Origin of the sequence: Orlajensenia flava, from assembly GCF_004801905.1 — a bacterium.
Classification (GTDB): domain Bacteria; phylum Actinomycetota; class Actinomycetes; order Actinomycetales; family Microbacteriaceae; genus Orlajensenia; species Orlajensenia flava.
In genome coordinates, this window is the sequence record NZ_SSSN01000003.1 from 1 (window position 1) to 455,065 (window position 455,065).

Below are 455,065 nucleotides of genomic sequence, written 5' to 3' on the forward strand. Positions count from 1 at the left end.
CGTCCAGCCCGCTGCCCGCCGGCAGGACGGGCCTGCTCACGCCGTTCGAGCCGGGCACGCGTACCCTCGAGGCCGGCTTCCAGGTCGCACCGCAGTTCAAGCCGCTGCCCGTGGATGTCGTCTTCGACAAGGACGTCGCCATGACCTTGCGCGATGGGGTGACCATCCACATCGACGTGTTCCGTCCGGCCACCACCGACGAGGTTCCGGTCATCATGGCCTACAGCCCCTACGGCAAGGCGCAGGGCACATCGATGAGCGTCATGGGCGTGTTCGGGCTCGTAGGGGTGCCCAACTCCGCCGTCTCCGGGCTCGAGAAGTTCGAGGCCGCCGACCCCGCCTACTGGGTCGCTCAGGGCTACGCGATCGCCAACCCCGACATCCGGGGGGTCGTCGATTCAGACGGAGACAGCGTGCTGTGGGATCGTCAGGACGGCCGCGACGCCTACGACATCATCGAGTGGCTGGCCGAGCAGGAATGGAGCAACGGCAAGGTGGCGATGAGCGGCACCTCCTACCTGGCCGTCGCGCAGTGGTTCGCCGCATCCGAGCAGCCCCCTCACCTCATCGCCATCAACCCGTGGGAGGGCGTGAGCGATGTCTACCGCGACCTCGTCATGCGCGGGGGAATGCCCGACACCGGCTTCGCCCGTCAGCTCCAGGAGGGCAGCTTCTTCGGCAAGGGCCAGAAGGAGGACATCCTCGCGGAGGTCGACGCCTACCCGCTCATCAACGAGTTGTGGGAGAACAAGATCCCGGCGTTCGAGAAGATCACGGTCCCGGCGTATGTCGTGGCCAGCTACTCCAACACGCTGCACACCGCCGGCACCTTCCGTGCCTGGCGGCGCATGGCGTCTGAGCAGAAGTGGCTCCGCATCCACAACAGCCAGGAATGGCCGGACTACTACGACGAGGCGAACGTCGAGGATCTGCGCCGCTTTTTCGACCATTTCGTCAAGGGGGAGGACAACGGATGGGAGACCACGCCGCGCGTGCGCTACTCGGTCCTCGACCTCGAGGGCGGCGATGAGGTCGCCGTCGCAGCCGACCAGTTCCCTCCGACCGAGGTGGCACTCACGAAGTTCTTCCTCGACGGACGCACCCGGGTGCTGAGCACGGATGCGCCTGCGGAACGCGTACCGGCCGTCTACACGGTCGCGGCGAACCCGAACGCCGTGTCGTTCCTCGCCACCTTCGACTCCGAGACGGTGCTCGTGGGCTACCCGAAGGCGCACCTCCTCGTGGAGGCACGCGACGCCGATGACATGGACCTGTTCGTGCTGATGCAGAAGCTCGGCGCCCACGGCACTCCGCTGGAGGCCTTCACCACCCCGAACCACGGCGCGATGATCCACGATCTCACCGATCACGGCGCCACCATCCTGAAGTACAAGGGATCCGACGGGCGACTGCGCGTGTCGACGCGTCACCTCGACGAGACCCTGTCGACGGTTGACGTGCCCGCCCACACCTTCGACCGGGTCGAGAAGCTCGAGCCCGGCCAGATCGCCGAGATCGAGATCGACCTCTTCCCGGTCGGGCTCAAGTTCTACCCGGGCGAGCAGCTCCGCTTCATCATCAGCTCACGCAACCTCCTCGGCACGCTGATGCCCGCCATCCAGGAGTATGCCGGCGCCAACAGTGGACAGCACGTCATCCACACCGGCGGCGAGCACGCCTCCTACCTGCAGCTGCCTGTGCAGAAGGCGTAGCGACCCCGCGGAGATGCGGGTGAGACGACTCACGAGATCGACTCATCCGCATCCGTGTGGGAGAGTCGTCAGGCCCGACGGCGGCGCATCGTCGTGTAGAGGCGTTCAACGCCCCACAAGACGATGCCGATCGCCAGGAGCACGAGCGCGATGCCGTACTGCCCACCGGGTCGGCCGGAGGTCCAGGGGAACACGAGGTACAGACAGGTGATCGCGCCGATGATCGGCAGCGCGACGGGAATGTGGAAGTGCTCGTGTTCGACGGGCTGCCGACGCAACACCAGTACCACCACGTTGACGACGGCGAAGACGGTGAGCAGCAGGAGTGAGGTCGTGCCGCCCAGCAGGGCGACGATCGACCCTTCGGTGTCGAGCGAGACATAGATGATGAGGCCGGCGGCCAGCGCGCTCGTGAACAGGATCGCCGCCCACGGGGTGCGGCGCTTCGGAGCGACCTTGGAGAGGAAAGGCGGCAGCACCTTCTGCTTGCTCATGCCGTAGAGCAGGCGGCTCGCCATCATCATGTTGATCAGCGCCGTGTTGGCGACCGCGAACATGGAGATGAACGGCAGCAGCGCGTTGATCGGGAAGTCGGGTGCGGCGGCCTGGACGGCCAGCACCAGCGGCGTCTCGCTGCCGACGAGCTCGCCGATGGGCACGAGAGCGACCACGGTGATCGACACCAGCACGTAGATCACCGCGGCGATCGCGAGGCCGCTCAGCATCATCTTGGGGAAGATGCGGCTCGGTTCCTTCGTCTCCTCGGCCATGTTGACCGAGTCCTCGAAACCCACCATCGCGAAGAACGCGAGCGAGGTCGCCGTGCTGACCGCCAGCAGCACGTTCTTGTCCTCGGGCGTCTCGAACGCGATGACCCGGGACCAGTCGGCGTTGCCGCCCGCGATCGCCCACATTCCGATCAGGATGACGAGCACCAGGCCCGATAGCTCGACGAGAGTGAGCACCACGTTGAGCCAGACGCTCTCGCTCACGCCGCGGAGGTTGACCAACAGGATGAGCACGATGAACGCCAGTGCGATGACCATCGTGATGAGCATCTCGTCAGGCAGGCCGAAGGCGACGGTGAGGTTGACCGCGAAGGCGCGCGCCGCCGTCGAGGCTGACGTGATGCCCGAGGCCATCACGATGAAGCACACGATGAACGTGAGGAAGTGGATGCCGAAGGCCTTATGCGTGTACAGAGCCGCGCCGGCCGCCTGCGGGTACTTGGTCACCAGCTCCAGGTAGGAGAAGGCGGTGAGGGTCGCGACCGCGAACGCGAGGAGGAACGGCAGCCACGCCGCACCGCCGACCTCCGCGGCGACCTGGCCGGTGAGCGCGTAGATGCCCGTTCCGAGGATGTCGCCGACGATGAACAGGAGCAGCAACCCCGGCCCCAGCACCCGCTTCAGCTCTGGTTGATCGTCCGGTTCGACCGTTTCGACGACCTTCGTCCAGGAGGGATCACTCATGATGGGGCTCCTCTGCTCCAACCCAGCCGAGCACATCCGCTGCGTGACCTCAACCCTCCAGGGCCAATCGATCGTCGAGGACGTCCTCGAAACACGTCGGCTGGCTCCCTCACGACGCCGGGGAGCGCGACGGCTTGTGCCGACGGAGACGCTCTCATAAGGTGGAACCGATATGAGAGAACGTACGTTCTCTGCGCTCCAGCAGACCAGGAAAGAAGCACGATGACTGAGACCACCGACCGCGCACTTCGCCTGAAGGCCCTCCATGAGGCGCCCGCCATCCTTCGGGTCGTGAACGTCTGGGATGCGATCAGCGCCAAGACCGTCGCCGCGCTGCCCGAGACCGCAGCGATCGCCACGGCCGGGCATTCCATAGCGGCCAGCTACGGCTACCCCGACGGCGGGATGCCGCTCGACCTCGCCCTCGCGGGAGCGAAGACGGTGGTGGACGCGGTCGACCTGCCCGTCACGGCCGACCTGGACGATGGATACGAGGACCCGGCGGAGACCATCCGCCGAGCCATCGGCCTCGGCATCGTCGGCGCGAATGTCGAGGATCGGCTGCGGCCGTTCGACGAGTCCGTCGCCCGGGTTGCCGCCATCATCGCGGCAGCCGAGTCCGAGGGCGTAGCCTTCCAGCTCAATGCCCGGACGGATGCGATCGTGCGCGGAGGCGAGCGTCCCATCCGCGAGAGCGTCGACGACGCGATTGCCCGCGGCCGGGCCTTCCTCGACGCCGGCGCTGCTCTCGTGTTCGTTCCCGGCGCCCTCACTCGTGAGGTCGTCGAGCCACTGGTTGCGGGCCTCGGTCACGGCAAGCTGTCGGTCATCGGGGCGCCTGGCGCCCTCGCCGCCGCCGACTACGAGGAGCTGGGCGTCGCTCGCATCTCGTACGGGCCGTACACCCAGCGCGTGGCGCTCCGGGCGCTGCGAGACGTCGCGACGGACCTGTACGGCTCGGGCGTGATTCCCGAGGACACGCCCGCCATCAACTGATCGGGCAGCGCGGCCGCCGGCCTCACCAGTTATCCCGGCGGCGCTCCTGGTCGACAACCGCGTCGCGGTCGGCGAGGCGGCGCAGGCCGGCGAGCGGCTGCGCCATCCGCTGGTTGTGACGGATGCGCGGCTCGACCCGGTCGAGTAAGGCCCAGTACCCCGCGGTGAAGGGGCAGGCGTTCTCGCCGAGGCGCACCTTGGGGTCGAACCGGCATCCGCCGCAGAAGTCGGACATCTTGGAGATGTATGCGCCGCCGGAGACGTAGGGCTTGGTCGCGACGATGCCCCCGTCGGCGTGCTGCGACATGCCGATGACGTTGGCCGGCATGACCCACGGCGTTCCGTCGACGAACATGTCGATGAACCAGTCGTTGAGGGCCACCGGGTCGTAGCCGTGCTGGATCGCCCAGTTGCCGAGCACCATGAGTCGCTGGATGTGGTGGGCCCATCCGTGCCGTCGCATGCCGTCGATGGTCTCGTGCAGGCAGTTCGCCTCGATCGCGTCGACGTCGAGGTTCAGGAAGGCCTCGGGCAGCGGAGTCGTCGCACCCAGCGCGTTGTTGCCTGTGCGGTAGCCCTCGCCGAGGTACCAGTACAGGTGCCAGACGTAGTCACGCCAGCCGATGATCTGGCGCACGAACCCCTCGACGCTCCGGAGCGGTGCCTCTCCCGACGCGTGCGCGGCCACGACCGTCTGGGCGACGTGGAGCGGATCGATCAGTCCCAGGTTCATCGGCGCGCTCAGCAGCGAGTGCGCCATCGTCCAGTCACCGCTCAGCATGGCGTCCTCGAACGGACCGAAGTCGCCCAGCCGCGACTCCACGAAGTCCTTCAGCGACTCCTCGGCCTCGGCGGCCGTGACGGCGAAATGCCGAGGACCGTCCTCGCCCACCAATCGCACGAGGCCGTCCGCCTGCCACTGGTCGAGGTCGGCGCGCACCTCGTCGTCGATGGCGTCCTCCTCCGGCCACCACGGATCGGGGAGACCCAGACGCGAGGCGTTCTTCGGCGGAGGATTGCGATTGTCGTGGTCGTAGTTCCATCGTCCGCCCTCCGGCTGGTCGCCGCGCATGAGCAGGCCGGTGCGCTCACGCACCGAACGGTAGAAGTCCTCCATGAGCAGCCGCTTGCCGGCGCGGGCATCCGCCCAGTCGCGGAAATCCTGCTCGCTCGTCACGAAACCTCGGCTGGGCAGCACCGCGATACCGCGTCGGCGGACGAAACGGCGAGCCGCCCACGAGGTGGGGTCGATCACCTCGAGGTCCTCCCGCCCGTCGACCGCCTCGTCGTAACGCTCCACCCGGTGGTACTCGACACGATCGCCCAGCTCCGCCACCCGGCGCCGCATCGCCGAGAGCAGCAGGTGCGCCTTGGCGCGGTGCATCGGGCGACGTCCGAACACCGAGCGCGCCTCGACGATCATCATCGGGCCGCCGTCGTCGAAGGCCGGGCCGAGCTGACCGGCGAAGATCCAACGCGTGCGAGGGGAGGCGGATGACACGTCCTCAGGTTATTCGGCGGCTCGCAACATCACGGGGCCTCCCGCGGCAGCGCATCCGTCAATAGAATGCGGATCGTGTCCGTCCTGATCTCCGTGATATCGCTGCTGCTCATCATCGGCGCGCTCGTCGACATCATCTCCCGCCCCGACGACGAGGTGAAGCACCTGCCCAAGCTGGTCTGGGTGATCCTCGTCGTGTTCCTGCCACTCATCGGCAGCGTGGTCTGGTTCGCCGTCGGTCGGGAGTATGCGCCGCGAGTGCCCAGGCAGCGCACGGCCCGGTCGGCGGCCCCCGTCTTCGAGCCGCTGCCAGCCCGCAAGTCGACAGAGGAGCAGATCGCCGAGCTGGACCGCGAGATCGAGTACTACCAGAAGCGCGCTCGGTTGAAGGAGCTCCAGATGGGCTCGACCCCGCTCGCGATCGAGGGTTCGAAGGCCGATACGGATGCTCCGATGCTCGAGCCGCTGCCCGAGCGCAGGGCCATCAACCCCGAGACCTGAGCGTTCATGCGGCATGCTGGGGACAGGACCTGACAGAGGAGCGTTATGAGCGATCAGCAGGCAGCCCCGTCCGAAGCGGCCGGACCGGACGGCACCGACCATCAGGGCGCCGACCTCGATGACGACGACACCGGCGCCCCGCCGCCCGTTGTCATCGAGCCCGAAGACGCGGAACCCGCCATGCCCGAACCGCGCGTGGAGGTGCGACGCAACGACGAGGGAGAGCGCTACGAACTCTCCATCGACGACCACATCGCAGGGTATTCGGAATACAAGATGAGCGACGGGCGGGTCGTGATCACGCACACCGCCACCCTTCCGGCCTACGGCGGTCGGGGCGTCGCCACCACCCTCGTCGATCAGATGCTGAGCGACCTCCGTCAGCGTGGGGAGCGCGTCGTGGTGAAGTGCCCGTTCGTCGCCGAGTTCGTCACGGAGCATCACGAGTTCGACGACATCATCGATGGTTGACGTCGCGCCGATCGGCGTCGCGGTCGCGCAGTTCGCGCCCGTCGACGACGCCGGCGCGAACCTGATACAGATTGATCGGCTCGCTCGACTCTCGGCCGCGCGCGGGGCGCAGCTCGTCGTCTTCCCCGAGTACTCGGCGTACTTCACGGCAGAACTCGGTCAGGCGATGGCGGATGCCGCCGAGCCGCTCGACGGGGCGTTCGTGCGGGCGCTCGGCGCTCTCGCGGCCGAGCTGGGCGTGCACATCGTCGCCGGGGCCCTCGAGCAGACCGAGCACATCGACCGGTTCTCCAACACGCTCGTCGCGCTCGACCCCGACGGAGCACTCGTTGCGAGCTACCGCAAGCAGCACCTCTACGACGCGTTCGGCCAGCGGGAATCGGACTGGGTGGTGGCCGGCGCGGTCGCTGAGCCCGAGACCTTCAGCGTCGCTGGCCTGCGGGTCGGCATGCAGACCTGCTACGACATCCGCTTCCCCGAGGTCACCCGACGACTCGTCGACGCCGGCGCCGACCTCGTGCTCGTGCCGGCCGAGTGGGTGCGCGGGCCGCTGAAGGAGCACCACTGGCGCACGCTGGCCACCGCGCGCGCCATCGAGAACACCGTCTACCTGGCCGCCGCCGACCACGCGCCGCCCGTCGGTGTGGGCAACAGCTTCGTGATCGACCCCATGGGCGTCGAGTTGGTAACCATCGGCGAGACGACGGATGCCGCCGTCGCGTGGGTGTCTCGTGAGCGAATCGCGGCGGTCCGCCACGTGAATCCGGCCCTCGCATTGCGGCGCTACGCCGTGACGCCGCGCTGACCGCGTGCAGCCGACATCCCGGACCGCTCGCTGAATAGAGTGTGTCCAGGAGACCCATGACCGAATCGCCCTACCGCGTTCTCGTCATCGAGGATGACGACGACGTTGCACTGTTCACGCGGACCGTGCTGCAGAAGCGTGCCGGGTGCGAGGTGCGCTCGCTGTCCAGCGCCGACGGCGCCATCCGTGCCTTGTCGGAATTCGCTCCCGACGTCGTCATCACCGATGTCGAGCTGCCCGGCGCGAGCGGACTCGACATCCTCGAGAAGGTCAGAAGGGCGGATGGCGACCTGCCCGTCGTCGTGATGACCGCACACGCATCGGTCGATTACGCGGTGCGAGCGCTGCGCGACCGCGCCGACGAGTTCCTCACCAAGCCGATCCCGTCCGCCGTGCTCGTCGAGACCGTCCGGCGTCTCGCGACCGCGCACCGCGAGTCACAGGCGCGTCGCCGCGGGCGGACCGTGCTGGCGATCGGAGCCCACCCCGACGACGTCGAGATCGGCGTCGGCGGCACCCTCGCCGGGCACGCAGCCGCGGGCGATCCCGTCGTCATCCTCACCCTGTGCCGAGGGGCACGCGGGGGTCGGGCCGACGATCGACAGAACGAGTCGCTCGCCGCCGCAGAACTCATCGGAGCGCGCCTCTTCCTCGAGGACCTCGAGGACACCCGCATCCCCATCTCCGATCCCACTATCGGCATCATCGAGCCCTGCCGTGACGACCGGATCGACGTCGTCGTATCGACCGTCGACGTCGAGTTGCCTCCGCTCGCCGAACGCCGCGACGAGCTGGAGGAGACCGCAGCCGCGTGCGCCCGAGCGGCCGGAATCGTCGGCGTCGCCAACGTCCAGCTGCGCTACAGCGACGCCGGCGAGCCCGCCCTGCTCGAGATCAACCCCCGGCGGCACCGTGACTATCGCGGTGACGGTGGCAGGCGACGACGTCGTCGTGAGCTTCGCCGACACCGGAATGGGTATTCCGGCAGACGAGATCGATCGCCTGTTCACCCGCTTCTTCCGCTCATCGACGGCCATGCGTCAGGCGGTGCAGGGCGTCGGCCTGGGGCTCAGCATCACGAAGGCCATCGTGACCGCCCACGGGGGAAGCCTGGGGGTCGAGAGCGAGCAGGGCGTCGGCACGACGTTCACGATGTCGCTCCCCATCGCGCGGGTGGATTGACGCCGACCGAGGGATGATCCGGCCGCCTCAGCGCGTCGAGCGGGAAGGGAGTGCGGCCAGCCGGCGCGTCGCCTCTTCGATCACCTCGGTGCGTTTGCAGAAGGCGAAGCGTACGAGGGACCGGTAGGCGTCGCGGTGCTCGGCGTGGACGAAGGCCGTCACGGGCACGGCGACCACGCTCGCCAGACTGGGCAGCTCGCGACACAGCCGTGCAGCATCCGGGTGGCCCGCGGCGGCGGCATCCGCGACGACGAAGTAACCCGCCTGCGGAAGCCCGACCGTGAACCCCGCCGCGGTGAGTCCGCTCGAGAGCAAGTCGCGCTTGGCGCGCAGTGCGCTCGCGGCATCCGCGAAGAACGAATCGGGGAGGCGCAGACCGACGGCGATGGCGGGCTGGAACGGCGCACCGTTCACGTAGGTGAGGAACTGCTTGACCGCGAGCACGGCTTCCAGGAGGGGAGCGGATGCCGTGAGCCAGCCGACCTTCCATCCGGTGGTGCTGAAGGTCTTGCCGCCTGACGAGATGGTGACAGTACGGTCGCGCGCTCCATCGAGGGTGGAGATGGGGGTGTGCACGCCGTCGAACAGCAGGTGCTCGTAGACCTCGTCCGTGACGATGATGGCGTCGTGCCGCTCGGCCAGGGCGACGATCTCGCGCAGCACCTCGACGCCGAAGACCGCGCCGGTGGGGTTGTGCGGGCTGTTCAGCAGGATGACGCGCGTGCGGTCGCTGACGACGGCCCGGAGCTCGTCGAGGTCGGGCTGGAAGTCGGGCAAGCGGAGCGGGACGGTGCGGTGGATTCCGCGTGCCAGAGCGATGAGCGCGCCGTACGCGTCGTAGAACGGTTCGAAGGTGACCACCTCGTCGCCGGCGTCGACGAGGGCGAGGATGGTGGCGGCGAGCGCCTCGGTCGCGCCGGCCGTCACGAGGACCTCGCGGTCGGGGTCGAGACGGATGGCGTAGAACCGCTCCTGGTGCTCGGCGATCGCCTCGCGCAGCACCGGCATGCCGCGGCCGGGCGGGTACTGGTTGACGCCCTCCGCGATCGCGTCGCGCGCGGCCTCGAGCACAGCGGGGGGACCGTCTTCATCGGGGAAGCCCTGGCCGAGGTTGATCGCTCCCGTTCGTGCAGCGAGAGCACTCATCTCGGCGAAGATCGTCGCCGCCATGGACCCATCCGCCCCGAGCAGTCCCGCGCCGGACGCGGCGCGCTGCCACGGTGCCATGTCGTTCATCGCGCTCCCTCGTGCCCGTCGATTCCACGCTAGGCCACCGCGCGGGCAGCTGTGGATATCTCCCGCACGACGCGCGTCGCATGCTCTACCGTGTCAGGATGCTCGCCGCTGCCCTTCGCCCCATCGCGGTGCTGGCGGCCGCCGTCGTGCTGGCCGCGCTGAGCGGCTGCGTGCAGACCACCGAGAAGCCCACCCCGACGCCCACCGCAGCTGCGACTCCGGCGTTCGCATCCGACGAGGAGGCCCTCGGGGCGGCCGAGAAGGCGTACGCCGCGTACTTGGCTGTCGATGATGCTGTTTTGCACGACGGCGGTCTAAACGCTGACCGATATGAGGCTGTGGCTTCCGGGGAGGCGCTGAAGGCCTCGATATCCAACGCGGAGAAATTCCAAGCAGAATCAGTGCGTACGACCGGGGCATCCTCTTTCCGAACCGAGAAGCTTCAAGCGACTCAGTTTCTCGGGGACGGCGTTACATCGGTTGCGGTTTACGTCTGCGACGACGTGTCCGGCGTCGATCTGCTGGATTCAACCGGTAGGTCTCTGGTTTCCCCTAACCGAAAGCCGGTTGCCCCATTCGTGATCACGATGGAGCGGCAAAACCGGACTGACCGTATTTCCCAACGTGAACTGTGGACAACTGAAAACTTCTGCTCATGAGGAAGTCGTCGATGGGCATTATGGTCGCCGCGTGTTTGATCGCGTCGCTTTCCATCTCGATGCCTGCGGCTGCGGATGATCTTTGCGATCGATTCGGGCAGATCGCTGGTGGCTGCGATGTTCCCGACTCGTCTGGCGCCATCGTGGACGACAGCGTTGAGCTCTCCGCTCAGACGGGCACAGGATCGACCGCGGGCGACGGCGACGACGGGGGCGCATCCGCCGAGCCCGAGCCGCCGCCGCTCACCACGGTGATCGGCGTGGACGGTACGCCCGTGAGTCGTCGCGCCGTCGAGGGAGGTGTCGGTGACGCCGGTGCGCTGGGGTGCACCGGCCCGGTCATCTGCAATCCGCTGCCCGAGGTGACGATGGCCGACATCGCGGCGTTCCGTCCGACGCGGCCGACGCAGGGCATGGAGCCATCGGGGTGGATGGTCGTCGGTCTTCCCGCCAACTTCTACGGGTCCGCCACTGCAGACGTGAAGGCGGGCACGCTGCTCGGACTCGCCGCCCAGGTGCGCTTCACGCCGCTGCGCTATCGGTGGGTCTACGGGGACGGCGCATCGGCGGCCAGCCGCTCGGGCGGACGCACGTGGGCGGCTCTCGGTGCCGCCGAGTTCGATGCCACGCCGACGAGCCACACCTACGGAACGACGGGAACGTTCACCATCCGGATGGCCGTCGACTACGGCGCGGAGTACAGCTTCGCGGGCCAGCCGTGGCGGACCATACCCGGAACGCTCACCGTGTGGGCCCCGGACCTCACTGCCACGGCGAACGCAGCGAAGACCGTTCTGGTCGCGCGCAGCTGTCTGGCCAATCCGTCCGGGCCGGGCTGCTGACCTTCCGATCGGCTCGTCGCGCGGCCGTAGGCTGTCTTGGTGAACTCATAAGTTCGCGCTAGGGCGCTCCCAGTCTGTGTTAGTCGATTGCACAGGTACGACGGCGAAGCTGGCAGGGCTTTGGAAGGAGCAACCATGACCGACAGCACCACCCCCGAGTCCAACAACGAGGAGCACACCGCTCCCGAGGTGACGCCGACCGCGGCCGACGAGAACGCCGGGGTCACGGGCCCGACCGAGCGCATCGAGCGCGTCGCCCCGACCGGCGCAGCTCCAACCGCCGCAGCGCAGCCCGACTCGAGCGTCAGCTCGTCGCAAGCCGCCACCGCCGCGACCGTCCCACTGCCGGATGCAGCACCCGCCGCCCCTGCCGCGAGCCAGGCTCCCGCAGCCGCCCAGGCTCCCGCGCCCACCGGCGCCTTCGGCCAGAGCACCGCGCCCCAGGCGCCGGTCTACGCACCGAATGCCGCACAGCAGGCCTACGCCCAACAGGGCCACCCCACGCAGCCCTACGGCCAGCCCGCCTACGGGCAGCCGGGGTACGCGCACCCCCCCCAGCAGTACGGGGCGACGCCCGCGCCGGCCGACACGAAGACGAAGAACCGTGTCGTGCTGCCGGTCGTCGCGGCACTCATCGCCGGCTCGCTCATCGGCGGCGGTTCCGCAGCCGGTGTCAGCGCGCTGATGGGCAACCAGAGCAACGCCTCGACCCCGACCAGCGCGACGGCACCGCAGAACGTCGTCGTCAACAACACCGACTCCGTCAACGAGATCACGGCTGTCGCAGCGAAGGCATCCCCGAGTGTCGTCACCATCTCGGTCACCGCCGACAGCAGCGCGGGCACCGGCTCGGGCGTCGTCCTGTCGAAGGACGGCTACATCCTGACCAACACGCACGTCGTCACCCTCGATGGCAGCGCCAGCAAGGTCACCATCCAGGTGCAGACCACCGACGGCAAGCTCTACGACGCCACCGTCGTCGGAACCGACCCCACCAGTGACCTTGCCGTCATCAAGCTGAAGGACGCCTCCGGCCTCACGCCGCTCGACTTCGCCGACTCCAGCAAGCTCAACGTGGGTGACGCGGCTGTGGCCATCGGCGCGCCCCTCGGCCTGGCGAACACCGTCACCAACGGAATCGTGAGCGCGCTCAACCGCTCCATCCAGGTGGCCTCGTCAGCGGCACCGGACACCAGCGGCCAGGACTCGCAGACTCCCGACCAGAACGGCAATGGGTCCGGCGGATCCGGCAGCCCGTTCGACTTCTGGAATTTCGACATGCCCGGCCAGAGCCAGCAGCAGCAGTCGGCCACCTCGACGATCTCGCTGCCGGTCATCCAGACCGACGCGGCCATCAACCCGGGCAACTCGGGTGGTGCCCTGCTGAACTCGAAGGGTCAGTTGATCGGCATCAACGTCGCCATCGCGAGTGCGGGCGAGTCCAGCTCGGGAGGCCAGTCGGGCAGCATCGGCGTCGGCTTCGCCATCCCGGCCAACCTCGCCAAGCGCATCTCGGACGAGATCATCAGCGGTGGAAAGGCCAGCCACGGCCTGCTGGGCGCCTCCGTCGCGGATGCCGCCAGCACCACCTCCGGAACCGTCGGCGCTCTCATCAAGGAGGCCACGTCCGGTGGTGCGGCCGACAAGGGCGGCCTGAAGTCGGGCGACATCATCACCAGCTTCAACGGTGTTCCGATCACCGATGCCAACGACCTCACCGCGCAGGTGCGCTACCTGCCCGGCGGAGCCCAGGCATCCGTCTCGTACACCCGCGACGGCAAGACAGCCACGACCTCGGTCACGCTCGGCGAGCTCAAGAGCTGACCGACTCCTTCCGACGAACCGCCGCCCGCATCCGATGCGGGCGGCGGTTCGCGTCGTGCGGCCGGCGGACGTCTGGAATGCCGCCATCGGACGCGTCCAGCGAGCCGACATGACCCGTGCGATAGGCTCGATCGACCCACGGGACGACTGGATACGATGACCGACAATGCCATGAGCCGGGCAGCGCAGCCGCTGCCGGGGGTGTCGTACGTGATGCCCGTGCTCAACGAGGTGACCCACGTCAGGGCGGCGGTCGAGAGCCTTCTGAATCAGGACTACGACGGCCCGTTCGAGGTCACCGTCGCCCTCGGCCCGTCCATCGACGGCACCGCCGAGCTTCTCGCCGACATGTCCGCCCGCGACCCTCGCATCCACGTGGTGGAGAACGAGATCGGATCGACGCCGGCCGGCCTCAACGTCGCCATCAACGCCTCGAGCATGCCCATCGTCATCCGCGTGGACGCCCACTCGAGCCTGCCGCACGACTACGCCCGCATCGCGGTGGAGACCATCCAGCGCACCGGCGCGGCGAACGTCGGCGGCATCATGGACGCGCAGGGGCACGGCGCGTTCCAGCGAGCGGTGGCCCGGGCGTACACGACCCGGGTCGGCCTCGGCGGATCGTCCTTCCACGTCGGTGGAGAGGAGGGGGCCGTCGACACGGTCTACCTCGGCTGCTTCCGGCGCGAGGCCATCGAGGCGGTCGGCCTGTTCGACGAGGGAATCAAGCGCGGCCAGGACTGGGAGCTCAACCGACGGCTGCGCCAAGCGGGGGAGACGGTCTGGTTCACGCCCGCCCTTCGCGTCGTGTACCGCCCGAGACCCAGCGTCGCGCGGCTGGCGCGGCAGATGCTCTCCACGGGGATGTGGCGCGGCGAGCTCGCGCGCCGGTTCCGTTCGGGCAACGGCATCCGTTACTTCATCCCTCCGCTCATGGTGCTCGGCGTCGCCGTAGGGACGCTGCTCGGACTCATCGGTATCGCGCAGGCGATCGCCGGGGCGCCACCGTGGTTCCTGCTGGGCTTCGCGGTCCCCGCCGTCTACGCCGTCTTCGTCGTGCTCGCCACGATCGCCGCGACCCGCACCGACGGCGTTCGCGTGGCCCTCTGGTTTCTCCTAGTCTTGCCGTGCATCCACTTCAGCTGGGGGCTGGGGTTCCTCCTCGGTTACCTCTCGCTGACTGACAACATCGCGTCGCACACGGGGAGATGAGCATGAGCGAGATCTCCGGCAACCGCGGGCGTCCATCGTCCATCGCCGAACTCCGAGCCGTCGCGCAGCCCCCCGAGGTGCGCAGCCGCCGCAACGCCGAGCACTGGGTGGCCTCGCTCTACCTCCGCGACCTGTCGCCCTACCTCACCTGGGTGCTGCTGAAGACCCCCATCTCCGCGAACGGCGTCACCGGCCTGATGATCCTGGTCGGCTGGTCGACAGCCGCCGCGCTGCTGATCCCGGGCATCTGGGGCGCGCTGCTGGCTCTCGTGCTCGGGCAACTCCAGATGCTGGTCGACTGCTGCGACGGCGAGGTCGCGCGGTGGCGAGGCACCTCGTCGCCCGCCGGAGTCTTCCTCGACAAGGTGGGTCATTACTCGACCGAGGCGCTCATCCCGATCGCGCTCGGCATCCGAGCCGCGGCGTGGCCGTTCAACGCGCCGGATGACTACCTCTGGACCACCCTCGGCACCCTCCTCGCCCTCCTGATCGTGCTCAATAAGGCGCTCAACGACATGGTGCACGTTGCCCGTGCCAACGCCGGCCTCAGTAAGCTCGCCGATACGCACGGGGAGTCGGCGCCCACCGCGGGCCTCGTCGCGACGCTGCGTCGCGCGGCCCGGTTCGTGCCCTTCCACCGCCTCTACCACTCCGTCGAGCTCACGATGCTGGCCTTCGTGGCGGCCGTCATCGGCCTGTTCGCCGGGCAGCCGCTCGTCGACCGCATCCTCGTCGCCGCGCTCGTGCCGCTCGCGCTCCTCGCGCTCCTCGGCCATTTCGTCGCGATCATGGCCTCCCGGCGTGTCCGCTCCTGAGCCGACCGTCGGCGTCGTCGTCCTCACCCAGGGGCGGCGACCCGACGACCTGGCGCGCGGCATCCGTTCCCTGCTCGACCAGACGGGCGTGAGCATCGACGTCGTCTGCGTGGGGAACGGATGGCAGCCCGCCGCGCTGCCGCCCGAGGTCACGGCACTCGCCCTGCCCGAGAACGTGGGCATCCCTGCTGGACGCAATGCCGGTGTGCCGCTCGTCGCGGGGCAGTACCTGTTTTTCCTCGACGATGATGCGAGCCTGCCGGACCCCGCCTTCCTGTCGACGGCGATCGCCCGGTTGCGCGCGGAGCCAGGAATCGGCCTGCTGCAGCCTCGCGTGGTCGATCCGACCGGTGTCGCCTCGCCTCGGCGATGGATCCCGCGCATCCTCAAGGGATCGCCCGAGCACTCCGGGAATGTCTTCTCGGTCTGGGAAGGCGCCGTGCTGCTCCCGCGCGACATCTTCGACGCCACCGGCGGATGGGGCGACGAATACTTCTACGCCCACGAGGGCATCGAACTGGCCTGGCGGGTGTGGGACCAGGGCAGGCGCGCTTGGTACGCCGGGGACCTCATCGCCAACCACCCCGTGATCGCGCAGACCCGCCATTCGCAGTACTGGCGCCTCAACGCGCGCAATCGGGTCTGGCTGGCGCGCCGCAACCTCCCCGCCTTGCTCATTCCGCTGTATGTCGGCTCGTGGACAGCACTGCAGTTCGTGCGCTTCCTGCGTCGCCCCTCGGGAGTCAACGCCTGGTGGGGCGGATGGTGCGAGGGCTGGAGCAGCGATCCGGGCGAACGGCGCCCGCTGCGGTGGAGGACCGTGCTCCGGATGACCCGCGCCGGCCGACCGCCCATCGTCTGAGCGCATCGGACGTCCGGCAGCCGTCGATAGGCTGGACGCGTGGGAGTGACGGGTGACGCGCGGCAGGCGATCCGGTTCGTGCGCCGGGTGCTGGCCAACCGGCGTGCGCTCGGCGAGCTGACGGGCAAGATCGCCGCGAGTCCGCCGCTGCCCCGCGGGCACTTCCGCATCGGCGTGTACTTCGCCGACGGCCTCGTCAACCTCTACCAGCTGCGCCAGTGGTACGCGCCTCTCGCCGAGCTGGCGGAGCGCTGGCCCGTGCTCCTCCTGTCGCGAACGTCGGGCGCGGCATCCGCCCTCTTCGACGAGAGCCCGCTTCCCGTGGCATACGTGCGCACTGTTGTCGACCTCGAGCAGGTCATCGAGGAGCAGCAGCTGCAGATCATCCTGTACGTCAACCAGAACGCCAAGAACTTCCAGATGATGCGGTACGGCCGTCGGTGGCACGTGTTCATCAACCACGGCGAGAGCGACAAGATGTACATGACCACGAATCAGTTCAAGGCGTACGACTACGCCCTGATCGCGGGCGACGCGGCCCGGTCGCGGTTGGAACGGGTGCTCTGGGAATACGACTTCGACAAGCGGGCCATTCCGATCGGCCGTCCACAGGCCGACCACTACTCGGGAACGCTTCCGTACACTCCCGACGAGCGCGAGATCGTCCTCTACGCACCCACCTGGGAGGGCGACCGAGCAGCGGCCGCCTACGGCTCCGTGGCCTCCCACGGCGTCGCCCTCGTCGGTGCCCTGCTGGCAACGGGTCGTCACCGGGTGATCTACCGGCCGCATCCGCGCTCCGGCGTCGTCGACGAGGCGTACGGGGCGGCCAACCGCGAGATCATCCGGATGATCGCCCAGGCGAACGGTGCCGACTCCACGGCGCAGCACGTCTATGACGACGGACCGGAGCTCGGCTGGCAGCTCGCCGCCGCCGATCTGGCCGTCGTCGACATCTCGGCGATGGTCTACGACCGGCTCGCCGCAGGCAAGCCGCTCATGGTGACGCGACCGGTTGAGCGTGACGCGCAGATCGACACGGACGGCTACCTCTCGGCGTGCGAGTGGCTGGACGCCGGCGACGCTGACGACATCGTGCGTTTCGCGGACGAACTCACCCACGACGAGGCAGCTCAGGATCGACTGCGCGTCTGGGTCGAACGGTACTTCGGCGACACCTCACCGGGAGCTGCCACCGCACGCTTCCACGCCGCGGTCGAGCACCTCATGGCGGAGTGGGAGCGCAACGCCGCCTTGCATGCCGGTGATCCCGACCTGACGGAGGACGGCTCGGAGCCGCCCGACGAGGGTGTCGACGTCTCGGTGGACTGATACCGCGGCCTCAGGGACGCGGCTGATCCTCCGGCTTGCGCCGACCAGTCGGCAGCACCTTGAGGACGCCGCCGGCGACGGTTCCGCGCGCCTTGACGAAACGCTCCCCGGCACTCGCCCTCGTCCTCCCGTCGTGCAGCACGATGACACCGCCGCGGGGTTCGAGCTCGGGGCTCAGCGTCGCAGGCGGCATGCCGAACGCCAGCCGTGATGCCTTGACGACGCGTCGACCGACTATCTGGTTGCCGGCGCCGCCGATCACCGCGCCGACGCCGAACGGGATCGCCTTGCCGAGCACGCTCGCGCCAGCACCGACCGTGAACCGACGGATGAATGACGACTTCAGGCGATCGACCAGCGGCACGAGGATCGCCCGGGGGATCGAGTTGGTGACCACCTCTCCCCAATAGGCTCCGCGCACGATGCCGTCGCCCGTGACCTGGCCGGCGAACTGGCGCACGAGGTCGGTACCCTCTGCGCCGAGCATCATCGTCATGATGAGCGCTCGCGCTCGTTCGGGATCATCGACGGCGATGCCATGCACCTCGGCGACGGACTGCGCGTACAGCGAGGTCGCCTCGAGGAATCCGGCCGTCTCGATGCCCGACAGCACGAGGGTCAGTCCCGTCCCGATCCCCGGGATGACCGCTGTGGCACCGACGGCCGCGCCGCCCGTCGTCACGGCAGCCAGGTAGCGGCGTTCGAGGATGCGCACGAGTTGCGCAGGGGTCGCGTCGGGACTGCGCCGACGGATGCTCCGCAGGTGAGCGAGGACCGCGGGTCGCTGGATCGACAAGCCGCGGTCGATCCCACGGATGATCGCCGGAGGAACCTCACCCCCGGCCGGTGTGCCACCCGTCGGCGAGATGATCGGCTTTTCCTTGCGCGCCATGCTTTTGATCCTATGGCGCGTGCCCGGGCCACGCTCGAGTGGACGGGGTGCTTGACATCCGCCCCCCTGTCGTCATCACCGGCCGACGTCTCGCCCGGTGCTACCGTCGTCTCATGAGTCCGGATGCGATCGCGACGCTCGCTCACCTGCGCCGCGCACGCGACCTGATCGACCGCGACTACGCGCTTCCGCTCGACGTGCCCACGATGGCGGCACGGGCGTTCATGTCTCCCGCGCACTTCTCGCGGCAGTTCCGCTCCGCTTATGGCGAGACCCCGTACAGCTACCTGATGACCCGCCGCATCGAACGGGCGATGGCGCTGCTGCGCACCGGAATGAGCGTGACGGATGCCTGCGTGGCCGTCGGTGCGACATCGTTGGGATCGTTCAGCTCGCGCTTCTCGGAGATCACGGGCATGAGCCCGAGCGAGTACCGCCGGCGCGAGCACTCCGCGGTCAGCGCGATGCCGCCGTGCGTCGCCAAGGTGACCACCCGCCCTCAGCGCCGGGCGGCATCGAGCAGGATCAGAGAAGCCGAGCCGGCGCCGCTCTCCTAACGTTGTCGTCATGACAATGACACTCCGTTACGCCAACATCACCGTCAACGACGTCGACGAGTCGCTTCCGTTCTACCGGGACGCTCTCGGCCTGGAGGTGCGCAACGACGTGGCATCCGGTGGTCACCGCTGGCTGACGCTGGCGAGCCCCGACCAGCCCGAGCTCGAGATCGTGCTCTCGGAACCGCACGCCGGTCGTTCCGCGGCGGATGGCGACGCCATGCAGGAGCTGCTGACGAAGGGCGTGCTGCCCAACATCGTGTTCGCGACCGCCGACGTCGATGCCGCGTTCGAGAGGGTGCGGGCTTCCGGTGCCGAGGTGCTGCAGGAGCCCATCGATCAGCCGTGGGGTCCCCGCGACTGCGCGTTCCGCGACCCGTCCGGCAACATGGTGCGCATCTCGGCCTCCGCCGCGAGCGCTTCCTGAGCTACTTCTTGATGCCGTGCTCGTCGTTGTACCGATCGACGACATCGTCGATCGGTCCGTCGAGCACGAGCGCACCCTTGTCGAGGTAGAGGCCACGGTCGCAGAAGCGCCGCAGGTCTCGTTCGTTGTGCGAGACGAAGAACAGCGTGCGACCCGCGGCCTTCATCTCCTCGATCCGTCGGTAGCACTTCTCGCGGAACACCTTGTCGCCGACGGCGAGCACCTCGTCGACCAGGACGATCGGTTCATCGAGGCTCGAGATGACCGAGAAGGCGATGCGCACCTTCATGCCGCTGGAGAGGTGCTTGTACGGCGTGTCCAGGAAGTCGCCGATCTCGGCGAACGCGATCATCTCGTCGAAGCGCTCGTCGATCATCCGCTTGGTCATGCCGTGCAGTCCGGCCGTGAGGTACACGTTGTCGCGCACGCTGAGGTCGTCGACGAACCCGCCGGTGATCTCGATGAGCGGGGCGACGCCACCGGTCACGTCGACGGCGCCCTCGTCGGCGATCATCACGCCGGCCACGAGCTTGAGCAGGGTGGATTTGCCCTGACCGTTGCGGCCGACCACGCCGATGGACTCGCCCTGCCTCACCGTGAACGTCACCCCGCGCAGCGCCCAGAACTCGTCGGGGCGGCTTCGCCGATCGCGTCCGGCGAAGAGGTCCTTGAAGCTGCGTCGCCCTCGGCGATTGCGACGGAAGCGGATGCCGGCGTCGGACACGGCGATGTCGATCACCGGAGCGGGCTGCACGTCGACCATCAGATCTCCTTCAGCACGTTGCGCACGAGGCGGCTGAAGACGAACACGCCGATGCCGAGCAGCGCCACCGAGATGAGCGCCGACATCCCGACCGCGAACCAGTCGAGCTCCTCGGGGAAGAAGCCGGCACGGTACAGGCTGAAGATGCCGGTCAGCGGGTTGAACGACAGGATCGAGCGGTAGTTGGCAGACAGGTCGCTGATGCCGTAGACGATGGGGGAGGCGTAGAAGGCCAGGCGGAGGATGAGTTTGACGGCACGTTCGAGGTCGCGGAAGAACACGACCAGCGGGGCGACGATGAGCCCGATCCCCACCGTCAGCACGCACTGGAGCACGATGGCCAGCGGGAACAGCAGGAGTCCGGGGCCGACGGTAGCGCCCGAGAAGATGGCGAACAGCGCCAGTACGGGCAGTGACGCGAGGAACTCGATGCCCTTGGAGAGCACCAGTCGGTTCACCCAGATCGACCGGGGGATCTTCGTGGAACGGATGAGCTTCGCCTCGCGGAGGAAGGCGCGCGTGCAATCCGAGATGGCCCCCGTGAACCACATCCACGGCAGCAGAGCCGTGAGTAGGACGACGATGTACGGCTCGAGGTCGGCATTCCGATGGAACACCTGCGTGAACACGAACCAGTAGATCGCACTCATCAACAGCGGATCGAGGATCGACCAGAAGTAGCCGAGCACCGACGTGGAGTAGCGAACGCGCAGATCGCGGCGCGTCAGCAGCCGGAGCGCGTGACGGTAGCGCGACGCCGGCGTCCACTGCGGGCGCTCATCGCCGTAGGAAGTCACGCGCTCTATCGTATCCAGCCGGACGGGGGACGCGGCTCATGCCGCCGTCTCGCCTCAGACGAACAGGTTGGCGCGCTCGAGGTCCTCGGCGAAGTCGATCTCCACGGCGTACAGGTCCGAGATGTCGACCGGCTCGATGAGGATGCCGTCGCGCTCGATCGCCAGTTCGAGGCCGCGCTCGAAGTAGTCCTGGTCGCCGACCTTCGTGAGGTGGCGGATGAGCCGGGCCTTGTCGGCAGCGGAGATGTAGTTGATGCCGACAGCCTCGCCCAAGCCGCCGGTGACGGTCTTGGAGAGCTCCTTGATGTAGCCCTCGGCGCTCGTCGTGTACTTGACCTCCTCGTCGGAGACCTTGGCCGTGTTGACGGTCACGAACGACTGGTCGCGGGCGATCATGACGGCCGCGCGGTCGAGGACGGTCGGGTCGAACACGACGTCGCCGTTCATCCAGAGGACGCCGCCGGCCGGCGAGGCCTGCAGCGCGCGGAGAAGGCTCTTCGACGTGTTGGTCTGGTCGTACTGCTCGTTGTAGACGAAGGAGGCGTCGGGGAAGGCCTCGATGATGTGCTCGAGCTTGTAGCCGACGACGATCGTGACCTTGGCGTTGCGGCCGAAGGTGTGGTGGATGTTGTCGAACTGCTGCTGCATGATCGTGCGACCGTCGCCGAGCTCGGTGAGGGGCTTGGGGAGCGAACGTCCGAGACGGCTGCCCATGCCTGCTGCGAGAATGACGACCTGCGTGGTCACGATTGATCTCCTTGAAATGGCGGGTCCCGACCGACGCGGCGGCTTCCGTCTTCGGAAGTTCGCCTGTGGTTAACCCGGATGTGGCTGTGCGGACACGCCTTCATGCCACTGTCGACACTATCCCGTCCGGCCGGTTCCGGCCCAGCAGGATAGGCCGACGTGTCCGTATTGTGACCGCCTGCTGGGTGAATTCCCAGACATGCGGGTCGCGGCATGACGTGCCCATGACGGGGGTCGGTCGGAATTGGTAGGTTGGGCGAGTGAGTTCCGTGCAGCAGACCCCTGACCCGCAGGACCCGGCCGAGGGCGATGCGTCCGCGGCGGCCGCGGATTCCGCTGCGCCCGTTCGCCCCGTGCGGCAGCTACGCACCCGGGGTCCGGTACGGCAGCCGAAACGCGGAACGGATGTCGACGCCGATTCTTCTGCACCGGCAGTGGAGGCCACCGCCGACGAGGGGGAAGACGCCGCCTCCGAAGAGCCGCTCGTCGCGCGGCCGGTTCGCCCCAAGGCGGCGCGCACGAGCTCTCCCCGACCCACCCCGTCGGACGAAGTCGCAACCACGACCCGACCAGCGGCGAAACGCCCAGCCCCGAAGAAGCCTGCCCCGAAGAATCCGGCGGCGAAGCGACCAGCCGCGGCCAGGACGACCCCCCCGTCGAGGCCGGCGGATGCGAGCGTATCCGACACGGACACGGAGACCGACTCGTCGCCCGCCGCACTCGACGCGAACCCGAATTCGGCCGCCGCTCCCACTCCGACGAAACCGTCCGCCCGCAAGCCGCCCGCTGCGCGAACCACCGCCCGCTCCACGACGAAGCGCGCCGTGCGTGCACCCAAGGCCGGTCAGAAAGCCGACGCTGCGCAGCAAGACGTGGCCGCCCCGAGTGCCGTCGACGAGCGCGAGCCCGTCGAAGCCGCGCCCGAGTCGTCAGCTGTCCGCGCGCCCCGCACCGCCGCTGCCGAACTCGTGCGGGACGCTGTCGCCGTCGCGCCCGCATCCACGCCAGCACGCGACGTGTACGTCGCGCCGGTCGATGAACCCGTCACGGATGCCCCGCCCGTCGACGCCGTTACGGCCGACGTGGCCGAGTCCGACATCGCCGTGGAGTTCGTCGGAGCACCCCTCGAAACGGACGAGCCGGCCGAAGGCCTCGACTCATCGACCGACCTCGTCCAGGAGTTCGAGGCGATCGTCGCTCCTCCCGTGCGTCCCGCGCCGCGGAAGAAGCGACCGAAGGTCGTGCTCACGCCCGCTCCAGTAGCTCCGCCGGAGACCGCCGAGGCGGTGCTGCAGATCACCGGCCTCAGCAAGAGCTTCGGCGACAACCATGCCGTCGACGGCATCGATCTCACCGTCCGCACCGGTTCCTTCTACGGCATCGTCGGGCCCAACGGCGCGGGAAAGACCACGACACTCTCGATGGTGACCGGACTCCTGCGACCCGACGCCGGATCCGTCCTCGTCCACGACATCGACGTGTGGGCCAAACCTGCTGCGGCGAAGCGCGTGATGGGCGTCCTGCCTGACCGACTGCGGCTGTTCGACCGGCTCACCGGAGCACAGCTGCTGTATTACTCCGGCGTTCTGCGCGGACTGGACACCGACACGGTGCGCTCCCGTTCGGCCGACCTCGTCTCGGCGTTCGGACTGGAAGAGGCGGTGAACCGACTCGTCGCCGATTACTCGGCCGGCATGACGAAGAAGATCGCGTTGGCCTGCGCCATGATCCACTCCCCGCGGCTGCTGGTGCTCGACGAGCCGTTCGAGTCCGTCGACCCGGTCTCCGCCGCCAACCTCGTCGAGATCCTGCAGCGCTACGTCGGGGCGGGCGGCACGGTCGTTCTCTCCAGCCACGGAATGGACATGATCGAGCGCGTCTGCGACAGCGTCGCCGTCATCATCCAAGGCAAGGTCCTCGCCTCCGGCACCCTCGACGAGGTGCGTCGCGGGCAGCGACTCGAGGACCGTTTCGTCGAGCTCGCCGGTGGGCGCAAAGTCGCCGAGGGGATGGAATGGTTGCACAGCTTCTCGGACTGAGACTCCGACTGCTCGGCAACCTCTTCCGCCGTGGACCCTGGCAGGTCGTCGGCGTGGTCGTCGGGATCATCTACGGCCTCGGCGTCGCGGTCGTGTGCCTCCTCGCGCTCAGCGGCCTGAGGTTGTTGCCGGGGGTCGACGCCATCCGCGACGGCATCGTCGTGGCCGGTTCACTGCTCGTCATCGGCTCGATCGTGGTGCCGCTCTTCCTGGGCTCCGACGACGCTCTCGACCCGCGACGCTTCGCCCTCTTCGGCATGCCGCGACGCGAACTGTCCCTCGGCATCCTGGCCGCCTCGTTCATCGGCATCCCGGCGCTCGTGCTGGCGATCTCCCTGATCGGCTTCATCGTCGCGTGGACGCGAGGACCCCTCGAGACCATCCTGGCGATCATCTCCGCCGCGTTGGCGTGGGCCACCTGCGTCATCCTCGCCCGCGCGAGCACCACTCTGGCGGCCCTGTTCCTCGCCAGTCGACGCGCGCGAGAGGTCAGCGGATTCATCGGCATCGCCGTGATCCTCCTCATCTCGCCGCTCGTCGTGCTGTTGCTTCAGGTCGACTGGAGCACGTCGGGGCGGCGCATCGTCACCTCGGCTGCCGACATCCTCTCGTGGACCCCACTCGGTGCCGTCTGGGCCGTACCCGGTGATGCGGCATCCGGCGACTGGCTGCCGGCCATCGCGAAGCTGGCCATCGCCGCGGGCACGCTGTGGCTGCTGTGGCTGGCATTTCAGCGGATCGTCGAGCACACCCTTCTGACGCCCGGTCGCATCGTCGCCTCCCATTCCTACGGCGGGCTCGGCTGGTTCGGACGGGTGCCTCCCGGACAGACGGGGGCCATCGCGGCTCGGTCGCTCACCTATTGGCTGCGCGACCCGCGCTACTGGATGAGTCTCGTCATGATCCCGGTGCTGCCGGTGCTGCTCGTGGTCCCCCTGGCGGCCGTGCATGTGCCGACGGGGATCCTGGCTCTCCTTCCATTGCCGGTCATGTGCGTCTTCCTCGGCTGGACGGTGCACAACGACGTCGCGTACGACTCGACCGCGGTGTGGCTGCACGTCGCGTCGGGCGCCAGCGGGTTCGCCGACCGGGTGGGGCGACTCGTCCCCGCGTTCCTCCTCGGCATTCCGCTCATCGCGATCGGCACCATCATCAGCCTGCTGCTCTATCGGGACTGGAGCGTGTTGCCGTCGTTCATCGGCGTGTGCACGAGCCTGTTCCTCGCCGGACTCGGCTGCGGCAGCTTCACCTCCGCCCGCTTCCCGTATCCGGTCCCGAAGCCCGGCGCGAGTCCGTTCTCGCAGCCCCAGTCCTCTGGAACCGCAGCAGCAGCCGTGCAGTCGCTCACCTTCTTCGTCGCCATCCTGTTCACCGCTCCAGCGCTCGCGTTCGCGTGGATGGCCATCACGGTTGACCCCGCCTGGCACCTGGCCGCCTTCATCGACGGCATCGCCACGGGCGTGGTCGCCCTCGTGCTCGGCGTGTGGTGGGGCGCACACACGTTCACGGTGCGGGGCCCCGAGATCCTCGCGTCGGCGCAGCGCGCCTGAGTCGATCCGGTCATGACCGTCCGGATCGACCCGGACTCATCCGTCCGCGGGTGCCTAGACTGGAGGCCATGATCGAGACATTCCGCGCGAGCATCGCCGATCCATCTCAGCCGGGCGGCGGAACGTCGACGCTCGATCGCGAGCTCGAGGAGCTGCTCAACCAGGAGGCCATCGAGCCCGGGGATCACGAGCGCTTCTCCCACTACGTGAAGAAGGACAAGATCCTCGAGTCGGCCATCAGCGGCAAGCCGGTCAAGGCGCTGTGCGGCAAGAAGTGGACCCCGGGGCGCGACCCCGAGAAGTTCCCGGTCTGCCCCACCTGCAAGGAGATCTACGAGCGGATGCGAGCGGACTGACCGTCCCTCGTCGCTGACGGCGATCAGCGACGACCGCTGATCAGCGCCAGACGGTGGGAATGGCGGCCTCTCCCACGCCGAGGCGGAAGGCCTCGATGGGCAGTTCCTGCATGACGGATGCGCGGTGCTCCCGAGCGGCCTGGGTTCCCGCGGCGCCGAGATGGCGCTCGTCAGCCACTCCGTCGACCATGAGCGGCACGTGCAGTTCCCGCTCGTGCGAGGTGTCTCCGGACCCCTCCTGCTCTCCGCTCGGGCCGTCGCCGATGAACACGATCTCCTCGCGCGCCGTCCGCGTCGAGTCGATGCGTCGAACCGCGCTCTTGCGTCCACCGACGCTGGCCTTGTCGAGGCTGGATTTGGCGACCGATACCCACTCGCCCGCATCATCACGGCGGGCGACGAGCTTGTAGACCATGCCGGCGGTTGGCGCTCCCGATCCGGTGACCACCGATGTTCCGACCCCATAGGCGTCGACGGGGGAGCCGGAGAGGGCGCCGATGAGGTATTCGTCGAGGTCGCTCGTGACCGTGATCCGCGTGTTCACGGCCCCCAGCCGGTCGAGCTGCTCGCGCACGGCGCTGACCACCGAGGGCAGGTCGCCCGAGTCGATGCGCACGGCGCCCAGACCCGTGCCGGCCACCCGGATGGCCGTCTCGACGCCCTCATGGATGTCGTAGGTGTCGATGAGCAGGGTCGTCCCCGTGCCGAAGGCTTCGATCTGGGCGCGGAAGGCATCCTCCTCGCTGTCGTGCAACAGCGTGAAGGCGTGTGCGGCGGTTCCCATCGTCGGCAGTCCCCATCGCCGTCCGGCCTCGAGGTTGCTCGTCGCGGTGAACCCGGCGATGTAGGCCGCACGCGCGGCCGCGACGGCCGACTCCTCGTCGGTGCGGCGCGAGCCCATCTCGGCGATCGGCCGGCCCAGGGCGACGGACACCATGCGGGCGGCGGCACTGGCGATGGCCGAGTCGTGGTTGAGGACGCTGAGCACGAGCGTCTCGAGGATGACGCCCTCGGCGAAGCTCGCATTGACCACGAGGAGGGGCGACCCGGGAAAGTACGCCTCGCCCTCGCGATAGCCCCAGATGTCGCCGGAGAAGCGGTAGTCGGCGAGCCAGTCGAGCGTGCTCTGATGAACGACGTCTCCGGTGCGCAGCCAGTCGAGCTCGGCGTCCGTGAAACGGAAGCGCGTGATGAGCTCGAGCAGGCGCCCGGTGCCGGCGACGACCCCGTAGCGACGACCGTTCGGCAGCCGCCTGGCGAAGGCCTCGAAGAAGCTCTCGCGGTGCGCCGTGCCACTGCGGAGCGACGCGTCGAGCATGGTCAGTTCGTAGCGATCGGTGAAGAACGCGGTGCTGGCGGTCACGGGTTTCACCCTAGCCGCCCGACTAAGCTTGCACCTCGTGACGGATGCGCCGATTGGGATCTTCGACTCGGGTGTCGGCGGCCTCACCGTGGCACGCGCGGTCAAGGACCAGCTGCCCAACGAGTCGATCCTCTACATCGGCGACCTGGAGCACTCTCCCTACGGACCGAAGAGCATCGCGGACGTGCGGGCCTACGCCCTCGACGTGATGGACGACCTCGTCGATCAGGGCGTCAAGATGCTCGTCATCGCGTGCAACACCGCATCCGCTGCCATGCTCCGCGACGCTCGCGAGCGCTACTCGGTGCCCGTCGTCGAGGTCATCCAGCCAGCCGTCCGCCGGGCCGTCGCCGCCACCCAGAACCGTCGTGTCGGCGTCATCGGCACCGTCGGGACCATCAACTCGCGCGCCTACGAGGACGCCTTCGCCGCCGCCCCGCATCTCGAGCTGTTCTCGGCAGCGTGCCCGCGCTTCGTCGAGTTCGTGGAGGCGGGAGTCACCACCGGGGCGGAGGTGCTGGCGGTCGCGGAGGAGTACCTCGCGCCGCTCAAGCGCGCCGGCGTCGACACCCTCGTGCTCGGATGCACGCACTATCCGTTCCTGCGCGGAGCCATCTCCTACGTCATGGGGGAGGACGTCACCCTGGTCTCGAGCGACACCGAGACTGCCAACGACGTCTACCGCGTGCTCGTCGGTCAGGGGCTCGAGCGCACCGCCGCCTTCTCACCCACCTATCGCTACGAGGCGACGGGAACGAGCACGTCGGCGTTCCTCGACCTCGCCCACCGCCTCATCGGTCCCGAGATCGCCACCGTCGATCTGGTGCAGACCGGAACACTTCACCTCAGCGCCTTGAAAGGACACCCGTGACCGACATCATCCGAGCCGACGGCCGCTCCACCGATGAACTCCGCCCCGTCACCATCGAGCGCGGCTGGAGCGCTCAGGCCGAGGGCAGCGCGCTCATCTCGTTCGGACGCACCAAGGTGCTCTGCACCGCGTCGTTCACCAACGGCGTCCCGCGCTGGATGACCGGCAAGGGCAAGGGGTGGGTGACCGCCGAGTACGCCATGCTGCCCCGGTCGACGAACTCCCGCATGGACCGCGAGTCGGTCAAGGGTCGCATCGGCGGCCGCACCCACGAGATCAGCCGACTCATCGGCCGAAGCCTCCGCGCGGTCGTGGACATGAAGGCGCTCGGCGAGAACACCATCGTCATCGACTGCGACGTGCTGCAGGCCGACGGCGGCACGCGGACCGCCGCGATCACCGGCGCCTATGTCGCGCTGGCGGATGCCCTGGAGTGGGGTCGCGAACACAAGTTCATCGGGCAGAAGGCGACGCCGCTCATCGACAGCGTCTCAGCCGTCTCGGTGGGCATCATCGACGGTACGCCCATGCTCGACCTGGCCTACGTCGAGGACGTGCGCGCCGAGACCGACATGAACATCGTCGTCACGGGCCGTGGCCTCTTCGTCGAGGTGCAGGGCACCGCCGAGGGAGCGCCGTTCGATCGCCGCGAGCTCGACGCGCTCCTCGACCTCGGCGTCGCGGGCGGCGCGACCCTGCGCGACATCCAGACATCCGCCCTCGCGGACAGCGCATCCTGATGGACGCCGAGCTCGTTCTGGCGACGCACAACGCTCACAAGGTCGAAGAGCTGCGGCTCATCCTCGAGGACGCGCTGCCCGAGGTCGTCGTCGGCGGGTACGACGGTCCTGAGCCGGTCGAGGACGGCGTCTCCTTCGCCGACAACGCGCTCATCAAGGCCCGAGCGGCGGCGGAGCACACGGGACGCATCGCGCTGGCGGACGACTCCGGCATCTGCGTCGACATCCTCGGGGGCTCGCCCGGCATCTTCTCGGCGCGCTGGTCGGGCACCCGGGACGATCAGGCCAACGTCGCGCTGCTGTTGACCCAGCTCGCCGACATCCGCGACCCGCACCGCACCGCCCACTTCACGTGTGCCATCGCCGTCGTCGTCCCGGGTGGCGATGGGCGGGATGCGGTCGAGCACGTCGTCACGGGGGACTGGGAGGGCCGGCTCGCCGGCGGGCCATCGGGCATCGGCGGCTTCGGTTACGACCCCATCTTCGTGCCCGACGGTCACGACGGGACCGTCGCAGAACTGCCGGCCGAGGTCAAGGGGGAGCAGAGCCACCGCGCCCGCGCTCTGAAGGCTCTCGTCCCGGTGCTGAGCGACCTGCTCTGAGAACGATTCCCGGAGTCGTTCCCAACTAGCGGCTGCCGGCGGAATCGCACGTAGATTGGAGGGGCAATGGCCCACGATCACGCGCACTCGACCTCCAACCGATCCCGACTCCTCGTCGTCATCGGCATCGTCGCCGTCGTCCTTCTCATCGAGGCGGCCGGTGCGGTCATCAGCGGATCGCTCGCCCTGCTGGCCGACGCGGGCCACATGCTCTCCGACCTCACGGGCCTCATCGTCGCCCTCGTCGCGGCGATCGTCGCCTCCCGCCCGGCGACCGACCGGCAGACCTACGGATACCAGCGTGCCGAGGTGTTCGGCGCGCTGATCAACGCGATCATCCTCATCGTCGTCGCCATCTTCGTGGCGGTCGAGGGGGTTCAGCGCCTGCTGGCGCCCCAGGCGTCCGCCGTCCAGAGCACGCCCATGCTGGTCGTCGCGGCGATCGGACTCGTCGCCAACGTGGTCGCCTTCCTCGTCTTGCGGACTGGTGACACCCGATCGCTCAACATGCGCGGAGCCGCCCTCGAGGTGCTCGGCGACCTGCTCGGTTCGATCGCGGTCATCATCGCGGCCATCGTGATCATGACGACCGGGTTCGAGAAGGCGGATGCGGTCGCCTCACTCCTCATCGCCGCGATGATCGTTCCCCGCGCGGTCTCACTGCTGCGCGACGTGGTGCGCGTGCTCAGCCAGGCGGTCCCAGCCGGCACGAGCGTCGAGGACATCCGTCGGCACATCCTCGGCACCGACGGCGTCGTCGACGTCCATGACGTGCACGTCTGGGCCATCACCTCCGGAGCCCACGTGTTCAGCGCCCACGTGGTGGTCGAGCCGGAGGCGTTGGCGGGGGAGGGAGCGCGGTGCATGCTCGACGAGCTGAGCGCGTGCCTGTCAGAGCACTTCGATGTCGAGCACTCGACGTTCCAACTCGAGCCGGCGACGCACGCCGAGCACGAGCATCCGCATCACGCCTGAGTGTCGCGGCGGCGGTCTTCCAGAGCGTCAGGGTCCAGCACCAGTTCTTCTGAGGCGCCGGTCGCCTCGACGCTCTCGGCGTCCTCCTCCGCAGCGCGGGCCTTCTTGGCCTTGCTCATGCTCTGGAAGTAGTGCCACAACGTGGGGATGAGGGTGAGCACGACGGCCCCGAGCAGGATGACGTCGATGTAGTTCTGCACGAAGGTCGCCACCGGCGGGATGTAGCCGATGAGGTAGCCGAAGAAGGTGAGTCCGGCGCCCCAGATGAGCGCGCCGATAAGGTTGTAGAGCGAGTACTTCTTGTAGTTCATGTGACCGACGCCGGCGGCCACGGGGGCGAAGGTGCGCACGATCGGCACGAAGCGGGCGAGGATGACGGCGAGGGCGCCGAAGCGCTCGAAGAACGCGTTGGTGCGCTCCACGTTCTTGATGCTGAACAGGCCCGATTCCTTGCGTTCGAAGACGCGCGGACCGAACTTGTGACCGATCAGGTACCCCGCTTCACCGCCGAGGAACGCAGCGAAACCGATGGCCAGGCATACCCACCAGATGTCGATGCCGAAGACGCGCGACGTGTGGGTCAACAGCCCCGAGATGACCAGCAGCGTGTCGCCGGGCAGCAGGAAGCCGATCAGGAGGCCGGTCTCGGCGAAGACGATCGCGCACACCACCAGGAGGGCCCACGGGCCGGCGCCGTCGATGATGACGTTCGGGTCGAGCCAGGGGATGAGGGCGGTGTGCATGCGGCGCAGTCTACCGGGGCTCGGCTGCCGCAGTCTGGGAACGCGAGGCCCTGTCGGCACGCCACGCGCGGATGCCGGCGACGACGGATGCGGCGATGACCACCCCGGCGATCACGTAGGCGGCCGTCTTGACGCCGGGCACGGACGCGGCGAAGTATCCGATGACGGTGAGGCCGACGCCCCAGCACAACGCGCCGACGAGGTTGGCGCTCGAGAAACGCAGGTAGCCCATCCGTCCGACGCCGGCGATCACCGGTACGAACACGCGGCCCCACGGAACGAACCGGGCGATCACCACCGACCACCAGCCGAAGGTGGTGTAGAACCACTCCGTGCGCGCGATGGCCTTGCGGGTCCTGGGGCCGCCGCGTCGGTCGAGGTAGGGCCTGCCGTATTTCCGTCCGAGCCAGAAGCCGACCTGATCGCCCGCGAACGCCGCGATGCCGGTACCGATCGCGAGCACCCAGATGTTGACGCCCGACGCCGCCGCGGCGATGAGGCCGGAGGCGAACAGCAGCGAGTCGCCGGTGATGAAGGGGATGAACGCGCCGACGAACAGTGCGGTGCCCGCGAACACTAGTCCCCAGACGACCAGGTAGAACAAGACGATCCCGACGTGCGCGAGCAGGTCGGTCAGCTGGGTGTCGAGGGCGGCGGTGCGCAGCATCGGATCAGCGCGCCTATTGGGCGAAGATCGCGTAATCGAACGCGACGGGCTCGAAGTCGAGGGTCTCAGAGATTAGGTGAGGCACACCTCATTATATTCTGTGCGGCTGGGCCACGTGCGGAAGGCGGGACTTGAACCCGCACGCTCGAAAGCACAGGAACCTAAATCCTGCGTGTCTGCCAATTTCACCACTCCCGCGAGTGCCCCACCAGTGTAGGTCAGCCCTCGCGAGGTGCCGGTTGTGGATAACTTGCACGGGGCATCCGCCGGTCGCGGCATGATTCCGGGATGAGCGAGGCCGTCCGCGTCATCACCGAGAGCGTGCGGGAGCGCGTGCGACGCGACGGCGCCGACCTCGGTGTCGACTCCACCCTGGCTGAACGTTACGTGCGCGACGAGGTTCGCGCCTACAGCGAGCGGGCGCTCGGCGGCTCGGTGCCCCTGGTGTCCGACGAGGATCAGGCCGCCCGCGAAGTGATCGCCGCCATCACCGGATTCGGAGTGCTCCAGCCCTACCTCGACGACCCGACGATCGAGGAGATCTGGATCAACTCGCCGACGCGCGTGTTCGTCGCGCGATCCGGTGTGCCCGAACTCACCGCCACCGTGCTGACCGAGCAGGGCGTCCGCGACCTGGTCGAGCGCATGCTGCAGTCATCCGGACGACGCGTCGACTTGTCGAGTCCATTCGTCGATGCCTCGCTTCCCGACGGGTCTCGGCTGCACGTCGCGATTCCCGACGTCACCCAGAAGCACTGGGCGGTCAACATCCGCAAGTTCACCCGACGGTTACGCGACCTCGGCCAGCTCGTGCAGCTCGGCTCGCTGACCCTTCAATCAGCGGAGTTCCTGCGGATGTGCGTTCTGGCCGACCAGAACATCCTCGTCTCCGGTCCAACGCACGCCGGCAAGACCACGCTGCTCGGCGCGCTGCTCTCGGGCGCGCGGCGTGACGAACGCATCGTCTCGGTGGAGGAGACCTTCGAGCTCGACGTGTCCGCCCGAGACATCGTGGCACTTCAGTGCCGTCAGCCGAGCGTCGAGGGCGGGGGCGAGATCACGCTCCGTCGACTCATCAAGGAAGCCCTGAGGATGCGTCCCGACCGCATCGTCGTCGGCGAGGTGCGCGAAGCCGAGAGCCTCGACCTGCTCATCGCCCTGAACTCCGGCCTGCCGGGCATGTGCTCGATCCACGCCAACAGCGCACGCGACGCGCTGGCCAAGCTCTGCACCCTCCCACTCCTCGCCGGACGCAACATCGACGCTGCCTTCGTGCTGCCGACCGTGGCATCGTGCATCGACATCGTGGTGCATTGCGACATCGATCGGGCGGGGCGACGACGCGTGGTGGAGATCCTCGCACCGAGCGGGTCCACGAGCGGGCCGGTGGTCGAGGCCAGCCCGATCTTCACGATCGCCGACGGGGCCCTCACGCCCACGGGCGGCCACCCCACCAAGCTCGCCAAGTTCCGGGGAGCAGGCCTGGACCCCGCGATCGTGCTCGGCCGGGGTGCCGCATGAGTCCCGTAGTAGTCGGCCTGGGCCTGATGTTCGGTGCCGGGGCGCTGCTCGCGGTCGCCCCGTGGCTCTGGCCCGCCGTTGCATCGGGACCGCGACGCCGCGACGGCGTCATGGAACGGATGCGCATCCGTCTCGTGCTGGCCGGCTTCTCGGGCGTGCCCGTGTCTGCCATCGTCGTGGTCTCGGTCATGTGCGGTCTGGGTCTCGCCGCCGTGGCTCAAGCCCTCTTCTCCGTGTCCGCGCTGTCCTTGGCAGTCGGCCTCCTCGGGTTCGCACTACCGGCACTGATCGTGGTGTGGCGTGCGCGGGCTCGACGCGCAGCTCATCGAACGGTTTGGCCCGACGTGGTGGATCACCTGGTCTCGGCGGTGCGGGCGGGACTCGCCCTCCCCGACGCGGTGGCGAGCCTGGCCACCTCCGGACCATCCGGTACACGTTCGATCTTCGCCAGCTTCGCGAAGGACTACGCGGCCACCGGGAACTTCAGCGTCTGCCTGGACGATCTCAAACGTGCCTTCGCCGATCCGGTTGCGGATCGGCTCATCGAGACCTTGCGGATGGCTCGGGAGGTCGGCGCTGGCGATCTGGTCGAGGTGCTCAGGGGACTGGCCGGCTATCTCCGAGAGGACACCGTCGTGCGGGCCGAGTTGCGAGCGCGACAGAGTTGGGTCGTCAACGCGGCTCGACTCGGGGTCATCGCTCCGTGGCTCGTACTCCTCCTCCTCGTGTCCCGGCCGGAGGGAGCCGCGGCCTACAACTCGCCGGCCGGCGGAGCGGTCATCCTTCTCGGCCTCCTCGTCTCGGCGATCGCTTACCGCCTCATGATCCGCGTCGGCAGGCTGCCCGAGGAGCAGAGGTGGTTCCGGTGAGCAGCGCGATGGCGTGGGCCATCGTCTGCGGTCTCGGGATCGGGTTGGGTCTGTGGTCGCTCGTGGCGATGAGCCCGCCACTCCGACGACCGAGGCTGGCCGACCGGATCGCGCCGTACCTCGTCGACGTGTCGCCTGCCGCGCGTGAGCATGTCAAACGGCGGACCGTCGATCCGCTTCCCTTGCTCGGCTCCTTGGCCGGCCCGATGGTGTTCGGTGCCCGGTCGCTACTGTCGCGGATGTTCGGTGGACCTGAGACCGCCGCTCGCCGGCTGCGGCAGAGCGGGTCGAGCATGAGCGTAGAACGGCTGCGCGCCGAGCAGGTGGCTTGGGCTGCCGTCGGGGCTGCCGTCGGCATCGCGTTCGCCGTGATGGCCGCCGCGTGGTCGACGCTGCCGACGATCATCCAGGTCGCCGCTCCGTTCGTCGGAGCTTTCCTGGGAGCGGCGGCGCGGGACTGGCTGCTCAACCGCTCGGCGAAGCGGCGGCTGGCGCGCATCACCGACGAACTACCGACGGTGCTCGAGTTCATCACGCTGAGCCTCTCGGCGGGCGAGGGCATCCTCGATGCGCTCCGCCGGATCGCGTCGGCCAACTCGGGCCAACTGGCGGGAGAATTCGGCCGGGTGGTCTCCCGTGTGGGAACCGGCGTGCCGGTAGCGACAGCGCTGAGCGACCTCTCGACCGGCCTTGCGCTCCCGGCGTTAAGCCGAGCCATCGACCAGCTGACGGCCGCACTCGAGCGCGGAACCCCGCTTGCCGCCGTCCTGCGCGCCCAGGCGCAGGACGCCCGCGGCGACGCCAAGAACCGGTTGCTCGAGACGGCAGGACGCAAGGAGGTGGCGATGCTGATCCCGCTGGTCTTCCTCATCCTGCCGCTCACCGTCGTCATCGCGATATTTCCCGGCCTGTTCGTGCTGCAGGCGCGGTTCTGAGGAGAAGGGGAAGGACATGGTCATGACCACGCATCGGGAGAACGGCCGTCGATGGCGACGGCGCTGGACCGATTGGGCCGAGGCGGCACGTTCCGATCGCGGGGATGTGCCCGGATGGGTCCTCATCACGCTCATGACGGCTGGGCTCGTGGTGTTGATCTGGGCTCTGGCCGGCCCGGCATTGACGTCCGTCTTCCAGCAGGCGATCGACCGCGTGACCGGATTCTGAGTCGGATGCGCCGAGTCCGCGAGCTCCTGGCCGACGAGCGCGGTTCCGCCGTCGTGGAGTTCTCGTTGGTCTCCGTCGTGCTCGTCGCCCTCGTGCTCGCCGTACTGCAGCTCGCGCTCGCCCTGCACATCCGCAACACGGTCCTCGACGCCGCAGCCGAAGGCGCCCGGTACGCCGCCCTGGCTGACAACTCGCTCGACGACGGCGTCCAGCGAACGCGCGACCTCATCACGACCGCGCTGGGCCCGGCGTACGCCTCCGACGTCAGCGCCGAATACGCGACCTATGCGGGGCTGCCGAGCACCGAGGTGCGCGTCCGCTCACCGCTGCCGCTGGCTGGACTGCTCGGCCCCGACAGGGCCCTGGAGGTGACCGGCCATGCTGCGCGCGAGAGCCTGGGTGGCGGATGAAGGGCGCTCCGGCGAGGAGGGGTCGGCCTCGCTGGAGTTCGTGGCCGCCGCCCTCATCCTGCTGGTGCCGTTGATATACCTCGTGATCGCGGTCTCCGTCGTCCAAGGAGCCGCGCTCGCGGCAGAGGGGGCGGCGCGCCAGGCCGCTCGCGTGTACGTGCAGGCTTCGGATGTCGACGCCGCACGCGCCGCCGTCGACCGGGCCGTCACCGTCGCCCTCGCCGACGCGGGCTCACGACCGAGCGAGGCATCCGTGGACATCTCGTGCGATGACGAGGGCGACGGATGCCTGAGCCGCCGATCCGAGGTGACCGTCACCCTGCGACTCCGGGTGGCGCTTCCCCTCGTGCCCGACGTGTTGGCGTTGCGCGACGTGACGAGCATCCCGATCCAGTCGAGCGCGACCCAGACCGTCTCGCGCTTCTGGGGCGCGGCTCCGTGAGAGCTCTCCGGAATCGGCTGCGGGACGAGGAGGGATCGATCCTCCCGATCACGATCTTCTTCATGTTCCTCGCCATCACCGTCATCGTCGCGGTGAGCGCGGCAACCTCCCTCTACCTCGAACGCAAGCGACTGTTCACGCTCGCGGACGGTGCGGCGCTCGCCGGAGCGGAGGCGTTCGACCTCGACGCCGTGCAGGTGACGGATGGGGTCGTCCACGCCGAGCTCACGTCGAGTGCCGTGCGCGCAGCCGCCTCCGGCTACCTCGCGTCCGCTCCGCACGGGTCGTTTACCGACCTCGACCTCACGGAGGCCGGCTCGTCGGATGGGCGATCCGCGACGGTCAGCCTTCAGGCGTCGTGGCGGCCGCCGATGCTCTCGTTGCTCATGCCGGCCGGGATCCGCCTCGACGTCACCTCGACGGCGCGATCAGTGTTCCGATAGACGGGTGCCCTGAGAGCCAGACGGCCTACCGAAGGCCGAGTACCGGCGTCAGGAGCGCGCGACCCGCGGCTTTCGAGGCGCGAACCGAGGAATGTACCGAGCCAGCAGCGCGGCACCCGCGAGCCCCAGCACGCCCATCACGCCCGCCGCCACAGCGATCGAGGCGACGGCGGTGATGGCCGACACAGCCAGGGGAGCCAGCGCCTGGCCCAGGTCGCCGGTGAAGCGCCACGCGCCGAGGAAGGGCGCCGGAGCGTCGGGTGGGGCGAGGTCGGCTCCGAGCGTCATGAGAATTCCGCTGCCGACCCCGTTGGCGACCGACAGGAACATCGCCACCCCGATGAACCACTGCACGTTGCCCGGCACGTCATGGGTGAACGCCAGGGCGAGGTGACCGAGGCCGAGGCCGATCATCGACGGCACCGCCACCCAGATGCGACCCCACCGATCCATCACCTGCCCGCTCGAGTAGAACAGCGCGAAGTCGATCGCCCCCGCAACGCCGATGATGAGCGCCGTGTCGCGCTCCGAGATGCCGATCGAGAGAGCCCACAGCGGCAGGATCACGGTCCGCGATGCACGCAGCGCGGCGATGAGTCCCGCCCCGGTTCCCAGTCGCAGCAGCACCCCGGCATTGCGACGGATGGCGGTGAACAGACCCACCCTCTCGTCGACAGCCTCCAGCTCGCCGGTCGTGAGCGAGGCGCCGTCCTTCGCCGTGCGATCGGGCGTGCCGAACATCTTCTCGGGGTCCGGCAGCACGAAGAGCAGCACGATGGCACCGATGCAGGTGGCGAGGAAGACCCAGAACACGGCCTGGCTGTTGCCGGTCACGTGCAGCAGCGCAGCAGCGACGAACGGTCCCACGAACCACCCCGCCCGGAACACGCCCCCGAGGGTGGAGAGTGCCCTGGCCCGGTAGCGCAGTGGCACGTAGGTCGTCATGAAGGCGTGTCGGGCCAGCCCGAACACGGCCGTCGCGATTCCGATGATGAGGATGCCGGCACCGAGCACCCACGGATTCCCGGCGAGCAGGCAGACCCCGACGCCGACCATCGCCAGCACCGATCCGCCGATCATCGCGGTGCGCTCGCCGATGCGCGCGACCACCCATCCGCTCGGGATGTCTCCGAGCAGCTCGCCCAGCATGATCATCGCGGCGATGAAGCCCGCCACCGCGAGCGATGCGCCGAGGTTGGACGCGATCGTCGGGATGATCGGGATGATGCATCCCTCGCCGATCGAGAACAACAGCGTGGGGAGGTAGACGGCGACCGCAACGGAACGGAGGCTGAACGGGCGCTCGCTGATGGTCATGGCCCCTCTAGGTTATGCCCGCGCACACCGGCCGCCGAGCGGCGCGAAGCACGCCGGGTAGGCTGAGAGCACCATGATCGACATTGACCTGACGGCCGAGATCGCCGCGTTGCGCACCACGTTCGCCGACATCCGGGCAGTCGTCGACGTCGACGCCGTCAAGGCCGACATCGACCGGCTGAACGAGGCCGCTGGTGCTCCCGACCTCTGGGATGACACCGTCAACGCGCAGAAGGTGACCAGTGCGCTCAGCCACCGGCAGGCCGATCTTGCGCGCATCGAGAGCGTCGAGGCGCGGCTCGACGACCTCGAGGTGCTCGTCGAGCTGGCGAACGAGGCCGGCGACGAGGAGAGCGCCGAGGAGGCCAAGGTCGAACTCGAGAGCCTGCAGAAGGTCATCGGAGACCTCGAGGTGCAGACCCTCCTCGACGGCGAGTGGGACGACCGCCCGGCCGTCATCACCATCCGTTCCGGCGCGGGCGGCGTCGACGCGGCCGACTTCGCCGAGATGCTCATGCGCATGTACCTGCGCTGGGCCGAGAAGCACAAGTACCCCGTCACCGTGATGGACACCAGCTACGCGGAGGAGGCCGGCATCAAGTCGGCGACCTTCGAGATCGACGCTCCCTACGCGTTCGGCACGTTGAGCGTGGAGGCGGGAACCCATCGCCTGGTGCGGATGAGCCCCTTCGGGGCCGCCGGAAAGCGCCAGACGAGCTTCGCGGCCGTGGAGGTGATCCCGCTGATGGAGGAGGCCGGGGCCGTCGAGATCCCCGAGACCGACATCCGCGTCGACGTGTTCCGCTCGAGCGGGCCTGGAGGCCAGTCGGTCAACACCACCGACTCCGCCGTGCGCATCACGCACCTGCCCACCGGCACCGTCGTGTCGATGCAGAACGAGAAGAGCCAGATTCAGAACCGGGCGGCTGCACTGCGCGTCCTGCAGGCTCGACTGCTGCTGCTGCAGCGCGAGGCTGAGGCCGCGCAGAAGAAGGAGCTTGCCGGCACCATCACCGCCAGTTGGGGCGACCAGATGCGCTCCTACGTGCTCGCGCCCTACCAGATGGTGAAGGATCTGCGCACCGATTACGAGGTGGGCAACCCTTCCAACGTGTTCGACGGCGACCTCGACGGGTTCATCGCAGCGGGCATCCGCTGGCGCAAGCAGAAGACCGAGTAGCGGGTCGCGCCACGCGGTGAGTCGCTGAGCGAATCGACACGTTCGCTGCTTAGAGTGGCCGGGAGATGATCCGCTTCGACTCCGTCACCAAGAAATATCCGGGCACCACCAGGCCGGCGCTCGACAGCATCGACCTCGAGATTCTGCGCGGTGAGTTCGTCTTCCTCGTCGGCGCCTCGGGCTCCGGCAAGTCGAGCTGCCTCCGCCTCATGCTCAAGGAGGAGAAGCCCAGCAAGGGCAAGATCCACGTGCTCGGCCAAGACCTCGGTGCCATCTCGAACCGCAAGGTTCCCTACTTCCGCCGCAACGTGGGCGTCGTCTTCCAGGACTTCCGGCTGCTGCCGAACAAGTCGGTCTACGCCAACGTGGCGTTCACCCTCCAGGTGATCGGCAAGTCCCGCGGGTTCATCCAGGAGGCGGTGCCAGATGTCCTGCGCCTGGTCGGACTGGACGGCAAGGCGCAGCGACTGCCGCACGAGCTCTCGGGTGGTGAGCAGCAGCGCGTCGCCATCGCGCGCGCCATCGTGAACAAGCCCCAGCTGCTGCTGGCCGACGAGCCGACCGGCAACCTCGACCCCACCACGAGCGCCGGCATCATGACCCTGCTCGAGCGCATCAGCACGGGCGGCACCACGATCGTCATGGCCACGCACGAGGCTGGCATCGTCGACCAGATGAAGCGCCGTGTCGTCGAGCTCTCCGCCGGCCAGATCGTCCGTGATGAGCGCTCCGGCGGCTACGGGGCGACGAGTGCCGTGCCGGTGGTCCGAGCGGAGACGGGGGAGCAGCTCCCCACCGCTCCCGCCCCGAAGGTGCAGGCGCAGGTCATGCAGAACGCGCAGCCCCTCTACGTCGAGCCCGAGGTCACCGACGACGTGACGGATGCCGCTGCCGCCGTCACTGCCGCCGCCACGGCGGCGATCGTGATCGAACCGGTCGAGCCTCCCGCCACGACGATGTCACGTCCTGCACTGCCGGTCACCTCGACCGGCGACGACGTGCCCGAGCAGCTCACCCTCGCGGAGAAGCTCGGACTGCGAGCGCCCGGCGGAAACCGCAACGACACCGGCGAGCAGGAAGTGGGGCCGACCCGATGAGGCTCGGACTCGTGCTCGCCGAGGCCGCGAACGGTCTGCGGCGGAACGCCTCCATGGTGGTCTCCGTCGTCCTGGTGACCTTCATCTCCCTCACCTTCGTCGGCACCGCGATCCTCATGCAGATGCAGATCGGCCAGATGAAGGGCTACTGGTACGACCGCGCCCAGGTCGCCGTCTACATGTGCACCGCCATCTCGACCGGCGAGAACTGCGCCGGGGGTGAGGCATCCGAGGATCAGCTCGCGGCCGTCAAGGCGCAGCTCGACAGCGCGACGCTCAAGCCCTACATCAAGACCTACGAGTTCGAGAACCACGATCAGGCGTTCGCGAACTTCCAGAAGCAGTTCAAGGGCAACCCGGTTGCCGACTACGTCACCCCCGACCAGCTCAATCAGACCTTCTGGGTGAACATGAAGGATCCGTCGCAATCCGACATCCTGCAGGAGAGCCTCGCCACCCTCCCGGGCGTCGAGAGCGTCACCGATCAACGCAGTTATCTCGACCAGATCTTCTCGGTGCTCAATGCGGCGAGCTTCACGGCCATCGGCATCGCCGTGCTGATGCTCGTCGCCGCGGTGCTGCTGATCGCCACCACGATCCGCTTGTCGGCGTTCTCACGACGGCGCGAGCTCGGCATCATGAGACTCGTCGGCGCCTCGAACCGATTCATCCAGACGCCCTTCGTTCTGGAGGGTGTCTTCGCGGCCGTGATCGGTTCGCTGCTGGCCGGCGGGGCCATCTGGGCGATCGTTCACTTTTTCGTGCGGGGCTACCTCAGCACACGGCTGCAATTCACCTCCTTCGTGGGCGAGAGCGATGCCTTCATCGTCGCGCCGATCCTCCTGGGTGTCGGCATCGTGCTGGCTGCGTTGTCTGCTAACTTCGCGATCACGAGGTACCTCAAGGTCTGAGCCTCGAACCGGGGGAGACGATTCGTGGCTCGAGTTCGATCGCGCGCCGCGATGCGCGTGCCGGGACCATTCGCGCGTTTCGGACGGGATCGATTCCGGATGGCGGCCGCCGCGCCGCTCGCGATCGCCCTCGCCGCCACCGTCGGCATTCAGAGCGCTGCGGCCTCCGCGTTGCAGCAGACGCTGAACGATCATTGGCGCGGGGCGTACGACATCCTCGTCACCGCCGACCCGCCCACGACGGACGGTCTTCTGCAGCCGGGCGCCCTCGCCGGCCAGGCGAAGCGGATGCCGCTCAGCGCGGTCGAGAAGGTCCGTGACCTCGACGGCGTGGACGTCGCCGCGCCGCTCTCGACGGTCATCTTTCCCGCAACCGGCTCGTACAGCTCGCTGCGCTTCGTAGCGGACATCGACGCCGCCCAGACGACGAGAGCAGCGCGCGCCTACCGCATGAACGTGGTCTTCACCACGGACGACGGCCTGGGCGAACGACTGGTCTCGAGCACGACGTACCGCGTGTCGCTGGACACCTCCGCTGCGCCTCGCGAGATTGCTCCGCCATCGGGCTGGACCGATTACTCGGCGAGCTCCTGTCCGATCGGCGATCTCTCCGTCCCGTGCGCCGAGATGAATGATCAGTCGGCTTTCATCTTCCAGCGGACGCCGGCCTGGGTCGAGACTGTGCCCGATCAGGCCTCCGTCCCTCAGGGCGCCAGCAGCGGAGCGTCGGGTGGTGGATTCGACGGAGACCAGATCGTCGTCGACATCCGCGACGCACCGGGCACCCCGACGAGGGTCGCTCTGGTGGACCCCGAGGCTGAGCGAGCTCTGCTCGGTCGGTCAGGTGACTTCCTCGCACCCCTCGTCGACCTCGGCGAGGGAAAGACCCACGCGATCGACGACATCGCCGCGTGGGCGTCCGCGTCGCCGGCATCCCCCTATGCGACCGAGGTCGCCCGCATCAAGGCATCGAACGACAAACAGCGTGATTCGTTCTTCTCCAGTGCCGGCTACCAGCATTACCTGACCCTCAAAAAGGCGTCGGGGAACGCCCCGCAATCGCAGAGTCAGCTTCTTCCCGAGATGCGCTACCTGCCGATGATCGTGGCCGCGAACGCGCCAGCGCGCGCCCCGCTTCACCTGACGATCTCGGTCGACGACCTCGGCCCGACGACGATTCCCGACGAGTGGACCGACGGTACCTTCGTTCCCGGAGAAGCCGGCACGCCCCTGCCTCCCATCAGCGTCGACGCATCGAAGCTCCTCCAGCCGTTCAACCTCGACCCGGTCACGATCCCGTGGTATGGCTCCACTTCTCCTCAGTCGAGCACGTCGGACTGGTGGGGCGGGTGGATGCAGTCCATCGGCCATCCGAAACCGTGGAAGGCGAAAAACACCGATGGCGTGCGGTCCGTCGATGCTGTTGGCTACACGCTCGGCGCAGGAGGAGTCGGGTGGGCGGGCGATCCCGCCACGTGGATCTACAGTGCCGGCGGCACATACCGCGGAAACCAGAGCGCCTTCACCTCTGTCGAATCAGAAGGGGTCAGCACGAAGGATCAGCCGCTCGCCCTGCCGATCGCGACGTTCGATCCGACCGCCGTGACGAAGGGCGCGGATGCGGCGTCATACGTGCCACTCGGCGCCTACGACGACGCGCCGGTGCAGCTCGTGGCCGATGCCGCAGGCAAGGCGGTTAAGCCGATCACGCTGAACCCGACGGTCGGGGCTCTGGGGCTGGCTGGAGCACGCACTGATGCGGTCGCAGACCTGGGCGCGTTCGCGAAGTCGCTGAGCGCCCCTCCCGTCGACGCGATCAGGGTCCGAGTGGCCGGAGTTCACGGCTACGACACCGACGGCATCAGGAGGGTGACGGACGTCGCGCAGCGCATCCAGCGACTCGGATACACCGCGACGATCGTCGCCGGGTCCAGCCGGAGTGCGACGGACATCGCCGTGAAGGGCTGGGCGTTCGGCACGATGGACTCGGGCGCCGATCAGAAGGTGGGTCCGTTGGGCACGGTCGTGCAGGATTGGACGCGCCTCGGTGCCGCCGCGGGGCTCAGTCTCGCGGTCTCCCAGACGACGTCAGGGCTGGTGTGGACGGTGCTCGCCGCTCTCATCGCGTTGTACGCCATCGTGTCATTGAGCGGAATGCTGGCGATGCGTCGCGAGGCGACGGTGCTCCGGAGCGCGGGATGGTCGCGTGCGCGAGTGGCGCGATGGCGGCTCGGTGACCACGTTCCCGCTGTGGCACTCGTGGCAGGAGTCGGCGCGGCGGCCGTTGCATTCGCCCCCCAGAGAGCACTGGCCACGACTGCCGTCATCACCGCCGTCGCGGCCATGGCTGTGATCGCGGTCGTCGCTGCCGTGATCGGATCGCGTGCTCGCCGTTCGCGGATGGCTAGTGCAAGCCAGCTGCACTCTCGCCCATCCGTCATCCACCTCGACGAGACGAACATCGAAGACAGGGATCTCGGCGAGGCACGTCTCGCGGAGACCGACGAGCCGTCGCGGGAAGCACAGCGGTCTCGCGGGAGGCGGTCGATCGGAGCGTCATCCCCGGCGGGGTTCGGCGTGCGCCTGATCCGTTCGGATCTCGGTGGTGCCGGCCTCCGCGCCGCGTCGATCCTCATCGTCGTGACGACGATCGGAGCGGTAGCCGCACTGCTGTCAGCTCGGCCGCGCCCATCCAGCCTCCTCCACACCGTCGGTACAGCGGCCGTGTGGGCGCCGCAATTGACTCTGGCGGTCGCCGGCGTCGTTGCAGCCGTCGTCCTGGCCGTGTTCGCCGATGCGCGGCGGCGGTCAGCCCGTGCGCTCGACGTGGAAGCCCTGCGCGAGCACGGATGGACGACGGTCGAGATCGGTCGGGCTCAACGCGTCGAACTGCTGGCGACCGGCATTCCCGTCGCTCTCATCGCCGCCTACGCGCTGTGGTTCGCACTCGACGGGACCGACGCCGACGTGACCACATCCGTGTCCTGGGCTCTCGCCGGCGGACTCGTCGCCGTCGCTGCACTGGACATACTGCCCCGGCTTCGGGCGAAGGCGGCCCTGCGGAAAGAGAGATCATGACCCCCGTCCTGGAACTCGATGACGTGACGATCGCGTTCACACGGCCGAGTGCGCCGCCGCTGGTCATCACCTCGGCGTACGACCTCACCGTGCCAGCGGGGCGGCTGCACTGCGTCGCCGGCCGCAGTGGATCGGGCAAGACCAGCGTGTTGCGCGTGGCGGCCGGTCTCACCCGACCGACCGAAGGAAGCGTGCGCTGGGAGGGAACGCCGATCGAGGGTCTGGGCGACGACGAGATCACGCGTGAGCGACGTGGACGGATCGGGTACGTCGACCAGGACGCCTCTCTGCTCGATGGGCTCACCGTGCTCGAGAACGTCCTCATCCCGACCATTCCCGTTCGCGCATCTCGGGACTCGCTCGACCGAGCCCGCTCATTGCTGACCGAGCTCGGCATAGACGCCCTGGCCGACAGCCGGCCCGATCGCCTGTCGGGCGGCGAACGTCAACGGGCCGCCATCGCCCGCGCCCTGGTGCTCTCGCCGCGCCTGCTCATCATCGACGAGCCGACGGCCAGCCTCGACCGGGCGAGCGCCGATGCCGTCATCGAGCTGCTGGTCGATCGTCGGGATGCGGGCACGGCGGTGCTGGTCGCCTCGCACGATCCACATCTCATCCACGCCGCCGATCTCCGCACGCACCTCGCGTGAGTGCGGCTCGCGACATCCGTTAGACTGAACGGCTGCTCGCCACCTGGCGGGCCTCACGCGCCCAGCAGAAGGATGAGTCATGCCCCGGGAACGCGGACAGAACGTGGTCGCCACCAACCGCAAGGCACGTCACGACTACCTCATCGGCGACACCTACGAGGCCGGTCTCGTGCTCACGGGCACCGAGGTCAAGTCGCTGCGCGCGGGCAGGGCGTCTCTCGTCGACGGATACGCCTTCATCGACGGTGGTGAGATGTGGCTCGATTCGGTTCACATCCCCGAGTACGGCCAGGGAACGTGGACGAATCACCCGCCCCGGCGCAAGCGCAAGCTGCTGCTGCACAAGACCGAGATCGTCAAGATCAGCCACAAGACCAAGGAGGGTGGCTACACGCTCATCCCCCTCCAGATCTACTTCTCGGATGGCCGCGCCAAGGTGCAGATCGCTGTGGCCAAGGGCAAGAAGGACTACGACAAGCGGCAGACACTGCGGGAGCGCCAGGACAAGCGGGAGTCCGATCGCGCCATCTCGAGCCGCCGCCACCTGGGGGAGTAGACATGGCGGCGCAGCGACTCGACGTTCCGGGAACTTTCAACTTCCGCGACGTCGGCGGGTACCCGTGTGCCGGCGGCGTCGTCAAGCACGGCGTGCTCTATCGCTCCGACGGGCTTGCGCGCCTCGATGACGCTGGGCGCGCCGCCCTCGCGTCCCGCAACGTGCGCACGGTCATCGACCTCCGCGACGGCTACGAGGTGGCATCGATGCCGGATGCCCTCGACGGCCTGGATGTGACCACCGTGAGCCTGCCCGTGTTCGAGGGCTCGGGAGCCTCGCAGGGTGACGGTGTCATCACCCTCGAAGCGCTGTACGAACGGATGGTCACGCAGCACGCGCCCGTGGTGGTGCAGGCGCTCCGCACCATCGCCGAGCACCGCGACGGAGCGGTCGTCGTCCATTGCACGGCCGGCAAGGACCGCACCGGCGTCGTGATCGCCTTGGCGCTCCTGGCCGTCGGCGTTCCCCGCGACGTTGTGATCGAGGATTACGCGGCGACACAGGCCAATCTGGCGGGGGAGTGGCTCGAGGGCATGATCGCCCTGCTCGCGACCTACAACGTCGTCGACAGCCCTGAGATCCGTGTGCTGATGGGCGGCAGCCCGGCCGAGGCGATCACGTCCGTCATCGACCTCATCGAGCAGCGCCACGGCTCGGTGCGCGAGTACCTGCTCTCGGCCGGACTCACCCTCGGCGAACTCGGCGACCTCGAGAGTCGCCTCGTCGATCGGGCCTGACGCTCACGCCGCCGAGAAACGGGCGTGGACCGTCGCCGACAGGACGATCTCCTCCGGCACCAGCTCGACCGATGGCGATCCGCCGGCGCTCATCATGCGCGCCGCGTGCACGACCGGTTCGGCCAGCGGGACCGCGCCGTCGAGCAGCCCGGGGTCGCTGATGGCGACGGGTGACACGTCGCCGAGCCCCAGACTGCCGGCATACCGCTGCGCCTTGGCCACGGCATCTCTCACCGCCTCGTCCTGGATCCGCTCGGTGAGTTGATCGCGTCGCTGCTCGGTCAGTGCCCAGACGATGCCGGCAACGCCGACGCCCTCGACCTGGACCACGTCGGTGACCCATTCGGACAATCGGGTGAAATCGTCGAACTCGACCGACAGTGCCGACGCCGAACGGTAGACGAGCGGGAGCTGCTTACCATCCGCGTTCCAGGGCCGCTCGGCCGAGACGCGCACCTGATCGCTCGACCACCAAGTGACCGGACCCGCCTCCGCATCGTGGAGGTCGCGCAAGCCGGCAACTACCTCCGCATGCCGCCGGGCTGCGGCATCCGTCACGGTGCGCCGGTCGCCGCCCTCGATGGCGACGACGACGCGTACCGTGCCTCGCTCGGCGGGGTGCCGGACCTCGGCTGTGCCCGTGACACTGATGATGGTGGACATGCGGTTCTCCTTGCGGGGTGGGAATCACCAGGACGGTGATAGACGTTATAGTCTGTAGGGCTGGCCGACCGTGATGAGAGGCCGGCTTTGGAAACTCAACAGCGTGCGACAACGGCCCACTTCGACACTGAAGTGCTCATGGGGATGATCGGTTTCGACATTGCCTGTGAAACTGCGAGAAGCGGGCCGAGGATTCAGGGTTATCTCGTTAACGATCTCTGAAAAAATATAACTGCCAATAAGACGCAGTCTGCTTTCGCTCTCGCCGCTTAAGGCGGAGTAGTAAAGCCGTCACCCCGAGCGTGTTCTCGTCCCGGGTCCTGACGTCATCGAGAGAACTCGCTGCGTGGTGGTGTCTGAGCGCCACGCGGGACTCTTACTCGGGCTGGGCTCGTCCTCCTAGATGCCTGCGGCAAAGGAGGGAGCCGAGTAGAACGACTTCGTAGGATACGCCCGTAGAAGGCGCGGAATCTCAGCAGTGGACCCGGGTTCAATTCCCGGCATCTCCACCGTCGGCCGTTGTCGCACGTTGTTCGAGCGATCTCTTATAGCGCAGGTCGCCCCGCGTTGCGACCCCGTTATGCCGAGAGCCCGGCGAGCGTAGTGTGGTGAGTACACCAGATGGGGGTTCATCATGCGCAAGTTCCTGCTCCTGCTGCTGCTGTCGGCGGTCGCATTCGTGGCGTACACCTACGGCGCCAAAGCAGGTCGCGGAAAGTATCGCGAGATCCGTGCGTCGCTCGATGCCCTGTGGAACGACCCGCGCCTGAAGAAGGCGCGCAAGCAGGCCGTCAAGGAGTCTGAGAAGCTGGCGAAGACCGCCCAGAAGCGACTCGAGAAGAAGATCGGAGGTCACTGAGATGACCGATTCACCTACCAACGACGCATCCGACGCCGTCGCCGAGAAGACCGATGCCGCAGCCGACAAGGTCAAGGCGTCCAGTACCAAGGCCAAGGAAGCCGCCGACTCGGCCACCGATGCCGCCGCGGACAAAGTCGACGATGCTCGCGAGAACGTCGCTGAAGCTGTCGATGACGCGAAGAAGTCGGCGTCGTCGACGGTCGACGGGCTGAAGTCGAACGCCGGTGACGCGGCGAAGTCGGCGTCGGATGCCTACGACAAGTCAAAGGACGCCGTCGGCACCGCCGCGTCGTCTGCGGTGGACTCGGGCGCCGAGGTGATCGACGCCATCAAGCAGGGCACGTCCGACATCAGCGACACGGTGACGCGGACCGCTCAGGACCTCGGTGCGCGCGCCGAGCAGGAGTACCGCAAGAACCCGGTCAAGGTGATCGCCATCGCGGCCGTGGCCGTGGGCGGGCTGGTCTTCCTCGCGCGGGCGATCTCCAGACGCTGACCCCCATAGCAAGCGTCCGGCGACAGGTGAGGGTGTCGTCGGGCGCTTTTTCTGCGCCAGCGAACATCGAATAGCGGGCCTGGCACAATCGAGTCAGCTGCTCCGTTCGAGCAGCCGCGCGCAGTCGATGCAGAGTTCGGCTTCCGGGCGGGCGCGGAGACGCTCCGCTCCGATCGCACGCCCGCATCGGATGCAGCTGCCGTACTCGCCGGCGTCGATGCGCGCGATGGCCGCGTCGATCGCGGCGACTTCCACGCGCAGGTCGCTCTCGCCTCCCGTCAGGCGTGACCATTCGGCCGCCATCGTCGGCCCCTCGGGATCATGCTCGTCGTCGGCTGCACCATCGTTGCGCCCCTCTCGCACGACGGTCAGCCCGTCGGCGATGCGAGCCAGACCGCGCACCGCATCCGCACGCCGCCGCTCGAGGGCGGCGCGTGCAGCATGCGGCTCGGCGTGGGACGTCAGGGGAGGTAGTAGGTCGGGTTGGGCAGCTTGACGTTCACCAGCGAGTGGCCGCCGATCAAGTCGCTGAACTGGTCGCCGAAGTTGGCGATCACGGTGTACTTGCCGCCGGATGCCGACTCGACGTGGGCGCGGGTCTGCGACTTGTACTCGATGGTCGTGCACTTGGCCGCGGCGCAGGTGATGTAGGACGGCTGCTGCGAGGCACCGACGCCGGTCCACTTGGTGTAGTAGTTCTGCGCGGTGAAGCCGGTGTAGCCGACCTTGGCCAGGTTGCCGAGGGTTGCGGCCTTCTGGTCGTCGTTGCGCCCGGTGAGGCCGACGATGGTGCAGCCCGCCCTCTTCAGCAACGTCGCGGCGCTCACCATCGACGGGGTGGCCGGGAACCGCTCATCCTGCACCCAGATGTTCTGCTCGGTCGGGTTGAAGGTGAAGTGCATGTCTCCGACCTCCATGTCGTAGGTCCACAGGGTGGTGTCATCCGCGTCCAGGACGACGGCCGGGTTGCGATGAAGCGCTTTCGCGATCACGCAGCCCAGGGCGATCGCCGGCACCTTCTTGGCGACGATGGAGTGCATCTCGCTGATGTAGGGGGAGTCCGTCTTGTTCGAGATGCCCGTGCCGGTGTCGCCGTAATACGTGGCGATGGTCTTCTTGACGCTGTCTACGTTGGGGATGCCCTCGCCGCCCTCGGTGGCTCCACTCGAGCCGTCCGCCGCCATGGTGAAATGCGTGCGCGGAGTCAGGCTTGGTTCGTTCACGCCGGGCAGGTCGGGTGAGGGCAGGTAGTAAGTGGGGTTCGGCAGCTTCAGGGCGCTGTCGGCGAACCCGCCCTGCAGGTCGCTCCACTGGTCGCCGACGTTGAGGGTGATGTCGTAGCCGAGATCCTGCTCGATGTGTTTCCGCGTCTGCGCCTTGTACTCCACGGTCGTGCACTTCACGGCTGCGCAGGTCACGTAAGGCGGCTGCTGGGATGCGCCGACTCCGGTCCACTTGGTGTAGAACCGGTCGGCCGGGAAGTCCGTGTACCCCACCTTGGCGAGGTTGGCGACGGTCGCAGCCTTCTGGTTGTCGCCCCGTCCGGTCAGACCGAACACGGTGAAACCCATCCGTGCCGCAGCGCTGACGAAGCCGACCATGCTGGGTATCGCGGGGAATCGCTGGTCCTGCACCCAGACGTCCTGCTCGGCGGGGTCGAAGGTGAAGTGCATGTCTCCGACCTCCATGTCGTACGTCCACAGGGTCGTGTCGTCGGCGTCGAAGACGATCGCCGGCTTCTGCCCCGCTGCGATAGCGGTGTCGTAGGCCGGCTTCAGCTTCGCCTCGGCGTCCGCAACGATGCCGGCCATCTCGGAGATGTAGGGCGATGCGACCTTGTTCGCGATGCCCGTGCCGGGGTCGCCGTAGTAGGTGGCGATGGTCTTCTTGTCGGAGTCCACATTGGGGATGCCCTCGCCGCCCTCGGTGGCGCCGCTCGAGCCATCGGGCGCCATCGTGAACTGCGTGCGAGGGGTCAGAGACGCGTCGCGGCCATTGCCGCCTCCGTGGTCCCATCCGTTCGCGTTCGCCGCGGTGGCGCCGCCGATGCTCAGTCCGACGGTGAGTGCCGCCGTGAGGGCGACGGCGGCGATGCGGCGAGTGCGTCGCGGGGCGGGGGTTCGTGGAGTCGTGGTCACGGGCCGATGCTAGACCCGCCCTGTTCGAGGGGGAAGGGGTGGCGCTCAGTTGGCCCGGATGCGCTCCAGGAGTTCATGGTGGAGCAGTCCGTTGGTGGCGACCGAACTGCGGTCGTCGAGGTCGCGGCCACCAGCTCCATCGCTCCACCGGCCGCCCGCCTCCTCGAGGATGGGGATGAGGGCCGCGACGTCGTAGCGTTGCACGCCGAACTCGGCTACGGCGTCGACGAGGCCCTCGGCGAGCAGCAGGTACGACCACAGGTCGCCATAGGCGCGATCTCGCCAGACCGTCTCGCTGAGGCCGAGCAGAGTGTCCAGGTGACCGTGCTCCCTCCATTGCGCGATGCTCTGGAAGCTGAGGGAGGCATCCGCGAGCCCACTCACTGCTGAGACTCCGATGGATCGGGGGTCGTTGACGCCGTCATCCGTCGTCCAGGCGCCGGCATCCTTCGCGGCCCACCAGCGGCGGCCCAGCGCCGGCATGCTGGCGACCCCGACGAGGGGCTCGCCGTCCACCGCCAGGGCGATGAGCGTTCCCCAGACCGGCACGCCGCGCAGGAAGTTGGCCGTGCCGTCGATGGGATCGATGATCCACTGCCGGTCCGACGAGCCCTCCACGCCGTACTCCTCTCCGAAGATCCCATCGTCGGGGCGAGCCTCGGCGAGGCGGGCGCGGATGCCGCGCTCGACCGCCTGATCCGCATCCGTCACCGGCGTGCGATCGGGCTTCGTCGTGACCACGAGGTCGGTGGCGCGGAAGCGATCGAGCGACACGGCGTCCGCCCCATCCGCGAGTTCGAGGGCCAGGGCGAGGTCGGCAGCGAGGTCAGCGTTCACGGGCTCAGCCTATCGATCCGGCCGGCGTCGGAGCCGGTCCGCGAACCCGGCTCGATTGGCACTGGCAGGCGGGGTGATGCTAAGGTTATCACTCGGTTCGGGAAGTAATTCCGGGGCCGATTTCGCACCTCTAGCTCAATTGGCAGAGCAACTGACTCTTAATCAGTGGGTTCTCGGTTCAAGTCCGAGGGGGTGCACGAAAGCCCCGAACCTCTCGCCAGGTTCGGGGCTTTTCTCGTGCGGTCAGGCCCGGCTCACTACTCGAGTCGGCGTTCCTCGGCTTCCTCCGCGCGCTGCTTCTCCTTCTCGCGTTCCTCCTCTTCGCGGACGATCTTCTCTTCCTCCGGCGTCTTGTTGCTCATGGTTGCTCCCATCTTTGCCGCCGACGCTACTCCGGAGTGGACAGATCGCGTGGTGTGGAGCAGAGTTTCCCCGATGAACGAGGAGCCCGCGGTGAGTGGACGGCAGGGGTCGCCGACGCGTTCCGCCCGAGGGGACACGCTGCCGTGGTCGAGGGCGGTTCTGCGTAGGAAGCTGCGCACTATCCGCGTGGTGTTCGCCAGTTCGATCGCGGTGACGATGCTCGTCTCGATCGCTCTCTCATGGTCGAACCCGTCCAAGCTGGCATCCGCGGTGATCGTGAGCGCTGGATTGTCGTGCTTGGTTGCGGGAGCCACGGCGTCGGCCATGACGTGGCCGCTGGACGAGAGGATGCGCGAAATCGTCGGCGGCTCCGTCTTCCGTTCTGCGATTCGGAAGGTCGTTGCACGCGGAAAGACGATCCCCTTGGACGATGATCAGCGTGCTCGCGCCAGCTGTTTCGCGGTTATCGCGCCCGACGCTTATCGTCTCCGGACGATCGGGCTGACCGCGCTCACGATCGCAGTCCTCTGCGTAGAGCTGCCTAACGGCCTAGATTCGAGCGTCCGCATCCACGCGTTCGCGGCCGTCTACTGCGCTGCGATCTTCGTCATTTGGGGTGTCGGAATCACCCTGACACTCCGCTCCATCCGTCTGTCCGAGAAGTACCGAGCCGAGCATCCCGTCCCCGTGCCGGTGACATGAGCCTTCCGGATGAGGAGTGCCCGTGAGCCCGCGCGCCGCAGGCATTCTTGTGATGATCGGCGCGATCGTCGTCGCACTGGGCGGCGGGTGGCTGATCGCCACACCTCCGTGGTCGATTCCGGGCGCCCTGGTCCTGGTGGGCGCGATGATCCTGTTCGCCGTGGGTTCGACGTGGCTGGTGCGCCCGTCGTGGGCGGATCGCACCTGGCCGCCTCAGCGACCCGCGGACCCGGCTCGGTCACGCCGCCGGCTGCGGCGATTGCTCATATCTCGCGCGATCATGGTGCCGCTCCTGCTCGCTGGCGCGGTCTTCGTGATGGTTGATGGCCAGCCGCTCCTCGGAGCAATTCTCTTGTTGCTCGGGCTGTTGAACGGGTGGTCGAGCATCTGGCTGGGTGTGCTCGCGAGGCGGACCCGGGCAGGAATCGAGCGTGACACGACCTCGCACTCGACTTAGTCGTCGACGCCGCGGGCGATGAGAGCCTCGCCGAGTTCGTCCGCGGTCTGCAATGAGCGCACGATCACCGGCACGGCGATGGCACGCAGCGACCGCTCCAGTCCGCGCGCCTTCCGCGCCTCGATGACGGAACCGACGATGGCCGCCAGCAGCGGCACGGCGCGGATCGTCAGCGCCATCATCAGTCCCACCCGGTCGGCGTCGATGAACGGGAACGGACGAAGCAGCGTCGTCATCGCGCCCAGGACGGCTGTCACCGTCGTCGTGATGGTGAACAGGGCAGCGAGTGCCACCGCGGTGATGACCCGGCCCGCCATGACGGCGGCGGACTCCCATCCGGAGAACCACGCGTTGAGCGGAACCGCGACGAGGAGCAGCCACAGTACGGGGGCGACTCCTCGAGCCGCCAGACGAACCGGCACCGCCGCGACGAGGAAGAGCACGATCGTGATGCCGGCCGCGACGGCCAGCTGCCAGGGTTCGCGCGGCAGCGCGACGACCGTGACGGATGCGGCGAGCAGTGCCAGCTTGAGAAGTGCAGGCGCACGATGGAGCAGTGACCGGCCGGGGTGGTACAGCGCGATCACGTCAGAGCCGCTCGATACCAGGCGAGCGCGCCGGCGGCGGAGTCGTCGGCCACGACGCGACCGGCGTCGATCACGATCACCCGATCGAACTCCTCCACGAGGTCGAGCTGGTGGGTGACGACCACGATCTGCTGATCGAGCGACGAGAGGTGCTCGCCGACGACACGGGCATTGCGAGCGTCGAGCAGGGTGGTGGGTTCGTCGGCCACCACGATGGCCGGCTCCGCCACCAGCACTGCCGCGAGCGAGAGCAGCTGCTTCTGACCGCCCGAGAGGGTATGCGCCGCGCGGTCGGCGAGAGTCGTGAGACCGAATCGATCCAATGCCGCGTCGACGCGGGCGGCTGCCACCTCGGACGGGAGGCGCATCCGTCGCAGGCTGAAGGCGACATCCTCTCGCACGGTGGGCATCACGATCTGGTTGTCGGGATTGGTGAAGACGAAGCCCACCCGCCGGCGCACCTCGCGTCCGTCTCGCTTCACGTCGAGGCCATCGACACCGACCCGGCCGGTCGTCGGCGATACCAGCCCGTTGATCATTCGCGCGAGCGTCGACTTGCCCGATCCGTTCGCGCCGACGATGCCGACGCGCGCCTCCGTGAGGGTGAGCGAGATGTCGCTGAGGACCCGGTCGTCACCGAACCGGTGACCGACGGCCTCGAAGCGGATCTCGGGCATCGTCAGCGCGCGTCGGCCACCGCGGCGGAGTCGGACTCGATGGCCGTCTCGGCATCCGCTCGCCGCCATGACCGAGCCGGCGCGACACCGGGCCAGGCCCGGTGGACCGCCTTGGCGACCAGCACGGTGATGACGACCTTGATGAGGTCGCCGATGAGGAACGGAACCGCTCCCACCGAGATCGCCGTCCACAGCGGGATGCCGGCAACGGCGGCGAGCCACGGCACGCCGACGGCGTATTCCACGACGATTCCGCCGGCGATGGTGACCAGGAAGCCGGCCCAGAGCGGGTATCGCGGCAGGATCCGCTCGGTGAGGAAACCGATCACGAAGGCGGCGGGAATGAACCCGATGAGGTAGCCAGCCGTCGGACCGGCGAGCACGCCGAGCCCGCCCGAACCGCCGGCGAGGATGGGGAGCCCCGCGAGCCCGAGTACCACGTAGAGGGCAACGGCGATGGTGCCCTTCCGCGCGCCGAGGATGGCACCGGCGAGCATGACGCCGAGCGTCTGCAGAGTGATGGGCACCCCGAGCACGCCGACCGGAATGGCGCCGGGCAGGGTCAGGGCGGCGATCAGGGCTGCGAACACGGCGATCTGGGCGATGTCGCGAGCGCTGCTGCGTGCGGGTGCGGCCATGGCGTCCTCCTGAAGTCGTGGCCGATACAGCATCGGCCGGGCGACTCTCAGATTAGGAAGGAGACGGATGCGCCCGCGGCGATTCCGTTACAAGATTTCGCGGCGAAATCTGTACGGCGTTGCTCAGGCGGCGTGCCGCGTGGGCACGAAGGCGAACTCGTCCGTGTCGGCACTGACGAGGATCTCCGCCAGCGGCGCCTCCTCGAGCGTGATGGGCAGGTCGTGATCGGCCCAGACGGCGATCGGCGCGGGCATCCAGGCGAGCGCGGCCGGCTCGGGCGCCGTCTCTCCGCGCAGGCTGGAACGCTCGACCAGCAGGGCGTGGGTGACCTCGGCGGCGATCTGATGGGTCAGCATCGCGTGGAAGATGCCGTCGGTGTCCTCCGCCGCTCGTCGGATGAGCGTCCATTCGCCGTGCACTCCGATGATCTCGTTCAGCCGGCTGTTGATGAGTTCGAAAACCTGCTCGCCGTTGAGCTCCGGGGCGGGCGCCTTCGGCGGGACGACCGGTGTCTCGCGCCTCCGTCGACCAAACATGTGCTGATTCCTTCCGCGGGCTGGATGCTGGTTCCAGTGTGGCGGGTGGGACGCGGTCGGGACGTGGGACACGCCGCCTGCATCCCCGGATTCATGCGGATGTCGCGAATCGGCAATCCCCTCTTGGGGGGACGCGCCGATCAGGAGGACAGCGAGCGGTCGTCGGCTTCCTTCTTGACCGTTCCGACGGCGACGGCGAGCGTGAGACCCCACGAGATCCAGGTGAGGATCAGGCGCCAGTCGCGCGGACCCTTGCGCGTGGTCTGCAGCACCCCCCATGCGCCGACGATCGACCCGATGATCGCCCCGTTGAACAGGTACTTGCGCATCTCTGCCACCTTCCGTCGGCTCTACGCTATCTCTGGCGGCAACGGCCGTCGACGGGCTTGCGTCACCGACGCGCCTCGTCTAGGTCGTCGAGCAGGAGAACGATGCGCACTGCCATCATCGGCGCGGGCCTCATCGCGCTCGGCGTCGTGGCATTGTTCACCGGCATACTGCCCGCGGATGAGGCGATCACGCTCTGGGAGCGGGTCTGGCCCATCCTCCTGTTCGTCGTGGCCATGACGATCGTGACGGAGCTGGCTTCGGAGGCCGGGCTGTTCAGCTGGATCGCGGAGCACTCCACGCGGTGGGCGCGCGGGCGCACGTGGTTGCTGTGGCTCATCGTCGTGGCCCTCGCCGTGGCGAGCACCGTCTTCCTGTCGCTCGACACCACGGCGGTCCTCCTGACCCCCGTCGTCATCGTCATGGCGCGGCACGTCGGAGTGAGCGTGCTGCCGTTCGCGTTCACCACGGTGCTCTTGGCCAACACGGCCTCCCTGCTGCTACCCGTGTCGAATCTGACCAACCTCCTCGCAGAGTCGCATCTGGCCTCGGTCTCGGGGCATCCTGTATCGCCAGGAGGATTCGCGGCGCTCACCTGGGCGCCGGCCCTGGTCGCCGTGATCGTGCCCGTCATCGTCGTCGCCGTCGTCTTCCGCCGTGACCTGTTCGCCCGCTACGCCCCGCAGCAGACCGCCCGCATCGAGGAGCCCACGTTGCTGATCGCGAGCGCCGTAGCGGTCTCCGTGCTGCTGCCCGGCCTCGTCTCGGGACTGCCGGTGTGGATTCCCGCGAGCGCAGCCGCCGTCGCCCTGATCGTCGCCTTCGCCATCTCGCGCCCGTCGGCATTGCGGATCGGCATGGTGCCGTGGCCGTTGCTGCTGCTAACGGCAGGCCTCTTCCTCGTCCTGGAGGCGGCGCACGCCCTCGGTCTCGGCGCCGCTCTGGCGCACATCGCCGGTCCGGGGGACGGCGCCGGGTCGCTCTTCCAGCTCGCGGGGGTGGGTGCGGCTGGGGCGAACCTGGCCAACAACCTCCCGGCCTACCTCGCGCTCGAGCCCGTGGCAGATTCACCGCTGCGTCTTATCGCCCTCCTGATCGGCGTGAACGCCGGCCCGCTCATTACCCCCTGGGCGTCGCTGGCCACGTTGCTTTGGCATGATCGACTGCGCTCGATGGATGTCGACATCCGTTGGTCGCGATACATGCTGATCGGCGCGATCGTCGCCCCGCTCACGGTGGGTGCGGCCACCGCGGCGCTCATCCTTCTCTGAGTGCACGCTCTCTGATCCTTCTCTGAGTGCACGCTCTCTGAGAATCAGCACCGCAGACTGAGAGCTGGGTGCGAATCTGACCGATCGTGCAGAGATTGACCGATCGGTCAAATAGCCTCGGACCATGTCCTCCGATGCACCCTCCGGTTCTTCGCGAGCCCGCCCGAGCGACGAACTCCGGTCCATCGCCCTCGACCAGTTCTCGTCGGTCGGGTACGCGGGCACCTCGTTGCAGCAGATTGCCGACGTCGCCGGATACTCGAAGTCGAGCGTCCTGTATCACTTCGCCTCCAAGGAGGCTCTGCTCGACGCCGTGCTGACGCCCGCGATCGACGAGCTCCAGCGCGTGATGGCCATCTGGCTCTCGGCGCGTCCGAGCGAGCAATCGCGCGCCGCGTTCGTCGAGTCGTTCGTCGGCTTCCTGCTGCGATACCGACTCGAGGTGCACACCTTCATCAACCAGGGGGCCGCACTCGAGGACGTGCCCGTGGTCGCCCGAGCCAACGCGCTCATCGCTCGACTGTCCGACGCCGTCAGTGCCGCGGACTCGAGCCTCGAGACCAAGCTCCGGTTCGGCATCGCCCTCGGCGGAGCCGCCTACACCCTCACCGCGGGGCTCACCTACGCGGACAGCGCCCTCCAGCCGGACGACGAGTTGCGCGAAGCGCTCATCCGCATCGTCTCCGAACTCCTCTCGACCGTTCCTCCCACTCGCTAAGGACCTCTCGTGGCAACATTCCTCTACCGCATCGGGCACATCGCCTACCGTCGCGCGTGGATCGTCATCGCCATCTGGATCGCCCTCGTGGCGGGCCTCGTCGGCGGGGGAGTCGCGCTCGGCGGGCAGACCCAGGAGTCGTACTCGATCCCGGGCACCGAGTCGCAGCAGGCCATCGACAAGCTGGCCGCCGTCTTCCCTCAGACGGCGGGTGCATCCGTCGAGGTGGTCATGAAGAGCGCCGACGGCGATCCGCTCTCGAGTTCGGCGCACCGCGCGACCATCGACGCCATGACCAAGCAGCTCGAGGATGTCGACGGCGTGGCCTCCGTACTCGACCCGTTCAGCAAGTACGCCGGTGATGCGGTGTCGAAGGACGCACTGACGGCCTACACGCAGGTGCAGCTCGACAAGGCATCGACGGATGTCTCCCAGAAGACCATCGACGGTGTGAAGGCCGTGGGCGAGACCGGGAAGAAGGGCGACATCACGGTCGCGTTCGGCGGACAGGTCTTCCAGGACCAGACCTTCGGGCTCACCATCACCGAGGGGCTCGGAGTGCTCTTCGCCGGCGTGGTGCTCTTCATCGCCTTCGGGTCGCTGCTGGCGGCCGGGATGCCACTGTTGACGGCGCTCATCGGTGTTGGCGTCGCGGTCGGCGGTGTCACCGTCGTCTCGGCGTTCGTGCCGGTGTCGAGCTCCGCACCCATGCTCGCCGTCATGCTGGGCCTCGCCGTCGGCATCGACTACGCGCTGTTCATCCTGTCGAGGCATCGAACGCAGTTGGCGCGCGGTGTGACACCGGAGGAGTCCGCCGCCACGGCGGTCGCGACCGCCGGTAGCGCGGTCGTCTTCGCGGGCATCACCGTGATCATCGCGCTTCTCGGCCTCTTGGTCGTCGGGATCCCGTTCCTCAGCACCATGGGCGTGGCCGCCGCATTCGCCGTCTTCATCGGCATGCTCGCGGCCGTGACGCTTCTGCCCGCCGTACTCGGTCTCGCCCGGGGGCGGCTCATTCCCAAGCCGACCAGTCGCATCGCCAAGCGCGCCCTCGCCGCCGATGAGGGTGGAAAGCCCACGATGGGCCGTCGTTGGGTGAATCTCGTCCTCAAGGCTCCGATCGTCGCCGTCGTCCTCGTCGTCGGCATCCTCGGCGGCCTGTCGATCCCGGCGCTCAGCCTCGACCTCAACCTGCCGACCGGCGCGAGTGAGCCGAAGGCGTCCGACGCGCACCAGGCCTACGAGATGCTCGCCGACGGCTTCGGCCCTGGCTACAACGGACCCCTCGTGGTGTCCGTCGACATCACGCAGACGACCGACATCCAGAATGATCTCGACGCCATCCGCGACAAGCTCTCCGCGCTCGACGACGTCGCGTCCGTCGGTCCCGGCATCCCCAATCAGACCGTGGACACCGCCATCATCAAGGTGATCCCGAAGAGCGGCCCCGACGATCCCGCGACCAAGGAGCTGGTGCAGAGCATTCGCGTTCTCGGTCCGTCGATCGACCGCGAGTACGGCACGCCCATCACGGTGACGGGCCAGACGGCGGTCGCGATCGACATCTCCAACCGCCTCACCAACGCCCTGGTGCCGTTCGCCCTCATCGTGGTGGGACTCTCGATCATCCTGCTCATGATGGTGTTCCGCTCCATCTTCGTACCCATCAAGGCGGCGCTCGGCTTCCTGCTCTCCGTGTTCGGGACGATCGGCGTGACCGTCGCGATCTTCCAGTGGGGTTGGCTCGCCGACCTGCTCAACATCGAGACGCCCGGCCCCATCCTCAGCTTCCTGCCCATCCTGCTCATGGCGCTGCTGTTCGGCCTCGCCATGGACTACGAGGTGTTCCTGGTCTCGGGCATGCGCGAGCAGTGGGTGCGCTCGAAGAATCGATCGGCGGATGGCCGCGGCGACGCCCGCGGGGCGATCGTGCATGGCTACCAGCACGCCGTCCGAGTGGTCACGGCGGCCGCCCTCATCATGTTCTTCGTCTTCTTCGCGTTCGTGCCCGAGGGGACAGGGGCCATAAAGGGCATCGCCTTCGCCCTCGCGGTGGGCGTGGCATTCGACGCCTTCCTCGTGCGCCTGACGCTCGTCCCCGCCGCCATGGCGCTCGCCGGACGCGCCGCCTGGTGGCTGCCCCGCTGGCTCGCGCGCATCCTGCCGAACGTCGACATCGAGGGGGAGAGTCTGCAGCACCATCTCGACGATGTCGACTGGTCGCGCGGCCAGCACGGAGCCATCTCCGCCGAGGATGCTGTGTTCGGGTTGGACGACGCCCGGATCGGTCCGCTCAGCATCGAGATCCCGGCGGGAGACGCACTCGTCATCCGAGGCGATGCATCCGATCGTCGCGTCGTCGCTGCGACCCTGGCCGGACGCATCGCACCCGTCGGCGGACGTGTACAGGTGCTGGGCGCGCCGCTGCCGTCGGAGAGCTCGCGGGCGATGCGACGGGTCACCCTCGTCGACATCGCCGGAGCCGAGGCCGCGTTCGGCGACCGCACGGTCGGCGACGTCCTCAGCGAACGCATCGAGCTGGGCCTGCCGTGGTACCGGCTGTCGGGCACCAACGGCCAGCTGCGCGTCTGGATCTCCCGTCTCAGGGACGTGCTCCGGATGCCGCAGCTCGCGGCCGAGACCCCGATCGCAGCGCTCGCCGGAGTGCCGCGCGCCGCCGTCCTGGTGGCAGCGGGCCTGGCCGAACGACCGGGCGTGATCGTGGCCGAACTCGGCGAGATGCTCGCGAACGAGCCCGCGACGATCGAACTCCTCTCGGCCGTCTCGTCGCTCGCTCCCGCGAGCACGACGCTCGTCCTCACCGCTGCCGGCCTGTGTGCCGACGACGCCATCGGCCCCCGTGGCGCTCACACTCTCGACCTCGACGACCTCGCCGTCACCGACCGAAAGGCGCTCCTCTCATGAGCACCCGACTCACCCGGCTCTTCAGCCGCACCGCCGGCCAGCGACGTTGGAAGTTCGGCGCGATCGTCGCCGGCGTCATCATCGTGCCCCTGGCCGTCGCCGGCCTCGTCGCCGGCGGCCTCGCCAGCGCCGACCAGCGCGTCGACACCGTTCCGGCGCTGGTGGTCAACAACGACAAGATGGTGACGCAGAAGACCGCTGACGGCACCGAGCAGCCGGTGCTGGCCGGACGCCTCCTGGTCACTCAGCTGACCGACCCGAAGGCCGCCGGCTTCGACTGGAAGCTCTCCAGCACGGCCGATGCCAAGAAGGCGCTCTCCGACGGCACCGCCTACGCCGTGCTGACCATCCCGTCGGACTTCTCGTCGTCGATCACCTCGCTCTCCGGCGACGCACCGAAGCAGGCCGACCTCCGCATCCAGACGGATGACGCGCACTCCTACCTCGCCGGTTCGGCCGCGCAGTCCGTCGGTGACAGCATGTCCACGGCCTTCGGCCGCGCCATCACCAAGCAGTACCTGAGCGGGTTCTACGCCAACCTGGCCGGAGTCGGCGGATCGTTGTCGTCGGCGGCCGATGGAGCGACCCAGGTGTCCAACGGCGTCTCGTCGCTCGCCGGAGGACTCGACCAGCTCTCGGCTGGGGCGGCATCCGCTGCTTCTGGAGCGTCCTCCGCTGCGAGTGGCGCCTCGCAATTCTCGAACGGCGTCGACAGCTACACCGGCGGCGTCGACTCGCTCGCCGGCGGGCTCGCGACTCTGCGTGACAGCACCGCCCAGCTCGGCGACTTAGGCTCCGGAGTGCAGTCGTACACGCAGGCGGTGAGTGGCACGGCAACCAGTCTGGACACGCTGACCCAAGCGAACATCGCCGCCCTCGGCGCCGGCACTCTCGATGCCGCTGGGCAGGAGGCGCTCGCGAAAGACCTCGGCATGGCTAACGGCACCCTGACCGCCATAGCCGGAAAGGGAAATGCACTCGCTTCCGGGGCTGCGGGCCTCGGCCAGCTCCACGACGGCATCGCCCAGTCCGCCGCCGGCGCGGGCCAGCTCTCCTCGGGTTCAGCGGGCCTCCGGTCCGGAGCCGACTCGATCGCCTCCGGCGTCAGCCAGCTCTCCGACGGCGTCGGCGCCCTGTCGACCGGCGCTGCCAGCTCGGCTTCGGGCGCGCACCAGCTCGCCGATGGCGCCAACAAGCTCGCGACCGGCCTCTCCGGCGGCGCCAGCCAGGCGTCGAAGCTGAGCGACATCGACGCCGACAAGACGGCCGGCGTCGTCTCGGAGCCGGTCGCCTTCACGTCTCAGCGTGAGAACCCGATCAATGCCATCGGCGGGGTCATCGGAATGATCTTCGTGCCGGTCAGCCTGTGGATCGGCGCACTCGCCATCTTCCTGCTGCTGCGGCCGGTCACGTCGATGGCTCTGCAGAGCACGGCCTCCAGCGGTCGCATCGTGTTCCGTTCGCTCGCGCGGGCATCCGGCATCGCCCTCGCCCAGGCCGTCCTCGTGGTGGCCCTGCTCCACACGGTGCTCGGCGTGACGTGGACGATGCTCCCTGCAACGCTCTCCTTCGGCGCCCTCACCGCGCTGGTCTTCGCGGCAGTCCACCATTTCCTCACGGTGGCATTCGGCCGGGTGGGCTGGATCATCTCGCTGCTGCTGGTCATCCTGCAGCTGGTGAGCGCGGGCGGCCTGTACCCGGTGCAGTTGCTCGCCGGCCCGTACCAGGTCATCGGCACGTTCCTGCCGCTGAGCTGGGCGGTACAGGGGATGCAGCAGATCATCGCGGGCAGCGGCGGAGCAGCGGTCGCTGCGGCCGCCGGCGCGCTCATGGTGTTCGGTCTGCTCTCGGTCGTCGGCAGCCTCATCGCCGTCCAGCGGCGCCGCGGAGCCCGTTCGTGGGGATTCGCACTGGCGAGGGGTTGATCAGCCCGACCGCGCCGGTGGGGACCAGGCCGCGACTGGTAGCCTGAGAAGTCCGCATGACAGGCGCGCCATCGTCGCAGCGCCGGAGGAGAAACAAGCATCTCGATGCCCGCGAAAGCCAATGATGTCGGCCGCTACGGCATGGTCGTCGTCTCCAACCGACTCCCGGTCGACCATGAGATCGGTCCGGATGGCGCCACCCGCTGGAAGACCTCTCCCGGCGGGCTGGTGACAGCGCTCGAGCCCGTGATGCGCTCCGCAGAGGGCGCATGGGTCGGGTGGGCCGGCGCCGTCGACGAGGAGTTCGCCCCGTTCGAGAACGACGGCATCGAGATCGTGCCCGTCAGTCTCTCCGCGGAGGAGGTGCAGGAGTACTACGAGGGCTTCTCGAACGACACCCTGTGGCCGCTGTACCACGACGTCATCGCCTCGCCCCAGTTCCATCGCGAGTGGTGGGACGCCTACGTCGCCGTCAACCGGCGGTTCGCCCAGGCGGCCGCCGACGTCGCGGCCGACGGAGCCATCGTGTGGGTACAGGACTATCAGCTCCAACTCGTCCCGCAACTTCTCCGCGAGCTGCGTCCCGACGTCGTGATCGGCTTCTTCAACCACATCCCGTTCCCGCCGTACGGAATCTTCTCCCAGCTGCCGTGGCGCAAGCAGATCCTCGAGGGCCTCCTGGGCGCCGACGTGGTCGGGTTCCAGCGGGTCGCGGACGCCGGCAACTTCACCCGCGCCGTCCGTCGGCTGTTCGGGTACACCACCCGCGGTGCGGCCGTCGAGGTCGTCGGTCCGGACGGCGACATCCGTCACGTGGTGGCCCGCACCTTCCCGATCTCCATCGACGTGGCGGGTTTCGAGGAGCTCGCCGCCCGTCCCGAGGTGCAGGCGAGAGCGGAGCAGATCCGCAGCGACCTCGGAAACCCCAAGACGATCATGCTAGGGGTGGATCGGCTCGACTACACCAAGGGCATCGGGCACCGTCTCAAGGCGTTCGGCGAGCTGCTCGCCGAGGGCACGCTCGCCGTCGAGGACGTCACGCTCGTTCAGGTCGCCAGTCCCAGCCGCGAGCGCGTGGCCACCTACATGACCCTGCGCGACGAGATCGAGCTGCAGGTCGGGCGCATCAACGGCGACTACAGCACCATCAGCCACACGGCGATCGCCTACCTGCACCACGGATACCCGCGTGAGGAGATGGCAGCGCTGTACCTCGCCGCCGACGTAATGCTCGTCACGGCGCTCCGCGACGGCATGAACCTCGTGGCCAAGGAGTTCGTGGCGGCATCCGTCGACGAGGACGGGGTGCTCGTGCTCAGCGAGTTCGCGGGCGCCGCCGACGAACTCAAGCAGGCGATCATCATCAACCCGCACGACATCGACGGCCTCAAGCAGGCCATCGTCGCGGCCATCGAGATGCCCGAGTCGGAACGGCGTCGGCGGATGCGCGCGCTTCGCCGCAAGCTGCACGAGAACACCGTCGACCACTGGTCGAAGAGCTTCCTCGACACGCTCACCGGCCGAGGCGCCGTCCCGCCGGGGATCCCGGAGACCCTCGCCGACGGCCTGCGTGAACTGGCCACCGCCGAGCGACTGCTGGTCGCCCTCGACTTCGACGGCACCCTCGCTCCTCACGTCGACCAACCGGAGGACGCTCGAGCCTTGGAGAGTGCGCGCGTGGCGGTGGATCGACTGCTCGCGCTCGAGGACACCCGCGTCGCATTCGTCTCCGGTCGCGCATTGGTCAGCCTGCAGCACGTCGCGGAACCGTCGGACGACGTGCTCCTGACCGGGTCGCACGGCGTGGAGCTCAAGCTCGACGAGCCGGAGCCGGTCCTCGACCTGCACGGCGCGGAGGTCGAGAGGCTCGACGAGGTCGCCGACATCCTCACCGCCGTCTCTCGGGGAGCCGAGGGATCGTGGGTCGAACGCAAGCCAGCCGGGCTGGCGTTCCACACCCGCCGGATGTCACCGGCAGCCGGCCTGTCTGCGCAGCGCAGTGCCCGTGGCAAGGTGAAGGCTGCCGCACCCGGCATGACGGTGCGCGAGGGCAAGAACGTCATCGAGTTCGCCCTGCGCCCCGCCGGCAAGGGCGACGCGATCGAGAAGCTGCGAGCGCACACCCTCGCGACCGGCGTGTTCTTCGCCGGAGACGACGTGACGGACGAGGACGCGTTCGCCGTGCTGGGCGCGGACGACCTCGGCCTGAAGATCGGTCAGGGGCGCACGGCCGCCGGGCACCGGGTGCGCAGCCCGGAGGAGGTCGCCGAGGCGCTGGCTCTGCTGGCGGACTTCCGCGCCGGGCACCTCGAGGCCGTGCGACGCGAGCGTGCGAACACCGCGGCGATCGACGTCATCCGGGGCTGACGCCGCGGCCACCTGCGACGCGGCCGCGTCCGTTCGCCTTCAGAGCTGGCCATAGACTTCTGCCATGGCGGAGATCGACATCAAACCACGCTCCCGGGTCGTCACGGACGGCATCGAGGCCACCACCAGCCGCGGAATGCTCCGTGCGGTGGGAATGGGTGATGAGGACTGGGAGAAGCCCCAGATCGGCATCGCGAGCTCGTGGAACGAGATCACGCCATGCAACCTCAGCCTCGACCGACTGGCGCAGGGCGCGAAGGAGGGCGTGCACTCGGGCGGCGGTTACCCGCTGCAATTCGGAACCGTCTCGGTCTCCGACGGCATCTCGATGGGTCACGAGGGCATGCACTTCTCGCTCGTCTCGCGCGAGGTCATCGCCGACAGCGTCGAGGTCGTCATGAGCGCCGAGCGCCTGGACGGTTCGGTGCTGCTGGCCGGATGCGACAAGTCGCTGCCGGGCATGCTCATGGCGGCAGCACGTCTCGACCTCGCCGCGGTGTTCCTCTACGCCGGATCGATCGCCCCCGGCTGGGTCAAGCTCAGCGACGGCACCGAGAAGGAGGTCACCATCATCGACTCCTTCGAGGCCGTCGGCGCCTGCAAGGCGGGCACGATGAGCGAAGAGGACCTCAAGCGCATCGAGTGCGCCATCGCTCCCGGCGAGGGTGCCTGCGGCGGCATGTACACCGCCAACACGATGGCATCCGTCGCGGAGGCGCTCGGGATGAGCCTGCCCGGGTCGGCATCCCCGCCGTCGGCAGACCGCCGGCGCGACTACTTCGCCCACCGCTCGGGCGAGGCCGTCGTCAACCTGCTGCGCCTCGGCATCACGGCCCGCGACATCCTCACCAAGGAGGCGTTCGAGAACGCCATCACGGTGGCGATGGCGCTGGGTGGCTCGACCAACGTCGTGCTGCACCTGCTCGCGATCGCCAACGAGGCCGAGGTCGAGTTGACGCTCGACGACTTCAACCGCATCGGCGACAAGGTTCCGCACCTGGCCGACATGAAGCCGTTCGGCCGCTTCGTCATGAACGACGTCGACCGTCAGGGCGGCATCCCCGTGCTCATGAAGGCGCTGCTGGATGCCGGCCTGCTGCACGGCGACGCGCTCACCGTGACCGGACGGACCGTCGCCGAGAACCTCGAGGCCCTGAACCCCGACCCGCTCGACGGGACGGTCATCCGCACGCTCGACAACCCCATCCACGCCACCGGCGGCCTCACCATCCTCAAGGGCTCGTTCGCTCCCGATGGCGCGGTCGTCAAGACGGCCGGTTTCGACGCGTCGGTGTTCGAGGGCCCGGCCCGCGTGTTCGAGCGCGAACGCGAGGCGATGGACGCCCTGACCGAGGGGAGGATCGGGCACGGCGACGTCGTCGTCATCCGTTACGAAGGCCCCAAGGGCGGGCCCGGCATGCGCGAGATGCTCGCCATCACCGCCGCCATCAAGGGCGCTGGGCTCGGAAAAGATGTACTACTCTTGACGGACGGACGATTCTCAGGCGGCACAACCGGCCTCTGCATCGGCCACATAGCACCCGAAGCGGTGGACGCTGGTCCCATCGCCTTCGTGCGCGATGGTGATCTGATACGGGTCGATATCGCGGCTCGGTCCCTCGACCTACTGGTCGACGAGTCAGAGCTGGCAGCCCGCCGTGACGGCTGGGCCCCTCTTCCTCCGCGCTATACCCGTGGCGTCCTCGCGAAGTACTCCAAGCTCGTGCACTCCGCCGCAGAAGGCGCCGTCACGGGTTGAGTCTCGCGTCACCTGAAACACTCACGCATCCCAAGGGAATCGCATACGCATGACCACGGAACATCCGCCCGTGCCCACGCCCACAGCCCCCGTGGCGCGCGGCCCTGAAATGCTCACCGGAGCAGCTTCGGTCGTCCGCACGCTCGAGCTGCTAGGCATCACCGACGTCTTCGGCCTGCCCGGCGGCGCCATCCTTCCCGTCTACGACCCGCTGATGGACTCCACCAAGCTCCGCCACATCCTCGTACGCCACGAGCAGGGCGCCGGCCACGCCGCTGAGGGCTACGCGTCGTCGAGCGGCAAGCTCGGCGTCTGCATCGCCACCTCCGGTCCCGGGGCGACGAACCTCGTCACCGCGATCGCGGACGCCCACATGGACTCGGTGCCGCTGTTGGCCATCACCGGACAGGTCTTCTCCACCCTGATGGGAACGGATGCATTCCAGGAGGCCGACATCGTGGGTATCACCATGCCGGTCACCAAGCACTCCTTCCTCGTCAAGGACGCCCGCGAGATCCCCGCGACCATCGCGGCGGCGATGCACATCGCCTCCACCGGACGGCCGGGCCCGGTGCTCGTCGACATCACCAAGGACGCCCAGCAGGACACCGTGCCCTTCATCTGGCCGCCCAAGGTCGACCTGCCCGGCTACCGCCCGGTCACGAAGGCCCACGGCAAGCAGATCAACGCTGCCGCGCAGTTGCTGGCGGAATCGAAGAAGCCGGTGCTCTACGTGGGCGGCGGCGTCATCCGCGCCCGTGCCTCCGAGGAACTGCTGACGCTCGCCGAGGCCACCGGCGCTCCCGTCGTCACGACCCTGATGGCGCGCGGCGCGTTCCCCGACTCGCACTCGCAGCAACTGGGCATGCCGGGGATGCACGGCACCGTCCCTGCGGTGCTCGCGCTGCAGGAGGCCGACCTGATCGTCTCGCTCGGCGCCCGGTTCGACGACCGCGTGACCGGCAAGGCCGCGTTGTTCGCGCCGAACGCGAAGGTCGTCCACGTCGACGTCGATCCGGCCGAGATCTCCAAGATCCGGGTGGCCGACGTCCCGATCGTGGGAGACGCGCGGGACGTGATCGTCGACCTGACCGCCGCGTACGCCGAGGCGGTGCGCGACGCACCGGCCGACATCAAGGACTGGTGGGACTACCTCGACGGGCTGCGCGCGGAGTTCCCGCTCGGATTCGCCCCGACGACGGATGGCGCACTCGCCCCGCAGTACGTGATCCAGCGCATCGGCGAGATCACCGGGCCGGAGGGCGTCTACGCCGCCGGTGTCGGTCAGCACCAGATGTGGGCAGCCCAGTTCATCAAGTACGAGCGTCCGAACGCCTGGCTCAACTCGGGCGGCGCCGGCACGATGGGCTACGCCGTGCCGGCCGCTATGGGAGCGAAGGTCGCCCAGCCCGACCGCGACGTGTGGGCGATCGACGGCGACGGCTGCTTCCAGATGACCAACCAAGAGCTGGCCACCTGCACGATCAACAACATCCCGATCAAGGTCGCGGTGATCAACAACTCGTCCCTCGGCATGGTGCGGCAGTGGCAGACGCTGTTCTACGACGGTCGCTACTCGAACACCGATCTCAACACGGGTGCGGACACCATTCGCATCCCCGACTTCGTCAAGCTGGCCGAGGCCTACGGGGCTCTCGGCATCCGCGTGACGAAGGAGGAGGAGGTCGACGCAGCCATCAAGCTGGCGCTCGAGACCAACGACCGTCCTGTCGTCATCGACTTCGTGGTGAGCCGCGACTCGATGGTGTGGCCCATGGTGCCCCAAGGCGTCTCGAACAACTACATCCAGTACGCCAAGGATCACAGTCCCGAATTCGAGGATGAGTAGGCCATGTCGACACACGTACTCTCCCTTCTCGTCGAGGACAAGCCGGGTCTGCTGACCCGGGTGGCCGGCCTGTTCGCCCGCCGTGGGTTCAACATCGAGAGCCTCGCCGTCGGGCACAGCGAGATCGCCGGGCTCTCGCGCATCACCGTCGTGGTGGACGTCGAGGAGCTGCCGCTCGAGCAGGTCACCAAACAGCTCAACAAGCTCATCAACGTCATCAAGATCGTCGAACTCGACCCCAACCAGTCCGTGCAACGCGAGCACCTGCTCATCAAGGTGAAGGTGGACAACACCACGCGGTCGCAGGTGCTCGAGGCGGTCAATCTCTTCCGTGCCCGGGTCGTGGATGTCGCGACCGATGCCCTGGTCATCGAGGTGACCGGCGACAGCGGCAAGACCGGAGCATTCCTGCGAGTGCTGGAGCCCTACGGCATCAAGGAGATCGCCCAGTCGGGCCTTCTCGCGATCGGCCGCGGCGGCAAGAGCATCACCGAGCGCGTCTTTCGGAATTAGAACGAAACACAAGGAGAAAGCAACACATGGCTGAGATCTACTACGACAAGGACGCCGACCTCTCGCTCATCCAGGGCAAGAAGGTCGCCGTCATCGGCTACGGCTCGCAGGGCCACGCTCACGCGCAGAACCTGCGCGACTCGGGCGTCGAGGTGCGCATCGGACTCAAGGACGGCTCGAAGTCGATCCAGAAGGCCACCGAGGCCGGCTTCACCGTCAGCAACGTCGCCGACGCGGCATCGTGGGCCGACGTCATCGTCATCCTCGCGCCCGACCAGTACCAGCGCCACATCTACGCCGAGTCGATCAAGGACAACCTGGCCGACGGCAAGATGCTCGTCTTCGGCCACGGTTTCAACATCCGTTTCGGGTACATCGAGGCCCCTGAGGGCGTCGACGTCGCCATGATCGCTCCCAAGGGGCCCGGCCACACGGTGCGGCGCGAGTACGAGGCCGGCCGTGGCGTTCCGGTCATCGTCGCCGTGGAGGAGGACGCCTCCGGCAATGCCTGGCCATTGACCCTCAGCTACGCGAAGGCGATCGGCGGCCTCCGCGCCGGCGGAATCAAGACGACCTTCACCGAGGAGACCGAGACCGACCTGTTCGGCGAGCAGGCCGTGCTGTGCGGCGGCGTCTCGCAGCTCGTGCAGTACGGTTTCGAGACCCTGACCGAGGCGGGCTACCAGCCCCAGGTCGCCTACTTCGAGGTGCTTCACGAGCTCAAGCTCATCGTCGACCTCATGTGGGAGGGCGGCATCGCCAAGCAGCGCTGGAGCGTGTCGGACACCGCGGAGTATGGCGACTACGTCTCGGGCCCGCGCGTCATCGACCCGCACGTCAAGGAGAACATGCAGGCCGTGCTCGCCGACATCCAGTCGGGCGCCTTCGCCGAGCGGTTCATCGCCGACCAGGACAATGGGCAGAAGGAGTTCCTCGAGCTCCGCGCCAAGGGCGAGGCCCATCCGATCGAGGCGACCGGTCGCGAGCTGCGCAAGCTGTTCGCGTGGAACGCGTCGAACGACGACGACTACGTGGACGGCGAAGTCGCGCGCTGACGTTTCGCTGGTCGAGTAGCGCAGACGCGGAGCGGCTTCGCGAATCGAGACCTTCGCACGGGCGAGTGGCGGGTTTCGATACGCGGGCTCCTTCGTCGCTCGCTACTCGACCAGCGGCGCTCGCGTACTGGGTAGGGTGGCTTCCATGACTCGCGACACCGACGACGATGCCCTGGGCTGGGCCGGCGACGATGATGCGACGCTGGTCTCGCACGATCGCGCGCCGGAGAAGACCACGACCGAGTCGACGTCTGATGGCGGCCTTCCTGCGGGATGGACGCCCGTCGGCGCGCCCGGTCGGGTCGAGCAGGCTGAGCCCGATGAGCGCCCTCAGACGAGCTCCACGGCGCTCATCGCCCTGGGAGTGCTCGGCGGCATCTACCTCTTGTACACGATCGGCTGGATCATCACGGCGACTCGGCTGTCGACCTCCGGGACGGATGCGGTGGCAGCCTTCATGGCGACGCTCGGATCCTGGCTCGCCGTGCTGGCCCCCGTGGCCTGGTTCGGGTTGGTGTTCTGGCTGACGCGCTCCGGTTCACGCCGGCGACTGCTCTGGCTGATCGTGGGCGCCATCGTGCTGGCACCGGTCCCCTTCGTCATCGGGTACGCATCGTGAGCGCCGCGGCGGAGTCCGAGACCACGCGGAGGTCCCGCACGCCCGCGTGGCTGTCGGTGACGCTCGCCATCGTGTTCGGCCTGCTCTTCGCCTACGACGCGTGGGAGGCGGTCGGCAACCTCGTCGGCATGAGCCAGCTCGCAGGGCAGCTCGAGACGACGCTGTCGGCACCGGGTTGGATCGTCCTGCTGCTCGGCATCGTCCTGCCGGTCGCGCTGTTCACGGCTGCGTACCTGCTCGGGCGTCGTCGCGGTGTCCTGCAGCAGGTGGTCGGCTACGTCGTCGGACTGGGCGTGTCCGCCATCCTCACCCTCGACATCCTCGCGTTGTTCGGCCCGGGCAGCCTCATCGCCTGACGAGTCGACTCAGACGACGGCCACGACGCACAGGACGATGCCGACCACCTGCGCGATGAGGCGTGGAACGAGCGGAATCGAGAGCGACCGGAACACCTCCGGGTGCGCGGCCGCATAGGCGTTGGCCGGGAACACGCAGACCAGGAACACGGCGAGGAGGATTCCGGCAGCGAGCTGCGTCGCCGGAATCAGCAGCCCGACTCCGCCGGCCACTTCGCAGACGCCGGTGAACGCCACCAGCACCGCGGGCCGGAAAACTCCCTCGAAACGCAGGAACGGCGGGATCATCTTGGCCATGATGCGGGCCGCCTTCGGCCGGAAGTGATTGATGCCCATGCCGATGAACACGATGGCCAGGAGGATGCGCAAGACGAACTGCACGATCTGCCATCCGTCACCGGTCGTCATGTCGTCGTCGCCCCTTCCGGCCTCGGATAGAGTTTCACATGTCTCGTGCCCCGACGCTGCGGCGCGCCAACCCCACCGAACGCTGAAGGAACAGATCCGTCGTGTCAAAGCCGGTCGTGCTGATCGCCGAAGAACTCTCACCCGCCACGATCGATGCACTGGGGCCCGACTTCGACGTGAGGTCCGTCGACGGGACCGACCGGCCGGCGCTGCTGTCGGCGATCGCCGAGGCCAACGCCATCCTCGTGCGCTCGGCGACGAAGGTCGACGCCGAGGCCCTCGCGGCCGCGCCTCGATTGCAGGTGGTGGCGAGAGCCGGCGTGGGGCTCGACAACGTCGACGTGAAGGCTGCGACCGCCGCCGGCGTCATGGTCGTGAACGCTCCGACCTCCAACATCATCTCGGCGGCCGAGCTGACCGTCGGTCACATCCTGAGCCTGGCCAGGCACATCCCCGCAGCGCACTCGTCGCTCGCGGGAGGCGCGTGGAAGCGCTCCTCGTACACCGGCGTCGAGCTGTACGAGAAGACGGTCGGCATCATCGGCCTCGGCCGAATCGGAGCTCTCATCACCGCGCGCCTGCAGGCATTCGGCGTCACCGTGATCGCCTACGATCCCTACGTCACCTCGGCGCGCGCCCAGCAGCTGGGCGTGCAGCCGGTGAGCCTCGACGAACTGCTCGAGCAGAGCGACTTCATCACCATCCACATGCCCAAGACGCCCGAGACCACGGGCATGATCGGCTCGGAACAGCTGGCCAGGATGAAGACCACGGCGTTCATCGTGAACGTCGCGCGCGGCGGGCTCATCGACGAGACCGCGCTGGAGGATGCCCTCCGCAACCGCACCATCGCGGGCGCGGGACTCGACGTGTTCGTGACCGAACCTCCGCTGGAATCGCCGCTTCTCGCACTGCCGAACGTCATCGTCACGCCGCACCTCGGCGCATCGACCGACGAGGCGCAGGAGAAGGCCGGCGTCTCCGTCGCGCGGTCGGTCAGGCTCGCCCTGGCCGGTGAGCTGGTTCCGGATGCGGTGAATGTCGCCGGGGGAGTCATCGACCCGTACGTGCGTCCCGGCATCCCGCTGATGGAGAAGCTCGGCCAGATCTTCGCTGCGCTCGCCTCGGTCAGCCCGCTCACGAGCGTCGACGTCGAGGTGCGTGGCGAGCTCGTGGACTACGACGTCAGCGCCCTCAAGCTCGCGGCCCTGAAGGGGCTCTTCACCAACATCGTGAGCGAGACGGTCAGCTACGTCAACGCTCCGTTGCTCGCCGAGCAGCGCGGCATCGACGTGCGGCTGATCACCGACTCGGTCTCGGAGGAGTACCGCAACGTTCTCACCGTTCGCGGCGCCCTCGCCGACGGCAGCCAGGTCTCGGTCTCGGGCACCCTCACCGGCACGAAGCAGATCGAGAAGGTCGTCGAGATCAACGGATACGACGTCGAGGTGCCCATCGCGGCCCACCACATCGTCATGCTCTACACCGACCGCCCGGGCATCGTCGCCGTCTACGGCCGGGAGTTCGGTGACGCGGGAATCAACATCGCCGGCATGCAGATAGCGCGGCACGAGGCCGGGGGAGAGGCGCTCAGCGTGCTCACCGTCGACTCGCCGGTGCCCGCCGAGATCCTGGAGTCGGTGCGCGCCGCCATCGAGGCCGACGTGATGACGGAGATCGACATCACGGAATAGCCGACGGAGCAACGAAGAAGGCCCCGACCGTCATGGTCGGGGCCTTCTTCGTTGCTGTTCGGCGTTACACCTCGGGAGTCGAGCTCTCGCGGCGCGTGACCTGCTCACCGTTCACCGGGTCGACCGCCGTGCGCGTGGTCGCGACGCTCTGCCGCTTCCGCACGAGGAGGGCGATACCGATGATGATGATGACCACGCCGGCGCCCATCAGGACGTATCCGACGGTGTCGAGGTCGATCCAGCCGACGTCGATGTTGAGCGCCCAGACGAGGATCGCTCCGACGGCGACAAGGAAGATGCCGAGGCCGAGGCTCATCGGATTATGCCGCTCGGTTGCCCGAGATGACCCGGATCAGCCAAGCGATGATCGCGATGACGGCGAGGATGATGCCGACCCAGAGCAGCCAGCTGAGGGCCTGGGTCAGGCCGCCGATGATGGCGAGCACGATGGCGACGACGATGACGATGATGAAAATCAGATTCATGTGAGGGATCCTTTCGGGCAGGTCACCGAATGGCGCCTGTCTTTGACAGTGAAGGGTGAAGCGGTATTACTTTAGGGCCTACTTGAACGCATCCTTGACGTCGTCGCCGGCCTGCTTCAGATTGGCCTTGGCCTGGTCGCCCTGACCCTCGGCCTCGAGCTTCTCGTTGTCGGTCGCCTTGCCGAGGCCTTCCTTCACCTTGCCGACAGTCTCTTCGGCTCCGTGCTTGATGTTGTCTCCGACGCTCATCGTCGATCTCCTTCTGGGTAGTCCCCGGCGGTGTAGCCGCCTTCGGTGGGGGTGTCGGTCTCTTCGCGCTCGTCTCCGGCCGGATAGTCCCCGGCGGTGTATTCGCCCTCGATGACCTCGTCGGGCTGGTCGAGCGAGTCGCCTTCTCCGCGGCCGGGCTCCGGATTGACATCCGCATCCCGTGCATCGTTGGTGCTGTTCACGCGTTCACCCTCCTTGACGGTTGGCGGCCGACCTCATGGAGGGCCATGAAGAACGATACGGATGCCGTGAGTGTGCTGGACAGGGGTTGACACCCACGCGGGGGTGCGGTTACGGCTCGGCGGCCGATCGTCGGCGGCTACGCTGAAGAGATCCGTACCTGCTGCAAGGAGCGAATGTGTCGCGTGTGATCTCCCTCGCCGTCATCCCCGGCGACGGCATCGGCCCTGAAGTGGTCGCCGAGGCCCTGAACGTCCTCCAGGCGGCGACGGATGGCGGAGACGCCGCTTTCGACACCACGCAATACGCGCTCGGCGCCGCGCGGTACCTCGCCACCGGGGACACCCTGACGGACGAGGACCTGGCCGCCGTTTCGCAGCACGACGCGATCCTGCTCGGCGCCGTCGGGGGCACTCCCGGTGATCCGCGCCTGGCGGGCGCGAACATCGAGCGCGGACTGCTCCTGCGCCTGCGATTCGCCCTCGACCACTACGTGAACCTGCGGCCGTCCGTTCTGTTCCCGTCCGTCCCGAGCCCGCTCGCGGATCCCGGTGACGTCGACTTCGTGGTCGTCCGCGAGGGCACGGAAGGACCCTACGTCGGAAACGGCGGGGCGATCCGGGTCGGTTCCGCGAACGAGGTGGCGAACGAGGTCTCCGTCAACACGGCGTTCGGGGTAGAACGGGTCGTGCGCTACGCGTTCGCCGCGGCATCCGCTCGCCCGCGCAAGAAGCTGACGCTCGTGCACAAGACGAACGTGCTGGTCTTCGCCGGCGGCCTCTGGAAGCGCATCGTCGACGAGGTGGCCAGCGAGTTCCCCGACGTCACCGTCGACTACCTGCACGTGGACGCCGCGACCATCTTCCTCGTGACGGACCCTGCTAGATTCGACGTCATCGTCACGGACAACCTCTTCGGCGACATCCTCACCGATCTCGCTGCCGCTATCAGCGGCGGCATCGGCCTCGCAGCCTCCGGCAACATCAACCCGGACGGCCGATTCCCCAGCATGTTCGAGCCGGTGCACGGTTCCGCTCCCGACATCGCGGGGCAGGGCATCGCCGACCCGACCGCCGCAATCCTCTCCGTCGCCCTCATGCTCGATCACCTCGAGCTCCCCGAGGCGGCCGATCGGGTTCGCCGCGCGGTCGTCGCCGACGTCGCCGAACGCGGTGAGGGCCATCGATCCACGTCGGAGATCGGCGCAGCCATCGTCGACCGGATCCGCGCACACTAGAGATCTGAAGAAAGAGCACGCCATGACGATCCAGCTTCCCCTCGCGACGCGCGACCTCACCTTCGCCGTCACCCGCAACGAGAACGCCAAGCCCGCCGAGGAGCGCGAGGCGATCCTGGCCGACCCCGGGTTCGGCAACTACTTCACCGACCACATGGTCGATCTGTGCTGGTCGCAGCACGGTGGTTGGCACCGGCCGCGCGTCTCGCCGTACGGCCCCATCCAGCTCGACCCCTCGGCGGCCGTCCTCCACTACGCCCAGGAGGTGTTCGAGGGACTCAAGGCCTATCGGCACGCCGACGGTTCGATCCGCACCTTCCGGCCATACGAGAACGCGGCGCGCATGCAGCGCTCGGCACGTCGCCTTGCCCTGCCCGAGCTCCCGAGCGAGTACTTCATCGAGTCCCTCAAGCAGCTCATCGCGGTCGACGGCGACTGGGTTCCGAGCGCCCCGGAGACGAGCCTCTACCTGCGGCCGTTCATGTTCGCCAAGGAGGCCTTCCTCGGCGTTCGCCCGGCCAACAAGATCGCGTTCTACGTGATCGCGAGCCCGGCCGGTGCCTACTTCCACGGCGGTGTGAAGCCCGTCAACATCTGGCTCTCGACCCAGTACGCCCGCGCGGGCAAGGGCGGGACGGGTGCCGCGAAGACCGGTGGCAACTACGCGTCGAGCCTGCTCCCGCAGGCGGAGGCGGCGGAGCACGGCTGCGCGCAGGTGCTCTTCCTCGACGAGGGTGTCTATCTCGAGGAGCTCGGCGGCATGAACGTCGTGCTCGTCAAGAAGGACGGCACGCTCATCACTCCCGAGTCCGACAGCATCCTCGAGGGGATCACGCGTGACTCCCTGCTGCAGCTCGCGGAGGATCGTGGACATCTCGTCGAGCGCCGCCAGGTGAGAATCGACGAGTGGCGCGACGGCGCCGCGTCTGGCGAGATCGTCGGTGCGTTCGCGTGCGGAACAGCCGCGGTCGTCACGCCGATCGGACGACTCCTCGCCGAGGACTTCGAGATCGCGCACGACGGCAACGCGGCGGAGGAGCTCGCCCTGTCGTTGCGTGGCGAGCTCACCGACATCCAGTACGGACGTGCCGAGGACCGCCACGGATGGATGCTCCGCCTCGACGCGTGAGCGGGCATCGAGGAGGGCGAGCCGATGGCCACCGACGACGTCGTCAGCCTCGGCAGGCGACTGATCGCCGATTGATCGCCGGCTGATCTCCGACGCCGGAGTCCGACACCCGACCGTGCGCGATGGGCTCGGGTAGCGTGGTCGACATGAAGATCGCCCGGTTCAGCCACGATTCCCGCATCGCGTTCGGCATCATCGACGACGGCGATCTCGTCGTACTCGGCGGCGATCCGATGTTCGCGGGGTACGAGACGACCGGTGAGCGGATTCCGCTGGCGGATGCCGCGTTGCTCGCACCGTCGATACCACGCTCCAAGGTCGTCGCGGTCGGACGCAACTACCGCGAGCACGCGGCGGAACTCGGCAACGAGACCCCCGCCGAGCCGCTGCTCTTCCTCAAGCCCAACACCTCGGTGATCGGCCCCGGCGACACGATCGTGCTGCCCCCGCAGAGCGAGCGCGTCGACTTCGAGGGTGAGCTGGCGGTGATCATCGGCTCGATCACGAAGAACGTCGCCGAGGCGGACGCGCTGGACCGCGCATTCGGCTACACGGTCGCCAACGACGTCACAGCCCGCGACCTGCAGAAGACGGATGGGCAGTGGGCGCGTGCGAAGGGGTTCGACTCGTTCTGTCCGCTGGGCCCGATCATCGACACCGAGCTCGATCTCGCGTCGGCGACCATCACCACCCGCGTCAACGGCGACCAGAAGCAGCACGCGCCGCTCAGTGACATGGTGTACTCGGTGGCCGCCATCATCGCCTACGCGTCGAGCGCGTTCACCCTGCTCCCCGGCGACGTCATTCTCACGGGCACGCCCGCGGGCGTGGGACCGATCGTGTCGGGCGACACGGTCGAAGTCGAGGTATCGGGCTTGGGCATCCTGTCCAACCCGGTGCTTCGCCGCTGACAGCGCACTCCAGTTGCCGCGATCGTCAGCGGCCGAGGGCTTCGAGCGCGGCGCTGACGTCGTCGGCGTCGTTCCAGAGGTGGAACGCAACGCGTGCACGGCCGGCCCGCCCCGACGCGACGACGCCCGCCGCACCGAGCCGGGCCAGGTCGCGGCCGTCGGCATCCGGCCACGTGACGATCGCGTGGCCGGGAGCGAGCAGGCCCATTCGCTCGCAGAAGGTGGCCGCCAGACCGGTGACGTGATCGTGGACCGCTGCGATGTCGAGCGAGCGGAACAGGGCGATGGCCGGCTCGGCGCCGACCCACACCGGCCACGCCGGCGAGACATCGAAGCGCCGGGCATCGGATGCGAGTTGAATGTCGGGCCCGTAGCACGACGTCCAGGGATCCTCTCCCGCGTACCAGCCCGTCTGCGTCGGAGCGATCAACGTTTGCAAGTCCTCGGAGATGGTGAGGAAGGATGCTCCGCGCGGCGCGCACAACCACTTGTAGCTGTGGCAGAGCGTCGCGTCGAAGACGGAGGCGTCGACCGGAAGCCAGCCGACGGCCTGAGTGGCATCGCAGAGCGTCCGCGCGTCATGGGCTCGTGCGGCAGCGGTAATGGCGCCAACGTCAGCGATCGCACCGGTGGCGGATTGGACGAGGGAGAACGCGACCAGCCAGGTGTCCTCGCGGATCTCGGAAGCCAGGGCGTCCAGGCTCACCTGTCGGACGCGGACCCCTCGTCCCTCCTGGCTGAGAAAGGGGAACACGATCGAGCTGAAGTCCCCCTCGACGCAGAGCACCTCGGCACCGTCCGGAATGCTCGCGGCGATGACGGCGGCCTGAGCGGACGTCTGCGAGCCGATCGCCACACGGCTGGACTCGACGCCGACGAGCGCTGCGTAGTCGGCCCGGACCCGCTCGACGGTGTCGGTGTAGGACGCGGCGGATGCGCGCCCGCGCGCCCAGTCCTCCGCATCAGCGCGCATCGCCTCGAGGGTCGCCGGGATGGGCAGGCCCAGCGTGCAGGCGGCGAGGTAGCCCGATCGGCCGCGGAAGAGTCGGCGCGCGTCGGCGATGGTCGTCATCCGTCCATCGTCGTCAGCAGGTACTCATAGGACAACAGCCAGTGTCGAATGGATCACATAACGAGCGCTTATGATCTCTGCATGGGCCTGGACGATCTCGAAGTCGATTCGCACTCCCTGCGCGTGGTGCTCGCGATCGCCGAACTCGGATCGATCACCGCCGCCGCGACGCGGCTGGGATACAGCCAGCCCGCCCTCAGCCAGCACCTCCGGCGCCTCGAGTCCCGCATCGGCATGCCGGTCGTCGAGCGGGCCGGTCGTTCCGTGCGCCTCACGGACGCCGGGCAGGTGCTCGCCCGGCACGCGAGCGTGGTGACGAACGCCCTCGACGCCGCGGCGGGGGAGATCGCCGAGCTCCAGGGACTCCGGTCCGGCCGGGTGCGGGTCGCCGCCTTCCCATCGGCATCCGCCACCATCGTTCCGCGCCTGCTCGCGGGCATGACCATTCGGCATCCCGGCGTGCAGCTGAGTTATCTGGAGGCCGAGCCGCCCGAGGCGATTGCCGCCGTTCGCGAGAATCGGGCCGACATCGCGCTCACGTTCAGCTACCCCGGTGACCGCAACGACCCGCACACCGAGAGCGCACGGGGGCTCGCGGTGAGGGCCATCGGTCGCGAGCCCGTGCTGGTCGTGCTTCCGGCCGGACATCCGCAGGCGTCGTCCACAGCGGTGGACATGGCTGCACTCGGCAACGAGAGCTGGATCGCCGGCTGCCCGCGCTGCCGCGGCCATCTCGTCGAGGTCTGCGATGTCGGCGGCTACGCACCGCGCATCGGTTACGAGACCGACAACTTCATCGCCGTGCTCAACATGGTCTCCGCCGGTCTGGGAGCGGCGATGCTGCCGCGGCTGGCGATCGCGTCGGCCCGGGTGCCCGCCGACGTCGTGGCACTCCCCACCACCCACGAGGATCACCGAACGGTGCACGTGGTGACCGCCGACGGCGCCGAACGAATTCCCGCGGTCCGCGCCACGCTGGGCGTGCTCTCCGGTCTCGACCGCCTGATGGGCGACGCAGCATAATGAAGGCGTGAGATCCCTCGGCCGCGATGGTGAATGGAAATGGGCCGACGGATTCCCGTGGCTTTACCTGGTGTGGGGGCTGGCAGCCGGAGCCGCCGTCATTGTGTACGCGCTGCTCCCGTCGGAGTCCGTCGTGCCTCACCTTGTATTGTTCGCCGCCATGGTGCCGGCCGGCATGTTCATCGTCCGGCGAATCACGAACGTCCCCGCATCCACGAGCCGATATCGGTGGAAGATCGCGTGGCTCGTCGCCGTCGGCGTGCTGATGTTCGGTGGCATCTTTCTGGCCGGAACCGTCGGCCACGGCGGGGGTGCGTTCTGGCTGTCGTGCGTCGCGGCCATCCTGCTTCTCCTCGTGGTGAGCAGCGGCGCGTGGTTCGTCGACGGGGATCTGCTCCACGAGGCTGCCGCCGATCCGGAACTCCCTCCGCCGCTAGCGGGCTGAGCGGCCAGCGGCGTCGCGGATAGGATTGACGGCGATGTCTGACAGCGCTCACCCCTTCTCCATGGCCACTGGCAGCGACGTCCGCGTGCGCTTCTGCCCATCCCCGACGGGCACGCCGCACGTGGGCCTCATCCGTACCGCCCTGTTCAACTGGGCCTATGCGCGCCACACCGGCGGAAAGATGATCTTCCGCATCGAGGACACGGATGCCGCCCGCGACAGCGAGGAGAGCTACGAGCAGATCATCGACGCACTCACCTGGCTGCGGCTCGACTGGGATGAGGGCGTCGGCGTCGGCGGACCGCACGAACCCTACCGCCAGTCGCAGCGCACGGAGATCTACGCCGACGTCATCGAGCGGCTGAAGGCCTCCGGTCACGTCTACGAGAGCTACTCGAACGCCGAGGAGATCGACGCGCGCAACGAGGCAGCCGGTCGCCGCAAGCAGCTCGGCTACGACAACTTCGACCGCGATCTCACCGACGAGCAGCGTGCGGCCTTCCGCGAGGAGGGCCGTCAGCCCGCGCTGCGATTGCGGGTTCCGGATGACGACCTGTCCTTCGATGACCTGGTGCGCGGCGAGATCACCTTTCCCGCCGGGTCGTTCAGCGACTTCGTCGTCGTGCGGCCGAACGGCGCGCCGCTCTACACGCTCGTGAACCCAGTCGACGACGCCATCATGCAGATCACCCACGTGCTGCGCGGAGAGGACCTGCTCTCCTCGACGCCACGGCAGATCGCCCTCTACCACGCGCTCATCGACATCGGCATCACGACCTTCGTGCCCCGGTTCGGCCACCTGCCGTACGTGACGGGGGAGGGAAACCGCAAGCTCTCGAAGCGCGACCCCGAGTCCAACCTGTTCCACCACCGCGATCGCGGCTTCATCCCCGAGGGCCTGGTCAACTACCTCGCCCTCCTCGGCTGGTCTCTCACCCACGACCGCGATGTGTTCTCCATCGACGAGATGGTCGCGGCCTTCGACGTCGAGGACGTGAACCCCAACCCGGCCCGCTTCGACGTGAAGAAGGCCGAGTCCATCAACGGAGACCACATCCGTCTGCTTGCTCCGGCCGACTTCGCAGCCCGTACCGTCCGCTACCTCGCCGCCGCTGGCGTGCTGGCGGAACCGATCTCGCCGGCACACGAGGCGGTGCTCGCCGAGGCGGCGCCCCTCGTGCAGGAGCGCATCGCCCTGCTGGGCGAGGCCCCGGGCATGCTCGGCTTCCTCTTCACGGATGCCGCATCCCTCGTCGTCGACCCCGACGCACGCGCCGGCCTCCCCGCTGACTCGGCTGTCGTGCTGTCCGCATCCGTCGACGCCCTCGAACGCATTCCCGCGCTGGAATGGACCCACGACGTGATCCAAGAGGCGCTGTCCGCCGCTCTCATCGACGGCCTCGGACTCAAGCCGCGCGTCGCGTACACCCCGCTGCGGGTCGCTGTCTCGGGCCGACGCGTCTCTCCGCCGCTGTTCGAGTCGATGCAGATCCTGGGGCAGGTCGAGACCATCGCACGGCTGCGCAGATTCGAGTCGCCGGAGGCCTGAGTCGCCGCGCGGCCGAGGGCCGCTCAGTTTGGAGAGGGGCCGGGCGGTGGGCTAGAGTTGCATGTCGGCCGGGGGTTCGCCTCCGAACCGGTGGGGTATGGTGTAATTGGCAACACGGCGGTTTCTGGTACCGTTGTTCTTGGTTCGAGTCCAGGTACCCCAGCTCGAAAAGCCCGATCATCGGGCTTTTTTTGTGTCCGGATTGCAAACTTTTCCCTTCTCGTCCCCTCGCGGTAGGCCGGTCGATGCGTGAGCGGGCAGCCGGGGACCAGCCGGTCAGAGGGGCAGCGGCACCCCGGTGAGTTGTTGGGTGAGGTTCCACATGCGTGCTGCGTCTTCGGAGCTTCGCAGGCGGGAGAACAGCGGCCGCTCGGCGGGTGGTCCGCCGAGTCCGCCGATGCCCGTGGGTCCGAAGAGCTTGCCGCCTTGGTCGCCCGGTGCGGTGGCTGCCATCAGTGCGGGAAGCCCAGCGGATGCGACGGTGCCCATGATGCCCATCCGCGAGAGCGTGCTGACCACGCGGCGCCCGGAAGTGGGCTTTTCTCGGCCGATCTCGGGCCGAGCGGCGAGGAGACTCGTGGGAGCCACTCCCGGGTGTGACAGATTGGCGGCTATGCCCCAGTTTCCGGCCGTACTGCGCCGGTTGAGCTCCAGCCCGAACAGGCCGAATGCGATCTTCGACGCCGAGTAGGCGCTCGCGCCCTTGTACGAGTGCTCCCAGTTCGGGTCGTCCCAGTTCACCGCGCCCTGGTTGGCGGCGATGCTGATCTGGAGGGTGATCCGGGCTCGGCCGCTGCGGAGCAGTGGAAGAAGGTGTCCGATGAGGGCGGCGTGGCCGAGGTGGTTCGTGCCGAACTGCAGTTCGAATCCATCCGCGGTGGTCTGCCGGGTGGGCGGTGTCATGACTCCCGCGTTGCCGATGAAGATGTGGATCAGGTCGCCCTCGACCAGCAGGGTTTCGCCCAATTCCGCGACGGAGTCGAGCGAGGAGAGGTCGAGGGAACGCAGCGACACGGTCGCTTGCGGCGATCGGTCGAGGATGGTCTTCAGGGCCGCCTCGCCTTTGCGGCGGTTGCGGACGGGTAGTACGAGCTCTGCGCCAGCAGCCGCGAGGCCGGACGCGATGACGAGTCCTATTCCGTCGCTGCCGCCGGTCAGGACGACACGTTTGCCCGCCAGGTCGGGAACGGTGATGTCGATGGGTCGGCGTGCCATGGTGGCTGCTCCTTCGAAAGTTCGTCGGCTGCTTGACGCTACTCAGCATGCGTCGTCCACGGGAATGTATCCACGGCCTGACGATCCGCGGATATCGACTTTCGTCGACGGGCGGATTGACAAGCAGTGGATGAGAATGTCGTGTCGCAGTAGAAACGAACGGGAGGACAGGATGCGCAGGGAGATCGATCGTGACGGGCTGGCACAGTTTCTGCGCCACCGTCGACAAGCGCTGCAGCCCGAAGACGTCGGCCTCCCGCGCGGTCCGAGACGCCGCACTGACGGGCTCCGCCGTGAGGAGATCGCCGCGCTGTGTCATATGTCGACGGACTACTACGCCCGACTTGAACGGGGTGGCGGGCCGCAGCCATCGGAGCAGATGATCGCCTCGATCGCCCAGGGTCTGCACCTCGGGCTCACCGAACGCAATCACCTGTTTCGGCTCGCCGGGCACGCTCCGCCGACCCGTGGCGCATCTGCGGAGCTGCACATCGCTCCGGGATTGGTTCGGATCCTGGATCGTCTCGCGGACACGCCGGCCGAGATCGTGACAGAACTCGGCGAGACTCTGATGCAGACCCCGATGGGTGTCGCGCTCACCGGTGATCAGACCGGGTATCACGGGCCCGCGCGGAGCATCGGCTACCGGTGGTTCACCGACCCCGCCACACGAGCTCGGTATCTGCCCGAGGATCACGACCAGCTCTCCCGTGTGTACGCGTCAGGGCTGCGTGAGATCGCCGCCAAGCGTGGGCCCCAGTCGCGGGCAGCCCACCTCGTTGAACGCCTACGGGATGAGAGTGAGCTGTTCCGCGCCTACTGGGATCGCCACGAGGTCGGTGTGCGGCCAGCGTCCGGCAAACGCTTCGTGCATCCTGAAGTGGGACTGCTCGACCTCGATTGCCAGACTCTCCAAGACCTCGACCAGTCGCATCTGCTCCTGGTCTACACGGCAACACCTGGCAGCGAAAGCCACGAGAAGCTGCGACTCCTTTCTGTCATCGGAGCCTCATTGACCTGAGCGGCGAGCGGGCTCGCGTGCCAGGGCTCTGATCAGGATCGCCTCGACACAGCGGCCGGTAACCTCATCAGCCCCTCAGGACTCCGGGACGCGATCCGATGCGCCGTCCGGGTCATCCGTCGGCTCGTCGGCATCCTTCACGACGTCGGGTTCCTCCTCGTCGATGTAGCGCTCTCCACCGAGACGATCGACGTCGAGGGGCTCTTCGCGGGGTTCGATGAAATCAGTCATGGGCCGAGCCTACGGACGGGAAGGGTGTCGGGCGAGGGCTTGCTTTCGGCTCAGGCGAACGTGACCAGGGTCGCGATCAGGAGTCCGACCGCTCCGAGCACGATGCCGACGACCGAACTCACCCGGGACAGACGCGGGCGGGTGGTGCCGATGCTGCCGAGGACCACGGCGACGATGCCGGGGGCCCAGGCGAAATAGGCGGGAACCGGCAACAGGGACATGAACAGCGCGACGGCGCCGATGAGGACGGCCGCGGCGCCCAGGCTGTTCGACGGGCGTGCCGGACGACCGGATCGCACGACGTAGTCGGGGGGAGGCGGTTGCTCCGTCACATCTCCAGCCTGCCACCATTCAGTGGTCACCCGCGCAACGCGAGCTCGGTGCTCAACCACCGGGAGTACAGATCCCACGGGTCCTCGATGCCAGCGCGAAGGGCGGAGACATGGTCGAGCAGGGTGTCGTCGATCTCGAACCACTCCGTGCGCGGTATGCGCTGATCGGCGAACTGCCGGTGCCGCCGTTGCTCCAGACCTCGACCCCCGCGCTCGAACGCGAGCACCTCGTCGTGCGGCAGTGCGGCGATGCGACGGCGCGGGGTGGCCGAGGTGCCGATCTTGATGCGGTCGTCGTAGCGGAGGTAGTAGACCACCTCGATGCGCAGTTCGCTCGCGATCTCGACGTCGACGAGCTCTCCGGCACGCCACTCGCACACGGCGCACACCCATCCGGAGGGGTAACGGATGCCGACCCGCCCTCCGCACGCCACGCACGGACCGGGGAGCAGGTCGGTGACGCCGACGTCGCGGGCCACCCAGTCGTGGGCGGCGAGAAGATGCGACGAGCACAGCTGCACCGGAGCCCCGGCCTCGATCGGCAGGCCGCACGCGACGCCGTCCGACCGGAGTTGGGAACATCGCGCCAGGGCAACCACGACGGCAGGCTAGCGTGCTCCTACGACATGACCCGGTAGTGCAGGTGGACGGCTCCGTCCGGGAATCGGTCCGTTGCGATGAGCTCGAGTTCCATCCGCAGGCCGACCGGGAAGAAGGCCGTCCCGCCTCCGACGACGACGGGCACGGCGAACAGGTGGATCTCATCCACCAGTCCCGCGCGCATCGCCTCGCCCGCGAGGGTCGAACCTCCGACGGACACGTCGCGATCGGCCGCGTCGACGAGCGCGCGGACCTCGGCGGCGTCGAAGGAGCGGACGATGCGAGTCGACGGCGTCGAGGGCTCATCCAGCGTGCTCGAGTAGACGACCTTGTCCGCCGCCTGCCACACCGCCGCATACTCCCGGATGACGGCGGATGGATCGTCGGTCGCGGCTTGCGTACCCCAGAACCTCATGGTCTCGTACATCCGTCGCCCGTACAGGTACGTGCCGATCGGCCGTTCGAGGTCGTTCACGAAGCGGTGGAGGTCTTCGGCGGGAGCAGCCCAGTCGAACGATCCCGCGGCGTCGACGGTGTAGCCGTCGAGCGAGGCGATCGCGGAGGCGATCAGGCGGGCCATGCGGGATGCCGTCTGCGTTCGGTCACGGCATGCTCAGCGGTGGGCTCGCGCGATGTCCATGGCGAGTCGCTCCATCTCGCCAGCGGTTGCTTCGATGCCCGCCTTGCGAAAGCGCCGCCGCAATTCCTCGAGCACGACCCCCGAGCTGTGCCCCGAGTAGTGCTCGCGGAGGTCGAGCACGATCGCGCTCACGGTGGGTGCCCGTCGAATGCCGGGTCGGCCGATAGAGGTGTTTGCAGTGCTGGATCTGGCTGCGCGGGGCAGGCCGATCTCGTCAGCCGTCGTCATTGACGGTCCTTTCTCGCGGGCCGCTGCGGCCGCGACTCATGTTAACCCTCGCCCTGAGCGGCGGGCTCCTCTCGCAGCACCTGCTCAGGATTCTTGTCCGGACGGAGCCCTCTCCAGACCGGATGCCGCAGCACCCCGCTGCGAGTCCATTCGCCGAACTCGACCTCGCCGACGATGGAAGCGCGAACCCACTGCGCATCCCGAGACTCCGCGGCGGGGACATCGACGAACGGGGAGGTCGAGCGCGACAGGGGACGAAGCGCCTCCGTGATGCGCTCGAGATCGCCGTCGGAGAACCCGGTGCCCACGCGGCCCACGTAGTCCAAGCCGCTCGGTCCGGGGATGCCGACCAGCAGGGAGCCGATGGTGGCCGCCCGACGTCCCTTGCCGGGGCGCCAGCCGCCGATGACGACCTCCTGCGTGGTGGTGTGCTTGATCTTCACCCACGCTCCCGAGCGTCGCCCCTCCTCGTAGCGTGACGACGCGTCCTTGGCCATCACCCCTTCCAGTCCCAATGTCCTGCTGGTCTCCAGGGCGGCCGCGACGTCGCCGTCGAAAGCGTCCGGCACGACGATCACGGCGTTCGGCTCTTGGACGATCGACTCGAGGAGCCGTTCTCGACGGTCCCGGTAGGGCAGCCGCACGATGCTCTCGCCGTCGACCTCGAGCGCATCGAAGAGGAACAGGCGAACGGGGCGACGTGCGGCCGCGACGCGGACCTCGGCGGGCTTGGTGAGCCCCATCCGCTCCTGGAGCAGGCCGAAGTCGGGCCGACCCGATGCATCGGGTGCGACGATCTCGCCGTCGTACACGCCGGTCGCCGGCCGGAAAGCCGCGGCGGCCGCCGTGATCTCCGGGTAGCGCGGGGTCACGTCGATGCCGTTCCGGGTGACCAAGGAGACATGGCCGTCGCGCACGGCGACCAGCGCACGGATGCCGTCCCACTTCATCTCCACGGCCCACTCGGTGCCGGCGTCGAGGGCGTCGAGAGTTCCCGGCCGGGCGAGCATCGCCTCGTGCGCTGCCGGCTTCTGGCTCGACGGGTACTCCCTCTCCTGCTCGGGGCGCATCTGGTCCTTCATCCGATGGATGAGCCACTGGCTCTTGCCGTCGGACGCGCCCCGCGACGTGCGGATGAGGGCGACGCGTACGGGCTCCCCGAGACCACCGGCCGCCTCGCCGTGCAGCGTGGCGATGACTTCGTCGTCGCGCCACTTCTCGAGCTCGTAGGTGCCGGCATCCCAGATCCTCACCGTGCCCGCCCCGTATTCGCCACCGGGGATCGTTCCCTCGAAGGTGCCGTAGGCGAGCGGGTGGTCCTCGGTCTGCACGGCGAGGTGATTGCGACCGGCGTCCGTCGGGACGCCGCGGGGGAGCGCCCAGCTCACCAGCACCCCGTCTCGCTCGAGGCGGAAGTCGTAGTGCAGGCGCCGAGCGTGGTGCTCCTGGATGACGAAGCTGCGTCCCTCGGTCGCGACAGCCCGTTCGGCCGGAACCGGCTCCGGCGTCTTCGAGGCGTCGCGCATCGAGCGGTAGGTGGCCAGGCGGTCGTCGATCGGAGCGGCGGTGATGCGCTCGCGCCCCTCCGCATCCGTCGCCGTCGGCGGAGCCCCCTCGATGCCCGCGGCCGGGTCGCCCGACCGCGCAACGCGCTCGAGCACTTCCTCGAACTCGAGCTGTGCCAGCGACGGGGAGTCGAGTTCCTCCCACGTGCGCGGAGCGGCGACGCTCGGGCGCAGCCGGCCGCGCAACGAGTACGGGGCGATGGTTGTCTTGCTGCCGTTGTTCTGGCTCCAGTCCACCAGCACCTTGCCGGTGCGCAGCGACTTCTTCATGTCGCTCACGATGAGATCAGGATGGTCGGCCTCGAGTGCGCGCGCGAGTTCGTGGGCGACGGCGGAGACCTGATCGGAGGTCTGCCGTCCGTCGATGGCGGCATAGAGATGGATGCCTTTGCTCCCGCTCGTGACCGGCATCGGGTCGAGGCCCATGTCCGTGAGGATGCCCCGCGCGATCCGGGCGACCTCGACGCACTCGGAGAGCCCCGTCCCCTCCCCGGGGTCGAGGTCGAGCACGAGGCGGTCGGGGTTGCGGCGCTCGCCGTCGTGGCTGAACCTCCACTGCGGCACGTGGATCTCGAGGGCGGCGATCTGGGCGAGCCACGCCAGCACCGCGGAGTTGTCGACGAGGGGATAGGTCTTGGGGCCGTCGGAGTGCTCGATGACCGCCCGCGGCACCCACTCGGGCACTCCACCGCCGATGTCCTTCTGGAAGAACACGGCTCCCGGCGCATCCGCGGTTCCGACCCCGTGCACCCACCGCTTGCGGGTGGCCGGACGGTGCGTGGTGTGCGGGATGAGGACGGGTGCGATCTGGGCGTAGTAGCGCAGGACGTCGGCTTTCGTCGTGCCGGTGGCGGGGTAGAGCACCTTGTCGAGGCTCGAAACCTTGAGGCGGTGGCCCTCGACCGAGACCACCTGGGCAGTCGCCTTCTTCGCCATCTCGACCTCCGTCGATGAGAAACCTAGCCCACTCGCGCCCGAGGGGTGGTGTACTGGTGCGATGAGGTCCATCTGGAAGGGCGCGCTCACGTTCGGCCTGGTCAACGTGCCGGTCAAGCTCTACAGCGCCACCGAGAGTCACGACATCGGATTGCACCAGGTGCACGACAAGGACGGCGGTCGCATCCACTACGAGCGTCGGTGCGACGTCTGCGGCGAGGTCGTGCCCTACCAGCACATCGACAAGGCCTACGACGACGGCGATCGCACGGTGATCCTGACCGACGACGACTTCTCCGCGCTTCCGGCTGAGAAGAGTCGCGAGATCGAGGTGGTCGAGTTCGTGCCGAACGAGCAGATCGACCCGCTGTGGTTCGACAAGAGCTACTACCTCGAGCCCGACGGCAACTCGCCGAAGGCCTACGTGCTGCTGCGTCGGACGCTCGAATCGACGGACCGCACGGCGATCGTCCGATTCGCGCTGCGCCAGAAGTCGCACCTCGCGGCGCTGCGCGTGCGCGACGACGTGCTCGTGATGCAGACTCTGCTGTGGGCCGACGAGGTGCGGAAGGCGGAGTTCCCGTCGCTCGACGCTGACGTGCGCATCTCGGCCAAGGAACTCGAGCTCTCGTCCAGCCTCGTCGACTCCTACGCCGGCGACTTCGATCCCGAGGAGTTCGTCGACGAGTACCAGCGCGAACTGCGCATCCTGATCGACGAGAAGCTCGACAAGGGGGAGGCCCTCGACACCGAGGCGACCTTCGGCGAGTCGGAGGACGCCGACAAGGGCGGCGGAGAGGTCATCGACCTCATGGAGGCGCTTCGCCGCAGCGTCGACAAGGCTCGCGGCGGAGCAGAACCGTCGACCTCTGCGTCGTCGGAGAAGAAATCGAGCGCGAAGTCCAAGCCGGCTGCCAAGAAGAAGACGAGCAGCAAGCAGACGGCATCGAAGAAGGAATCGAGCGCGAAGACGGCTCCCGTCAAGAAGGCGCAGTAGCCGATACCGCGGATGCCGCGAGCCGGTACTGTCAAGCCCCAGCCGGCACGCCGCCCCCCTCGGTAGCGTTCTTCTCGTCGCGGAGAAGGGACAGATCATGCCGGGAGCACGCAACAACAGCCTCAAGGATCCCGACCTCTACGAGACACTGCGCGAGGAGGGCAACTCCAAGGAGAAGTCCGCTCGCATCTCGAACGCCGCAGCGGCACGGGGGCGCTCCGCCGTGGGTCGGAAGGGCGGCGACGCGGACGACTACGAGGACCGCACCGTCGAGGAGTTGCGCTCACGAGCAAAGGAACTCGGCCTGCGCGGCTACTCGGGCAAGCGCAAAGGCGAGCTCATCGACCTGCTCAGGAACCACTGAGCGTGGTACGCCTTCGAAGAGTCGCGCCGTACACGGACTCGGGTTTCACGCGGGTGCGGTCGGGTCGAGGTTTCCGCTACCTCGACTCCGATGGCGTCGCCGTCGCGCCCCAGGAACGCGAGCGAGCCGAGGCGTTGGTCATCCCTCCCGCCTGGAAGGACGTCTGGATCTCCGATCACGCCAACGCCCACATCATGGCGGTGGGAACGGATGCGGCGGGCCGCCGACAGTACATGTATCACCCCGACTGGCGCTCCGCCCGAGACGGCGTCAAGTTCGAGCGGGCGCTCGCGCTCGCCGAGGCGCTTCCGGCAGCACGGGGTCGCGTCACCCGAGACCTGGGTGCGGACGACCTCAGCCATGACCGCATCCTCGCTGCCGCGTTCCGCCTGCTCGACACCGTCGCCGTGCGTGTCGGAGCAGAGGCGTACTTCGAGGCCAACGGCAGCTTCGGCCTGTCCACACTCCTCGTGAGGCACGTCAGGCTGGCCGACGAGAGCCTGACACTCAAGTTCCCGGCCAAGAGCGGGCAGACGATGGAGGCCTCCATCTCGGATGCTGCTCTCGCGCTGGTCGCGACGCAACTCCTCGAGCGGACCCCGCGTTCGCGGTTCCTCGCCTGGCAGGATCTCGAGCGGTTCCGCGCCCTCAGCGGCTCGCAGATCAACGACTACGTGCGGTCGGCCACCCGCGGCGACTTCACGGCCAAGGATTTCCGCACCCTGCGTGGAACCATCGCGGCCGCCACCTCGCTCGCCCTCTCCGGCGAAGCCGCCACCGAGCGACAGGCCAAGAAGAACCTGCGTGCAGCCTATGTCGCCGCATCCGATGCGCTCGGCAACACCCCGTCCGTCGCCAAGGCGAGCTACGTGGACCCCGCCGTCATCGACGGCTACCTCGCCGGACGGACGATCTCCCTCACCGGTTCCCCCGAGAACGCCCTGATCGCGCTGCTCGAACCCGAGGACTGAGCCTCAGCTGTCGGCGTCGGCGATCTCGTCGTTGTCGCCGGCCTGGGCCGCCTTGACACGGATGCGCGGGAGCACGATCCACGTGACGGTCAGCACGGCGAGTGCAGCGATGAGCGCTACGACTCCCGCGGTGCGACCGAGGACGAAGTCGAAGATCAGGCCGATGACGCCGGCGGTGAGCAGGGCGATCACCACGAGCTGCGCGATCAGGAACCGGTTGCCCGCCGCGACGACCCGACCCTTCAGTCGATGCCGGAAGTACAGGCGGTGCTCGCTGACGGGGGCGAGGCCGATCGCCGTCGAGAGGCCGGCCAGACAGACGAGCACGAGATAGAGGACCAGGCCGTACGGGTCGAGTTCGCCGAAGCGCTGCTGGAAGGCGATGGCCAGCAGGAAGCCGCCGATGATCTGGGTGGCCGTCTGCGCGACGCGCATCTCCTGCAGGATCTCGGACCAGTTGCGGTCGAGCTTCTCCGTGGGAGTCTCGTTGCGCAGCGGCAGGCCCTCATGGTCTTTGACGGTCATGGACGGATGCTATCCCGCCGCCGGGTCCTCGCCGGGTCAGGCGTGCTGGAGGAGGGGGACGTCCTCGCATCCACCCATCGAGCCAGCGTGGCTCGCGGCGCCCGGGTAGGCGGGGAGCCCGGGGAACGCGGGCGCGCCCGGATATCCCGGCGTGCCCCGGTAGACGTAGTCGAAACGTTGGATCAGGCGGTCGCCCGCGACGCTGCCGAGGTAGTCGCCGTCCGGCGTGAGCACCTCGTCGTCGTGGAACGGAAACCAGCCGATCCACGTGCCGCGCACGTCGAAGAGGTAGCGGCTGTCCGTCGAGGGTCGGAAGGCGATCCACTCGCCGGAGAGGTCGTACAGATATGCGGTCACGCGGGTCACCTTCGGGTCGGCGATTCGGGTCGCTGAGGCCGCCACGTGGCGGTCAGCTCACATCATGCCGCCCGCGCGATCAGATGTCGAGAGTGTCTCCGGGTTCCAGGGCATGGAAGGTTCCGCCGCCCTGCTCGGCGGCCCAGGTGAGCCGCCCGTTCGACAGGTCCTTGCCGGCCCGGCTGAGCACCATCTCGTGGGTCGGGAAGACATTCTTCGCGCCGATCGCCACGGCGTAGTCCATCGTCTCGGCGACCTTCATCCACGGGGCCCCGGCGGGCGCGGCGAGCGTGTCGACCTCGACACCGTCGGGAATCGTGAACGAGTCTCCCGCGTAGTAGAACCGGTCGTTGACGAGTACGCCGACGTTGTCCACCACGGGGATGCTCTCGTGGATGACGGCATGCCGGCCGCCGAAGAATCGGAGCGTGAACGACCCGACGGTCACGGTGTCACCGGCATCCACCTGTTCGGCGGTTATTCCGGCTGCGGCCGTCGCAGCGACGACGCCTGCGGGGCCGAGGAGTCGGGCGCCCGCGTTGCCCGCGAGGATGCCGGTGAGCTGTTCGGCTGTCCAATGATCGGCATGCTCGTGGGTGATCACGACGGCGACCACGCTCTCCACATCCGTCATGGGCCTCGTGAAGGAGCCCGGGTCGATGATGAGGGTCTCGCCGTTCTGCTCGATGATGAGCGCGGCATGTTCGAGCTTGGTCAATCGCATGACTCGAGCAAACACCGCTCCGCCTCGCGGTGCAACACGGCGGAACCGACATAATTCACGGTATGACCGCTGCCGACCACCATCGCGCCACGGTGGCCATCAATCCGAACGCCTCGTTCGGTCGCAATCGCGACGTCGGCCCGCGCGTCGTCGAGGCCATCCAGCGCGCCGGTCACACGGTGGCGATGCTGCGCGAGGCGAACTACGAACTGCTGCGCCGAGAGGTCGAGCACGCGGTCACCGCGGGTACTGACGCCCTGGTCGTGGTCGGCGGAGACGGTATGGTCTCGCTGGGCACGAACCTGGTCGCCGGCACCGACATCCCGCTCGGCATCGTCGCAGCCGGCACCGGCAACGACATGGCGCGTGGCCTCGGCCTGCCGATCGGCGACACGGATGCGGCGACGCGCGCCGTGGTCGATGCCCTTACCCGCGAACCGCGCGTCATCGACGCCGCGCGGGTGAAGCACGGGGAACTCACGACCTGGTATGCCGCCGTCCTCTCCGCAGGCTTCGATGCCGTGGTCAACGAGCGAGCCAACCTGATGACGCGTCCGCGTGGTGCGAGTCGCTACATCATCGCCCTCCTGCGTGAGCTCGTCACACTGTCGGCCGTGCAGTACCGCATGGTGATCGACGGGGTGCCCCGCGAGGTCGAGGGGATGCTTGTGTCCGTCGCCAACAACACCTCGCTCGGCGGGGGCATGACCGTCGCCCCCGGCGCGCTGCTCGACGACGGACTGCTCGACGTGTTCATCGTCCATCGCATCTCGCGGATCGAGTTCCTGCGGGTCTTTCCGCGCGTCTTTCGAGGCACGCACACGACGCATCCGGCCGTCGAGTTCGTGCGTGCGCGATCGGTCGAGATCGACGCCGACGACTCGATCGTGGCTTACGCCGACGGTGAGCGAGTCGGTCCTCTGCCGATTCGCGTCGATGTCGTTCCCGGCGCTCTCAAGGTGCTCGTCTGAGGGCCGCGCCGATTTGAAGCCCCAGCGGCGCTGTGGCATACTCGAACACGTTGCAAAACGGCCCCATCGTTTAGCGGCCTAGGACGTCGCCCTCTCACGGCGGTAACGCGGGTTCAAATCCCGCTGGGGTCACAACCAGAAAACCCCCGGTTCGCCGGGGGTTTTCTCGTACCCGCGCAACATCAGTCGCGGTAGACGTCACCCCTCGGCGTCGCGCGCGGCGACGAAGGCACGCACGCAGGTCTCGACGTCATCGGCGGAGTGCGCGGCGGAGAGCTGCACCCGGATGCGCGCCTTGCCGACAGGGACCACCGGGTAGCTGAAAGCGACGACGTAGACACCGTGCTCGAGCATCCGCTCTGCAATGCGCGCAGCGAGAGCGGCGTCGCCGAACATCACCGGGACGATCGCGTGCTCGCCGTCGAGCAGGTCGAAGCCCTCCTCCGTCATCCTGCGACGGAACAGGGCTGCGTTCGCGCGCAGCCGGTCGCGGAGGTCTGCGCTGCCCTCGAGCAGGTCGAACGCGGCGAGAGTGCCGGCCACGACTGCCGGCGCCACCGTGTTGGAGAACAGGTAGGGCCGTGCACGTTGGCGCAGGAGGGCGACGATCTCGGCGTGACTGGCCACGTAGCCACCGGATGCCCCGCCGAGCGCCTTGCCGAACGTGCCCGTGTAGATATCGACGCGATCGGCCACGCCGAAGTGCTCGGGCGTTCCGCGGCCGTTCTCGCCGACGAAGCCCACCGCGTGGGAGTCGTCGACGAGCACCAGAGCGTCGTAGCGCTCGGCCAGGTCGCAGATCGCGTCGAGCGGCGCGAGGTATCCGTCCATCGAGAAGACGCCATCCGTCACGACGACCCGCTGCCGAGCATCCGTCGCCGACGCCAGCTGCTGCTCGAGGTCGGCCATGTCGCGGTTGCGGTAGCGCAGCCGGCGGGCCTTGGAGAGACGGATGCCGTCGATGATCGACGCGTGGTTCAACTCGTCGGAGATGATGGCGTCCTCGGGGCCGAACAGGGTCTCGAACACGCCGCCGTTCGCGTCGAAGCACGAGGAGAACAGGATGGTGTCCTCGGTTCCGAGGAACTCGGAGACCCGCTTCTCCAGGGCGATGTGCTGGTCCTGCGTGCCGCAGATGAACCGCACGCTCGCCATACCGAAGCCCCAGTCGTCCATGGACGACTGGGCTGCGCGCACGATGTCGGGATGGTCGGCGAGACCGAGGTAGTTGTTGGCGCAGAAGTTCAGCACGTCGCCGCCGTTGGCGGTGATGTGCGAGGACTGAGCGGTCGAGATGCGCCTCTCGCTCTTCCAGAGACCGGCCTCGCGGATCTCCTCGAGCGTTCCCTGCACCCGCTGCTGCATCGATCCGTACATCTCTAGACCTCGCTCCAATCGAGGACGACCTTGCCGCCGCCCGCCCCGCGCGCCGCCGCGAAGCCCTTCTCCCATTCCCGCGCCGGGAATCGGTCGGTGATGACAGCCGAAAGCGCTGCCTGCAACTCCGTACTGCTCTGCAGCATGGCGCTCATCGCGTTCCAGCTCTCGTACATCTCGCGCCCATAGATGCCCTTGATGGTGAGCATGTGGGTGACGACCTTGGCCCAGTCCACGTCGATCGGCGCACTCGGCAGTCCCAGCATGGCGACTCGCCCACCATGGTTGAGGTTCTCGATCATCTCCGGCAGTGCCGTCGGATGACCCGACATCTCGAATCCGACGTCGAAGCCCTCGCGCATGCCGAGCTCCTGCTGGGCGTCTCGGATGCGCTGCCGAGCGACGTTCACGGTGAGGTCAGCCCCGACCTGCCTCGCGAGCGCGAGGCGAGGCTCGGAGACATCCGTCACCACGACGTGCCGGGCGCCGATGTGCCGCGCCACGGCAGCCGACATGAGGCCGATCGGCCCGGCTCCCGTGATCAGCACGTCCTCGCCGACCAGGGGGAAGCTGAGGGCTACGTGCACCGCGTTGCCGAAGGGATCGAAGATGGCCCCCAGGTCGGGATCGGTGCCGGGGGAGTGCACCCACACATTCGTCTCGGGGATGGTGATGTATTCGGCGAACGCTCCATCCCGGTTCACGCCGAGACCGATGGTGCGGATGCACATCTGGCGTCGACCCGCCCGGCAGTTGCGGCAGGTGCCGCAGACGATGTGGCCCTCACCGCTCACGCGGGCCCCGACGTGCACGTCGCGCACGTTGCGGCCGATCTCGACCACCTCGCCGTAGAACTCGTGCCCGGGGATGATCGGTGCCTGGATCGTGGACGCCGCCCAGGCATCCCACGACTCGATGTGAAGGTCGGTTCCGCAGATGCCCGTTCGGAGCACCCGGATCGTGACGTCGTCGTCACCCGTGACGGGTTCCGGCCGGTCGGCCAGTTCCAGTCCGGGTGCGCCGCTCGGCTTGATGAGAGCCAGCATGCGCATACCTCGTTCCTCGTCTTGTGGACGACGTTCAGGCTACTCGGCGCGCTCGGGTGCTACAGGCGGCGCATCGCTCCGATAGGCTTGCGGGAGCGAAGGGGAGTACCCCACCTCGCCTGTTTCGTCATCACGGAGGCCGACGCCGGCACCCCGGACCAGGCGGCATCCGTTCGGATGCGGGAGAGACTTTCGGCGATCAGCCAACCCTGCTCCCTCCGCGAAAGGCCGTCCATGGCAACCGTTCTCCCGCTCTGGTTCGAGATCACGTCACTCGTCGTGCTCACTGTCATCCTCGTCGGCGACCTGCTGCTCGTCATCAAGCGACCGCACGTCCCCTCGTTCCGTGAGGCGACCCTCTGGGTGGTGTTCTACGTCGCGTTGGCGCTCATCTTCGCCGGGCTCATGTTCGTGATCGGCGACGTGCACCACGGCAGCGAATTCCTCGCCGGATGGCTGACGGAGTACAGCCTGTCCATCGACAACCTGTTCGTCTTCGTCGTGATCATGGCCCGCTTCGCCGTGCCGAGGAAGATCCAGCAGGAAGTGCTCATGGTGGGCATCATCATCGCGCTCGTCCTGCGACTGGTCTTCATCCTGCTGGGCGCCGCGCTCATCGAGAACTTCAGCTGGGTGTTCTACATCTTCGGAGCGTTCCTGCTCTACACGGCGTTCAACCAGGCGTTCGGAAACCACGAGGATGACGGCAAGGAGAGCGGCCTCATCACGATGATCCGCCGGCGCGTCGCGATCGCCCCCGACTACGACGGCATCAAGATCCGCACGCGCATCGACGGCAAGCGCCTCTTCACGCCGGTGCTCATCGTCTTCGTCGCCATCGGCACGACCGACCTCATCTTCGCGCTCGACTCCATCCCTGCCATCTTCGGCATCACCCAGAGTCCGTTCATCGTGTTCACCGCCAACGTGTTCGCCCTCATGGGCCTGCGCCAGCTCTACTTCCTGCTCGGCGGGCTGCTCGAACGACTCGAGTATCTGAAATACGGGATCGCCTTCATCCTCTTCTTCATCGGCGTCAAGCTCTTCTTCCACGCCCTGCACACCAACGAGCTGCCCTTCATCAACGGAGGCAAGCACATCGATTGGGTGCCCGAGATCGACACCTGGACCTCGCTCATCGTCATCGTCGCGTCGATGGTCGTCGCGACCGTGGCGAGTCTCATCAAGGCGCGCGTGGATGCGCAGAAGCGAGGCACGACACTCGGCGACGAGGTGCCGCACTTCACGGAGGACTGAGCGCCGCCCGCCGCACTTGCTAGGGTGGTGCCGCTCACCGGCGACGGTGAACGCGGACGAGGGGGCGAGACTGTCGACATGGTGACACTGGGTCGAGCCGCCCTGGCAACCGGCCGCGGGCCCGTGGAGGTGCGGGTGGACGCGGCGACGCACACCGGTCTGGTGCGCCCGGCAAACGAGGACAGCCTGCTCGCCGAGTTGCCCGTCTACCTCGTCGCCGACGGTATGGGCGGGCACGACCGGGGCGACGTCGCCAGTCGCACGGCGGTGGCCGTCTTCCGCGAACGCATCGCCCCCGGCGCTCCGAGCACCCCCGATGCCGTGCTCGCGACGATCGCGGCCGCGAACTCCGCCGTCAGGGCGTTGAGCGACGCGTCTGATGAGGGGACGCGGGTGGCGGGAACCACGCTGGCCGGTGTCGCGCTCGTGGATGCGGGCGACCGCGACCGGCTGTACTGGATGGCCTTCAACGTGGGCGACTCCCGCGTCTACACCTGGGACGGGCGCGCTCTCGAGCAACTCAGCGTCGATCACTCGGCCGTGCAGGAGCTGATCGACGCCGGAGTCATCGACGAAGGGCAGGCCGCGGCGCATCCCGACCGCAACGTCATCACCCGCGCGCTCGGTGCCGACGCGGATGTCGACGCCGACGTGTGGTTGCTCCCGGCCACGGGTGACACCAACTTCCTCATCTGCTCCGATGGTCTCAGCAAGGAACTCGACGACGAGCGCATCGCGCTGGTGCTGGCCACGCGCGAGCGGGCGGCAGCCGCTCTGGTGGCATCGGCTGTCGGGGCGGGCGGTCGTGACAACGTCACGGTCGTCACCGTGGAGGTGACGGGGCCGGACGGCGGCGACGACCCTGATCGCACCGGTGATCGCGGGGCTAGGGGTGGATGGAGCGGCGAGGACACGACGCCGCGGTTGGTGAGGGGATCATGACGATGCGCGTCGACTACCAGCCGGGGACCGCGGGCGGATGGCTCGCCCTCGTCTCCGGCGACCGTACCCTGGTGTTGCGACCGGGAGGGGCTGATGTCGACGCGCTGTTCGCGATGCTCCGTCGCTCCGCGAACGTGGGCGACGTGCTCGAGAGCCTTGCCGGCAACGGGCTGAGCGCCATCCCACCCTTCGCCTACCTGATGCGCGACGGGCAGGGTCTGCGCGTCATCGTGCGCGGATCCATCTCGGTCGTCACGTCGGGGCCGAGCAACGAGACTTGGGATGGCCGTGACTTCTCGACCTGGGGCGAGCATGTCGTCGCAGACGCGACTGGTGCGGAGATCGCGCTCGATGGTGCAGCACCCCACGGCACGCTGCCGTTGATGGAGGGAGCAGCGTGGGTGGCGGGCGTCCGCCTCGACACGACGGATGATGGGTCGCCCGCCGAGGTGTCGCTCCCCGAGGTGCCGTCCGCCGAGGAATCCGACCAGCCTGTCGAACAGGACCTCGAGGACCACACCGTCGTCGTGCCGCGGCGCACCAGTGCTGCTGCGGCACCGGTGTCGGACGGCGCCGCCGATGAGGCGACGGTGAGTGCCGTCGAGTCCGCAGGGGCGAGCGAGCCCGTGCTCGAGACCGTGGCAGCCCCGCCCGAGGGCTCCGGCGACCACGATGGCCAGACGGTACTGAGTGATGAGGTCAGGGAGGCGGTGGCGACCGTCAGAGCCGAGCAGGCCTCGGAACCCGCGACGGCGATCGGGCACTCACCGCAGAAGCGCTACGCCATCCGCATGCCCGACGGCACGGTGGAAGCTCTGGACGAGACCGTGCTCATCGGCCGGTCGCCCAGTGTGAGCAAGGTCTCCGGCGGCCGCGTTCCTCGGCTGCTCGCCATCGGAGGCGGCGACAACGACATCTCGCGCAACCACGTGCAGGTGGAGGTGCAGGGGGACACCGTGGTGGTGACCGACCTGCAGTCGCGCAACGGCACGGTCCTCGTGCTGCCGGGGACGAAACCACGCAAGCTGCGCGCCGGCGAGTCGGCGACCGTCGTCGTCGGAGCCGTCATCGACCTCGGCGGTGGTACGACGATCGTCGTCGAGGAGACCGCCTCCTGATGCGCCGGCCTCCATCCTCGCCGCCCGAGCTGCCGGGCTACGGCTACCAGCGGGTGCTCGGGTCCGGCGGATTCTCCGACGTCTTCCTGTACGAGCAGGCGCTTCCGCGCCGCGAGGTCGCCGTCAAGGTCCTCGTGGCCGATCAGCTGGACGCGCAGGCGAAGCGGCAGTTCGTCGCCGAGGCGAACGTGATGGCCCAGCTGTCGGCGCATCCGTACATCGTCACGATCTTCCACGCCGACATCGCGGGCGACAGGCCGTACCTCGTGATGGAGTACTGCCCGGGGCCGAACCTCGCCGAGCGGTACAAGAAGGAGCGGCTCTCGGTCGAATACGTGCTGGGCACCGCGGTGCGCGTCGCGAGCGCGGTGGCCACCGCCCACGCGGCCGGCATCCTGCATCGCGACATCAAGCCCGCGAACGTGCTCACCAACGATTACGGCTGGCCGGCCCTCACCGACTTCGGCATCGCCTCGGCGCTGGAGGACGAGCTGCCTGTCACGACGACCACCGACTGGACTGGCGGCTCCGCTCACCAGACGGCGGGAAGTCAGTCGGCGGTCGGGCTCAGCGTGCCGTGGTCGCCGCCCGAGATGTTCGACGACGAACCGACTCCCGACGTTCGCAGCGACGTGTTCTCGCTCGCGGCGACCATCCACACACTGCTCGCGGGCCAGACGCCATTCGAGATCCCGGGGCGTTCCAACGGAACTCTCGACCTCATCGGCCGCATCGAGCGCGGGCAGATCACCCCGATCGAGCGCAATGACGTGCCGGCCTCCCTGCTCGCCGTGCTGCGCAGGGGCATGGCGAGCCGTCGGGAAGACCGCTACCAGAACGCTCTCGACCTCGCCCGGGGGCTGCAGCGCGTGGAGATCGAGTTCGGCTACGCGCCCACCTCCATCGAGGTGCCCACGACGGTCCTCACCTCGAGTGCACGCCCCGACGCCGACGCCGACGGCGATGAGACCCGGGTGCGCGCGGTCACCTCGATCGCGGCGCAGCAGGTCCAGCCTGCACCCGTCGACGTCCCGACAGACGACGATGATCGCACCCGGATGCGGCCGACGGCCGTCGTCGCCCAGGCCGAGGATGGGACGGTGCTGCGGCCGGTCGCCGTGCCGCCGACCGACACAGCAGTCGTGCCTGCGGCACCCGCCGCACCCACATCCCGGCGCCGGCGTGGTCTCGTGCTCGGCATCGCATCCCTTGCCGTGCTGCTCGCGGGCGGCGGCATCCTCGCAGCGGTGCTGGTTCCGAAGGACCTCGGGCCGTCGGAGCCGACGCCATCGGTGGCCGACTCGGACGGCGTGGCCATCAGCACGGTCATCACGCCGCCCACGGTGGCTCCGGGTGTGCGCTCGGCGGACGGGACATCCGTGTCCTTCGCCGTCAGCAGCGAGCACCCTCAGGATGGCGACATCTTCCGGTGGGCGCGCACCGATTCGCCCGAACGGCCCGAGGCAGCTGCGGCGTCGCCGATCGTGGTGACGGGCGCGATCCCCGGCCAGCAATTGTGCATCGACGTGACCGTCCAGCGGTCGGGTAAGACCAGTGATCCGACCAGGGCGTGCGCGTCATGACGCCCCTGCGAGTGGACTTCTGCGGCGAGGAGCAACTCGTCGATCCGGCGTCGACGTTCACCATCGGTCGTGAGGCCGATCTCACGATCGACGACAACCCCTATCTCCATCGGGTCTTCCTGACGCTCTCGAGCGAGTACGACCTGTGGTGGATCAGCAACGTGGGCAACACGCTGTCGGCGACGGTGTCCGACGAGTCGGGGGCGGTGCAGGCGTGGCTCGCGCCTGGTGCGCGGCTTCCACTGGTGTTCCAGCACATGCACGTGATGTTCAGCGCCGGCGTGACCACGTACGACTTCGAGATCCACGCGGCCGAGGATGTCTACAACACCTCGCTCACCGCCCTTCCGATCGCCGGCACCACGACTCTCCTTCCCGTGACGCTCACGCGCGGTCAGCGACAGCTCATCGTGTCTCTCGCGGAGAACATCCTCATGCGGGCGACCCCCGGCCGAGGAGAGATCCCCAGTTCGGGGGATGCCGCGGCTCGACTCGGCTGGTCGATGACCACGTTCAACCGCAAGCTCGACAACGTCTGCGACAAGCTCGACCGCATCGGTGTCACCGGTCTGCGGGGCGGACGGGGCAAACTCGCCACGAATCGCCGGGCGCGACTAGTGGAGTACGCGATCGCGACCCGGCTGGTGAGCGTCGACGACCTACCCCTGCTCGACGACGACAGCCTGCGGGAACCGCCAGAGTCCGACTGATCGGATTGTTCCGAGTCCACATGCCCGTGTTAGCGTGAGCGCCGTACGCGGCGGGGGTCCGCGCGCGCGGTCGACGAGGCGGACCGGGGAATGAGGCCAGGGTGAGGGGTATCGGCGCGTGGCTGCGTACCCGCCGGAAGCTCGTCTCCGCGATCGCCGTCGCCGTCGTGATCGCCGTTCCGGTGAGCATCGCGATCATCCACCAGGGCTTCCCCGTCACCGATCCGGACCTGTCCCCACGTGACGTCTGGGTGACCAACGGCAAAGCCCTCCTCGCCGGACGCATCAATCGACCGATCGAAGAGCTCGACGCCTCCGTCGGCACGGCGTCGAACGACGTCGACGTCATGCAGGACGGCGAGGACGTCTTCCTCTTCGATCGCAACCTCAGCACCATCCAACGGATCGATCCGGCGTACACGAACCTGTCGCAGGGCGTGAACGTGCCCGCGGGATCCGAAGTCGCCCTCGGCGGCAAGACCATCGCCGTGCTCTCACCGAAAGGGCAACTGTGGGTGGCCAACGCCAAGGGAGCGCTGCAGTTCGACCCGGGCGCCGATAAACCGCTCGCCACTCTGGGTGGCAAGGGCCACTTGACCGTGGCGACCGACGGCACCGTCTACGCGACGTCGCCCCTGAAGCGTCAGCTGGTGACGGTCGCCGGCCCGGCTGGCAAGCCCACCTACCAGGCCATACCCGCCCTCGGCGAGCACCAGATCAGCGCCGTCGGCCACCGGTCCGTCATCCTCGACACCGACAAGCACGCCATCATCGTCGATGGGACTTCGCACCCAGCCGCCAAGGGAGCGATGAGACTGCAGCAGGCCGGTCAGGATGCCGACCACGTCCTCGTGTCGACGGCCGACGCCTTGCTCGAGTACCCCATCGGGGGCGGGGACCCGATCTCGATCCCCTCGAAGGGTCCTGCGGCGACCCGCGCGGAACAGGTCGCCGCGCCGGTGCAGCTCGACGGATGCGCCAATGCCGCCTGGAGCACGTCGGGCGCGTACATCCACGCGTGCGACGGCCGCTCGCCATCCCTCACCACCGTGGACCAGCCGATGGGCGGAGCCGCGATCGAGTTCCGCGTGAACCGGCATGTCATCGTGCTCAACAACCTGGCAAACGGCAACGTCTGGCTCGTCGACGCCGACATGCGACTCGTCGACAACTGGGATGAGGTGACGCCGCCCGACGAGTCCGACGAACTCGAGGGAACGGAGAAGAGCGCCAAGCAGAGTTTCGAGGACACCCTCGCCGAACGCACCGCCGTCAATCGACCTCCGATCGCACGAGACGACACCTTCGGCGCCCGACCGGGTCGCACTACCGTGCTCGACGTACTCGAGAACGACACCGATCCCGATGGCGACGTGCTCACGGTGAGCGACGTCACCGAGATTCCGGAATCGATCGGCCGGATCGACCTGATCGACGGCGGCCGCGCCCTCCAGTTCACCCCGGCGCCCGGTGCCGCTGGGACGGTGGGATTCCGCTATACCGTGAACGACGGCCGCGACGGCGTGGCCGAAGCGGCGGTGAGCCTGTCGATCGTTCCGCCCGAGGTCAACAACGCTCCGATCTCCATCCGCGAGGGCGCCACCTCCGTGGAGCAGGGCCAGAGCATCAGCTACAACGTGCTCACGGACTTCAACGATCCTGATGGCGACGATCTCTTCCTCGTCAGCGCGTCACCCACGAGCGGCGACTCCGTGCGATCCAGTCCCGACGGATTCATCACCTTCGACCATCGCTCCGGCGAGCTGGGGGAGAAGGAGGTGCAGTTCGTCGTCTCGGACGGACAGGCGACCACGGCAGGCACCCTCACGGTCGACGTCAAGGCGACCGGAACACTCGGGCCCGTCGGCACTCCCGATTACGCGCACACCTTCACGGGCGAGAGTGTCGTGGTCAAGCCGCTCGAGAACGACCTCACCCCGTCGGGCTCCGCGCTCGCCCTCGTGGAGGCCAAGGAGGTACCGCCGGGAGTCGACGTCGCAGTGAACGCCGACCGTGGCACCCTCACGGTGACGGCGTCGAAGGCCGGAGAATACGAGTTCCTCTACTCGGTCGCCGCGGGAACGAAGGTGGGGACCGGGCTCGTCCGGGTGGACGTGCAGGAGCGACCGGACAAGCCCGCTCCGCCCATCGCCGTGAAGGACGTCGCCTACCTGCGGCCCGGTCAGCCGGTCTCGGTTCCGGTACTCGCGAACGATGTGTCTCCCAGCGGGGCGGTGCTCGCGGTCCAGTCCGTCGACACCGATGGCGTGGACGACGTGCTGAGCGTCGAGATGCTCACCAACACCGTGGTCCGCATCTCGACATCGGAAGCGCTCGACAAGCAACTCAAGTTCAGCTACACGATCTCCGACGGCGCCCAGACCTCGACCGCCACGATCACCGTCGTGCCGGTGCCGCCTCTCGTCAAACATCAACCGCCCATCGCCGTTGACGACTCGGCCACCGTACGAGCGGGCGATATCGTGACGGTCCCCGTGCTGGACAACGACATCCACCCTGACGGCGCCGTGATGCACGTGGACCCCACCCTCGCCGATACCTCCAACGCGTCGGGCATCGTGTTCGTCGCTGACGACGACGTTCGCTACCAGGCACCAAAGCAGGCCGGCGCCTACTCGGTGGTGTACACGGTCGTCGACGAGTACGGGCAGACGGCGAAGGCGAACGTCCGCTTCCAGGTCACCGCAGCAGGTGCGGATGGGGATCGCGCTCCCGTGCCGACGCCCCTCGTGTCGCGAACGTTCGGGGGCTCGACGGTGAAGATCGACGTGCCGCTGGATGGTCTCGACCCCGACGGCGACAGCGTCGTCCTGACCGGCAACGACTCGGTGCCGAAGATCGGGCGCATCACCGGCTCGACGAGCACGAGCTTCACCTACGAGGCCTACGACGGCTCGGCAGGAACCGACCAGTTCAGCTACACCGTCGAGGACACCTACGGCAAGAAGGCGACGGGCTCCGTGCACATCGGCGTCATCCCGCGTCCCGAGAACGCTCTGCCGCCGAACGCCGTCGATGACACCATAGAGATGCGCCCGGGGCGCACGGCATCCGTCGACGTCCTCCTCAATGACTCGGACCCGAGCGGCTACCCGATCAAGGTGTCGGGCAAGCTCGCGAACATCACCGAGGGACTCAAGGCCAAGGTCGAGAAGAGCCGGCGCGTCATCGTCACCGCACCCGAGGTCGAGGGCGGCTACAGCCTCCGGTACTCCATCACCAACGGCAAGGGCGGCTTCGACAGCGCGTTCGTGCAGGTCCTCGTGAAGAAGGACGCGCGCATCGACCCGCCGACGGCCCAGGACCAGGTGATCGAGCCGAAGCAGGTGGTCGACGGCAAGAAGGTGACGGTCACCCCGCTCGACGACGCCACCAACCCGGGTGGCCTGGTCGACGACCTGAAGGTCGCCGTCGAGGGACCGAACGCCGACGATGCTCAGGTCGCGCCCGACGGGCGCATCGTCGTGACGCCTCGGAATGAGCGGTACACGGTCGCGTACCGGCTCACGAACACGATCGACGACCTCGATGCGATGGCCTTCGTCGTCGTGCCCGCGAAACCAGATGCTGCCGCGAAGGATCCGGAGAAGCAGAAGGAGACGTTCCCGCCGCCCTATCTGGCCTCGCTCCCGCCCCAGATCGTTCCGATGAACGGCGAGATCACCTGGAAGGCGTCCGACCTCGTCGTGGTCCCCTCCGGCAAGCCCGCGCTCATCCTCAACGCTTCTGCCTCGAACGGAGACGGCTCGTCCGTCTTCGTCGACGGAACGACGCTGCGATTCAAGCCCGCGAAGGACTTCCGCGGGCCGGCGACGGTGACGTTCACGGTGACGGATGGCACGAGCGCGTCCGACCCTGACGGCCGCACGGCCACATTGGCGTTCCCCGTGACCGTCGGCGACCCCAACTTCGAGGATGTTCCACCGACCTTCACGCCGCCGAAGGTATCGATCGAGGCTGGCGAAAGCCCCGTCACGATCGACCTGCGCACCTCGAGCAGCCAGCCCAACCCCGACATCGTCCAGAAGCTGAGCTATACGGACTTCAGCGGACAGACCAACGACGTGCGTGCCGTCCCCGACGGCAGCCGCTTGAGCATCTCGGCTCCCCTCGGCGTGCAGCCGGGCACGAAGGCCACCATCGCCTTCACCGTGCGCTACAAGAACTTCGCCGTGCCCGGGTCGGTCGACGTGACCGTCGTGTCGTCGACGAGGCCGAAGGCGCAGGCCATCGACGACGGCCCTGTCGAGATGAAGCGGTCGGACACCAAGAACATCGACGTCCTCGCCAACGACGTCAACCCGTTCCCCGGTACGCCGCTCACGATCGTTGACGCCCAGATCGACCAGCCGGGCGTCAACGGCGCGAGCGTCAGTCACACGGCCAGCGGCATCACGGTACGCACCGGCGCCGGCTTCACCGGAAACCTCAGCGTGGTCTACCGCGTGCAGGATGCCACCAAGGATCCGAGCAGACAGGTGCAGGGTAGGGCATCCGTCGTCGTCCGCGACGTCCCCGACACTCCCAGACCGCCGACCGTCGTCGGCGTCGGCGACTCCCAGGCGACCGTTCGCTGGACCGCGCCCGCCGACAACAATTCGCAGATCAAGAGCTACACGCTCACGTGGTCGGGCGGGGGCAGGAAGACGTTCGATGCCGGTGCCGCTGGGTCGGATCAGATGATCGGCGGCCTCTCGAACGGCACGTCGTACACCTTCCAGGTGAGCGCCACCAACGGCATCGGCCCATCCGGCGCGTCGACGAACAGTGCTCCCGCGGTGCCATACGGCAGGCCCGGCGCGCCTCGTAATGCGAGCCTGACGGCGAGCGGCAACGGAAACGGAGCGCTCGGGTTGGATTGGGCCGCTCCCGCTGACAACGGCGGCCGCCCCGTGTCGAGCTACAACTGGCGCTTCATCGAGGGCGGCAGCGCATCCGGATCAACCGCGGCAACCTCGGCATCGGGCAACGGCAACAACGGCACGACCTACCGCTTCGAGGTGCAGGCCTGCAATCCCGCCGGATGCGGCACGTGGGACCAGTCCAATCGAGCGGCGCCGAGCAAGCCAGCCAAGGTCGTCATCCTGCGCAAGGGCTCCGCGATGGGTCCGTATCACGGCGCCTACGGCGACTGCAACGGCACCTGCTGGTTCTATGACGTCGAGGTGCAGAACTTCGACGGCGGGTCGGTCACCGTCACCCCCAGCTGCAACGGCTCGACCCTGTCCGGCCGGTACACGATCAACCTCAGCGGGGGCAACGGCCGTTACCAGGGTCGGTTCAGAGGAAGTATTCCCGAGAGCTTCTGCGGTGACTCCAGCGCGAGCGTGACGGTCGACGGCGTCGGCGTGACGGACAACCGATGGTGACCCACTCAGCCACCTCACGACGAGCACAGAAGGAATGAACGAATGGCAGTGACCCAGGAACAGGCGAACTGGTTCGCCGACGCCTTCAATCGGCTCGTCGACAACGTCGACCAGGCCATCCTCGGCAAGCGCGACGTCATCCGACTCGTCATCGGCGCCCTGCTGTCGGAGGGCCACCTGCTGCTCGAGGACTTTCCGGGAACGGGCAAGACCGTGCTGGCGAAGTCGCTCGCCAACACCATCGACGGGTCCAACTCGCGCATCCAGTTCACCCCCGACCTGCTGCCGTCTGACGTCACCGGGGTCACCATCTACGACCAGGGAAAGGGCGTCTTCGAGTTCCACCGCGGGCCGATCTTCGCCTCGATCGTGCTGGCCGACGAGATCAATCGGGCGAGTCCGAAGACCCAGTCCGCCCTCCTCGAGGTGATGGAGGAGTCCAAGGTCACGGTCGACGGCGTCGGCTACCCGGTCGGCGCCCCCTTCATGGTGATCGCCACGCAGAATCCCATCGAGCAGGCGGGCACCTACTCACTGCCCGAAGCGCAGCTCGACCGCTTCCTCATCAAGACGAGCCTCGGCCACCCCGATCACGACACCGCGGTCGCGCTGCTGCTCGACTCGTCCAATCGCGCCAGGGCGGATCTCGTCTCGCCCGTCATCGCCGCGGACTCGATCGTGGCGATGTCGCGGCTGGCCGCCGAGGTGCACGTGGACGCATCGGTCGTCGGTTACCTCAACGAGATCGTCACGGGTACGCGCGAGCACAAGGATGCCCGTCTCGGCGTCAGCATGCGCGGCGCTCTCGCTCTGGCTCGCGCGTCGAAGACGTGGGCGCTCAGCCAGGGACGCACCTATGTCACCCCGGATGACGTGCGCGAGCTCGCGCCGCACGTGCTCTCGCACCGCATCATCCTCGACCCCGAGGCGGACTTCGCGGGTGTGACGGCCGAGCAGATCGTCTCGGACGTGCTCGTGACGGTCGAACCCCCGGTCTATCGGGCAGCATGAGTTCCTCCACTGATCGTCCCCGGGGTGCTGGACAGCTGCGGTACGCCGTGGCTGCCGTCGCCTTCTCCACGCGCGCCCTCAGTGCGCGCGTCGGTGCGGGGGCGGTCGGCATCGGCCGCGCTGCGGCCGATCGGGTATCGCCGGTCACCTCGGTCATCACTCGGGCCGGTTGGTTGGTCCTGTTGGCAGCGGCGGCGTGCCTCATGATCTGCTTCGTGTTCGGCTGGGTCGAATTCGGCTACCTCGGCTTCGCGATGGTGGGAGCTCTCGCGATCGCGGCGATCTACCTCATCGGGCGGGCTCGCTTCGAGGTGGGCATCGACCTCGAGCCCCGTCGGGTGGTCGCGGGCGAGCGTGCGCATGGACGGATGACGGTCCGGAACACGGCGGATCGCCCCTCGACGCCCTCGCGCATGGAGTTGCCGGTCGGGAGCGGAACCGCCGAGTTCCTCGTCCCCGCCCTCGAACCGGATGCCGTTCACGAGGAGCTCTTCGCCGTTCCGACCCAGCGGCGAGCCGTGATCGTCGCGGGCCCGGCCATCTCCGTCCGCGGAGATCACATCGGCCTGCTGCGCCGCACCGTGCGCTGGACGGATGAGGTGGAGCTCTTCGTGCACCCGGTGACCGCACGGCTCGCTCCCTCCGCGGCCGGCCTCATCCGCGACCTCGAGGGTCAGATCACCAAGACCATCACCGACAACGACATCTCGTTCCACGCCCTGCGGCCATACGCTCCCGGTGACGCGCTGCGCAACGTGCACTGGCGCACCTCCGCGCGCACCGGAACGCTCATGGTGCGACAGTTCGAGGAGAGCCGTCGCATGAACCTGACTCTCGCGCAGACGACCGAACGTTCCGCCTACGCCGACGATGACGAGTTCGAACTCGGTGTCTCGATCATGGCGTCCCTCGCCCTCCAGCTGATGCGTGACGGCATTCCGGTCGCGGTGGTCACCGAGGAGCGGCAGCTCCGTACCGCGACCCCGATGGCACTGCTCGACGACACGTCCCGGCTGACGGGCGTCGAGCGCGCGTATCCCACCCTTCGCGAGTTCGTCCGCCACTCGACGGCGCGCCTGCCCGAGCCGAGCGTGGTCTTCCTCGTCACCGGTTCGGTGACGCCGGTCGCCGATCTCCGCAGCGTCGAAACGTTGTTCGGGCCGGACGTGCGCGTGATAGCCATCCGCGTCGAGGGAGGCGCGGGCCCCCGCATCGGCAAGGTGTCCGGCCTCGACATCCTCACCGTCGGCGCCGTCGCCGACCTCGCACGCGTCCTGAGGAGCGTCTCGTGACCGCGCGCGGCATCGGGCGCGAGCAGATCATCGACCTCGGGGTGCTCGCGGTCCTCGCCGTGCTGGGCGTCCTCGGGTTCGAGACCGCGTACGGGGGAGCGAACTTCCTGGCCGGTGCCGTCCTCGGCATCCTGGTGGGAATCGGGGCGGCCGTCGGCGCTCGCCTCGCCGGCTTCGGTCCGCTGATGACGGTGCTGACGGGTCTCGTCGGCTACCTGCTCCTCGGCTCGGTCACGATGCCGGCTAAGGCCGTTCTCGGCGTGCTTCCGAGCCTCGACACCCTCGCAGGCCTCGTCGTCGGCCCCGTCTTCGGCTGGCGCGACATCCTCACCATCCAGACGCCGGTCGAAGCGCCCTACTACGTGGGCGTCGTGCCCTACTTCGCCGCGTGGCTGACGTGCTTCCTCGGCGCCTGGCTGGTGCTGGCGTGGCTTCCGCGCAAGCGCAGTCCGCTGCGTGCTGCCGTGATCCTCATCGGACCGGTCGCGCTGTACGTGAGCGGCATCCTCCTCGGAACACGCGAGCCCGTGCTCGCGATGCTCCGCGGCCTCGTCTTCGCGGTGGTCGCACTGGGCTGGCTCGCCTGGCGCGCACGGCCGGCATCGATCGCGAGTCCGGATGGGGCGCGCCGTCTCCTCGTGGGCCGGTTGATCGGAGTGGCCGCCGTCATCGGCGGGGCGGTCGTCGTCGGCCTGATCGGCGGTGTGCTCACCGCCCCTCCAGCCGCAGCTCGGTACGTACTGCGCGACGAGGTCGTCCCGCCGTTCCAGGCGGTCGACTTCTCCAGCCCCCTGGCGGCGTTCCGGAAGTACTCGAAGGTCATGCGGGAGGACGACATCTTCACCGTGGAGGGTCTCGAGTCCGGCGACCGCATCCGCCTCGCGTCGATGGACGCCTATGACGGCCGACTGTGGAATGTCGCCGGCCCCGAGGAGACGGCAGGGGACGACGGCGGCTTCGAGATCGTCGGCGCGACCTTGCCGGCTCCGTCCTTGGCGACGGAGGCGGGGACCCGCACAGCAGACGTGACCATCGACGGGTATGACGACGTCTGGATCCCTTCGGTCGGCTACCCCCGCCGCCTCGACCTCGAGGACGCCGATTCGGCCAAGCGCGCAGGCGACATCCGCTACAACCCCGACAGCGGAACGGCGGTTCTCACGAGCGGCGTGCACAAGGGCAACGACATCCGCATCCGCGCCGAGATGCAGCGCGGATACAAGCCCGAGGATCTCGAGAAGGTTCCCGTCGCCCGCGTCGACCTTCCGGCCCCGGAAGACGTTCCCGACGTGCTCGTCTCGCGCGCCATCGAATACGCGGGTGATGCCACCACGCCGATCGACCGGCTCACCAACATCGAGAAGGCCCTCAAGTCGCGCGGCTTCCTCAGCCACGGTCTCGCCTCGGATGCCGTGGCGTCCCGCGCCGGGCACGGAGCCGACCGGATGAGCGAGCTGTTCACACGAAGCCAGATGGTCGGAGACGAGGAGCAGTACGCCTCGGCGATGGCACTGATGGCGCGGCATTTCGGCTACCCCGCGCGCGTCGTGATGGGCTTCGCACCCGACGTGCCGAAGGGCGCGCGATCGGTCACCGTCAAGGGCTCCGACGTGACAGCCTGGGTCGAGGTCGCCTTCGACGGCGTTGGCTGGGTGCCGTTCAATCCGACGCCGGAGCAGACGGACGTTCCGCAGGACCAGGTGCCCAAGCCCAAGTCGCAGCCTCAGCCGCAGGTGCGACAGCCCCCGCGCAATGAGACGGCAGATGACGAACTGCTGAGCACGGTCGATATCGACAAGTCCAACGACAAGAAGAAGAACCCGCCGTTCATCGTTCCCGGCTGGGTCTGGATCACCGCGGGCGTCCTCGGCATCCCGCTGCTCATCCTCCTCGTGCCGATGGGCATCGCTGCGCTGCGGAAGCGCCGGCGACGCCGACAGCGTGAGCTCACGGGATCGGCTGATCGTCGAGCCGCGGGCGCGTGGAGCGAGTTGACGGATCGGCTCGACGAGCTGGGCCTGCAGGTGCCTCCGGTCTCGTCCCGCACGCAGGTCGCCCGTTCCCTGGCGGCGCAGGTCGCAGAGCAGGGCCTGGACACCGATGAACCGGAGACGGCCGCCCGGATCTCGACGCTCGCCCGTGATGTGGACCGCGCCGTGTTCGACGGCGACGATTCGCCGCCCGAGGCCGCCGAGGCGCCCTGGAAGGATGTCGACGTGCTCGTCGCCGCCGTCTACGCTGCTGCCGGCCCTGTTCGACGCTTCGTGGCTCGCTACCGCGTGCGGTCGACACGGCGCGCCGACCGCAGGCGGTGAGTAGGGTGGCAGACGTGGATGCAGACGGCTTCATCGTTCCGCCGCCGGGAATCCTCGCGCCGCGCGAGGACCCGCACGAGGACTCCTCCACCGTCGAGCACCGCCCGTCGGTGAGGATCCCGACCGTGCCGTTCCCCACCGTCAAGCCGCCGTTCGCGACCGCCCAGCCCGCCACGCCGGCGGAGGCGCAGACGATCGAGCGACCGCCGGGAGCGGCTCCGGCGACCGAGCAGCCCGCGGCTCCGACCGCTCCCACCGCCACCGTGACCGCGCCGCGGCGATGGATGCTGCAGTTCGACGACGGCCAATCCATCCCCGTCGCCGGCACGCTGGTGATCGGCCGGAACCCCACGGCCGACAGCGAGCATCCGGCGGCCGCGACCATCTCGGTCACGGACCCGCGACGGTCGGTGTCGAAGACCCACGCGGCCGTGGAACTCGACGGCGACGCACTCGTCATCACCGACCTGCACTCGACCAACGGCGTCAGCGTCGGGGACGTGTACCTCGAGGCCGGAACACCCTTCCGCCTCGACGCCGACACCATCTTCCACCTCGGCGAGTTCGCCGTGCGCGCGATCGTCAGCGCGCCGGTGCAGCGCTGAGCGTACGAGGGGCGGGTGGTAGTCTGAACGTGTGCAGCGCACCTTCCAACTTCTTCTTGGATGCCGCGACGAGACCTCGTTCTGACAGGCCACCCTCGTCGCGGCGTTTCCCGTCGGCTGAGACCATGAAGCTGGAATGACAGACGAAAGTGCTACGCAGATGACCGAGAACGACACCGCTCGCCCGCGCACCCTGGCCGAGAAGGTCTGGGATGCCCACCTCGTGAAAAAGGGCTCCGGCGGCGAGCCCGACCTGATCTACATCGACCTCCACCTCGTACACGAGGTCACCAGCCCCCAGGCCTTCGACGGGCTCAGGGCGGCCGGTCGTCCGGTGCGGCGCCCCGACCTCACCATCGCGACGGAAGACCACAACACGCCGACGCTGGCCATCGACCGACCCATCGCCGACCTCACCAGCCGCACCCAGATCGAGACGCTCCGCACGAACGCGCGCGAGTTCGGCGTCCGGCTGCACTCCCTCGGCGACATCGAACAGGGCATCGTGCACGTGGTCGGCCCGCAGCTCGGGCTCACGCAACCCGGCATCACGGTCGTGTGCGGCGACTCCCACACCTCCACCCACGGCGCGTTCGGCGCCATGGCGTTCGGCATCGGCACGAGCGAGGTCGAGCACGTTCTCGCCACGCAGACCCTGCCGCTCAAGCCGTTCAAGACGATGGCCATCACCGTCGACGGCGAGCTGCGCCCCGGCGTCACGGCCAAGGACATCATCCTCGCCGTGATCGCCCGCATCGGCACCGGCGGCGGCCAGGGCTACGTGCTGGAGTACCGCGGCAGCGCCATCCGTGCCCTGTCGATGGATGGCCGCATGACCATCTGCAACATGTCGATCGAGGCCGGTGCGCGCGCAGGCATGGTCGCACCCGACCAGACCACCTTCGACTACCTCCACGGCCGCCCGCACGCGCCGAAGGGCGCCGACTGGGACGACGCCGTCGAGTACTGGAAAACCTTAGCGACGGATGACGGCGCCACCTTCGACGCCGAGGTCCTCATCGACGCCGCGGCGCTCGAGCCGTTCGTCACCTGGGGCACCAATCCGGGTCAGGGCGTGTCGCTCTCGGAGTCCGTGCCCGACCCGAGCTCCGTCGAGGATCTCAACGAGCGCGCGGCTGCCGAGCGGGCGCTCGAGTACATGGACCTCGCGGCGGGCACCCCCCTGAAGGACATCGCCGTCGACGCCGTGTTCATGGGCTCGTGCACCAACAGCCGCATCGAGGACCTCCGCGCGTTCGCGTCGATCGTCGCGGGCAGGAAAAAGGCGGATGGCGTGCGCGTCATGGTCGTTCCCGGTTCGGCGCGCGTGCGACTCGAAGCGGAGGCCGAGGGGCTCGACAAGGTGTTCACCGAGTTCGGTGCCGAGTGGCGCTTCGCCGGGTGCTCGATGTGCCTGGGCATGAATCCCGACCAGCTCGCGCCGGGGGAGCGGTGCGCGTCGACGTCGAACCGCAACTTCGAGGGGCGGCAGGGCAAGGGCGGTCGGACGCACTTGGTGTCTCCGCTCGTGGCTGCGGCCACCGCCATCCGCGGCACGTTGTCCAGTCCATGGGACCTGCAGGCCGAGCCGGCGCCGATGGCGATGGGAGGGGCCCGCTGATGCAGAAGTTCGAGACCGTCACCGGGGTCGCCGTGCCGTTCCGACGCTCCAACGTCGACACCGACCAGATCATCCCGGCCGTGTACCTCAAGCGGGTCACGAAGACCGGCTTCGAGGATGCCCTGTTCGCCGGTTGGCGGCAGGATCCGGAGTTCATCCTCAACCAGCCCGCCTACGCGTCACCGCGCATCCTCGTCGCCGGACCCGACTTCGGCACCGGATCCTCGCGCGAGCACGCGGTGTGGGCTCTGCGCGACTACGGCTTCGACGTCGTGCTCAGCCCGCGGTTCGGCGACATCTTCCGCGGCAACTCGGGCAAGCAGGGCCTGCTCGCCGCCGAGGTCGCCGAGGACGACATCGAACGACTCTGGGCGGCGATCGAGGCGGAGCCGGGAATAGAGCTCACCGTCGATCTGGTTGCCAAGACGGTGGCCGTCGGCGCGCTCTCCGTGGGCTTCGAGATCGACGATTACACTAAGTGGCGGCTTCTGGAGGGACTCGATGACATCGGGCTCACCCTTCAGGACGAGGCGGGCATCGAGCGATTCGAGGCCGGTCGGGAGCACTGGAGGCCACGAACCCTCCCGGTGCAGAACGAAGAGACGTTGGAGAAGGCTTGAACACGCTCGGTGAAGACGCCAGGAATCACGGTACGGCTGTGGGACTGCTCGGGGACAGCATCACCATCAGAGGCGGGAAGCCGCTGATCGGCCGCATCGAGCTGAAGGGCGCCAAGAACCTCGTCACCAAGGCGATGGTCGCCTCCCTCCTCGGCGAGACGCCGAGCGTGCTGAAGGACGTGCCCAACATCAGCGACGTCCGCATCGTGCGCGGCCTGCTCGAGGTGCACGGCGTCAACGTCGTCGAGGGCGTGGAAGAGGGCGAGCTCATCTTCGACCCGTCCAACGTCGAGAGCGCGCACTTCGCCGACATCGACGCCCACGCCGGGTCCAGCCGCATCCCGATCCTGTTCTGCGGACCGTTGCTGCACCGGCTCGGCGAGGCCTTCATCCCCGACCTCGGCGGCTGCCGCATCGGCGACCGCCCCATCGACTACCACCTGGATGTCCTGCGCAACTTCGGCGCCGTCGTCGAGAAGCTGCCGAGCGGCATCCGCATGTCGGCCCCCAACGGACTCAAGGGCGCAAAGCTCGAGCTGCCATACCCGAGCGTCGGAGCGACCGAGCAGGTGCTGCTGACCGCCGTGCGCGCCGAGGGCATCACGGAGCTCAAGGGTGCCGCCATCGAGCCCGAGATCATGGATCTCATCAATATCCTCCAGAAGATGGGTGCCGTCATCACCGTCGACACCGACCGGGTCATCCGCATCGAGGGCGTCGACCGGCTCGAGGGCTACACCCACCGCGCGCTGTTCGACCGCAACGAGGCAGCCAGTTGGGCGGCAGCGGCACTCGCGACCGAGGGCGACATCTTCGTCGGCGGTGCTCGTCAGGGCGAGCTGCTCACGTTCCTCAACGTCTACCGCAAGGTCGGCGGGCAGTTCGAGATCCACGACGACGGCATCCGTTTCTGGCACCCCGGCACCCCGCTCAACCCCGTATTCATCGAGACGGATGTGCACCCCGGCTTCATGACGGACTGGCAGCAGCCGCTCGTGGTCGCGCTCACGAAGGCGTCCGGAGTCTCGATCGTGCACGAGACCGTCTACGAGCAGCGATTCGGCTTCGTCGACGCACTTGTCGACATGGGTGCGACGATCCAGGTGCACAAGGACTGCCTGGGCGGTCAGGCCTGCCGGTTCGGCCAGCGCAACTTCAACCACTCGGCGGTCATCGTCGGGCCGACCCGGTTGCACGGCGCTGACATCGAGGTGCCCGACCTGCGCGGCGGTTTCAGCCACCTCATCGCAGCGCTGAGCGCCGAGGGCACGTCGACGGTGTCGAACGTGGGCATCATCGCCCGCGGCTACGAGAACTTCATCACCAAGCTGCGTCTGCTCGGGGCCGACTTCTCCACCGAGGATTAGGCCGGATGAGTTCCAGCGCGAAGCGGCGCGATCACAGCGAGACGCGCACGCCATCGGTGTTCTGGCTGCTCGCGTCCGTCGTGCTGCCCATCCTGAACCTCTCGGCGAAGTACCGGTTCCACAACCCGGAGAAGCTCCCGGACACCGGGGCGTACGTCTTGGCGCCCAATCACTACAGCGAGATCGACCCGATCATCGTGGCGGTCGGCGCGTACAAGCTCGGTCGGCTGCCGCGGTTCCTCGCTAAAGCGTCGCTCTTCCACGTGCCGATCGTCGGTGCGGCCATGCGGTCGTCTGGCCAGATCCCCGTGGAGCGGTCCGGTCATAACGGCCACCAGGCCGTCAAGGCGGCGGAGGAGCTGGTCGAGAAGGGCCGCCTCGTCATCGTCTATCCCGAGGGCTCCCTCACGCGGGATCCCGACCTGTGGCCGATGCGCGGCAAGACGGGAGCGGTGCGCATCGCCCTCGAACGCGGCATCCCGGTCATCCCGTGCGCTCATTGGGGTACGCAGGCGATCATGCCGCGCTACTCCAAGAAGATCACCCTGTTCCGTCGCAAGCCCGTCGACCTCATCTTCGGGGACCCCGTGGACCTCGATCGCTTCCGCGGACGAGGACTCGAGCCGGCGCTGCTCGTCGAGGCCACCGACGTCGTCATGGCCGCCATCTCGGAGTTGCTCGCCCAACTGCGCGGTGAACCGGCGCCCGCGGAGCGTTGGAATCCCTCGGTGCGCGGTCAGACCGAGACGGGTCGCTTCGATGGCTAAGCCCGTCGTGGCGCCCCGCACGCGCGTCGCGGTGCTCGGCGCGGGAAGCTGGGGCACGACCTTCGCCAAGATCCTCGCGGATGGCGGCGCCGACGTGATGATCTGGGCACGGCGCCCCGAGTTGGCTCGCGAGATCCAGGAGGCCAAGCGCAACAGCGACTACCTTCCCGGCATCAACCTCCCGTTGAGCCTTCGGTCCACGGCGAGGCTCGAGCTCGCCCTGCTCGGCGCCGAACAGGTCTTCGTCGCCGTGCCGAGCCAGTCGCTGCGGGCGACCCTCACGGCTGCCGAGCCGTACCTCGGCAGTGAGGCGATCGTCGTCTCCCTCATGAAGGGTGTCGAGAAGGGCACCGACCTGCGCATGAGCGAGGTCATCGCGCAGACCCTGCCCATCCCGGATGAGCGCATCGCCGTGGTGTCCGGTCCCAACCTCGCCCTCGAGATCGCCAAGCAGCAGCCGACGGCGGCCGTGGTCTCCTCGACGAGCCTCGAGACCGCGCAACGCGTTGCGGTGCTCTCGCGCGCCCCCTACTTCCGCACCTTCGTCAACACCGACGTGATCGGCACGGAGTTCGGCGGGGTGCTGAAGAACCTCATCGCCGTGGCGATCGGCATCGTCGACGGCGTCGGCTACGGCGAGAACACCAAGGCGTCCATCATCACGCGCGGGCTCGCCGAGATGACGGACTTCGCGGTCGCCCACGGCGCGCAGGTCGAGACCCTGTCGGGACTGGCTGGTCTCGGCGACCTCATCGCCACCTGCCAGTCGCCGCTCTCCCGCAACAACACGGCTGGCCGCCTGCTCGGCCAGGGCTTCACCTTGACCGACGTGGTGAAGCAGATGAACCAGACCACCGAGGGGCTGGCATCCGTCGCGCCGGTGCTCGAACTGGCCAAGGCGAAGGGCGTCGAGATGCCCATCGTCGAGCAGGTGCGCCAGGTGCTGGATGGCACGCTCAAGCCGCGGGACATGGCGCCGCACCTCACGACCGATTCCGACGAGCCTCAGGGCGAGAGGAGCCTCGATGACCGTTCCAACCAGGGTGGCGCTGCTGTTTGGCGGTCGATCAAGCGAGCATTCGATCAGCTGCGCGACGGCGGGCGGGGTTCTCTCCGCGATTGACCGCGACGCGTTCGAGGTCGTCCCGATCGGCATCACCCGGGACGGTGCATTCGTGCTCGAGGTCGACGATCCGGCGCGGTTCGCGCTCGATCCCGACGACCTCCCCGAGGTGATCGACAACGGCACCCGGGTGGCGTGGCCGCAGAGCGCCCGCTCCCGCGAGATCACGGTGACGGATGCCGACGGCAGCGTGCGATCGCTCGGGGAGATCGACGTGGTGTTCCCCATCCTGCACGGACCGTTCGGCGAGGACGGCACCATCCAGGGGTTGCTCGAACTGGTCGGGCTTCCCTACGTGGGTTCGGGCGTGCTGGCCAGCTCGCTCGGCATGGACAAGCACTTCACCAAGACCGTCCTCGAGCACGCGGGCATCGCCGTCGCGCCGTGGCGCACGGTCACGGCGGTCGACTGGGTCGCCGATCCGCAGGGAGTCGCGTCGGCGCTGGACGCCCTCGGCCTGCCCGCCTTCGTCAAGCCCGCGCGCGCCGGCTCGAGCGTCGGGGTGTCGAAGGTGACTGACCCGTCGCAGCTGAACGAGGCTCTCGCCGTCGCATTCGCCGAGGACGATAAGGTGCTCATCGAAGCGGCCGTTGCGGGCCGCGAAGTGGAGATCGGCGTCCTCGGTGCGCGAGCAGGCGAGCGCGCACGGGCATCGACGGCGGCCGGTGAAGTGGTGATGACCGACCGGGCGTTCTACGACTTCGAGGCCAAGTACCTCGGCGCGTCCGGGGTGGAGCTGGTCTGCCCGGCCGACCTGACCGACGACCGGCTCGCGGAGATGCAGGACCTCGCCATCCGTGCGTTCGAGGCCATCGGCGCCGAAGGACTCGCGCGGGTCGACTTCTTCCTCACCGATTCCGGCTTCGTCGTCAACGAACTCAACACCATGCCGGGGTTCACGCCGATCTCGATGTTCCCGACCTGCTGGATCGCCTCGGGGATGAGCTACCCCCAGCTGATCACGGAACTCATCGAACTCGGCATCGCTCGGGGCGCGCGCGCCTGATCGGCTCGCCGTCCCCCTCCGGCGGGGTGCTCAGCCGGCTGGTGTCGGCGTGCTGGTCGGTTCCGGCACGTCGCTGACGTCGGTGCACTGGTTCTTCGCGGGGATGGCGCTGACGGCCGAGGCGAGGTCGGCGAGCGTGGTCGAACCGCTGACGGTGTCGTAGTCGAGAATCACCTCGACCGCCGGCGTCCTGCCGAACGTGGTGAATCGATACCGGGGAGCGTTCGAGTCGTCCTCGACCCAGTCGACCCCGTTGACGCTCACGCACGGGTCGGTCGTCGGCCCGGGAGACGGCACGCCGCATCTCAGCAGGACGGCCGCCGGGTCTCCCCACGCCCCCGTTCCCTGAGCGCCGGTCTCGCGCTCCGGCAGGTCGGCGACAGTCTGGGGGAGTCGCACCACGACCGAGGCGCAATCCGTCGATGCGGCGTTCTTCGCCGGGTCGAGGGAGACGGTGGATGCGCAACCGGCGAGGATCACGGCGAGGCCGGCGAGCGCAGCGGCGAGTTCGGCCGCACGGGCCGTGGAACGGAGGGACATCGCCTTCAGGCTAGCGTGTGATGAGTGAACGACGCTGAGAACCGGCACGATCCGGACACGCTCACCGCGGTGAGCGAGACCGCGGTGCTCCAGCGGCTGTTTCCGCGGCTGCCGGCGGCTGATGGTGCGCTCATCGGACCCGGCGACGACGCTGCCGTCCTCGCCGCTCCCGACGGGCGGTTCGTCGTGACGACGGACATGATGATCCACGGACCGGACTTCCGGCTGGCCTGGTCATCGCCGTTCGAGTTGGGGTGGAAGGCGGCAGCGACCAACCTCTCCGACGTGGCGGCCATGGGTGCTGCTCCCACCGCGCTCGTCGTGGCCATCGCGGCCCCGGGCGACACCGAGGTGACCACCTTCGAGGGGATCGCGGATGGACTCCGGGAGGCGTGTCTCGCCCTCGCGCCCGGCTGCGGCGTCGTCGGCGGCGACCTGTCCGTCTCCTCGACGATGACCATCGCCGTCACGGCGTTCGGCGACCTCGGAGGGCGGCGTCCCGTGCTGCGGTCGGGCGCCCGGCCGGGTGACGTGGTCGCGCATGCGGGAGCGCTCGGTGAGGCCGCCGCCGGCCTGGCGCTGCTGTTCGCCGACGCCGTCGATGCCGACGGCGAGCCGGATGCCGGGCGGGCGGCCGCGGCGCGCATCCGTCATCCGCGACTCATCGAGGCGCAGTTGCGTCCCCGGCCGCCCATCGCCGCCGGGACCCTGGCGGCCGATGCTGGTGCCACCGCGATGCTCGACGTGTCCGACGGTCTGGCGTTCGATGCCGCACGCATCGCCCGGGCGAGCGGAGTCGGCATCGACCTCGACGCTCAGGCGCTCGGAATCGACGTCGAGCGGGCGCTCGGCGGCGGCGAGGACCACGGGCTGCTGGCCACGTTCCCGCCGGACGCGGAGCTCCCCGCGGTGTTCCGGGTGATCGGTCGCGTCACAGCGGGTGCCGGGACGCTCTTCGTCGACGGCGTCGAGCACACGCCGGTGGGCTGGGATCCCTACGCCGGCTGGGACGGCGTGGCCGGCTGAAGCCACCACAGGACGGTCTCGCCATAGCGCCGCTCGCGCTCGAGCTCGAGTCCGGCGGGCAGCGAGGGCTGCGGGGAACGCGTGCTGCGCTCGATGACAACGGCCGCAGCGTCGGCGAGGCGCGGGACGAGAGCGGCGAGGACTCGGGCGAGATCGGGCTCGTCGAGGTCGTACGGCGGGTCGATGAAGACCAGGTCGACCGGAGCGCCGCCGGCATCCAGGAACGCCTGCACCGGTGCGGTCGCCACCCGCACCCTCGGGCGACGGGCAGACCCGGCCGCGGCGACGACGGCCTCGGCATTGCGACGGCAGAGCGCAGCCGCCGCCGGATTGCGCTCCACGAGGACGACGGATGCCGCCCCGCGGCTGGCCGCCTCGAGTCCGAGGGCGCCGGATCCGGCGTAGAGGTCGAGCACCTCCGCGCCGGCGATGGCGTCGCGGGCGTCGAGGGCCGAGAAGATCGCTTCGCGCACGCGGTCGCTCGTGGGTCGGGTCCCCGATCGCGGCACGGCGAGGCGGAGTGAGCCGGCGAATCCGGAGACGATGCGCGTCATGACGATCGAGCCTAGCCGTGGTCACCTGGGCCGTCGGCGCACGCCGTTAGCATCGAGGTATGACGGTGGCGAGTGCGGCGAGAGGCGATGCGAGCGGCGCGCCGGGCACCTCGGCCTCCGCCCCCGACCCGCTCGACGTGCGCCTCACCACCGCCCTCGATCCACGAACCGCCGCAGCGCTCAAGAAGGCCTTCGGCCACGAGACCGTCGGTGACCTGCTGGCCCACTACCCTCGGCGATACGCGCGTCGAGGTGAGCTGACGGCGCTCGACCGCCTGCCGCTCGACGAGAACGTCACCATCGTCGCCGAGGTGAAGACCTCGACGTCCCGGTCGATGAAGGCGCGGCGCGGCAGCATCCTCGAAGTCGTCATCTCCGACGGATCGGGACGGATCGCCCTCACCTTCTTCAACCAGGCCTGGCGTGAGCGTGAGCTGGTGCCGGGCGCCCGCGGCATCTTCTCGGGGAAGGTGACCGCGTACAAGGACAGCAGGCAGCTGGCCCACCCCGACTACGAGTTGTTCGAGGACGATCTCGACGTTCCGTCCGACGGCGAGGAGGCTCGCCGCTGGGCGGAGAAGCCGATCCCGCTCTACCCCGCGACGGCGAGCCTGTCGAGCTGGAAGATCGGCAAGGCCATCGCGGCCGTGCTCGACGGACTCCGATCCGTTCCCGACCCCGTGCCCGACGCGGTGCGGGCCCCGCGCCGCCTGCTTCCGTCCGGCCGGGCGATCGAACTCATCCACCGGCCGCAGACGGATGCCGACTGGAACCGGGCGCGCGCCGCCCTCACCTTCCAGGAGGCCTTCGTCCTGCAGGCGGCGTTGCTGCAGGAGAGGGCGGTCCATCGGGCGCGTCACACCCTCCCGCGAGTGCCGAAACCCGGAGGCCTGCTCGAGCGGTTCGACGCCTCGCTGCCCTTCACCCGCACGGGGGACCAGCGGACCGTGGGCGCGGAGATCGCCGAGGACATCGCCACGGCGTCGCCGATGAACCGGCTCGTGCAGGGCGAGGTCGGTTCGGGCAAGACGCTCGTCGCTCTCCGCGCGATGCTCGCGGTCGCCGAGAGCGGCGGGCAATCGGCGCTGCTGGCTCCGACCGAGGTGCTCGCCGGCCAGCACCTGCGATCGATTGCGCGTGCTCTCGGTCCGCAGTTGAGCGCGGAACTCATGCCGACCCTGCTCACGGGACAGCTCGGAGCCGCCGAGCGGCGGAGCGCGCTGCTCCGCATCGTGTCGGGACAGGCGCGCATCGTGGTCGGAACTCACGCCCTGCTCGGCGATGCCGTCAGCTTCTTCGACCTGGGCCTCGTCGTGGTGGACGAGCAGCACCGCTTCGGCGTCGACCAGCGCGAGGCGCTTCGGGTCAAGGGCGCCGAGCCGCCGCACGTCCTCGTGCTGACGGCCACTCCCATTCCCCGCACCGTGGCCATGACGGTGTTCGGCGACCTCGATGTGAGCGTCATCCGGGAACTGCCGGTAGGGCGTGCGGGCATCGACACGCACGTCGTGCCCCTCGCCGAGAAGCCCGGCTGGGTCTCACGCGTGTGGCAGCGCATCGCCGAGGAACTCGCCCTCGGCCGCCAGGCGTTCATCGTGTGTCCCGCGATCGATGCGCGCGAGCCGGAACCGGGGGAGCAGCTCGAGGAGGTCGAGACACCGACCGCCGCCGCGCCGGCCTCGGTCGAGACCATCATGGACGTCCTGACGCGCGTTCCCGTGCTGGAAGGACGACGCATCGAGGCCCTGCACGGGCGCATGACGAGCGAGGAGAAGGACCGCATCATGCGCGCCTTCGCCGATGGCTCCATCGACGTCCTCGTCGCAACGACCGTCATCGAGGTGGGTGTCGACGTGCCCAACGCGTCCACGATGGTCGTGCTCGACGCCGAGCGCTTCGGAGTCTCGCAGTTGCACCAGCTGCGCGGCCGGGTGGGGCGCGGTTCGGTGCCCGGCCTGTGCCTCCTCGTGACCAATGCCGAGGAGGGCTCGCTCGCACGCGAGCGGGTCGACGCCGTTGCGGCAACACTCGACGGTTTCGAGCTTGCCCAGGTCGACCTGGAGCTCCGGCGCGAGGGGGACGTCCTGGGCGGCACGCAGTCTGGCGGGCGCTCATCGCTCCGACTGCTGAGGGTCGTCGCGCATGCCGAGATCATCGCCGACGCACGGGCGGCCGCCGAGGAGATCATCGCGGACGACGGCGATCTCGCCCGGCATCCGGCGCTCCGAGGCGCCGTCGCACGCCGGCTCGACGAGGCCGAGCGCGGATACCTCAGCCGGGCCTGATTTGACGCACCGATTCACACGCGAACTCCAGCAGAAGCGCACGGAACCCGCGATAGTCTGAACATCATGCGCAGGATCGCCGTCGTTCCCGGATCATTCGACCCTGTCACGCTCGGCCACCTCGACGTCATCGAGCGGGCAGCCGGCCTGTTCGACGAACTCCATGTGCTCGTCGTGCACAACCCCGACAAATCCGCCCTGCTCCCCATCGCCCAGCGGGTCAGCCTGCTCGAGCGCTCCATCGCGGATGTCGGCGAGCACGACAACATCGTGGTCGCGGCGTGGAGCGTCGGCCTCCTGGTCGACTACTGCACGGATGTCGGCGCCTCGGTGCTCGTCAAGGGCATCCGGTCGCAGATCGACGTCGCCTACGAGACACCGATGGCCATCGTCAACCGCAACCTGGCCGGCGTCGAGACCATCTTCCTGCTGCCCGATCCCGGGCATGCTCACGTGTCCAGTTCGCTCGTGCGACAGGTCGCCGGACTCGGGGGCGACGTCGCCCCCTACGTTCCGAACGCCGTCGCCGACTACCTCCAGGGGAACCGATGAACTCCTACGCCACTCACATTCCCACCGAGGCCAGCGTGCTCGCCCCCGACGACACCGAGCCGATGCCGCTCGATGAGGTCAATCGTCACTCGAGGGCCGTCATGGCGAACGTCGAGGCCGTGATCGCCGGAAAGCACTCGGCCGTCCGGACGGCGCTCACCGTGCTCCTCGCCGAGGGCCACCTCCTCATCGAGGACGTGCCCGGAGTCGGCAAGACCATGCTCGCGAAGGCGATGGCCAAATCCGTGGACTGCAGCGTCAGCCGCATCCAGTTCACGCCCGACCTCCTCCCGAGCGACGTGACCGGGGTGTCGATGTTCAATCAGGCTGAACGGCGCTTCGAGTTCAAGCCCGGAGCGGTGTTCGCCAACATCGTCATCGGCGACGAGATCAACCGCGCGTCGCCGAAGACGCAGTCGGCGCTGCTCGAGTGCATGGAGGAGCGCCAGGTCACGGTGGACGGAACCACCTATCCGCTCGGCTCGCCCTTCACCGTCGTCGCGACGCAGAACCCGATCGAGATGGAGGGCACGTACGCGCTGCCGGAGGCGCAGCGCGACCGTTTCATGGCGCGCATCTCGATGGGCTACCCCGACACCGAGAACGAGGTCTCGATGCTGACGACCCGCGACCTGGTGAGCCCCCTCGAGCAGATCACGGGCGTGGTCGACCTCTCCCAGCTGCGCGCGATGATGGCGGCGGCACGCGCCGTGTTCGCCGCTCCAGGAGTGAAGGAGTACGCCGTCGCACTCGTGCGCGCCACGCGCGAGGACCGCGACCTGCGGCTCGGCGGAAGCCCCCGTGCGACCCTCCAGCTGGTGCGGGCGGCCAAGGCCCACGCCGCACTGCACGGTCGCGACTTCGTGCTTCCCGACGACATCGACGACCTCGCGGTGTCGGTGCTCGGCCACCGCCTGGTTCCGACCAGTCGAGCCCTCGGGCACCACCACCAGGACAGCGCCGCCCTCATCGAGGAGATCGTCACCCGCATCCTCTCGCAGACGCCCGTGCCGCTCGGCAACCAGAAGAAGGCCTGAGGGCGCGGATGGCCGGGAGCCCGCGAGGAGGCAGGCTGTGGTGGCCGCGGCCGACGCTGCGAGGCTGGGCGCTGCTCGCGGCCGGCATACTGCTGTTCCTCTACGGGCTCTTCCTCGAGCGACGCGACGCCCTTTTCCTCGGGAGCTTCCTCATCCTCGTCCCGGTCGTGGCGATGGCCTACGTCCTGTTGCGGCGGTTGCGCGTGCACGTCAGCCGCACGTTCTCGCCGGCCGTCGTCGCCGCGGGCAGCGAAGCGGTCGTCGGCATCACGCTGCAGAACCTCTCCACCAGGCCCACCTACGGCGCCCGCTGGCGCGACCAGGCCGAGCGCGGCATCCAGACGCCCGAGAGCACGCTGCTGCCGAGTCTCGGCCGCCATGGGAGACCGGATGAGGGTGACACGGCGCGACTGGAGTACACCCTCACCCCCAGGCGTCGAGGCGTCTACGGCGTCGGCCCGATCGTGCTGGTGCGCTCAGACCCCTTCGGCCTGGCCAGCGGTCAGCAGACGGCGGGGGAGCCGCATGACCTCGTCGTGACGCCCCGCGTGACGCCCCTGCCCGGCAACGCCCTGTCGTTGACGTCTGGCGAGGGTTCGATGCACGAACTGCTGCGCATGACCAACCCCAACTCCGACGAGCTCATCGCCCGCGAGTACCGACCCGGCGATCCGCTGCGGCGCATGAACTGGCCGGCAACCGCCCGACACGGTGAGTTGATGGTGCGCCAGGAGGAGCAGCGCAGCAATCCCGAGGCTCGGCTGGTGATCGACACCACGCTCGCGGGAAGCCTGCGCTCGGCCACCGGCGATCGCCGCAGCCGCATGGAGGGGGCGTTCGAGCTCTCGTTGGAGATGGCCGCATCCGTCGGCATCCACCTTCTCGACGGGGGCTACCGGCTCGACGTGATCGAGACCGGCCCGAGCCAGCTCTCGCCCGGGACGGAACGAACCCACGGCGGTCTCGTCGGCGACCTGCCCACGGCCTACCGTGTGCCAGCGGGCGATCGGGAGTTCCTCGAGGGCCTGGCCAACCTCACCATGCCGAACCTCGCCATCCGTCCCGAGAGGTCGAGTCAGCCGCCCGGCAGCGCGCTGCGCACGGTCGGCATGAAGCTGCCGACCTTCGCCGTCCTCGTCGATCCCGATCCCGAACAGGTGCGCGAGCTCGCGATCCTGCGGTCCTGGGCCGAACCGGCATTCGCCTTCGTGCTCGACACCGTGCGGCAGGAGGCCATCGACGCGCTCGAGGACGCCGGTTGGCGCTGCGTCCCGCTTCGCAGCGCGCGCAGCATCGCCGACGCCTGGACGCGAACCGACCGGAGTGCGGTGACCGATGGCGCGTGATCAGAGCCGCTTCGCCGAGCGCGGAACCACCTATTGGCCCCTCACGGGAGCCCTCGTCGTGCTGCTCCTCACGGCCTGCATGGCGCTCGGGCCCGTCCTGCGCAACTCGGCATGGTGGTGGGGGATGGCGGTCACCGCCACCGTCGTCCTCGTGTCGGCCGCGGTGTTCCGTCGGCTGCGGTGGCCGGTCTCGGTGGTGCCCGTCGGCGCGCTGGGTGTGCTGCTGGTCTTCCTCACGGTCTTCTTCGGCGATGGCTCGGGGCTGCTGTGGGTCATACCGACTCCCACGACGCTGGAACGCTTCGGCGATCTCATCCAGGCCGGCGAACTCTCCATCCAGCAGCAGGCAGTGCCCGCTGTTCCCTATCCGGGCATCCTGTTCCTGCTCTGCGTCGGTGCCGGCGCCATCGCGATCGTGCTCGACACCGTCGCCATCACCCTCAGGGCGCCCGCCATCGCCGGAGCCCTCGTCCTCATCCCCGTCGCCGTACCCGCTCTCATCACCACGAGCGGCACCGACATCCTGCAGTTGGTCCTCGTCGCGGCGGCGTACCTTCTGCTGCTCCGGGTGGACGTGCGCACCCGTCGAGCGGCCGAGGCGGCCAACCCCGATCATGGTCGTTCGGCTGCTCGAAGCTTCGGCCCGGATCGCCGAGGCCCCGGACCGGTCTGGGGTTCGCTGGGCGTGGCCGCGATCGCCATCGTCAGCGCGCTCGTCCTCTCGGCGGCGACGCCCGCGCTCTCCGACACCTCGGTGATCAACTCCCGTTCCAACGGGGTGCTGTTCGGCAACGGAGTGAGTCCGCTCATCGACCTGGGCCAAGACCTGAGGCGCCCAGAAGAGACACTCGCGTTGCACTACAGCAGCGATGCCGACGAGCATCCCTACCTCAAGCTGCTCACACTCGACACGTTCTCCGACGACCTCGAGTGGGTGGCCGGCCACGGCCCGATCAACAAGGGAAACGGGGTCGACGACATCGGGTCCGCGCCAGGCCTCACGTCCCGCATCGAACGGACCAAGACGACCACCGATGTGCAGATCGACAACGTGATCAGCTCATGGCTGCCCGTGCCGTACCCGGCCACCTCCATCAGCGGCCTCGCGGGCAACTGGACATGGGATGACACGGCCCTCACGGTCTCGAGCGAGCAGTCCACGACGCGCAATCAGCGCTACACGGTCAAGGCGATCGCCCTCAAGCCCACCGCGGCCCAACTGCGCGACGCGGGAACGGACTATCCGCCCGATATCGCGGCGCTCTCCTCGGTCCCGGCGGCGGCCCCGCCCGTCATCGCCTCGACCGCCAAGGAGGTCACCGCGGGGACGACGAACCCCTACGACGCGGCCGTGGCGCTGCAGCGCTACCTGCGCGGCAACGACTTCGCCTATTCGACACAGGCCCCCATCGACCAGAACTACGACGGCGGAAGCCTCGGTGTGATTGCCAAATTCCTCGAGGTGAAGAAGGGCTACTGCATCCACTTCGCGTCGACGATGGCGGTGATGGCCAGGACGCTCGGCATCCCGGCCAGGCTCGCGCTCGGCTACCTGCCCGGGGAGAGCCAGGAGGCGGCCTTCGCCGACCGCACCCGTTGGGACGTGAGCTCCCACGACCTGCACACCTGGCCGGAGCTCTACTTCCCATCCGTGGGGTGGGTCCCCTTCGAGCCGACCACCGGTCGCGGGTCGATCCCCGATTACGCCTTGGCGACCGGTGCCACCGACACCTCCACGAGCGCACCGGCGGCGGCGGAGGACAAGCGCCCCACCAACCAGGGCCTGCTCGATGCACAGCACAACGCCGCCGGCTCCTCGCAGGCGCAGGGCGCGCTCGGCACTTGGCTGCAGACGGCGGCCATCGTGCTCGGCATCGTGGTGCTCCTGTTGGCCCCGCTGCTCGTGCGCCGCGGCATCCGATTCGTGCGTCGTCGACGGCTGGCGCGCGCCGGGCCGCCATCACTGGCGTGGCGGGAGTTCGTCGACACGACGCTCGACTACGGCATCGGCATCTCCGACACCGAGACTCCGCGCCACCTGGCCGACCGAGCGTTCAGCAGGCCGGAGGACTCCGCCGTCCGCGAGAGCCTGGAACGACTGCTCGTCGCGGTCGAGTACGAGCGATACGCCCGACCGGATGCTCACCCCGACGTGCGTACGGCCCGCGTCGCCGATCTCGATGCGGTGCTGCGCGCCCTGCGCATCCGTGCGTCCTGGCCGGTGAGGCTCCGCGCCGCCCTGCTGCCGCGATCGCTGTGGCCGGCCGCCTTCGGTCCGGCGCCGGGAACTCCGGCGGTGTCCGCGTAGAATCTCCCGGTGAGCAAGTTGCAGAAGACCCCTTACACGGTCAACGTCAGGGACATCGTGCACCGGCCGGGGGAGATGCGCGAGCAGCGCCTCGAGATCCCCATCACGGAAGACCTGGGTGAGGGTCTCGTCGCCGTAAGGGCCGGTGACACCATCGACGCCGAGCTCCGACTCGAGAGCGTCCACGAGGGCATCCTGGTCTCCGCGAACGTCTCCGCGACCGCATCCGGAGTGTGTGGACGGTGCCTCATCGACATGGAGCAGGGTGTCGAAGTCGAGATTCAAGAGCTTTTCGCGTATTCTCTAGGGGAAGCTTTCGAGTTCGAGGTTCAAGACGACCATGTGGATCTTGAACCACTCATCAGGGATGCGGTAGTGCTTGCACTTCCGTTCCAGCCGGTCTGCCGGCCGGATTGCCCGGGGCTCGACCCTGAGACGGGGTTGAGACTCGCCGATCATCCTGAACTCGCCGAACGAGTTCAGCGCGACCCGCGCTGGGACGCGCTCGCCGATCTGGGAGCTTCCGAAGACTACAGCGCCGGCTCAGCCCGGTCCGCTGACACGAAGAAAGAGAGATAGTCATGGCTGTTCCCAAGCGGAAGAAGTCACGCGCCAACACGCACGCTCGTCGTTCGCAGTGGAAGGCCGAGGTCCCCACGCTCGTCAAGACCGTCGAGAACGGCAAGGTCACCTACAGCCTCCCGCATCGCGCCAAGGTCGTCACCGACTCCGCCGGTACCGAGCTGTTCCTTGAGTACAAGGGACGCAAGGTCGCCGACGTCTAGTCCGGCCCTGCTCGACATGCTCGGCATCGACATCGATGCCGAGCTTCTCGAGTTGGCGCTGACGCATCGCTCGTACGCATACGAGAACGGTGGCATCCCCACCAACGAGCGTCTCGAGTTCCTCGGCGACTCCGTGCTCGGCCAGGCCGTCACGGTGAAGCTTTACCTCGACAACCCGGCGCTCAGCGAGGGCGACCTCGCCAAGAGGCGGGCGAGCCTCGTCAGCAGTGCCGCTCTCGCGGAGATCGCACGGCTGATGGGACTGGGCGCGCACATCCGCCTCGGCCGCGGCGAGGTGCAGACGGGTGGACGCGACAAGGCGTCGATCCTCGCCGACACGGTCGAGGCGATCATCGGTGCCGTCTTCCTCGACCGGGGGCAGGACGTTGCCACCGCATTCGTGCTGAAGCTGGTCGAGCCTCTCATGGCCGATCCCGCCCGGTTCGGAGCGGCGATGGATCCGAAGACGAGCGTGCAGGAGGCCGCTGCGCGCATCGGGGCTCCCGCGCCGGTGTATGTCATCACCGAGAGCGGACCCGACCACGCCAAGATCTTCGTCGCCACCATCACGGTGGGCACGGTCGAGGCGGTCGGCGAGGGCACCAGCAAGAAGAATGCCGAGATGGCCGCCGCGCTCGAGGCGTGGGCGATCATCAACCAGAAGACCCCCGCCGCGCAGCAGGGCTGAGTCGTGCCCGAGCTGCCAGAGGTGGAGGTGGTCCGCGCCGGCCTCGAGCCGGTCGTGACCGACGCGTTCGTCTCCGGCGTCGAGGTGTTCGAGCCTCGATCGCTCAAGCGGCACGTGCCAGCGCGGGGAGGGTTCGCTGCGCTCATCGAGGGCAGGCGGATGCTCGCGGCGGTGCGCCGGGGAAAGTTCCTGTGGCTGCCGCTCGACTCCGGCGATGCCCTCGTGACCCATCTGGGCATGAGCGGCCAGGTGCTGCTGCGCGCGCCCGGACACGAGGAGAGCGGGCTGCTGCGCATCCGCCTCCACCTCGAACACCCCGATCACGGCGAGTACTGGGTGAACTTCGTCGACCAGCGCATCTTCGGCGGCATGGCGGTGGACGCGATGGCTCCAGCCGCCGATGGCTTCACGGCCGGCTACGCGGGCGCCGTGCACGGCGATTGGGACGTGCTCATTCCGAGCCAGGTCGCTCACATCGCCCGCGATCCATTGGACCCGGCCTTCGACGACGCCACCTTCATCGCCCGACTGCGCTCGACGCGCAGCGGTGTCAAGCGCGCGCTACTGGACCAGCGCCTCGTCAGCGGCATCGGCAACATCTACGCGGACGAGGCGCTGTGGGCGGCGAAGATGCACTACGAGCAACCCGGCAACACCCTCTCGGTTCGGCGAGCGCGACTCCTGCTGACCGAGGTTCGCCAGGTACTGGCGAAGGCCCTCGCCGAGGGCGGCACGAGCTTCGACGCCCAATACGTCAACGTCAATGGGGCGTCGGGATACTTCTCGCACTCCCTCAACGTCTACGGGCAGCAGGGCAAGCCGTGTCCGCGGTGCGGAACGACGATCGTGCGCGAGCAGTTCATGAACCGCGGCTCGCACTTCTGCCCGCATTGCCAGAAGCTGCGCCGTCCGCGCTCCGCCTAGAGCGTCAGGCGCCGCGGATGTCCTCGAGCTGGTTGACCTTGATGAGCATGCCTCCCGGGGCGCGGAGTTGCAGCTGACGGCCGAATCCCGTGTCCGTCGGCCCCGACACGATCTCGACCTGGTCCTCGAGCTCACGCACCACGACGTCGAGGTCGGCGGCGGCGAAGTTCAGCTCCACCTCGCCGTCCCCCTGCTCGGGGTTGGCCGGATGCGCCAGCAGTGACAGCTGCGATGTGCCCAGCGCGAGGAGCACGAAGTCGCCCTCGCGGCTCCCCTCGATGACGGTGGCGCCGAGGGCCTCGTAGAACGCGACGGATGCGGGCAGGTCCCTTACATGGATCATGGGCTGCAGGGTGACGTCGGAAGCGGACATGGGATCTCCTCGTGAAAGCGATGGACGGAGTGGACTCGATCGTCCCACCATCGTGGGCTCATGAGTGCTCCCGCGCAACGGGCAGCCGACCAGCCCAGCCAGATGCCGGGCTGCGAGGCCGGTGTCGGGTACCGTTGTGCCAGACATCCCCGCCCAGGAAGGCCGCGCCGTTGTACCTGAAGAGCCTGACCCTCAAGGGGTTCAAGTCCTTCGCGCAGCCGACCACGTTCGCCTTCGAGCCCGGGGTCACCTGCGTGATCGGCCCGAACGGATCGGGCAAGTCCAACGTCGTCGACGCGCTCGCCTGGGTCATGGGCGAGCAGGGGGCGAAGACGCTCCGCGGCGGCAAGATGGAGGACGTCATCTTCGCCGGAACCTCGACGCGCGGGCCGCTCGGTCGCGCCGAGGTGACGTTGACCATCGACAACGCGGATGGCGCCCTCCCCATCGAGTACACCGAGGTCACCATCAGCCGCACGCTGTTCCGCAACGGCGCCAGCGAGTACGCCATCAACGGTCAGGGGTGTCGCCTTCTCGACGTCCAGGAGCTCCTCAGCGACTCGGGCCTCGGCCGCGAGATGCACGTCATCGTCGGCCAAGGCCAACTCGACGCCGTGTTGCGCGCGAGCCCCGAGGAGCGTCGCGGCTTCATCGAGGAGGCGGCCGGCATCCTCAAGCACCGCCGCCGCAAGGAGAAGACGGTCCGCAAGCTCGAGGCCATGCAGACCAACCTCACCAGGCTCAGCGACCTCGCCGGCGAGATCCGTCGCCAGCTCAAGCCGCTCGGGCGCCAGGCGGAGGTCGCCCGCGAGGCGCAGAACATCGCGGCCGTCGTGCGCGACGCCCGCGCGCGGCTGCTCGCTGACGACGTCGTCACCCTCCGTCGGGCGCTGGACGGGTTCACGCGCAGCGAGCACGTGCGCCACAGCGAGCGCATCGTCCTGCAGGAGCGACTCGAGCAGCGGCAGCTGCGCGTGCAGCGACTGGAGTCGCAGCTTTCCAGCGACGCCCTCGATACCGCCCGCAGGACCGCGTTCGGCCTGCAGTCCGTGCAAGAGCGCCTGCGCGGCCTCTACAACCTCGCCGGCCAGCGCATCGCGCTCCTCGGCAGCGAGGGCGAGATCGCCGAGGCGGCACAGACCGTGACGCCCCAGATGCTGCTCGATGCGCAGGACGAGGTCGAGCGACTCGCCGACCTCGTGCGCTCGGGCGAGCGTGCACTGCAGGATGCGTCGAGCGAGACGGTGGCCGCCCGCCGCCGCCTCGACGCCGTCGATGAGGAGATCGCCGCCCAGAGCGCGCTCGTCTCGCGCCACGCCCTCGAGCTCAGCAAGCTGCAGGGCGAGTCGGATGCCGCGGCGTCGCGACTGGCGGTCGTGCGTGGCGAAGTGCTCCGACAGGAGAACACCCTGGAGGCAGCCCGCGACCGGCGCGATGCAGCGCGAGCTGAGTTCGCCTCGCTCGAGACGGATGCCGTGGCGGTCGACCTCGGAGAGAGCGGTCTCGACGAGGCCTACGAGTTGGCCCAGGCCGCCGTGTTCGAGTCGGAGGGTGACATCGAGCGGTTGCGAGAGGACCTCCACGTGCTGGAGCGCGAGCGTGACGCCCTCGCCGCGCGCACCGGTGCCCTCTCGCTCGCCCTCGACCAGAAGGACGGATCGACCGCTCTCGTCGGAGCTCGCATCCCCGGCGTCCTCGGCCTCGTGGCCGAGCAGGTGCATGTGCAACCGGGCTACGAGGCGGCCATCGCCGCCGCGCTCGGCTCCCTCGCCGACGCCGTACTGGCAGAGGACCTCGATGCAGCGACGGATGCCGTGAAGCACGCGATCGACGGTGACTTCGGACGGGTGGACGTCGTCATCGCCCGGCCCGCACGGGCGTCGGGGGCTGCGTTCTCTGCGGATGGCGTCCTCTCGGCGGCGAGCGTCGTGACGGCTCCCGATGGCATCATCGCGTTGCTGTCCCAGACGGTCATCGCCGACGATCTCGATGCAGCTCGCCGAGCATGGAAGGCCGTGCTCTCGCGCGCCGATCGACCGGTCACCGTCATCACCATCAGCGGCGACGTCCTGACCGACTACGTCCTCCGCGGGGGTAACGGGGCGCGTCGGAGCCGGCTGGAGCTCGTGGCGGAGCGCGACGCGGCGTCCGACCGGCTCGGCGAGGTCACCTCGCTCATCGAGCGCTCGCGCTTCGCCCTCGCCGAGAAGCGGGGCGAGCTGCAGGTGGCGAAGGAGCAGAGCGCTCACGCTCTCGCGTCGCTGCGGGAGTTCGACGCGCAGCTGGCAGCGACCACCGAGAAGCTCAACCGCGCGCGGGTGCACACCGAGACTTCGGCTGCCGAGCACGACCGGCTGAGCGCGGCGCTCGCCTTGGCGGGGGAGCGGGTCGCCGAGGCGGAATCGGCGGCGGCGGCGGCGAGGTCCGCCCTGGACACCGCGGCCGCCCGCCCCCGACCCATGCTCGACGTGTCGGCCCGCGACGGTCTGTCGAGCGAACTCGAGCGCGCGCGCGAGGTCGAGGTCGAGGCGCGGTTGACGGTGGAGACCGCTCGCGAGCGTGTGCGCGGCGAGCAGGCGCGCCGGGCCGCGCTCTCCGCCCGCCTGGACGCCGAACGCGCCGCCGCCGAGGAGTCTGCTCGGCGAGCCGTATTTCGCCGCCGTCAGGTGGACGCGGCCACCCGGGTGACGGATGCACTGCCCGCCGTCTTGGCGTCCGTCGACGCATCGGTCGCGCAGGCCGCCCTCGAGCTCGCTGAGGCGGAACGCGCCCGCGCCGGTCAGAGCGAGGAGCTCGCCGGCCTCCGCCGTGACGAGGCGGAGACGCGTGAACGACTGAGCGGCGTGACCGATAGCGTGCACAACCTGGAGCTGCAGATCTACGAGAAGAAGCTGCAGTTGTCCGGGTTGCTCGAGCGGGCGGGCTCCGAGCTCGGACTCGTGGAGGACGTCCTCGTCGCCGAGTACGGACCGGAGATCCAGGTGCCGGCGGAGGTCGACGGCGCGGAGTCGACGCCGTTCGATCGTGAACAGCAGCGACGTCGTCTCGAGAAGGCAGAACGCTCCTACGCCCAGCTGGGACGCGTTAATCCGCTCGCCCTCGAGGAGTTCGCCGCGCTCGAACAGCGGCATGCGTTCCTCACCGAGCAACTCTCCGACCTCACGAGGACCCGCGGCGACCTCATCACGATCATCACGGAGATCGACGAGAAGATGCAGGTGATCTTCGCGGCGGCTTTCGAGGACACCCGGCAGGCGTTCACCGAGGTCTTCCCCGTGCTCTTCCCGGGGGGCACGGGCAGCATCACCCTGACGGATCCCGAGAACATGTTGACGACCGGCATCGAGGTCGCCGTGAAGCCGGCGGGCAAGAAGATCGAGCGGCTCTCGCTGCTCTCGGGGGGCGAGCGCTCCTTGGCGGCTGTCGCGCTCCTCATCGCGATCTTCAAGGCGCGGCCGAGCCCGTTCTACATCATGGACGAGGTGGAGGCAGCACTCGACGACGCGAACCTCGGCCGACTGCTCACCATTTTCGAGGACCTGCGCGCCACCAGCCAGCTGATCGTCATCACCCACCAGAAGCGCACGATGGAGATCGCCGACGCGCTCTACGGCGTCTCCATGCGCCAGGACGGGGTCTCGGCGGTCGTGGGTCAGCGCGTCGCCGAGGAGCGCGCCACGGCCTGACCGGCGAGCCGCACCGCCGTGCTCAGCCGAGCGGCCGGTTGCTCCGGACGACACCGCCCGGGTCGACTCGGTCTTTGACCGCCCGCAGTCGATCGATCGCGGCTGGCTCGAAGGCGTCGGCCAGAGTCGACCCGAGTCCCAGGAACGTCGGAATCATGCCTTCTCCGCGATGCGTCTTTGCGAAGTCGCGCAGCGGCTGCAGCGAAGACGCCGCACGATCGGCTGTCGACGGATCGAAGACCGCGGCTCCGGCACTCGCGACACCGTGAGCACGCACTCCGCCCAGCAGCGCATCGGTCGGTTGGCCGATCCGCCCACCGAGAATCCGGACGCCCACCCGACCCAGCCCGAGTTCGACTCCACTCAGGAAGGCGGACACCAGATCACCAACCGTCTCCTCGTCGAGACTCGCGATGGAGCCGCCCCAGTCGAGGGTCGGCATGGGGTCGGTGGGCTCGTTGGCGACCGCGGCGAGCTGGCCGATGGTGAACTCGGTCAGGGTGTCCGCCACGGGCGTAGCCGCGGCCCGGAGAACCTCGACGACCGGCGCAGCTGAGGCCTCGTCGCCGAGATGCACGAAGTTCACGGAGGCGAGAGTCTGTCCTCGCAGCGGCGGAGGCATCATGGGCAGGTCGGGGAACCGCATGAGGCCGACCTCCGCACCGAGCCCGTCATCCAATGCGCTGGCCTCCGTCGCGGCGCGGAAGACCGCCGCGGCCGCGTCGATCGGAAACATCAGGCTGCCGCCGAAGAGCCGGTCAGCGGGGTGGAGGGTGAACTCGATGGCTGTGACGACTCCGAACAGGCCGCCTCCGCCGCGCAACGCCCACATCAGGTCGGCATCCGACTCATCCGTGACGCGGTGGAGCCGGCCGCCGGCGTCGATGAGTTCGACCGCTGTGAGCGATTCGGACGCGAGGCCGAACGCGCGCCCGAACAGCGACTGGCCGCCGCCGAGGGTGTAGGCCACGGCGTTCACCTCGGGGTTCGAGCCGGCGAGGGCGATGAGACCGGTTCCGTCGAGTCCGGTGAGCACTCGTCCCCAATTCACGCCGGCCCCGACCCGAGCGCGACGTCCGTCGACGTCGATCGACACCTCGTCGAACGCCCGGGGACGAATGAGGATGATGCCGTCGAGATCATCCGCCGCTCCGTGCCCGTTCGGCTGGACGGTGACTCCGAGACCGGCGTCGGCGGCGGCCGCCAGGATGTGACGGATGTCGTCCACGTCGGCCGGGAAGGCCACAGCCGACGGATGCTGTTGCACGGCGAGGTTCCAGGGAGCGCGCGCCGAGTCGTATTCGGCATCGCCGGGGAGGATGAGCTCGCCGGTCATTCGCTGGCGCAGGTCGGTGAGCGTCGCGGGGTCGATGGTGATGGACATGCAGCTGCTCCGTTCTTCGGACGGGCGCCCTCGGGCGGGTGCCCCGCTGGTCAGGCTAGCGACCCCCTCCGACGTGGCGGAAGAGCTGCCTTTACGCCGTGCGCGTATGCGTGCGCATCCGTCCTCACGATCACCGGCGCGCCGGGCCGCCCTAGTACGCTGGCCGGTATGGCAGAACGCAGTTCCTGGTCACTCGCCGGGGCCCTCCGCGGCATGTTCGCGAAGAAGACCATCGACGACGACACCTGGGACGACCTCGAGGACGCCCTCATCTCGGCCGACTTCGGACCGGACCTCACCGACGCCATCGTCGCCGAGCTGCGCGCCAAGGTCGCTCGCTACAACACGACCGATCCCGCCGACCTGCAGCGGATGCTGCGCGAGGGCATCGAAGAACGCCTCGTGCGCTTCGACACCACCCTCAAGCTCAGCGAGCGGCCGGCGGTCGTACTGGTCGTCGGTGTCAACGGTGTGGGCAAGACCACCACGATCGGCAAGTTCGCGCGCTTCCTGCGCGGCTACGGGCGTACCGTCGTCGTGGGAGCGGCCGACACCTTCCGGGCGGCCGCCGTCGAACAGCTCGCGACCTGGGCGGAACGGGCAGGCGCCGAGATCGTCCGCCCGCAGCAGCAGGGCCAGGACCCGGCATCCGTCGCCTTCCAGACCATCGAGCGCGCCAAGGCGCAGGGCATCGAGATCGTCATCATCGACACGGCCGGGCGCCTGCAGACCAAGGGTGGCCTGATGGACGAGCTCACCAAGATCAGGCGCGTGATCGAGAAGCAGGCCACGATCGCCGAGGTGCTGCTCGTGCTCGACGCCACGACCGGCCAGAACGGCCTCGCTCAGGCCGAGGCCTTCGTGCAGCACGCCGGTGTGACCGGACTCGTTCTGACCAAGCTCGACGGATCGGCCAAGGGCGGCTTCGTGCTGAGCGTGCAGGAGCGCACCGGCATCCCCATCAAGCTGGTGGGGCAGGGCGAGCAGATCGGCGACCTGACCGGCTTCACGCCGCACGTGTTCGCCCAGCAGCTCGTCGGATAGTCGGACAGGAGACAACGGATGGCCACGGAGCACGACTACTTCGGAATCATCGGCGACTACTGGTCGGAGCGGGTGGACGCCGGCGACCAGGATGTCGAGGTCGTCCTCGACGCCGACGAGGACGTCGAGGAGGCGTCCCTCGACGTCGCGGCCGCGATGATTGGCGAGCTCGAGCGCCTCGACGCCGACGTGCGGGAGTCGTTCGTCGGCGAACTCGCCTCTGGCGGGAGCGCGACATCCGAGTTCTTGGCGGGTCTCGTCGACCAGGTCGATGCCGAGACCGTCGACGAGGGCATCCGACGCGAGTCCGGCGACCGGCAGATGGACGTGCTGCGCTCGCTCGACCTGCTTCGCGTCGACCTCCGGCCCGACAACAACGGAGCCGAGGAGGCGTTCGCCGTCTTCGAGTACGCCTTCGCGCCCGACGACTTCGACGGGCGCCTCGTAGCGACGCTCGACATCAACGGCGACGTGGTGGGCGTGGAGTACCAGGACTGAGACGCGTCGCGCTGCCGGTAAACTGAGCGCACCATGGCAACTTTCGGCACCCTCTCCGACCGTCTCTCCGACACCTTCAGAAACCTCCGCACGAAGGGCCGGCTCTCCGCGTCCGACGTCGACGGGACCGTCCGCGAGATCCGCCGCGCCCTGCTCGACGCCGACGTCGCGCTCGACGTCGTCAAGGAGTTCACCGGCAAGGTGCGCGAGCGCGCACTCGGCGACGAGGTCAATAAGGCCCTGAACCCCGCCCAGCAGGTCGTCCAGATCGTCAACGAGGAACTCGTCGAGATCCTCGGCGGGCAGCAGCGTCGCCTCGAGTTCGCGAAGAAGCCGCCGACCGTCATCATGCTCGCCGGCCTTCAGGGGGCCGGAAAGACCACGCTCGCGGGCAAGCTTGCGAAGTGGCTCAAGAAGGACGGCCACACCCCGATGCTGGTCGCCGCCGACCTCCAACGACCCAACGCCGTCACGCAGTTGCAGGTCGTGGGTCAGCAGGCGGGCGTCGAGGTATACGCGCCCGAGCCGGGCAACGGCGTCGGCAACCCCGTGAAGGTCGCCAAGGACGCGATCAAGGAGGCCGAGCGCCGCCAGTTCGACACGGTCATCGTCGACACGGCCGGCCGACTCGGCGTCGACGCCGAGCTCATGAAGCAGGCGGGCGACATCCGCAAGGCCGTCGATCCCGACGAGGTGCTCTTCGTCATCGACGCCATGATCGGTCAGGACGCCGTCGCCACTGCCAAGGCGTTCCAGGCCGGGGTGGACTTCACGGGCGTCGTGCTCTCCAAGCTCGACGGCGACGCGCGAGGCGGTGCTGCACTCTCGGTCGCATCCGTCACGGGACGACCGATCATCTTCGCGTCGACGGGGGAGGGACTCGACGACTTCGAGCCGTTCCACCCCGACCGCATGGCCAGCCGCATCCTCGACCTCGGTGACATCCTCACCCTCATCGAGCAGGCACAGGAGGCCTTCGACGAGGACGAGGCCCGCAAGGTCGCCGAGAAGTTCGCCACCGACACGTTCACGCTGGACGACTTCCTTGGGCAGATGCAGCAACTGCGCAACATGGGCTCCATCAAGAAGATGATGGGCATGCTCCCCGGTGCCGGCGGGATGAAGCAGCAGCTCGAGAACTTCGACGAGCGCGAGATCGTGCGCACCGAGGCCATCATCCAGTCGATGACCAAGGCCGAGCGGGTCAACCCGAAGCTCCTCAACGGGTCGCGGCGTCTGCGCATCGCGCGCGGGTCTGGCATGACGGTGACGGATGTCAACCAGCTCGTGACGCGGTTCGAGCAGGCCGCGAAGATGATGAAGACCGTTGCGAAGGGCGGCATGCCCAACGTTCCCGGTATGGGCCCGATCCCCGGAGCCGGATTCAGCGGTGGTCGGGGCAAGCAGCAGGCCAAGAAGAAGGGCTCCAAGTCGGGCAACCCGGCCAAGCGGGCGGCCGAGAACGCCGCCATCGCCTCCGGTGCGAAGTCGACGACCGACGCGGCCGCTTCCGGCGGGTCCGGGTTCGGCATCGGTGGGGCCAAGGGCTCAGCTCCTGCCGCGCCGAGTGCCGAGGAGATGGCTGCCCTGCAGAGGTTCATGCGCTGACGCCTCTCGGTGCCCCATAGGCTGATCGGATGAGCACACGCATCGACGCCCGAGCCCGCACCGTCCGCATCGGCGTGCAGGTGCAGCCGCAGCACGCGCACTATGCCAAGATCCGTGACACCGTCTCGGAGCTCGAGGACCTCGGCGTCGACATCCTGTTCAACTGGGACCACTTCTACCCGTTGTCCGGTCCGGCCGACGGAGAGCACTACGAATCGTGGACGATGCTTGCCGCCTGGGCGGAGCAGACCAGCCGCGTGGAGATCGGCGCACTGGTGAACTGCAACAGTTACCGCAATGCCGACCTGCAGGCCGACATGGCCCGCACCATCGACAACATCAGCGACGGCCGGTTCATCTTCGGCACGGGCGCTGGGTGGTTCGAGCGGGACTACGACGAGTACGGCTACGAGTTCGGGACCGTCGGCTCTCGCATCGCGGCGCTCTCCGACGCCCTGCCTCGAATCGAGGACCGATGGACGAAGCTCAATCCGGCGCCCGTCCGCGACATCCCCGTGCTCATCGGCGGCGGAGGCGAGAAGAAGACCCTGAGAATCGTCGCGCGCCACGCGGACATCTGGCACAGCTTCTCCGACCCCGCCACGCTCGAGCGCAAGCTCGGAATCCTCGACGAGCACTGCGCCGTCGTCGGTCGCGACCCGCACGAGATCGAGGTCTCGGTTGAGCTGCGGCGCCAGAGTGAAGCGGATGTCGCCGAGCTGCACGCGCTCGGCGCCCGCCTCTTCACCTACGGCGTCAGCGGCCCCGACTACGATCTCGAACCGGTGCGACGCTGGCTCGCGTGGCGTGACGCAACCAACGCCTGAGCAGATCCCGTACGCGAGCAGACCCCGCAGGAGAACGATATGACCACCGGAGACCCCGACTACCGCGACTCAGCCCTCGAGTTCCCCACCGACTTCGTGTTCGGGTCGGCGACGGCCGCCTACCAGATCGAGGGCGCCGTCGCCGAGGATGGCCGCGGGCCGTCGATCTGGGACACCTTCAGTCACACGCCGGGAGCGGTCTTGAACGGCGACACGGGCGACGTGGCGGACGACCACTACCACCGGCTCGACGCCGACCTCGACCTGATGAAGGAGCTCGGCCTCGAGGCCTACCGGTTCTCCATAGCCTGGCCGCGCATCCAGCCGACCGGGCGGGGTCCGGCCAACGAGGCCGGTCTCGCCTTCTACGACCGCCTCGTCGACGGTCTCATCGCGCGCGGCATCCGTCCCATCGCCACGCTCTATCACTGGGACCTGCCGCAGGCGCTCGAGGATGCCGGCGGCTGGACAGAACGTTCCACGGCCGAGGCGTTCGCGGACTATGCGCGCATCATGGGCGAGCGACTGGGCGACCGGGTCGAGGTCTGGACGACGTTGAACGAGCCGTGGTGCTCGGCCTACCTCGGCTACGGTGTCGGGATCCACGCGCCGGGTCGTACCGACGATGCGGCAGCGCTGGCGGCAGTCCACCACCTCAACCTCGCCCACGGCCTCGCCCTGCAGGCGCTCGAGGAGGTGGTGAGCAACGACCCCGGCTTCTCCATCACCCTCAATCTGCACGTCCCGCGTCCGGACGGCGACACGGGTGCCGAGGCCGTCCGTCTGATCGACGGCATCGCCAACCGCGTGTTCCTCGACCCCCTGTTGAACGGGCATTATCCGGCCGACGTGCTCGCCGACACGGCGTCCGTCACCGATTGGTCGTTCGTACGGGATGGCGACCTCGAGGCGATTTCCGCCGTGCCGATCACGCTGCTCGGCGTGAACTACTACTCATCGAGTCGGGTGCGATTGTTCGACGAATCCGACGAGGTATCGGAGGATCGCGAGAAGGCGCTGTCGGGACCGTCGCCCTGGCCGGGAGTGGGCCGCCAGGTCGAGTTCCTCGCCGAGGACGGACCCCTGACCGAGATGGGGTGGAACATCGACCCGAGCGGGCTGGAGGACCTGCTCGTCGGTCTGCACGACGAATTCCCCGCCCTGCCTCTCATGGTCACGGAGAACGGCGCGGCATTCGCCGATGAGGTCTCCGACGACGGCGCGGTGCACGACGTCGATCGCACGGACTTCCTGCGGAGGCACTTCACGGCCGCACACCGGGCCATGCAGCGCGGTGCCGATCTGCGCGGCTACCAGGTCTGGTCGCTGCTGGACAACTTCGAGTGGAGCCTCGGCTACTCCAAGCGGTTCGGCATCGTCCGCGTCGACTACGACACGCTCGAGCGGCTGCCGAAGGACTCCGCGCGCTGGTACACCGAGCTCATCCGCTCGCGCCAACTGCCCGACGTGCCCTCGGCACCGCCGGTCGAGTAGCGCAGCGACCAACAGGGCTCACGGACGGAGGGGGCGCCCCTCGTGCATCTCGCGGACGAGGTGTGCGACCACCTGCGTGAGGTCGCCGTCCGCCGCGGCGGCCACCGCGAGCTGACGCTGGTAGCTGCCGCCGATATCGAGGATCTCCAGCACCTGGGCGAGTTCGGTCGCGCAGCCGAGGCGCTCGGCGACGGGCTGGAGCATCTCGACCAGTTCACGGAGGTCGTCGGTCACGAGCGCCTCCCGCCCGCTCGAATCGAGGATGACCTCGGCGTCGAGGCCGTAGCGGGCGGCCCGCCACTTGTTCTCCCGCACATACCAGGGTTGAAGCCAGGGCAGCGTCTCGCCGTCATCCATGCGCTCGCTCATCCAATCGACGAGGCACTGGATCAGCGCGGCAAGTGCTCCCAGCTCCAGCCCCGTCGACACCCCGTCGCAGGAGCGGACCTCGAGGGTGCCCCAGTGCGGTGATGGCCGCACGTCGCTGCGCACCTCGGTGTAATCGGTGATGACACCCGTGCGCGTCATGTCCTCGACGTACGCCTCGTATGCCGCCCAGTCCTCGTACTGCCAGGGCAGGCCGGCAGTGGGCAGCTGTTGGAACACCAGGGCCCGATTCGAGGCGTAGCCCGTGTCCACCCCCGCCCAGAACGGGCTGGATGCCGAGAGCGCCTGCAGGTGCGGCAGGTAGCCGAGCAGGGCATTGTGGATCGGGATGGCCTTGGCCTGCTCCTCGATGCCGACGTGCACGTGCACGCCCCAGATCATCATGTTGCGCCCCCACCACTGGGTGCGTTCGATGAGCCGGTGGTAGCGCTCCTTGTCGGTGATCTTCTGGTCGTACCACTGGCTGAACGGATGCGATCCGCTGCACATGACATCCGCCCCCAGCGGAGCCGCCGCATCACGCACCTCCTCGACGATGCCGAGCAGCTCGCCGACGGCGCCGCCCACCCGGTCGTGAACGCCGGAGACGATCTCCACGGTGTTCAGCATCAACTCATGGGTGGCGTGCGGGTGCTCTTCACCGTCCTCGTCGGCCATGGCCCGCAGCACGTCATCGGCGATGGGGGAGAGCTCGCCGGTCGTCCGGTCGACGAGTTCGAGCTCCCATTCGATGCCGACGCTCGACCTGTCCGACCTTGCGAAGCTGATGTGCACGCTCACCGCCTTCCGTCAGTGCCATCATCGTGGTTCGAACCCGGCAGACGCTAGTTCGCCGCGCGGAGGTGAGCGATCGGGCGGCGAAGACGGGCCTCCGGCGGTCGACGGTTCGGCCGCCAGCGAACCGATGGCGTCCTACGCTCGGAGCATGACCAGGACTGATCTGCCGGCTGTCGCGCATCCTCCCGCCCGGACGGCGAGCACGATCGCGGCGATCGGCGTCACGGTGCTCGCGTGGGCCTCCGCGTTCGTGGTGATCCGCGCAGTGGCGCAGGATTTCAGCCCCGGGGCGCTCACACTCGGGCGGCTCCTCGTCGGCACGATCGCGCTGGGCGCTGCGGTCGCGATCAGTCGACGGTGGGTGAGGCCGACGCCCCGGGAGTGGAGCCTGCTGGTGTTCTGCGGGCTGGCGTGGTTCGGGTTGTACAACCTGACCCTGAATGCGGCCGAGCACGACCTCGACGCGGGGACGACGGCGATGCTGGTGAACATCGGTCCCATCCTCATCGCGATCCTGGCCGGGACGATCCTGCGCGAAGGCGTGCCGCCGTGGCTCATCGGAGGCGCTGTGGTCTCGCTCGTGGGCGTCGTCCTCATCGCCGTCGGCAGCGCCGGCGTCGCCATCTCGAGCGGCTGGGGAGTGGTGCTCTGCCTCATCGCCGCGGCGAGCTATGCGGTCGGCGTGATCCTGCAGAAGGTGGTCCTGCGGCGCCTCGGGGGATTGCAGGTGACGTGGATCGCCTGCACCGTGGGCATGGTCGCCTGCCTGCCCTTCTCCGGCGAGCTCGTCGCGGCCGTTACCGAGGCGCCGTCGTGGTCGGTCGTGGGAATGGCCTATCTCGGTCTCGTTCCCACCGCCTTGGCGTTCAGCACCTGGGCGTACGCCCTCCGCCGCATGCCGGCCGGTCGGCTGGGAGTGAGCACCTACCTGGTCCCGCCCATCGCCATCGTGCTGGGGTTGCTCCTGCTCGGCGAGGTGCCCGCGCCGTTGCAGGTCGTCGGCGGCGTCACCTGCCTCGTGGGCGTCGCCATCTCGCGGATCGGCGCGCACCGATGAACACCATCCGGACGGATGCGGCGGCCGCCGATGGCCTCGCCGGGCTCGCGGCGTTGATGGGAGACCGAACGCGGGCGACGGTCTGCCTCGCACTTCTCGACGGTCGGGCGTGGACAGCGGGTGAACTGGCCCGGGTCTGCGGGGTGTCGGCGGCGACGATGAGCCGCCATCTCGACCTGCTGACCTCGGGTGGGCTGCTCGCGGAGCAGCGGCAGGGGCGGCACCGGTACGTGCGGTTCGCCGACGCCGGAGCGGCCGAGGTGGTGGAATCCCTGGCAGCGGCATCCCACACCCCTCGCCCGCCGACGTCCTACGCCGCAGCCCGCGTCGACGAGGGGCTCCGCCGCGCCAGAACGTGCTACGACCATCTCGCCGGGCGGCTGGGTGTCGCCGTGCTCGACGGTCTGGAGCAGACCGGCTACGTGGAGCGCAGTGCCGGTCTCCGCCTCACCGATCACGGCTCGCGCTGGCTGCGCAGGCTCGGTATCGACATCTCGGAACCGCGAGGCGGTCGGAGGCCGATCGTGCGCGAGTGCCTCGACTGGACGGAGCGACGGAGCCACCTCGCGGGGGTCGTCGGAGCGGACCTGTTCCGTGTCTTCGTCGACGAGGGCTGGATCAGACGGGGAGAGCAACGGCTCGTCCTGATCACCGAGGTCGGAGCGGATGCGCTGCGTCGCGAGTTGGGTGTCACCGTCGAGTGAGCTCCCGCGCTCCCCGATTATCGCGATGAGCGGATATCTGCAAGAATGGTCAGTCGAGTTCTGTTTCCGCCCGACCCTCTAATCAGGCCAGCAGAGCCCCCTTGAACCTTTGCCGAGTGTGCACCCCACGCTCACGGCTGTCAGTTCGCCCAACCTCATAACGCACACAGGAGAATTGTGGCTGTCAAGATCCGTCTCAAGCGCCTCGGAAAGATCCGCGCCCCCTACTACCGCATCGTCGTCGCCGACTCGCGCACCAAGCGCGACGGTCGAGTGATCGAGGAGATCGGCAAGTACCACCCCACCGAGGAGCCCTCGTTCATCGAGGTCGACTCCGAGCGTGCCCAGTACTGGCTCGGCGTCGGTGCACAGCCGACCGAGCAGGTCGCCGCCATCCTCAAGATCACCGGTGACTGGGGCAAGTTCAAGGGCGACAAGAACGCCAAGAGCACCCTCCGCACCAAGGAGGCTCCCGTCGCGTTCGTCGCCGACGAGAAGAAGAAGCCCGTTCTGAAGCCCAAGGCCGAGAAGCCCGCCAAGGTCGAGGAGCCGGCCGCAGAAGCCGCCGACGAGACCGCCTCGGCGTCCGCCGACGAGCAGGCCTGATCTTGCTCGACTCCGCCGTCGCGCACCTCGTCAAGGGGATCGTCGATCACCCTGACGACGTGCACGTGGTCAGCAAGAACTCCCCGCGCGGCGAGGTCCTCGAGGTTCGCGTGAACCCCGAAGACCTCGGCCGCGTCATCGGCCGCTCCGGACGCACCGCCAAGGCGGTGCGCACGCTCGTGAGCGCGCTGGCCGACGGTCGTCGGGTACGTGTCGACGTGGTCGACACCGACTCGTCCCGGTGAGCACGCCCGCGCCCAAGCGCACGCAGTTGCGCGTGGGCCGGCTGACCAAGGCGCACGGCCTCAAAGGGGCCATCAAGCTCGAGATGTTCACGGACGACCCGGAACGACGCTTCGTTCCGGGCGCCGTGTTCTCTCTTCAGGTGCCGCCCGGACACGCCTGGCACGGCAAGTCGATCGAGCTGATCGAGCTGCGCTGGTACAACGCGCAGCCGGTCGGGTTCTTCAAGGACGTCCCCGATCGCACGGCCGCCGAGGGCCTCGCCAAGGGCATCCTCTGGGTCGACCAGGATGCCGCGGAGTTGCCCGAGGAGGAGAACGCCTGGTACGACCACCAGCTCGTCGGCCTCGACGTCGTTCGTGACGGCGCCAAGGTGGGTCTGGTGGCACGGGTGGATCACTTCCCTGCCCAGGACCTGCTCATCGTCAAGACGCCCGCGGGCGAGGTCATGGTTCCGTTCGTCGAGGCGATCGTTCCCTCCGTCGACGTCAAGGCTGGCGTGGTGACCATCACTCCGCCGACGGGGCTGTTCGAGGAGCTGCCCGACGATGACGATGACGACGCGTCCACCGGTGACACCTCTGCGTCATCCGACTCAGCCGATTAAGGGCGTCGCCGTGCGCATCGACATCGTCACCATCTTCCCCAGCTTCTTCGACGTGCTCGACCTCTCCCTCCTCGGCAGGGCGCGCGGGGCCGGCATCCTGGATGTCCGGGCCCACGACCTACGCGACTTCGCGCACGACCGGCACCGCACGGTGGACGACACCCCCTACGGCGGCGGCGCCGGAATGGTGATGAAACCCGAGCCGTGGGGCGAGGCGCTGGACGACGTGCTGTCGAGTGGTGACGATCCGCTGCTCATCGTGCCGTCCCCTGCCGGGGAACCGTTCACGCAGGCGATCGCCCGCGAGCTGTCCGCCGAGACGCACATCGCCTTCGCGTGCGGGCGTTACGAGGGCATCGACCAGCGCGTGATCGACGAATACTCCTCTCGCGGACGCGTGCGGTTGCTCAGCCTGGGCGACTACGTCCTCAACGGTGGCGAGGTGGCCGTCATGGCCATGATCGAGGCGATCGGCCGGCTGATCCCGGGCGTCGTCGGCAATCCCGAGAGCCTCGTCGAAGAGTCGCACGAGGACGGCCTGCTGGAGTATCCCAGCTACACCAAGCCGGCGTCCTGGCGCGACCGCGAGGTGCCCGCCGTGCTTCTGAGTGGCAATCACGGCGCGATCGCCGAATGGCGCCGAGCCCGCCAGATCGAGCGGACCGCCGCCGTGCGACCCGACCTCCTGCCTCCGGATGATTCACGCCCCTGAAACATGTTGGTGGCGGCCTCGAAACACCCGGTGCATAGCGTCGGGATCGGCGGTTGATCAGGGTCTCCGCCTGAGCGAGGGCGGTAGGCAATGCACGGGGGATCGGCCGACGACCAGGGGGAGGCTCTCGGGCCGCCGCTCGTGCTGCTCGCGGTGACGCACGGATCGCCCTCCGCTGACAACCGCGCGGCCATCATCGCGCTCGTCGATGCGGTCGCCTCGGCTCGTCCTGAGCTGGACGTTGCCGTCGGTTTCGTCGATGCACGGCACAGCGATGTCGCAGCCGCGCTGTCGCAGCACGTCAGCGTCCCCGATGCGGTCATCGTGCCCGTCGTGCTCTCCGCCGGATTCCACGTGCGCACCGGGCTCGCCGAGGGGCTCGACCGCATCCCGTTCTCGGGCGCTGTGCTTGCCGAGCCGTTGGGGCCCGATCAGCGCATCGTCGACGTGCTGGCCGCGAGGCTCGAGCACTCGGGGCTGCTGCCCGGCGACTCCGTCCTGCTCGCCGCAGCGGGATCGAGCGATTCGCGCGCGGCCGCCGAGTGCTTCGAGACCGGGCGACTGCTCGCCGCTCGCCTCGGTCGACCGGTGACCGTGGGGTTCATCGCGGCCGGCTCACCTCGCGTGCACGACGCCGTCGACATGCTGCGAGCGGTGCATCATGGCTCGCGCGTCGTGGTGTCCGCCTACCTGCTCGCGCCGGGCTGGTTCTACGACGCCGTCACGGGCATGGGCGCTGACATCGTCTCCGAACCGCTCGTGCTCCCGGGCTCCGACGTGCCCGGCGAGCTCGTCGAGCTCGTGCTGGAGCGCTACGAGGTCGCCGCGCAGCGGGAGCGCGCTCGCACCGAGTGACGGATGCGCGCAGCGCGCCTCTGCGTCTGGCCGCTAGGCCCGGTCGTGAAGCGTGACCTGGTAGCCGTCCGGATCGGCGAAGGTGAACGTGCGACCGAACGGGCCGTCGATCGGAGCGGAGACGATGGTGTGGCTGTCGGCGACCAGCGCATCGTGAATCGACTGGACGTCGGTGGCGTGGAGCCAGATGGCAGCGCCCACGCCGGGCTGGGCGACGGAATCGAGGTCGGTTCCGGGAACGACGTCGCGCAGGGCGAACGCGATCGGCGTCGTCTCGAAGACGACGGCGTGAGGCGGTCCGGCCGGCGAGCGGACCAGGCCGAGGTAGTGCTCGTAGAACGCCCGCGACACGTCGAGGTCGCGCGCTTGGAGGGAGATGAAGTCGGGACCGGTGACCGGCATGGTGATGCTCCTCTGCTTTCGTGTCAGTATTCTGACACGCAAGTAAATCTATGTCAGAATACTGACATGAGTCAAGACGGACCGGGCGTCGAGCTGGACAGCTCGCTGGGTTACCTGCTGAAGGAGGCGTCGAGTGCCCTCCGCGCGGCCATGGAGGGGGTGCTGCGACCGCTGGGGATGACCGTGACGCATTATTCCTGCCTCGAATTGCTCGCGCAGCGCCCGGGCCTCTCGAATTCCGAACTCGCGCGAGGGGCGTTCGTGACCCGGCAGTCGATGAACGTGCTGCTGCAGGCCTTGGAGCGCGACGGTTACGTGACGCGGCCAGAGGAGGCGCCCGTCGGGAAGGTACTTCCGACGCGGCTCACGACGCGGGGTCGCCGGAGTCTGCAGAAGGCGACCGTCGCGGTCCGATCCGTCGAGGACAGGATGCTCGGCGGCATGACCGCGGAGGAGCGGTCGGGCGCGTTCAAGATCCTGCGGAGCATGATCCGCTCCCTGCAGGACTCGGCTGAGGGCGCACCCTAGAACGTCGTCGCCTCGCGATGGCGCTCGAGCACCACGAGAGTGCTCGCGGCCTCGCCCTCAGGAGCGCGCGGTGAGCACGACCGGACCGGCATCCGTGATGGCCACCGTGTGCTCCATGTGAGCTCCGCGCGACCCGTCGGCGGCACGGAGCGTCCAGCCGTCGGGATCGGTGAAGATCTTGTCCGTCCCGAGCAGGAACCACGGTTCGATCGCCACCACCAGTCCGTCGCGCAGTGGAAGGCCGCGACCCGCACGGCCGTTGTTGGGGATGTGCGGGTCGCCGTGCATGGTTCGGCCGACCCCGTGGCCGCCGAAGTCGGTGTTGATGCGCAGGCCGTCCGCGTGTGCCACAGCGGCGATCGCCGCGGAGATGTCGCCGATGCGGTTGCCGACCGTCGCAGCCGCGATGCCCGCGTCGAGCGCGCGGGTGGTCGTCTCGATGAGGCGGAGATCGGCGTCGCGCGGCGTGCCGACGACGATCGAGATGGCGGAGTCGGCCACCCATCCGTCGACGGATGCCGCGAAGTCCAGACTCAGCAGGTCTCCATCGCGCAGAACGTAGTCGTGGGGGAGTCCGTGCAGGACGGCGTCGTTCACGGACGTGCAGATGACCTTCCCGAACGGGCTCGCGCCGAAAGACGGGTGGTAGTCGATGTAGCACGACTCGGCACCTTCGGAGCGGATCATCTCGTGCGCCAGCCGGTCGAGTGCGAGGAGGTTGACGCCGACCTTCGCGGCTGCGGCGGTCGCCTGCAGTACGCGTGCGACGAATGCTCCGGCCGGTCGCATCTGCTCGATCTCGGCAGGGGTGCGCAGTTCGATCATCGAGAGTCCTCTCTGGTTCTCATCCATTCTGCCGCGTTCCGGCGCCTCGCACGGCTCTGCGCCCACGGCGAACGGCACTCCCGTTCCGCGCGACCCGTGCTTAAGCTGGATCCGTGATCATCCGTCGGGCCTTCTATTACGCGCTCTTCACCGCGGTCATCGTGCTGCCGGCTTGGACGCTCATCGGCTGGGGGATCTTCGGCCACGGCGGCTGGGGCATCCTCGGTCTCATCCTCGCGGCGCCGATCATGGCCATCATGCTGCTCGTGGTGGCCCTGCTGATCGTGGCGCGCGCCGACGTGCGGCGTGAGCGGGCCGTGTCGTGGGCCGACGCGGGGATCCTGACGGTGTGGTACGCCTGCCTGATCGGCTTCGGCTTCTTCGGAGCCACCGCCACGCTGTTCTCCGTCCTCGGGGTGCTCGCGGCCATCGCCGCCTTCTGGATCGCCCTCGGTGAGGTGCTGCGTGCGGGTGCCCGCAGCGTGCGGACGACCATGGAGGAATTCGAGCGTCAGGCCCAGGAACTGAACGCCGCTCAGGCCGGGAGCGCGCAGGGCGGGACCGCCCAACGCGGAGTGAAGCCGGCCCCCTTCGACGCCGGCGAGGTCATCGTCATCCGTGAGTCCACCGACTGAGCCCATCAGCGGTTCTGCCGGTCGCGCAGGATCTCGCCGAGCCCACGGACGGTGAGGGTGGGCAGGTAGCAGCGTGCGACCGCCATGCCGATAGCCGGCAGGGTCACGGGGTCGCGGTAGACCAGGTGCAGAGGCTCCAGTGCCGGGGAGAACTTCTTCTTGAACCGCAGCAGCGACCGGAAGCCGTACAGCGGCTCGAGCGTCCGGGCGAGCAGGTCGAGCACCTGCGCCAATGGCGCGCCCGCCCTCTCGGCGCCCGCACCGGCGAGCGGTGAACCCGACAGGCTGACCACCACGAGGCCCTCCGCAGCGAAGTGCGACATCGCCTCGGCGATCACGAACTCCATCACTCCGTTGGGCGCGCCCGGCGCTCGTCGCATCATGTCGAGAGTGCGCCCCATCAGCACGCCGTCCCGACGGATCGGAAGCCAACTCGTGATCGCGCGCACCCGGTCCTCGGTGTCGAGCACGACCGCCAGCATGACGTCGTCGTCACGCAACTCGTCGAGCCCGCCGAGCGTGAAGCCGAGCTCGGGAAGGTCCTTCGACGACATCCACTCCTCCGAGAGCGCGGTGATCTGCGCTGTGATGCGAACGGGCATCTCGCTCCAGGTGGCCCAGCGCACCCGCAGGTCGTCGCGACGGGACCGGTTGACGGAGGTCCGGACATCCTGCATGGCCTTGCCCGATGTGCTGAAGCCGCGCGGATCGACGGTGATCTCCTCGGCGACTTCGATCGAGGACCAACCGGCCTCGGCGAGGGTCGCCCGCACCGGCTCGTGCACGCTGTAGAAGACCGGAGTCCACGCGTTGGCGTCGCAGAACTCGACGAACTCGCGCAGCACGGCCCCGGGATGTGCAGGAGATCCGAACGGATCGGAGGTCGTGACGGCGACCCCTCCGACGACGCGATAGGCGATGCCGGCTGACGCGTTCGATGAGGTCCAGAGGCTGTTGCCCGCCCAGGTCGCCATGTAGCCGAGCGTTCCCGATCCGCGAGCCAGCAGCGAACGGATGCGGGCCGCGTCGGGAGCGACGACCGCCGTGCCCGTACCGCGAAGCAGCAGTACCGTCGCGACGATCACGCCGACCCAGAACAGCGGCCCGGCGCCGTGCACGACGACGTTCGCCAGCGGCGACGTGGGGTGGAGCACGAGGGGTTGCGAGCGCAGGAACGAGCTCGGCACGAAGCGCGACGGAAGGTCGGCAAGCAGCCCGGCCCATGTTGCCGCCGGCCGGAACTGGTCTCGCAGCAGCCACGACCCGGCGAGTGCGACGGCGACGCAGACCAGCGCCCACCCGGCGAGCAGGCCGGTGATGACGAGAGCGCGCCTCCGAGCCACGCGCACCGGGAACGAGCGACGTTCGGCCAACAGGATCAGCGAGAAGGCGAACGGCACGAGGATGCTCGCGGCGACCCAGACGACGAGTTCGGCGTTGTGACGTCCGGGCGGCGGTCCGGCGGATGTCGTCGCCGGGAGGATGCCGAGGTACCACGCGGCGACCGCGGATTGCACGAGGCCGAGCGCAGCGAGCATCCAGACCGCCGCCCGCCGTCCCGCGAGCAGTCCCCATGCACCGACGAGCATGAGCACGAGCGGCAGGATGGAGAGCAGCGTCCCCCCGACGCCGTGCAGGTGGGCGTGGCCCAGCGCGTTCACGCAATTCAGGTCGAATCGTCCGTTCCCGCAGCCGACCCGGGGCATCCGTCCCGACGGCGTGGCATCCGACATCGTGACGCCGAGGGGCGCCAGCAGTCCGAAGCGCACGGGCGCGGCGAGCGAGAGCAGGGGCCCGAGGGCGAGGACGATCGTGACCAGCGCGAGCAGGCCCCGGCGTTCACGGCGGGAGCTTCGCCAGTGCGGGATGGCGGAGCGTCCGAGAGTGAGCCGCCCACCGAGCAGGCCGACCCCGACGGCAACCAGGAGGTAGAGGTCCGACGGCAGGCCGCTGTACAACAGCATGGCCACGGCCCCCGTCAGGAGGAGCACGCGGATGCGGCGTCGCCAGATGCCGTTCGCCCCGGCCGATGCCCACGCCAGGGTTCCCGCGATGGGCGTCAGCGGGTCGAGCGTGTCGAGTGCACTCACGGAGCTCGTCCAGTACTCGCCGGCGCGCGACCCGATGTACTCGAGGCCGAGGCCCACGAGGGACGCGATCGTTCCGGTCACCACGAAGGCCAGGACGGTGCGGGCGCCGCCCATGGTGCGTTCCGCCCAGCCGACCACGATGATCGTGGCGACGACGGCGATGATGAGGGCGGGCCAGCTGCCGGCGATGAGCTGCGAGGTGATCAGCACCCACCAGTGGTGTTGGGCGATGGCGGCCGGGTCGGCGCCCGCTCGCTCGGGGCTCAGGACGCCGCGACCGCCGCCCGCCATGGAGATGATGCCGATCACCAGGAGGATTCCGGCGACGCACAGGGCGACCGGAATCCTCGCCGCCTGACGCAGCACCCTCACGACCGCGACCCGACGCCGAGGTGCTGGAGCACGGGCCCGATGCCGGTCGACAGCACGTAACGGACTGTCGCCCACTCGTGACCGGTGCCGGGGGAGACGACCCTGCTGGTGCTCATCCCCGCCGCGGCTGCCGCGGCGCGCATCCGGTCGACTTCCGGGCCGTACTGCTGGTCCTGCGCGCCCGACCCGAACACCGCCGTCGTCGCGGCGTACGGAGCGTGCTCGGTCAGCAGGGTCATCGGGGCTGCCGCTCGGTAGGCCGAGACGTCGCCGCCGAAGCCGACCGCGATCGTGTTGGCGGTGTCCCCGTTCCGCGGCGCGATCTGGCCCGACACGTCGATGATCCCCGAGAACAGGTCCGGATGGCCGGCGCCGAGCTGGATCGCGCAGGTACCGCCCTGCGAGAACCCCCCGATGGCCCATTGCGCAGGATCGTTCGCGACGGTGAGGTTGGTGCGGATCCATCGCGGCACGTCGACGGTGAGGTAGCTGGCGGAGGCGCCGAGCGGCGAGTCGACGCACATCGGGTTGGACGTGGGTGAGCCGAGCTGGTCGGGCACGACGACGATCGGGGCGAGTCCGCCGTCGCGGCCGGCCCAGGCATCCATGATCGCGCGCAGGTGGCCGGCCCGCACGACATCGGCGGGAGCGCCCGGCTCGCCGGAGAGCATGACGATGACCGGAAGCGCAGGCGGGTTCGCGACGAGGGCCGCCGGCGGCAGGTAGACGTAGGCGGCTCGGGCCGCGAAGTGCGATGTGGTGGCCGGGATGCTCACTTGGGCGACGAGGCCACGCGTGCCGACGGCCGCACCCGACGCGCTCCACGCGGCGGGTGTCGCGGGATCCGTCGATCGAGAGGCGGCGAGAGGAGCACCTGCACGTTGGGCAGCGGCGACGGACCCGCTGAGCGTGGGAGCCGCCGGCTGCCCGGACAGCGCTCCGATCGTCGGGTACTGGCCGAACTCGGCGTTCACGGCGAGCCCACCTGCTGCGACGGCGAGCACGACCCCGAGCCCCGCGACGACGCGACGCCAGGCCCGCCCCCGCACCATTCCGACGATGAGGACTCCGATGGCCGCGAAGGCGAGCGCTACGCCGGTGCGACCCAGCGGGCTCAGGTCGGTGTCGATGGCGTCGGGCGACTGCGCCCAGCGGCAGAGGGCGAGTCCGATACCGGCGCCGAGTGCACCGGCCGCAACCGACAGCGCTAGCCAGAGTGCACGGGGGTGCACGATCGCCACGACGAGTACGGCGACCACCGCGCCCCCGCCGACGATGATCGGAAACGGCCCCGAGACGAGGTCTATCGATTCGAACCAGTTCTGCACGCCGCTCCTCATCCGCAGGTCGGCCCCCAGTCTGCCGATGGCCACCGGGTCGGCGGCTCGGAACGGATGCGCGACGGATGAGAGTCCTCACAGGTCGCGCTCAGCGGCGCCGTTTTGCGGCGGGGTGCGCATCCGTGGCAGAATTGTGGATTGTGCCGAATCAGGGCTCTGCCTCCGGGGAGCACCATCTGCGTTCGTGAGAACGCGTCGGGCACACTTCATTCTTTTCATCTAGTCCGTGTTCGACCGGTGGCGGGCACAGAGAGCGAATCATCATGCACATCCTCGACTCCGTCGATGCAGCATCACTCAGGTCCGACATCCCCGCGTTCCGCGCCGGCGACACCGTCAAGGTGCACGTGAACATCATCGAGGGCAGCCGCTCGCGTATCCAGGTGTTCCAGGGTGTCGTCATCAGCCGCTCGAACGAGGGTGTCCGCGAGACCTTCACCGTTCGCAAGGTCAGCTTCCAGGTGGGCGTCGAGCGCACCTTCCCGGTGCACTCGCCGGTGATCGACCACATCGAGGTCGTCACCCGTGGTGACGTGCGCCGCGCGAAGCTCTACTACCTGCGCGACCTGCGCGGCAAGAAGGCGAAGATCAAGGAGAAGCGCGACAACCACTAGTCGCAGCTGAACTCGGCCGAGCTCCCCACCCTCTACAATCGGGTGGGGAGCTCGATACGTTAATGACAGAAGAATCGGTGCGCGAGCACACGGAAGACGAACAACCGTTGCGCAGGCGCCAGCGTCGAACGAAGCCGCGCGGCGCGCTCACGTTCCTACGGGATCTGCTGGTCATCCTCGTGGTGGCCGTGCTCATCTCGTTCCTGGTGAAGACCTTCCTCATCCGGTCGTTCTACATCCCATCGGAATCGATGCGCGAGACCCTCGAGGTGAACGACCGCATCATCGTCAACGAACTGGTGCCCAAGCTCGTGCCGATCGACCGCGGTGACGTCGTGGTGTTCCGTGATCCGGGGGGATGGCTGACGCCGCAACCGCCCATCCAGCAGAACCCCGTCGCGGGCGGTTTCGACTGGGCGCTCTCGATCGTCGGGCTCTCCGCCCCCGACAGCAACGACCACCTCATCAAGCGCGTTATCGGCCTCCCGGGCGACCACGTCAGCTGCTGCAACGCACTCGGTCAGGTCAGCGTCAACGGCGTGCCGCTCAATGAGCCGTACATCACGCTGCCGAGCGGCGAGACGCGCGCATCGAAGGACGACTTCGACCAGGTGGTGCCGGCCGGTTCGCTGTGGGTCATGGGCGACAACCGCTACAACTCCAAGGACTCCCGCTACAACGGCGACACCCCCGGCAAGGGCTTCGTGCCCATGGACAACGTCGTCGGGCGCGCCTTCGTGGTGAGTTGGCCGGTGGCGCACTGGGCGTGGCTCGATGACTATCCGTCGACGTTCGCCGGCATCCCGTCACCCACCGGCAAGAAATGACCCCCGTCGTCGATCCCACGCTGTCCGTGGAGCGGCGGTTGTTCCGTGCGGGCCACGCGGTGGTGATCGGCTGCGACGAGGTGGGCCGTGGAGCCATTGCCGGACCCGTCGCCGTGGGCATGACCGTCATCGATCAGCGCCGTCGGCGCGTCCCGGTCGGCCTTCGCGATTCGAAGATGCTCAGCGAGGCCAAGCGCGAGCTGCTCGCGCCTGTCGCGGCCGCGTGGGCGGTGCACTCGGCCGTCGGTCTGGCGGGGCCGGAGGAAGTGGACGCGGTCGGCATCATCGAAGCGCTCGGTCGGGCTGGCGCGCGGGCGCTGGCTGCCCTCCGCGAGGCCATCGACCTGAGCGACGCTGTCGTCCTGCTCGACGGCAGCCACGACTGGCTCACCCGTCAGCTCGACGTGGCGGTGACCGTGATGACCCGCGTGAAGGCCGACCAGGACTGCGGGTCCGTCGCTGCCGCATCCGTCCTCGCCAAGGTGCACCGCGACAGGATGATGATCGACGCGCACGAGTCGGCGCCGGTGTACGGCTGGTCGGGCAACAAGGGCTACGGTTCGAGCGCCCACTACGCCGCGATCGCCGAGCACGGGCCGCACGCCATCCACCGGCACAGCTGGCTCAGGGAGCCCGCTCTCGTCGAGTCCTGAGGCGCCATGCCGCCTCCACGTGCGGCGTAGGATTGACGAACCATGGACGAAGACGAATTCGACGACTACGACCGCGAGGTCGAGCTGGCGCTCTACCGCGAATACCGCGACATCGTGTCGCAGTTCAAGTACGTCGTGGAGACCGAGCGCCGGTTCTATCTGGCCAATGAGGTCGACCTCGTACGTCGCGACACCGAGCACGACTTCTACTTCGAACTCACCATGAAGGACGTCTGGGTGTGGGACGTCTACCGCTCCGACCGGTTCGTCAAGGCCGTCCGCGTGCTCACCTTCAAGGACGTCAATGTCGAGGAGCTCGCCGCCAAGGAGTTCGAGCTGCCCAAGGAGCTCGCGCTCGACGAGTAGCACGCGCTGACTCCTCCCCACTCTCGCCATATCGCCCTCGATTGCGCGGTCGGGTAGGCATGTTTCCACGGCTCCGCCGAGCCCAGCAGGCTGGTCGCGGAGGTTGCGATGGCAGCGAAGGACGAACTCGGCAGGCGCGGTGAGACACTGGCGGCCGACTACCTGAGCGCCAACGGTTACCGGGTGATCGACCGCAACTGGCGGTGCCGCGACGGTGAGATCGACGTGGTGGCCGAGCAGGGTGACGAGACCGTCTTCGTCGAGGTCAAGACGCGCTCGAGCACCGACTTCGGGCACCCGTTCGAGGCCATCACCCTCGGCAAACTGCGACGGATGCGCCGCCTCGCCATGGCGTGGTGCGTTCAGGCGGGCGGCTGGCGCCGCATCCGTCTCGACGCCATCGCGGTGATCGCACGCCCGGGGACACGACCGTCCATCGAGCACCTGGAGCGGCTGACGTGATGCGTCTCGGCCGCACCCGGGCGATGGCCCTCATCGGCATGCAGGGATCGTTCGTCGACGTCGAGGCCGACATCTCATCCCAACTGCCCGGCCTCGTCATCATCGGCCTGCCCGACGCCGCGCTGCTCCAGGCCCGCCACCGCGTTCGGGCGGCTGCCTCGAACTGCGGCATTCCTCTCGACGGTCACCTCATCACGGTCAATCTGTCACCGGCTGCGCTGCCCAAGCACGGCTGCTCGTTCGACCTGGCGATCGCCCTCGCGTGCCTCGCCGCCGCGGGCGACGTCGTGCAGGAGTCGATCGAACGGGTGGTGCACATCGGCGAGCTCGCCCTCGATGGGCGCCTGCGTCCGGTGCCCGGGATCCTGCCCGCCGTCGCCGAGGCCGCGCGGCTCGGCGCGGAGATCGTGATGGTTCCGGTCGCGTGCGCCGCCGAAGCCGAGCTGGTCTCCGGCATCCGAGTCGTCGGTGTCTGCGACCTCCGGGACGCGGCGATCTGGCACGGCGGCGCGTTCGATGCGCGACCGGTCGATCCCATCGCCGCGGCGGTCGTCACCGAGCCGACCATCGCGGCCGACGGCGATCTGTCCGACGTGATCGGTCAGGACGACGCCGTGTTCGCGCTGCAGGTGGCGGCAGCGGGTCGGCACCACGCCCTGTTCATCGGACCGCCGGGCGCAGGCAAGACCATGCTCGCCGATCGGCTCGTCGGCATCCTTCCTGATCTCGACGACGAGGCTGCGCTGGAGGTGGGTGCCATCCGGTCGCTCAGCGGGCTCGGCGTTCCGTCGAGCCTGCAGAGGCGGCCTCCGCTGGAGACGCCGCACCACACCGCGACGGCGGCGGCGATGATCGGTGGGGGATCCGGGGTGGTGCGCCCGGGGTCGGCGGTGCGAGCCGGACACGGCGTCCTGTTCCTCGATGAGGCTCCCGAGTTCCCGGCGAACGTCCTCGACGCATTGCGACAGCCGCTCGAGTCCGGTCGTGTTGCCATCCATCGGGCGAACACCGTAGCCAGCTTCCCGGCGCGATTCCAGTTGGTGCTCGCCGCCAACCCCTGCCCGTGCGGCCTGTATGGAGTGCCACGCGAGACGTGCACCTGCCCGCCAGCAGCGCGGCGGCGGTACCTGGCTCGACTCTCGGGCCCGCTCATCGACCGCATCGACATCCAGGTGCAGGTGAGCAGGGTCAGTGCCGTCCACGTCCGTCTCGCGAGCGAGCAGAGTCGGGCCACGACGGCGGATGCGCGGGCGCGCGTCCAAGCCGCACGTGCCGCCGCGCGCGAACGGCTGGCAACCACTGGATGGGCGACGAACGCGGAGGTGTCCGGCAGGTGGTTGCGGGCGCCGGCCAACCGGCCGTCCGCGACGGCACTCGCGCCGCTGGACCGCGCGCTCGAGCGCGGTCAGATCACCATGCGCGGTTACGACCGTGTGCTGCGGGTCGCGTGGTCGGTCGCCGACCTGTCTGGGGCGACATCACCCACGCCGGCCCATGTCGGGCAGGCGCTGTACCTGAGACGAGGAGAGGACCGATGAGACGGTTCGGATTCGAAGAGGCGGAGGTGACGCGGATGCTCTCCGCAGTGGGAGGCGATGACGGCGCGGACGCGTCGGGTCGCGCGGAGCTCGTCGCGCGTGCCGCATGGTCGATGCTCGGCGAGCCCGGCGATCGCACCGCCGGGCTGCTCGTCACCGCCCTCGGAGCAGCGATGGCGCTCGATCTCCTCCTCGACGGAGCGACACCCGCGAGTATCGCGGAGCGCGTGGACCCCGACGCGGTCGCCGGTCGAGTGGCGCTGGCCTCCGACATCGATCAGGCTCTGGCGCGCTGGCGTCCACGACTCCGCTCCGGCGCCGTCGTCCGTTCCTTCGAGGCGGCGGGTCGGTGCGGCGCCCGGTTGCTCGTGCCGGATTCCGCCTTGTGGCCGGAAGCTGTCGACGACCTGGGCGTCCACGCGCCGATCGCGCTGTGGGTCCGTGGCGCCGATGACGCCCTCGAGCGCCTCGGACGGTCGGTGGGCCTCGTCGGAGCGCGTGCGGCCACCAGCTACGGGGAGGGTGTCGCCATCGACAGCTCCGCCGGGCTCGCGGCTCGGGGATTCGCGATCGTCTCCGGCGCGGCATACGGCATCGACGGGATGGCGCATCGCGCTGCGCTGGCGACCGGCGGCACCACCGTCGCGTTCCTGGCCGGCGGGGTCGACCGCCTCTACCCGGCCGGTCACCACGACCTGCTCGAACGAATCGCCCGAACAGGGGCGGTCATCGCGGAGCTGCCGTGCGGCGCGGAGCCCACCAAGTGGCGCTTCCTCCAACGCAACAGGCTCATCGCCGCGGCGACCCGGGCGACCGTGGTGCTCGAGGCGGGGTGGAGGTCGGGATCCCTGAACACCGCTCATCACGCCGCGGCACTCGGGCGGCCCGTCGGCGCCGTTCCTGGACCGGTCACGAGCGCCGCGTCGGCAGGCTGCCACCGCCTGATCCGAGAGTGCGACGCTCGCTGTGTCACGTCGGTGGAGGAGATGGTGGAACTCTTCGGCGACGCGGACACGTTGGCGGGAGGGGGCGCCGACGCGGCGGCGGAGGGTCGCAGCAGCGATGAGATCCGCGTCATCGACGCGTTGAGCGCTCGATCCATGCGGTCGCCTGACGAGATCGCGCGGCGATCCGGCATGTCCACGGCGAGCGTGCTCGGCGTGCTGGGAATGCTCGCGATGGACGGGGCAGCGGTGCGCGCGGCGAGCGGATGGCGGAAAGCGTGAACCGTCGATGCGGCGCGCGCAGCGTCGATGCGGCACGGTGTCGGACCGCCGCCGTATCGTGGGACGCGGGAGGTGGCGATGCCGCGTGTTCACTGGGGTCAGTACCCCGCACCCAGCCACGTCATCGCCCACATCAGCGACACGCATCTGCTCGGCTCGGGCGCGGCCCTGTACGGGGCGGTCGACGTCGAGGGCCACCTGCGCCGAACCCTGGAGCGGCTGGTCGCCTCAGCGAGTAATCCCGACGTCATCGTGTTCACGGGAGACCTGGTCGATGCCGGTCAACCGGAGGCGTACCAGCGACTGAGGGGCCTCGTCGAGCCGGTCGCCCGTCGACTCGGTGCCGAGGTCGTCTGGGTGATGGGCAACCATGACGAGCGCAGTGCCTTCCGCAGCCAACTTCTCGACGATGCGCGCTCCGACGACCGGGCGCCCGTCGATCAGGTGCTGACGGTGCGCGGCCTGCGCATCATCGCGCTCGACACCAGCATCCCCGGTTGGCATCACGGTCGCCTGGAACCGGCGCAACTCGACTGGCTGACCGAGGTGCTCGCCGACCCGGCCGAGCACGGCAGCGTGATCACCCTGCATCACCCTCCGATTCCGACGCCGATCGCAGCGATGCAGGTGCTCGAGCTCGAGCGGCAGGACGAACTTGCGGCCGTGATCGAGGGCACCGACGTCATCGGTGTGCTCGGCGGCCACCTGCACTACGCCACCTCCGGAACGTTCGCGGGAGTGCCCGTATCCGTCGCAGCCGCGACCTGCTACACGATGGACCTCGGCGCGCCAGACGGCGAACTGGTGGGCATCGACGCCGCTCAGGCATTCAACCTCGTTCAGATCTACGACGGTCGGATGGTGAGCTCGGTCGTGCCGCTGAGGGGAGGCCCGGTCGTCACCCGGTTCGGCGCGGAGTTCATCGACGCGCTCGACCCCCTCACTCCTGAGGAGCGTCTCGAACGTTTCTCACGGCAGCCCGATGGTTCCGGCACATGACCGAGGACGGCCCGCCGACCAAGCCCGACGACCCGACGGCTCTGCGTGCGGCGGTGATCGAATTCGAACGATCTCTCCGCATCGAGCGTGGCTTCTCCTCGCACACCGTCCGCGCCTACCGATCGGACCTAGACGACCTGGTCGCTTTCGCTAGGCGTGCGGGCGTGGATGGACCCGCCGGCATCACGCTGGAGTTGCTCCGCGACTGGCTGTGGTTCGCAACCCAGCGCTCGCTCGCGCGCAGCACGATCGCGCGCCGCGCCGCATCTGCTCGTGCCTTCACGGCCTGGCTGGTTCGCAGCGGCGCGTTGGCGGTCGACCCGGGGGTGCGGCTGCGTTCCCCCAAGCCCCAGCGTCCGCTTCCTCGCGTGGTGTCGCGTCCTCAGATCGACGGAATCCTCACGATGCTGGCGGCCGACGTTGCCAAGGAGGATGGCGACGTGTCAGTTCAGGACGACGGCGCGGTTGAGGCTGGCGGGAGCATCGGCCCCGACCCGGCGCGCACGGCAGTCGCTCTCCGGAACCTCGCGATCGTCGAACTGCTCTACGCTTCGGCGCTGCGCGTGTCTGAACTCGTCGGCGTCGATGTCGACGACATCGATTTCGAACGGCTCACCGTGCGTGTGACCGGAAAGGGTTCCAAGCAGCGCGTCGTGCCCTTCGGCGTGCCCGCGCAGACGGCCCTGAGCGAATACCTGCGTCATGGTCGCCCCGTTCTGGCAGTGAGCGGGCGCCCGTCGCCGACCAGTGGCGGCGAGCCGTCGTTGTCGGGGACGTCCCCGCGGGGGGCCCTCCTGCTCGGTTCGCGGGGAGGTCGGCTCGGCACCCGATCCGTGTATCAGCTCGTTGCGACCCTGCTCGCCGACATCCCCGGCAGTGGGCCGTCAGGCCCGCACGCCCTGCGCCACACGGCCGCGACGCATCTGCTCGACGGAGGCGCCGACCTGCGGGCAGTGCAGGAGATGCTCGGGCACGCCAGCCTCGGCACCACCCAGATCTACACGCACGTCTCCACCGAGCGGTTGCGCGAGAGCTATCGTGTCGCCCACCCTCGCGCCTGAACGGGTCGACGTTCGGCTACCCGTCAGGACGAGGTCTCCCGGTCAGCCGAGCGGAAGCAGCACGGCGCGCGGAATGCCGACGATGAGCGCCAACGGAGACAGGTAGCGACCGTCCTGACGCGCGCCGAGGTGCAGACAGGCGTCCCTGCAGTGACCACCGGCAGAGGTCATGCCGATGGGCTGACCGCGTGACACCGCCATGCCGGCGGCGACTGATGCGATCGCCGGTTCGACGCTGGACACGAGCCCCCCGCCGTGATCGATCGAGATCACCCCGCGATCGACGACCGTTCCGGCGAAGCTGACGACGCCGTCGTCGACCGCAAGCACCACGGACCCCGGCGCGGCCGCGAGGTCGACGCCCCGGTGACCGGCGGAGTACAGCGTTCGAGGAGCGTCGAAGTCCCGTAACACACGGACTGGTGGACCGAGGGGCCAGCTCCACTGTGGGCGAGCAGCCCGCTCCGACGCATCCGAAGCCTGGAACGCCTCCCGAGATGTCGACGCGACGAGGGTCCGGTCGGGTGCCTCCACCGCGCGCGCCGCGCCGGGCTCGATGAACGTCAGAGCGCCGAGCGCAGCCGCGAGCAGGAGCGTCGCGGCCATCCGCCGCGCCGTGTCGTCATGCATGCCCTCAGCATGGCAATAGGACGCCCTCGCGGAGGGATCCACCGCCGAGCTGTATGCAGCGCGGCCGCCCACCGCGGCGGGGGAGGAGCGCCGTTCACCTGATAGACTGGCGGGTGCAGCGCTTCGTGCGTTGACTACGCGTGCCCATTTCGGCCACCACATCCTTTCAGTCCGAGCCTCGCCACGAGGCCCGGCGGACGTGCGCCGGGCACCAGGTGCAGCGGTCATCCGATCGCAGGCAGATCAACTGAGAACAAAGGAGAACGGCTCATGGCCGTCGTCACCATTCGCCAGCTGCTCGACAGCGGCGTCCACTTCGGGCACCAGACCCGCCGCTGGAACCCGAAGATGAAGCGATTCATCCTGGCCGAGCGTTCGGGCAGCTACATCATCGACCTTCAGCAGTCGTTGGCCTACATCGACAAGACGTACGACTTCGTCAAGGAGACGGTCGCCCACGGCGGCACCATCCTCTTCGTCGGCACGAAGAAGCAGGCGCAGGAGGCCATCTCCGAGCAGGCAACGCGCGTCGGCCAGCCCTACGTCAACCAGCGTTGGCTCGGCGGCCTGCTCACCAACTTCCAGACGGTGAACAAGCGACTCGCCCGCATGAAGGAGCTCGAGGAGCTCGACTTCGACACCACGAAGTCGGGCTTCACCAAGAAGGAACTCCTCATCAAGAAGCGCGAGCTCGACAAGCTTCACAAGTCGCTCGGCGGCATCCGCAACCTCACGCGCACCCCGAGCGCGCTCTGGGTCGTGGACACCAAGAAGGAGCACCTCGCCATCGACGAGGCCAAGAAGCTCGGCATCCCCGTCATCGGCATCCTCGACACCAACTGCGACCCCGATGAGGTCCAGTACCCGATCCCGGGCAACGACGACGCCATCCGCTCCGTCGCCCTGCTGACCCGCATCATCGCGGACGCAGCGGCCGAGGGTCTCATCCAGCGCCACCAGAAGCCCGAAGAGGGCGACGAGGCCGCTGAGCCGCTCGCCGAGTGGGAGGCCGAGTTGCTCAAGAGCTCCGACGGCGCCGATGAGCAGGCAGCCGCAGAGACGATCGTCGCCGAGCAGCCAGCCGACGAGACCACCCCGGCGCAGTCCTCCGCTGAGACCGAGAAGTCGGCCGACGCGGCAGAGGGCGACATCGCCGAAGAGGTCGCCGAGGCCGAGACGCCTCTCGACGTCGTCGAGGCCGCGGGCACCGAGGCCGCCGACACCGACGCTGCCGTCAAGTAATCTCCGAACGAGAAGGAACACCGATTCATGGCTAACTTCAGCCTGCAAGACGTCAAGAGCCTGCGCGAGCGCCTCGGCACCGGCATGGTCGACACCAAGAACGCCCTCGTCGAAGCCGATGGCGACATCGAGAAGGCCGTCGAGATCCTGCGCCTGAAGGGTGCAAAGGGCAACGCCAAGCGCGCTGACCGTTCCACCTCCGAGGGACTGGTGGGCGCTGTCGACAACGGCAACGGAACCGCGACGATGATCGAGCTCGCCTGCGAGACCGACTTCGTCGCGAAGGGTGACAAGTTCGTCGCCCTCGCCGACGTCGTGCTCGCCGCCGTCGCGGCATCCGGAGCATCCACCGTCGAAGAGGCCCTCGCGGCCGACGCGAGCGGCAAGACCGTCGCGACCGTCATCGACGAGGAGGCCGCCATCCTCGGCGAGAAGGTCGAGCTGCGTCGCGTCGCCCTCGTCAGCGGCGAGAACTTCTCGATCTACCTGCACAAGACCAGCAAGGACCTGCCCCCGCAGGTCGGTGTCGTGCTCGGCTACGCGGGAACGGATGCCGAGACCGCTCGCTCCGTCGCGCAGCACATCTCGTTCGCCAACCCGGAGTACCTCTCCCGTGAGGACGTCCCGGCTGACGCGGTCGAGAAGGAGCGTGCGCTCGTCGAGCAGATCTCGCGCGAGGAGGGCAAGCCGGAGGCCGCCCTGCCCAAGATCGTCGAGGGTCGCGTCGGCGCCTACTTCAAGCAGGTCGCCCTGCTCGAGCAGGACTATGCGAAGGACAACAAGCTATCCGTGAGCAAGGTCCTGAGCGACGCGGGCATCACCGTGTCGGGCTTCGCCCGGTTCAAGGTCGGCGCCTAGCATCAGCATGAGGAGTCCGGATCGCAACGCGGTCCGGGCTCCTTTTCTGTGCGCGCGCCGACGCCCGCGCACAGTAGTTTGAGAAGAACACGCGGAAGGACTGATCAGCCCATGTCAGGTGAACACACGAGGCGCAGGGTCCTCCTCAAGCTCTCCGGTGAGGCCTTCGGCGGCGGTGCGCTGGGCGTCAACCCCGACGTCGTGAGCGCGCTGGCCCGGGAGATAGCGGATGCCGCGCCGGAGGTCGAGATCGCCATCGTCGTCGGCGGCGGCAACTTCTTCCGCGGGGCCGAGCTCTCCCAGCGCGGGATGGACCGCGGGCGAGCCGACTACATGGGCATGCTCGGCACCGTCATGAACGCGCTCGCCCTGCAGGACTTCCTCGAGCAGGCCGGTCTCGAGACGCGCGTGCAGTCCGCCATCTCGATGACCCAGGTGGCTGAGCCCTACATTCCCCGTCGCGCGGAACGCCACCTCGAGAAGGGGCGGGTCGTCATCTTCGGCGCAGGCGCCGGGCTGCCCTACTTCTCCACGGACACCGTCGCCGCCCAGCGCGCCCTCGAGATCGACGCCGACGTCGTCCTGGTGGCCAAGAACGGCGTGGACGGCGTGTACGACGACGACCCGCGCACGAACCCCGACGCCCAACGCATCGATCGCATCACCTACCAGGAGGCGCTGCAGCGTGGCCTCAAGGTGGTCGACTCCACCGCATTCAGCCTGTGCATGGACAACGGCATGCCGATGCAGGTGTTCGGGATGGAGCCGGCTGGCAACGTGACCGCCGCGCTGCGCGGTGCCGATCTCGGCACCATCGTGAGCAACTAAGCTCGTACCCACACCCTCACGCACCGAAGAAGGAGTCCTCCGTGATCCCGGAAGTCCTGTCCGACGCCGTCGCCCGCATGAGCAAGGCGGTCGAGGTTGCCAAAGACGACTTCGCCACCGTACGCACCGGTCGAGCCAACCCGCAGCTCTTCCAGAAGATCATGGTGAGCTATTACGGCACGGCGACCCCGCTCGCCCAGCTCGCCTCCCTCGCCAACCCCGAGGCGCGTACGCTCGTCGTCACCCCGTACGACAAGAGCGCGCTCCGCGACATCGAGCAGGCCATCCGCGACACGCCGAACCTCGGCGCCAACCCGTCCAACGACGGCAACATCATCCGCGTCACCCTGCCCGAGCTCACCGAGGAGCGGCGCAAGGAGTACGTCAAGATCGTGCGCGGCAAGGCCGAGGACGCCAAGGTGTCCGTGCGCAACATCCGTCGCAAGGCGAAGGACGACCTCGACGCCCTCAAGAGCGAGGTCGGCGATGACGAGGTGGCTCGCGGCGAGAAGGAGTTGGAGCAGGTGACCAAGAGCCACGTCGACGCCATCGACGACGCCCTCAAGCGCAAGGAAGCCGAGCTCCTCGAGGTCTGATGCCGCCGGAGGATCAGCCGCCACGGCGCAGCCCGTCGGCCAGGAAAGACGAGATCCGAGCTCAGGTGAAGGCGACCAGAGCGGATATCGAGCGGCAGTTCGAGGCCACCAAGGCTCAGATCGACGCCACCAGCGAGCGCATCCAGGCGCGAACGGGGCGCAACCTCATCCTCGCGATCCTCATCGGACTCGTGCTCGGCTTCGCGATGCTGTTCAGCCTCATCGTCATCAAAGAGCTGTTCCTGCTGTTCGGGGCGTTCATCGTCTTCTTCACCAGCTACGAGCTCACACAGGCTCTGCGACGGTCGGGGCGGATGGTGCCGGTCATCCCGGCCGTCCTCGCCACCGTCGGCATGATCCCCCTCACCTGGTTCTTCGGGGGAGCCGGCCAGTGGCTCGGCCTGATGGGCGGCCTCGTGCTCATGATCGCCTGGCGGGTCGTGGAGACCCTGCTGCCGGGCCGTCACGTCTCGGGTCGTCAACTGCTTCGGGATGCCGGTGCCTCCGTTCTGGTGCTCGTCTACGTCGGCCTGTTCACCAGCTTCACGGTGCTCACCATCGCGCGCGACGGCGGGCAGTGGTGGGTGCTGGCCTTCCTCATCCTCGTGATCGTCGCGGACACGGCGGCATACGCGAGTGGGCTCTCGTTCGGGCGTCACCCGATGGCACCGAGCATCAGCCCCAAGAAGACCTGGGAGGGGTTCGCGGGAGCGGTGCTCGCCTGTCTCGTCGGCGGTGTGCTTCTCGCCGTCTTCATGCTTCAGGAGCCGTGGTGGTTCGGCCTCGTTCTGGGCGTGAGCATCCTGCTGTCCGCCACCCTCGGCGACCTCTCCGAGTCGTTGCTCAAGCGCGACCTCGGCATCAAGGACATGAGCTCGTGGCTCCCCGGCCACGGCGGTTTCCTCGACAGACTCGACTCGATCCTGCCGTCCGCCGTCGTGGCGTACGTCCTCTTCCTCCTGTTCGCCTGATCCGTTTGGCAGAATGACATCGTGAGCTCCACCTTCCCCCGCGCCACCCGAGGCAAGCCCGGCTACAACGTCGACCAGGTCGAGAAGTTCCTGCTCGACGCGCGAGCAGCCTTCGACACCGATGCCGGCCAGACGCCGTTGAGTTCCGACGACATCCGCCGCACGGCGTTCTCGATGCAGAAGGGCGGATACTCCACGCAGCACGTGGACGCGGCCCTCGAGCGGCTCGAGGACGCCTTCGCGGTGCGGGAACGCGACCAGGTTCTGCGCAGCACCGGCGACGAGGACTGGTATCGCGAGGCGAGGCACAGCGCTCAGGTGATCCTCAATCGGCTCGACCGGCCGAAGGGTCACCGCTTCGACCGACTGAGCGTCCTCACGGTCGGCTACAGCACGGCGGACGTCGATGCCTTCTCGGCGAAGCTCACCCGCTACTTCCAGGATGGCTACCCGATCTCGGTCGACGACGTGCGCACCGCCGTGTTCCGTCCGCAGCGCGGCGGCTATCGCGAGGCCCAGGTCGACGTCGTTCTGGACAGCGTCGTCGACGTGATGCTCGCCGTCCGTTAGTCTCGGAAGATCGTGGGCAGGCATTCCGGCGCAGTGGCGCCATACCGGGCGGCAGTCGCCATTCCCGATCGACCTGTCCGGGTGCCGGCGAAGAAGGCGGCATCGCGGTCCCGCGCCGTGCTCTTCCTGTTCGCCTTCGCCGCCTCGGCCGCCTTCGTGCTGGTCAACGTGGTCGATCCGTACTCCGGCGCGACCGCCTCTCCGTACTTCCACGTGGTGGGGTCCTACTCCTCGGCCGAGGTGCAGGCCCTCAGCGTTCCCGCTCGGGTGGATGCCGCCATCCAGCGCGACGGCTACGACGTGAAGGCCAAGCCGACTCCGCCTCCCGCGCCGGCCGAGCCGGCTTCGGCGTCATCGTCGGGTCGCGCGCCGGCGGCCGGAACTCCCGATCCGGGCAGCGCCAAAGCGATCGCACTCGACCTGGTGCACGCACGCGGGTGGGGCGACGACGAGTACAGCTGCCTGGTGGCCCTGTGGAACCGGGAATCGGGCTGGAACGTGTACGCCTCGAACCCGTCCGGCGCCTACGGCATCCCGCAGGCCCTCCCGGGGTCGAAGATGTCCAGCGCCGGATCCGACTGGGAATCCGATGCCGCCACCCAGATCACCTGGGGGCTCGGCTACATCACGGGACGCTACGGCAGCCCCTGCGGCGCGTGGGCGCATTCCGAGGACGCCGGCTGGTACTGATTCGCTCGCTCGTGTGCGCCGGTAGGCTGGCTGCATGCCCCGCTCCAACCGCCCGCGCAACACCGGGCGCGACCGGGACGACGATGACGGCGACCTGTCGTTCCTGCTGACCGAATGGCTCCGCACCGAGCGCAAGCGAGACGGCGAGTGGAAGGTGCAGCCGGTCAGCGCCGTCCGCGCCGTGAAGAGCTACGTCTGCCCGGGCTGTCGCCTCGAGGTCGCTCCCGGGGTCGCACACGTCGTCACCTGGCGCGCGGACGACATGCTCGGAGACGCAGCGGCGCTAGCCGATCGCCGGCACTGGCACGGGCACTGCTGGCGCATCCATTGACGCACGACGAGCGAACAGGAGACCGACGGATGGGCGAACTGCTCGAAGTGCGTGGGGGAGTCCAGCTTCCCGCGCGGCGGGAGGATGTCGAGCTCCGGACGAGCGACGGCCTCACTCTCGTCGGCGAGTTGGCCCTGCCACTCGAGCGAGAGCCGGTCGCAACCCTCGTCACCCTTCACCCGCTGCCCACCCACGGCGGATTCATGGACTCGCACGTGCTCCGCAAGGCGGCCGGACGGCTGCCCGCCCTCGCCGACCTCGCCGTGCTGCGCTTCAACACGCGTGGCACATCGTCTCCGCGTGGAACGAGCGAGGGGTCGTTCGGCGACGGCGTCACCGAGAGCGAGGACGTCGCCGCGGCGATGGACCTCGTGGCGGCGCGCGGGCTGCCGCATCCGTGGCTGGTCGGTTGGTCGTTCGGAACCGAATTGGCACTCAAATACGGTCGAGAGCACCCGATCGACGGCATCATCCTGCTCTCTCCGCCGCTACGACGCACGACTCCGGCCGAACTCTCCGAATGGTCCAGCGCCGACATCCCGGTGATCGCGGTCATTCCGGAGTTCGACGACTACCTTCGGCCAGAGCAGGCGGCCGAGAAGTTCGCGTCAGTTCCTCATGCCTCCGTGATTCCCATCGAGGGCGGGAAACACCTCTGGGTGGGTGAGACCCAGGTGAGACAGGTGCTCACCGAGATCGTGCGCGCCGTCAATCCGGCAGCGTTGCCCCTGCCGACCGAGTACGACGACGCGGAGGCCGCCGAACGCTAGAGCTCGTTCTGCCGGGGGATGACGACCTGCTTGATGATGAGCAGGATGGATGCGGCGACGGGGATCGCGACGAGGGCTCCGAGAAGTCCGAGCAGCGAGCCACCGGCCAGCGCCGCGATCACGACGACCGCGCCAGGAACCGAGACGGCGCGACTCATGATGCGCGGGCTGAGGAAGTATGCCTCGACCTGCATGTAAACGATGTAGTAAATCGCCGCGGCGAGTGCGGTCAGCGGGGATCCGAGACCGGGTATGAGACAGGTCAGGATGATGATGATGGAGCCCGACAGCGTGCCCACAAGCGGGATGATCGACAGGAAGAACGCGATGAAGGCCAGGACCGCCGGGAACGGTGCCTGGATGATGCTGAGGAAGATGAAGCTGAGCACGCCGTTGATGACGCCGAGGGTCACCTGCCCGGTGACGAACCGCCCGACGGAGGCGGTGATCTGCTCGGTCAGGTCGGCGAATCGCTCGCGCTTGGATGCCGGAACGAGCTGGTAGCTCGCCCGCTTCATCGACGGCAGGGAAGCGGTGAAGTACAGCGTGAGGATGAGCACGATGACCACCGCGAAGAAGCCGGTGCCGATGGTGAGCGCGGCCGACACGACGCCGCCCACGACGCCGCCGACCTTGGTCGGATCGTTGATGAAGTCAGTCACCGTCTTGGTGATGTTGTCGGCGATGTCACTGATGGCCAGACCGGGGAACTGGGCCTGCAACTGTTTCACCAGGTCGCCGCTGGTGAACGAATCGACGAGCTTCGGGATCTGGTTGATGAGCTTCGAGGCCTCGCCGACCACGATGGGCACCACGAGCAGGATGAGCGCGGCGACGAGTCCGAGGACACCCACGAGGACGATCAGGATCGCCGCCCAGCGCGGGACCTTCCGCTTCTCCAGCCACGAGACGATCGGATCGAGTCCGAGCGCCAGGAACAGGGCGGCGCCGATGTACGTGAGGATCGTCGAGAGCTGCGTGATCGATAGGAGGATCAACAGGCCGAGGCCGACGCCCAGGGTCCCGATCAGTCCGAGCCGGAATGCGTTGTGGATTCTCACGTATATGCCCCCACGTTCATCCGTCGTTGTCCGGACCCGATGCCGGTTCCGTCAGACTACTGGGTGTCGGCGGCGACCTGTTCGGCTTGACTTAAGACGCCTCGAAGTGATTCGAAGTATCCCGCCACGGCGTCGCGCTCGATCTGGATCTGGCTGAGGCGATCCTCGGCGTCGTCGATGAGCTTTCGGGTGCGCTTGTCGGCCTCGGCGATCGCGGTCCTCGCTCGCTCCTCGGCCTCGGCGATCGACTTGTCCGCCGTGTCGCGCGCCGCCTGCACGATGCCCTTCGACTCGTTCTTGGCGTCGCTGTCGAGCCGGTCGGCCTCCGCGCGGCTCTCCTTGGTGCGCGCGATGGCCTCGGCGAGCTGGGCGTTCGCGTCATCCAGGTATTTCTGCGTCTGTGCGACGGCTTCCTGGTGTCGGTTCAGGTGGTCCTGCTCGGCCTCGTCCCGGCGGGCCTTGAGCTCGACGTCGAGGTCGATACGGGCCTGCTCGATCTCCCGACGCAGCTTGGTCACCTCGTGGGTGGTCTTCTTGCGCAGGGCGGAGAGCTGGTTCTGGAGGTCGATGCGTGCCTGCTCCGAGTCGGCCTCGAAGTCGGCCTTCGCCTGGTCGTGCTCGAGCGCGAGGTCGGCCTTCGCCTGCTCGATGTCGGCATCGTGACGGGCCCGGATGCGCGCCAGCTCGTGCTCCAGGCGCTGCTTGGCGACCTCGGTCTCCCGGGCCAGATCGGTCTTGGCCTGGTCTCGCTCGGCCGCCAGCGTGTCCCGCGTGCCGTCGATCTCGGCCTGCAGATCCGCTCGCTGCTGCTCCAGCTCGTGGTTCAGACCGGTGCGCGCATCCGCGATCTCCGCCTCGAGCTCGAGGCGCCCCTCCGCGGTCTCGCGCTCGAGGTCGAGACGGGCCTGCTCGGTCTCCTGAGCGAGGTCGAGCCGGGCCTGCTCGGTCTCGCGCGCCAGCGCGGCGCGAGCCTGGTCGAGTTCGAGCGCCACCTCGGAGCGAGTCTGCTCGGTCTCGTGCGACAGCCCGGCAGCAGCTTCACGCGCGGCCGCGGCTTCGCGCTCGGCGACCGCGCGGACCTCTGCCGCCTCGCGCTCCGCCTCGGCGCGGATGGCGGCGGTCTCGCGCTTCGCGGTCGCCCGCAGTTCGGCGGCCTCGGTCGCAACCCCTCCGCGGACCGCTGTCGCATCGCGGTTGGCGTCCTGGAGCACCGTCTCTCGCTCGTCGGATGCCCGCGCCACGAGGTCGTCGGCCTCCACTCGGGCGTCCTCGAGCAGGCGGGCCGCCTTCGCGCGTGCGTCGGCCAGGGTACGATCCGAGTGATCGCCGGCCTGAGCGCGGAGCTTGTCGACCTCGGCCTGCGCCTGGGTGCGCATCTTCTCGGCGTCGATGTCGGCCTGGGCGATCAGTCGGGTGGACTGCTCCTCCGCCACGCGCAGCGTGTTCTCGAGCTTCGTGCCGAGGCCGGTGAAGGTGGGGCTGCCCACCTCCTCGAGTTCGGCCGTGAGCTCGTCGATCCGTGCGTTGAGGCGCTTGACCTCTTTCGCGGACTCGGTCGACGTGTTGTTCGCGGTGATGACGTCGCGCCGCAACGACTGGAGTGCCTTCTCGACCTCGTCGCGATCGTATCCGCGGAAGACCTGCGTGAACTCTGTCTCTTCGGTGGCCACTGGCTGCTCCTTGTCGAAAGGCACGCGACGAGTGAGCGCACCGCCTGAGATTTTAGCGGGAGGAGGGATGCATTCGTACACGGCCCCATCCGGGGGCTCCCAGCACGCGTCGAGCGCGCGTTCAGGGCGATCGGATAGTCTGACATGTCTGTGCCTGCTGATCTTCGGCGGCCCTGGAGGAGATAGTTCGTGCGATTCGTTCTCGCCATCGTGGCGTTCTTCGTCGCCGCCGTGATGATCGCGTTCGGCATCGCCCAGCGCACCGTGCTGCTCGCGCCCGACAGCGTGAGCATGGCGACGACGGTCAGCGGCGGGGATGCCTACGTCGTCATCGGCTCGAAGACGCTGGCCCTGCACCCCGGCCTGCAGAAGGTGCAGGTGAGCGGTGGAGCCAAGACCTCCATGATCGCCCTGGGTCGCGAGGCCGATGTCGCCGCTTGGATCGAAGGCGAGCCGTACTCCAGCATCGGCGTCGACAAGAAGTCGGGGGACCTCGCGTCGACGCGCGTCGCCAGCACGTCCGAGGCGACGGGGGAGTCGCCGGCGTCGGACGATGCGACGGCCGCCCCCGCCGTCGTCGAACCGACCAACCCGCTCGGCTCCGATCTCTGGCTCGACGAGTTCACGGGCACGACCTCGGCATCCGCCGAGCTGAGCGTGCCGTCCGGATACAGCCTTCTGGTGGCGTCCGATGGCAAGAATCCCGCGCCGACGCGCGTCTCGATCACCTGGCCGCTGGACAATTCGACGCCATGGGCGGGACCGCTCATCGTCGGAGGCCTCCTCGTGCTGCTGCTCGGCTTCGCCAGCTACCTCTGGGCCATCTGGCACATGCGCCGCAAGCGCCGACCGCGCCGCAACATGCCGAAGGGACCCCGGATGCCGCGCATCCCGCGTCCGAAGACCATCAAAGAGATCACTCCGAGTACCGGGCGCCGGGCCATCGGCAAGTCGTCCAGGGTCGTCGCCGTTCCGATCGTGCTCGTCGGCGCACTCGCCCTCTCGGGCTGCTCGTCGGACTTCTGGCCGAGTTTCGACGGAGCATCCAGCCCGACCGCCTCGACGACGCCGACACCGGCGGTGACCACGGACGCCCAGGCCGACCCCGACCTGAAGCCGCCGGCCGTGACCGTGCCGCAGCTCGAGCGCATCATCCGCAAGATCGCCGTTCTGACGGGCGAGGCCGACAAAGCACTCGATTCCACGAAGCTGGCGACCCGGTTCGCCGGACCGGCGCTCGCCCTCCGGGAGGCGAACTACAAGGTGCGCACGACCCTGCCCGACTATGCGGCTCCCGACGCGATTCCCGCCGGCCCGGTCGAACTCGCCGTTCCGCAGCAGACGGATGCCTGGCCGCGCGTCGTCATGACCGTCCTGCAGAACAAGGACGATCCCACGACCAAGCCGACCGCGCTCGTGCTCGAGCAGGAGTCGCCGCGGGCCAACTACTTCGTCCGTTATGCCGTCTCGCTGGCCGCTGATGCGGTCATCCCCGGAATGGCGCCCGCCCGCATCGGCTCGCCCGTCGTCGCACCCGACTCGGAGTTCACCCTCCTCCCGCCCAACAAGGTGGCGCCCGCCTACGCGGACATCATGATGAAGGGCGACGCGAGCGAGTGGTTCAAGTACTTCGACACCGCGACGGACCCGTTCCTCAAGCAGGTGGGCGTCGACTCGAAGAACAACCGCCGGGCGAACCTGCCGGCGACCGCATCGATCGACTTCTCGAACGCCGTCGGGTCGGGCAGGACACTCGCCCTCGCCACCAACGACTCCGGCGCGATCGTCACGGTCAACATCAACGAGACGGAGACCGTGAAGCCCACCGACGGGGGAACGGTCTCGCCGCAGAACGCCGCGAAGGCCTACTCGGGCGTGGAGAACTCGGCGAAAGGCATCACCCAGACCTTCGGTGACCAAGTCCTCTTCTACGTCCCACCGGCCGGGTCGAAGGACACCATTCGTATGCTGGGCTTCGCCCAGGGAATCATCTCTGCCTCGGAGGTACCGTGACCGACCTGCCACCCTCTGCCGCCAGCCTGCGCGGTGCCGTAGACCTCTCAGCCCTCGTCAACCGGCCCAGTGCCCCTGCCGTGGGCGGCGAGTCGCCGGCAGCGGCTCCGGGTGGCACCGTCCAGGTGCCGAGCATCGTGCTCGGCGGGACCGACGCCAACTTCGGCGAGATCCTCGAACTCTCCCGGCACGTACCGGTCATCGTCGACCTCGGCGCCTCGTGGGCCGAGCAGTCTCGCGACTTCACGGTCCTCCTCGGCCGGCTCGTCCGCTCGTTCGGTGGCCGGCTCATCCTGGCGACCGTCGAGGCCGAGGCCAACCCGCAGCTCGCACAGGCGTTCCGCGCCCAATCGGTGCCGACGGTGGCAGCCGTCGTGGCGGGTCAACCGGTCCCGCTGTTCGCGGGCGTCGTCGCCGAGGAGCAGCTGCGGCCGGTTCTGGAGCAGGTGTTGCAACTCGCGGCCGAGAACGGCGTCACCGGCACGGCGATCGCCGCGGATGCGGACCCGACCGACGACGAACCGATCGCCGAGCCGGAACCGGCACCGCTGCCCCCGCATCACGCCGAGGCCTATGACGCGATCGAGCGAGGCGATTACGCCGATGCGATCTCGCACTACAAGACGGCGATCGCCCAGAACCCGAGTGACCGGGAGGCCGTCGCCGGCCTCGCCCAGGCGAGCCTGCTCGACCGGCTGCAGGGAAAGACGCTCGACGAGGTCCGCAACGCCGCGGCGGCCGCTCCGGACGATCTCGACGCGCAGCTCGCGGTCGCCGACCTCGATCTTTCGGGCGGCCATATCGACGATGCCTTCGACCGGCTGCTGCGCCTGTTCCCCACGCTCGATCAGGCCGGACGCAACCGCGTGCGTGAGCGCATGCTCGACCTGTTCGAGGTGGTGGGCCTCGACGACCCGCGCGTGGCGGCGGCACGACGGAGACTGGCCAACCTGCTGTACTGAGATCGCCCCGGGCGGCCTCAGCGTGCGAGCTTGAGCCAGAGCGCCCCGAGCGGCGGGAGGGTGAGCACGGCGGATGCCGGGCGGCCCGACCAGGGATCCTCGGTGGCGATGACCCCGCCGAGGTTGCCGACGCCCGAGCCGCCGAAGGCCTCGGCATCCGTGTTGAGCAGTTCCTCCCAACGGCCAGCGGCCGGCAGCCCGACACGGTAGTCGGCGTGCGGCGCTCCGGCGAAGTTGATGATGCAGGCGATCGTCTCGCCGTGCCCGTCGGTACGCAGGAACGACACCACGTTCTGCTGCGCGGCCCCGCCGTCGATCCAGAAGAACCCCGCCGAGTCGTTGTCGAGGGCCCAGAGGGCCGGATGCTCGCGGTAGACCCGGTTGAGTGCTCCGACGAGGTCGAACAGCCCGCGGTGGCTCGGCTGGTCGAGGATCCACCAGTCCAGCCCGCGCTCCTCGCTCCACTCCGATGCCTGGCCGAACTCCTGGCCCATGAACAACAGCTGCTTGCCGGGATGCGACCACATGAACGCGAGGAAGACTCGCACGTTGGCGAGTTGCTGCCAGTGATCGCCCGGCATCTTGGACAGGAGCGAGCCCTTGCCGTGCACGACCTCGTCGTGGCTGATGGGCAACATGAAGTTCTCGCTGAAGGCGTACACGAGCGAGAAGGTGATCTCGTTGTGGTGGTAGCTGCGATACATCGGGTCCTCGTGGATGTACTGCAGGGCGTCGTGCATCCAGCCCATGTTCCACTTGAACCCGAACCCGAGGCCACCGCTCGAGGTGGGACCGGTGACCCCCGGCCAGCTCGTGGACTCCTCGGCGATCATCACGATCCCCGGGTTGCGCTTGTACGCCGTAGCGGTCGCCTCCTGCAGGAAGGAGATGGCTTCGAGGTTCTCGCGTCCGCCGTAGATGTTGGGCTCCCACTCGCCGGCCTCGCGGGAGTAGTCGAGATACAGGATCGAGGCCACCGCGTCCACGCGCAGGCCGTCGACATGGAACTCCTCGAGCCAGAACAGCGCGTTGGCGACGAGGAAGTTGCGCACCTGGCGTTGACCGAAGTCGAACACCAGGGTTCCCCAGTCCTTCTGCTCGCCGCGGCGAGGATCCGGGTGCTCGTACAGGGCCTGCCCGTCGAACTTCGCCAGCGCCCACTCGTCCTTCGGGAAGTGGCCGGGCACCCAGTCCATGATGACGCCGATGCCCGCCTGGTGCAGACGGTCGATGAGGTAGCGCAGGTCGTCGGGGTGTCCGAGGCGGCTCGTGGCTGCGAAGTATCCGGTCACCTGGTAGCCCCACGACCCGCCGAACGGATGTTCCGCCAGAGGGAGGAACTCGACGTGGGTGAAGCCCAGTTCGCCCACGTACTCGATGAGCTGGTCGGCCGCGTCCCGGTAGGACAGGCCGGGTCGCCAGGAGCCGAGGTGGAGCTCGTAGACGCTCATCGGGCCGCTGTGCGGATCGCGCGAGGAACGCGCGGCCATCCAGTCGCCGTCGTTCCAGACGTAGTGGGAGTCGGAGACGACGGACGCGGTCGACGGGGGCACCTCGGCCTGCGACGCCATAGGGTCGGCGCGGCGAACCCAGTCGCCGGCCTGGGTGAGCAGTTCGAACTTGTACAGGGCTCCGGCGCCGAGGTCGGGCACGAACAGCTCCCAGACGCCTGATGAGCCCATGTTGCGCATCGCGTGGGCGGCGCCGTCCCAGTCGTTGAAGTCGCCGATGACCCTCACGGCCTGCGCGTGCGGCGCCCACACGGCGAACGCCGTTCCGTCGACCGCCCCGCTGACGCCCCAGTGGTCCCGGTGGTGCGCGCCGAGGACGTCCCAGAGCCGCTCGTGCCGTCCCTCGCCGATGAGGTGCAGGTCGAGTTCACCGAGCGATGGGTGGAACCGGTAGGGGTCGTCGGCCGTCCATACGCTCCCGTCCTCGTACTGGGTCTCGAGCAGGTAGTCCTGCTGGCCCAGGATGCTGAAGCCCTGCCAGATGCCGTCGCCGATGTGGGCGAGTTCGACGTGGGCTCCGGTGGAGAGAACAGCACTGACCGCGCGCGCGAGGGGGCGGCGGGCCCGGATGACCGTGACGGGGTCGGCGATGCCGGGCGCGGCGACGACGTGTTGCCCGAGCACCGAGTGCGGGTCGTGGAACGAGCCGGCCGCCACCGCCGCGAGCAGGTCGGGCGAGAGCTCAGGGAGGGCGATGGCCGCCGATCCGTCGTCGTGGCTCATGCGTCGGCTCCGTTCACCTGCAGGATGTGCACCGGGTTGGTGAAGGCGTCGAGACGCACGTAATTGTGCGGTCCCCACGTCCATTCGTCGCCGGTGACGAGGTCGACGACCCCGAAGGACGTTTCGTCGCCGAGGCCGAGGGCGGCGGTGTCGACGTGCACGGTGGTCTCGCGGACGGAGTGCGGATCGACGTTGACGACGACGAAGACCGTGTCCGCCGATCCGGTGCCGGTGAATTCAGCGGGCAGGTGCTTGCTGAAGGCGAGGATCGCCGGGTCGTCGGTGTGATGGAAGCGGATGTTGCGGAGCTGCCGGAGCGTGGGGTGCTCGGCGCGGATGCGGTTGAGGATGCCGATGAACAACGCGAGCGACCGGCCGGCGGTCTCGGCCGCTGCGAAGTCGCGGGGCCGGTACTCGTACTTCTCGTTGTCGATGGACTCCTCGGCGCCAGGGCGTGCGACGGCCTCGAACAGCTCGAACCCGGAGTAGACCCCCCACAGGGGCGCGGCCATCGCCGCGATCGCCGCGCGGATGGTGAAGGCGGCTGGTCCTCCGAACTGCAGGTACTCGGTCAGGATGTCCGGCGTGTTGACGAACAGGTTGGGACGCATGAAGTCGGCGGTGGTCGTGGAGACCGAGGTCAGGAACTCCTCGAGCTCCTCCTTGGTGTTGCGCCAGGTGAAGTAGCTGTACGACTGCTGGAATCCGACCTTGGCGAGCGCGCGCATGAGCGCCGGGCGAGTGAACGCCTCGGCCAGGAACACCGCGTCGGGGTATTCGGCGTTGACGGTGCCGATGATCCACTCCCAGAAGTCCAGAGGCTTGGTGTGCGGGTTGTCGACGCGGAAGATGCGGATGCCCTGCCCGATCCAGTGCCGCAGGATGCGCAGCGACTCGGCCCGGATGCCCTCCGGATCGTTGTCGAAGTTGATCGGGTAGATGTCCTGGTACTTCTTGGGCGGGTTCTCGGCGTAGGCGATGGTGCCGTCGGGGAGGGTGGTGAACCACTCCGGGTGCTCGGCGACCCACGGATGGTCGGGCGAGGCCTGCAGGGCGAAGTCGAGCGCGACCTCCAGGCCGGCCTCTTTCGCCTTCTTGAGGAAGTAGCGGAAGTCGGTCGGTGTGCCGAGATCGGGGTGGATGGCGTCGTGACCGCCCTCCGCCGAACCGATGGCCCACGGCGATCCGGGGTCGTTCGGACCGGCGTCGAGCGTGTTGTTGGGTCCCTTGCGGAATGCCCGGCCGATGGGGTGGATCGGCGGCAGGTAGAGCACGTCGAAACCCATGGCGGCCACCTGAGGGAGACGAGCGGCCGCGGTGCGGAACGTTCCGCTCTTCCAACTGCCGTCGGGTCGGCGCTTGGCGCCCTCGGAGCGAGGGAAGAACTCGTACCAGGCTCCGACCCCGGCGCGGGTGCGCTCAACGCGGATGACGCGCTGGGCGGAGTGCGTCGACAGGCGGGTGACGGGGTGATGGTGCAGGGCGAGTCGCAGGCGGTCGGCGTGCGCGAGCGCCAGACGATCCACGGACGGCGTCCCGACATCCGTCATCGCCTGCGACGCCGTCTTCAGGGCGCGACGTTCCGCCTGACGCCTTTCGGCATCGAGAGCGGCACGTGCGAACAACTCGGAGCCGATGAGGAGCATGAGCTCGACGTCGATGCCGGCGGGGATCTTGATGTCGGCGTCGTGGAGCCACGACAGATAATCGTCGGCGAAGGCGCGCACGCGCCAGCGGTACTCGCCCACCTCGTCGAGACGTGCCGAGGTCAGCCAGCGGTCGGTTCCCGTCGGACCGGCCACCATCCGTCGGGTCTCGGTCACCCCGGACGGCGAGGTCAGGAGCAGTTCGACGCCGATGCGATCGTGCCCCTCGCGGAAGGCCGTCGCGGCGAACGGGACCACCTCTCCCGCGAATGCCTTGGCCGGCCAGAGGTCGTCGGCAAGCTGCGGGGAGAGGTCGAAGACCGGGATACGTCCGGCGCGGATCTGTGGCGAACTCACCCCTCGACCGTAGCGCCATCCGGCCGAGGGCGGGCGCGGTTGCGGTTTACGCGCCCGTCATGCGATGACCCTAGGGTGGGTCGGGTGAAGGCCATCCGCAAGTTCACCGTCCGTGCCGTCCTGCCCGAGCGGCTCTCCGCGCTCGAACCGCTCGCCGCCAACCTGCGCTGGTCGTGGCACGAGCCCACCCGGCGCCTGTTCGAGCGCATCGATCCCGCCGTCTGGCAGAGCGTGGGGCACGACCCGATAGCCCTTCTCGGCGAGGTGGGCCGCGAACGTCTCGACGAGCTCGCCACCGACGACGGCTACGTCGACGAGGCCTGGCGCCTCCGCGACGAGTTGCGCTCCTACCTGGATGAGCCGCGCTGGTACCAGGGCCTCGAGGGAGACAAGCCGGAGCGCATCGCGTACTTCTCGCCGGAGTTCGGCATCGCCGCAGCGCTGCCGCAGTACTCCGGCGGACTCGGGATCCTCGCCGGGGACCACCTCAAGGCCGCATCCGACCTCGGCGTGCCGCTCGTCGCCGTCGGCCTGTTCTACAAGGCGGGCTACTTCAGCCAGTCCATCTCGGCTGACGGATGGCAACTGGAGAGCTACCCGACCCTCGACCCCGACGGGCTGCCGCTGTCCATCCTGCGCAATCCCGACCGCTCGCCGGTGCAGATCTCGCTCGCGTTGCCCGGCGATCGCACCCTGCACGCGCGCATCTGGCAGGCCGAGGTCGGCCGCGTGCGACTCCTGCTGCTCGACACCGACATCCCCGAGAACACCGATGAGCTCCGCCAGATCACCGACCGTCTCTATGGCGGCGGGGGAGAGCATCGGCTCCTCCAGGAGATCCTGCTCGGCATCGGCGGAGTGCGCGCCGTCTGCGCCTGGGCGGAGCTGACCGGATCGAGCGAGCCGCAGGTGTTCCACACCAACGAGGGCCATGCGGGGTTCCTCGGCCTCGAGCGCATCGCCGACCTCATCGGCGAGGGGTTGCTGTTCGCCGAGGCACTCGAGGTCGTCCGTGCCGGAACAGTGTTCACCACCCACACGCCCGTGCCTGCCGGCATCGACCGCTTCGACTCCTCGCTCGTGGAGCGGTACTTCGACACCGGACTGCTGCCGGGTGTGCAGGCATCCGATGTTCTCGCCCTGGGCGCCGAGACGTATCCCGGCGGAACGGCGGGCGTGTTCAACATGGCCGTCATGGGCCTGCGGCTCGCGCAGCGCGCCAACGGCGTTTCGAAGCTCCACGGTCGCGTGAGCCGCGCGATGTTCTCGGGACTGTGGCCGGGATTCGACGTGGACGACGTGCCGATCGGCTCGGTCACCAACGGTGTGCATGCGCCGACCTGGACCGATCCGTTGCTGCAGGACCTCGCCGAGCGCGTCTTCGGCACGGCTGACACCGCGCGCGTCGATTGGGCCAACTACGACGCCGTGAGCGACTTCGACCTGTGGGGTGCCCGTTCGACGATGCGCGCCGGGCTCGTCGCGGACGCACGCGCGCGGACCGCGCGGTCATGGCGCGGACAGAATCCGTCGGGCGGGATGCCGAGTTGGATCGGCGAGATCCTCGACCCTGACGTGCTCACCATCGGCTTCGCCCGGCGTGTTCCCACCTACAAGCGGTTGACGCTCATGTTGCACGACCGCGAACGGCTGCGTTCCCTGCTGACCGATCCGGCCCGACCCGTGCAGATCGTCGTCGCCGGCAAGTCGCATCCCGCCGACGACGAGGGCAAGAGGCTCATCCAGGAGCTCGTCCAGTTCGCAGCGGAGCCCGACGTCCGCGGACGCCTGGTGTTCCTGCCCGATTACGACATCGGCATGGCTCAGACGCTGTATCCGGGCACGGATGTCTGGCTCAACAACCCCCTGCGACCGCTCGAGGCCTGCGGCACGTCGGGCATGAAGGCCGCCCTCAACGGCGTGCTCAACCTGTCCATCCTCGACGGCTGGTGGGACGAGTACTTCGACGGTGAGAACGGCTGGGCCATCCCGTCATCCGACTCGTCCGATCCCGAGGAGCGCGACCGGCGCGAGGCGGAGGCGCTCTACGACCTCATCGAGCACGAGATCGCCCCCCGGTTCTACGATCGCGACCAGGACGGCCTGCCTCGCCGCTGGATCTCCTCGATCCGTCACACCCTCGCGGTCTACTCCTCGGAGTTGTCGGCCGAGCGCATGGTGCGGCAGTACACCGAGGACCTCTACCGACCCGCGGCCTTGGCCGAGGCAGCGCTCAGCGCGTCGCACTTCGAAGCCGGCCGCGAGCTCGCGGCGTGGCGAGCCCGCGTCGTCGAGGCGTGGCCCCGCGTGTCGGTGTCGCATGTCGAGTCAGGTGGGGTCGCCTCCGTCCCTCAGGTGGGCGACGAACTCCACCTCCGCGCCCACGTCGAGCTCGGCGGCCTCGCGCCAGAGGACGTCTCCGTCGAGGCGGTCTACGGTCGCAGCGGAGAGGACGGACTGCTCGTGGACACGGCCGTCCAGGCGCTGGAGCCCACCACGGGCAGCTCGGCGGCCGGTTCGGCGACGGTGTTCACCGGCACCGTGAACCTGGCGCGTGCGGGCGGGTTCGGCTATTCGGTGCGGGTGCTGCCGAAGAACGCGTTGCTCGCCTCGCCGGCCGACCTGGGGCTCATCGCCGTCGCGCACTGATGGGCGCGTAGACAGCCCCCGTCGCCGCACAGAGGTCGTCGGGGGCGAGCTCGATGTCGAAACCGCGCCGACCCCCGGAGACCAGCACCGTCTCGAACAGGATGGCCGTCTCGTCGACCACCGTGCGCAGTGGGGTCTTCTGGCCGATGGGGGAGATGCCCCCGACCACGTAGCCGCTCCTTCGCTCGGCGAGGCGCGGGTCGGCGAGCGTCGCCTTGCCGCCCCCCGCCGCGACGGCCAGCGCTCTCAGGTCGAGCATGGCGGTGACCGGAACGACGCCGACCACGAGCGAGCCGGCCACCTCCGCCACGAGGGTCTTGAACACCCGGTCGGGGTCGACGCCGAGCTTCTCGGCCGCCTCCTCGCCGAAGTTCGTCGAGCGGGGGTCGTGCTGGTAGACGTGCCCGACGAAGGGGATGCCCGCCGCGTCGAGCGCGGCGGTGGCCGGCGTGCCCGGCGCATCCGGATGCCGAGCCATCACTCGTGGGCCCGGAACAGCTGCATCGAGGCAGCCGCGACGGGCAGTTCCTGGCCGGGCGCGAACTCCCGCTCCCGTCCGCGCATGTCGTCGTCTGCCGAGTCCCAGAGCAGCGTGTAACCCGTCACCTCGGCGTGCTCGGGCAACGTGACCGAGGAGTCGGACTCCACGGCATGGATGACGAGGAGGATGCGGTTGAACTCCTCGAATTCGGGTGTCGACGCGGCCAGATACTGCAGGGTGCGCTCGTCGGGCGAGCGCCAGTCGTCCTCCGACATGGACAGCCCGTCGTCGTTGTACCAGTCGACCTGAGAGGCGCTGGGCACGGTCTCGCCGAACCGGCCGAACCGGACCGGACGCAGAGCCGGGTTCTCCCGGCGCAGGCGCAGCAGCGTCCTGGTGACCGCGTGAAGCTCCTGCTGCCAATCCGCGCGGTCCCAGCTCAGCCAGGTCAGCTCGCTGTCGTGACAGTAGGCGTTGTTGTTGCCCCGCTGCGAGCGGCCGAACTCGTCGCCGGCCGTCAGCATGGGGACTCCCGCGGAGAGGAGCAGGGTGCCGAGCAGATTGCGCATGGCGCGTCGACGCGCCGCGAGCACGGCAGCATCGTTCGTCGGACCCTCGACTCCGTGATTGAAGGAGAAGTTGTTGTCGCTGCCGTCCCGATTCGACTCGCCGTTGCCCTCGTTGTGCTTGCGGTCGTACGCCGTGAGGTCGGCGAGGGTGAAGCCGTCGTGGGCTGTGATGAAGTTGAGCGACGCGAGCGGGCCGCGCTCGGGCGAGAAGGTGTTGGATGAGCCGGCCAGCCGGGTCGCGAACCGACCGATGCCGCTTCCCGCCCCGCCCGCTCGACGCGCGCGGGCGAAGTCGACGAGCCAGAAATCGCGCATCCGGTCGCGATAGCGGTCGTTCCATTCCGTCCACCCCGGTGCGAACGCCCCGGTCTTCCAGCCGTCCGGGCCGACGTCCCACGGCTCGGCGATGAGCGTGCGCGTCGAGAGGACGTCATCGGTGCGGATCGCCTCCAGGAGCGGATGCCGAGGGTCGAATGACCCATCGGCTCCCCGGCCGAGCGTCGCGGCCAGGTCGAACCGGAATCCGTCGATGTGCACCTGCTCGGCCCAATACCGCAGGGAGTCCAGCACCAGACGGATCGGGGCTGGCCTGCCGAAGTCGAGGGTATTGCCGCATCCGGTCGTGTCGATGTAGCGCCCGTTCGCATCCTGGCGGTAGTAACCGAGGTTGTCGATGCCGCGGAAACTCGTGACAGGACCCGCCGGTCCCTCCTCGGCCGTGTGGTTGTAGACCACGTCGAGGAACACCTGGATGCCGGCCGCGTGCAGTGAACGCACCATCTCCTTGACCTCGCGCAGCACGGCCGTCGGGCCGCCGGTCTGGGCGGTCGCGGTGGCGTAGCGGGCGTGCGGGGCGAAGAAGCTCAGGGTGTTGTAGCCCCAATAGTTCTCCAGCCCCTGCTTCACGAGGCGCTGCTCCGAGGTGTAGGCATGGATCGGCAGCAGCTCGACGGCGGTGATGCCGAGGTCGGTGAGGGCGGCGATGGACGCGGGATGCCCGAGCCCGGCGTAGGTGCCGCGCAGTTCGGCGGGCACGGCGGGGTTGAGCTTGGAGAAGCCGCGCACGTGCAACTCGTAGACGACGGTGTGATCGAGGGCGGTGCGGGGAGCTTCGACTCCCTTCCAGTCGAACGATTCGTCGACCGCGACGCTACGCCAGCTGGAGCCGACGCGCACGAGCCCCCGAGCGTACGGATCCAGCAGCGGTCGGCGCGGCTCGAAATGGTGCGCCGGCCCCGCCGGACCCGACGCCTGGACGGCGTAGGCGGTGCCGGCCGTCAGGCGGTCGGAACGCGCATGCCAGACGTCGTCGTGATCTCGCGTCATGTCGACGGTCTCGACCACCCAGGTCGGGTCGGTGTGATCGTAGACGGCCAGACGCATCGACTGGGCCGACCCGGACCACACCCGCACGCCGCCACCATCGGCGTCCACCGCTGGTCCGAGCGGAGCATCTGCGGCGGCCATGCGTCCTACAGTAGTGAGCGTGCCGGTCTACCTCGATCACGCCGCGACCACGCCCATGCGACCCGAGGCCGTAGCCGCCTACGTCGAGGCGGCGGCCGTGGTCGGCAACCCGTCGTCGATCCACAGCTCCGGCCAGAACGCCCGCCGCGTGCTCGAGGAGGCGCGGGAGTCGCTCGCCGAGTCCCTCGGATGCTCGCCCATCGAGGTGATCTTCACGAGTGGGGGCACGGAAGCCATCAACCTCGCCATCAAGGGGCTGTTCTGGGCTCGTAATGGACGTCGCATCCTCGTACCGGGAGGCGAGCACCACGCGACCATCGACACGGTGGAGTGGCTCCAGCGGCACGAGGGGGCGGCCGTCGACTGGCTGCCGCTCGACCCGGTCGGGCGGGTGGACATCTCAGCCGCTTCAGCGGCCTTCGTGGACGGTGAGCCGATCGCGCTCGCGACCATGCTCTGGGCCAACAACGAGGTCGGCACACTTCAGCCGGTGACGGAGGTCGCCGCTCTCGCCGCACGAGCGGGCGTTCCCCTGCACGTCGACGCGGTCGCCGCCTTCGGGCACGTGCCGGTGGATGCGGCCCAGGTCCGTCGTGCATCGCAGTCCGGCGCCGGGACGGGTCTGGTGGCCCTGAGCGTTTCGGCGCACAAGATCGGTGGTCCGGTCGGCGTCGGCGCCCTTGTGCTCGACCGCTCGGCCGTGCTGGAGCCGCTGCTGCATGGTGGCGGGCAGCAACGTCAGGTGCGATCCGGAACGCAGGATGTCGCGGCGGCGGTGTCCTTCGCCGCGGCGGCCCGCGCATCCGTCGCCGAATTGGCCGACGAGGCCTCGCGCGTGCGACTGCTTCGCGAGCGTCTCGTGGCCGGCGTGCGCTCCGCCGTTCCCGATGTCGTCGTGAACGGGGTGGATGATGCGTCTGCGCGGCTGCCGGGCACGGCTCACTTCGCGTTCGCCGGCGCACAGGGGGATTCGCTGCTGTTCCTTCTCGACGCCGCCGGTGTCGCCGTGTCGACGGGATCGGCGTGCCAGGCCGGCATCCCCGAGCCCTCTCACGTGCTGCTCGCGATGGGGCGGGACGAGGCGACGGCACGCACCGCGTTGCGCGTGACGCTCGGTCGCACGACGACGGATGCCGATGTCGATGCGTTCCTCGCGGCTCTTCCCTCCGCGCACGCTCAGGCTCGTCGCGCCGGGCTCTCGTAGAATCAGGCCATGCGAGTTCTTGCGGCCATGAGCGGTGGCGTCGATTCCGCCGTGGCGGCGGCACGAGCGGTCGACGCCGGACACGACGTCGTCGGCGTGCACCTGGCGCTGAGCCGCATGCCCGGAACGCTGCGCACGGGATCCCGCGGATGCTGCACCATCGAGGACTCGATGGACGCCCAGCGTGCGGCGAACCTCATCGGCATCCCGTACTACGTCTGGGACTTCTCGGAGCGGTTCAAGGCCGATGTCGTCGACGACTTCATCGCCGAGTACTCGGCCGGCCGCACCCCGAACCCCTGCATGCGCTGCAACGAGCGCATCAAGTTCGCCGCCCTGCTCGAGAAGGCCCTCGCCCTCGGTTTCGACGCCGTCTGCACCGGCCACTACGCATCGATCGTGACGGATGCCGACGGCAACCGCGAACTGCATCGCGCGGCGGCGTGGGCGAAGGACCAGTCCTACGTCCTCGGCGTGCTCACCACCGACCAGTTGGCGCACGCGATGTTCCCGCTCGGTGCGACGCCGGCGAAGGCGGAGGTGCGGGCCGAGGCTGCCGCCCGTGGGTTCAGCGTCGCGAGCAAGCCCGACAGCCACGACATCTGCTTCATCCCCGACGGAGACACCCGCGGCTGGCTCGCCGAGCGGGTGGGCGCGCAGACGGGCGAGATCCTCGACCGCGACGGCGCCGTCGTCGGCTCGCACGAGGGAGCCCACGCCTTCACCGTCGGACAGCGCCGCGGCCTGCAGATCGGCACGCCGGCCGCCGACGGCAAGCCCCGTTTCGTCCTCGAGGTGCGCCCGAAGGACAACACGGTCGTCGTCGGCCCCAAGGAGGCCCTCGACATCGCCCTCATCGCTGGCTCGCGGTTCACCTGGGCGGGACTCGCCCCGGCGGATGCCCGCACTCCGTTCGAGTGCGAGGTGCAGATCCGCGCACATGCCGATCCGGTTGCCGCGAGCGCCGTTGTAGCAGTCGGTCCAACGGGCGGAGACGAGCTCGTCATCACGCCGCACGTCCCCCTCAACGGCGTCGCGCCGGGGCAGACGGCAGTCGTCTACGTCGGCACGCGCGTGCTCGGGCAATGCACGATCGATCGGACGGTCAGCGCCGTTCCGGTCGCCCTCTGACCTTGCCCGGCGTGTCGGTGGGCGTCCCTAGACTGAACGCGTGAGCTCCGATGCATCCGCGACGCCCGCCACCGATGAGCAACTCGGGGCCCTGAGCCTCGAGCAGGCATCGGATCGAGCCGGTGAATTGACCAGTGTCATCCTCGAGGCGCGCGATGCGTACTACGAGCAGGACGCCGCGCGCTGGTCCGACCAGGAGTACGACGCCTTCATCCACGAGCTCGAAGCGCTCGAGCGGCTCTTCCCGGCCGTGCAGAGCCAGGACAGCCCGACGCTGACCGTCGGAGGGCGTGCGGACTCGACGCTGTTCGACCCGGTGCAGCACGCGGAACGGATGCTGAGCCTCGACAACGTCTTCTCCATCGAGGAGTTCGAGTCATGGGCGGCCAAGGTCGAGCGCGATTCGGGTCGCCGCGTCGACTACCTCTGCGAACTCAAGATCGACGGGCTGGCCATCAACCTCCGCTACGAGCGAGGAGTCCTCGTCACGGCCGCCACGCGCGGTGACGGCGTCGTCGGCGAAGACGTCACCGAGAACATCCGGTACATCACGGCCATCCCCGAGAAGCTGGCCGGAAGCGGGCACCCCGACCTGGTGGAGGTGCGCGGCGAGGTGTTCTTCCCGGTTGAACTCTTCCGCGAGCTCAACGCCGCGCAGGCCGCCGCCGGCGATCGCGTGTTCGCCAATCCGCGCAACGCGGCCAGCGGATCCATGCGGCAGAAGGCCGAGGGCAAGACGGAGGCGCAGCTCGCTCTGATGCACGATCGGCTCTCGAGGCTCCGCATGCTGGTGCACGGCATCGGCGCGTGGGCCGACCCGCCCGTCGCGTCCCAGTCGGAGACCTACGAGCTTCTCAAGAGCTGGGGACTGCCCACGTCGCCCTATTACCGCGTCGTTCCGACGGCCGGGGATGCGGCGGACTTCATCCGCTACTACGGAGAGCACCGCGACAGCGTCAGCCACGAGATCGACGGCATCGTCGTCAAGGTCGACGAGCTCGCCCTGCACGACGAACTCGGAGCGACCAGCCGAGCGCCGCGTTGGGCGATCGCCTACAAGTACCCGCCGGAGCAGGTCAACACGAGACTTCTCGACATCGTCGTGAGCGTCGGGCGCACCGGGCGCGCGACGCCGTTCGCGGTGATGGAGAAGGTGAGGGTCGCCGGCAGCGAGGTGAGGCAGGCGACCCTCCACAACCAGGATGTCGTCGAGGCCAAGGGCGTGCTGATCGGTGACACCGTCGTGCTCCGCAAGGCCGGCGACGTCATCCCCGAGGTGCTGGGGCCGGTGGTGGAGCTCCGCGACGGCACGGAACGCGCCTTCGTCATGCCCACGAACTGCCCCGAGTGCGGCACCGCGCTGGCTCCCGCCAAGGAGGGCGATATCGATCTGCGTTGCCCGAACGCTCGCAGTTGCCCGGCCCAGGTACGCGGTCGCGTCGAGCACATCGGCTCGCGCGGCGGTCTCGATATCGAGGCCCTCGGCGAGGTCTCCGCGGCGGCGCTCACCCAGCCGCAACGACCCGAGGTGCCGCCGCTGGTCACCGAGGCGGGCCTGTTCGACCTCTCCGTCGACGAGCTGACGCCCATCGAGGTGGTCGTTCGTGACGCCGAGACGGGCCTGCCCAAGGAGGACGCGGATGGCGCCGTGCGCGTCCGCACCCCGTTCACCCGCAATGCGAGCGCGTCGGAACGACGCGAGGGGCTGTCGGGTCCGCAGCCGTCGGCGAGTGCCATCAAGCTCCTGTCCGAGATCGAGAAGGCGAAGACCAAGCCGCTCTGGCGCATCCTGGTCTCGCTCAGCATCCGCCACGTCGGGCCGGTTGCCGCGCGGGCCCTGGCCGACTGGTTCGGGTCGCTCGACGCCATCCGTGCCGCCAGCCGCGACGAACTCGCCCAGGTGGAGGGAGTCGGCGGCATCATCGCCGACGCCGTCATCGACTGGTTCGCGGTGGACTGGCATGTGGACATCGTGGATCGGTGGGCCGCTGCCGGCGTGCAGTTCAGCACACCCGGCCACTTCGGCCCGGGTGCGGCGGAGACGACGGGCGGGGTGCTCGCCGGCCTCACCGTCGTCGCGACCGGATCCCTCGACGGCTTCTCCCGCGAGGGAGCGCTGGAGGCCATCATCGCGGCTGGCGGCAAGGCCGCGTCGAGCGTGTCGAAGAAGACGGACTATGTGGCGGCAGGGCCTGGTGCCGGGTCCAAGCTCACCAAGGCCGAGGAGCTCGGGGTGCGCGTCATCGACGCCGCCCAGTTCGCGCTCCTGCTGAGCGGCGGGCCGGACGCGATTGCCGAGACATCGGCGTGAACGTGCCTCGGTAGACTGGAATCAGCCCCCCGCACATCGATACCGACGGAGAACCATGTCCGGAATCAGCGCAGAACAGGTAGCGCATCTCGCCAGCCTCGCCCGCATCGACCTCACCGACGACGAGATCGCGAGCCTGACCACCGAGCTCGACCAGATCGTCGCATCGGTCGCCAAGGTCACCGAGGTCGCGACTCCCGAGGTGCCGGCCACGAGCCACCCGATTCCGCTCGAGAACGTCTTCCGTGACGACGTCGTGGGCGAGACGCTGACGGTCGAGCAGGCCCTCGCCGGAGCGCCCGACCACGACGGGTCGCGGTTCCGCGTCTCGGCGATTCTGGGGGAGGAGCAGTGAGCGACGACATCCTGCGCCTGAGTGCCGCCGAGCTCGGAGAGCGGCTCGCCGCCCACGAGATCAGCTCGGTCGAGGCGACCCAGGCTTCGCTCGATCGCATCGCCGCCGTCGACGGGGGAGTGCACGCCTTCCTCCACGTGGCCGCGGACGACGCGATCGCCGCCGCGGCCGACGTCGACAGCCGACGCGCGTCGGGTGAGAAGCTCGGCCCCCTCGCCGGCGTGCCCATCGCCATCAAGGACGTCCTCGTCACCGAAGGCATGCCGACGACAGCCGGCTCGCGCATCCTCGAGGGCTGGATCCCCCCCTACGACGCGACGACGGTGCGCCTGGTCCGCGAGGCGGGCATGGTCCCTCTCGGCAAGACCAACATGGACGAGTTCGCCATGGGGTCGAGCACCGAGCACTCCGCGTTCGGCGCCACCCACAACCCGTGGGCGCTCGACCGCATCCCCGGCGGCTCCGGGGGAGGGTCGGCCGCGGCCGTCGCCGCGTTCGAAGCGCCCATCGCGCTCGGCAGCGACACCGGTGGATCCATTCGCCAGCCCGCTCACGTCACGGGAACCGTTGGCGTGAAGCCCACCTACGGTGCCGTCAGCCGCTACGGCGCGATAGCGATGGCATCCTCGCTCGACCAGATCGGACCCGTGAGCCGCACGGTGCTCGATGCAGCGCTGCTGCACGACATCATCGGCAAGCACGACCACCACGACTCCACGTCGCTGCGCGACCGCTGGCCGTCCATGGCCGAGGCGGTGCGCACCGCGGATGTCGATGGCCTCCGCATCGGCGTCATCCGCCAGCTCGACGGTGAGGGCTTCCAGCAGGGGGTGCTCGACAGCTTCCACGCCGCGCTCGACCTGCTCGAGGGCGCCGGCGCCCACATCGTCGAGGTCAACACCCCCAACTTCGAGTACGCGATCTCGGCGTACTACCTCATTATGCCCGCCGAGGCATCCAGCAACCTCGCCAAGTTCGACTCGGTGCGCTTCGGCCTGCGGGTCACCCCGGAGGGCGGAGGAACCGTCGAGGACGTCATGTCGGCCACCCGCGACGCCGGGTTCGGCTCCGAGGTCAAGCGCCGCATCATCCTGGGCACCTACGCCCTGTCCGCCGGGTACTACGACGCCTACTACGGCAGTGCGCAGAAGGTGCGAACGCTCGTCCAGCGCGACTTCGACGCCGCCTTCGCCCACGTGGACGTGCTGGCCTCCCCGACGGCGCCGACCACGGCGTTCAAGCTCGGCGAGAAGCTCTCCGACCCCATGGCGATGTACCTCAACGACATCGCCACCATCCCGGCGAACCTCGCCGGTGTACCGGGCATCTCCCTCCCGGCCGGCCTGGCCGCGGAGGACGGACTGCCCGTCGGCATCCAGTTCCTCGCACCCGCCCGGGCCGACGCGCGGCTCTACACCGTCGGCGCCGCCCTTGAGAAACTGCTCGAGGAGCAGTGGGGCGGCCGATTGCTCGACCAGGCGCCCGACCTCACCCAGCTGATCGCCGCCCAGGAAGGTGCCCGCTGATGGCCCGCGCAGAACTGATGGACTTCGACCAGGCGCTCGAGCTGTTCGAGCCGGTGATGGGTTTCGAGGTGCACGTCGAGCTCAACACCAAGACCAAGATGTTCTCCGATGCCCCCAACGTCTTCGGATCGGAGCCCAACACGAACATCACGCCGACCTGCCTCGGGCTTCCCGGCTCGCTTCCGGTCGTCAACGCCCAGGCGATCCGCTACTCGATCAGCCTCGGCTTGGCCCTCGGCTGCTCGATCGCGCAGACCAGCCGGTTCGCGCGCAAGAACTACTTCTACCCCGACACGCCGAAGAACTACCAGATCTCGCAGTACGACGAGCCCATCGCGTTCGAGGGCTCCGTCGACGTCGAACTCTCCGACGGCCGGGTCGTGAGCGTTCCGATCGAGCGCGCCCATATGGAGGAGGATGCCGGCAAGCTCACCCACGTCGGCGGATCCACCGGTCGCATCCAGGGCGCCGAGTACTCGCTCGTGGACTACAACCGGGCGGGTGTCCCCCTCGTCGAGATCGTCACCAAGCCGATCTACGGCGCCGAGCACTCCTCACCCGAACTGGCGAAGGCGTACGTCTCGACCATCCGCGACATCGTCGTCTCGCTCGGCATCTCCGACGCGCGCATGGAGCGCGGCAACCTGCGCTGCGACGCCAACGTCTCGCTGCGCCCCCGCGCGGCCGCCGGTGAGCCGGCCGCACCGCTGGGCACCCGCACCGAGACCAAGAACGTCAACTCGCTGCGCTCCGTCGAGCGGGCCGTGCGTTACGAGATCCAGCGGCAGGCCGCCATCCTCGCCGCCGGCGGAAGCATCACCCAGGAGACGAGGCACTGGCACGAGGACACCGGCACCACGAGCGCCGGCCGGCCCAAGAGCGACGCGGACGACTACCGGTACTTCCCCGAGCCCGACCTGCTTCCGGTCGTGCCGTCGGCCGAGCTGATCGACGAGCTGCGCGCGGCGCTGCCGGAACCCCCGGCCGTCCGTCGTCGCCGGCTGAAGGGGGAGTGGGGCTTCTCCGACCTCGAGTTCCAGGACATCGCCAACTCCGGCCTTCTGGTCGAGGTCTCCGAGACGGTCGCGGCGGGAGCCACCCCCGCGGCGGCACGCAAGTGGTGGACGGGCGAGATCGCCCGCCTCGCGAACGCAGCCGGAACCGATGCCGCCTCCCTGGTCACCCCGACACAGGTCGCCGAGCTGGCCGCCCTCATCGATGACGGAACCCTCACCGACCGTCTCGCCCGACAGGTGCTCGAGGGGGTCGTCGCCGGGGAGGGCTCCCCGGCCGAGGTGGTGGCCTCCAGGGGCCTCGCGGTGGTGTCGGATGACGGCGCACTGATCGCCGCGATCGACGAGGCACTCGCCGCACAGCCCGATGTCCTGGCGAAGATCAAGGACGGGAAGGTTCAGGCGGCCGGCGCGGTCATCGGTGCCGTCATGAAGGCCATGAAGGGTCAAGCGGATGCCGCCCGCGTGCGCGAACTCGTGCTCGAGCGGGCCGCAGCCACGGAGTCCTGAGGCACTCGCTCAGCCCCGTTCCAGCAACGGCGGCGATCGTCTCGACTCCCGTTCGGAAACCCCGCCGCAGGGACTCAGGAACGGAGCTCGTCGTCTTCGAGGAGGCGCGCCAGCGTGGTCTCGCCGAGCCCGGCCATGGGCGGGTTCGACGTGCGGTAGTACCAGACGAGACCCATCGCCTGCTGGAACGCCCACGCAGCGCCGCGCCGCCACTCGACCTCACCGGCTGAGAGAGCGTCACGCAGCACCGCTCGCGTCCGCGCATCGAACAGGTGCCAGGCGCAGACGAGATCGAGGGACGGGTCCGCCGGACCGAACGATCCCGCGTCCAGCACCCCGTTCAAGCGATCGTCGGCGGTCAGGATGTTCCACGGTGTCAGGTCGCCGTGGGTCATCACGGCGGATGCACCGTCGGGGAGCTCTCGAAATCGTTCCCAGAGGGCGCGTAGAGGCTCGCCATCCGAGAACTGTTCGGTCCGCTCGATGCATTCGAGCACGTACGCATCGTGATCACGGAGGATGCCGCCACGTCCTCGGCCTCGGAAGCGCCGGCCTCGCGTCGGGGCCGAGCGCAACGTTCGGATGAGCTCCGCCAGATCCTGCGCGAGTGCGGCGGACGCTGCGACACTGACCGGTGACGCGACCTCCCCGTCGAGCCACGTCTGCACCGCCCACGGCATCGGGTACCCGACACCGGGACGTCCCAGGGCGACAGGCATCGGTGCTGGGAAGGGACTCACCGCTGCGAACTCGGCCAGCGCCCCCGCCTCCCGCTCCAGCTCGGACCGGGCGAGGGTCGGGTCCGTCCTCTGCAACGGCAGACGCGCCGTGAGGTCGTGGCCGATGCGGAAGATCGCGTTCACCGTACCGCTGCCCGAGATCGGCTCGATGGGCAGTCCGCTCCATTCGGGATACTGGGCGTCGACGAGGGCGCTGACGAGCTCGGCGTCGACGTGCAGCTGGTTGGCGTGCATCTGCATGTGGCAATCCTGCAGCAGGGCGGACGCCGGGTGATGCGCGATTCTCAGGAGTGCTCGGTACGCTCCGCAGACGGACACGTGAAGGAGACGACCATGGGATTCCTCGATCGACTGATGGGCCGCGAGGAGCCGCAGCGGCAGCCGGCGCGACCGGATGCTCCGCGCTCCGACGACGAGATCGCCGTCGAGCGCTACCGCTATCTGCTGCGGACCGCCCCGCCCGAGACCATCGAGCAGGTTCACGAGGAGGCGTTCGCTAAGCTGACGCCCGAGCAGCGCGCCCAGGTCTTCCGTGACCTCAGCGCCGCGGCGCCAGCTGGCGAGGCCCCTCACGCCGACGATGCGCGCAGCCTGGCGCGGGCCACCACGCGAGCCGAGATGCGGGCGCCGGGATCGGCGGAGCGCGCGTTCGGCGGCGGCGGGATGGGCTTCGGATCGATGCTCGCGTCGTCGATGCTCGGCACGATCGCCGGGTACGTCATCGGGTCCGCGCTGGTCAGCGCCTTCCTCCCGGGCCCCGATGCGTTCGCCGCCGATGGCTCGGGTGCCGACGGCTCGGGAGCGGACGGGTCAGGAGCGGACGGGTCAGGCGCCGACGGTTCCGGAGGGGATGGCTTCAGCGCCGACGGATCCGGTGCCGGCAGCGTGGATGCCGGGGGCGCCTACGGCGGCGACGGAAGCGGTGGCGACTTCGGGGGCGGGGACTGGGGTAACGGAGGCGACTTCGGAGGCGGCGATTTCGGCGGCTTTTGAGCTCCCGACGCGTTGTCGGCTGCAGCCGTTAGGGTCATAGCAGATGAGCAAGCAGGACGGCCGGTCGCGGCAGGTGAACGAGACGCCGGTCGACGACACCGGCGCCGACATCCTGCACATCGACATGGATGCGTTCTTCGCGTCCGTCGAACTGCTGAGCAGGCCCGACCTGCGCGGAACGCCCGTCATCGTCGGCGGTCTGGGCCCGCGATCCGTCGTGTCGGCGGCCAACTACGAGGCGCGCCGTTACGGCGTGAACTCCGCCATGCCCATGTCGGTCGCCCTGCGCCGGTGCCCGAACGCGACGGTCCTTCCCGGCAGTTACGCGCTGTACCAGCAGTACTCCGCTCAGGTCATGGACATCTTCGGCGACTTCACGCCGCTGGTAGAGAAGCTCAGCGTCGACGAGGCGTTCCTCGACGTGCGCGGTGCTCGCCGCCTGCACGGCAGCCCCTCGCAGATCGCGACGGCCATCCGGGCCCGGGTGTTCGCCGAGACCGGACTCACCTGCAGCGTCGGCGCCGCGGCGAGCAAGTTCGTGGCCAAGGTCGCCTCGAGCCGCTCCAAGCCCGACGGACTGCTCGTCGTGCCCCCCGACCAGACGCTCGCCTTCCTGCGCCCGTTGCCCATCAGCGCCCTCTGGGGCGTCGGTCCCGCCACCGAGCAACAGCTCGAACGGCTCGGGCTCCGGCTGGTGGGAGACGTCGCCGACACGCCGTACGAGGCGCTGCGTCGAGCAGTCGGGGAGGCGCTGGCCACTCGGCTGCAGCACCTGGCGAACGGCGACGACCCGCGCTCGGTCTCCGTCCATCGTGAGGAGAAGAGCATCGGGCACGAGGTGACCTTCGGCTACGACGTGACGGAGGATGCAGATGTCCGGCGCGCCATGCTCCGCCAGTCCGATGACGCCGCCGCGCGTCTGCGCGCGGCCGGGCTGCTCGGCCGCACGGTCGTACTCAAGGTGCGCTTCACCGACTTCACCACCATGACCAAGTCGCGCACCCTCTCCGAGCCCACCAACGTCGGTCGGCGCATCTACGAGGAGGCCGTGGCGGCGTGGGAGGCGAGCGGCGCGGCCGGTCGGCGCATCCGTCTCATCGGCGTGCGGGTCGAGCAACTCGGCGAGGGCGGCCCGGGCCTCGGCCTGTGGGACCCCGACGAGGACTGGCGCGACGCCGAGGCCGCCGTCGACGAGGTGAGCGCGCGGTTCGGTCGCGGCAGTGTGAAACCGGCCGCGCTCATCCGTCCGTCATCCGATCGCTGACCCCTATCGGCCAGCACGAGCGCGGGGTAGCGTGAACGCATGACGAACCTCGTGACCCAGCTCGCAGACTCAGCCAAGGACTTCGGCGTACAGGCCGCATACGGTGACCCCGTGGAACTCGGCGGTTCGACGATCATCCCGGTCGCACTGGTCTGGTACGGCTTCGGAGGCGGCAGCGTCGATGAGGCCACCGGCGACTCCAAGCTCGCCACCATGAAGGGGATCGGCTCCGGCGGCGGTGGTGGCGGATACTCCGTGCCCATCGGCGCCTACATCAGCCGCGGCGGCATCACCCGGTTCGATCCCAACATCATCGCGCTGCTGGCCGTGGGCATCCCGTTCGTCGCCTCGACCGGCTGGGCTTTGAAGAAGGTCATCCGCGCGCTCAAGCACTAGCTCTCGCGAGTCGCCCGCCCCGCGGGGCTAGACTCGACGCGAACACGGGAGTCCGGTGAACCGGGCTGAGAGGAAGGTTTTTTCAACCTTCGACCGTCGAACCTGATCTGGATCATGCCAGCGCAGGGAGGCAGAACTCCATCCCGTGCCCTCTTTTCTCAACGAAAGGGCACGATCAGTGCAGAACGACAACCGCACCATGACGGCGGATACAGCCCCGTCGACCCGCATCCGCTCCCGACGCTGGCGCGTCGTGGACATCGTCATCGCCGCCGTGCTCGGTGTCGCCATCGGGCTCGTGTTCTGGGCCTGGAACGCCATCGGCGGCCTGTGGTACGAGGGCATGAACGCCCTCACCCCGGGTTTCGGCGGCATCGCTGTCGGCATCTGGCTGATCGGTGGCGTGGTCGGAGGCCTCATCATCCGCAAGCCGGGAGCCGCGGTCCTGGTCGAGGTGATCGCGGCGATCGTCTCAGCGCTCATCGGCAATGCCTGGGGCATCTCGACCATCTACTCCGGTCTAGCGCAGGGGCTCGGGGCCGAGATCGTGTTCGCGTTGTTCGCCTACCGGTTCTTCGGCCCGGGGGTGGCCGCTCTCGCCGGCGCTGGCGCAGGCGCCGGGGCGTGGCTGCTCGAGTTCTTCCTCTACGGCAACATCGCGAAGAGCGTCGAGTTCAACACGATTTACCTCGCGTCGCTGCTCGTCTCCGGCGCGATCCTGGCCGGCCTGCTGGGCTGGGTGCTGGTGCGCGGCCTCGCCTCCACCGGTGCGCTCTCGCGGTTCGCCGCCGGGCGGGAATCGGGCCGGGAGGCCTGAGCATGCCTCGTGGTGGCGGGGCTCGCGTTGCGGCATCGGGCTGGGGATGGCGGCACGCCGGTCGGCGTGCTCCGGCGGTGCGTGACGTGAGCTTCACCATCGAACCCGGGGAGCGGGTGCTGTTGCTCGGCGCGTCGGGTTCGGGCAAGTCGACGCTGCTCGCCGGCCTCGCCGGACTGCTCGGCGGCGCCGACGAGGGCGACGAGACCGGCACGCTCCTGATCGACGGAGAACGACCGGAAGCTCAGCGGGGTCGCATCGGCCTCGTGCTGCAGGATCCCGACTCCCAGGTCGTGCTCTCACGCGTCGGTGACGACGTGGCGTTCGGCTGCGAGAACCTGGGCATCGATCGCCATGAGATCTGGCGACGGGTCGACGACGCGCTCGACTCCGTGGGTCTCGATCTCCCGCTGACGCGTTCGACGGCTGCCCTGTCCGGCGGCCAGAAGCAGCGGCTCGCCCTGGCCGGAGTGCTCGCGATGCGTCCCGGGCTGCTGCTGCTCGACGAACCCACGGCCAACCTCGATCCTGAGGGCGTCGCCGAGGTACGCGATGCCGTCGCGCACATCGCATCCGATTCGACCCTCATCATCGTCGAGCACCGCACCGACGTGTGGGCGTCGCTGATGACCCGCGTCATCGTGCTGGATGCGGCCGGTGGGCTGTTGGCGGATGGACCGCCCGCCACCGTCTTCGCTTCGCGAGCGGTCGAACTGGCCGCGTCAGGGGTGTGGGTCCCGGGGATGCCGTTGCCGCTCGAGCCGGGGAGCGCCCCAGTCGGCGAGGTGGTGCTCAGCACGGAGGGTCTGGCGATCGGACGCGCGGTATCGTCCGTCGTTCTGCGCGATCTCGACCTCGAATTCCGTGCGGCGTCGTCGACCGTGATCACGGGCCCCAACGGCGTGGGCAAGTCGACTCTCGCGCTCACGCTGGCCGGGCTGCTGCCGGAGCGAGCTGGACGCGTGCGGGCTTCCGAGCGGTTCGCCGGGCGCGGCGGGACGCGACCAGCGGGCTGGCGCTCCCGGGAACTCCTCACGCGCATCGGCACCGTCTTCCAAGACCCGGAGCACCAGTTCATCACCTCGACCGTCCGCGACGAGCTTGCTGTCGGCCCTCGCGCCGTGAAGATGACGGTCGCGGCGGTCGATGCGCGCGTGGACGAACTGCTCGTCCGACTCGATCTCGCGGCGCTGGCCGGCGCCAACCCCTTCACGCTCTCGGGTGGCCAGAAGCGGAGGCTGTCCGTTGCGACCGTGCTGGCCACCAATCCGGCCGTCATGGTGCTCGACGAGCCCACGTTCGGACAGGACCGCGTGAGCTGGATAGCCCTCGTCGGACTTCTGGCCGATCAGGTGCGACGGGGTACGAGCGTGGTCTCCGTGACGCACGACCCGGAGGTCGTGCGCATCCTCGGCACGCGCCGCATGGAACTCCGCACGCAGCCCGACACGGCGGCGGCCGCGTGAGTGCCGTCGTCGCCGAACGGCGCGACCTCGATGCCGAATCCCCTCGGGCCTGGCTCGACGGGGTGAACCCGGTCACGCGTCTGCTGGCAGCCGTGGTGCTCTCGGTGCCGCTGTTCGCGAGCATCGACGCGGTGAGCGCATCCGTCGCCGTCCTCCTCGAGCTCGCCCTGCTCCCGTTCACGGGAGTCGCGCTGGCGGTCCTGGCCCGGCGAGCCCTGCCGCTCGTCGCGTTCGCCCCCATCGCGGGCCTCAGCATGCTGCTGTACGCCGAGCCCGGCGGGACGGTGCACGCCCGCTTCTGGCTGGCCACCATCAGCGACGAGTCCATCCGGCTCGCGGTCGCCGTCGCCCTGCGCGTCATCGCGCTCGGAATCCCGACGATCCTGCTGTTCTCCCGCGTCGACCCCACCCGCCTCGCCGACGCCCTCGCACAGGTTGCCCACCTGCCGTCGCGCTTCGTGCTCGGCGTGCTGGCCGGAACACGCCTGCTCGGCCTGTTCATCGACGACTGGCGCAGCCTCAGCATGGCTCGCCGTGCGCGCGGGGTGGCCGACACGGGGGCGATCCGTCGCTTCGCGTCGATGGCGTTCGTGCTGCTGGTCTTCGCGGTGCGGCGCGGCAGCAAGCTCGCGGTGGCGATGGAGGCGCGAGCATTCGGGTCGGGCTTACCTCGGACGTGGGCTCGCCCGTCCACCCTGTCCTGGCGCGACGGCGTGCTGGTCGTGGTGGCGGTGGCGATCATGGCGGCGGCCATCGGTGCTGCCGTTGCGACGGGCGCGTTCCGGTTCGTGGGTTCGTGAATCCGCTCGCCGGGGTGGCGCACGTGCTCGAGCGGGCGTCGAGGGCGCACGCCCCTGCCACCGTCGTGATCGATGGCCCGAGCGGCTCGGGCAAGTCGGTATTCGCCGATGCCGTCGCCGAGCACTGGCCGGATGCCCAGCTCGTGCGACTGGACGCCTTCTACCCCGGCTGGTCGGGCCTGGCGGCGGCCAGCGCTGCGGTCGTGGAGGACATCCTGCTGCCGCGCTCCCAGGGGCGCCCCGGTGGCTGGCGGCGGTGGGACTGGATGGCCGGCCTCCCGGCCGAGTGGCACGACCTGGACGCCGTTCGTCCGCTCATCGTGGAGGGGTGCGGTGCTCTCAGCCGCGCCGCGCTGCCCTTCGTCGAGGTGGGGGTGTGGGTCGAAGCGCCGGATGCGGTACGCAAACGACGGGCGCTCGCCCGGGACGCCGGCGCCTTCGACGAGCACTGGGACATGTGGGATGCGCAGTGGCGCCGCTTCGAGGCACGCGAGAATCCGCGGACTTCGGCATCCGTCATCGTGGACGGCGCGCAACCGCCGCCGGTCGATGCCGCGCGACGGTAGGTTGGATGCATGAGTACTGCAGAGCCACACGACGTCGTCTACATCGCCGAGTTCACCGACGGACCCCTCGACGGTGATGTCGAGTCCCGGGTGCTGGTCGGCGGCTCCCACGAAGAGCGGCTGGCCATGGTGGCCGCGGTCGACGGCCTCGAGTCGACCTTCTGGTACGACGCCATCGACGAGCGCGACGTCAACGGCGAGAAGCACGTGCGCTACCGCTTCGACGCGGGCGACAGCGACAGCCCCGTCTCCGACGAGGACGAGGGAGACGGCTGGCAGGGCTAGCCCGCGCTCACCTGTTCGCCGCGATGAGCGATGAGATCATCGCGAACGGATGCATCAGCCTCCAGCCGAGTCCGGGGTCCTTGATGGCCCGGTCGAGCTTGAGGGGAACCTGAGGACCGCCGGCGATGCCGACGTGACCGACCAGGCCACCCTCCAGGCCCGTGCTGAAGGCGTCGAGATCGACCTTCGCGCCGGCGGAGCCGATCTGCCAGGCCGAGCGGGTGATGTCTGCGCCAGCCACTCCGTTCGCCTCGGCGCCCCATGCCGCCCGGAAGTGCGCGTGAGAGGCGCCTTTGGCGACGACGGCGACCGGAGCCGCGCCCGTCTGGGCTCCCGTCACGAACGCCTTGAGGTCGGTGGGCAGGGTGTCGTAGTCGGGCTCGCGGAGGAACGCGCCGGCGATGGTGGTGCTGGTCTCCCCAGTCCCGACGGTGGTGGTGAAGAGGAAGCAGACGCCCGCGGGGTCGCTGAAGCTGCGTGAGATGCCGAACACGCCGAGGTCCGCGTACTCGTTCGTCGTGTTGTCGACGCCGCGGTTGTTCACGAGCGAGGTGGCGGGGTTGCTCAGGATCTCGGCGAGGGTCGGCTGCGACATGACGAGGTCGGCCACGCGTGCCGCATCCGTCGCCGTGCCAACGGTGTCGCCCGAGAGCCCGGTCGCGTCGGAGATGTGGGTCCCCGTGAGGCCGTGAGCGGTGAGCCACGTCGCTGCGGCCGTCGTGTACGCGTCGACGGAGCCGAATGCCCAGCGCGCGAGGGTGTCGGCATGGTTGTTGCTCGAACCCAGCAGGACCGCTTGAAGCACCTCTCGCTCGGTCCAGGTCTCGCCGAGGAACACGGGGATCGCCCGCGCGTCCGCCTTCGAGTAGTCGATGTAGTCGGCGTAGTCCTCGTTCGAGATGGTCAGGGTGGGGCCGGTGTTTCCGACGGCGACGGGCTTCGCGTCGATGACGACCAACGCCTCGATCGCCTTGGCGACCCCGGCGATCGGAACCGGATCGGTGATGCCCGCGGTGGCGACCGGTGTGCTGCTTCCGGAGACGACCACCGCGCTCGCGCCGTCGGCGGGGAGCACGGGGGGCGCGGCCGCTGCGGCCGGATCGAGAGCATCGACGACGCTCGCCTGCACGGCGGGCAGGGGCGCGAGCAGAGTGACGGGGCCGTAAACGCCGAGGCCGAGGATGACCACGGTGCCGACCAGGATGCCGACGATGCGGCCGGGTCGGATTTCCATGCGCTCAGGCTAACCCGGGCGATCGGCGGGGGCCGTGACGCCGCGCTCAGGCCCAGCCGAGATCGTGCAGCCGCTCGTCGTCGATGCCGTAGAAGTGGGCGATCTCGTGTACGAGCGTCACGTGGATCTCGTCCCTCAGCTCGTCCTCGTCAGCGCAGATGGCCAGCAACGGCTCGCGGTAGAGGATGATGCGGTCGGGCATCTCACCGAACCCGTACTGTCCGCGCTCGGTGACGGCCACCCCGTCGTAGAGCCCGAGGAGGTCGAGCGAACCGTCCTCCGGGCGGTCCTCCGTGACGAAGACGACGTTCTCCAAGCCGTCGACCATCTCATCGGGAAGGGCATCGAGTTCGGCCACGACGAGCGCCTCGAACGAATCGTCGTCCAGCTGCAGGGGCATGCACAGAGCCTACGGGCGGCCGCTATGCGATCGACTGCGATCCGCCCGTGACGTCGCTGCCGTCGTCTCCGGCAGCCGGCTCCGCCCCGTCGACCATCGCCGGGCCGTCGAAGTAGATCAGGAGGTCGTGCGGGGGAGCGGAGCCGATCGCATCGATGACGCCCTTGACCGACCCCCCTGCGAGGGTCTTGTGCTTGACGTCCTTGCCCGGGCGCAGCTTGCCCTCCACGTCGAGCACGGCCAGGAGAACGACGGACACGGCCGCGGCGCGCACGATCATGTCGGTGTCCGGGTCGTCGACGACGCGGTGCGTCAGGGCGATGCCCGCGGCCGAGGCGAGCTCCTGAGCGGATGCGATACTCTGCTCGACGTCGTTGTCACCTGTCGGCGTCACGATCTCGATGTCCCGCCCCAGGATGCCGGCTGCCCGGATGGCGGCTGCCACCTCGGGACCGCCGACTCGTCCGCTCGTGGTCGCGACGGCGACTGGTCCCTCACCCAGAGTTCCACCGCCGAGGACATGCAGGAGTGGGACGGATCCGCCCTCCGAGACGACATCCGCGATGGCCTCCAGCACGCTGCGCATCCAGTCCTCCGGCGTGAGGGGGACGTCGGCGTAGACGATCGCCGCACCCACGCGCGCGGCGTACCGGATCGCGTCGCCGATGGACGGATCCTCGAGGCCGGCCTCCATCGGTCGCTGGCCGGCCTTCTCGAGCGTGGCCCGGGTTGTGCTGGTGCTGGACCCGCCCACGATGTCGATCGTGGAGTGCTCGATCAGGTGCGAGAGCAGGTCGCTCGCGATCGAGCCGCTGTCGTAGAGCACCACCCTCACGGCTTCGGGATGTGCGCCTGCGGGAGGCCTGACGGAGGGAAAGACGTCGCTCATGGTTAGACCGTAGTGGCAACGCCGGACGCTCGCGGACCCTTGACACGTGCTGCAGATTTGGGGTGAGTAACGGGGCTTGAACCCGCGGCCTCGCGGTGTCTCTGCACCACGACCAGGCGCTCGATGGGGTGAGTAACGGGGCTTGAACCCGCGGCCTCCTGGACCACAACCAGGCGCTCTACCAACTGAGCTATACCCACCATGCTCCCCGCGTCAGGCCGCGAGGCAACTAGAAGAGTGTATTACACGCGCGAGGCGAAGTCCGACACGACGGATGCGGCGACGGCTTGCGCGTCCTCGCTGCTCGGGCCGGGCTCGGCGACGAAGAGCGCGCGTCGGTAGTAGGCCAGCTCGCGGATGGACTCGAGGATGTCGGCGAGGGCGCGGTGTCCGCCGTTCTTGGCGGGAGCGTTGAAGTAGACGCGCGGATACCAGCGGCGTGCGAGCTCCTTGATGGACGACACGTCGACGACGCGGTAGTGCAGGTGGCCGTCGAGTCGAGGCATGAACGCGGCGAGGAAACCGCGATCGGTGCCGATGCTGTTGCCGGCAAGGGGCGCCTTCTGCTCGGCTGGGACGTGCTTGAGCACGTACTCGACGGCGGCGTACTCGGCCTCGGCCACGCTCACGCCGTGGGGGATCTCGGTGATGAGCCCGGACTCGGTGTGCATGTTGCGCACGAAGTCGCCCATGTGCTCGAGCGCCGAGTCATCGGGCTTGATGACGATGCTGATGCCCTCGTCGACCGGGTTGAGGTCGAAATCGGTGATGACGATCGCGATCTCGACGAGCTCGTCGACGCTGAGGTCGAGTCCCGTCATCTCGCAGTCGATCCAAACGAGTCGGTCAGCGCCCTGTGCCATGCCATCGAGTCTAGATGGCGCCACCGACGCGCATTCCGAGCTGCCTACACTGGGCAGATGCTGCTGGAGTTCTACACCTCGGCCTTCTGCGAGCCGTGCATGCAGGCGCGGGTCGTCATGACCGAGGCCGCGCGTCTGATTCCCGGAGCCGTCGTGACCGAGATCGATGTCGCCCGGGACAACGATCGGGCGGCTGCGGAGGGCATCCGTTCCACGCCGACGGTCATCGTGCGTGGCGACACGGGCGACGAGGTGTTCCGGGCCACCGGCGTGCCCACCCTGCAGCAGGTGCTGGTGGCCGCGGCGAAAGCGGTCTGATCAGGAGCGCTGGGGTATCGTGGACAGTCGCGCCCCCGTAGCTCAGCGGATAGAGCAGGAGCCTTCTAATCTCTTGGTCGCAGGTTCAATTCCTGCCGGGGGCACGTCGCATCAGCCCTGTTCGGCGATGAACGGATGGGGCCCGCCCGGCTCGGAGTCGAGGTGTTCCGGAGCGCGCTTGTGCATCGCCAGCCCGATGAGCGGGAACAGCAGCACGCTGAGCATGCCGGCGCCGACCAGAGCCGCCGCGGTGGCAGTGGTGAGGTCGCCCTGCTGGACGCCGATGTTGCTGACCGCAACGATGATGGGCAGTCCGGTCGCGCCGAGCAGGACGACGGCACCGCGATCGATCAGCGACGACCCGGCCGGGGCTGCGAGCCCGCTCGGCAGACCACGGACGACGATCAGGAGCAGGACGAAGATCGGCACCAGCAGCAGCGCGCGAGGGTCCGAGAGGAGCGCCCCGAGGTCGAAGGTCAGGCCGGTGTTGATGAAGAACACGGGCACCAGGAATCCGTAGCCCACCGCCTCCAGCTTGGACTCGATCTGCTCCGCGTCGCGCTCCGGTGCACCCGAGAGCAGCAGGCGGTAGATGACGCCCGCCGCGAAGGCGCCCAGCAGCATGTCGAGACCGAGCACGATGCTCAGCGCCACCAAGGCGAGCAGCACGAACATCACCAACCGCACGGCGAACTGACCGCTGGTGTGCAGCGTGCTCGTGACGAAGCGATGGAGCCCCCTCCCAGCGCCGCGAGCCGCGAGCCAGATGGCTGCTCCGGCGACGATCGCGAATCCGACCAGGACGAGCGTGGCCTGCACGGGCGATCGTCCGCTCAGGAACAGGGAGATCGCCAGCAGAGGGCCGAACTCGCCCACCGCCCCGATGGCGAGGATGGCGATGCCGAACGGCGACCTCAGCTCGCTGGCGTCCCTCAAGACCGGCATCAGGGTGCCCAGTGCGGTCGAGCTGAGGGCCACTCCGATGAAGACGCCGGCGCCTATGGACGGGGCGAACGCGATGCCGATCGCGACACCGGCCACCAACGAGATCAGCCATCCGATCATCGCCCGGTTGAGCGGTCGACCGCGGATGGCGCCGAAGTCGATCTCGTTGCCGGCCAGGAAGAACAGCATCGCCAGTCCGAACTCGGACAGGAGGTGGATGGCGTCGTCGGACCTGACCCAGCCGAGCACCGCCGGCCCGAGAATCAGGCCGAGGAGGATCTCGAACACGACCAGCGGGATCTTCACGAACCGACCGAGGGCTGCCGCGATCAGCGGAGCGGCCACCGCGATGAGGGGGACGAACACGAGACCGCTGACGGAGACGTTCATGGCACCGATACTCCCGCGCTCGCTCAGCATCCACCGTGAGCCGCGCCGCCATCCGAGCAGCCGTGCGCACGTCGCGCTACATTCGAGGAATGCGAGAGATGCAGGCACAGATCATCAGCGACCTCGACGTCCAACCCGAGATCGAGCCCGCCGAGGAGGTGCGCCGCCGCATCGACTTCCTCACGGAGTACCTCCGCGAATCAGGGGCACGGGGCCTCGTACTCGGCATCAGCGGAGGTCAGGACTCGACGCTGGCCGGCCGACTCTGCCAGCTGGCCACCGAGGAGCTCGCGGCCGAGGGCGTGGAGGCGACCTTCATCGCCGTGCGGTTGCCGTACAACGTCCAGGCTGACGAGGCGGATGCCCAGCTCGCGCTGGAGTTCATCCAGCCGACACGTCGAGCCGTCTTCAACGTCCATACCAGCGTCGACGCTTTCGCCCTCGAGTACGAGGACGCGATGAATGAGCGCATGATCGACTTCACCAAGGGCAACGTGAAGGCTCGGGCGCGCATGATCGCCCAGTACGCCATCGCGGGCCAGCACGGCTGCCTCGTCGTCGGAACCGATCACGCCGCCGAGGCGGTCACGGGTTTCTTCACCAAGTTCGGCGACGGGGGAGCGGATGTGCTGCCGTTATCGGGTCTGAGCAAGCGGCAGGGCAAGGCGCTGCTGCGTCACCTCGGCGCCCCGGAACAGCTCTACGCCAAGGCGCCGACGGCCGACCTTCTCGACGAGACTCCGGGCCAGACGGATGAGGCCAACCTCGGCATCACCTATAACGACATCGACGACTTCCTCGAGGGCGGCGAGGTGCCGGACGCCGTGGCCGAGGCCATCGAGAACCGCTACTTGGCGACTCGCCACAAGCGATTCTCGCCGGTGTCACCCGCTGACGGCTGGTGGCGCATCGACCGCGTCGGCGTCTGAGCATTCAGGCCGTGGGGACGGTTCCCGTGGTCGTGCGGTCGGCATCCCGGTGCGTGGGCAGTTGCGAGACGTCGTCGAGCAGACGCTGGGTCTCGGCGGTGGGTGCCGTGCGGGCGGGCGTCCGTGCCGGCTGAGCCGACTGCACGGGCTGCGTCGCTGCCGCGTACGCCGCCGGCTCGACCCTCTCGTCGCTGAACTGCTGGTGGTGCTGCTCGGCGACCCAGGCGTCCTGATCGGCTTGCAGCTTCGTCTCGCTCGTGCTGTTCATGACCTTGAAGCGGGCGAGGTCGCTCTGGAAGGTGCGGCGTGCCCGCCCGGGGCGGCGCTGCCAGTCGATGAGTCGATCACGGAACTCGAGCACCGCGGGCTCGAGTTCGTAGCCGAACGTCGCAGAGGCCCGCTTGAGCTCGTGGAGTTGGTGGGCAGCCCAGTCGGCTGCCACGGCCGCGCCGCGAATGGGGAGCATCCGTACACGGATGTCGGCCTCGCCGACGGCGCGGTCGGCCAGGATCTGCTCCTGAGGGGTGAGCGAGTTCCATACGGAGGCCTCGGTGGCCGCGTCGATGAGCGCGGCGATGGCGGCGCCCTTGATCTCACGATCGCGCTGCTCGATGAGGGCGCGGACGCTCGCTCGCGCGACCCAGGCCGAGAGGAGCCCGGAAACCACGATTACGACGACGAGGAGCGCGGCCGTGAAGATGGCGGGGCGCGCGCTCGCGGAGAAGAGCCAGTCACTGAAGTCGTTGAACCACTGCATGTGGCGGACTCTACCCGCGGGTGGCAGGCGGACGGCGTTACCCGCTCGGCGTGCCTCGAGTCGTGGCGCGGAGCGTCAGATGCCGGTTCCGTGCACGGCGAGCGGCTCGATCGCCGCGATCTCGTCGTCCGTGAGCGGTCCGGCATCCAGACTCGCGACGTTCTGCTCGAGCTGCGCCACGCTCGACGCGCCGATGAGGGCGCTCGTCACCGCTTCCTGGCGCAGCACCCAGCTCAGGGCGAGCTGCGCGATGCTCTGGTTCCTTCCGCTGGCGACCTCGGCCAGACCGCGGACACGCTCGAGGTAGGTCTCGTCGATGGCATCCTCGGAGAGGAACCTGCTCGTCGCGGCGCGAGAATCGGCGGGCACGCGGCCGTCGAGGTAGCGATCCGTGAGGAGGCCCTGGGCGAGCGGGGAGAACACGATGCTGCCTGCGCCCACCTCATCGAGAGCGGGGAAGAGTCCGTCCTCGACGTGGCGGTCGAACATCGAATAGCGCGGCTGGTGGATGGTGAGCGGGATGCCGTGAACGGCGAGCGCGGCCGCCGCTGCACGGGTCTGCTCTGGGTCGTAGTTAGAGACTCCGACATAGAGCGCCTTCCCCTGGCTGACCGCGCTGGCGAGTGCGCCCATCGTCTCCTCGATGGGCGTCTCCGGGTCCGGTCGGTGGGAGTAGAAGATGTCGACGTACTCGAGGCCGAGGCGCGTGAGGCTCTGGTCGAGCGAGGCCAGCAGGTACTTGCGTGATCCGCCATCGCCGTAGGGCCCTGGCCACATGTCGTAGCCCGCCTTCGAGGACACGATCATCTCGTCGCGATACGGCCGCAGATCCTCGGCGAAGACACGACCGAAGTTGGTCTCGGCGGAGCCGTAGGGCGGCCCGTAGTTGTTGGCGAGGTCGAAGTGGGTGACTCCGAGGTCGAAGGCGCGGCGGACGATGGCGCGCTGCACGTCCATGGGTCGCTCGTGTCCGAAGTTGTGCCAGAGACCCAGCGAGAGCGCCGGGAGCATCAGACCGCTGCGCCCGCTGCGTCGGTAGGTCATCGAGGAGTATCGGTCGGCGTCGGCCACGTAGGTCATGCGGCCACTCTAGGGCGGCCGAGCGACTCCTCCCCAGCCGAGACCTGAGGTGATCAGGTCAACCGATCGTTCCGGCCGTGCCCGCTCACGCCCGGGGACCCGCAGGCTGGAGTCTCGCGACCCCGGCCGGGTGCAACCCGGCACGAATCACCCGCCGGGGTGGCGAGCAACGGGTGCCGAGCGGCATCCGATCCTGAACAGGAGGAACCATGACGGACACCATCACCATCACGGGCGTCGTCGGCACCGAGCCGGCATCGTTCCAGACCTCGGGCGGCGTCCCGATGGTCAGTTTCCGGCTCGCTTCGAGCCATCGCTACCTCGACCGCAAGACGCAGGAGTGGGTCGACTCGCCGGCCAACTGGTACACGGTGCAGGCGTACCGACAGCTCGCCGACAACGTGCGCGGCTCGCTACACAAGGGCGAGAGTGTCATCGTCACCGGACGCCTGCGCGTACGCACGTGGACCAAGGAGGAGCGCTCGGGAATCGCCGTCGACGTGGACGCCGACGCGATCGGCCACAACCTCGTACTCGGAGTCAGCCGTTTCACCCGGGTCAAGACGTCCGTGGAGAACCCGGCCGGGTCCGAGTCGTCGAACGACGCCGAAGACGGCGACGCCTGGGCGACCGTGTCGCCATCGGATGGCTCGCAGGCCTCGTTCGAACACGCGCTCGCCTGACCTCGACCACGGGCGTCGCCCGTAGACTCGATGCGACATGGCCGACCCCGGCATCCTCGACCCGGTGAGGTCGGCCGGGCGGCAGGACGGGCGAGGGCGATGACCGGTGGGACCGACATCTGTTCACGCGGCATCATCGCCGTGATCGTCGGGTTGGCCGCCGTGGCGGCGTTGGCCGGGTGCACTCCGACATCTCCGGCGCCGACGACATCGGCGACCACCCGGGTCGCCAGTCCGACGGCGACGGCATCAGCCACCCCCTCGGCGGCCGTCCCCGAACTGGCTCCCACTCTCTCGGCCGAACGCAACCAGCCGTACTTCGACCTGGTGAACAACAAGGTGATCGCCGCCAACGCTGGCGCGGGAGGTCGCGACTTCATCGACGCGCTGGTCGCGGCCGGCTTCGACAAGGCGGCCATGCAGGTGACGCCCGACCGCACCGCGGTGAATCTCGCAGCCGACTCCGTGCAGTTCTCGGTGCTGTTCAACGAGAAATGCCTCGTCGGGCAGTACGGTCCGGCCTCCGGTGGCTACCACAGCGTCGTCGTCAGCCCGACGGCACAGGGCGCCTGCCTCGTGGGAAGCACGCGTCCCATCGACTGGTAGGCCCCGGCGCGACGGTGCGCGTCGCCCGCCGCCCGTAGACTGGTGAGCGCTATGGCCGAATACATCTATTCCATGGTCCGCGCCCGAAAGGCCGTGGGCGACAAGCTCATTCTCGACGACGTCACCATGGCGTTCCTGCCGGGCGCCAAGATCGGCGTCGTCGGCCCGAACGGCGCCGGAAAGTCGACGATCCTCAAGATCATGGCCGGCCTCGATACGCCGTCCAACGGCGAGGCGAAGCTGACGCCGGGGTTCACCGTCGGCATCCTCATGCAGGAGCCGGAGCTCGACGAGGGCAAGACCGTGCTCGAGAACGTGCAGGAGGGTCTCGGGGACATCAAGCGCAAGGTCGACCGCTTCAACGAGATCTCAGCGGCGATGGCCGACCCCGACGCCGATTTCGACGCGTTGCTGGCCGAGATGGGCACGCTGCAGGAGGACATCGACCACGCGGATGCCTGGGACCTGGACTCCCAGCTCGAGCAGGCGATGGACGCCCTGCGCTGCCCGCCGGGCGACGAGACCATCTCCCACCTCTCGGGCGGTGAGAAGCGCCGTGTCGCGCTGTGCAAGCTCCTCCTCCAGAAGCCCGACCTCCTCCTGCTCGACGAGCCCACCAACCACCTCGACGCCGAGAGCGTGCTCTGGCTCGAGCAGCACCTGGGCAAGTACCACGGTGCCGTCCTCGCCGTCACGCACGACCGGTACTTCCTCGACCACGTCGCGCAGTGGATCGCCGAGGTCGACCGTGGACGTCTCTACCCCTACGAGGGCAACTACTCCACCTACCTCGAGAAGAAGCGCGAGCGACTCCTCGTGCAGGGCAAGAAGGACGCCAAGCTCGCCAAGCGCCTCGCCGAGGAGCTCGACTGGGTGCGTTCCAACGCCAAGGGACGACAGGCGAAGTCGAAGGCCCGCCTCGCGCGGTACGAGGAGATGGCGGCGGAGGCCGAGCGCACCCGCAAACTCGACTTCGAGGAGATCCAGATTCCGCCGGGACCGCGACTCGGTCAGACGGTCCTCGAGGTCTCGAAGCTCAAGAAGGGCTTCGGCGATCGTGTCCTCATCGACGACCTGAGCTTCTCGCTCCCGCGAAACGGCATCGTCGGAATCATCGGCCCGAACGGCGTGGGCAAGACCACGCTCTTCAAGACCATCGTGGGCCTCGAGCCGGCCGACGATGGCAAGGTCAAGGTCGGCGAGACGGTCGAGATCTCCTACGTCGACCAGACCCGTGGCGGCATCGACCCGAAGAAGACGCTCTGGGAGGTCGTGTCCGACGGATTCGACTACATCCAGGTCGGCAAGACCGAGGTTCCCTCGCGCGCCTACGTCTCGACGTTCGGCTTCAAGGGCCCCGACCAGCAGAAGCCCGCCGGCGTGCTCTCCGGCGGTGAGCGCAATCGCCTCAACCTGGCGCTCACGCTCAAGCAGGGCGGAAACCTCCTGCTGCTCGACGAGCCCACCAACGACCTCGACGTCGAGACCCTCTCGAGCCTCGAGAATGCCCTGCTCGAATTCCCCGGCTGTGCCGTGGTGATCACGCACGACCGGTGGTTCCTCGACCGCATCGCCACGCACATCCTCGCCTACGAGGGTACGGAGGAGAATCCGGCCACCTGGTACTGGTTCGAGGGCAACTTCGAGGCGTACGAGGAGAACAAGGTCGAGCGTCTGGGCGCGGATGCGGCCAACCCGTCCCGGTCCACCTACCGCAAGCTCACCCGCGACTGAGGCCAGCACGATGCGCCTGCACGTGCCGATCCGGCTGCGCTGGAGCGACCTCGACGCCTACGGGCACGTCAACAACGCCGAGATGCTCCGCCTGCTGGAGGAGGCGCGCATCCACGCCTTCTGGGTGACGGAGGACGCCGTGGGCGGCGAACCGGAACAGGCCGTCGGCGCCTCCACGGCGGTTCTCGACGGTCGACCCGGTGCGTCGACGCTCACCCTCATCGCCCGCCAGGAAGTCGAGTACCTCGCGCAGGTGCCCTACCTGCGTCAGCCGCTCGACATCCAACTCTGGATCGGACGGATGGGAGGCGCGAGCCTCGAGGTCAGCTACGAGGTGCGCTCTCCGGAGGGCACGGAGCCCGTCGTGCTGTACGCCCGGGCGGCGACCACCCTCGTCCTCGTCGACGCGGCGTCGGGGCGCCCGCGACGCATCAACGACCGCGAGCGTGCGGCCTGGACGCCCTATCTGGGTGAACCGGTCGTCTTCGCGAAACGACGCTGAGAGACGATCACCGGTCGACGGGGGTGTCGCTGTACGAGCCCTCCCACACGGCGCGCGAGCCCGACTCTCCGATGAGCACGGTCAGCGTGATGCCTGTCGGCACCACGACGACGGCGGCCACGGCGAGCACGATGGCCACCAGTCTGCGCACGCTGCGCGAGGGCGGTGCATCCGTCGGTCGCTTGTCCACGACGCGGTACCAGACGTAGACGACGACCGACAGGATCGCGAGCGCGAGCGTCCACGGCCACAGGGTGTCGCCGAGCGCGGCGTGCTTCTCGATGAGCGGGGCCGACCGCAGGCGATCCTCCAGCCACGCGCCGGCCTGCGTGGCGAGCGGCACCACCAGTGCCGCCAGGATGCCCAGGATAGGCGTGACGAGGCCGAGCCATCGGCGCGCGCGCGGCCACACCGCGGCCACCAGCACGACGAGGGCTGCAATCGGCACGACGATGACCACCACGTGCACGATGAGGATGTGCAGCGGCAGACCGTTGATCGAGTAGCCGTCCATCAGGAGGCGATGACCGCGTCACCGCTGATGGAGACGGCAACCTTCGGCAACGGCTTCGGCGCCGGGCCGCCGAGCACCTCCCCGGTCGCGGCGTCGTAGCTGGAGTTGTGACAGGGGCAGTCGAACTCCTTGCCCGCTGCCGCGACGATGCAGCCCTGATGCGTGCAGATGGCGCTGAAGGCGACGACGGTGCCGGCCGTCGGTTGCGACACGAGGATGGGCGCCCCGTTGAGCTTGGCATCGATCGATCCGCCCACCGGAATGTCGGCGAGCTTGGCGATCTCGGTCCCGCCGCCTGCCGGCGCGCTCGCCTCGGCGCTCGGGACCGCCGAGGTGCTCGGCGCGGCCGCCGATCGGCTCGCGGACGAGGAAGGAGCGCTGCCGCCCGACGGGCTGCAGGCGGCCAGTGCGATCGCCGTCGCCGATGCCCCTCCGATGGTCAACACGGTGCGTCGGGTGATGGGGTTCTCGGTCATGGGAATCCTTCCGGTGCGGTTCGAGTAGCTTGGCAGTGCTACCGGTGTATACGAACGCAACGGTCGAAAGGTTCAGCGGATCCATAACTGAACCGATGAGGCCGCGGCATCGTGTTAAGGACGGAGGTGTGCGATGCCCGACGAGCGCGATGCGCTGCTGCAGGCGATCCACGACGAGCATTCCGCCGCGTTGTGGCGTTACGTCGTGCGCCTCACCGGCGATCGCGCCCTCGCCGACGACATCGTGCAGGAGGTTCTCCTCCGCGCCTGGCGGAAGCCCGAGGTGCTCGATCAGTCGGAGGGGTCGGCTCGGGCCTGGCTGTTCACGGTCACCCGCAACCTCGTCATCGACGACCGACGCAGTGCCCGCGCGCAGCAGGAGGTGACCGTCGAGAACCTCCCCGAGCGGGCGGCGATCGATGAGACGGATGCCGCGCTGGACCGCTGGCTGATCGCCGACGGGCTCGCGGCACTAGGTGCAGACCACCGGGCGGTGCTGGTCTGCGTCTACTACGGCGGGCGCTCCATCGCGGATGCGGCGACCGAACTCGGGATCCCGGCGGGAACGGTCAAGTCCCGCCTCCACTACGCGCTGCGCGCACTGCGTCTCGCCCTGCAGGAGCGCGGGGTGATGGGACGATGACCGATCGCTACGCCGACTGGGACGCCTCCTACGTGCTCGGCGCCCTCAGCCCAGCCGAGCGGAGGGAGTACGAGCGCCACCTCGAGGCCTGTCCGCGTTGTGCGGAGGCGGTCGCCGAGGTGGCCGGCCTCCCCAGCCTGCTCGCTCGGGTTCCGATCGAGGAGGTGCCGGGGGAGTCGGCGGAGTCTCCGCAGTCCGACCTGGTCGCCGGGGCGTTGGCCAAGCACCGCATCCGTCGTCGACGACGGCGCTGGACCGCCGTGGCGATCGGATCGCTCACCGCGGCAGCCGCGGCGATCGTCCTCGTGGTGGTCGTCGGCGTGTCCGGCCCTGCGCCTTCCGCGACCGCCGTGACGGTCGAGCTGGCCTCGACGACGCAGGAGGCACTGACCGCCGATGTGCGCATGCAGCCGCGCGCATGGGGGACCGAGCTCTCCACTCGATGCCGCTACACCGGCGGAGTGCAGCCGACCGACCCGCCCGCCGGGGGAGATCCTTCGAGCTATTCGGCCGAGACCCGGTACGGACTCTGGGTCACCGATCGTGCCGGTGTCTCGAGTCTGGTCTCGACCTGGCGCGCCGAGCCGGGGAGCGACGTGGATGCCGCCGGGGCCACCGATGTGCGGCTCGGCGACATCCGTCACCTCGAGATCCGCTCGGTCGACTCCGGGGACGTGCTGCTGCAGAGTGACGTGACCGCCGTCGGGTCCTGACCCGGTCGCGATCCTCAGCGCGGTGCGGGGACGCGCACCATGCCCTCCTGCGCGACACTCGCGAGCAGGCGGCCGTCGCGACTGAAGATGCTGCCGAGGCTGAGGCCACGGCCGCCGCTCGCACTCGGGGACTCCTGCACGTAGAGCATCCACTCATCGACACGGCCCGAGCGGTGCCACCACATGGCGTGATCGAGGCTGGCGATCTTGAGACCGGGGGTCGCCCATGCCACGCCGTGCCGTCGCAGGATCGGCTCCAGGATGGAGTAGTCCGACGCGTAGGCGAGGGCGGCGCGGTGGAGCTTGTCGTCGTCGGGCAGCCCAGGACCGGCCTTCATCCAGACGGCCTGGTGGGCGACGTGGGCGCCGTCGACCCGCAGGTAGACGGGCGACTCGACGTGCCGCATGTCGAACGCACGCGCATCCGACCAGTAGCGGGCGGCGTCGTGGTCGATGTGCCCGAGCAGGTCGGACGTCGTCGGCAGCTCCTCGGGGTCGGGGAGGTCGGACGGCATCTCGATCTGGTGCTCGACCCCCGGATCCTCGTCCTGGAACGAGGCGATCATCGAGAGGATCGGCAGGCCGTTCTGGTACGCCTGCGTTCGACGCGTGGAGAACGATCGTCCGTCGTGGATGCGGTCGACCGAGAAGGTGATGGGCAGGTTCACGTCGCCCGGACGCAGGAAGTAGCCGTGCATGGAATGGATGTCACGCTCGTCGGGGACGGAGCGCTGCGCAGCGACGATGGACTGGGCGAGCACCTGTCCACCGAACACGCGGCCGAGCGGCATCCACTGCGAGGGACCCGTGAAGATGTCCTCGCTCGTGCGGGCTCCGGTGTCGGAGAGGTCGAGGGTGTGCAGCAGTCCGTCGATGGGATCGGTCACGGGCGGTCTCCTTCTCCCGGTGCGTCGGCCGCAGGGCGTTCGCCCCGGAGTGGGGGTGGTTGCAGCCTGAACGCTCAGGGTCCTTCGGTAGTTTAGAGGGGAGATGCCAGCCTCCTTCGCCCTCGTCGACCGCCCCTCCCTCGACGACCTCATCACCTACCTCTCCCGTGCGGCCCGAGTCGAGGACGGCTCCGTGCGCCTCATCGCCACCGCCGGGGTGCTGGCCGCTTACACGGCGATCCTCTACCCGCGCGGGTTGCTCGACGACACTCCCACGGTGCTCGGGCTGCGCACCTTCGCGCTCGCGGAGCCGCAGGAGTTCGACGCCGTCGTTCCCAGCCGGTCGCTGCTGGATCGCCTCGCGCGTTCGGCATCCGTCGACCCGGGCACCTCGATGGCGATCGCACTGCCCCACGAGGTCGGAAGCGTCACCTGGGCCGGGATCTCTCCTCCGCGCGGCGGTTGGCACGCTCAGGGCACGACGGATGCGGCGACCCTCGAGCTTGCGGCGCACGCGGGCATCGCCGAGATCGCGGATGCCGTGCCCACCGGAACGGGCGAGCAGCTCGTGCAGCGTGCCCGTGCGGAGGTGTGGTCACGCCCCGTCGACGGACTCGAGCAGGTGCCGGCCGGCGCAGCATTCGCGGCGCTGAGCCTCGGTTTCCTCGGCGGCGACGAGCCGGTGAGCGTCTTCGAGACCGGAACGTGGACGCGCCTCACCTCATCCCGCGGTCACGTGCTCGTCCGCCGCAAGTCCTGGTCGCTGCGCGGCTGACGCCGCCGCTCGACGTACTCGACCGACGCGGCTAGAGGGCAGCCACCGCTCGTCCGGCCTGCCTACCCGAGAACAGGCATCCGCCGAGGAAGGACCCCTCGAGCGCTCGGTAGCCGTGCACGCCGCCGCCGCCGAAGCCGCTCGCCTCGCCGGCCGCGTAGAGACCCGGGATGGGCTCGCCGCCGGCCCGCAACGCCTGGCCGTCGAGGTTGGTCTCGATGCCGCCGAGCGACTTGCGGGTCAGGATGTGCAGCTTGACGGCGATGAGCGGCCCGGCCTTGGGGTCGAGGATGCGGTGCGGCGACGCGACCCTGATGAGCTTGTCGCCGCGGTAGCTGCGGGCGCCCCGGAGGGCGGTGACCTGCGGGTCCTTCGAGAAGTCGTTGTCGATCTCCCGGTCGCGAGCCACCACCTCACGCTCGACGTTGACCGTGTCGATCGGCACGTCGGGCGTCATCCGTTGCATCGCGACGAGCAGTTCGGGGAGGGAGTCGGCGACGATGAAGTCCTCGCCGCGCTCCTTGAACGCCTCGATGGGGCCGGGCGCCCCAGGCCCCACGCGTGCGGCGAGAAGGCGCAGGTCCTTGCCGGTGAGGTCGGGGTTCTGCTCGCTGCCTGAGAGGGTGAACTCCTTCTCGATGATCTTCTGGGTCAGGATGAACCAGCTGTGATCGTGCCCCGTCGCCATGATGTGCTCGAGCGTGCCGAGGGTGTCGAAACCGGGGTACAGAGGTGCCGGCAGGCGATTGCCTGTGGCGTCGAACCAGAGCGACGACGGTCCGGGCAGGATGCGGATGCCGTGGTTCCGCCAGACCGGCGCGTAGTTGGTCACGCCCTCCGTGTAGTGCCACATCCGGTCGCCGTTGATGAGGTGGGCCCCGGCCCGTTCCGAGATGCTCAGCATCCGCCCGTCGACGTGGGCGGGGACGCCGGCCAGCATCGTCGCCGGCGGCTCGCCCAGCCGCTCCGGCCACTGCGCGCGCACCAACTCGTGGTTTCCGCCGATGCCGCCACTCGCGACGATGACGGCCGGAGCAGAGAACTCGAACTCGCCCGTGACCTCGCGGTTGCTGGGCTCACCGCGCTCCGCCGAGTCGTCGGCGAGCACCGAGCCGCGAACGCCGGTGACGGCACCATCCGTCATCACGAGCTCATCCGCACGGTGCCGGTGACGGATGCGCACCAGCCCGGCCGATTCTCCCGTCTTCACGCGCAGCGCGAACGGCTCGACCACGCCCGGCCCGGTTCCCCAGGTGATGTGGAAGCGCGGCACCGAGTTGCCCGGCCCGATCGCGCCGGCTCCGCCTCGCTCCGCCCATCCGACCACCGGGAAGAACCGCATGCCCATGTCGTGCAGCCAGCGCCGCTTCTCGCCGGCCGCGAAATCGAGGTAGGCCTGCGCCCAGCGACGGGGCCAGGTGTCCTCCTCGCGGTCGAAGCCGGCCGATCCGAGCCAGTCCTGCTCGGCGAGCTCACGCGAGTCGTGGATGCCCATTCGGCGCTGTTCCGGAGAGTCGATGAGGAACAGTCCACCGAACGACCACCAGGCCTGCCCGCCGAAGGACGCCGCGGGTTCCTGCTCCACGAGGATGACCCGCTTGCCCGCCGCCACCAGCTCTGCCGCGGCCACGAGGCCGGCGAGGCCGGCGCCGACGACGATGGCGTCGGCCGACTCTCGCGTCGGGGTCCGCGCGCTCTCCGAGGCGCTCGTCTGCGGACTCTCATGCGTGGCGGGGGAGGTGCTCACGTCGACTCCTTCGTCGTGGGTGGGGGTTGAGAAGATGGCGTGTTCGACTCACTCGTCGAACGTGTTCACCATGGCGAACGCTGCGCGCTCCAGATAGTCCCACAGGGTGGCCTCGTGGATGGGCGACAGGCCCAACCCGTCGACGGCGGCGCGCATGTGCGCCAGCCAGCGGTCGCGCGCGTCGGGATTGACGCGGAACGGGTTGTGGCGCATCCGCAGTCGAGGGTGCCCGCGCTGCTCGCTGTAGGTGCCAGGTCCTCCCCAGTACTGCTCCAGGAACAGGGTGAGGCGTTCGGACGCCGGCCCGAGGTCTTCCTCCGGGTACATCGGCCGCAGGACCGGGTCATCGGCGACTCCACGATAGAACCCGTCGACGAGGCGCACGAACGTGTCGTGTCCGCCGATCTCGTCGTAGAAGGTGCGCAGTACCGGCTGGCCATTCTCGCCGGCTCGCAGGTGCACCGATCCGGACTCGCTCACGACTCGCTCCCCTCTGGCAGGGTCGGGCGACGCTTGCGCCCGAGCCGCGGCATCGTGTCGGGAGCGGTGAGCAGCGGAGTCGGCTTGGTCTTCGGCGGGCGGGCGCCCTTCACGCTCGTCGCTCCATCGAACCCGCTCAGCACGACGGTGGAGAGCGACGGAAGCCGCACGCCCATCTCGTCGAGCGCACGCTTGAGGCGCATCCGCAGTTCGCGGGAGACGTCGTCCTTGGCCGAGGTGCGCACCTTCATCACGACACGGATGACGAGCGCCTCGGCCGAGATCGACTCGAGGCCCCAGATCTCGGGCTTCTCCAGCACTCGGCTGCGCCACTTGCCGCTCGTGGCCAGCACCTCCGCGGTCTCGAGCATCTTGGCTTCTACCGCGTCGATGTCGGCGTCGTACGGCACCGCCAGGTCGACGATCACTCGCGCCCAGCCCTGTGACATGTTGCCCACGCGCAGGATCTCGCCGTTGCGCACGTACCAGAGGGTCCCGTTGACGTCGCGCACCTGGGTGACGCGGATGCCGACCGACTCCACCACGCCCGTCGCCGATCCGGTGTCCACGACGTCGCCGACACCGAGTTGGTCCTCGGTGACCATGAAGATGCCGCCCAGCACGTCCTTGACGATGTTCTGGGCGCCGAAACCGAGGCCGGCACCGATCGCCGCGCTGAGCAGGGCGAACGAGCCGATGATGCTCGCATCGATCACGCCGACGATCAGCAGCACCGCGACGATGAAGATGATGACGTTGACGATGTTGCCGAGTACCGTCCCCAGCGTGCGAGTGCGTTGCACGATGCGGACGGCGGCCAGCGGCGACGCGGCGGCGATCGCCTGGGTGTCATCGCTCGGCTGGCCCTTCTTCACCCCGCTCACGATGCGCTTCACGACGTGGTCGATTACGACGCGGAGGATCCACCGCAGCAGCAGGGCGAGGATGATGATGACCGCGATGTTGATCGCCTTGGCGAGCACGCTCATCCAGAAATCGGGTGCGTTCGCGGCGAAGTCGGCCCAGAAGGTGTTCCAATCCATAGCGCGTCGAGTCTACGCAGCGCTCTCGGCCGGAGTCTGGGCGTCCCGTGACTGCGCCCCGAGCGCGCGCTCGAGCTCGGCCAACTGCTCCGCCACGAGTCGGCGCAGCGGAGCGGGCGTCTCGTTCCCGGCAAGCCATGCTCGGGCCGCCGAGGCCGTCTCCGGGGTGACGAGCGACGCCGGGAAGAGGCGTTTCACGATCAGCGCCGCCATCGAGAAGCTGCGCTGCGCCCAGGTGCTCTGCAGCATCGCGAAGTACGGCTCGACACTGCCCGCCAGCAGGTCGACCGGATGCGCCATCGCCCATCCGCTCGCGATCGCCCGCGCAAGGTCGTTGGAGAGCGACGCGTCCGTCGCCACCCGGTCCCACGCCTCCTCCTTGATGGCCGCATCGGGGCGGGCCGCTTCGGCGGTCGCCGCACGCAGGCGCCCCGTCGCGGTGTCGTCGCCCGCCAGCACGGCCGCGATGTCGTCGACGGATGCCCGCCCTCCTGCGGACAGGGCGATCGTCAACTCCCAGCGCAGTTCGGTGTCGACGGCGAGCCCATCGAGCGCGACGGATCCGTCGCAGAGCCCGGCGACGATGTCGAGCTGCCCGCCGGTCCTCGCCACCCGGGCGAAGGAACGCACGAACTGCAGCTGCTCGTCGGACGAGGCCGTTGCCAGCTCGCACAGCGCCCACAGAGCGTCGCCCGCCTCGGCCGCGACGAGCTCGGCGTGGGCGGGGGAGAGGTAGCGTTCCACAGCGAGTTCGAGTTGGGCGAGCGCCGTCGACCGGGCCGTCGACTCGGTCTCCCGAGCGACGTTGCCGAGCACCAGGTGCACGTACTGCGACGCGGCGACCTCGCCGTCACGCACGGCGTCCCACACCGACCCCCAGATCAGCGCACGAGCGACGGGGTCGCGGATGTCTCCGAGGCCGTCGAGAGCCACCGCGAGCGAGGCGTCGTCGAGCCGGATCTGGGCGTAGGTGAGGTCGTCGTCGTTGAGCAGTACGAGGTCCGGCCGGTTGGGGCCCACGAGTTCTGGCACCGCCGTCTCGGCTCCGTCGATGTCGAGCTCGACGCGGTGGACCCGCCGGATGCCGTCGTCGCCGTCATCGTAGAAGCCGATGGCCACGCGGTGGGGGCGGAGCGTCGGCTGCTCGACGGACGCGGACTGCTCGACGACGAAGGCGGTGATGACCCTTTCGGCATCCGTCTCCATCCGCACGCGCAAGGTGTTCACGCCGGCGGTCTCGAGCCAGAGCCGGGACCACTCGGTCAGCTCGCGGCCGCTGGATGTCTCGAGTTCGTCGAGCAGGTCTCTGAGGGTCGCGTTTCCGTTCGCGTGGGCTCGCAGGTAGGCGCCGACCCCGGCGTGGAAGGCGTCGATGCCGACCCATGCGACGAGCTGCTTGATGACGGATGCGCCCTTGTCGTAGGTGATGCCGTCGAAGTTGACCTCGACGTCCTCCAGGTCGTCGATACGCGCGACGATCGGATGCGTCGACGGCAGCTGGTCCTGGGCCGCGGCATCCGTCTTCTCAACGCTCGTGAAGGTGGCCCACGCATCCGTGAATGGGGTGACGGCTGCCGTCGCCGCCATCGACGTCCACGTCGCGAACGACTCGTTGAGCCAGAGATCGTTCCACCACTTCATCGTCACGAGGTTGCCGAACCACATGTGCGACAGCTCGTGCAGGATGACGATGCTGCGCTGCTGCAACCGAGCCTCGCTCACACGCGAGCGGAACAGGTACGACTCGTTGAACGTGACGGCGCCGATGTTCTCCATCGCACCCCAGTTGTACTCGGGCACGAAGATCTGGTCGTACTTCTCGTACGGGAACGGAACGCCGTAGGCGGCCTCGTAGAAGCGGATGCCCGCGTCGACCGTGGCGAACATGACCTCGGGCTCGGCGTGCTCGGCGAACGAGGCGCGCGTGAACAGTCCGAGCGGGATGGTGCGGCCGTCCGTCGTCGTCGCCGACCCCTCCCAGCGCCGATAGGGACCCGCGATGATGGCGGCGACGTAGGTCGACATCACCGGGCCCGACGCGAACGACCAGCGCTCGCTCTCGCCGAGTGATTCCGGTGCGGGAGTCGGCGCGTTGCTGAGAACCTGCCAACCCGACGGAGCCGTCACCGTGAAGCGGAAAGCGGCCTTGAGGTCGGGCTGGTCGAAAACCGCGAACACCCGGTTCGCCTCGGCGACGGCGAACTCCGTGTAGAGGTAGACGGCGCCGTCGACGGGGTCGACGAAGCGATGCAGACCCTCGCCCGTGTTCGTGTAGCACTGCGTGGACTCGACGATCAACTCGTTCTCGTCGCCGAGGTCGGCGAGGCGGATGCGCGACCCGTCGAACACCTCCGACGGTTCGAGCGGCCGGCCGTTGAGCACGGCGGAGCGCAGCGCCTCGGCGTTCAGCTCGACGAAGGCGTCGGCACCGGCGGAAGCGGAGAACCGCACCACCGTCCTGCTCGCGAACGTGTCGGGCCCGGTCGTGAGGTCGAGCTCGACGTCGTAGTCATGCACCCGGACGAGCGATGCCCGCCGCTCGGCCTCGACTCTGGTCAGGTTGGCAGCGGGCATCGCGGAGGCCTTACTCGGCTACCGCGTCGCGAGCCTGGGCGCGGAGGGCGCGCTGCACGCCGGCCAGGTTCTCGATGACGAGCCGTCGCAGGGCCGCCGGGCGATCGGCGTGGCTGTCGAGCCAGTCCTGGCTCGCATCGACGAGCTCCTGGTCGGCCAGCGGAGAGGGGTAGAGCCCGTCGACCAGCTTCTCCGCGATCGCGTAGCTGCGGCGATCCCAGACCATGTCGAGCATGTCGAAGTACTGCTTCACGAAGGGCTTCAGCAGGCTCGGATCTGAGGCTCGCAGGAAGCCGAGCGCCGTCACGCGGACGATCGTGTTCGGCGCCGTGTCGACGGCCACGAGCGAGTCCCAGGCTCGCTGCTTGGCCTCGGCGGTGGGGATCGCCGCTCGCGCCTGCGCGGCAGCCTGACGGCCGGTCGCGGTGTCATCCGTCGCCAGCCGCTGATCGATCTCGGCGTCGCCCGCCTTGCCTGCTGCCGCGAGCGCGATGAGCAGCTCCCAGCCGAGGTCGGTGTCGATCTCCAGCCCGTCCAGACGGATGTCGCCCTCGAACAGGCCCAGCAGTTCCTCGACGTGCGAGGAGGACTCGGCGATCGATGCGAAGTACTTGACGAACTGGAACTGGGCGTCGCTGCCGGCCTCGGCCTGCTGGGCGAGCGCCCAGAAGGTGTCGGCGACCGCGGTGATGGTCTCGGGTCGGTGCTCCGGCGCCGAGTAGGCGCTGGCAGCGAGGACGGCGTTGGCCAGCACGATGCGGAGCGTGGTCGACTCGGTCTCCGAGGCGACGTTGTTCAGCACGAGGCGCACGAAATCGCTCGCGGAACTCTCCGCGTCGCGGGTGGCGTCCCACGCCGAGCTCCACACGAGGGCCCGGGCCAGCGGGTCCTCGATGGCGTCGAGCCTCTCGATGGCGACGGCGAGGGACGCGTCGTCCAGGCGGATCTTGGCGTACGCGAGGTCGTCGTCGTTGAGCAGCACGAGCGCAGGACGAGCGCGACCGACGAGCTCGCCGACCTCCGTCCGCTCCCCGTCGACGTCGAGCTCCACGCGATGCGTGCGCACGAGCTTGTCGTCGACCAGGTCGTAGAACCCGATGGCGAGGCGGTGCGGACGGATGGTGGGGTAGTCCGGGGCGGCACTCTGGAGCACGGCGAACGACGTGATGGCACCGTCATCCGTCGTCTCGATCTCGGCCCGCAGCGTGTTGACACCGGCGGTCTCGAGCCACAGCCGGCCCCAGTCCGACAGGTCGCGACCGCTCGCGGTCTCCAGCTCGGCGAGGAGGTCGGAGAGCGTGGTGTTGCCCCACGCGTGCTTGGTGAAGTAGGCCGAGACGCCGGCGAAGAACGCGTCGATGCCGACCCACGCGACCAGCTGCTTGAGCACCGATCCGCCCTTGGCGTAGGTGATGCCGTCGAAGTTGACCAGCACGTCCTCGAGGTCGTTGATGGTCGCGACGATCGGATGGGTGGACGGGAGCTGGTCCTGGCGGTAGGCCCAGCTCTTCTCCATGGCGTTGAACGTCGTCCACGCCTCGGTCCACTCGGTGGCCTCCGCCGTCGCGATGGTCGACGCCCACTCCGCGAACGACTCGTTCAGCCAGAGGTCGTTCCACCACTTCATGGTCACGAGGTCGCCGAACCACATGTGGGCGAGTTCGTGCAGGATCGTCACGACGCGACGCTCCTTGATCGCGTCGGTCACCTTGGAGCGGAAGACGTACACCTCGGTGAAGGTGACCGCGCCCGCGTTCTCCATGGCTCCGGCGTTGAACTCCGGCACGAACAACTGGTCGTACTTGGTGAACGGGTACGCGACGCCGAACTTCTCCTCGTAGTAGGCGAAGCCCTGTCGGGTCTTCTCGAAGATGTAGTCGGCGTCGAGGTACTCCGACAGGCTCTTGCGGCTGAAGATGCCGAGCGGGATGACGCGGCCGTCGCTGCTGGTCAGCTCGCTGCGGACGACGGCGTACGGGCCAGCGATGAGCGCGGTGATGTAGCTGGAGATGCGGTGGGTCGGCTCGAACGCCCACGTCTTCGCCCCGTCTGCGGCATCCGTCGGCTCGGGGGTGGGGGAGTTGGAGATCACTTCCCACACGGCCGGTGCCGTCACGGTGAAGCGGAAGGTCGCCTTGAGGTCGGGCTGCTCGAACACCGCGTACATGCGGCGCGAGTCCGGTACCTCGAACTGGCTGTAGAGGTAGACCTCGTCGTCGACGGGGTCGACGAAGCGGTGCAGGCCCTCGCCCGTGTTGGTGTAGCGCATGTCGGCGTCGACGGTCAGCTCGTTCTCGGCCCGTAGGCCGTCGAGGCGGATGCGCACCCCGTCGGCGACATCGGCGACGTCGAGCGACGCGCCGTTGAGGGTGACGGAGTGCACCGTCGCCGTGATCGCGTCGATGAACGTCGATGCTCCGTCCTTCGCGCTGAAACGCACCGTGGTGGTGCTGCGGAAGGTCTCGGGCCCCGTGGTGAGGTCGAGCGCGACGTCGTAGTCCTGCACGGCGAGGAGAGCGGCGCGCTCCTCTGCTTCGATGCGGGTGAGGTTCTCTCCGGGCAACACGGCCTCCCAGGCTCTTGGATCGGATTGTGTCCAACTCCCAACCCTAAACTGACGGCATGCGCATCCACATCGCCACCGATCACGCCGGTCTGGACTTTTCTCGTCATCTCATCGAGCATCTGGGCGCGGCCGGCCATGAAGTGATCGATCACGGACCGACCTCGTACGACGCGATCGACGACTATCCGGCGTTCTGCATCAACGCCGCTGTCGGTGTCGCCCGCGACCAGCAGGCCGGCGTCGATGCGCTCGGCGTCGTGTTCGGCGGTTCGGGCAACGGCGAGCAGATCTCCGCCAACAAGGTCGCCGGCATCCGAGCCGCTCTGGTCTGGAGCGAGAGCACGGCACTGCTGGCACGGCAGCACAACGATGCCAACGTCATCTCGATCGGCGCACGTCAGCACACCGTGGAGGAGGCGACGTCGTTCATCGATACGTTCATCGCCGAGCCGTTCAGCGAGGAGGAGCGCCACGTGCGACGGATCGCCCAGATCGCCGAATACGAGGCTACCGGGCGCATCGCCGGCAAGGTCGTCGATGCCTGAGGGACACTCCGTCCATCGCATCACCCGCCAGTTCGCGGCCAACTTCGTCGGCCGCGCGGTCTCCGTGTCGAGCCCGCAGGGGCGCTTCGCCTCGGACGCCGCCCTCATCGACGGCCAGGTGATGACGGATGCCCATGCCGTCGGCAAGCAGATGTTCCTCGAGTTCGCCAACGGGCTGTGGCTGCGCGTGCACCTGGGCATGTACGGAGCGTGGGATTTCGCCGGCGACATCCAGTGGGACGCGACTCTCGCATCCGCCAACGGACGGATGGGGCAGACCAATCAACGAGGAACGGTGCTGCCCGCGGTATCGCCCGGCGGATCCGACGAGGACGCGCCGATCCTCGACTCCGCCGGCGAGAACTCCCTGCACTCCATCGGGGCCCCGCGTCGCACGCGCGTGCGCATGGCTGAGTCGGAGAAGGCCCAGTCGCCGTCGGAGACCTGGCCGCCCGAACCCGTCGGTCAGGTGCGCGCACGCCTGCTGACGGATGAGGTGTGCGCCGACCTCCGCGGCCCGACCGCGTGCGAGGTGATCGACGCGGCACGCGTGGCCGAGGTCATCGATCGGCTCGGGCCCGATCCGGCGGACGGCGACACCCCCGACGACGAGCAGCGCTTCGTCTCGACGGTGCGCAGGAAGCCGACGGTGATCGCGTTGCTGCTGATGGACCAGACGGTCGTCAGCGGAATCGGCAATGTCTACCGCGCCGAGATGCTCTACCGGGCGCGACTGAACCCGCACACGCCCGGCCGACAGCTGACGGAGGAGACCGCGCGAGGATTGTGGCGCGACTGGGTGCACCTGCTGCGCCTCGGCATCGAGACCGGCCAGATGATGACGATGGATGATCTCGACGCCGACGCCTATCGTGCGGCGATGGCCAACCGTGCCGATCGCCACTGGGTCTACAAGAGGGAGGGCCTGCCGTGCCGTACGTGTGGAACGCACATCGTGCTCGAAGAACTCGGCGGCCGCAAGCTGTACTGGTGTCCGCGGTGCCAGGCGTGAGCGCGTCATGAGGCAGAATCCGTCGTTCACCCTCGCCTCCGAGGACGGGGTGAGGCGGCTGATCCGCGAGAACCCGTGGGCAACACTCGTCAGTGAGACCACGAACGGACTCGTCGCGTCGCACTATCCGGTCATCCTCGACGAGGACGCGGAGGGCATCGTCCTGCTCAGCCACGTCGGCCGGCCCGACGAACAGCTGCTCGAACTCGGTCGGCATCCACTGCTCGTCGTCATCCAGGGCGCCCACGGCTACATCTCGCCCGGTTGGTACGACGCCAAGCCCGCCGTGCCAACGTGGAACTTCGTCGTGGCCCACCTGCACGGGACGCCGGAGATCCTGAGCGACGCCGACAACCTGGCCGTGCTCGATCGGCTGGTCGACCACTTCGAGGATCGGATGCCGGAGCCGCGGCGCATGCGCGGGACCGTCGAGAACGCAGCATACGCGGAGCGGATCGTGGCCGGGACCGTCGGCTTCCGCATGCACGTCGAGCGTTTCGTCGCCAAGGACAAGATGAGCCAGAATCGCCCGGCTGCGACGGTGGAACGCATCATCACGGAACTCGAGGGCGACGGGCCGTACGCCAGTGCCGAACTCGCGCGCGAGATGCGCCGGGTGCACCCGGACGTGCCGTGAGCCTCACGCTCGGCTCGGCGCGGCTGCCGGGGACGGATGCCGTCGTCGACATCGAACTCGACGCCCAGCGCATCCGGTCGATTCGTCCCGCCGGCGCCGACGGGCGCGGTGGCGAGCACCTCGACCTCGCGGGCCGCTGGGTCATCCCGGGGTTGTGGGACAACCACGTGCACTTCACCCAGTGGTCGCTCGCCGCCCGGCGCCTCGACGTCGCCGGTGCCGCATCCGCGCAGGCCCTGGCCGCCGTCGTCGGCGAGCGTGTGCGGGCCGGCGCGACGGAGGTGACGGCGTTCGGCTTCCGCGACGCGCTGTGGGCGGATGCTCCGACGCGCGCGATCCTCGACGAGGTCTCCGGCGGCGTCAGTGTCGTGGCCGTCAGCGGCGACCTGCACAGCGCATGGCTGAACTCGGCGGCACTGGCGGCTCACGGCCTCGCCAACCACCCCACAGGCTTGTTGCGCGAGGAAGCGGCATTCGCAGTCGTCCGCTCGCTCGAGAACGTGTCCGTCGAGGTCAGCGATCGGTGGGCGGCCGAGGCAGCGACGGAGGCGTCTCGTCGAGGCGTGGTGGGCATCGTCGACTTCGAGATGGCGTGGAACGCGGAGACCTGGCGGCGACGCGTCGGGCGTGGTGCGGACGCGCTGCGTGTGGAGTTCGGCATCTACCCGCAACATCTGGAACGCGCGGCAGCCGAGGGCCTGCAGACGGGCGAGTTTCTGGATGGCGGCGACGGGCTCGTGCGAGTCGGCTCGTTCAAGGTCATCACGGATGGATCGCTCAACACCCGCACGGCCTACTGCTTCGACGCCTACCCGGGCTTGGGCGGCGAGGAACGCTACGGGTTGCTCACCGTTCCGCCGGATCAGCTGGTGCCATTGTTGACCCGGGCGCGGGAGATCGGCCTCACCGCCGCCGTGCACGCCATCGGCGATCACGCCAACGCGCTGGCACTCGACGCTCTCGCCGCCGTCGGCATCGCCGGTTCCATCGAGCACGCTCAGTTGCTCGCCGAGGGAGACGTCCGCCGGTTCGGCGAGCTCGGCGTCGTCGCGAGCGTACAACCCGAGCACGCCATGGACGACCGAGGGGTGGCGGATCACTTCTGGGCGGGACGCACGGGACGGGCCTTCATGCTGAGGAGCCTGCTCGACGCCGGCGCGCGACTGGCGCTCGGATCGGACGCACCGGTCGCGCCCCTGGATCCGTGGGTCGCCATGGCAGCGGCCGTCGGTCGCAGCCGCGACGGGCTACCGCCGTGGCATCCGGAGCAGGCCATCACGGCCTCCGAAGCCCTCCTCGCCTCGACCCGGTCCATCATCGAGGTCGGGGCGGTCGCCGACCTCGCGATCCTCGACGCCGACCCGTTCGCCGCGACGGTCGACGAGCTCCGCGTCATGCCCGTGAGCGCCACCCTGCTCGGCGGTCGGTTCACCCACACGACGCTCTGACGCTGCTTCCGCCAGCCGGTCAGCGCAGCGCCGAAACCCGCAGCACGATCGAGCGCACGTTGCGGAGTCGGTTCTCGTAGCGGGCGGCCAGCACGATGAGGAGGGCGCCGCCGAGGCCGAGCCACGCCCACCACGGCACCGCCTCGTAGGAGGTGCGAATCCACGGCCAGAGCTGGGCGGTCGCATGAGCGACCAGGACGACGCTGCCGAGGAGGAACGGCGCCTGGAGATGCCACCGCAGTCCGACCAGCACGACGCAGAGGCTGACGACGCCGAGGCCAACGACCCCCCAGAGCGGTGAGACGCCGAGGTCGGCGATCAGGCCCGGGATCAGCAGGACGGCCAGGCCAGGACCCAGCAGGGTCCAACTGCCGAGCCGCGACCGCGAGAGCGCGATCCAGCCGTGCACGAGCATCGTGCAGGCCAACGGAACAGTGACGACCTCGAACGGGTCGGCCACTCCGTCGACGACCGTCCAGACGGCGGCAGCAGCGGCCACCGCGTAGCCAGTCCATCCCGCCGCCCGCAGGAAGGGAGGTCGTTCGATCAGGAATGCCGCTGCGCCGACGGAGGCCGACACGGAGACGACCGTGAAGGCGATGAATACGCCGGCCGGTCCGATGTCGGCATTGGCGAACGCCAGCAGTCCGCAGAGCGCGATCGACGCGGAGAGCAGCAGAACGGATGCGCGGGCGAGCGGCGTCTGGGCTGCTTCCCGCGCGTGACGGGCCAGCGCGAAAGAGCCGACGGCGAGGACGACGAAGCCGACGCCGATCCAGAGGATGCCGCCCGCTTGCGAGGCGTGGACGGCGACGGTGAGGGCAACGCCCACCACGCCGGCCGCCATCAGGCTCGCCCTCACGATCGACCCGCGTCCCCCGTCAACGAGCGCGAACGGAAGCAGTACGAGCAACGCGGAGACGATGCCCACGGTGACGGATCGGTGGGTCGAGTCGGTGTCGGCGACCGCGAGCGGAGCGATCATGACGATCAGTCCAGCGAAGGCCACGACCGCGACGTCCCGTCGCGCGGAATCCGAGGGTCGTCGCACCCAGAGGAGGATGGCGATCGTCAGGAGGGCGACGCCCGCAGGGAGGACGTAGAACTCCACCGTTGTCTGGCCCCACTCGGACAGCCGGGTCCACACGGCTGCAGTCGCGAGCGCGAGGGCCACCCAGCCGAGGTGTCGTCGCATTCCCCGAGAGCGGAACAGGCCGTCCGGGGAGAGGGCGAACAGGAGGGTCGCCACGGCGGCCATGAGCAGGAGAATCCATCCTGCGGAAAGCCCTGTCATGACGAAGGGAACCGCGAGGCTGGCTGCGGCGCCTCCGTCGATGCCGCTCCGCAACCGGGGCTCACGGCGGGCGGACACCAGTCCGGCGACAGCGGCGAGGATGCCGGCGACCGAGGTCGCGATGACGATCGCCGTCGCGTCGACCGTGAGCTCCCGCGACACGAGACGAAGGACGGCGACGGCGAGTCCGACCAGTACCGGTCCGAGCAGGATCGCGGCGACGGATCGTCCCAGGAGCGCGCGCTCGTCTGCTGGGCGAGCTTGACGGTTCGCGGGCAGCAGGAGCCACAACGCGACGGCTGCGGTTGCGCCGACCGCGGCGAGCACGATGGTGACGTCCGCGCGGCGATCCGTCGGGTCAACGATCAACACCGCCACCAGGACCGCACCAAAGAAGGCCGCGACGAGACCGGCGGCGTCGCGTTCGCGCGGCGTCGCGAATCGCCCAAGTGGAAGTGCGGACAGTGCCCATAGCGTCGCCGCGGTGGCGAGCGCCACCGGTCGGCCGTCCGTCACCGGTTGAGCGACGATGACGGACACAGGGCCGACGGCGACCAACGCGGTCACGACCGCGAATCCGTAGGCGTCCGCCAAGAGGAGGGCCCGCGCGATCACGCCGTGGTCGACCCGCCTCGGCCGGAGCAGCAGCACGACCGCGACGACACCGACGGATGCCGCCAGCCAACTCCACGCCTCGGCGAACGACACGATGTACCCGATGGCGCTCCAGCCGACCGCCGCGGCCTCGAGCGGCCAGCGGAACACCCGGCGGAGTGGGGCGAGGCGTCGGACCGCGACAGCGATGACCGCGCCGCCGAGCGCGCAGACGACGATCGCCGCCGGGGCCGACAGCAGCGGGATGGCGAGGCAGGAGACGATGACCGCGAACCACGACAGAGTCAGGACACGAGGCGTATCGAGACTCCGGAAGGCCGGACTCCGCACCGCCGACCAGAACACCAACAGCAGCGCTGCGGCCGACGCCAACGCCGCAACGGCGGCCACCGCCTCCGCCGAGGGTGGGTCCACGACCGTCCACGGCTCATCCATCCAGAGGTTGGTGGAGTAGGGGTAGGTCAGCCAAGGCACGCCGCGGAGCAGGGCGTCGCCGAGGGGCGTCGCGGCGACGGACACCCCGATGACGCTCGTGACGACCGCCGCCACGGCGGAGCCGCTCGCGATTCCCACCAGCGCGGCTCGCAGACCCCCTCCGCCGGAGGCCGAGAGTCGCTCGGCGGTCGCCGCGACCGCGACCGGCAGCAGGATCCCCACCCACGTGGCGGCGACGGCGTTCTCGGCGCGAGACGCGACGGCCGCGACGGCGATGGACGGAAGGAGTGCGACGAGGGCGAACACCAGCGTCCCGATGACCCTCCGGTCGGCCGACCGGACGAGGGCGGTGGCGTGCGCGCCGGCCACCGCCGCCAGCAGCCCCAGCGTCAGGGCCGGCGCCCACGGCTGCTGGGGAGAGAGGAAGAGGCTGGAAAGCAGCGCGACCGCGGCAGCGGCAGCCCCGGTCGCGCCGAGAACGAGCCGTTCCGCGCGGAGCCCCGTCTCGGAGGCGGAACGGGCCGCGAACCTCGGTGTCGTGACCCAGAGCAGGCTGATCACGAGTGCCGTCATCGAACCGACGTAGAACTGCACCGCGAGGTCCGAGCTCGAGGAGGAGGCGACGTCGGCCGTTAGGAGAGCCGGCCCGATCGCGATCGTGCCGAGTCCCATGACGCTTCCCGTCCGTACCCGGGCGACGAGGAACCAGCAGATGAAAAGGAGAGCGGATGCCGTGAGCGCGAAGCCCCAGTACTGGACGGCCGGCGGGGTGTCGGCTCCGAACATCCCGTTCGCCCGGACGGCCCAGGCGTCGAGGTAGACCAGTGCGACGAACACGACGCCGATCCCTTCGGCGGTCGCCGCGAGCGATCGGCGGCGCAGCCAGGATGCGAGCAGGAGTGCGACCACCGTCGCCACCGCGACGATCGCCGACCGGAAGGCGAGACCGTTCTGGATCCAGGCCACGGTGAGGAAGAAGATGCCAGCGATCGTCACGAGGCTGACGCCCACGACGAGCAGCACCAGTTGAACGCTGGACCGCCGTCGCGGGCGGCCGCGCGGTGCTGAGAGAGAAGGCATACCTGCCTGCGGCGGCATGGCAGGTGGTGCTGCTGAGGGGGACGCTGCGATCGGATCCAGGGACGCCGGCCCGACGGCCACGCGTACCGAGGTTTCGGACGTCCGAGCCACCAGCGCCTCATTGCGTAGCGCGCGGATCAACCTGACGCGATCCCGCAGCGCATCCGCCGCATCGGTGGAGCGGCGCAGGAGTTCGGCGGCCGATCCGCCGCGCACATCGAGGCCGCAGGCCGGACAGTCGCTGCCGATCAGTGCGGCGAAGCACGCCGGGCACAGGGCGGAGTCGGCGAGTTGCTCGATCCCGGAGGGGAAGGTGATGCGATCCATCGTTCGGACATCCTCGTCGTCGCCGTAGCCGCCCACTGCTCTCCCCACGCCAGATGCCGGCTGGTTGCGCCGCTCGCGATAACGCTAACGACGGTGCACAGTCACCGAGAGGGGGCTCATACCCCTGTTGAGAGCCGAGATTCTCTGCTACGGCGGGAGGAGGCGGTCCTCGCTCAGACGAGGTCGAGTTCCCCGAGCTGGTCGGCGAGGCCGGAGCCGTCGGGCGCGTAGACCCAGTCGACGCCGCGTTCGACGGGCTCGGCCTTGGAGAGTCCGCCGCCGGCCAGGACGGCCTCGCCGGGGGTCAACTCGCGGATGGCGACGGCAGCCACGTTATCGGGGTGCGCGAGCTCGAACTCCCGGTACACGGTCTCGTCGTGCTGTCCGTCATCTCCGATGAGCAGCCAGCGGATGTCGGGGAATTCGGCGGAGAGCCTCTGCAGGTTCTCCTTCTTATGGGCCCGCCCGCTGCGGAACCATCGGTCGTGCGTCGGTCCCCAGTCGGTCAGCAGCAGGGGACCGGCGGGGTAGAGGTTGCGGGAGAGGAAGCGCGTGAGCGCAGGGGCGACGTTCCACGCGCCCGTCGAGAGGTAGATCACCGGCGCTCCGGGGTGGGCGGCGGCGAGGCGTTCCATCAGGACCGCCATTCCCGGCGTCGGCGTGCGCGCGTGCTCGCTGAGCACGAAGGTGTTCCAGGCGGCCAGCAGGGGACGGGGCAGGGCGGTCACCATGACGGTGTCGTCTATGTCCGACACGATTCCGAATCGGACGTCGGGCGGGACGATCCGCACCGGTGCCTCGACCGGTTCCCCCACCGTCGTGGCCAGTCGCGCGACCTGCCAACCGGGCTCGGAGGTCACCAGGACGTCCGTGTCGATCACGCCGCCGCGGTCGGCGAGCACGTCGAATGACTCTCCACCGAGTTCGATGGTGACCGGCGCGAACGCGACCGGACAGCTGATGAAGCTGCGCCATCCGCGCAGTTGCTCGCGACGCAGGGCGCGGCGGCGGTCCGCCTGGGTCGGGGGGGAGGATGCCGGCCGAGCCGGCTTCAGAAGGAGCACGCGGCACAGGACGCGCGCCCGCTCCGTCGAGCCGTATCCGGCGTAGGGGATGATCGTCGGCACGCGACCGTGGCGTCGAGCCCAGCGCTCGCGGTAGGCGTGGAACCAGTCCTCGAGACGTGCCGCGCGGTTGGTCGATCGCACCGCCGGCCGGCGGGTGGAGTCAGGCGTCTGCGGCATATGCACCAGTTTCGCATGCGCGGGCACCGCGTCGTCCCATTGCGCATCCGGAGCCCGATCCGCTCACCTAAGATGGTGCGGTTGCAGTTCTAGGAGGACCAGTGCCCATCGGCGACATCTCTGGGGTCGACGCCCCACTTCCCACTCGGGTGCGTACCGAGCCCATCCAGCAGCGCAGCGCCGACCGGTTGAACCGACTGCTCGATTCGGCCGCCGAGATCGTCGACGAGATCGGCTTCGACCGCCTCACGACAGCCATGATCGCCGAGCGTGCCGGTGCCGCGATCGGCACGGTCTACCGCTACTTCCCCGACCGCATCGCCGTGCTGGTCGCCCTGCGCGAGCGGGCGGTTCAGCGCTTCCGCCTCCGCAGCATGCAGCTCATGCGCGCGGCCGGCCCCACGAGCGTGTGGGACGCGGTGGACAGCGGCATCACGGCTTTCGTCGAGCTGTACCGCTCGGAGCCCGGCTTCCGCATCATGCACTTCATCGATCGTGAGCGCATGCCGCTCAGCGCGGAGGAGGCCGAGCCCCACCTCGCGAAGCGCCTGGCCGACATTCTCGAGGAGGCCATCGGCATCACCCACGACGCCGAGCTCGACTTCCGCCTCGAGATCGCCGTGGAGATGGCCGACGCCATCCTGTCGCGGGCCTTCGCATTCGATCGTGCCGGCGACGAGCGCTACATCGAGGAATGCCGCCGCGTCGTCCGCGACTACCTGAGCTCGGAGCTCGCCGCGGTCTGATCAGGTCCACGGAGGTGAGGGGGCGCATCCGGAATACGGTTGCGCCCCCTCTGTTCTCCCTTGTCACAACTGCGACACAGTTTGCAATCCCCTACCCCTTCGGCTGCGAATGGTGTTTGTGTAGTTGTGGTGAATGCCGCCCGACCCCCGAGGAGACGACGCAACCATGATCGAGTTCCGCTCGGTGTCGAAACGCTTTCCCGACGGTACCCTCGCGGTCGATGACTTCTCGATCGTCATCCCCTCGCGCCAGACCACCGTCTTCGTCGGCTCGTCCGGTTCGGGGAAGACCACCCTGCTGCGGATGATCAACCGCATGGTCGACCCCACGGCCGGACAGGTCGTCATCGACGGTGACGACGTCGCGAAGGAGAACCCCGTCCAGCTGCGTCGCCGCATCGGCTACGTCATGCAGAACGGTGGACTCCTGCCGCACCGGCGCATCGTCGACAACGTGGCAACGGTCCCCGTGCTGCGCGGCGTCCCGCGCGGCGAGGCGCGGGAGCACGCCCTCGAGCTGCTCGACACCGTCGGCCTGGACCGTTCGCTCGCGACGAAGTACCCGCGTCAGCTCTCGGGCGGTCAGCAGCAGCGCGTCGGGGTGGCTCGTGCGTTGGCTGCCGACCCGAACATCCTCCTCATGGACGAGCCGTTCGGCGCGGTCGATCCCATCGTGAGGCTCGAGCTGCAGCGCGAGCTCAAGCGACTGCAGAAGGACCTCGACAAGACGGTGGTCTTCGTGACCCATGACATCGACGAGGCGTTCGCCCTCGCCGACCAGGTGGTCATCTTCCGCACGGGGGGCATCGTCGCCCAGGTCGGCACGCCATCCGAGGTACTCGGCAATCCGGCTGACGAGTTCGTCGCGTCGTTCATCGGCGCCGACCGCGGTCAGCGGCAGCTGCACCTCGAGCCACGCAACCCCGAGACGGGGCAGGTCATGGTGGTGGACGCGTCAGGACGCCCGGCGGGACTCCTCTCCGACGACGAGAGCCGCGCTTCCACCGGGGCGGCGAGCCCGTCGTGAACTGGCTGTTCAGCAACTTCGACATGGTCGTGGAGCTGACGCTCAACCATGTGCGACTGAGCATCATCCCGATCATCGCGGGGTTCGTCATCGCGGTGCCTCTGGGTCGCCTGGCCGCGACGGGACGCGCGGCGCGCGGCGTGATCATCACGAGCACGAGCCTGCTCTACACCATCCCGTCGCTCCCGCTCTTCGTCATCCTGCCGGCGATCATCGGCACGAAGGTGCTCAGTGACACCAACCTCATCGTCGCGCTGTCGATCTACGCGGTGGCCATCATGGTGAGGGCGGCGGCGGATGCCTTCAGCTCCGTCTCGGTCGACGTCAAGCAGGCCTCGCTCGCGATGGGCTATTCGAAGTGGCAGCAGTTCTGGCGCGTCGAGTTCCCCCTGGCCGGGCCGGTGTTGCTCGCGGGCATGCGCGTCGTGTCGGTGTCGACCATCGCTCTCGTCTCGGTCGGCGTGCTCATCGGCTCGGAGAACCTCGGCTACCTGTTCTTCAACGGCAAGCAGCGGGGACTGCTCGAGGAGGTCGTGACCGGAATCGTCGCGAGCCTCCTCATCGCACTCGTCTTCGACCTGGTGCTGGTTCTTCTCGGGCGAATCCTGTTGCCGTGGAGTCGAAAGGATCGGACGCGGCGTTCGGCCGATTCCGAGACCGTCTCGCTGACCGTCACGACAGGCGGTGCCGCGTGAACCTCTTCGTGAACGCCTTCCTGTGGATCTTCGACCCGGCCAACTGGACGCCCGGCAGCCAGTCACCGCTGCCCATCCAGGACCGCCTCGGCGAGCACCTGCTGTACACCTTCATCGCCGTGCTCATTGCGGCGGCCATCGCTCTTCCTCTCGGCTTCTACATCGGGCACACGGGCAAGGGGCGGCAGTTCGTCATCAGTTTCACCGGAGCCATGCGCGCGCTGCCGACGATTGGCGTCCTGGTCTTCCTCACCATGGTGCTCGGCTACTCGCTGGTGGGAACGACGGCCAACTTCCTCGGAACGATGATCGCCCTCGTCCTGCTCGCCATCCCGTCGATTCTCGCCGGGGCATACTCCGGACTCGAGTCGGTGGATCGGCAGACGATCGACGCCTCGCGGGCGAGCGGGATGACGGAGATGCAGATCCTCACCCGCGTCGAGATCCCGCTCTCACTGCCGCTCATCATCGGCGGCCTGCGAGCCGGCGTGCTGCAGGTGATCGCCACCGTGACGATCGCCTCCTATGTGGGGCTCGGCGGTCTCGGCCGCATCATCTCGAGCGGCATCGGACTGAACGACTACGACGAGATTCTGGGCGGCGCGATCCTCGTCACCATCCTCGCCCTCCTCGTCGACGGCGTCTTCGCCCTCATCCAACGCCTCACGGCCACTCCGGGTGTCGGTGGCGCCGTGGAGACTGGGCGCACACGACTTCGCCGACGGGCATCCGGCCCGTTGGCGACGGTGGGAACACCGATCCATGAAGGGAATGGACCATGAGCATTTTCAAGAAGGGCCGGATCGCCGTAGGCGTTATCGCGGTCGGAGCCGTCGTGGCTCTGGCAGGGTGTTCACAAGGGGACCCCACCGCTCCAGACACCGGTTCGGGAGGGGGCAGCGGCGACGCGATCGTCGTCGGGTCGTTCGCCTTCCCCGAGAGCGAGATCCTCGGGCAGATCTACGCGCAGGAGCTGAAGGCGAAGGGCTTCGACGTGTCGACCAAGTTCAACATCGGCCCGCGCCAGCAGACCATCCCGGCTCTCCAGGACGGTTCGATCAACCTGATTCCGGAGTACAACGGCAACCTGTTGGCGTACTACAAGACCGACTTCACCGAGCGCACCACCAAGGACGTCGACGCTGCCCTGGGCGACGCCGTCGCCAAGGATAAGCTCACGGTCTACAAGTCGGCACCCGCCGAGGACAAGGACGCCTACGTCGTCACGAGCGACTTCGCCAAGAAGAACGACCTCAAGGCGATCGGCGACCTCAGCAAGGTGCAGCCGTTCAGCCTGGGAGCGAACCCCCAGTTCGCGACCCTCGGGTACGGCATCCCGGGCCTCGCCTCGACGTACAAGGTGAGCCAGGTCACGTTCGTGCCCTACGAGGACTTCGGCGGACCCGACACGGTCAAGGCGCTGACGGACAACACGGTGCAGGTCGCCGACATCTACACGACGTCGCCCGACCTGAAGGCCAAGGACCTCGTGGTGCTCGATGACCCCGAGAACCTCATCGCCGCACAGAACATCGTGCCGCTGCTCAGCAAGAAGATCGCGTCGGACAAGCTCGAGAAGACGCTCGACGCCATCTCGGCCAAGCTGACAACCGACGACCTCATCGACCTGCGCAACCGGGTCGAGGGCGACGAGAAGGCATCCGCCGAGACCGCCGCGAAGGACTGGTTGAAGAAGGCCGGGCTCTAAGAGCCGGATTCACGAGGAGGGGTCGGATGCGTCAGGCATCCGGCCCCTCCGTCGTCGGCAGCGATGTCGTCGGCAATGATGCGGTTGTCAGCGGGCCCGTCGTGGATGCCTCCACGTCCTCATCGTCGTCCATGTGGCGCTTCTCGGAGCGTCCGAGGAGCTTCTTGACCACCATGACGCCGATGAGGAAGACGGCGATGATGCCGACGAAGATGTAGCCGGCCACGTGCAGCTCCGAGCTGAGCTCGCGGAAACTACCGGCGGCGGCGGACGCCACGGACACGTAGGCGGACGCCCAGATCACGCTCGCGGGCGCCGTCCAGGCCATGAAGGTGCGGTAGCGCATCGGGCTCGTCCCGACGGTGACGGGCACGAGTGAGTGCAGCACGGGCAGGAAGCGCGAGATGAACACGGCGATGCCGCCGCGGCGTGCGATGTAGCGCTCTGCGCGCGACCAGTTGGCCTCGCCGATGCGAGCGCCGAGCCGGCTCGCCCGGATGCGCGGGCCGAACCACCGGCCGAGCGCGAAGCCGATGCTCTCGCCGGCGAGGGCTCCGACCACGACGGCCGCGACGAGCGCGAAGTACTGCACCGGCCCGTCGACGGCTGTTCCTGCCACGAGCACGATCGAGTCGCCCGGCACCACGAGTCCGATCAGGATCGAGGTCTCGAGCAGCATGCCCACTCCGGCCATGAGCGTCCGCAGCACCGGATCGACGGACTGCACCGCGTCGAGGATCCAGGTGAGGGCATCGTTCACGCCCCCGAGCATAGGGCGGCTGCCCGATCAGATCATGAGAGCGACGAGGTAGCCCGCGGGTACCGCAACAAGACCGACGGATGCCGCGAGTACGCCGAGGCGCGCCGCCCGGGTCAGAGGCCGACCGTTCACGCGGAGCCGACGGATGCGCACGGCCATCGCGGAGGCGACGGACCTGCCCGCGGCGGACGTCGTGGCGTCTTCCGCGGCCTCCCATCCGCTGCCCACCTGCTCGATCGCCGCCGCGAGGGTCTCGGCGTCGGCCTGCCGTACGGCCTGGTCGTCGGCCAGCAGCTCGACGAGCAAGCCGACCGACCGCTCGGCACGCGTGGCGATCGGGAACCACGGGAGAGCCCGTCGCCAGGAGCGGAAGGCCAGGAGCATGAGGTGGTGCTGCTGGCGCAGGTGGGCGTCCTCGTGGGCCAGGACGGCCCGCAGCCGGTCCGCGTCCAACAGCTCGATGAGGCCGTTCGAGAGCACGGTGACCGTCCGCGCACCGGGGAGGCAGTACGCCACCGGGGCGGGGTGCTCGATGACGCGCACCCGGGCGCGGTCGGCGTGCGGAGCGGTGAGCAACGCGATGAGGTCGCGGTGCCGGCGCCGTTCGCGCTCTGCTCTCACCGCCGTGTCCACCAGATTCACGAGCAGGTCGAGTGCGAGAAGCGCCGCTGCGCTGAGGAGGAAGAGCTGGATGGCTCCGTAGGCGGACGGCAACGGACCGGTGAACGCTGCGGCGAGAAGGTCCGCGCCCGCGTGGGGCAGGTTCGCACCGGTGCCGGCCAGCCCGAATCCGAGGAGCGATCCGAACATCGACAGTCCACCGCCGAGGGCGATCGCCTGCCACAGCACGAGGGCGGTGGCCGGATTGTCGACCGGCCAGGCGGCGCGGGCGAGGGCGATGGGGATGGGCCACGCGAGCGCGACGGCCAGCACGGCGAGCGCGACGGCGCCGATCAGCATGTGATCAGCCTGCGTCCGGCATCCGTCACCGGCCGGGGTCGAGGAGCGCGCGGAGGGTGTGCGCCTCGTCAACGGACACCTGGCCGACGAACCGCGCCAGCACCGCGTCGCGGTCGGACGCGGAGCCGAGCACCTCGTGCATCAGCGCGGCCGTGTGGGCTTCTCGGCTCATCACGGGGGAGTAGGAGTGGGGGCGGCTTCCACGGTCCCGGCTGACGAACCCCTTTGCCTCGAGGCGCGTGAGCACCGTGAGGACGGTCGTCACGGCGGGCGATCGGTCATCCGTCTGCAACCGATCGCGGAGCGCCGTGGCCGTCAGAGGGTCGGGCGCGCTCCAGAGCAGTTCCATCACCGCTCTTTCGAGATCGCCCAAGGTTGCCATAGGTTCAGACTACCGAACGCGTCGCGAGTGTTCTACGCTTTGTAGAAGTTGATTTTCTACACCGTGTAGAAATCGACCGAGGGGAGTCTCGTGAACGAGTGGCTCGATCCGCTGCTGTTGTCCCGATGGCAGTTCGGACTCACGACGATCTACCATTTCCTGTTCGTGCCGATCACGATCGGCATGGCCGTGACCGTGGCGATCTTCCAGACGGCCTGGGTGCGCACCGACAAGGTGCACTACCTGCAGTTGACGAAGTTCTTCGGAAAGCTGTTCCTCATCAACTTCGCGATGGGCGTCGTGACAGGGATCGTGCAGGAGTTCCAATTCGGAATGAACTGGTCGGAGTACTCCCGGTTCGTCGGCGACGTCTTCGGTGCTCCGCTCGCACTCGAGGGTCTGCTGGCGTTCTTCCTGGAGGCCACCTTCATCGGGCTGTGGATCTTCGGGTGGAACCGACTGCCGCGCGGCGTGCACCTGGCGACCATCTGGGTGACAGCCGCCGGCACGGTGCTCTCCGCCTACTTCATCATCGCCGCCAACGCGTTCATGCAGAATCCGGTCGGGTACACCATGAACGCGGAGCGCGGTCGGGCCGAGCTCACCGACATCGGCGCGCTGCTCACTAACAAGGTGGCGCTCGCGGCCTTCCCGCACACGATCGCCGCCTGCTTCATGGTCGCCGCCGGTCTGATCATCACGGTCGCCGCGTGGCACCTGTACCGCAACCAGCACCTGGACACCATGCGTCCCGCGCTCAAGTTCGGGCTCTGGATGATGGTCATCGCCGGCCTGCTCACCACCTTCTTCGGCGATCAGCTGAGCCTCGCGATGGTGCAGACGCAGCCCATGAAGATGGCCGCGGCCGAAGCGACGTACAACACCGTCACGGGTGCCAACGCATCCTTCTCCATCTTCACCCTCGGAACACCCGACGGCGTGCACGAGCTGTTCTCCATCCGCATCCCGTACCTGCTGTCGCTGCTGTCGACGCACACGTTCAACGGGACCGTCGAGGGCATCAACGATCTTCAGGCGCAGTACACCCAGCTCTACGGCCCCGGCGACTACACCCCGATCATCTGGGTGACGTACTGGACGTTCCGCTGGATGATCGGCCTCGGCCTCCTGCACGTCGTCGTCGCGGTCGTCGGTCTGTGGATCACCCGGAAGGGTCGTGAGCCGAAGTGGCCCTGGCTCTGGAAGGTGGCCATCTGGTCGTTCCCCCTCTCACTCGGCGCCATGATCATGGGCTGGACCTTCACCGAGATGGGCCGGCAACCATGGATCGTGTTCAGCCTGCTCAAGACGCAGAGCGCGGTCTCGCCCAACGTGTCCGGACTCGAGGTGCTCATCTCGCTGGTGGTGTTCACGCTCCTCTACGGAGCCCTCGCCGTCGTCGAGTTCGGACTCATCAAGCGCGCTGCCCAGAAGGGGCCGGATGACGCTCCGCAACCCGACCCGGAGACGGGCGTCGTGCAGCCGCTCACGACGGTCTACTAGGAGGGCATCATGGATCTCCCCACGCTCTGGTTCTGGATCGTCGCGTTCCTCTTCGTCGGCTACTTCGTGCTCGACGGCTTCGACTTCGGCGTCGGCATGGCGCTGCCCTTCCTCGGGAAGGACGACGTCGACCGACGCGTCATGATCAACACGATCGGCCCGGTCTGGGACCTCAACGAGACCTGGGTCATCGTCGCCGGCGCCTCGCTGTTCGCAGCCTTCCCCGAGTGGTACGCGACACTGTTCAGCGGCTTCTACCTCGCGCTGCTCCTCATCCTCGTGGCCCTCATCCTCCGCGGGGTGTCCTTCGAGTACCGGCACCAGCGGCCGGACTCGCGCTGGAAGAGCCGGTTCGACCTCATGATCATCGTGGGCTCTGCTGTGCCCGCGCTGCTGTGGGGCGTCGCATTCGCCAACATCGTGCAGGGGGTGCCACTGGACTCCGGGCACAACTACACCGGAAACCTCATCGACCTGCTGAATCCGTACGCCCTCCTCGGCGGGCTGACGACGCTGCTGCTGTTCTTCACGCACGGCGTGCTGTTCATCGCACTCAAGACGGATGGAGACCTGCGCGTGCGTGCCAGACGGCTGGCCGCTCGTGCCGGTCTCGTGACCATCATCGTCGCGGCCGCCTTCCTGGTGTGGACGGCGTTCATCGCGGCCTTCTCGCCCATGTACCTCCTGCTGGCCGGGCTGGCGGCCCTCGCCCTGATCGCCTCCTGGATCCTCAATGCGAGGGGGACGGAAGGCTGGTCGTTCGGTTTCGGAGCGGCGACCATCGCCCTGGCCGTTCTGGCGCTCTTCACCGCGCTGTTCCCCGACGTCATGCCGGCTTCCAACGACCCGGCGAACAGCCTGACGATCGCCAACGCGTCCAGCACCACCTACACGCTCACGGTCATGAGCTGGACGGCGCTCATCTTCCTCCCGCTCATCGTGGCGTACCAGGCGTGGACCTACTGGGTCTTCCGCAAGCGGGTCACGAGGGAGCACATCACCGAGGCGGCGCACTGACAACGTGAAACCGCTCGATCCTCGCCTGCTCCGGCGCGCGAGCGCAGCGCGATCCTTCCTCGCCGTGGGGGCGGTGGTCGGCATCGTCCAGACGATCGCGATCGTGACGTTCGCCTGGTGCACCGCACAGCTCATCTCCCGCGCAGTCGACGGGGCCACCCTCGCCGAGCTCGCGCCATTCCTCGGCGGTCTGGCGGCGGCCGTCCTCGTGCGAGGGTCGACGATCTGGGGAACGGATGCCGCAGCCGCATCCGCCTCAGCGCGGGTGAAGATGCAGTTGCGCTCCGCAGCGCTCGACGCCATCGCGCGACACGGACCCGACGCCGCCCACGAGCGCGGGGCCGGGCCGCTGACGACCGTCCTGGCCGGAGGTCTCGACGCGCTCGACGGCTACTTCGGCAAGTACGTGCCGCAACTCATCCTCACCGCGGTTGCCACCCCGATCATCGTCCTCGTCATGCTGTGGCAGGACCCGCTGAGCGGCATCATCGTCATCGTCGCGCTGCCGCTCATCCCGCTGTTCATGGTGCTCATCGGCCGGGCGACGCAGACGGTGCAGGCGAAGCAGTGGAGGACGCTGCAGTACCTCTCCGCGTCGTTCCTGGACGTGGTCGGCGGCCTCGCGACGCTGAAGATCTTCGGCCGGGAGGATCGCCAGCGCGAGCGGATGGCGCGCATCGGCGAAGAGTATCGGGTCGAGACGATGAAGGTGCTGCGGGTGAGCTTCCTCAGCGGCTTCGTCCTGGAGATCGGCGCGAGTCTGTCGGTCGCGCTCGTCGCGGTCCAGATCGGGTTGCGCCTGCTGGACGGGCAACTGCCGCTCGCGGTGGGCCTGTTCGTGCTGCTGCTCGCCCCCGAGGCGTTCCTGCCGGTCCGTGCCGTGGGCACCCAGTTCCACGCCGCCGCTGACGGGATCGCAGCCGCCGATGACGTGTTGGACCTCATCCAGGACCCGGATGTCGACCCCCCGACGCGGATGACGATGTCGGGCACTGCGTCGCAGACGACCGTACCGGGCCGCGACCTCGTGCTCGCCGACGTGAGCGTCGTCCGGTCGACGCGCCCGGTCGTCTCCGAACAGAGCGCCACGCTGGCACCGGGCACGTTCGTCGTCGTCGTGGGACCGAGCGGCGCGGGCAAATCCAGCCTGTTGAGGGCGGTGGCCGGACTCTCGGCGCACGGCGGTTCGATCTTGCTCGGAGGGCGTCCCGTGGAACGGGCCGACGTCGCCTGGGCCGGACAACGAGCCGGGCTCACGGTCGGAAGTGTCGCGGCCAATGTCGCATTGGGCGACGACCGGCCGGAGTCCGACGCCGTGCGTGCCGCCCTCGACGACGTCGCCCTCGACGGCCTGGACGCAGATACCGTGCTCGACGCCACCGCCAGCGGGCTGTCGGGTGGGCAATCGCAGCGTGTGGCCATCGCCCGCGCCCTCTACCGAGCCAGGACTCGAGACTGCGCGCTGCTGCTGCTCGACGAGCCGAGCTCCGCCCTCGACCTCGACACGGAGCGCCGGCTGCTCTCCACCCTCCGCTCAGAGGCGGCATCCGGTCGCGTCGTCATGGTCGTGACGCACCGTCCCGCCCTCATCGAGGCGGCGGACGCCGTCATCACGCTCGAGGTGGCCGCGTATGTCTGAGCGGACCGACCGCGGATTCACGACTCGCCAGGTGCTGGCGCTCGCCCAGCCGTCAGCACGACGATTCGTGCCCGGCGTACTGCTCGGACTCCTGGGCGGCGGCTCCGCCGTCGCCCTCCTGGCCTCGTCAGCCTGGTTGATCACCCGCGCCGCGGAGCAACCGTCGATCGTCTACGTGCAGGTGGCCGTCGTCGGCGTGCGAGCCTTCGCCATCTTCCGCGGCGTCTTCCGCTACAGCGACAGGCTGGTCAGCCACGATGCCGCCCTCGGGCAGCTCGGACGGCTTCGGGGTGCGCTGCTCGATCGACTCATTCCCTCAGCGCCCGATGGGCTGACGGGAATCGGGCGGGGAGACCTGCTCACCCGGTTCGCACGGGATGTCGATCAGTTGCAGGACCTCCCGCTGCGTGTGCTGCAGCCGGCGATCGTGTCGGTGGCCGTCGCACTCGGTTCCGTCGTGGCGGTCGGTTTCATCAGCCCGGTCGCCGCCGTGTGGTTGGGCGTCTGCCTGGTCGTCGCCTTCGTGGTGGGGACCCTCGGGCACGCCGCCATCGGGGCCGCCGCCGAACGTCGGGTCGCACCCCTCCGCGGAGAGCTGGCCGGAGAGGTGTTCGATGCGCTCGGCTCGATCGACGAGCTGATCGCCTTCGAAGCACTCGACGCCCGGCTCGCGCGCATCCGTTCGGTCGATGCGCGCTTGAGGGCGGCCGAACGACGATCGGCGCGCGGTGCCGGAGCGGCGGCGGCGGTGTTCTCGCTCGCGGCTGGAGCCGCGACCGCGATGGCGATCGTCGTGGCGGTACCGGAGCTGCTCGCCGGCGGCATCACCGGACCGGAGCTCGCCGTGCTGGCGCTCATCCCTCTGGCGGTCTTCGACGTGGTCGGCGTGGTGCCCGGTGCCGTGTCGTCGTGGCGAGCGGTGCGATCCAGTGCAGAACGGGTGGCGGCCGCCGTGCCGTCGGCGACGCCTGCCGGTGTCGTCAGTGATGACGAGACGGATGCCGATCGCGCCGTCGACCCGCCCCGGGCCCGATCGATCACGTTGTCCGGCCTCCGCGCTCGCTGGCCGGGCGGCGCGGAGATCGGTCCGATCGAACTGCGGCTGGACGCCGGAGACCGGGTGCTGATCACGGGGGAGAGCGGATCGGGCAAGACCACGCTCGCCCACGCCCTCGTGCGCTTCCTCGACTACGAGGGCGGCTACCGGGTGGGAGAGGCCGACGCGCGGGTGCTCGGCTCTCGTCGCGTGCGTCGCTCGGTCGGTCTGTGCGAGCAGTCGCCGTGGTTGTTCGACTCCGACATCCGCCAGAACCTCCTGTTCGCCCGGGACACCGCGAGCGATGTCGAACTCATGGCGGTGCTCGATCGCGTCGGGCTGGCCGGATGGGCGGCCGATCGCGGTGGGCTCTCGGCATCCGTCGGCGAACGCGGCGCTCTCGTCTCGGGAGGGCAGGCGCAACGCATCGCCCTCGCACGAGCGCTGCTCGCGGACTTCCCCGTGCTCGTCGTCGACGAGCCGACCGCCGGCGTCGACGTGGAGCGGGCGGATGCTCTGCTGCGTGACCTGCTCGCTGCATCGGGGGACCGCGCCGTCCTGCTCATCTCGCACACGCCCGTGGCCGACGGACTCGTGGGCCGCCGGTTGAGGATGGTCGACGGCGTGCTGGTCTGAGCGAGGCCGTTCCCAGCTTTTCGGGCACCCGTATCGGGAACGAGGGGGACTCCCGTGCGCGTTAGGGTTCTCGAGAAGGTGATCCACCGACGAGGGGCAGGCGCAGTGGAATCGAAGAGGAACGAGCTCGACCGGGTGGATCGGGCGCTGCTGCGCGCCCTCTCCGTCAACGCGCGGGCGTCGGGATCGGCTCTGGCCGCGGAGGTGGGCGTCGCGGAGTCGACCGTCTCGTTGCGCCTGCGCCGCCTGCAGAACCTGGGCTACATCCGCGGCTACCACGCCGACATCGACCTCGCCACGCTGGGTGCGTCGCTGCAGGCGCTCATCGCCGTTCGACTGGTCAAGCACGCGCGCGACGAGATCGACGCCTTCCGAGCCGCCGCACCCCACCTTCCGGGCGTGCTCGGACTGTTCCACATGGCGGGCGCGGACGACTACCTGCTGCACGTTGCCGCCCACGATGCCACGGAGCTGCGGGACTTCGTGCTCACCCACCTCACGGGCCACGCCGCCGTCGCCCACACCGAGACGAACCTCATCTTCGAGCATGTCGAGGGAGACGGATGGCAGGAGCTGCTGGAGTGAACGACGTGACGACACAGCATTCGACCGCTGACCTGCGGCGGTGGCGCAAGTACCTCGCCGACGAACGCGCCGAGGCGGCGGTGTATCGGGAGCTCGCCGGCCGCCGATCGGGCGAGGAGCGTGCCATCCTGCTCGCCCTCGCGGATGCCGAGGGCCGTCACGAGGCGCACTGGGCGGCCTTGCTGGGCGACGACATCGGCAAGCCCGTGCGCGCCGACGCGCGCACGCGGTTCCTCGCGGTGCTCGCACGGCGCTTCGGCTCGGTGTTCGTGCTGGCCCTCGCGCAGCGCGCGGAAGCACGGTCGCCCTACGCCGACGATCCGCAAGCCACCCCGGCGATGGCCGCCGACGAGCGCATCCACGCCGAGGTCGTCCGCGGGCTGGCTGCACGCGGACGCAAACGCCTCTCGGGAACTTTCCGAGCGGCCGTGTTCGGCGCCAACGACGGCCTGGTCTCCAACCTCGCCCTCGTGCTCGGCATCGCGGCCACCGGTGTCGAGAACTCGTTCGTTCTGTTCAGCGGAATCGCCGGCCTGCTCGCGGGCGCCCTGTCAATGGGGGCGGGCGAGTACGTCTCGGTACGGTCGCAGCGCGAGCTGCTCGAGGCATCCTCACCCGACCCGGAGACCGACCACGTCATGCCCGACCTGGATGTCGGCGCCAACGAACTCGCGCTGGTCTACCGTGCCAGGGGGCTCAGCCCTGAAGCCGCCGCCCGACGTGCCGAGCGCGTCCTCACGGCCATCACGGCGCAGGAGCAGCCCGCGCTGACGGGACCGATCGAAGCCGTCGACGACCACGAGGCCATCGGCACCGGACTCGGCGCCGCGTTCTCGAGTTTCTGCTTCTTCGCGTCGGGGGCGCTCATCCCGATCCTGCCGTTCATCTTCGGCATGCAGGGAGTGCCCGCGCTCATCGTGTCGGTCGTGCTCGTGGGCATCGCGCTCATCGTTACGGGCGCCGTCGTCGGACTGCTCTCGGGTGCTCCGCCGCTCATGCGCGCGCTGCGTCAGCTGGCGATCGGATGGGGCGCCGCCCTCGTCACCTACCTGCTCGGTTTGCTCTTCGGCGCCACCCTCGGCTGAGCTCCTCGCCGCGCCCGCTTCCTCGTCCGATCTCGCTGCTGCCCACCGCCGTCGCGCCGTCCGTCGTGCCGTCCGTCGCGTCGCCGTTCGCTGCGCCAGTTCGCCACGGTGCGCGTTAGCTGAAGTGGCGCCAGCGCCGACCAACTGGCGCGCAGGGTCGGATGGAGCCCGCGGGAGCGAAGGGGTGATCGGGTAGGTCGGGCAGGGGCGCTCAGGCGGGTTCGGTGACGAAGTCGATCAACTGCTCGACCCGGCCGAGCAACGCGGGTTCGAGGTCGGCGAAGGTGCGCACCTGACCGAGGATGCGCTGCCAGGCTCGCGCGATGTCGGCCTGCTCCTCGTGCGGCCAGCCGAGCGCTTCGCAGATGCCGTGCTTCCACTCCGTCCCGCGCGGGATATCCGGCCACGCGCGCCAGCCGAGTCGCTCGGGCTTCACGGCCTGCCAGACGTCGATGTACGGATGCCCCACCACCAGCACGTGAGCGCCGAAGGGGCCGCGGGCGACAGCATCCGCGATCCGGCTCTCCTTCGAGTTCGGCACGAGGTGGTCGACGAGCACGCCGACGCGCCGGTCGCGTGATGGCGCGAACTCGCGCACGATCGCATCCAGGTCGTCGACGCCCTCGAGGTATTCGACGACGACACCCTCGACGCGCAGGTCGGCGCCCCACACCTTCTCGACCAGTTCGGCGTCGTGACGTCCCTCGACGAAGATGCGGCTGGGCAGCGCCACCCGGGCGCGGTCGGACGCCGCGGCGAACGAGCCGGATGCGGTGCGCGCCCGACCGGCCGGCTGCTTCGCGACCGGTGCGACCAGCACCACGGATGCGCCGTCGATCATGAAGCCGGGGCCCAGCGGGAACAGTCGTGTCTTGCCGAAGCGATCCTCGAGGGTCACGATGTTCTTCTCGATGCCGAGCACTGCTCCGCAGAATCCCGTGGCGATCTCCTCCACTACGAGATCACGGGTGGCTTCGCGCCGGGGGAGCACGGGCCGTCCGACCGCTCGCCAGTCTCCCGAGAGGACGTCGGACCCATACCTGTCGTCATGCACCTCTCGACGCTAACGGAAGTCGCGGCTGCGACCGTGAGCCGTCACGGTGAGTGGCTCGAATCGATCGGCGACGAGGTTGATCACCCCCTCCTCGCTGCGCTCCAGCATGCCCCGCACCACGAGGGCGGGCGATTCGCGGGCGACACGGCGGTAGCGCGTCCACACGCCCACCCCCGCTATCACGTTGAGCGTCCCGGTCTCGTCCTCGATGTTGAGGAACGTGATGCCTCCCGCCGTCGCCGGTCGCTGCCGGTGCGTCACCACCCCGCCCACCTCGATCCGCCTGCCGTTCTCGGCCTCACGGAGGGCGGACACCGGCAGTGCACCTCGGGCGGCCAGGCCCGTTCGCACGTGACGGATGGGGTGGTCGTCGGGCGAGATGCCCGTCGCCCACAGGTCGTAGACCACCTGCTCGGCCTCGGTGAGCATCGGCAGCAGCGGAGGCTGAATCACCACCACGGAACCGGCGAGGAAGTTCGCGCGATCCTGCGCGGCATCGCCCGCGGTCCAGAGCGCTTCGCGGCGTTCCAGGCCGAACGACTCGAACGCTCCGGCCGCGGAGAGCGACTCCATCTGCTCGACGCTCAGCCCGATGCGCCGTGACAGGTCGGACATGCTGAGATAGTCGCCATGGGCGCGACGCTCGACGACGATGCGCTCGGCCAGCGCCTTCCCGATTCCCTTCACCTCGGCGAGCCCGAGCCGGACGGCGAAGCCGCCATCGCGACGGTGCGCCTCCGATTCATCCGGCGCGTGCCGGTCGAACCGGCCCGGATGCGGCTGCTCCCTCTCGAGACAGCTGTCGCGGCCGGTGGCTCCGGTCTCGCCCGCCACGAGCGGTTCAAGCACGGCGTGCGCATCCGATCGCCTGATGTCGGGACGGTGCACCAGCACCCCATGCCGCCGGGCATCGGCGGTGAGCGTCTGCGGTGAGTAGAACCCCATCGGCTGGGCCCTCAGCAGTGCGGCGAGGAAGGCCGCCGGGTAGTGCAGCTTGAACCAGCTCGATGCGTAGACCAGCAGTCCGAAGCTGATGGAGTGGCTCTCGGCGAACCCGAAGTTGGCGAACGCCTCGATCTTGGCGTAGATGACGTCGGCCGTCGCCTCGTCGATGCCGTTGCCCGCCATGCCCGCGTAGAGCTTGGCCTTGAGGGTGCTGATCTTCTCCACGCCCCGCTTGGATCCCATCGCCCGCCTCAGCAGGTCGGCATCCTCCGCCGTGCAGCCGCCCACCGCCATGGCCATCTGCATCAGCTGCTCCTGGAACAGCGGGATGCCCTTGGTGCGCTCCAGTACGGGCTCCAGCTTGGGATGCAGGTAGGTCACCTTCTCCTTACCGGTCGCCCGGCGGATGTACGGATGAACGGCACCGCCCTGCACCGGACCCGGACGGATGAGCGCGATCTCCACCACCAGGTCGTAGAACCGCCGTGGCTGCAGGCGGGGGAGTGTTCCCATCTGAGCCCGGCTCTCCACCTGGAACACGCCGATCGAGTCGGCCCGGCAGAGCATGTCGTAGACCGCCGGCTCCTCCTTGGGGATGGTGTCGAGCTCCCAGCGCTCGCCCACGGCTTGGGCGACGGAGTCGAAGGTGTACTGCAGGGCGGCGAGCATGCCCAGGCCGAGCAGGTCGAACTTGACCAACCCCATCCAGGCGCAGTCCTCCTTGTCCCACTGCAGCACGGTGCGGTCCTTCATGCGGGCGTGCTCGATGGGGCACACCTCCCCGACGGGCCGGTCGGTGAGGACCATCCCTCCCGAATGGATGCCGAGGTGCCGCGGAAAAGTGAGCAGCTGCTGGGCGAGGTCGATCACCGGGGCCGGGATGTCGTGGTCGTAGCTGTTGATCTCGGCACCCCAGCGCTCCACCTGCTTGGTCCAGGCATCCTGCTGCCCCCCGCTGAACCCGAGCGCCTTGGCCATGTCGCGCACAGCCGCCTTCGGGCGGTAGCTGATGACGTTGGCCACCTGTGCGGCATTGTGGCGGCCGTACTTGCCGTAGACGTACTGGATGACCTCCTCGCGCCGGTCGGAGTCGAAGTCGACATCGATGTCGGGCTCCTCGTTGCGCATGCTGGAGAGGAACCGCTCGAACGGCAGCTCGAAGAAGATCGAGTCGACGGCGGTGATGTCCAGTGTGAAGCAGACCGCCGAGTTCGCCGCCGACCCTCGCCCTTGGCAGAGGATGCCGAGCCGGCGGGCTTCCTGCACGATGTCGTGCACGATGAGGAAGTAGCCGGGGAAGTCCTTCAGCTCGATGATGTCGAGCTCCTTCTCCAGCCGGTCGCGCACCGAGGCGGGGATGCCCGGGTACTTGCGAGCGGCGCCGTTCCAGACCAGCTCGCGCAACCAGCTCATGGGGGTGTGCCCGGCCGGGACCTCCTGTCTCGGCAGCTTCGGGCGGGCGCTGCGCAGCGTGAAGCCGAGGTCGTCGGCCAGTTCGACGCTGCGCTGCACGGCGCCGGGGAACCGGGCGAACCGCACGGCCATCTCGGCACCACTGCGCAGGTGGGCTCCAGCGGCGGCGGGGAGCCAGCCGTCCATCTCGTCGAGGCTGCGTCGTGCGCGCACGGCGGCGAGGGCGGCGGCCAACTCGTGCTCGGCGGGGGTCGCGTAGTGCACGGCGCCCGTCGCGACCACGGGCAGGCCGGCGGATGCGGCGAGCTCGGCGAGGGCGTCGTTGGTGGCGCCGTCCTGTGGATGGCCGTGGTCGAACAGCTCGACCACGACGTTGTCGCGCCCGAACAGATCGATCAGGCCGGTCAACTCCCGGCGCGCGGCGTCGATGCCGCCGCGTGCCAGAGCCTGCCGCACGGCACCCTTGCGGCATCCGGTCAGCACCAGCCAGTGCCCGCCGGCCTGCGCCGCCAGGGTGTCGAGGTCGTAGGTGGGATTGCCCTTCTCGCCCCCCGCCAGCTGGCCGGCGGTGATGGCCGAGGCCAGCCGATGGTAGCCCTCCTCCCGCCGGGCGAGCACGAGCAGGTGACTGCCCTCGGGGTCGGCGATGCCGTTCTGCGGACTGCCGAGGCCGAGCGAGAGCTCCGCGCCGAACACGGTGCGCATCTCGGGGTAGCTCTCGGCCGCCTCGGCCAGACGCACGATGCCGTAGAAGCCGTCGTGATCGGTGATGCCGATGCCGTGCAACTGCAGTCGCTGCGCCTCCTCAAGCAGCTGCTCGGGGGAGGATGCGCCGTCGAGGAAGCTGAAATGGGAGTGCAGGTGAAGTTCGGCGTACGGCACCACCGGGCCGTCGACGGCGGCGATCTGCTTGGGCCGGTACGGGTGCCGCTTGCGCGACCAGCCGGGGGAGTCGCCGCCGTCGGCGATGACGGCGGGGCCACCCGGGCGTCGCACGTCGGAGAGGGTGCGCTCCAACTCCGACCAGGAGATGGAGGGGTTGTTGAATCCCATCAGTCGTACCTCGCCTCGGCCTGCCAGCCTTCACCGGCACCGTCGAGCATCAGCAGCCAGGCGTCGCCGTGCTCGTCCACCAGCTGCAGACGATGCACCCGACGCGACGCTGCGGCATCCCACCAGCGCTCCACCACCGGCCACGGACCCGCCCAGGCCTGGACGCGATGGACCCCTGCGCCGCGCGCGGCCGGGCTGAACGCGGCAGGATCGCCCACCAGCATTCCGCGGTCGTCGACGGCGACGTCGACTCCGGCATCCGTCATCAGGCGCACCGGATGCCGCTCGCGGAACACGGTGGCCGGCGCCAGTTCGGGAAGACTGCCCGGCCACGGCCGTGCGGCGCTCCGCACGCGCTCCTCGGGCGGCGCGTCGCCCCACGGCACGAGGATCTGACGCTCGGCGAGCATCCGCCCGCCCCCGATCGTCGCGGTGAGCACCCCCTCGTGGCCGAGCATGCTCTGCACCCGAGTGAGCCCGTGGTGCACCCGCTCGTCGGGGCCGGAGCCCCACAGCCCCTCCTCGTGGTTGCCGGTGGAGTCGACACGCTCAGGCGTGACGCGCACCGCGGCAACAGCGGAGCGCAGGCCGCTGTCAATGGCGCCGCTGCCCTGCAACTGCCAGCGCACCCGGTCGAGCACGTCGGCGGCCGTGAACCAGCGCGGATGCAGCCAGCTGCGCTCCGACAGCTCGCCGGACTCGCTGCGCACCTCGACCCGTACGCCCGTGCACACCAGACGGGCGGAGGTGAGCGCCTCGATGAAGCGGTCCGCCGCCGTACGGAAGCCGAAGCTCACCTGGTCGATGCGGTCCAGCGGCGGCTCGAACTCCACCAGCACCTCGAAGTCCTTCGGCGGGGTGCGTGCCACGACCACCCGGCCGTCGTAGCCGCCCGCTATCGCGTGAGCGTGTGCGGCGACGGCCCCGAATCGGCGCTGCACGTCGACGGCGGGTAGCGCGGCGAACTCGCCGAGGGTGTGCACTCCGAGCCGGCGGAGCAGGACGCCCAGGCGCTCGTCGAGCAGCAGGCCGGCCGGAAGGGGAGCCAGGAAGGCAGCCGAACCCCCGGAGACGACGATGCCGATGCGCTCGGCGTCGCTGCGCCGAGCCGCCTGTTCTGCGGCGAACGGCCCGTCGGCGACGCCCACCCGCGCATCGGCGACACCCTGTTCGCCGAGACACGCCAGCAGGGCCTCGGCTGCTGCCCGTTCGCTGCCGTAGTAGCGGACCGGGCCTCGTGCCCGCACAGCGCAGACGCCCGGCCGCATCAGTTGAACACCCGGCATGATCGTCTCGATGCCGGCGAGCACCGGTTCGAACGCGCGGGCGTCGTGCACGCCGTCGTAGGGGAGCGTGATGAGGCTCGTGCAGCGGGCCTGCGCCTCACGGAGCTTGAGACCCCGGGCGACGCCGTCTCGCCGTGCCGCGGGGGAGCAGGCGAACACGAGTCCGTGTTCGATGAGGGCGACCGGCGCGTCGGCGTCGATGCCGTCGGCACGCATGGCGGCATGCACGGGCCAGTCGGGGCACCACATCACGATGGTGCGGCTGAGGTCTCTCATGCGCTCACCGCCTGAAGTCGTGGAGGCATCGCCGTCTCGTCGACGCGGAAGGCCTGGGCTCCATCGGGCAGCCACAGTCGGGCGCTCCGAGGTCGGCCGGCGCCGAGCCGCCCGGTCGCCGTCACCGTCGCCGTGCGGGCCGTGAGGTAGCCGTGCCCCGAGCCGAGGCCGCTCCATTCACTGCGGCTGATCGAGAGACGAGCCTCGCTCGTCGGCCAGTCGCCGAGCACCACGAGCGCCGTGCCGCGTTGACGGAGCCGGGCGCTCAGCCGGGCGACATCGCCGTCACTCGCCCGCCCCGGTGGCCGCAGCAGCACCACGCCGAGCACATCCACCAGGGCGGCGGTGGCCGTCAGCCACTGCGCACCGGGGTCGGGAACCAGCACCAGTCGCTCGAGATCGATGCCGAACCGAGCCGCAGCCTCCATGCCGAAGTCGGGGACGCCGACGACCCCGCACCACACTCCACTCTGCGACGGACCAGCCAGCACGGCCATCGCCAGGGTCGACGAGCCATCGATCGAGTACGCGGCCCCCTGCCGGAGCGCCCCACCCGGAAGAACTGCGGCGATGGCGGGAGCGGTCGGCAGCGCCGGACTCTCGAGCGTGGTGGCCTGCATTCCACGGATGCGCGACTGCAGTTCGGCCACGCGCTGGGCGGCGCCGTCCCGCTCGGCGGGGGATACTGCTACAGCGGCCATGGACACCCTTCCATCTTCGAACGTTTGTTCTAATGAGTCAACCGCGAGCCACCGACACGGATGCCGATCACGAGCGCAACCCCGCGGGTCAAGCCCTGCGCCGACCTAGCATGAGCACATGACCGCCGCGCCCAGACCCGAACCCCGCGAGATCGTTCGATGAGCCGACCCATCGAGGACTACGCACTCATCAGCAACTCGCGCACCGCCGCCCTCGTCGGAAGCGACGGCTCCATCGACTGGCTCTGCCTGCCGCGCTACGACTCCGGATCGACCTTCGGCGCCCTGCTCGGCGACGAGAGCCACGGCCAGTGGGTGCTGCGACCCGTCGACCCCGACGCCACCGTCGAGCGGCACTACGACGCCGACTCGTTCACCCTCATCAGCCACTGGACCACCACGGACGGCGAGGTGGAGGTCACCGACGTGATGCCCATCGACGATGACGGCGAGCGCATCGACGTCGTACGGTGCGTGCGCGGGCTGCGCGGTCACGTGCCGATGAGGCAGGAGCTGCGCATCCGTTTCGACTACGCCACCGCCCTGCCCTGGGTGCGGCAGGTGCAGGAGAACGGTCGGCCGGCGCTCGTGGCGTATGCAGGGCCGGACGCCCTCATCGTGCGCGGACCGCGGCTGCACGCCCAGGACCACGCTCACGTCAGCGAGTTCCGGGTGCGGCCCGGCGAGTTCCTTCCCATCCAGCTCAGCTGGTTCCCCTCGCACCGGGAGGCGCCGGAGCCGCTCGACGTCGAGGACGCCATCGCGTCGACCTCGGCATGGTGGGCGGAATGGTCGCGCGACCCCGACTTCGCCGGCGCCTACGACGAGCAGGTGCTGCGATCGCTGCTGACCCTCCGCGCCCTCACCCACCAGGGCACCGGAGGCATCGTGGCTGCCGTGACCACCTCGCTGCCCGAGCAGTTCGGAGGGGAGCGCAACTGGGACTATCGCTACGTCTGGCTGCGAGATGCCGCGCTCACACTGCAGGCGCTGGTCGCGCACGGCTACGTCGCGGAGGGCGAACACTGGCGCGACTGGCTGCTGCGCGCCATCGCCGGCGACCCGAACGACCTGCAGATCATGTACGGGCTCGCGGGGGAGCGCTACCTGCCCGAGCGTGAGCTGACCAGCCTGCCCGGCTACGAGGGGGCGGCTCCCGTCCGCGTGGGCAACGCCGCCGTTGACCAGTATCAGGCCGACGCCATCGGTCACGTCATGGTCGCGCTGCACGCCGTGCGGGCGAGCGGCGTCGACGACACCGAGTTCTCCTGGCCGCTGCAGCGATCCCTGATGGGTTACCTCGAGCGGAACTGGGAGCGTCCCGACCAGGGCATGTGGGAGGTGCGTGGGCCCGCGCGGCACTTCACGCACTCGAGGGTGATGATCTGGGCAGCCCTCGATCGAGCCGTGAAGGCGGTGCGGGACTTCGGCCTGAAGGGCCCCGCCGATCGCTGGGAGAAGCTGCGCGACACCCTCAAGGACGAGATCGACCGCAACGGATACGACGCCGCCCGTGGCTCGTTCGTGCAGTACTACGGCGGAACCGAGATCGACGCCTCCCTCCTGCTGCTCACCGAAGTCGGATTCTGCGAAGCCGACGATCCCCGCATGCTGGGCACCGTCGCGCTCATCGAGAAGGAGTTGATGAGTGGCGGCCTGGTGCACCGCTACCGCACCCAGCGAGGCGTCGATGGGCTGCCGCCGGGGGAGTTCCCCTTCGTGGCCTGCTCGTTCTGGCTCGTGCGTCAGTACGCCCAGTCGGGGCGCATGGACGACGCGCGGAAACTGATGGATCGAATGCTCGGCTTCTGCAACGGCGTGGGCCTGCTCGCCGAGGAGGTCGACCCGGACACCGGCCGGCACGCGGGCAACTTCCCTCAGGCGTTCAGCCATCTCGCCCTGGTCTGGGCGGCGGATGCCATCGGTTCCGCCGAGCGCGCAGACCGTGATCCCGAGGCGGCATCCGGAGGGGTGTGAACGACGAAGGCCCCGGTCATCAGACCGGGGCCTCCACTGTCTCAACACAGTGTGCGCGAAAGGGGACTTGAACCCCTACGCCCGTTAGGGCACTAGCACCTCAAGCTAGCGCGTCTGCCATTTCCGCCACCCGCGCGTGTTGTGAGCGACCCGATTGCTCGCGGCCACGAGGTAAGACATTACCACGTTTCGAGGGTGGCCCTCACACGGAGCACGCCCCCTCAGACGTGCTCACGAAGCCCTCGGGTAGCGTGGCCCCATGCCTGCGAACGAGAGCCTGGAGGCCACCGCGTCCATCGCGCGAGACCTCATCCGCTTCGACACCAGCAACTACGGCGATGGCCGTTCCGAGGGCGAGACGGATGCCGCCGAATACGTCGAAGCGCACCTGCGGCGGATGGGTCTGGAGCCCGCACTCTTCGATGCCGCACCCGGCCGCACGAGCGTCGTCGCGCGCGTGGAGGGGCGCGATCGCAGCAAGCCGGCCCTCGTTCTCCACGGTCATCTCGACGTGGTCCCGGCGGATGCGGCCAGCTGGTCCGTCGACCCGTTCGCCGGCGAGGTCAGGGACGGCATGCTCTGGGGCAGGGGAGCCGTGGACATGAAGAACATGGACGCCATGATGATCGGAGCTCTCGACGACATCCTCGGCTCGGGACGCCGGCCGGAACGCGACCTCGTGATCGCCTTCTTCGCCGATGAGGAGAACGGCGGCATCTTCGGCGCACACTGGCTCGTGGACAACCACCCGCACCTGTTCGCCGGGGCCACCGAGGCGATCAGCGAAGTGGGCGGATACTCCACCATGATCGGCGACCAGCGCGCCTACCTGCTGCAGACGGGCGAGAAGGCTCTGGTCTGGGTCCGACTCGTGGCCCGAGGTCCTGCGGCGCACGGCTCCCGCCTCATCCGCGACAACGCCGTCACGAGGTTGGCGGAGGCCGTCGCCGTCCTCGGCCGCCGCGACTGGCCCATCCGCCTCACCGACACCACGAGCCAACTGCTGGGCGAGGTGGCGCGTATCCTCGGCGCCTCGCCGCAGTCGCTCGGACCCGACGAGCTCGCACTGGCGACGGGTTCGGCATCCGGTTTCATCCAGGCGACGCTCCGCACGACGACCAATCCGACCCGGCTGAGCGCCGGCTACAAGCACAACGTCATCCCCGACCGTGCGGAGGCGACCATCGACATCCGCACGCTGCCGGGGGAGGAGGATGCCGTGCTCGACGAGGTCCGACGTCTGGTGGGCGACGACATCGAGATCCAGGTCACGCATCGCGACGTCGGGCTGGAGAATCCGTTCTCGGGCGACCTCGTCGACGCGGTGAAGGCGACCATCGAGCGGCACGATCCGGGAGCGCCCGTGCTGCCCTATCTGCTCTCGGGCGGCACCGACAACAAGGCGCTCTCCAAGCTCGGAATCGCCGGTTACGGGTTCGCGCCGCTGCGCCTCCCTGCCGATCTCGACTTCCCGGCGATGTTCCACGGTGTCGACGAGCGCGTTCCGCTCGACGCGTTAGTCTTTGGCAGACGGGTGCTGAACGATCTGCTCCTGAGCTACTGATCCCTCGAGCACAAGGCAGACGATGAACTTGCTGAACGCCATCATTCTGGGCTTCGTCCAGGGCCTCACCGAATTCCTCCCCATCTCATCCAGCGCCCACCTGCGCATCGTGGGGGAGTTCCTGGGGACGGGGGCGGATCCCGGTGCCCGCTTCACGGCGATCACCCAGATCGGCACCGAGATCGCCGTGGTGCTGTTCTTCTGGCGCGACATCGTGCGCATCGTCTCGCGGTGGGCGCTCTCGCTCGCACGCAAGGTCCCGCGCGACGACCCCGACGCCCGCATGGGGTGGCTAATCATCATCGGATCGCTGCCCATCATCATCCTCGGCCTGCTGTTCCAGGACCAGATCGAGACGGTGCTGCGCAATCTCTGGATCACCGCGATCATGCTCATCGTCTTCGGCATCCTGCTCGGTGTGGCCGACGCGGTCGGAGCGAAGAACCGTCGCCTGAAGGACCTCACCTACCCGCACGGCATCCTGTACGGGCTGGCGCAGGCCCTCGCCCTCATCCCGGGCGTCTCCCGTTCGGGCGGCACCATCACGATGGGACTGTTCCTCGGCTACGAGCGCAAGGCGGCCGCGCGGTACGCGTTCCTGCTGGCAATCCCCGCCGTGCTCGGCAGCGGCTTCTACCAGGTGTACAAGTCCATCAAGGAGCCGTGCCTGGCCGGCGCGACCAACTGCACTCCCGAGGTGTTCGGCCCGATCGAGACGCTCGTGGCGACCATCGTCGCTTTCATCGTCGGCCTGTTCGTCATCGCCTTCTTCATGCGCTACATCTCACGCCACAGCTTCCTGCCGTTCGTGATCTACCGGGTTGTGGTCGGCATCCTGCTCATGGTCCTGCTGGCGACCGGGCTCCTCGCGGCCTGACCCGCGCCCGCGCCCGCCGCATCGCACCGCGCGGTGCCATAACGCGCATCCCGGCCACAGAAAGTGCCATAGCGCGCATCCGCAGAGATCTCGCCTGCATGCACCAGTCGTCGGTTCGGGCGGAAAGTGCCATAACGCGTATCCCGGCGGCGGGAAGTGCCATAACGCGCATCCGCTCGAAGGGAGTCGGCGAGCCCCCCGAGGGCGCGACGCCGACCGACCCGGCGTCAGCGCCCGCGTCGAGGGTCGTCGGGCTTGTCGCCACGCCGACGCAGGTACTTCTCGAACTCCTGAGCGATCGCCTCTCCGCTCGCCTCGGGGGAGTCGACCGTGTCGCGCGCCTGCTCGAGCTGGGCGATGTACGCCGCCATATCATCGTCGTCGGCAGCGAGGGCGTCGATGCCCTCCTCCCAGGCCGTGGCCTCCTCGACCAGGTCGCCGCGGGGGATGGTGACGTCGATGACCTCCTCGAGCCGGTCGATGAGCGCGAGCATCGCCTTCGGCGACGGGGCGTTGTGCACGTAATGGGGAACGGATGCCCAGATCGACATCGTCGGGATGCCGGCAGCCTCAGCGGCCAATGCGACGACACTGAGGATGCCGACCGGCCCCTCGTAGTCGGAGCGCTCGATGCCGAGCTCGGCACGCATCTCGGCACTGTCGCTCGAGGACATCAATGAGATCGGACGCGTGTGCGGCACGTCCGCCAGCATCGCACCGAGGAAGACCACAGCGCTGATGTCCGCGGCGAGCGCCCGGTCGACGATCTCCGCCGCGAACCCCTGCCAACTCCGGGACGGCTCCGTGCCGAGCAGCAGGAAGATGTTGCCCACGTTGTCTCCGCTCACCGTGATCTCGGCGTCCTCACCGAGCGATGCGACTCGCTCGACCGGCGATCGCGGTCCGTACAGCACCGTTCCCGGCCAGGTGAGTTCGCGGCGCCCGTCGTCGCCTGACGAGATGGTCGGACGGTTGAACTGGTAGTCGAAGTAGAGCTCGGGATCGACGGCGAACAGTTCGACCAGGTCGAGCTCCTCCTTGAGTGAACGCACCGCGCCGGTGGCCGCCTCGCCCGCATCGTTCCAGCCCTCGAAGGCCACCACGAGAATGCGTCCGCTCAGCATGCCGTCCGTCTGCGTCACCGCGCGCACCCTCGTTCCCGGCCGCACCTCGGCCTCGCATCAAGGATATGACCCGCCCCGTAGACTTGCCCGTTGTGAACTCACCAGCAGCCGTCCTGTGGGACATGGACGGGACTCTCGTCGACACCGAGCCCTACTGGATGGTGGCCGAGACCGAGCTCGTCACCTCGTTCGGCGGTCGGTGGTCGCACGAGGACGGCATGCAGATGGTCGGCTTGGGGCTGTGGAAGTCGGCTTCGATCCTGCAGGCGGCCGGAGTCGACCTCGACGCGGACACCATCGTCGAACGGCTCACATCGCACGTGCAGCACCAGCTGGTCGAGACCGGCGTTCCGTGGCGCCCCGGCGCCCGGGAATTGCTCGCCGCCGTGCGAGCGGAGGGGATGCCGACGGCGCTGGTCACCATGTCGGTGGGACGGATGGCGACGCAGCTCGCGGAGACCGTCGGCTTCGACGCGTTCGACGTCATCGTCGCGGGCGACATGGTCACGAACGCCAAACCCGATCCGGAGGCGTACCTGCGCGCGGCAGAATTGCTGGGCGTCCAGACGCGGGACTGCGTCGCCATCGAGGATTCGGTGCCGGGCCTGGCCGCCGCCGTCGCATCCGGTGCCGTCACGATCGGCGTGCCGCACATGGTCCCGCTGGCAGAAGGAGACGCCGACGTGCTCTGGCCGAGCCTCGAGGGTCGCACCGCGGCGGACATCACCGCCGTCTACACCTCCACCAGGAAGATCCACGGATGACCGCCAACCAGCGCCCCCAGAACAGCGGCCCGTTCCGCGTCGGCGACCGCGTGCAGCTCACCGGTCCCAAGGGCAAGCTCAACACCATCACGCTCGAGGCGGGCTCCGTCTTCCACTCGCACCGCGGCCTGCTGCCCCACGACGCCATCATCGGCCTGCCCGACGGCTCGGTCGTCGTCAACAACGTGGGAGTCGAACACCTCGCGCTCCGCCCGCTGCTCAGCGACTTCGTCATGTCGATGCCGCGCGGCGCCGCGATCGTCTACCCGAAGGATGCCGCGCAGATCCTCGCCCTGGCCGACATCTTCCCGGGGGCGACCGTCGTGGAGGCCGGTGTCGGCTCCGGGGCGCTCTCGCTCTGGCTCCTGCGGGCGATCGGACCGGAGGGACGCCTGGCGTCCTTCGAACGACGTGACGAGTTCGCCGACGTCGCGCGCGGCAACGTCGAGACCTTCCTCGGCTACGAGCCGGCCAACTGGTCCGTCACCCTCGGAGACCTGAACGAGGCGCTGCCGCTGACGGCGGAGCCGGCATCCGTCGACCGCGTCGTGCTCGACATGCTCGCCCCCTGGGAATGCCTGCCAGCCGTCACGGACGCCCTCGTTCCTGGTGGAGTGCTGCTCTGCTACGTCGCCACCGTCACCCAGCTCTCGCGCGTCGCCGAGGCGATCAGGGCGACGGGCGAGTACACCAACCCGTCATCGACCGAGACCATGGTGCGCGGCTGGCACGTCGAGGGCCTCGCTGTGCGTCCCGACCACCGGATGATCGGCCACACCGGATTCCTCCTCACGGCCCGCCGCCTGGCGCCCGATACCGTCCTGCCGGAGCTCAAGAGGCGCCCGTCGAAGTCCGATTTCAGTGATGAGGATGTCGAACTGTGGACCCCGGGAGCCCTGGGCGAACGAAGCGTGAGTCCGAAGAGCCTCCGCAAGCGCGTGCGGGCTGCAGGCGCGAGCGCAGAGGTTTCGAAGGCTCGCGACCTCGACGCAGACTAGGCTGTGCCTTCGGGCGCAGCACCTCGTCGTCATCCCGGCATCGCCGTCCGCAACCCACACAGATCCCCAGCACCGAATCGAGGCCCCGTGCGCAAGCTTCCCGCACTCATCGCAGCCGCAGGGCTCATCGCCGTCAGCCTGACGGCGTGCAGCACTTCTCAGGCATCGGCGTGCACGGGTGGTGCGCCGTCGGGTGACGCATCGAAGGCCGTCAAGGTGAGCGGCGAGTTCGGCGCCGTCCCGAAGGTCGACTTCCCGACTCCGCTCAAGGCGGACGAGACCCAGAGCACCGTCATCACGCACGGCACCGGCCCCGGCATCATCAAGGGCCAGATGGTCACCGTCGACCTCTCGGTCTACAACGGCACGACCGGCAAGCTCATCGAGAAGACCGAGTACAGCAAGGACGAGAAGAGTCCGCTGTCCCTCGTCGTCTCGGGCAAGCAGGTTCAGCCGGGTCTCGTCAAGGCGCTCACATGCGCCACGAAGAACTCGCGTGTCACCGCCGTCGTGCCCCCGAAGGACGCGTTCGGAGATGCAGGCAACCCGGACATCGGCATCGGCAAGACCGACAACCTGGTCTTCGTCATCGACGTCGACAGGACCTTCCTGACCCGCGCGAACGGCGCAGACCAGGCCCCCAAGGCCGGGATGCCGACCGTGACGCTCAACGGAGCGGGTCGCCCGGGCGTCACCATCCCCGACTCCAAGGCACCTACCGACCTCCAGATCGCCACGCTCAAGAAGGGTGACGGCGCAACGGTCAAGAAGGGCGACACCGTCGTCGTGCACTACCTCGGCGTGGTCTGGGACAGCAAGGAGGTCTTCGACTCGAGCTGGGCGCGCGGAGCTCCGGCATCGCTCGTCGCGGCCTCCGGAGCCAACGTGCAGGGCGGAGTGATCGAGGGCTTCGCCGACGCGCTCGTCGGAGCGAAGGTCGGCTCGCAGGTGATCGCCGTCATCCCGCCCGACAAGGGCTACGGCGACACCGCGCAGTCATCCATCCCGGCGAATTCGACCCTCGTCTTCGTGGTCGACGTCCTCGGCATCCAGTAGTCCAGCGGCGGCTAGGATCGGGGGCGTGCCTGCATCCATAGCCGTCGAGGAGCGCCTGTTCAGCCTCGTGCTCGCCCTCATGGCGACCGAGTCCGGGCTGACCAAGGGCGACATCCTTTCGACGGTCCAGGGCTACAGCGCACGATTCGCCGAGAGCGGTCTCACCTCGGCCCTCGACCGGCAGTTCGAGCGCGACAAGGACGAGCTGCGCGACCTCGGCATACCGCTGCAGACGATCGACTCGCCCGATCGGCCGGGCGACAACACGGCCCTGCGCTACCTCATCCCGAAAGGTCGGTACGACCTGCCGGCGGACATCGAGTTCTCGCCGCGCGAGCTGGGGCTGCTCGCCCTCGCCGCGGCGGTCTGGCGCGAGGGGTCCCTCTCGGCTGACTCCCGCCGCGCGCTCATGAAGTTGAAGGCCCGGGGGATCGAGGCCAGCGAGCCCCTGCTGGGCTATGCACCGACCATCCGTGTGCGTGATGCGTCGTTCGACCCGCTGCAGAAGGCGCAAGGCGTCGCCGCCGTCTCGTTCCCCTACCTCAAGCCCGGAGAGCACGAGCCGCGCGTGCGGACCGTCGTGCCGCTCGCCATCGTGCAGCACGACGGACGCTGGCACCTGCACGCCCACGACATCGACGCGAGTGCGACGCGCACCTTCCTGCTCAGCCGCATCGTCGGTCCGGTCACCCCTCGGCCCGATCGCGGCTCCGGCCTGCTGCCGATGGACACCGTCGGCGCGGCCGACCACGCCGCCGCGGAACTGCGGCAGCTGTTCGACTCGAACGAGGCCGAGCTCGTCGTGCAGCCGGGAACGGATGCCGCCGTTCGGCTGGCCCACCGCAGCCGTCGGCCCATGAGCGCCGACGGCGTCATCGTGCTCGGTTACACCGACACCGACATCCTCGCGGACGAGCTCGTCGGCTTCGGCCCCGAGGTCGAGGTGCGCTCGCCCGACCGACTGCGTCGCGCGGTGTCCGCCCGCTTGGCGCGCGTGCTCGCCCTGCACGCCGATGCCGGCGGCAGGGAGTCGGACCGTGGCTGAGTCGCGGCGCGGTCTGGGCGGTGCCGAGCGCGCGCTGTTCATGCTCGCCCTCGTGCCCTACCTGCTCGACCGGGGAGAGGTCTCGCTCGACGAGATCGCAGAGCACTTCGACGTGAGTCGCGACCTCGTGCTGCGCACGGTCGAGTTGCTGCCCGTCACCGGCATCCCGGGCGACGCCAACGCGTATCTGGACAACGACCTGTTCGAGATCGACTACGAGGCGCTCGACGAGGGCATGGTCGTGCTCACCCGCAACATCGTCATCGACGAGACACCGCGCTTCAGTGCGCGCGAGGCCGCCGCCCTCATCGCCGGGCTGCAGTACCTCTCCGCGCTGCCCGAGAACGCCGACAGCTCCTCCTTGACCGCCCTCGCGGCCAAGCTCGCGCGCGGAACGACGGATCGACCGGGCGAGGTCGGCGTCGCTCCGAGAGCCCCGGATGCCGCGCTCGGCGTGATCCGAGCGGCCGTCGCTGCGGGAACGCGCATCACCTTCGACTACCTCAATGCGCGCGGGGTTGCGGAGTCGCGCCTGGTCGACCCGCTCCGCCTGGAGTCGAACGACGAGGACTGGTACCTGCGCGCCTGGTGCAGTACCCGTGAAGGGGTCCGCACCTTCCGGCTCGATCGCATGGGCGACGTGCGCGCCACCCGCGCTCCCATCGAGCATCGACTCGCCGACGTCACCCTTCCCGACACCCTCTTCCAGGCGTCACCCGACGACCTGGAGGTGGTCATCGAGCTGCCCGAGACGGCGATGACGCTGCTCACCGACTACAACCCGCACTCCACCACCCCGTCGTCGACGCCCGGACGCGTCATGACGACGGTTCGTCTCGCCCACCTGCACGGCCTCAAACGGCTGGTGGCTGGCCTCGGCGGTCTCGCCACGGTCCTCGAGCCGGCGGATGCGCGACGCGCGGTCGCCGACTGGGCTGCCGCGGGCGTCGCGCAGTACGCGGAGGACTGATGCCCGGCTGGTCGTGGTGGCTGATCTGGGCGGTCCTCGTCGTCGCTCTTGTTCTCGTGGTGGTGTTCGGCATCCGCCGCGTCCTGGCCGCCTACCGCCGCGCCAGAGTCGAGGGCGACCGGTTGAACGGTCTGCTCGGGCAGCTGACGGCATCCGTCGACGAGCTCTCGGATGCGGGGAGACGCGTCGAGGAGCAGCGCACGTCCGCCCTGTTCGGCTCGCGGGCGGACCTCGCTGCCGCAGTGGAGGACCACAGGCTACGCAGGGCGCACCGACGGCAGGCTCGCAGGGATCGGCGGATAGCCCGGGGTAGACTGATCACACATTCCGCGGAGCATTGGACCGATACCCATGTTTAGCAACCTCACGGGTTGGCACTTCCTGATCATCTTCGTGCTCATCCTGCTTCTCTTCGGTGCACCGAAGCTGCCGGCACTCGCTCGGAGCCTCGGACAGTCGATGAAGATCCTCAAGGCGGAGGTCGCCCCCGACAAGAAGCCCGAGGAGACGACGACCGTGGTGAACGCAGACGGCTCCACGACGACGACTACGACGGTCACGACGACCGCCGACCCGGGCGCGGCCGAGTCGCCAACCAAGAAGTAGAGCGTGGCCGCGCGCGCCACCCAGCGCAGCAACACCGAAGGGCGCATGTCGCTCGGCCAGCATCTGCTGGAGCTGCGCAAGAGGCTCTTCATCTCTGCGGCGGCGATCGCCGTCGGCGCGATCATCGGCTTCCTCCTCGCCGGCTTCATCTGGGACGCCCTGCGCGAGCCGGTCGTCACCATCGCGACGGCGCAGAACCGCACGGCGGAGATCAACTACCCGACCATCACCGGCGCGTTCGACCTCAAGCTGCAGATCGCCTTCTATGTCGGCCTCATCATCTCCTCTCCGGTCTGGCTCTACCAGATCTTCGCGTTCTTCCTGCCCGCCCTCACCCTCACCGAGAAGCGCTATACGTTCGGCTTCCTGTTCACGGCGATCCCGCTGTTCTTCGCGGGCTGCTTCGCGGGCTGGTACGTCATGCCGCACGTGGTCGAACTCATGACGAGCTTCGTGCCACAGCAGGACGTGTCCTACTTCGACGCCAAGTACTACTTCGACTTCGTCCTCAAGCTCGTGGTGGCGATCGGCGTCGCGTTCGTGCTCCCGGTCTTCCTCGTGCTGCTCAACTTCGCCCGCGTCATCAGCGCCAAGGCGATCATCGGATCGTGGCGCTGGGCCATCCTCGTCATCTGCCTGTTCACGGCGATCGCGACCCCGGCAGCCGACGTGTTCTCGATGTTCCTGCTCGCTCTGCCGATGGTCGTGCTCTACTTCACCGCATACGGCGTCGCGTGGCTGCACGACCGGCGCATGAACCGCCGTGACGCTGCGCTGGCTGCGGCGCCCGCCGTCTAGGCTGGGACCGTGAGCAACCCCTCGCCGGCGGAGCGGTACGCGGCATTCCGGGCCGGAAGGCGAGCGCCGCTCCTCGAGGAGTTCCGGTCGGGACTGCAGTTCGACCTCGATGAATTCCAGCGTGCGTCGTGCTCCGCACTCGAGGAGGGCCGCAGCGTGCTCGTCGCCGCGCCGACGGGCGCGGGCAAGACCATCGTGGCCGAGTTCGCGGTGTTCCTGGCCATGCGCGAGAAGCGCGCGAAAGTGTTCTACACCACGCCCATGAAGGCGCTCTCCAACCAGAAGTTCCAGGAGTTCGTCGACGTCTACGGGGCGTCGGATGTCGGCCTCCTCACCGGAGACACCAACGTGAACTCCGGCGCGCGCATCGTGGTGATGACCACCGAGGTGCTGCGCAACATGCTCTACGCCGACTCGGACCTGCTCGCCGACCTCGCCTACGTCGTCCTGGACGAGGTGCACTTCCTCGCCGATCGCTTCCGCGGCGCGGTCTGGGAGGAGGTCATCATCCACCTCCCGCAGAGCGTGCGCATGGTCTCGCTCAGCGCGACCGTGTCCAACGCCGAGGAGTTCGGAGACTGGCTGCAGGCGGTGCGCGGCGACACGGACGTGATCGTGTCGGAGGAGCGCCCGGTGCCGCTGGAGCAGCACGTCCTCGTGCGCACCAAGATGATCGACCTGTTCGACTCCTCGGGCAGCGCCGCCACCAATCGCGTCAATCCCGAGCTCGTGGAGGCGGCGGCGTACGGAGGGCGGTCGCTCCAGTCGCGGTCTCGGGCGGGCCGACGCGGCCGCGACCGAGGCGGCTACCACCGCCCCCCTCCCGGCGAGTCGCGGATGCCGCGCGAAGCCCTCGTCGAGATGCTCGACGGCAAGAACCTGCTTCCGGCGATCTTCTTCATCTTCTCGCGCGTCGGCTGCGACCAGGCCGTGCGACAGGTGCTGCGCTCCGGCATCCGCCTCACCGATGCGCGAGAGCGCGACGTGATCCGCGGCATCGTCGAGGAGCGGGCCCGTGACATGCCCGACGACGATCTCGCCGTCCTCGGCTATTGGGAGTGGCTCGACGGACTGGAGCGGGGCGTCGCAGCCCACCACGCCGGCCTGCTGCCCGCCTTCAAGGAGATCGTCGAGGAGCTGTTCCAGAAGAAGCTGGTCAAGGTCGTCTTCGCCACGGAGACACTCGCCCTCGGCATCAACATGCCGGCTCGCACGGTGGTTCTGGAGAAGCTGGAGAAGTTCAACGGCGAGGCACGTGTGCCGGTGACACCGGGGGAGTACACCCAGCTCACCGGGCGCGCGGGACGTCGCGGCATCGACGTCGAGGGGCATTCCGTCATCCAGTGGCAGGAGGGACTCGATCCGCAGGCCGTCGCCTCGCTCGCCTCCCGCCGCAGCTATCCGCTCAACTCGAGCTTCCGGCCGACCTACAACATGGCCGTGAACCTCGTGGAGCAGTTCGGACGCCAGCGCGCGCGAGAGATCCTCGAATCCTCCTTCGCACAGTTCCAGGCCGACCGGGCCGTGGTCGACCTCGCGCGCACCGTGCGCAAGCAGGAGGAGTCGCTGGCCGGCTATGCCGAGGCGATGCACTGCCACCTCGGTGACTTCGCCGAGTACTCCGCCATCCGCCGTGCGCTGACCGATCTCGAGAAGCAGGGCGCCCGCGCCGAGTCCCAGTCGCATGCCGCCCGCCAGAACCGTCAGCGCGAACTCGCACGCCTCCGCGACCGGCTGCGCGCCCATCCGTGCCACGGCTGCCCGGAACGGGAGCACCACGCACGGTGGGCCGAGCGCTGGTGGCGCCTCACGCGCGAGTCCGACGCGCTGCACCAGCAGATCCGAGCGCGGACCGGTGCCGTCGCTCGCATCTTCGACCGCGTCAGCGACGTGCTCATCGGCCTCGGCTACCTCGTGCGCGACGATCACGGCCGGCTCGAGGCGAGCGCGGACGGGCGGATGCTCCGGCGCATCTACGGCGAACGCGACCTGCTCGCGGCCGAGGCGTTGCGACGCGGCCTGTGGAACGACCTGGATGCCCCCGGGCTCGCTGCGATGGCCTGCGCGATGGTGTTCGAACCGCGACGCGAGGAGAGTCACGCGGTGGAGCGACGGATGCCGCGCGGGGGATTCCCGGCTGCCCTCGAGGCGACCGGGCTGCTCTGGAGCGAACTCGACGACCTCGAGCGCGATCACAAGCTGCCCGGAAGTTCTCCGCTCGCATCGGGGCTGAGCCTGCCGATGCACCAGTGGGCGCGGGGAGGGCGGCTGCGCGACGTGCTGTCGGAGGCCGACATGGCGGCGGGCGACTTCGTGCGCTGGACCAAGCAGACGATCGACCTGCTCGACCAGCTTTCCGTGGTGGCCCCGGCCCCGGTCGGACCCACCGCGCGCCTCGCGATCGACGCGATCCGTCGGGGCATCGTCGCGTACAGCGCCGTGGCGTGATCGACCGGGCGGCTCGCATAGGCTGAACGGGTGAATCCGGGCGTCCTCCACGAGCGAGCGACGCCCCTGTTCCCGGGGTGGGCCGCTCTTCTGCTCGCAGCCGGTTCCGGGTATCTCCTCGATGCCGCCTTCCCCGATCGCGGCTGGTGGCCGATACTGTTCCCCGCCGTCATGCTGTTGTTCCTCGCCCTCCGCGGTCGCAACTACTGGTGGGGCGTGCTCATCGGGATGGTCGCGGGCAGCACGTTCTGGCTGGTGCACATCCAGTGGCTCACCCGCTACCTCGGACCCGTTCCGTGGTTGGCCCTCGGCCTGCTCGAGGCGATCTTCTTCTCGCTCGGTACCGGGCTGATCGCCCTCGCCCTGACCTGGGGGCCGGTGGCCTGGCCCACTCGCCTCGGCCGCATCGGAATGATCCCCGTCGTCGTCGCGGGCCTCTGGACCCTCCGTGAGGGCATCACCGCGGTCTGGCCGTACGGTGGCTTCGCGTGGGGGAGGGCAGCGCTCTCGCAGTCCGAGAGTCCGTTCGCCCCTTTGGTGGCCTGGCTCGGCATGTCAGGACTGAGCTTCGCTCTGGTGTGGCTGGCGGCGTTCATCCTCGCACTGATCCTCGAGCCCGGCCTGGTCCTGCGTTGGCGCATCGTCGGGTCGGTCGGCGCGATCGCCGTGCTGCTGGCCGTGCCCGCATGGCCGACGATCTCGTCCGGAACGACGACGATCGCCGCCGTGCAGGGGAACGCGGATGCCGGCCTGTTCGCGAATCGGCCGCCGGGCGAGATCCTCTCCGATCATGTGTCGGCCACCCTGCCGCTCGAGGGCCGCGACGTCGACATGATCGTGTGGCCAGAGAACGCCGCCGACATCGATCCCGAGCGGTCCCCGGATGCGGCGCGAATCCTCGACGCGGTGTCGGAGCGCATCGGCGCTCCGCTGGTCACCGGCACCATCACCGAGCGGGACGCGACGTTCTACAACACCTCCCTGCTCTGGAAGCCCGGGCAGGGCGTGGTCGACTACTACGACAAGGCGCACCCCGTCCCGTTCGCCGAATACGTCCCCGACCGGGCGTTCTGGCGCGGCTTCGCACCCGACCTGATCGACCTGGTCGGACGTGACTACGGCATCGGACGAACCGACAACGTGTTCGACATCGATGGGGTGATCGCCGGCATCTCGATCTGCTTCGACATCGCCGACGACGGGCTGGTCACGAAGATGATCGACAGTGGAGCGCAGGTGGTCCTCGCCCAGACCAACAACGCCGACTTCGGCACCGTCGACCATCCGACGGACGAGAGCGCCCAGCAGCTCGCGATCGCCCGTCTGCGCGCCATCGAGACCGGCCGGAGCGTCGTCAACATCTCGACGGTGGGGGAGAGCGCCATCGTGCGTCCCGACGGATCCACGCAGGCGTCGCTGCCGGCCTTCACCGCCGGGGCGATGGTCGAACCGGTCACGCTGAGTGACACAGTGACGCCCGCGGTGCCTCTCGGTCGTTCGATCGAGTGGCTGGTCGCGGGCGTCGGATCGGCGGGGGTCGTGCTCGCGCTCATGGCGCGGCGCCGCCGGAGAACGGGAGCCTAGGCGCCGATCTTCTGCTGGCCGCGGCGGGCGCGCAGGATCTGGAGGCGTTCCTCGAGCAGCTCCTCGAGCTCTTCGATGGTGCGGCGTTCGAGCAGCATGTCCCAGTGAGAGCGAGCGACCTTGTCACCCGAGTGGTCCACCTGAACGGGTTGCGAGTCCACCAGGAGCGTGGCTTCGGCACCGCAGGTCTTGCACTCCCAGGCTTCAGGCGCTTCGGCCTCGGCCGAGAAGGTCATCACGGTGTCGCGACCGCAGACGGTGCAGCGGTAGGTGTGGTTCACCCGCTGGGCGAAGCTGACGCCCTCTTCGCTCTGGAGGCTCTGTGCGCCGAGGCGCATTCCGCGCAGACTTCGATCAGCCATGATGGCTCCTTTCCCTGACCGATCAGGTCTACTCCTGCAAGCTGGGCATTAGCTTGTCGGAGGGGCCGTTTCGTACAGGGCATTGCCAGACAAGGGGCTGTGGGCCAGAACCCACAGCCCACTGTCAGGAACGGGACCCGGAGCGCTGGCGGATGAGGTCGACGGCGAGGTCCGTGCGGTCCGTGACGAGTCCGTCGACGCCGGCGTCGAGCAGGGCCACCATGGTCGCCACATCGTTGACCGTCCAGACGTGCACCTCTCGTCCGGCCGCGTGCACGGCGTCGATGAAACGCCGGGTGACGATTTTCACGTGATACTGACGGACCGGCACCTGGACGGCGACGACGTCCGCCAGAGAGGCCGCGACTCGACGACGCGATCCGATGGCGGCGCCGACGACCGCGCCGATGACGCCGCTCATCGACGCCGAACTGGCGACCCCGGGCAGCAGTTCGACCGCTGCTCGCCGACGGGCCTGCGAGAACGAGGTGATCAGCACGCGGTCGATCGCATTCGCGGCAGTGATGGCGCGCGTCGCCGTTGCTGCAGATCGCTCGTCCTTGATGTCGATGTTGAACCGTGCATCGGGAAACGTCTCCAGCGCCTCGCCGAGCGTGCAGAACGTCTGCCCGACCCCGAGGTCGATCTGCTGCAGCTCATCGACCGTCAGGTCGCCGACGCGGGCATCGCGGTGCACCAACCGTTTCAGGTCGGGGTCGTGGCTGATCATCGCAACGCCGTCGGCGCTGGTCTGAACGTCGGTCTCAACGTGGGTGGCACCGGCGGCGAGCGCCTTGAGGAAGGCGAGGAGCGTGTTCTCGGGAGCACCGACGGCGAGCCCCCGATGCGCCAGGACGCGCGGATAGGACGTGTCCAGGTACGGAACGCCGCTCCTCACGGGTCAGGACGCCGGCGTCGGGTCCGCCGGGGGAGCGGGCGATGCCGGGGGAGCGGAGACGGCCACGGCCGAGCGGGCCGCCGCGCCGGGCATCGTGAACGCCGTACCGATGCCCTTCAACGCCTCGGTCAGCTCGCTCGGCACGATCCACAGCTTCGACGCAGGCCCCTGGGCGATCTCGGGCAGGGTCTGCAGGTATTGGTACGCCAGCAGCTTCGGGTCGGGGTCTCCGTCGTGGATGGCCTTGAACACCGTGGTGATGGCCTCGGCCTCACCCTGGGCACGCAGCACGGCGGCCTTGGCTGCACCCTCGGCCTGGAGGATCGCGGCCTGCCGCTGACCTTCGGCCGTCAGGATGGCCGACTGCTTGGTTCCCTCGGCCGTGAGGATGAGGGCGCGACGGTCACGCTCGGCTCGCATCTGCTTCTCCATCGAGTCCTGGATGGAGGTGGGCGGGTCGATCGCCTTGAGCTCGACCCGACTCACGCGGATGCCCCACTTGCCGGTCGCCTCGTCGAGCACGATGCGCAACTGCCCGTTGATGTTGTCGCGGCTGGTGAGCGCCTCCTCGAGGTTGAGCCCGCCGACGACGTTGCGCAACGTGGTGGTGGTGAGCTGCTCGACCGCGCCGAGATAGTTGGCGATCTCATACGTGGCGGCGCGGGCATCCGTCACCTGGAAGTAGACGACCGTGTCGATCGAGACCACCAGGTTGTCCTCGGTGATGACCGGCTGCGGCGGGAAGGACACCACCTGCTCGCGCAGGTCGACCACGCGGTGCACCTTGTCGACGAACGGCACCAGGATGTTGAGGCCCGGCAACAGGGTCTTGTGATAGCGACCGAGCCGCTCCACCACTCCAGCCGTGGCCTGCCCGATGATGCGGATCGATCGGAACAGCACGACCAGGACGAAGATCACCACCACCACGACGACGATGATCACGATGATGGTCGAGGCGTCGATCATTCGACGATCCTTTCAGCGGGGACGATGACGGCGGTTGCACCGTCGACGGCGGTGACGAGCACGCGTTCCCCGGCGGCGACGACGCGGGGGAGCGTTACGGGGGAGAGACGCGCGGTCCACGTCTCGCCGTTGCCCAGCTTGACCTGGCCGCCGTTCTCCCCGACGGATGCGACCACCGTGCCCTCGATGCCGATGAGGGCGTCGACGTTGCTCCGGGCCGGGTCGCCGCCGCGCTTGAGCATGCGCAGGAGGGGAGGTCGGACGAAGGCCAGCAGGACGATGGCGATGACCGCGGTGATGAGCACCTGCAGCCACCATGGAGCGCCGAGCAGGCCGGACACCAAACCCCCGACACTGCCGATCGCGAGGGAGAGGAACGTGAGCTCGAGGGTGAGCATCTCGATGGTGACGAACACGAGGATGAGCACCAGCCAAGCGATCCAGGCGTAGCTGGAGACCTCGTCCATCGCTCTGCTCCTGTGCTCGAAACGTGCTGCTCACCTCGAAACTATCAGCACTCCGGGGGCCATCGGGGATCTTGGTAGGGTCTTCGGAGGTCGCGCCATCGTCAGCCGATCGCAGCCGTCAGAATCGTCCCCGTCAGAGGAGTCCTCGTGGCCAACCCGCTACCGTCCGACGCCCTTTCGGGCAAGACCGCGCTCGTCACCGGCTCGTCTCGCGGCATCGGTGCCGACACCGTGCGGTACTTCGCCGACGCGGGCGCTCGGGTGGTCATCAACTTCCGCAACAAGGAGGCACGCGCCCTCAAGCTGGCCGACGAGATCCGGGGCAACGGCGGGACCGCCATCACGGTGGGAGCCGACCTGACGGACCCGGCATCCGTCCGTTCGATGATGGCCGCCGTGCAGGATGAGTTCGGCGGCATCGACGTGCTCGTCCTCAATGCCTCCGGCGGCATGGAGAGCGGGATGGCGGCTGACTACGCGATGCTGCTCAACCGTGACGCACAGATCGACGTGCTCGATGCGGCGCTGCCGCTCCTGTCACCCGGATCGCGCGTGGTGTTCGTCACCAGCCACCAGGCGCACTTCATCCGCACCACCGAGACGATGCCCGAGTACGAGCCGGTGGCCCTCAGCAAGCGCGCCGGCGAGGATGCCCTGCGGGCGCGCATCGAGGAGCTGCAGGCATCCGGCATCGACTTCGTCGTCGTATCGGGCGACATGATCGAGGGCACCATCACGGCCACGTTGCTCGAGCGCGCCAACCCGGGCGCGATCTCCGCCCGCAAGGACGCCGCCGGTCGGCTCTACAACGTGAGCGAGTTCGCCGCCGAGGTCGCGGCGGCGGCCGTCGACCCGATCCCCGAGGACAACACGCGGCTGGTCGGGGACACGTCCGACTTCGCCTGATCTGGCGCAACGTCGACGAACGGCCCGCCCTCGTGAGGACGGGCCGTTCGCGTCTGCCGTGGAGGTCAGGCTGTGACACCACGCCCGAAGGTGAAGGCGCGAACGATCTGGACGATACCCAGGACGATGAGCGCGATGCCGGCCAGCACGAACAACAGGACGGCTCCCCACAGCGGAGAGAACAGCAGGGTGATGCCGGCGATGATGCTGATGATGGCGAAGAAGATCGCCCACGCCCTCGACGGGGCGTCGCCCACCTGCACGAGCGTGACGACACCCTCGATGATCCACGCGATGCCCACGAGGAGACCGATGAGGATGGCAAGAGTCGCGGCGGCCGTGGCGATGTTGGCGAACGCCACGATCGCACCGACGACGAAGAGCACACCGAGGATGATGTCGATCGCCCTCGCTCCGCCGCTGATCCCCTTGGCGAAGATGCCGATGCCGACGTACGCCAGCCCCGCGATCAGCAGGTAGATGGCCAGCAGCACGGTGATCGCCGCGGCCGCCTTGTTGGGCCAGAAGACGATGAGGATGCCGATGAGAAGGGCGACGACTCCGCTGAGTCCCAGTGCGACGCGGACGGTGTTGACGGTCGACTTGGTCAGGCTCTTGGCGTCGAGAGAGTAGGCGCTGAACGGCGATGCGGATGACATGTGTTCCTCCTGGCTTGCTGACGGATGTTCCCAGCGTATTGCCAGATTCGTCGTCGAGGGGGCCTTCGCGTCCGAGTGTTGCGTTCTTCGCCCCCACTAGAGTGACCGCCATGGAATCAGCCGACCGCCGCGATGTCATCCGCGTTCAAGGCGCTCGGGAGAACAACCTCAAGGACATCAGCGTCGACCTTCCCAAGAGACGGCTCACGGTCTTCACCGGTGTCTCGGGGTCGGGCAAGAGCTCGTTGGTCTTCGGGACCATCGCCGCCGAGTCGCAGCGGATGATCAACGAGACGTACAGCGCCTTCGTGCAGGGCTTCATGCCGAGCCTCGCCCGGCCCGACGTCGACGTGCTCGAGGGCCTGACGACGGCGATCATCGTCGATCAGGAGCGGATGGGGGCGAACGTGCGCTCCACCGTCGGCACGGCGACGGATGCCAATGCCATGCTGCGCATCCTGTTCAGCCGTCTCGGCCAGCCGCACATCGGCCCGCCGCAGGCGTTCGCCTTCAATGTCCCCTCGGTGAGCGGCTCAGGCGCCATCACGCAGGATCGGGCGGGGGAGTCGGTGAAGGAGCGCACGTTCTCGGTCACGGGCGGCATGTGTCCGCGCTGCGAGGGGACGGGCATGGTCAACGACATCGACCTGACCCAGCTCTTCGACGACTCCAAGTCGCTCGCCGACGGTGCATTGACCATCCCCGGTTACACGGCGGACGGATGGTACGTGCGCATCTTCACCGAGTCGGGGTTCCTCGATCCGCACAAGCCCATCCGCGAATTCTCCGAAAGGGAACTCGCGGACTTCCTCTACAAAGAGCAGACCAAGGTCAAGCTGCAGTCGATCAACATGACGTACGAGGGGCTCATCCCGAAGATCCAGAGATCTTTCCTCTCCAAGGATCGGGATGCGATGCAGCCGCATATCCGCGCGTTCGTCGACCGAGCCGTGACGTTCACCGCGTGTCCCGACTGCGAGGGCACGCGCTTGAACGCGGGCGCCCGGTCGTCCCGGATCGACGGCATCACCATCGCCGAAGCCTGTTCCATGCAGATCAGCGACCTCGCCGATTGGGTGCGCGGACTGGACGAGCCGTCGGTGGCGCCGCTGCTGGCGGGACTCCGCCAGTCGCTCGATTCCTTCGTGGACATCGGCCTCGGCTACCTGTCGCTCGATCGACCATCGGGAACACTGTCCGGGGGAGAGGCGCAGCGCACCAAGATGATCCGTCACCTGGGGTCGTCGCTGACCGACGTGACGTATGTGTTCGACGAGCCCACCATCGGCCTGCACCCGCACGACATCGCACGCATGAACCAGCTGCTGCTGCAGTTGCGGGACAAGGGCAACACCGTGCTCGTCGTCGAGCACAAGCCCGAGACCATCGTCATCGCAGACCATGTCGTCGACCTGGGCCCGCACGCCGGTAGGGCCGGGGGTGAAGTGATGTTCCAGGGCACCGTCGACGGACTGCGCTCCAGCCGGACGCTGACCGGTCGTCATCTCGACGACCGGTCGAGAGTCAAGGACGCGGTACGCACGCCGAGGGGCGCACTGGAGGTCCGCGGCGCGAGCACCCACAATCTGCAGGATGTCGACGTCGACGTTCCCCTCGGCGTCCTCGTGGTGGTCACCGGCGTCGCGGGATCGGGCAAGAGCTCGCTCATCCACGGCTCGGTCGCCGCGCGGGAAGGCGTGGTATCGATCGACCAGGGCGCCATCCGCGGGTCGCGTCGGAGCAACCCCGCGACCTACACCGGCCTCCTCGACCCCATCCGCAAGGCCTTCGCCAAGGCCAACGGCGTCAAGCCCGCCCTGTTCAGCGCGAACTCCGAAGGCGCCTGCCCGAATTGCAACGGCGCCGGCGTCATCTTCACCGACCTCGGCATGATGGCCAGCGTCTCGACCGTGTGCGAGGTGTGCGAGGGAAGGCGGTTCGACGCCTCGGTACTCGACTACCACCTCGGCGGCCGCGACATCAGCGAGGTGCTCGCCATGTCGGTCACGGAGGCGGAGTCCTTCTTCGGCGCCGGAAAGGCACGAACGCCCGCCGCGCACGTGATCCTCGAACGGCTGGCGGATGTCGGGCTCGGCTACCTCAGCCTGGGCCAGCCGCTCACGACGCTCTCCGGAGGTGAACGACAGCGTCTCAAGCTGGCGACCCACCTCGGCGAGAAGGGAAGCGTCTATGTCCTGGACGAACCCACGACCGGTCTGCACCTCGCGGATGTCGAACACCTGCTCGGGCTGCTCGATCGGCTGGTCGACTCCGGCAGGTCGGTGATCGTCATCGAGCATCACCAAGCGGTCATGGCGCACGCCGACTGGATCATCGACATCGGACCGGGTGCCGGCCATGACGGTGGGCGCGTCGTCTTCGAGGGAACGCCCGCCGACATCGTCGCCGATGCCTCGACGCTCACCGGCGAACACCTGGCGCGCTACGTCGGTACCTGACGCGGGCATCCTGCGCTGTTATCAATCGCACCGATAATGCACATTATGTCAACTCAACTGAATTGCCGTCGTTCGATCCCACCCAGAACTCGATAAGGCCCGGAGCGAGAGCCCTTCCCTGTTCGTAGCCGGCCCGCGCAGCTGCCGGGCGCTTGGACAGGTCCATCATGTTGTCGCCGAAGACGGCGACGGCGACGGAATCCGGGAAGATCGTCTCCACCCGGGCTCCGTGGGCTCGGAGATCCTCGACCTGGGTGTCAAGATCGAGCCGCCACCCGAGCGGGAGTCGCGTTCTGCCTCCGAACGGCGAGAGCACCAGCACGCGGTCCGATCCGGATGCCAGGTCGGCGTTCTCGGCGTTGCTACGATAGCCGCCGTCCAGGTATCGACGCTCGCCGATGCCGTAGGCGAAGCCGCCGGCGCAACTTGCCGCGACAGCATCCACCAGCTCGACGCCACTCTCCGAGTCGAAGACGACCGGTTCACCCGTGTCCGCGTCGACGGCCGTGATGAGCAAGCGAGTGCTGGGCCAGGTGTGGGGCGAGAACCGCGATCCGACGGTATCGCGCCAGCCCGCCTGTGCATCCGGGTCGGATGCGGCATCGAAGCCGAGCGCCCACGCCCCCATGGCGCGACGCATGTCCTCGGCGTTCCGGGCCGAGGCGATGATGCCGTCGGTCGTCTCGAGGTGAGACCTTCCCGGGTGCATCGGGCCGGGACCGCTACGCCCCGGTGCCGGAGCAGCGGCCAGGATGTCTGCGAGCAGCTGAGCGGGAGACGTGCCGGCCAGCTGTGCCGCGGCGGTCGAACCGGCCGAGGTGCCGACCACGAGGTCGGCACCGGTGACATCCAGTCCGGCCTCGGCGAGACCGGCGACCACGCCGATCACCCAGGCATTGCCGAGGGATCCCCCGCCGCCGAGCACCAGCGCGGTGCTCGCTTCGCTAATAGTTGAAGAGTTCATAGTCGTTGCCTTCTGAGAGTGCGAACAGCGCTCCCCCGCGACGGCTACGTCAGTCGCGTGATCGTGAACTCGCAGGAGCGCCCGGATCGGACAGTGCGTGCATCGGGCTTACCTCCTCGAATCGTGTCACGTTCAGGGGCGAGCCTACCGGGTCACGTCTGCCGCGGACCAGGAGTCGCACCGCGCAACTCACCCAGAAGGAGCACCAGCGCTCGCCGAGCGTCCGCGGACAGCCGATCGGTCAGCGGGGCGAGAGACGAGCCAACGGCGAGCCGCGTGTCGTCCGCGACCGCGCGTCCGGCATCCGTCAGGAACACGTCGATGGCACGGCGGTCCTCCTCGCTGGGAGCTCGTTGCATGAGGCCGCGCTTCTCCGCGCGGTCCACCAGCCCCGACATCGTCGACCTCTCGAGGCCGAGGTGGTCGGCCAAGGCGCTCATACGGAGCCGGCGGTCGCGCAGGATCGCCAGGACGCGCAGCTGCGTCAGCGAGAGGTCGATCTCCGCGCCGGCCCGAGCGAGCACCGCCATCACAGTGAACGACGTCTGGCTGAGTGCATCGATGAGGTCGTCGGCATTCTCGGCATCTCCACGCGTGATCATTACTGCAGCCTACTTGAGTAACTTCGTAATACCAACTATATTGATTCGTGTTACCAACTACAGGAGGGTTCCCCATGAGAGCAGCACTCGTCACCTCATTCGGCACGGCACCGGTCTTGGCGGAGATCGACGAGCCGACGGCGCAGGGCGACAACGGGATGACGGTCGACGTGCTCGCCGTGGGCCTTCACCCTCGAGTCATGTCTCAAGCCAATGGCTCGCACTACACCAGCACCGACGAACTGCCGCTCGTGCCAGGTGTCGACGGAGTCGGTCGTGACGCGGACGGAATGCTGCGCTACTTCATCCTCGAGGACACCACCCGCGGATCGATGGCGGAGAGGGTCGCCATCGACCCGCGACGAAGCATCGTGCTCCCGGACGACGCCGATCCCGTCGCGATCGCCGCCGCGGTGAACCCGGCCATGTCCTCGTGGGTCGCCCTGCGCCAGCGCATCGACTTCCCGAAGGGAGCACGCGTGCTGGTGCTCGGAGCCACCGGCAACGCCGGTCGGATGGCCGTGCAGGTGGCACGCCTCTTCGGCGCCGAACAGGTCATCGCTGCCGGACGCAATGCGGAACAGTTGGCCGGACTGCCCTCGCTCGGCGCCACCGATACAGTCCTCCTCGATGACGACGCAGAGGCTACGGCGAGTCGACTCGGCTCGTCCGCTTCCGAGGTGGACGTCGTCATCGACTACCTGTGGGGCTCCCCCACGGCTGCTGCGATGATCGCGCTCGTCACCGCGCGAGCTGATCGGAGCAGGCCGCTCACCTGGATCGAGGTCGGATCCGTCACCGGACCGACCGCGGCCATCCCGTCCGCCGCTCTGAGGGCGGCCCGACTGCAGATCGTCGGCAGCGGGCAGGGCTCCGTCTCCACGCGCGAGATCCTCGCCGAACTACCGGATCTGGCGGCCGCGATCACCGCCGGCACCCTGGCCGCAGATGCCCGCGTGATCCCGCTCGCCGACGTCGAGCGGGCCTGGGCCGAAGCGGGCTCCACGCGTCAGCGCATCGTCATCACTCCCTGAGACTCATTCGAACGGGATACTCGGTATGGTTCTCGGATGAGCGTGCGCATGGGCCTACTGGCCATCCTCGATGAGGGCGCATGCTACGGGCACCAGTTGCGTAGCGAATTCGACCGTCGAACGGTAGCGACGACACCCCTCAACGTCGGTCAGGTCTACAGCACGCTCGACCGCCTCGAGCGGGACGGCCTCGTGGCCCGCGGAGAGACCGACGCCGATGGACTCCAGTTGTGGCGCATCACTCCACTCGGCTCCGCGGCGGTGTCGGACTGGTTGGGCTCCCCCGTAGCTCGCGTGGCCACGGGCCGGGACGAGCTGGTCGTCAAAGTCGCACTAGCCGTCACTCTGCCTGGAGTGGACGCGCTCGCCCTCCTCGAGACGGAACTCACCGCGGCCGAGGAGCGGTCGTCGGTCGTCGGGCACTCGGAAGCAGGGCAGCCCGCTCCGGACTCGCTGCCGGGCGACGTGATAGCCGCCGCAGTTCGAGAGGCCGCCGAGGCGGACATCCGCTGGCTCACCGTCATCCGGAACCGCGTCCTCGCCTCGCCGGAGCTCGCCGCCGGGTTGCCGAACTCGGCGGTTCGACCGCGCCGTGGGCGCCCGGCTCGCTCGGATGAGTCCGAGTCGCCGGCGCTCAGCGGATGATCAGGGCGACCACCGCAGCGATCGCCGAGACCACCGCGATCACCATCGCCGCGCCGATCAGGATGGCGTGAACGGTGAAGAACCGCGTGCGTCGTCCGTCGGCGTCCCGCGCCCGCGGATCGGCCGAGATGCGCCCGAAGAATCGCGGCCAGACCACGACGTTGAAGACGGCATTGACGAGCAGCAGGACAGCGAGGAGGGTGAGCATCCCGAACAGCCTAATCCTGCCTAGGCTGGAGCAATGAGCGACCCGATCCCCTCCTCCCCCGCTGCGGCGCGACGTCCCGTCACCATCGTCACAGGCGGCAGCCGGGGCATCGGGCGCGCCGTCGCCGAGCGCCTCGCCCGCGACGGTCACGACCTCGTCATCACCTATCGCGAGCGGGCAGCGGATGCCGAAGCCGTCGCGGATGGCCTCCGCGCCGCCGGCGCCGACGTGGCGGTGCTCTCGGCCGATCTCGGAGACCTCGCCAGCACGGCGACGATCTTCCCGGCCGCCATCGAGCGATTCGGTCGGGTCACCGGCCTGGTCAACAACGCCGGCATAACGGGCCGGATCGGGACCTTCCTCGAGGTCGACATCGAAGAGTCGCGCGAGGTCTTCGCCGTCAACGACCTCGCACCCATCCTGCTCTGCCAGCAAGCGGTCGAGCACATGGCGACGAATCGCGGCGGAGAGGGAGGCGCGATCGTGAACGTGTCCTCGGGCGCCGCAACGACGGGCTCGGCCAACACCTACATCCCCTACGCCATGAGCAAGGCCGCCCTCGACGCGCTCACCACGGGACTCTCGAAGGAGTACGGACCGTACGGCGTGCGCGTCAACACCGTCTCCCCCGGCACGACGCACACCGAGATCCATGCCGCAGCCGGGCGCCCCAATGCGCCTGAGGAGCGGGCGCCTCGCATCCCCATGCGTCGAGCGGGACAGCCCGACGAGATCGCCGGAGCGGTCGCCTTCCTGCTCGGACCCGATGCGTCCTACATCACGGGCGCCATCCTGCGCGTGGCCGGCGGAAACTGACCCTGCGGAATCATCCGACGCCGCTACGCCTCGCCGAACCCCGACTCCACCAGCGCCACGAGCGCATCGACGGCCGCCGTGCCCGCCGCATCGTCGCTCGACGAGATCTCGACGACCGCACCCCGGGTGAGTCCGAGTCCCATGATCGACAGCAGGCTCTTGGCGCTGATGCCGTCGACGGTCACCGTCGCGTCGAAGGTGCCCGCCAGCTTCACGAACTCGGCTGCAGGGCGCGCGTGCAGGCCGTCGTGGTTGCGCAGTTCCACAGAACGCGTGTAGCCGGCCGCCCCCGATGCTCCACTCGGCGCAGGCGTCGATTGTCCCTTCGTGGCGTAGACGGCTCCTGCACTCTCCGCCGCCGCCAGGACGGCGTCGACGGCGTCGCCGCCCTGCGCAGCCACCGCCGCCGCGACGGCGCCCTCGACGATGGGCGCATCAGCGATGAGGACTCGCTCGCGCTGGTCGTCGTCGAGGAAGTCCAGTGCCGTCTCGGCGGTGAGGATGGCGGAACCGAGGTCGCACAGGATGACCGCGCCCGCGCCTCCGTCCGCGTGCGCGATGCCGTCGCCGATGCGTTCGAAGCTCGTGCCGATGCCACCATCGTCGTTGCCGCCGGCAGATGCGATTCGCACGTCGCCGGCCATCTGCGCCGCGAGCTGGACGACCCCGTCGGCGATGAGCGCGCTGTGCGACACGATCACCAGGCCGACGCGGGCCGCATCGCTCACGCCGCGGCCTCGGCGGCCGCGCGCAGCAGGTAGGCCGTCGATTGTGCGCCCGGGTCGCGGTGCCCGATCGCGCGATCGCCGAGATAGCTCGCCCGACCCTTGTGGGCGACCAGCGGTTCCGTGGACTCCGCTCCCGCCTCTGCGGCGGATGCTGCCGCTTCGAGGACGGCTGACGGGTCAGCGCCCTCACTCACGGCCGCGTCGGCAGCGTCGACCGCCGGCGTCCAGGCGTCGATCATCGTCTTGTCGCCCGGCTCGGCCTTGCCGCGAAGCACGATTCCGTCGCGCGCCGCCGTCAAGAGGGCGACGACGGCACCGCCGTCCAGCTCGTCCTGCCCGGCGACCGCACCCGACGCCTTGAGGAACGCGGTCCCGTACAGCGGGCCGGCCGCTCCCCCCACCGTCGAGATGAGCGTCGTGGCGACGAGCTTGAGCACATCGGCGGGGTTCGCATCCGCCGGCAGGTCGCCCAGCTTCGCCGCCACCGCGTCGAACCCGCGGGACATGTTCTCGCCGTGGTCCCCATCCCCGATGTCGCGGTCCAGGGAGATCAACTGCGAGCGATGCGCCGTCATCGATTCATGGGCTCCGGTCATCCAGGCCCGAGCCCAGTCGCCGTTCAGCGCCATCAGCGTCCCCACCTGAGGGCTGCCGTCTGCACGGGGGCGTCCCACAGCTCGGTCAGCTCATCATCGAGCTTGAGCACGGAGAGCGAGAAGCCCTGCATCTCGAGCGACGTGGTGAAGTTGCCCACGAGTGACCGCGTGATGTGCATGCCGCGCTCCTCGATGACCTCGGCGGCATGCTTGTAGGCGATGTAGAGCTCGATGAGCGGAGTGCCGCCCATCCCGTTGATGAGCAGGAGCACGTCGTCACCCGACTTGAACGGCAGGTCGTCCAGGATCGGCTCGATGATGCGGTCGACGATCGAGTCGGCCGGCTCGAGCTTGATGCGCTCGCGGCCCGGCTCTCCATGGATGCCGATGCCGATCTCGATCTCGTCGTCGGCGATGTCGAACGACGGCTCGCCCGCATGCGGGACCGTACAGGCCGTCAGCGCGACGCCCATCGTTCGGACCTGCGCATTGACCTTGGTCGCCACGGCCGTCACCGCGTCGAGGTCGTCTCCCCGCTGCGCGGCCGCTCCGGCGATCTTCTCGACGAGGACGGTACCCGCGACGCCGCGCCTGCCTGCCGTGTAGAGGGAATCCTTCACGGCGACGTCGTCGTCCGTGATGACGGAGCGCACCTCGATCCCCTCGGCGGCGGCGAGGTCGGCCGCCGTCTCGAAGTTGAGCACGTCGCCGGTGTAGTTCTTGACGATGTGCAGCACGCCCGCTCCCCCGTCGACGGCCTTGGTAGCCGCCAGGATGGGGTCGGGCGTCGGAGAGGTGAACACCGGCCCCGGCACCGCGCCGTCGAGCATGCCGTATCCCACGAAACCCGCGTGCAGCGGTTCGTGCCCGCTGCCGCCGCCGCTGACGATGGCCACCTTTCCCGCAACGGGCGCATCCGCCCGCACGATGAAGATCGGGTCGAACTCCGCTCGCACGAGGTCGCCGTGGGCGGCCACGAAACCGGTGACCGACTCGGGAACGACGTCCTTCGGATCGTTGATGAGCTTCTTCACGATTGCCCTTTCCCGACCGCGGAGCGCGCTCTACGCACTGCACGTCGACGGCGACGCGCGATCGTCACCTGCCAACCTAGCGTCGCGGGCATCGGTTGTTAAGGGGAGCTGATCAATCCCCGCTTCCCCCTGCCATCGCCCCCGTTCGCGGGTCTAGGGTGAGGGACGAGCGGGCGATGTGGCCCGAACGGTGAGAAGGGACCGACGTGAATCTCGGGATCATATTTCTTTCGGAACTGGTGGGCACAGCGATGCTTGTCCTCCTCGGTTGCGGCGTCGTCGCCAACGTCGCCCTGATCAAGACCAAGGGCTACAACGGCGGCTTCCTCATGGTCAACATCGGCTGGGGGCTCGCGGTCTTCTCCGGCGTGATCGTCGCATACAACTCGGGAGCACACCTGAACCCGGCGGTGACGCTGGGTCTGGTCGCGAACGCCGCGGACGGCCACACTCACGACTTCGTCAAGGGCATCCCGATCGACTTCGTGTCGACGATCACCTACATCGGGGCTCAGCTCATCGGCGCGATCCTCGGAGCCGTCTTCGTGTGGCTGGCCTACAAGCAGCACTTCGACGAGGAGCCCGACCCGGGCAACAAGCTCGGCGTCTTCTCCACCGGCCCCGCCATCCGCTCGTACGCGTGGAACCTGGTCACCGAGATCATCGGCACCTTCGTGCTGGTGTTCGTCGTGATCGCCTTCGGTCACCAGAACGACACCTCGGGGCTCGCCGCACTGGGAGCACTCCCGGTCGCCCTCCTCGTTATCGTGATCGGCACGTCCCTCGGTGGCCCGACCGGCTACGCGATCAACCCGGCCCGTGACCTCGGGCCCCGCATCGCCCACTTCATCCTGCCCATCAAGGGCAAGGGCCCGAGCGACTGGAGCTACTCGTGGGTGCCGGTGATCGGCCCCATCATCGGCGGACTGCTGGCGGGCTTCCTCGCCATCCCGCTGCTGCCGCTGCTCGGCTGACACGACGTGCTCGGCGGCCGATCCGCATCCCGGACGGCCGCTGAGCGACGCATGCACTAAACGATTACAAGGAGGTACATCAATGGCTGACTACGTACTGGCGATCGACCAGGGCACCACGAGCTCGCGCGCGATCATCTTCGACAAGTCGGGATCCATCGTCTCGAGCGGACAGCTCGAGCACGAGCAGATCTTCCCCAAGGCCGGCTGGGTAGAGCACGATCCCGAGGAGATCTGGAAGAACACCCGCGAGGTGATCGGCCAGGCGCTCAGCAAGGCCGACCTCACGCGGCACGACATCGCCGCCGTCGGCATCACCAACCAGCGCGAGACCGCGGTGGTCTGGGACCGCAACACGGGCAAGCCCGTCTACAACGCCATCGTCTGGCAGGACACTCGCACGCAGTCGATCGTCGACCGGCTCGCCAAAGACGGCGGCGTCGAGCGGTTCAAGCAGAAGGTGGGCCTCCCTCTCGCCACCTATTTCTCGGGAACGAAGATCGTCTGGATCCTCGAGAACGTCGATGGTGCGCGTGAGAAGGCGGAGGCCGGCGACCTGATGTTCGGGACCACCGACACCTGGGTGCTCTGGAACCTCACGGGAGGTACGGATGGAGGCGTCCACGCCACCGACGTCACCAACGCGAGCCGCACGATGTTCATGGACCTCGAGACCCTCGCATGGGACGACGACATCCTCGCCGCGTTCGACGTGCCGAAGTCGATGCTCCCCGAGATCAAGCCGTCGTCCGGAGTCTTCGGAACAGCCGAGTCGTCGAGCCTGCTGCGCGAGACCCCCATCGCCGGAATCCTCGGAGACCAGCAGGCAGCCACCTTCGGCCAGGCCGCGTTCGACACCGGCGAGTCGAAGAACACCTACGGCACGGGCAACTTCCTCATCTTCAACACGGGTGAGGAGATCGTGCACTCCAAGAACGGGCTGCTGACGACCCTCGGCTACCAGATCGGTGACGAGAAGCCGCATTACGCCCTCGAGGGTTCGATCGCCGTCACGGGTTCGCTGGTGCAGTGGCTGCGCGACAACCTGGGCATCATCTCCTCGGCCCCCGAGGTCGAGGAGCTCGCTAAGACCGTCGACGACAACGGCGGCGCGTACTTCGTCCCGGCCTTCTCGGGACTGTTCGCGCCGTACTGGCGACCGGATGCACGAGGCGCCCTGGTGGGTCTCACGCGCTACGTGAACAAGGGGCACATCGCACGGGCGGTGCTCGAGGCGACGGCGTTCCAGACCCGCGAGGTGCTGGATGCCGTCAACGCGGACTCCGGGGTCGACCTCACCGAGCTGAAGGTGGACGGCGGCATGATCGCCAACAACACCCTGATGCAGTTCCAGGCCGACATCATCGGCGTACCGGTGGTGCGTCCCGTCGTCGCCGAGACGACGGCGCTCGGTGCGGCCTACGCGGCCGGCCTCGCCGTCGGGTTCTGGAGCGACCTCGACGACCTGCGCAAGAACTGGCAGGAGGACAGCCGCTGGGAGCCGCAGATGGAAGAGGAGGAGCGCGAGCGTCAGCTCCGACTGTGGAAGAAGGCCGTTACGAAGACCTTCGACTGGGTCGACGACGACGTGCAGTAGACCGAAGCGTCGCACACAACGAGGATGGCCCCGGCATCAGCCGGGGCCAACGAGGATGGCCCCGGCATCAGCCGGGGCCATCCTCGCGTCAGGCCCGACTGCGCCGGGAGGCGTCGACCCACTGTTCGAGCTTGGCGGTGGCCGCTCCCGAATCGATGGTCGCTGCTGCGACGGCGATCTTCTCGGAGAAGCGCTCCAGGATGCTGCGCTGCATCTGGCCGTTGTCGCGGGCGAGGTCCCAGGCCACCAGGCCCGCGGCCGCGTTGAGCAGGACGATGTCGCGCACCGCGCCCTCCTCCCCCGCGAACACCGCACGGACGACGGCGGCGTTGTGTTGCGCGTCGCCTCCGATGAGCTGCTCCATCCGCGCCCGCCGCAGTCCGAGGTCGCGAGGCTCCAGGTCGTGCTCGGTCACGAGCCCGCGCGAGACCTCCCAGACATGGCTGTGCCCGGTGGTCGTGAGCTCGTCCAGCCCGTCGTCGCCTCGGAAGACGAGCGCGGTCGCCCCGCGCGTCTGGTAGACACCGACGAACAGCGGAACCCGGTCGAGATGCGCGACGCCCACCGCATTGGCCTCGGCGCGAGCCGGGTTGCACAGCGGCCCCAGGAAATTGAACACCGTGGGGATGCCGAGCTCGGCACGGGTCGGGCCGGCATGGCGGAAGCCGGGATGGAACGCGCTCGCGAAGGCGAATGTGATGCCGGTCTCCTGGAGGATCTCGGCGACGCGCTCCGCGGGAAGGGTCAGGTCGATGCCGAGGGCGCCGAGGACGTCGGAGGATCCCGACGCGCTGCTGGCGGCCTTGTTGCCGTGCTTGACCACGGGGACCCCGCTTGCTGCGGCGATGATCGCGGACATCGTGGACACGTTGACGGTGCCGAATCGGTCGCCGCCGGTGCCGACGATGTCGAGGGCCATCGGGTCGACCTCGAGGGGAACGGCGTTCTCGAGGATGGCGTCGCGGAAGCCGACGATCTCGTCCACCGTCTCCCCCTTGGCGCGGAGTGCGACGAGGAACCCCGCCAATTGCGAGGGGGTGGCCTCACCCGCCATGATCTGCTGCATGCTCCACGCCGCATCCGCCACACTGAGGTCCTCCCCCGCGAGGAGGGACGCGAGAATGGCGGGCCAGGTCTGCGTTTCGAGCATGCGCCCGATCCTATTGCTCCCAGCAAGTCACCGCGGATTCCCAGTGAGCTGACGGTTTCTCAGGCTGACCTAACTGCAATTCGAGCACGCCAGTCTGCTCGGAATGGGAAATGCTTGCCCGGTGATCGTCCATAATGGAAACTGTGACGAGCACTGTTCTGACTCAATCGGCGGTAACGCCGGCCATCAACCGGCCGAACACCGTGGCGGTGGGCACGATCGTGTGGCTCGGAAGCGAAGTGATGTTCTTCGCTGGCCTGTTCGCGATCTACTTCACGCTGCGCTCGACCGGCCCGGAGCTGTGGGCGCACCAGACCGCCATCCTCAACGTGCCGTTCGCCACCGTGAACACGCTCATCCTCGTCTCCAGCTCGTTCACCTGCCAGTTCGGCGTGTTCGCAGCGGAGCGGATGCAGCCGCGTCGCACCAGCTGGAACCCGGTGAGGTGGGGAACCGTCGAGTGGTTCTACCTGACCTTCATCCTCGGCGCGGTGTTCGTCTCCGGCCAGGTCTGGGAGTACGCGAACCTCGTCCAGGAGGGCGTCGCGCTCAACAGCGATTCCTACGGATCGGCCTTCTACCTCACCACCGGTTTCCACGCCCTGCACGTGACCGCCGGTCTCATCGCCTTCCTGCTGGTCATGGGCCGCATCTTCGCGGTCAAGAACTTCGGACACAAGGAGGCGACGTCCGCCATCGTCGTCTCGTACTACTGGCACTTCGTCGACGTGGTCTGGATCGGCCTCTTCTTCGTCATCTACATTCTGAAATAAGGATCGGGAGCGAACACACCGCCCATGCGTGAGAAAAGAACGTCGAAGCCTCGCCGCAAGTCCGGTCGCCGCCATCCGCTGGCCACCGTCGCGCTGATCGCCATCGGTCTGGCCGTGACGGGTGGCGCCTATGCCGCGATCAACTCGAGCACGGCGACCGCCGACACCCGCCCCGTCGCGAGCCAGTCCACGATCGAGCAGGGCGAGAAGCTCTTCCAGGCCAACTGCGCCACCTGTCACGGCATGGGCGCCGCGGGCACGTCCGCGGGCCCGAGCCTCGTCGGAGTGGGCGCCGCATCGGTCGACTTCCAGGTCGGCACGGGCCGCATGCCGCTGGCACAGACCGGACCGCAGGCCGAGCAGAAGCCGGTGCAGTTCACCGATGACCAGGTCAAGGCCCTCGCCGACTACGTCGCGTCACTCGGCCCCGGCCCCTCGATTCCGGCCGACCACCTCACCAACGGAGGCGGCAACGCCGCGAACGGTGCCGAACTGTTCCGCATCAACTGCGCGATGTGCCACAACGTGGCCGGCGCAGGAGGCGCACTGACCGAGGGCAAGTTCGCGCCGGCGCTGACCGACGTGTCCGGCGTCCACATCTACGAGGCGATGGTGAGCGGCCCGCAGAGCATGCCGGTCTTCAACGACCTCAACATCTCGCCCGAGGACAAGCGCGACATCATCACGTACCTCAAGTACGTGCAGGACAACCGCTCACCGGGCGGCTTCGAACTCGGTTCGCTCGGCCCGGTAGCCGAAGGCCTGTTCATCTGGATCTTCGGTCTCGGCTCTATCGTGGCGCTGACCATCTGGATCACAGCGAAGTCGAACTGATCGAAGCGTTGCGGCACGAGAACCTGCAGGAAGAGGAGAACATGGCACAGGACGATTACGACGGTAAGGACATCACCGTCGCGCACTCGTCGGGCGCCGACCATTCGCTGGGCGACCAGGACCCCGGCCTGGCCGTCGTCCCGACGGACGGCTTCAGCGACCCGGGTCTACTGCCGCACCGCCAGCGGGTCACCGACGCCGATCCGAAGAAGGCCCGTAAGGCCGAGCGCACCGTCTACACGCTGTTCTACCTCTCGATCGTCGGCAGCATCTTCGCGATCGCCGCGTACATGGCCTTCCCCATGGAGTCGAACAACGTCGGCGACGTGCGCCTCAGCACGGTCTTCATCGGCCTCGGCATCACCCTGGCCCTGCTCGCCATCGGCTTCGGTGCGGTGCACTGGGGCAAGTCGCTCATGGCCGACCACGAGGGCATCGACATCCGCCACCCCACGCGCGGCTCAGATGAGACCCGTGAGCGCGCCGTCGAGATCTTCGACGAGGCGAATCGCGAGTCCGGCTTCGGCCGACGCACCCTCATCCGCAACAGCCTGATCGGCGCACTCATCGCCTTCCCGCTGCCGGCGGTCGTGCTCTTCCGTGGCCTCGCTCCGCAGGATCAGGACCCGGTCAAGCTGCTCAGCCACACGATGTGGAAGAAGGGCACCCGCCTCACGCTGGATCCCAGCGGCCTCCCCGTCAAGGCGACGGATGTCACGCTCGGCAGCGCATTCCACATCATTCCCGAGGGCCTCGCCGAGCTCGAGCACGGCAAGCTCGAGGAGAAGGCCAAGGCTGCCGTCCTCCTCATGCGCCTCCGGCCGGAAGACCTCAACCAGCTTCCCGACCGCAAGAACTGGTCGTACGACGGCATCGTCGCCTACTCCAAGATCTGCACCCACGTCGGGTGCCCCGTAGCCCTCTACGAGCAGCAGACCCACCATCTGCTGTGCCCCTGCCACCAGTCGCAGTTCGACGTGGCCAACCACTGCGAGGTGATCTTCGGACCGGCCAAGAGGCCGCTGCCGCAGTTGCCCATCGCCGTGGATGCCGAGGGGTACCTGGTCGCGCAGAGCGACTTCCACGAACCTGTCGGCCCGAGCTTCTGGGAGCGATCGTGAGCACAGTGACAACGCAGCAACCGGCCAAGAAGGGCGGATTCACCGCCGCGGCCTCCAATTACATCGACGAGCGCACCAGCATCTCGACGGCCGTCAAGGAACTGGGTCGCAAGATCTTCCCCGACCACTGGTCGTTCCTGCTCGGCGAGGTCGCGCTCTACAGCTTCGTCGTCATCCTGTTGACGGGCTCGTTCCTGACGTTCTTCTTCCACGCGGCGATGACGCCGGTGGTCTACGACGGCTCGTACGTCCCGCTCAAGGGCGTCGAGATGTCGGCGGCGATGAACTCGACGTTGAACATCTCGTTCGACATCCGCGGCGGTCTCCTCATGCGCCAGGTGCACCACTGGGCGGCCCTGCTGTTCGTGGCCTCCATCGGCCTGCACATGCTGCGCATCTTCTTCACCGGAGCGTTCCGCAAGCCGCGCGAGCTCAACTGGGTGATCGGCTTCGTCCTCTTCATCCTCGCGATGGGTGAGGGCTTCACCGGCTACTCGCTCCCCGACGACCTGCTCTCGGGCAACGGCCTGCGCATCATCGACGGCATGGTCAAGGGCATCCCGCTGGTGGGCACCTGGATCTCGTTCCTTCTGTTCGGCGGCGAGTTCCCCGGAGAGCAGATCGTGGGGCGCCTCTACACCCTTCACATCCTGCTGCTGCCCGCGATCATCGTGGCGCTGATCGCCTTACACCTGCTCTTCATCGTGATCCACAAGCACACCCAGTTCCCTGGCCCGGGACGCACCAACGGCAACGCCGTCGGCTATCCGGTCCTGCCGGTGTACGCGGCGAAGGCGGGCGGGTTCTTCTTCATCGTCTTCGGCGTGATCACCCTGATCGCCTCGCTGTTCACGATCAACCCGATCTGGAACTACGGCCCGTACGACCCATCGCCCGTCTCGGCCGGAACGCAGCCCGACTGGTACATCGGCTTCGCCGACGGGGCTCTCCGTCTGATTCCGCCGGGCCTGGAGTTCGTCTGGCTCGACCGCACCTGGTCGTTCAACATCCTGATCCCGCTGGTCGCCCTCGGATTGTTCATCGCCGTGGTCATGCTCTATCCCTTCGTCGAGGCGTGGGTAACGGGCGACAAGCGTGAGCACCACCTCCTCGACCGACCGCGCAATGCGCCCACGCGCACCGCCATCGGCGCGGCCGGCGTCACCTTCTACGCCGGCCTCTGGGCAGCGGCGAGCTCGGACATCATCGCGACGCACTTCATGCTCACGATGGAAGGCGTCATCCACACCCTCCAGTTCGTCGTGATCGTCGGACCGTTCATCGCCTACTTCGTGACCAAGCGGGTATGCCTGGCGCTTCAGAAGAAGGATCGCGAGCTCGTCCTGCACGGCTACGAGTCCGGTCGCATCGTCAAGCTGCCGGGTGGCGAGTTCATCGAGGTGCACGAGCCGCTCGACGAGTACGAGCGCTGGCGCCTGGTGAGCTTCACCGACTACAAGCCGCTCATGATCCGTCCTAACGCCAACGGCAAGATCACGGTCGCGCAGCGCGTGCGCGCCAGCCTGTCCCGCTGGTTCTTCGAGGACCGCATCGCGCCCGTCACCAAGACGGAGCTCGAGGCGGCCCACGGTCACGGCCACCACGAGGTGGACATGGGCGAGGTCGAGGAGATCACGGTGGGCGAGATGAACGTGCACCGGGAGACGGTCGGGCGCTGACACCGGGGCTGGTCGAACGCCTCTCCCGCTGGCTGCGCTGCCCGGTCTGCGAGAAGGCGCTTCTCCCCGCTCCACCGTTGGCTCTCCGGTGCGCTGACGGTCACTCGTTCGACGCCAACAAGCGCGGTTTCGCCACTCTCGTGCCGAGCAACGATCGGATGGTCGGCGACGCCGCCGCCATGCTCGATGACCGCGCCGCGTTCTTGGCGGAGGGCCACTACTCCCCCATCGCGGCGGCGGTCGCCCATGCCGCTGCAGGTGGTCGGGCCGTGCTCGACGCCGGATGCGGCACCGGCTACTACTTGGGAGCCGTGCTCGACGCCGGTGACAGTGTCGACGCCCTCGCGATGGACCTCTCCCCCGACGCGGTCCGCCGCACGGTGCGCGCGACGGGATCCGTCGGATTGGTGGCCGACACGTGGCGACCCCTGCCGATCAGGACAGCCTCATCCGACGTCGTCCTGGACGTGTTCGCGCCGCGGAACCTTCGCGAGTTCCACCGTGTGCTGCGCGACGACGGACGTCTGGTCGTCGTCGTGCCGACGGGAGAGCACCTACGCGAACTCCGCGCCGCGGGTCGCGCCATCGGCATCCCCTCCGACAAGGTCGACGCCGTCGTCGCCGATGCCGCACCGCTGTTCTCCCCCACCGCCACCGTTCGCATCGACTTCGCGATGACACTCACCGGGGAGTCGATCGACCGGCTCGTCGGCATGGGCCCATCGGCGCACCACCGCCAGGCGACGATCGCCCCTGAGACGGACGCCGACGCGACGGACGCCGACGCGACGGAGATGACCATGCACGCGAGCGTCGACGTCATGACGCTCGCGAAACGTTGACGTCCTCCCGCTCAGAGAGCGACGGGAGACTCAGCGAGCGAAGTTGCCGCGGTAGTACTCGTAGCACCAGCCCACGAGGCTGATGAGGACCAGGCCGACCGCGCAGAACGAGAGCCACACGCCGACGGCGGTTCCGAGGATGAACAGTCCCACCGACCCGCCCATCAGCAGCGGCCACCAGCTCCACGGGCTGAAGAAGCCGAGCTCGGCATCGCCGTCGTCGATGTTGGCATCGAGCCGGTCCTCGGGTAACTCCCCGCCCTGCGCGCCGTGCACGCGGCCGACGTAGAAGGCCAGGAATGCTGCGAGGATTCCCGCGAGAGCCATCGCGAGGGTGCCGACCGGCTCCCAGTAACCCCGGTCGATGACATTCCAGATCGTGTAGACGGCCGAGGAGAGGAAGAAGAAGATCGACAGGATCCAGAAGAGGACGGTGTTGACTCTCATCTACTTGACCTCGCTGGTCTCTGCGTCTGCGGTGGGCGCATCGGGAGCATCCTTCGCCGGCCCGATGCCGATCGGCATGCCGGCCTCGGGGTGGTTGAGGTCGAACGCCGGACGCTCGGAACGGATGCGCGGGATGGAGGTGAAGTTGTGTCGCGGCGGCGGGCAGCTGGTGGCCCACTCGAGCGACCCACCGTAGCCCCACGGGTCGTTGACGGTCACGCGCGGTGCTCGGCGCGCGGTGATGTACACGTTGAGGAAGAAGGGGATCAGCGAGATCGCGAGGATGCCGGCGCCGATCGAGGACACCTGGTTCATCCACGTGAACCCGTCGTCGGGCAGGTAGGACGCGTACCGACGAGGCATGCCGACGACGCCCAGCCAATGCTGGATGAGGAAGGTCGTGTGGAAGCCGATGAACAGCAGCCAGAAGTGGATCTTGCCGAGGCGCTCGTTGAGCATCTTGCCGGTCCACTTGGGCCACCAGAAGTAGAAGCCGGCGAACATCGCGAAGACGACAGTGCCGAAGACGACGTAGTGGAAGTGCGCGACCACGAAGTAGGTGTCCGAGACGTGGAAGTCCAGCGGCGGGCTGGCGAGGATGACACCCGTCAGGCCTCCGAAGACGAACGTGACGAGGAAGCCCAGCGTCCAGAGCATGGGCGTCTCGAACGTCACTGAGCCACGCCACATCGTGCCGATCCAGTTGAAGATCTTGACGCCGGTTGGCACCGCGATGAGCATCGTCATGAGCGCAAACCACGGCAGCAGCACGGAGCCCGTGACGTACATGTGGTGGGCCCAGACGGTGACGGACAATGCCGCGATGGCGATCGTCGCGTAGATCAGGGTCTTGTACCCGAAGATCGGCTTGCGGCTGAAGACCGGGAAGATCTCGGAGACGATCCCGAAGAACGGCAGGGCGATGATGTAGACCTCGGGGTGGCCGAAGAACCAGAACAGGTGCTGCCACAGCATGACGCCGCCGTTGGCCGGGTCGTAGATGTGGGCGCCGTAGACGCGGTCGGCTGCCGCCGCGAGGATGGCGGCCGCGAGCACCGGGAACGCCATCAGCACGAGTAGCGACGTCACGAGGGTGTTCCAGGTGAAGATCGGCATGCGGAACATGGTCATGCCGGGCGCACGCATGGTGATGATCGTTGTGATGAAGTTGACGCCACCGAGGATCGTGCCGAATCCGCTCATGCCGAGGCCGAGCATCCAGAGGTTACCGCCGAGCCCTGGTGAGAAGGTCGTCGACGCCAGTGGTTGGTAGGCGAACCACCCGAAGGATGCCGCACCCTGGGGGGTCAGGAACCCGCCGACGGCGATCATGCTGCCGAACAGGAACAGCCAGAAGGCGAAGGCGTTCAGACGCGGGAAGGCGACGTCGGGGGCCCCGATCTGCAGTGGCATGACGACGTTCGCGAAGCCGGCGAACAGCGGGGTCGCGAACATCAGCAGCATGATCGTGCCGTGCATCGTGAAGAGCTGGTTGTACTGCTCCTTGGTGGCGACGATCTCCAGGCCCGGCTCGAACAGCTGGGCGCGGATGATGAGCGCCATGACGCCGCCGACGCAGAAGAACACGAACGAGGTGATCAGGTACATGTACCCGATGACCTTGTGGTCGGTCGACGTGATCCAGCGGACGAAGATGTTGCCCTTGCGTTCGACCCGAGGGGCTCCGAACGTGCGTGAGGGGGCCGGAGCCGGTGCTGTAGCGGTGCTCATGGCTTACTTGCCTTCCTGCGTCGCGGGCGCCTTGATGCCCGGAAGGTTCTGGTTGCGATCGAACCCGTTGTCGAGCTGGCCGGTCTGGCCGAGGTTCTTCAACGACTCGATGTAGTCCTGGTACTTCGCCTCCGACACGACCTTGACCTGGAAGAGCATCGCCGAGTGGTACTCGCCGCAGAGCTCGGCGCACTTGCCCTTGTAGGTTCCCTCGCGGGTCGGGGTGACGTACATGTAGTTGGTCTTGCCCGGGAACATGTCCTTCTTGTAGAGGAAGTCGATGACCCAGAAGGAGTGGATGACGTCGCGCGAGTTGAGCTGGATCTCGACCTTCTTGTCGACCGGCAGGTAGAGCGTCGGCAGCTCGGACTCGACCAGCGCGCCCTGAGCGTCGGCGTTCTCGGCCGTCGGGTACTGAGCCTGGATGCCCGGCGAGTAGACGTCCTCGTCGACGTAGTTGAAGTCCCATGCCCACTGCTTCGCCACGACGTTGATGGTCACGTCGGGCTGCGCGTACGGCTTCTCGATCTCGGCCTGGTCGCGGGCCGTGAAGGCGAAGAAGCCGAGGACGAGGATGAGCGGCACGATCGTGTAGAAGATCTCGATCGGCATGTTGTAGCGCAGCTGCACGGGCAAACCGGTCTGGCCCTTGCGGCGACGGTAGACCACGATCGCCCAGATCGTGAGGCCCCAGGTGATGATGCCGACGACGAGCAGGACGATCCACGAGGTGACCCAGAGGCCGGAGACCATCGACGTGTGGTTGGTGACGGGCTTCTCATCGGCTTGGAAGCCGGGAAGGAAGCCGTTGAGCTGGGCCTGGGTGCACCCGGCCAGTACTACGGCTAGCGTCGCTGCGATCGGAATTGCAGCCCATCGGAGACGGCGGTTGTGGCGCACCGGTGACCTTTCGGGAGACTCTGAGACACTTCGCAGGAAGTGCCGTTGTTCACCTCCACACTACTCCGCGCGTTCACCGCACGAGTGCATGACGGCCACTTCGGGGCGTGAATCGAGCCTTAACCGAGACCGGGGACCACCCTTTCGGATGATCCCCAGCCGGAGCTGATAAAGCCTCAGTGGAACGAGTCGCCGCAGGCGCAGCTCCCCTGGGCGTTCGGGTTGTCGATGGTGAAGCCCTGCTTCTGGATGGTGTCCTCGAAGTCGATGGTCGCTCCGTCGAGGTAGGGCACGCTCATCTTGTCGACGATCACCTCGACGCCGTCGAAGTCGACGGTGGCATCGCCGTCGAGCATCCGCTCGTCGAAGTAGAGCTGGTAGATGAGGCCGGAGCATCCGCCGGGCTGAACGGCGACGCGCAGCCGAAGGTCATCGCGACCCTCCTGATTCAGCAGGCTCTTGACCTTCGACGATGCCGTCTCGGAGAGCAGGACGCCGTGCTCGGCGACCCGGGTGGTGGTGTCGGTCATGATGCTCCTTCGCGCCTGGCGCTGTCGAGGGGAGGACTGATCAGATTCTAACCCGCCGCGCTGGACGATCGACCGTCCGCTCCGCGCGCGTTCAGGCGTTCGAGGAGCAGGGCCTCGGCGAGCACGGACTTCTTGTAGACGCCGAGGTGGAGCGACTCGTTCGGGCTGTGCGCCCGCGAGTCGGGGTCCTCGACACCCGTGACGAGGATCTGGGCCTCGGGGAAGACGCGCACGAGGTCGGCGATGAAGGGGATCGATCCGCCGACGCCCATCTCCACGGCGGGGCGCCCCCAGGCATCCTCCATGGCGGCGGTCGCCTCCGCGACGGCCCAGCCGGACGTGTCGACGAGGAACGGGTCGCCCTTCTCCACCTTGTCGATCTCGACGACCGCCCCGAACGGCGTGTTGGCCCGGATGTGGGTGTCGATCGCGGCGAGGGCATCCGTCGCCGTCTGTCCGGGTGCGATGCGCACGCTGACGCGGGCCGCGACGCTCGGCAGCAGGGTGTTGGAGGCGTTGCCGACGCTCGGCAGATCCATGCCCGTGACCGTGACGGCCGGCTTGTCCCAGATGCGGCTGAGGATGGTTCCTGTGCCGATCGGCGAGACCTGATCGAGCAGTCCCGTCTCGGCGCGCAGCTGCGACTCGGGATACTCCGGTGTCGGCGCCTCTCGCGACGTCAGCCCGTCGATCGCCACCGAACCGTCCTCGGTGTGCAGGCTCGCGAGGATGCGGACCATCGCGAGCATCGCATCCGGGACCGCTCCCCCGAACATCCCGGAGTGCACGGCGTGGTCGAGGGTGCGCACGGTCAACCGGAACGCGACGTTCCCGCGCAGGGCGACCGTGATGGCCGGCGTCTCGGTGTCCCAGTTGCCGGAGTCGGCGACGACGATGACATCCGAGGCCAGCGCATCGCGGTTCTCATCGAGGAAGTTCGCGAAGCTCAGCGATCCGGCTTCCTCCTCTCCCTCGATGAACACGGCGATGCCGAGATCGAACTCGGCTCCGTGCGCCTCGACCAGGGCGCGGATGGAGGCGACGTGCGCCATGATTCCCGCCTTGTCGTCAGCGGCTCCTCGTCCGTACAGCCGATCCCCACGCAACGTCGGCTCGTACGGGGGCGAGTCCCAGTCATCAGCGTCTCCGGGGGGCTGGACGTCGTGGTGAGCGTAGAGCAGGACGGTGGGCGCGCCGTTCCGGGCCGCGCGGGACGCGAGCACGGCCGGGTTGCCCAGTTCTCCTCCATCAGCGACAGGCGCTTGACGGATGGAGACGTCGTCGAAGACTCCGAGTCCGCGCATCAGGTCGGCGACGGCCTCAGCGGAGCGGTGCACGTGAGACTGGTCGAAGGCGGGCCAGGAGACCGATGGGATGCGCACCAGGTCGGTCAGGTCGGCGATGGTGGCGGTGAAGCCGTCATCGACAGCCCTCCGCACGGCCGCCTGACCCGGATCGACGTCGGAAACGGCTGTATCATGCTCGTTGCTCATGCGGGTAATCTTAAGTGAACCGATTGTGCGAGGAACCAACTGTGGCCAAGCAGACTGCGCCCGAGGGCGCCGAGTCCATCATCGAGACCGCCGACGAGACGGCGGCCCGCCTGAAGAGCGGCAAGGGCGCTCCGACGCCCACTCGACGCGAGCAGGAGGCTGCGCGTAAGCGCCCCCTGGTGCCGAATGATCGCAAGCAGGCCGCGAAGGACGCCAGAGCCGCCGGAGCGGTCGCTCGCGAGAAGGCTCGCGTCGGCATGGCCGCGGGAGACGAGCGCTACCTTCCCGTTCGCGACCGCGGCGCCCAGAAGCGCTACGTGCGCGACTACGTCGACGCGCGGTTCGGCATCGGCGAGTTCATGCTCCCGGTGATGGCGATCGTCATCGTGCTGACCTTCATCCCCGACTACACCGTCCAGACGTACGGCATCCTCGTGCTCTGGGCCTTCTTCATCATCGCCGTCATCGACGTCGTCATCCTCGGTTTCACCCTCAACCGCAAACTGGCCGCGAAGTTCGGCGCAGACAAGGTGGAGAAGGTGCGCTGGTACGCCGCGATGCGGTCACTGCAGCTGCGCGTCATCCGGCTTCCGAAGCCGCAGGTCAAGCGCGGGCAGTTCCCGAAGTAGGGCTCAGCGCTCGAAGGCGCCCAGACGGATGCACGGCACGCGCATCTCGTCGTCGGTGAACGCGCCGTGCTGCCCGATCATCTGCCGGGCGGACACGTTGGGGTCCCGCGAGTCGTAGTAGGCGATCTGCGCCCGTGCGGAGACGACGACGTCGCCGATGCGCGAGCGTGCGGCATCCGTCGTCTCGCCGAAGAGTCCGTCGGCGACCGCCTCGTCGCGGGTGAACACCCGCGCTCGGTGCCCCTCGAGGTCCCGCCACGACCGGGCGAGGCTGTCGACCGCCCCGTGCGGAGCATCGGGTTCGATGTACAGGTAGAGGCACCGGGGGTCGCCGCCGACGTGGCGGACGTTCGCGATCAGCTCGGGCGCGGTGTCGAAGAGCACCTGCTTCTCGGCTGCAACGTCGAGGATGCCGTGGTCGGCGGTCACCAACGCGCCGGTCGAGGACGGCAGGGTGCGTGCGAAAGCCGCGATCTCGGCGTCGAGGGTCTCGAGCTCGCCGATCCAGCGATCGGATTCCCAGCCGCGCGCGTGGCCGGCCATGTCGAGTTCCGGCACGTACACGTAGACGAGGGCTCGCTCGGTCGAGGCGATCAGCTCGCTCGCTCGCGCGAAACGGTCGGCGATGGAGCGGGCGGGGACGTACTGGGCGCCCCGGAGCAGGGCCTGGCTGAGTCCCGAATCGGCGAAGCGATGAGGGCCGACGGCATAAGCGGGCACGCCGGCAGCGACGGCTCGTTCGAACACCGTGGGCAGCGGCTGCCAGACGGTGGGAACCATGCCATCGTCCCAGCCGCTGAGTTGATTGACCACGCGATCGTTGGCCGCGTCGAGCACGCGATAGCCGACCAGGCCGTGCTGACCGGGATCGACTCCGGTGCACAGCGAACCGAGCCCGACGGCCGTCGTCGCCGGGAAGACGCCGGTGATCACCGCCCGCTTGGTGAACCGTGTCGACAGGTAGCGCGCGTGACCGGCCGCCTGCCGGAGATTGGCGGCTCCCAGCCCATCGACGAGCACGACCACCGCATGCCTCACGGCCGGCAGATCGAGGCGATTGGGCGCGCCGAGCGCACTGGCCAGGCAACTTGCGAGCACGTCGGCCAGCCTCGGAGGAGGGGTCGGAGCGGCAGGTACCATGGGCATCGCGCTCAGTCTCGCACAGGCCGGGCGGTGCAGAACCCCGGTTCAGAACCGACAAGCAGAAGACACGGATGGCCCGCCAGAACTCCACACCAGCGAACGAGATCACCGAACGCATCGAGGATGTCGATGTCGCGGCGGAGATGCAGGGCTCGTTCCTCGAATACGCGTATTCCGTCATCTACTCACGAGCCCTCCCCGACGCGCGCGACGGATTGAAGCCCGTGCAGCGGCGCATCCTGTTCGGGATGAGCGAGATGGGCCTGCGGCCCGATCGCGGTCATGTGAAGAGCTCCCGGGTCGTCGGCGAGGTGATGGGCAAGTACCACCCTCACGGTGACACGGCCATCTACGACGCCCTCGTGCGCATGGCGCAGGCGTTCACCCTGCGCGTGCCCCTCGTCGACGGGCACGGCAACTTCGGGTCGCTGGATGACGGGCCCGCTGCTCCGCGCTACACCGAGGCGCGCCTGGCCGCACCCGCGATGACGATGACGGAGAGCCTCGACGAGGACGTCGTCGACTTCGTGCCGAACTACGACAACTCCGCCCAGCAGCCGGACGTGCTCCCGGCGGCCTATCCGAACCTGCTGGTCAACGGAGCGAGCGGCATCGCCGTCGGCATGGCCACCAACATGGCGCCCCACAACCTCATCGAGGTGATCTGCTCAGCCCGGCACCTGCTCTCCCATCCGGATGCCACCCTCGACGACCTGATGGAGTTCGTTCCCGGACCCGACCTGCCGTCGGGGGGAACCATCGCGGGACTCGCCGGCATCCGCGACGCCTACGCCACCGGCCGCGGAAGCTTCAAGACCCGCGCCAAGGTGCGCGTCGAGCAGATCACCGCCCGCAAGACCGGCCTCGTCGTCACCGAGCTGCCCTACCTCGTCGGCCCCGAGAAGGTCATCGAGAAGATCAAGGACGGGGTCACCGCCAAGAAGATCAGCGGTATCTCGGATGTCACCGACCTCACCGATCGCACGAACGGATTGCGACTGGTCATCGGCATCAAGACCGGTTTCAGCCCGGATGCCGTGCTCGAGCAGCTGTACCGGCTCACGCCGCTCGAGGACTCCTTCAACATCAACGCCGTTGCGCTCGTGGACGGCGGTCCGCGAACGCTCGGACTCCGCGAGCTGCTGGTGGTCTACGTCGAGCACCGCGTCGACGTGGTGACCCGGCGTTCCCGTTACCGACTCGCACGGCGACGCGACCGACTGCACCTCGTCGACGGACTCCTCGTGGCCATCCTGGACATCGACGAGGTCATCCAGGTCATCCGTTCGAGCGACGACACCGCTGCCGCGCGCGCCCGACTCATCGAGGTCTTCGACCTCAGTGCGTTGCAGGTCGACTACATCCTGGCGCTGCAGCTACGGCGCCTCACCCGGTTCTCCCGCATCGAGTTGGAGGCCGAGCGCGACAAGCTGCGCGCCGAGATCGAGGAGCTCGAATTCCTGCTCGCGGCCGACCACCGCATCCGCGCCCTCGTATCCGACGAGCTCGGCGAGATCGCCGACCGTTTCGGCACGCCGCGTCGAACGCTCCTGACCGAGGCGAAGCCGTCCATCGCCGGCGCTGCAGCCAAGAGGGCTGCTGCCGAGCTGGAGGTGGCCGACGCCCCCTGTCGCGTCTACCTGACGGCGACCGGCCGGATCGCCCGGGTGGATCTGGCGGAGCGCGATCCCGACGCCGCGCCCCGTCAGCGTCGGCGAAGCAAGCACGATGCCGTGCGGTCGAGCATCGACACGACCAGTCGCAGCGAGATCGGCGCGGTGACAAGCAAGGGCCGCTTGGTGCGCTTCACGCCCGTCGACCTGCCGGTCCTTCCGGAGACATCGGTGCAACTCGGGGCCGGCGTCCGCATCACCGACTACCTGAGCCTCACCGATCGATCCGAGCGCGTCCTCAGCCTCGTGTCCCTCGTCGGCGACTCCCCCATCGCCCTCGGCACGCGGCTCGGCGTCGTCAAGAGGGTGGCGGCCGGCGGCTACCCGGCCCGCCCGGACTTCGAACTCATCACGCTCAAGCCCGGCGACGAGGTGGTGGGTGTCGCCCAGGGCAGCGACGCCGACGAGTTCGTGTTCGTGACGACGGACGCCCAGTTGCTGCGCTTCCCCGCCTCATCCGTGCGACCCCAGGGCGTCGCCGCCGGTGGCATGGCCGGGGTCAACCTCGGCGCAGGGGCGACCGTCCTGTTCTTCGGCATCGTTCCGGCGTCCGCTGCGGACGAGACCGTCGTCGTGACGATCGCCACCGGCGCGGAGACGCTGCTCGGAACCGACCCGGGTTCAGGCAAGGTCAGTCCCCTCTCAGAGTTCCCGGCCAAGGGACGGGCGACGGGCGGAGTGCGCGCACAACGCTTCCTCAAGGGCGAGGGGGCACTCTCGCTCGCGTGGGCGGGACCGGCTCCGGCGATGGCCGTCGCGGCCGACGGCACTGCCCGCACGCTGCCGGACCCGGGAGCCAAGCGCGACGCATCGGGTGTTCCGCTCGACGCGGTGGTTGCCGCCGTCGGACGCGCGATCGACTAGCCGCGCATCACGCGTCGATGCTCTCCCGCGAGAGCCGGTCGGAGCTCTCGATGAGGAACTCCTTGCGGGGGGCGACCTCGTTGCCCATGAGCAGCTCGAACACGCGCCCCGCGTTCTCAGCATCACTGAGGTTCACCCGACGCAGCGTGCGGTGCCGGCGATCCATCGTCGTCCCCGCCAGCTGGTCGGCATCCATCTCGCCCAGTCCCTTGTAGCGCTGGATGGGGTCCTGATAGCGCTTGTTCTGCTTGTCGAGCGTCGCCAGGACGCGGCCCAGTTCGGCCTCCGAGTAGGTGTAGACGGTCTCGTTCGGCTTGGAGCCCGGATTCATCACCACTACACGGTGCAGCGGCGGAACGGCCGCGAACACCCGGCCCTCGTCGATCATGGGACGCATGTAACGGAAGAACAGGGTGAGGAGCAGGGTACGGATGTGGGCCCCGTCGACGTCGGCGTCGCTCATGATGATGACCTTGCCGTACCGCGCCGACGCGATGTCGAAGGTGCGCCCTGAGCCGGCGCCGATCACCTGGATGATCGACGCGCATTCGGCGTTGGAGAGCATGTCGGAGACGCTCGCCTTCTGCACGTTGAGGATCTTGCCGCGGATGGGCAGGAGGGCCTGGTGCTCGCTGTCCCGGGCCAGCTTGGCCGTTCCGAGCGCCGAGTCGCCCTCCACGATGAACAACTCGCTCTGGGCGACGTCGCTCGACCGGCAGTCGACCAGCTTGGCGGGCAGCGACGAGCTCTCCAGCGCGTTCTTGCGGCGTTGCGTCTCCTTGTGCGCTCGCGCCGAGATGCGCGATTTCATCTCGGCGACGACCTTGTCGAGGAGCAGCGCTGACTGGGCCTTGTCGTCGCGCTTGGTCGAGGAGAACCGCTCGGCCATCGCCTTGGCCACGACGCTCGCGACGATCGCGCGCACGGCCGGCGTGCCGAGCACCTCCTTCGTCTGACCCTCGAACTGCGGCTCCGGAAGCCGGACGGTGAGCACGGCCGTGAGGCCGGCGAAGATGTCGTCCTTCTCGGGCTTGTCCGACCCGGCCTTCAACCGTCGGGCGTTCTGCTCGATCTGTGCTCGGAGGAACTTGAGCATCCCCTGATCGAAGCCGGTCTGGTGGCTGCCGCCCTTGGGCGTCGCGATGATGTTGACGAAGCTGCGCATGACGGTGTCATAGCCCGTGCCCCACCGCACGGCGATGTCGACCTCGCACTCACGGTGCAGCTCGGTGGGCACCATCGCGCCGTGCTCGCTCAGGACGGGCACCGTCTCGGTGAAGGTGCCAGAGCCGGTGAGTCGCCACGTGTCGGTGAGCGGAGCGTCCGGCGCGAGGTGGTCGACGAACTCGGCGATCCCGCCATCGAATCGGAACTCGTCGCTGTGCGGCTCGAAGCCGCGCTCGTCGGTGACGGTGATGCCGAGGCCCGGCACGAGGAAGGCGGTCTGACGGGCACGGCTGAGCAGCTCATCCGTCTGGAAATCGGCGCCCTTGGTGAAGATCTGCGGATCGGCCCAGTAGCGCACGCGCGTGCCGGTGACGGCCTTGGCGACCTTGCCGATCACGCGCAGCTCGCTGCCGTTCTCGAACGGCGTGAACGGAGCGGTCGGACTGGGGGTTCCGGAATCGGCGAAGACGCCCGGCTCGCCCCGTCGGAACGACATGGCCCAGGTCTTCCCGCCGCGATCGACCTCGACGTCGAGCCGCTCGGAGAGGGCATTGACGACGGATGCGCCGACACCGTGCAGACCACCCGACGCGGCGTAGGAGCCCGAACCGAACTTTCCGCCGGCGTGGAGCTTGGTGTAGACCACCTCGACGCCGCTGAGCCCTGTCTTCGGCTCGATGTCGACCGGAACGCCGCGCGCACGGTCGCGGACCTCGACGCTGCCATCGGGGTGCAGGGTCACCGAGATCGTGTCACCGTACCCGCCGAGCGCCTCGTCGACGGAGTTGTCGATGATCTCCCAGAGACAGTGCATGAGCCCACGGGAATCGGTTGATCCGATGTACATGCCGGGCCGCTTGCGCACGGCCTCGAGCCCCTCGAGTACGGAGAGGTGTCTGGCCGAATAGTCGCTGCTCACGTCGGTCAACTCTAGCCGCGGCCCCCGACGCTGCCCGCGCAGACACGGGTCGACCGAGAAGGTCACGATTGGTACGCGCAGAGCGAAATACCCCGACACCCGACCTGATTGTCGCCGTGTGCGTGTTTACATTGACGTACCGGTTGTTCAGTCGTCACGAAAAAGGAGGGTCAGTCCGATGTCACAGATCACCACCCCGAACGGCGCCGTTGATGAACTCGAGACCGCGCACCAACTGACCGCCCTGGATCGCTGCGACGCCTGCGGAGCTCAGGCTTACATCCGCGTCGTGGTCAACAGCGGAGAACTGCTGTTCTGCGCTCATCACGGTCGCAAGCACCAAGAGAAGCTCGCTTCCATCGCGCACAGCTGGCACGACGAGTCCTCTCGACTTCTCGAGAACTGACGCCCCACGAACACACGAGAACGCCCGGAGCCTGCTCCGGGCGTTCTCGTCTGCCTACCGATCAGTCTGCGGTCTGCCCCAGACGCTCGAGGATCGCGGCACGCGCACGGGCTGCGTGCTTGTCGGCTTCGACGGCTCGCTCCCCCGCCACGTAGCCCGCTCCGAGGCGGGTGAACATCGACGCGAGCAGATGGTCGGCCATCGCCGGGTTCTTCGCGAGCAGCGGGCCATGCAGGTGGGTGCCGATGACCTCGCCCATGACGACGCCCTCCTGCGACGAGTCGCGACCGTTGCCGACGCCGTAGGCGACTCGACCGAGCGGCGACCCCTCGGCTCCGACGTACGCGCGAGCGTGGTTCTCGAAGCCGACCAGTCGGCCGAAGCGCGGGGACGCGACCACGATGTCGTCGCTGACGCGCGCCGTGTTCGCCACCGCGCGTCCGGCCACGAGGCCGAGCCCTTCGGTCACCGTGTTGTCGTCGTGCTCGATGCCCCATGAGAGCAGTTCGAGGCCCGTGCCGACCGCGAGGATCGGCACGCCGCGGGTCGCCGCCACGCGCAGTTCGTCGTGAATGGCCAGGAGCAGGTCGCGGGCGGCTTCCAGGTCGGCGTCGGATCCCGACCCGATGACGATCGCGTCGGGATCGGGCGGAAGGTCGTCGGGATGCTCGACCGGGACGACGACCGCCTCCGCGCCGCCCCATCGCGCACGGCGGGCGAGCACCTGAGCGTTCTCGGCGTCGCCGTTGGTGTTGAGCAGGCTCGGGGCGATGACGGCCACGGTGATCGAGACGGTCACGATACGACCTCCGTGTCCGCCGTCAGGCCGAGGTGCGCGCGGGTGCGGCGCATCGAGTCGGCCGAGAAGATGATGGTCTTCATCCCCCGCGATGGTGGCGGCGCGGCAAGGAAGTCGTCGATCGCTCGCGCCAGATCGTCCTCGACGCGCCCGATCCGCACGTCGTCGTAGGCCAACTGCAGGGCGAGTTCGGCGGCCTTCGATCCGCTCACGATATCGACGGAACCGAGTGCCGAGGTGTCGACCGGCCAGAAGTACGAGGGGTCGCGCACGTCGGAGCCGATCGCGAAGAGCTTCGGCGCGTCGGTGTCGACGGTGTCGATGTTCAGCTGGAAGCTCGCGGGGTTCTGCACGAGCACGAACTCGACGTTCTGGCCGTCGATGGAGACCACTTCCCCGCGGCCGAACACCGGCGGGATGGCGCCGATCGCGGCGCACGCGACTCCGGCGTCGAACGCCTCGCCGAGGACGGCCTTCGCGGTCGCGAGGGCGGCTGCGGCATCCGTCGCGTAGTGAACGCCTCGGGCGGGGAGATTGATCGTGTGTTCGAAGCCGTCGACCGACAGCGTCGCCAGCCTGCCGTCGACCGCGGTGACGAGCACGCCATCGGCTGCTGGCAGGCGCTCCTCGGACTGGCGGGCGTGGCCGAGTCCGTGCCGGCTCCGGTCGAGCACCTCCGTCGTCACCCCGAAGCGCAAGAACTGCACCCGATCGTGCAATGCCTCGGCGAGCTCGACGAGATGCGCGTCGTCGGCGTTGACCACCACGGTGCCGGTCGCCCGATGTGCGATGCGGGCGAGCATCCCTGCCACCATCTCCGGGTCGTGGAACCGGTCGATCTGGTCGACCATGACGTTCGTGAGCGCCACGACTCGAGGTGAGAGCTGCGGGGCGATGAGAGCGCCGTGCCCTTCATCCATCTCCAGGACGGCGATGTCCCGGGCGATGCGTCCGGAGAGGTCGGCCTCCTCGAGCAGCGCTGAGGTGAGGCCCTGCGAGATGTTGGCGGTAGAGGGGTTGGTGAAGACGCTGCGCCCATGCGCGCGCAGGGCGGCGACCAGCATCTTGGTGGTCGTCGACTTGCCGCTCGATCCGGAGACGATCACGAGACCGCCCGCGAAGGAGTTGAGCGCGTGGGCGAGGTAGCCCGGCGCGATCCTGTTCACCACCAGCCCGGGTACGGCAGAACCCCCGCCCGGCTTCCTCAGCCGGGCGAGGGTGCGTACCGATCGCCCGACGAGGATCGCCGGGGCGTAGCGCACCGTGACTCCTACTCGAGGTAGTCGCGCAGGGACTGCGACCGCGACGGGTGGCGGAGCTTCGCCATCGTCTTCGACTCGATCTGACGGATGCGCTCGCGCGTGACGCCGAACGTGTCGCCGATCTGGTCGAGCGTCTTCGGCATGCCGTCGCCGAGCCCGAAGCGCATGCGGATCACTCCGGCCTCGCGCTCCGAGAGGGAGTCGAGCAGGCTCTCCAGCTGCTTCTGCAGCATGGTGAAGCCCACGGCGTCTGCGGGCACGACAGCCTCGGTGTCCTCGATGAGGTCGCCGAACTCGCTGTCGCCATCCTCACCGAGCGGCGTGTGCAGCGAGATCGGCTCGCGGCCGTACTTCTGCACCTCGATGACCTTCTCGGGGGTCATGTCGAGCTCGCGGCTGAGCTCCTCGGGCGTGGGCTCGCGGCCCAGGTCCTGCAACATCTGACGCTGCACCCGGGCGAGCTTGTTGATGACCTCGACCATGTGCACGGGGATGCGGATGGTGCGCGCCTGGTCGGCCATGGCGCGCGTGATGGCCTGACGGATCCACCAGGTGGCGTAGGTCGAGAACTTGAAGCCCTTGGTGTAGTCGAACTTCTCGACGGCACGGATGAGGCCGAGGTTGCCCTCCTGGATCAGGTCGAGGAACTGCATGCCACGACCCGTGTAGCGCTTGGCGAGCGAGACGACCAGCCGGAGGTTGGCACCCAGCAGGTGGCTCTTGGCACGAGCACCGTCCTTGGCCACCCACTGCAGCTCGCGGCCCAGCTGGCTCTTGCGCTCGACGTCGGAGAGGTGCGAGAGCTTCTCCTCCGCGAACAGTCCAGCCTCGATGCGCATGGCGAGCTCGACCTCTTCGGCCGCGTTCAGCAGCGCGACCTTTCCGATCTGCTTGAGGTAGTCCTTGACGGGGTCGGCCGTGGCGCCGGTGATCTGCGAGGAGTAAACCGGCACGTCGTCCTCGTCGTCGACGAGGGAGAGACGCAGGGCGCCCGTCGGCAGCGGCTCGACGGCAGCGGCCGGCTTGGCCTCCTCATCGTCGTCGAAGTCGTCGGCGTCCTCGCCGGCGGCTTTGGCGTCCTTCTCGGGAGCCTCGTCGCTCGACTCGTCCGACGGCTCGTCTGCCGTGTCGTCGGCAGCGGTCTCGAGCGCCTCGGCGTCGACGTCGTCCGACTCGTCGTCCGCGTCGGCCGCCTTGGCCCGGGCGCGGGTCGGCTTCTTGAGTGCTGCGGGGGCGTCATCCGTCTTCTTGGCGGCGGTCTTGCCAGCGGCTGGCGCGGCTGCGGTCTTCGCCGGAGCCTTGGTGGCGGCCGTCTTCGAAGCCGGCTTCGTCGCGCGCTTCGTCGTCGTAGCGGTTGCGGCCGCGACGGAGGGTGCTGCGGCCTCGACGGCCGCGTCCGTGATCGGTGCGGTTTTGGCTGGCATTCGAACCCCTCTCATCCGAGACGAACGCTGAGCGTCTCCCCCGGATCGACCGGCCATAGGAGTGCCGATCGAGAAAATGGACATTACTAAGACCCATGTCAAGTCCGACTGGCTGACGCCCGCGCCCCACATCGTGGGATTCGGCGCCGCCCGGAGATGAACGGGTCCTATTGACAATTATTGCACGAATCGCTAGCGCGGCTGACCTCCGCGCCACCTCCATGCTCAGTGTGATGCAACCCGGATGGGGGCCGATCCTATTCCCTCATGGTGAACCGGAAGGCTCAGCGGCTGAAGGGCGTCTCATCGTCACGGCCGCGTCGGAGCGCCAGGAACTTCTCGAGCTCCGCGGCGATCTCGTCGGCGCTCGGCAGTTCCCCGTCGACATCCGTCAGCGGGGAGCGGAGCGTCGTGCCCTCCATATAACTGTCGTGCCGTTGCTCGAGGGAGTCGACCAGCTTGGTGAGCTCCCCGTTCTCGGCCACCTGCTCGTCGATGCGGCCGAGGAACTCCCGGTTGGCCTCGCGGAGCGCATCCGTCGGGAAGATCAAGCCGGTCGCGGCACTGACGCTCTCGAGTGCGGTGATGGCTGCAGCGGGGTATTCGGTGTCGGCGAGGTAGTGGGGCACGAGGAGCACGAAGCCGACCACCGGGAACTCGCGCTGCTGCAGCCGGTACTCGACGAGGTGGAGCGCCGTGGACGGGGCCTGCGTCCGCGGACGCCAGACGGACATGGACTCGGCGAGGTCCGTGCGCGTGCCGCTCACCGTCACGCTGATCGGACGAGTGTGGGGTACCGGCATGGGGATCGCGTGCACCCAGGTCGCCGACGCGACGGCGAACCGCTCGATGAGCTGCTCGACGGCGGAGGCGAAGCGCTCCCACTGGAAGTCCGGCTCGAAGCCCGTCAGCAGGAGGAACGGACGGGCGAGCTCGTCGTGGGCCAACGAGAGCGTGAGCCTGGCCGGCTCGTAGTCGCTGATGTGGTCCTCGTCGAACGTGATGATGGGGCGGCGCGCCCGGTAGTCCAGCAGGATGTCGGCGTCGAACACGGCCACCGGGACCGCATCGAGGATCTCGTCGAGATGACTGGTGAACTGCGACACGGCCGAGCCGGCGTCGGCGAATCCGGTGATGCCCGCGACGAGGTGCAGCCCCTCGGGAACGTTGGCCGCGTCGGGGGTCAACTCGTAGAGTTCGCGAGGATCGAGCATGTATCAATGCTACGGCCGGCCCGTCGCCGCACCGGCGAGGGGCCTCATGCCCACAGCGAACAGCACACGGTCGGCCCGGTGCTGCACGACGCCTAGCATCGAAGCATGACTTCTCCCGAGCTGACCTTCTCGACCGCCGACCCATCCTCCCTCGACGCCGAGGTGATCGTGATCGGCGCTCGACGCGGCGAGGACGGCCCCGAGCTCGTCGCGCACGCCGCATACGCGGGAGCGGCCGAGCACCTCTCCGCCCTGGGCGTGACGGGCGCACCCGACCAGCTCATCCGTGCGGTCGACCCCACCGGCCGGGCGGGTGCCGTGGCGATCGTCGGGCTCGGCGGCACGGTCGACTCGGACGCGCTCCGAGTGGCGGGCGGCAGCGCCATCCGTCAGCTGGCCGGCACGTCGCGGGTCGCCTTCGCCATTCCCGCGGATGGCGCCGGCATCCTGGCACTGGCCGAAGGAGCCGCTCTCGGGAGCTATGCCTTCACCGCTTTCCGACACGCCAGCCTGAGCCCGTCCAAGGAGCCGGTCGCGCACATCGAGATCCTCACGGACGACGCACCGACGGATGCCGAGCGCGCGCGCATCCTCGCCGTCGAGCGGGCCGTGACGTTGGTGCGCGACCTCGTCAACACCCCGCCCGCCGACCTCGCACCGGCCGACTTCGCCGATCGTGCGCAGCAGGTCGCCGACCAAGGTGGTCTCACCGCCACAGTCTGGTCGGAGGACGAGCTCGTCGAGCAGGGCTTCGGCGGCATCATCGGAGTGGGCAAGGGCTCGACCAGGCCGCCGCGGCTGGTCAAGGTCTCCTACTCCCCTGACGGCGCGACACAGCACCTCGCACTGGTCGGGAAGGGCATCACCTTCGACAGCGGCGGACTCTCGCTGAAGCCCGCTGCGTCGATGCAGAGCATGAAGTCCGACATGACGGGTGCCGCCGTGGTGCTCGCGGTGATCGCCGCCGCGGCCGAGATCGGCGTGCCCCTGCGGATGACGGCGTGGATGTGCCTCGCCGAGAACATGCCGTCCGGCTCCGCGATGCGACCCGACGACGTGCTGCGGATCCGCGGCGGACGCACCGTCGAAGTCACCAACACCGACGCCGAGGGGCGTCTCGTGCTCGCGGACGGTCTCGTTGCGGCGGGCGAAGAGCATCCCGACGCCATCATCGACGTCGCCACCCTCACCGGCGCCCAGGTCGTCGCCCTCGGTCACAGCTACTCGGCCGTCATGGGCGACGACGCGATCGTCGAGCAGGTCCTGCGTGCGGCGAAGACCGCGGGAGAGCCGTTCTGGCCGATGCCGCTGCCCGACGACCTGCTGCGTCGGCTCGACTCCGACGTCGCCGACCTCAAGAACGCCACGCCCGGCGACACCGCGGCCGGAATGCTGCTGGCGGGGGTCTTCCTCCGCGAATTCATCGGCCGCTCCGAGGACGGTTCGACGACCATTCCCTGGGCTCATCTGGACATCGCCGGAACCGCCATGCTCTCGGGCAAACCTCGCGGCCACAGCGGTTCCGGAGCAACCGGGGTCGCCGTCCGCACCCTTCTCGCCCTGGCCGAGGCCCACCGAGCGGAGTAGTACAGTCGTAGAGGCGGGATCATGCTCGCCTCTTCGCCTGCCCGCCTCTCACACGGAGGCCAGGGCCGGGCGTTTCCATGTCCTGGACACGGTCTATCGAACCAAGGAGTAGCTGGGTGTCGGAGCAGTCGTTTGACATTGTCGTTCTCGGTGGAGGAAGCGGAGGCTATGCAGCGGCGCTGCGCGCCGTCCAGCTCGGCTTCACCGTCGCACTGATCGAGAAGGACAAGATCGGCGGCACGTGCCTGCACCGCGGCTGCATCCCGACCAAGGCGCTGCTGCACTCCGCGGAGGTCGCCGATTACTCGCGCGAATCCGCCAAGTACGGCGTGAAGACGACGTTCGACGGCATTGACATGGGTGCGGTCACCGCCTACCGCCAGGGCATCGTCGACAGCAAGTACAAGGGCCTTCAGGGGCTGCTCAAGGCACGCAGCATCACGACGATCGCCGGCGAGGGTCGACTGACCTCGCCCACCACCGTCCAGGTGGGCGATCAGACCATCACGGGCAAGAACGTCATCCTCGCGACGGGCTCGTACTCCCGCTCGCTCCCCGGGCTCGAGATCGGCGGCCGTGTCATCACGAGCGAGCAGGCCCTCGAGCTCGACTACGTGCCGAAGAAGGTCGCCGTCCTCGGTGGCGGCGTCATCGGAGTCGAATTCGCCAGCGTCTGGAAGAGCTACGGCGCCGACGTCACCATCATCGAGGCCCTCCCCCACCTGGTCCCCAACGAGGACGAGTCGGTGTCGAAGCAACTGGAGCGTGCGTTCCGCAAGCGCGGCATCGAGTTCTCGCTCGGCGTCCGCTTCGCTGGCGTCACCCAGAACGACGACGGCGTGGTGGTCACCCTCGAGAACGGCAAGACGGTCGAGGCGGAGCTGCTGCTCGTCGCCGTCGGACGCGGCCCCGTCACCGCGAACCTCGGTTACGAGGAGGCCGGTGTCACCATCGATCGCGGCTTCGTCATCACCGACGAGCGTCTCGCCACCAGCGTTCCCGGCGTGTACGCCGTGGGCGACATCGTCCCCGGCCTCCAGCTCGCCCACCGTGGCTTCCAGCAGGGGATCTTCGTCGCCGAGGAGATCGCCGGCCTGAACCCGATCATCATCGAGGACATCAACATCCCGAAGGTGACGTACTGCGACCCCGAGGTCGCTTCCATCGGTTACAGCGAGGCGAAGGCCAAGGAGAAGTTCGGCGCCGACCAGGTGACGAGCTACGACTACAACCTCGGTGGAAACGGCAAGAGCCACATCATCGGCACGAGCGGATCCGTGAAGGTCGTCCGCGTCAACGACGGTCCCATCGTCGGCATGCACATGATCGGCGCACGCGTCGGCGAGCTCATCGGAGAAGCGCAGCTCGCGGTCAACTGGGAGGCGTACCCCGAGGACATCGCTCCGCTCATCCACGCGCACCCGACGCAGAACGAGGCGCTCGGCGAGGCATTCCTGATGCTGGCCGGAAAGCCCCTCCACTCGATCTGATCCCAGATCGCCCACCATCCTCGGCCTCGGCCGAACAGAACGCAATAAGCTACATACGCGTAGAACGCTGTTGAAGGAGACTATTCCATGAGCGAATCCGTCAGCCTCCCGGCACTCGGCGAGAGTGTCACAGAAGGCACGGTCACCCGCTGGCTGAAGAACGTGGGCGACCGCGTCGAGGTCGACGAACCCCTGCTCGAGGTGTCGACCGACAAGGTCGACACCGAGATCCCGTCCCCCGTTGCGGGTGTGATCGAGTCGATCCTCGTCCAGGAGGACGAGACGGTCGAGGTCGGCACCGCCCTCGTGACGATCGGTGACGGATCGGGCGGAAGCGACGCCCCGGCGGAAGCTCCCGCCGCCGAAGAGGCTCCCGCCGAGCAGCAGGCACCGGCCGAGCAGGAGGCACCGGCCGCCGAGCAGGAAGCACCCGCTGCCGAGCAGGCTCCCGCCGCCGAGCAGCAGGCACCCGCGGCCGAGCAAGCGCCAGCGGCTGAGCAGCAGGCGCCGGCAGCCGAACAGCAGGCACCCGCCAGCGACTCTCCCGCGCCGACCGAGGCCCCCGCTCCCGGCGACGCGCCGACCGCCGAGGTTCCCTCATCCGAGGCGCCGACGGAGGCCGAAGCCCCCGCTCCAGCAGCCCCGGTCGAGCCCGCGCCTGCCGCCGAATCGGCACCGGCAGCCGAGCCGGCGACCGGCGCTCCGTCCGCTCCTTCCACCCCGACGGCGGAGCCCACTCCCACGGCTGCTCCTGCCCCCGCAGCGGCGGCTCCTGCCCCCGCAGCGTCGGCTCCCGCCCCGCAGGCCGCAGCAGCGCCCGCGTCCACCGGCGGTTCCCACGCCGGCAGCGGATACGTCACACCCATCGTCCGAAAGCTCGCCAACGACCAAGGGGTCGATCTCTCGACCGTCACTGGAACGGGCGTCGGCGGCCGCATTCGCAAGCAGGACGTTCTCGACGCGCAGACCGGCTCGTCGGCGAAGCCGGCGGCCCCGGCCCTCGAGGTCTCGCCGCTGCGTGGCACCACGCAGGCGATGAGTCGTCTGCGCAAGGTCGTCGCCGAGCGCGCGGTCGCCTCGATGCAGCAGACCGCTCAGCTCACCACGGTCGTGAAGGTCGACGTCACGCGCGTCGCTCAACTGCGCGACCGCGTGAAGGGCGAGTTCCAGGAGAAGACCGGGCAGAAGCTCTCCTTCCTGCCCTTCTTCGCGCTGGCCGCTGTCGAGGCACTGCAGGCGTTCCCCGTCATCAACTCGACCGTTGACGGAGACTCGATCGTCTACCCCGACAGCGAGAACCTCGCCATCGCGGTCGACACCGAGCGCGGCCTGCTGACGCCCGTCATCCGGAACGCCTCGGAGCTCGACCTCGCCGGATTCGCGGGACAGATCGCCGACCTCGCCGCCCGCACGCGGGACAACAAGCTGAAGCCCGATGAGCTCGCCGGCGGAACGTTCACTCTGACCAACACCGGTTCGCGTGGCGCCCTGTTCGACACTCCCGTCGTGTTCCTGCCGCAGTCGGCGATCCTCGGCACGGGCATCGTCGTCAAGGAGCCGACGGTGGTGAGCCAGGACGGTGTCGACGCCATCGCGATCCGCTCGATCGTCTACCTCGCCCTGTCCTACGATCACCGCATCGTCGACGGCGCGGACGCAGCCCGATACCTCTCCGCGGTCAAGGCGCGGCTCGAGGCCGGCGCGTTCGAGGCGGACCTCGGCATCTAGCAGAGTCGGCATCTAGTCGACGAACACGTCGCGCAAGCGCCAGCCGGCCTCGCCCCTCAGCAGAAGGAGCGAGGCCGTTCTGGTCTCATCCCCCGACGTGTCAGCGGCGGAGACGACAACGGCGTCACCTGAACGTCCCGACAGGGTGAGCGTCACCGTCGGCGCTATCTCCACCGCGTCCGCCGACCGATGGATCGCCGCGGCGTCGGCCTCCGCTGCCGGAGAGCCCGCCTCATCCACTCCTGACAGGCAGGGCAGCGACGCGCGATCCAGACACGATGCTCTAGCGGCGATCAGGGCAGCCGCTGCCGCGAGCGGGTCGTCGAGGGTGATCGCATCGGGGGTGGCAGTCCCTCCAGGACGTGGCGTCGCTCCGGGACCCGAGGTGGCCGTCGCCGGACGAGCGGTCGCCGACGATGCTGCAGGCCCGTCGACCGGCCTCGACGCCGTCGCGGTCGGCACCGTGACGAGAAGGGTTGTTGAGGCCACGGCAGCGAGCACTCCGGCAACGATGAGTGGCCGTCGACGATTTCTCGCCACCGTCCGGAGCCGCTCCAGGAGGAGGCGGAAGGGGCCATCGTCGGCCCAGCCGGCCGCGCGTTCGACCCACGACATCCGTCCGTTGACGTCTTCAGAGTCGACGATGTGGGGCTCCGTGCTGCTCAGTCGAGCCGGAATGGGGTCGGTGTCCTGATCGCTCGCGCCGAGCAGCATCGGCGTGGGATGCGCCCAGGCGAACAGCCGTCGTTCCACCGCGGGCAGCGGATCCTCGAGGGGCCGCCCGACCTGGGCGGCGTGCAGCAGTTCGGCGACCGGGAGCGATGCGCGCTCGACCAGCCCGGCGAGCTCGTCGACGAAGGCCGCCAGTGCACCGTAGTCAGCTCGGAGGAGAGCGTTGCGCTCATTGGGTGCCAGACCCGTCAATGACCGAGCGTCGTGCAGAGAGGTGATGACCGGTCGTCCGTCAGCGGTGAACCGCACCGACCGCGGGGTGATGGCGCCGAGACCGAACCCGGCGCCGTGCAGCTGCGAGATCGTCACGACGAGAGGAGCGAGGAGCGTCACGATCTCCCCGTCCGCCAAGTGACGACGCGCAGCGATCAGTTGGGCGAGTGTCGGCCCGGAGAGATGCTCCACGATCACGCACAGACCTCCCCCGATGATGCTCGAGACGTCGACGAAGGACGGGAGCGCGGGAGAGCTCAGCTGGGTCAGGATGCTCAGCTCAGCATCTCGCCCGGCCTCGGACTCGTCCGAGCGGAACACCTTGATCGCCACCGGCTCTCCGCCGGCCGGTCGCGCTCCGAGGTAGACATCACTTCGCCGTCCTCCTCCGATGCGGCGCAGCACGCGGAAACCCGCGATCGTGCCCTCCTCCTCCGCCATCCGTCCAGCATGCCGAGATGCATGCGACCATGCGTCCAGAGCCCGAGAACCCGTGCAGTACCCGCGACGAGGGGGGACCGGGAAGGAGTCCGGACCGACATAGACTTCTGACCATGCTCGACTTCGTCGTCGCGGGGCTAAGCGCCAACTCCGTGCCGTACAGCGAGGGTCTCGACCTTCAGCGCGCCGTCCATCGTGACGTGGTCGCGGGCGATCGCCCCGACACCGTCATCCTCCTGGAGCACGACCCGGTCTACACGGCTGGCAAGCGCACATCCCCCGACGAGCGACCGACCGACGGCACTCCCGTCGTGGACGTCGACCGCGGTGGCAAGATCACCTGGCACGGGCCCGGCCAACTGGTGGGATATCCCATCGTCCGCCTCGTCGAGCCGATCGACGTGGTCGGGTACGTGCGCCGCTTGGAGAGGATGCTCATCGACGTCCTCGTCGAGGTAGGCGTCGACGGGGTTCAAGTCGAGGGTCGATCGGGAGTCTGGATCGATCGCGGCTTCACGCAGGACAAGATCGCAGCCATCGGCATCCGAGTCGCCGAGGGCGTGACGATGCACGGCTTCGCCCTGAACTGCTCCAACGGCCTTGATGCCTACGAGCGCATCGTCGCGTGCGGCATCCGCGACGCCGGTATCACCACCGTCTCGCGCGAGGTCGGCCGCACCGTCACGCCGACGGATGTCCTGCCGCTGGTACAGCGCCGCCTCGAGTCCGAGTGGGTGATGGCATGACCGCCGCAGCGCCCGACGGCCGCCGCATGCTGCGCCTCGAGGTGCGCAACGCCGAGACGCCCATCGAACGCAAGCCCGAGTGGATCAAGACCCGGGCGAGGATGGGTCCCGAGTACCGCGACATGCAGAGCCTCGTGAAGAGCGAGGACCTTCACACGGTGTGCCAGGAGGCCGGCTGCCCGAACATCTTCGAGTGCTGGGAGGATCGCGAGGCCACCTTCCTCATCGGCGGGTCGCAGTGCACGCGGCGCTGCGACTTCTGCCAGATCGACACGGGCAAGCCCGCCGACTACGACGTCGACGAGCCGCGCCGCGTGGCCGAATCCGTCGTGAAGATGCGGCTCCGGTACTCGACCGTTACCGGCGTCGCACGTGATGACCTGCCCGACGAGGGCGCGTGGCTCTACGCCGAGACCATCCGCGAGATCCATCGCCAGTCCCCCGGCACCGGCGTCGAGATCCTGGTGCCCGACTTCTCCGGCAACCCGGTGCACCTCGCCGAGGTGTTCTCGGCCCGTCCCGAGGTCTTCGCTCACAATGTCGAGACGGTGCCGCGCATCTTCAAGCGCATCCGCCCGGCATTCCGCTACGAGCGCTCGCTCGGCGTCATCACCGCGGGGCGCGACGCGGGACTGGTCACCAAGTCCAACCTCATTCTCGGGATGGGCGAGGAGCGCGCCGAGGTCTCGCAGGCCCTGCGGGATCTCCGGGAGGCCGGAACCGACATCATCACCCTGACCCAGTACCTGCGCCCGAGCCCCCGTCACCTCCCTGTCGCCCGGTGGGTCCGGCCGGAGGAGTTCGTGGAGCTCGCGGACGAGGCCCGCGAGCTGGGGTTCCTCGGAGTGCTGGCCGGACCGCTGGTGCGTTCGTCGTATCGCGCCGGACGTCTCTGGGCTCAGTCCATGACGGCCAGTGGCCGGGAGATCCCCGCAGAACTCGCCCACCTCGCCGAGGGCGAACGGACGTTCGCCCAAGCCGTCTCCTAGCCAGCGCTCAGGCCGGTATTCTTGACGACATGGCACGCACCACCAGCACCAGCACCACCCCGAAGGAACCGGGCCGCTTGAAGCAGATGTGGCAGGTCTTCAACATGACCCGCCGCTACGACTCGAACGCGCTGCTCTACATGATCCTCGGGTTCCTCGGGCCCGTCGTCGTCGGTCTCGTTCTGGCCCTCTTCCTCAGCGACGGCAACGCCTTCACGATCACCCTGTGGATCGTCAGCGGCGTGCTCGCTGGCCTGCTGGTGGCACTCATCATCCTGGGTCGTCGAGCCGAGCGCGCCGCGTACTCCCAGATCGAGGGCGAGCCCGGAGCCGTGGGTGCCGTGCTGCGCTCATCCCTCCGTCGCGGCTGGGTGGGCAGTGAGATGCCCGTGGCCGTCAACGGCAAGACCCACGACGCGGTCTACCGCGCCGTCGGCCGAGGCGGCGTCGTGCTCATCAGCGAAGGTCCGCAGACGCGCACCCGCCGCATGCTCGACGACGAGAAGCGCAAGGTCACCAAGATCGTCCCGAACGTCACCATCACGACGATCTCGGTGGGGCCGGATGACGACGCCGTTCCCCTTCACAAGCTGCCCCGCCGGCTGCTGCGGGTCAAGCCCAACCTCACCAAGGCCGAGGTGCTCGCCGTGAGCAAGCGACTCGAGTCGATGTCACGCAACTCGCTGCCGATCCCGAAGGGCATCGACCCCACCAAGGCGCGCGTCCAGCGCCGCTGACGCTGATCCCCGCTCGCTCAGCCGCGGAGAAGCACCGTTCCGGCGACCTTGTCGTGGAATCCGCGCTGGTCGGAATCCCACACGATCGCCGGGATGACCAGCGTCAGCAGCACCGACCGCACGATCGGCCGCCAGAGGCCGACCCATCCACCCACGAGGGCGACGACGCGCAAGCCCAGCAGCCGGTGTCCGACGCTTCCGCCGATCGTGGGGATGAACACGACCTGCAGCGCGGCGAACACGAGCGGCGTGACCCAGGTGTACGCGGCCGACTCGTAGGGGGTGAAGAGCAGGGAGACGAGCATGGCGCTCGCCCAGTCGATGAGCAGTGCGAGAATTCGGCGGCCCGCCCGCGCGACCGACCGAGGTCCGCTCTCGGGCAGCCCCAGACGCTCCCCCGGGTACACGCTGGGAGCGAGTTCTCCGAAGTTCCGGGGTCGATCGTCGGTGCCGCTCACCCGTAGAGTCTAACGACCGCCCACTGCGTAACATGCTCGAAACAATCGCGACACTGCAGGGAAACCACCCGGTTCTACCCTCGGAGACACGTTGCGCTGTGCAGCCATCGTCCGGTTCCAGGCCCCCGAGGAGAAGTCCTACATGTTCACAGACTCGTCAGAAGTCCTCGCCTTCATCAAGGACACGGATGTCAAGTTCCTCGACATCCGTTTCACCGACCTACCGGGTGTGCAGCAGCACTTCAACATCCCGGCCTCCACCGTCGACGAGGAGTTCTTCACGGTCGGCCAGCTGTTCGACGGTTCGTCGATCCGCGGGTTCGCCAACATCCACGAGTCGGACATGCAGCTCATCCCCGACGTCACCACGGCCTACATCGACCAGTTCCGGGTCGAGCGCACGCTCATCATGGTGTTCGACATCTACAACCCCCGCAACGGCGAGATCTACTCGAAGGACCCGCGTCAGGTCGCCAAGAAAGCCGAGAAGTACCTGGCATCGACCGGCATCGCCGACACGGCGTTCTTCGCCCCCGAGGCCGAGTTCTACATCTTCGACGACGTGCGCTACGAGGTGAAGCAGAACTCCGCGTTCCACTTCATCGACTCCGAGGAGGCCGCCTGGAACTCGGGTCGCGTCGAGGAAGGCGGAAACCTCGCCAACAAGACCCCGTACAAGGGCGGCTACTTCCCCGTCTCCCCTGTCGATAAGCAGGCCGACCTGCGTGACGACATCTCGCTCAAGCTCATCGACGCCGGCCTCATCCTCGAACGCGCGCACCACGAGGTGGGCACGGGCGGACAGGCCGAGATCAACTACCGCTTCGACACCATGGTGCACGCGGCTGACGACATCCTGAAGTTCAAGTACATCGTCAAGAACACCGCAGAGCAGTGGGGCAAGACCGCCACGTTCATGCCGAAGCCGCTGTTCGGCGACAACGGATCGGGCATGCACACTCACCAGTCGCTGTGGAACGATGGCAAGCCGCTGTTCTACGACGAGGCCGGCTACGGTGGACTCTCCGACCTGGCCCGGTGGTACATCGGCGGCCTGCTCAAGCACGCCCCCGCCGTCCTCGCCTTCACCAACCCGACGGTCAACTCGTACCACCGTCTGGTGCCCGGCTTCGAGGCTCCCGTCAACCTGGTCTACTCGGCCGGCAACCGTTCCGCAGCCATCCGCATCCCCATCACGGGCACCAACCCGAAGGCCAAGCGCATCGAGTTCCGCGCTCCGGATGCCTCCGGCAACCCGTACCTCGCCTTCGCAGCGCAGCTCATGGCCGGCCTCGACGGCATCAAGAACCGCATCGAGCCGCACGAGCCCGTCGACAAGGACCTGTACGAGCTGCCGCCCGAGGAGGCCAAGAACATCCCGCAGGTTCCCGGCACCCTCGACGCCGTGCTCGACGCGCTGGAGGCCGACCACGAGTTCCTGCTCGCGGGAGGCGTGTTCACCCCCGAGCTCATCGAGACCTGGATCGAGTACAAGCGCGAGAAGGAGATCAAGCCGCTCGCGCAGCGCCCGCACCCCTTCGAGTTCGAGCTCTACTACGGAGTGTAAGAACTCGTAGTCAACGGGCCGTCTCCTCCGGGAGGCGGCCCGTTTCGCGTATCAACCGGTCGTCGGTGTCGTCCGCTGCGGCTCGCCATAGAAGAGGCGCTCGAACACCACGCGTGCGCGGCGGGTGGCAGAGAGGTAGTCCTGCTCCAGTTGGCTGGAAGAGCCGGGCGGGTAGGCGAGAATTCGCGCGACCCCCTCGAGCTGCACGCGATCGCTCGGCAGCACGTCTGCCGTCCGATTCGTCCACAGCGTCATCGCGGACCGGGCGCGAGACGCGATGATCCACGCCGCCCGGAGGATCTCGGCGTCGGCGCCGTCGATGAGATCGGCCGCCTGAGCGGCGGCGAGGGCGTTCAGGGTGGAGGTGGTGCGCAACGACGGAAGTTCGGCCGCGTGTTGCAACTGCAGCAGCTGCACGAGCCACTCGACGTCGCTCAGCGACCCGCGCCCGAGCTTGAGATGCCGGGTCGGGTCGGCGCCCAGCGGAAGGCGCTCGTTCTCGACTCGCGCCTTGATGCGGCGGATCTCGCGCACGGCGTTCTCGGAGAGCTCCACCGGGTAGCGCGTCTCGTCGGCCAGCAGGTGGAAGTCGTGGCCGAGAGCGACGTCGCCGGCGATCGCGTGGGCCCGGAGAAGCGCCTGCGCCTCCCAGGTGAGCGACCAGCGCGCGTAGTACGCCCGGTAGGAGTCGAGCGAACGGGCGACCGGTCCGTTCTTGCCCTCCGGTCGTAGGTCGATGTCGAGGTCGAGCGGAAGCGTGGGGTCGACAGTCAGTCGATTGAGTTCGGCGACGATGTGCTTGGCGCGGTTCTGTGCGGCCTCCGAATCCAGAGTGGTCGCCCGGAAGACGTGGATGACGTCGGCATCCGACCCGAAGCCGAGCTCGCCGCCGCCGAAGCGACCCATCGCGATGGTGGCGAACTCGATTCCATCGTCTCCGCCGCGGATCACCTCGAGGATGGACGAGATGGTGGCAGCGGTGACATCCCGGAGCGCTCGGCCGAGCTCCGCAACGGTGATCACATCGAGGATCGCCGCGATCGCCAGCCGGAGCACCTCGCGGCGCCGCATCGCCCGGAGGACCGGCGCGGCCGCGTCGCGCGAGTCGTGCCGCGCGATGATGGCCGCCGTCTCCTCGCGGAGCGCATCCGTGGATCGCGGGCGCAGGTTGACCTCGTCCTCCAACCAGGCGACCGACTCGGGGATGCGCTCGAGCAGCTCGCCGACGTACCGCGAGCTGGAGAGCACGCGCGTGAGTCGCTGAGCGGCCCCGCTCGAGTCGCGCAGCATCCGGAGGTACCAGTGGGAGCTCCCGAGACTGTCGCTGAGGCGGCGGAAGACCAGCAGTCCGTAGTCGGGATCGGCGCCGTCGGCGAACCATTGCAGCATCACGGGGATCAGGTGACGCTGGATGCTGGCACGACGCGAGACGCCGCCGGTGAGCGCGGCGATGTGCGCGAGGGCGCCGTGCGGATCGGTGAACCCGATGGCGGCGAGCCGGGCCTCAGCCTGCGCGCTCGTCAGCGCCATCCCCTCGAACGGCATGGAAGCCACGGCCGAGAGCAACGGCCGGTAGAACAGACGCTCGTGCAGTCCGCGCACCCGATGCTTCAGATCCTGCCAGAGAGTGGTGAGGCTGTCGGCGCCCGTCGCGAGGCCGGTGGCGCGAGCGAGCGTCCGACGGCCGGCCTCGTCGCGGGGCATGAGGTGCGTCCTGGACAGGTTCTTCAACTGCAGGCGGTGCTCCATGAGCCGCAGCACCCGGTAGTCGCGCGAGAACTCGGCGGCCTCCGCCCGACCGATGTAGCTCTGGGCGGCCAGCGCCTCCAGGGCGGGCAACGTCCCTCGCTCTCGGACGGCGGCATCGGTCTGTCCGTGGACGAGCTCGAGGAGCTGCACGGTGAATTCGATGTCGCGCAAGCCGCCGGGGCCGAGCTTGATCTGGACGTCGACCTCGTCGGAGGGGATGTTCCGGGTGACGCGCTCCCGCATCCGCTGCACTGATTCGACGAATCCCTCGCGTGACGCGCCCGTCCACACCTTCGGCCAGATCGCCTCGATGTAGCGCCGCCCGAGCTCGGCGTCTCCGGCCAGTGGATTGGCCTTGAGCAGGGCCTGGAACTCCCAGCTCTTCGCCCATCGCTCGTAATAGGCCAGGTGAGATTCGAGGCTGCGAACGAGTGCCCCGTCCTTTCCCTCGGGCCGGAGGTTGGCGTCGACCTCCCACAGCGGGGGCTCGAGCGCGCTCTGGCCGATCGCTCGCGTCATGAGCATCGCCAGCCGCGTCGCGATGTCGATGGCACGAGAGGGCTCCAGGTCGGATCCCTCGCGCACGCCGCCGACGAAGATGACGTCGACGTCGCTGACGTAGTTGAGCTCGCGGGCGCCCGCCTTGCCCATTCCGATGACGGCCAGTTCGACGGCGGCGACCTGGGCACGGGGGTAGGTGCCGGGCACTGCTGGCGCGTCGTCCGCACGGGAGACGGCCCCGCGCGCGAGCTCCAGGGCCGCGTCGAGGGCGGCGGAGGCCAGGTCGGACAGGCAGGCCGCCACGTCGTCCAGGCCAGCGACCGGATCCTCCTGCTCGAGGTCGAACGACGCCACCCGCGCGAGCCACGCCCGGTAACGCACGCGCAGTCGTCTCCAGCCGCGCTCATCTCCGGGTGCTTCGTTCGGCGCGGCGTCGACGGCGGCGGCGGTGAGGTCGCGCCGTAGTGCGTCGGCAGCAGGCAGGACGGAGAGCGGATGCCGCAGCACATCCAGTTCCCGCGGATGGCGGAGGAAGAACTCCCCGAAACCGGGCGACGCGCCGACGAGCCGGATCAGCCTCTCCGCCGCGTCGGTTCGCGAGAGGATACGACGCAGCTCGCCATCCGCCTGCCTGCCGAGGGCGAGGGTGCAGCCGAGCGCGGTGTCTGGATCGGCTGCGTGGGCGAACGCCGGAAGGAGCTCGCGCGCGTCCGTGACGACGCCGTGCTCCAACTCGGCCAGGTCAGCGGCTGCCGAGGTGAGGTCGGAGAAACCCGCTCGCGCGAGCTCGGTGAGACTGAACGGCGTCGAGGTCATCCGTCGTGTCGGCCGCGGGGGCTCAGAGGATCTCGAGGTTCGAGCGCAACTCCCAGGCGGTGACCTGCGAGCGGTACTCGCGCCACTCCTCGCGCTTGTTGGCGAGGACGTAGTTGAACACCTGTTCGCCGAGGGTCTCCGCCACGAGCTCCGACTCCTCCATATAAGCCACAGCGTGGTCGAGGCTCGCCGGGAGTGACGCGTAGCCCAAGGCACGACGCTCGGTGTCACTCAGGGCCCACACGTTGTCCTCGGCTTCGGCCGGGAGCTCGTAGCCCTCCTCGATGCCCTTGAGCCCGGCGGCGAGCATGAGCGAGTAGGCCAGGTACGGATTGGCGGCCGAGTCGATCGCGCGGTACTCGATGCGTGCGCTCTGCCCCTTGCCGGGCTTGTACAGCGGAACGCGGATGAGAGCCGAGCGGTTGTTGTGACCCCAGCAGACGAAACTCGGAGCCTCGCCCCCGCCCCAGAGTCGCTTGTAGGAGTTGACGAACTGGTTGGTGACCGCCGTGATCTCGGGGGCGTGCCTGAGCAGCCCCGCGATGAACTGACGCCCGGTCTTGGAGAGCTGGTACTGGGCCCCGGCCTCGTAGAACGCGTTGGCGTCGCCCTCGAACAGCGACATGTGCGTGTGCATGCCCGACCCGGGCTTGTCGGAGAACGGTTTCGGCATGAACGTCGCGTACACGCCCTGCTCGATCGCGACCTCCTTGATGACCGTGCGGAAGGTCATCACGTTGTCGGCCGTCGTCAGCGCGTCTGCGTAGCGCAGGTCGATCTCGTTCTGACCCGGGCCGGCCTCGTGGTGGCTGAACTCGACCGAGATGCCGAGGTCCTCGAGCATGCGCACGGAGCGGCGGCGGAAGTCGTGAGCCGTTCCGCCGGGCACGTTGTCGAAGTAGCCGGCCGAGTCGACGGGCTCGGGCCCGTGCTCGCCGAACTTGCTCGACTTCAGCAGGTAGAACTCGATCTCGGGATGCGTGTAGAAGGTGAAGCCGCGATCGGCCGCCTTCTCGAGGGTGCGCTTGAGCACGTTGCGGGGGTCTGCGACCGCCGGCTGGCCGTCGGGAGTCGTGATGTCGCAGAACATGCGCGCGGTGGGGTCGACGTCGCCGCGCCACGGCAGGATCTGGAAGGTCGTGGGGTCGGGATGGGCGAGCAGGTCGGACTCGAACGTGCGGGTCAGACCTTCGATGGCTGAGCCGTCGAATCCGAGTCCTTCGGCGAATGCGCCCTCGACCTCAGCCGGGGCGATCGCCACCGATTTGAGGGTGCCGACCACATCGGTGAACCACAGTCGGATGAACTTGACCCCTCGTTCCTCGATCGTGCGAAGAACGAAGTCGCGCTGCTTATCCATCCCGGCCCTTTCTCGTACCGGCTCAACACTACTGACTCCGCCCCGTCGTTAGACTCGGTGACATGCCAGAGCAGCCCCCTTCCGCGCCCGCCGCCGAAGAGACCAACCCCTACGGCGGAGCGGCCGCGACGGCACCCGGACCGCGCCGCGTTCGCACCAGGCACTTCCAGAACGCCAAGGCCAACGGCATCCCGATCACGGGCCTCACCAGCTACGACCAGATGACCGCACGCATCTTCGACCAGGCCGGCGTCGACTTCCTGCTGGTGGGCGACTCGGCCGGCAACAACGTGTTCGGCTACGAAACGACGCTCCCCGTGACGGTCGACGAACTCATCCCCCTCACGCGCGCCGTCGCGCACGCGGTGTCTCGAGCGTTCGTGGTCGCCGACATGCCGTTCGGCTCCTACGAGAGCGGCCCGGAGGAGGCGCTGCACACCGCCGTCCGCTTCATGAAGGAGACGGGTGCACACGCCGTGAAGCTCGAGGGCGGCGTGCGCAGCCACAAGCAGATCCGTCGCATCGTGGGTGCCGGCATTCCGGTCATGGCGCACATCGGCTTCACACCGCAGAGCGAGCACGGCCTCGGCGGCCACATCATCCAGGGCAGGGGCGACAGCGCTCAACAGCTGCTCGACGACGCCATCGCGGTCCAGGAGGCCGGCGCGTTCGCGGTCGTACTCGAGATGGTTCCCTCGGGCATCGCCGCTGAGGTCACCAAGCGTCTCGACATCCCCACCATCGGAGTGGGTGCGGGTCCCGATGTCGACGGCCAGCTGTTGGTCTGGACGGACTTCGCCGGAATGAGCGACGGGCGCGTGCCCAAGTTCGTGCGTCAGTACGCGAACGTCCGGCAGGTGCTCTTCGACGCGGTCACCGCGTATCGGGCGGATGTCGAGTCGGGCGCGTACCCCGCGCCCGAGCATTCCTACGAGTAGCGCCGCCTCATCGTCGGACGGCGGTCGTCAGCGGTCGTCCGCTGCGTCATCCTCGGCCCACTTGGCGCTGTTCTCCCGGAGGGTCTCCAGCGCGTGCTCGGCCTCGACGTGGGTGTCGAACGGACCGACGCGATCGGCGGAGGCCGACTCGTAGCCCTGCTCGACCGCCCCGGTCTTCATGTTGTACCAGTACTTGTGCTCCGCGTCGCTCATGACCCGATCCTACGGCTGGCGTGACGATAGTGTTTCCCCATGGCAGCGAAGCACGCGATCGGGATCGACATCGGCGGAACGGGCATCAAGGGGGCGGTCGTCGACCTGAGCAGTGGTGAACTCGTCACCGATCGCATCAAGCTCGCCACGCCGGAGGGCGGCGAGCCGGGCGACATCGTCGCGACCACCAAGGAACTGCTCGGCAAGATCGACCAGAGCGAAGGCGACCTGGTCATCGGCGTGTGCTTCCCCGCCGTCGTGAAGAACGGACGCACGATGTCGGCCGCCAACGTCTCGAAGAAGTGGATCGGCCTCGAGGCCGAGAAGCTGTTCGAGAAGGAGCTCGGGCGCGATATCCACTTCGTCAACGACGCGGATGCCGCCGGCTACGCCGAGACGAGGTTCGGGGCGGCCAAGGATGTCAAGGGCGTTGTGCTGCTCACCACTCTCGGAACCGGCATCGGATCGGCGCTCATCAACGACGGCGTCCTCGTTCCCAACACGGAGCTGGGTCACCTCGAGCTCGACGGCCACGACGCTGAGAAGAAGGCGGCCTACTCCGCCATGGAACGCGAGGACCTCGACTGGAAGCACTGGGGCAAGAGACTCCAGAAGTACTACAGCCACCTCGAGATGCTGTTCACGCCCGACCTGTTCGTCGTGGGCGGCGGAGTGTCCAAGCACTACGAGGACTTCTTCCCCTATCTCGACCTGAACACCAAGATCGTTCCCGCGGTTCACCGCAACAACGCGGGCATCCTGGGGGCGGCTGCGCTCGCCAGCGCGTGAGCAGTCCGTAAGCATCTCCCTGCCCGGCGTGAGGAATGCGTGAGGATCGGCGGATGCCGACCCCCTGAGCGATCAAATCTCTGATGTGGCCGACGGCCACCGCGTGTTCGCACGTGCCTGCCGGATCGGAGTACCAGTGCTCGACATCGTCTATCTCGCCGGGGTGATCGTCCTCGCGGCGATCGTCGCCCTCGTCGCCAAGGGGGTCGAGCGGCTGTGATCGTCATCGACGTCATCGCCGGGCTGCTCGCGGTGGCGGCCATCGCCTACCTCGTCTACGCGCTCGTGCGCCCCGAGAGGCTCTGATGCCTCCGCTCGTGCAGTTCGTGCTGCAACTCGCAACGCTGATCCTCGTTCTCGCGATCGCGTATCGTCCGCTCGGGGACTACATGGCCGCCGTGTACACCGGGACACGCCACCTGCGTGTCGAGCGGGGGCTGTACCGGCTGATCGGCGTACAGCCCGACGGCGAGCAGAGCTGGCCCGCCTATTTGCGGAGCGTGCTGGCGTTCTCCGTGGTCGGGATCGTCATCGTCTACGCCATGCAACGGCTTCAGGAATGGCTTCCGTGGGCGCTCGGGCTGCCCGCTGTCGGCGAGTCCCTCTCCTTCAACACGGCGATCTCCTTCGTCACCAACACCAACTGGCAGTCCTACTCCCCCGAGCTCACGCTGGGGTACTCCGTGCAGCTGGCCGGCCTGGCCGTGCAGAACTTCGTCTCGGCCGCGGTCGGCATCGCTGTGGCCGTCGCTCTCGTGCGCGGTCTGGCCCGAACGCGCAGCGGTACCCTCGGCAATTTCTGGGTCGACCTGATGCGTGGAACCGTGCGAATCCTCGTGCCTCTCTCGGTCGTCTTCGCGATCATGCTCATCGCCGGAGGCGTCATCCAGAACCTCGACGGCTTCCGTGAGATCACGACGCTGACTGGCGCCGGCCAGACGCTGCCCGGCGGTCCGGTCGCGTCGCAGGAGGCGATCAAGGAGCTCGGGACGAACGGCGGAGGGTTCTTCAATGCCAACTCCGCACACCCGTTCGAGAACCCGACGCCGTGGACGAACATGCTGCAGATCGTGATGATGCTGCTGATCCCGGTCGCGTTGACGCGGACCTTCGGGCGCATGGTCGGCGACCTCCGCCAGGGCTACGCCATCCTCGCCACGATGGGCGTGCTGTTCATCACTTCGGCGGCCCTCATGACCGCTGCCGAACTGGCCGGAGCCGGGTCGGCTCCGGCCGCGGCAGGCGGTGCCATGGAAGGCAAGGAGGCCCGGTTCGGCATCATCGGCTCGACGCTGTTCGGCACGACGAGCACGATCACCTCCACGGGGGCTGTCGACTCGATGCACGACAGCTACACCGCGTTCGGTGGCGGGATGGCCATGGTGAACATGATGCTCGGCGAGGTCGCGCCCGGTGGAGTGGGTGCTGGCCTCTACGGCCTGTTGGTGATCGCGGTGCTCGCGGTCTTCCTGGCCGGACTGATGGTCGGACGCACCCCCGAGTACCTGGGCAAGAAGATCGGAGCGCGCGAGATCAAACTCGCGGGGCTGTACATCCTCGTGACTCCCGCCCTCGTCCTCATCGGCACCGCGTTGAGCTTCGCGATCCCCGCCGTGCGGAACGACGTCACGTCGACGAGCATCTGGAACCCCAGGCTCCACGGGTTCTCCGAGGTGCTCTACGCCTTCACCTCGGCGGCCAACAACAACGGCTCGGCCTTCGCCGGGCTGACCGCGAACACCCCGTGGCTCAACACAGCACTGGGCGTCGCGATGTTCCTGGGGCGGTTCCTGCCGATCATCTTCGTGCTCGCGCTGGCGGGTTCACTCGCCTCTCGCGACCGTGTGCCGGCGACCGCGGGCACTCTACCGACGCACCGGCCGCTCTTCGTGGGCTTGACCATCGGTACGGTGCTGCTCGTCTCCGCTCTGACCTACTTTCCCGTTCTCGCGCTGGGTCCCCTGGCTGAAGGGCTGAACTGACATGACCACCATCTCCACGCGCCACCCGGCTGCGCCCTCCCGTGCGGGAGCAGGCACGTTCTCGCCCCGACAGTTGCTGCGTGCCCTGCCCGCCGCCGTGCGCAAGCTCGATCCGCGCTCGATGTGGCGCAACCCCGTGATGTTCATCGTCGAGGTCGGCGCGGCTCTGACGACCGTGCTCGCAGTCCTCGAGCCGTTCACCGGATCGGGCGCCGCTCTCGTCCCGACCTTCACGGCCGGGATCGCGGCGTGGCTCTGGCTCACGGTGATCTTCGCCAACCTCGCCGAGTCGGTTGCGGAGGATCGAGGCAAGGCGCAGGCCGCGAGCCTCCGCTCCACCCGTACCTCGACGCTCGCGCTGCGCGTTACGGGATACGACGAGAAGACGGATGCCGGAGCTCAGCAATCCGCCGTGACCGAGGTCTCCAGCGCCGACCTGCGTCTCGGCGACGTGGTGGTGGTCTCCGCCGGACAGGTGATTCCGGGCGACGGCGACATCATCTGGGGCATCGCGTCAGTAGACGAGTCCGCCATCACCGGAGAATCGGCGCCGGTGGTGCGCGAGTCGGGTGGGGACCGCAGTGCGGTGACGGGAGGAACCCGGGTGCTCTCCGACCGGATCGTCGTTGCGATCACGTCCAAGCCGGGTGAGACCTTCGTCGACCGGATGATCAGGCTCGTCGAGGGTGCCGCACGACAGAAGACGCCGAATGAGATCGCACTCAACATCCTACTGGCCGCCCTGTCGATCGTCTTCGTGGTCGTCGTGCTCACGCTCGGGCCGATCGCCGGCTACTCGGATGCCGCGCCCTCGGTCGCGGTGCTCATCGCCCTTCTCGTGTGCCTCATCCCGACTACTATCGGAGCCCTTCTCTCGGCGATCGGCATCGCCGGAATGGACCGCCTCGTGCAGCACAATGTGCTCGCCATGTCGGGCCGGGCGGTGGAAGCGGCAGGAGATGTCACCACCCTCCTGCTGGACAAGACCGGCACCATCACCTACGGCAACCGGCGCGCGTCGGAGTTCCTGGCCCTCACGGGTGTGCCCGCATCCGACTTGGTCGATGCCGCGCGGGCCTCCTCGACGAGCGATCCGACTCCGGAGGGCACCTCGGTGGTCGAGCTCGCCGACGAGCTGGGTGCGACCGTGGCCGATGCTGCTGACGCGACCGTGGTGCCGTTCACGGCGCAGACCCGCATGAGCGGCCTCGACCATCCGGACGGCGGTGCCGTGCGCAAGGGAGCCGTTTCCTCCATCACCGCGTGGGTCGCCGAGACCGATCCCCTCTCGGACGGTCTAGCGGCCGAGTTGGATGCCATCGTCACGGGCGTCTCCTCCAGCGGGGGCACGCCCCTCGCCGTAGCCGTCCGCGACACCTACGGTCATGCGCGCGTTTTGGGTGTCATCCACCTCAAGGACATCGTGAAGGACGGCCTCGTCGATCGGTTCGCGGACCTGCGTCGCATGGGCATCCGCACCGTCATGATCACGGGCGACAATCCGCTGACCGCCCGAGCGATCGCGGCCGAGGCCGGGGTCGACGACTTCTTGGCCGAGGCCACTCCCGAGGACAAGCTCGCGCTGATCCGACGCGAGCAGGAGGGCGGCAACCTCGTCGCGATGACCGGTGACGGTACCAACGACGCCCCCGCGCTCGCTCAGGCAGACGTGGGGGTGGCGATGAACACCGGCACGTCCGCGGCGAAGGAGGCCGGCAACATGGTCGATCTCGACTCCGACCCGACGAAGCTCATAGACATCGTGCGCATCGGCAAGCAGCTCCTCATCACGCGGGGGTCGCTGACCACGTTCTCGATCGCCAATGACGTCGCGAAGTACTTCGCGATCATCCCGGCGATGTTCGCGGCCGCGTTCCCGGGACTGGAGGCGCTGAACATCATGCAGCTGCACTCCCCCGCCTCAGCCATCCTTTCGGCGATCATCTTCAACGCACTCGTGATCGTCGCGCTGATTCCTCTGGCCCTGCGCGGTGTGCGATACCGCGCCGTCGGCGCCTCTCGCATCCTGCAGCGCAATCTGCTCATCTACGGGCTCGGCGGCGTCATCGCTCCATTCATCGGCATCAAGCTCATCGACCTGCTCGTGAGCATCATCCCCGGCTTCTAGCCACGAAAGGACTCGACTCCCATGTCAACAACGAACCGCGGCTCCTGGCGGCAGTACGCCGTTGCCATCCGCGCGATGATCGTCCTCACGATCGTTCTCGGGGTGATGTACCCGCTCGCGATCACCGTGCTCGGCCAGGTCGCCCTGCCGAGCCAGGCGCACGGCTCCCTCATCGAGCGCAACGGACAGGTCGTCGGCTCGAGCCTGATCGGCCAGTCGTTCACCGATCCCGACGGCACCGCGCTGCCGCAGTGGTTCCAGTCCCGCCCATCGGCCGCGGGAAAGGGGTACGAGGCCGGCGCGTCCGGCGGCAGCAACTACGGGCCGGAGAATCCCGACCTCCTGAAGGCGATCGCGCAGAGGAAGAAGGCGGTCTCCCAGCTCGACCGAACCGACCCCGGCCGCATCCCGGTGGACGCATTGACGGCGTCGGCCTCCGGTCTCGATCCGCACATCTCCCCCGCCTACGCCCTCGAGCAGGTGCGCCGTGTCGCTCGGGCGCACGGCCTTGATGAGGCCACTGTGCGCACGCTGGTCGAGTCTAGGATTCAAGGACGCGACCTCGGCTACCTGGGTGAGTCGACGGTCAACGTCCTCGAACTCAATCTCGCGCTGGCGGAGCTGGATCACTGACTATGGCACACGGTCGACTGCGGGTCCTCCTCGGTGCGGCGCCGGGCGTCGGCAAGACCTACGCGATGCTCGAGGAGGGTCACCGGCTGCGCGGGGCGGGCGTCGACGTGGTCGTCGCCGTCGTGGAGACGCACGGCCGGCGCGCAACCGCCGACATGGTGGACGACCTCGAGACGGTGTCGCGAATGCATGTCGAGCATCGAGGCATCCGTCTGGACGAGCTCGACCTCGAGGCGGTGCTCGACCGTGCGCCGACGGTCGCCCTCGTCGACGAACTGGCGCACACGAATGCACCCGGAACTCGTCACGCCAAGCGCTGGGAGGACGTCGAAGAACTTCTGGCGGCCGGGATCGACGTGATCTCGACCGTCAACATCCAGCACATCGCCTCGCTGAACGATGTCGTACAGCAGATCACGGGAGTCCCCCAGCGCGAGACGATTCCGGATGCCGTGCTGCGCCGCGCCGACCAGATCGAGGTGGTGGACCTGTCCCCGCAGGCGCTGCGCGATCGTCTCAGTGCGGGCGTGGTCTACCCGGCCGAGCGTATCGACGCCGCCTTGTCGAACTACTTCCGCCTCGGCAACCTCACCGCTCTGCGCGAGCTCGCGTTGCTGTGGCTGGCCGACGAGGTGGACAGTGCCCTGAAGCGCTATCGCGCCGAGCACGGCATCGACGCCAAGTGGGAGGCTCGCGAACGGGTCGTGGTCGCGTTGACGGGCGGCACCGAGGGTGAGACGCTGCTGCGTCGGGGCGCCCGTATCGCCGCGCGAGCATCCGGGGGCGCCCTCATTGCGGTGCATGTCGTCAGTCAGGACGGTCTGCGGAGTCCGCACCCCGAGACGCTCACCGCCCAACGCGCGCTCGTCGAGCAACTCGGCGGCAGCTATCACCAGGTCGTGGGCGACGATGTGCCGCGCGCCCTCGTCGACTTCGCCCGCGCCAGTGATGCGACGCAGCTCGTGATCGGCGTCAGCCGTCGTAGCCGGCTCACGGCGCTGCTGACCGGGCCCGGCATCGGGCAGACGGTGATTCGGGGATCCGGGGACATCGACGTCCACATCGTCTCGCACTCCCAGGCGGGCGGTGGCTTCGCCCTGCCCCGACCCACCGGAGGGCTCACGGTGCGTCGCCGGATCGCCGGCTTCATCGTCGCGCTCGTGGCCGGCCCCCTGCTGACGGCCCTGCTTGCCAGCACGCATACTCCGGAATCCCTCGCCAGCGACGTGCTGTCCTACCAGCTGGTCGTCGTCGTGGTGGCTCTCGTCGGCGGCTTCTGGCCGGCGATGTTCGCGGCAGTCCTCAGTGGCCTCAGCCTCGACTTCTTCCTCGTGGCTCCGCTCTACCGCATCACGATCAGCGAGCCGCACCATCTGCTGGCCCTCGCGCTGTTCATGGTCGTCGCCGCCCTGGTCAGCTACGTCGTCGACCAAGCGGCGCGACGCACGCGCAAGGCGGCGCGGTCAGCCGCCGAATCCGAACTGCTGGCCACCGTCGCAGGGAGCGTGCTGCGGGGTGACGACGCCATTCAGGCACTCGTCTCGCGGACGCGAGAGGCATTCACGCTGCTCGCGACCCGGCTCGTCGAGGACGGCGAGGTGATAGCGACTGACGGCCCTGTGGCAGGGCACGACGCCGACACGCCGAGTCAGTCGATGCCGGTCACCGATACGGCCGTGCTCGAGTTGTACGGTCGCGATCTCCAAGCGGACGACCGTCGGTTGCTCGCGGCGATCGTGGGGCAGCTCGCCGTCGCGCTGGAACACCGAGAACTCGTCGAGACCGCCGACCGCATCCAGCCGCTCGCTCGGGCCGATCGCGTGCGAAGCGCTCTGCTGGCCGCCGTCGGGCACGACCTGCGCAGGCCGCTCGCAGCCGCGACAGCGGCCGTCACGAGCCTGCGCTCAGCCGGCATCCGGCTCACGGATGCCGACCGCGCCGAGCTGCTCGATACGGCGGAAGGAAGCCTCGACGCCCTCGCAGGCCTGGTCGACAACCTTCTCGACGTCTCGCGCCTGCAGGCCGGTGTGCTGGGCGTGAGCCTGGCCGATGTCGATCTGGACGGCGTCGTGCCGGTGGTGCTCGATGAACTCGGACTCGCACCGGGCAGCGTGCAACTCGACCTCTCCGAAACCGTCGGCGCCGTGCGTGCGGATGCCGTTCTGCTGCAGCGTGCCCTCGTCAACCTGGTCGCGAACGCCGTGCGGTTCTCGCCCGATGGTCATCCCCCGCGAATCGCCACGTCGGCGTTCGGCGGCGCAGCTCAGGTGCGCGTGATTGACAGCGGCCCCGGCATCCCCGCCGATCGTCTCGACGACGTCTTCGTGCCTTTCCAGCGACTCGGGGACACCGACAACCTCACGGGAGTCGGGCTGGGCCTGGCTCTCTCGAAGGGTTTCGTCGAGGGAATGGGCGGCAGCCTCGACCCCGAGGACACTCCCGGCGGCGGGCTGACGATGGTCATCTCGGTTCCGCTTGCCCAGGAAGCGGAAGCCGTGACCCCGCGAGCATCGGAGGTCCCGGAGTGAGGATACTGATCGCCGACGACGACCCGCAGATCCTGCGCGCGCTGTCCATCACCCTCGGCGCGCACGGCTACGACGTCGTCACCGCCCGCGACGGCCGGGAGGCGATCGGAGCCGCGGCATCCGAGCACCCCGACCTGATCGTTCTCGACCTCGGTATGCCGGAACTGACGGGAATCGAAGTGATCGAGGCGGTGCGCGGTTGGTCGACCCTGCCGATCCTCGTGGTGTCGGGCCGGCACGATTCCGGGGACAAGGTGGACGCCCTCGACGCCGGGGCCGACGACTACGTGACGAAGCCGTTCGCTGTCGACGAGCTGCTCGCACGCGTACGCGCCCTCACGCGGCGCGCTGCTCCGACACTCGACTCGCCGACTGCGCGGCTGGGTGCGGTGACGATCGATCTTGCCGCCCATCTGGTGCTGCGGCGCACGAGCGACACCGAGGAGGTCGTACGTCTGACACCGACGGAGTGGCGCATGCTCGAGGTGTTCGCGAAGAACCCGAACCGCCTCGTGACGCGCGAGCTGTTGCTCACCGAGGTCTGGGGACCGCAATACACGACCGACACCGGTTATCTGCGCCTGTACGTCTCGCAGCTGCGCAAGAAGCTCGAACCCGACGCCGCCCGGCCGCGCTACCTGCTCACGGAGGCGGGGATGGGATACCGATTCTCCCCCGACGAATGAGATGACCGCATCTGCTCAGAAGGGATGAGTGGGCCGGCTGATACGCCGGGTTCTGTTCACCGCGCGCTTGCGCACTCGCGGCTGGACGGCCATCTCTCTCGGCGACACGTTGCCGTGCCGCTCCAGCGGCCTACCCGGGAACGGGACGAGCAGCCCCATCGTTCCCTGTCTGACCTTGCTCCGGGCGAGGTTTACCGAGCCGACCGTGTCACCACGGCCGCTGGTGGTCTCTTACACCACCGTTTCACCCTTACCCTCGGCCGAAGCCGACGGCGGTCTGTTCTCTGTGGCACTGTCTCGCGGGTCACCCCGGGTGGGTGTTACCCACCGCCCTGCTCTGTGGAGCCCGGACGTTCCTCGGCATCCGTCTGCACGGATGACGCGACCGTCTTGCCGACCCACTCGGGCCTCAGCCTACCTTCAGATGCCGGACTCCTCCGTGCGCAGCAGGATGCGGCCGCAGTCTGGGCAGAAGATGACGTCATCGTCGGCCGCCTTGCGGACGGCCTCCAGGTCTGCTCCGGTGATCGTCATGGTGCAGCCGGTGCACGTGCGGGCCCGCATCTCCGCCGCACCCACGCCACCGCCGAGCGCCCGGCGCTTGTCGTAGAGGGCCGTCAGTTCGGCGCCGACACCCTCGGCGATCGCTGCGCGGTCGCGCTCGGCCTCGGCACGATTGGCGGCGGATGCCTCACGTGCCCTTTCCCGCACCTGTTCGGTAGCGCTGGTCTCGTCCACGATCTCCGCGCGCTCGGCCTCGATGGCTGAAACGACCGCCTCCTTCTCCTCGACGCGCTCCATGACCGTCAGCTCGATGTCCTCGAGGTCGCTGCGCCGTTTCGCGAGGCTCGCCAGTTCGGCCTCGAGCCCCTGGATGTCCTTCATGGACGACGTCCCCTGCAACCGAGCCGTGTCGCGGGCCACCCGCGCCTCCACCATGGCGACATCCGATTCCAGCCGGCCGAGCTCGGTGCGCGAGTCGTCGAGGTCTCCGGTGGCGGCGACGAGGCGCCTGCGGACATCGTCGGAACGGGCCGACAGGGCAGCCAGCGCGGCATTCTGCGGCAGGTTCGCCAGTTGGCGGTCGATCTGCGCGATGCGGGTGTCGATGGTCTGCAGGCGCAGGAGTTCGCCCTGCTCGCTCGGACTGGCCTTCACTCGGGAGCTCCTCGGAGTAGACGGTGTGGAGAGGTGGGGTCGCCCATCAGACGATCACGAAATCCCACGGATCGGTGCGCAGTTCGCTCACCGCGATCTCGACGTCCGGTAGAGCCGAACGCAGCTGAGCGGCCGCGACATCGAGCCACAGCCATTCGCTCGCCCAATGGGAGACGTCGATGAGCGCGGGACCGCGTCCGGTCAGTGTCGCCTGCTCTCGCGCCTCGGACGCCGGGTGATGGCGCAGGTCCGCAGTGATGTAGACGTCCGCGGCGCGGACGGCGGGATCGGAGAGCAGCGAGTCTCCGGCCCCGCCGCAGAGGGCGACGCTGGAGACCTCCCTGTCGTAGTCGCCGGAAACTCGCACACCGGTTGCCGTCGCCGGCAGGATGTCGCCGAGAGCGCGTGCGAGCCGCCCCAACGTGATCGGCTCCGCGAGCCGCCCGATGCGACCGAGTCCGGCCCCCTCGACCAGACCCGGCACGATGGGCATCGTGTCGAGAAGCCCCAAGCGGCTCGCGAGCACACCCGACGTTCCGTCCTCGACGACGTCGGCGTTCGTGTGGGCCGCGACCAAGGAGCAGTCCGCCCGAATCAGGCGGGCGATCAGCGCACCCTTGTAGCGGTCCTCGGCCACGCTCGTCACTCCGCGCAACAGCAAGGGATGATGGGTGAGTAGGAGGTCGGCCTCCGTCTCGATCGCCTCATCGACGGTCGCAGCGACCGCGTCGACGGCGAGCAGGATCCGCTCGACCCTCGAAGCGGGATCCCCCGTTACCAGGCCAGGGGCATCCCACTCCTCCGCGCCATCGACGGGCCAGAGTTCGCCCACGAGTTCCAGCACGTCGGTCAGGGAGGATGGCACCCGCCCAGCCTACCGTCGGCCGATCCGGCGCGGCTCGGTGGCCATGTGTGCCGCTGCCATCACCGCGGGGCGCCGCCCCGTCGCCGGACATCGAGGTCCAGCACGGTCGCCATGAGGGTGGCGATGAACCACGACCGCAACCGCTCCGGCGTCCAGCCCCAGTCGAGCACCATGAGCTGGTAGGGGTCGAATCCCATCAGGAGGGCGAGCGTCGCGACGTGCTGTTCTCGGGGGCCGGCACGCAGAAGGCCCCGTTCCGCCAAGAGATCGATGCCCGCCCGGAGCGCGCTCTCCCGGCCGGCTGCGGCCGTCGCGTAGGCCGCACGGGCGTCGGCGTCCACGGATGCAGCCGCGGTCAATGCCCGCCACAATCCGATGTTGCTCTGTTGAAAATCGATCACGTAGTCCGCCCATCCGTTGACCATCGCGATCGGATCGGGCTCGGCCAGGATGCGCGCTGCTTCAGCTTCCGCCTCGGCGGGACCGGCGCCCTCCACTCCGCCGAACCGTCGCTCCAACGCGGCCATCAGCAGTGACCCCTTCGGCCCGTTGGCTACGACGAGCTTGGTGGTCACCCCCGCTCGCGCGGCGATGTGAGCCAGCGTGGTCGCAGCGTAACCGTGCTCGGCGAAGAGATCGGCGGCAGCCTCGATGATCCGCTGGCGCGAGTTCGCAGCAGCGGCCCGCCGTTTGGAGGTGTCGTAGCTTCTCGGCGAACTCTTGCGCGGAGCGTCCGCGTCGTCTATCTTCACATTCAATAGTCTATAACTAAAGAATTGCGATGACCAACGAAGTGGCGCCCACCATCGGGTGCGACACGCAGGGCATGCGGCTGGTGCACCGGGTCTTCCGCGCCGTGTTCGCGGACGGCCCCTGGCTCGTCGAGGACGTGGCGATCGGTGACGATCGCCGGAGGCGCCATGTCGCAGCCCACCTGAAGGAACTGGCGCTGGCACTGCACCATCACCACGAGACGGAGGACGAGCTGCTGTGGGACACGCTCACCCGCCGCGCTCCGGGATGCGCGCTTCACGTCCAACTGATGAAGACCCAGCACGCGAGCATGGCCGAGATCCTCGCCGAGGCCGACGAGGCACTCCCCGCCTGGACCACCTCCGGGACCGAGGCCGATCGTGAGCTCGTGCACGCCGCCATGGTCGGGATCGACCAGCTGCTCGGCATCCATCTCGGCGACGAGGAGACCCTCATCCTTCCGGCAGCGGGAGAGACGATGAATCAACGCGAATGGGACAAACTCGGCGAATTCGCGCGCCGCACCACGCGCCCGGCGATGTTGTTCCCGCAGCTCGGCTTCATGCTGCAGTCACTGCCACCCGGTGAAGGCGACAGATTCATGCGCGAGACCCTGCCAACTCCTGTGCGGGTCCTGTGGCAGGTCGTCGGCAAGGGCCAGTACCGCCGCTACCGCGGCCGGATCTACGGCACGCGCGCGTGACGCCGACGGGGATTGGCGGACTCAGCTGCGGCTGAGGGCTCAAACATCCGTCTGTCGTCAGTCGGACTCGACCAGTTCGATGAGATTGCCCTCCGGATCCGCAACATAGGCCATCAGCTTCGACGGGTCCGGTGACGGAGACGGCGGCATGTGAGAGGTCGCCCCGGCCGCGATGAGGCGACCGTGCACCGAGTGGACGGCACTCGCCGACGGCACGGCGACCGAGAAGTGCTTGATGCCGGTGACGTCGTGCTGGTTGTCGGGGTCGTAGACGGGCCCCCGGGTGACACCCTCGCGATGGAACAGCTCCAAGCGCAGGCCGGCCTCATTTCCCAACCACACGAGCGTGAAGTCGTACTCCCTCGAGTCGAGCCTCCACTGCTCCTCCAATCCGAGAGCTTCGGTGTAGAACGCTATCGCCGCATCGAGGTCGAGCACGTCGATACCGACGTGGTGGAAGCGAACGGATGGAGACGCTGACGGAGAGGAAGCCATGATCGCACCGTAGTGAGCGCGACCGTCAGCGTCCAGCCATGGCGCTGGAGCGCGGCCCTCGGCCTCTGGTCCCCCGGAGGATGTGGGCCCTACCGGGCTCGAACCGATGACATCCACGGTGTAAACGTGGCGCTCTACCAACTGAGCTAAAGGCCCCGCACGCGTGCGGCGTCCGTCAATGGTAGCGGAGCGCATCCGTCGGCGGTGACAGCACGACCAGCGGCCCGCCCGCCCCTAGACTCCCGTCCGTGGATCAACATGAGTCGCGCAGTGCGCGCATCGAACACCGCTGGCCGGCGGTCATCGCCCTGATCGTCGCTCTGGCCCTCTACGGGGCCCTGCCGAATGATCTCATCACCGTTCAGCGCTACGTGACCGTCGCCATCGGCATCCTGCTGCTGATCCCCCTCATCGTGTTGAACCCGCACCGGTTCAACCAGCAGACCAAGTGGTCGCGCATCGTCTCGCTCACCCTGGCGATCGTCGTCGTCGTGTCCAACCAGATCACTCTCGTCTCGCTGGTCTTCGTGCTCATCGACGGCCACGCGAAGGGGCCGTCGCTGCTCCAGTCCGCCCTCCAGGTCTGGGTGGCCAACGTCATCGGGTTCGCGCTGCTGTACTGGGAGATCGACCGTGGCGGTCCGGTGGTGCGAACGATGGCCAAGCGCAGCGAGCTGCCTCCCGCCGACTTCCGTTTTCCCCAGGACGAGGATGACGACACGATCGTCGAGGTGGCAGCCGGATCGTCGCTCAAGTCGGACTGGACCGCGAGCTTCGTGGACTACTTCTACTTCTCGCTGTCCAACTCGATGGCCTTCAGCCCCACCGACACCATGCCGCTGACCGCGCGGACCAAGCTGCTGATGTCGCTGCAGTCGTTCGGAGGATTCGTCATTCTGGCCCTGGTGATCGCGCGGGCTGTCAGCCTCATCGGCTGAGTTCGGCGAGAGCTTCCCGATACTGCTCGAGGCTGCGCGCCGTGCCCGGCTCGGTGACGATGCTGGCGCGAACGACTCCGTCGCCGTCGATGAGAAATGTCGCGCGATTCGCGAACCCACGCTCGCTGAGGAACACGCCGTAGCGCTGGGCGACCTCGCCGTGCGGCCAGAAGTCGGCCAGCAGCGAGAAGGAGAAACCCTCGGCCTCCGCCCACGCCCGCTGTGCGTGCTTGGAGTCGACCGAGACGCCCAGGAGTTCGACGCCGCGCGCAGCGAACAGCTCGATGTTGTCCCGCAGCTCGCACAACTCCCCCTCGCAGGTGTGCGAGAACGCCATCGGGTAGAACACCAGCGCCACCGCCGATCGCCCGCGGTAGGAGGACAGCGACACCTCTTGGCCGTACTGGTTCGACAGCGTGAAGTCGGGGGCGATGGATCCGATCTCGATGACCATGCGAGCACTCTAAGCGGCTGGAAGGCCGAAGCGAACCGTCGGTACCGTCGGCGAGAATAGACTCAATAGGATGGCGACGTGCGTGAGCCGCAACCCGGACTCGTCTGTCGCACCACATTCCCCACGGCTGGACCAGCCCCAAGAGAGAGGTCGAGTGTGACCGTCAACGACCAGGATCCGTACTCCGTGACGAACGCCGACTCCGACCCCGAAGAGACGGCCGAGTGGACCGAGTCCCTCGAGGCTCTCGTCGCAGCCGAGGGCCACGGTCGGGCTCGCGAGATCATGCTGAGCCTGCTCCGGCGCTCCAAGGAACTCCACCTGGGCGTGCCGATGGTCCCGACAACCGACTACCTCAACACGATCGCGCCCGAGAACGAGCCGGCCTTCCCCGGCGACGAGGACATCGAGCGCCGCTACCGTGCCTGGATCCGCTGGAACGCGGCCGTGCTCGTGCACCGCGCGCAGCGGCCCGGGATCGCCGTGGGCGGTCACATCTCGACGTACGCGTCATCCGCCGCCCTGTACGAGGTCGGCTTCAACCACTTCTTCCGCGGCCAGGACCACCCGGGCGGCGGCGACCAGGTCTTCTTCCAAGGGCACGCCTCCCCCGGCATGTACGCGCGCGGCTTCCTCGAGGGGCGTCTCTCGGGCAACCAGCTCGACGGCTTCCGTCAGGAGAAGTCGCACGCCCCCGACGGCCTGCCCTCCTATCCGCACCCCCGTCTGCTGCCGGAGTTCTGGCAGTTCCCGACGGTGTCGATGGGCCTCGGCCCGATCAACGCGATCTACCAGGCTCAACTGAACCGCTACCTCACCAACCGCGGCATCAAGGACGCCAGCGACCAGCAGGTATGGGCGTTCCTCGGTGACGGCGAGATGGACGAGGTCGAGAGCCGCGGCCAGCTGCAGGTCGCCGCCAACGAGGGGCTCGACAACCTCAACTTCGTCATCAACTGCAACCTCCAGCGGCTCGACGGCCCGGTGCGCGGCAACGGCAAGATCATCCAGGAGCTCGAGAGCTTCTTCCGCGGTGCCGGCTGGAACGTCATCAAGGTGGTCTGGGGCCGCGAGTGGGACGACCTGCTGGCCCGGGACACGGATGGCGCGCTCCGCACGCTCATGAACGTCACTCCCGATGGTGACTACCAGACCTACAAGGCCGAGTCCGGCGCCTACGTGCGCGAGAACTTCTTCGGCCGCGACCCGCGTGCCCTCGAACTCGTCAAGGACCTCTCCGACGACCAGATCTGGAACCTCAAGCGCGGCGGTCACGACTACCGCAAGGTCTACGCGGCGTTCAAGGCGGCCAGCGAGCACAAGGGTCAGCCCACCGTCATCCTCGCCAAGACCATCAAGGGCTACGGGCTCGGCCCGAGCTTCGAGGGCCGCAACGCGACCCACCAGATGAAGAAGATGACGCTGGACAACCTCAAGACGTTCCGCGACGCCATGCGCATCCCCATCACGGATGCGCAGCTCGAGGAGAACCCGTACCTCCCGCCGTACTACCACCCGGGTGAGCAGGACGAGGCGATCCAGTACCTGCACGAGCGTCGACGCGCCCTCGGCGGCTACCTGCCCGAGCGCCGCACGAAGCACACGGCGATCTCGTTGCCGGACGATTCGGCCTACGCGATCTCCAAGAAGGGCTCCGGCACGCAGGAGATCGCCACCACGATGGCGTTCGTCCGCCTGCTGAAGGACCTCATCCGCGCGAAGGACTTCGGCAACCGCATCGTGCCGATCATCCCCGACGAGGCTCGCACCTTCGGCATCGACGCGTTCTTCCCGAGCGCCAAGATCTACAACCCGAACGGCCAGCACTACACGTCGGTCGACCGCGAGCTCCTCCTCGCGTACAAGGAGAGCCCGCAGGGCCAGATCCTCCACGTGGGCATCAACGAGGCCGGCGCCTTCGCCGCGTTCACGAACGTCGGAACGTCGTACTCGACGCAGGGCGAGCCGCTCATCCCCGTCTACGTGTTCTACTCCATGTTCGGATTCCAGCGCACGGGCGACGCCATGTGGGCCGCCGGCGACCAGATGGCGCGCGGCTTCATCATCGGCGCGACCGCGGGCCGCACCACGCTCACCGGTGAGGGACTGCAGCACGCGGATGGGCACTCGCTCGTCCTGGCCGCGACGAACCCCGCCGTGCTGGCGTACGACCCGGCCTACGGCTACGAGATCGGGCACATCGTGCGCGCCGGCCTCGATCGCATGTACGGCGGCGAGCACACCGACCCCAACGTCATGTACTACCTGACGGTCTACAACGAGCCGCTGGTGCAGCCGGCCGAACCCGAGAACCTCGACGTCGACGGCCTCGTCAAGGGCATCTACAAGCTCTCGGACTCGTCGGTCCAGGGCCCGAAGGCCCAGCTCCTGGCGTCCGGTGTCGCCGTCCCATGGATCATCGAGGCTCAGAAGCTGCTCGCCGAGGACTGGGGCGTGTCGGCCGACCTGTGGAGCGTCACGTCCTGGTCGGAGCTGCGTCGCGACGGCCTCGCCGCCGAAGCGCACAACTTCCTGAACCCCGACGACGCTCCGCACGCGCCGTACGTCTGGAACAAGCTCGCCGGCTCGCCTGGGCCGTTCGTCGCCGTGACGGACTTCTCCCACCAGGTGCCCGACCAGATCCGCCAGTTCGTCCCCGGTCAGTACGCGACCCTCGGCGCCGACGACTTCGGCTTCTCCGACACCCGCGCAGCGGCACGCCGATTCTTCAAGATCGACGGACCGTCAGTGGTAGTGCGCACGCTGGAACTTCTCGCGTCGCGCGGCGAGGTCGACCGCGGGCTGCCCGCCCAGGCCATCGCCAAGTACAGCCTGCACGATGTCAACGCCGGCACCACCGGCTCAGCAGGAGGCGAGAGCTAAACCGGTGGCGCAGAAGCCGCGTACCAAGCCGGAGACGCTCGCCTGGCTCCGCACCATCTCGGGCGAGCTGTCGACCGCGACGCTCAAGCGTCTCGACGACACCCTCCCGTGGTACGGCGGCATGCCTCCCGGTCGGCGCTCCGCCGTGGGACTCGTCGCGCAGGCGGGCATCAGCTCGTTCATCTCCTGGTACGACGACCCGAAGTCGACACCCTGGATCGCCGCGGACGTCTTCGGCGCCGCTCCGCGCGAGCTGCTCCGGTCGGTGAGTCTCCAGCAGACGCTCCAGCTCATCCGCGTCGTCGTCGAAGTCGTGGAGGACCGCGTCAAGAGCGGATCTGAGGATCTCCGCGAGGCGATCCTGCTGTACTCGCGGGAGATCGCCTTCGCGGCGGCGGATGTCTATGCCCGCGCGGCGGAGGCTCGAGGACTGTGGGACGCCCGACTGGAGGCCCTCGTCGTCGACTCGATCCTCTCGGGCGAGTACGACGACGAGCTCCCGAGCCGCATCGCAGCGCTCGGCTGGCACGGACACGGGGCCGTCGCCGTGCTGGTCGGCACGACGCCTCGCATGCTCGACGTCGACGTGCTGCGCCGGGCCGCCCGGCACATGACCGCCGACGTGCTCATCGGAGTACAGGGCAGCCGACTGGTCCTCGTGATCGGACGGGCGGCGCCCGCCCGACCGGACAGCGACAACGCGGAACCGGCCGAGCCGCAGATCTCCTTCATGGAGATCGCCAGCGGCCTCGCTCCACATTTCGGCGACGGCCACCTGGTGCTCGGGCATGAGGTTCCCGGTCTGGTCGACGCGTCGAAGAGCGCACGGGCCGCCCTCGCCGGCTTCGCGGTGGCGCGTGCCTATCGGGCGAACGACCGCCCCATCCAGGTGGATGACCTGCTCCCCGAACGTGCCTTGGCGGGCGATCCGCTCGCCCGCGCGACCCTCATCCACCGCATCTACCAGCCGCTGCGCAACCACTCGGTCGAGTTGCTCAACACGTTGTGGACCTACCTCGACAACGGTCGTTCGCTCGAGGCGACGGCAAGAGAGCTGTTCGTGCACCCCAACACCGTGCGCTACCGGTTGAAGCGCATCTCCGAGATGATCGGCTGGGACGCCACCGGCTCGCGCGAGGCGCTGATCCTGCAGGCCGCGCTCATCCTCGGAGCCATTCAGGACCCCGAACTCCCCCGGCGATCCGAACCCACACGCTGATCGCGGTGTTCGACACCGACAAAGGATTTCGACATTCCTTGATCGCTATCGACACACGCTCCCCGCATGCCGTTGGCAGACTAGACGGATGATCGTCGTCGTGTGCCCCGGTCAGGGCTCGCAAACTCCCGGATTCCTCACCCCGTGGCTGGCCTCTCCCGAGAACGTCGCGCTCCTCTCCGACTACTCGCAGGCCGCCGGCCTCGACCTCGCCGCTCACGGCACGACCTCCGACGCCGAGACCATCCGCGACACCGCGGTAGCCCAACCGCTCATCGTCGCTGCGGGACTGCTCGCCCTGAACGCGCTGCGTGCGGCAGGCGCGACCATCGACGGCATCGCCGGACACTCGGTCGGTGAGATCACAGCGGCGGCCGGAGCCGGCATCCTCTCCCCCGACGACGCCATGCAGTTCGTGAGCGAGCGCGCCGTGGCCATGGCTCAGGCCGCCGCCGCGACCCCCACCTCGATGAGCGCGGTGCTCGGTGGAGACGCCGACGACGTGGTCACTCGAGCCGAGTCGCTCGGCCTGCAGGCCGCCAACTACAACGGGGGCGGTCAGATCGTCATCGCCGGGGCGACAGATGCGCTGGCGCGGCTCGCCGACGAGCCCCCGGCGGGCGCCCGCGTCATTCCCCTGCAGGTGGCCGGGGCATTCCACACGCGCTACATGGAGCCCGCGCGCGAGTGGCTGGCCGGCGCGGCTGGCGCGTTCGCCACAAGCAACCCGACGCTGCCCGTCTGGACGAACAACGACGGCTCCCGCGTCGAGTCGGGCGCTCGGTTCCTCGAACTGCTCGTGGGCCAGGTCGCCTCGCCGGTGCGGTGGGACCTGTGCATGGATTCCTTCAGCGCGGCCGGCGTGACCGGCATCATCGAACTCGCCCCGGCAGGCGCTCTGGTGGGGCTCGCCCGTCGAGGACTCAAGGGCGTGCCGTCCGTGGCCATCAAGACTCCCGACGACATCCCAGCCGCCATCGCGCTCATCGAGCAGAACGCCTAGACCGGAAGACCCATGACGACACCCCATCTCACGCAGGCGACCGGACCGGCCCACACGCGCATCTATGCGATGGGAGCCGCACGAGGCGACCTCATCGTTCCGAACGACGAACTCGTCGGCCCGATCAACTCGTCCGACGAGTGGATCCAGCAGCGCACCGGCATCGTGACCCGCACCCGCGCCTCTGCGAACGTGCTCGCCGTCGACCTGGCCACGGCGGCTGCCGCGGAGGCCATCGAGAAGTCGGGTGTCCCCGCATCCGACATCGACCTCGTCATGGTCGCCACCATCAGCAACGTGCAGCAGACGCCGTCGATCGCCGCCGTCGTGGCGGATCGGGTGGGATCCAACCCCGCTGCCGCCTACGACCTCAACGCCGCCTGCGCCGGGTACGCCTACGCCGTGGCTCAGGCCGACGCGCTCATCCGGGCCGGAGCGGCCCACTACGCGCTCGTCATCGGCGCTGAGAAGCTCTCGGATGTCGTCGACCCGACCGATCGCTCCATCTCCTTCCTGCTGGGTGACGGAGCGGGCGCCGCGGTCATCGGGCCGAGCGACTTTCCCGGCATCTCCGCGACCGTGTGGGGCAGCGACGGCTCGAAGGCCGACGCCGTCGGCATGAACGGCACCCTCATCGAGTACCGCGACGGCGAGGCCGAGTGGCCGACGCTCCGCCAGGAGGGTCAGACGGTCTTCCGCTGGGCTGTCTGGGAGATGGCCAAGGTCGCCAAGCAGGCCATCGAGGGCGCCGGGATCACCGTCGACGACCTGTCCGCCTTCATTCCCCATCAGGCCAACATGCGCATCGTCGACGAGTTCGCCAAGCAGCTCAAGCTCCCCGCATCCGTCGTCATCGCCCGCGACATCGAGTCGACCGGCAACACCTCGGCTGCTTCGATCCCGCTCGCCGCCCATCGACTGCTGCAGGGTCATCCGGAGCTCTCCGGCGGCCTCGCCCTGCAGATCGGCTTCGGGGCCGGACTCGTGTTCGGCGCGCAGGTCGTCGTTCTTCCCTAGCCCACGACCGCCCTAAACTGAGTGACGGTCAAACGATAACCCCCTTGAGGAGACACACCATGGCATTGTCCACCGAAGAAGTTCTTGCCGGCCTGGCCGAACTCATCAACGACGAGACCGGCATTGCAACCGACACGGTTGAGCTGGACAAGTCCTTCACCGACGATCTCGACATCGACTCCATCTCGATGATGACGATCGTCGTGAACGCCGAAGAGAAGTTCGACGTCAAGATCCCTGACGAAGAGGTCAAGAACCTGAAGACCGTCGGCGACGCCGTCGACTTCATCGTCAAGGCCCAGGCCTAGTCAGACCCCTTTCCGCCGGGCCGCATCGCCACCACGATCGGCCCGGCATGGGGGCACCATGCCCCCGGATCCCTCCCTGGAGAGTTCGACCGTTATGACCAAGAAGATCGTCGTCACCGGAATCGGTGCCATCTCGCCCCTCGGCGCAACAGCCGCTGACAGCTGGGCGGCACTGCTGGCCGGCGAATCGGGTGCGAGCGCCCTGCTGCAGCCCTGGGTCGAGGAGCTCGCCCTGCCCGTGAAATTCGCCGCGCAGTCCCGGGTGCTCGCCTCCGACCTGCTGGAACGCCACGAGACCAAGCGACTCGATCCATCGAGCCAGTTCGCGCTCATCGCGGGGCGCGAGGCGTGGGCGGATGCCGGACAGCCCGAGGTGGAGCCCGAGCGCCTCATGGTCGACTGGTCCACCGGCATCGGCGGTGTCTGGACGCTGCTCGATGCCTGGGACACCCTGCGCGAGCGTGGCCCCCGGCGCGTGCTCCCGATGACCGTCCCCATGCTCATGCCGAACGGCCCAGCGGCTGCGATCGGCATGGACCTGCACGCGCGCGCCGGCATCCACACCGTCGTCTCGGCGTGCGCCTCGAGCACGGAGGCGCTCGTCAACGCCTACAACCACATCCAGTCCGGACTCGCCGACGTCGTCATCGCGGGCGGGTCGGAGGCGGCCATCCACCCCCTGCCGATCGCCTCCTTCGCGGCCATGCAGGCCCTGTCCAAGCGCAATGACGAGCCGGCGACAGCGTCGCGACCGTACGACATCTCACGCGACGGGTTCGTCCTCGGCGAGGGCGCGGCAGCACTCGTCGTCGAGACGGAGGAGCACGCCAAGGCGCGAGGCGCACACATCTACGCCGAACTCGTCGGTGGCTCCGTCACGAGCGATGCATACCACATCACCGCGCCCGACCCCGAGGGCTCCGCTGCCGCCCGCGCCATGAAGGCCACCATCGAGGGCGCCGGCGCATCCGTCTCCGATGTCAACCACATCAACGCCCACGCGACCAGCACGCCGGTCGGGGACATCGCCGAGTACAACGCGCTGCGTCGGGTGTTCGGCGACGCTGTCGACAGCATTCCAGTGAGTGCCACGAAGGCGTCGACGGGCCACCTGCTTGGCGGTGCAGGCGCCATCGAAGCACTGTTCACGGTGAAGGCGCTGCAGGAGCGCGTCGCTCCGCCCACGATCAACCTCACCCAGCAGGATCCCGAGATCGGGCTGGATGTCGTCACCGCTCCCCGCGAGTTGGGAGCAGGCGACCTGTTCGCCATCAGCAACTCGTTCGGTTTCGGCGGCCACAACGCCGTCGTCGCGTTCCGCAACGTCTGATCGTCGGCGTCATACAGAAGGCCCGCGCGGTACTCCGCACGGGCCTTCTGCCTGTTCCCCCCGGTGACGAGGTGGTCGGTGGGGCCTCAGCCCACGTTGTGGAGCCAGATGACCGGCGTGTGGTCGGAAGCGTGACGAAAGACATCGAGCTCGTCATCCCAGGCCTGGCCCAGGGCGAGACGCAGCTCCCGGTGCAGGTCGATAGCGTTGACCCCGGCGTTCTCCATGGCCGAACGGATGCGATCCTCCGAGATCACCACGTTGCCCGCGCTGTCGGTCTGCGCGAAGAACACGCCGAGGTCGGGCGTGTGCATCCAGCGCGATCCATCCGAACCGGGTGACGGGTCCTCCGTCACCTCGTACCGCAGGTGCTCCCATCCGCGGAGGGCAGAGGCGATGGCCGCGCCGTCGCCAGCCGACCCCTCCCAGTAGAACTCGGCGCGCTGCGCGCCCTTCATGACGGGCTGGTCGGCCCACGAGAAGTTCACGGCCCGCCCGAGGGCGCGGCCAGCAGCCCATTCGACGTGAGGGCACAATGCCTTCGGGGACGAATGGACGAACAGGACTCCCCGCGCAGGGTGGGCCTGCCGGGCAGTGGAAGCCGCCATGGTGTTCTCTCCTTCTTCGAGGTGCGTCTTCCCCAACGACCTCGACCGGGATACCACGGCGTGCTGCGTGTGAACTTGTGCGGCCGAAGCCGATAGGGCGATTATGCCGCACCGCTGCCGTGAATCACAACACTGTCATTCAGCGGGTCGCACCTCACCCCTTGGCCTCGCCGTAGTGGTCGACCACGCCGATGCCGAGAGGGAAGTCGACCGGGAACTCGCCGAACAGCAGTCGGCCGGCGCGACGGGCGGATTCCTCGAGGATCGCAGCAACCCGGTCTGCGTGCTCCTCGGGGGTGTGCACGATCACCTCGTCGTGGAGGAAGTAGACCAGGTGCGGGGCATCCGCGAAGCCGGTTCCTGCAAGCCCCAGAGAGGCGTCCGTCCGGGGAATCGCAGCGAGAGCCCCACGCAACTCCGCCATCCAGCAGAGAGCCCACTCCGCAGCGCTGGACTGGACAACGAAGTTGCGGGTGAACCTCCCCCAGTCTCGTGCGGAGCTGCGCGCGCGGCGTTCGTCGGCGGGGGTGGCGTCGGGATCGCTCGCCTGGCGCTGCGTCTTCAGCCAGCCCTCGCCCGGTCGCGGTGACGAACGACCGAGGCGCGAAGTGACCACCTCGCCACGCTCGCCGGCGCGGGCCGCCGTCTCGACGTAGGCGATCGCCCTCGGGTAGGCCCGAGCCAGTCGCGGCATCAGCCGGGCGCTCTCACCCGACGTGGCCCCGTACATAGCACCGAGCATGGCGATCTTCGCGTGCTGGCGGGTGTCGACGGCGCCAGCCGCGACGATTCCGGCGTACATGTCCACTCCGTGCCCTGCTGACGCCATCGCGGTGTCGCCGGAGAGGCCCGCCAGAACACGCGGCTCGAGCTGGGCCGCATCGGCCACGACGAGCTTCCATCCGGGGTCTGCACGCACGGCGGAGCGCACCTGCTTGGGCAACTGGAGCACTCCCCCGCCCCGAGCGGCCCAGCGGCCGGTGACCACCCCGCCCGGGAGGTATTCGGCGCGGAACCTTCCATCCCGCACCCACGCGTCCATCCACGCCCATCCGTTCGCGGCGAGGAGCCGGGAAAGCTTCTTGTATTCGAGCAGCGGCGGAACGACCGGGTGATCCAGCTCGCGGAGCTCCCACGCCCGAGTCGAGTCGACCATCGCGCCCGTGCGCCGCAGCGCGCGCAGAACGTCCTGAGGTGAGTCCGGATTGAGCAGCGGATCCTCGAGGGTCGCACGGATGGCGGATGCGAGCACCTCCATCCGTTGCGGTCGAACGCCCGGCCCGACCCGAGGACCGAGGAGCTCCGTCAGCGCGGTGTCGTGCACGGCGCTGCTCCACGGCAGGCCGGCGAACCGCATCTCAGCGGCGATGAGCGCGCCGGCGGACTCGGCGGCGAGCAGCAGGCGGAGTCCGCCCGGCTCATCGGCCGAGGTGATGGCCGCGAGTTGACGCCGCAGTTCGTCGACCGTCTCCGTGAGCCGGTCGGTCGCCAGGTCGTCACGCCCGACATCGTCGCCGAGATCGAACAGGGCCTCGTCACCGGCGCCTGAGGCGTCGTCTGCCTGTTCGGCGGACGACCACGCCCCCGCCCCTCCCTCCACCGGCGCGTTGACGCGCGCGGAATCGCGGAGGATAGCGTGACAGAGCCGCAGGTCGTGGCAGCGCGCGACGCGAAGACCCGCCTCGAGCAGACGCGGATACCAGCGCGCCGTGTCATCCCAGACCCAGCGCACCTCGGAGGCCGGAAAGGTCTCGACCGACCGCACGAACGCCCCCAGGTCGCCGACCCGTTCGGGGTCCCCCGCCGCCGATCCGTCGTCGTTCAGGCGATGAGCGGTGAGACCGCTCTGAGCACGACCGACGACGATGAACACCCGTCCATTATCTCGAAGAGATGTTCGAGCGTCGGGATGCCATCCCGAGTCGCGTCAGCGCGAGAGTGCGACGGCGTCCGCAACCTGGCCGACAGCCGATCCGAAACCCTGCTCGGTGGGTGCACTCACCGACACGAGGCTGCCGCCGACAGGTACGTAGGCGACGCACCCATCCCCCGGCACGCAGCTGCCGATGACGGACGGGTGACCGGGGACGTCCAACGCGACGAGCGGCGGATACATGTAGTTGACCTTCGGAGGGCTCTTCAGCATCTCGGGGAATGCCCAGCCGCCGCCGGGAACGATCGCCACGGAGTAGTTCCCGTCCGACCACGAACACGCGACCATGCCGGCGCGTTCCTGAGCGAGGAGGTCGGGCGTCAATGGGTCCAGCTGCGACGCAGAAGGATCCACCGTCGCACCCGGTTCACTGAACGCGGCCTGAATCACGGCAGTCGCCGGCGCTTCGTCGTCGCAGAACCGACCCGAGACGGCGTCGGACGGGCGGCTCCACGGTCGGCCCGCCGCCGGCGCTGCTGTTATCGTGCCGGCGAGGGAATCGAGCAGCTCACGTGCACTGTTCTCGATCGTCGCCCGACTCGGAGCCCCGTCGGGGCCGTTGGAACTCAGGTAGGCGTGCGCCCAGTATCCATGACTCAGGAGGTTGAGCCGGCACACGCCGTAATCTCCGCACAGGTACTCGGAGGTGTCACCCGCTGTGTAATCGACCGCACCGTCGTCGACCTGCGTGACGTTGGTGGCGTAGTCGGCCGCCGCGTCCGCGATCACGTCGAGATCGATCGTGACATCCCAACTGTTGTCGGTCTTGGATTCGCCGCCCCAGACGCAGTTCAGAAGGCCGCTGTCCAGCGCCGCGACACTCTGGTAGCTGCTGACAGCGGCCTGGTCGACCTTGAGGGTCACGCGCGAGCCGAGATAGCCGGATGCCTGATCGTTCGTCAACACCCCAGCGCAGGTGACCGCCAGAGTCGGCATCGGATCGGATACGGCCTCCGGAGTCGCCGTCGAGGACGGCGCCGCCGTCGGTGTGGGGTTCGTCACAGGCTTCCCCGTGCTACACCCCACCAGACCCACCACCAGCACGGCACCAGCGCCCAGGGCGCACACCGTCGTCGTCATGTGCGCTCTCATTTGTCATCACCCTATCCGTCGGAACGCCGAGAGCGAGTCCCTCGAAAGGGGCGGTCGATGATGTGCTCCGCCCGGGCGCGACGTGTGGGGAGAAGTAGGGCGGATGGGACTTGAACCCATGACCGACGGATTATGAGTCCGCTGCTCTAACCGGCTGAGCTACCGCCCCGTGGGGTGCCTACTCGGGCACCACCGTGATGACCTCCGTCACCGGGTCGGTCACGGCGTCACCACGATACAGGCTCTCGAACGTGGAGATCGTGCGCTGGATGTCGTGGGGCGCGATCAGCTTGCGAGAGGCCTTCTTCATCCGCTCGAACTCCTCGGGCGATGCGGTGAGGACGTCCTCGAGCTTCGCCGCGAGGTCGGCGACGTCACCCGGAGCGAAGAGGTGGCCGTTCTCGCCGTCGTGCACCAGGTGCGGGAGGGCCATCGCGTTCGCGGCGACGACGGGCAGCGCCGATGCCATCGCCTCCATGGTGGCGATCGACTGCAGCTCGGCGATGGATGGCATGGCGAAGACGGATGCCCGCGTGTAGCAGTCCCGCAGTTCGTCATCCGTCACGTAGCCGAGGAAGGTGACCCGGTCGGCGATGCCGAGCTCCCTCGAGAGCGTCTGCAGGTTCTTCAACTGGTCGCCGCCGCCGACGATGTCGAGCTTGACGTCGAGGGAGGCCGGGAGGGCTGCGATGGCCTTCAGCAGAACGTCGATCTGCTTCTCACCGGTCACGCGGCCGACGAACAGCACCCGGTTCTCGGTGCGAGGCTCCCAGGACGGCGTGTAGCGCTGGGCGTCGATGCCACACGAGATGGCGTGAACGCCGTGCAGGCCGGTCGATCGCTCGAGGAACTCCGCGGCCCGCTTAGTGGGCGTGGTCACAGCCTCGGCGCGGGCGAAGGAGCGACGGGCGGCCTTCCACGCGAGCCCGATGGCCCACTCCTGCCAGGCCTTGGGGATCATCGTGAACTCGAGCATGTTCTCGGGCATGAAGTGGTTGGTGCCGATGATGCGGATGCCGCGCTTCTCGGCCTCGACCGAAAGCCCGCGACCGACGACGATGTGGGACTGGAAGTGCACCACGTCGGGCTTCACCTCGTCGATGATGCGCGCGCTGTTCTGCTTGATGCGCCAGGGCATGGCGAAGCGCAGCCAGTCGTGCGGATACCAGCGCAGGCTGTAGAGACGGTGGGCCGTCACCTTCTGGCCCTCGTACTCCTCCGTCCACGTCCCGTGCTTGCGACCGGCGGCGGGAGCGACGATGTGCACCTCGTGGCCCCGCGCCACGAGTCCGGACGCGAGCCGCTCCGCGAATCGAGCGGCACCGTTGACGTCGGGTGCGAAGGTGTCGGCGCCGATGATGACGCGCAGCGGCCGTGTCGCGGTCTGCGAACCGTCCGCGTCTGCGGACTGCGGCGAACCGTGCGTGTCACTCAAATGGGAGTCCCCTACGTTCTCGGCCGGGAGGGTGTCATCCGGCGGGAGCAGTACTGCGCGCTGGTGGCTGCGCGGTAGCAGCCTATTCTAGACCGGCTTGATCACGCGCTCGCCGGACGGCGGAGCGTCGATCACGTCGTCGACGAGTTGCTGAGGATGGACCCGTGAGAGCAGGAAGACGCCCCAGATCGCTATGACCCCGGCCACCGCGAAGGCGATCATCGCCCACAGCGGCGCCTGCGACGCCTCGCCGAGGACGACGATGCCGATGGTCACGGCGACGAGCGGGTCGACCACCGTGAGCCCCGCTATGACGAGGTCGGGCGGACCGGAGGAGTAGGCGTTCTGAACGAAGTACGCCCCGACTCCGGCTGCGAGGAGTAGGCCGAGCAGGCACACGAAGGTGAGCCACTCGAAGTTGCCGTTCTGGACGCGGTTGATGACCACCTTGGCGAGGGTGGCGACGAAGCCGTAGAGAACGCCAGCGCCCAGGATGTAGAACAGCGCCTTGAACCGACGACGCAGGAAGATGAAGGCGGCGGCGAAGACCAGGAGGACCACGGCCAGGATGATGAGGATGATGATGAGGTCATCCGTCTGAACCGGCTTGTCGATGGCGGTGAAGGCCGCGATCGTCACGAACAGGCCGACGCCCCCCACGCACATCGACACGGCGATGATCGACGCCCGGTTGAGCCCCTTGTGCGTGACGCGGGCGTTGATGATCGAGGTGATCACGAGCGCCACCGCGCCGAGCGGTTGGACGACGATGAGCGGCGCGAGCGACAGGCTGATGAGCTGGAGCAGGATGGCGAGACCCAGCATGGAGGTGCCGAGCACCCACGACGGTCGCGCGATGAGCAGGCCGAGCTGCTTGACATTGAGCCCGCTGTCAGAGTGGGCGGTGCTCTTCTCGACCTTCACGACGCCGCGGTGCTGCAGCTGGGCGCCGACCGACATGAAGACCGCACCGACGAGCGCGATGAAGATGCCGAGCACCTGGCGGGGATCCTGCGTGAAGACCTGCGCTACGTCGTCGATCGGATCGGTGAACACCACGGTTCGACCCTAACCCGCGCTTCGCCGATATTCTCGAAGAATGGCCGTTCGACCCATCCGGATCACCGGTGACCCCGTACTTCACGCTCCCGCCGTTCCGGTGACAGCCTTCGACGACGACCTGCGCGAACTCATCGAGGACCTGTTCGAGACCATGGACCTCGCTCCGGGTGTCGGCCTCGCCGCACCGCAGGTGGGCGTGCCGTTGCGGGTGTTCACCTACGCCTGGACGGGTGAGGACGGCGTGCGCGTGCGCGGAGTGGCGATCAACCCGGTACTCTGGATCAGCCCTGTCCCCGCGGGCGTGCCCGACGAGGACGACGAGTCGGAGGGATGCCTGTCGTTCCCCGGAGAACGGTTCGCGCTGCGTCGAGCGGAGTCGGCCATCCTGCAGGCTCAGGACGCGGACGGCGCGTCGTACGAGCTGCGCGCCGACGGATGGCTGGCGCGCATCCTGCAACACGAGTACGACCACCTCGGCGGCGTGCTGTACACGAACCGGCTCGACTACGACGACCAGCGCGCGGTTGCCAAGATCACGCGCAAGCGCGGCTGGGGCGTTCCGGGCAGGAGTTGGATGCCGGGCGTCGAACACCCCGAGGGCTGAGTCGCCCAGGCGATCCGTTCATGTGACCAGACGGATGCCCGCCGCAACCAGGGCCGCGACCGCCACCACCACGATGAACGGCACCCGCAGCGCGTAGAGCGCGGCGGCGACGATGACGGCGGGCACTCGCGCGTCGACGACGACGTGCTGGCCCGCCCCGAACGTCTGTACGGCGATGAGCGCCGCCAGAAGGGCGACGGTCAGCAGGTCGGCGATGCGGGACGGCGCCGGAGCCTCCAGCAGCCGCGCCGGAACCAGGTACCCGGCGAACTTGAGCACGAGGCACGCGATGGAGGCGAGGATGACGATCTGCCACAGGGTCACGAGTCGTCCCTCCGTCCGAGCCAGTTGAATGCGCCGACGACGACCGCGACGATCGCGGCGACGAGCACCGGCAGTCCCGGCATGAGCACCGGGGTGAGGACGGTTGCCACCACGGCAGCCGCGACCGCGACGACGCTGGCCTGCAATCTCTTCAAGCGCGGCCACAGCAAGCCGAGGAAGGCCGCGGCGGCCGCGGCGTCCAGGCCCCAGGCGCGCGGGTCGCCGATCGCGTCGCCGATGAGCGCACCGACGAAGGTGGTGATGTTCCAGCCGACGAACACCGTCACCGCGGTGACCGAGAAGCCGAGGCGAGCGAGGGGGCGTGTGGGCTGGGCGATCGCCACGGCAACCGACTCGTCGATGGTTCCCCACGCAGAGATCGCGCGCCGCCACCACGGCCCGGTGCCGACGATGGGCGCCATCCGCATGCCGTAGATGACGTTGCGAAGACCGAGAAGCGCCGCCGTCGCGATGCCCGTGAAGCCCGCTGCCGCTCCCCCGGTCGCCAGGATGCCCACGAGGGCGAATTGGGATCCGCCGGTGAACATCACGAGACTGAGAAAGCAGGTCTGCCAGATGTCGAGGCCGCTCGCGACGGAGAGCGCGCCGAACGAGATGCCATAGACCGCGGTGGCGATCCCCACGGCGAGGCCAGAACGGATGGCCGTCCGCTCCGCCGACGACCTGGTCATCGCGGCAGGTCGACCCCGTGGACGCCGTTGTGGAAGCGCAGCGACGGGAACGTGACCGAGACGGAGAATCCGACCCCCGGAACAGAACGAGCGGTGAACACCCCGCCGAACAGCTCGGCGCGCTGGCGCATCTGGCTGATGCCCGCTCCAGTGACGGTCTCGGTGAGCGAGCGCAGGTCGTCATCGACGGATGTGGTGTGCCGGTCGGTCTCATCGCCCGTGCGTCGCGCAGCCGCCCGGATGCCGTCGTCGTCCACGGTGAGCTGCAGGCCGTCGCCAGTCCACACGAAGCTCACCTTCGCCTCCGTGCCACGGCCGCCGTGCTTGAGCGAGTTCGACAGCGCGGCCTGGAGGATGCGATAGATCGCCAGTTCGGCGCCCGGTCGCAGTTCGTACCGAGTACCGGTCTCCTCGAACACGACCTCGAGGCCGGCGTCCCGCATCACGCGGAAGAGGTTCTTGGCCGATTGCAGGCCCGGCTGCGGCGACGCGAGTGCCTCGCCCTCGCGCGCGACCGTCAGCACCCGGCGCATGTCGGCCAGAGCGTCCCGCCCAGCGTCTGCGACACCTCCGACGACCCGGACCGCGCTCGACGGATCACTCTCGGCCGTGTAACGGGCGCCTTCAGCGTGCGACACAAGTCGCGAGATACCGTGCACCGCGACGTCCTGCAGGTCCCTGATGATCGCCAGGCGGCCGGTCTGTTCGGCGAGGCTCAGCTCCAGCTCGATGCGGGTGCGTTCCGAACCGGTCCAGTCACGGTCGATCCGGCGCAAGCGACCGCGGGCCATGAGCCACAGCACGAGGAACACCAGGGCGATCACCGCGAGGATGACGGCCGCCACGATCAGCGCCGTCATCCCATCGGAGCGGGGGAACCCGTTCATGGCCGACCTTTCCGGCCGTGTCCGGGCCAGTGGCAGCCTACCGGCTCAGCCGATCCGCGCCGCGGTGCTCAAGGCTGCAGATGATTCGCGCGGAGCACCTCGAGGCGCGCCCGATACTCGACCTCCTCGATGTCCCCTTGGGCGAATCGTTCGGCGAGGGTGCGCTCAGCCGAGCCGGAGCCCGACCAGCGCTGCATGCTCGCGCGCCGCCAGCGCCGGCCGGCGAACGTGATGACGAGCACGATGACGGCGATCCAGAACAGCGGAATGAGCAGGAAGAACAGGCCGAATCCGCCGGGGCCGGGCCCGTGCCAGTAGAGCGGTGCGGCAAGCGGGGCCGCGAGGGCGGTCAGGGAGAGCATGAGATGTCCAATCGTCAGGGCATCCGATCGGATGCGCTCCCATCAGACTCGTCGCCCGCGCGACCCTGCGCGTCCGCCGTCGGGAGGCATTCACGCCACTCCCCCGGGGGTAGGTCAGGACCAGCCAGGTCGAACCAGGCCGGACTCGTAGCCCACGACGACGAGGTGCACCCGGTCGCGCGCCCCGAGCTTGGCCATGATGCGCGACACATGGGTCTTGGCGGTCAGCGGGCTGAGGAACAGGCGCTGGGCGATCTCGTCGTTCGTCAATCCCTGAGCGACGAGGACGAGGACCTCCCGTTCCCGGGTGGTGAGCGCGTCGAGCTCGCGAGTCGGCGGCGCCTCGCGCATCCCGTCTGCTGCTCGTTCGAGGAGGCTGCGCGTGGCTCCTGGCGAGAGCAGCGCATCACCGGCTGCGACGACCCGAACCGCTCGGATGAGCTCGGTGGGTTCCGTGTCCTTGACGAGGAACCCGCTCGCGCCGCTGCGGATCGCCTCGGCCACGTACTCGTCCAGTTCGAAGGTCGTGACGACGACGATGCGGGTCGCGCTCAGCTCCGCCCGTCCGACGACTTCACGTGTGGCCCAGAGTCCGTCGCCATCGGGCATGCGGATGTCCATGAGCACGATATCCGGGTGCGTGGCCGCAATCCCCTCGACGGCCGCAGCGCCGGAGGCCGCCTCACCCACGACGGTCATGTCCGACTCCGATTCGAGCAGGGCCCGGAAGCCGCCGCGGACGAGCCCCTGGTCGTCGGCGAGGAAGACGCTGATCATCGGTCCCCCTCCAGCGGCAGCTCGGCCGCGACCCGGAACCCGCCGTCCGGGGCGGGCCCGACCGTAATCTGGCCGCCCAGCAGAGCCACGCGTTCACGCATGCCGACGATGCCGCGCCCCTCGCGAACCGCGACACCGGATGCGCCGGAACCGTCGTCGGCGATCGTCACCACGGCGTGACCGTCGATGGCCGCCAGCTCCACCCGCGCGGTGTGGGCCGAGGAGTGGCGAGCCACGTTGGTGAGCGCCTCCTGGACGATGCGGTAGGCCGTGCGCTGCACGATCGGCGGGGTGCTCCCGGGCAGCTCGTCGTCGAGGGTTATCGCCAACCCCGGTGAGCGCAACGAGTCGACCAGCGCGGGCAGGCGGCTGAGTTGCGGGTCCGGGCGAAGCGGCGCCGTCTCGTCCGCGTCCATCCCCGAGCGGAGGAAGCCGAGGACGCCGCGCACCTCATCGAGCGCCGACTTGCTGGTCTCCTTGATATTCGCGAGCGCCTCGGCCGCCTGGTGCGGGTCGTCCTCGATGAGGTGGAGCCCGACCGCCGCCTGCACGTTGATCGACGACAGCGAGTGCGCCAGGACGTCGTGCAGCTCGCGCGCGATGCGCAATCGCTCTCGCTCGGCCTCGGTCCGCCGGCGCCGTTCCAGGTCGGCACGGTAGGACGCGATCCGCGCTCGCCGATTGCGGATGGCCTCTCCCACGCCGATGAGCAGACAGAGGACGAGAAGCAGGATGACGACCCGGACGGAGGGGCCGCGCACCGAGAGGATGCTGACCGCTATCGCCACGATGGACGCAACGGCCACTGTGCCCCATGCCCAGATACGTGCCCCGCGCACCGTGGCCGCCACGACGGCGAAGGCGAGCGGCACGGCGGCGACGGGCGGGCCCACGGTGAAGCCGAGGATGGCCGGCGCCGTCAGCGCGGCGACGGCGACCAGGACGGGACCGGGCCACCGCCCCACCAGCAGCAGCAGGTAGGACGAGACGAACGCCAGGATCGCCGCGACGAGTGGCCACCCCACCGGGAGGGAGACGATCACCCACCCGATCAGCGGGACCTGGACCAGTTGGGAGAGCACGACGGCCACCCAGCGCGCACCGCGAAACGGACGGCCCTCGAGCCAGCGCTCTCGGGAGGCGTTCGACGGCATGGTGCGATGCTAGTCGCGCCCGCGTACGACCGCCTCCGGCTGAGGAGGACTGCATCCCTACTCCTCGGGGAGTACGCGGTGATTTTGCGCCCGCGAATCCTTTGCTAAAGTAGCTATGCGCTTCGGCGTGATCCTCGATAGCTCAATTGGCAGAGCAATCGGCTGTTAACCGATAGGTTCTTGGTTCGAGTCCAAGTCGGGGAGCGAAGGGCCACCATGGGCTCCACCCCTGGTGGCCTTTTTCGTGCCTCGGCGGACCTTCAATAGCCCCGTTCCGGCTCGACGACACCGACGAATCGTCCGTCGCCGAGGAACGCGGCCACGTTCCGCCGGATTCTGTCCGCCAGCAGGGGCGCGGTCATCTGGGGCGTATCGGCCACGTGCGGGGTGATGATGCAGGCAGGCTCCGACCACAGCGGATGCCCGTCGGGAAGCGGTTCGGGGTCCGTGACGTCCAGCGCAGCACCGGCGATCGTCCCCTCGGCCAGTGCCGCGACAAGGGCGTCGGTGTCGATCAGGCCTCCCCGTGCGGCATTCACCAGATATGCCGAACGCGGCATGATCGAGAGTTCGGTCGCGCCGATCATCCCCCGGGTCTCGTCGGTGAGAGCTGCCGCGAGGATGACGATGTCGGCTGTGGCCAGTACATCGGGCAGGCGGTCGCGGCCCACCGTCTCGTCGGCGCCGTCCACAGCCGCCGACCCACGACGCACCACAGCGATGTGCGTCCGGAACGGTTTCAGGAGCCCGATGAGTTGGCGCGCGATTCCTCCCGCCCCCACGATGACGACACGGCGACCGAACAGGGATACCCCGAGCTGCTCGTCGTCCCACGAGGTGGCGATGATGCGGCGAGGGAGGAAACGGGTCAGCGCCAGCGTCAACGCCAACGCGTGCTCGGCAACGGGCTCGGCGAAGGACCCGCGGGCGCTCGTGAACAGAGTGGCGGGGCGCGCCGAGATCGACGGGGCGAAGGCATCCACCCCCGCCCACGGTAGCTGCACCCAGCCGATCCGCGGGTGAGTGTCGAGAACGTCCACCAGCTCGGCCGCCCGGGCGGTCGACAGCCAGACCAGGCCACGAGTGCGTTCCGACAGCGGCTCGAGCATCCCCCCTCCGGCACGGACGGCGTCAGCGAAGTCGTGATCGGAGTCCGGCAGTATGGCGATCGGTCCGACCACTGGCCGCCGATCTGCGCTGACCGGCTCCGTGACCGGACCATCGAACGGACGGTGCATCCCTCAGACGGCCGGTCGGCGCGGGTGCGGCAGCATCCTCGGCGGCTTGGGCACTCCGTCGATCCCGCGGAGGACAGGAGCCTCCCGCGCCACCGAGTCCTCGGGGAGCTCGGCGGCCAGGCGCTCGACGTACGGATGAAGCGGGTTCGCCAGCACCTCCTCGATCGGGCCCAGTCCGACCAGCATGCCGCCCTGCAGCACGGCGATGCGGTCGGCGATGCGGCGCAGGATGGCCAGGTCGTGGCTGATGACCATCGCGGAGAAGGCGGTGTGCTCCTGGAGCTCGCTGATGAGATCGATGATCGCGTGGCGCACCACGGCGTCGATGGCTGCCGTCGGCTCGTCGGCGATGAGGAGGGCCGGTTCCAGCACGAGCGCTCGCGCGATGGCGAGGCGTTGACGCTGACCGGTGCTCAACTCGTACGGGTAGCGGCCGAGCGATCCCAGCGGCAACCGAACGGCGTCGACCATCGTGACCACGCGGGCTTCCAGCGCCTTGCGGTTGTAGTGCCGGTCGCGCAGCAGGATGGGCTCGGCGACAATCTCCGCCACCGTGTGGTCGGCCCTCAGCGTCTCGGACGCCTCCTGCCCGACGTACCCGACCTCGAACATCAGCCGGTCGGCGTGGCGACGACTCAGGCGTCGCAGTGATTCGCCGAACACCTGGGCATCGCCCCCGGTGATGACGGGGTGCACGGCTCCGCGGGGCGCCGACAGGAACCGCCCGGCGAGCACCTTGGCGATCGTGCTCTTGCCCGAGCCGCTCTCACCAAGCAACCCGAGAACCTCACCCGGCTTGACCGACAGGTTCAGGCCGCGCACGGCGACGTACGCCGGACTCGGCCCGTGCGCCGGGTATTCGATCGTCAGATCGCTCGCCAGAACCGGATAGCCGTGCTGCGCGTTCCCCACCATGCGATCTAGTCTGCCGTGCGCAACCGGTGCAGTGCATCTCGGCGACGCGCCTGCTCGGCCGGGTCCGGCACCGGAAGCGAGGCCAGCAGGCGCTGAGTGTACGGATCCTGCGGCGCGCCGAGCACCTCGGCTCCCGTGCCCTCCTCGACCAGACGTCCGTGATACAGCACGGCGATGCGGTCGGCGAGGATGTCGACCACCGCCAGGTCATGGCTGATGAACAGGGCGGCGAAGCCGAACTCGCGTTGCAGCTCTGCGAACAGGTCGAGCACGCGTGCCTGCACCGACACGTCGAGGGCGCTCGTCGGTTCGTCCGCGACCAGGAGCGAGGGCTCCAGGGCGAGCGCCCTGGCGAGGCTCGCGCGCTGCCGTTGGCCGCCCGACAGCTCGTGCGGGTAACGGTCGCCGTACGCGCGCGGGAGTTGCACCGCCTCGAGCAATTCGTCGACCCGCGCTCGCGCATCCGCCGGCGACGCGGCCCGGCCGTGGATGACGAGGGGTTCGGCCACGCAATCGGCGATGGTGAGGAGCGGATTGAAGCTCGACGCGGGGTCTTGGAAGACGAAGCCGATCTGCGAGCGGGTGGGCTTGAACGACCGCTCGCGGATGCCGAGCATCTCGTGGCCGAGCACCTCCAGCGAGCCGCCGGTGACCGGTGTCAGGCCGGCGATCGCACGTCCGATGGTGGTCTTGCCCGATCCGCTCTCGCCGACGAGGCCGAGCACCTCTCCGGCGCGGATCTCGAAGCTCACGCCGTCGACGGCCACGAAACCGGGACGTCCGAACCGCCCCGGGTACTGGATGCGGAGGTCGCGGGCGACGACGACGGGAGCGTTGGCGCTCCAGTCGGCCGTGCGACCCTCGGCCCGCGCCGCTGCGTGCACCGTGCCTTGGCCGACGTGCGGAACCGCGGCGAGCAATGCCTTGGTGTAGTCCGCCTGCGGTGAGGAGAACAACGTGTGCGCATCCGCCTGTTCGACGACCTCGCCCTGGTACATGACGGCAACGCGGTCGGCGAGGTCGGCCACGACCCCCATGTTGTGCGTGATGAGCACGATGGCGGCACCGAACTCGTCACGACAGCGCCTCAGGAGGTCGAGGATCTCCGCCTGCACGGTGACGTCGAGCGCCGTCGTCGGCTCGTCGGCGACGATGAGCTTGGCATCGAGCACGAGCGCCATGGCGATCACCACACGCTGCTTCTGGCCCCCCGAGAACTGGTGAGGGTAGTAGTCGACGCGCTTCTCGGGATCGGGGATGCCGACGCGGCGCAGCACGTCGATGGCGCGCTTCTTGGCGGCGGAGCGGGAGATCTTCGTGTGCGCCCGCAGACCCTCGGCGATCTGCCACCCCACGGTGAACACCGGGTTCAGCGCGGTCGATGGCTCCTGGAACACCATCGCGACATCGGTGCCCCGCACGGCGCGGAGGTCGCGCTTGGACAGGGTGATGACGTTGCGTTCGCCATCCGCCGTCGAGAGCAGCACCGCGCCGCTCGTCGTCGCGGTCTCGGGGAGGAGGCCGAGGATGGTCTTGGCCGTCACGGTCTTGCCGCTGCCGCTCTCGCCGACGATCGCCAGCACCTCACCGGCTGCGACCGACAGGGTCACGTCGTCGACGGCCTTGACCGCTCCGGCGTCGGTGGCGAAGGAGACGCCGAGATTCTCGATGCTGACCACGTTCGTCATGAACGCACCTCGATTCCGTGTTCGTCGAAACTCTCGCCGTCTTCGAGACCGCGGATGCCGCCGGGTCCCCCATCGAGGGTTCCGCCGGGGACCACCGACGTCTCGGCGACCTCTCCGGAAGCCTTCGCGACCGCTCGTCGGCCGCGCAGGCGCGGGTCGGCGAGGTCGTTGAGGCTCTCGCCGACGAGGGTGATGCCCAGCACGGCGAGCACGATGGCGACGCCCGGGAAGAGCGCCGTCCACCAGATGCCGCTCGTCACGTCTGAGATGGACTTGTTGAGGTCGTAGCCCCACTCGGCTGCACTCGACGGCTCGATGCCGAAGCCGATGAAACCGAGCCCAGCGAGCGTGAGGATGGCCTCCGACGAGTTGAGCGTGACGATCAGCGGAAGCGTGCGCGTCGCGTTCCTCAGCACGTGCCGGAACATGATGCGCGGACTCGACGCTCCGAGGACCTTGGCCGACTCCACGTAGGCCTCCGCCTTGATGCGCACGGTCTCGGCGCGGATGACGCGGAAGTACTGCGGGATGTAGACCACCGTGATGGAGATGGCCGCGGCGAGGATGCCTCCTGCGAGATCCGACTTACCGCCCGAGATGACGATCGACATGACGATCGCCAGCAGGAGGGACGGGAACGCGTAGATCGCGTCGCAGACCACGACCAGCACGCGGTCGGGCCAGCCGCCGAAGTAGCCCGAGACGAGGCCGAGCAGAACGCCGATGAAGATCGACAGGAGCACCGCGACGACGATCACGAGGATCGCGGTCTGAGCGCCCCAGATCACCCGCGAGAGCACGTCGTACCCGCCGACGGTGGTGCCGAGCGGATGCGCCGCCGACGGCGGCTGCTGCGACCCGAACGTGCCGCTCGCATCCCGCAACTGGTTGAACCGGAAGGGTGCCAGGAGCGGAGCGAAGACGGCGGTCAGGATGAAGATCGCCATGAGCACGAGCCCGGCGACGAGCATGCCGCGCTGGACGCCGACGCTCTGGCGCAGCTGGTGCACGACGGGCAGGCGCTGCCAGAGAGAGGGCTTCGCGACGGGACGGAGGGTTGCCGTGGTCATCTCAGTACCTCACTCGCGGGTCGATGAGGGCGGCGATGATGTCGACGATGAAGTTGGTGAACGCGACGATCACGGCGAGGAGCACGACGATGCCCTGTACGGCGACGAAGTCGCGCGCCTTGATGAACTCCACCAGCTCGAAGCCCAACCCCTTCCACTCAAACGTCGTCTCGGTCAGTACCGCTCCCCCGAGCAGGAGGGCGATCTGCAGTCCGATGACCGTGATGATGGGGATCAGCGCCGGCCGGTAGGCGTGCTTGCGCACGAGCCGGAACTCGCTCACGCCGCGGGAGCGGGCAGCGTCGACATAGTCGGTCGAGAGCGTGCCGATGACGTTGGTGCGCACGAGCCGGAGGAACACGCCCGCCGTCAGGAGGCCGAGGGCGATCGCCGGGAGGACGGCGTGCGAGAGTACATCGCTCACCACCTCGGGATTACCGGTCTGGATCGCATCGATCGTGTAGAAACCCGTCTTGTTGGGCAGGAAGTTCATCTCGAGCTCCGAGGCCGTCGTCGCACGACCCGCCACCGGCAACCAGCCCAGCCAGACGGCGAAGACCAGCTTGAGCAGGAGTCCGACGAAGAAGACGGGGGTCGCATAGAACAGGATCGCGGAGATGCGCGCGATCGCATCCGTCGCCTTGTCGCGGTGGTAGGCCGCGAGCATGCCGAGCGGGATGCCCACGAGGAACGCGACGATGAGCGAGTAGAAGGCGAGCTCGAACGTGGCGGGCCCGTAGGTGGTGAGCACCTCGAGGACGGGACGCTTCGTGGAGATCGTCGTACCGAAGTTGCCCGTGAAGATCTGGCCGAGGTACTCGAAGTACTGCACGATGATGGGCCGGTCGTAGCCGGCCTGGTGGATGCGATCGGCGAGTTGCTCGGGGGTGAGACGGCCGCCGAGGGCCGCCGTGATCGGGTCGCCGGTCGTGCGCATGAGCACGAACACGAGAGTGACGAGGATGAAGATCGTGGGGATGATGAGCAGGAACCTCACCACCAGGTAGCGCCCGAGCCCTCCCCCCGATGAAGCCTTCCGCGCAGCCGGAAGTTTGTCGGCCTCCGGCGCCATTGCCACTGTGCTCATGTAACCCTCACGTTGCTGCCTGCAGAGAAGGGGCGGCCGACTCGCGTCGACCGCCCCCGATGTTCACGCTGGAGAAAACTCTAACCGTGAACCGTTCAGCTCTTCGCCAGTGCTCCGTAGTGGAACTTGAACGACGGGTCGAGCGTCTTGTCGGCGCCCGAGACATCCGTTCCCACGACGGCGACCTGAGCACCCTGCAGCAGGGGCAGGGTCGACAGCTGGGCTGCCTCCTTGTCCTGGATCTGCTCGATGATCTTGGTGCGCTCACCGGCGTCGGGGGTGGTGGCCTGCTTGAGGATCAGGTCGTTCACCTCCTGGTCGGAGTAGTGGTTGTGCAGGAAGTTGTCCGTCAGGAAGAACGGCGTGAGGTAGTTGTCGGCGTCGGAGTAGTCGGGGTACCAGCCGAGCTGGTACGCCGGGTAGACGTCGGCTACGCGGTCCTTGGAGTACTGGACGTACTCGGTGGACTGCAGGTTCACCGAGAACAGGCCGCTCGACTCGAGCTGGTCCTTGACGAGCGCATACTCGTCAGCGGAGCCGGGCCCGTAGTGGTCCGTGTTGTACTGCAGGTCGAGCTTGACGGGCACGGTGACGCCGGCAGCCTCGAGGACGGACTTGGCCTTGGCCGCATCCGGTCCGCCGTTTCCGTCGCCGTAGAGCGACTTGAGCGACTCGGTCGCGCCGGTGAGGCCCGCCGGGACGAAGGAGTACAGCGGCGTGTAGGTGTCCTTGTAGACCTGGCTCGCGATCTCCTTGCGGTCGATGAGGTCTGCTGCCGCCTGACGGACGGCGAGCGACTTGGCCGGGTCGGCATCCGTCGCCTTGGCGCCGTAGGGCATCGTGTCGAAGTTGAACACGATGTAGCGGATCTCGCCGCCGGGACCGTCGACGACCTTCACCTTGTTGTCCTTGCGGAGGCTCGCGATGTCCGTTGCCGAGAGGCTGCGGAACGCGACGTCGATGTTGCCCTGCTGGACGTCGAGCTTGAGGTTCGACGAGTCCGCGTAGTACTTGACGTTGACCGTGTCGGTCTTGGCCTTCGGAAGGAGGCCCTGGTAGTCGGGGTTCGCCTTGTACTGGATCAGGTTGTTGAAGTCGTAGCTCTTGATCGTGTACTGGCCGGCGAACGCCTCGCCCTTGACGATGTCGGCGTCCGAGGTGAGCTTGTCGGCCGAGAAGACCTGCTCGTCGACGATCGGGCCGGCGGGGCTCGAGAGGATCTGCGGGAAGACCTGGTCGTTCTCGGTCTTGAGGTGGAACACGACGGTGGTCGGGTCCTTGGCCTCGGTCGACTCGAGGTTGTACAGCAGCGAGGACGGACCGTTCTCGTCGGCGATCTTGAGCTGGCGGTCGAAGGTGAACTTGACGTCGGAAGAGGTCAGGTCGTGCCCGTTGGCGAACTTCAGGCCCTTCTTGAGCGTGACGGTGTAGTCCTTCGGTCCCGTGAACTCTGCCTTGGTGGCGATGTCGGGCTCGACGTCCGGGCTGCCGTACGGCGTGTTCATCAGGAACGGGAACACCTGGTTCATCACCGCGAACGAGCCGTTGTCGTACGAGCCGGCCGGGTCGAGCGTGGTGATCTTGTCCGTCGTGCCGATGGTCAGCGTGCCGCCGCCGGCGGTGGAGCCTGAACCCGAGCCGCCGGTGGAGCAACCGGCCAGCGCCAGCGTCGCAGCGGTGGCCGCTGCGGCGACGACGAGCAGGCGCCTGCCGTTAGTGGATGCGGATGCCATATCCGTCTACCTCTTCCTGTTGAGATGGATCGCACGGTGGGCGCGCGAAGGCGCAGGGCCGTGCATCGCTATGTACCCAGAGTTAGCACAGCCCTCTGCTCGCCATTGACGAGAACGGGGACTCTGCGACGGATGGTTACAGAGATGCAATCATGTTGCGTTCAGAGCGAACACGGCGCGAGTAAGCGTCGGTCCGCTCTACTCCTCGCGCAGGGCGCGCCGTTCGGCCTCGAGCTGCACGAGACCGCGCTGGACGGCCGTGTAGGTCTCGCGATCGCCGGGATCCGTTCGCTGCAACCTGCCCAGCAGTTCGGTCTTGCGCCGCAGGAGGTCGCGATCGATGAGGGAGCGCGTGATGCCGGTGACATACGCCGAGAGCTCGCGTTCCGAGCGCTCCGGGATGGGAGCGACGACCAGTTGCTGGACGAACGGACGGAGCGTCTCCGGCACTTCGGCGACCACGCCGTCGAGCCAGTCGGGGCGGTCGATGGTGGCGACAGCCGAAGCGATCCCGTCGCGCACCATCGCGAGCGATGGGTTGGAGAATCCGGTCTGCGTCGCGCGGGAGATGAGGTCGCCGCCGATCAGCCTCGGATGCTGCAGCATCGCCATGAGGGCGTCTCGCTCCAGACGGGTGGAGGGATCTCCCGGCAGCTCGGTGATCGAGTACGGCCTCACGGGCACCTCGACGGGTGGCGTGTCGCGCAGTGGCGCCTCCGTCGATCGCGTCGATCGCTTCGAGGCCGCGGAGACCGCACGCTGCACCTCGCCGAGCTCGGTGCCGAGCAGGCGGGAGAGCTCGCGCGTGTATCCGGGCCGGAGAGATGCGTCGCGGATGTCGGCGACGATCGGGGCAGCTGCCCGCAGAGCGGACACGCGCCCTTCCACGCTGTCGAGGTCGAACTCGGAGAGCCGCTGGCGGATGACGAACTCGAACATCGGCCGCTTCGTCTCGATGAGGCTGCGCACCGCCCCGTCGCCGCGCTCGATGCGCAGGTCGCACGGGTCGAGTCCTTCCGGCGCCACGGCCACGTAGGTCTGCGCGGCGAAGCGCTGCTCCTCGCTGAACGCCCGCATGGCCGCCTTCTGGCCTGCCGCGTCGGGGTCGAAGGTGAAGACCACCTCTCCCCCGGCGTTGTCATCGCCCAGCACCCGACGCAGCACCTTGATGTGGTCGACGCCGAACGAGGTTCCACAGGTGGCCACCGCGGTCGTGACGCCCGCGAGGTGGCATGCCATGACATCCGTGTAGCCCTCCACGACGACGACCTGGTGGGACCGGGAGATGTCGCGCTTGGCGAGGTCGAGTCCGTACAGCACCTGCGCCTTGTGGTACACCGGCGTCTCGGGGGTGTTGAGGTATTTGGGGCCTTGGTCATCGTCGAGCAGCTTGCGTGCGCCGAAGCCGACCGTCTGGCCGGTGACATCCCGGATGGGCCAGACGAGGCGGCCGCGGAACCGATCGTAGACGCCGCGGTCACCACTGGAGACGAGACCGGATGCGGCGAGCTCGTCGTCGCGGAAGCCGCGGCCGCGCAGATGCCGGGTCAGCTCGTCCCAGCTCTTGGGCGCGAAGCCCACGCCAAAGGTGGTCGCGGCGGCGGCGTCGAATCCGCGCTCGCCGAGGAACCGGCGTCCGGGCTCGGCACCCGGCGTGCGCAGCTGTTCGATGAAGAAGTCGGCCGCCGCAGCGTTCGCTGCGAGCAGGCGAGCCCGATTGCCGTGGTCGGGTGTGTCGCCCCCGTCCTCGTAGTGCAGCTGGAAGCCGAGGCGGGCTGCAAGGCGCTCGACGGCCTCCGTGAAGCTCACGTGGTCCATGGCGCGCAGGAAGCTGATGACGTCACCCGACTCCCCGCAGCCGAAGCAGTGGTAGAAGCCCACCTGCGGGCGAACGTGGAAGGACGGGCTGCGCTCGTCGTGGAAGGGGCAGAGACCCTTCATGGAGCCGACCCCGGCCGACTTGAGACTCACGTAGTCGCCCACGATGTCGGCGATGTTGGTGCGGGACTTGACCTCATCGATGTCCGATTGACGGATGCGGCCTGCCATGAGGCAATCCTACGGTCGGTGCGGCGGAGCATCCGGCCCCAGCTCGGGGTTGGGGACGAGCGTCAGTTCTGCACGAGCCGTTCGTACCAGGCCAGCGCGGACTGGTCGGTGAGGCTGGCGACCTGGTCGACCACGACGCGCTTTCGGGCGGCGTCATCGGATGCGGCACGCCAGTCATCGGCGAACCCCACGTCGAGGTGCTCGTCGGCCGACTCGAACAGCGCCGTCGCCAGGCTGCGCAGGATCTGCCTCTGCTGCTTGTAGATGGGCTGACGCGTGTTCTTGGCCATCACGAACGCGGCGACGACGCCCTTGAGCACGGCGATCTCCGCGCGGATCTTACGGGGGACGACGACATCCGCCGAGAACCGCGTGAGGCTGGCCTGCGGGAACGCCTCCCGGGTCGCATCGGTGGATTCGCGTGCGAAACGTCCGATGAGTTCGCTGGTCAGGTTCTTCAGCCGTCCATGGTCGCGGCGACTCGAGTCCCACGTCGAGAGCCAGAGCGGCAGAGCGGCGAGCCGATCGAACGCTGCCACCAGCTCGTCCGCGGAGTACTCGCCGCCGACCCAGTCGTGCATCGCCTGCACCACGGCGTCGTGGTCGGCCCGGCGCGACAGGGCAGCGACGTCGATGAAACCGCCGACGACGGCATCCTCGAAGTCGTGAACCGAGTAGGCGATGTCGTCGGAGAGGTCCATCACCTGCGCCTCGATGCACTGACGTCGTGCGGGCGCGTCGACGCGCAACCAGTCGAAGGCATCCTCGTCGTCGGCGTAGAAGCCGAACTTGGCGCGCCCACTCGGATCGGCAACGCTCGAGGACTCCGGCCAGGGATACTTGCAGCTCGCGTCGAGGCTGGCCCGCGTGAGGTTGAGCCCGAAGCTGCGACCCTCGTCGTCGAACATCTTCGGCTCGAGCCGCGTCAGCAGCCGGAGCGTCTGCGCGTTGCCCTCGAACCCGCCGATCTCCGCCGCCCAGCTGTTGAGCGCCCGCTCGCCGTTGTGCCCGAAGGGCGGATGCCCCAGGTCGTGCGCGAGGCACGCGGTGTCGACGACATCCGGGTCCAGGCCGAGGGAGGTCGCGAGCTCCCGACCGACCTGGGCGACCTCGAGCGAGTGGGTGAGACGGTTGCGAGCGAAGTCGAGACCGGCGGTGGGACTCAGCACCTGCGTCTTGGCGGCGAGCCTCCTCAGAGCGCTCGAGTGCAGCAGCCTGGCCCGGTCGCGCGCGAAGTCGCTGCGTCGGGTTCCGTGAGTCTCGGGCAGCCGGCGCTCGTTGTCGAACGCCGTGTAGCCCGGCTCAGCCGCCACTCGTGTCCAGTTCGGCGTCGACGAGCGAGCTGCGCTCGGCACCCGCGAGCTCGCGGGAGTCGAGCCATCCGTCGGGAAGGGCCGGCCGCTTCGGGGTTCCCGCTCGTCCGCGCGGACCCTCCGCTCCCTCGCCGGGATAGGGCTGGTCGGCGTCGAGCGTCGCCAGCAGGTCGTCGAGTTGCTGCAGCGATCCGACCGTCGCCAGCCGCGCCCGCAACTCGCCGCCGACCGGATAGCCCTTGAAGTACCACGCGACGTGCTTGCGGATGTCGCGGCATCCGCGATCCTCGTCGTCGAAGAACTCGACGAGCAGTTCGGCGTGGCGTCTGAAGGTGTCGGCCACCTCGCCCAGGGACGGGTGCGCAGTGTGCTCCTCGCCTCGGAACGCCGCCGCAAGGTCGCCGAACAACCACGGACGCCCGAGGCAACCGCGCCCGACGACGACGCCGTCGCACCCGGTCTCCGCGACCATACGGAGCGCGTCAGCGGCCGACCAGATGTCGCCGTTGCCGAGCACGGGGGTGTCGGTGATGGTCTCCTTGAGCTTCGCGATGGCCGGCCAGTCCGCCTGCCCCGAATAGAACTCGGCCGCCGTGCGGGCGTGCAGGGCGATGGATGCCACCCCAGCCCCCTCGGCGGCCTTGCCGGCCTCGAGGTAGGTGAGGTGATCGGAGTCGATCCCCTTGCGCATCTTGACGGTCAGCGGGATGTCGCCGGCCGCCTTCACGGCGCCCTCGACGATCTGACGGAACAGGTCGCGCTTCCACGGAAGGGCCGCTCCCCCGCCCTTGCGGGTCACCTTGGGCACCGGGCATCCGAAATTCAGGTCGATGTGGTCGGCTCTATCCTCCGCCACCAGCATCGTGACGGCCTCGGAGACCGTCTTCGGGTCGACGCCGTAGAGCTGGATAGAGCGCGGCGTCTCGCTCTCGTGGTGCGTGATGAGGCGCATCGACTCGGGGGTGCGCTCGACGAGCGCACGGCTCGTGATCATCTCGCTCACGTAGAGGCCCGCGCCGAATTCGCGGCACAACCGGCGGAAGGCGGTGTTGGTGATGCCCGCCATCGGAGCGAGAACGACGGGCACGTCGAGCGTGAGCGGCCCGATGCGCAGGGGGGCCTGGCTTAGCGTGGTGGCTGACATGACCCCTCATTCTCTCAGAGCGAGCGCGTGGTCTCGAAAGTGCATGCACAGGAGGCGGAGCCGATGACCGACGACGATCGATTCTCGGGACTCGCGGGGGTCGAGCGAGTGAAGGCGGATGCCGCCCAGCGCGGGTTGAGGGTGGACGTGTTCGAGCGGCCGGCGGCGTCGAGCCTCGCGGAAGCGGCCTCGCTCATGGGCATCGAGCCGGGCGACATCGTCAAGTCGCTCGTGGTGAAGCGCGCCGACGGCACCTTCCTGTTCGCCCTCGTGCCGGGTGGCCGTAAGATCTCCTGGCCGAAGCTGCGCGCCGTCATCGGCGTGAATAAACTCCAGCTGCCGGATGCCGCGCAGGCGCTCGACGCGACCGGCTACGAGCGCGGAACCATCACGCCACTCGGCTCGCGACGCGACTGGCCGGTCGTCATCGACGGCTCGATCGCGGGCCGCCGGGTGGCGGTGGGCGCCGGCGCCCACGGCTTCTCCGCGTTCGTCGACGGCGACGCGCTCATCGCGGCGTTCGACGCCACCGTCGCGGACATCAGCGAGCCCGAGTAGCGGGCGCGCGGACTCCCTGCCGCGAGAGGCCGAAGCCTCAGGCGATCAGATCGCGCAGACGTCTCCGTCGCAGACCGGCGCCGAGGTCTCCCCCGCCAGCCGGATCAGGAGCGGACGAGGGGGCGTCGGGGCGGCCGCCTCCTGTGAGGGCCCGACATTCATGATTGCTTCCGCCTGCATCTGGTCGCTCATGCCACGGCCGCCTTCTCGCCGGCCACCTGGGTCAGGGCCTGGGTGAACACCTCGGCGGGCTGCGCTCCCGAGACGCCGTACTTGCCGTCGATGACGAAGAAGGGAACCCCCTGGATGCCGTAGGCGACCGCCTGTGCGATGTCCGCCTGCACATCGGCCGCGTACCGGCCGGACTCCAGCGCCTCGCGCGCCGCATCCGCGTCGAGCCCGACCTCTGCGGCGTATCCGACGAGGTCGTCGATGTGGCCGACGTGACCGCCCTCGACGAAGAATGCCTTCAGCAGCCGCTCCTTGAGCTCGAGCTGCCTCCCGTTCGCCTTCGCGAAGTGCAGCAGTTCGTGGGCCTTGAGCGTCTTGGTCTGCTTGACGGCTCCGAAGTCGTAGTCGAGGCCGGCCTCGCGCGCGATTGTCGCGACGTGGTCGTGCATCTCGTGCACGCGCTCCAGTGGGACACCCTTGTGCTTCGCCAGGAAGTCCGCGTTGCTGCCCTCGAAGTCGACGGGCGTGTCGGGCGAGAGCTCGAAGGAGTGGTATTCGATCTCCACGGGTGGCGCGTCGGCGCCCAGCGCGGCGATGCCGCTCTCGAGGTGCCGCTTGCCGATGTAGCACCAGGGGCAGGCGACGTCGGACCAGATGTCGATCTTGATGGGGTTACTCACGCAGATGGCAACAGGGCGCGGCTGGGAGGTATTCCGGTCAGAGGCCGGAATCGTCGCTGGCCGCTGACATCGAGGCCGGTGTCGGCGCGTCGATCGCGCCGCCGAACCTCCGGTTGCGGGAAGCGTAGACGCCGATGGCGTGCCAGAGCTGTTCACGCGAGAAGTCGGGCCACAGGGTGTCGAGGAACACCATCTCGGCGTAGGCCGACTGCCAGAGCAGGAAGTTCGACGTGCGCTGCTCCCCCGACGAGCGCACGAACAGGTCGACATCCGGCAGGTCGGGCACGTAGAGCCGGCGCGCGATCTGCTTCTCCGAGACGGCGGATGCCTTGAGCCGGCCGGCCGCCACGTCCTCGGCGATGCGGGTCACGGCATCCGTAATCTCGTTACGGCCGCCGTAGTTGACGCACATGGTGAGGGTGAGGGTGGAATTGCCGGCGGTCAATTGTTCGGCGTACTGCAGCTCCTCGATGACGCTCTTCCACAGCCGCGGTTTCCGACCCGCCCACCGGATGCGCACCCCCCACTCGTTGAGCTGGTCGCGGCGGCGGTGCAGAACGTCACGGTTGTAACCCATGAGGAACCGCACCTCCTCGGGAGAACGACTCCAGTTCTCGGTGGAGAACGCGTAGACGCTGATGTGCTTGACACCGATCTGGATGGCGCCGGCAACGACGTCGAGCAGCGCGGCCTCGCCCGCCTTGTGACCCTCGATGCGCGTGAGGCCGCGCGCGTTCGCCCACCGACCGTTGCCATCCATGACGATCGCCACGTGGTCGGGCACGGCCTTGCGCGGGAGCTTCGGCGGGTAGACGCCCGTCCAATCGAGCGGGCGATACTCCACCGCGTCCTTGTGCGTGTACGGCTTGGGTGTCACGAGGTGATCTGCTCCCGGGAGACGTGCGGCAGGGAACGGAGGCCCCGCTCGAGGTGCCACTGGGTGTACGCGGCCACCACGCCGCTCGCCTTGCCGCGGGTCGCATCCGTCGCCGCCTCCGCGGTCTCCCAGTCGCCCCCGAGCAAGGCACCGAGCAGGCCGATCGCCGCGTCGTCGAGTCGGGGCGCGCCGGGAGGAGCGCACTCGTCGCACACGACGCCGCCGAGCTGGACGACGATGTGCTCGTGCGGTCCGGGCCGCCCGCACCGGGCGCAGTCCTGGAAGGTGGGCGCCCAGCCGGCGATGGAGAGTGACCTCAACAGGTAGGAGTCGAGGGTCAGCATGCTGCTGTGCTCGTGACGGGAGAGGGATCGCAGTGCGCCGACCAGCAGGAGGTACTGCTGGAGGGAACCCTCGGACTCGGTGACCTTGTCGGCCGTCTCGACCATGACGTTGGCTGCGGTGAAGCTCTCGTAGTCGACGGCGATCATGGCGCCGTAGGAGCCGAGCGATTCGGCCTGCGTGATGACGTCGAGCGAGCGGCCCTCCCAGAGTTGGACGTCGGCGACCATGAACGGCTCGAGGCGTGCTCCGAACTTGGACGACGTACGACGGACGCCCTTCGCCACCGCACGGACCTTGCCGTGCTCGCGGGTGAGCATGGTGACGATGCGGTCGGCTTCACCCAGCTTGTGGGTGCGCAGCACGACGGCTTCATCTCGGTAGACCGGCACCTCTCGATTATCCCGTGCGTCGGGCCGGCACCGGGTATACAGGAGGAGTGCCGACCGCCCTTTTCATCATTCCGCCGTGGCTCGACCTCTCAGCCGTGGCGATCGGCGCCATTCAGGGAGCGATGTTCTCCGGTCGCCTCAAGGAGCACCGCATCGACCTGCTCGGCGTCACCATCATCGGCGTGGTGGTGGGACTCGGCGGCGGACTGCTCCGCGACCTGCTGCTCAACCAGCTTCCTGCGGCGATGACGAGCAACTTCTACCTCATCGTCGCCGCGGCGGCCGCGCTCGGCGGGATGCTGCTGCAACGGGCGTTCAACCGGCTCGGTCCGCTCATCATCGCCCTCGACGCCGTGACGATCGGCCTGTTCGGAGCGATCGGCGCGACCAAGGCGCTCGCCTACGGCGTTCCGGTGGTGCCGGCCGTGTTCGTCGGCGTCGTCTCGGCGGTCGGCGGATCGATCCTCCGGGACATGATGCTCAACCTGCCGATCGCACTGATGCACGTCGGCTCGCTCTACGCCGTGGCGGCGGGTGCCGGCACGATCCTGCTCGTGGCGCTCGCGTCGGCGCACGTCGACATCACCATCGCGGGGATCGCCTGCGTCGTGGTGACGACCGTCATCCGCCTGCTCGCCGTCCGGTTCGGCTGGAGCCTCCCGGAGCAGCGAGCAATCGGTTCGTGGATGCGCTGGCGGCGCAGCTGAACAGATCTCGATACGCGGCGGACTGCCTCCAGCGCTACTCGACCAGCACGCGCCCGCGTCCGGCGCTACTAGATCAGCGGATCAGACGGATGCGCCGACCAGCTCGGACTCCCGAACGCGGAGCGCCCGGTTGACCGACGAGATCACGGCCTTGAGGCTCGCCGTGGAGATGTCGGCGTCGATGCCGACGCCCCACAGGGTTCGACCGTCGACGACCGCCTCCACATAGGCGGCAGCCTGAGCGTCCCCTCCGGAAGAGAGCGCGTGCTCGGAGTAGTCGAGAACGCGGATGTCCGCCCCGCTGCGTCGCAGTACGTCGAGGAAGGCATCGATCGGACCGTTGCCATTGCCCTCGACCTGAACGCGGTCCTCGCCGTCCCGGAGGCCCACGGTGAGGGCGACCGATCCGTCGAGTTCACTCGAGGTGCGCACCGAGAGCAACTCGAACCGCCCCCACTTCTCCTCGGGGTGGTCGGCGGGCGCCGGCAGGTACTCGTCGCGGAACGACGTCCAGATCGCCTCACTCGAGACCTCGCCGCCTTCGGCGTCCGTCTTGGCCTGAACGACGCCCGAGAACTCGATCTGCAGTCGACGCGGCAGGTCGATGGCGTGGTCGGTCTTCAGCAGGTACGCGACGCCGCCCTTTCCGGACTGCGAATTGACGCGGATGACCGCTTCGTAGGTGCGGCCGAGGTCCTTCGGGTCGACCGGCAGGTAGGGGACGGCCCACTGCAGTTCGCCGACCGTGACGCCCCGGGCGTCGGCATCGGCGGCCATCGCCTCGAAGCCCTTCTTGATGGCGTCCTGGTGCGAACCGCTGAACGCGGTGTAGACCAGGTCGCCCGCCCAGGGGCTGCGCTCGTGCACGGGCAACTGGTTGCAGTACTCGGCGGTGCGCTTGATGCCGTCCAGGTCGGAGAAGTCGATCTGCGGGTCGATGCCCTGGGTGAACAGGTTGATGCCGAGCGCGACGAGGTCGACGTTGCCGGTACGCTCGCCGTTGCCGAACAGGCATCCCTCGATGCGATCGGCGCCGGCCAGGTAGCCGAGTTCTGCTGCGGCGATCGCGGTTCCGCGGTCGTTGTGCGGGTGCAGCGACAGCAGCACGTTCTCGCGGTGGGCGAGACGCCGGCTCATCCATTCGATCGAATCGGCGTAGACGTTGGGGCTGGCCATCTCCACCGTCGCGGGCAGGTTGATGATGACCTTGCGCTCGGCCGTCGGTTCGAAGACCTCGATGACCTGGTTGCAGATGTCGACGGCGAACTCGAGCTCGGTGCCCGTGTAGCTCTCGGGCGAGTACTCGTAGTAGACGGTGGTGCCGGGAACCAGCGATTCCATCTGCCTGCAGAGGCGCGCACCGTTCAGGGCGATGTCGACGATGCCCTGCCGGTCGGTGCGGAACACGACGTCGCGCTGCAGGATGCTCGTGGAGTTGTACAGGTGGACGATCGCCTGCTTCGCGCCGACGATCGACTCGTAGGTGCGACGGATGAGGTGCTCGCGCGCCTGCGTCAGCACCTGGATCGTGACGTCGTCCGGGATCGCCCCCTCCTCGATGAGGCTGCGCACGAAGTCGAAGTCGGTCTGGCTCGCGCTCGGAAAGCCGACCTCGATCTCCTTGTAGCCCATGCCGACGAGCAGGTCGAACATGACGCGCTTGCGCTCGGGGCTCATCGGATCGATGAGGGCCTGGTTGCCGTCTCGGAGGTCGACGGCGCACCACCGCGGCGCCTTCTCGACCCGGGCGCTCGGCCAGGTGCGATCGGGCACCTCGACGCGGAACTGCTCGTGATACGGGCGATAGCGGTGGATCGGCATCGCCGAGGCCTGCTGGGTGTTCTTCATGGTCTTCTCGTTCTCTTCGCGATGGGGGTCAGCCGACGACGAACTCCGCGACGAGGGAGGCCTAAGCTAGGACTCGTCGCGGCAGCTAAGGAGAAGCAGACCGTGGAACACGGATTCAGAGTAGCACCGTCCCACGACGGCACCGTCCCACGACGGCACCGTCCCGTGCGGACACGGGACGGTGCCGGCTACTCGCGGGTGCCGGTCAGATCCACCAGCCGTTGAATCCGGCGAATGCCCGGGTGAACGCCCACGGCTGCTGCACGACGCCCGAGCAGTTCCAGGAACCCTTGACGCCGGGGCATCCGCCGTTGTCGCGCTCGAGCGCCCAGAAGCTGATCGAATTCACGTGCTTCGACTTCGCCCAGGCGACGAACGGCGCGGCCTGATCGGCCGTGAAGGTCTCCTCGGGGCCGAAGTCGTCGATGCCCACCATCTGGATGATGCCCACCTTGAACCACAGCAGGGCGGATGGCGTGTAGGGCGAGATGGTCTGGCGCATCTGCTGCACGAGCCCGGCGGCCGCGGTCTTGGCGTCAGCGACCATGTCGTGCGTCAGCCCGTCCCAGTAGTCGAACGTCATGATGTTCACCGCCGCGATGTAGGCGTGGTACTTCGCCGCCGACTGCAGCAGCGCGACCCCGGTGGCGCCGAGACCCTGAGGCGTCGAGGGCAGGGTGTAGGAGATGGTCAGCGGCACACGGTTCTTCAGAGCCCAGCCCTGGAGTTCGCGGATGGCCTGGTTGCGCCGATCCACCCCTGCCGCGTTGCCAATGGAGTCGACCTCGATGTCGAAGTCGAGCCGCTGCACCTTGTAGGTCGTGATGACCTTCTCATAGGCCAGGGCGATCTTGTGCACGTCGGTGCAGCTGTCGGCGATCTCGGTGTTGGTGGTGTCGGCCGCGTAGCCGCCGAACGACGGGATGACGTCTCCCCCGGCGGCGCGGATGGCGTTGATCTCGGCGCCGAAGGTGTCGGCGGACACCGGCGCGGCGACGTTGCCCGCCCAGTACAGGTCGCACGAACCGGGAGCCTCGGTCTGCAGGAAGGCCAACGTGAGGTACTTGGCGCCCGAATCGTGAGCGGCCGCGGAGAGGCTGTCGACGGCCGTGACGTCGACGTAGGGAGCGGAGAAGTGCAGCGGCAGCGGGGCGGGCGCGACGATCGTCGGCGTCGGGGCCGCGGAGGTCGCAGCGTTCGCCGGCGTGGCGACGAAGCCGGCGCACGCGAGGGCGGCCAGTGCGCCGATCGCGACGGATACGGGGAGGCGTTTCATGGGGACTCCTGGGTTGTCGGCGCAGCCCGCAGGCACGCCGAACACCTCCATGGTGGCCGCCGATGTCGCGTTCGCTAGTTTGTTAGGGTTCTGTACTAACTGGGGTGAAATGACGATACCAGCGCGCCGACGGCCCCCACAAGGGGTACCGCCGGCGCGACCCCGCGGACCGCTACTGTACGGTGAGCGCGACGACCGGAGACACCGTCGTGGCCCGACGCGACGGCGCGACGGATGCGGCCAGGCTGAGTGCCGCTCCCCCGATGACGACGATCGCGATGATGGGCCACGGCAGTGCCGGCGCGATGATGCCGTGGGTCAGCGAGCCGAGAATCGACTGGGCGGCTGCCCATCCGTAGAACACCCCGAGCACGAGGCCGAGGAGCACGGCGGCCACGGTCATCTGGGCGCTCTCTGTAAGGATCATGCCCCTCACCTGTCTCGAGGTGAACCCGAGAGCGCGGAGCAGCCCCAGCTCGCGTGTGCGCTGCAGCACGCTGAGCGAGAGGTTGTTGATCATGCCCACGGCGGCGATGATGGCGGAGAATCCGACCAGGCCGGCGAAGATCGCCGTCGTCACGGTGAGCGACTGGTCGACCGCCCGGGCCATCGTCGGATCATCGATGCTCGAGAGGATCATGGCCCGATAGCTCGCCATCGCCACGGCGAACATGGTCACGAGCGTCACGCCGATGACGAGCCCGATGGTCGCACGCGAACTCCGCTCCGGAAAGCGCACGGCGTTCTCTGCGGCCAGCCTGGCCGCCGGTCGGGGACCGAACGCGCGGCCCACCAGCCGCAGGACGGGCGGCATGACGAGATGTGCGCCGAGGACGATGCCCGTGAACGACAGCACGCCGCCGAAGAAGGACACGAGCAGGCCGATCGGCGTGCTGAGGCCGATGACGACACCGAGGGCGAGCAATGCGAATCCGGCGCCCGCGAGAGTGATGGCGGCGATGTTGCGAGCAACCCCACGCCGTGCGGATTCGAGACGCGCGTCGACGGCAGCTCCGACCGCGGCGAGCGGGGTCACCGTGGTGACGGCCCGCGACCCCACCCACGCGGACGCCCAGGTCGTGACGGCGACGACCGCGACGGGGAGCAGGATGAGGGGCTCCATCACGACGTAGTCGGCCGACGGCAGCCACCCGGCCGAGGTACCCGAGGCGATTGCGGCAGCGGCTATCGCGGCACCGATGACGAGTCCGACGATCGCTCCCATCACACCGACGAGAAGGCCCTCGGTGGCGACCGCGCGGCGCAGTCGCCCCGCCTGCGCGCCGATCAGGCGCAGCAGGGCGATCTGCCGGGTGCGACCGGCGATGATGGTGGCGAACGTGTTGGCGGTGACGATCGCGCCGACGTAGACGGCGATGAGCGTGAAGACGCTCGTCACCACCGAGAGGACGAGCCGAACCGTCGTCGAGCCGCTGACCACCTCGTCGGTGCCGACCGCCGTCGCGATGATGCCGGACGCCTCGAGCATCACGACGCCGAAGGCCGAGGAGAGCGCCGCAACGACGATGGTGGCGACGTGGTCACGAGGGTGGGAGGACAAGGCGCGGATGCTCATGCCGCCGCCTCCATGCCGAGCATGATGCGCGAGATGTCCTCGGCCGCCGTGGCGCCGCGGTCGTCGACGATGCGGCCGTCGGCCAGGAACAGGATGCGGTCGGCATGACTCGCGGCGATCGGATCGTGGGTGACCATGGCGATCGACTGGTCGTAGTCACGAGCGGCTGTCGCGAGCAGGGCGAGCACCTCGCGACCAGTGCGGGAGTCGAGGCTGCCCGTCGGCTCATCCGCGAAGACGAGGTCGGGTCGAGTTGCCAGTGCGCGGGCGATGGCCACGCGCTGCTGCTGCCCTCCGGAGAGCTCGTGCGGACGGTGGGTGATGCGGGAGGTGAGCCCGAGGGATTGCGTCAGGTGCTCGATCCACACGCTCTCGTCCGCTGTAGGACGACGGCCGTCGAGTTCGAACGGCAGCAGGATGTTGCCACGGACGTCGAGGGTCGGCACGAGGTTGAAGGACTGGAAGACGAAGCCGACCCGGCGGCGGCGGATGAGGGTGAGCTCGGCGTCGCGCATCCGCGAGATCTCGGTGTCTCCGATCCAGACCTCCCCGGAGGTCGGAGAGTCGAGGCCCGCCATCACGTGCATCATGGTCGACTTACCGGATCCGCTCGGCCCCATGATGGCGGTGAACTCCCCGCGCCGGATGCCGATCGAGATGTCGTCGAGGGCCCGGACTGCTCCTGGCCCTTCGCCGAACTGCTTGCTGAGGTGGGTGACGCGCGCGACGAGCCCGAGGTCGGTGGTGGTGATCTGCATGTCATCGACGCTACGGAGCGGATCGCCGCGGCGGATCGGGCTGCAGGATGGCGTCGGGTACATCTCTGGGATGACCTTCGGCCGCCGCATCGGCGTCTCTGGTCAGTCGACCAGTCGATGCTCGAAAGCGAACACGACGAGCTGAACCCGGTCGCGGAGGGCGAGCTTGGAGAGGATGCGACTGATGTGCGTCTTCACGGTCGCCTCGCTGAGGAACTCGCGGGCGGCGATCTCGGCGTTGCTCAGCCCGCGGGCCGCGAGGAGGAAGATCTCGCGTTCGCGCGGCGTCAGCGCGGCGAACTCCTCCGGCTCGAGGGCGGGGGCCTCCGCCGGGCGGAACTCCTCGAACAGCCGGAGAGTCGCCGATGCCGCGATGACGGCATTGCCCGCGTGGACGGTGCGGATGGCAGCGAGCAGGAACTCGGGCTCGGCATCCTTCAGTACGAATCCGCTGGCGCCGGCACGGATGGCTCGCGCCGCACTCTCGTCGAGGTCGAACGTCGTGAGCACGAGGATGCGCGGCGGGTTCGATCGGGCGTTGATCTCCGCGGTAGCGGTGATGCCGTCCTTGCCCGGCATCCGGATGTCCATGAGCATCACGTCGGGTCGCGCGTCGGCGGCCAAGGCGATCGCCGCCTCGCCATCGGCCGCCTCCCCGACGAACTCGAGATCGGGCTGAGAACTGACGAGCATGCGGATGCCAGCCCGGAACAGCGCCTGGTCGTCGACGAGGGCCACGCGGATTCTCATGAGGCACCGTCCCGCGTCACCGCGGGGATGAGGGCATCGACCATGAACCGGCCTTCGGCAGCACGGGCGTCGAGCGTGCCGCCCACGAGGCTCGCCCGCTCGTGCATCCCGGGCAGGCCGTGGCCTCCGCCGACACCGCCTCCTCCATCCGCCACCGCGTTCGCGACTCTGAGATGGAGGGCGTCGGTCTCCCAGGTCAGCGTCAGGTCGACGGGCGCACCCGGTGCACCGTGGCGGAGAGCGTTGGTGAGCGCCTCCTGAGCGATGCGGTAAGCCGCGATCTCGTGACCGGCCCCGAGTGGAATGGGGTCTCCGTGGACGGCTACCAGCAGTGGCATCCCCGATGCGCGGAACTGCTCCACCAGAGGAGTCAGGTCGGAGAGGTCCGGCTGCGGGCTCTCCCCGGCCGTGTGACGCAGTTCGCCCAGGAGCACGCGCACCTCCGACAGCGCGGTGCGGGCGGTCGTCGCGATGGTCGCGAGTGCCTTCCCCTGCGCCTCGGGCTCGGACGCGCCGACGTAGCGTGCGCCGTCGGCCTGAGCGATGACGACGGCGAGCGAGTGCGCGACGACGTCATGCATGTCCCGGGCGATCCGCGTCCTCTCCTGCTCGACGGCCACCTCGTAACGGGCGCGTTCCTGGGAGATGCGCGACTCGAGCCGCCCCGCTCGAGCCAGTCGGACGGTGCGGGCGAGCAGCCCGAGCGTCCACGACAACCCGAGCAGCGCCAACAACCCCACGGCGACGAACGCGAAGACGATCCACTCATGGCCGGAATCGAACGGGTCGACACTCGCCGCGCGGAAGGTGGGCTGCACGAAGGTGATGTACGCGGCAGCCACCAGGGCACCGAGACCGGCGGAGGCCAGCCCGACCCAGCGCATCAGCCGCTCGCCGTACGCTGCAGTCGCGTAGAGGATTCCGAGGATGGGGACGTCGATGGCGCTGGGATCCAGTCGCACCGACATCTGCACGATGGCGGCGATCCACGCGACACCCAACGCGAGAGCCGGCGAGATGCGTCTGATCGAGAGCGCACCGCACAGCACCGCAAGGAGGATCACCTCGATGGGCGAGACGCTCGCGGCTGGCACCAGCAGGACGAGGAACACCACCGCCGCAGCGCAGAGGTCGAACACGAGGCTCCGCGCCGGCAGCCTGCGGAAGTGGGGCATCAGAATCCGAGCTTGCCGAGCTGCTTCGGGTCGCGCTGCCAGTCCTTGGCCACCTTGACGCGCAGCGACAGGAAGACCTTGGACCCCAGCAATGGCTCGATCTGCGCACGCGCCCGCGCCCCCACGTCGGCCAGACGGGATCCGGCCTTGCCGATGATGATGCCCTTCTGACTGTCGCGCTCGACGAAGATGTTGGCGTAGACGTCGATGATGTCCTGGCCGTCGCGCGGCACCAGGTCGTCGATGGTCACCGCGATCGAGTGCGGGAGCTCATCGCTGACACCCTCGAGTGCCGCCTCGCGGATGAGCTCGGCGATGCGATCGGACGTCGTCTCATCCGTCACCGTCTCCTCGGGGTAGAGCGGCTGCTCGGAGAGGGGCAGCAGCTTCATCAGCTCGCGCACGAGGATGTCGACCTGCTCGCCGGTGATCGCCGAGAGCGGGATGACCGCGTCCCATTCCCGCAACCGGCTGACGGCGAGGAGCTGCTCTCCGACCTTCTGCTTGCTCGACGCGTCGATCTTGGTGACGATGGCCACCTTCTTGGCGCGCGGGAAGTCGTTCAGCTGCTCGCTGATGAAGCGGTCGCCCGGACCGATGGGCTCACTCGCGGGAAAGCACATGCCGATGACGTCGACGTCCCCGAGGGTGGACTGGACGAGGCTGTTGAGGCGTTCACCGAGAAGCGTGCGCGGACGGTGGATGCCCGGCGTGTCCACGATGATGAGCTGGCCGTCCGCTCGATGGGCGATTCCACGGATGGCGCGCCGGGTGGTCTGCGGCTTCGCGCTGGTGATGGCCACCTTCTCGCCGACGATGGCGTTGGTGAGCGTCGACTTGCCCACGTTGGGGCGCCCGACGAACGACACGAAGCCGGCGCGGTAGTCGTTCTGGTCGTCAGGCATGCTGGTCTCTCTCCGTGAGGGCCGGTTCCTCGCTGAAGGCCGACTGAGCGTCGATGAGCGCCTGGTCGCGCTCGACGATGACGGTGCTGATGCGCTTGCGCCGCCCTTCGGTGCGTTCCGCGGTGAGTTGCAGTCCGCTCGTTGACACGGTCGATCCCGGCACCGGCAGACGCCCGAGTTCCTTGGCGAGGAGTCCGCCGACGGAGTCCACGTCCTCGTCGTCCAGGTCGAGTCCGAACAGCTCCCCCAGCTCGTCGACCGGCAGTCGGGCACTCACGCGGTACCGGCTCTCGGCGAGGGCCTCCACCTGCACGACGGCGCGGTCGTACTCGTCGGAGATATCGCCGACGAGCTCCTCGATGAGGTCCTCGAGCGTCACCAGGCCCGCGATTCCGCCGTATTCGTCGACGACCATCGCGAGGTGGTTCGACTCCAGCTGCATCTGGCGCAGGGTGTCGTCGGCCTTCTTCGACTCCGGCACGAACACGGCGGGCCGGGCCAGCTCGGCGACCGTGACGCTGTCCGCGTCGATGGGGCGCTCGTGAGTGAGTCGGGCGACGTCGCGAAGGTAGAGGATGCCGACCACATCGTCGACCTCGCCGGCGAGCACCGGCATCCGGGAGACGCCCCGGCTGAGGAAGAGGCCCATCGCACTGCCGAGGTCCTCCGATCCGTCGATGGTGAGCATGTCCGTGCGCGGGATCATCACCTCGCGGATGACGGTGTCGCCGAACTCGAAGATCGAGTGGATGAGCTCGCGATCGTCCTCCTCGAGCACCTCGAGGGCCGCGGCCTCGTCGACCATGCTCAGCAGCTGCTCCTCGCTCGAGAAGCTCACCAGGCGCTGCCGGCCGGGGGTGACCCGGTTGCCGAGCGCGACCAGCGCGCCGGCGATGGGGCCGAGCAGCACCCGGATGCCGCGCACCAACGGCGCGGTGAGCCGCAACATCGTCGGGGCGTTCGCGCGACCCACACTGCGGGGGCTGGAACCGACCAGCACGAAGGAGACACCCGTCATGATGAGCGCGGAGAGCAGCAGGGCCAACCAGACGTTGTCGATCGTGAAGGCGAACACGAGGGTCACGAGCACGGCCGAGGTGGTCTCGGCGATGATGCGCACGAAGTTGACGGCGTTGACGTGGGTGCCGGGGTCGGCGGCGATCGCGCGCAGGGATCGCGCGGCCCGAGCATTCTCGGCGAGGGCGAGGATGTCGGCGCGCGACAGGGCGCCGATCGCCGCGTCGACTGCCGCCATCAGCCCGCCGAAGGCGATCAGCACCACGGCGGCGGCGACGAAGAGGAAGATCATCACGATCGGTTCTTGCGCTCCTGCATGGTGAAGCCGATGAGGATGTCGCGCTGGATGCCGAACATCTCCTTCTCCTCGTCGGGCTCGGCGTGGTCGAAGCCGAGCAGGTGCAGGATGCCGTGAGCGGTCAGCAGCTGGAGCTCGTCGGTGATCGAGTGACCGGCGGTCTCGGCCTGAGACTGGGCGACCTGCGGGCACAGCACGATGTCGCCGAGCAGGCCAGCGGGCGACGGCTCGGAATCGGTGCCCGGCCGAAGCTCGTCCATCGGGAAGCTGAGGACGTCGGTGGGTCCGGGCTCGTCCATCCACTGCACGTGCAGCTGTTCCATGGCTCCTTCGTCGACCAGCACGATGGCGAGCTCTGCCTCCGAGTGCACGTGCAGCGCATCGAGCGCGTAGACGGCGAGCCGCTGGATGGCCACCTCGTCGACCTGCATGGTCGACTCGTTGTTGATCTCGATGCTCACGGGGTCTTCCTCAGGATCGGCCGCCGCGACGCGGCAGGTGGTCTCGTGGCGCTGCGGCCCTGCGGTCGGCACGGTTGGCGAACTCGGACGCCTGCTCCCGCTCGTAGCGCTGCGCCTGCCGCTTCTCGTCGTAGGCACCGTACGCGTCGACGATGCGCCCGACGAGCGAGTGCCGCACGACGTCGTCGCTCGTGAGGCGCGAGAAGTGGATGTCCTCGATGTCGTCGAGCACGCGTGTGACGAGCCGCAGTCCGGATGCGCCGGCCGGCAGGTCGACCTGGGTGATGTCGCCCGTGACGACCATCTTGGAGCCGAAGCCGAGCCGGGTGAGGAACATCTTCATCTGCTCGGGCGTGGTGTTCTGGGCCTCGTCGAGGACGATGAAGGAGTTGTTGAGGGTGCGTCCGCGCATGTAGGCGAGCGGTGCCACCTCGACGGTTCCCGCTGCCAGCAGCTTCGGGACGATCTCGGGATCCATCATTTCGTTGAGGGCGTCGTAGAGCGGCCGCAGGTAGGGATCGATCTTGTCGGTCAGGGTTCCGGGGAGGAAGCCGAGCCGCTCGCCCGCCTCGACGGCCGGTCGGGTGAGGATGATGCGCTCCACCTCCTTGCGCTGCAGCGCCTGCACGGCCTTGGCCATGGCGAGGTAGGTCTTGCCGGTACCCGCCGGCCCGATGCCGAACACGATCGTGTTGACGTCGATCGCGTCGACGTACTCCTTCTGGCCGAGCGTCTTGGGCCGGATGCTGCGGCCCCGGCTCGTCAAGATGGACTGCCCGAGCAGCTCGGATGGGCGCGAAGCCGCGTCGGCGTCGAGGATCCGTGCTGAGGTCGTCACCTCGGCCGGGCTGAGATCCCGTCCGTCCTGCACCATCTGCTTCAACTCCTCGATGAGGCGCCGGACCGCCTCGACCTGTTCCGCGGGACCGGTGATTCCGATCTCATTGCCGCGCACGTGCACGTCGACGTCGGTGTACTGCCTCTCGATGGCCGTCAGCAACCGGTCCTGCGGGCCGAGCAGTCGCACCATGGCGATCCCGTCGATGCGGACGTGCGCTTCCACCGAGGCCTCCGGCCGTTCACTCTCCGCCAAGCGACGTCTCCTCGAGGCCACCGGAGAGGATGTGCGCGTGCACGTGGAAGACGGTCTGACCGGCGTTCGCCCCGCTGTTGAACACGAGCCGGAACGAGCCATCGGCGTACTCGTCGGCGAGCGACTGAGCCGTGGAAACGAGCTCGGCGAGCAGGGCCGGGTCGCCGGCCGCGAGCTCCGCCACGTTCGCGTACTGCTCGGTCTTGGGGAACACCACGAGGTGCACGGGTGCCTTCGGTGCGATGTCGTGCACAGCGAGCACGCGATCGGTCTCCGCGACGATCGTTGCGGGGATCTCGCGGTCCATGATGCGACGGAAGACGCTGGGCTCGGCCATGCCTCCTATCTTAACGGCGCTTCACCAGCGACCGAGGCTCGCATTCAGCACCGACAGCGCCGCCGGTCCTGCTGTGGAGGTGCGCAGGACGGATGAGCCGAGCCGAACGGCAGTTGCACCGGCGGCCACCAGCAGCTCGAGCTCCTCGGGCGCGATGCCGCCCTCGGGACCGACGACCACGACGAGGTCCTCCGGCTTTCCGGCCAGGTCGAGCCCCGTCAACGGCATCTCGGCGGTCGGCTCGAGCAGAAGCATCCTCGAGCCGGCGGCAAGTTCGGCGAGCCGGCGCGTCGTCACCACCGGCTCGACGACGGGCAACCACGGGCGGATGGACTGCTTGGTGGCCTCCCGGGCGATCATCGCCCAGCGGTCCCGACCCTTGACAGCCTTTTGCGCATCCCATCGCGACACCGACCGCCGGGCCGCCCACGGGATGACGACGTCGACCCCGAGCTCGGTCGCCGCCTGGACGGCGAGTTCGTCGCGGTCGCCCTTCGCGAGGGCCTGCACGAGCACGAAGCGGGGGCTCGGCGACTCGGCCCGCTCCACGCTCTCGGCTCGCAGGAGAAGGCGGCTCGGATCTGCCGAGATGACGGTGCCTCGCACGAGTATTCCGCGACCATTGCCGATCGCCAGGACGTCGCCGGGGCGCGCTCGTCCGACCGTCACTGCATGCCGCGCCTCGGCCCCGAGCACCTCGACCTCATCGCCGGGCTCGGCGACGTCGAGGTCCTCGCTGAGGTAGAGGGAGCTCATGCGGGAAGGCTAGCCGAGGAACCGGTCGCGCAGCTTGGCGAACAGGCCCTGCTGGAACTGCGAGAGGTGGGGTGCCGGAGCCTTGTGCACGCCGGCGAACTGCTCGATCAACGCACGTTCCTTGCCGCTCAGCCTCGTCGGAGTGACGACCTGCACGCCGATCTTCAGGTCGCCGCGCCCGCTGCCGCGGAGGCGGGTGACGCCACGGTCCTTGACCGTGATGACCTCGGCGCTCTGGATGCCCGGCTTGAGTTCGACGGCGACGTCACCGTCGAGGGCGTGCACCGTCGTGGTCGTGCCGAGGATGGCATCCGTCATCGGCACCTCTATGGTGGCGAGCAGGTCGTCGCCGTTGCGGCTGAAGACGTCGTGGTGACGCACCTTGATCTCGAGGTAGAGATCGCCGTTGGGTCCACCAGCAGGCCCGACCTCGCCGCTGCCGGGCATCTGCAGACGCACTCCGGTGTCGACGCCGGCCGGAACGTCCACGGGGACCGTGCGGCGGGCGCGAACGCGGCCCTGACCCTGGCAGGTGACGCATGGCGTGGCGATGATGGTGCCGTATCCGCGGCAGGTCCCGCACGGGCTCGAGGTCATCACGTTGCCCAGCAGGCTGCGCACGGACCGCTGGATGTTGCCGGTTCCGTGGCAGATGTCGCACGTCACGGGAGACGTTCCGGGAGCGCAGCAGCTGCCGTGGCACGTTTCGCACAGCACGGCGGTGTCGACGTCGATCTCACGGTGGGTGCCGAAGATGATCTCGTCGAGGTCGACCTCGACACGCAGCAGGGCATCCTGCCCCCGCTCCCGGCGCGATCGCGGACCGCGGCGGCCCTGCTGCCCTCCCCCGCCGAAGAACGTCTCGAAGATGTCGCCGAAGCCGCCGAAGTCTCCTGCGCCACCTCCGAAGCCGCCCGCCTGCGGGCCGATGTCGTACTGCTGGCGTTGCTTGGGGTCGCTCAGCACGTCGTAGGCGTGGGTCACGAGCTTGAACCGCTCGGAGGCATCCGCCCCCGGGTTCACGTCGGGGTGCAGCTCCCGGGCGAGCCGGCGGTAGGCCTTCTTGATCTCGTCCGGGGTCGCGTCCCGCGACACGCCGAGTACTTCGTAGTGGTCAGCCACCTGGCCGTTCCTTTCCGCCCCTGCGCGCACTCGGGCGGCAGGAGGTTGTCACGTGTGGTCGCCTCAGCCCTCGGCGAGGAGCTTAGACAGGTACCGGGCGACGGCGCGAACCGCCGCCATGTTGTTGGAGTAGTCCATGCGAGTGGGGCCGAGGACGCCGAGGCGCCCGGCCTCGGCACCCGACGAGTAGCCGCTGGAGAGGACGGACGTCTCACTCAGCCCGAACGGCGCGTTCTCGCGGCCGATGCTGACCGACACCGAGTGCGCGTCGACTGCCATCTCACCGAACAGGCGCAGGAGAACCACCTGTTCCTCGATCGCCTCCATCACGGGATAGACGCTGCCCGTGAAGTCGCTCTCGGTGCGCAGCAGGTTGGCGGCGCCTGCCATGACGAGTTTGTCCTGACGGTGAGCGAGCACCTGGTCGCTCAGGGCGGTGGCGACGGATGCGGTGAGCGCCTGCATGGCGGGTGCCGCCGCCGCAGCGATGTCCGCGAGGGACTCTGCGGCATCCGCCATCGTCGACCCGCCGAGCGCGACGTTCAGCCGCGCCCTCAGTTCGCCGACGACCTGGTCGTCGAGAGGGGAACCGGTCTCGATGGCGCGCTGCTCGACGCGGCCATTGTCGGTGATGAGGACGGAGAGCAGCCGGGTCTCGCTGAGCGGTACCAGCTCGACGTGTCGTACCCGCGCTCCGCTGAGCGAGGGGTACTGCACCAGTGCCACTTGGTGGGTGAGTTGCGAGAGGAGCCTGACCGTGCGCGAGAGGACGTCGTCGAGGTCGGTGGACTGGCCGAGGAACGTCTCGATGGCGTGCCGCTGGGCCGAGGTGAGTGGCCGGACATCCGCGAGCTGGTCGACGAAGACGCGGTAGCCCTTGTCGGTCGGGATGCGACCGGATGAGGTGTGCGGAGCGGCGATGAGCTCCTCCTCCTCGAGGAGCGCCATGTCGTTGCGGATGGTCGCCGCGCTGACACCGAAGGCGTGTCGTTCCACGATCGCCTTCGACCCGACAGGCTCGCGCGACGCGACGTAGTCGTGCACGATCGCACGCAGAACGGCGAGGCTGCGTTCAGACACCATTCCGGCCGACCCCCGTCGTTTCGTTAGCACTCCGATATCAGGAGTGCCAATTCTAGCGGCAGTTCCGAGACCTTCCTCATTGCCCGCAGGTGTTTCACGGCAGTACCGTGTAGTCGCATGCGCCACCGTAGGCGCACCAACACCACGAAGGCGAGCATCATGAGCGACCCGACCCACCCCCAGGACCCCGAGCAGGGCCTCCCCCCGCAGGCACAGCCCCCCCAGGATGCCCCGGTCGCCCCGGAGAGCCGCGAGGTGCCGCCTCCCCAGCCTGCCGCCCAGCAGCCCGTCGCCCCGCAGCCCGCCGCTCCGCAGGGAGCACCGGCGGCCGACCCCGCCGCCAACCCCTACGCCACCCCCGCTGGCGATGCGTACGGCTCCACCGCTCCCGCAGCACCGCTGACGTCCGCTGAGGACAAGCAGTGGGCGGCGTGGGCGCACTTCGGCGGCGCCGTGTCCATCCTCGCCTTCTTCAGCGGGTGGCTCGCACTGCTGGCCATCCTGCCCGCGCTCATCATCTTCCTGGTCTTCGGCAAGCGCGGTGCGCTCACCCGCGAGCAGGCGAAGGAGGCGCTCAACTTCCAGATCACCATGGTCGGCGCCATGATCGTCTGGGCGATCGTCGGAGCCATCGTCGGAGCGATCGTGTTCGCGTCGGTGTACACGACCGGCTCGGCGGTGGGCCTCGGCATCCTGCTGTTCATCCTCGCGATCGTCGGCTGGGCGCTCGTCATCATCGACGTCGTGTTCTCGATCATCGCCGGCGTGCGCGTGAACGCGGGCGGAACCTACCGTTACCCGTTCGCGCTCCGTCTGGTCAAGTGACGCTACCCTGACTCACGATGCACCTCGGGCCGACGGCCCGTCCGACCTCAAGGAGATCTGAATGTCCGACTCAGCACCCCCTCCCCCGCCTCCCGGCGGTCCGTACGGCGCGCCGGCGCAGCTCAGTCCTGCGGACGAGAAGCTGTGGGCGACCCTGATCCACGTCGGTGGAATCCTGTTCGGGTTCCTGCCGGCACTGATCGGCTACCTCGTGCTCAAGGACAAGGGGCCGTTCATCCGAGCGCACACCGCGACGGCGCTGAACTTCCAGATCACGTTGCTCATCGCCTACATCGTCGGCGGCATCCTGTCGCTGGTCATCATCGGCGTATTCATCCTGCTCGCGGCGTGGGTGCTCTCCATCGTCTTCGGCATCATCGCCGCGATGAAGGCCAACCAGGGCCAGTTCTACACCTACCCGCTGTCGATCAAGTTCGTCAGCTGATCGATTCGTCGTCGGCGAGCAGTCGCCGCACGACGGCATCCGCCAGAAGCCGTCCTGTCAGGGTCAGTCGCACCGACCCCGACAGGGCGGCTTTCGCGTCGATGAGGCCGTCGGCGATGAGGCCCGCGACGGCGTGCCGACCCGCTGCGTGCAGACTCGAGACGGTGATGCCCTCGCGGATGCGCGCGAGCAGCAGCACTCGCTCCGTCTCGCGCGTCTCGGCGTCGAGCGTCTCGCGTCCCGCGGCCGGTGAGACGCCTCCGAGCACGCGGTCGGCGTATGCGGCCGGATGCTTCACGTTCCACCAGCGGACGCCGCCGACGTGGCTGTGCGCTCCGGGGCCGATACCCCACCAGTCGCCACCGCGCCAATAGGCGAGATTGTGGCGGGAGCGGTGGCGCTCGCCCCGTGACCAGTTGCTCACCTCGTACCAGTCGAAGCCGGCGTCCGTCAGCATCCGATCGGCGAGCTCGTACATGTCGGCCTGCAGGTCCTCGTCGGGCTCCGCGACCTCTCCCCGCCGGATCTGCCTCGCGAGCTTGGTGCCGTCCTCGACGATGAGCGAGTAGGCGCTGAGGTGATCGGGGCGCTGGGCGATCGCGTGCTCGAGGCTGCGCTGCCAATCGGCGAGGGTCTCACCCGGAGTGCCGTAGATGAGGTCGACGCTCACGTCGAGACCGGCCTCGCGCGCCCACTCTACGACGAGCGGGATGCGTGCCGGATCGTGGGTGCGCTCGAGGGTGGCCAGGACGCTCGGCACGGCCGACTGCATGCCGAACGAGACTCGGGTGAAGCCGGCTGCAGCGAGTTCGGCCAGGTAGCGCGCGTCGACCGAGTCGGGGTTGGCCTCGGTCGTGATCTCGGCATCCGGCTCGACGCCGAACGCGTCGCGGGTGGCATCGAGCATCCGCCCCAAGTCGCCCGACGGGAGCAGGGTGGGCGTCCCGCCGCCGAAGAACAGGGTCGATGCGGCTCGTACTGGCAGGCCGGACTCCTCGAGCACCCCGGCGGCGGCCGCGAGCTCGAGCGAGGCCTGCGAGGCATAGTCCGACTGCCGCACCCCGCGCAACTCGGTCGCCGTGTACGTGTTGAAGTCGCAGTACCCGCAGCGCACCCGGCAGAACGGAACGTGCAGGTAGACGCCGAAGCTGCGCTCCGACGCACCGTCGGACGCCGATGCCGGCAGGAGGCCGTCGGCCGGTGCGGGGTCGGCGAGAGGGAGGGCGCTCGGCATCCGCTGCTAGCCGGCCGCTGCGGCCGGATGGAGGGCGCGCAGGTAGCGCTTGGTGTACTTCTTCTGCACGCTGCGCAGGATGGGCGCGGCGATGCGGTAGCGGAGTTTGGCGGGCTTGGAGAAGACCCGGATGGTCAGCCAGACGGAGTCGTCCTCGCGGTGCTCGAGCACCCACGCCTCCTCACCCGACTCGGGGTGTCCCTTCATGGTCCCGTACCCGAAGCCCGTGCGGGTCGCCTCGTCGAGGACGTACACGACGCGCACCGGCGCGTGGAAGGTGAGGCCCCACACCCGCAGCTTGAGGACGGCCGTCATGCCCGGCGTGATGTAGGGCGAACCGTCGGGTCCGAAGCGTTCCTCGGCGTGAGGAAGCGGCTGCTCGGCGAGCGGACTGCCGTCGGCGTTGAAGGCCAGGCCGACGTACTGCTCCCCCGATCCGGCCCGGGTGTCCGTGATCTCGATTCCCGAGCCGCGCTGCACGCCCCAGGTCATGAGCGAGGCGGAGGCGGTGGCGAAGCGTTCCGCACCACTCCCGAGCCGGACGCTGTGCTCCTCGGGGCGATAGCCCTTCGGCGGATACTGCATCAGGTCGGGTGCGAGCGTCGCGCCGATCGACCCGTAGGTCACCGGCTGGCCGACGAAGGTGGAGCGGGGCATCGGGCCAGTTTACCGGCCTAAGATCTGTCAGCCTCCGCAGAGCTCGTAGAACAAGGGGCCACCGGGGAAGACGTCCACGTCGCGGACGAAGCTCTGGTCCTGGTCGACGCTCGAACCGAAACTGATCCACGGCTCGGTGTCCGAGGTCAACGAGTAGTCGACCACTCCCGTGGAAGAGTCGACGACCGCTCCGGGATAAGCCGCCGTCACCTCACTGAACGAAGAGCCGATGCCGATGCCCTCGCTCGTACGCGGGCCGCGACCTGCTCCGAGCGTCGCCTCCGTGTCGATCGCCCGCAAGCCCTGCACGGTCCGCCCGGACTCGTCGAGCACGAAGTAGATCGTCGGCGCATCGTCCGCCTCGAAAACGCGAAGCCGAGGGTTGGGGCACTTCTCCGAAGGGACGGCGGTGAAGTGCGACATCACTGCCGTCGCGGCAGTCAGGTCGGAGCCGATCGACACGGGACCCATCCCCGTCCGCGTGACGATCCAACTCGAGGGATCATCGGGATTCTGAGTCGAGGGCATCGGACTCGGTATGGCGGTGGCCGTGGCGGATGCGATTGGCGCATTCGTCGCTAGGGCTCGCGGTGAGGGCGACCCGGCTGCAACGCTCGAACACCCTGTCAGGACGAGCAGCGCCGCTGCTGTCATTCCCACCGACGACCAACGGCGCCATGTTGTCATATCGGGTCCCCCTCCGGACGAAGACGCTTCACAGCGCCATCTGAGGACGCTACCGGCGATACGAGCCGGAGGCTACCCCCGGATCCGGGGCAGGCCGGGCTACTTCTTCGTCGTCCTCGCGCACCGGAAACTCGAGGAGATGCAGGGCGTCTAATCGAAAATCGGTAAGCGATCGCTCAACGGTCGGATCAGAAGATTTGGAGAACGAAGGTCTGGCTTCCGTTCGTGGAACTCGCAACGGGAGGCAGACCGCAGTTCTTAGGGACATCCTCGGCCATCCACTCGAATCGCTCGATCGACGTCTTATCTCGTATGGCTCGAGCATCGGCAAGCGACACGCCTACACGTTTGAGCAGACGAAGGTCCGTGAGGGATGGGGCGGCTAAGAGCCCGCTGATTCCGGTGAGTCCGCGCATTGATCCGATGCTCGCAGTAGAGAGTTCGCCCAAGGGCTCAAGGGATGGAAAGTGGGTGACTTGCGGCAGTCCGAATAGATCTAGCGCTCGCAGATGCGTCAGTGAGGTCAGATGGGACAGATCGCTCAGGCCTCGTACCTGGTTGATCGAAAGTGATCGGAGACCGGCACAGCCCTCGACGAATGCCGCATCCGTCCCACTGCCGCCCCTGAAGTCCAACGATTCGAGATTCGGCAGACTTGCTAGCAGCCCGGCCGGCATCTTGACGGCCCACACAGTGAGGCGGCGAATAGGCTCCAGCCACTCCACGTCCAGCGTCGAGAGGTTCGAGTGATCCAGCCAGAGGGCGTCTTGTGCACGCCACCGCGCGTTCTCGAACGCCGACGATCCGATCCCACTCATGCCGGGACACTATCGAAGAACGGCTGAGCTACTTCTTAGCCTTCTCCGTGTCACCCGAGAGCGCGGCGATGAACGCCTCCTGGGGAACCTCGACGCGACCGACCATCTTCATGCGCTTCTTGCCCTCCTTCTGCTTCTCGAGCAGCTTGCGCTTGCGGGTGATGTCACCGCCGTAGCACTTGGCGAGGACGTCCTTGCGCATGGCACGGATCGACTCCCGCGCGATGATGCGCGCACCGATCGCCGCCTGGACGGGGACCTCGAACTGCTGGCGCGGGATGAGCTCGCGGAGGCGGCCGGTCATGAGGACGCCGTACGCGTAGGCCTTGTCGCGGTGCACGATCGCGCTGAACGCGTCGACCTGCTCCCCCTGCAACAGGATGTCCACCTTCACCAGGTCGGCCTCCTGCTCGCCAGCGGGTTCGTAGTCGAGCGAGGCGTAGCCGGCCGTCTTCGACTTCAGGTTGTCGAAGAAGTCGAACACGATCTCGCCGAGTGGCATCGTGTAGCGGATCTCCACGCGATCCTCACCCAGGTAGTCCATGCCGAGCAACGTGCCCCGGCGCCCCTGGCACAGTTCCATGATCACGCCGACGTAGTCCTTGGGTGCGAGGATCGCCGCCTTCACGACCGGCTCGGTGACCGAGACGATCTTGCCGGTCGGGAACTCGCTCGGGTTGGTGACGGTGACGACCTTCCGGTCCTCTCCCTTCACCTGGTAGATGACGGATGGCGCGGTCGTGATGAGGTCGAGGCCGAACTCGCGCTGCAGGCGTTCGGTGACGATCTCCAGGTGGAGCAGGCCGAGGAACCCGCATCGGAAGCCGAAGCCGAGCGCGACGGAGGTCTCGGGCTCGTAGACGAGCGCCGCGTCGGACAGCTTGAGCTTGTCGAGAGCCTCGCGGAGCTCGGGGTAGTCGCTGCCGTCGATCGGGTAGAGGCCGGAGAAGACCATCGGCAGCGGCTCGGTGTAGCCCGGCAACGCCTCGGTGGCGGGCTTGGCCGCCGTCGTGACGGTGTCGCCCACCTTCGACTGGCGGACATCCTTCACCCCGGTGATGAGGTAGCCGACCTCGCCGACGCCGAGCCCCTTCGCCGGGGTCGGTTCGGGCGCGCTGACGCCGATCTCGAGGATCTCGTGCGTCGCCTTCGTCGACATCATCTGGATGCGCTCGCGCGGCTTAAGGGAGCCGTCGATCATGCGCACGTAGGTGACGACTCCGCGGTAGGAGTCGTACACCGAGTCGAAGATCATCGCGCGAGCCGGAGCATCCGGTCGGCCCTGCGGAGCCGGGATGAGCCGCGTGACGTGGTCGAGGAGGTCCTCGACGCCCATGCCGGTCTTGCCCGACACGCGCAGCACGTCATCGGGCGAACCGCCGATGAGGCTGGCGAGCTCGTTCGCGTACTTGTCGGGATCGGCGGCGGGAAGGTCGATCTTGTTGAGGACCGGGATGATGGTGAGGTCGTTCTCGAGCGCGAGGTAGAGGTTGGCGAGGGTCTGCGCCTCGATGCCCTGTGCTGCATCGACGAGCAGGATCGCACCCTCACACGCCGCCAGCGATCTGGACACCTCGTAGGTGAAGTCGACGTGGCCGGGGGTGTCGATCATGTTGAGCGCGTAGGTCTGACCGTCGAGTTGCCAGGGCATGCGCACGGCCTGACTCTTGATGGTGATGCCGCGCTCGCGCTCGATGTCCATGCGATCGAGGTACTGGGCGCGCATGTCGCGGTCGCTGACTACTCCGGTCATCTGCAGCATGCGGTCGGCCAGGGTCGATTTGCCGTGGTCGATGTGGGCGATGATGCAGAAGTTGCGGATGAGGGCCGGATCGGTCGCGGCGGGCTCGAGAGGCTTCAGGGCTCGTGGTGACATCGTGCAACGATTCTCCCACGCTCACGTGGGCGAGAACTCCGCATCGGGTCGTGCGGTTCCCGGATGGGTCCACGAGGGCGACGGATGTCCGAGCCGGTCGATTGTCGCTCGCGACCGCTGGCTGGTAAGCTCTCCAGTTGGCTTGCGTGTGGGTCCCACCTCACACGAATTCGCCACTGAGCGCCCCTCTACCGCTCCGGTGGCAATCATCCGAGATCCACACCAAAACGAAAGAACTCAACGTGGCAAACATCAAGTCGCAGATCAAGCGCATCGGCACCAACAAGAAGGCGCAGGAGCGCAACAAAGCCGTCAAGAGCCAGCTCAAGACCGCCCTCCGCGCCACGCGCACCGCCGTCACCGCCGGCGACAAGGACGCAGCGAACGCCGCGCTCAAGACGGCTTCGAAGAAGCTCGACAAGGCCGTGAGCAAGGGCGTCATCCACAAGAACCAGGCCGCGAACCGCAAGTCGGCCATCGCCAAGCAGGTCGCAGCGCTCTAGATCGCGCGTCCTGTTCGACAGGCCCCATCGGCTCCAGCCGGCGGGGCCTTCGTCGTCCCACCACTGGACACGAACTCACCGATCGGGCTGTCCGCACGCCCTCCCGCGGACGCGTCCGGCTGGTCAGCGACCGCGGCCTGCGACCACGCCGATCATCCGTTCGAGGGCGAACACCGGGTCGCGCTCGGCTCCCTTGACCGCGGCATCGGTCTCCGCGAGCGTCGAGATGGCCTGAGCCAGACCCGATTCCGTCCAACCGGCGAGGTCCCGTTGGGCTCGCTCGACCTGCCACGGCGCGAGGCCGAGGCGTGACGCCAGTTGCGCCGATCCTCCGCGGGAGCCGAACAGTTTCGCCATCGTCCGCAGTTTGCTCGCGAAGGCGGCCACGATGGGGACGGGGTCCTCCCCCGATGAGATGGCATGGCGCAGGGTGACGAGAGCCTCGCCATAGCGTCCGGCGATGGCGGCGTCCGCCACCTTGAAGGCGTTCACCTCGACCCGCCCGCCGTAATAGCGTTCGACGGTCGCCTCGGTGATCTCGGCCGCCGCGTCGCTCATCAGTTGACGGCAGGCGGCGGAGAGCTCGGCGATGTCGTCGGAGAATGCCGCGACCAGAGCCCTCAGCGCGCCGGACGAGACGCGGCGTCCCTCCGAGCGGAACTCCGCTGCCGCGAAGTCGTACTTGTCCGCATCGCGCTTGATCTCGGCGCAGACCACTTCCACTCCACCACCGGCGCCCGCTCGAATCGCGTCGAGCAACTTCTTGCCGCGCACGCCACCCCCGTGGCGCAAAACGAGCGTGGTGTCGTCGGCCGGCGCGTCCAGGTAGGCGATGGTCTCGGCGATGAACGCGTCGGTGCACTTCTCGACGGCGCTCACACGGATCAGGCGCGGCTCGGCGAACAGGGAGGGGCTCGCGAGCGTGAGCAGCTCGCCGGGTGCGTAGGCGTCCGCAGCGATGTCGACCACCTCGAGGCTCGGGTCCTCCGCCTTGAGGGTGTCGCGGAGATCACGGATCGCCCGCTCCGCCAGGAACGTCTCCGTGCCGGACACCAGCACTACCGGCGCCGGTCGAGCGGAGTTCCAGCTCAGTTGCGGGATGGCGGACGCGCGGGCCCTGGCAGGGGCTGCGGAACGGGCTGCCACGCGAATCCTCTCGGTCGACGCACCACGATCTGTGCGATGTCAGCCTAGCCGGGGCCGCCGACGGGAACGGGCGCGTCCGCCCGCCGCTCCGACCAGGTGCGCAGGGTGCCATCCGGCCCCGGTGCGATGAGGATCATCCCCTGCAGGTCGGTGCGCAGAGCGTCGGTGCCGGTGCGCACGAGGATGCCGAGCAGCTTCGCGGTGGGATGGCCGTAGCCGTTGTCGACGCCAACCGAGATGAGGCCGACGCGAGCGCGCAGACGGCGGTACAGCTCCTCGCTCTGGTCCGCAGAGCCGTGGTGGGCGACCTTCACCACATCGACGGGCGTCGGCCGCGCGGCGGCCATCATCGCGTTCTGCGAGTCCTCGCCGAGGTCGCCGAGGAAGATCGAGCGGACCCCTCGGCCCGAGAACGTCACGGTGACGCTGCCGTCATTGCCCGACATCATGTCGCGCGCCCGCGCCTCGGGCCAGATCACTCCCCAGTCGAGTTCACCGAGGCGTCCGGACATCCCGGCGACACCGCGGACCACTCGCGCACCGCCGGCCGAGAGCTTGGCGGGAATGCGGGTGTCGGCATCCCGACCCGGCAGCCCCACGATCGCCTGGTCGACCCGCCCGACGACCGCGTCTACCCCGCCGACGTGGTCGAGGTCGTAATGCGTCAGGACGAGCAGGTCGATGCGACGCACGCCCAGCTCGTCGAGGCAGTGAGCGAGCGGCTTGGGATCCGGACCCACGTCGACGAGAGCATGGCGGTCTCCGTCCTGCACGAGCACCGCGTCGCCCTGCCCGATGTCGCAGGCGGCGAACATCCAGTCGGACGGTCTCGTGAGCAGGCGGGAGACGGATGCGCCAGCCAGCGATCCGCCATACGCACCCGCGATGAGCAGTAGCACCATGGTGGCGGCTGCGGGTCGCCGAACGCCGTCGGCACGACCCCGGATGACGAGCCAGAGCGCGAGCCCGACGACGACGGCGGTGATGACGACGCCTGCCGCTCCGCCGATCCACGGCAGCCGACCGAATGGCAGGCCATCCACCGTCCGAGCGACCTGGGCGATCCACGCGGCCGGTACCCAGGCGAGCCATGCGATTCCGGCTCCAGCACCCGGCAGCACCGGAATGACGAGGCAGGAGGCCAGGCCGAGGATGGTCGCCAGCGGTGCGGCAGGCTCAGCGAGCATGTTGGCGGCGATACCGGAGAGCGGCAGCGTGGGGTCGAGCAGCACCAGGATGGGCTGGCAGGCGACCTGGGCCGCCAGCGGGATCGCCACCGCCAAGGCGAGGGCGCGTGGCATCCAGCGGGCGAGGAGCGCCGCGAGCGGAGGCGCGAAGACGAGCAGTCCGAAGGTGGCCAGGGCGGAGAGCACGAAGCCGACGTCGCGTGCGAGCCATGGATCGACGGCGAGGATGAGGATGACGGCCACCGCCAACGCGGCGATGCCGCCGACCACGCGTCCCGAGACGAAGGCGAACAACACGAGGGACGCCATGACGGCCGCACGCACCACGCTCGGCTCCGGGGTGACAAGCACAACGAAGCCGCCAAGCGCTACGAGGGCGCACACGACGCGCAACCAGCGGGGCGCGCCGAGCGCACCGGCGATGAGCGCCACCAGCGCGACCACGACGGCGCAATTGGCCCCGGAGACGGCGGTCAGATGGCTGAGGGCGCTGTGCTTCATGGCCGTGTCCAGCTCGTCCGTCACCGAGCTCGTATCGCCGATCGCGAGGCCCGGCAGCAGGTCTCCGCCGTCGCCGGGCAACCGGGCTGCCACGTCGTGAAGCCCCGATCGCAGCTTCTCCGCCCACCCCAGGATCATGGTTGGCTCGGCGACGACCTTCAGCGTGTCGTCGGCGAAGAACAGGAAGGCGGCGTCCTCGCCGGGTGAGGTGCGTTGGATCGTTCCCGAACAGCGGATGGTGGAGCCGATCACCGGCGCCTTCCCGCTGACCGCGCCGAACGCGACGACGGGAACGGACAGGCCGCCCGGCGACGCGCCACCGTCCGAGGAGACGGCTGCCACGAGGGTGCCCGGGAATCGGACCCGGTGTCCTGCGCCGAACGGTGCGCTGCGGGCCGCGGTCACGTGACCGTCCACGACCAGCTCGACATCCATGCTCACCGAGTCCCCGGAGGCACGTTCGAGCGAGGCCGGTGACCGAAGCGGTTCGCCGACCGCGACACCGGCGCCCACGACCGCGGAGGCGGCCGCCAGGAGGGCGAGCAGCGCAACCGCTCGCGCCGGCGAGGGCCGCCAACCGCGCGACGCAGCCAGCCAGGTCGCCGCGATGGCTGCGCACGCGACGACGGCTGCCACGACGGTGCTCGCGGCAGCGGCATCCGGGACCCCGATGAGCACGGCCGCCACCGCCCACGCACCCATTGCCGGGACGAGCAGCGAAAGCGGTGGATGCGCCCTCACACCCGCACCAGCTCGCGCAGCCCGTCGAACGTCTTGTCGCCGATGCCCGAGACCTGTCTCAGGTCGTCGACACTCGAGAAGCGCCCGTGGGCGACGCGCCAGTCTAGGATGCGTTGCGCGAGAGCCGGACCGATGCGCGGGAGGGTGTCGAGGTCGGCGACGGTCGCCGTGTTGAGGTCGACGAGCCCACCGTGCATGCCACCCGCGGCCTCCGGCTGCCCGTCCACGGCCGGCGGTGGCACCTCGCCGACGGCCGGGACGACGAGTTGCTCCCCGTCGGAGAGGACGCGCGCGAGGTTGACTCCGGCCGGGTCTGCCGCTGGATCCAGACCGCCCGCCGCCGCGATCGCGTCCATCACCCGGGCGTCACCGCTCAGGCGGTAGAGGCCCGGATGGGCGACCGCACCGAGGACGTGCACCAGGATGACGGTGTCGGCGCTTCCGGCCGGACTCCCACCCGCTGCCGCATCCGTCGATCGCAGGTCCGTCGGCAGCTCGCTCGCCCGTACGACGGCGGAAGATCCGCCCGCGCCGAGGAGCGCCATCGCGACGGCCGCCACCAAGGCCGCCAGGACGAGTGCTGTGACGCCTCCCACGAGCAGTCGAACCCGCGGACGCGAGCGAGCAGCGGGTTCGAGACCGCTCAGTCCCTCGCTCTCGGCATCCACTCGAGCACGCTACGGCCCCACCGGTCGGCCACCTCCGTGCCCGGTGGGATCCGGTCACGGAGGCGGAAAGGGTGCCCTTGGGGAGGAGCCGGGCGTCAGCGGGCGAGGCCGCGGCAGCGGAATCCTCAGCCGCGCGTGGAGATCGACACGATGCGAGGAGCACGCACCACGACGTTGACGATCCCTCGATCGCCTACCGCACGCTGAACGGCGGCCGAGGCCCGAGCCAGATCTTCGAGCTGATCAGCGGCGATCGTCGGCGAGATCTCCAGTCGATCGCGCACCTTGCCGTCCACCTGCACGACCGCGACGACGGTCTCCTCGATCAGAAGCGTCGAGTCGGCCTTCCGCCACTGAGCGAGAGCCACCGACGGCGGGTAGCCGAGGCGAGCCCACATGTCCTCCGCGGTGTACGGCGCGAACAGGTTGAGCGCCATCGCCGTGACCTCCGCGGCCTCCCGGACCGCCGCATCCGCTGGGCCGGGGCCGGAATCGATGGCCTTGCGCGTAGCGTTGACCAGCTCCATCAGCCGGGCGACGACGACGTTGAACTTGAACGCCTCGATGAGTCCCGGCGCGTCCGCGAGGAACCGGTGGGTGACCCGGCGGAGGGCGGGATCTCCCGTCTTCCACTGGACGTCCGGGCTCGACGTCACGTCCTTCGCGACGCGCCAGGCACGCGCGAGGAACTTGGCCGAGCCGACCGGGGAGACATCCGCCCAGTCGATGTCGTCCTCGGGAGGGCCGGCGAAGGCCATCGTCAACCGAACCGCGTCGACGCCGTGCTGCTCGAGCTGGTCGGAGAGCCGGACGAGGTTGCCCTTCGACTTCGACATTGCCGATCCGTCCATCTGCACCATGCCCTGGTTCAGCAGGGCGGTGAACGGTTCGGTGAAGCTCAGGTAGCCGAGGTCGAAAAGCACCTTGGTGATGAAGCGGGCGTAGAGCAGGTGCAGGATGGCGTGCGTGACACCGCCGACGTACTGGTCGACGGGCGCCCACTTCTCGGCCTCGCGTGGATCGAACGCCTTCTCGTCGTCGTTCGGGTTCAGGAACCGCAGCCAGTACCAGGAGCTGTCGACGAAAGTGTCCATCGTGTCGGCGTCGCGGCGCGCCGGAGAACCGTCCACCGGGTTGGGCACGTTCACCCAGGCATCTGCGGCACCGAGCGGCGAGGTCCCCTTGGGCTTCAGGTCGAGACCTGCTGCGTCGGGGAGCAGGACGGGCAGCTGGTCCTCCGGCACCGGGTGCTCCGTGCCGTCAGCGCCGTGGATGATCGGGATGGGCGTACCCCAGTAGCGCTGACGCGAGATGAGCCAGTCGCGCAGGCGATAATTGCGCGCCGCGCGGCCGCGTCCATCAGCCTCGAGCAGCTCGACGACCTTCTTGATGGCGTTGGCTTTGGACAGCCCGTCGAGTGGACCGGAGTTCATCAGGCGGCCCTCACCGGCAAGGGCGACGCCCGTGCGCGCTGGGTCGAGCGGGTCCGGCTCGTCGGGCAGGATCGGGTCGCCGTTCTCGTCGAGGCCGATGACGGGGATGACGCCGGTCACCGGTGCGTTCACGTCGACGACCACGCGGATGGGCAGGTCGAAGGCGCGCGCGAAGTCGAGGTCGCGCTGATCGTGGGCGGGAACGGCCATGACCGCGCCGTGCCCGTAGTCGGCGAGCACGTAGTCCGCCGCCCACACCGGCATCCGCTCCCCCGTCACCGGGTTGATGGCGACGCGGCCGAGGTCGATCCCCGTCTTCGGGCGATCGGTGCTCTGGCGCTCCATCTCGGTCGACTTCTGCACCTCGGCGAGGTAGTCCGCGAAACGCTCCTGCACGGCATCTGTCGACCCGGCTGCCAGCTCGGCGGCCAGGTCGGAATCGGGCGCAACCACCATGAAGGTGGCGCCCCACAGAGTGTCGGGTCGGGTCGTGAAGACGGTGACGCGCTCGTCACGGCCCTCGATCTCGAACTCGACGTCGGCGCCGATCGAGCGACCGATCCAGTTGCGCTGCATGCTCAGCACCTTGGACGGCCATCGCCCCTCGAGCTGGTTGAGGTCGTCGAGCAGCCGGTCGGCGTAGTCGGTGATGCGCAGGTACCACTGCGTCAGCTTCTTCTTGACGACGACGGCGCCGCTGCGCTCGGAGGTGCCGTCGGGCAGCACCTGCTCATTGGCCAGCACGGTCTGGTCGACCGGGTCCCAGTTGACCCAGCTGTCCTTGCGGTAGGCCAACCCCTTCTTGTACATCTGCAGGAACAGCCACTGGTTCCACTTGTAGTACTCGGGATCGCTGGTGTGCAGCTCGCGATCCCAGTCGAAGGACGCCGCGTAGAGCTTCATGCTGCGCTTCTGCTGGTCGATGTTGTCGTAGGTCCAGCCGCGCGGGTCGATGCCGCGCTTGATGGCCGCATTCTCGGCGGGCAGGCCGAAGGAGTCCCAGCCGATCGGGTGCATCACGTTGAAGCCCTGCTGGCGCCAGTACCGCGCGATCACGTCGCCGAGCGCGTAAGCCTCCGCGTGGCCCATGTGCAGGTCGCCAGAGGGGTACGGGAACATGTCGAGGATGTACTTCCGCGGGCGCTTGTCGGCCGGATCGCCCGACCGGAAGGGCCGGAGTTCCTCCCAGACGGGCTGCCACTTGCGCTGGATGGCTGCGAAGTCGTAGACCTCGTCGCTGCTCGCGGTGTCGTGCTCGTGTGCCACGTGACTCTCAATCGTGCGGGTGTGATGACGGGAGCTGCGTTGCTCGGTCGGGCAGCCGGAAACACGGCCGTAACCCGAGCATCAAGCTTAGTGAACGGATGCGCCGAGCGCGGCGAGCAGGGCGGCCGCCTTGATGCGGGTCTCCTCGACCTCGTCGACGGGCACGGAGAGGGCGGTGATGCCGCCGCCCGTTCCGATGGTCGCGCCGGTATCCGTCAGCACGATCGACCGGATGACCATGGCCAGGTCGACCGAGCCATCGAGCGCCAGGTAGCCGAAGGCGCCGGAGTAGATGCCGCGCGGGCCGGCCTCGAGCTCGGCGAGGATCCGCATCGCGCTGATCTTGGGTGCGCCTGTCATCGACCCGGCGGGGAAGCACACTTCGATCGCCTCGATCGGCCCGACACCGGGAGCGAGCCTCGCCTCGACGGTGGACACGAGTTGATGCACCTGGGCGTAGCTCTCGACGGCGAGCAGGCTCGAGACGCTGACCGAGCCGAGTTCGGCGACGCGCCCGAGGTCGTTGCGCATCAGGTCGACGATCATGAGGTTCTCGGCCTGCTCCTTGTCGCTGGCCTCGAGCTCCGAGCGCAGTTCGAGGTCGCGCGCGAGCGTCGCCCCACGCGGACGGGTGCCCTTGATGGGCTTCGTCATCACGTGCCGGTCGGATCCGATGCGGAGGAACTGCTCGGGCGAGCTCGAGAGCAGCGCGACGCCGTCCGTCGTGAGGAGTCCGCCGTGGTGGGTCGGACTCGCCTGCCGCAAGCGGAGGTAGGTCGAGAGCGGGTCGAACGTGCCATCCACGGTGATCGTGTTGGTGAGGCAGAGCTGGTAGGCGTCGCCGCGCGCGATGGCGTCCTGGCACCGGCGCACCAGAGTCTCGTAGACGTCGGGCGGATGGCGCCAGCGCACGGCGGATGACGGCACGGCCGCGGGTTGCGGTCGGGGTGCGACCGGTCCGGAGCGCTGCAGCTGCTCGAGGGTCGCTCGCACCCAGCTGTCGAAGCCGGGGTCGTCGTCCAGCCCGACGAGCTCCACGGTGCCGCTGCCGTGGTCGAAGCCGATCACCCGCTCGCTGCGGAGGAGCGTGATCGTCGAGCTCTCCGCGGCAGGCAACGGGACCCCGGTCGTCAGGGTGCCGAGTTCGTAGCCGAACCAGCCCACCCAGCCGAGCGGCGCGCCACCGAGGTCGGGGACGGGTGGGCGAGCCAGCTCATGCCGGAGTTCGTCGAGCAGCCCTCGAGACGCGGCCGGGCCGGTCGCCGACAGTACGCGCTCGCCGGCTCCCATCCAGCTGCGGCCGGACTCCGCGTCGCGACCACCGTCGAGCCAGAACGTCGGCGTCGATGAGCCGAAGACCGACGTGAAAGCACTAGCCGGGTCGACCCATCCGTCGACGGCGACGCGACGAACGGGCATCCCCCCAGCGTACTCAGGCGGCCGGTTCGGTCTTCGGGGCGGATGGTGCCGGCGCGGCCGGAGGGGTCGCGGGAGCGGCGGGCTGGGCTGCCGGAGCATCCGTCTTCCGCGGATTGCGGATGCCGATGAACGCGATGACACCGCCCACGATCAGGAACGCGGCGCAGGCGATCGCCGCCCGGTGGTAGCCCGTGACGTCGAGCGTCGAGCCGACGATGACGCCCGTGCACGCGACCGCGATGAGGCCGGCGATGCGGGCGATCGCGTTGTTGACCGCCGAGCCGATGCCCGCACGCTTCGGGTCCACCGCGCCCAGGATGGCGGCCGTGAGGGGTGCGACCGTGATGGCCATGCCGACACCGAGGACGAGGATGCCGGGCAGCAACTGGGTCCAGTAGACCGCGTCGGAGGTCACCGACAGGGTCAGGAGCATGCCCGCGGCGCACACGAGCGGCCCGACCGTCATGAACAGGCGCGGTCCGTAGCGGCTGGAGAGCCCGCCGAAGAACGACGAGCCGACCACCATGATGACGGTCGACGGCACCTGTACGAGGCCCGCGAGCAGAGCCGTGTAGCCGGCCGCCTCCTGCACGAACACCGTCATGGCGAAACCGACGAAGGCGAATGCGGCGTAGATGAAGAAGGTGGCCAGGTTGCCCCAGGCGAAGTTGCGCTGCGCGAACAGGCTGAGGGGCATCATCGGGTTGGGGGCGCGCGACTCCCACCAGATGAACGTCGTCAGGCTCGCGACTCCGACGATGAGCGGCACGAGGATGAGCGGGCTCGTCCATCCGTACCGACCCTGCTCGATGAGGGCATAGACCGGTCCGGCGAGGCCGACCACTCCCAGGGCGGCCCCGACGAAGTCGATCTGCTGGCGCACCCGATCCTCCGAGGCCTGATCGATCTTTCTCATCAGCCACAGGGCGACGGCGATGGGCAGGAGGTTGATGCCGAAGATGAGTCGCCACGACACCGCGTCGACGAGCAGACCGCCGAGGGCCGGGCCGGCGAGGAAGGCGGCGGTGGTCCAGGCCGTCCAGCGCCCGATCGCCTTGCCCTGCTCGGCCGCCGGGAACGTCGCGATGATCAGCGCGAGGGAGCTCGGGACGAGCAGGGCGCCGGCGGCTCCCTGGACGATGCGGGCGCCGACGAGGAACTCCCCGGTCGGAGCCAGGGCGCAGGCGAGCGAGGTGATCGCGAATCCGAACAGGCCGATGCGCATGATGCGCAGGCGCCCGTAGTGGTCGGAGAGGGAACCGGCCAGGAGGATGAGGGAGCCGAGCGTGATGAGGTAGCCGTCGACCACCCACTGCTGCACCGCGAGGCCGCCGCCGAGCTCGCGCTTGATGGCCGGCAGTGCGACATTCGTGACGGCGCCGTCGAGGAACACGACGAACGAGACGATGATCGCCACGACGAGTACCCGCGTCTTCATGCTCACAGGCACAGGCTAGTCCTGCGCGGCCCAACGACCGGCGCTGCGCGTCAGTGGGAGGGGCCGAGGCGCTTGCGCAGCAGCTCGATGCGCGCCTGCAACTGGGTGACGCTCGCCTGCGCCACCGCCGGGCCGCCGCACATGCGACGAAGCTCCGCGTGCACCGATCCGTGCGGCTCGCCCGAGAGCTTCGACCACATGCCGACGAGGCTGTTGAGCAGGCTGCGCTGCTCCTTGAGCGTCCGGTACAGCGCGACCGGTTCTGCGGCGACGGCATCCGGTTCTGCCTTGCGTCGCTCGGTTACCCGCCGCGCCTGCCGCGACTGGCGCGCACGCAACAGCTCCGAGACCTGCTCCGGTTCCAGCAGCCCGGGAATGCCGATGAAGTCGAGCTCCTCCAGGCTGCCGGGTTCGGCGAGCGTTCCGTACTCTTGGCCGTCGTAGAGCACCCGGTCGAAGTCGGCGCTGGCGTGAAGCACCTGGAAGCTGAACTCGTCGGCGAGAGCATCCGACGCCTTCTCCTCGCGATTGGCCTCGGCGACCAAGGCGTCCTCGGGGTTGAAGAGATCGCCCTCGGCGTTCTCGTCGGTGCGCCGGTCGAGGGCGTGGTCGCGCTCGAGCTCCATCTGGGCGGCGAGCGCCATCAGGATCGGCACGTTCGGGAGGAAGACGGATGCCGTCTCGCCGCGTCGCCGGGCGCGCACGAACCGGCCGACCGCCTGGGCGAAGAACAGCGGAGTCGCCGAACTGGTGGCGTACACGCCGACGCTGAGGCGCGGCACGTCGACGCCCTCGGAGACCATCCGAACGGCGACCAGCCAGCGGGCGGTTCCCGCGCTGAACTGCTCGATGCGCTCGCTGGACTCCTTCTCGTCGGAGAGCACCACCGTCGGCGACTCCCCCGTGAGCTCGCGGAGGATCTTGGCGTAGGCACGTGCCACCGTCTGATCGGTGGCGATGACGAGGCCGCCGGCATCCGGGACCGCATGGCGCACCTCGGTGAGGCGCCGATCGGCCGCTCGCAGCACAGCCGGAATCCAGTTGCCGGTCGGCTCGAGCGCGGTGCGCCACGCCTGCGCGGTGATGTCCTTGGTGTTTCCCTCGCCGAGGCGCGCCTCCATCTCGTCGCCGGCGCGGGTGCGCCATTTCATCTGACCCGCGTAGACCATGAACATCACCGGACGCACGACGCCGTCGCGAAGCGCTCGCCCGTAGCCGTAGCCGTAGTCGCTCCGCGAGGTGCGGATGCCGTGCTCGTCCGGCGCGTACTCGACGAAGGGTATGGGCGCCGTGTCGGAGCGGAACGGCGTGCCCGTCAGAAGCAGCCGCCGGGTCGCGGGCTCGAACGCCTCGCGGATGGCGTCGCCCCAGCTGAGCGCGTCCCCACCGTGGTGCACCTCGTCGAGGATGACCAGCGATCGCCCCGATTCGGTGAGCTGGCGGTGCAGCGCCGCGCGACTGGCGACCTGCGCGTAGGTGACCGCGACACCGTGGAAGTGTCGTCCATAGTTCTGGTGTGCGTTGCGGAAGGTCGGGTCGAGACGGATGCCGGCGCGCGCCGCCGCATCCGCCCACTGCTTCTTGAGGTGCTCGGTGGGGGCGACGACCGTGATGCGATCGATCACGCGCCGCGCGCGCAGCTCCGCGGCGAGGCGGAGGGCGAACGTGGTCTTGCCGGCGCCCGGGGTCGCGGCGGCCAGGAAGTCCCGCGGCTCACGCTCGAAATAGGCATCGAGGGCCTCGGCCTGCCAGGCGCGAAGCTTGTCGGCCGTACCCCACGCGGCCCGCTCGGGGAACGACGGTGAGAGGTGCTCAGCCGCCGAGGTTCCGGGATGCGGTCCGTCGGGAATGGCTGTGCTCACTCGACAAGAATCTACCGGACTCCGCCGACATCGTCCGCTTCGACCGGGGCTGCAGCCCGGGTGCAGAATGGAAATGCTATGACGAACGACGACACCCTCCGGCATCCCTGGTCGCGCTACGTCGCCCTGGGCGACTCGTTCACGGAGGGCATCGGCGATCCGGAGCCGAACGTCCCCGGCGGCAATCGCGGATGGGCCGATCGGGTGGCCGAAGTCCTCAGCAGGGGCACACCAGACTTCGCCTACGCCAACCTAGCTGTGCGGGGCAAGCTCATCCAGCAGATCATCGATGACCAGATCGAGCCGGCTCTCGAGCTGCACCCCGACCTCATCACCATCTCGGCGGGCGGCAACGATGTCATCCGCCCGGGGTCGGATCCCGACCTCGTCTCGGCTAAGTTCGGCCAGGCGATCGAACGGCTCTCGGTCGATCACGCCACCATCGTCATCTTCACGGCGACGGATGTCGGCTTCTCGCCGGTCTTCCGTGGGATCCGCGGCAAGGTGGCCATCTACAACGAGAACATCCGCACGATCGCCGCTCGTCACGACTGCGTCGTGGCCGACCAGTGGAGTTTCACCGAGATCCAGGACTCGCGATTCTGGGCGCCCGACCGCCTGCACCTCAACGCGCTCGGCCACCACGAGGTCGCACGCCTCGTGCTGCGCTCGCTCAACGTGCCCAACAGCCTCGAACCGATGAAGCCCGAACCGCTTCCGACATCGACCTGGCGGCAGGCGCGCGCGGGCGACCTGCAGTGGGCCCGGGAATACCTCGTGCCGTGGGTACTGCGCCGTGTTCGTCACCAGTCGTCGGGCGACCACGTGCTGCCGAAGCGACCCGAGGCCGTTCCCTACGATCCGATGATCTGAACGACCCGATGATCTGAGACCGTCCGCTCAGCCGGCCAGCTCGCCCGGGTGGCCCAGCCGCCAGAACGTGCCCGGATCCTCGATGGATCCCTTGGCCACCAGCTTGACCGTCGTGGTGTCGGAGCCGACCGTGAAGGTGAGCGTTCCGAGCTGGTCACCGGCGCGGACCGTCTGCACCGGCCGCGCGACCGCCTTCGACGTGATGGGGGTGTCCGACCAGGTCAGCGCCGAGGCGTTCTCGGCCGCCACCGCGGTCACGCCGTCACCCCACTCGCTGCTGTACTCGGCGAAGCGGTCGCCCGCCTTGACGAGCGGAACGTCATGGAAACCCGGAACAGCGCTGGCGAGCAGCGTCGCGACCGACTGGTTGAGCACGGAGTGGTCGCCCATGTCCTTCCCGCCCAGCACCACTCCGACGACGGTGACGGTGTGGGAGCCGACGGTGTAATCCGCCGAGAACAGCAGGCACGCCCCGGCGTTGTCGTTCGTCCCCGTCTTGATGCCGTCGACGCCGGCCGTGCCGAGGAGCTTGTCGGTGTTCTCGATCGTTCCGACGCCCGGGATCTCGGCGGTCGGTTGGGAGACGATCGAGCTCACCGTCGCGTCCGCGTTCGCGAGTTTCGCCAGCGCGACGAGGTCGGTCGGCGTGCTCGCGCTTCCGTCATCCAGGCCGCTGGTGTCGACGACCTTCGTTCCCGTCAGCCCGTGCGCGGTCAGCCAAGCGCCCGCGGCCGCGAGGTAGGCGTCGACGGAACCGTACGCCCAGGTGGCGAGCGAGATGCTGTAGTTGCCGGCCGACGGCAGCAGCATCATGGCGAGGGACTGCTTCTCGGAGAGGACGAGGCCGTTGCGCACCGGTGCGACGGAGGCGCCCTGCGCGACCTCGTCGTAGTAGATGTCGACGTCGGCATCCGTGTAGGTGATCGACGGTCCCTCCTCGGTCGGCGGGATCGGCTTGGCGTCCAGGATGACGAGAGCGGTGACGACCTTGGTGATGCTCGCCATCGGAGCCGCGGACTGGTCGCCGTACGAGCCGAGCACCCCGTCGAAGCCGACCGCACCGATCGCGCCGCGCCCGTAGCCCGGCCACGCCAGTTGCACGGCGGGTTCCGTGATCGCGGCCGGTTGGGTGACCGTCGCGGCGGTCGCGGGGACAGCCGCCGTCAGGGTGGTCGACGTGTAGACGATCCCGGTGATGACGAGGAGGAGGGCGATGCCCACGGCGATGCGCCGACGTCGATAGATCTGGCGTCGCGTGAGGGGCATCGGGCCAGTCTAAATCGACGTTCGGCCGCCCACGCGCAGGGCGTAGAGGGCGACGGCGGATGCCGAGGCGACGTTGAGGGAATCGACGCCGTGCAGCATGGGGATCGTCACCACCGAGTCGGCGGCGGACAGGGCCGCCCTGCTGAGACCGTCGCCCTCGCTGCCCAGCACGAGGGCGAGCCGCTCCGGCGGATCAGCCGCGAGGTCGTCGAGGCTGACGGCGTCATCGGCGAGGGCCAGCGCCGCGATGTGGAATCCGGCGTCGTGAAGGAGCGGAACGGCGTCATCCCACTCCGGCAGGCGCGTCCACGGCACCTGGAGGACGGTCCCCATGCTCACCCGCACGCTCCGCCGGTACAGCGGATCGGCGCACCGCGGCGTCACGAGGACGGCATCGGCACCGAGCCCGGCGACCGATCGGAAGATGGCTCCCACGTTGGTGTGGTCGACGATGTCCTCCAGCACCACCACGCGGCGGGCGCCACGCAGGAGGTCGGCGGGATCGGGCAGCACCGGCCGGTGCATGGCCGCGAGCGCTCCGCGGTGGAGGTTGTAGCCGGTGAGGCTCTCGAGCACCTTCGCCTCGCCGACGAACACCGGCACGTCGGGGAACGGTTCGAGCATCGGAGCGACATCCGTCACCCACTGCTCCTGCAGCAGCACGGACCGGGGAACGTGCCCGGCGGCGAGCGCGCGGCGGATGACCTTGGTCGACTCGGCGATGTAGAGGCCGCCGGCGGGTTCAGTGGAGCGGCGGAGGGCCACATCCGTGAGCCTCGCGTAATCGGCCAGTCCATCGGCCTCGAGGTCGGAGATGGGGATGAGATGCACGCGCGGCTCGCTTTCGATCGGAACCATCGTGGCAGCCCGGGAAACAAACCGGAAAAGTACGGTGTTTAGACTCATCGGAAGGCGGGAGGTGGGTCATGCGGGAATCCGTGCTCGAGTTGAGCGATGAGCAGGCTGCCGCCGCCGACGCAGCGGCCGACCTGATGGCAGGACGCCGGACGCTGGTGCTCACGGGAGCGGGCGTCTCGACCGACTCCGGCATCCCCGACTATCGCGGCGAGGGTGCGCCGGTGCGCAACCCGATGACGTTCCAGCAGTTCCTTGCCGACGAGCGCCATCGCAAGCGGTACTGGGCGGGCAGCCACCTCGGCTACGGGCGGTTCGCGGCGGCGATGCCCAATCGGGGCCACCGGCTGCTCGCGTCGCTCGAAGACGCGGGCGTTCTCAGCGGTATCGTCACGCAGAACGTCGACGGCCTGCACACCCGAGCCGGATCATCCCGGGTGGTCACCCTGCACGGAACGATGGACCGGGTGCTGTGCCTGCACTGCGGCCAGGTGTTCGCACGCTCCGATGTCGCCAGACGGCTGTCCGAGGCCAATCCCTGGATGACGGAGGATGTCGCGGCGAGGCTCGCTCCCGACGGCGATGCCGACGTGTCCGACATCGACGCCTTCATCATTCCGGCGTGCACCGTGTGCGGCGGCATGCTCAAGCCCGACGTCGTGTTCTTCGGCGAGTTCGTGCCCCGGGAGAGCTTCCGGGAGGCGCAGGCGATGCTCACGGCGAGCGACGTGCTGATGGTGGCCGGATCCTCCCTCGTGGTGAACTCCGGCATCCGGCTGGTCGAGCAGGCCCGCCGCCAGCGCACGCCCATCGTCATCATCAACCGCGGCGTGACCAAGGGCGACGGGCGAGCGGCCGTCAAGATCGAGGCGGGCACGAGCGAGACGCTCGCCGCGATCAGCGCGCGCCTGGTCGCCTGAAGCCGCCCGGTCCGCCCCGGCGCCGTCAGCGGGCTGCGACGGTCTGTTCGAGCACGTCCAGCAGCTTGCGGGCGGATGACGCCCACGTGAATCGGCCGGCCTGCTCCAGCCCGAGCCGGGAGCGGCGTTCCCACTCCCCCGGCTTGTCGAGACGTTGCACCTCCGCCGCGAGCGCGGCGGCATCCGTCGGCGGAACGTAGACCGCGGCGTCACCCCCGATCTCTCGGAAGATCGGGATGTCGCTCACGACCACCGGCGTGCCCACCGACATCGCCTCCACCAGGGGGATGCCGAACCCCTCGTCGAGTGAGGTCGTCACGAACGCGGTCGCCTCCCTCAGCACCGCCGCGTACTCCGCGTCGCTCGCGCCGTCGTGGAAGACCAGTCGAGCCTCCGGTGCGAGCGCCTGCAGACGAGTGCGCTCGGCGTCGCTCACCCTGCTCATGAGGTGGAGTTCAGTGTCGAACAGGCGCGCGGTGGCCTCGACGAGGGTGTCGACGTTCTTGTACGGCATGAACGAGCCCATGTAGACGAGCGAGCGCTTCTCGGGGGCCCGTCGACGCGCGTCTCCCTCGTCGGCGGGCAACGGCGCAGCGGCGTTCGGCACCACGGTGACCGGCTTGTCGGTGAGGTGGTGTTCGGCGATGAGCCCCGCGGTGGTCTGCGAGACCGTCACCACCCCGTCCGAGCGGTTCAGGAGCATCCGCTGCGGCCACCAGGAGAGGTGGTACAGCCGCCATAACGCGCGCACGCCCCACGGCAGGTCGCGCGGCGGCGTGGGGTTGGTGTAGTAGATCAGGTCGTGCACGGTCAGCAGCAACGCGTAGCGCCGACCCCACGAGCCCATCGTCTGCATGGGGGTGAAGACGACGTCGGGCCGCAGGCGATTGACCTGCCGCGCCACCCACGGCTCGCGCGCGCTGGTCGGCGACGACACCAGCTGCCACGGCAGGTCGGGCAGCAGGTCGAGCTGGCGGTGGTCGCTGATGAGCATGGTCACCGGATGCAGGTGCGAGAGCTCCTCGACCAGGTTCGCCCCGTAGCGGGAGATGCCGTCGTGCTGGTCGAAGCGCGTGTACCGGGCATCGAAGACGATCCTCACGAGAGGAACTCGCGGATCTGCGCGGCCGCCGCCTCGGGCGTCTCGTAGTGGATGAGGTGGCCGACGTCGGGGATCACGTGCAGCCGGGCATCCGGGAACTGCGCCTGGAGACGGTGCTGGGCAGCCACCGGGGTGATGTCGTCCTTGTCGGCTGCGACGAGTAGCGTTCGGGGCGTGATGCGCGCGGCGTACTCACTGACGTCGTGGCTCACCGATGCTCGGAATGCCTCCAGCACCACGTCGCGGTCGGCGAACGCCGAAAAGTACTGGTCGTGCTGGTCGTGGATGAAGCGGCGCAGCTCGGGATCGCGGGTCTTCGCCATGGTCACGCTCATGACGCGGACGATCGCGCCGTTGCGGAGGAGGGCGAAACCGGCCTTCTCCGGCAGGGCGGCTCCCGCCTGGTAGTAGAACACGGCCAGACGCGTCATCACGCCGCGCGGGCCTTGCAGGGCGGGAGCGGCGATGGGATTGACGAGGATGACGTCGTCCGCGGGCAGACCGGCTGCCAGGGCCGCGGATGCGACGATCGAGCCGAACGAGTGGCCGAGGACGACCACACGACCCTGCGGGCGGACGGCGAGCATGAAGGCTTGCAGCCAGTCGGCGTAGCCGTCGATGTCGTGGGTGCGCGGCAGAGGCTCCGACGCTCCGAACCCCGGGAGGTCGGGCGAGATGATGCGGTACTCCGGCAGCTGAGCCACGACGGGCTCGAGGCCGTGGTGATCGCCGCGGAACCCGTGCACCATGACGATGGTCGTCTCGGCGTCGGCGGGGCCGTACTCCCAGTAGTGCGTGAGGGATCCAGCGGCGGAGACCGTGTGTTCGCCGACGGGGATCCGGGCGAGGCGATCGGCGTATGGCGAGGGGGCGGTCATCCGCTCCATTCTAGGTCGCGGGCCATCGCGGGGTGCCGAACGGGCTCCCGGCGGTGCGCTCCTAGACTCGACGGATGGCGACACCGTCCGATCCGCACATCCCGCTCATCGTCGTCCTGGGCGGGACGGGGGTCGCCGGTCGGGCCATCGTCGCCGACGCCCTCGCGCGCGGCGTTCGGGTGCGGTCGGTGAGCCGGAACGCCCCGCGACCCGCAAGCGCCGTCGCCGGCGTCGAATATGCCATCGCCGATATGCGTTCGGGGATCGGCCTGCAGGAGGCTCTCACCGACGCCGACGCTATCATCGACGCCTCCAACGGCCAGTCTCGGGCGGGGAGACGCACCCTCACCGATGCTCCGCGGGTCGTCGCGGCCGCCGCACGCCTCGCCCACGTGCACCGCCTCGTGCTGCTCTCGATCGTGAACGTCGATCGCGGCGAGTCGGGCTACTACCGGGCGAAAGCTGCTCAGGAGCAGGCCTATCTCGGCTCCTCCCTCGACGTCACCGTCGTTCGGGCCACCCAGTTCCACGGCTTCGTGGACGCCCTGGTCAGCGCGTTGCCCTTCGGCGCGTCAGCCGAGCTCATCGACGTCGTGCTGCAGCCGATCGCGGTGGCGGATGTCGCGCGCCGGCTCGTCGAGGAGGCGCTCATCCCCCGAGCGGGCGAGCGCACGGTGACGATCGCGGGGCCGGAGGTGCTCACGGGCGGTGTCCTGGCCTCACTGCACCGCTCGGCGCGGATGGGACGCGGACTCATCGTGCCGGTCCCCATCCCCGGAGCGTTCGGCCGCTTCTTCCGCAGCGGTCTGGCGGTCGTTCCGGATGCCGCGCACGGATCCGTCAGCTACGCGGAGTGGCTCGCCGGGGATGTCGGCGGCCCTGCCTACCCTGACGGTGTGAACGCGATCCCGACAGCCACCTGGGCCGACACCCTCGCCGTCTTCGACCTGGAGACGACGGGCGTCGACGTCGACACCACCCGCATCGTGACGGCCACCCTCGCCGTCATCGGCGCGGACGGCGGGGTCATCGAGCGGGTCGACTGGATCGTGGACCCCGGCATCGAGATTCCCGACGGCGCCGTCGCCGTGCACGGCATCACGACGGAGCACGCTCGCATCTACGGTCGCGTCGCGGCGGAGGCCATCGTCGAGATCGTCGCGGGCGTCCGGGGCCACCTCGCTGCGGGCATCCCGCTGGTCGCCTACAACGCCGCGTACGACCTCACGGTGCTCAGTCGCGAGGCGGAGCGCTACGGCATCCCGCCGCTCACGGGACCGTTGCCCGTCATCGACCCGTACATCATCGACAAGGCCGTCGACCGCTACCGCCGGGGCAAGCGCACCCTCACGGCGACGACCGAGCATTACGGCGTGAGGCTGGATGCGGCGCATGATGCCGGCGCCGACGCGATCGCCGCCGGCCACGTCGCCCAGGCGCTGGCCCGACGCTATCCGCACGCCCTCGCGATCGCCGTCGAGGAGCTGCACGCCCGCCAGGTGGCGTGGGCGCTCGATCAGGCCGAGAGCTTCCAGAGCTACATGCGCCGGGAGCGGGATCCGGAGTTCACGACCTCGGGCATCTGGCCGCAACGCTGATCGCCCCTCCGGCGTCAACCCTCCCGCAGCAGTGCCATAACGCGCATCCCCTCACGCGGCAGTGCCATAACGCGCATCCGCCCACACGGCCGTGCCATAACGCGCATCACGTTTACTCAGAGAAAGCAACGGTGGGCATCCCGACGCCGGATGGGTGCGAGAACGCGCAGCGCATCCGCCCGCGCGTCGGTGCCATAACGCGCATTAGCCCGCGTGCTGAAAACGTACCCGCCCATCCCCCACGGCAGGTTCGATGCCATAACGCGCATCCGCTCCCGCGTCGGTGCCATAACGCGCATCCGCCCACACGGCCGTGCCATAACGCGCATCCGGTGGCAGTAGGACCGGGCAACTGTCGTAGCGCCCACATACCGTGGGCTATGTGCATCCCGGCGCGTAGGTTCCACACGACGGGCATCCGCTCGAGCGGCGGTGCCATAACGCGCATCCGATCGCGTGGCCGTGCAATAACACGCATCCCGCCCACAGGTTCAGTGCCATGGCGCGCATCCGCTCTCGGGGCATTGCCATAACGCGCATCCGCCGGCGGGGCAGTGCCATAACGCGCATCCGTCGCGAGCCCGAACGCCGAACGGCCCCCGTCCAGTGGACGAGGGCCGTTCGAGTGAAGCTGCGGCTTACTTGCCGAAGTTCTTGAAGCGCTGGTTGAACTTCTCGACGCGACCGGCCGAGTCCATGATGCGCTGCTTGCCGGTGTAGAACGGGTGCGATGCCGACGAGATCTCCACGTCGATGACGGGGTAGGTGTTGCCGTCCTCCCACTCGATCGTCTTGGCGCTGCCGACGGTGGAACGGGTCAGGAACGACTCGCCCGACGCCAGGTCGCGGAAGACCACCGGTGCGTACTGGGGGTGGATGTCAGACTTCATGAAGATTCCTTGTGTTTCGGTTTGGGATGAACGCCCGCTGCCGCACGTAACGGTGGTGGCGCTGAAACAGATGGCACGAGGGCCAGCTGACAATATTAGCAGAGATCCGGCTCTCCCCCTGCACCGACAGGGCGCCCGGCTCAGGCCGCTCGCGCGGTGTAGCGCCCATCCGACTCGGTCAGGGTGATGGGCATCCCGAACGTCTCGGTGAGGGTCTCCGACGTCAGCGCTTCCGCGAGCGGACCGGATGCGACGACAGAACCCTGCCGAAGCAGCAGTGCGTGCGTGAAGCCCTGCGGAATCTCCTCGACGTGGTGGGTGACCATGACGAAGGCCGGGGATGCGGACTCCTGGGCGTAGCCGCTGAGCAGCTGCAGCAGCTCCTCGCGGGCGCCGAGGTCGAGGCTAGCGGCCGGCTCATCGAGCAGCAGCAGCTCGGGGTCGGTCATCACCGAGCGGGCGATTTGAACGCGCTTCTGCTCGCCGTCGCTGAGCGTGCCGAAGGCCCGATCGGCGAGGTGGTCGAGCTTCCACTCCTTCAGCACCCGTTGCGCGCGGCGGGAGTCGATGTCCTCGTACTCCTCGTTCCAGCGGCCGGTGACCGAGTAGGCGGCGGTCATGACGACGTTGAGCACCTTCTCATCGCGCGGGACGCGCCGGGCCATCGCCGTGGACGCGAAGCCGATCATCGGTCGCAATTCGAACACGTCGACCGCTCCGAGACGCTCGTCGAGAACCTCCGCGGTGCCGCTGGTGGGGTGCAGGAACGCGGAGGCGATCTGCAGCAGGGTGGTCTTGCCCGCGCCGTTGGGTCCGAGGATCACCCAGCGCTGGTCGTCGTCCACACTCCAGTTGACCGAGTCGAGAATGGCATTGCCGTCGCGCACGACGGTCACGTCAGAGAACTGGAGAACGTTCGGCATACAGCAATGCTATCCGTCGGCGGGAGCCCCTCAGCGTGCGTCGATCACCTCGACAACGACTCGTAGATCTCGCGTGTGCGGATGGCGATCCGGTCCCACCCGAACACCTCGCGGGCGCGCTCACGACCGGCCTCACCCATCCGCGCCGCCGCATCCGGATCGCCGACGACCGCGGTGAGCGCCTCGGCCAGATCGGCAACGAACCGGTCGGGATCGATGGGCGTTCCCGTGCCGTCCTGCATCTGGTCGATCGGCACCAACCGTCCGGTGACACCGTCGTCGACGACCTCGGGGATCCCGCCCGTTGCCGTACCCACGACCGGGAGGCCGCACGCCATCGCCTCGAGGTTAACGATGCCGAGCGGCTCGTATACCGAGGGGCAGACGAACGCCGTCCCTGCCGTGAGCACGGCCGAGAGTTCGTGCTGGCTGAGCAGCTTGTCGATCCAGACGACGCCCGTGCGCTCCTGCTGCAGCTCTCGGACGAGGCCGCTCACCTCGTCCATGATCGCCTGCGTGTCGGGCGCCCCGGCGCACAGCACCAGCTGCACCTCGGGTGGCAGCAGCCGCGCTGCTCGAAGCAGGTAGGGCAGACCCTTCTGGCGCGTGATGCGCCCGACGAAGACGACCGTCGGACGATCGGGATCGATGCCGTAACCCCGCACGACCTCGTCGTCGTGCACCGGCTTCCAGCGCTCGAGGTCGATGCCGTTGTAGACGACGTGGACGCGCGCGGGGTCGATGGCGGGATACGCGCGCAGGATGTCGTTGCGCATGCCTCCACTGACGGCGATGACGGCATCCGCCGCCTCGAACGCGGTCTTCTCCACCCAGCTCGACACCGCGTAGCCGCCACCGAGCTGCTCGGCCTTCCAGGGTCGGAGGGGCTCGAGGCTGTGAGCGGTGACGACGTGCGGGATGCCGTGCAGCAGGCTCGCGATGTGACCGGCGCCGTTGGCGTACCAGGTGTGCGAGTGCACCACCTGCGCGCCTGCGCAGTCCTGCGCGATGGCGAGATCGGTGCCGAGGGTGGTGATCGCCGGGTTGGCGTCGGCGAGCTCCTCCGGCGGGCGGTAGGAGTAGGTGTCGGCCTCGTCGCGCGGGGCGCCGAACGCGCGCACGACCACCTCGGTGTCTCCGCGCAGCGCGCGCACCAACTCGGCGACGTGCACCCCCGCTCCTCCATAGACTTCCGGCGGATACTCACGGGTGATCAGGTCGACGCGCATGATGCCACGTTAGGCCACCCGGTGACCGGCGCACAGCCCCGCCGTACCTGACGCGTCGCCGCGCGACAACCCTCGGCGGGCGCTGGGCGGCGCCCACTACTGTGGAGGCATGAAGTCCGCGAAGATCTTCGGAATCGTCCTCGCCGGTGGTGAAGGCAAGCGCCTGATGCCCCTCACGGAGGATCGTGCCAAGCCCGCCGTCCCATTCGGCGGGCATTACCGATTGGTCGACTTCGCCCTCTCGAATCTCATCAATTCGGGGCTCACGCAGATCGTCGTGCTGACGCAGTACAAGTCGCACAGCCTGGACCGGCACGTGTCGCAGACCTGGCGCCTGTCGGGCATGCTCAACTCCTACATCGCATCCGTGCCCGCGCAGCAGCGCCTCGGAAAGCGCTGGTTCAGCGGATCGGCCGACGCCATCCTGCAGAGCCTCAACCTCATCCACGACGAGAAGCCCGACATCATCGTCGTCGTCGGCGCCGATCACGTCTACCGCATGGACTTCTCGCAGATGGTGCAGGCGCACATCGACTCGGGCGCGGAGGCCACCGTGGCCGCCATCCGTCAGCCCATCGAACTCGCCAACCAATTCGGCGTCATCGAGGTGGCGGATGACGACCCCACCCACATCACGGCGTTCCTCGAGAAGCCGAACGATCCCGTCGGACTCGCCGACGCCCCGCACGAGGTGCTCGCATCGATGGGCAACTACGTCTTCAACGCCGACGCCCTCATCGACGCCGTGCTGCGCGATGGCGAGAAGACCGACTCGAGCCACGACATGGGCGGCGACATCGTGCCCGACTTCGTCGAGCGCGGCACCGCGGGCGTCTACGACCTGCGTCGCAACGACGTGCCCGGGTCCACGGACCGCGACCGTTACTACTGGCGCGACGTGGGAACCATGGAGTCCTTCTTCGAGGCGCACCAGGACCTCATCTCGGCGCTCCCGGTCTTCAACCTCTACAACGAGGAATGGCCCATCTTCACGCAGCAGCTCAACTCGCCTCCTGCGAAGTTCGTGCGCGATGCCCACGGAGCCCTCGGCACGACCATCGACTCGATCGTCTCGCTCGGTTCCGTGATCTCAGGCGCGCACCTGGAGCGCAGCGTGGTCGGGCCGTGGGCCAAGATCGGCTCCGGCGCCAAAGTGGTCGACGCGATCCTGTTCGAGCGTGCCGTGATCGAGGAGAACGCGCGCGTCGAGCGTGCCGTGCTCGACAAGGACGTCATCGTCGAGGCCGGCGCCACCGTCGGCGTCGACCACGAGTTGGACCGTGCCCGCGGCTTCGTCGTCACCGACACCGGCATCACCGTCGTGGGCAAGGGCATGAGGGTCACCGCCTGATGCCTCCGACGGGTCCGCGCCACCCGGCGCGCCTCCTCGTCGTGCTCGACGCCGACTCCACCCTCATTCAGGACGAGGTCATCGAGCTGCTGGCGGATGCCGCCGGCTCACGTGCGCTGGTCACCGAGGTGACGGAGCGCGCCATGCGCGGCGAACTGGATTTCGCGGCCAGCCTTCGGGAGCGGGTGGCGACGCTCGCCGGCCTGCCCGAGAGCGTCTTCCTTGAGGTGGGGGCCCGCATCCGTCCCACGGCGGGCGCGCACGAGCTCATCGCCGGCGTGCACGCGGCGGGCGGCGTCGTCGGCGTCGTGTCCGGAGGGTTCCATGAACTCCTCGATCCCCTCGGAGCATCCCTCGGCCTGGATGAGTGGCGGGCCAATCGGCTGCAGACCGCCGGTGGGGTGCTCACGGGTCGCCTCAGCGGACCGATCGTCGACGAACAGGCGAAGGCGGATGCGCTGCTCGAGTGGTCAGATGCCCACGGCGTGCCCGCCAGTCGCACCGTGGCGATCGGCGACGGAGCCAACGACCTGGCCATGATGGCGGCTGCGGGGCTCTCGGTCGCGTTCAACGCCAAGCCGATCGTGCGTGAACGTGCGAACGTGACCGTCGACACCCCCGACCTGCGTCAGGTCCTGGCGCTGCTCGGACTGCCGCGCTGAGGCGGTCAGTGCCCCATCCCGAGGCCGCCGTCGACCGGGATGACGGCACCGGAGATGTAGCCCGCGTCGTCCCCGGCGATCCAAGCGACGACCTTCGCGACCTCGGCCGGAGTGGCGAACCGTCCGGCGGGAATCGACTTCTTGTACTCGGCCTGGGTGGCCTCCGGCAGTTCCGCCGTCATGTCCGTCTCGATGAACCCCGGGGCGACCACGTTTGCGGTGATTCCCCGCGCGCCGAGCTCGCGGGTGAGCGAGCGAGCGAACCCGACCAGTCCGGCCTTGGACGCGGAGTAGTTGGCCTGGCCGGGACCGCCGTAGAGTCCGACGACGCTCGAGATGAGCACGACGCGTCCGTAGCGCGCCTTGAGCATGCCTTTCGAGGCGCGCTTGACCACGCGGAACGAGCCGGTGAGGTTGGTGTCGACGACGGAGGAGAAGTCGTCGTCGCTCATGCGCATGAGCAGCATGTCGCGGGTGATGCCCGCGTTGGCGACGACCACCTCGACAGGGCCGAGTTCCGCCTCGACCGCCGTGAATGCCGCGTCGACCGACGCGGCATCCGTCACATCCGCCCGCACCGTCATAGTGCCGGCAGGTCCATCGCCCGATCGGGCGGTCACGGCGACGCGGTGGCCGAGACGCACGAACTCCTCGGCGATCGCGTAGCCGATGCCGCGGTTCCCGCCGGTGACGATGACGGTGCGTTGCGTGGACATGGGGGTGCCTCCTCGATGACGAACTCCCCCAGCCTAGGGCGCGATGCGCGCCGGGCCCGGCGTAGTCTTGAGGCAGTGGAACCACCCCGGTCTCCGCGGTTCGGCAGGAATGAAACAGCCCTCCTCCATCACGTCGCTCCCGCAGTCTCCCGACCAGGAGCGCCATTCGCGCATGATCAAGTACACGATCGCCATGTCGATCCGCATGGTCTGCATCGTGTCGCTGTTGTTCGTGCAGGGGTGGTGGCTCGCCGTCGCGGCGGTAGGGGCGATCGCTCTGCCCTACATCGCCGTCGTGCTGGCGAACGTGCAGTCGGCGCCGAGCAAGAGGGCGGCTGTTCGGCCGGGGACCCTCGCGATCGGCAGTAAGCCCGACGATGAGAGCCCGGAGAATCGGTGATCATGCTGGGAGGGGCGCCTGAGGCGCTCACGTGTTCGCGCGCGGGCTGCGCAGACCGGGCCGGCTGGCGCATCGACTGGCGTAACCCCCGCATCCACACCGGAGATCGCTCCAAGACGTGGCTCGCCTGCGATGAGCACGTCGACTACCTGCGCGAGTTCCTGGCGGCGCGTGAGTTCCCGCTGACGGTCTCCGCTGTCGCGGAGGTGGACGCATGAACGGGTGGTCCTTCGCCTTCAGCCGCAAGTGGGCCGGCTACCTGGCCCTCGTGACCGTGTTCGCCATCGTGTGCGTCTGTCTGGGCTTCTGGCAGATCGCCCGGCGCGCGGAGGCCCTGCACGAGATCGACCTCATCGAGACGAACTGGGATCACGCTCCGGTTCCCATCGACGACGCGCTCCCGACCCTGCGCTCCTATGCCGACGGGCAGAAGTACCTCCCCGTGACCGTCAGCGGAACGTACCTCGTCGACGAGCAGCGACTCGTGCGCAACCGACCGGGCGATTCCGGACCCGGTTTCGAGGTGTTGACCCCGCTCCAGCTGAGCGACGGGACCATGTTCATCGTGGATCGCGGCTGGCTCCCGACCGGCGACAGCCCCGAGGCGCCCTCATCCGTTCCCGATGCCCCGACCGGCCCGGTCACGGTCGTCGCACGCCTGAAGGCCGGTGAGCCGCACATCGCCGGACGGACGGCGCCTCCCGGGCAGGTGCAGACGATCGAACTCGACGACATGCAGAAGCTCGTCGGCCAGCCCGCCTACACGGCGGCGTACGGACTGATGGCATCCGAGACGCCGGCGTCGGCCGACCGGCCCCAGGCCGCGGCCAAGCCGGCGCTCGACGAGGGGCCGCATCTCTCCTACGCGTTCCAGTGGTTCGTCTTCGCCCTGCTCGCCTTCATCGGCTTCGGATGGGCGGTCCGGCAGGAGTACCGCGTCGTCAACTCCGAGGACCCGGAGGAGCAGGAGCGGGCGGCGGAACGCGAGCGTCGCAAGGCCGCGAAGGCGCGGACGGATGCCGTGATCGAGGACGAGATCCTCGATCGCCAGCACTGACGTCCGGTCAGGCCAGGGCGATCAGGTCGGCGTAGTCCGCGTTCCAGTGGTCCTCGACGCCGTCCGGGAGGATGAGCACGCGCTCGGGGTTGAGCGCCTCGACGGCGCCCGGGTCGTGGGAGACGAGCACGACGGCACCCTCGAAATGAGCAAGGGCGTCGAGGATCTCGGCACGGCTGGCCGGGTCCAGGTTGTTCGTCGGCTCGTCGAGCAGCAGCACGTTGGCTCCGGAGACGACGATCATCGCGAGCGCCAGGCGGGTCTTCTCGCCGCCCGAGAGCACTCCGGCCAGCTTGTGCGAGTCGTCGCCCGTGAACAGGAACGAGCCGAGCACCTTTCGGGCCTCGGTCTCGGTGAGGCTCGGCGATGACGACACCATGTTCGCCAGCACGGTCGCCTTCACGTCGATGGTCTCGTGCTCCTGGGCGAAGTAGCCGATGCGGAGGCCGTGACCGGGTTCCACCTGTCCGGTATCGGGATCGTCGACCCCGCCGAGGATGCGCAGCAGCGTGGTCTTGCCCGCTCCATTGAGGCCGATGATGACGACCTTGGACCCGCGGTCGATCGCGAGGTCGACGGCGGTGAAGATCTCCAGTGACCCGTAGCTCTTGGACAGGTCGGATGCCTGCAGCGGAGTCCTGCCACACGGCGCAGGGGTCGGGAAGCGCAGCTTGGCGACCCGGTCCACCGCGCGCACCTCCTCGAGCCCGGAGAGCAGCTTCTCCGCACGGGCGACCATCTGGTGCGCTGCGGCCGCCTTCGAAGCCTTCGCGCCGAACTTGGCCGCCTGCATCTGCAGCACGCCCGCCTTCTTCTCGGCGTTGGCGCGCTCCTTCTTGCGGCGCTCCTCGTCGGCGGAGCGCTGGCGCTGGTAGTTCTTCCAGTTCATGTTGTAGACGTCGATGACGAACCGGTTGGCGTCGAGGTAGAACACTCGGTTGACGGTCTCGCCGACGAGCTCCACGTCGTGGCTGATGACGATGAAGCCGCCCTTGTAGTTCTTGAGGAAGTCGCGCAGCCACACCACCGAATCGGCGTCGAGGTGGTTGGTCGGCTCGTCGAGGATCATCGTGCCGGCATCGGAGAACAGGATGCGGGCCAGCTCGATGCGGCGACGCTGGCCACCCGAGAGCGTCTTCAGCGGCTGGTCGAGGATGCGGTCGGGGAGGTTGAGGTTCGAGGCGATCGACGCGGCCTCGGCCTCCGCAGCGTAGCCGCCGAGGGCGGTGAACCGGTCGGTGAGCGAGCCGTACCTCTTCATGCCGGCTTCGCTGGTCGCGGCATCCGCGCTGGCCATCGCGTGGGTGGCCTCCTGCATACCCTGCACGATGGAGCCCAGTCCACGGGCATTGAGGATGCGCGTGCGAGCGAGCTCATCGGGGTCGCCCGAGCGGGGATCCTGCGGGAGGTAGCCGATCTCGCCGCTGCGCTCCACGCGACCGCCCGACGGCAACGTCTCGCCGGCGAGGATCTTGGTGAGCGTGGTCTTGCCCGCACCGTTGCGACCGACCAGGCCGATCTTGTCGCCATCCGAGACGCGGAAGTCGACGCCCTCCATGAGCAGGCGTGCGCCTACTCGGATCTCGAGGTCGTGGACGGCGAGCACAGGGGTGCCTTTCGGTATGCGGGAGGGGAGGATGCGCACACGCGGCGCAGCCATCCAGTCTAATCGCTGCGGAACGCCGGTTCGCGCGCGTGCCCGAACCCTCAGGGCCTCGCCAGTAACCTGTGGGTGTGGCCCAGACCGCTCGCTTCACGTCCCGCATCCGGGCGTCGACACGCGTGCCGCTCCTGCAGGTCGGCAAGTCGGCCCTCGCCACCGTTCTGGCGTGGCTGATCGCCGGCCTCATCCTGCCGACGCAGCTGCCGGTGTTCGGGGCGATCGCGGCCCTGCTCGTGGTGCAACCGAGCGTCAACCAATCCGTCGGCCGAGCCATCGAGCGCAGTTTCGGCGTGATCGCCGGCGTGGTGATCGCATTCGGCATCGGGCTGCTGTTCGGCGCGAACAGCATCGTGGTGCTCGTCGGAGTGGTGCTGGCCATCTTCATCGGCTGGGCGCTGCGCCTCACGCCGGCATCGGCCAGCCAGATCCCCATCAGCGTCATGCTCGTCCTGAGCATCGGCGCATCGAACCCGGAGTACTCGCTCGCCCGCATCGCCGAGACCCTCATCGGTGCGGCGATCGGACTCGTCGTCAACATCGCGATCGTCCCGCCGGTCCACCTCGAGCCGGCGCGCGAGGCGGTCGCTTCCCTCGGCATCGAGATCGCCGCGAGCCTCGACCGGCTCGCGACCGCCCTGCGACACCCGCAGACCATCGCGGAGCTCAACGAGATGCTCATCACGGCCCGCCTGCTGCGCCCGATGCAGACCAAGGCCGACGAACTGCTCGAGGCGGCCGACGAGAGCCTGACGTTCAATCCGCGGGCTCAGGCCAATCGGGCCGAGCTGGCGAACGAACGGGCACTGCTCGCCCGCATGAACGCACTCATCACGCGCGTCCTCGGCATGTCACGCGCGGTGCACGACCACTACGACCCGACGCTCATCGGCGAGCCGACCGTGGTCGAGATCGCCGGTGAGCTCGACCGTGCCGCCCACGACCTGCGCCTCGTGGTGCAGGAGTCGTCGCCGGATGCGGTGGCCGACCTGCCCCCTCTCACCCAGGCCGTCCCCCTGTTGACGGCGCCGCTGCAGTTCGTCACTCCGCACCCGCGTCACTGGGTGCTGATCGGTTCGCTCACCGAGGACCTGCGTCGGGTGCACGAGGAGATCGTCGGCACCGAACCCTGACGGATGCGGGCCGCCTCAGTCGGCGAGCGCGAGTCGCGCCCGGAGCAGCCGCAGCACGGCGCGATCGATGGTCGAGACGGGAATGCGTCCGTCGGCCACGGCCGTGTGGACGGCGGCGACGATCTGAGACGGATCGAACCCGCCTGGCCCGACTGCGGGCACGTAGAGCAGCAGGTCGTTGCCGGCCGCGACAGCCGCCACGGCGTTGGCTCCGGCATCCGTGTACCTCGCGTCGCCCGTGTCGGTCAGCATCGCCATGTCGTCGGTGACGGCGATGCCGCTGAAGTGCATCTCGTCGCGCAGGATGTGGTGCCACGCCGGCGACAGGGAGGCGGGAGCCGGGTCGACGGCCGGGTAGGACAGGTGGCCGAACATCACCAGACCGGCTCCGGCCGCGATTCCCGCCGAGAAGGAGGGCTCGTCGGTTGTGTGCCAGGCGTCCAAGCCCTCCGCAGCGACCGGAATGGTGTGGTGCGAGTCGCCGGGCGCGGCACCGTGACCGGGGAAGTGCTTGAGCGTGCTGAGGACCGCGCCGCTCTCGCCTTGCACGGCCGCTGCGACGTGCGCGGCCGAATCGGGGGTGTCGGTGCCGAGCACCCGGCCGGCGAGGAACGAGTCGGGGTCGGCGGTCACGTCGGCGACGATGCCGAAGTTGACCGAGATCCCGAGGCTCCTGAGCAGGGCGGCGCGGGCCTGGAACGCGGCGGTGGTGACGGCAGGCGGTTGCGTGCGCACGACCTCGGCTCCGGGCGACGGGTCGCTCGCCAGCCTGCTCACCTCGCCGCCCTCCTCGTCGATGGCGACGAGGGCGGGAAGCGTCGAGCCGGCGTTGAGCGCCGACGTGATCGCGGCCACTCCCCCGTCGCCGGAGTCCGTGTTGTCGCCCATGAGGATGATTCCGCCCGCACCCGTCGACGCGACGTTCTGAGCGATCTGGCCGGCATCCGTTCCGGCGACGTGGATCATCAGCATGCTCGCGATGCGCTGGTCCAGGCTCATCGAGGCGAGCCGCTGGCGAGCTTCGGCGAACACCGGGTCGGGTGCGGCCACGCTCGGTGCGGGTGTTGAGGCATGGGCCGGCGTCCTCGCGACGTGCGCGGGCGCGCCAGTCGCGCGGGTCTGTGCGGCGCTCGCGTCCGAGCACGCGGCGCCACCGACGACGACGAGCGCGCTCAGCACGAGCGCTCCGAGAAGTCGGGTGGGATGGGGCACGGGCGCCCACACTACGCCCCGAGTCTGAAACAGCCCCGAGCCTGAACCGGCCCCGAGCCTGAACTAGCGTTGAGACATGCGCCACCCGAGGAACGACGCCGGGCTTCCCGAGATCGCGGGCGACGCCGTGCTCATCGCCGGGGGCGCTCGGGCGATCCTGCTGCAGTTGGCCGACCCCGCCGTCGGGCGCGGGGTGGCGCGGCACTCCGACTTCGAGGACCGCGTGCTCGACCGCCTCTGGGCGACGCTCGCCTACGTCTACGCGATCGTCTACGGCGACGACGGCGAGCGCGAGGCGGCCGTGCGCTCCGTCAATCGTGCTCACGCGCCGGTGGTGGGGCCGGCGGATGGCGGAGCGCCCGCCTACAGCGCGTTCGACCCGCAGCTGCAGCTCTGGGTGGCGGCCACGCTCTACGACACGGCGACCGTCGTGCTCGAGCGCACCTTCGGGCCCCTCACCGACGCGGCGGCGGACGCTCTCTACCTCCGGTACGCGGAGCTGGGTGCAGCCCTGCAGATGCCGCCGGAGCTCTGGCCGGCCGACCGGATGGCGTTCGACACGTACTGGCAGCAGCGCGTCGGCGAACTCGTCGTCGGCGACGAGGTCCGCGCCCTCTCCCGCCGCCTGTTGTTCCCGTCGGGGCTTCCCGCCTGCCTGATGGTCGCCATGCCCGTGGCGCGCCTCATCACCGCCGGGCTCCTTCCGTCGCGAGTGCGGGCGCTGTACCGCGTGCGCTGGAGCGCCGGAGCCGAGGCGCGGGTGCGCGGCATCCTCCGGGTCACGGGCTTGGTCTGGCCTCTCCTTCCCCGGCCCGTGCGTCAGTGGCCGAAGAACCGCTCGCTGCGCTCCCTGCACGCGGCGCCCTGAACGCTGCGGCGTCGCACTCGGGCTACCCTGAATGCGACGCGCCCACCATCACGAACGGCTTTGCAATGACGCACCCCACCGATCGGCCGAGCGGTCGCGGACTCGACGCCGTCGATCGCCGCATCCTCGCCGAGTTGAGCCACGATGCACGCCTCTCGCTGCGCACCCTCGCCGAGCGCGTCCACATCTCGCGTTCGGCGGCGCATACCCGAGTGCAGGCGCTCGTCGCGGGGGGCGTCATCACCGGATTCGGCGCTCAGGTCGATCGCAAGGCCATCGGTCTCGGCGTCTCGGCGCTCGTGGTCGTGCGCATCGGCGAGGTGCCGTGGGAGGAGATGGCCGGCAAGCTGAGCGCGCTGCCGTTCGTCGAGAAGGTGCAGGCCGTCAGCGGCGATATCGACATCGTCCTGACCGTGAGCGCGCCTGACCACGACGAACTGGGCCGGGCGGTACTCCGCCACATCCACAGCATGCCCGGGGTCACGTCGTCGCGCACACACGTCATCCTCGAGGAGATCGAGGGCGTCGCACCGGCACGATCCCTGGACGCCTGGCTCTGAACTCGGCCTCCTGAGAGCCGTTCGGCGCGGATTCGGCCGCTCCGACGCCATCCGTGTGCATCTTCTCCGACGCTCCGTCCGCGCGCTCCACCGTGTCGCACGATGGGCACATGACACTCAACGTCGAGCGAGCGGATTCGCGCACCCTCCCGTCCCTCAAGCCCCTGCGGCTGCTGGACAATGCGGGGCACGCAGTGAGCGGAGCGGAGACCGGCGGATTCGCCCTTCCCGACCTCGAGACGCTGCTCGGCCTGTACCGCCGGATGGTCATCGCCCGCCGGTTCGACGTACAGGTGACCGCCCTCACCCGCCAGGGGCGGCTCGCCACCTTCCCCTCGGCACTGGGGCAGGAAGCCTGCGAGATCGGCGCCGTCTCGGCCTTGCGCCGGGAGGACTGGCTCTTCCCCACCTACCGCGACACCATCGCGCTTCTCACCCGCGGCGTCGACCCTGCCGAGCTCCTGGCCCAGTTCCGCGGCGACTGGCACAGCGGGTTCGATCAGAAGGCGCATCGGTGCGCCTCGCAGTCGACCCCGTTGGCCACCCAGGCGCTGCACGCCGTCGGCCTCGCGCACGCCGCTCGCCTCCGCCGCGACCCGATCGTCGCGCTCACCTTCCTCGGCGACGGATCCACCAGCGAGGGCGATGCCCACGAGGCGTTCAACTTCGCGGCCGTCTGGCAGACCCCCACGGTCTTCGTCGTGCAGAACAACCAGTTCGCCATCAGCGTGCCCCTCTCCAAGCAGACCCGCGCGCGCACCATCGCCGACAAGGCAGTGGGGTACGGGATGCCCGGTTACCACGTCGACGGAAACGACGTCGCCGCCATGTACGCCGTGACCTCCGCCGCCGTCGACCGGGCACGAGCCGGAGACGGGCCGACGCTCATCGAAGGGCTAACCTACCGCATCGAGGCGCACACCAACTCCGACGACCCCACCCGCTACCGCGACAAGCGCGACGTCGAGCACTGGAAGCGTCGCGACCCCATCGAGCGGCTCGAGCGCTACCTCGTGTCCGAGGGGGCGCTGACGGAGGATGTGCGCGCCGAGATCACCGCCGCCGCCGAGGAACTCGCCGCGACGACGCGCGACGCCATGAACACCGAGGTGGAGCACGACCCGCTGGAGCTGTTCCGCCACGTCTACGGCACGCCGCGGGCGGCGCTGGCCGAGCAGCGGGACGCCCTCGCCGCCGAGCTCGCCGGCCGGCCGGGTGGTGCGGAATGAGCGCGCTTCCGGCATCCGTCGTCGAGGACGGGACCACCACCGCGGTGACGATGGCGGGAGCCCTCAACGCTGCGCTCCGCGACGCCATGGAGGCGGATGCCGATGTCGTCGTGTTCGGAGAGGATGTCGGCCCGCTCGGAGGCGTGTTCCGGGTGACAGACGGCCTGCACGACCGCTTCGGCGAGAAGCGCATCTGGGACTCGCCCCTCGCCGAGGCGGGCATCGTCGGAACGGCCGTCGGCATGGCCATGTACGGCCTGCGCCCGGTGGTCGAGATGCAGTTCGACGCGTTCAGCTACCCGGCATTCGAGCAGGTCGTCTCGCACGTCGCCAAGATGCGCAATCGCACGCGCGGAGTGGTGTCGCTTCCCCTGGTCATCCGCATCCCCTACGCCGGGGACATCGGGGGTGTCGAACACCACTCCGACTCCTCGGAGGCGTACTGGACCGCGACGCCGGGGCTGACCGTCGTGACGCCGTCCAATCCCGCCGACGCCTACTCGATGCTGCGTGCGGCGATCGCGAGCGACGACCCGGTCGTGTTCATGGAGCCGAAGAGCCGCTACTGGAGCAAGCAGTCGCTGTCGCTGCCCGTCGAGACGGCGCCGATGGATCGCGCGGTCGTGCTCCGGGAGGGCACGGATGTCACGCTCATCGCCTACGGTCCGACCGTGCGCACGGCCCTCGCCGCAGCCGATGCGGGGGCGGCCGAGGGCCTCTCGATCGAGGTCGTCGACCTGCGGAGCCTCTCGCCGTTCGACGACGAGACCGTCGGAGCATCCGTCCGCAAGACCGGACGTGCGGCGATCATCCACGAGGCCGCCCAGTTCGGCGGCTACGGAGCCGAGGTGGCCGCCCGGGTGACCGAGCGCAACTTCTTCCACCTCGCCGCGCCGGTGCTGCGCATCGCGGGCTTCGATGTGCCCTATCCGTCGCCCAAGCTCGAGGAGTACTTCCTGCCGACACCCGAGCGCGTGCTGAACGCCCTCGCGAGCTGGGAGTGGTGAGACCGTGAGCCGCGAATTCCTCCTCCCCGACCTCGGAGAGGGCCTCACCGAGGCGGAGATCGTGCGGTGGCTGGTCGCGCCCGGCGATGCCGTCGCGGTCGATCAACCGGTCATCGAGGTGGAGTCCGCCAAGTCGGTCGTCGAGTTGCCCTGCCCGTTCGCGGGCATCGTCGAAACCCTGCACGGTGAGACCGGCTCCATCGTCCACGCCGGTCAGCCGCTGCTGTCGGTCGCGGAGAAGGCTGCCGACGCGGATGCCGCAGCCTCCGTTCCCGCCGAGCCGGGCGTCGTGGTGCCTGACGTGTCAGTGGACGGCTCGGGCGCCGTGCTCATCGGCTACGGCACCAAGCCCGTCGCGATGCCCGTCGCCCGCGCGGCCGGTTCGCGCTTCGGTTCCCGCTCCGGCGTTCGCCCGGCGACGAGGACCACCACCGCTCTGCTCGACCCTGATCGCCGGTCCCCCGTCGTCTCGCCGCTGGTCCGCCGACTCGCCCGCGACAACGGCTTCGACGCCAGCCAGCTCTCGGGCTCCGGCCCCGACGCGCTCGTGCGGCGATCGGACGTGGAGGACTTCATCCGCACCCGCGACGAGCGACCGGCGGATGCGCCGCCGACGATGGTCGACGCTTCCCCGACGGCGGACCTCGACACGACCGCCGCCGATCTTTCCGGTGCCGCCGGCGGCACTTCCTCGTCGGGCGACACGCGCATCCCCATCACGGGACTTCGTCGCGCTGTCAGCGAGCGGCTGAGCCGGTCGCGTCGCGAGATCCCCGAGGCCACCGTGTGGATGGACGTCGACGCCACGGCACTGTTCGCCGCCAAGCGCGAACTCGAGGCCGCCACCGGCGAGCGGTTCACCCTCACTGCGTTGCTGGCCCGCTTCACCGTCGCGGGACTCAAGCGGTTCCCCGTGCTCAACGCATCGGTCGACACCGAGCGCGGTGAGATCGTGCAGCACGCGGACATCCACCTCGGCCTGGCCGCCCAGACGCCGCGCGGACTCATGGTCCCGGTCATCCACGACGCTGGCGAGATGACCACCCGCGCCCTGCGGGATGCCGTCACCACCCTCGTCGGAGCCGACGGAGCATTCGCGCCCGGCGCGTTGACCGGTGGCACCTTCACCCTCAACAACTTCGGCTCGCTGGGCGTCGACGGATCAGCCGCCATCATCAACCACCCCGAGGTCGCCATCCTGGGTGTGGGACGGATGATGGACCGGCCGTGGGTCGTGGACGGTCAACTGGCCGTCCGCACGGTGGTCGAGCTCTCGTTCGTCTTCGATCACCGGGTGTGCGACGGCGGCATCGCGGCCGGGTTCCTCACCTACATCGCGGGGTGCATCGAACACCCGATCGCCCTGCTCGGTGACCTCTGAGTGCTGCGCCGAGGTCGCTCGGCATGCGTCAGAAGAAGTCGGGTTCGACCCCGGCCGCTTTCGCCACATCCTTCGACGTGATCCTCGCGGCTTCGAGCTTCACCATTGCCACGCGCAGGCCCGACTCCATCTGAGCGGCCCACACATCCGCCTCGCGTGCGGCCGTCTCGGCAGCCGCGAGGCGCGCAACGGCTGCCTCTTTCTCGGCTCGCTCGGCCTTGACCTGCTGGATGCTGAAGGTGATGCCGAAGTAGGCCGCCACCATCACGGCGATCGGCGTGGCGATCACGGCGAGTGCGGCGACGGCCGCGTTCGAGGGGCTGAAGATGATCAGCAGGCCGAACGCGAAGAACAGCGCGACGACGCCGATGATGACGACGAGCATGAGCCGCATCGGCTGAGCCGCGAACCACGACGGCCGGCTGGTCTTCGGCGCGACCTCATCGGATGCCGCCCGGTCGGACGCTTCGTCCCGGGTCTCATCCGGAGCGAACGATGGCAGCACGCTGGTCTCCTCGTAGCTCGCCGTCGCCGTCACCGGAGTGGGCTCCGGCACGGCCTCCGGAACGGTCGTGTCGGACGTGGACTGGGAGATGTTGGCCATGGTGCTCTTTCTCGTCTGAAACGTCTGTCACTTCTGTACGCGCAGCGCTGCAGTCATTCTCTGCCCCCCGGACGAGGGAGGTCAACCCGACGCGCGGCGTTGTCAGGAGGTGCCGCTAACCTCACAGCGGACGGCCCGGGATGCTCCGGATGCCGACGCCGATCGAAGGATGGATCATGACCGCGGTGGGCTTCTCGTGCGGCCACGGAGCCTCGGCCGACGAGCCGGGCGCGCTGCTGCTGCGCCGTCACTGCCCGCTCTGCTCCCTGCTCGAGGAGACGCAACGCACCCGCGCCGAACTCGTCGGCAGAGCCGCACCTCCCGATCGTCGCCGCGTCGCAGCCGAGACACGCGTCGGTGCGGTTTACAGCTGGCAGTGCCCGCGGGGCCACGACCGCTACGACGCGAGCGTCGTCGAGGTGCTCACCAGCCAGGCGTGCGCGAAGTGCCGGCGCAACGCCGAGGCTCCGACGGTGGCCCGTGAAGGCGGCGTCGCCAGCATGAACGCCGGCCTGCGCACGCGAACGTCGGTGACCGAGCAGCGCCTGCGTGCCCTCCTCGAGGCCCGCCTGCGCATCCCGCGCGGGGTCAACACGATCCGGGTCAACCGCATGTTCTACGGCAAGCAGGAGGTCTGGCCAGACATCATCGTGCCGGCGCTGCGCATCGCCGTGGAGTACGACGACCCCGGGCGCTCGCGGCGGGCGCACCGCGGTCTCAAGGAGGTCTCCGACAGCGATAAGGATGCGGCGCTCGCCGAGGTCGGCTGGGCCGTCATCCGCGTCCGCGCCGCCGGGCTGGAGAGTCTCGGCGAGAACAGCATCGTGTGCGCGAGACTCACCGATGACGTCGCCGATCGCATCGTCGAGCGCATGCGCGTCCTCCGCGGGGCCGAGGCGGTCGACGCCATCGCCGTGGCGCGACCGTGACGCTCAATACCACCTGACGTTCAATACCAGTTGACGCTCAATACCAGTTGAACCCGACCTCGTGCGCCCACGCACCGCACGGCGACCCGTAGCGACCGCTGATGTAGTTCAATCCCCAGTTGATCTGCGTGTTTCCGTTGGTGCGCCAGTCAGGCCCCGCGACAGCCATCTTCTCCGCCGGGAGCGACTGCGGGATTCCGTAGGCGCCGCTGGAACTGTTGTAGGCGTTGGCCCGCCAGCCCGACTCCTGGTTCCACAGCCGCACCAGACAGCTCATCTGGTCGCCGCCCCACCCGTATGCCGGCAGCTGACCCCGCGCGTATGCCTGCGCGCCGGCCGGATCGACTGCGACGTCGCCCGTCCAGATCGTGCCCCCGGCGCTCGCCGCGGCGGCGGCAGCGGCGGCCTCTGCGGCCTGACGCGCCGCCTCACCCTGGTTGTAACGGTTCTGCACGTCGGCGACCTGAGTGGTGAGGGTGGCGAGTTGCGCGTAGAGCGTCTGGCTGGCCGCCTGTTGCTCAGCCAGTTTGTCGTCTGCCGCCTTCTCGGCGGCCTTCGCAGCGTCGAGCGCCGTCTGGGCGAGGTCGCGCAAGCGATCGCGTTCCTTGCTCGCCAGGGCCGCCTGCGCGCTGAGCGAATCCGCCTCGTTCTGCTTCTGCTTCGCCGATTGCTCGAGATCGGACGCCTGCTGGGTGAGCTTGGAGATCGACCCCAGTTGGCGCAGGAGGTCGTCGCTGCGCTGGGCGTCGAGCAGGAGATGAACGGTGAGGTTCTGACCGCCCGCTGTCATGACGAGCTGGGAGACGATGCGACCGTAGCGCGAGTGGGCGTCGGCCGCGGCCGAGGTCGCCTTCTGCGCCTCCGTCGTCAGTCGGTCCGCGCGGGCGGTGGCGGCATCTGCCTGGTTCTGGGCTGTCGTGTAGATGGCCGCCTTCTCGATCGTCTCCTTCCCCAGTCGCGCCGACTCCGCCGTCAGCTGAGTGATGAAGTCGTTGATGCGGGTCGCCTCGGCCGCTGTGGCGGCCTGGCTGGCCTTGGCCGCCTGCACGTCGGCCCAGCTCGGGTAGTCGTCCGCTATGGCGGCAGGGGCGACCGCGAGGGCGAGTGCCAGCGCAGCAGCGCAGGCGGCCGCGACCAACGTCGTGCGTCCCATCTGCACCTCCTCGCTCGGCAGTCACGTTCGACGATAGGTCTCGCGCGCGAATCAGGCCGGAGGGGAGGTCGGCGCGCCCGACCTCGGGCGCGGTGTTGTCAGCCGGACGAGGCACACTGGAGGGGTGGTACCCGATGCGACGCTGAGCTGGACACCCCGTCACGAGACGGACGTCGGCCTCACCCTGGCGCGCGTCGGTCGGGGGCCGTCGGATCCGACCTTCCAGCGCACGCGGGACGGATCGGCGTGGCGCACGACGCTCATGCCCACGGGCGCGGCGACGATGCGCCTGAGCAGGCTGTCCCCCGACGAGCTGCGATGCCAGGCGTGGGGGCCGGGCGCGTCCGAGGCCGTCGCGACGGCACCGCAACTCCTGGGATCGGGCGACGACCCGACGGGCTTCGAACCGTCTCACCCTGTGCTGGTCGATGCGCACCGGCGCCATTCGGGCCTCCGCATCCCGCGCACAGGTCGCGTCGTGGAGGCCTTGGTTCCGGCCATTCTCGAACAGAAGGTCATCACGCTGCAGGCGATGCGCTCCTGGCGGGAGCTCGTGCACCGGTTCGGCAGCCCCGCCCCGGGACCAACACCGACTCCCATGCGCGTCGTGCCGGCGGCGGAGACATGGCGGCGCATCTCGTCGTGGGAGTGGCATCGAGCCGGCGTCGATCCGCAACGCTCCCGCACGATCGTGACCGCCATGCGAGTGGCCGACAGCCTCGAGCGGTGCGCAGAGCTCACGCCGACCGAGGCACAGCAGCGGTTGCAGTCGATTCCCGGCATCGGCGTCTGGACCGCGGCCGAGGTCGCTCAGCGCGCCTTCGGCGATGCGGATGCGCTCAGCGTGGGCGACTACCACCTCTCGTCGTACATCGGACACGCCCTGTTCGGCCAGGACTTCGACGACGCCGCGATGGTCGTCGCGATGGAGCCGTGGCGCGGACACCGCTATCGCGTCGTGCGGCTCCTCGAGGCGGCAGGCGTCGCGGGCAAGCCGCGCCGCGGGGCACGGATGGCGCTTGTCGATCACCGCTGGCACTGAGCGCCGCTCGTCACGACCTCTCCTGCACGCCCCCCAGTCGAGCGATGCGAGCGCGGGCTGCCCGCTCGCTCGGCGAGGTCGCCCCCAGTGTGCGCGCGGCGACGGCGAGAAGCAGCCGGGCTAGCGTGATCGCCGGCCACCATGGCCTGCGCAGGCTCAGCAGGCGGCGCTGCTCGACCGTGAGCGACGCGACCGCGCCTCCGAACAGGATCGGATACACCACGCCGACGATTCCCGGCAAGCGAGGACGCCGGAGGAATCTCACGGCCTCAGCCACCCGCTCATCCGGCTTGGCCTTCGTCGTGAACGACGCCATCTCGGCACGCAGTTGCCGCATCGACGTCGGCGGATCGGTTACGCCCATCAGTCGCCCGGCCTGCGCCCACTCCCCCACGTAGGCGTCGGCTCCCCCGGGGATCGGGCCGCCCCAGATCAGGTGCGAGCCGACGAACGCCTCGGTGAACGCGTCGTGCACCCACCGCAGGAGCTCTTCGTCGTTAGCCGCGTACTCCTTCTCCTCGCCTCGCGCATCCGTGTACGTTCCGGTCACGTGCTCGTGCAGTCGGGACACGAACGCGGACGCCGCGGTCGCTGCCCGTCGATCGCCGAACGTCGTGGTCGCCACCCACCGGACGGTTCCGTCGAGCCGACCCAACGGATCTTCGTGGTACCGGGACCAGTCGTGCACACCGGCCATCGCACCCGGATGGAGAGTCTGCAGCAACAGCGCACGGATGCCGGCCACGAGCGTCGGCAGCGCTCCGTTCACGGCCCACACCGCGCTGCCGGGCCCGAAGAATCCCGCGTCATCGCCGTCGGCCAGAGCGGCCGTCCACGCGGGCGGCTCGCGACGCGGGAGCGCCCCCGGACGCCAGTGGCCATCGGCGCTCGCCGCATCCGTCCCGTCCTTCGCCATGATCGACCGTAACCCGGATCCCGGTCGACATCGGGCACTCACGCCAGCGAGCTACGTCGGGTCGACGCTAGGTTCGCGAATCACACCTACGCCACTGCCACCCTCTATGCCGCCGTCTGGGGCGCGGAGCTGGCCGCGGGAAGCGGTCTCGGCCGCATCTACATCGTCGAATCGACAGGAGACCTCGAGGACGCCCCAGTGTCCGACAAGAAGTTCCCCGACAACCCGACGCGCCGTCATGTACCACTGACCAGGTCCCGCATGACCGGCGTCGGGAACGCGAGAACCCCCGAGGACGCGGCGCCCGTCAGAAGCTTTGGTGGATCTGAGGGGACTCGAACCCCTGACCCCCTGCATGCCATGCAGGTGCGCTACCAGCTGCGCCACAGACCCTTGCTCGCCGCATTCCGCTCTCGCGGAAGCAACTTATTCAGATTACTACACTCGGCCGACCCGGTGAAATCGAGCGGGCCTCAGCAGATGAGCGTGCGATCAGGCGCGCTTCTCGTGTGCAGGCAGCTCGACCGGGATGACCGGGCAGTCCTTCCAGAGGCGCTCGAGCGCGTAGTACATCCGCTCCTCCTCGTGGAAGACATGGACGACGAGGTCACCGAAGTCCAGCAGGATCCAGCGTCCCTCCGACCGGCCCTCGCGGCGCAGGGGCTTGGAGCCGGCCTCGATGAGGCGGTCCTCGATCTCACCCGCGATGGCGACGACGTTGCGTTCGTTGCGCCCGGTGACGAGCAGGAAGATGTCAGCGAGCGGGAGCGGCTGCGTGACGTCGAGCGCCACCAGGTCCTCCCCGCCCTTCGAATCAGCCGCGAGTGCCGCGGTCTTCAACAGTTCGATGGCGTGGTCGGATGCGCTCATGCAGTGAGTCCTCGGGTGGTGGTGGAGATGCGGGGCATCAGAAGATGCCGGACACGAAGCCGGCGATGACGAGGCCGATCACTCCCACCCCGAGCACGACGGCGGCGAGGGAGAGCAGGAAGGGAACGCTCCAGCGCTTCTCCTTCGTCGGCGGCTTGATGACCTCGCGCGTCGCGGTGTGGCTGCTGACGGCTCGGCTGGCACGGATGGGCTGCGCGCCGGTGGCGGGAGCGTCGTCCTCGGCCTCGAACATGCGGTCGATGTCGGACGAGTCGATGCGGTCGGGGTGGGCTCCCGTCGACCCGAAGCTGCTCGGCAGATCGAAGGAGCCGGTCACCAGCACCTCGCCGGTGTTCCGAGCGGACGGTCCATCGCCCGCCGTCGGGATGGCGGGGAGGATGAGGGCGTTCGTGGTGGTGGGGACTCCGCCCGACGAGATGCCCCGTGACAGCAGTTGGTCGAAGGCCTGGGGCGCCATGCCCTTGGGATCGGTGTCGTGATCCGACTCCACCGACCAGTGCCCCATCGGCTTGTGCGAGCCCGTGTCGTCGACCGACAGCGGCGGTGCCGGGATGGCGGCAGCGGGCGGAGGGACGGCGAGTGGCGCGGACGCAGACGAAGCGGATCCGGATGCCGACACCGGTGACGAGAAGACCGGCATCGGGCTGGCCGCGGCCAGCACTGGCGCAGGCGACTCGGCGTCAGCGGGGGGCGGCGTGGCTGCCCAGACGGGCCGCTGCCCAGATTCGTCCTCAGCGGGCGGTGTCCAGGTCGCGCGACGCGAACCCTCCGCCACGGTCGGCTCGGCGGGTGCGTCGGCCGCGGGACGGATGACGGCGACGACGTCGGTGTGGGGTTCAGCCGTGTCCTGTGAGGCGAGTGACGCGCGAAGTTCGCGACGGGTCAGCGTGCGCTGGGGAACGGGCTCCATCGCACTCACGCCGTTTGGTGCGGCGGGGGCATCCGTCGGCTGGAAGGAGTGGGGCCGGAAACCGCCGGCGGGAGGAGAGAACGATGCCGGGGGCGCCGTCGTCGGAGTCGGAGGCGTGACGGAGGGAGCCGCCGTGGCGACGGCGGGCCTGGTGCTGCGGGCCTCGGCCTCGGCAGCACTGGCCAGAGCATCGGCTGAAGACGGGAATCCCATGGCGAGGTGCGGTGCCGCTCCTCCGGTGGTCGGCTCGGGAACGACGGCGCGACGCGACTGCTGGGGGGTCGACGGCGGGGCGACGTCCCGTGAACGCTCTGCTTCACGCGCCTGTCGCCTCGTCAGGGGCTGCTCGCCCGTCGTCATGCCGCACTCCGATACAGATGGTGCTTCGAGATGTATTGGACCACCCCGTCGGGTACCAGATACCAGACCGGGTAACCCCGGTTCACGCGTTCCCGACAGTCGGTCGAGGAGATCGCAAGTGCGGGAACCTCCAGCAAGCTTACGTCGCCCTGTGGCAATCCTGAAACGGTCAGGTCATGTCCCGGACGACTCACAGCAACGAAATGGGCCAGGTCCCACAGCTCGTCGGGGTGCTTCCAGCTGAGGATCTGGGCGATGGCGTCGGCCCCGGTGATGAAGAACAGGTCGGCTCCGGGACGCATCGCGTGGATGTCGCGGAGCGTGTCGATCGTGTACGTGGGACCCGCGCGGTCGACATCGACCCGGCTCACCGTGAACCGGGGGTTCGACGCCGTCGCGATGACCGTCATGAGGTAGCGGTGCTCGGAGTCGGTGACATCCGCCTTCTGCCACGGCATTCCCGTTGGCACGAAGACGACCTCGTCGAGGTCGAAACTCTGCGCCACCTCACTGGCAGCGACCAGGTGGCCGTGGTGCACGGGGTCGAAGGTGCCGCCCATCACGCCGATGCGGGGGCGCCGGGACTCGGTCATGAGCCCTCCCGCGTCTCAGTGGCCGCCGTGTTGCTGGGAGCCGCCGTGAGCCGCCGCGTAGGCGTCCGCCTTCGCCGCGTGCCGATTGGCCACGTCGCGGAAGCTCCAGACCACCGCTCCGAGCGCCATGAAGATGGCGAAGGCGATGAGCCCGAACCAGAATCCGTCCACGTGGCCGGCGTTCTCGGTCGCTGCGAACACGGTGCTCAGAAAGGTCATTGGTGTCTCCATCTCGGCGCGTCAGCCCGGGTGAAAGCTTAGTGCGCTAGATGCGCACCTGCCCGTCACCACGCACGATCCACTTGGTGCTGGTCAGTTCGGGCAGCCCCATCGGGCCGCGCGCGTGCAGTTTCTGGGTCGAGATGCCCACCTCGGCTCCGAAGCCGAACTCGCCGCCGTCGCTGAAGCGCGTCGAGGCGTTGACCATCACGGTGGCCGAGTCGACCTCGTTCAGGAACCGTTCGGCGTTGCGGAGGTCGTTCGTGATGATCGACTCGGTGTGGCGCGTCGAGTAGCGGCGGATGTGGGCGATGGCCTCGTCCACGGAGTCGACCACGCCGACCGTCACGTCCAGGCTCATGTACTCGGTGCCCCAGTCCTCCGCGGTCGCCGCCACCGCATCCGGCCAGACGGCACGCGTGCGATCGTCGGCGTGGACGGTCACTCCGGATGCCGCGAGCCGGTCGAGCACGGGAGGCAGCAGGCGCTCGGCCGCGCCCGCGTGCACGAGCACCGTCTCCACCGTGTTGCAGACACTCGGTCGCTGCGTCTTGGCGTTGTGGACGATCTCGACCGCCCACTCGGTGGTTGCCGAGGCGTCGAGGAAGATGTGGACGACGCCGGCGCCGGTCTCGATCACGGGCACCGTCGACTCCGTCACCACCGCGTTGATCAGCTGGGCGCTCCCCCGCGGGATGAGCACGTCGACGAGTCCGCGCGCGCGCATGAGGGCGTTGGCGCCGTCGCGGCCGAAGTCGTCGACCGTCTGCACCGCGTCGGACGGAAGACCGACGGAGGCGAGGGCGCCCTGGATGAGGCCGACGAGCGCACGATTGCTGTTCTCGGCGGCCGAGCCGCCGCGCAGCACCGAGGCGTTCCCACTCTTGAGGGCGAGGGAGGCGATGTCGACGGTGACGTTGGGTCGGGCCTCGTAGATGGCGCCGACGACACCGAACGGCACGCGCACCTGAGCGATGCGGACGCCGTTGGGCAGACTGCTCCCCCGCGCGACCTCGCCGACGGGGTCGGCCAGACCGACGATCTGCTCGACGGCCACGGCGAGCGACTCGACACGGGCGTGGTCGAGGCGCAGGCGGTCCAGGAGTCCATCCGAGAGGCCGCCGGCCCGTCCGTTGTCGAGATCGATGCCGTTCGCGGTCACGATCTCGGCGACGGATGCGCGCAGCGCGGCAGCGATCGCGCTCAGCGCGTCGTTCTTCTGCTGCGTGGTGGCCGTCGCCAGTATCACGCCGGCGGCGCGGGCCGCCTCGAGGCGTTCATCGAAGCCGGGTGGGGCGGCATCCGTTGTGGGCATGCTGATCAGCCTAGGACAGCGCCGTCATCGGATCGGCGGGCGCCGGATCGGCGGGCGCCGGATCGGCGGGCGCCGGGGCGAAGAAGGTGCCGACGGGAGCGCCGTTGAGAGCCTGGTCCACCAGGGCGGTCGACGTGACGAGCACCGCCGTGCCGCCCTCCGCCGCGAGTCGTGCTGCGCTGACCTTGGTCGAGGCTCCCCCGGTGCCGACGCCGGCTGCTCCGACGCTGCCGAACACGAAACCCTCGAGCTCGTCACCGTAGGCGACGTCGACGAGCGGCTCGGCTCCCGGCTCCTGCGGCGGGCGGGTGTAGAGCGCGTCGACGTCGCTGAGCAGCACGAGGACGTCGGCGTCGAGGAGCTGAGCGACGAGGGCTGCGAGCCGGTCGTTGTCGCCGAATCGGATCTCATGCGTCGCGACGGTGTCGTTCTCGTTGACGATGGGCAGGATGCGCAGATCGAGCAGCCGGTCCATCGCGCGGCGGGCGTTGGAGCGCGGCGTCGCGTTCTCGAGGTCACCAGCGGTGAGCAGCACCTGGCCGGCCACAATGTCGTAGCGGTCGAGGCTGTCCTGATAGCGGAAGATCAACAGGTTCTGGCCGACGGATGCCGCGGCCTGCTGCGTCGCGAGGTCGGTGGGGCGGGCGTCGAGTTGCAGGTAGGGCATCCCGGTGGCGATGGCGCCCGATGAGACCAGGACAACCTCGCAGCCGCGTGCGTGCGCAGCGGCGATGGCGTCGACCAACGGCGCGATCCGTCCCGCGTTCGCTCCGCTGATGGACGAGGACCCGACCTTGACGACGACGCGCGCGGCCGAGCGGATGCCCTCCCGGGAGTCGATGCTCACGGCTGCGCGTTCTCCTCGTCGACGTTCCAGATGCCGGCCTCGCGCTCGCGCTCGAGCTCGGCGCGCGCCTCAGCCTTGGCGTCCATCCGCTCGAAGTAGAGCTCGCGGCGCTCGTCGCTCGTGCGGCGGCGGTTGCCGTCGAGGCGGGAGTCCGTGCCGCGCGGCGCGGTGATGAGCTCGGCGGTCGAGGTGAGAGTGGGCTCCCAGTCGAACACGACGCCGTCGCCGGGGCCGATCACGACGGTCGAACCGGCGACCGCTCCGGCCTTGAACAGACCGTCCTCGACGCCGAGCTTGGCCAAGCGGTCGGCGAGGAAGCCGACGGCCTCGTCGTTGGTGAAGTCGGTCTGGGCGACCCAGCGCTCCGGCTTGGCTCCGAGAATGCGGAACACGTCGCCGTAGCTGCCGCCTTCCTTGCGTACGACGAACTTCTCCTCGTCGACCGCGCGGGGGCGCAGCACGATGCGCTCGCGCGCGGGTTCGGCCGCGGCGATCACTCGCGCCTCTTCGACGATGCCGGCGAGGGCGTAGCTGAGTGGCTTGAGGCCCTCGTGGCTGACCGTCGAGATCTCGAAAACGCGGTAGCCGCGCGACTCCAGCTCGGGGCGCACGAAGTCGGCCAGCTCACGGCCGTCGGGGACGTCGATCTTGTTGAGCGCCACCAGCTGGGGACGCTCGAGCAACGGAGTCTGTCCTTCGGGGACCGGGTAGGCAGCGAGCTCGCCGAGGATGATGTCGAGGTCGCTGATGGGGTCGCGTCCGGGGTCGAGCGTCGCACAGTCCAGCACGTGCAGCAGGGCACTGCAGCGCTCGACGTGGCGGAGGAACTCGAGGCCGAGGCCCTTACCCTCGCTGGCGCCCGCGATGAGACCAGGAACGTCGGCGATCGTGTACCGGACGTCACCCGCCTGAACCACGCCGAGGTTCGGGTGCAGGGTCGTGAAGGGATAGTCGGCGATCTTCGGGCGAGCGGCGGAGAGGGCGGCGACGAGGCTCGACTTGCCCGCGGAGGGAAAGCCGACCAGGGCGATGTCGGCGACGGTCTTGAGCTCGAGGACGACGTCGCCCTCCCAGCCCGGGGTGCCGAGCAGCGCGAACCCGGGAGCCTTGCGCTTGGTGGTGGCCAACGACGCGTTGCCGAGACCGCCTTGACCGCCCGGGGCGACGACGAAGCGCATGCCGGGCTCGCTCATGTCCACGAGTTCGGAGCCGTCCGCATCCTTGACGACGGTGCCGATGGGGATGGCGAGCTCGAGCTCGGGGCCGTTGCCGCCGGCGCGATGATCGCCCATGCCGAATCCGCCGTTGTCGCTCGAGCGGTGCGGGTGACGGTGGAAGCCGAGGAGCGTAGTCACCTGGGGGTCTGCGACCAGCACGATGTCACCGCCGTGGCCGCCGTTTCCCCCATCGGGGCCGGCGAGCGGCTTGAACTTCTCGCGGCGCACGGAGACGCATCCGTTGCCGCCGTGACCGGCACGCAAGTGGAGCGTGACATTGTCGACGAAGGTGGCCATGGTGCTCTTCTCCTGGATCAGGCCGGCCTCGTGGCCGGTGGGGATAAACGTAAGGGCGGGCCGAAGCCCGCCCTCGCGTTCACATCCGTGCGGGTGCCTAGGAGGCGACCGCCACGATGTTGACGACCTTGCGGCCGCCCTTGTTGCCGAACTGCACGGCTCCGGCCTCGAGGGCGAAGAGCGTGTCGTCACCGCCGCGGCCGACGCCGGCGCCGGGGTGGAAGTGGGTGCCGCGCTGGCGGACGAGGATCTCGCCGGCGCTGACGACCTGACCGCCGAAGCGCTTCACGCCGAGGCGCTGCGCGTTCGAGTCACGACCGTTGCGAGTGGAGCTCGCTCCCTTTTTGTGTGCCATGTCTGTAGTCTCCTGGGCCTTACTTGATTCCGGTGACCTTGACGCGCGTGAGCTCCTGACGGTGCCCCTGGCGCTTCTTGTAGCCGGTCTTGTTCTTGAACTTCTGGATGACGATCTTGGGACCGCGGAGATCCTCGACGACCTCGGCCGTCACGGTGACCTTCGCGAGCGACTCGAGGTCACTGGTGATCGTGTCCCCGTCGACGAGCAGCACAGGCGCGAGCTCGACGTTGCCGTTCTTGTCGGCCTTGATGCGGTCCATCGTCACGATGGTGCCGACCTCGACCTTTTCCTGGCGGCCACCGGCGCGCACAACTGCGTAAACCACTTTACGTACCTATCCTCTGGGGAGCCTGCGACGGCCCCGATTCCTTACACGGGAAATTTCCACTGGGCTGACCGATCCATGCCGACCTGGCCAACCAGAAAACCGTGGTGACGGCGCGGACGAGATTCCAACGCACACCAACGGTCGAGTTTAGCTGATCGGAGGATGCCGGTCAAACGCGCTCCCCCGGTGTGTCGCCGGGCATCCGCCATACAATCGCAGCATGACGGTGTTGATCGACACGCCGATGTGGCCGGCCCACGGAACCGTGTGGGCACACCTGGTCAGCGACCGCTCCCTCGCCGAGCTGCACGCTTTCGCGGAGGCGGCCGGACTTCCGAGGCGCAGTTTCGACCTGGACCATTACGACGTGCCGCTCGAACGCCACGAGGCGCTCATCGCGGCCGGCGCGCTCCCCGTGACCGGACGCGAACTGGTGACCCGCCTCCGCGCCAGCGGGCTGCGGGTGACGGCTCGCGAGCGGCGAGCCGTCACCGCGACACCGAAGCGTCGACTCGGCTGACGTCGTGCGTCATTCCGACGCGCGACCGCCGGTGATGATCGGCTCGACCGGTGTGGTGGAGAGCGCGGCCGTGGTGACGCGGCGGCTGCGCGGACGCCCCTGACCCGGCTGCTTGGGAGCCGGCAGGGACTCCAGCACCGAGTCGAGCAGGTGGGCGGCCTCGGAACGGTCGACGTGAGCCGGCTCGCGCCTTCCCTCGACGGGCGGCAGGTCGACCACCGGCGTGGGCTCCGCGGCCATCGGCGTGGCCGGCTTCGACGCGGGCTGGGCGGATGCCGCAGGCTGGGCGGATGCCGCAGGCTGGGCGGATGCCGCGGACTGCACGGCGGCCGCGGACTGCACGGCGTCATCCGCCTCACGCGTGCGGGAGTCGGATGCGGCATCGTCCGTTCGGGCACTGTTGCGCCCCCGGCGGCCTCGGCGCGACTTCTTCTCGCCGGCGCGCTGCTCCTCTCCCGACGAATCGGGCTGGGCATCCGCTGCCGACGCCGTGGTCGCCGAGCCGCTCTCCGCTGTCGCCTCGGCGGCGTGACGGGCCTCGTCGTGGTGCAGGGTCGACGCGGCGATCTGGGCGAGGCCGTGCTTCGCGTCCTCGGTGATGCCGTGGATGGCGCCGGTCTTCGGAGCCTCGCTGGACGCGCCGTTGGAGCCGTTGCCGCCACCGTTGCCCGATCCGCCGCGACGACGGGAGGGCTGCGGCGTCTGCTGCTGCGCCGCGCGGTGACGGGTGACCGGGTCGTGGTGCACGATGATGCCGCGCCCCGCGCACACTTCGCAGTTCTCGCTGAACGACTCCAGCAGGCCGAGGCCGAGCTTCTTGCGAGTCATCTGCACGAGCCCGAGCGAGGTGACCTCCGCCACCTGGTGCTTCGTGCGGTCACGGCTCAGGCACTCGACGAGGCGACGCAGCACGAGGTCGCGGTTGGTCTCGAGCACCATGTCGATGAAGTCGACCACGATGATTCCGCCGATGTCGCGCAGCCGCAGCTGCCGGACGATCTCCTCGGCGGCCTCGAGGTTGTTCTTGGTGACGGTCTCCTCGAGGTTTCCGCCCGAGCCGACGAACTTGCCGGTGTTGACGTCGACGACCGTCATCGCCTCGGTGCGGTCGATGACGAGCGAGCCGCCCGACGGGAGCCAGACCTTGCGGTCGAGCGCCTTCTCGATCTGCTCGGACACGCGGAACTCGTCGAACGAGTCCCGGTTGCCCTCATAACGCTCGATGCGCTCGAGCAGGTCGGGAGCTACGGCACGCAGGTAGGCCTCGATGGTCTCCCGTGCGTCATCGCCCTCGATGACCATCTTCTGGAAGTCCTCGTTGAAGACGTCGCGCACGATCTTGATGAGCAGGTCGGGCTCCGAGTGCAGCAGCGCGGGAGCACCGACGGATCCGACCTGGCGGTCGATGTCGGCCCACTGGGCGATGAGCCGGTTGACGTCGAGCGTCAACTGCTCCTCGGTGGCACCCTCGGCGGCCGTGCGCACGATCACGCCGTTGTTGTCGGGCAGCACCTCCCTGAGGATCTTCTTGAGGCGTGCGCGCTCGGTGTCGGGGAGCTTGCGGCTGATGCCGTTCATGGAGCCGTTGGGCACGTAGACGAGGTAACGGCCGGGAAGCGAGACCTGGCTGGTCAAGCGCGCGCCCTTGTGACCGACCGGGTCTTTGGTGACCTGCACGAGCACCTTGTCGCCCGGCTTGAGCGCGAGCTCGATGCGGCGGGGCTGGTTCTTCTCGCCGTTCTCGGCTGCTGCGTCCCAGTCGACTTCACCCGAGTACAGCACGGCGTTGCGCCCGCGTCCGATGTCGACGAAGGCCGCCTCCATGCTCGGCAGCACGTTCTGCACGCGACCGAGGTAGACGTTGCCGATGAGGGACGCGTCCTGGTTGCGCGCCACGTAGTGCTCGACGAGCACGCCGTCCTCGAGCACACCGATCTGGATGCGGCCGCCCTTCGATCGCACGACCATGGTGCGGTCGACGGATTCGCGGCGGGCGAGGAACTCGGCCTCGGTGATGACGGTGCGGCGACGCCCGGCGTCGCGTCCGTCACGTCGACGCTGCTTCTTGGCCTCGAGGCGTGTGGAGCCCTTGACCCGCTGGGGCTCGGTGATGAGCTCGGGCTGGCGGGGCTGACGGACCTTGACGACGGTGTTCGCCGGGTCGTCATTGCCGCCACGGTTCTCGTCGCCGCTGCGGCGACGGGCGCGGCGACGGACGGAGGGCTCCTCGTCGTCCGCGTCGTCATCGGCTCGCGCCGGAAGAGCCATGACCGGCGGGGCATGGAAGATCAGCGAGGTCGTCGAGAGCACCGGCGGGAAGGGCGACACGTCCGCGGGAGCCTCCTCCACCCGGGCAGCCGCATCCGCTGCGTCTTCCGACGCGGTCTCGTCCGCCTGCGCCGTAGTGGCCGACACGCGGTCGGTCGACTCGTTGTCGGTCTGCTCGGCGGCCGGCTCGGTCACGTCAGGTGCCGGCGTCTGCTCGACGTGCCGAGCCTCGCGCTGCTCGGTCTGGTCGTGGTCGGTTTCGGGCTGGTCGATCGCGGTCTGCTGGGTCGGCACCTGCTGACGGATGGGCTGCTGCTCGCTCGGCTGCACATCCGCGGGCCTCTCGGCCGCCTGCTCGGCCGGCTTGCGTGCGCTCTTCCGAGCACCGAAGATGCGGCCGCGGCCGCGCCCCTTCGCACTGCCTGATTCGTTCGCGGGTACACCGTTGTCGTTGTTCTCCACCATTACGTGGGCACTCCTCGGCCGGAGCGGTTGGCCGCGCCATCCGCGCCGGTACTCTCTCGCGCAAGTCTTCCGAGTTCGGAAGACCTGCTGATCCTCTATCTGCTGCAACCGGCTCTGAGCTCTGGTTGCCACTTCTTCTTCTGCAGGTCACGCATGACCCGCGGTGCGGATGCTCGGCATCCGACTAAGCCTTCTGGGTGTCGACGGGAGCGCGGCTCTGGTCGACTTGTCGATTATCGCACGCCTTCACAGATTGCCGTGCGCACGCCCTGCCATAATCCTCATCATGCCCGTCGAAGAGACCTCCCTCGCTCCCGTCGAACACGAACCGTCTACACCGGCCCGTCGTCCGCTCGTCCTCGCGGTCGCACTCATCGTCTTCGGTGTCATCGGCCTCATCGCGGCGTTCGCCCTGACGCTTGAAAAATTGCACGTGCTGGAGCATCCGGGCATCAAGGCGTCGTGCGACTTCAACATCCTCGTGCAGTGCGGAGCGAACCTGGCGTCATGGCAAGGAGAGCTGTTCGGCTTCCCGAATCCGCTGATCGGGCTGATGGCGTGGTCCGTTGTCGTCACCGTCGGCGTCGCCCTCCTCGCCGGCGCCCGATTCGCGAACTGGTTCTGGATCGCCTTCAACGTGGGCGTCGTCGGAGCCCTGGTCTTCGTCATCTGGTTGATGAGCCAGTCGATCTTCGTGCTCGCGACGCTGTGCCCCTGGTGCATGGTGACCTGGGCGGTCGTCATCCCGCTGTTCTGGATGCTCACCCTCGACAACCTCCGCTCCGGCCGGGCGCCGACCGGAGCAGGGGTTCGTCGGTTCGCGGAGCGCGCCTACGGCTGGATCCCGCTCATCACGCTGGTGTGCTACCTGATCGTGGCGATCGTCGCCCAGCTGCGCCTCGACGTGCTGCGCTACCTCTTCATCTGAGTCAGCGGAACCACAGCGCCAGCTCGCGCTCGGCCGACTCGGTCGAGTCCGAGCCGTGCACGAGATTCTGCTGCACCTTGGCGCCCCAGTCGCGTCCCAGGTCGCCTCGGATGGTTCCGGGCGCGGCCGTGGTCGGATCGGTCGTGCCGGCCAGGGAACGGAACCCCTCGATCACGCGATTGCCGGCGAGTCGGATCGCCACGGTGGGACCGGACTCCATGAACTCGATGAGCGGAGCGTAGAACGGCTTGCCCTCGTGCTCCGCGTAGTGGGCAGCAAGAAGGTCGCGGTCGGCTTCGACGAGCCGGATGTCCACGAGCGAGTACCCCTTCGCCTCGATGCGGCGGAGGATCTCGCCCGTCAGCCCCCGGGCCACACCGTCGGGCTTGACGAGGACGAGGGTCTCTTCGATGGTTGTCATGCGTTCTCCTTGTTCCAGCGATCGATACGGGCGCCGCGAATCATTCCATAGGCCCACATGGCGGCGAAGAGGGCTCCGACGAAGAACATCGCCACGTTGAAGAAGCCGCCGAGCAGGATGAGCACCTGCACGATCCAGCCCAGCGTGATGGCGAATGGTCGACGGATGAGGCCGAGCGTGAGGATGATGAGCAGGCACAGCACGCCACCCGCCACCAACGATCCGACCGGACCCAGGCTGATGAGCCCACCCGTCGGCAGGCCGTAGTTCACGAGTGCGGCGAGGAAGACGACGATCAGCTCGAAGCCGAGGATGATCGACGCGAGGCTGCGCTGCACGGATCGCGGGGCGGCCGGCCGTCGCTCGGGCTCGGCATCCGCGGTCTGCTCGCTCACGGGTGCATCCAGTCGTCGGCCTCGGCGATCGTCATCACATCTCCGACGAGGGTGATCGACCCGGTGACGAGGACAGCTCGGCGTGGTGCGTCCTCGGCCCAGCCGCGGGCCTCGGCAATGGCGTCGTCGAGCGATTCGAACGCGACGACATCCGCCTCCGGCAGCTGGTCGCGAATGTCGTCGGCGAGTCGGTCAGCACAAATCGCGCGGTCGGATGCCGACTGCGTCACGATGAACCGTGCGGCCGCGGGTGCGAGCGCGGCGACGATGCCCTCGGCGTCCTTGTCGGTCAGGATGCCCACGACGATGGCCACCTCGTCGAAGTCGAAGGACGTCCCGAGCGCTGCCACCAGCGCCAACGCTCCATGCGGGTTGTGGGCGGCATCGACGAGCACCGAGGGCTCGACGCCCACGAGGTGCAGGCGTCCGGGCGAGGTGACCGTGGCGAAGCCTTCGGTGAGGAGCTCCTCCGTGAGTGGCTGCTCGCCCCCGCCGATGAACTCCTCCACCGCCGCGACCGCGACCGCGGCGTTGTGGGCCTGATGCGCGCCGTGCAGCGGCAGGAACAGGTCGGTGTACGTCCCGGCCGTTCCGCGGATCGACACCAGCTGTCCGCCTACCGCGACCCGGGCGTCCACCACGTCGAACTGGTCTCCTTCGACGGCGAAGGTCGATTCGGTCAGCTCGACCGCGCGTTCGAGCTCGCGCAGGGCATCGGGCTGCTGTCGCGCGCTGACGACGGCAGCGGCCGGCTTGATGATGCCCGACTTCGTGCGAGCGATCTCGGCGATCGTGTCGCCCAGCCGGCCGACGTGGTCGAGGTCGATGGGCGTGAACACGGCGACCTGTCCGTCGGCGACGTTGGTGGAGTCCCACTCGCCGCCGATGCCCACTTCGAGCACGACGACGTCGACCGGGGCGTCGGCGAACGCGGCGAAGGCGAGGACGGTGAGTGCTTCGAAGAAGGTCAGCGGCGACTCGTCGGCTGCCTCGAGTTCGGCATCCGTCATCGCGAGGTAGGGCGCGATGTCCTCGTAGTTGCGCACGACCGCCTCGTCGGTGATGGGCTCGCCGTCGATGCGGATGCGCTCGGTGAAGCGCATGAGGTGGGGACTGGTGAGCAGTCCGGTCTTCAGCCCGTAGGCGCGGAGGATGCTGTCGATGATGCGTGCCGTACTGGTCTTGCCGTTGGTCCCCGTGATGTGGATGACCGGATAGGCGCGCTGCGGGTCGCCGAGGAGCTCCGCGGCCCGGCGGGTGGCAGCGAGGCGGCGTTGGGGATCGCCCTCGCCGATGCGCTCGAGCAGTTCGCGGTAGACCTCGTCGGCTTCGTCGCGCCAGGTCTCGTCGTCTGTCATGCCTTCTCCAGTGCGATGGTCAGGGTCGAGTCGCCGCCGACGGCGACGGCTTCACGGGGCAACTCTCCCCCGCCGAACGCGTCGATGAACAGGTCGACGGCGAGCGTCTCCGCCGCGATGAGTTCGGCATGCGTCCGGGCGGCCGTCGCTCCGGCCGCGTTGAGGGTGAGACGCAGGCGGATGCGGTCGCCGACGTCGAAACCGGCCGCCTTGCGGGAGTCCTGAACGGCACGGATGACGTCGCGCGCGAGGCCCTCCGCCTCCAACTCATCGGTGGTCGCGGTGTCGAGCAGCACGAATCCACCGCCCGGGAGCAGCGCGAGGGCCGTGCCGGTCCCCGCTTTGGACGAAGCCTCGAGCACGAGATCGAACTCGCCGGCTTCGAGCTGCACGCCACCCGCCGTCACGACGCCGTCGATCTCGCTCCAGTCGCCCGAGCGCGCAGCCTGGATGACCTGCTGGACCTGCTTGCCGAGGCGCGGTCCCGCTGCACGGGCGTTGACCGTGAGCCGCGAGGTGATGCCGAACTCGCCGGCGCTGGTATCGGTCAGCGGGACGAGTCGCACCGCCTTGACGTTGAGTTCGTCGCGAAGGATGTCCTCGAACGGGTCGAGCGCTCCGGCATCCGTCGTGACGACCGTGAGCGACGCCAGCGGAAGCCGCACGCGCAGGCCGGCCTGCTTGCGCAGCGAGAGCGCCGTCGAGCTGATGGTGCGCACCTGGTCCATGGCCGCGACGAGCGCCTCGTCCGCGGGGAACTCGGCGGCATCCGGCCAGTCGGTCAGGTGAACACTGCGTCCGCCGGTCAGCCCCTGCCAGATGTTCTCGCTGACGAGTGGCAGCAACGGGGCGGCGATGCGCGCGAACGTCTCGAGAACGGTGTAGAGCGTGTCGAAGGCCGCCCGGTTCGAGCCGTCCTCGCCGACTCCGCCCCAGAACCGGTCACGGGAGCGACGCACGTACCAGTTGGTGAGCACGTCGGCGAAGTCGCGAAGGGTCGCGGCGGCGAGTGTCGAGTCGAGGGCGTCGAAGTGGGCGGTGACCGTCTCGACGGTCTCCCGCGTCTTGGCGAGCAGGTAACGGTCGAGCACGTCCGTCGAGTCCGTGCGCCGCTCGGCGTCGTAGCCACCGTCGGTCCGGCCCGAACGCGTCGACGCGTTCGCGTAGAGCGAGAAGAAGTACCAGGTGCTCCACAGCGGCAGCATCACCTGACGCACGCCCTCGCGGATGCCCTCTTCGGTCACGACGAGGTTTCCCCCGCGCAGGACCGAGCTCGACATGAGGAACCAGCGCATCGCATCCGATCCGTCCCGGTCGAACACCTCGGAGACGTCGGGGTAGTTGCGCAGCGACTTCGACATCTTCTGCCCGTCGCTGCCGAGCACGATGCCGTGGCTCACCACATTCCGGAACGCCAGCCGATCGAACAGGGCCGTCGACAGCGCGTGCATCACGTAGAACCAGCCGCGGGTCTGGCCGATGTACTCGACGATGAAGTCGGCCGGGTGGTGGGTGTCGAACCACTCCCGGTTCTCGAACGGGTAGTGCACCTGGGCGAACGGCATCGACCCGGAATCGAACCAGACGTCGAACACGTCGGGGATGCGGCGCATCGTCGCCACGCCGCTCGGGTCGTCGGGATTGGGGCGGGTGAGGTCGTCGATGTACGGCCGGTGCAGGTCGGGGTGCCCGGCCTCGTTGGTCGGCAGCCGTCCGAAGTCGCGCTCGAGTTCGGCGAGCGAGCCGTAGACGTCGATGCGCGGGAACGCTGGGTCGTCGCTCTTCCACACCGGGATGGGTGAGCCGAAGTAGCGGTTGCGGCTGATCGACCAGTCGCGGGCATTGCCCACCCACTTGCCGAACTGGCCGTCCTTGACGTTCTCGGGCACCCAGGTGACGTCGTGGTTCAGCTCCCCCATCCGGTCGCGGAACTCGGTGACCCGAACGAACCAGCTCGAGACCGCCTTGTAGATCAGCGGGTTGCGGCAGCGCCAGCAGTGCGGGTAGGAGTGCACGTAACTCGCCTGGCGCAGCAGCCGACCCTCGGCGCGGATCAGCTGCGTGAGCGGCTTGTTCGCATCGCTCCAGAGCTGGCCGGCGACATCTGTGACATCGGGCAGGAAACGGCCACCATCGTCGAGCGAGATGACGACCGGGATGCCGGCTGCCTCGCCGATCTTCTGGTCCTCCTCGCCATAGGCGGGTGCCTGGTGGACGATGCCGGTGCCGTCCTCGGTGGTGACGTAGTCGGCCACGAGGATGCGCCAGGCGTTCTGCATGCCCCACTTGTCGACTTCGGCGTAGTAGTCGAACAGGCGGTCGTAGCTGACGCCCTCGAGGTCCCTTCCGACGACGGTGCGGGAGACGGATGCCCGTGCCTCGTCGGCCGAGTCGTATCCGAGGTCCTTGGCGTAGCCGCCCAGCAGGTCGATGGCGATCAGGTACTCGCCGCCGAGCACCTCGGTCGACGTGTCCGCCCCACCCGCCCGCTCGCGGAGAACCGTGGCATCCGGCGTGCCGTTCGGCCCGGCCGGTACCACCGCGTACTCGATGTCGGGACCGACGGCGAGCGCGAAGTTGGTGGGCAACGTCCACGGCGTGGTCGTCCAGGCGAGCGCTCGCACGGCGGTCAGCCCGAGCGCCTCGGCGCGCGGTCCGGTCAGCGGGAAGGTCACGGTGACGGTCTGATCCTGACGGTCCTTGTAGACGTCGTCGTCCATCCGCAGCTCATGATTCGAGAGGGGGGTCTGGTCGCGCCAGCAGTAGGGCAGCACCCGGTAGCCCTCGTAGGCGAGGCCCTTCTCGTGCAACTCCTTGAACGCCCAGATCACGCTCTCCATGTAGCTGACGTCGAGGGTCTTGTAGTCGTTGTCGAAGTCGACCCAGCGCGCCTGGCGGGTGACGTAGTCCTGCCACTCACCTGTGTAGCGCAAGACCGAGCGCTTGGCGGCGGCGTTGAACGCGCCTATTCCCATCGCCTCGATCTGGCTCTTGTCAGTGATGCCCAGCTGACGCTCGGCCTCGAGTTCTGCGGGCAGCCCGTGGGTGTCCCATCCGAAGCGCCGGTGCACCTGCTTGCCGCGCATCGTCTGGTAGCGCGGGAACACGTCCTTGGCGTACCCCGTGAGGAGGTGCCCGTAGTGCGGCAGGCCGTTGGCGAACGGCGGGCCGTCGTAGAACACCCACTCGGGTGCTCCCTCGCGGTTGTCGATGGACGCTTGGAAGGTGCCATCGGCCTTCCAGAAGGCCAGCACCTCCTGCTCGACGGCGGGAAAGTTCGGCGACGGAACGACGCCCGACGGCGTGTTCTCGGAATCCTGGCCCTTGGGGTACAACGCTCTCTCCTGAGGGAACGGGTCTGTTCCACGAGGACGGCGAGTCCGACGAACTCCACCGCGGTACCACCCCGCTTGCCGCACGTCGTTGCCCGCGCGGCCGCTTGTTCATTGGCTGTGACGGGCCAGCCCCGTTCGGTTCTACCGGGCCGGAACCCTCGCGGATGCCGACCGTTCTTCCGAAGACTCCCCGGTGATGGCCGGATCGATGTCGTTGCCCATCAGTTTATCGGAAGGAGCGAGCGATACGAACGTTGCTCCTCATTCCCGCCAGAGAGATTCGATGGGCAACTCGATGACGGGGTCGACCGCTCAGAACGGCGGCGGATCGGTGGACCTCTCGCGTCCGGTAGGCGAGGTGATCCGAAGTCCGAAGTCCGGGTCCCGTTCGTATCGGAATTGCGTCTTGTGCTTGATCGTGTGGCCGCTCTCGCAGATCGGGGCGAGGTTGGCGTCGTTCGTCGGTCCGTCGAACTGCCAGTCCGTGGTGTGGTCGATGTCGCATCGACCGGCTGGCCGATTGCAGCCTCCTTCAGCACAGGTGCCGTACCGCAACCGGAGCCAGTTCCGTTGCGCCTGGGATGGCCGCCGGCTCGAGCGGTCCAGCTGGAGTCGGATCCCGTGGAATGGATCCGTCGCGATGCGGGCGAAGCTCGGCGCTTTCGCGAACAGCCGTCGCGCGGTGTCGTCGTCGATCAGTCCGTAGCCGTCGAGAGAGGCGGCGCCGTCGGTGGCGATCGCTGGGTCGACACCGGCTGCCTCGGCGTCTTCTCGGCGGATTCCCGCGAGACGAAGTACCGGGACCGTGACGAACACTGTCGGCACGACCTCATGCGGAGCTCCGGTCGCGCACAGGATGTCGCCCGCCACGTCGGCTCGTAGCTGGTCCAGAGTGCGGGCCTCTCCATCGACAGCGGCGAGCCGCTCGGCGTTCGCGTCGATGCGGGCCTTGGCACGCAACAGCACGTCGGCGCGGCCGTAGAGGCCCAGCCACGCCATGCCGTCGGCAAGCGGTTCGAAAGCCACTTTCCGGCCCTCCGCGGCGACGTCGAAACGCTCCTGTCGGGTTAGCTTCTCGAATCGTTCCCTCGTCGCGAATGCGAGCCTTCGCAGCTTCGCCGGGGGCAGCCCTCGACCCTGAGCGAGCATGACGTTCTCGAAGTCGGCATCGAGGTGGCTCGGCATGCCCTTGACGACGTCCGCCAGGACGGCCGCGGAACCCGCGGTGATGACGCCCTGCCGCGAGAACTCGCTCCACATGCGCGGTAACCGCTCGCGCAGCGTCACGGCGCGGGTCGCCATCGCAGACGCCGCCGTGACGGACAGGTCTAGCCACATCGCCACGTCTTTGATGATCGCCCGTTCGAGCAACTCGCGCTCCGACGTCGTGCCGCGAGGGTCCTGCGCCGTGCTGTCGAGATAGACCTCGGGAACGGTTCGCGCATGCTCGACTGCGTCGGCCACGGCTGCCCACTGCGCCGCAGCAGCGCGAGACGCGGCGCGAGCTGAACTCTCCATCCGGTCGAAGGATGCCACGAGGTCATCGCGGTCCGTCGGCGCGTACTCGCACGCATCGATCTCCCAGTCCGACGCCTGGTTCGGATCGAGCGCGAAGACCTCCCGGGTGATGCCCACGCTTCGACTCTACGGACACCCGTTGACATTCCACGCGCCGCTCGTTCGGCCGCGGCTGGAGACACGCGCCGTGATAACCGACAACGCGCCGACCGGTTCTTAGTAGGTATTCCGGGGCGATGTCATCCGTCACCTCGGTAGCGTGCGATCACGTGACTACAACAGCAGAGCAGAATACGTTCACGCCATCCGATCCGCGGATGACCCGGCGGGTGAGTTGGGCCTCCATGGTCGGCACCAGCCTGGAGTCGTTCGACTTCTACGTTTTCGCCTACTTCTCGGCGTTCTTCATCGGCCCGCTGTTCTTCTCTCCCCTCGGTTCGTTCGGCGAGACGCTCGCCGCGTTCTCGACCGTCGCGGTCGCGTTCGTCATCCGTCCCGTGGGAGCGATCATCTTCGGTCACCTGGGCGACCGACTCGGCCGACGCACGACCCTCCTGTGGACCGTCGCCATCATGGGAATCGCCACCGGCTTGATCGGAGCACTGCCCACCTACGCCCAGGCCGGCTGGGTCGGCGCCATCCTGCTCGTCCTCCTCCGCCTCATCCAGGGCATCTCCCTCGGCGGTGAGTGGGGCGGCTCCATCCTCCTCGCGACCGAGCACGCCAACCCGGTCAAGCGGGCCTTCTACGCAGCCATCCCCCAGCTCGGGTCCCCCGTCGGCTCCATCCTCAGCGCCGCCCTCTTCATCGTGATGACGCTCACGCTGAGCCCGGCCGACCTCGCTGCGTGGGGCTGGCGCATCCCGTTCCTCATCGCGCTGCCCCTGCTCGCCGTCTCCCTCTACCTCCGCTGGTCGGTCACCGAGACGCCCGTCTTCGAGGAGGTCGTCGCCGAGAAGCGCCGCGATCGACTCCCGTTCCTCACCATGTTCGCCCAGCGTCCTGTCGCCATCATCGTGGCGATCGGCGCGGCGCTGCTCGGCATCGGCTCCTACTCGCTGATGAACACCTACACGATCAACTACGGCGTGGCCAAGCTCGGCTTCAGCTTCCAGGACCTGCTGGTCGCCACCACCATCGGCGGGCTGCTGCAGTTGGTGACCATCCCCCTGTTCGGCGCGCTGGCCAACCGAATCGGATCGGCGAAAGTCGTGCTCTGGGGTGCCGTCGGCACGCTCGTCATCACCTTCCCGCTCTACTTCCTGCTGCAGTTCGCCACCTTCCCGATCCTCGTAGGCACCATGATCGTCGGCGGCATCCTGCCCACCATGTCGTGGGCGGCGCTCGGCGGGCTGATGGCCGACCTGTTCCCCGACCACTTCCGCTACTCGGCCCTCTCCTTCTCGTACGCGATCGCGGCGACTGTGAGCGGGTTCATCCCCCTCATCACCGTCTCGATCGGGCAGGCGACCGGCTACGCGTGGTGGCACCCGGGCATCGTGCTCGCCGTGCTCTCGGCGATCACGCTGGTCTCGGCTCTGGCGGCCGAACGGATGCGCAGAGCGCCCCAGTCCTCGAGCCCCGACGCGGCGCCCGCCCCGGTGCACTCGGCGTAGACGCCCTCACCGGCCGCTCCCGGTAAACTGGCTCCACGCATACTCAGGCACCTCACCATTGACTCGGTGCCGCACATATCGATCGGAGCAGCATCATGTCGAGCGCCCAGCCGGCCAACATCCCCGACAAGCCCGCCCTCGAGGGCCTCGAGGCCAAGTGGGGCGAGACCTGGGAGTCGCAGGGCACCCACCGCTTCGACCGATCGGGCGCCACCCGCGAGAGCATCTACTCGATCGACACTCCCCCGCCCACCGCATCGGGATCGCTGCACATCGGCCACGTCTTCTCCTACACCCACACGGATGTCGTCGCCCGCTTCCAGCGCATGCGCGGTCGGCGCGTGTTCTATCCGATGGGCTGGGATGACAACGGGCTGCCCACCGAGCGACGCGTGCAGAACTACTACGGCGTGCGGTGCGATCCGTCGCTGCCCTACACGACCGACTTCGTGCCTCCGTTCGAGGGCGGCGACGGCAAGAGCACCAAGGCCGCCGACCAGAAGCCCATCAGCCGGCGCAACTTCATCGAGCTGTGCGAGCGCCTGACGGCCGAGGACGAGGTGCAGTTCGAGAAGCTGTGGCGCTCGCTCGGGCTCTCGGTGGACTGGACTCAGACCTACCGCACAATCGGCCCCGAGGCGTTGTTCACCTCGCAGCTCGCGTTCCTCCGCAACGTCGAGCGTGGTGAGGCCTACCAGGCCATGGCACCCACCCTCTGGGACGTGACCTTCCGCACTGCCGTTGCCCAGGCCGAGCTCGAGGACCGCGACCAGCCCGCCGCCTACCACCGCGTGTCGTTCCACCAGCCCGACGGCGGAACGATCGAGATCGAGACCACCCGGCCCGAACTGCTCCCGGCCTGCGTGGCCCTCGTCGCCCACCCCGACGACGAGCGCTACAAGCCGCTGTTCGGCAGCACCGTGACGACCCCCGTCTTCGGCGTCGAGGTGCCGATCCTCGCGCACCACCTCGCCCAGCCCGACAAGGGCAGTGGCATCGCGATGATCTGCACGTTCGGCGATGTCACCGACGTCATCTGGTGGCGCGACCTGAACCTCCCCAACCGGGCGATCCTCGGCTTCGACGGGCGGGTGGCGACGGATGCCCCCGACGCCATCGCCTCCGAAGCGGGTCGGGAGGCGTTCGCCCAGCTCGCCGGCAAGACGGTCTTCTCCGCCAAGCAGACCATGGTCGAGTTGCTGCGCGCATCCGGAGACCTGATCGGCGAGCCCAAGAACATCGTGCACCCGGTGAAGTTCTTCGAGAAGGGCGACAAGCCGCTCGAGGTCGTCTCGACGCGGCAGTGGTACATCGGCAATGGCGCGCGCGACGAGCAGCTGCGCGGTCGACTGATCGAGCACGGTCGGGAGCTCGACTGGCATCCCGACTTCATGCGCGTGCGCTACGAGAACTGGGTGAGCGGTCTCACCGGCGACTGGCTCATCTCGCGCCAGCGCTTCTTCGGCGTGCCCATCCCCGTCTGGTATCCGCTCGACGACGACGCCAACCCGCTGTTCGACCAGCCGATCCTGGCGACGCGCGAGCTGCTGCCGGTAGACCCGGCATCCGACGCCGCGCCCGGGTTCGACGAGAGCCAGCGCGGCCAGGCCGGCGGCTTCGTCGGCGAACAGGACGTGATGGACACCTGGGCGACCTCGTCGCTCACGCCGCAGCTGGCGGGCGGATGGGAACGCGACCCGGAGCTGTTCGACCTGGTCTATCCGTTCTCCCTGCGCCCCCAGGCGCAGGACATCATCCGCACCTGGCTGTTCTCGACGGTGCTCCGCAGCGAGCTCGAGCACGGTCGGCTGCCGTGGGCCGCGACGGCGGTCTCCGGTTTCATCGTCGACCCCGACCGCAAGAAGATGTCGAAGTCGAAGGGCAACGTCGTCACGCCCGCGGACATCCTCAATCAGCACGGATCCGACGCCGTGCGCTACTGGGCAGCGTCCTCCCGCCTGGGCACGGACGCCGCGTTCGACCCGCAGAACCCGACCCAGATCAAGATCGGCCGACGCCTGGCCATCAAGATCCTCAACGCCGCGAAATTCATCCACGGCATCGGTTCGGCCGCCGACGGGAGCGACGAGGTCGGCAACCCGCTC

At 68.6% G+C, this 455,065-nt stretch carries 432 protein-coding genes, 11 tRNA genes, 2 other RNA genes, 2 pseudogenes and 1 riboswitch (1 of these 448 cut by a window edge); of the genes and pseudogenes, 249 read left to right on the plus strand and 198 right to left on the minus strand.

Annotation, left to right across the window (positions count from 1 at the left end; translation table 11 throughout):
• On the plus strand, window positions 1-1,712 hold a 1,712-nt coding region (locus tag E6C70_RS01795), incomplete at its 5' end, for a CocE/NonD family hydrolase (RefSeq protein ID WP_207670017.1).
• A 68-nt stretch (window positions 1,713-1,780) separates the two neighbouring features.
• Here E6C70_RS01795 and E6C70_RS01800 read toward each other — a convergent pair.
• On the minus strand, window positions 1,781-3,184 hold the full coding sequence (locus tag E6C70_RS01800) for an APC family permease (protein WP_136421705.1): 1,404 nt from the start codon (window positions 3,182-3,184) through the stop codon (window positions 1,781-1,783).
• Window positions 3,185-3,406: 222 nt separating this feature from the next.
• Between E6C70_RS01800 and E6C70_RS01805 the strand changes: the two genes are divergently transcribed.
• The gene (locus E6C70_RS01805; RefSeq protein WP_136421707.1) at window positions 3,407-4,180 is read left to right on the plus strand and encodes an isocitrate lyase/PEP mutase family protein; all 774 of its coding nucleotides are present in this window, start codon (window positions 3,407-3,409) and stop codon (window positions 4,178-4,180) included.
• A gap of 22 nt (window positions 4,181-4,202) precedes the next feature.
• Here the strand turns inward: E6C70_RS01805 and E6C70_RS01810 are convergent, their stop codons facing one another.
• On the minus strand, window positions 4,203-5,681 hold the full coding sequence (locus tag E6C70_RS01810) for a cryptochrome/photolyase family protein (RefSeq protein ID WP_235833235.1): 1,479 nt from the start codon (window positions 5,679-5,681) through the stop codon (window positions 4,203-4,205).
• A gap of 75 nt (window positions 5,682-5,756) precedes the next feature.
• Here E6C70_RS01810 and E6C70_RS01815 point away from each other — a divergent pair, with 75 nt between their 5' ends.
• From E6C70_RS01815 to E6C70_RS16950, 5 genes and pseudogenes are all read left to right on the plus strand, one after another.
• Window positions 5,757-6,182, plus strand: coding sequence for a PLD nuclease N-terminal domain-containing protein (locus tag E6C70_RS01815; RefSeq protein WP_235833236.1), 426 nt, complete (start codon window positions 5,757-5,759; stop codon window positions 6,180-6,182).
• Between the two features lie 45 nt (window positions 6,183-6,227).
• On the plus strand, window positions 6,228-6,653 hold the full coding sequence (locus E6C70_RS01820; RefSeq protein WP_136421709.1) for a GNAT family N-acetyltransferase: 426 nt from the start codon (window positions 6,228-6,230) through the stop codon (window positions 6,651-6,653).
• On the plus strand, window positions 6,646-7,458 hold the full coding sequence (locus E6C70_RS01825; protein ID WP_136421711.1) for a carbon-nitrogen hydrolase family protein: 813 nt from the start codon (window positions 6,646-6,648) through the stop codon (window positions 7,456-7,458). The genes E6C70_RS01820 and E6C70_RS01825 overlap by 8 nt, the downstream gene beginning before the upstream one ends.
• 56 nt (window positions 7,459-7,514) lie before the next feature.
• A pseudogene (locus E6C70_RS01830) lies at window positions 7,515-8,303 on the plus strand (PIG-L deacetylase family protein); the annotation flags it as partial.
• A gap of 106 nt (window positions 8,304-8,409) precedes the next feature.
• The gene (locus E6C70_RS16950; protein WP_235833312.1) at window positions 8,410-8,640 is read left to right on the plus strand and encodes an ATP-binding protein; all 231 of its coding nucleotides are present in this window, start codon (window positions 8,410-8,412) and stop codon (window positions 8,638-8,640) included.
• 27 nt (window positions 8,641-8,667) lie between these two features.
• On the opposite strand, the gene E6C70_RS01840 is transcribed toward E6C70_RS16950, so the two are convergent.
• Complete coding sequence (locus E6C70_RS01840; protein ID WP_136421713.1) at window positions 8,668-9,876, minus strand: aminotransferase class I/II-fold pyridoxal phosphate-dependent enzyme; 1,209 nt, start codon at window positions 9,874-9,876, stop codon at window positions 8,668-8,670.
• A 98-nt stretch (window positions 9,877-9,974) separates the two neighbouring features.
• Here E6C70_RS01840 and E6C70_RS01845 point away from each other — a divergent pair, with 98 nt between their 5' ends.
• From E6C70_RS01845 to E6C70_RS01875, 7 genes are all read left to right on the plus strand, one after another.
• Entirely contained in the window at window positions 9,975-10,535 is a 561-nt protein-coding gene (locus E6C70_RS01845) for a hypothetical protein (RefSeq protein WP_136421715.1), read from the plus strand.
• A gap of 143 nt (window positions 10,536-10,678) precedes the next feature.
• Window positions 10,679-11,377, plus strand: coding sequence for a PKD domain-containing protein (locus E6C70_RS01850; protein WP_136421717.1), 699 nt, complete (start codon window positions 10,679-10,681; stop codon window positions 11,375-11,377).
• 135 nt (window positions 11,378-11,512) lie between these two features.
• Window positions 11,513-13,201 carry a S1C family serine protease gene (locus tag E6C70_RS01855; RefSeq protein ID WP_136421719.1) on the plus strand — a complete coding sequence of 563 codons (1,689 nt, stop codon included), beginning with the start codon at window positions 11,513-11,515 and terminating at the stop codon, window positions 13,199-13,201.
• Between the two features lie 156 nt (window positions 13,202-13,357).
• A complete protein-coding gene (locus E6C70_RS01860) occupies window positions 13,358-14,413 on the plus strand; it encodes a glycosyltransferase family 2 protein (protein WP_136421721.1) in 1,056 nt (351 codons plus the stop codon).
• 2 nt (window positions 14,414-14,415) lie between these two features.
• Window positions 14,416-15,228 (plus strand): CDP-alcohol phosphatidyltransferase family protein, encoded by an 813-nt coding sequence (locus tag E6C70_RS01865; RefSeq protein ID WP_407921009.1) that lies wholly within the window; start codon window positions 14,416-14,418, stop codon window positions 15,226-15,228.
• On the plus strand, window positions 15,215-16,090 hold the full coding sequence (locus E6C70_RS01870; RefSeq protein WP_136421726.1) for a glycosyltransferase family 2 protein: 876 nt from the start codon (window positions 15,215-15,217) through the stop codon (window positions 16,088-16,090). The genes E6C70_RS01865 and E6C70_RS01870 overlap by 14 nt, the downstream gene beginning before the upstream one ends.
• 39 nt (window positions 16,091-16,129) lie before the next feature.
• Complete coding sequence (locus E6C70_RS01875) at window positions 16,130-17,422, plus strand: CDP-glycerol glycerophosphotransferase family protein (RefSeq protein WP_136421727.1); 1,293 nt, start codon at window positions 16,130-16,132, stop codon at window positions 17,420-17,422.
• Window positions 17,423-17,432: 10 nt separating this feature from the next.
• Here the strand turns inward: E6C70_RS01875 and E6C70_RS01880 are convergent, their stop codons facing one another.
• Window positions 17,433-18,314, minus strand: coding sequence for a hypothetical protein (locus E6C70_RS01880; RefSeq protein ID WP_207670018.1), 882 nt, complete (start codon window positions 18,312-18,314; stop codon window positions 17,433-17,435).
• Window positions 18,315-18,427: 113 nt separating this feature from the next.
• On the opposite strand from E6C70_RS01880, the gene E6C70_RS01885 reads away from it, so the two are divergent.
• Entirely contained in the window at window positions 18,428-18,871 is a 444-nt protein-coding gene (locus E6C70_RS01885; protein WP_136421729.1) for a helix-turn-helix transcriptional regulator, read from the plus strand.
• 10 nt (window positions 18,872-18,881) lie between these two features.
• Window positions 18,882-19,298, plus strand: a complete 417-nt coding sequence (locus E6C70_RS01890; RefSeq protein WP_136421731.1) for a VOC family protein — start codon at window positions 18,882-18,884, stop codon at window positions 19,296-19,298.
• 1 nt (window position 19,299) lies between these two features.
• On the opposite strand, the gene E6C70_RS01895 is transcribed toward E6C70_RS01890, so the two are convergent.
• From E6C70_RS01895 to E6C70_RS01905, 3 genes are read right to left on the minus strand one after another with little or no spacing between them, the layout of a single operon-like run.
• Entirely contained in the window at window positions 19,300-20,061 is a 762-nt protein-coding gene (locus tag E6C70_RS01895; RefSeq protein WP_136421733.1) for an ABC transporter ATP-binding protein, read from the minus strand.
• A complete protein-coding gene (locus tag E6C70_RS01900; protein ID WP_235833237.1) occupies window positions 20,061-20,858 on the minus strand; it encodes an ABC transporter permease in 798 nt (265 codons plus the stop codon). Before E6C70_RS01900 ends, E6C70_RS01895 begins: the two co-directional genes overlap by 1 nt.
• A 54-nt stretch (window positions 20,859-20,912) precedes the next feature.
• A complete protein-coding gene (locus E6C70_RS01905; RefSeq protein ID WP_136421737.1) occupies window positions 20,913-21,605 on the minus strand; it encodes a phosphocholine cytidylyltransferase family protein in 693 nt (230 codons plus the stop codon).
• Window positions 21,606-21,865: 260 nt separating this feature from the next.
• Between E6C70_RS01905 and E6C70_RS17205 the strand changes: the two genes are divergently transcribed.
• The 3 genes from E6C70_RS17205 (at window position 21,866) to E6C70_RS01920 (ending at window position 25,550) form a co-directional block, all read left to right on the plus strand.
• Window positions 21,866-23,644 (plus strand): ABC transporter ATP-binding protein, encoded by a 1,779-nt coding sequence (locus E6C70_RS17205; protein WP_328590798.1) that lies wholly within the window; start codon window positions 21,866-21,868, stop codon window positions 23,642-23,644.
• Window positions 23,620-25,194 (plus strand): hypothetical protein, encoded by a 1,575-nt coding sequence (locus E6C70_RS01915; RefSeq protein ID WP_136421739.1) that lies wholly within the window; start codon window positions 23,620-23,622, stop codon window positions 25,192-25,194. The genes E6C70_RS17205 and E6C70_RS01915 overlap by 25 nt, the downstream gene beginning before the upstream one ends.
• A gap of 68 nt (window positions 25,195-25,262) precedes the next feature.
• A complete protein-coding gene (locus E6C70_RS01920) occupies window positions 25,263-25,550 on the plus strand; it encodes a DUF3039 domain-containing protein (protein WP_136421740.1) in 288 nt (95 codons plus the stop codon).
• Window positions 25,551-25,590: 40 nt separating this feature from the next.
• Here E6C70_RS01920 and E6C70_RS01925 read toward each other — a convergent pair whose 3' ends face one another.
• Entirely contained in the window at window positions 25,591-26,913 is a 1,323-nt protein-coding gene (locus E6C70_RS01925) for a nicotinate phosphoribosyltransferase (RefSeq protein WP_136421742.1), read from the minus strand.
• Window positions 26,914-26,950: 37 nt separating this feature from the next.
• Here E6C70_RS01925 and murI point away from each other — a divergent pair, with 37 nt between their 5' ends.
• The 4 genes from murI (at window position 26,951) to E6C70_RS01945 (ending at window position 30,101) form a co-directional block, all read left to right on the plus strand.
• Window positions 26,951-27,784 carry a glutamate racemase gene (murI, locus tag E6C70_RS01930; protein ID WP_136423647.1) on the plus strand — a complete coding sequence of 278 codons (834 nt, stop codon included), beginning with the start codon at window positions 26,951-26,953 and terminating at the stop codon, window positions 27,782-27,784.
• Window positions 27,781-28,524 (plus strand): ribonuclease PH, encoded by a 744-nt coding sequence (gene rph / locus E6C70_RS01935; protein ID WP_136421743.1) that lies wholly within the window; start codon window positions 27,781-27,783, stop codon window positions 28,522-28,524. Before murI ends, rph begins: the two co-directional genes overlap by 4 nt.
• Window positions 28,524-29,126 carry an RdgB/HAM1 family non-canonical purine NTP pyrophosphatase gene (gene rdgB / locus E6C70_RS01940; RefSeq protein ID WP_136421745.1) on the plus strand — a complete coding sequence of 201 codons (603 nt, stop codon included), beginning with the start codon at window positions 28,524-28,526 and terminating at the stop codon, window positions 29,124-29,126. Before rph ends, rdgB begins: the two co-directional genes overlap by 1 nt.
• A 66-nt stretch (window positions 29,127-29,192) precedes the next feature.
• Entirely contained in the window at window positions 29,193-30,101 is a 909-nt protein-coding gene (locus tag E6C70_RS01945) for a cation diffusion facilitator family transporter (protein ID WP_136421747.1), read from the plus strand.
• On the opposite strand, the gene E6C70_RS01950 is transcribed toward E6C70_RS01945, so the two are convergent.
• From E6C70_RS01950 to E6C70_RS01960, 3 genes are all read right to left on the minus strand, one after another.
• A complete protein-coding gene (locus E6C70_RS01950) occupies window positions 30,092-30,844 on the minus strand; it encodes a DedA family protein (RefSeq protein ID WP_136421749.1) in 753 nt (250 codons plus the stop codon). The two genes, E6C70_RS01945 and E6C70_RS01950, sit on opposite strands and share 10 nt — an antisense overlap.
• A gap of 10 nt (window positions 30,845-30,854) precedes the next feature.
• Window positions 30,855-31,511, minus strand: coding sequence for a DedA family protein (locus tag E6C70_RS01955; protein ID WP_136421751.1), 657 nt, complete (start codon window positions 31,509-31,511; stop codon window positions 30,855-30,857).
• 116 nt (window positions 31,512-31,627) lie between these two features.
• Window positions 31,628-31,709, minus strand: a tRNA-Leu gene (locus E6C70_RS01960).
• A 90-nt stretch (window positions 31,710-31,799) separates the two neighbouring features.
• Here E6C70_RS01960 and E6C70_RS01965 point away from each other — a divergent pair.
• From E6C70_RS01965 to E6C70_RS01995, 7 genes are read left to right on the plus strand one after another with little or no spacing between them, the layout of a single operon-like run.
• Window positions 31,800-33,032 (plus strand): TadA family conjugal transfer-associated ATPase, encoded by a 1,233-nt coding sequence (locus E6C70_RS01965; RefSeq protein ID WP_136421753.1) that lies wholly within the window; start codon window positions 31,800-31,802, stop codon window positions 33,030-33,032.
• Window positions 33,029-33,901, plus strand: coding sequence for a type II secretion system F family protein (locus E6C70_RS01970; RefSeq protein WP_136421755.1), 873 nt, complete (start codon window positions 33,029-33,031; stop codon window positions 33,899-33,901). The genes E6C70_RS01965 and E6C70_RS01970 overlap by 4 nt, the downstream gene beginning before the upstream one ends.
• Window positions 33,889-34,836, plus strand: coding sequence for a type II secretion system F family protein (locus E6C70_RS01975; protein WP_235833238.1), 948 nt, complete (start codon window positions 33,889-33,891; stop codon window positions 34,834-34,836). Before E6C70_RS01970 ends, E6C70_RS01975 begins: the two co-directional genes overlap by 13 nt.
• A 22-nt stretch (window positions 34,837-34,858) precedes the next feature.
• A complete protein-coding gene (locus E6C70_RS01980) occupies window positions 34,859-35,065 on the plus strand; it encodes a hypothetical protein (RefSeq protein ID WP_136421757.1) in 207 nt (68 codons plus the stop codon).
• A 5-nt stretch (window positions 35,066-35,070) separates the two neighbouring features.
• Entirely contained in the window at window positions 35,071-35,475 is a 405-nt protein-coding gene (locus E6C70_RS01985) for a TadE/TadG family type IV pilus assembly protein (protein WP_207670019.1), read from the plus strand.
• Window positions 35,444-35,917: a hypothetical protein gene (locus E6C70_RS01990; protein WP_136421759.1), complete on the plus strand. Its 474-nt coding sequence runs from the start codon at window positions 35,444-35,446 to the stop codon at window positions 35,915-35,917. The genes E6C70_RS01985 and E6C70_RS01990 overlap by 32 nt, the downstream gene beginning before the upstream one ends.
• Window positions 35,914-36,360, plus strand: coding sequence for a pilus assembly protein TadG-related protein (locus E6C70_RS01995; protein WP_235833239.1), 447 nt, complete (start codon window positions 35,914-35,916; stop codon window positions 36,358-36,360). Before E6C70_RS01990 ends, E6C70_RS01995 begins: the two co-directional genes overlap by 4 nt.
• 48 nt (window positions 36,361-36,408) lie before the next feature.
• Here the strand turns inward: E6C70_RS01995 and E6C70_RS02000 are convergent, their stop codons facing one another.
• A complete protein-coding gene (locus E6C70_RS02000; RefSeq protein ID WP_136421761.1) occupies window positions 36,409-37,677 on the minus strand; it encodes an MFS transporter in 1,269 nt (422 codons plus the stop codon).
• A gap of 73 nt (window positions 37,678-37,750) precedes the next feature.
• Between E6C70_RS02000 and prfB the strand changes: the two genes are divergently transcribed.
• The 7 genes from prfB to E6C70_RS02030 all read left to right on the plus strand — a co-directional run bounded on the left by prfB (window position 37,751) and on the right by E6C70_RS02030 (window position 45,886).
• A complete protein-coding gene (gene prfB / locus E6C70_RS02005) occupies window positions 37,751-38,857 on the plus strand; it encodes a peptide chain release factor 2 (protein WP_136421763.1) in 1,107 nt (368 codons plus the stop codon).
• 65 nt (window positions 38,858-38,922) lie between these two features.
• Window positions 38,923-39,954: a cell division ATP-binding protein FtsE gene (ftsE, locus tag E6C70_RS02010; RefSeq protein WP_136421764.1), complete on the plus strand. Its 1,032-nt coding sequence runs from the start codon at window positions 38,923-38,925 to the stop codon at window positions 39,952-39,954.
• On the plus strand, window positions 39,951-40,865 hold the full coding sequence (ftsX, locus tag E6C70_RS02015) for a permease-like cell division protein FtsX (protein ID WP_136421767.1): 915 nt from the start codon (window positions 39,951-39,953) through the stop codon (window positions 40,863-40,865). Before ftsE ends, ftsX begins: the two co-directional genes overlap by 4 nt.
• Window positions 40,866-40,964: 99 nt before the next feature.
• Window positions 40,965-43,943, plus strand: coding sequence for a hypothetical protein (locus E6C70_RS16590; protein ID WP_207670020.1), 2,979 nt, complete (start codon window positions 40,965-40,967; stop codon window positions 43,941-43,943).
• A complete protein-coding gene (locus E6C70_RS02020; RefSeq protein ID WP_168770838.1) occupies window positions 43,940-44,593 on the plus strand; it encodes an ABC transporter ATP-binding protein in 654 nt (217 codons plus the stop codon). Before E6C70_RS16590 ends, E6C70_RS02020 begins: the two co-directional genes overlap by 4 nt.
• Window positions 44,594-44,672: 79 nt before the next feature.
• Window positions 44,673-45,149: an SsrA-binding protein SmpB gene (smpB, locus tag E6C70_RS02025; protein ID WP_136421771.1), complete on the plus strand. Its 477-nt coding sequence runs from the start codon at window positions 44,673-44,675 to the stop codon at window positions 45,147-45,149.
• Between the two features lie 2 nt (window positions 45,150-45,151).
• Window positions 45,152-45,886 (plus strand): tyrosine-protein phosphatase, encoded by a 735-nt coding sequence (locus E6C70_RS02030; protein WP_136421773.1) that lies wholly within the window; start codon window positions 45,152-45,154, stop codon window positions 45,884-45,886.
• Between the two features lie 3 nt (window positions 45,887-45,889).
• Here the strand turns inward: E6C70_RS02030 and E6C70_RS02035 are convergent, their stop codons facing one another.
• Entirely contained in the window at window positions 45,890-46,549 is a 660-nt protein-coding gene (locus E6C70_RS02035; RefSeq protein ID WP_136421775.1) for an SIMPL domain-containing protein, read from the minus strand.
• Window positions 46,550-46,689: 140 nt separating this feature from the next.
• Between E6C70_RS02035 and ssrA the strand changes: the two genes are divergently transcribed.
• From ssrA to E6C70_RS02050, 3 genes are all read left to right on the plus strand, one after another.
• Window positions 46,690-47,061: a transfer-messenger RNA gene (gene ssrA / locus E6C70_RS02040) on the plus strand.
• A 122-nt stretch (window positions 47,062-47,183) separates the two neighbouring features.
• Window positions 47,184-47,408 (plus strand): hypothetical protein, encoded by a 225-nt coding sequence (locus tag E6C70_RS02045; RefSeq protein ID WP_136421777.1) that lies wholly within the window; start codon window positions 47,184-47,186, stop codon window positions 47,406-47,408.
• Between the two features lies 1 nt (window position 47,409).
• Complete coding sequence (locus tag E6C70_RS02050; protein ID WP_136421779.1) at window positions 47,410-47,907, plus strand: hypothetical protein; 498 nt, start codon at window positions 47,410-47,412, stop codon at window positions 47,905-47,907.
• A 93-nt stretch (window positions 47,908-48,000) separates the two neighbouring features.
• Here E6C70_RS02050 and E6C70_RS02055 read toward each other — a convergent pair whose 3' ends face one another.
• The 3 genes from E6C70_RS02055 to E6C70_RS02065 are packed head-to-tail and all read right to left on the minus strand — an operon-like array spanning window position 48,001 to window position 50,882.
• Window positions 48,001-48,309 carry a TraR/DksA family transcriptional regulator gene (locus E6C70_RS02055; RefSeq protein ID WP_235833240.1) on the minus strand — a complete coding sequence of 103 codons (309 nt, stop codon included), beginning with the start codon at window positions 48,307-48,309 and terminating at the stop codon, window positions 48,001-48,003.
• 59 nt (window positions 48,310-48,368) lie between these two features.
• Window positions 48,369-50,045: an HAD family acid phosphatase gene (locus tag E6C70_RS02060; protein WP_136421781.1), complete on the minus strand. Its 1,677-nt coding sequence runs from the start codon at window positions 50,043-50,045 to the stop codon at window positions 48,369-48,371.
• Between the two features lie 45 nt (window positions 50,046-50,090).
• A complete protein-coding gene (locus E6C70_RS02065) occupies window positions 50,091-50,882 on the minus strand; it encodes an inositol monophosphatase family protein (protein ID WP_136421783.1) in 792 nt (263 codons plus the stop codon).
• A gap of 124 nt (window positions 50,883-51,006) precedes the next feature.
• On the opposite strand from E6C70_RS02065, the gene E6C70_RS02070 reads away from it, so the two are divergent.
• Window positions 51,007-51,079: transfer RNA gene (locus tag E6C70_RS02070), tRNA-Lys, on the plus strand.
• 60 nt (window positions 51,080-51,139) lie between these two features.
• Here E6C70_RS02070 and E6C70_RS02075 read toward each other — a convergent pair.
• The gene (locus E6C70_RS02075; RefSeq protein WP_136421785.1) at window positions 51,140-51,571 is read right to left on the minus strand and encodes a hypothetical protein; all 432 of its coding nucleotides are present in this window, start codon (window positions 51,569-51,571) and stop codon (window positions 51,140-51,142) included.
• A 22-nt stretch (window positions 51,572-51,593) separates the two neighbouring features.
• On the opposite strand from E6C70_RS02075, the gene E6C70_RS16595 reads away from it, so the two are divergent.
• Both E6C70_RS16595 and E6C70_RS02080 read left to right on the plus strand, forming a co-directional pair.
• The gene (locus E6C70_RS16595; RefSeq protein ID WP_168770839.1) at window positions 51,594-51,947 is read left to right on the plus strand and encodes a hypothetical protein; all 354 of its coding nucleotides are present in this window, start codon (window positions 51,594-51,596) and stop codon (window positions 51,945-51,947) included.
• A gap of 22 nt (window positions 51,948-51,969) precedes the next feature.
• Window positions 51,970-52,404 (plus strand): hypothetical protein, encoded by a 435-nt coding sequence (locus tag E6C70_RS02080; protein WP_136421787.1) that lies wholly within the window; start codon window positions 51,970-51,972, stop codon window positions 52,402-52,404.
• Here E6C70_RS02080 and E6C70_RS02085 read toward each other — a convergent pair.
• From E6C70_RS02085 to E6C70_RS02105, 5 genes are all read right to left on the minus strand, one after another.
• On the minus strand, window positions 52,401-52,991 hold the full coding sequence (locus tag E6C70_RS02085) for an energy-coupling factor transporter transmembrane component T family protein (RefSeq protein ID WP_136421789.1): 591 nt from the start codon (window positions 52,989-52,991) through the stop codon (window positions 52,401-52,403). The two genes, E6C70_RS02080 and E6C70_RS02085, sit on opposite strands and share 4 nt — an antisense overlap.
• Window positions 52,988-53,668, minus strand: coding sequence for an energy-coupling factor ABC transporter ATP-binding protein (locus E6C70_RS02090; protein ID WP_136421791.1), 681 nt, complete (start codon window positions 53,666-53,668; stop codon window positions 52,988-52,990). Before E6C70_RS02090 ends, E6C70_RS02085 begins: the two co-directional genes overlap by 4 nt.
• 2 nt (window positions 53,669-53,670) lie before the next feature.
• Window positions 53,671-54,306, minus strand: a complete 636-nt coding sequence (locus E6C70_RS02095) for a biotin transporter BioY (protein ID WP_136421793.1) — start codon at window positions 54,304-54,306, stop codon at window positions 53,671-53,673.
• 123 nt (window positions 54,307-54,429) lie between these two features.
• Window positions 54,430-54,843, minus strand: a complete 414-nt coding sequence (locus E6C70_RS02100) for a hypothetical protein (protein WP_136421795.1) — start codon at window positions 54,841-54,843, stop codon at window positions 54,430-54,432.
• 140 nt (window positions 54,844-54,983) lie between these two features.
• On the minus strand, window positions 54,984-55,172 hold the full coding sequence (locus tag E6C70_RS02105) for a hypothetical protein (RefSeq protein WP_136421796.1): 189 nt from the start codon (window positions 55,170-55,172) through the stop codon (window positions 54,984-54,986).
• Window positions 55,173-55,274: 102 nt separating this feature from the next.
• Here E6C70_RS02105 and E6C70_RS02110 point away from each other — a divergent pair, with 102 nt between their 5' ends.
• From E6C70_RS02110 to E6C70_RS02160, 11 genes are all read left to right on the plus strand, one after another.
• The gene (locus E6C70_RS02110) at window positions 55,275-56,441 is read left to right on the plus strand and encodes an SLC13 family permease (protein ID WP_136421799.1); all 1,167 of its coding nucleotides are present in this window, start codon (window positions 55,275-55,277) and stop codon (window positions 56,439-56,441) included.
• A gap of 124 nt (window positions 56,442-56,565) precedes the next feature.
• Window positions 56,566-57,159: a TetR/AcrR family transcriptional regulator gene (locus E6C70_RS02115; RefSeq protein ID WP_136421801.1), complete on the plus strand. Its 594-nt coding sequence runs from the start codon at window positions 56,566-56,568 to the stop codon at window positions 57,157-57,159.
• Window positions 57,160-57,168: 9 nt separating this feature from the next.
• Window positions 57,169-60,084, plus strand: a complete 2,916-nt coding sequence (locus E6C70_RS02120; RefSeq protein ID WP_136421803.1) for an MMPL family transporter — start codon at window positions 57,169-57,171, stop codon at window positions 60,082-60,084.
• The gene (locus tag E6C70_RS02125; protein WP_136421805.1) at window positions 60,081-62,009 is read left to right on the plus strand and encodes a YhgE/Pip family protein; all 1,929 of its coding nucleotides are present in this window, start codon (window positions 60,081-60,083) and stop codon (window positions 62,007-62,009) included. The genes E6C70_RS02120 and E6C70_RS02125 overlap by 4 nt, the downstream gene beginning before the upstream one ends.
• Before the next feature lie 105 nt (window positions 62,010-62,114).
• The gene (locus E6C70_RS02130) at window positions 62,115-64,376 is read left to right on the plus strand and encodes a bifunctional alpha,alpha-trehalose-phosphate synthase (UDP-forming)/trehalose-phosphatase (protein ID WP_136421807.1); all 2,262 of its coding nucleotides are present in this window, start codon (window positions 62,115-62,117) and stop codon (window positions 64,374-64,376) included.
• A gap of 64 nt (window positions 64,377-64,440) precedes the next feature.
• Window positions 64,441-66,135 carry a dihydroxy-acid dehydratase gene (gene ilvD, locus E6C70_RS02135; protein WP_136421809.1) on the plus strand — a complete coding sequence of 565 codons (1,695 nt, stop codon included), beginning with the start codon at window positions 64,441-64,443 and terminating at the stop codon, window positions 66,133-66,135.
• Between the two features lie 49 nt (window positions 66,136-66,184).
• Window positions 66,185-67,984, plus strand: coding sequence for an acetolactate synthase large subunit (locus tag E6C70_RS02140; RefSeq protein WP_136421811.1), 1,800 nt, complete (start codon window positions 66,185-66,187; stop codon window positions 67,982-67,984).
• Window positions 67,985-67,987: 3 nt separating this feature from the next.
• Window positions 67,988-68,497: an acetolactate synthase small subunit gene (gene ilvN, locus E6C70_RS02145; protein WP_136421812.1), complete on the plus strand. Its 510-nt coding sequence runs from the start codon at window positions 67,988-67,990 to the stop codon at window positions 68,495-68,497.
• Between the two features lie 26 nt (window positions 68,498-68,523).
• Window positions 68,524-69,552 carry a ketol-acid reductoisomerase gene (ilvC, locus tag E6C70_RS02150; protein WP_136421814.1) on the plus strand — a complete coding sequence of 343 codons (1,029 nt, stop codon included), beginning with the start codon at window positions 68,524-68,526 and terminating at the stop codon, window positions 69,550-69,552.
• A 145-nt stretch (window positions 69,553-69,697) separates the two neighbouring features.
• Window positions 69,698-70,171 (plus strand): DNA polymerase III subunit gamma/tau, encoded by a 474-nt coding sequence (locus tag E6C70_RS02155; RefSeq protein ID WP_136421816.1) that lies wholly within the window; start codon window positions 69,698-69,700, stop codon window positions 70,169-70,171.
• Window positions 70,168-70,527 carry a hypothetical protein gene (locus tag E6C70_RS02160; protein ID WP_136421818.1) on the plus strand — a complete coding sequence of 120 codons (360 nt, stop codon included), beginning with the start codon at window positions 70,168-70,170 and terminating at the stop codon, window positions 70,525-70,527. The genes E6C70_RS02155 and E6C70_RS02160 overlap by 4 nt, the downstream gene beginning before the upstream one ends.
• Window positions 70,528-70,536: 9 nt before the next feature.
• On the opposite strand, the gene E6C70_RS02165 is transcribed toward E6C70_RS02160, so the two are convergent.
• On the minus strand, window positions 70,537-70,935 hold the full coding sequence (locus tag E6C70_RS02165) for a DoxX family protein (RefSeq protein ID WP_136421820.1): 399 nt from the start codon (window positions 70,933-70,935) through the stop codon (window positions 70,537-70,539).
• 101 nt (window positions 70,936-71,036) lie between these two features.
• Between E6C70_RS02165 and serA the strand changes: the two genes are divergently transcribed.
• Window positions 71,037-72,629, plus strand: a complete 1,593-nt coding sequence (gene serA / locus E6C70_RS02170; protein WP_136421822.1) for a phosphoglycerate dehydrogenase — start codon at window positions 71,037-71,039, stop codon at window positions 72,627-72,629.
• Between the two features lie 64 nt (window positions 72,630-72,693).
• Here serA and E6C70_RS02175 read toward each other — a convergent pair whose 3' ends face one another.
• The 4 genes from E6C70_RS02175 to E6C70_RS02185 all read right to left on the minus strand — a co-directional run bounded on the left by E6C70_RS02175 (window position 72,694) and on the right by E6C70_RS02185 (window position 73,566).
• Window positions 72,694-72,945, minus strand: coding sequence for a DUF6458 family protein (locus E6C70_RS02175; protein ID WP_136421824.1), 252 nt, complete (start codon window positions 72,943-72,945; stop codon window positions 72,694-72,696).
• A gap of 4 nt (window positions 72,946-72,949) precedes the next feature.
• Entirely contained in the window at window positions 72,950-73,114 is a 165-nt protein-coding gene (locus tag E6C70_RS16600) for a hypothetical protein (protein WP_168770840.1), read from the minus strand.
• A gap of 78 nt (window positions 73,115-73,192) precedes the next feature.
• Complete coding sequence (locus tag E6C70_RS02180) at window positions 73,193-73,363, minus strand: CsbD family protein (RefSeq protein WP_136421826.1); 171 nt, start codon at window positions 73,361-73,363, stop codon at window positions 73,193-73,195.
• A complete protein-coding gene (locus tag E6C70_RS02185) occupies window positions 73,360-73,566 on the minus strand; it encodes a hypothetical protein (protein ID WP_136421827.1) in 207 nt (68 codons plus the stop codon). Before E6C70_RS02185 ends, E6C70_RS02180 begins: the two co-directional genes overlap by 4 nt.
• 176 nt (window positions 73,567-73,742) lie before the next feature.
• Here E6C70_RS02185 and E6C70_RS02190 point away from each other — a divergent pair, with 176 nt between their 5' ends.
• The 3 genes from E6C70_RS02190 (at window position 73,743) to E6C70_RS02200 (ending at window position 76,841) form a co-directional block, all read left to right on the plus strand.
• Window positions 73,743-74,801, plus strand: a complete 1,059-nt coding sequence (locus E6C70_RS02190; RefSeq protein WP_136421828.1) for a 3-isopropylmalate dehydrogenase — start codon at window positions 73,743-73,745, stop codon at window positions 74,799-74,801.
• 22 nt (window positions 74,802-74,823) lie between these two features.
• Entirely contained in the window at window positions 74,824-75,930 is a 1,107-nt protein-coding gene (locus tag E6C70_RS02195; RefSeq protein WP_136421829.1) for a branched-chain amino acid aminotransferase, read from the plus strand.
• Between the two features lie 146 nt (window positions 75,931-76,076).
• Window positions 76,077-76,841: a fumarylacetoacetate hydrolase family protein gene (locus E6C70_RS02200; RefSeq protein WP_136421830.1), complete on the plus strand. Its 765-nt coding sequence runs from the start codon at window positions 76,077-76,079 to the stop codon at window positions 76,839-76,841.
• Between the two features lie 25 nt (window positions 76,842-76,866).
• Here E6C70_RS02200 and E6C70_RS02205 read toward each other — a convergent pair whose 3' ends face one another.
• Window positions 76,867-77,913: an aminotransferase class V-fold PLP-dependent enzyme gene (locus tag E6C70_RS02205; protein WP_136421831.1), complete on the minus strand. Its 1,047-nt coding sequence runs from the start codon at window positions 77,911-77,913 to the stop codon at window positions 76,867-76,869.
• A gap of 81 nt (window positions 77,914-77,994) precedes the next feature.
• On the opposite strand from E6C70_RS02205, the gene E6C70_RS02210 reads away from it, so the two are divergent.
• From E6C70_RS02210 to E6C70_RS02225, 4 genes are all read left to right on the plus strand, one after another.
• On the plus strand, window positions 77,995-78,936 hold the full coding sequence (locus E6C70_RS02210) for a LysR family transcriptional regulator (RefSeq protein ID WP_136421832.1): 942 nt from the start codon (window positions 77,995-77,997) through the stop codon (window positions 78,934-78,936).
• A 7-nt stretch (window positions 78,937-78,943) separates the two neighbouring features.
• Window positions 78,944-79,381 carry a hypothetical protein gene (locus tag E6C70_RS02215; protein ID WP_136421833.1) on the plus strand — a complete coding sequence of 146 codons (438 nt, stop codon included), beginning with the start codon at window positions 78,944-78,946 and terminating at the stop codon, window positions 79,379-79,381.
• A 34-nt stretch (window positions 79,382-79,415) separates the two neighbouring features.
• Window positions 79,416-80,930 (plus strand): glutamate--tRNA ligase, encoded by a 1,515-nt coding sequence (gene gltX / locus E6C70_RS02220; protein WP_136421835.1) that lies wholly within the window; start codon window positions 79,416-79,418, stop codon window positions 80,928-80,930.
• Between the two features lie 91 nt (window positions 80,931-81,021).
• Window positions 81,022-81,093, plus strand: a tRNA-Gln gene (locus E6C70_RS02225).
• A gap of 113 nt (window positions 81,094-81,206) precedes the next feature.
• On the opposite strand, the gene E6C70_RS02230 is transcribed toward E6C70_RS02225, so the two are convergent.
• Window positions 81,207-82,145 (minus strand): SDR family oxidoreductase, encoded by a 939-nt coding sequence (locus tag E6C70_RS02230; protein WP_136421837.1) that lies wholly within the window; start codon window positions 82,143-82,145, stop codon window positions 81,207-81,209.
• A gap of 172 nt (window positions 82,146-82,317) precedes the next feature.
• On the opposite strand from E6C70_RS02230, the gene E6C70_RS02235 reads away from it, so the two are divergent.
• On the plus strand, window positions 82,318-83,166 hold the full coding sequence (locus E6C70_RS02235) for a helix-turn-helix transcriptional regulator (RefSeq protein WP_136423657.1): 849 nt from the start codon (window positions 82,318-82,320) through the stop codon (window positions 83,164-83,166).
• A 75-nt stretch (window positions 83,167-83,241) separates the two neighbouring features.
• Here the strand turns inward: E6C70_RS02235 and E6C70_RS16605 are convergent, their stop codons facing one another.
• The 6 genes from E6C70_RS16605 to E6C70_RS02260 are packed head-to-tail and all read right to left on the minus strand — an operon-like array spanning window position 83,242 to window position 87,698.
• Window positions 83,242-83,397: a hypothetical protein gene (locus E6C70_RS16605; RefSeq protein WP_168770841.1), complete on the minus strand. Its 156-nt coding sequence runs from the start codon at window positions 83,395-83,397 to the stop codon at window positions 83,242-83,244.
• Window positions 83,398-83,447: 50 nt separating this feature from the next.
• Complete coding sequence (locus tag E6C70_RS02240) at window positions 83,448-83,759, minus strand: hypothetical protein (protein ID WP_136421838.1); 312 nt, start codon at window positions 83,757-83,759, stop codon at window positions 83,448-83,450.
• Entirely contained in the window at window positions 83,756-84,328 is a 573-nt protein-coding gene (locus E6C70_RS02245) for a GIY-YIG nuclease family protein (protein WP_328590800.1), read from the minus strand. The genes E6C70_RS02240 and E6C70_RS02245 overlap by 4 nt, the downstream gene beginning before the upstream one ends.
• Window positions 84,329-84,348: 20 nt before the next feature.
• Window positions 84,349-84,909: a dihydrofolate reductase family protein gene (locus E6C70_RS02250; RefSeq protein WP_136421840.1), complete on the minus strand. Its 561-nt coding sequence runs from the start codon at window positions 84,907-84,909 to the stop codon at window positions 84,349-84,351.
• Window positions 84,910-84,942: 33 nt separating this feature from the next.
• Window positions 84,943-85,197 (minus strand): hypothetical protein, encoded by a 255-nt coding sequence (locus tag E6C70_RS02255; protein ID WP_136421842.1) that lies wholly within the window; start codon window positions 85,195-85,197, stop codon window positions 84,943-84,945.
• 41 nt (window positions 85,198-85,238) lie between these two features.
• A complete protein-coding gene (locus E6C70_RS02260; protein ID WP_136421844.1) occupies window positions 85,239-87,698 on the minus strand; it encodes an ATP-dependent DNA ligase in 2,460 nt (819 codons plus the stop codon).
• 61 nt (window positions 87,699-87,759) lie between these two features.
• Here E6C70_RS02260 and ku point away from each other — a divergent pair, with 61 nt between their 5' ends.
• The 3 genes from ku to E6C70_RS02275 all read left to right on the plus strand — a co-directional run bounded on the left by ku (window position 87,760) and on the right by E6C70_RS02275 (window position 90,030).
• Window positions 87,760-88,695 (plus strand): non-homologous end joining protein Ku, encoded by a 936-nt coding sequence (gene ku / locus E6C70_RS02265; RefSeq protein ID WP_136421846.1) that lies wholly within the window; start codon window positions 87,760-87,762, stop codon window positions 88,693-88,695.
• 97 nt (window positions 88,696-88,792) lie between these two features.
• Window positions 88,793-89,059: a DUF7218 family protein gene (locus tag E6C70_RS02270; protein WP_136421848.1), complete on the plus strand. Its 267-nt coding sequence runs from the start codon at window positions 88,793-88,795 to the stop codon at window positions 89,057-89,059.
• A gap of 2 nt (window positions 89,060-89,061) precedes the next feature.
• Window positions 89,062-90,030, plus strand: a complete 969-nt coding sequence (locus E6C70_RS02275; protein ID WP_136421850.1) for a DNA topoisomerase IB — start codon at window positions 89,062-89,064, stop codon at window positions 90,028-90,030.
• A 3-nt stretch (window positions 90,031-90,033) separates the two neighbouring features.
• On the opposite strand, the gene E6C70_RS02280 is transcribed toward E6C70_RS02275, so the two are convergent.
• The 3 genes from E6C70_RS02280 to E6C70_RS02290 form a co-directional block, all read right to left on the minus strand.
• The gene (locus E6C70_RS02280; RefSeq protein WP_136421851.1) at window positions 90,034-90,555 is read right to left on the minus strand and encodes a DUF6328 family protein; all 522 of its coding nucleotides are present in this window, start codon (window positions 90,553-90,555) and stop codon (window positions 90,034-90,036) included.
• Window positions 90,556-90,591: 36 nt separating this feature from the next.
• Window positions 90,592-90,912 (minus strand): 4-fold beta flower protein, encoded by a 321-nt coding sequence (locus E6C70_RS02285; RefSeq protein ID WP_136421853.1) that lies wholly within the window; start codon window positions 90,910-90,912, stop codon window positions 90,592-90,594.
• A 79-nt stretch (window positions 90,913-90,991) separates the two neighbouring features.
• On the minus strand, window positions 90,992-91,636 hold the full coding sequence (locus tag E6C70_RS02290) for an MBL fold metallo-hydrolase (RefSeq protein ID WP_136421854.1): 645 nt from the start codon (window positions 91,634-91,636) through the stop codon (window positions 90,992-90,994).
• A 62-nt stretch (window positions 91,637-91,698) separates the two neighbouring features.
• On the opposite strand from E6C70_RS02290, the gene E6C70_RS02295 reads away from it, so the two are divergent.
• Together E6C70_RS02295 and E6C70_RS02300 are read left to right on the plus strand one after the other, a co-directional pair.
• The gene (locus E6C70_RS02295) at window positions 91,699-92,607 is read left to right on the plus strand and encodes a diacylglycerol/lipid kinase family protein (RefSeq protein ID WP_136421857.1); all 909 of its coding nucleotides are present in this window, start codon (window positions 91,699-91,701) and stop codon (window positions 92,605-92,607) included.
• Between the two features lie 59 nt (window positions 92,608-92,666).
• Window positions 92,667-92,739 (plus strand) — tRNA-Glu (locus E6C70_RS02300).
• A gap of 66 nt (window positions 92,740-92,805) precedes the next feature.
• On the opposite strand, the gene E6C70_RS02305 is transcribed toward E6C70_RS02300, so the two are convergent.
• Together E6C70_RS02305 and tdh are read right to left on the minus strand one after the other, a co-directional pair.
• On the minus strand, window positions 92,806-93,984 hold the full coding sequence (locus E6C70_RS02305) for a glycine C-acetyltransferase (RefSeq protein WP_136421859.1): 1,179 nt from the start codon (window positions 93,982-93,984) through the stop codon (window positions 92,806-92,808).
• Between the two features lie 2 nt (window positions 93,985-93,986).
• Complete coding sequence (tdh, locus tag E6C70_RS02310) at window positions 93,987-95,030, minus strand: L-threonine 3-dehydrogenase (protein WP_136423660.1); 1,044 nt, start codon at window positions 95,028-95,030, stop codon at window positions 93,987-93,989.
• Window positions 95,031-95,264: 234 nt separating this feature from the next.
• Between tdh and E6C70_RS02315 the strand changes: the two genes are divergently transcribed.
• The 16 genes from E6C70_RS02315 (at window position 95,265) to E6C70_RS02390 (ending at window position 117,757) form a co-directional block, all read left to right on the plus strand.
• Complete coding sequence (locus E6C70_RS02315; RefSeq protein ID WP_136421861.1) at window positions 95,265-96,287, plus strand: TerC/Alx family metal homeostasis membrane protein; 1,023 nt, start codon at window positions 95,265-95,267, stop codon at window positions 96,285-96,287.
• A gap of 78 nt (window positions 96,288-96,365) precedes the next feature.
• Window positions 96,366-97,229, plus strand: a complete 864-nt coding sequence (locus tag E6C70_RS02320) for a PP2C family protein-serine/threonine phosphatase (protein WP_235833241.1) — start codon at window positions 96,366-96,368, stop codon at window positions 97,227-97,229.
• Complete coding sequence (locus E6C70_RS02325) at window positions 97,226-98,347, plus strand: FHA domain-containing protein (protein ID WP_168770842.1); 1,122 nt, start codon at window positions 97,226-97,228, stop codon at window positions 98,345-98,347. The genes E6C70_RS02320 and E6C70_RS02325 overlap by 4 nt, the downstream gene beginning before the upstream one ends.
• Window positions 98,347-99,930: a serine/threonine-protein kinase gene (locus E6C70_RS02330; RefSeq protein WP_136421865.1), complete on the plus strand. Its 1,584-nt coding sequence runs from the start codon at window positions 98,347-98,349 to the stop codon at window positions 99,928-99,930. Before E6C70_RS02325 ends, E6C70_RS02330 begins: the two co-directional genes overlap by 1 nt.
• Window positions 99,927-100,640: a hypothetical protein gene (locus E6C70_RS02335; RefSeq protein WP_136421867.1), complete on the plus strand. Its 714-nt coding sequence runs from the start codon at window positions 99,927-99,929 to the stop codon at window positions 100,638-100,640. The genes E6C70_RS02330 and E6C70_RS02335 overlap by 4 nt, the downstream gene beginning before the upstream one ends.
• A 101-nt stretch (window positions 100,641-100,741) precedes the next feature.
• Window positions 100,742-106,030: an Ig-like domain-containing protein gene (locus E6C70_RS02340; protein WP_136421869.1), complete on the plus strand. Its 5,289-nt coding sequence runs from the start codon at window positions 100,742-100,744 to the stop codon at window positions 106,028-106,030.
• Window positions 106,031-106,072: 42 nt separating this feature from the next.
• On the plus strand, window positions 106,073-107,041 hold the full coding sequence (locus E6C70_RS02345) for an AAA family ATPase (protein ID WP_207670021.1): 969 nt from the start codon (window positions 106,073-106,075) through the stop codon (window positions 107,039-107,041).
• Complete coding sequence (locus tag E6C70_RS02350; RefSeq protein ID WP_136421871.1) at window positions 107,038-108,333, plus strand: DUF58 domain-containing protein; 1,296 nt, start codon at window positions 107,038-107,040, stop codon at window positions 108,331-108,333. The genes E6C70_RS02345 and E6C70_RS02350 overlap by 4 nt, the downstream gene beginning before the upstream one ends.
• Window positions 108,330-110,648, plus strand: coding sequence for a transglutaminase TgpA family protein (locus E6C70_RS02355; protein ID WP_136421873.1), 2,319 nt, complete (start codon window positions 108,330-108,332; stop codon window positions 110,646-110,648). The genes E6C70_RS02350 and E6C70_RS02355 overlap by 4 nt, the downstream gene beginning before the upstream one ends.
• 14 nt (window positions 110,649-110,662) lie before the next feature.
• Complete coding sequence (locus E6C70_RS02360; RefSeq protein WP_136421874.1) at window positions 110,663-111,253, plus strand: FHA domain-containing protein; 591 nt, start codon at window positions 110,663-110,665, stop codon at window positions 111,251-111,253.
• A 160-nt stretch (window positions 111,254-111,413) separates the two neighbouring features.
• A complete protein-coding gene (leuC, locus tag E6C70_RS02365; protein WP_136421876.1) occupies window positions 111,414-112,874 on the plus strand; it encodes a 3-isopropylmalate dehydratase large subunit in 1,461 nt (486 codons plus the stop codon).
• Window positions 112,874-113,494, plus strand: coding sequence for a 3-isopropylmalate dehydratase small subunit (gene leuD, locus E6C70_RS02370; RefSeq protein ID WP_136421878.1), 621 nt, complete (start codon window positions 112,874-112,876; stop codon window positions 113,492-113,494). Before leuC ends, leuD begins: the two co-directional genes overlap by 1 nt.
• A complete protein-coding gene (murA, locus tag E6C70_RS02375) occupies window positions 113,491-114,861 on the plus strand; it encodes a UDP-N-acetylglucosamine 1-carboxyvinyltransferase (RefSeq protein ID WP_207670022.1) in 1,371 nt (456 codons plus the stop codon). The genes leuD and murA overlap by 4 nt, the downstream gene beginning before the upstream one ends.
• Before the next feature lie 5 nt (window positions 114,862-114,866).
• Window positions 114,867-115,628, plus strand: coding sequence for a lysophospholipid acyltransferase family protein (locus E6C70_RS02380; protein WP_136421883.1), 762 nt, complete (start codon window positions 114,867-114,869; stop codon window positions 115,626-115,628).
• Entirely contained in the window at window positions 115,621-116,751 is a 1,131-nt protein-coding gene (locus tag E6C70_RS02385; protein ID WP_136421885.1) for an NAD(P)H-dependent glycerol-3-phosphate dehydrogenase, read from the plus strand. Before E6C70_RS02380 ends, E6C70_RS02385 begins: the two co-directional genes overlap by 8 nt.
• On the plus strand, window positions 116,654-117,757 hold the full coding sequence (locus E6C70_RS02390) for a D-alanine--D-alanine ligase family protein (RefSeq protein WP_136421887.1): 1,104 nt from the start codon (window positions 116,654-116,656) through the stop codon (window positions 117,755-117,757). Before E6C70_RS02385 ends, E6C70_RS02390 begins: the two co-directional genes overlap by 98 nt.
• 30 nt (window positions 117,758-117,787) lie before the next feature.
• Here E6C70_RS02390 and E6C70_RS02395 read toward each other — a convergent pair whose 3' ends face one another.
• Window positions 117,788-118,297, minus strand: coding sequence for a DUF3515 domain-containing protein (locus tag E6C70_RS02395; RefSeq protein ID WP_136421889.1), 510 nt, complete (start codon window positions 118,295-118,297; stop codon window positions 117,788-117,790).
• Window positions 118,298-118,321: 24 nt separating this feature from the next.
• Here E6C70_RS02395 and thiL point away from each other — a divergent pair, with 24 nt between their 5' ends.
• Complete coding sequence (gene thiL / locus E6C70_RS02400) at window positions 118,322-119,323, plus strand: thiamine-phosphate kinase (RefSeq protein ID WP_136421891.1); 1,002 nt, start codon at window positions 118,322-118,324, stop codon at window positions 119,321-119,323.
• Here thiL and rsmD read toward each other — a convergent pair.
• Entirely contained in the window at window positions 119,293-119,877 is a 585-nt protein-coding gene (gene rsmD, locus E6C70_RS02405) for a 16S rRNA (guanine(966)-N(2))-methyltransferase RsmD (RefSeq protein ID WP_136421893.1), read from the minus strand. The genes thiL and rsmD overlap by 31 nt on opposite strands.
• A 59-nt stretch (window positions 119,878-119,936) precedes the next feature.
• Between rsmD and E6C70_RS02410 the strand changes: the two genes are divergently transcribed.
• The 9 genes from E6C70_RS02410 (at window position 119,937) to mutM (ending at window position 129,802) form a co-directional block, all read left to right on the plus strand.
• Window positions 119,937-122,162 (plus strand): ATP-dependent DNA helicase RecG, encoded by a 2,226-nt coding sequence (locus tag E6C70_RS02410; protein ID WP_136421895.1) that lies wholly within the window; start codon window positions 119,937-119,939, stop codon window positions 122,160-122,162.
• A gap of 66 nt (window positions 122,163-122,228) precedes the next feature.
• Complete coding sequence (coaD, locus tag E6C70_RS02415) at window positions 122,229-122,714, plus strand: pantetheine-phosphate adenylyltransferase (protein ID WP_136421897.1); 486 nt, start codon at window positions 122,229-122,231, stop codon at window positions 122,712-122,714.
• The gene (locus E6C70_RS02420; RefSeq protein WP_136421899.1) at window positions 122,711-123,751 is read left to right on the plus strand and encodes an AAA family ATPase; all 1,041 of its coding nucleotides are present in this window, start codon (window positions 122,711-122,713) and stop codon (window positions 123,749-123,751) included. Before coaD ends, E6C70_RS02420 begins: the two co-directional genes overlap by 4 nt.
• 8 nt (window positions 123,752-123,759) lie before the next feature.
• Window positions 123,760-125,097: a DUF58 domain-containing protein gene (locus E6C70_RS02425; protein WP_136421901.1), complete on the plus strand. Its 1,338-nt coding sequence runs from the start codon at window positions 123,760-123,762 to the stop codon at window positions 125,095-125,097.
• The gene (locus tag E6C70_RS02430) at window positions 125,087-127,405 is read left to right on the plus strand and encodes a transglutaminase TgpA family protein (protein ID WP_136421903.1); all 2,319 of its coding nucleotides are present in this window, start codon (window positions 125,087-125,089) and stop codon (window positions 127,403-127,405) included. The genes E6C70_RS02425 and E6C70_RS02430 overlap by 11 nt, the downstream gene beginning before the upstream one ends.
• Before the next feature lie 9 nt (window positions 127,406-127,414).
• Window positions 127,415-127,984 carry a YceD family protein gene (locus E6C70_RS02435; RefSeq protein ID WP_407921010.1) on the plus strand — a complete coding sequence of 190 codons (570 nt, stop codon included), beginning with the start codon at window positions 127,415-127,417 and terminating at the stop codon, window positions 127,982-127,984.
• A 2-nt stretch (window positions 127,985-127,986) separates the two neighbouring features.
• A complete protein-coding gene (gene rpmF, locus E6C70_RS02440) occupies window positions 127,987-128,190 on the plus strand; it encodes a 50S ribosomal protein L32 (RefSeq protein ID WP_136421904.1) in 204 nt (67 codons plus the stop codon).
• Window positions 128,191-128,206: 16 nt separating this feature from the next.
• Complete coding sequence (rnc, locus tag E6C70_RS02445) at window positions 128,207-128,878, plus strand: ribonuclease III (protein ID WP_136423667.1); 672 nt, start codon at window positions 128,207-128,209, stop codon at window positions 128,876-128,878.
• A gap of 3 nt (window positions 128,879-128,881) precedes the next feature.
• On the plus strand, window positions 128,882-129,802 hold the full coding sequence (mutM, locus tag E6C70_RS02450; RefSeq protein ID WP_136421906.1) for a bifunctional DNA-formamidopyrimidine glycosylase/DNA-(apurinic or apyrimidinic site) lyase: 921 nt from the start codon (window positions 128,882-128,884) through the stop codon (window positions 129,800-129,802).
• Between the two features lie 4 nt (window positions 129,803-129,806).
• Here mutM and E6C70_RS02455 read toward each other — a convergent pair whose 3' ends face one another.
• Window positions 129,807-130,175, minus strand: coding sequence for a VOC family protein (locus E6C70_RS02455; RefSeq protein WP_136421908.1), 369 nt, complete (start codon window positions 130,173-130,175; stop codon window positions 129,807-129,809).
• Window positions 130,176-130,345: 170 nt separating this feature from the next.
• On the opposite strand from E6C70_RS02455, the gene smc reads away from it, so the two are divergent.
• A complete protein-coding gene (gene smc, locus E6C70_RS02460) occupies window positions 130,346-133,861 on the plus strand; it encodes a chromosome segregation protein SMC (protein WP_136421910.1) in 3,516 nt (1,171 codons plus the stop codon).
• A gap of 22 nt (window positions 133,862-133,883) precedes the next feature.
• Here the strand turns inward: smc and E6C70_RS02465 are convergent, their stop codons facing one another.
• A complete protein-coding gene (locus E6C70_RS02465; protein ID WP_136421912.1) occupies window positions 133,884-135,245 on the minus strand; it encodes an FAD-binding oxidoreductase in 1,362 nt (453 codons plus the stop codon).
• Window positions 135,246-135,413: 168 nt separating this feature from the next.
• Between E6C70_RS02465 and ftsY the strand changes: the two genes are divergently transcribed.
• Genes ftsY through E6C70_RS02490 form a run of 5 tightly spaced genes read left to right on the plus strand, consistent with a single transcriptional unit; the run spans window position 135,414 to window position 140,716 of the window.
• On the plus strand, window positions 135,414-136,289 hold the full coding sequence (gene ftsY / locus E6C70_RS02470; RefSeq protein WP_136421914.1) for a signal recognition particle-docking protein FtsY: 876 nt from the start codon (window positions 135,414-135,416) through the stop codon (window positions 136,287-136,289).
• An 18-nt stretch (window positions 136,290-136,307) separates the two neighbouring features.
• The gene (locus E6C70_RS02475; protein WP_136421915.1) at window positions 136,308-136,787 is read left to right on the plus strand and encodes a DUF2004 domain-containing protein; all 480 of its coding nucleotides are present in this window, start codon (window positions 136,308-136,310) and stop codon (window positions 136,785-136,787) included.
• A gap of 33 nt (window positions 136,788-136,820) precedes the next feature.
• A complete protein-coding gene (gene ffh / locus E6C70_RS02480) occupies window positions 136,821-138,395 on the plus strand; it encodes a signal recognition particle protein (RefSeq protein WP_136421917.1) in 1,575 nt (524 codons plus the stop codon).
• 29 nt (window positions 138,396-138,424) lie between these two features.
• On the plus strand, window positions 138,425-139,222 hold the full coding sequence (locus E6C70_RS02485; protein WP_136421919.1) for an LLM class F420-dependent oxidoreductase: 798 nt from the start codon (window positions 138,425-138,427) through the stop codon (window positions 139,220-139,222).
• A 39-nt stretch (window positions 139,223-139,261) separates the two neighbouring features.
• Window positions 139,262-140,716 (plus strand): GH1 family beta-glucosidase, encoded by a 1,455-nt coding sequence (locus E6C70_RS02490; RefSeq protein WP_136421921.1) that lies wholly within the window; start codon window positions 139,262-139,264, stop codon window positions 140,714-140,716.
• Window positions 140,717-140,734: 18 nt separating this feature from the next.
• Here E6C70_RS02490 and E6C70_RS02495 read toward each other — a convergent pair whose 3' ends face one another.
• A complete protein-coding gene (locus E6C70_RS02495; RefSeq protein WP_136421923.1) occupies window positions 140,735-141,877 on the minus strand; it encodes a glutamate--cysteine ligase in 1,143 nt (380 codons plus the stop codon).
• A 151-nt stretch (window positions 141,878-142,028) separates the two neighbouring features.
• Here E6C70_RS02495 and E6C70_RS02500 point away from each other — a divergent pair, with 151 nt between their 5' ends.
• The 7 genes from E6C70_RS02500 to E6C70_RS02530 all read left to right on the plus strand — a co-directional run bounded on the left by E6C70_RS02500 (window position 142,029) and on the right by E6C70_RS02530 (window position 146,664).
• Entirely contained in the window at window positions 142,029-142,937 is a 909-nt protein-coding gene (locus tag E6C70_RS02500; protein WP_136421925.1) for a DMT family transporter, read from the plus strand.
• Window positions 142,934-143,641: an ArsR/SmtB family transcription factor gene (locus tag E6C70_RS02505; RefSeq protein WP_136421927.1), complete on the plus strand. Its 708-nt coding sequence runs from the start codon at window positions 142,934-142,936 to the stop codon at window positions 143,639-143,641. The genes E6C70_RS02500 and E6C70_RS02505 overlap by 4 nt, the downstream gene beginning before the upstream one ends.
• Before the next feature lie 177 nt (window positions 143,642-143,818).
• Window positions 143,819-144,247, plus strand: a complete 429-nt coding sequence (gene rpsP, locus E6C70_RS02510; RefSeq protein WP_136421929.1) for a 30S ribosomal protein S16 — start codon at window positions 143,819-143,821, stop codon at window positions 144,245-144,247.
• 2 nt (window positions 144,248-144,249) lie between these two features.
• A complete protein-coding gene (locus E6C70_RS02515) occupies window positions 144,250-144,492 on the plus strand; it encodes an RNA-binding protein (protein ID WP_136421931.1) in 243 nt (80 codons plus the stop codon).
• Window positions 144,489-145,097: a ribosome maturation factor RimM gene (gene rimM, locus E6C70_RS02520; protein ID WP_136421933.1), complete on the plus strand. Its 609-nt coding sequence runs from the start codon at window positions 144,489-144,491 to the stop codon at window positions 145,095-145,097. Before E6C70_RS02515 ends, rimM begins: the two co-directional genes overlap by 4 nt.
• Before the next feature lie 10 nt (window positions 145,098-145,107).
• Complete coding sequence (trmD, locus tag E6C70_RS02525) at window positions 145,108-145,809, plus strand: tRNA (guanosine(37)-N1)-methyltransferase TrmD (protein ID WP_136421935.1); 702 nt, start codon at window positions 145,108-145,110, stop codon at window positions 145,807-145,809.
• Between the two features lie 90 nt (window positions 145,810-145,899).
• A complete protein-coding gene (locus E6C70_RS02530) occupies window positions 145,900-146,664 on the plus strand; it encodes a sirohydrochlorin chelatase (RefSeq protein ID WP_136421936.1) in 765 nt (254 codons plus the stop codon).
• Window positions 146,665-146,697: 33 nt separating this feature from the next.
• On the opposite strand, the gene E6C70_RS02535 is transcribed toward E6C70_RS02530, so the two are convergent.
• Window positions 146,698-147,066 (minus strand): VOC family protein, encoded by a 369-nt coding sequence (locus E6C70_RS02535; protein ID WP_136421938.1) that lies wholly within the window; start codon window positions 147,064-147,066, stop codon window positions 146,698-146,700.
• Between the two features lie 66 nt (window positions 147,067-147,132).
• On the opposite strand from E6C70_RS02535, the gene E6C70_RS02540 reads away from it, so the two are divergent.
• Window positions 147,133-147,594, plus strand: coding sequence for a MarR family winged helix-turn-helix transcriptional regulator (locus E6C70_RS02540; RefSeq protein WP_136421940.1), 462 nt, complete (start codon window positions 147,133-147,135; stop codon window positions 147,592-147,594).
• A gap of 57 nt (window positions 147,595-147,651) precedes the next feature.
• On the opposite strand, the gene map is transcribed toward E6C70_RS02540, so the two are convergent.
• Window positions 147,652-148,419 carry a type I methionyl aminopeptidase gene (map, locus tag E6C70_RS02545; RefSeq protein ID WP_136423669.1) on the minus strand — a complete coding sequence of 256 codons (768 nt, stop codon included), beginning with the start codon at window positions 148,417-148,419 and terminating at the stop codon, window positions 147,652-147,654.
• A gap of 113 nt (window positions 148,420-148,532) precedes the next feature.
• Between map and E6C70_RS02550 the strand changes: the two genes are divergently transcribed.
• Window positions 148,533-149,054: a hypothetical protein gene (locus tag E6C70_RS02550; protein ID WP_136421942.1), complete on the plus strand. Its 522-nt coding sequence runs from the start codon at window positions 148,533-148,535 to the stop codon at window positions 149,052-149,054.
• Between the two features lie 5 nt (window positions 149,055-149,059).
• Here E6C70_RS02550 and E6C70_RS02555 read toward each other — a convergent pair whose 3' ends face one another.
• Window positions 149,060-151,516 carry a bifunctional lysylphosphatidylglycerol flippase/synthetase MprF gene (locus E6C70_RS02555; protein ID WP_136421944.1) on the minus strand — a complete coding sequence of 819 codons (2,457 nt, stop codon included), beginning with the start codon at window positions 151,514-151,516 and terminating at the stop codon, window positions 149,060-149,062.
• Entirely contained in the window at window positions 151,513-152,844 is a 1,332-nt protein-coding gene (locus tag E6C70_RS02560; protein WP_136421946.1) for an alpha/beta hydrolase, read from the minus strand. Before E6C70_RS02560 ends, E6C70_RS02555 begins: the two co-directional genes overlap by 4 nt.
• A gap of 275 nt (window positions 152,845-153,119) precedes the next feature.
• On the opposite strand from E6C70_RS02560, the gene rplS reads away from it, so the two are divergent.
• The 9 genes from rplS (at window position 153,120) to E6C70_RS02605 (ending at window position 160,602) form a co-directional block, all read left to right on the plus strand.
• Window positions 153,120-153,470, plus strand: coding sequence for a 50S ribosomal protein L19 (rplS, locus tag E6C70_RS02565; protein WP_136421948.1), 351 nt, complete (start codon window positions 153,120-153,122; stop codon window positions 153,468-153,470).
• A 62-nt stretch (window positions 153,471-153,532) separates the two neighbouring features.
• Window positions 153,533-154,297 (plus strand): signal peptidase I, encoded by a 765-nt coding sequence (gene lepB / locus E6C70_RS02570; RefSeq protein ID WP_136421950.1) that lies wholly within the window; start codon window positions 153,533-153,535, stop codon window positions 154,295-154,297.
• Window positions 154,294-154,950: a ribonuclease HII gene (gene rnhB, locus E6C70_RS02575; protein WP_136421952.1), complete on the plus strand. Its 657-nt coding sequence runs from the start codon at window positions 154,294-154,296 to the stop codon at window positions 154,948-154,950. Before lepB ends, rnhB begins: the two co-directional genes overlap by 4 nt.
• A 42-nt stretch (window positions 154,951-154,992) precedes the next feature.
• Window positions 154,993-155,316 (plus strand): DUF2469 family protein, encoded by a 324-nt coding sequence (locus E6C70_RS02580; RefSeq protein ID WP_136421953.1) that lies wholly within the window; start codon window positions 154,993-154,995, stop codon window positions 155,314-155,316.
• A 108-nt stretch (window positions 155,317-155,424) separates the two neighbouring features.
• Window positions 155,425-155,778, plus strand: a complete 354-nt coding sequence (locus E6C70_RS02585; RefSeq protein ID WP_136421955.1) for a YraN family protein — start codon at window positions 155,425-155,427, stop codon at window positions 155,776-155,778.
• Window positions 155,778-157,316: a YifB family Mg chelatase-like AAA ATPase gene (locus tag E6C70_RS02590; RefSeq protein ID WP_136423671.1), complete on the plus strand. Its 1,539-nt coding sequence runs from the start codon at window positions 155,778-155,780 to the stop codon at window positions 157,314-157,316. The genes E6C70_RS02585 and E6C70_RS02590 overlap by 1 nt, the downstream gene beginning before the upstream one ends.
• A complete protein-coding gene (gene dprA, locus E6C70_RS02595) occupies window positions 157,313-158,542 on the plus strand; it encodes a DNA-processing protein DprA (protein ID WP_136421957.1) in 1,230 nt (409 codons plus the stop codon). The genes E6C70_RS02590 and dprA overlap by 4 nt, the downstream gene beginning before the upstream one ends.
• 78 nt (window positions 158,543-158,620) lie before the next feature.
• Window positions 158,621-159,541 (plus strand): phosphodiesterase, encoded by a 921-nt coding sequence (locus E6C70_RS02600; RefSeq protein WP_136421959.1) that lies wholly within the window; start codon window positions 158,621-158,623, stop codon window positions 159,539-159,541.
• Complete coding sequence (locus E6C70_RS02605; protein WP_136421961.1) at window positions 159,538-160,602, plus strand: tyrosine-type recombinase/integrase; 1,065 nt, start codon at window positions 159,538-159,540, stop codon at window positions 160,600-160,602. The genes E6C70_RS02600 and E6C70_RS02605 overlap by 4 nt, the downstream gene beginning before the upstream one ends.
• Before the next feature lie 42 nt (window positions 160,603-160,644).
• Here the strand turns inward: E6C70_RS02605 and E6C70_RS02610 are convergent, their stop codons facing one another.
• The gene (locus E6C70_RS02610; protein WP_235833242.1) at window positions 160,645-161,232 is read right to left on the minus strand and encodes a murein hydrolase activator EnvC family protein; all 588 of its coding nucleotides are present in this window, start codon (window positions 161,230-161,232) and stop codon (window positions 160,645-160,647) included.
• A 270-nt stretch (window positions 161,233-161,502) separates the two neighbouring features.
• Between E6C70_RS02610 and rpsB the strand changes: the two genes are divergently transcribed.
• The 9 genes from rpsB (at window position 161,503) to E6C70_RS02655 (ending at window position 168,088) form a co-directional block, all read left to right on the plus strand.
• Window positions 161,503-162,474 (plus strand): 30S ribosomal protein S2, encoded by a 972-nt coding sequence (gene rpsB / locus E6C70_RS02615; protein ID WP_136421963.1) that lies wholly within the window; start codon window positions 161,503-161,505, stop codon window positions 162,472-162,474.
• Window positions 162,475-162,501: 27 nt separating this feature from the next.
• A complete protein-coding gene (gene tsf, locus E6C70_RS02620; RefSeq protein WP_136421965.1) occupies window positions 162,502-163,332 on the plus strand; it encodes a translation elongation factor Ts in 831 nt (276 codons plus the stop codon).
• 111 nt (window positions 163,333-163,443) lie between these two features.
• Window positions 163,444-164,160, plus strand: coding sequence for a UMP kinase (pyrH, locus tag E6C70_RS02625; protein WP_136421967.1), 717 nt, complete (start codon window positions 163,444-163,446; stop codon window positions 164,158-164,160).
• Window positions 164,161-164,201: 41 nt separating this feature from the next.
• The gene (gene frr / locus E6C70_RS02630; protein WP_136421969.1) at window positions 164,202-164,756 is read left to right on the plus strand and encodes a ribosome recycling factor; all 555 of its coding nucleotides are present in this window, start codon (window positions 164,202-164,204) and stop codon (window positions 164,754-164,756) included.
• A gap of 65 nt (window positions 164,757-164,821) precedes the next feature.
• Window positions 164,822-165,727, plus strand: coding sequence for a phosphatidate cytidylyltransferase (locus tag E6C70_RS02635; RefSeq protein ID WP_235833243.1), 906 nt, complete (start codon window positions 164,822-164,824; stop codon window positions 165,725-165,727).
• Window positions 165,728-165,748: 21 nt separating this feature from the next.
• Window positions 165,749-166,297 (plus strand): DivIVA domain-containing protein, encoded by a 549-nt coding sequence (locus E6C70_RS02640; protein WP_136421971.1) that lies wholly within the window; start codon window positions 165,749-165,751, stop codon window positions 166,295-166,297.
• A gap of 12 nt (window positions 166,298-166,309) precedes the next feature.
• Window positions 166,310-166,987, plus strand: coding sequence for an aggregation-promoting factor C-terminal-like domain-containing protein (locus E6C70_RS02645; protein ID WP_207670024.1), 678 nt, complete (start codon window positions 166,310-166,312; stop codon window positions 166,985-166,987).
• A gap of 34 nt (window positions 166,988-167,021) precedes the next feature.
• Entirely contained in the window at window positions 167,022-167,318 is a 297-nt protein-coding gene (locus E6C70_RS02650; protein ID WP_136421973.1) for an Rv1322 family protein, read from the plus strand.
• Between the two features lie 29 nt (window positions 167,319-167,347).
• A complete protein-coding gene (locus E6C70_RS02655; RefSeq protein WP_136421975.1) occupies window positions 167,348-168,088 on the plus strand; it encodes an alpha/beta hydrolase in 741 nt (246 codons plus the stop codon).
• Here the strand turns inward: E6C70_RS02655 and E6C70_RS02660 are convergent.
• A complete protein-coding gene (locus tag E6C70_RS02660) occupies window positions 168,085-169,149 on the minus strand; it encodes an AI-2E family transporter (RefSeq protein ID WP_136421977.1) in 1,065 nt (354 codons plus the stop codon). The genes E6C70_RS02655 and E6C70_RS02660 overlap by 4 nt on opposite strands.
• A 56-nt stretch (window positions 169,150-169,205) precedes the next feature.
• The gene (locus tag E6C70_RS02665) at window positions 169,206-170,819 is read right to left on the minus strand and encodes a DivIVA domain-containing protein (protein ID WP_136421979.1); all 1,614 of its coding nucleotides are present in this window, start codon (window positions 170,817-170,819) and stop codon (window positions 169,206-169,208) included.
• Window positions 170,820-171,008: 189 nt separating this feature from the next.
• Between E6C70_RS02665 and E6C70_RS02670 the strand changes: the two genes are divergently transcribed.
• Both E6C70_RS02670 and E6C70_RS02675 read left to right on the plus strand, forming a co-directional pair.
• Window positions 171,009-172,832, plus strand: a complete 1,824-nt coding sequence (locus tag E6C70_RS02670) for a DUF8094 domain-containing protein (protein ID WP_136421981.1) — start codon at window positions 171,009-171,011, stop codon at window positions 172,830-172,832.
• Window positions 172,829-173,794 (plus strand): tetratricopeptide repeat protein, encoded by a 966-nt coding sequence (locus tag E6C70_RS02675; RefSeq protein ID WP_136421983.1) that lies wholly within the window; start codon window positions 172,829-172,831, stop codon window positions 173,792-173,794. Before E6C70_RS02670 ends, E6C70_RS02675 begins: the two co-directional genes overlap by 4 nt.
• A 17-nt stretch (window positions 173,795-173,811) precedes the next feature.
• On the opposite strand, the gene glgB is transcribed toward E6C70_RS02675, so the two are convergent.
• Window positions 173,812-176,028 carry a 1,4-alpha-glucan branching protein GlgB gene (gene glgB, locus E6C70_RS02680; RefSeq protein ID WP_136421985.1) on the minus strand — a complete coding sequence of 739 codons (2,217 nt, stop codon included), beginning with the start codon at window positions 176,026-176,028 and terminating at the stop codon, window positions 173,812-173,814.
• Window positions 176,025-178,031 carry an alpha-1,4-glucan--maltose-1-phosphate maltosyltransferase gene (locus E6C70_RS02685; RefSeq protein ID WP_207670025.1) on the minus strand — a complete coding sequence of 669 codons (2,007 nt, stop codon included), beginning with the start codon at window positions 178,029-178,031 and terminating at the stop codon, window positions 176,025-176,027. The genes glgB and E6C70_RS02685 overlap by 4 nt, the downstream gene beginning before the upstream one ends.
• An 84-nt stretch (window positions 178,032-178,115) precedes the next feature.
• On the opposite strand from E6C70_RS02685, the gene glgP reads away from it, so the two are divergent.
• The gene (gene glgP / locus E6C70_RS02690; RefSeq protein WP_136421987.1) at window positions 178,116-180,680 is read left to right on the plus strand and encodes an alpha-glucan family phosphorylase; all 2,565 of its coding nucleotides are present in this window, start codon (window positions 178,116-178,118) and stop codon (window positions 180,678-180,680) included.
• On the opposite strand, the gene ybaK is transcribed toward glgP, so the two are convergent.
• Both ybaK and glgX read right to left on the minus strand, forming a co-directional pair.
• The gene (gene ybaK / locus E6C70_RS02695) at window positions 180,661-181,158 is read right to left on the minus strand and encodes a Cys-tRNA(Pro) deacylase (RefSeq protein WP_136421989.1); all 498 of its coding nucleotides are present in this window, start codon (window positions 181,156-181,158) and stop codon (window positions 180,661-180,663) included. The two genes, glgP and ybaK, sit on opposite strands and share 20 nt — an antisense overlap.
• Window positions 181,158-183,197 (minus strand): glycogen debranching protein GlgX, encoded by a 2,040-nt coding sequence (gene glgX / locus E6C70_RS02700; RefSeq protein WP_136421991.1) that lies wholly within the window; start codon window positions 183,195-183,197, stop codon window positions 181,158-181,160. Before glgX ends, ybaK begins: the two co-directional genes overlap by 1 nt.
• Window positions 183,198-183,216: 19 nt before the next feature.
• Here glgX and E6C70_RS02705 point away from each other — a divergent pair, with 19 nt between their 5' ends.
• The 6 genes from E6C70_RS02705 to gatB are packed head-to-tail and all read left to right on the plus strand — an operon-like array spanning window position 183,217 to window position 191,247.
• Window positions 183,217-184,401: a cysteine desulfurase family protein gene (locus E6C70_RS02705; RefSeq protein ID WP_136421992.1), complete on the plus strand. Its 1,185-nt coding sequence runs from the start codon at window positions 183,217-183,219 to the stop codon at window positions 184,399-184,401.
• Window positions 184,402-184,410: 9 nt separating this feature from the next.
• A complete protein-coding gene (mnmA, locus tag E6C70_RS02710) occupies window positions 184,411-185,532 on the plus strand; it encodes a tRNA 2-thiouridine(34) synthase MnmA (RefSeq protein WP_136421994.1) in 1,122 nt (373 codons plus the stop codon).
• Between the two features lie 40 nt (window positions 185,533-185,572).
• Complete coding sequence (ligA, locus tag E6C70_RS02715) at window positions 185,573-187,843, plus strand: NAD-dependent DNA ligase LigA (protein ID WP_136421996.1); 2,271 nt, start codon at window positions 185,573-185,575, stop codon at window positions 187,841-187,843.
• Between the two features lie 55 nt (window positions 187,844-187,898).
• Window positions 187,899-188,198 carry an Asp-tRNA(Asn)/Glu-tRNA(Gln) amidotransferase subunit GatC gene (gene gatC / locus E6C70_RS02720; RefSeq protein WP_136421998.1) on the plus strand — a complete coding sequence of 100 codons (300 nt, stop codon included), beginning with the start codon at window positions 187,899-187,901 and terminating at the stop codon, window positions 188,196-188,198.
• Window positions 188,195-189,724, plus strand: a complete 1,530-nt coding sequence (gene gatA, locus E6C70_RS02725) for an Asp-tRNA(Asn)/Glu-tRNA(Gln) amidotransferase subunit GatA (RefSeq protein WP_136422000.1) — start codon at window positions 188,195-188,197, stop codon at window positions 189,722-189,724. Before gatC ends, gatA begins: the two co-directional genes overlap by 4 nt.
• Entirely contained in the window at window positions 189,724-191,247 is a 1,524-nt protein-coding gene (gatB, locus tag E6C70_RS02730) for an Asp-tRNA(Asn)/Glu-tRNA(Gln) amidotransferase subunit GatB (protein WP_136422002.1), read from the plus strand. Before gatA ends, gatB begins: the two co-directional genes overlap by 1 nt.
• A 74-nt stretch (window positions 191,248-191,321) precedes the next feature.
• Here the strand turns inward: gatB and E6C70_RS02735 are convergent, their stop codons facing one another.
• Window positions 191,322-192,227: a phosphotransferase gene (locus tag E6C70_RS02735; RefSeq protein ID WP_136422003.1), complete on the minus strand. Its 906-nt coding sequence runs from the start codon at window positions 192,225-192,227 to the stop codon at window positions 191,322-191,324.
• 93 nt (window positions 192,228-192,320) lie between these two features.
• On the opposite strand from E6C70_RS02735, the gene E6C70_RS02740 reads away from it, so the two are divergent.
• The 8 genes from E6C70_RS02740 to E6C70_RS02775 all read left to right on the plus strand — a co-directional run bounded on the left by E6C70_RS02740 (window position 192,321) and on the right by E6C70_RS02775 (window position 198,574).
• Window positions 192,321-192,980 carry a hypothetical protein gene (locus tag E6C70_RS02740; protein WP_136422006.1) on the plus strand — a complete coding sequence of 220 codons (660 nt, stop codon included), beginning with the start codon at window positions 192,321-192,323 and terminating at the stop codon, window positions 192,978-192,980.
• A gap of 43 nt (window positions 192,981-193,023) precedes the next feature.
• On the plus strand, window positions 193,024-194,244 hold the full coding sequence (gene dinB / locus E6C70_RS02745; protein WP_136422007.1) for a DNA polymerase IV: 1,221 nt from the start codon (window positions 193,024-193,026) through the stop codon (window positions 194,242-194,244).
• 39 nt (window positions 194,245-194,283) lie between these two features.
• A complete protein-coding gene (locus E6C70_RS02750; RefSeq protein WP_136422009.1) occupies window positions 194,284-194,640 on the plus strand; it encodes a hypothetical protein in 357 nt (118 codons plus the stop codon).
• 34 nt (window positions 194,641-194,674) lie between these two features.
• A riboswitch (TPP riboswitch) is annotated at window positions 194,675-194,786 on the plus strand.
• 53 nt (window positions 194,787-194,839) lie between these two features.
• Entirely contained in the window at window positions 194,840-195,457 is a 618-nt protein-coding gene (locus E6C70_RS02755) for an ECF transporter S component (protein ID WP_136423681.1), read from the plus strand.
• Window positions 195,458-195,459: 2 nt separating this feature from the next.
• Window positions 195,460-196,923, plus strand: a complete 1,464-nt coding sequence (locus E6C70_RS02760) for an ABC transporter ATP-binding protein (protein WP_136422011.1) — start codon at window positions 195,460-195,462, stop codon at window positions 196,921-196,923.
• Window positions 196,920-197,723, plus strand: a complete 804-nt coding sequence (locus E6C70_RS02765; protein ID WP_136422013.1) for an energy-coupling factor transporter transmembrane component T family protein — start codon at window positions 196,920-196,922, stop codon at window positions 197,721-197,723. Before E6C70_RS02760 ends, E6C70_RS02765 begins: the two co-directional genes overlap by 4 nt.
• The gene (locus E6C70_RS02770) at window positions 197,720-198,289 is read left to right on the plus strand and encodes a nucleoside/nucleotide kinase family protein (protein ID WP_235833244.1); all 570 of its coding nucleotides are present in this window, start codon (window positions 197,720-197,722) and stop codon (window positions 198,287-198,289) included. Before E6C70_RS02765 ends, E6C70_RS02770 begins: the two co-directional genes overlap by 4 nt.
• A gap of 9 nt (window positions 198,290-198,298) precedes the next feature.
• The gene (locus E6C70_RS02775; RefSeq protein ID WP_136422015.1) at window positions 198,299-198,574 is read left to right on the plus strand and encodes a hypothetical protein; all 276 of its coding nucleotides are present in this window, start codon (window positions 198,299-198,301) and stop codon (window positions 198,572-198,574) included.
• 7 nt (window positions 198,575-198,581) lie between these two features.
• On the opposite strand, the gene E6C70_RS02780 is transcribed toward E6C70_RS02775, so the two are convergent.
• The 5 genes from E6C70_RS02780 to orn form a co-directional block, all read right to left on the minus strand.
• Window positions 198,582-199,808 carry a D-alanyl-D-alanine carboxypeptidase family protein gene (locus E6C70_RS02780; RefSeq protein ID WP_136422016.1) on the minus strand — a complete coding sequence of 409 codons (1,227 nt, stop codon included), beginning with the start codon at window positions 199,806-199,808 and terminating at the stop codon, window positions 198,582-198,584.
• Window positions 199,809-199,854: 46 nt separating this feature from the next.
• Entirely contained in the window at window positions 199,855-200,208 is a 354-nt protein-coding gene (locus E6C70_RS02785) for a metallopeptidase family protein (RefSeq protein WP_136422018.1), read from the minus strand.
• A 22-nt stretch (window positions 200,209-200,230) separates the two neighbouring features.
• Entirely contained in the window at window positions 200,231-201,097 is an 867-nt protein-coding gene (locus tag E6C70_RS02790; RefSeq protein WP_136422020.1) for a hypothetical protein, read from the minus strand.
• A gap of 124 nt (window positions 201,098-201,221) precedes the next feature.
• Window positions 201,222-201,297: transfer RNA gene (locus E6C70_RS02795), tRNA-His, on the minus strand.
• Between the two features lie 42 nt (window positions 201,298-201,339).
• A complete protein-coding gene (orn, locus tag E6C70_RS02800; protein ID WP_136422022.1) occupies window positions 201,340-201,960 on the minus strand; it encodes an oligoribonuclease in 621 nt (206 codons plus the stop codon).
• Window positions 201,961-202,017: 57 nt separating this feature from the next.
• Between orn and E6C70_RS02805 the strand changes: the two genes are divergently transcribed.
• Together E6C70_RS02805 and E6C70_RS02810 are read left to right on the plus strand one after the other, a co-directional pair.
• Window positions 202,018-202,278 carry a thioredoxin domain-containing protein gene (locus E6C70_RS02805; RefSeq protein ID WP_136422024.1) on the plus strand — a complete coding sequence of 87 codons (261 nt, stop codon included), beginning with the start codon at window positions 202,018-202,020 and terminating at the stop codon, window positions 202,276-202,278.
• Window positions 202,279-202,309: 31 nt separating this feature from the next.
• Window positions 202,310-202,382, plus strand: a tRNA-Arg gene (locus E6C70_RS02810).
• A gap of 7 nt (window positions 202,383-202,389) precedes the next feature.
• On the opposite strand, the gene E6C70_RS02815 is transcribed toward E6C70_RS02810, so the two are convergent.
• Window positions 202,390-203,613 carry a cation:proton antiporter gene (locus E6C70_RS02815; protein ID WP_136422026.1) on the minus strand — a complete coding sequence of 408 codons (1,224 nt, stop codon included), beginning with the start codon at window positions 203,611-203,613 and terminating at the stop codon, window positions 202,390-202,392.
• 89 nt (window positions 203,614-203,702) lie between these two features.
• Between E6C70_RS02815 and nadE the strand changes: the two genes are divergently transcribed.
• Window positions 203,703-204,542, plus strand: coding sequence for an NAD(+) synthase (gene nadE / locus E6C70_RS02820; protein WP_136422028.1), 840 nt, complete (start codon window positions 203,703-203,705; stop codon window positions 204,540-204,542).
• A 4-nt stretch (window positions 204,543-204,546) separates the two neighbouring features.
• Here the strand turns inward: nadE and E6C70_RS02825 are convergent, their stop codons facing one another.
• Window positions 204,547-205,299, minus strand: a complete 753-nt coding sequence (locus E6C70_RS02825) for a hypothetical protein (RefSeq protein ID WP_136422029.1) — start codon at window positions 205,297-205,299, stop codon at window positions 204,547-204,549.
• A gap of 75 nt (window positions 205,300-205,374) precedes the next feature.
• Window positions 205,375-206,379, minus strand: coding sequence for an aldo/keto reductase (locus tag E6C70_RS02830; RefSeq protein WP_136422031.1), 1,005 nt, complete (start codon window positions 206,377-206,379; stop codon window positions 205,375-205,377).
• A gap of 209 nt (window positions 206,380-206,588) precedes the next feature.
• Between E6C70_RS02830 and E6C70_RS02835 the strand changes: the two genes are divergently transcribed.
• The 4 genes from E6C70_RS02835 to E6C70_RS02850 all read left to right on the plus strand — a co-directional run bounded on the left by E6C70_RS02835 (window position 206,589) and on the right by E6C70_RS02850 (window position 209,904).
• The gene (locus E6C70_RS02835; protein WP_136422033.1) at window positions 206,589-207,062 is read left to right on the plus strand and encodes a single-stranded DNA-binding protein; all 474 of its coding nucleotides are present in this window, start codon (window positions 206,589-206,591) and stop codon (window positions 207,060-207,062) included.
• A gap of 99 nt (window positions 207,063-207,161) precedes the next feature.
• Window positions 207,162-207,668 carry a DUF6993 domain-containing protein gene (locus tag E6C70_RS02840; RefSeq protein WP_136422035.1) on the plus strand — a complete coding sequence of 169 codons (507 nt, stop codon included), beginning with the start codon at window positions 207,162-207,164 and terminating at the stop codon, window positions 207,666-207,668.
• A gap of 51 nt (window positions 207,669-207,719) precedes the next feature.
• Window positions 207,720-209,402, plus strand: a complete 1,683-nt coding sequence (ettA, locus tag E6C70_RS02845) for an energy-dependent translational throttle protein EttA (RefSeq protein WP_136422037.1) — start codon at window positions 207,720-207,722, stop codon at window positions 209,400-209,402.
• Between the two features lie 10 nt (window positions 209,403-209,412).
• The gene (locus E6C70_RS02850; RefSeq protein ID WP_136422039.1) at window positions 209,413-209,904 is read left to right on the plus strand and encodes an acyl-CoA thioesterase; all 492 of its coding nucleotides are present in this window, start codon (window positions 209,413-209,415) and stop codon (window positions 209,902-209,904) included.
• Window positions 209,905-209,911: 7 nt separating this feature from the next.
• Here E6C70_RS02850 and E6C70_RS02855 read toward each other — a convergent pair whose 3' ends face one another.
• Complete coding sequence (locus tag E6C70_RS02855) at window positions 209,912-210,418, minus strand: DUF2231 domain-containing protein (protein WP_136422041.1); 507 nt, start codon at window positions 210,416-210,418, stop codon at window positions 209,912-209,914.
• Window positions 210,418-210,894 (minus strand): QcrA and Rieske domain-containing protein, encoded by a 477-nt coding sequence (locus E6C70_RS02860; RefSeq protein ID WP_136422043.1) that lies wholly within the window; start codon window positions 210,892-210,894, stop codon window positions 210,418-210,420. The genes E6C70_RS02855 and E6C70_RS02860 overlap by 1 nt, the downstream gene beginning before the upstream one ends.
• Window positions 210,895-211,027: 133 nt before the next feature.
• Here E6C70_RS02860 and E6C70_RS02865 point away from each other — a divergent pair, with 133 nt between their 5' ends.
• Window positions 211,028-211,537 (plus strand): sigma-70 family RNA polymerase sigma factor, encoded by a 510-nt coding sequence (locus tag E6C70_RS02865; RefSeq protein ID WP_136422045.1) that lies wholly within the window; start codon window positions 211,028-211,030, stop codon window positions 211,535-211,537.
• Window positions 211,534-212,250, plus strand: coding sequence for an anti-sigma factor family protein (locus E6C70_RS02870; protein ID WP_136422047.1), 717 nt, complete (start codon window positions 211,534-211,536; stop codon window positions 212,248-212,250). The genes E6C70_RS02865 and E6C70_RS02870 overlap by 4 nt, the downstream gene beginning before the upstream one ends.
• Window positions 212,251-212,264: 14 nt before the next feature.
• Here the strand turns inward: E6C70_RS02870 and E6C70_RS02875 are convergent, their stop codons facing one another.
• Entirely contained in the window at window positions 212,265-213,137 is an 873-nt protein-coding gene (locus E6C70_RS02875; protein ID WP_235833245.1) for an acyl-CoA thioesterase, read from the minus strand.
• 103 nt (window positions 213,138-213,240) lie between these two features.
• Here E6C70_RS02875 and E6C70_RS02880 point away from each other — a divergent pair, with 103 nt between their 5' ends.
• A complete protein-coding gene (locus E6C70_RS02880) occupies window positions 213,241-213,912 on the plus strand; it encodes a DUF8185 domain-containing protein (RefSeq protein ID WP_136422049.1) in 672 nt (223 codons plus the stop codon).
• 31 nt (window positions 213,913-213,943) lie between these two features.
• Here the strand turns inward: E6C70_RS02880 and E6C70_RS02885 are convergent, their stop codons facing one another.
• The 5 genes from E6C70_RS02885 to pepN (E6C70_RS02905) form a co-directional block, all read right to left on the minus strand.
• Complete coding sequence (locus E6C70_RS02885; protein ID WP_235833318.1) at window positions 213,944-215,572, minus strand: FAD-binding dehydrogenase; 1,629 nt, start codon at window positions 215,570-215,572, stop codon at window positions 213,944-213,946.
• A 135-nt stretch (window positions 215,573-215,707) separates the two neighbouring features.
• Window positions 215,708-216,139 (minus strand): globin, encoded by a 432-nt coding sequence (locus tag E6C70_RS02890; protein WP_407921011.1) that lies wholly within the window; start codon window positions 216,137-216,139, stop codon window positions 215,708-215,710.
• Entirely contained in the window at window positions 216,136-217,128 is a 993-nt protein-coding gene (locus E6C70_RS02895) for a mechanosensitive ion channel family protein (RefSeq protein ID WP_207670049.1), read from the minus strand. Before E6C70_RS02895 ends, E6C70_RS02890 begins: the two co-directional genes overlap by 4 nt.
• A 66-nt stretch (window positions 217,129-217,194) precedes the next feature.
• Entirely contained in the window at window positions 217,195-219,756 is a 2,562-nt protein-coding gene (gene pepN / locus E6C70_RS02900; RefSeq protein ID WP_136422052.1) for an aminopeptidase N, read from the minus strand.
• Window positions 219,757-219,766: 10 nt separating this feature from the next.
• Complete coding sequence (pepN, locus tag E6C70_RS02905; RefSeq protein WP_136422054.1) at window positions 219,767-222,319, minus strand: aminopeptidase N; 2,553 nt, start codon at window positions 222,317-222,319, stop codon at window positions 219,767-219,769.
• 59 nt (window positions 222,320-222,378) lie between these two features.
• On the opposite strand from pepN (E6C70_RS02905), the gene E6C70_RS02910 reads away from it, so the two are divergent.
• Genes E6C70_RS02910 through E6C70_RS02925 form a run of 4 tightly spaced genes read left to right on the plus strand, consistent with a single transcriptional unit; the run spans window position 222,379 to window position 225,964 of the window.
• A complete protein-coding gene (locus tag E6C70_RS02910; protein ID WP_136422055.1) occupies window positions 222,379-222,867 on the plus strand; it encodes a ribose-5-phosphate isomerase in 489 nt (162 codons plus the stop codon).
• Complete coding sequence (locus E6C70_RS02915; RefSeq protein ID WP_136422058.1) at window positions 222,860-223,879, plus strand: Fpg/Nei family DNA glycosylase; 1,020 nt, start codon at window positions 222,860-222,862, stop codon at window positions 223,877-223,879. Before E6C70_RS02910 ends, E6C70_RS02915 begins: the two co-directional genes overlap by 8 nt.
• Before the next feature lie 7 nt (window positions 223,880-223,886).
• Window positions 223,887-224,516: an FMN-binding negative transcriptional regulator gene (locus E6C70_RS02920; protein ID WP_136422060.1), complete on the plus strand. Its 630-nt coding sequence runs from the start codon at window positions 223,887-223,889 to the stop codon at window positions 224,514-224,516.
• Window positions 224,513-225,964: an amidohydrolase gene (locus E6C70_RS02925; RefSeq protein WP_136422063.1), complete on the plus strand. Its 1,452-nt coding sequence runs from the start codon at window positions 224,513-224,515 to the stop codon at window positions 225,962-225,964. The genes E6C70_RS02920 and E6C70_RS02925 overlap by 4 nt, the downstream gene beginning before the upstream one ends.
• Window positions 225,965-225,983: 19 nt before the next feature.
• On the opposite strand, the gene E6C70_RS02930 is transcribed toward E6C70_RS02925, so the two are convergent.
• Together E6C70_RS02930 and E6C70_RS02935 are read right to left on the minus strand one after the other, a co-directional pair.
• A complete protein-coding gene (locus E6C70_RS02930) occupies window positions 225,984-229,715 on the minus strand; it encodes an SCO7613 C-terminal domain-containing membrane protein (protein WP_168770844.1) in 3,732 nt (1,243 codons plus the stop codon).
• A 173-nt stretch (window positions 229,716-229,888) separates the two neighbouring features.
• Window positions 229,889-230,959 (minus strand): App1 family protein phosphatidate phosphatase, encoded by a 1,071-nt coding sequence (locus E6C70_RS02935; RefSeq protein WP_136422068.1) that lies wholly within the window; start codon window positions 230,957-230,959, stop codon window positions 229,889-229,891.
• 101 nt (window positions 230,960-231,060) lie between these two features.
• On the opposite strand from E6C70_RS02935, the gene E6C70_RS02940 reads away from it, so the two are divergent.
• The 5 genes from E6C70_RS02940 (at window position 231,061) to E6C70_RS02960 (ending at window position 235,135) form a co-directional block, all read left to right on the plus strand.
• The gene (locus E6C70_RS02940; protein WP_136422069.1) at window positions 231,061-231,705 is read left to right on the plus strand and encodes a TetR/AcrR family transcriptional regulator; all 645 of its coding nucleotides are present in this window, start codon (window positions 231,061-231,063) and stop codon (window positions 231,703-231,705) included.
• Between the two features lie 166 nt (window positions 231,706-231,871).
• The gene (locus E6C70_RS02945; RefSeq protein ID WP_136422072.1) at window positions 231,872-232,732 is read left to right on the plus strand and encodes an ABC transporter ATP-binding protein; all 861 of its coding nucleotides are present in this window, start codon (window positions 231,872-231,874) and stop codon (window positions 232,730-232,732) included.
• Window positions 232,729-233,427 carry an ABC transporter permease gene (locus E6C70_RS02950; RefSeq protein ID WP_136422074.1) on the plus strand — a complete coding sequence of 233 codons (699 nt, stop codon included), beginning with the start codon at window positions 232,729-232,731 and terminating at the stop codon, window positions 233,425-233,427. Before E6C70_RS02945 ends, E6C70_RS02950 begins: the two co-directional genes overlap by 4 nt.
• Window positions 233,424-234,209: an ABC transporter permease gene (locus E6C70_RS02955; protein WP_235833246.1), complete on the plus strand. Its 786-nt coding sequence runs from the start codon at window positions 233,424-233,426 to the stop codon at window positions 234,207-234,209. Before E6C70_RS02950 ends, E6C70_RS02955 begins: the two co-directional genes overlap by 4 nt.
• The gene (locus E6C70_RS02960; protein WP_136422076.1) at window positions 234,206-235,135 is read left to right on the plus strand and encodes an ABC transporter substrate-binding protein; all 930 of its coding nucleotides are present in this window, start codon (window positions 234,206-234,208) and stop codon (window positions 235,133-235,135) included. The genes E6C70_RS02955 and E6C70_RS02960 overlap by 4 nt, the downstream gene beginning before the upstream one ends.
• Window positions 235,136-235,166: 31 nt before the next feature.
• Here the strand turns inward: E6C70_RS02960 and E6C70_RS02965 are convergent, their stop codons facing one another.
• The 3 genes from E6C70_RS02965 to E6C70_RS02975 are packed head-to-tail and all read right to left on the minus strand — an operon-like array spanning window position 235,167 to window position 237,237.
• Window positions 235,167-235,895 (minus strand): DedA family protein, encoded by a 729-nt coding sequence (locus tag E6C70_RS02965; RefSeq protein WP_136422078.1) that lies wholly within the window; start codon window positions 235,893-235,895, stop codon window positions 235,167-235,169.
• A gap of 27 nt (window positions 235,896-235,922) precedes the next feature.
• Window positions 235,923-236,855, minus strand: a complete 933-nt coding sequence (locus tag E6C70_RS02970; protein WP_136422080.1) for a M56 family metallopeptidase — start codon at window positions 236,853-236,855, stop codon at window positions 235,923-235,925.
• Between the two features lie 25 nt (window positions 236,856-236,880).
• Entirely contained in the window at window positions 236,881-237,237 is a 357-nt protein-coding gene (locus tag E6C70_RS02975; RefSeq protein ID WP_136422082.1) for a BlaI/MecI/CopY family transcriptional regulator, read from the minus strand.
• Window positions 237,238-237,327: 90 nt separating this feature from the next.
• On the opposite strand from E6C70_RS02975, the gene E6C70_RS02980 reads away from it, so the two are divergent.
• From E6C70_RS02980 to E6C70_RS03005, 6 genes are all read left to right on the plus strand, one after another.
• Window positions 237,328-238,740 carry a cytochrome ubiquinol oxidase subunit I gene (locus E6C70_RS02980; protein ID WP_136422084.1) on the plus strand — a complete coding sequence of 471 codons (1,413 nt, stop codon included), beginning with the start codon at window positions 237,328-237,330 and terminating at the stop codon, window positions 238,738-238,740.
• Between the two features lie 9 nt (window positions 238,741-238,749).
• Window positions 238,750-239,757, plus strand: coding sequence for a cytochrome d ubiquinol oxidase subunit II (gene cydB / locus E6C70_RS02985; RefSeq protein WP_136422086.1), 1,008 nt, complete (start codon window positions 238,750-238,752; stop codon window positions 239,755-239,757).
• A 4-nt stretch (window positions 239,758-239,761) separates the two neighbouring features.
• Window positions 239,762-241,396 carry a thiol reductant ABC exporter subunit CydD gene (cydD, locus tag E6C70_RS02990; RefSeq protein ID WP_136422088.1) on the plus strand — a complete coding sequence of 545 codons (1,635 nt, stop codon included), beginning with the start codon at window positions 239,762-239,764 and terminating at the stop codon, window positions 241,394-241,396.
• Entirely contained in the window at window positions 241,389-243,068 is a 1,680-nt protein-coding gene (cydC, locus tag E6C70_RS02995; protein WP_136422090.1) for a thiol reductant ABC exporter subunit CydC, read from the plus strand. The genes cydD and cydC overlap by 8 nt, the downstream gene beginning before the upstream one ends.
• A 105-nt stretch (window positions 243,069-243,173) precedes the next feature.
• The gene (locus E6C70_RS03000) at window positions 243,174-243,653 is read left to right on the plus strand and encodes an Lrp/AsnC family transcriptional regulator (protein WP_136422092.1); all 480 of its coding nucleotides are present in this window, start codon (window positions 243,174-243,176) and stop codon (window positions 243,651-243,653) included.
• Window positions 243,632-244,738 (plus strand): VIT1/CCC1 transporter family protein, encoded by a 1,107-nt coding sequence (locus E6C70_RS03005; RefSeq protein ID WP_136422094.1) that lies wholly within the window; start codon window positions 243,632-243,634, stop codon window positions 244,736-244,738. Before E6C70_RS03000 ends, E6C70_RS03005 begins: the two co-directional genes overlap by 22 nt.
• 211 nt (window positions 244,739-244,949) lie before the next feature.
• Here E6C70_RS03005 and E6C70_RS03010 read toward each other — a convergent pair whose 3' ends face one another.
• Genes E6C70_RS03010 through imuA' form a run of 4 tightly spaced genes read right to left on the minus strand, consistent with a single transcriptional unit; the run spans window position 244,950 to window position 251,466 of the window.
• Complete coding sequence (locus E6C70_RS03010) at window positions 244,950-245,792, minus strand: DUF3097 domain-containing protein (protein WP_136422096.1); 843 nt, start codon at window positions 245,790-245,792, stop codon at window positions 244,950-244,952.
• 9 nt (window positions 245,793-245,801) lie between these two features.
• Window positions 245,802-249,203 carry an error-prone DNA polymerase gene (locus E6C70_RS03015; protein ID WP_136422098.1) on the minus strand — a complete coding sequence of 1,134 codons (3,402 nt, stop codon included), beginning with the start codon at window positions 249,201-249,203 and terminating at the stop codon, window positions 245,802-245,804.
• On the minus strand, window positions 249,203-250,765 hold the full coding sequence (locus E6C70_RS03020; RefSeq protein ID WP_136422100.1) for a DNA polymerase Y family protein: 1,563 nt from the start codon (window positions 250,763-250,765) through the stop codon (window positions 249,203-249,205). Before E6C70_RS03020 ends, E6C70_RS03015 begins: the two co-directional genes overlap by 1 nt.
• On the minus strand, window positions 250,762-251,466 hold the full coding sequence (imuA', locus tag E6C70_RS03025; RefSeq protein WP_136422102.1) for a DnaE2-dependent mutagenesis accessory factor ImuA': 705 nt from the start codon (window positions 251,464-251,466) through the stop codon (window positions 250,762-250,764). Before imuA' ends, E6C70_RS03020 begins: the two co-directional genes overlap by 4 nt.
• 159 nt (window positions 251,467-251,625) lie before the next feature.
• Here imuA' and E6C70_RS03030 point away from each other — a divergent pair, with 159 nt between their 5' ends.
• Entirely contained in the window at window positions 251,626-253,443 is a 1,818-nt protein-coding gene (locus E6C70_RS03030) for a glycoside hydrolase family 15 protein (protein WP_136422104.1), read from the plus strand.
• A gap of 52 nt (window positions 253,444-253,495) precedes the next feature.
• On the opposite strand, the gene E6C70_RS03035 is transcribed toward E6C70_RS03030, so the two are convergent.
• Window positions 253,496-253,579, minus strand: a tRNA-Leu gene (locus E6C70_RS03035).
• Between the two features lie 123 nt (window positions 253,580-253,702).
• On the opposite strand from E6C70_RS03035, the gene E6C70_RS03040 reads away from it, so the two are divergent.
• Entirely contained in the window at window positions 253,703-255,007 is a 1,305-nt protein-coding gene (locus E6C70_RS03040) for a M20/M25/M40 family metallo-hydrolase (RefSeq protein WP_136422105.1), read from the plus strand.
• Window positions 255,008-255,029: 22 nt separating this feature from the next.
• Entirely contained in the window at window positions 255,030-255,884 is an 855-nt protein-coding gene (locus tag E6C70_RS03045; RefSeq protein ID WP_136422107.1) for an undecaprenyl-diphosphate phosphatase, read from the plus strand.
• A 227-nt stretch (window positions 255,885-256,111) separates the two neighbouring features.
• On the opposite strand, the gene E6C70_RS03050 is transcribed toward E6C70_RS03045, so the two are convergent.
• Window positions 256,112-257,026 carry a proteasome assembly chaperone family protein gene (locus E6C70_RS03050; RefSeq protein WP_407921012.1) on the minus strand — a complete coding sequence of 305 codons (915 nt, stop codon included), beginning with the start codon at window positions 257,024-257,026 and terminating at the stop codon, window positions 256,112-256,114.
• Between the two features lie 47 nt (window positions 257,027-257,073).
• On the opposite strand from E6C70_RS03050, the gene E6C70_RS03055 reads away from it, so the two are divergent.
• From E6C70_RS03055 to lnt, 10 genes are all read left to right on the plus strand, one after another.
• Window positions 257,074-257,772, plus strand: a complete 699-nt coding sequence (locus tag E6C70_RS03055) for an HAD family hydrolase (RefSeq protein ID WP_268895942.1) — start codon at window positions 257,074-257,076, stop codon at window positions 257,770-257,772.
• The gene (locus E6C70_RS03060) at window positions 257,769-258,770 is read left to right on the plus strand and encodes a tRNA (adenine-N1)-methyltransferase (RefSeq protein WP_136422109.1); all 1,002 of its coding nucleotides are present in this window, start codon (window positions 257,769-257,771) and stop codon (window positions 258,768-258,770) included. Before E6C70_RS03055 ends, E6C70_RS03060 begins: the two co-directional genes overlap by 4 nt.
• A gap of 87 nt (window positions 258,771-258,857) precedes the next feature.
• Window positions 258,858-259,826 (plus strand): FKBP-type peptidyl-prolyl cis-trans isomerase, encoded by a 969-nt coding sequence (locus E6C70_RS03065; RefSeq protein WP_136422111.1) that lies wholly within the window; start codon window positions 258,858-258,860, stop codon window positions 259,824-259,826.
• A 25-nt stretch (window positions 259,827-259,851) separates the two neighbouring features.
• Complete coding sequence (locus tag E6C70_RS03070) at window positions 259,852-260,871, plus strand: helix-turn-helix transcriptional regulator (RefSeq protein WP_235833248.1); 1,020 nt, start codon at window positions 259,852-259,854, stop codon at window positions 260,869-260,871.
• On the plus strand, window positions 260,864-261,841 hold the full coding sequence (locus tag E6C70_RS03075; protein WP_136422113.1) for a helix-turn-helix transcriptional regulator: 978 nt from the start codon (window positions 260,864-260,866) through the stop codon (window positions 261,839-261,841). Before E6C70_RS03070 ends, E6C70_RS03075 begins: the two co-directional genes overlap by 8 nt.
• Window positions 261,841-262,200 (plus strand): hypothetical protein, encoded by a 360-nt coding sequence (locus E6C70_RS03080; RefSeq protein ID WP_136422114.1) that lies wholly within the window; start codon window positions 261,841-261,843, stop codon window positions 262,198-262,200. Before E6C70_RS03075 ends, E6C70_RS03080 begins: the two co-directional genes overlap by 1 nt.
• Window positions 262,193-262,447: a twin-arginine translocase TatA/TatE family subunit gene (locus E6C70_RS03085; protein ID WP_136422117.1), complete on the plus strand. Its 255-nt coding sequence runs from the start codon at window positions 262,193-262,195 to the stop codon at window positions 262,445-262,447. The genes E6C70_RS03080 and E6C70_RS03085 overlap by 8 nt, the downstream gene beginning before the upstream one ends.
• A 3-nt stretch (window positions 262,448-262,450) precedes the next feature.
• On the plus strand, window positions 262,451-263,245 hold the full coding sequence (gene tatC / locus E6C70_RS03090; protein WP_328590801.1) for a twin-arginine translocase subunit TatC: 795 nt from the start codon (window positions 262,451-262,453) through the stop codon (window positions 263,243-263,245).
• A gap of 9 nt (window positions 263,246-263,254) precedes the next feature.
• Window positions 263,255-265,693 carry a DEAD/DEAH box helicase gene (locus E6C70_RS03095; protein WP_136422119.1) on the plus strand — a complete coding sequence of 813 codons (2,439 nt, stop codon included), beginning with the start codon at window positions 263,255-263,257 and terminating at the stop codon, window positions 265,691-265,693.
• A 30-nt stretch (window positions 265,694-265,723) separates the two neighbouring features.
• The gene (lnt, locus tag E6C70_RS03100; protein ID WP_207670027.1) at window positions 265,724-267,277 is read left to right on the plus strand and encodes an apolipoprotein N-acyltransferase; all 1,554 of its coding nucleotides are present in this window, start codon (window positions 265,724-265,726) and stop codon (window positions 267,275-267,277) included.
• Here lnt and E6C70_RS03105 read toward each other — a convergent pair.
• The 4 genes from E6C70_RS03105 to E6C70_RS03120 form a co-directional block, all read right to left on the minus strand.
• Complete coding sequence (locus E6C70_RS03105) at window positions 267,274-267,639, minus strand: RNA polymerase-binding protein RbpA (protein ID WP_136422121.1); 366 nt, start codon at window positions 267,637-267,639, stop codon at window positions 267,274-267,276. The two genes, lnt and E6C70_RS03105, sit on opposite strands and share 4 nt — an antisense overlap.
• Before the next feature lie 124 nt (window positions 267,640-267,763).
• Window positions 267,764-268,537, minus strand: a complete 774-nt coding sequence (locus tag E6C70_RS03110) for a glycerophosphodiester phosphodiesterase family protein (RefSeq protein ID WP_136422123.1) — start codon at window positions 268,535-268,537, stop codon at window positions 267,764-267,766.
• 3 nt (window positions 268,538-268,540) lie between these two features.
• A complete protein-coding gene (locus E6C70_RS03115) occupies window positions 268,541-269,506 on the minus strand; it encodes an SPFH domain-containing protein (RefSeq protein ID WP_136422125.1) in 966 nt (321 codons plus the stop codon).
• The gene (locus tag E6C70_RS03120; RefSeq protein WP_136422126.1) at window positions 269,503-269,973 is read right to left on the minus strand and encodes an NfeD family protein; all 471 of its coding nucleotides are present in this window, start codon (window positions 269,971-269,973) and stop codon (window positions 269,503-269,505) included. Before E6C70_RS03120 ends, E6C70_RS03115 begins: the two co-directional genes overlap by 4 nt.
• Before the next feature lie 147 nt (window positions 269,974-270,120).
• Here E6C70_RS03120 and E6C70_RS03125 point away from each other — a divergent pair, with 147 nt between their 5' ends.
• Window positions 270,121-270,879, plus strand: coding sequence for an SDR family oxidoreductase (locus E6C70_RS03125; protein WP_136422128.1), 759 nt, complete (start codon window positions 270,121-270,123; stop codon window positions 270,877-270,879).
• Window positions 270,880-270,944: 65 nt separating this feature from the next.
• Here the strand turns inward: E6C70_RS03125 and E6C70_RS03130 are convergent, their stop codons facing one another.
• Complete coding sequence (locus E6C70_RS03130) at window positions 270,945-271,538, minus strand: HdeD family acid-resistance protein (protein WP_136422130.1); 594 nt, start codon at window positions 271,536-271,538, stop codon at window positions 270,945-270,947.
• 110 nt (window positions 271,539-271,648) lie between these two features.
• Here E6C70_RS03130 and E6C70_RS03135 point away from each other — a divergent pair, with 110 nt between their 5' ends.
• Window positions 271,649-273,997, plus strand: coding sequence for an ATP-binding cassette domain-containing protein (locus tag E6C70_RS03135; protein ID WP_207670028.1), 2,349 nt, complete (start codon window positions 271,649-271,651; stop codon window positions 273,995-273,997).
• A gap of 43 nt (window positions 273,998-274,040) precedes the next feature.
• Here the strand turns inward: E6C70_RS03135 and E6C70_RS03140 are convergent, their stop codons facing one another.
• Together E6C70_RS03140 and E6C70_RS03145 are read right to left on the minus strand one after the other, a co-directional pair.
• On the minus strand, window positions 274,041-274,961 hold the full coding sequence (locus E6C70_RS03140; protein ID WP_136422134.1) for a patatin-like phospholipase family protein: 921 nt from the start codon (window positions 274,959-274,961) through the stop codon (window positions 274,041-274,043).
• A 152-nt stretch (window positions 274,962-275,113) separates the two neighbouring features.
• Window positions 275,114-275,563 carry a MarR family winged helix-turn-helix transcriptional regulator gene (locus E6C70_RS03145; RefSeq protein WP_136422136.1) on the minus strand — a complete coding sequence of 150 codons (450 nt, stop codon included), beginning with the start codon at window positions 275,561-275,563 and terminating at the stop codon, window positions 275,114-275,116.
• 74 nt (window positions 275,564-275,637) lie between these two features.
• On the opposite strand from E6C70_RS03145, the gene E6C70_RS03150 reads away from it, so the two are divergent.
• Window positions 275,638-276,597, plus strand: a complete 960-nt coding sequence (locus tag E6C70_RS03150) for a quinone oxidoreductase family protein (RefSeq protein ID WP_136422137.1) — start codon at window positions 275,638-275,640, stop codon at window positions 276,595-276,597.
• A 36-nt stretch (window positions 276,598-276,633) separates the two neighbouring features.
• Entirely contained in the window at window positions 276,634-277,242 is a 609-nt protein-coding gene (locus E6C70_RS03155; RefSeq protein WP_136422139.1) for a PadR family transcriptional regulator, read from the plus strand.
• Here the strand turns inward: E6C70_RS03155 and E6C70_RS03160 are convergent.
• Window positions 277,232-277,450, minus strand: coding sequence for an SCO4848 family membrane protein (locus tag E6C70_RS03160; RefSeq protein ID WP_136422141.1), 219 nt, complete (start codon window positions 277,448-277,450; stop codon window positions 277,232-277,234). The two genes, E6C70_RS03155 and E6C70_RS03160, sit on opposite strands and share 11 nt — an antisense overlap.
• Before the next feature lie 33 nt (window positions 277,451-277,483).
• Between E6C70_RS03160 and E6C70_RS03165 the strand changes: the two genes are divergently transcribed.
• Window positions 277,484-278,266 (plus strand): SDR family NAD(P)-dependent oxidoreductase, encoded by a 783-nt coding sequence (locus tag E6C70_RS03165; protein ID WP_136422143.1) that lies wholly within the window; start codon window positions 277,484-277,486, stop codon window positions 278,264-278,266.
• Between the two features lie 23 nt (window positions 278,267-278,289).
• Here the strand turns inward: E6C70_RS03165 and dhaM are convergent, their stop codons facing one another.
• From dhaM to dhaK, 3 genes are read right to left on the minus strand one after another with little or no spacing between them, the layout of a single operon-like run.
• Complete coding sequence (dhaM, locus tag E6C70_RS03170; RefSeq protein WP_235833249.1) at window positions 278,290-278,994, minus strand: dihydroxyacetone kinase phosphoryl donor subunit DhaM; 705 nt, start codon at window positions 278,992-278,994, stop codon at window positions 278,290-278,292.
• The gene (dhaL, locus tag E6C70_RS03175) at window positions 278,991-279,623 is read right to left on the minus strand and encodes a dihydroxyacetone kinase subunit DhaL (protein ID WP_136422145.1); all 633 of its coding nucleotides are present in this window, start codon (window positions 279,621-279,623) and stop codon (window positions 278,991-278,993) included. Before dhaL ends, dhaM begins: the two co-directional genes overlap by 4 nt.
• On the minus strand, window positions 279,623-280,624 hold the full coding sequence (dhaK, locus tag E6C70_RS03180; protein ID WP_136422147.1) for a dihydroxyacetone kinase subunit DhaK: 1,002 nt from the start codon (window positions 280,622-280,624) through the stop codon (window positions 279,623-279,625). Before dhaK ends, dhaL begins: the two co-directional genes overlap by 1 nt.
• A gap of 206 nt (window positions 280,625-280,830) precedes the next feature.
• On the opposite strand from dhaK, the gene E6C70_RS03185 reads away from it, so the two are divergent.
• Together E6C70_RS03185 and glpK are read left to right on the plus strand one after the other, a co-directional pair.
• Entirely contained in the window at window positions 280,831-281,598 is a 768-nt protein-coding gene (locus E6C70_RS03185) for an MIP/aquaporin family protein (protein ID WP_136422149.1), read from the plus strand.
• Between the two features lie 82 nt (window positions 281,599-281,680).
• Window positions 281,681-283,195: a glycerol kinase GlpK gene (gene glpK / locus E6C70_RS03190; protein ID WP_136422151.1), complete on the plus strand. Its 1,515-nt coding sequence runs from the start codon at window positions 281,681-281,683 to the stop codon at window positions 283,193-283,195.
• Window positions 283,196-283,283: 88 nt separating this feature from the next.
• Here the strand turns inward: glpK and trpD are convergent, their stop codons facing one another.
• Window positions 283,284-284,345 (minus strand): anthranilate phosphoribosyltransferase, encoded by a 1,062-nt coding sequence (trpD, locus tag E6C70_RS03195; protein WP_136422153.1) that lies wholly within the window; start codon window positions 284,343-284,345, stop codon window positions 283,284-283,286.
• A 134-nt stretch (window positions 284,346-284,479) separates the two neighbouring features.
• On the opposite strand from trpD, the gene ctaE reads away from it, so the two are divergent.
• From ctaE to E6C70_RS03220, 5 genes are read left to right on the plus strand one after another with little or no spacing between them, the layout of a single operon-like run.
• Window positions 284,480-285,118 (plus strand): aa3-type cytochrome oxidase subunit III, encoded by a 639-nt coding sequence (gene ctaE, locus E6C70_RS03200; protein ID WP_136422155.1) that lies wholly within the window; start codon window positions 284,480-284,482, stop codon window positions 285,116-285,118.
• A gap of 24 nt (window positions 285,119-285,142) precedes the next feature.
• The gene (gene qcrC, locus E6C70_RS03205; protein ID WP_136422157.1) at window positions 285,143-285,952 is read left to right on the plus strand and encodes a cytochrome bc1 complex diheme cytochrome c subunit; all 810 of its coding nucleotides are present in this window, start codon (window positions 285,143-285,145) and stop codon (window positions 285,950-285,952) included.
• Between the two features lie 41 nt (window positions 285,953-285,993).
• Window positions 285,994-287,073 (plus strand): cytochrome bc1 complex Rieske iron-sulfur subunit, encoded by a 1,080-nt coding sequence (gene qcrA / locus E6C70_RS03210; protein ID WP_136422159.1) that lies wholly within the window; start codon window positions 285,994-285,996, stop codon window positions 287,071-287,073.
• The gene (qcrB, locus tag E6C70_RS03215) at window positions 287,067-288,752 is read left to right on the plus strand and encodes a cytochrome bc1 complex cytochrome b subunit (protein ID WP_407921018.1); all 1,686 of its coding nucleotides are present in this window, start codon (window positions 287,067-287,069) and stop codon (window positions 288,750-288,752) included. The genes qcrA and qcrB overlap by 7 nt, the downstream gene beginning before the upstream one ends.
• 32 nt (window positions 288,753-288,784) lie before the next feature.
• The gene (locus tag E6C70_RS03220) at window positions 288,785-289,594 is read left to right on the plus strand and encodes a methyltransferase domain-containing protein (protein WP_328590814.1); all 810 of its coding nucleotides are present in this window, start codon (window positions 288,785-288,787) and stop codon (window positions 289,592-289,594) included.
• Between the two features lie 30 nt (window positions 289,595-289,624).
• On the opposite strand, the gene E6C70_RS03225 is transcribed toward E6C70_RS03220, so the two are convergent.
• From E6C70_RS03225 to E6C70_RS03245, 5 genes are all read right to left on the minus strand, one after another.
• On the minus strand, window positions 289,625-290,041 hold the full coding sequence (locus tag E6C70_RS03225) for a cytochrome c oxidase subunit 4 (RefSeq protein WP_136422164.1): 417 nt from the start codon (window positions 290,039-290,041) through the stop codon (window positions 289,625-289,627).
• Window positions 290,042-291,772: an aa3-type cytochrome oxidase subunit I gene (ctaD, locus tag E6C70_RS03230; RefSeq protein ID WP_136422166.1), complete on the minus strand. Its 1,731-nt coding sequence runs from the start codon at window positions 291,770-291,772 to the stop codon at window positions 290,042-290,044.
• Between the two features lie 3 nt (window positions 291,773-291,775).
• Window positions 291,776-292,672 (minus strand): aa3-type cytochrome oxidase subunit II, encoded by an 897-nt coding sequence (ctaC, locus tag E6C70_RS03235; protein ID WP_136422168.1) that lies wholly within the window; start codon window positions 292,670-292,672, stop codon window positions 291,776-291,778.
• A 176-nt stretch (window positions 292,673-292,848) separates the two neighbouring features.
• Entirely contained in the window at window positions 292,849-293,202 is a 354-nt protein-coding gene (erpA, locus tag E6C70_RS03240) for an iron-sulfur cluster insertion protein ErpA (protein ID WP_136422170.1), read from the minus strand.
• Between the two features lie 47 nt (window positions 293,203-293,249).
• Window positions 293,250-294,695, minus strand: a complete 1,446-nt coding sequence (locus tag E6C70_RS03245; protein WP_136422172.1) for a dipeptidase — start codon at window positions 294,693-294,695, stop codon at window positions 293,250-293,252.
• Window positions 294,696-294,736: 41 nt separating this feature from the next.
• On the opposite strand from E6C70_RS03245, the gene E6C70_RS03250 reads away from it, so the two are divergent.
• On the plus strand, window positions 294,737-295,324 hold the full coding sequence (locus E6C70_RS03250; protein ID WP_136422174.1) for a DUF3043 domain-containing protein: 588 nt from the start codon (window positions 294,737-294,739) through the stop codon (window positions 295,322-295,324).
• 3 nt (window positions 295,325-295,327) lie between these two features.
• Here E6C70_RS03250 and E6C70_RS03255 read toward each other — a convergent pair whose 3' ends face one another.
• Window positions 295,328-296,470, minus strand: coding sequence for an alkaline phosphatase family protein (locus tag E6C70_RS03255; protein ID WP_235833252.1), 1,143 nt, complete (start codon window positions 296,468-296,470; stop codon window positions 295,328-295,330).
• Window positions 296,471-296,538: 68 nt separating this feature from the next.
• Between E6C70_RS03255 and E6C70_RS03260 the strand changes: the two genes are divergently transcribed.
• Entirely contained in the window at window positions 296,539-299,004 is a 2,466-nt protein-coding gene (locus E6C70_RS03260; RefSeq protein ID WP_136422176.1) for a DNA gyrase/topoisomerase IV subunit A, read from the plus strand.
• 7 nt (window positions 299,005-299,011) lie between these two features.
• On the opposite strand, the gene E6C70_RS03265 is transcribed toward E6C70_RS03260, so the two are convergent.
• On the minus strand, window positions 299,012-301,090 hold the full coding sequence (locus E6C70_RS03265) for a DNA gyrase/topoisomerase IV subunit B (protein WP_136422178.1): 2,079 nt from the start codon (window positions 301,088-301,090) through the stop codon (window positions 299,012-299,014).
• Between the two features lie 178 nt (window positions 301,091-301,268).
• Between E6C70_RS03265 and E6C70_RS03270 the strand changes: the two genes are divergently transcribed.
• Window positions 301,269-301,496 (plus strand): DUF7455 domain-containing protein, encoded by a 228-nt coding sequence (locus E6C70_RS03270; RefSeq protein ID WP_136422179.1) that lies wholly within the window; start codon window positions 301,269-301,271, stop codon window positions 301,494-301,496.
• Window positions 301,497-301,557: 61 nt separating this feature from the next.
• On the opposite strand, the gene E6C70_RS16610 is transcribed toward E6C70_RS03270, so the two are convergent.
• The 4 genes from E6C70_RS16610 to E6C70_RS03290 form a co-directional block, all read right to left on the minus strand.
• Entirely contained in the window at window positions 301,558-302,295 is a 738-nt protein-coding gene (locus E6C70_RS16610) for a type 1 glutamine amidotransferase (protein WP_168770845.1), read from the minus strand.
• The gene (locus E6C70_RS03280) at window positions 302,292-303,557 is read right to left on the minus strand and encodes a MurT ligase domain-containing protein (RefSeq protein ID WP_136422183.1); all 1,266 of its coding nucleotides are present in this window, start codon (window positions 303,555-303,557) and stop codon (window positions 302,292-302,294) included. Before E6C70_RS03280 ends, E6C70_RS16610 begins: the two co-directional genes overlap by 4 nt.
• An 8-nt stretch (window positions 303,558-303,565) precedes the next feature.
• Window positions 303,566-304,981 (minus strand): RNA polymerase sigma factor, encoded by a 1,416-nt coding sequence (locus tag E6C70_RS03285; RefSeq protein WP_136422185.1) that lies wholly within the window; start codon window positions 304,979-304,981, stop codon window positions 303,566-303,568.
• A gap of 284 nt (window positions 304,982-305,265) precedes the next feature.
• A complete protein-coding gene (locus tag E6C70_RS03290) occupies window positions 305,266-306,195 on the minus strand; it encodes a proteasome assembly chaperone family protein (RefSeq protein ID WP_136422187.1) in 930 nt (309 codons plus the stop codon).
• Between the two features lie 105 nt (window positions 306,196-306,300).
• On the opposite strand from E6C70_RS03290, the gene E6C70_RS03295 reads away from it, so the two are divergent.
• From E6C70_RS03295 to sucB, 3 genes are all read left to right on the plus strand, one after another.
• Complete coding sequence (locus E6C70_RS03295; protein WP_136422189.1) at window positions 306,301-307,782, plus strand: leucyl aminopeptidase; 1,482 nt, start codon at window positions 306,301-306,303, stop codon at window positions 307,780-307,782.
• Between the two features lie 116 nt (window positions 307,783-307,898).
• Entirely contained in the window at window positions 307,899-309,272 is a 1,374-nt protein-coding gene (gene lpdA / locus E6C70_RS03300) for a dihydrolipoyl dehydrogenase (RefSeq protein WP_136422191.1), read from the plus strand.
• Between the two features lie 87 nt (window positions 309,273-309,359).
• Window positions 309,360-311,000 (plus strand): 2-oxoglutarate dehydrogenase, E2 component, dihydrolipoamide succinyltransferase, encoded by a 1,641-nt coding sequence (gene sucB / locus E6C70_RS03305; protein ID WP_136422193.1) that lies wholly within the window; start codon window positions 309,360-309,362, stop codon window positions 310,998-311,000.
• Between the two features lie 12 nt (window positions 311,001-311,012).
• Here the strand turns inward: sucB and E6C70_RS03310 are convergent, their stop codons facing one another.
• Entirely contained in the window at window positions 311,013-312,386 is a 1,374-nt protein-coding gene (locus E6C70_RS03310; RefSeq protein WP_136422195.1) for a serine/threonine-protein kinase, read from the minus strand.
• A 113-nt stretch (window positions 312,387-312,499) separates the two neighbouring features.
• Between E6C70_RS03310 and lipB the strand changes: the two genes are divergently transcribed.
• From lipB to E6C70_RS03325, 3 genes are read left to right on the plus strand one after another with little or no spacing between them, the layout of a single operon-like run.
• On the plus strand, window positions 312,500-313,132 hold the full coding sequence (gene lipB / locus E6C70_RS03315; protein ID WP_136422197.1) for a lipoyl(octanoyl) transferase LipB: 633 nt from the start codon (window positions 312,500-312,502) through the stop codon (window positions 313,130-313,132).
• The gene (gene lipA, locus E6C70_RS03320) at window positions 313,129-314,121 is read left to right on the plus strand and encodes a lipoyl synthase (protein ID WP_207670029.1); all 993 of its coding nucleotides are present in this window, start codon (window positions 313,129-313,131) and stop codon (window positions 314,119-314,121) included. Before lipB ends, lipA begins: the two co-directional genes overlap by 4 nt.
• Window positions 314,122-314,150: 29 nt before the next feature.
• Window positions 314,151-314,858 (plus strand): DUF4191 domain-containing protein, encoded by a 708-nt coding sequence (locus E6C70_RS03325; protein ID WP_136422198.1) that lies wholly within the window; start codon window positions 314,151-314,153, stop codon window positions 314,856-314,858.
• A gap of 17 nt (window positions 314,859-314,875) precedes the next feature.
• Here E6C70_RS03325 and E6C70_RS03330 read toward each other — a convergent pair whose 3' ends face one another.
• Window positions 314,876-315,316 carry an RDD family protein gene (locus E6C70_RS03330; RefSeq protein ID WP_136422200.1) on the minus strand — a complete coding sequence of 147 codons (441 nt, stop codon included), beginning with the start codon at window positions 315,314-315,316 and terminating at the stop codon, window positions 314,876-314,878.
• A 142-nt stretch (window positions 315,317-315,458) separates the two neighbouring features.
• On the opposite strand from E6C70_RS03330, the gene glnA (E6C70_RS03335) reads away from it, so the two are divergent.
• A complete protein-coding gene (gene glnA, locus E6C70_RS03335) occupies window positions 315,459-316,883 on the plus strand; it encodes a type I glutamate--ammonia ligase (protein WP_136422201.1) in 1,425 nt (474 codons plus the stop codon).
• Window positions 316,884-316,934: 51 nt separating this feature from the next.
• Here the strand turns inward: glnA (E6C70_RS03335) and E6C70_RS03340 are convergent, their stop codons facing one another.
• Complete coding sequence (locus E6C70_RS03340; RefSeq protein WP_136422203.1) at window positions 316,935-319,949, minus strand: bifunctional [glutamine synthetase] adenylyltransferase/[glutamine synthetase]-adenylyl-L-tyrosine phosphorylase; 3,015 nt, start codon at window positions 319,947-319,949, stop codon at window positions 316,935-316,937.
• 22 nt (window positions 319,950-319,971) lie between these two features.
• On the minus strand, window positions 319,972-321,309 hold the full coding sequence (gene glnA / locus E6C70_RS03345; protein ID WP_136422205.1) for a type I glutamate--ammonia ligase: 1,338 nt from the start codon (window positions 321,307-321,309) through the stop codon (window positions 319,972-319,974).
• A gap of 62 nt (window positions 321,310-321,371) precedes the next feature.
• Between glnA (E6C70_RS03345) and panB the strand changes: the two genes are divergently transcribed.
• Window positions 321,372-322,247: a 3-methyl-2-oxobutanoate hydroxymethyltransferase gene (panB, locus tag E6C70_RS03350; RefSeq protein WP_136422207.1), complete on the plus strand. Its 876-nt coding sequence runs from the start codon at window positions 321,372-321,374 to the stop codon at window positions 322,245-322,247.
• A gap of 27 nt (window positions 322,248-322,274) precedes the next feature.
• Here the strand turns inward: panB and E6C70_RS03355 are convergent, their stop codons facing one another.
• A complete protein-coding gene (locus E6C70_RS03355; protein ID WP_136422208.1) occupies window positions 322,275-322,460 on the minus strand; it encodes an SPOR domain-containing protein in 186 nt (61 codons plus the stop codon).
• A gap of 39 nt (window positions 322,461-322,499) precedes the next feature.
• Here E6C70_RS03355 and ppgK point away from each other — a divergent pair, with 39 nt between their 5' ends.
• The 8 genes from ppgK to E6C70_RS03390 all read left to right on the plus strand — a co-directional run bounded on the left by ppgK (window position 322,500) and on the right by E6C70_RS03390 (window position 331,206).
• Window positions 322,500-323,249, plus strand: a complete 750-nt coding sequence (gene ppgK / locus E6C70_RS03360) for a polyphosphate--glucose phosphotransferase (RefSeq protein ID WP_136422210.1) — start codon at window positions 322,500-322,502, stop codon at window positions 323,247-323,249.
• Between the two features lie 85 nt (window positions 323,250-323,334).
• Window positions 323,335-323,469: a hypothetical protein gene (locus E6C70_RS17145; protein WP_268895943.1), complete on the plus strand. Its 135-nt coding sequence runs from the start codon at window positions 323,335-323,337 to the stop codon at window positions 323,467-323,469.
• The gene (locus E6C70_RS03365) at window positions 323,466-323,555 is read left to right on the plus strand and encodes a potassium-transporting ATPase subunit F (RefSeq protein ID WP_136422212.1); all 90 of its coding nucleotides are present in this window, start codon (window positions 323,466-323,468) and stop codon (window positions 323,553-323,555) included. Before E6C70_RS17145 ends, E6C70_RS03365 begins: the two co-directional genes overlap by 4 nt.
• Window positions 323,555-325,231, plus strand: coding sequence for a potassium-transporting ATPase subunit KdpA (kdpA, locus tag E6C70_RS03370; protein ID WP_136422214.1), 1,677 nt, complete (start codon window positions 323,555-323,557; stop codon window positions 325,229-325,231). The genes E6C70_RS03365 and kdpA overlap by 1 nt, the downstream gene beginning before the upstream one ends.
• 1 nt (window position 325,232) lies before the next feature.
• The gene (kdpB, locus tag E6C70_RS03375; RefSeq protein WP_136422216.1) at window positions 325,233-327,359 is read left to right on the plus strand and encodes a potassium-transporting ATPase subunit KdpB; all 2,127 of its coding nucleotides are present in this window, start codon (window positions 325,233-325,235) and stop codon (window positions 327,357-327,359) included.
• Between the two features lie 21 nt (window positions 327,360-327,380).
• Window positions 327,381-327,992, plus strand: coding sequence for a potassium-transporting ATPase subunit KdpC (gene kdpC, locus E6C70_RS03380; RefSeq protein ID WP_136422217.1), 612 nt, complete (start codon window positions 327,381-327,383; stop codon window positions 327,990-327,992).
• A gap of 2 nt (window positions 327,993-327,994) precedes the next feature.
• Window positions 327,995-330,520, plus strand: coding sequence for a DUF4118 domain-containing protein (locus E6C70_RS03385; RefSeq protein ID WP_136422219.1), 2,526 nt, complete (start codon window positions 327,995-327,997; stop codon window positions 330,518-330,520).
• Window positions 330,517-331,206: a response regulator gene (locus tag E6C70_RS03390; protein WP_136422221.1), complete on the plus strand. Its 690-nt coding sequence runs from the start codon at window positions 330,517-330,519 to the stop codon at window positions 331,204-331,206. The genes E6C70_RS03385 and E6C70_RS03390 overlap by 4 nt, the downstream gene beginning before the upstream one ends.
• Before the next feature lie 25 nt (window positions 331,207-331,231).
• Here E6C70_RS03390 and rnpB read toward each other — a convergent pair.
• The 4 genes from rnpB to E6C70_RS17210 all read right to left on the minus strand — a co-directional run bounded on the left by rnpB (window position 331,232) and on the right by E6C70_RS17210 (window position 333,981).
• Window positions 331,232-331,607, minus strand: an RNA gene (gene rnpB / locus E6C70_RS03395) — RNase P RNA component class A.
• A gap of 19 nt (window positions 331,608-331,626) precedes the next feature.
• Window positions 331,627-332,364 (minus strand): zinc ribbon domain-containing protein, encoded by a 738-nt coding sequence (locus E6C70_RS03400; RefSeq protein WP_136422223.1) that lies wholly within the window; start codon window positions 332,362-332,364, stop codon window positions 331,627-331,629.
• 46 nt (window positions 332,365-332,410) lie between these two features.
• Window positions 332,411-333,229 (minus strand): Nif3-like dinuclear metal center hexameric protein, encoded by an 819-nt coding sequence (locus E6C70_RS03405; RefSeq protein ID WP_136422225.1) that lies wholly within the window; start codon window positions 333,227-333,229, stop codon window positions 332,411-332,413.
• A 59-nt stretch (window positions 333,230-333,288) separates the two neighbouring features.
• Window positions 333,289-333,981: a TetR/AcrR family transcriptional regulator gene (locus E6C70_RS17210; RefSeq protein ID WP_328590806.1), complete on the minus strand. Its 693-nt coding sequence runs from the start codon at window positions 333,979-333,981 to the stop codon at window positions 333,289-333,291.
• Window positions 333,982-334,010: 29 nt separating this feature from the next.
• Between E6C70_RS17210 and E6C70_RS03415 the strand changes: the two genes are divergently transcribed.
• Window positions 334,011-334,685, plus strand: a complete 675-nt coding sequence (locus E6C70_RS03415; RefSeq protein ID WP_136422228.1) for a hemerythrin domain-containing protein — start codon at window positions 334,011-334,013, stop codon at window positions 334,683-334,685.
• Window positions 334,686-334,742: 57 nt separating this feature from the next.
• Here E6C70_RS03415 and E6C70_RS03420 read toward each other — a convergent pair whose 3' ends face one another.
• Together E6C70_RS03420 and E6C70_RS03425 are read right to left on the minus strand one after the other, a co-directional pair.
• Window positions 334,743-335,180 (minus strand): VOC family protein, encoded by a 438-nt coding sequence (locus E6C70_RS03420; protein ID WP_136422230.1) that lies wholly within the window; start codon window positions 335,178-335,180, stop codon window positions 334,743-334,745.
• Between the two features lie 83 nt (window positions 335,181-335,263).
• Window positions 335,264-335,336, minus strand: a tRNA-Val gene (locus E6C70_RS03425).
• A 92-nt stretch (window positions 335,337-335,428) separates the two neighbouring features.
• On the opposite strand from E6C70_RS03425, the gene E6C70_RS03430 reads away from it, so the two are divergent.
• Window positions 335,429-336,118 carry a hypothetical protein gene (locus E6C70_RS03430; RefSeq protein ID WP_136422232.1) on the plus strand — a complete coding sequence of 230 codons (690 nt, stop codon included), beginning with the start codon at window positions 335,429-335,431 and terminating at the stop codon, window positions 336,116-336,118.
• Here E6C70_RS03430 and E6C70_RS03435 read toward each other — a convergent pair.
• Complete coding sequence (locus E6C70_RS03435) at window positions 336,108-336,572, minus strand: peroxiredoxin (protein ID WP_136422234.1); 465 nt, start codon at window positions 336,570-336,572, stop codon at window positions 336,108-336,110. The genes E6C70_RS03430 and E6C70_RS03435 overlap by 11 nt on opposite strands.
• Before the next feature lie 156 nt (window positions 336,573-336,728).
• Between E6C70_RS03435 and aceE the strand changes: the two genes are divergently transcribed.
• The 6 genes from aceE (at window position 336,729) to E6C70_RS03465 (ending at window position 344,332) form a co-directional block, all read left to right on the plus strand.
• Window positions 336,729-339,455 carry a pyruvate dehydrogenase (acetyl-transferring), homodimeric type gene (aceE, locus tag E6C70_RS03440; RefSeq protein WP_136422236.1) on the plus strand — a complete coding sequence of 909 codons (2,727 nt, stop codon included), beginning with the start codon at window positions 336,729-336,731 and terminating at the stop codon, window positions 339,453-339,455.
• A complete protein-coding gene (locus tag E6C70_RS03445; protein ID WP_136422238.1) occupies window positions 339,412-340,674 on the plus strand; it encodes a PucR family transcriptional regulator in 1,263 nt (420 codons plus the stop codon). The genes aceE and E6C70_RS03445 overlap by 44 nt, the downstream gene beginning before the upstream one ends.
• A gap of 88 nt (window positions 340,675-340,762) precedes the next feature.
• Window positions 340,763-341,677, plus strand: coding sequence for an ACP S-malonyltransferase (locus E6C70_RS03450; RefSeq protein WP_136422240.1), 915 nt, complete (start codon window positions 340,763-340,765; stop codon window positions 341,675-341,677).
• A 12-nt stretch (window positions 341,678-341,689) separates the two neighbouring features.
• A complete protein-coding gene (locus tag E6C70_RS03455; RefSeq protein WP_136422242.1) occupies window positions 341,690-342,694 on the plus strand; it encodes a beta-ketoacyl-ACP synthase III in 1,005 nt (334 codons plus the stop codon).
• A 59-nt stretch (window positions 342,695-342,753) separates the two neighbouring features.
• Window positions 342,754-343,002, plus strand: coding sequence for an acyl carrier protein (locus E6C70_RS03460; RefSeq protein WP_056731598.1), 249 nt, complete (start codon window positions 342,754-342,756; stop codon window positions 343,000-343,002).
• A 94-nt stretch (window positions 343,003-343,096) separates the two neighbouring features.
• On the plus strand, window positions 343,097-344,332 hold the full coding sequence (locus tag E6C70_RS03465) for a beta-ketoacyl-[acyl-carrier-protein] synthase family protein (RefSeq protein WP_136422244.1): 1,236 nt from the start codon (window positions 343,097-343,099) through the stop codon (window positions 344,330-344,332).
• A gap of 86 nt (window positions 344,333-344,418) precedes the next feature.
• Here E6C70_RS03465 and E6C70_RS03470 read toward each other — a convergent pair whose 3' ends face one another.
• From E6C70_RS03470 to E6C70_RS03495, 6 genes are all read right to left on the minus strand, one after another.
• Window positions 344,419-344,940: a DUF3145 domain-containing protein gene (locus tag E6C70_RS03470; RefSeq protein WP_136422246.1), complete on the minus strand. Its 522-nt coding sequence runs from the start codon at window positions 344,938-344,940 to the stop codon at window positions 344,419-344,421.
• A gap of 154 nt (window positions 344,941-345,094) precedes the next feature.
• The gene (locus E6C70_RS03475) at window positions 345,095-346,813 is read right to left on the minus strand and encodes a bifunctional 3'-5' exonuclease/DNA polymerase (RefSeq protein ID WP_136422247.1); all 1,719 of its coding nucleotides are present in this window, start codon (window positions 346,811-346,813) and stop codon (window positions 345,095-345,097) included.
• A 54-nt stretch (window positions 346,814-346,867) separates the two neighbouring features.
• Window positions 346,868-347,953, minus strand: a complete 1,086-nt coding sequence (locus E6C70_RS03480; protein WP_136422249.1) for a hypothetical protein — start codon at window positions 347,951-347,953, stop codon at window positions 346,868-346,870.
• A 107-nt stretch (window positions 347,954-348,060) separates the two neighbouring features.
• A tRNA-Ile gene (locus E6C70_RS03485) sits at window positions 348,061-348,134 on the minus strand.
• 9 nt (window positions 348,135-348,143) lie between these two features.
• The gene (locus E6C70_RS03490; protein WP_235833254.1) at window positions 348,144-349,400 is read right to left on the minus strand and encodes a glycosyltransferase; all 1,257 of its coding nucleotides are present in this window, start codon (window positions 349,398-349,400) and stop codon (window positions 348,144-348,146) included.
• A gap of 87 nt (window positions 349,401-349,487) precedes the next feature.
• On the minus strand, window positions 349,488-350,456 hold the full coding sequence (locus tag E6C70_RS03495; RefSeq protein ID WP_407921019.1) for a DMT family transporter: 969 nt from the start codon (window positions 350,454-350,456) through the stop codon (window positions 349,488-349,490).
• A 43-nt stretch (window positions 350,457-350,499) separates the two neighbouring features.
• On the opposite strand from E6C70_RS03495, the gene def reads away from it, so the two are divergent.
• Window positions 350,500-351,066, plus strand: coding sequence for a peptide deformylase (gene def, locus E6C70_RS03500; protein WP_136422251.1), 567 nt, complete (start codon window positions 350,500-350,502; stop codon window positions 351,064-351,066).
• 18 nt (window positions 351,067-351,084) lie between these two features.
• On the opposite strand, the gene E6C70_RS03505 is transcribed toward def, so the two are convergent.
• From E6C70_RS03505 to E6C70_RS03530, 6 genes are all read right to left on the minus strand, one after another.
• Complete coding sequence (locus E6C70_RS03505; RefSeq protein ID WP_136422253.1) at window positions 351,085-351,390, minus strand: AzlD domain-containing protein; 306 nt, start codon at window positions 351,388-351,390, stop codon at window positions 351,085-351,087.
• Window positions 351,387-352,082, minus strand: a complete 696-nt coding sequence (locus E6C70_RS03510) for an AzlC family ABC transporter permease (RefSeq protein WP_136422255.1) — start codon at window positions 352,080-352,082, stop codon at window positions 351,387-351,389. The genes E6C70_RS03505 and E6C70_RS03510 overlap by 4 nt, the downstream gene beginning before the upstream one ends.
• Window positions 352,079-352,969, minus strand: a complete 891-nt coding sequence (locus tag E6C70_RS03515) for a sensor histidine kinase (RefSeq protein ID WP_235833255.1) — start codon at window positions 352,967-352,969, stop codon at window positions 352,079-352,081. Before E6C70_RS03515 ends, E6C70_RS03510 begins: the two co-directional genes overlap by 4 nt.
• Window positions 352,970-353,037: 68 nt before the next feature.
• Complete coding sequence (locus E6C70_RS03520) at window positions 353,038-353,331, minus strand: SHOCT domain-containing protein (RefSeq protein WP_136422257.1); 294 nt, start codon at window positions 353,329-353,331, stop codon at window positions 353,038-353,040.
• Window positions 353,332-353,445: 114 nt separating this feature from the next.
• On the minus strand, window positions 353,446-354,108 hold the full coding sequence (locus tag E6C70_RS03525; protein ID WP_136422259.1) for a response regulator: 663 nt from the start codon (window positions 354,106-354,108) through the stop codon (window positions 353,446-353,448).
• Window positions 354,105-355,262, minus strand: coding sequence for a sensor histidine kinase (locus tag E6C70_RS03530; protein WP_136422261.1), 1,158 nt, complete (start codon window positions 355,260-355,262; stop codon window positions 354,105-354,107). The genes E6C70_RS03525 and E6C70_RS03530 overlap by 4 nt, the downstream gene beginning before the upstream one ends.
• Window positions 355,263-355,393: 131 nt before the next feature.
• On the opposite strand from E6C70_RS03530, the gene E6C70_RS03535 reads away from it, so the two are divergent.
• Window positions 355,394-355,466, plus strand: a tRNA-Asn gene (locus tag E6C70_RS03535).
• A gap of 56 nt (window positions 355,467-355,522) precedes the next feature.
• Here E6C70_RS03535 and E6C70_RS03540 read toward each other — a convergent pair.
• The 9 genes from E6C70_RS03540 to dusB form a co-directional block, all read right to left on the minus strand.
• Window positions 355,523-356,443 carry a D-isomer specific 2-hydroxyacid dehydrogenase family protein gene (locus E6C70_RS03540; RefSeq protein ID WP_235833256.1) on the minus strand — a complete coding sequence of 307 codons (921 nt, stop codon included), beginning with the start codon at window positions 356,441-356,443 and terminating at the stop codon, window positions 355,523-355,525.
• Between the two features lie 60 nt (window positions 356,444-356,503).
• Window positions 356,504-357,415: an ATP-binding cassette domain-containing protein gene (locus E6C70_RS03545; RefSeq protein WP_136422264.1), complete on the minus strand. Its 912-nt coding sequence runs from the start codon at window positions 357,413-357,415 to the stop codon at window positions 356,504-356,506.
• A 5-nt stretch (window positions 357,416-357,420) separates the two neighbouring features.
• Window positions 357,421-359,103: an ABC transporter ATP-binding protein gene (locus E6C70_RS03550; RefSeq protein ID WP_136422266.1), complete on the minus strand. Its 1,683-nt coding sequence runs from the start codon at window positions 359,101-359,103 to the stop codon at window positions 357,421-357,423.
• Window positions 359,100-360,173 carry an ABC transporter permease gene (locus E6C70_RS03555; protein ID WP_136422268.1) on the minus strand — a complete coding sequence of 358 codons (1,074 nt, stop codon included), beginning with the start codon at window positions 360,171-360,173 and terminating at the stop codon, window positions 359,100-359,102. The genes E6C70_RS03550 and E6C70_RS03555 overlap by 4 nt, the downstream gene beginning before the upstream one ends.
• Before the next feature lies 1 nt (window position 360,174).
• Window positions 360,175-361,260, minus strand: a complete 1,086-nt coding sequence (locus E6C70_RS03560; protein WP_136422270.1) for an ABC transporter permease — start codon at window positions 361,258-361,260, stop codon at window positions 360,175-360,177.
• Window positions 361,261-361,355: 95 nt separating this feature from the next.
• On the minus strand, window positions 361,356-362,993 hold the full coding sequence (locus E6C70_RS03565) for an ABC transporter substrate-binding protein (protein ID WP_136422271.1): 1,638 nt from the start codon (window positions 362,991-362,993) through the stop codon (window positions 361,356-361,358).
• A gap of 198 nt (window positions 362,994-363,191) precedes the next feature.
• A complete protein-coding gene (gene dnaG, locus E6C70_RS03570) occupies window positions 363,192-365,042 on the minus strand; it encodes a DNA primase (protein WP_136422274.1) in 1,851 nt (616 codons plus the stop codon).
• Between the two features lie 62 nt (window positions 365,043-365,104).
• Window positions 365,105-366,355 carry a deoxyguanosinetriphosphate triphosphohydrolase gene (locus E6C70_RS03575; protein ID WP_207670030.1) on the minus strand — a complete coding sequence of 417 codons (1,251 nt, stop codon included), beginning with the start codon at window positions 366,353-366,355 and terminating at the stop codon, window positions 365,105-365,107.
• Complete coding sequence (gene dusB / locus E6C70_RS03580) at window positions 366,345-367,499, minus strand: tRNA dihydrouridine synthase DusB (protein WP_136422278.1); 1,155 nt, start codon at window positions 367,497-367,499, stop codon at window positions 366,345-366,347. The genes E6C70_RS03575 and dusB overlap by 11 nt, the downstream gene beginning before the upstream one ends.
• A 63-nt stretch (window positions 367,500-367,562) precedes the next feature.
• Here dusB and E6C70_RS03585 point away from each other — a divergent pair, with 63 nt between their 5' ends.
• Window positions 367,563-368,057: an aminoacyl-tRNA deacylase gene (locus E6C70_RS03585; protein ID WP_136422280.1), complete on the plus strand. Its 495-nt coding sequence runs from the start codon at window positions 367,563-367,565 to the stop codon at window positions 368,055-368,057.
• 188 nt (window positions 368,058-368,245) lie between these two features.
• Here the strand turns inward: E6C70_RS03585 and E6C70_RS03590 are convergent, their stop codons facing one another.
• From E6C70_RS03590 to recO, 3 genes are read right to left on the minus strand one after another with little or no spacing between them, the layout of a single operon-like run.
• Window positions 368,246-368,908 (minus strand): DsbA family oxidoreductase, encoded by a 663-nt coding sequence (locus tag E6C70_RS03590; protein WP_136422282.1) that lies wholly within the window; start codon window positions 368,906-368,908, stop codon window positions 368,246-368,248.
• Window positions 368,909-368,945: 37 nt separating this feature from the next.
• Entirely contained in the window at window positions 368,946-369,785 is an 840-nt protein-coding gene (locus E6C70_RS03595) for an isoprenyl transferase (protein ID WP_136422284.1), read from the minus strand.
• Window positions 369,782-370,519, minus strand: coding sequence for a DNA repair protein RecO (gene recO, locus E6C70_RS03600; protein ID WP_136422285.1), 738 nt, complete (start codon window positions 370,517-370,519; stop codon window positions 369,782-369,784). Before recO ends, E6C70_RS03595 begins: the two co-directional genes overlap by 4 nt.
• A 47-nt stretch (window positions 370,520-370,566) precedes the next feature.
• Here recO and E6C70_RS03605 point away from each other — a divergent pair, with 47 nt between their 5' ends.
• Window positions 370,567-371,226 carry a trimeric intracellular cation channel family protein gene (locus tag E6C70_RS03605; RefSeq protein ID WP_136422287.1) on the plus strand — a complete coding sequence of 220 codons (660 nt, stop codon included), beginning with the start codon at window positions 370,567-370,569 and terminating at the stop codon, window positions 371,224-371,226.
• 81 nt (window positions 371,227-371,307) lie between these two features.
• On the opposite strand, the gene leuA is transcribed toward E6C70_RS03605, so the two are convergent.
• The 14 genes from leuA to hrcA form a co-directional block, all read right to left on the minus strand.
• Window positions 371,308-373,074 carry a 2-isopropylmalate synthase gene (leuA, locus tag E6C70_RS03610; RefSeq protein WP_136422289.1) on the minus strand — a complete coding sequence of 589 codons (1,767 nt, stop codon included), beginning with the start codon at window positions 373,072-373,074 and terminating at the stop codon, window positions 371,308-371,310.
• Between the two features lie 205 nt (window positions 373,075-373,279).
• Window positions 373,280-374,350, minus strand: a complete 1,071-nt coding sequence (locus E6C70_RS03615; protein ID WP_136422291.1) for a chitinase — start codon at window positions 374,348-374,350, stop codon at window positions 373,280-373,282.
• A gap of 172 nt (window positions 374,351-374,522) precedes the next feature.
• Window positions 374,523-375,926, minus strand: a complete 1,404-nt coding sequence (locus tag E6C70_RS03620) for an ABC transporter permease (protein WP_136422293.1) — start codon at window positions 375,924-375,926, stop codon at window positions 374,523-374,525.
• Entirely contained in the window at window positions 375,923-376,684 is a 762-nt protein-coding gene (locus E6C70_RS03625; RefSeq protein WP_136422295.1) for an ABC transporter ATP-binding protein, read from the minus strand. Before E6C70_RS03625 ends, E6C70_RS03620 begins: the two co-directional genes overlap by 4 nt.
• A gap of 102 nt (window positions 376,685-376,786) precedes the next feature.
• The gene (locus E6C70_RS03630; protein WP_136422297.1) at window positions 376,787-377,434 is read right to left on the minus strand and encodes a response regulator; all 648 of its coding nucleotides are present in this window, start codon (window positions 377,432-377,434) and stop codon (window positions 376,787-376,789) included.
• Complete coding sequence (locus E6C70_RS03635; RefSeq protein ID WP_136422299.1) at window positions 377,431-378,609, minus strand: sensor histidine kinase; 1,179 nt, start codon at window positions 378,607-378,609, stop codon at window positions 377,431-377,433. Before E6C70_RS03635 ends, E6C70_RS03630 begins: the two co-directional genes overlap by 4 nt.
• Complete coding sequence (gene era / locus E6C70_RS03640) at window positions 378,609-379,514, minus strand: GTPase Era (RefSeq protein ID WP_136422301.1); 906 nt, start codon at window positions 379,512-379,514, stop codon at window positions 378,609-378,611. The genes E6C70_RS03635 and era overlap by 1 nt, the downstream gene beginning before the upstream one ends.
• Window positions 379,507-380,823 (minus strand): hemolysin family protein, encoded by a 1,317-nt coding sequence (locus E6C70_RS03645; protein WP_136423709.1) that lies wholly within the window; start codon window positions 380,821-380,823, stop codon window positions 379,507-379,509. The genes era and E6C70_RS03645 overlap by 8 nt, the downstream gene beginning before the upstream one ends.
• Window positions 380,823-381,290 (minus strand): rRNA maturation RNase YbeY, encoded by a 468-nt coding sequence (ybeY, locus tag E6C70_RS03650; protein ID WP_136422303.1) that lies wholly within the window; start codon window positions 381,288-381,290, stop codon window positions 380,823-380,825. The genes E6C70_RS03645 and ybeY overlap by 1 nt, the downstream gene beginning before the upstream one ends.
• Window positions 381,291-381,300: 10 nt before the next feature.
• Complete coding sequence (locus tag E6C70_RS03655) at window positions 381,301-382,320, minus strand: PhoH family protein (protein ID WP_136423711.1); 1,020 nt, start codon at window positions 382,318-382,320, stop codon at window positions 381,301-381,303.
• A gap of 49 nt (window positions 382,321-382,369) precedes the next feature.
• Window positions 382,370-382,720, minus strand: a complete 351-nt coding sequence (locus tag E6C70_RS03660; RefSeq protein WP_136422305.1) for an HIT domain-containing protein — start codon at window positions 382,718-382,720, stop codon at window positions 382,370-382,372.
• Between the two features lie 21 nt (window positions 382,721-382,741).
• Entirely contained in the window at window positions 382,742-383,476 is a 735-nt protein-coding gene (locus tag E6C70_RS03665) for a 16S rRNA (uracil(1498)-N(3))-methyltransferase (protein WP_136422307.1), read from the minus strand.
• A gap of 9 nt (window positions 383,477-383,485) precedes the next feature.
• Entirely contained in the window at window positions 383,486-384,598 is a 1,113-nt protein-coding gene (gene dnaJ, locus E6C70_RS03670; protein ID WP_136422309.1) for a molecular chaperone DnaJ, read from the minus strand.
• A 63-nt stretch (window positions 384,599-384,661) separates the two neighbouring features.
• Window positions 384,662-385,681 (minus strand): heat-inducible transcriptional repressor HrcA, encoded by a 1,020-nt coding sequence (gene hrcA, locus E6C70_RS03675; protein WP_136422311.1) that lies wholly within the window; start codon window positions 385,679-385,681, stop codon window positions 384,662-384,664.
• A 159-nt stretch (window positions 385,682-385,840) separates the two neighbouring features.
• Between hrcA and E6C70_RS03680 the strand changes: the two genes are divergently transcribed.
• Together E6C70_RS03680 and E6C70_RS03685 are read left to right on the plus strand one after the other, a co-directional pair.
• Complete coding sequence (locus E6C70_RS03680; protein WP_136422313.1) at window positions 385,841-386,506, plus strand: DUF4870 domain-containing protein; 666 nt, start codon at window positions 385,841-385,843, stop codon at window positions 386,504-386,506.
• Window positions 386,507-386,567: 61 nt separating this feature from the next.
• A complete protein-coding gene (locus E6C70_RS03685; RefSeq protein WP_136422315.1) occupies window positions 386,568-386,951 on the plus strand; it encodes a DUF4870 domain-containing protein in 384 nt (127 codons plus the stop codon).
• Here the strand turns inward: E6C70_RS03685 and hemW are convergent.
• From hemW to lepA, 5 genes are all read right to left on the minus strand, one after another.
• Window positions 386,944-388,185, minus strand: coding sequence for a radical SAM family heme chaperone HemW (hemW, locus tag E6C70_RS03690; protein ID WP_136422317.1), 1,242 nt, complete (start codon window positions 388,183-388,185; stop codon window positions 386,944-386,946). The genes E6C70_RS03685 and hemW overlap by 8 nt on opposite strands.
• A 6-nt stretch (window positions 388,186-388,191) precedes the next feature.
• On the minus strand, window positions 388,192-388,842 hold the full coding sequence (locus E6C70_RS03695; protein ID WP_136422319.1) for a DUF1990 domain-containing protein: 651 nt from the start codon (window positions 388,840-388,842) through the stop codon (window positions 388,192-388,194).
• Between the two features lie 27 nt (window positions 388,843-388,869).
• Entirely contained in the window at window positions 388,870-389,370 is a 501-nt protein-coding gene (locus E6C70_RS03700) for a hypothetical protein (protein WP_136422321.1), read from the minus strand.
• Between the two features lie 347 nt (window positions 389,371-389,717).
• Complete coding sequence (locus E6C70_RS03705) at window positions 389,718-390,347, minus strand: leucine-rich repeat domain-containing protein (protein WP_136422323.1); 630 nt, start codon at window positions 390,345-390,347, stop codon at window positions 389,718-389,720.
• 28 nt (window positions 390,348-390,375) lie between these two features.
• Window positions 390,376-392,223 carry a translation elongation factor 4 gene (gene lepA, locus E6C70_RS03710; protein WP_136422325.1) on the minus strand — a complete coding sequence of 616 codons (1,848 nt, stop codon included), beginning with the start codon at window positions 392,221-392,223 and terminating at the stop codon, window positions 390,376-390,378.
• Window positions 392,224-392,465: 242 nt separating this feature from the next.
• Here lepA and rpsT point away from each other — a divergent pair, with 242 nt between their 5' ends.
• Complete coding sequence (gene rpsT, locus E6C70_RS03715; protein ID WP_136422327.1) at window positions 392,466-392,726, plus strand: 30S ribosomal protein S20; 261 nt, start codon at window positions 392,466-392,468, stop codon at window positions 392,724-392,726.
• A 123-nt stretch (window positions 392,727-392,849) separates the two neighbouring features.
• On the opposite strand, the gene holA is transcribed toward rpsT, so the two are convergent.
• The 7 genes from holA to E6C70_RS03750 all read right to left on the minus strand — a co-directional run bounded on the left by holA (window position 392,850) and on the right by E6C70_RS03750 (window position 404,387).
• Window positions 392,850-393,872, minus strand: coding sequence for a DNA polymerase III subunit delta (gene holA / locus E6C70_RS03720; protein WP_136422329.1), 1,023 nt, complete (start codon window positions 393,870-393,872; stop codon window positions 392,850-392,852).
• A 44-nt stretch (window positions 393,873-393,916) separates the two neighbouring features.
• The gene (locus tag E6C70_RS03725) at window positions 393,917-396,301 is read right to left on the minus strand and encodes a ComEC/Rec2 family competence protein (RefSeq protein WP_136422331.1); all 2,385 of its coding nucleotides are present in this window, start codon (window positions 396,299-396,301) and stop codon (window positions 393,917-393,919) included.
• Window positions 396,298-396,969 (minus strand): ComEA family DNA-binding protein, encoded by a 672-nt coding sequence (locus E6C70_RS03730; protein ID WP_235833257.1) that lies wholly within the window; start codon window positions 396,967-396,969, stop codon window positions 396,298-396,300. The genes E6C70_RS03725 and E6C70_RS03730 overlap by 4 nt, the downstream gene beginning before the upstream one ends.
• Window positions 396,970-397,094: 125 nt before the next feature.
• Entirely contained in the window at window positions 397,095-399,668 is a 2,574-nt protein-coding gene (gene leuS, locus E6C70_RS03735) for a leucine--tRNA ligase (RefSeq protein WP_136422333.1), read from the minus strand.
• An 87-nt stretch (window positions 399,669-399,755) separates the two neighbouring features.
• Window positions 399,756-401,087, minus strand: a complete 1,332-nt coding sequence (locus tag E6C70_RS03740; protein ID WP_136422335.1) for an anthranilate synthase component I family protein — start codon at window positions 401,085-401,087, stop codon at window positions 399,756-399,758.
• A gap of 13 nt (window positions 401,088-401,100) precedes the next feature.
• A complete protein-coding gene (locus tag E6C70_RS03745) occupies window positions 401,101-402,525 on the minus strand; it encodes an MFS transporter (protein ID WP_136423715.1) in 1,425 nt (474 codons plus the stop codon).
• Window positions 402,526-402,575: 50 nt separating this feature from the next.
• On the minus strand, window positions 402,576-404,387 hold the full coding sequence (locus E6C70_RS03750) for a DEAD/DEAH box helicase (protein ID WP_235833258.1): 1,812 nt from the start codon (window positions 404,385-404,387) through the stop codon (window positions 402,576-402,578).
• A gap of 78 nt (window positions 404,388-404,465) precedes the next feature.
• Here E6C70_RS03750 and E6C70_RS03755 point away from each other — a divergent pair, with 78 nt between their 5' ends.
• Window positions 404,466-405,260, plus strand: coding sequence for an SGNH/GDSL hydrolase family protein (locus tag E6C70_RS03755; protein ID WP_136422338.1), 795 nt, complete (start codon window positions 404,466-404,468; stop codon window positions 405,258-405,260).
• A 27-nt stretch (window positions 405,261-405,287) separates the two neighbouring features.
• Here E6C70_RS03755 and E6C70_RS03760 read toward each other — a convergent pair whose 3' ends face one another.
• Both E6C70_RS03760 and E6C70_RS03765 read right to left on the minus strand, forming a co-directional pair.
• Window positions 405,288-406,526, minus strand: a complete 1,239-nt coding sequence (locus tag E6C70_RS03760; RefSeq protein WP_136422340.1) for a D-alanyl-D-alanine carboxypeptidase family protein — start codon at window positions 406,524-406,526, stop codon at window positions 405,288-405,290.
• 9 nt (window positions 406,527-406,535) lie between these two features.
• Window positions 406,536-407,384: a TrmH family RNA methyltransferase gene (locus E6C70_RS03765; protein ID WP_407921013.1), complete on the minus strand. Its 849-nt coding sequence runs from the start codon at window positions 407,382-407,384 to the stop codon at window positions 406,536-406,538.
• 68 nt (window positions 407,385-407,452) lie between these two features.
• Here E6C70_RS03765 and E6C70_RS03770 point away from each other — a divergent pair, with 68 nt between their 5' ends.
• Window positions 407,453-408,301: a Sir2 family NAD-dependent protein deacetylase gene (locus tag E6C70_RS03770; RefSeq protein ID WP_136422342.1), complete on the plus strand. Its 849-nt coding sequence runs from the start codon at window positions 407,453-407,455 to the stop codon at window positions 408,299-408,301.
• A 25-nt stretch (window positions 408,302-408,326) separates the two neighbouring features.
• On the opposite strand, the gene E6C70_RS03775 is transcribed toward E6C70_RS03770, so the two are convergent.
• Window positions 408,327-409,403, minus strand: a complete 1,077-nt coding sequence (locus tag E6C70_RS03775) for a glycosyltransferase family 4 protein (RefSeq protein ID WP_136422344.1) — start codon at window positions 409,401-409,403, stop codon at window positions 408,327-408,329.
• Window positions 409,400-410,281, minus strand: coding sequence for an alpha/beta fold hydrolase (locus tag E6C70_RS03780; RefSeq protein WP_136422345.1), 882 nt, complete (start codon window positions 410,279-410,281; stop codon window positions 409,400-409,402). Before E6C70_RS03780 ends, E6C70_RS03775 begins: the two co-directional genes overlap by 4 nt.
• A gap of 74 nt (window positions 410,282-410,355) precedes the next feature.
• Between E6C70_RS03780 and E6C70_RS17215 the strand changes: the two genes are divergently transcribed.
• Window positions 410,356-411,879 carry an exonuclease domain-containing protein gene (locus E6C70_RS17215; protein ID WP_136422347.1) on the plus strand — a complete coding sequence of 508 codons (1,524 nt, stop codon included), beginning with the start codon at window positions 410,356-410,358 and terminating at the stop codon, window positions 411,877-411,879.
• A gap of 638 nt (window positions 411,880-412,517) precedes the next feature.
• On the opposite strand, the gene E6C70_RS03790 is transcribed toward E6C70_RS17215, so the two are convergent.
• From E6C70_RS03790 to glgA, 3 genes are all read right to left on the minus strand, one after another.
• Window positions 412,518-412,769 (minus strand): type B 50S ribosomal protein L31, encoded by a 252-nt coding sequence (locus E6C70_RS03790; RefSeq protein WP_136422349.1) that lies wholly within the window; start codon window positions 412,767-412,769, stop codon window positions 412,518-412,520.
• Between the two features lie 140 nt (window positions 412,770-412,909).
• Window positions 412,910-413,692 carry an ABC transporter ATP-binding protein gene (locus E6C70_RS03795; RefSeq protein ID WP_136422351.1) on the minus strand — a complete coding sequence of 261 codons (783 nt, stop codon included), beginning with the start codon at window positions 413,690-413,692 and terminating at the stop codon, window positions 412,910-412,912.
• 44 nt (window positions 413,693-413,736) lie between these two features.
• The gene (gene glgA, locus E6C70_RS03800) at window positions 413,737-414,921 is read right to left on the minus strand and encodes a glycogen synthase (RefSeq protein WP_136422353.1); all 1,185 of its coding nucleotides are present in this window, start codon (window positions 414,919-414,921) and stop codon (window positions 413,737-413,739) included.
• A 109-nt stretch (window positions 414,922-415,030) separates the two neighbouring features.
• Here glgA and E6C70_RS03805 point away from each other — a divergent pair, with 109 nt between their 5' ends.
• Window positions 415,031-416,272, plus strand: a complete 1,242-nt coding sequence (locus tag E6C70_RS03805) for a glucose-1-phosphate adenylyltransferase (protein WP_136422355.1) — start codon at window positions 415,031-415,033, stop codon at window positions 416,270-416,272.
• The gene (gene serB / locus E6C70_RS03810) at window positions 416,272-416,934 is read left to right on the plus strand and encodes a phosphoserine phosphatase SerB (protein WP_136422357.1); all 663 of its coding nucleotides are present in this window, start codon (window positions 416,272-416,274) and stop codon (window positions 416,932-416,934) included. The genes E6C70_RS03805 and serB overlap by 1 nt, the downstream gene beginning before the upstream one ends.
• 5 nt (window positions 416,935-416,939) lie before the next feature.
• Here the strand turns inward: serB and fabG are convergent, their stop codons facing one another.
• Window positions 416,940-417,650, minus strand: coding sequence for a 3-oxoacyl-ACP reductase FabG (gene fabG, locus E6C70_RS03815; RefSeq protein ID WP_136422359.1), 711 nt, complete (start codon window positions 417,648-417,650; stop codon window positions 416,940-416,942).
• A 109-nt stretch (window positions 417,651-417,759) separates the two neighbouring features.
• Between fabG and E6C70_RS03820 the strand changes: the two genes are divergently transcribed.
• The 3 genes from E6C70_RS03820 to E6C70_RS03830 are packed head-to-tail and all read left to right on the plus strand — an operon-like array spanning window position 417,760 to window position 419,107.
• Window positions 417,760-418,050, plus strand: a complete 291-nt coding sequence (locus E6C70_RS03820; RefSeq protein ID WP_136422361.1) for a DUF3099 domain-containing protein — start codon at window positions 417,760-417,762, stop codon at window positions 418,048-418,050.
• 2 nt (window positions 418,051-418,052) lie between these two features.
• Window positions 418,053-418,268, plus strand: coding sequence for a hypothetical protein (locus E6C70_RS03825; RefSeq protein WP_136422363.1), 216 nt, complete (start codon window positions 418,053-418,055; stop codon window positions 418,266-418,268).
• Window positions 418,265-419,107, plus strand: a complete 843-nt coding sequence (locus E6C70_RS03830) for an SURF1 family cytochrome oxidase biogenesis protein (protein ID WP_136422365.1) — start codon at window positions 418,265-418,267, stop codon at window positions 419,105-419,107. The genes E6C70_RS03825 and E6C70_RS03830 overlap by 4 nt, the downstream gene beginning before the upstream one ends.
• A 7-nt stretch (window positions 419,108-419,114) precedes the next feature.
• Here E6C70_RS03830 and E6C70_RS03835 read toward each other — a convergent pair whose 3' ends face one another.
• The gene (locus tag E6C70_RS03835; RefSeq protein WP_136423718.1) at window positions 419,115-420,713 is read right to left on the minus strand and encodes an ABC-F family ATP-binding cassette domain-containing protein; all 1,599 of its coding nucleotides are present in this window, start codon (window positions 420,711-420,713) and stop codon (window positions 419,115-419,117) included.
• Window positions 420,714-420,841: 128 nt separating this feature from the next.
• On the opposite strand from E6C70_RS03835, the gene E6C70_RS03840 reads away from it, so the two are divergent.
• Window positions 420,842-421,900: an FUSC family protein gene (locus E6C70_RS03840; protein WP_168770847.1), complete on the plus strand. Its 1,059-nt coding sequence runs from the start codon at window positions 420,842-420,844 to the stop codon at window positions 421,898-421,900.
• Between the two features lie 15 nt (window positions 421,901-421,915).
• Here E6C70_RS03840 and E6C70_RS03845 read toward each other — a convergent pair whose 3' ends face one another.
• Complete coding sequence (locus tag E6C70_RS03845) at window positions 421,916-423,112, minus strand: glycoside hydrolase family 3 N-terminal domain-containing protein (protein WP_136422369.1); 1,197 nt, start codon at window positions 423,110-423,112, stop codon at window positions 421,916-421,918.
• Window positions 423,113-423,188: 76 nt separating this feature from the next.
• Here E6C70_RS03845 and E6C70_RS03850 point away from each other — a divergent pair, with 76 nt between their 5' ends.
• From E6C70_RS03850 to E6C70_RS03870, 5 genes are all read left to right on the plus strand, one after another.
• Window positions 423,189-423,980: an oxygenase MpaB family protein gene (locus tag E6C70_RS03850; RefSeq protein ID WP_136422371.1), complete on the plus strand. Its 792-nt coding sequence runs from the start codon at window positions 423,189-423,191 to the stop codon at window positions 423,978-423,980.
• A 65-nt stretch (window positions 423,981-424,045) separates the two neighbouring features.
• Window positions 424,046-424,540 carry an Lrp/AsnC family transcriptional regulator gene (locus E6C70_RS03855; RefSeq protein ID WP_136422373.1) on the plus strand — a complete coding sequence of 165 codons (495 nt, stop codon included), beginning with the start codon at window positions 424,046-424,048 and terminating at the stop codon, window positions 424,538-424,540.
• A 110-nt stretch (window positions 424,541-424,650) separates the two neighbouring features.
• Entirely contained in the window at window positions 424,651-425,769 is a 1,119-nt protein-coding gene (gene pdhA / locus E6C70_RS03860) for a pyruvate dehydrogenase (acetyl-transferring) E1 component subunit alpha (RefSeq protein WP_136422375.1), read from the plus strand.
• Window positions 425,766-426,776: an alpha-ketoacid dehydrogenase subunit beta gene (locus E6C70_RS03865; RefSeq protein ID WP_136422377.1), complete on the plus strand. Its 1,011-nt coding sequence runs from the start codon at window positions 425,766-425,768 to the stop codon at window positions 426,774-426,776. The genes pdhA and E6C70_RS03865 overlap by 4 nt, the downstream gene beginning before the upstream one ends.
• Before the next feature lie 4 nt (window positions 426,777-426,780).
• A complete protein-coding gene (locus tag E6C70_RS03870; protein ID WP_136422379.1) occupies window positions 426,781-428,157 on the plus strand; it encodes a dihydrolipoamide acetyltransferase family protein in 1,377 nt (458 codons plus the stop codon).
• Window positions 428,158-428,185: 28 nt separating this feature from the next.
• Here E6C70_RS03870 and E6C70_RS03875 read toward each other — a convergent pair whose 3' ends face one another.
• A complete protein-coding gene (locus E6C70_RS03875; RefSeq protein ID WP_136422381.1) occupies window positions 428,186-428,761 on the minus strand; it encodes a hypothetical protein in 576 nt (191 codons plus the stop codon).
• Window positions 428,762-428,937: 176 nt separating this feature from the next.
• On the opposite strand from E6C70_RS03875, the gene E6C70_RS03880 reads away from it, so the two are divergent.
• Window positions 428,938-429,690, plus strand: coding sequence for a hypothetical protein (locus E6C70_RS03880; protein ID WP_136422383.1), 753 nt, complete (start codon window positions 428,938-428,940; stop codon window positions 429,688-429,690).
• A 37-nt stretch (window positions 429,691-429,727) separates the two neighbouring features.
• Here E6C70_RS03880 and E6C70_RS03885 read toward each other — a convergent pair whose 3' ends face one another.
• Window positions 429,728-430,843: an aggregation-promoting factor C-terminal-like domain-containing protein gene (locus E6C70_RS03885; RefSeq protein ID WP_136422386.1), complete on the minus strand. Its 1,116-nt coding sequence runs from the start codon at window positions 430,841-430,843 to the stop codon at window positions 429,728-429,730.
• Between the two features lie 124 nt (window positions 430,844-430,967).
• On the opposite strand from E6C70_RS03885, the gene E6C70_RS03890 reads away from it, so the two are divergent.
• Complete coding sequence (locus E6C70_RS03890) at window positions 430,968-431,885, plus strand: DNA-3-methyladenine glycosylase family protein (RefSeq protein WP_136422388.1); 918 nt, start codon at window positions 430,968-430,970, stop codon at window positions 431,883-431,885.
• A 10-nt stretch (window positions 431,886-431,895) separates the two neighbouring features.
• Here E6C70_RS03890 and E6C70_RS03895 read toward each other — a convergent pair whose 3' ends face one another.
• Entirely contained in the window at window positions 431,896-432,801 is a 906-nt protein-coding gene (locus E6C70_RS03895) for an oxygenase MpaB family protein (protein ID WP_136422390.1), read from the minus strand.
• A gap of 75 nt (window positions 432,802-432,876) precedes the next feature.
• Here E6C70_RS03895 and E6C70_RS17275 point away from each other — a divergent pair.
• Window positions 432,877-433,032, plus strand: a pseudogene (locus tag E6C70_RS17275) (NAD(+)--rifampin ADP-ribosyltransferase); the annotation flags it as partial.
• An 86-nt stretch (window positions 433,033-433,118) separates the two neighbouring features.
• Here the strand turns inward: E6C70_RS17275 and E6C70_RS03905 are convergent.
• The 10 genes from E6C70_RS03905 to rplU form a co-directional block, all read right to left on the minus strand.
• A tRNA-Ala gene (locus tag E6C70_RS03905) sits at window positions 433,119-433,194 on the minus strand.
• A 99-nt stretch (window positions 433,195-433,293) separates the two neighbouring features.
• Window positions 433,294-433,671, minus strand: coding sequence for a ribosome silencing factor (gene rsfS / locus E6C70_RS03910; protein WP_136422392.1), 378 nt, complete (start codon window positions 433,669-433,671; stop codon window positions 433,294-433,296).
• Window positions 433,672-433,708: 37 nt separating this feature from the next.
• Window positions 433,709-434,962, minus strand: a complete 1,254-nt coding sequence (locus E6C70_RS03915; protein WP_136422395.1) for a hypothetical protein — start codon at window positions 434,960-434,962, stop codon at window positions 433,709-433,711.
• Window positions 434,959-435,555, minus strand: coding sequence for a nicotinate-nucleotide adenylyltransferase (nadD, locus tag E6C70_RS03920; protein ID WP_136422397.1), 597 nt, complete (start codon window positions 435,553-435,555; stop codon window positions 434,959-434,961). The genes E6C70_RS03915 and nadD overlap by 4 nt, the downstream gene beginning before the upstream one ends.
• A gap of 15 nt (window positions 435,556-435,570) precedes the next feature.
• Window positions 435,571-435,774, minus strand: a complete 204-nt coding sequence (locus tag E6C70_RS03925) for a hypothetical protein (RefSeq protein WP_136422400.1) — start codon at window positions 435,772-435,774, stop codon at window positions 435,571-435,573.
• A gap of 46 nt (window positions 435,775-435,820) precedes the next feature.
• Complete coding sequence (locus E6C70_RS03930; RefSeq protein ID WP_136422411.1) at window positions 435,821-437,089, minus strand: glutamate-5-semialdehyde dehydrogenase; 1,269 nt, start codon at window positions 437,087-437,089, stop codon at window positions 435,821-435,823.
• A 10-nt stretch (window positions 437,090-437,099) separates the two neighbouring features.
• Entirely contained in the window at window positions 437,100-437,936 is an 837-nt protein-coding gene (gene proB / locus E6C70_RS03935) for a glutamate 5-kinase (protein ID WP_136422414.1), read from the minus strand.
• A complete protein-coding gene (gene obgE, locus E6C70_RS03940; protein ID WP_136422417.1) occupies window positions 437,933-439,450 on the minus strand; it encodes a GTPase ObgE in 1,518 nt (505 codons plus the stop codon). The genes proB and obgE overlap by 4 nt, the downstream gene beginning before the upstream one ends.
• A gap of 97 nt (window positions 439,451-439,547) precedes the next feature.
• Entirely contained in the window at window positions 439,548-439,805 is a 258-nt protein-coding gene (rpmA, locus tag E6C70_RS03945; protein WP_136422420.1) for a 50S ribosomal protein L27, read from the minus strand.
• 19 nt (window positions 439,806-439,824) lie between these two features.
• Window positions 439,825-440,133 (minus strand): 50S ribosomal protein L21, encoded by a 309-nt coding sequence (rplU, locus tag E6C70_RS03950; protein WP_136422423.1) that lies wholly within the window; start codon window positions 440,131-440,133, stop codon window positions 439,825-439,827.
• A gap of 223 nt (window positions 440,134-440,356) precedes the next feature.
• Here rplU and E6C70_RS03955 point away from each other — a divergent pair, with 223 nt between their 5' ends.
• Entirely contained in the window at window positions 440,357-440,656 is a 300-nt protein-coding gene (locus E6C70_RS03955) for a DUF4031 domain-containing protein (RefSeq protein WP_136422425.1), read from the plus strand.
• A 9-nt stretch (window positions 440,657-440,665) separates the two neighbouring features.
• Here the strand turns inward: E6C70_RS03955 and E6C70_RS03960 are convergent, their stop codons facing one another.
• Window positions 440,666-443,389 (minus strand): Rne/Rng family ribonuclease, encoded by a 2,724-nt coding sequence (locus tag E6C70_RS03960; protein WP_136422427.1) that lies wholly within the window; start codon window positions 443,387-443,389, stop codon window positions 440,666-440,668.
• 286 nt (window positions 443,390-443,675) lie between these two features.
• Here E6C70_RS03960 and E6C70_RS03965 point away from each other — a divergent pair, with 286 nt between their 5' ends.
• Window positions 443,676-444,317, plus strand: coding sequence for a vitamin K epoxide reductase family protein (locus E6C70_RS03965; protein ID WP_136422430.1), 642 nt, complete (start codon window positions 443,676-443,678; stop codon window positions 444,315-444,317).
• A 1-nt stretch (window position 444,318) separates the two neighbouring features.
• Here E6C70_RS03965 and ndk read toward each other — a convergent pair whose 3' ends face one another.
• The 5 genes from ndk to E6C70_RS03990 all read right to left on the minus strand — a co-directional run bounded on the left by ndk (window position 444,319) and on the right by E6C70_RS03990 (window position 451,461).
• Window positions 444,319-444,738 carry a nucleoside-diphosphate kinase gene (gene ndk, locus E6C70_RS03970; RefSeq protein WP_136422432.1) on the minus strand — a complete coding sequence of 140 codons (420 nt, stop codon included), beginning with the start codon at window positions 444,736-444,738 and terminating at the stop codon, window positions 444,319-444,321.
• Window positions 444,735-445,133, minus strand: a complete 399-nt coding sequence (locus E6C70_RS03975; RefSeq protein WP_235833259.1) for a DUF4233 domain-containing protein — start codon at window positions 445,131-445,133, stop codon at window positions 444,735-444,737. The genes ndk and E6C70_RS03975 overlap by 4 nt, the downstream gene beginning before the upstream one ends.
• Window positions 445,130-446,491, minus strand: coding sequence for a bifunctional folylpolyglutamate synthase/dihydrofolate synthase (locus E6C70_RS03980; RefSeq protein WP_136422438.1), 1,362 nt, complete (start codon window positions 446,489-446,491; stop codon window positions 445,130-445,132). Before E6C70_RS03980 ends, E6C70_RS03975 begins: the two co-directional genes overlap by 4 nt.
• Window positions 446,488-449,826: an isoleucine--tRNA ligase gene (ileS, locus tag E6C70_RS03985; protein WP_136422440.1), complete on the minus strand. Its 3,339-nt coding sequence runs from the start codon at window positions 449,824-449,826 to the stop codon at window positions 446,488-446,490. The genes E6C70_RS03980 and ileS overlap by 4 nt, the downstream gene beginning before the upstream one ends.
• A gap of 312 nt (window positions 449,827-450,138) precedes the next feature.
• Window positions 450,139-451,461, minus strand: a complete 1,323-nt coding sequence (locus E6C70_RS03990) for an HNH endonuclease signature motif containing protein (RefSeq protein ID WP_136422442.1) — start codon at window positions 451,459-451,461, stop codon at window positions 450,139-450,141.
• 212 nt (window positions 451,462-451,673) lie between these two features.
• Here E6C70_RS03990 and E6C70_RS03995 point away from each other — a divergent pair, with 212 nt between their 5' ends.
• Entirely contained in the window at window positions 451,674-452,960 is a 1,287-nt protein-coding gene (locus E6C70_RS03995) for an MFS transporter (protein WP_235833260.1), read from the plus strand.
• A 95-nt stretch (window positions 452,961-453,055) separates the two neighbouring features.
• Window positions 453,056-455,065, plus strand: partial view of a valine--tRNA ligase gene (gene valS / locus E6C70_RS04000; RefSeq protein ID WP_136422445.1) — the 5' portion only. It continues 588 nt past the right edge of the window; 2,010 of the gene's 2,598 nt are visible here — the first part of the coding sequence; its start codon is at window positions 453,056-453,058; its stop codon lies beyond the right edge, outside the window.

Excerpts from the sequence above, each read along its gene's own strand:
- E6C70_RS03260 (WP_136422176.1), top strand. The coding sequence starts at position 296,539 with ATGGCCCGCCAGAACTCCACACCAGCGAACGAGATCACCGAACGCATC.
- E6C70_RS02920 (WP_136422060.1), top strand. The coding sequence starts at position 223,887 with ATGAGGCAGAATCCGTCGTTCACCCTCGCCTCCGAGGACGGGGTGAGG.
- E6C70_RS02325 (WP_168770842.1), top strand. The coding sequence starts at position 97,226 with ATGACGATGCGCGTCGACTACCAGCCGGGGACCGCGGGCGGATGGCTC.
- E6C70_RS02140 (WP_136421811.1), top strand. The coding sequence starts at position 66,185 with ATGACCACGGAACATCCGCCCGTGCCCACGCCCACAGCCCCCGTGGCG.
- E6C70_RS03310 (WP_136422195.1), bottom strand. The coding sequence starts at position 312,386 with ATGGCGGAGGAGGAGGGCACGATCGCGGGTTTCCGCGTGCTGCGCCGC.
- E6C70_RS02305 (WP_136421859.1), bottom strand. The coding sequence starts at position 93,984 with ATGTACGGATCGATGCAGCAGCGGGTGCAGGGAACGCTCGAGGAGATC.
- E6C70_RS01805 (WP_136421707.1), top strand. The coding sequence starts at position 3,407 with ATGACTGAGACCACCGACCGCGCACTTCGCCTGAAGGCCCTCCATGAG.
- E6C70_RS03705 (WP_136422323.1), bottom strand. The coding sequence starts at position 390,347 with ATGAGTGGGATCGGATCGTCGGCGTTCGAGAACGCGCGGTGGCGTGCA.
- E6C70_RS01845 (WP_136421715.1), top strand. The coding sequence starts at position 9,975 with ATGCTCGCCGCTGCCCTTCGCCCCATCGCGGTGCTGGCGGCCGCCGTC.
- E6C70_RS17215 (WP_136422347.1), top strand. The coding sequence starts at position 410,356 with ATGGCGACACCGTCCGATCCGCACATCCCGCTCATCGTCGTCCTGGGC.
- E6C70_RS01920 (WP_136421740.1), top strand. The coding sequence starts at position 25,263 with ATGATCGAGACATTCCGCGCGAGCATCGCCGATCCATCTCAGCCGGGC.
- E6C70_RS02600 (WP_136421959.1), top strand. The coding sequence starts at position 158,621 with ATGCCGCGTGTTCACTGGGGTCAGTACCCCGCACCCAGCCACGTCATC.
- E6C70_RS02840 (WP_136422035.1), top strand. The coding sequence starts at position 207,162 with ATGACCGGTGGGACCGACATCTGTTCACGCGGCATCATCGCCGTGATC.
- E6C70_RS16595 (WP_168770839.1), top strand. The coding sequence starts at position 51,594 with ATGCGCGAAATCGTCGGCGGCTCCGTCTTCCGTTCTGCGATTCGGAAG.
- E6C70_RS02930 (WP_168770844.1), bottom strand. The coding sequence starts at position 229,715 with ATGGATCGCATCACCTTCCCCTCCGGGATCGAGCAACTCGCCGACTCC.
- E6C70_RS03875 (WP_136422381.1), bottom strand. The coding sequence starts at position 428,761 with ATGGCCAACATCTCCCAGTCCACGTCCGACACGACCGTTCCGGAGGCC.
- E6C70_RS03865 (WP_136422377.1), top strand. The coding sequence starts at position 425,766 with ATGAGCGCGCTTCCGGCATCCGTCGTCGAGGACGGGACCACCACCGCG.
- gltX (WP_136421835.1), top strand. The coding sequence starts at position 79,416 with ATGTCTGACAGCGCTCACCCCTTCTCCATGGCCACTGGCAGCGACGTC.
- E6C70_RS02290 (WP_136421854.1), bottom strand. The coding sequence starts at position 91,636 with ATGCGATTGACCAAGCTCGAACATGCCGCGCTCATCATCGAGCAGAAC.
- E6C70_RS02345 (WP_207670021.1), top strand. The coding sequence starts at position 106,073 with ATGGCAGTGACCCAGGAACAGGCGAACTGGTTCGCCGACGCCTTCAAT.
- E6C70_RS03625 (WP_136422295.1), bottom strand. The coding sequence starts at position 376,684 with ATGCAGATCACCACCACCGACCTCGGGCTCGTCGCGCGCGTCACCCAC.
- panB (WP_136422207.1), top strand. The coding sequence starts at position 321,372 with ATGCCAGAGCAGCCCCCTTCCGCGCCCGCCGCCGAAGAGACCAACCCC.
- rpsB (WP_136421963.1), top strand. The coding sequence starts at position 161,503 with ATGGCCGTCGTCACCATTCGCCAGCTGCTCGACAGCGGCGTCCACTTC.
- coaD (WP_136421897.1), top strand. The coding sequence starts at position 122,229 with ATGCGCAGGATCGCCGTCGTTCCCGGATCATTCGACCCTGTCACGCTC.
- ppgK (WP_136422210.1), top strand. The coding sequence starts at position 322,500 with ATGGCAGCGAAGCACGCGATCGGGATCGACATCGGCGGAACGGGCATC.
- E6C70_RS02210 (WP_136421832.1), top strand. The coding sequence starts at position 77,995 with ATGGGCCTGGACGATCTCGAAGTCGATTCGCACTCCCTGCGCGTGGTG.
- E6C70_RS02180 (WP_136421826.1), bottom strand. The coding sequence starts at position 73,363 with ATGAGCGTCGGAGACAACATCAAGCACGGAGCCGAAGAGACTGTCGGC.
- E6C70_RS03565 (WP_136422271.1), bottom strand. The coding sequence starts at position 362,993 with ATGGCATCCGCATCCACTAACGGCAGGCGCCTGCTCGTCGTCGCCGCA.
- E6C70_RS03420 (WP_136422230.1), bottom strand. The coding sequence starts at position 335,180 with ATGGCTTCCTCTCCGTCAGCGTCTCCATCCGTTCGCTTCCACCACGTC.
- E6C70_RS03510 (WP_136422255.1), bottom strand. The coding sequence starts at position 352,082 with ATGACCAGGTCGTCGGCGGAGCGGACGGCCATCCGTTCTGGCCTCGCC.
- serB (WP_136422357.1), top strand. The coding sequence starts at position 416,272 with ATGCCTCCGACGGGTCCGCGCCACCCGGCGCGCCTCCTCGTCGTGCTC.
- E6C70_RS02335 (WP_136421867.1), top strand. The coding sequence starts at position 99,927 with ATGACGCCCCTGCGAGTGGACTTCTGCGGCGAGGAGCAACTCGTCGAT.
- E6C70_RS03615 (WP_136422291.1), bottom strand. The coding sequence starts at position 374,350 with ATGAAACGCCTCCCCGTATCCGTCGCGATCGGCGCACTGGCCGCCCTC.
- dprA (WP_136421957.1), top strand. The coding sequence starts at position 157,313 with ATGAGACGGTTCGGATTCGAAGAGGCGGAGGTGACGCGGATGCTCTCC.
- E6C70_RS01895 (WP_136421733.1), bottom strand. The coding sequence starts at position 20,061 with ATGGTCGACGTGCAGCCCGCTCCGGTGATCGACATCGCCGTGTCCGAC.
- glnA (WP_136422205.1), bottom strand. The coding sequence starts at position 321,309 with ATGGATAAGCAGCGCGACTTCGTTCTTCGCACGATCGAGGAACGAGGG.
- E6C70_RS03915 (WP_136422395.1), bottom strand. The coding sequence starts at position 434,962 with ATGACGACGGGCGAGCAGCCCCTGACGAGGCGACAGGCGCGTGAAGCA.
- E6C70_RS01855 (WP_136421719.1), top strand. The coding sequence starts at position 11,513 with ATGACCGACAGCACCACCCCCGAGTCCAACAACGAGGAGCACACCGCT.
- E6C70_RS03115 (WP_136422125.1), bottom strand. The coding sequence starts at position 269,506 with ATGATCGACGCCTCGACCATCATCGTGATCATCGTCGTCGTGGTGGTG.
- E6C70_RS03325 (WP_136422198.1), top strand. The coding sequence starts at position 314,151 with ATGGCACGCACCACCAGCACCAGCACCACCCCGAAGGAACCGGGCCGC.
- E6C70_RS01825 (WP_136421711.1), top strand. The coding sequence starts at position 6,646 with ATGGTTGACGTCGCGCCGATCGGCGTCGCGGTCGCGCAGTTCGCGCCC.
- trpD (WP_136422153.1), bottom strand. The coding sequence starts at position 284,345 with ATGCTCGAAACGCAGACCTGGCCCGCCATTCTCGCGTCCCTCCTCGCG.
- ilvC (WP_136421814.1), top strand. The coding sequence starts at position 68,524 with ATGGCTGAGATCTACTACGACAAGGACGCCGACCTCTCGCTCATCCAG.
- E6C70_RS02385 (WP_136421885.1), top strand. The coding sequence starts at position 115,621 with ATGGCTAAGCCCGTCGTGGCGCCCCGCACGCGCGTCGCGGTGCTCGGC.
- rnc (WP_136423667.1), top strand. The coding sequence starts at position 128,207 with ATGCTCGGCATCGACATCGATGCCGAGCTTCTCGAGTTGGCGCTGACG.
- E6C70_RS16600 (WP_168770840.1), bottom strand. The coding sequence starts at position 73,114 with ATGAATCTGATTTTCATCATCGTCATCGTCGTCGCCATCGTGCTCGCC.
- sucB (WP_136422193.1), top strand. The coding sequence starts at position 309,360 with ATGAGCGAATCCGTCAGCCTCCCGGCACTCGGCGAGAGTGTCACAGAA.
- E6C70_RS03105 (WP_136422121.1), bottom strand. The coding sequence starts at position 267,639 with ATGGCTGATCGAAGTCTGCGCGGAATGCGCCTCGGCGCACAGAGCCTC.
- ybaK (WP_136421989.1), bottom strand. The coding sequence starts at position 181,158 with ATGGCTCGGCATCCGGATGCGCCGGGCACGCCGGCCACCGCCGCGCTC.
- E6C70_RS02580 (WP_136421953.1), top strand. The coding sequence starts at position 154,993 with ATGGACGAAGACGAATTCGACGACTACGACCGCGAGGTCGAGCTGGCG.
- E6C70_RS02250 (WP_136421840.1), bottom strand. The coding sequence starts at position 84,909 with ATGGCCCGCCTGATCGCCTCCGCGATCGCCTCGCTCGACGGCTACACC.
- E6C70_RS02425 (WP_136421901.1), top strand. The coding sequence starts at position 123,760 with ATGGCCGGGAGCCCGCGAGGAGGCAGGCTGTGGTGGCCGCGGCCGACG.
- ctaE (WP_136422155.1), top strand. The coding sequence starts at position 284,480 with ATGGAAACTGTGACGAGCACTGTTCTGACTCAATCGGCGGTAACGCCG.
- E6C70_RS03245 (WP_136422172.1), bottom strand. The coding sequence starts at position 294,695 with ATGAGCAACGAGCATGATACAGCCGTTTCCGACGTCGATCCGGGTCAG.
- E6C70_RS03135 (WP_207670028.1), top strand. The coding sequence starts at position 271,649 with ATGGAATCAGCCGACCGCCGCGATGTCATCCGCGTTCAAGGCGCTCGG.
- qcrA (WP_136422159.1), top strand. The coding sequence starts at position 285,994 with ATGGCACAGGACGATTACGACGGTAAGGACATCACCGTCGCGCACTCG.
- dnaG (WP_136422274.1), bottom strand. The coding sequence starts at position 365,042 with ATGGCAGGCCGCATCCGTCAATCGGACATCGATGAGGTCAAGTCCCGC.
- E6C70_RS02270 (WP_136421848.1), top strand. The coding sequence starts at position 88,793 with ATGCCGGGAGCACGCAACAACAGCCTCAAGGATCCCGACCTCTACGAG.
- E6C70_RS01980 (WP_136421757.1), top strand. The coding sequence starts at position 34,859 with ATGACCACGCATCGGGAGAACGGCCGTCGATGGCGACGGCGCTGGACC.
- dhaL (WP_136422145.1), bottom strand. The coding sequence starts at position 279,623 with ATGGCGCTGAACGGCGACTGGGCTCGGGCCTGGATGACCGGAGCCCAT.
- E6C70_RS02100 (WP_136421795.1), bottom strand. The coding sequence starts at position 54,843 with ATGTTTGGTCGACGGAGGCGCGAGACACCGGTCGTCCCGCCGAAGGCG.
- rsfS (WP_136422392.1), bottom strand. The coding sequence starts at position 433,671 with ATGAGCGCATCCGACCACGCCATCGAACTGTTGAAGACCGCGGCACTC.
- obgE (WP_136422417.1), bottom strand. The coding sequence starts at position 439,450 with ATGGCCACCTTCGTCGACAATGTCACGCTCCACTTGCGTGCCGGTCAC.
- E6C70_RS02075 (WP_136421785.1), bottom strand. The coding sequence starts at position 51,571 with ATGGCCGACGCCGTGGCTCCCGCAACCAAGCACGACAATCCAGCGCTC.
- E6C70_RS03560 (WP_136422270.1), bottom strand. The coding sequence starts at position 361,260 with ATGAGCACAGTGGCAATGGCGCCGGAGGCCGACAAACTTCCGGCTGCG.
- E6C70_RS02915 (WP_136422058.1), top strand. The coding sequence starts at position 222,860 with ATGCCTGAGGGACACTCCGTCCATCGCATCACCCGCCAGTTCGCGGCC.
- E6C70_RS01965 (WP_136421753.1), top strand. The coding sequence starts at position 31,800 with ATGAGCGAGGCCGTCCGCGTCATCACCGAGAGCGTGCGGGAGCGCGTG.
- E6C70_RS02785 (WP_136422018.1), bottom strand. The coding sequence starts at position 200,208 with ATGCCCCTGCAGCTGGACGACGATTCGTTCGAGGCGCTCGTCGTGGCC.
- E6C70_RS03020 (WP_136422100.1), bottom strand. The coding sequence starts at position 250,765 with ATGAGAGACCTCAGCCGCACCATCGTGATGTGGTGCCCCGACTGGCCC.
- orn (WP_136422022.1), bottom strand. The coding sequence starts at position 201,960 with ATGGCACAGGGCGCTGACCGACTCGTTTGGATCGACTGCGAGATGACG.
- E6C70_RS03445 (WP_136422238.1), top strand. The coding sequence starts at position 339,412 with ATGTCAACGCCGGCACCACCGGCTCAGCAGGAGGCGAGAGCTAAACCG.
- E6C70_RS02815 (WP_136422026.1), bottom strand. The coding sequence starts at position 203,613 with ATGAACGTCTCCGTCAGCGGTCTCGTGTTCGTCCCCCTCATCGCGGTG.
- E6C70_RS03680 (WP_136422313.1), top strand. The coding sequence starts at position 385,841 with ATGAGCGACCCGACCCACCCCCAGGACCCCGAGCAGGGCCTCCCCCCG.
- E6C70_RS01865 (WP_407921009.1), top strand. The coding sequence starts at position 14,416 with ATGAGCGAGATCTCCGGCAACCGCGGGCGTCCATCGTCCATCGCCGAA.
- E6C70_RS02530 (WP_136421936.1), top strand. The coding sequence starts at position 145,900 with ATGCACGGGGGATCGGCCGACGACCAGGGGGAGGCTCTCGGGCCGCCG.
- E6C70_RS03060 (WP_136422109.1), top strand. The coding sequence starts at position 257,769 with ATGACCGCCAACCAGCGCCCCCAGAACAGCGGCCCGTTCCGCGTCGGC.
- E6C70_RS02760 (WP_136422011.1), top strand. The coding sequence starts at position 195,460 with ATGCCTCGTGGTGGCGGGGCTCGCGTTGCGGCATCGGGCTGGGGATGG.
- E6C70_RS02455 (WP_136421908.1), bottom strand. The coding sequence starts at position 130,175 with ATGTCCGCTTCCGACGTCACCCTGCAGCCCATGATCCATGTAAGGGAC.
- E6C70_RS02350 (WP_136421871.1), top strand. The coding sequence starts at position 107,038 with ATGAGTTCCTCCACTGATCGTCCCCGGGGTGCTGGACAGCTGCGGTAC.
- E6C70_RS03660 (WP_136422305.1), bottom strand. The coding sequence starts at position 382,720 with ATGGCCGAGCCCAGCGTCTTCCGTCGCATCATGGACCGCGAGATCCCC.
- E6C70_RS02850 (WP_136422039.1), top strand. The coding sequence starts at position 209,413 with ATGCGCCTGCACGTGCCGATCCGGCTGCGCTGGAGCGACCTCGACGCC.
- E6C70_RS03825 (WP_136422363.1), top strand. The coding sequence starts at position 418,053 with ATGCTGGGAGGGGCGCCTGAGGCGCTCACGTGTTCGCGCGCGGGCTGC.
- lepB (WP_136421950.1), top strand. The coding sequence starts at position 153,533 with ATGACAGAAGAATCGGTGCGCGAGCACACGGAAGACGAACAACCGTTG.
- E6C70_RS03700 (WP_136422321.1), bottom strand. The coding sequence starts at position 389,370 with ATGCCCTCGACTCAGAATCCCGATGATCCCTCGAGTTGGATCGTCACG.
- E6C70_RS02200 (WP_136421830.1), top strand. The coding sequence starts at position 76,077 with ATGAAGATCGCCCGGTTCAGCCACGATTCCCGCATCGCGTTCGGCATC.
- E6C70_RS02260 (WP_136421844.1), bottom strand. The coding sequence starts at position 87,698 with ATGGCGAAGAAGGCGACTGCCCAGGTGGTCTCGGTCGAGGGCCACCGC.
- E6C70_RS03630 (WP_136422297.1), bottom strand. The coding sequence starts at position 377,434 with ATGAGAATCCGCGTGGCCCTCGTCGACGACCAGGCGCTGTTCCGGGCT.
- E6C70_RS02110 (WP_136421799.1), top strand. The coding sequence starts at position 55,275 with ATGCGCACTGCCATCATCGGCGCGGGCCTCATCGCGCTCGGCGTCGTG.
- E6C70_RS02960 (WP_136422076.1), top strand. The coding sequence starts at position 234,206 with ATGAGCATTTTCAAGAAGGGCCGGATCGCCGTAGGCGTTATCGCGGTC.
- E6C70_RS02000 (WP_136421761.1), bottom strand. The coding sequence starts at position 37,677 with ATGACCATCAGCGAGCGCCCGTTCAGCCTCCGTTCCGTTGCGGTCGCC.
- dinB (WP_136422007.1), top strand. The coding sequence starts at position 193,024 with ATGAGCAAGCAGGACGGCCGGTCGCGGCAGGTGAACGAGACGCCGGTC.
- E6C70_RS03155 (WP_136422139.1), top strand. The coding sequence starts at position 276,634 with ATGAGCGTGCGCATGGGCCTACTGGCCATCCTCGATGAGGGCGCATGC.
- E6C70_RS02195 (WP_136421829.1), top strand. The coding sequence starts at position 74,824 with ATGACGATCCAGCTTCCCCTCGCGACGCGCGACCTCACCTTCGCCGTC.
- E6C70_RS03960 (WP_136422427.1), bottom strand. The coding sequence starts at position 443,389 with ATGGTGGAGAACAACGACAACGGTGTACCCGCGAACGAATCAGGCAGT.
- E6C70_RS03955 (WP_136422425.1), top strand. The coding sequence starts at position 440,357 with ATGACGGTGTTGATCGACACGCCGATGTGGCCGGCCCACGGAACCGTG.
- E6C70_RS03740 (WP_136422335.1), bottom strand. The coding sequence starts at position 401,087 with ATGCCCGTTCGTCGCGTCGCCGTCGACGGATGGGTCGACCCGGCTAGT.
- E6C70_RS02780 (WP_136422016.1), bottom strand. The coding sequence starts at position 199,808 with ATGGAAATCCGACCCGGCCGCATCGTCGGCATCCTGGTCGGCACCGTG.
- E6C70_RS03790 (WP_136422349.1), bottom strand. The coding sequence starts at position 412,769 with ATGAAGTCTGACATCCACCCCCAGTACGCACCGGTGGTCTTCCGCGAC.
- E6C70_RS03030 (WP_136422104.1), top strand. The coding sequence starts at position 251,626 with ATGAGCCGACCCATCGAGGACTACGCACTCATCAGCAACTCGCGCACC.
- rpmF (WP_136421904.1), top strand. The coding sequence starts at position 127,987 with ATGGCTGTTCCCAAGCGGAAGAAGTCACGCGCCAACACGCACGCTCGT.
- E6C70_RS03755 (WP_136422338.1), top strand. The coding sequence starts at position 404,466 with ATGACGAACGACGACACCCTCCGGCATCCCTGGTCGCGCTACGTCGCC.
- E6C70_RS03080 (WP_136422114.1), top strand. The coding sequence starts at position 261,841 with ATGCCCGGCTGGTCGTGGTGGCTGATCTGGGCGGTCCTCGTCGTCGCT.
- E6C70_RS01950 (WP_136421749.1), bottom strand. The coding sequence starts at position 30,844 with ATGCACACCGCCCTCATCCCCTGGCTCGACCCGAACGTCATCATCGAC.
- E6C70_RS03480 (WP_136422249.1), bottom strand. The coding sequence starts at position 347,953 with ATGACGACGACGGTGTGCGCCCTGGGCGCTGGTGCCGTGCTGGTGGTG.
- E6C70_RS02750 (WP_136422009.1), top strand. The coding sequence starts at position 194,284 with ATGACGAACCTCGTGACCCAGCTCGCAGACTCAGCCAAGGACTTCGGC.
- E6C70_RS02125 (WP_136421805.1), top strand. The coding sequence starts at position 60,081 with ATGAGCACCCGACTCACCCGGCTCTTCAGCCGCACCGCCGGCCAGCGA.
- E6C70_RS02735 (WP_136422003.1), bottom strand. The coding sequence starts at position 192,227 with ATGCAGATGCACGCCAACCAGCTGCACGTCGACGCCGAGCTCGTCAGC.
- E6C70_RS02880 (WP_136422049.1), top strand. The coding sequence starts at position 213,241 with ATGCCAGCCTCCTTCGCCCTCGTCGACCGCCCCTCCCTCGACGACCTC.
- ffh (WP_136421917.1), top strand. The coding sequence starts at position 136,821 with ATGGCAACTTTCGGCACCCTCTCCGACCGTCTCTCCGACACCTTCAGA.
- E6C70_RS03455 (WP_136422242.1), top strand. The coding sequence starts at position 341,690 with ATGACGACACCCCATCTCACGCAGGCGACCGGACCGGCCCACACGCGC.
- E6C70_RS03585 (WP_136422280.1), top strand. The coding sequence starts at position 367,563 with ATGACCGACGACGATCGATTCTCGGGACTCGCGGGGGTCGAGCGAGTG.
- E6C70_RS03255 (WP_235833252.1), bottom strand. The coding sequence starts at position 296,470 with ATGCCCATGGTACCTGCCGCTCCGACCCCTCCTCCGAGGCTGGCCGAC.
- kdpA (WP_136422214.1), top strand. The coding sequence starts at position 323,555 with ATGCCTCCGCTCGTGCAGTTCGTGCTGCAACTCGCAACGCTGATCCTC.
- E6C70_RS02095 (WP_136421793.1), bottom strand. The coding sequence starts at position 54,306 with ATGGCCGCACCCGCACGCAGCAGCGCTCGCGACATCGCCCAGATCGCC.
- E6C70_RS02130 (WP_136421807.1), top strand. The coding sequence starts at position 62,115 with ATGCCCGCGAAAGCCAATGATGTCGGCCGCTACGGCATGGTCGTCGTC.
- E6C70_RS03550 (WP_136422266.1), bottom strand. The coding sequence starts at position 359,103 with ATGACGAACGTGGTCAGCATCGAGAATCTCGGCGTCTCCTTCGCCACC.
- E6C70_RS02605 (WP_136421961.1), top strand. The coding sequence starts at position 159,538 with ATGACCGAGGACGGCCCGCCGACCAAGCCCGACGACCCGACGGCTCTG.
- E6C70_RS03005 (WP_136422094.1), top strand. The coding sequence starts at position 243,632 with ATGGCAGGAGCTGCTGGAGTGAACGACGTGACGACACAGCATTCGACC.
- E6C70_RS03085 (WP_136422117.1), top strand. The coding sequence starts at position 262,193 with ATGTTTAGCAACCTCACGGGTTGGCACTTCCTGATCATCTTCGTGCTC.
- E6C70_RS03055 (WP_268895942.1), top strand. The coding sequence starts at position 257,074 with ATGACCCGCCCCGTAGACTTGCCCGTTGTGAACTCACCAGCAGCCGTC.
- E6C70_RS01860 (WP_136421721.1), top strand. The coding sequence starts at position 13,358 with ATGACCGACAATGCCATGAGCCGGGCAGCGCAGCCGCTGCCGGGGGTG.
- glgA (WP_136422353.1), bottom strand. The coding sequence starts at position 414,921 with ATGCGCGTCGACCTGATCACCCGTGAGTATCCGCCGGAAGTCTATGGA.
- pyrH (WP_136421967.1), top strand. The coding sequence starts at position 163,444 with ATGTCAGGTGAACACACGAGGCGCAGGGTCCTCCTCAAGCTCTCCGGT.
- imuA' (WP_136422102.1), bottom strand. The coding sequence starts at position 251,466 with ATGGCCGCTGTAGCAGTATCCCCCGCCGAGCGGGACGGCGCCGCCCAG.
- E6C70_RS03980 (WP_136422438.1), bottom strand. The coding sequence starts at position 446,491 with ATGACAGACGACGAGACCTGGCGCGACGAAGCCGACGAGGTCTACCGC.
- E6C70_RS03895 (WP_136422390.1), bottom strand. The coding sequence starts at position 432,801 with ATGGCGAAGGACGGGACGGATGCGGCGAGCGCCGATGGCCACTGGCGT.
- gatC (WP_136421998.1), top strand. The coding sequence starts at position 187,899 with ATGTCCGGAATCAGCGCAGAACAGGTAGCGCATCTCGCCAGCCTCGCC.
- E6C70_RS02970 (WP_136422080.1), bottom strand. The coding sequence starts at position 236,855 with ATGCTGATCGGCGCCGTCGCGCTCGCCGTGCTGGCCGTCGCGCTCGCG.
- E6C70_RS02105 (WP_136421796.1), bottom strand. The coding sequence starts at position 55,172 with ATGCGCAAGTACCTGTTCAACGGGGCGATCATCGGGTCGATCGTCGGC.
- E6C70_RS02230 (WP_136421837.1), bottom strand. The coding sequence starts at position 82,145 with ATGGCACGCCGACCCATCGACATCACCGTTCCCGACCTGGCGGGCAAA.
- E6C70_RS03930 (WP_136422411.1), bottom strand. The coding sequence starts at position 437,089 with ATGCCCACAACGGATGCCGCCCCACCCGGCTTCGATGAACGCCTCGAG.
- E6C70_RS02490 (WP_136421921.1), top strand. The coding sequence starts at position 139,262 with ATGACCACCGGAGACCCCGACTACCGCGACTCAGCCCTCGAGTTCCCC.
- qcrC (WP_136422157.1), top strand. The coding sequence starts at position 285,143 with ATGCGTGAGAAAAGAACGTCGAAGCCTCGCCGCAAGTCCGGTCGCCGC.
- E6C70_RS02655 (WP_136421975.1), top strand. The coding sequence starts at position 167,348 with ATGGGCGAACTGCTCGAAGTGCGTGGGGGAGTCCAGCTTCCCGCGCGG.
- E6C70_RS03655 (WP_136423711.1), bottom strand. The coding sequence starts at position 382,320 with ATGGTGCGACTGCTCGGCCCGCAGGACCGGTTGCTGACGGCCATCGAG.
- E6C70_RS02775 (WP_136422015.1), top strand. The coding sequence starts at position 198,299 with ATGAGTACTGCAGAGCCACACGACGTCGTCTACATCGCCGAGTTCACC.
- hemW (WP_136422317.1), bottom strand. The coding sequence starts at position 388,185 with ATGCCGAGCGCCCTCCCTCTCGCCGACCCCGCACCGGCCGACGGCCTC.
- rplS (WP_136421948.1), top strand. The coding sequence starts at position 153,120 with ATGCACATCCTCGACTCCGTCGATGCAGCATCACTCAGGTCCGACATC.
- ettA (WP_136422037.1), top strand. The coding sequence starts at position 207,720 with ATGGCCGAATACATCTATTCCATGGTCCGCGCCCGAAAGGCCGTGGGC.
- E6C70_RS01880 (WP_207670018.1), bottom strand. The coding sequence starts at position 18,314 with ATGGCGCGCAAGGAAAAGCCGATCATCTCGCCGACGGGTGGCACACCG.
- E6C70_RS02755 (WP_136423681.1), top strand. The coding sequence starts at position 194,840 with ATGACGGCGGATACAGCCCCGTCGACCCGCATCCGCTCCCGACGCTGG.
- lipB (WP_136422197.1), top strand. The coding sequence starts at position 312,500 with ATGCTCGACTTCGTCGTCGCGGGGCTAAGCGCCAACTCCGTGCCGTAC.
- E6C70_RS01840 (WP_136421713.1), bottom strand. The coding sequence starts at position 9,876 with ATGAACGACATGGCACCGTGGCAGCGCGCCGCGTCCGGCGCGGGACTG.
- ilvD (WP_136421809.1), top strand. The coding sequence starts at position 64,441 with ATGGCGGAGATCGACATCAAACCACGCTCCCGGGTCGTCACGGACGGC.
- E6C70_RS03880 (WP_136422383.1), top strand. The coding sequence starts at position 428,938 with ATGACCGCGGTGGGCTTCTCGTGCGGCCACGGAGCCTCGGCCGACGAG.
- E6C70_RS03270 (WP_136422179.1), top strand. The coding sequence starts at position 301,269 with ATGTCACAGATCACCACCCCGAACGGCGCCGTTGATGAACTCGAGACC.
- E6C70_RS01915 (WP_136421739.1), top strand. The coding sequence starts at position 23,620 with ATGGTTGCACAGCTTCTCGGACTGAGACTCCGACTGCTCGGCAACCTC.
- E6C70_RS02380 (WP_136421883.1), top strand. The coding sequence starts at position 114,867 with ATGAGTTCCAGCGCGAAGCGGCGCGATCACAGCGAGACGCGCACGCCA.
- map (WP_136423669.1), bottom strand. The coding sequence starts at position 148,419 with ATGATCGAACTGCGCACCCCTGCCGAGATCGAGCAGATGCGACCGGCC.
- E6C70_RS03120 (WP_136422126.1), bottom strand. The coding sequence starts at position 269,973 with ATGGACGAGGTCTCCAGCTACGCCTGGATCGCTTGGCTGGTGCTCATC.
- dusB (WP_136422278.1), bottom strand. The coding sequence starts at position 367,499 with ATGTCAGCCACCACGCTAAGCCAGGCCCCCCTGCGCATCGGGCCGCTC.
- E6C70_RS02255 (WP_136421842.1), bottom strand. The coding sequence starts at position 85,197 with ATGACGACGGCTGACGAGATCGGCCTGCCCCGCGCAGCCAGATCCAGC.
- ftsY (WP_136421914.1), top strand. The coding sequence starts at position 135,414 with ATGGCAGAACGCAGTTCCTGGTCACTCGCCGGGGCCCTCCGCGGCATG.
- ctaD (WP_136422166.1), bottom strand. The coding sequence starts at position 291,772 with ATGAGCACCGCTACAGCACCGGCTCCGGCCCCCTCACGCACGTTCGGA.
- E6C70_RS02205 (WP_136421831.1), bottom strand. The coding sequence starts at position 77,913 with ATGACGACCATCGCCGACGCGCGCCGACTCTTCCGCGGCCGATCGGGC.
- E6C70_RS02585 (WP_136421955.1), top strand. The coding sequence starts at position 155,425 with ATGGCAGCGAAGGACGAACTCGGCAGGCGCGGTGAGACACTGGCGGCC.
- E6C70_RS02825 (WP_136422029.1), bottom strand. The coding sequence starts at position 205,299 with ATGCAGTGGTTCAACGACTTCAGTGACTGGCTCTTCTCCGCGAGCGCG.
- E6C70_RS03925 (WP_136422400.1), bottom strand. The coding sequence starts at position 435,774 with ATGACCTTTCTGAGCACCGTGTTCGCAGCGACCGAGAACGCCGGCCAC.
- E6C70_RS01890 (WP_136421731.1), top strand. The coding sequence starts at position 18,882 with ATGACAATGACACTCCGTTACGCCAACATCACCGTCAACGACGTCGAC.
- E6C70_RS03160 (WP_136422141.1), bottom strand. The coding sequence starts at position 277,450 with ATGCTCACCCTCCTCGCTGTCCTGCTGCTCGTCAATGCCGTCTTCAAC.
- E6C70_RS03635 (WP_136422299.1), bottom strand. The coding sequence starts at position 378,609 with ATGCCCCACTTCCGCAGGCTGCCGGCGCGGAGCCTCGTGTTCGACCTC.
- rdgB (WP_136421745.1), top strand. The coding sequence starts at position 28,524 with ATGGACGCCGAGCTCGTTCTGGCGACGCACAACGCTCACAAGGTCGAA.
- cydB (WP_136422086.1), top strand. The coding sequence starts at position 238,750 with ATGGATCTCCCCACGCTCTGGTTCTGGATCGTCGCGTTCCTCTTCGTC.
- E6C70_RS03460 (WP_056731598.1), top strand. The coding sequence starts at position 342,754 with ATGGCATTGTCCACCGAAGAAGTTCTTGCCGGCCTGGCCGAACTCATC.
- E6C70_RS02115 (WP_136421801.1), top strand. The coding sequence starts at position 56,566 with ATGTCCTCCGATGCACCCTCCGGTTCTTCGCGAGCCCGCCCGAGCGAC.
- fabG (WP_136422359.1), bottom strand. The coding sequence starts at position 417,650 with ATGTCCACGCAACGCACCGTCATCGTCACCGGCGGGAACCGCGGCATC.
- E6C70_RS03760 (WP_136422340.1), bottom strand. The coding sequence starts at position 406,526 with ATGCCCCTCACGCGACGCCAGATCTATCGACGTCGGCGCATCGCCGTG.
- E6C70_RS03795 (WP_136422351.1), bottom strand. The coding sequence starts at position 413,692 with ATGCCGAACGTTCTCCAGTTCTCTGACGTGACCGTCGTGCGCGACGGC.
- E6C70_RS01885 (WP_136421729.1), top strand. The coding sequence starts at position 18,428 with ATGAGTCCGGATGCGATCGCGACGCTCGCTCACCTGCGCCGCGCACGC.
- E6C70_RS03770 (WP_136422342.1), top strand. The coding sequence starts at position 407,453 with ATGCGGGAATCCGTGCTCGAGTTGAGCGATGAGCAGGCTGCCGCCGCC.
- E6C70_RS03150 (WP_136422137.1), top strand. The coding sequence starts at position 275,638 with ATGAGAGCAGCACTCGTCACCTCATTCGGCACGGCACCGGTCTTGGCG.
- leuC (WP_136421876.1), top strand. The coding sequence starts at position 111,414 with ATGACCGAGAACGACACCGCTCGCCCGCGCACCCTGGCCGAGAAGGTC.
- E6C70_RS02320 (WP_235833241.1), top strand. The coding sequence starts at position 96,366 with ATGGTGACACTGGGTCGAGCCGCCCTGGCAACCGGCCGCGGGCCCGTG.
- def (WP_136422251.1), top strand. The coding sequence starts at position 350,500 with ATGGCCGTTCGACCCATCCGGATCACCGGTGACCCCGTACTTCACGCT.
- E6C70_RS03470 (WP_136422246.1), bottom strand. The coding sequence starts at position 344,940 with ATGGCGGCTTCCACTGCCCGGCAGGCCCACCCTGCGCGGGGAGTCCTG.
- rsmD (WP_136421893.1), bottom strand. The coding sequence starts at position 119,877 with ATGACGCGCATCGTCTCCGGATTCGCCGGCTCACTCCGCCTCGCCGTG.
- E6C70_RS03965 (WP_136422430.1), top strand. The coding sequence starts at position 443,676 with ATGCCCGTCGAAGAGACCTCCCTCGCTCCCGTCGAACACGAACCGTCT.
- E6C70_RS02030 (WP_136421773.1), top strand. The coding sequence starts at position 45,152 with ATGGCGGCGCAGCGACTCGACGTTCCGGGAACTTTCAACTTCCGCGAC.
- E6C70_RS02045 (WP_136421777.1), top strand. The coding sequence starts at position 47,184 with ATGCGCAAGTTCCTGCTCCTGCTGCTGCTGTCGGCGGTCGCATTCGTG.
- E6C70_RS03745 (WP_136423715.1), bottom strand. The coding sequence starts at position 402,525 with ATGAAGACGCGGGTACTCGTCGTGGCGATCATCGTCTCGTTCGTCGTG.
- nadD (WP_136422397.1), bottom strand. The coding sequence starts at position 435,555 with ATGACCGAGTCCCGGCGCCCCCGCATCGGCGTGATGGGCGGCACCTTC.
- pepN (WP_136422052.1), bottom strand. The coding sequence starts at position 219,756 with ATGCCCGCTGCCAACCTGACCAGAGTCGAGGCCGAGCGGCGGGCATCG.
- E6C70_RS03515 (WP_235833255.1), bottom strand. The coding sequence starts at position 352,969 with ATGAACGGGTTCCCCCGCTCCGATGGGATGACGGCGCTGATCGTGGCG.
- E6C70_RS02410 (WP_136421895.1), top strand. The coding sequence starts at position 119,937 with ATGACGGTGGCGAGTGCGGCGAGAGGCGATGCGAGCGGCGCGCCGGGC.
- E6C70_RS03820 (WP_136422361.1), top strand. The coding sequence starts at position 417,760 with ATGAAACAGCCCTCCTCCATCACGTCGCTCCCGCAGTCTCCCGACCAG.
- E6C70_RS03435 (WP_136422234.1), bottom strand. The coding sequence starts at position 336,572 with ATGGTCATCGAGATCGGATCCATCGCCCCCGACTTCACGCTGTCGAAC.
- ku (WP_136421846.1), top strand. The coding sequence starts at position 87,760 with ATGAGGTCCATCTGGAAGGGCGCGCTCACGTTCGGCCTGGTCAACGTG.
- E6C70_RS02830 (WP_136422031.1), bottom strand. The coding sequence starts at position 206,379 with ATGACCTACGTGGCCGACGCCGACCGATACTCCTCGATGACCTACCGA.
- E6C70_RS02090 (WP_136421791.1), bottom strand. The coding sequence starts at position 53,668 with ATGCCCGAGATCCGCTTCGAGGCCGTCGGTCACCGGTTCGGTGACGAC.
- E6C70_RS02420 (WP_136421899.1), top strand. The coding sequence starts at position 122,711 with ATGAACTCCTACGCCACTCACATTCCCACCGAGGCCAGCGTGCTCGCC.
- E6C70_RS03685 (WP_136422315.1), top strand. The coding sequence starts at position 386,568 with ATGTCCGACTCAGCACCCCCTCCCCCGCCTCCCGGCGGTCCGTACGGC.
- E6C70_RS02165 (WP_136421820.1), bottom strand. The coding sequence starts at position 70,935 with ATGACGACCGGTGACGGATGGCAGATCGTGCAGTTCGTCTTGCGCATC.
- rnhB (WP_136421952.1), top strand. The coding sequence starts at position 154,294 with ATGACCCCCGTCGTCGATCCCACGCTGTCCGTGGAGCGGCGGTTGTTC.
- tsf (WP_136421965.1), top strand. The coding sequence starts at position 162,502 with ATGGCTAACTTCAGCCTGCAAGACGTCAAGAGCCTGCGCGAGCGCCTC.
- E6C70_RS03620 (WP_136422293.1), bottom strand. The coding sequence starts at position 375,926 with ATGAGCATCCGCGCCTTGTCCTCCCACCCTCGTGACCACGTCGCCACC.
- E6C70_RS16590 (WP_207670020.1), top strand. The coding sequence starts at position 40,965 with ATGGCGGCCGCCGCGCCGCTCGCGATCGCCCTCGCCGCCACCGTCGGC.
- ndk (WP_136422432.1), bottom strand. The coding sequence starts at position 444,738 with ATGACAACCATCGAAGAGACCCTCGTCCTCGTCAAGCCCGACGGTGTG.
- glgX (WP_136421991.1), bottom strand. The coding sequence starts at position 183,197 with ATGGCCGCCGCAGATGCTCCGCTCGGACCAGCGGTGGACGCCGATGGT.
- glgB (WP_136421985.1), bottom strand. The coding sequence starts at position 176,028 with ATGAGCCACGACGACGGATCGGCGGCCATCGCCCTCCCTGAGCTCTCG.
- leuA (WP_136422289.1), bottom strand. The coding sequence starts at position 373,074 with ATGAAGAACACCCAGCAGGCCTCGGCGATGCCGATCCACCGCTATCGC.
- E6C70_RS02035 (WP_136421775.1), bottom strand. The coding sequence starts at position 46,549 with ATGTCCACCATCATCAGTGTCACGGGCACAGCCGAGGTCCGGCACCCC.
- lipA (WP_207670029.1), top strand. The coding sequence starts at position 313,129 with ATGACCGCCGCAGCGCCCGACGGCCGCCGCATGCTGCGCCTCGAGGTG.
- E6C70_RS02975 (WP_136422082.1), bottom strand. The coding sequence starts at position 237,237 with ATGGCAACCTTGGGCGATCTCGAAAGAGCGGTGATGGAACTGCTCTGG.
- gatB (WP_136422002.1), top strand. The coding sequence starts at position 189,724 with ATGGCCCGCGCAGAACTGATGGACTTCGACCAGGCGCTCGAGCTGTTC.
- smpB (WP_136421771.1), top strand. The coding sequence starts at position 44,673 with ATGCCCCGGGAACGCGGACAGAACGTGGTCGCCACCAACCGCAAGGCA.
- E6C70_RS03665 (WP_136422307.1), bottom strand. The coding sequence starts at position 383,476 with ATGAGCTCCCTCTACCTCAGCGAGGACCTCGACGTCGCCGAGCCCGGC.
- E6C70_RS02740 (WP_136422006.1), top strand. The coding sequence starts at position 192,321 with ATGGGATTCCTCGATCGACTGATGGGCCGCGAGGAGCCGCAGCGGCAG.
- hrcA (WP_136422311.1), bottom strand. The coding sequence starts at position 385,681 with ATGGTGTCTGAACGCAGCCTCGCCGTTCTGCGTGCGATCGTGCACGAC.
- E6C70_RS03130 (WP_136422130.1), bottom strand. The coding sequence starts at position 271,538 with ATGTCATCCGCATCGCCGTTCAGCGCCTACTCTCTCGACGCCAAGAGC.
- E6C70_RS03530 (WP_136422261.1), bottom strand. The coding sequence starts at position 355,262 with ATGCCGTCGAACGCCTCCCGAGAGCGCTGGCTCGAGGGCCGTCCGTTT.
- E6C70_RS02650 (WP_136421973.1), top strand. The coding sequence starts at position 167,022 with ATGCCCCGCTCCAACCGCCCGCGCAACACCGGGCGCGACCGGGACGAC.
- E6C70_RS03885 (WP_136422386.1), bottom strand. The coding sequence starts at position 430,843 with ATGGGACGCACGACGTTGGTCGCGGCCGCCTGCGCTGCTGCGCTGGCA.
- E6C70_RS03830 (WP_136422365.1), top strand. The coding sequence starts at position 418,265 with ATGAACGGGTGGTCCTTCGCCTTCAGCCGCAAGTGGGCCGGCTACCTG.
- E6C70_RS03140 (WP_136422134.1), bottom strand. The coding sequence starts at position 274,961 with ATGAACTCTTCAACTATTAGCGAAGCGAGCACCGCGCTGGTGCTCGGC.
- E6C70_RS03465 (WP_136422244.1), top strand. The coding sequence starts at position 343,097 with ATGACCAAGAAGATCGTCGTCACCGGAATCGGTGCCATCTCGCCCCTC.
- nadE (WP_136422028.1), top strand. The coding sequence starts at position 203,703 with ATGCGAGAGATGCAGGCACAGATCATCAGCGACCTCGACGTCCAACCC.
- E6C70_RS02860 (WP_136422043.1), bottom strand. The coding sequence starts at position 210,894 with ATGACCGAGAACCCCATCACCCGACGCACCGTGTTGACCATCGGAGGG.
- E6C70_RS03225 (WP_136422164.1), bottom strand. The coding sequence starts at position 290,041 with ATGAGAGTCAACACCGTCCTCTTCTGGATCCTGTCGATCTTCTTCTTC.
- E6C70_RS02330 (WP_136421865.1), top strand. The coding sequence starts at position 98,347 with ATGCGCCGGCCTCCATCCTCGCCGCCCGAGCTGCCGGGCTACGGCTAC.
- E6C70_RS02395 (WP_136421889.1), bottom strand. The coding sequence starts at position 118,297 with ATGTCCCTCCGTTCCACGGCCCGTGCGGCCGAACTCGCCGCTGCGCTC.
- E6C70_RS03780 (WP_136422345.1), bottom strand. The coding sequence starts at position 410,281 with ATGACCGCCCCCTCGCCATACGCCGATCGCCTCGCCCGGATCCCCGTC.
- E6C70_RS03340 (WP_136422203.1), bottom strand. The coding sequence starts at position 319,949 with ATGACCTCGACGCCGTTCAGTCTCACCGAGCTCGCGCGAGCGGGTTTC.
- cydC (WP_136422090.1), top strand. The coding sequence starts at position 241,389 with ATGTCTGAGCGGACCGACCGCGGATTCACGACTCGCCAGGTGCTGGCG.
- E6C70_RS02540 (WP_136421940.1), top strand. The coding sequence starts at position 147,133 with ATGAGTCAAGACGGACCGGGCGTCGAGCTGGACAGCTCGCTGGGTTAC.
- tdh (WP_136423660.1), bottom strand. The coding sequence starts at position 95,030 with ATGCTGGCTCTCATCAAGCCGAGCGGCGCACCCGGACTGGAACTGGCC.
- E6C70_RS02945 (WP_136422072.1), top strand. The coding sequence starts at position 231,872 with ATGATCGAGTTCCGCTCGGTGTCGAAACGCTTTCCCGACGGTACCCTC.
- ftsE (WP_136421764.1), top strand. The coding sequence starts at position 38,923 with ATGATCCGCTTCGACTCCGTCACCAAGAAATATCCGGGCACCACCAGG.
- E6C70_RS01800 (WP_136421705.1), bottom strand. The coding sequence starts at position 3,184 with ATGAGTGATCCCTCCTGGACGAAGGTCGTCGAAACGGTCGAACCGGAC.
- E6C70_RS02895 (WP_207670049.1), bottom strand. The coding sequence starts at position 217,128 with ATGAGCGTGCTCGCCAAGGCGATCAACATCGCGGTCATCATCATCCTC.
- ilvN (WP_136421812.1), top strand. The coding sequence starts at position 67,988 with ATGTCGACACACGTACTCTCCCTTCTCGTCGAGGACAAGCCGGGTCTG.
- E6C70_RS02590 (WP_136423671.1), top strand. The coding sequence starts at position 155,778 with ATGCGTCTCGGCCGCACCCGGGCGATGGCCCTCATCGGCATGCAGGGA.
- leuD (WP_136421878.1), top strand. The coding sequence starts at position 112,874 with ATGCAGAAGTTCGAGACCGTCACCGGGGTCGCCGTGCCGTTCCGACGC.
- E6C70_RS01820 (WP_136421709.1), top strand. The coding sequence starts at position 6,228 with ATGAGCGATCAGCAGGCAGCCCCGTCCGAAGCGGCCGGACCGGACGGC.
- E6C70_RS03355 (WP_136422208.1), bottom strand. The coding sequence starts at position 322,460 with ATGAGCGACGCGGAGCACAAGTACTGGTACAACATGAAGACCGGGGCG.
- prfB (WP_136421763.1), top strand. The coding sequence starts at position 37,751 with ATGATCGACATTGACCTGACGGCCGAGATCGCCGCGTTGCGCACCACG.
- E6C70_RS02935 (WP_136422068.1), bottom strand. The coding sequence starts at position 230,959 with ATGCCGCAGACGCCTGACTCCACCCGCCGGCCGGCGGTGCGATCGACC.
- E6C70_RS03525 (WP_136422259.1), bottom strand. The coding sequence starts at position 354,108 with ATGATCAGCGTCTTCCTCGCCGACGACCAGGGGCTCGTCCGCGGCGGC.
- E6C70_RS02910 (WP_136422055.1), top strand. The coding sequence starts at position 222,379 with ATGCGCATCCACATCGCCACCGATCACGCCGGTCTGGACTTTTCTCGT.
- E6C70_RS02805 (WP_136422024.1), top strand. The coding sequence starts at position 202,018 with ATGCTGCTGGAGTTCTACACCTCGGCCTTCTGCGAGCCGTGCATGCAG.
- E6C70_RS02855 (WP_136422041.1), bottom strand. The coding sequence starts at position 210,418 with ATGGACGGCTACTCGATCAACGGTCTGCCGCTGCACATCCTCATCGTG.
- kdpB (WP_136422216.1), top strand. The coding sequence starts at position 325,233 with ATGACCACCATCTCCACGCGCCACCCGGCTGCGCCCTCCCGTGCGGGA.
- E6C70_RS03855 (WP_136422373.1), top strand. The coding sequence starts at position 424,046 with ATGACGCACCCCACCGATCGGCCGAGCGGTCGCGGACTCGACGCCGTC.
- E6C70_RS03015 (WP_136422098.1), bottom strand. The coding sequence starts at position 249,203 with ATGGGATTCAACAACCCCTCCATCTCCTGGTCGGAGTTGGAGCGCACC.
- E6C70_RS01990 (WP_136421759.1), top strand. The coding sequence starts at position 35,444 with ATGCTGCGCGCGAGAGCCTGGGTGGCGGATGAAGGGCGCTCCGGCGAG.
- E6C70_RS02610 (WP_235833242.1), bottom strand. The coding sequence starts at position 161,232 with ATGCATGACGACACGGCGCGGCGGATGGCCGCGACGCTCCTGCTCGCG.
- E6C70_RS03450 (WP_136422240.1), top strand. The coding sequence starts at position 340,763 with ATGATCGTCGTCGTGTGCCCCGGTCAGGGCTCGCAAACTCCCGGATTC.
- mnmA (WP_136421994.1), top strand. The coding sequence starts at position 184,411 with ATGCGAGTTCTTGCGGCCATGAGCGGTGGCGTCGATTCCGCCGTGGCG.
- E6C70_RS02430 (WP_136421903.1), top strand. The coding sequence starts at position 125,087 with ATGGCGCGTGATCAGAGCCGCTTCGCCGAGCGCGGAACCACCTATTGG.
- E6C70_RS02535 (WP_136421938.1), bottom strand. The coding sequence starts at position 147,066 with ATGCCGGTCACCGGTCCCGACTTCATCTCCCTCCAAGCGCGCGACCTC.
- E6C70_RS01945 (WP_136421747.1), top strand. The coding sequence starts at position 29,193 with ATGGCCCACGATCACGCGCACTCGACCTCCAACCGATCCCGACTCCTC.
- erpA (WP_136422170.1), bottom strand. The coding sequence starts at position 293,202 with ATGACCGACACCACCACCCGGGTCGCCGAGCACGGCGTCCTGCTCTCC.
- era (WP_136422301.1), bottom strand. The coding sequence starts at position 379,514 with ATGCCTGACGACCAGAACGACTACCGCGCCGGCTTCGTGTCGTTCGTC.
- E6C70_RS03765 (WP_407921013.1), bottom strand. The coding sequence starts at position 407,384 with ATGGTTCCGATCGAAAGCGAGCCGCGCGTGCATCTCATCCCCATCTCC.
- pdhA (WP_136422375.1), top strand. The coding sequence starts at position 424,651 with ATGACACTCAACGTCGAGCGAGCGGATTCGCGCACCCTCCCGTCCCTC.
- E6C70_RS03285 (WP_136422185.1), bottom strand. The coding sequence starts at position 304,981 with ATGCCAGCCAAAACCGCACCGATCACGGACGCGGCCGTCGAGGCCGCA.
- E6C70_RS03385 (WP_136422219.1), top strand. The coding sequence starts at position 327,995 with ATGGCACACGGTCGACTGCGGGTCCTCCTCGGTGCGGCGCCGGGCGTC.
- E6C70_RS02235 (WP_136423657.1), top strand. The coding sequence starts at position 82,318 with ATGCGCAGGGAGATCGATCGTGACGGGCTGGCACAGTTTCTGCGCCAC.
- E6C70_RS02390 (WP_136421887.1), top strand. The coding sequence starts at position 116,654 with ATGACCGTTCCAACCAGGGTGGCGCTGCTGTTTGGCGGTCGATCAAGC.
- E6C70_RS02865 (WP_136422045.1), top strand. The coding sequence starts at position 211,028 with ATGCCCGACGAGCGCGATGCGCTGCTGCAGGCGATCCACGACGAGCAT.
- E6C70_RS02175 (WP_136421824.1), bottom strand. The coding sequence starts at position 72,945 with ATGAGCCTCGGCCTCGGCATCTTCCTTGTCGCCGTCGGAGCGATCCTC.
- E6C70_RS03295 (WP_136422189.1), top strand. The coding sequence starts at position 306,301 with ATGACTTCTCCCGAGCTGACCTTCTCGACCGCCGACCCATCCTCCCTC.
- E6C70_RS01985 (WP_207670019.1), top strand. The coding sequence starts at position 35,071 with ATGCGCCGAGTCCGCGAGCTCCTGGCCGACGAGCGCGGTTCCGCCGTC.
- E6C70_RS02505 (WP_136421927.1), top strand. The coding sequence starts at position 142,934 with ATGAACACCATCCGGACGGATGCGGCGGCCGCCGATGGCCTCGCCGGG.
- E6C70_RS03555 (WP_136422268.1), bottom strand. The coding sequence starts at position 360,173 with ATGACCACGGCAACCCTCCGTCCCGTCGCGAAGCCCTCTCTCTGGCAG.
- E6C70_RS03415 (WP_136422228.1), top strand. The coding sequence starts at position 334,011 with ATGACCAACGAAGTGGCGCCCACCATCGGGTGCGACACGCAGGGCATG.
- E6C70_RS03040 (WP_136422105.1), top strand. The coding sequence starts at position 253,703 with ATGCCTGCGAACGAGAGCCTGGAGGCCACCGCGTCCATCGCGCGAGAC.
- E6C70_RS02280 (WP_136421851.1), bottom strand. The coding sequence starts at position 90,555 with ATGACCGTCAAAGACCATGAGGGCCTGCCGCTGCGCAACGAGACTCCC.
- E6C70_RS02155 (WP_136421816.1), top strand. The coding sequence starts at position 69,698 with ATGACTCGCGACACCGACGACGATGCCCTGGGCTGGGCCGGCGACGAT.
- E6C70_RS02315 (WP_136421861.1), top strand. The coding sequence starts at position 95,265 with ATGGCAACCGTTCTCCCGCTCTGGTTCGAGATCACGTCACTCGTCGTG.
- E6C70_RS01970 (WP_136421755.1), top strand. The coding sequence starts at position 33,029 with ATGAGTCCCGTAGTAGTCGGCCTGGGCCTGATGTTCGGTGCCGGGGCG.
- E6C70_RS03695 (WP_136422319.1), bottom strand. The coding sequence starts at position 388,842 with ATGCCCCGCTCCACCTTCGTCGGCCAGCCGGTGACCTACGGGTCGATC.
- E6C70_RS02790 (WP_136422020.1), bottom strand. The coding sequence starts at position 201,097 with ATGAGCGACGTCTTTCCCTCCGTCAGGCCTCCCGCAGGCGCACATCCC.
- E6C70_RS03165 (WP_136422143.1), top strand. The coding sequence starts at position 277,484 with ATGAGCGACCCGATCCCCTCCTCCCCCGCTGCGGCGCGACGTCCCGTC.
- E6C70_RS16605 (WP_168770841.1), bottom strand. The coding sequence starts at position 83,397 with ATGACTGATTTCATCGAACCCCGCGAAGAGCCCCTCGACGTCGATCGT.
- E6C70_RS03145 (WP_136422136.1), bottom strand. The coding sequence starts at position 275,563 with ATGATCACGCGTGGAGATGCCGAGAATGCCGACGACCTCATCGATGCA.
- E6C70_RS02295 (WP_136421857.1), top strand. The coding sequence starts at position 91,699 with ATGACCGCTGCCGACCACCATCGCGCCACGGTGGCCATCAATCCGAAC.
- E6C70_RS03520 (WP_136422257.1), bottom strand. The coding sequence starts at position 353,331 with ATGCTCTCCCTGACCGCCCTCGCGGCCCCGCTTGCCGCACCGCTCTAC.
- rpmA (WP_136422420.1), bottom strand. The coding sequence starts at position 439,805 with ATGGCACACAAAAAGGGAGCGAGCTCCACTCGCAACGGTCGTGACTCG.
- E6C70_RS02835 (WP_136422033.1), top strand. The coding sequence starts at position 206,589 with ATGACGGACACCATCACCATCACGGGCGTCGTCGGCACCGAGCCGGCA.
- E6C70_RS02500 (WP_136421925.1), top strand. The coding sequence starts at position 142,029 with ATGACCAGGACTGATCTGCCGGCTGTCGCGCATCCTCCCGCCCGGACG.
- kdpC (WP_136422217.1), top strand. The coding sequence starts at position 327,381 with ATGTCAACAACGAACCGCGGCTCCTGGCGGCAGTACGCCGTTGCCATC.
- E6C70_RS02050 (WP_136421779.1), top strand. The coding sequence starts at position 47,410 with ATGACCGATTCACCTACCAACGACGCATCCGACGCCGTCGCCGAGAAG.
- E6C70_RS03850 (WP_136422371.1), top strand. The coding sequence starts at position 423,189 with ATGCGCCACCCGAGGAACGACGCCGGGCTTCCCGAGATCGCGGGCGAC.
- glnA (WP_136422201.1), top strand. The coding sequence starts at position 315,459 with ATGTTCACAGACTCGTCAGAAGTCCTCGCCTTCATCAAGGACACGGAT.
- E6C70_RS02020 (WP_168770838.1), top strand. The coding sequence starts at position 43,940 with ATGACCCCCGTCCTGGAACTCGATGACGTGACGATCGCGTTCACACGG.
- E6C70_RS02465 (WP_136421912.1), bottom strand. The coding sequence starts at position 135,245 with ATGTCCATCACCATCGACCCCGCGACGCTCACCGACCTGCGCCAGCGA.
- E6C70_RS01955 (WP_136421751.1), bottom strand. The coding sequence starts at position 31,511 with ATGCTGCGCACCGCCGCCCTCGACACCCAGCTGACCGACCTGCTCGCG.
- glpK (WP_136422151.1), top strand. The coding sequence starts at position 281,681 with ATGGCTGACTACGTACTGGCGATCGACCAGGGCACCACGAGCTCGCGC.
- E6C70_RS02485 (WP_136421919.1), top strand. The coding sequence starts at position 138,425 with ATGAGCACACGCATCGACGCCCGAGCCCGCACCGTCCGCATCGGCGTG.
- E6C70_RS03045 (WP_136422107.1), top strand. The coding sequence starts at position 255,030 with ATGAACTTGCTGAACGCCATCATTCTGGGCTTCGTCCAGGGCCTCACC.
- E6C70_RS02475 (WP_136421915.1), top strand. The coding sequence starts at position 136,308 with ATGGCCACGGAGCACGACTACTTCGGAATCATCGGCGACTACTGGTCG.
- E6C70_RS03805 (WP_136422355.1), top strand. The coding sequence starts at position 415,031 with ATGAAGTCCGCGAAGATCTTCGGAATCGTCCTCGCCGGTGGTGAAGGC.
- ftsX (WP_136421767.1), top strand. The coding sequence starts at position 39,951 with ATGAGGCTCGGACTCGTGCTCGCCGAGGCCGCGAACGGTCTGCGGCGG.
- E6C70_RS02870 (WP_136422047.1), top strand. The coding sequence starts at position 211,534 with ATGACCGATCGCTACGCCGACTGGGACGCCTCCTACGTGCTCGGCGCC.
- E6C70_RS03290 (WP_136422187.1), bottom strand. The coding sequence starts at position 306,195 with ATGCTCGATCCTCGCGAACTCTACGAGTTGACCCCCGACGCGGCCAAC.
- lepA (WP_136422325.1), bottom strand. The coding sequence starts at position 392,223 with ATGTCACCACGAGCCCTGAAGCCTCTCGAGCCCGCCGCGACCGATCCG.
- E6C70_RS03545 (WP_136422264.1), bottom strand. The coding sequence starts at position 357,415 with ATGGTGGGGAACGCGCAGCACGGCTATCCGGTTCTGGCGAGCGATCTG.
- E6C70_RS03645 (WP_136423709.1), bottom strand. The coding sequence starts at position 380,823 with ATGATCTTCCTCTTCGTCGCCGCCGCCGTGGTGCTGATCGCCTTCGGC.